The sequence below is a fragment of the Serratia liquefaciens genome (assembly GCF_027594825.1).
GTDB lineage: Bacteria > Pseudomonadota > Gammaproteobacteria > Enterobacterales > Enterobacteriaceae > Serratia > Serratia liquefaciens_A.
The window spans coordinates 4,040,916-4,496,133 of the sequence record NZ_CP088930.1; the positions used below are offsets into that span (position 1 = coordinate 4,040,916).

Genomic DNA, 455,218 nt, shown 5'->3' on the forward strand with positions numbered 1-455,218 from the left:
CAGTGCCGGCGGCACTGCGATGTCCAACTTCACCAAGGACAATATCGGCAAGCCGATGGCGACCCTGTTTGTGGAGTACAAGGACAGCGGCAAGAAAGACGCCAACGGCCGTGCGATTCTGGTGAAACAGGAAGAAGTGATCAACGTGGCGAACATTCAGTCACGTCTGGGTAACAGCTTCCGTATTACCGGCATCGGCAACCCGAACGAAGCACGTCAGCTTTCGCTGCTGCTGCGTGCCGGTGCGCTGATTGCGCCAATCCAGATCGTGGAAGAGCGTACAATCGGCCCGACCCTGGGACAACAGAACATCACTCAAGGTCTGGAAGCCTGCTTGTGGGGGCTGGTGGCATCCATCGTGTTTATGGTGGTTTGGTACCGTAAGTTCGGCATGATCGCTACCACGGCGCTGGTCGCCAACCTGGTGCTGATTGTCGGCGTGATGTCCCTGCTGCCGGGGGCGACGCTGACCATGCCGGGGATTGCCGGTATCGTGCTGACGCTGGCGGTGGCGGTCGACGCCAACGTACTGATTAACGAACGTATCAAGGAAGAGCTGAAGAACGGACGTTCCGTTCAGCAGGCGATCCATGAGGGCTATAAAGGCGCGTTCTCCAGTATCGTTGACGCCAACATCACCACCCTGATCACCGCGATCATTCTGTACGCAGTAGGTACCGGTTCGATCAAGGGCTTTGCGATTACCACCGCAATCGGTGTGGCGACGTCCATGTTCACCGCGATTGTCGGTACCCGTGCCATCGTCAACCTGCTTTACGGCGGCAAACGCATTAACAAGCTGTCTATCTGAGGAGTGCGTTGTGGCACAGGATTATACTGTTGAACAACTCAACTACGGCCGTAGAGTCTATGACTTTATGCGCTGGGATTACGTGGCCTTCGGCATCTCGCTGGTGCTGCTGATCGCGTCAATCGCCGTTATGTCGGTACGCGGTTTTAACTGGGGTCTGGATTTCACCGGCGGTACGGTGATTGAAATCAGCCTGGAAAAACCGGCCAACCTCGATCTGATGCGCGATACGCTGGAAAAAGCCGGGTTCCAGGACCCGGTTATTCAGAACTTTGGCAGCAGCCGTGACGTGATGGTGCGTATGCCACCGGCGACCGGTACTGCTGGCCAGGAACTGGGTAACAAAGTGATCGGCGTGATCAACGATTCGGTCGACAAAAACGCTACCGTAAAACGCATTGAGTTCGTCGGCCCGAGCGTGGGGACCGAACTGGCGCAAAACGGTGGGCTGGCGCTGCTGGTGGCGTTGATCAGTATTCTGATCTACGTCGGTTTCCGCTTCGAATGGCGCCTGGCGCTGGGGGCGGTTATCGCGCTGGCGCACGACGTGGTCATCACCTTGGGCGTGCTGTCGCTGTTCCATATCGAGATTGACCTGACCATCGTCGCTTCATTGATGTCGGTTATTGGTTACTCATTGAACGACAGCATCGTGGTTTCCGACCGTATTCGTGAAAACTTCCGCAAGATCCGCCGCGGGACGCCTTACGAAATCATGAACGTGTCGCTGACCCAGACGCTGAGCCGTACTTTGATGACCTCCGGTACCACCCTGATGGTGGTGCTGATGCTGTACATCTTCGGTGGCGCGATGCTGCATGGCTTCTCTCTGGCTATGTTGATCGGTGTGTCTATCGGTACCGTATCCTCTATCTACGTGGCGTCCGCGCTGGCGTTGAAGCTGGGTATGAAACGCGAGCACATGCTGCAGCAGAAAGTGGAGAAAGAGGGCGCAGATCAGCCTTCTCTCTTGCCGTAATCTGTCGGTGAGTTGAAATACGATGCCGGTCGGCTTATCCCGACCGGCATTTTTTTGCCTGAAAATCACTAGCCGAGACTGGTCAGCGTCAATCGGTTAAGCGCGTTCACCAGTTCTGCCAGACTACCCGCCTGCATTTTTTCCATGACTCTGGCCCGATGCACTTCGACGGTGCGTACCGCGATAAAGTGACTTTCGGCGATCTGTTTGTTGGTCATCCCAGCGGCTACGGCACGGGCAATATCGCGCTCGCGCGGCGTCAGCGCGCCGAAAAGCTGTTGCCGTTGACGCTGCTCAATCTGACGTTGAGAATGAATAATCCCGCGCTCCAGTGCCTCAATCAGCGGCGCGGCGGCGATCGGCTTTTGCAGAAAATCGACGGCTCCCAGCTTCATTTCCTCCACGGCCATGGCAATATCGCCGTGACCGGTGACGATCACCACCGCCAGCGTACTGTTCTGCCGCCGCAGGCCTTGGTGAACCTGCTGCCCGTCAATTCCCGGCATGCGAATATCCAGCATGACGACGCCGCATTGATAGGGATCGATGCTGTCGATGAATTTTTGACTGTCGTGCCAGGTTTGTACCCGGTAATTCAGCCCTTCGAGTAAAAAGCGGCAGGCGTCGGTAACGGCAAAATCATCATCAACCAGATGTATCAGCGCCATGGCTGGGATCCTTTTGAATAACGGGGAAATGCAGAGTCACGCGCAGCCCCTGTTGTTGTGGGGAAGCCAGGTAATTTTCCAGCGTCAGCTCTGCGCCTTGGCCCTTCAACAGCCGCTGGCAGATCACCAACCCTAACCCGAGACCTTCCTGTTTGGTACTGCGGAAGGGCACGAACGGCAGTGCCAGTTGCTCGGCGCTGAGTCCGCCGCCATCGTCTTCAACGAGCAACCGTTGTTGATGTGCGTCGGCTTCGTGGCGCAGCGTGATTTGTCGGGCACCCGCCTGCAGGCTGTTGCTCAACAGATTGGTGAGCACTTGCTCTAATAACGTCGCCTGGCTGAACAGCTGAGTCTGCGACGGGATGTTAATCGTTAATCGGCACTGCGGATGCTGCTGTTTTATTTGCATCAATTGGATGACGTGTTCCACCAGCGGGCGCAATAACAGCCATTGCGCACTTTCGTCATGGGGTGTTTTGCTGGCCCAGCGTCGCAAATTAACGATGCTCTCCGCACCACGCTGCGCTTGCTGGCCAATCTGCTCGAGGATTGGCAGCAGCTCATGCTGGCTGTTGTTGCGCTCAAGGCGAATACGACAGCCTTCCGCATAGTGGCGGATCGCCGCCAGCGGCTGGTTAAGCTCATGGGCAAAACCGGAGGCCATTTCGCCCAGGGCGCTGAGGCGCTGCGCCCGGGCCAGGGCCGTGTCTCTGGCGCGTAGCGTCTGATGCATTTGTTCAAGCTGGCGCCCGCGGCGGCGCACCAGATAACCTACCCACAGATGATTGGCGCCGAGCAACGCCATCCCCCCAAAGACGCCACTGAGCAGTAGCCAATGCTGCCCTGCCCAAAGGTACAGTTCCTGCCAGAGAGAACGCTGCGTCGGGTGGATATTCAGATCCTGCAGCAGCTGGTTAACCTGACGCGATGACGCCGGGGCTCCCCAAACCGGCAAACCGGGGGTGTTCATCTGCAGCAATTGGCGAGTTAATTCGTCTGCCAACCGGTCCGGCACGTGGTTTAAGGCGGCAAAGGACCAGTTAGGGTACAGTTCGGTGCTGGTCAGGCAGCGCTGGCCGCTTTGCTTCGCCAGCAGTGCGCGATAATCACCGGCCTGCAGTAATCCTTCCGCCTGCATTTTTTCCAACAGGCAAACCGGCACAATCGCCGCATCCAGCGCCCGATCGCGCAATTGATAAAGCAGGGCATCCGCCGGATAGCCGCTGAAGTGCAGTCGCAGATCTTTCTCCGGGTTTAGCCCGGCGCCGAGCAGTTCTTTGTACCCCAGCAGGTAGCCGCCAAAAGCATCGGCGGCGACGGCACCGACGCTCTTTCCTGTCAGTTGGTGGGGAGTGGTTATCGGACTGTCGCCCCGCACCAGGATGACGCTGCCGACAACGTTGCTTGAGCCTTGCAGAGAGGGTTGGGTTGAACGCAGTGAAACCAGCCAGCGCAGCGGATAGCGGTTATCCAGTTGGACGTATTGCGCCGGGTTGGTGAGCAAAAAATCGACGCGTTGATGGCGGACCGCTTCATTCATACCGTCAAGACTGACCGGCGACAGGCGGAAATGGTCATCGGGAAACTGGCGGTTGAGATGATCGACCAAGGGTTGCCACTGGGTCAGCGCATGGGCATCGCCACGCAGCGCCAGTACCGCAATGCTCCATTGCCCCGCCCAGGCCGCATTTAACCAACTGCCCAGTAACAGAAATAGCGCTGCTCTTTTCACATCCTCTCCGCTTTTATGATCCCCATCACCGGTCTGAATTGTCCTGGATCAAGCCGTCGCCGGTAATGTGGTAAACCACAATATTGGTGGCCGGTTGCCCTTTTTACACTCCCTTGTATCAGTTCCCCGGCAGGAACTTATTGGGAGAAATCAATGGACAGTGGGAAACGGCAGTTTTTACAACGACTCGGTGCGCTAACCGCCGGCGCTGCGTTGGTGCCGCTGGCGCAGTCAGGGTGGAAATTGCAGCCGACGCGCCGAGAGGGCGACGGCAAAAAGCGCATGGCGATGCTGATTGATCTGCGTCGCTGCATCGGCTGTCAGGCATGTACCGTCAGCTGCGCGGTGGAAAATCAGCTGCCTCAGGGGCAATTTCGCACCAGTGTACTGCAATATCAGGTCACTCTGGAGGGTGAGAACTCGACCACCAACGTCCTGTTACCGCGGCTGTGCAACCACTGCGATAACCCGCCCTGCGTGCCGGTTTGCCCGGTACAGGCCACTTTCCAGCGGCAGGACGGCATTGTGGTGATCGATAACACCCGTTGCGTCGGCTGCGCCTATTGCGTACAGGCCTGTCCTTATGAGGCACGCTTTATCAACCATGAAACTCAAACCGCAGACAAATGCACGTTCTGCGTGCATCGGCTGGATGCCGGGCTGCTACCGGCCTGCGTCGAGTCTTGTGTCGGAGGCGCACGGATGATTGGCGATCTTAACGATCGTCAGGGAGTGTTGAGGCGCACTTTAGAGCAGCACCAGCCTCAGCTCAAGGTACTCAAACCCGAGCAGGGCACCCATCCGCAGGTTTTCTATCTGGGGCTCGACGAGGCTTTCGTCAGCCATGTCCGGGGGCAACCGGCGTTGTGGCAGGAGGTGCACGCATGATCCGTGAAATCATGGCTCGTCCACAGGAGATCGCCTGGCTGCCCTGGGCGGTGCAGTATTTCTTCTTCATCGGTTTGGCCTGTGGCAGCGTCATTATTGCCGTCTGGCTGCGCTGGCGTGAACCCAATAAAACGGTCCGGCTGGAACTGGCCGCCGTCTCGTTGGCCGTCGTGAGCGGTACGGTGGCGCCATTGGCCCTGAGCGCCGATCTGCATCAGCCTGCTCGCATCTGGCATTTCTACGCCCATTTTACGCCCTGGTCGTGGATGTCGCTCGGCTCACTGTTTTTACCGCTGTTCAGCCTGTCGGTCGTGAGCTATTTCGTTCTGTTGTTGCGTGGCCGGTTGAGAGCGCAAACCTTGCCGTTTTGGGCGCGTTGGTTGCAGATCTTCCCGGCATGGCAAGAAGAGAAATGGCTGCGTTGGGTGGCATTGGGCTGCTTACTTTCCGCAGCCAGTATCTTGCTCTATACCGGACGCGAAGTTTCCGTGCTGCGGGCGCAGCCGCTGTGGTACAGCCTTTGGTTACCCTGGCTGCTGTTGCTCACCGCTATGCAGGCCGTTCCGCCGCTGTTGGCCTGTTGGCTGCGTCACGAACCACAGTGGCAGCCGCGTTTGGTTCGCTATCAGGCCGTGACCTTATTGTTGCTGTGTATCTCATGCCTTGGCTGGTGGCTGGATGGCAGCACGTCCTCTGCCGCGTTGCATCGCCTGGCTAGCCAAGGCGTGGTTTGGCGTTTGGCCGGCATCGCCTTTGTCGCCTCGATCTTGTTGCTGTTGGCGCTGGCCTGGCGAGTTCGCCGCCGAGCACTGGGGGCAAAAGGGTTGCTGGGCCAGTGCATGGTCGCGCTGTTGCTCTGCTGGGGCGTGCGTTGGCTGCTGCTGATGCAAACCCAGACGCTGCCCAAGTTCAACGCATTAACCAATCCCTATGTGCTACCGCTCGGCAGCGAAGGGCTGTTGGCGATTCTGGGCACTTTGGGTTTGTGGATAGCCTTAATCATTGGGATCCGTGAATTACAGCATCAGCTGATGGAGAAAAAACATTATGGCTAAGTCAACACGGCGTCAGTGGTTAAAAGGCGGGCTGGCCCTGGGCGGGTTGACGCTGTTCGGCGCCAGCTACAGCGAGATGGTGCAGAAGGTGTTTACCGGGCTGCGCGACGGCAGCAGCGGCAAATTGACGCTGGACAGGATCAGCGCCAACGCCTTGCCGACCGAAGGGCGTCGACACCCCGATGGCTGGCAGGCCAACCCGCAGCAGGCGGTATCGATGACCCAGTGTTTTGGCTGTTGGACGCTTTGCGGGGTGCGGGTCAGGGTCGATCGCGAAAATCATCAGGTAGTGCGGGTGGCGGGCAACCCTTATCATCCGCTGTCCCACGATCGCCACTTTCCCTATGCTTTACCGGTGAGCGACGCGCTCAACCGCCTGGGAGGCGATGAAGGTCTTGAACAACGCTCGACGGCCTGCGCCAGGGGCGCGACCTTGCTGGAGGGGTTAACCAGCCCTTATCGGGTGCTGGAACCGATGAAGCGGGTGGGGCCGCGCGGCAGCGGGCAGTGGCAGCGCATCAGTTTCGAGCAGTTGATTGAGGAAGTGGTGGAGGGCGGCGATCTGTTTGGCGAGGGACCGGTCGAGGGGCTGCGGGCTATCCGCGATCTCGACACGCCGCTCGATCCGGAACAGCCTTCGCTGGGGCCCAAGGCCAATCAACTGTTGGTCACCAACGCCGGTGATGAAGGCCGGGACGCGTTCATCAAGCGTTTTGCGCAAAACGCCTTTGGGACACGTAATTTCGGTCACCATGGCGCCTATTGTGGATTGGCCTATCGCGCGGGTTCCGGGGCTTTAATGGGCGATCTGGAAACCAATGCCCACGTTAAACCGGATTGGGATAATTTGCGCTTTGGGCTGTTTCTCGGCACTTCACCGGCGCAGTCCGGTAACCCGTTCAAGCGCCAGGGGCGCCAGTTGGCCAATGCCCGCATACGCGACGAGTTTCGTTACGTGGTAGTGGCTCCGGCATTGCCCTTGACCACCACCCTGGCCAACGATCACAACCGTTGGGTGCCGGTGTTGCCCGGTACAGACTCTGCGTTGGTCATGGGCATGATCCGCTGGATTATCGAGCAGGAACGTTATAACGCAGACTATCTGGCGTTGCCAGGTGAGGTGGCAATGCAGGCCGCCGGTGAAAAAAGCTGGACCAATGCCACGCATCTGGTAGTCACCGATGAAGATCACCCCTTGTGTGGGCAGTTTTTGCGCCAGATACATCTGGACGGCAGCACGCCCGGAGAGGCAGAAAGTTCGCCTTTGGTATGGGATGAGCTGCGGGGTGAACCGGTAGCGGCCAACCAGGCGCTGCAAGGGCCGTTGCGGGTGGATCAGCCATTGCGGTTGGCCGACGGCTCGCAGGTTCGGGTGCGTTCGAGCTTCCTGTGCCTGCAACAAGCGGCTGAGCGATTTACGCTGGATGAATACAGCGCGCGCTGCGGCGTCAGCGCCGAGACCATTGCCGCATTGGCCAAAGAGTTTACCTCTTACCAACGGCAAGCCGCGGTGATTGCCCACGGCGGCATGATGAGCGGCAACGGTTTTTATAACAGCTGGGCGGTGATGATGCTCAATGCGCTGATCGGTAACCTGAACCTTAAGGGCGGCGTTTCAGTGGGCGGCGGCAAGTTCAAAGAGTTTGCCGACGGGCCGCGCTATAACCTGAAGACGTTTCCCGGCATGGTGAAACCGAAAGGGTTGGTGCTGTCGCGCAGCAAACAGGCGTATGAACAATCCGACGAATATCGCCGCAAGCTCGAGCAAGGGGAAAAACCTTACCCGGCGCGCGGGCCCTGGTACCCGTTCGTCGCGGGCCAGTTCACCGAGCAACTGGCGCCGGCGCTGATGGGATATCCCTACTCGCTAAAAGCCTGGATCAGCCATATGGGCAACCCGCTGTATGGCGTGGCCGGTCTGCGTGAGGTGGTTGAACGTCGGCTGAAGGATCCGCGACAGCTGCCTTTGTTCATTGCGGTCGATGCCTTTATTAACGAAACCAGCGCGTTGGCGGACTATATCGTGCCGGATACGCATAACTTCGAGAGCTGGGGTTTTACCGCCCCCTGGTCCGGTGTGATGGTGCGGGCAAGCACCGCGCGTTGGCCGGTGGTTCCGGCACGTACGGCGAAAACGGCCGATGGGCAGCCGGTGGCGCTGGAGAGCTTTGTCATTGCGCTGTCTAAAGCTATGGGGTTACCGGGCTTTGGCGACGGCGCATTGCAGGATCCGCAGGGTAACCGCTTCGGGCTGCACAATGCCGAAGATTATTATCTGCGGGCGGCGGCCAACGTGGCCTTTGCCGGTGAGCCGCTGCCCGAGGCGACGGAAAGCGAGCTGCGATTGACCGGGGTCGATCGCCTGAAACCGGCGCTGGGCAGCGTGTTGAAAGCGGATGAGCGACTGCGCGTGGGCTATCTGCTGGCGCGCGGTGGGCGTTTTGCGCCTTATGAACAGGCCTGGCGTGGCGATGAAACCGGCCCGCAATGGAAAAAGGGGCTGAATATCTGGAATGAAGAGGTGGCTCGCCACCGCCATGCGATGACGGGAGAGCGCTATAGCGGCTGTCCTACCTATTATCCGCCGCGTTTTGCCGATGGCTCCGATGTCGGGGATCACTATCCGCCAGAGGCATGGCCGTTCCGTTTGATGTCGTTCAAATCGCATCTGATGAGCAGCGCTACGGCGCCGATCGATCGCTTGCGTGCGGTGAAACCGGTCAATCTGGTGGCGCTGAATCCGGCCGATGCGCAACGCTATGCGCTGCGGCATGGCGATCTGGTCAGGTTGCAGACCCCAGGGGGCAGCGTCGAAGCCCAGATCAGCCTGCTGGACGGCGTGATGCCCGGCGTTATTGCTATTGAGCATGGTTATGGCCATCGCGAGATGGGTGCGCGGACACACACGCTGGATGGTCAACCGTTGCCCGCGGACGTGCGCATTGCCGCCGGCATTAATCTCAACGACCTCGGCTTGCCCGATCCGACCCGCGAAATCAGCAATAGCTGGCTGGATTGGGTCAGCGGCGCGGCGGTGCGCCAGGGGTTACCGGCAAGGCTGCAGCGTTTGAGCTAAGTGGTGGCCCACTCTCGGCCAAGATCGGGAGTGGGCATTCAAAGATTAGTGCTGAGGGACGGCCGCCGTAGTGGGCTCTACGCTGTGCAACCGGACATAGCCCAATTGCTCTGGCGTCAGGCCGCTGAAACGCAGCTCAAAGCTGTATTCTGTTTTGGGCAGCAGCGAGTCCGGAGTGGCGATCGGTTGTGAAAGTGCATCTGCCGTCAGCGGTTTGCCGGTGACCGCATCCAGTTGGCCCCATTCCACTACTGCCTTGAACGCAGGCAAGGAAGCTTGTGACAGGGTGCGAACGTGCAACAAGGCCTGGGCACCGTTAGCCTCGGTTTTTACGTGGCTAAGCGATACGCTCAGTTCGCCGAGGTTGCTGTGCAGACGGGCCGCATTGTTGGCCGCCGGTATCAGATAGACGCCGCTGGTGGAGTTCTGATTCAGCTGGTTTTGCTGTTCCAGCGCCGTGGCCTGGTTGGTCAGTATGGTGAGTTTCTGATTCAGTTCAACCACCTGATTACGCAGCTTCGGCACCTCACGAGTTGGTGCGCAACCTGCCAGCAGAACCAGTGCGCTGAGCAGGAAAATCTTGGGGTAACGGATTGTCATGGCGGGTATTTCCTATTCAACATCTCCTGATATCAGCTTAGCCCGCCTGGTGGGGAAAGTCATGTTCACCGGCCTTTGGGCCGTCATTTCGAAGAGGGGCTCGCAACAAATAACCGGCGGCCTTTGTTGTGACCGCACTTCGGGGTAAACTGTTCTTAACTATGAAAACGTTTATCAGGACGTGTTATGCATTGCCCTTTCTGCGCCGCCGTTGATACCAAAGTCATTGATTCCCGCCTGGTGGGCGATGGTTCGCAGGTGCGCCGTCGCCGCCAATGTTTGGTTTGTAATGAACGTTTCACCACCTTTGAAGTGGCTGAACTGGTGATGCCGCGGGTGATAAAAAGCGATGAAGTTCGTGAGCCCTTCAACGAGGACAAACTGCGTCGCGGCATGCTGAAAGCATTGGAAAAGCGCCCGGTCAGCTCCGACGACGTTGAAAATGCGATCAACCACATTAAATCCCAACTGCGCGCCACCGGCGAGCGTGAAGTGCCGACCAAGCTGGTGGGCAATCTGGTGATGGATGCGCTGAAAAAGTTGGATAAGGTGGCCTATATTCGCTTTGCTTCGGTTTATCGCAGCTTTGAAGATATCCGCGAATTCGGCGAAGAGATCGCCCGTCTGCAGGACTAAGGGAGCTTTTGATGCATAACGACGAATTGTATATGGCACGCGCCTTCGAGCTGGCGCGGCTGGGGCGTTTTACCACCGCACCTAACCCTAACGTCGGCTGCGTGATTGTGCGTGATGGCGAAATCGTCGGTGAAGGCTATCATTTGCGCGCCGGTGAACCCCATGCGGAAGTGCATGCCTTGCGCATGGCGGGTGAAAAAGCCCGTGGCGCTACCGCCTACGTTACGCTGGAACCCTGTAGCCACCACGGCCGCACGCCGCCCTGTGCCGATGCATTGGTCGCCGCCGGTGTCACCCGCGTGGTCGCGGCGATGCAGGATCCTAATCCGCAGGTCGCCGGTCGCGGGTTGTATAAGCTGCAGCAGGCCGGTGTGGACGTGCGTCACGGCGTGATGCTGGCCGAGGCCGAGGCGGTGAATCTGGGCTTTCTCAAGCGGATGCGCACCGGTTTCCCTTATGTACAACTGAAGCTGGGCGCCTCGCTGGATGGCCGCACGGCGATGGCCTCTGGTGAGAGCCAATGGATCACCTCTGCGCAGGCACGTCAGGATGTGCAGCGCCTGCGGGCAGAAAGCGCCGCCATTCTCAGCACCAGCGCTACGGTGTTGGCTGATGATCCGTCCCTGACGGTGCGTTGGGATGAGCTGGACGCCGTAACTCAAAGCATTTATCCGCGTGAAAATCTGCGCCAGCCATTGCGTATTATCCTCGACAGCCAAAATCGCGTTACGCCTCAGCATCGGGTGGTGAATCAGCCGGGTGCAACCTGGTTGGCGCGCCTGCAGGCGGACGCTCAAACCTGGCCGCAAGAGGTCGAGCAACTGACGTTTCCGGCGCACGGCGGCGGAGTCGATCTGGTGGTGATGATGATGCAACTGGCGAAACGTCAGGTGAACTCCCTCTGGGTCGAGGCCGGCGCGCAGCTTGCCGGTGCCTTGTTGCAGGCGGGGCTGGTCGATGAGCTCATTTTGTACATCGCGCCAAAACTGTTGGGCGATAATGGCCGCGGTCTGTGTCAACTGCCGGGCCTTGAGCGTCTGGCCGATGCGCCGGAGTTTGTTTTCAGCGAAGTACGGCAAATTGGCCCCGATTTGCGCCTGCGCCTGAAGGCAAAATACTGAATTTAATGCCCGCGAACCGGGGCGGTCAGCGTTTTACAAAACCGCCCGCGCAGGCAGATAAAGAATGTGATAGAATCCGCCCCCCTGCGGGGTATTGAACCCATTTTTAAGGAAAGCCCATGAAAGTTATCGAAGGTGTTGTTGCTACTCCAAATGCCCGTGTGGCGATCGCAATTGCACGTTTTAACAATTTCATCAACGACAGCCTGCTGCAAGGTGCTATCGATGCACTCAAGCGTATTGGCCAGGTTGCTGACGACAACATCACCGTTGTCTGGGTCCCGGGCGCTTACGAGCTGCCGCTGACTGCTCGCGTGCTGGCTAACACCGGCAAATACGATGCGGTTATTGCACTGGGCACCGTTATCCGTGGGGGCACCGCGCACTTCGAATATGTCGCGGGCGAAGCCAGCTCCGGCCTGGGCAGTGTTTCTCTGAACACTGAAATCCCGGTTGCCTTTGGCGTGCTGACGACCGAGAGCATCGAACAGGCTATCGAACGTGCCGGCACCAAAGCGGGCAACAAGGGCGCTGAAGCTGCTCTGACCGCACTTGAAATGATTAATGTTATCAAAACTATTAAAGCCTGAATTTAGTTAAGGGGAATTCCGTGAAACCTGCTGCTCGTCGCCGCGCTCGTGAGTGCGCTGTTCAAGCGCTTTACTCTTGGCAGTTGTCTAAAAATGACATTGCCGATGTTGAACACCAGTTCCTGACGGAGCAAGATGTCAAAGATGTGGACATCGCCTATTTTCGGGAGCTGCTGTCCGGCGTGGCGGTGAATGCAGGTCTGCTGGATGGCCTGATGGCACCTTACCTGTCGCGCCAGCTCGAAGAGCTGGGCCAGGTGGAAAGAGCCGTCCTGCGCATTGCGCTGTTTGAGCTGAAAATGCGTGAGGACGTGCCGTACAAGGTGGCTATCAATGAAGCGATCGAGCTGGCGAAAACCTTCGGCGCTGAAGACAGCCACAAGTTTGTGAATGGCGTGCTGGACAAAGCAGCACCAAGCATTCGCAAGAAAAAATAAAAAATTAAGGCCGGTATCCCCGGCCTTAATTTCTTCTATTGGAACATCGACCATGGCATGTGGCGAATTTGACCTCATTGCCCGCTATTTTGACCGGTTTAAGAGTCTGCGCCGGGACGTACAGTTGGGCATTGGAGATGACTGCGCACTCCTGACAGTGGCAGAAAAACAGCTTTTGGCCGTCAGTACCGACACCCTGGTTTCGGGCGTTCACTTCCTGCCGGACATCGATCCGGCCGATCTCGGCTACAAAGCGTTGGCAGTTAACCTGAGCGATCTGGCGGCTATGGGCGCGGATCCAGCCTGGCTTTCATTGGCATTAACCCTGCCGGAAGTGAATGAGCCCTGGTTGAAGGCGTTCAGCGACAGTCTGTTCGAACAACTCAATTATTACGGCATGCAGTTGATTGGCGGCGACACCACGCGCGGCCCATTGAGCATGACGCTGACGATCCACGGTCTGATCCCGGCCGGCCGGGCGTTGACCCGTGGCGGCGCACGTATTGGCGATTGGATCTACACCACAGGGACGCTGGGTGACAGCGCTGCCGGGTTGGCTATCGTGCAGGATCGTCTGCAGGTGGCGGACGCCGACGCCCGCGATTACCTGGTTGGGCGCCATCTGCGGCCACAGCCGCGAGTGCTGCAAGGGCAGGCGCTGCGCGATCTGGCCAGCTCGGCGATTGATATTTCGGACGGTCTGATTTCCGATCTGAAACACGTGCTGAAAGCTTCCGAGTGCGGTGCGCGCATCAATTTGGATGAGCTGCCGCTGTCGCAGGCGCTAAGCAGCCATACCGATGCTGAACAGGCGTTGCGCTGGGCGTTGACCGGCGGAGAGGATTACGAGCTGTGCTTCACCGTACCGGAGATCAATCGCGGTGCGTTGGAAGTGGCGCTGAGCCATTTGGGGGCGGATTACACCTGTATTGGTCAGATTGGCCCGCTTTCGGAAGGCATCAAGTTCTATCGCAACGATGAAGCGGTGGAGCTGCCGTGGCACGGTTTCGATCATTTCAGCGAAGGGCAGGCGTAACATGGATGAAGCAACACGTCGCTTGCGGATGAGCAATCCGTGGCACCTGTTGGCAACCGGCTTCGGCAGCGGTTTGTCACCGGTGGTGCCAGGCACCATGGGGTCGCTGGCGGCGATCCCGTTCTGGTTATTGTTGATCCAACTGCCATGGCAACTCTATTCGCTGCTGGTGATGTTCAGCATCTGTATCGGCGTTTATCTGTGCCACCAGACGGCCAAAGATATGAAGGTCCATGACCACGGCAGCATCGTCTGGGACGAGTTCGTCGGAATGTGGATCACGCTGATGGCACTGCCGGTCAATGACTGGCAGTGGGTTGCCGCGGGCTTTGTGATTTTCCGCATTCTCGATATGTGGAAGCCGTGGCCGATTCGTTGGTTCGATCGCAACGTGCACGGCGGCATGGGGATCATGATCGACGACATCGTCGCCGGGGTGATTTCTGCCGGTATCATCTATCTGATTGGTCATCATTGGCCTGTCGGACTGTTCTGATGACGAGGGCGCAGTAGTTACTGCGCCCTTAAAGCTCACTGCGTTATTCAAATCCTGTCACATGATGCGGCACATAAGCCGTTTCCAGTTCGGCTACCTCGGCCTGCGTTAGCTCAAGATCGACGGCGGCAATAGCCTCTTCCAGATGTTCATGTCGTGACGCACCGATGATTGGCGCGCTGACGACCGGCTTGCTCAATAGCCAGGCCAGGGCAACTTGCGCTCGCGATACGCCACGTTCTTGCGCAATGCTTGCCACGCGCTCGGCGATGATGGCGTCGATGCCTTCGGTTTCATCGTACAAGTTTTTGCCGACCTGATCGGACACCAGCCGCGCGGTGGTTTCACCCCATGGGCGGGTCAAACGCCCACGCGCCAGCGGGCTCCAGGGCAGCACCGCGATACCCTCGGCGGCGCACAGCGGCAGCATCTCCCGCTCTTCTTCCCGCTGGATCAGGTTGTACTGGTCCTGCATGCTGACGAAACGCGTCCAACCGTGCAGATCGGCGGTATAAAGTGCTTTGGCGAACTGCCAGGCATACATCGACGATGCGCCGATATAACGCGCCTTGCCGGCTTTCACCACGTCATGCAGCGCTTCCAGCGTTTCTTCCAGCGGCGTTTCATAGTCCCAGCGGTGGATCTGCAACAGATCAACGTAGTCGGTGCCCAGGCGTTGCAAGCTATCGTCGATGGACTGCATGATTTTAGCGCGCGACAGCCCAGCCTGCAGATTGCTCATAGGGAAATAGACTTTGGTGGCGAGCACCACTTCGTCACGGCGAGCGTAATCGCGCAGCGCCCGACCGACGATCTCTTCGCTGCTGCCATCTGAGTAACTGTTGGCGGTATCGAAGAAGTTGATGCCGGCATCCAGTGCCTGTTTCAGCAGCGGGCGGCTGCTTTCTTCCGGCAGTGTCCAGGCATGGTTGCCACGGTCGGGTTCACCGTAGGTCATGCAGCCGAGGCAGATGCGGGAAACGTTCAGGTCGGTATTGCCCAGTTTCAGATACTTCATGCTTTCCTCCCGGTGTCAGCACAGAACTTTAACTGTAGCGGGTTTTCGGGCGACGCAAATGAAAACGCCCCCGCAATGCGGAGGCGTCGGTCAAATCAGGCGGGGAAATTATTGCGCCAGCCAGACCTCAATCTTCTGCTGTATACCGGCGGCATCCAGACCCAGATCGACGCGGACTTCTTCCTGACTGCCTTGCGACACAAAGCTGTCCGGCAGGCCGATATTCAGTACCGGGATAGCGCGACGCTTAGCCATCAGCAACTCGTTCACACCGCTGCCGGCCCCGCCCATAATGGCGTTTTCTTCCAGCGTGACCAGTGCGTCATGGCTGGTTGCCAGCTCCAGCACCAGCTGTTCATCCAGAGGTTTTACGAAGCGCATATCCACCAGCGTGGCATTGAGGGCTTCCGCTACCTGCGCAGCTTCCGGCAGCAACGTGCCGAAGTTCAGGATCGCCAGTTTTTCACCTTCACGGCGGACAACGCCTTTGCCAATCGGCAGCGCGCTGAGGGGTTCCAGCGGCGCGCCGGTACCCGTACCGCGAGGGTAACGTACGGCGCTTGGGCCTTCGCTATAGTGATAACCGGTGTAGAGCATTTGGCGGCATTCGTTCTCATCACTTGGCGTCATGATCACCATGGTCGGGATGCAGCGCATGAATGACAAATCGAACGCACCCTGGTGAGTCTGACCGTCAGCGCCGACAATACCGCCGCGATCGATGGCAAACATCACCGGCAATTTTTGAATCGCGACGTCGTGGATCAGTTGATCGTAAGCGCGCTGCAGGAAGGTGGAGTAAATCGCCACCACCGGCTTATAACCGCCAATCGCCAGCCCGGCAGCGAAGGTCACCGCGTGCTGTTCGGCGATCGCCACGTCAAAATATTGCTGCGGATAGTCGCGCGAGAATTGCACCATGCCCGAGCCTTCGCGCATTGCCGGGGTAATAGCCATCAGTGAGCTGTCTTTGGCGGCGGTTTCGCACAGCCAATCGCCAAAGATTTTTGAATAGGTCGGCAGGCCGCCGGCGCTTTTCGGCAGCGTACCGCTGGCCGGATCGAACTTGGGTACCGCGTGGAAGCTGATCGGGTCTTTTTCTGCCGGTGCGTATCCGCGGCCCTTTTTGGTCATGATATGCAGCAGTTGTGGGCCTTTCAGGTCACGCATGTTTTTCAACGTAGCGACCAGTCCCTGAACGTCGTGGCCGTCGACCGGGCCAATGTAGTTAAAGCCCAGCTCTTCGAACAGCGTGCCCGGCACTACCATGCCTTTCAGGTGTTCTTCGGTACGCTTGACCAGCTCTTTGATTGGCGGCAGGCCGGACAGCACTTTTTTCCCGCCCTCACGCAGGGTGGAGTAAAGCTTGCCGGACAGCAGCTGCGCCAGATGGTTGTTAAGCGCACCGACGTTTTCCGAAATCGACATTTCGTTATCGTTCAGTACCACCAGCATATCCGGGTCGATATCACCGGCGTGGTTCATGGCTTCAAACGCCATACCGGCGGTGATCGCGCCATCGCCAATAACGCAAACGGTACGGCGATTTTTACCTTCGCGCGCGGCCGCTACCGCCATGCCGAGACCGGCACTGATCGAGGTAGAGGAGTGGCCAACCGACAACACGTCATACTCACTTTCCGCACGCCAAGGGAAAGGGTGCAGGCCATTTTTCTGGCGAATGGTGGAAATTTTGTCGCGGCGCCCGGTCAGAATTTTGTGCGGGTAGGCCTGGTGACCGACGTCCCATACCAGATGATCGAAGGGGGTGTGGTACACGTAGTGCAACGCCACCGTCAGTTCGACGGTACCCAGCCCGGACGCAAAGTGGCCGCTGGAACGGCTGACGCTGTCCAGCAGGTATTGCCGAAGTTCGTCACACAGCTTCGGCAGGCTCTCTTTCGGCAACGAGCGGAGTTCATCGGGATTTTCCGCTAGCGCCAAGGTCGGGTATTTGGCTATATCAAGACTCATTCGATACTCATATCAGAGGAGTTAACGTCACACGTTAATTGTCGCGTTCAATAATGAAGCTGGCTAACGCTCGCAATGGCGCTGTGTTATAAGATTGTGCTGCCAAAGTGTCTAATGCAGCTAAAGCTTCCTGATAGAGATCCCACGCTTTTGCTTTCGCGCTGTCAAGCCCGAGCAAAGCTGGATAGGTGCTCTTTCCGTGTTGCTGGTCCGCCCCCTGGCGTTTACCGATTTTTTCGGTTTCGCCGACCACGTCCAAAATATCATCCTGCACCTGAAACGCCAGGCCTATCGCGGCGGCGTAACGGTCAAGCTGCGGCAGGGCTTTACGGCCGGGTTCACCGGCGGCCAAGGCCCCAAGGCGAACGGCCGCGCGAATTAACGCGCCGGTTTTGTGGCGATGGATCTGTTCCAATGCCTCCAGACCTATCTGCTTGTCTTCGGCTTCCAGATCCAGCGACTGCCCGCCGCACATGCCGGCTACGCCGCTGGCGGTAGCCAGTTCGGAGACCATCGCCAACCGATCGCGCAGCGCCACCTCGGGCATCTCCGCATCGGCCAGAATGGTGAATGCCAGCGTCTGAAGCGCATCTCCGGCCAGAATGGCATTGGCTTCGCCAAATTTGATGTGGCAGGTTGGCTGACCGCGACGCAGATCGTCGTCGTCCATGGCCGGTAAGTCGTCATGGATCAGTGAATAGGCGTGAATGCATTCTACCGCAGCTGCGGGTGCATCCAAATTATTCAGTGATACGCCAAACATCTGCCCGGTGGTGTACACCAGAAACGGGCGCAGGCGTTTACCGCCCAGCAGCGCACCGTGACGCATTGCCGCCACCATATTGCCATCGCTGAACGGCAGCGGTGCGATAAAATCCAGCAGCGTGCGGTCGGCCCGCTGGCGCAAGGCCTGCAACTGGTCAGAAAAAGCGGTCTGTTGGACAGTTTCGGACATGGTGATTACTCGGCATCCGGTGTGAAAGGCGTCAGCGCGGCATCATCGGCGCTGTCGTTAAGCAAAATTTGTACGCGTTGCTCCGCCTGCTGCAGTTTCTGCTGGCCCTGTCGCGCCAACTGAACGCCGCGTTCGAACTCATTCAATGCGTCTTCCAGCGGTAATTCACCCGATTCCAGACGCGTCACGATATTTTCCAGCTCGCTGAGGGAGCTTTCAAAGCTGACGCTTTGCTCTGTACTGTCTGATTGTGCAGGTTTTTTCGGCATAATTTTCTTTTTACATCATCATGTGAACAGTAGCGCCAGAGCCTATCCTAGCGGATCTTGATTAGCAAATCATGGCGCGTATGTGTGGTTTTGTGCACCGGGCTCCACCAGATAGTGGTATACTCTCCGCCGCAAATGCGATTGATAAAACATTCGGCAGTACCGTGGGTTTTATCAATCGCATATACATTGTAAATCCTTTTCCCTCGTAATTCTGACAATAAAGACCGCCATGAAGTTTATCATTAAATTGTTCCCGGAAATCACCATCAAGAGCCAATCTGTGCGCTTGCGCTTTATCAAGATCCTCTCGACCAGTATCCGCAACGTCCTGAAGCAGTATGATGAAACACTGGCGGTCGTCCGTCACTGGGATCATATCGAAGTTCGCGCCAAAGATGAAAACCAGCGGCCGGTGATTGCTGATGCGCTGACGCGCATCCCCGGTATTCATCATATTCTGGAAGTGGAAGACCGCGACTATACCGATATCCACCATATTTTCGAGCAGACGCTGGAAGCTTACCGCGAGCAACTGGAGGGGAAAACTTTCTGCGTGCGTGTGAAGCGCCGCGGCAAACAGGACTTCAATTCGCAGGACGTGGAGCGTTACGTCGGCGGCGGTCTGAACCAGCACATTGAGAGCGCGCGCGTTAAGCTGTCGCATCCGCAGGTAACGGTTAACCTGGAGATCGAAGACGACAAGCTGATGCTGGTCAAAGCCCGTCGTGAAGGCATCGGCGGTTACCCGGTGGGGACTCAGGAAGACGTATTGTCGCTGATTTCCGGTGGTTTCGACTCGGGCGTTTCCAGCTATATGCTGATGCGTCGCGGTTGCCGCGTGCATTATTGCTTCTTCAATCTGGGCGGCGCCGCGCATGAAATTGGCGTGCGGCAGGTGGCTCACTACCTGTGGAACCGTTTTGCCAGTTCGCACAAGGTGCGCTTTATCGCCATCGATTTTGAACCCGTGGTCGGCGAGATCCTCGAGAAAGTCGAAGACGGTCAAATGGGCGTGGTGCTTAAGCGCATGATGGTGCGCGCCGCTTCACAGATAGCTGAGCGTTATGGCGTGCAGGCTTTGGTGACCGGTGAGGCGCTGGGGCAGGTTTCCAGCCAAACGCTGACTAACCTGCGTTTGATCGACAACGCATCCGATACGCTGATTCTGCGTCCGCTGATCTCCCACGATAAAGAGCACATCATCAAAGTGGCGCGTGAGATTGGCACCGAAGACTTCGCCAAGACCATGCCGGAATACTGCGGCGTGATCTCGAAAAGCCCGACGGTGAAGGCGGTTAAAGCCAAAATTGAAGAAGAAGAAGCTAACTTTGACTTCAGCATTCTCGATCGCGTGGTCAGCGAAGCCAAGAACGTGGACATCCGCACCATCGCCGAGCAGACGCAGGAACAGGTTACCGAAGTGGAAACCGTGGCGGCGTTTGGCGCTGACGAGGTGATTCTGGATATTCGCTCTAATGACGAGCAGGAAGACAAGCCGCTGAAGCTGGATCAGGTTGAGGTGAAACCGCTGCCGTTCTACAAGCTCAGCACCCAGTTTGGCGATTTGGACCAGAGCAAAACCTACCTGCTGTACTGTGAGCGTGGCGTGATGAGCCGCCTGCAGGCGCTGTATTTGCTGGAGCAGGGCTACAGCAACGTGAAGGTCTACCGCCCGTAATCGATCAAGGGGCGGATTAACCGCCCCTGTGATTTAATCGCGGAAGTCGTACATCCCCGGAATCAAGACTAACTGAGCGGCGATCTCCGCCGCTTTGGCTTTACCCAGCAGCAAATCAATCAGCTTCAGCGCGAATTCCATTGAGGTTCCCGGCCCCTGGCTGGTGAGCAGGTTGACGCGCGCATCATACACCACACGTCGTTCCATCCATTTGTCGGCCGGGATCTGTTCTTTCAGCCCTGGGAAACCGGTCATATTGCCGACGGGGAACAGATCGTGATGTTGCAGCACCAGTGCGGGCGCGGCGCAGATGGCGGCGACGATATTGCCCTGCAGATGCATCTGGCGCACTTTCTCCACCAGCAGCGGGCTGTCGCGGAAACACTCGGCACCTTTCAGGCCGCCGGGCAGCACTATCGCGTCGAAGGGGTCATCGACAATCGACACCAGCGCCGCATCTGCCAGCAGCTTGACGCCGCGTGAGCAGACAATGGTCAGGTTGCCGTCGCCGGCCACGCTGGCGGTGGTGACTTTGATGCCTGCCCGCACCAACAGATCTATCGTGGTGACGGCTTCGATTTCTTCGCTACCAGGTGCCAGGCAGACCAGCGCCGATACGCTCATATTCATTTTCCTTTCGCTTAATCAATTCAAACAGTCGTGCGTTCTCCGGCAGAGTCACGCCGTGGCTGCGTGCGCGACGCAGCAGATAGCCGGTAATGTAGTCGATCTCGGTGTGCCGCTGGGTGCGGATATCCTGCAGCATCGAAGAGACGTTGTCCGCAGTGCTCTGGATCACCTCCATCACATACTGCTGCAAGCCTTCACAGGAGGTCGAATAACCCTCCATCGCCATCACGCCGGCGACTTCACGGCAGATGGCCTCAATCTGCTCAGGATAGCGCTGCAAATCGCCATTGCGGCAGTTATACAGCGCCGTTAGTGGATTAATCACGCAGTTTACTGCCAGCTTGCGCCAGTTCGCCGAAGTAATGTTGTTATGCCAGGCGACGTCAGGCAGCGCCTGATGCAGCACTTCCGCCAGATGGCTGAGCGAAGTCGCCGCCGGGGATGTCGGGCCGATATGGGTGGTACCGCCGGCCACATGGATAATGGTGCTGCCGTCATGGCGTGCGGCATGGGTGGTGGTGCCCTGCAATATCGGCTGATTGTTCGGCGGCAGCTCGTCCTGCGTGCCCATGCCGTTATGCAACAGCAGGATGGCGCAACGCGGGTTCAGCTTAGGCAACAGGGCACTGACCGCCCCGGAAACCTGCCAGGCTTTCAGCGTGACCAGCAACAGTTCACTCTGGACCAAATGTTCAGGATCGTTGGTGGGCAAATTACGGTTGAACGAGAGGCCTTCAGGCTCAATGACGTTCACTGCGCAAAAGGGTTGCGGTACTCGTAACCATCCCTGCACGTCGTGGCCCTGCTGATAAAGCCGGGAGAGCCACAGCTGTCCGAGCGCGCCGCAGCCAAGAACAGTTATTTTCATCCAGACTCCTTGGGGTAACGGGAAAAACGCTCAGTATCTATCCTATAATTATAGACTTTTCTGCTGCGCGGCGGGGCCGGCAAATTTTGTCTGAGGCGCTAAAGCGGTTATCATGCTCGGCATCGAAATCGCCTATCGCATTAGGCTCTAATTCAGGAGGAAGAAGTATGCCATCTTTCGACATTGTTTCCGAAATTGATATGCAAGAAGTACGTAACGCCGTTGAGAACGCCACGCGCGATCTTGGCACCCGTTGGGATTTCCGCAACGTGCCGGCCAGCTTTGAGCTGAACGAAAAAAACGAAAGCATCAAGGTTGCCAGTGAATCTGATTTTCAGGTGCAGCAACTGCTCGATATCCTGCGTGAAAAACTCAGCAAGCGCAGCATCGAAGGCAGCGCGCTCGAGATCCCGGAGGAGCTGACCCACAGCGGGAAAACCTACAGCGTGGAAGCCAAGCTGAAGCAGGGGATTGAAGCCGCCCAGGCGAAGAAAATCGTCAAGCTGATCAAAGACAGCAAGCTGAAAGTGCAGGTACAGATCCAGGGGGATGAAGTGCGTGTAACCGGTAAATCACGTGACGATCTGCAGGGCGTGATGGCGCTGGTGCGCGGTGCCGATCTGGGACAACCTTTCCAGTTCAAAAACTTCCGCGACTGATCCTTTCGCGAAGACCAATATATTGATGGGGGCCGGCTTGCCGGCCCTTAGTCTGAGACAAACACCCGAAAAACGTGGTTTTCGGATGTTTGGGGTAAATCAGAAGATATAATCCTTTGTTTTATTAACTCCAAGGTCAGGACTTTTAACTGCAAAGGACTTTGTCAGTAATCTGGGGGCCGGCTTGCCGGCCCTTTTCTTTACAGCGAATTCACCAGTGCTTCCAACTGACCGCGATTGGTTTGCTTGGTATCGACCTTCACGTAGGCGCTGCGCTCTTCCGGTACCACAATCGCTTCAGCTACGCCCGGCTGGGCCTTCAGGCGGCTTTCCAACGCCGAGTCTTTCACTGCCAGTTCCGACAGCGTAATACGCAGGCTGCTCACGTACGGTGGTTCCTGCATGGTGCTGCTGACCATGAACCAGATTGCGGCTAAAACGGCCCCGGCGATAAAGACCAATCCCGCGCCCTGCAAGCCGTACAGAAAACCGCCCAGGCTGCCGCCAATCGCCACGCCAATAAACTGGCTGGTGGAGTAAACCCCCATGGCCGTGCCTTTGTAGCCCGCCGGAGATTCTTTACTGATCAGCGACGGCAGGATTGCTTCCATCACGTTAAACGCCATAAAGAACAATTGCACGCCGGCAATGATGCCCCACAGGTGCGCGCCAGACAGCCACAGCAGCACTTCGGCACAGAATAAGACCGCCACGCAGCCCATGAAGACCTGCTTCATGCGGCGCTTCTTTTCGGCATAGATGATAAAGGGCACCACGGCGGCGAAAGACACCAGCATGGTGACCAGATAGACGATCCAGTGTTCACTGGGTGCCAGACCGGCTTTTTCCATTGCCAAAGGCAGCGCCACGAAGCTGGACATCAACAAGATATGCAGGCACATGATGCCAAAATTCAGTTTCAGCAGGCGGGAGTTGCTCAACACTTTGCTGAAGCTGCCGCGTACGATACTGGATTCACGGTTCAGCACGTGGCTGCTGGCGGAAGGCACGACCGCCAGGGTGATAACGATACCGGCCAATGCCAGCACGGCAATCATCCAAAACAGTGCGTGCAGGCCGAAAGCGTGGGTGACGATCGGGCCGACCACCATGGCGATGGCGAAGGTAATACCGAAGCTGACGCCGATGAATGCCATCGCTTTGGTGCGGTTCTGTTCCCGGGTGAGATCGGACAACAGCGCCATCACTGCCGCGGCGATAGCGCCGGAACCTTGCAATGCCCGGCCGAGGATAACCCCCCAGATGGAATCGGTAGCCGCGGCAATCACGCTGCCCAATGCGAAAATCAACAGTCCGCCGACAATCAGCGGTTTACGGCCGATACGGTCGGAAATCAGGCCGAAAGGAATTTGGAACACCGCCTGCGCCAGGCCGTAAATGCCAATGGCGATGCCGATCAGCGTTTCGCTGGCGCCGTTCAACGCCATACCGTAGGTCGTCAGTACCGGCAGCACCATAAACATGCCGAGCATGCGCAGTGAGAATACCGTTCCTAGCCCCCAGGTCGCTCGTCGTTCCAGCGGGGTCATTGCATTATCGTTCATTAAAACCTCATTAAAAGCCATTCCGTCAGGTTATCGGTGATAACGCCTGATGGGATAGCTTCTGTTAAAACTGCGTCATTTTAGTGTGAAGGGCAGGGGGGGTAAATCTAATGTTGTTTAGCAGATATTACAGTTCGTCGGTTTTTCTGCGAGATAAATAAAATGGGCCGCTAAGCGGCCCATAGAGAGCGGACAAAGACCTCAGTAGCTAGTAGTAATGCATTGAGTACTAATAGAAACAAAGGATTATATCTCTGCCTTGCCCCAAACATCCGAAAACCACGTTTTTCGGGTGTTTGTCATCAATTTAATGGGCCGCTAAGCGGCCCATTCACAGACGATTTGGCTTACCAGACGTAAGTCATCAACGTTTCCGGCGAGGCCGAAGCGCTGAAATCGATAGACATCATCACGCTGAGCGAGGTAATGGCAACAATCGAGAACACAAACAGTTTGCGCGCCCAAACGCTGTCATTTTCGGCTTTGTAACCACGCAGCGCCATCCCCAGCCACCATACGCTTACCGCCGCAGCGACGATCAGGTATTTGTAGCCGGCGTAGCCGCCCAAAGTCAGCATCAGCGTAGCAACCATAAACGCCACGATGTAGACGGTGATGTGGTTCTTCGCCACCGAAATGCCTTTGACGACCGGCAGTACCGGAATGTTGGCTGCTTGGTAATCTTTAAAGCGGAAGATGGCAATCGCATAGGAATGCGGCATCTGCCACAGGCTAAAGATAGCCAACAGGATCAACGCACCGGCATCGAACTCGTTGGTGACCGCGCAATAACCGATAACCGGTGGCGCAGCGCCCGACAAGCTGCCGATCAGCGTGCCGTATACCGAGTGGCGTTTCATGTACAGGCTGTAGACGCCGACATAAACCACAAAGCCCATCACCGCCAGCCACATGGCCAGCGGGTTGGCGCCAATATACAGCAACGCAAAGCCCGCAATACCCAGGGCGGTAGCGTAAACCAGGCTTACACTCGGCGCGATCAGGCCTTTCACCAGCACCCGATTCTTCGTTCTCTCCATTTTCTTGTCGATGTCGCGGTCAATGTAGTTGTTAAACACACAGCCCGAAGCGACAACCAACGAGACACCCACCAGGGTGGCGAGAAACAGGGGATAGTCGATGCTTCCTTTGGAAGCCAACAGGAATCCCCCGACGACAGAAATTAAATTGCCGAAAATAATTCCTGGTTTAGTTACTTGCAGGTATTGCTTAATCATCACGTGCAGCTCGACTCTTAACTGACCATCATATTGATGTTGAGGTTGTACATAATCCAGAGTGAACCCACAACAACGATACCGATGATCATAGCGGTGAACAGCAATGCCACCAGGTTCCAGCGCTCTTCCGATGAGGTATTCATGTGCAGGAAGTAAATCAGGTGAACAACCACCTGAATCACGGCCATGCCAACAACCACCGCCAGGATGGTGGAGTGAGAGGCGGTACCGCTCATCACCATCGCAAATGGAATCACCGTCAGGATGATCGACAGAATAAAGCCGATCAGATAGGTCTTGACGCTACCGTGGCTTGCGCCGCCGTGAGAAGTTTCATGGGATGAATGACTCATGACATAACCCCCAGCAGGTAAACAACGGTGAAGACGCAGATCCATACCACGTCCAGGAAGTGCCAGAACAGGCTCAGGCACATCAAACGGGTTTTGTTGGTTGCGGTCAGGCCACGCTTGCTGACCTGAATCATCATGATGATGATCCAGACCAGACCGGTAGTCACGTGCAGACCGTGGGTCGCAACCAGCGCGAAGAAGCTGGACAGGAACGCGCTGCGATCCGGACCATAGCCTTCAACGATCAGGTGATGGAATTCGTAGATCTCCATCGCGACGAAGCCCAGACCGAACAGGAAGGTCAGGAACAGCCAGGTGTTAACGCTGCCAACCTTGCCTTTGTTCATGCCGATCATCGCCATACCGTAGGTGATGGAGCTGAACAACAGCAGGAAGGTTTCAACCAGGACAAACTTCAGATCGAAGATGTCTTTGCCAGAGGGACCGCCAGCGGTCCCGTTCACCAGTACTGCATAAGTCGCGAACAAGCTCGCAAACAAAATACAGTCGCTCATCAGGTAGATCCAGAATCCGAAGACTTTGGTCTCTCCTGCGTCGTGGTGCCCATGCTCTGCATGGGCTGCGTTATGGTTAGTCAGAGTATCAGTTGACATGTTTCACGCCTGCTTTGCTGATTTGTTCATAGTGTTGGTTTTCAATGCGCTCGATCTCATCAACCTGCACATAGTAATCAACATCTTCATCGAAGCTCTTGGCAATCCAGGTCACGATCATACCTACGAAGGCAGCGATCGCCATCCACCAGATGTCCCAGATCATCGCGAAACCAAATACCAGGCTGAAGCCAGCAATAATCACACCGGCACCGGTATTCTTCGGCATATGAATCGGTTCGTATTTAGCCGGTTTCTTATAAGCTACGCCTTTTTCTTTCATGTCCCAGAATTCATCACGGTCATGAATCTGTGGCACTACGGCAAAGTTATAGAACGGCGGTGGAGACGAAGTCGACCACTCCAGCGTACGAGCACCCCATGGGTCACCGGTCAGGTCACGGTTCTGCTCACGGTCACGCACACTGACGAACACCTGAATCACTTGGCACAGGATACCGCAGGCAATCAGAGCCGCGCCGCCCGCCGCTACCAGCAGCAGTGGGTGGAACTCTGGGTTGATGTTCTGGCTGATACGACGAGTCATACCCATAAAGCCCAGAGCATACAGCGGCATAAAGGCCACGAAGAAGCCGATGATCCAGAACCAGAACGCGCGGATACCCCATTTTTCGTTCAGCGTGAAGCCGAAGGATTTAGGGAACCAGTAGGTCAGGCCTGCGAAGCAACCGAACACCACACCACCGATGATAACGTTATGGAAGTGGGCAATCAGGAACAGACTGTTGTGCAGCACGAAGTTCGCACCCGGCACGGCCAGCAGAACGCCGGTCATCCCACCCACGGAGAAGGTGATGATGAAGCCGATGGTCCACAGCATAGCGGAGTTGAGCTGAATGCGGCCCTGGTACATGGTGAACAGCCAGTTGAAGATTTTCACCCCGGTAGGGATGGAAATGATCATGGTGGCGATACCGAAGAAGGCGTTTACGTTCGCGCCGGACCCCATGGTAAAGAAGTGGTGCAACCATACGATGAACGACAGAACGGTAATCGCGATGGTTGCCCATACCAGTGAGGTATAGCCGAACAGGCGCTTTCTCGAGAAGGTCGCGGTGACCTCGGAGAACACACCGAACACCGGCAGAACCAGGATATACACCTCTGGGTGACCCCAGGCCCAAATCAGGTTGATGTACATCATCATGTTGCCGCCCATATCATTGGTAAAGAAATGGGTGCCCAGATAGCGATCCAGGGTCAGCAACGCGATGGTTACGGTCAGAATTGGGAAAGAAACGATGATCAGGACGTTAGTACACAGAGCTGCCCAGGTGAACACCGGCATCTTCATCAGAGGCATGCCAGGAGCACGCATCTTCAGAATGGTGGCGAAGAAGTTCACACCGGTCAACAGGGTACCAATACCGGAAATCTGCAGGCTCCAGATCCAGTAGTCGACCCCGACGCCAGGACTGTATTCCTTGCCCGACAGCGGCGGATACGCCAGCCAACCTGTTTGCGCGAACTCACCAACCCCCAGAGAGATGTTGATCAGCACTACGCCCACCACGAAGAACCAGAAGCTCAGGGAGTTCAGGAACGGGAAGGCAACGTCGCGCGCACCGATTTGCAAAGGTACCACTACGTTCATCAGACCTACCACGAAAGGCATCGCCATGAAGAAGATCATGATAACGCCGTGGGCGGTGAAGATTTGGTCGTAGTGGTGCGGCGGCAGGAATCCGGCCTCGCCGGCGGACGCAAGCGCCTGCTGACTACGCATCATGATGGCATCGGCAAAACCACGCAGCAGCATAACCATTGCCACGATGATGTACATGATACCAATTTTTTTATGGTCAACCGAAGTCAACCAGTCGCTCCATAGCCATTTCCACTTGCCGAAATAGGTTATCAGCGCCAGCAGTGCCAGGCCCCCAATAACAATTGCAGCAACGGTGACCATGATGATCGGTTCGTGGTACGGAACCGCATCAATCGTTAATTTTCCCAACATCAGTTTATTCCTCGGCTCCGGCGTGAGCATGTTCACCCATGTCCATACCCTGGCTCATGTCCATGCCTTCGTGCGCGGTAGCGCCTTTGTGCATGTCCATATCACCCATGAATTTGCCAATAGTTTCTTTGAACAAATTCGGTTTGACACTGGAGAAGTACTCGACCGGGTTGTTTTCACTCGGCTCTGCCAGTTTGTTAAAGTCGCTGGTGGCGTTTAGGTTATTCGACGATGCTTTCACCTTGGCAACCCACTGATCGAAGTCGCCTTCGGTTGGGGTGACAATGGCGGTGAATTTCATGCCGGAGAACCCGCGACCGCTGAAGCTGCTTGAAATACCGTCGTATTTGCCTGCTTCATTGCCGATCAGGTGCAGTTTGGTCTGCATCCCGGCCATCGCATAAATCTGCCCACCTAACTGAGGAATAAAGAACGAGTTCATTACCGAGTTAGAGGTGATCTTGAATTCGACTGGAACATCTTTCGGGAAAGCCAGCTCATTAACCGTCGCGATGCCTTGTTCCGGGTAGATAAACAGCCATTTCCAGTCGAGCGACACCACTTCGATCGTCATCGGCTTCTTGTCAGTGACAATCGGCTTGAACGGATCCAGCTCGTGGGTAGTCTTCCAGGTAATGGTGCCAAGGATGGCGATGATAATGATAGGAATGGTCCAGACGACCGCTTCGATCTTGTTGGAATGTGACCAGTTCGGACTGTACTTGGCGTCTTTGTTGGAAGCACGGTACTTCCAGGCAAAGGCGAACGCCATAAAGATAACTGGTATCACCACGATCAGCATCAACGCGATTGCAGTGATAATCAGTGTCCGTTGCTCAACACCAATTGCTCCTTTGGGGTTCATCAATACCATATTGCAACCACTGAGCATTACAGTGGAGGCAATTAATGACAACATCCCAATACTTTTATTGTATTTCTTAAGTCTCATCTAACGACCTCAATTACAAAGGCTCTATTGTCGTTTCATGTGTGCGGGCATTTTACGGGAAGGTTGCAGTACTGTAAACATGCTTAAGGGAGTGTCAGCGCCTTGTTGACACTTTCTGTTAAGGGTGTCACAGATGTCACGCTACGTGACAATTTACCAATGGCAACAACGCGTTGGCGCGCTGAATCGTGCCGAGCAACCCGTATGTTAAGGAAAACTAAAGGTATGATGAATCTTGCAGCTGAAAACGCTTTTTTGAAATACGAGTGAAAGGTTTATTTAATGTAAAATAATTGTGTCTTAAAGGTGAATTTAATTTTATTTCCCGATCTCGCTATTCGAATAAAAAAATAATTTGGGCGGGAATTATATTTTTTAACTAAATAAATACATCACCCTGATGCATTTTTGCCGACCGGCACGATGACCGGTCGGCGATTATCAGGCCAGTTTGGTACGGCGCAGTGCCAGATAGTCCAGCAAACTGCCCATCGCAATGCCCACCAGACTCAGCGCGGCACCCATTTGCAACAGCCGATCGGCCAGGTTCGGCAACAGGGTCCAGTCGAGCGCATTGGTGATCAGCAGGAGCAGCCACAGGCCCAGCAAGGTACAGCCCAGCGTCAGCAGGCGCAATGCCCAACGGTAAAACTGGCGGAATTCGGTGCGTGGCATGAAGTCATCGGTGCGCTGGGTATATTCCAGCGTCTGACGGCACAGGTGCAGCAGCAGCAGGCCCGGCACCGCGGCGACGATCGAGAATAAATAGAATAACGGCCAGCCGTGTGCTTCAACAAACCAACCGGCAATGGGCCCGACATACACCCGCCCGACGGCGGACAGCGCCGACAGCAGGGCGAACTGGGTGGCGGAAAATGACTTGTTGCACAGCGTCATCAGCAGCGCGACAAAGGCCGCGGTGCCCATACCGCCACACAGGTTTTCCAGGAAGATGGCGCTGCCCATGGTCATGATGTTTTTATCGGTGACCGCCAGGATCCAATAACCGAGATTGGAAACCGCCTGCAGGATGCCGAACAGCATCAGGGCGCGGAACAGGCTGAGGCGTTGCATCAGCACGCCGCCAAACAGCGCACCGACGATGGTGGCGAACAGGCCGAGGGTTTTGTTGACCAGCCCGACTTCACCGGCATCGAAGCCGACGCCACGGATCAGGAAGGTGGTGCTCAGGCTGCCGGCAAAGGCATCGCCCATCTTGTACATGACGATCAGCAGTAAAATCAGCCAGGCATTGTTACGCGCAAAGAAATCACGCAGCGGAGCGACTACCGCCTGCTCCATGGTACGCGGTGCCGGAATGCTGTCGTCGGGTTCAGGTGCCAGCAGGGTGGCGACAATTCCGATCAGCATCAGCCCGGCCATCAGCCAGTAGGTCGACTGCCAGCCTAAATAGCGATCCGCCAGCCACAGCGCCAACCCACCGGACACCAGCATGGCCAGCCGGTAACCCAATACCGAAACTGCGGCACCGGTGCCGCGCTCTTCGGCGCTCAGCAGATCGGTTTTATAGGCGTCAAAAACAATATCCTGCGACGCGGAACAGAACGCCACCAGTACCGCCAATGCCGCCAGCCACCAAAGGTGCTGTGCCGGCTGCATAAAGCCCATTGCGACAATCGACACCACCAGCAACAGTTGGCTGATCAGCAGCCAGCCGCGCCGCCGCCCGAGAAAGGGCGGGGTGTAGCGGTCCATAAAGGGCGACCACAGGAATTTGAACACATAGGCCTGACCGACCAGCGAAAAAATGCCGATGGTTTTCAGATCGATGTTTTCGACGGTCATCCAGGCTTGCAGCGTGCCGGAGGTCAGTGCCAAGGGCAGACCCGACGCGAAGCCCAGCAGCAGGAGGATGGCGGAGTTACGCTGGGTAAAGATATTCAGATACTGTTTCGACATGAGTTCCCTGTCTGCACCGCCCGATGATCCGGGCGGCACAAGGCGTTCGCGGATTAACGCGCGTTTTGCTTGATAAAGTCGTTGACGCTGGTGTCTTGCGCCATATCGGCAATAACGTCACCCAGCACGGTGTTGACCGCGTTAGTGATTTTCTCGTTGGTTGCCGTGAAGGCGCCCTGCACGTTATAGGTTGAACGGTAGTTCTTCACCTGTTTGTTGCCGTTTTTCGCCTGGGCGGTAATAGAAATATCGGCCTTGGTGGTGATGTTGTAGCGCAGGTTGCCTTCAGAGACGTCCGCATACAGGTTATTGACCACGATTTGCAGATCAACCGCGCCGTCAGCGCCAATCATGTAGCCGCGCGCGCCCATTTGTTTCTCGAGCACTTCCTGCAGTAAGAAGCGCAGATCGCGTGATGGCGTCAACGTCACCAACTGGCCGTCGCGGTTCACTTTCGCCAGCGCCTGGTCTTGACGCTGATCCGCGCCGTTAATGCTGATGGTCACGCCCTGCAGGGTCGGATCTTGCTGTGGCAGGACGATCTTCGGCGTCACGTTCAGGGTATTGCTGCTGGTGGCACAGCCGGCCAGCATCAGTGCGGCCAACAGTGGAAGGCAAAGTTTTTTTAACATAGTTACTGTCTCATTCTCGATGGATTTTAAGCTGCCGCAAACTGCCAAGATTAACGAAGCGGGTTTGAGCAGGCTTTCTGTAATAATCAGAGCGGGATAGCCAACAACAAATTGTCGACATCATAGCATCGCCGCCGGCCGGAGGAAGCGCAGAACGCACCGGAGTGACAAATTTTTACCTGCCGTTGATAAAAACATGCTTTTTTGCCCGTCTCAATCGGATAAACCTCAAGCGGCGGCGGATGTTGACCGTTTTTTGTCCGCAAAAAAGAGAAATTTACCTGAGGAATGGTCTAAAAGGGACGAAAGCGGCTAAGATTGAAATAGATGGGGGCGGTCCTCTGCCGGTGTAGTAAGGAGATCCTATGATTCGCGAGCAAATAGAAGCAAAGTTAAGGGCGGCATTTGAGCCCGCGTATCTGGAAGTCGTTGATGAAAGTTATCGTCATAACGTTCCGGCGGGTTCAGAAAGCCATTTCAAGGTGGTATTGGTCAGCGATCGCTTCGTCGGCGAACGTTTTCTGACGCGGCATCGTTCGATTTACGGCGTGCTGTCAGAGGAGTTGGCGGATGGCGTACATGCGCTGGCGTTGCACACCTATACCCTGAAAGAGTGGGAAGGGCTGCAGGATACCGTACCGGCTTCCCCGCCTTGCCGTGGGGCCGGAACCTTGGCCTGACGGCTAAATTTGCGGTATCAGTGGAACTTTGACCACGATTTGGGGTATTACTACAGACGAATTTTGGAACGGCCTGCGGGCCGTTTCTGTTTTTGACGACGACATAGCCGACGCGTAATGCAGCGAAGGCCGGGTCGGCTTCGGCGGCCTTTTGGCGATCAAATCGGCAAAAGTGTGAGTTTTAGCGCGCCGCCGCCGCCTTGCTTTCCTCGACTCGCTCCGCTTGCGCCGCTATAATGTCGCGTCTTATTTTTCCGGAATGGTTTCGGGACGCTTCTGTCATCAGGAAACTCGGTTCTGTAATGTAGCCGTCCTGGTTCTTGGAACGGAGTTGACCGAGCACTGTGATTTTTTTGAGGTAACAAGATGCAAGTTTCAGTAGAAACCACTCAAGGCCTTGGGCGCCGTCTCTCTATTACTGTACCCGCTGATACTATCAAGCAGGCTATTAAAAAAGAGCTGATCAACGCGGCAAAAAGCGTTCGTATCGATGGCTTCCGTAAAGGCCATGTACCGATGAACATCGTTGAGCAACGTTATGGCGCTTCCGTTCGCCAGGACGTGCTGGGCGAAGCGATGCAACGCAGCTTTGTTGATGCGATCATCAAAGAAAAGATCAATCCGGCTGGCGCACCAAACTACGTGCCGGGCGAGTACAAAGAAGGTGAAGACTTCACTTTCGCGGTTGAATTCGAAGTGTATCCGGAAGTTGAGCTGAAAGGCCTGGATGGCATCGAAGTTGAGAAGCCGGTTGTTGAAGTTAACGACGCCGACGTTGACACCATGCTGGACACCCTGCGCAAGCAGCAGGCGACCTGGAAAGACAGCGATCGTGCAGCGCAAGCTGAAGACCGCGTAACCGTAGATTTCTCCGGTTCTATCGATGGCGAAGAGTTTGAAGGCGGCAAAGCCTCTGACTTCGTTCTGGCGATGGGCCAGGGCCGCATGATCCCAGGCTTCGAAGAAGGTCTGGTCGGTCATAAAGCCGGTGAAGAATTCACTATCGACGTTAACTTCCCGGAAGATTACCACGCTGAAAACCTGAAGGGCAAAGCGGCTAAGTTCGCTATCGTTCTGAAGAAAGTGGAAGAGCGTGAGCTGCCAGAGCTGACTGAAGAATTCATCAAACGTTTCGGCGTGGCTGATGGTTCTATCGAAGGCCTGCGTGCTGAAGTGCGTAAAAACATGGAGCGCGAGCTGAAAGGCGCAGTGCGTAACCGCATCAAGACTCAGGCAATCGACGGCCTGGTCAGCGCTAACGAAATCGACGTTCCTGCTGCGCTGATCGACGGCGAAGTTGACGTTCTGCGCCGTCAGGCTGCACAACGTTTCGGCGGCAACGAGAAGCAAGCGCTGGAACTGCCACGCGAACTGTTCGAAGAGCAGGCCAAGCGTCGCGTAGTGGTTGGTTTGCTGCTGGGCGAAGTGATCAGCACCAACGATCTGAAAGCTGACGAAGATCGCGTTAAGACGCTGATCGAAGAAATGGCTTCCGCTTACGAAGATCCAAGTGAAGTTGTTGAGTTCTACAGCAAAAACAAAGAGCTGATGAACAACATGCGCAACGTTGCTCTGGAAGAACAAGCGGTTGAAGCCCTGCTGGCAAAAGCGAAAGTGACTGAGAAAGCCACCACCTTCAGCGAGCTGATGAACCAGACTCAACAGGCGTAATGTCTGTACGCCAGGGCGCAATCTGACGCGCCTTCGGGCCTGGCTTGCCGGTCCCGGCGTTAAAAAAGCCCGTAACCTTCGGTTGCGGGCTTTTCTTTTTGCCACGTTGCTGATTAATCTCAGGTTAAGCGTGACAATATGCACTATATTTACCCTGTTGCTCTTGGGACAGTCTGGCATGATGGTCATCGTCGACATGCCGGCCGCGTAAAAATACGCAGTCGGGCTTGAAATTCTGCCAGCGGCCCCAATCTGTAAAATGTAGTTATTTATGCTGTTTGCCAGAGTGCGCGGGATCAGAAAAACCGTCGGGTACGTGTGGCGCGGGTCGAATGCTTGAGCATAGTCATCATGACCGTTCTCAAGTAGAATCGGTGTAAAAGGGTGTAACCCTGGCCGCCAAGGCAATTTCTATTAGGAGACGGTAATGTCATACAGTGGCGAACGAGATCAATTTGCACCTAACATGGCCCTGGTGCCGATGGTGGTAGAGCAGACTTCACGCGGGGAGCGTTCTTACGACATCTATTCCCGCCTGCTGAAAGAGCGCATTATTTTCCTGACCGGCCAGGTTGAAGATCACATGGCCAACCTGATTGTGGCGCAGATGCTGTTCCTCGAAGCGGAAAGCCCGGAAAAAGACATTTACCTATACATTAACTCCCCGGGTGGCGTGATCACCGCCGGCATGTCAATCTATGACACCATGAAGTTCATCAAGCCGGACGTCAGCACCATTTGTATGGGCCAGGCGTGCTCGATGGGTTCCTTCCTGCTGACCGCAGGTGCCAAGGGCAAACGCTTCTGCTTGCCGAACTCACGCGTGATGATCCACCAGCCGCTGGGCGGTTATCAGGGCCAGGCGACGGATATCGAAATCCACGCGCGTGAAATCCTGAAGGTGAAGGCGCGCATGAACGAGCTGATGGCAGAGCATACCGGCCAGTCACTGGAGCAGATCGAACGCGATACCGAACGCGATCGCTTTATGACCGCGGAAGAAGCGGTAGAATACGGTCTGGTTGACGGCATTCTGACGCACCGCAAGTAAGTACCACGCGGCTGGCGAGGTATATGTGCGAGCCGATAGGCTATAGTAATCAGAGCGGGCGCAGCTCGCTCTGGTGAGCATAATCGGCGTTCCCGGTATGCGTTTTGGGCGCACTGCCGCCGTGATATTCCTGCGGGACAAAGACTAAAGAAGAGGTTTACTGATGACAGATAAGCGCAAAGACGGTTCAGGAAAGCTGCTGTACTGCTCTTTCTGCGGCAAAAGCCAGCATGAAGTGCGTAAGCTGATTGCCGGTCCGTCAGTGTATATCTGCGATGAATGTGTTGACCTGTGTAACGACATTATTCGCGAAGAGATTAAAGAAGTTGCCCCGCATCGTGAGCGCAGTGCGCTGCCGACGCCGCACGAAATTCGTCACCACCTGGATGACTATGTCATTGGCCAGGAGCAGGCGAAAAAAGTGCTGGCGGTAGCGGTGTATAACCACTACAAACGCCTGCGTAACGGCGATACCAGCAACGGTATCGAGTTGGGCAAAAGCAACATTCTGCTGATTGGTCCGACCGGTAGCGGTAAAACCCTGCTGGCGGAAACGCTGGCGCGCTTCCTGGATGTGCCTTTCACCATGGCCGATGCCACCACGCTGACCGAAGCCGGTTATGTGGGTGAGGACGTGGAGAACATTATCCAGAAGCTGCTGCAGAAGTGCGACTACGACGTGCAGAAAGCGCAGCGCGGCATCGTCTACATCGATGAAATCGACAAGATTTCCCGTAAGTCAGACAATCCGTCCATCACCCGTGACGTGTCGGGCGAAGGCGTGCAGCAGGCTCTGTTGAAGCTGATCGAAGGCACCATTGCCGCGGTTCCACCGCAGGGTGGCCGTAAGCATCCTCAGCAGGAATTCCTGCAGGTTGATACCTCGAAAATCCTGTTTATCTGCGGCGGCGCATTTGCCGGCCTGGATAAAGTGATCGGTCAGCGCGTCAATACCGGTTCCGGTATCGGCTTTGGCGCTACCGTGAAAGGGGAAGCCGAGAAGGCGACCGAAGGCGAACTGCTGCTGCAGGCTGAGCCGGAAGATCTGATCAAGTTTGGCCTGATCCCTGAGTTCATCGGTCGTCTGCCGGTCGTGGCAACCCTGAGCGAGCTGAGCGAAGATGCGCTGATCCAGATCCTGAAAGAGCCGAAAAATGCCTTAACCAAACAGTATCAGGCATTGTTCAATCTGGAAGGCGTGGAACTGGAGTTCCGTGAAGAAGCGCTGAACGCCATCGCCAAGAAGGCCATGACGCGTAAAACCGGTGCACGTGGTCTGCGCTCCATTGTAGAAGGCGCGTTGCTGGACACCATGTATGACCTGCCGTCCATGGACAGCGTCGACAAAGTGGTGATCGATGAATCGGTTATCGCCGGCCAGTCCAAACCTTTGCTGATTTACGGCAAACCGGAAGCACAGGCTTCAGGCGAATAATTCGCCAGTCAAACCAGAAAGTTAATATCAAAATGGGGGATTTTATCCCCCATTTCTTTTTCCTGCATTCTTGCCGTTGAATGTAAGAGATTCATCCCCATATACTCATTAACCAGATTTTATGAAACGTTTGATGCTTGCGTCTCATGAGATTCCCCTCAACCTGGCGGAAGTTAAACTTAAGAGAGAGCTCTATGAACCCTGAGCGTTCCGAACGCATTGAAATCCCCGTCTTGCCGTTGCGCGACGTGGTGGTTTATCCGCACATGGTGATCCCGTTATTTGTTGGCCGGGAAAAATCGATTCGGTGCCTCGAAGCAGCAATGGATCATGATAAAAAGATCATGCTGGTGGCACAGAAAGAGGCCTCAACGGATGAACCTGGCATTAATGACTTGTTCTCTGTCGGCACCGTAGCGTCGATTTTGCAGATGCTGAAACTGCCGGACGGCACGGTAAAAGTGCTGGTAGAAGGCCTGCAGCGGGCGCGTATTACTACGCTTTCCGACAGCGGCGAGCACTTTGCTGCCCAGGCAGAATATCTTGAGTCACCGGCGATTGACGAGCGTGAACAGGAAGTCCTGGTGCGCACCGCAATCAATCAGTTTGAAGGCTACATCAAACTGAACAAGAAAATCCCACCGGAGGTGCTGACGTCATTAAACAGCATCGACGACGCTGCACGCCTGGCCGATACCATTGCCGCGCACATGCCGCTGAAACTCAGCGACAAGCAGTCGGTACTGGAGATGTTCGATATCACTGAACGTCTGGAATACCTGATGGCGATGATGGAATCGGAAATTGACCTGCTTCAGGTTGAAAAACGTATCCGTAACCGCGTCAAAAAGCAGATGGAAAAAAGTCAGCGCGAGTACTATCTGAATGAGCAGATGAAGGCGATTCAGAAAGAACTGGGCGAGATGGACGATGCGCCGGACGAGCATGAAGCGCTGAAGCGCAAGATTGAAGCGGCGAAAATGCCGAAAGACGCGCGTGAAAAAACCGAAGCGGAACTGCAAAAGCTGAAAATGATGTCACCCATGTCTGCGGAAGCGACCGTGGTCCGTGGTTACATCGACTGGATGCTGCAGGTGCCGTGGAATGCGCGCAGCAAGGTTAAAAAAGACCTGGTTAAAGCGCAGGAAGTGCTCGATATCGATCACTATGGCCTGGAGCGAGTCAAGGACCGTATTCTTGAGTATCTCGCGGTACAGAGCCGCGTGAGCAAAATCAAAGGGCCTATCCTGTGTCTGGTGGGGCCTCCTGGCGTAGGTAAAACCTCGTTGGGACAGTCGATAGCCAAAGCGACCGGTCGCCAGTATGTGCGTATGGCGCTGGGTGGCGTGCGTGACGAAGCGGAAATTCGCGGTCACCGTCGTACCTACATCGGTTCGATGCCGGGTAAACTGATCCAGAAAATGGCCAAGGTCGGGGTGAAAAACCCGCTGTTCCTGCTGGACGAAATCGACAAGATGTCTTCCGACATGCGTGGCGATCCGGCCTCTGCTCTGCTTGAGGTGCTGGATCCGGAACAGAACGTGGCGTTTAACGATCACTACCTGGAAGTGGATTACGATCTGTCCGACGTGATGTTCGTTGCTACCTCGAACTCGATGAACATTCCTGCGCCGTTGCTGGACCGTATGGAAGTGATCCGCCTGTCCGGCTACACCGAGGACGAGAAGCTCAATATCGCCAAGCAGCACCTGCTGCCGAAGCAGCTTGAGCGTAACGCCCTGAAAAAAGGTGAGCTGACGGTCGACGACAGCGCCATCACCGGCATTATCCGCTATTACACCCGCGAAGCCGGGGTGCGTAGTCTGGAGCGTGAAATCTCCAAACTGTGCCGTAAAGCGGTGAAAACGCTGCTGATGGACAAGAAGATCAAGCATATCGAGATCAACGGCGACAACCTGAAAGATTACCTGGGTGTCCAGCGTGTTGACTATGGTCGTGCCGATACCGAAAACCGCGTGGGTCAGGTGACCGGCCTGGCGTGGACGGAAGTGGGCGGCGATCTGTTGACCATCGAAACCGCGTGCGTCCCGGGCAAAGGTAAGCTGACCTACACCGGTTCCCTTGGTGAAGTGATGCAGGAATCGATTCAGGCTGCGCTGACCGTGGTACGTGCGCGTGCGGATAAGCTGGGTATCAACGCCGATTTCTACGAGAAGCGCGATATTCACGTTCACGTGCCGGAAGGCGCTACGCCGAAAGACGGCCCGAGCGCAGGTATCGCCATGTGTACCGCGCTGGTGTCCTGTCTGACGGGCAACCCGGTTCGTGCCGACGTGGCAATGACCGGCGAGATCACGCTGCGTGGTCAGGTATTGCCGATTGGTGGCTTGAAAGAGAAACTGTTGGCAGCGCACCGCGGCGGCATCAAAACCGTGCTGATCCCGTATGAGAACAAGCGTGATTTGGAAGAGATTCCGGACAATGTTATCGCCGATCTGGACATTCATCCGGTGCAGCGAATTGATGAGGTTTTGAACCTTGCCTTGCAGAATCCGGCCTTCGGCGCACTGCCGGTAGCGGCAAAATAGTGACGAATCGCAAAAACCATTGATAAAACTTATGCTGGCAAGTCATTTCGGACTTGCCAGTCTTTTTTTGTACCGCTAAGTTAGAAAGCTGTCGGCCCACGTTTTGTCACGCTTTCGGTGGCTTGCCAAGGTTCGATGGGATTGATATAACAGCTGCGCTGTCGCAACCGTAGGGATTTTTCGGTGCGACGATTGAATTCTAGAGGGGATGATAGAGTGAATAAGTCACAACTGATCGACAAAATTGCCGCAGGTGCTGATATTTCCAAAGCGGCAGCTGGGCGTGCTTTAGATGCAGTGATTGCATCTGTTACCGAATCCTTGAAGGAAGGGGATGACGTGGCTCTGGTTGGTTTCGGTTCTTTCACCGTGCGTGAGCGTTCAGCCCGTACTGGCCGTAACCCGCAAACCGGTAAAGAGATCAAAATCGCGGCAGCCAAAGTTCCGGCCTTCCGTGCAGGGAAAGCGCTGAAAGACGCAGTAAACTGATTGTTTGCGTCTAACCGTTTAGCGTTGCAGGGTTTAGCAATAAACAATCACCTGACGCAACGGTGCTGGTAAGGTAAGATATAAGGCGCATCAGACTGATGCGCTTTTTTTATTTTTGTCGCAGGGAACGCGCCTGCACAAGGGTGTTTTTAATCCACATCACAGCGGAGTGTTGTCACACTATGATGGACAATTTACGCGCGGCAGCTAATCACGTCGTGCTCAAAATCATCCTGGGCTTGATCATTTTGTCATTTCTTTTGACAGGGGTGGTCAGCTATCAGGGGAGTGCCGGTGATTATGCAGCGAAGGTCAATGGCCAGGTGATCGAGCGTGCTCAGCTGGAACAAGCTTTCCAAAGCGAACGCAGCCGCATGCAGCAACAGTTGGGTGACCAGTTCTCCGTACTGGCGGGCAACGAAGGCTATATGCAGCAGATGCGCCATCAGGCACTGTCACAGCTGATCGACAACATGCTGCTGGACCAATATGCCAAGAAATTAGGCCTGAGCGTCAGTGACGATCAGGTGAAAGAAGCCATCCGTAAAGCGCCTTACTTCCAGACAAACGGCCAGTTCGATAATGCCAAATATCTCGATCTGATTAGCCGCATGGGTTACACCGCCGATAACTTTGCGCAGTCAATGCGTCAGCAGTTGGTTAACCAGCAGGTGATCCAGGCCTTCGGCGAGTCAGGTTTCATCCTGCCAACCGAAGCGCAAGGAATGACGTCACTGGTGCTGCAGCAGCGCGATGTGCGCCTGGCTACGCTGGATCTGAAAGCGTTGCAGGCCAAGCAAACCGTGACCGACGACGAGCTGAAAGACTACTACAGCCAGAACAAGAACAGCTTTATTGCGCCAGAGCAGGTCAAGGTAAGCTATATCCCGATGGACGCCGCCTCGATGCAAGACAAGGTGACGGTAGCCGATGCGGATATCAGCGCCTATTACGACCAGCACAAAAGCAGCTACGGCCAGCCTGAGCGCAAGAATTACAGCGTGATCCAGCTGAAAACCGAGGCGGAAGCCAATGCGGTGCTGGACGAACTGAAAAAAGGCGGCGATTTCGCCACTCTGGCGAAAGAAAAATCCACCGACATCATCTCACGCCGTACCGGCGGTGAGCTGGGCTGGCTGGAGCCGGACACCACGGCAGACGAGCTGAAACAGGCTAACCTGACCGAAAAAGGCCAGCTTTCCGGTGCAGTGAAGTCCTCTGTGGGCTATCTGGTCGTACGTCTGAACGACATCGAGCCGGAAAAAGTGAAGCCGCTTAGCGAAGTGCGTGATGCCATCGCCAAGCTGGTTAAGCAGGAGAAGGCGGTAGACGCGTATTACGCGCTGCAGCAAAAGGTGAGTGAAGCGGCAACCAGCGATAACGAATCTCTGGCGTCAGCCGAAGAAGCCGCTGGTGTGAAAGCAGCCCAGACCGATTGGTTCACCCGCGACAACATTCCGGCTGCGCTGAACTTCAAACCTGTCGTCCAGTCGATTTTCGATGGTTCACTGATTGGCGAAGGCGGCTCTCCGGGCAGCAACTCCGATGTGATCACCGTTGATGGTGACCGTGCTTTCGTGATCCGCGTATCAGGCCACAAGCCGGAAGGCATTGAGCCGTTCGATCAGGTCAAAGATCGCGTGGCGGAATTGGTCAAGCGCAACAAAGCCGAACAGGAAGCGAAACTGCAGGGCGAGAAGCTGCTGGTTGAGCTGAAGCAGGGTAAGGGCGACGAAGCGATGAAAGCGGCCGGCCTGAGCTTTGGCAGCGTACAGAAGATGGCGCGTGCGCCGGAAGACAGCCAGCTGGTGCAGAGCGTGTTCGCGCTGCCGCACCCGCAGGAAGGCAAACCGGTTTACGGCATGTCGCAAGACCGCCAGGACAACGTGGTGCTGATTGCACTTGATGCGGTGACGCCAGGCAGCCTGTCGGCGGAAGAAATGAAAACCTTCGTCAGCAAAATGGAAGAAGGCGCGACGGGCGTCTCCTTTGACTCTTTGCTGGCCAGCCTGCGCAAAGAAGCCAAAATCACCATGGGTGCCGCTGAGCAGCAACAGCCTCAGTAACGCACCGCAGTTTTCTGCAACGCAATGTAATGCTAAAAGGCCGCTTTCGCGGCCTTTTCCATATCTGCTATCCGCCAATTGCTGAAGTTCCCTGGCTGCGGCAAGGTGAGCTTGCTGTTAAACACAAGGAGGATACAGCATGCAACTTACAGAAATAAAAGCGGTTAACGGGTATGGGTTCAGCCTCAAGGTCCTGCTGACAGCGGCCCTGATCTGTTTGGCCGGGCCATCGGCTGCCGCTGAGGAAAAGAGGCCTGCCGCACAGACGGTGTTATCAGCGCCGACGGTGAATGCTGAACAAGGCGCTGAAGCTGCCGCCCATGATGAGGCATCGGTCAGCATCAATCAGGCTGATGCCGAGCAGTTGGCCAGCGTGTTGAAGGGCGTAGGGCTGAAGAAGGCGGAGAGCATCGTGCGCTACCGTGAGCAAAATGGTCCCTTTACACAGATTGAGCAGCTACAGGAGGTGCCAGGCATTGGGCCGGCACTGTTTGAAAGGAACCGTGCTCGGCTCAAAATGTGATATCGGTCACGGCTGCGTGGCAAAGTGCCCATGCAGCCCTTTTTCCTCTGCTACATTTTACAGGTCTTACCAGTTTGGCGATTTGACCAAACGAGTGAAGGAGCCGCCAGCGGCTCCTTATTTCTGTAATCACCAGGCAGGAGCGGCCGTTCCCTATGCACCAGACCTTTATCAAAGTTCGTGGTTATCATCTCGATGTTTACCAACACGTTAACAATGCGCGCTATCTCGAATTTCTGGAGGAGGCGCGCTGGGATTGGCTGGAGAACCAGGAAGGCTTCCGTTGGATGACGGAAAACAACATCGCCTTTATCGTGGTCAATATCAATATCAATTACCGCACGCCGGCGGTGCTGGGGGACAAGCTGCGCATCGACAGCCAGATGGTGCAGCTCAACGGTAAAAGCGGCGTGCTGAGCCAAAAGGTGACGCAGGATGCCACGGGGGCACCGGTAGCGGATGCGATGCTGACCTTCGTCTGCGTCGATTTGAAAACTCAGCGGGCGTTGCCGATTGAAGGGCAACTGCGCGAACACCTTCAGGTGCTCACGCTGTCGGAAGAAGGGTAAAGCAACGAGCGGCAATGTTTGCCGCCGTTATTCACTCAGACCAGGCCGGTCTTCTGTTTCAGGCTCGCCATCACTTCCGCTTTGTTGATTTGGTATTGCTTCAGGCCGTTGGCGCGCAGGTGACAGGCGGCACATTCACCGCAGCCATCACCTTTAATACCGCTGTAGCAGGTCAGGGTTTCCTGCCGAACCAGATCCAACTGATGGTAGTAATCTGCCAGTGCCCAGGTCTCAGCCTTGTTCAGCCACATCAGTGGCGTTTCAAAACGGATATCGCGGGCGATGCCCAGCACTATTGCCTGGTTCAGCGCTTTGACAAATTCGTCGCGGCAGTCGGGATAACCGGAAAAATCGGTTTCGCAAACGCCGGTGATCACCGCCTCAGCTTCGACCTGGTAGGCATAAATCGCCGCCAGCGTCAGGAACAGAATATTACGGCCCGGCACAAAGGTGCTCGGCAACCCGTTGGCTTCGGTGCTGCCGTAAGCCGGAACCGGGATATTGTCACGGGTCAGGCTGCTGATCGCCAGTTCATTGAGCAGGCCAACGTCCAGCAGCTTATGCGCCTTGGCCCCGAGGGCTACCGACAGCGCTTGAGCCACCTCAATCTCGGCGCGATGGCGCTGACCGTAATCGAAGGTGACGCAGTGAACTTCGTCGTACTGTTGCAATGCCTGAATCAAGCAGGTCGTGGAATCTTGTCCACCGCTGAAAACGACAACCGCGCGTTTCATAAAATTACCTCAATTTATTGCTGAGACCCTACCCGATGAACACTCGGGCGGTAGGATAAAAATGCGTTGCGGCAGCAATGGTAGCAGAAATAGCGGGTTACCGCTGGGCCGGGCCCATTAAGTCTGGGGAAAGCGGCTCGGTCGAGTTCAGCGGCGGCGGCAGCCAGGCCTGGCAGAAATCGAACCAGCCATGGGCGGTCAGGGTAACCCCATGAATGCGCGGCGGTGCGCTGATTTGATACTGATAGTGAAACAGGGGCGTGATGATCGCCGCCCTCATCAACTGCTGATAATACTCTTTCAACTGCTCATAACGCGGTTGCTGCGCAGGCAACTGTTGGATCTGCTGCAGCGTCTGCTGCTGATGTCGCCAGCGATCGTCGGGCAGAATGCCGCGCCACAGCGTATCTTGCCGCAGCCAGCTTTCCAGAGTCGCTTCTGGTGACTCACCAATCAGGTTATCCGCCAGCAGCAGGTCGGCCTGCTCGATTTGTTCGGCGCTTTGCCAGCGTTTCCCCGCGTAATAGCGCAGTTCCAGCTCGCAGCCGTGGCGCGCCAGCAGCTGTTGCAGAGCCACAGTGACCGTTTCCAGTTCTACCGGTGGCCGATACAGCAGCGTCAATTTGGCGGGAAGGGCTACCTCATCATCGACCTGATGCCGAGGAATGGCCCAACCAGGCAGCATTTCGTGGCTGGGGGTGATGACGCTGTTTGGTACCGGCAGATTGGCCAACAGGCCCGATTGCTGGATCAACATCAGCAGTTTTTGGCCCTGGACTTCGTTGAGCACGCCGTGTTTCAAATTCACCGCCAGATAACACCAGCCCAGGCTCATGCTGCGTTGCACCGGCCGTGCCAGCGCCATCTCTTCCTGCCGGCCGATGGTTATGCGCACCGGGTGCTGGCAACTGGTGTAAGCCGCGTCGACCTGCAGCTCCGGGGTGATCCAATACTCGATGCTCTCAAGATAAGGATGCTGCAAATGGTAAAACGGATGCTGTTCCAGCCGTACCAAATGCGCCTCGTTCAGCGTCAGTTTGAAAGGGCCAGCGCCAATGCCTGTGGCCTCCGGGTGGGTCAGCAGGCAGGGTAGCTCTGCCAGTCGATGTGCCAACCAGTAGTCGGGATGCTGTAAATCAAACTGCAGGCACAACGCATGCGGCAGGCTGATGGCCGTAACGTTGGCCAGGCTGGGGCGGCTGCGAGGGTGTCGTTGCAGCTTTTCCAGCGTTTGCAACAGCTGCTGGCCGGTCAGCATTTCACCGTTGTGCCAGCGCAATTGGCTGCGCAGGAAGAACTGCCAGCGCAGGCCGTCATGGCTGATTTGCCAGTGATGGGCCAGATCGGATTGCGGTTCGGGATTGCCGGTAATGAAGCGCGTCAGGCCGGCATGCAGGGTGGCAACCAAATGCTGTTCGGCGCGGCCGGTCAGGGTCAGTGGATCCAGAGATTCCAGCGTACGGTAATAGGGGATACGTAGCGTCGGGCTGCCTGCCTGCCACTGGCCGCCGAGATGCGGGCTGAGCAACTCCTGCAAATGCTGCGGCGCCAGCTGCGCCATTTCCAACGCGCCCTGGTGGTCGCCGTCATGCAGCAAGCGTTGCAAGTGGGCGGCGCGCAGCTCGTCCGGGGTTTTCAAACACTGCAGGCGAGCCCGCTTGCCGCGACCGGGTTGTGATTGCCAGCTTAGCCAGCCATGATCCTGCAGCTGTTGTACCAGCGTGCGAGCATGGCGTTCGCTGCAATAGAACAGGGCTGCCAGTTCGCCGATGGTGATGGCCACCGGTGCAGCGCCGAGCTGTTGATACAGGCGTTGATACTGGCTGAGACGATGGGTCAGGCGCATGATGGAAATCCGGAACAGTTTTCCAGAATTGTTCACTATTACTTCCGCAAATACCATCTCATACTGCAGGGACTGTAATCGCGTTCACATTCATGAGGTCTTTATGTATCGCCTGGCGGCTTTTGATATGGATGGCACATTGTTGACACCGGATCACCGGGTTGGGCCGGAAACTCTGGCGGTGCTAAAGCAACTGGTTGAACGGCAGATGGTTGTCACCTTCGCTACCGGGCGTCACTACCTGGACGCGCAGCCGATCATGGCGCAGCTGGGCCTGCAGGGCTACCTGATTACCGGCAACGGTACGCGGGTTTACGATCATCTTGGGCAACAGCTTCACGCCACCGATTTGCCTGCCGACATTGCCGAAGAGGTGCTGCACACCCATTGGCGCACGGTTGCCAGCATGCACGTCTTCCGTGACGAAGGCTGGATGACTGAGTTCGCGGTACCGGAAGAAATGTTGCGCGCTCACCATCTGAGCGGCTTCCGTTATCAGCTTACCGAAGTGCGTCGTTTACCGGCATTCGGCAACAGCAAGGTATGCTTTGTTGGACCACATGTGGAACTGCTTAAGCTGCAGATTCAGCTACGAGAACAGTTTGGAACACGCGTTGATCTCTGTTTCTCTGCCTACGAATGCCTGGAGGTGTTGCCGATGGGGTGTAACAAGGGCACCGCGCTGGATACGTTGAGCCGCCATCTGGGGCTGAAGATGGCGGACTGTATGGCGTTTGGCGATGCCATGAACGACAAGGAAATGCTGGCGACGGTAGGGCACGGCGTGGTGATGGGCAATGCCCTGCCGCAGCTGAAGTCTTCACTGCCACAACTACAGGTTATCGGCCACTGCGAGCAGCAGGCGGTGGCTCACTATTTGCAACATTGGCTGCGTTCACCTTACCTCACCTATTCCCCCGAATTATGAGGCTTTATTGGCAGCCGGCCGGGTATGACTTACCCGGCTTTTTTTCGCCTGCCGGGCGCGATCACAAGTCTGCCAGTTGTGCCAGATACGGGGTCAGATCGCCGATATTGTTTCTCACCCATTCAGGGTTGTAGTAGGTATCCAGATAGCGCTCACCGCTGTCGCACAGCAGGGTGACGATAGAACCCTGCTCGCCGTTTTCCCGCATCTGCTTCGCCAATTGCAGCGCCCCCCACACGTTAGTGCCGGTGGAGGCGCCCACTTTACGGCCCAGCACCGTCTCCAGCCAATGAATGGTGGCGATACTGGCTGCATCAGGAACACGCAACATGCTGTCGACCACCGACGGGATAAACGAGGGCTCGGCGCGTGGGCGACCGATACCTTCGATTCTGCTGCCGCAGCTGCCGATCAGGGTACGATCACGCTGGTGGAAACAATCATAGAATACCGAGTTCTCCGGATCGACGACCGTCAGATGCGTGTCGTGCCCCTGATAGCGAATATAGCGTCCCAGCGTTGCGGAGGTCCCGCCGGTGCCCGCGCTCATCACGATATGTTTCGGGATCGGGAAGGGCTCGCGTGACATCTGGCGGAAGATGCTGTCGGCGATGTTATTATTGCCGCGCCAGTCGGTGGCGCGTTCGGCGTAGGTGAACTGATCCATATAGTGGCCATTCAGTTCTTGCGCCAACTGTTCGGAAACCGCGTAAATCTGCGCCGCGTGATCGACGAAATGGCAGCGGCCGCCATAAAACGCAATTTGCTCAACCTTGCGGCGTGCCGTGCAGGAAGGCATCACGGCAATGAACGGCAGGCCAATCAGCCGGGCGAAGTAAGCTTCGGACACGGCGGTGCTGCCCGAAGATGCCTCGATAATCGTGGTGTTCTCGGTGATCCAGCCGTTACACAGGCCATAAAGAAACAGCGAGCGTGCCAGCCGATGTTTCAGGCTGCCGGTCGGGTGAGTGCTTTCATCCTTCAGGTACAGACAGACGCCGGGAAATTCAGGCAGGTTCAGGCGGATCAGGTGCGTGTCGGCGGAGCGTTGGAAATCCGCTTCTATTTCACCGATAGCATATTTAACCCAAGAGTTTGTCATCGTCTGGTCTCAGAATAGGGGGCTTATTTGCTGCATAATATAGCCTGCCGCCGGGAAAAAAGGATTGCCATTTTTCCTGTTTAATCGCTTAATGAGAGAAAATTTTTCTCCTGGTTGACGATATGTTAGATAAAACAGACCGTAAGTTACTGTGCATGCTGCAACAGGACTGCACCCAGCCGCTGCAGGCGCTGGCCGATGCGGTCAATCTGACGTCGACGCCTTGCTGGAAAAGGCTGAAGCGGCTGGAAGAAGAAGGTTATATCCGTGGGCGGGTCGCGCTGCTGGATAATGAAAAGCTCGGATTGGGCCTGACGGCATTTGTGCTGATAAAAACCCAGCAGCACAGCAGCGAGTGGTATCAGAAGTTCGTGCAACTGACCAAGCAGATGCCGGAGGTGTTGGCATTTTACCGCATGGCAGGGGAGTACGATTACCTGATGCAGGTGGAAGTGGCGGATATGAAGAGCTACGACAGCTTTTACAAGCGACTGGTGAACGGGGTACCGGGGTTGATCGACGTCACTTCCAGCTTTGCGATGGAAAAAATCAAATACACCACCGCCCTGCCGGTTCCTGAGTGAAAAGTTCACCAAACTGGCAAAGTAACGGTGGTATCCTACTCTGCTGAGGCAGATCGAGAGAAAAAACTATTACATCTACATCCTGGAATAAAACTGCGTGAGATTATTTACTCAAATCGGCTGGTACTTCCGCCGCGAGTGGCGCCGCTACCTGGGGGCAGTGGTGCTGCTGATCATCATTGCCATTCTGCAGCTGTTGCCACCCAAGCTGGTGGGGATCATTGTCGACGGGATTACCGAAAAACAGATGTCCGGCGGCGTGCTGATGGCATGGCTGGGGCTGATGCTCGGCACCGCCGTGGTGGTGTACCTGCTGCGCTACGTATGGCGAGTGTTGCTGTTTGGCGCGTCTTATCAGCTTGCCGTCGAACTGCGTGAAAATTTCTATCGCCAGCTTAGCCGCCAGAACCCGGCTTTTTATCTGCGCCACCGTACCGGCGATCTGATGGCTCGCGCCACCAACGATGTCGATCGGGTCGTTTTCGCTGCCGGTGAAGGGGTGCTGACACTGGTCGATTCGCTGGTGATGGGCTTGGCGGTGCTGGTGGTGATGAGCACCCAAATTAGCTGGCAGCTGACCCTGCTGTCGTTGATCCCTATGCCCATCATGGCGATCGTTATCAAGTATTACGGCGATCAGTTGCATCAGCGCTTTAAATCGGCGCAGGCGGCGTTCTCCAGCCTGAACGATCAGGCGCAGGAAAGCATGACCAGCATCCGCATGATCAAGGCGTTTGGTCTGGAAGATCATCAATCCAATCAATTTGCCGAAGTGGCCGCCCAAACCGGTGCCAAAAATATGCACGTAGCCCGGGTGGATGCGCGTTTCGACCCGACGATTTACATCGCTATCGGTACCGCCAATCTGTTGGCTATCGGCGGTGGCAGCTGGATGGTGGTCAATGGCACCCTGACGCTTGGGCAACTGACCAGCTTTGTGATGTACCTCGGCCTGATGATTTGGCCGATGCTGGCGCTGGCCTGGATGTTCAACATTGTTGAGCGCGGCAGTGCGGCATACGGCCGCATTCGCAGCCTGCTGGAGGAAGCGCCGGCAGTGACCGACGGCGAGCATCCATTACCGGCGGGGCGTGGCAGCCTGGCCGTCGATATCCGCGCCTTCCACTATCCTGGCAACCATCACCCGGCGCTGCACAATGTCACGTTGAAGCTGGAACCGGGCCAGATGCTTGGCCTGTGTGGCCCGACCGGTGCCGGTAAGTCGACGTTGCTGTCGTTGATCCAGCGCCAGTTTGATGTGGATGATGGCCAGATCAGCTATCAGGGACTGCCGCTGACCCAGGTGAAGCTCGACGACTGGCGCTCGCGACTGTCTGTGGTTAGCCAGACGCCATTCTTGTTCTCGGACAGCGTGGCTAACAATATTGCGCTGGGGAATCCGGGGGCGACGCAGGAACAGATTGAGCGTGCGGCCCAGTTGGCCAGCGTGCATGAAGACATTATGCGCCTGCCGCAAGGCTATGAAACCGAAGTGGGCGAGCGTGGCGTGATGCTGTCCGGCGGCCAGAAACAGCGTATTTCTATTGCCCGTGCATTGTTACTGGATGCAGAAATCCTGATCCTCGACGATGCGTTATCGGCAGTCGATGGTCGAACCGAACATCAGATCCTGCACAACCTGCGCAGTTGGGGACAAAACCGGACGGTGATTATCAGCGCGCACCGGCTTTCGGCGTTGACCGAAGCCAGCGAAATTCTGGTGATACAACACGGCGGCGTGGCTCAGCGTGGCGAACATGCGTCTCTGGCGGCTCAACCGGGCTGGTACCGCGATATGTACCGCTATCAGCAACTGGAAGCGGCGCTGGATGAGGCACCGGAAAGCGGCGAGGAGATGCTAGCCAATGAATAAGATGCAAAAGCTGTGGCCGACGTTGAAACGGTTGCTGGCTTATGGATCGCCGTACCGCAAACCTTTGGGCCTGGCGGTGTTGATGCTGTGGGTTGCGGCAGCGGCGGAAGTCGCCGGGCCGATCCTGGTCAGTTATTTTATCGATAACTACGTCGCTAAAGGCCAGTTACCGCTGATGATCGTCTGCGGACTGGCGGCAGCCTATATTCTGCTGGAGCTGTTGGCGGCGGCACTGCACTATTTTCAAGCGTTGTTGTTCAACCAGGCCGCGGTCGGGGTGGTTCAACGCCTGCGTACCGACGTGATGGACGCCGCGCTGCGTCAGCCGCTTAGCGCCTTTGATACGCAACCGGTGGGGCAGTTGATCTCGCGAGTGACCAATGACACCGAGGTGATTAAAGACCTGTACGTCATGGTAGTGTCCACCGTACTGAAAAGCGCTGCGCTGATTGGCGCCATGCTGGTGGCGATGTTCAGCCTGGACTGGCGCATGGCGCTGGTGGCAGTCTGCATCTTCCCGGCGGTGTTTGTGGTGATGGGCATTTACCAATACTACAGCATCCCGATTGTGCGCCGGGTGCGCAGCTATCTGGCAGACATTAACGACGGCTTTAACGAAGTGATCAACGGCATGGGCGTGATCCAGCAGTTCCGCCAGCAGATCCGCTTTGGCGAACGCATGAGCGCCGCCAGCCGTTCACACTACACCGCACGTATGCAGACTCTGCGGCTGGATGGTTTCCTGTTGCGTCCGCTGCTCAGCCTGTTTTCGGCGCTGGTGCTGTGCGGCCTGCTGATGCTGTTCGGCTTCAGCGGCGAGGGCACCATTGGCGTGGGCGTGCTCTATGCTTTTATCAACTACCTAGGGCGTTTGAATGAGCCGTTGATCGAACTGACGTCGCAGCAGTCGATTCTGCAGCAGGCGGTGGTGGCCGGCGAGCGTATTTTCGAACTGATGGATCGCCGTCAACAGAGCTATGGAACGGACGATCGCCCGCTGGAGAGTGGCCGCATCGATATTGAAGACCTGAGCTTTGCCTACCGCGATGACAAAAAGGTGCTGCAGCATATTTCGCTGTCGGTGCCGTCGCGGGGGTTTGTGGCGCTGGTGGGTCATACCGGCAGCGGCAAGAGCACGCTGGCCAACCTGCTGATGGGGTATTACCCGGTCAACCAGGGCGAAGTTCGTCTCGATGGTCGTCCGTTGGCCTGCCTGTCGCACCGCACGTTGCGGCAGGGGGTGGCAATGGTGCAGCAGGATCCGGTGGTGATCGCCGAATCGGTGCTGGCCAACGTGACGCTGGGCCGTAACATCAGTGAAGAGACAGTGTGGCAGGCGCTGGAAACGGTGCAATTGGCTGAGCTGGTACGTGGTTTCCCGCAGGGTATTCACACCCGGCTGGGCGAGCAGGGGAACAACCTGTCGGTGGGGCAGAAACAGCTCTTGGCGATGGCCAGGGTGTTGGTGCAGGCGCCACAAATCCTGATCCTCGACGAAGCGACCGCCAACATCGATTCAGGCACTGAACAAGCGATTCAGCGTGCACTGCGCCTGATCCGTGAACATACCACGCTGGTGGTGATCGCTCACCGATTGTCGACCATTGTGGATGCCGACTCTATTCTGGTTCTGCATCGGGGTCAGGCTGTCGAGCAGGGCAATCATCAGCAACTGTTGGCTCAGCAGGGGCGTTATTTCCAGATGTACCAGCTGCAACTGGTGGGCGAAGAATTGGCCGCTGCCAGTCGCGAAGAAATACCAACCGCATGATCTAAGGGGGCCACGGCCCCCTTATTTTTTGAGCGCCACGCACCACAAACAGGCACAGATCCTTTTTAAATCCCTTTCACTGCACTTTTTCGACGCGTCACGCACCAAAATAGTGCGCAATATTTAATCAACTTTTCGTCGGGTAGCGTGCTGCCAGCCAATCTACACATGTCAGATCCCCATCCCGCCGGTTAATTTGCTGAATCCGCGTACAAAACCATTTGTGGCATAGCCTTTGCTTTATAAGTCTCGTACCGGGGTGAGTTTGGGCTTAATTCGTGGAGGGGCAATATGAAGCTGGTGACCGTGGTGATAAAACCATTCAAGCTGGAGGACGTGCGTGAAGCCCTATCCTCTGTAGGCATTCAGGGGCTGACCGTAAGCGAAGTAAAAGGCTTTGGTCGCCAGAAGGGACATGCTGAGCTCTATCGCGGAGCCGAATACAGCGTCAACTTCTTACCTAAAGTAAAAATCGACATCGCCATCGCCGACGATCAGTTGGATGAAGTGGTTGATGTGATTAGCAAAGCGGCCTACACCGGCAAAATCGGTGACGGCAAAATTTTCGTTGCCGAATTGCAACGTGTCATTCGCATTCGCACCGGCGAAACAGACGAAGCAGCACTGTAATCACAGGCTCAGTAAAGTAATGGGGATGGATTGATAATGAAAAAACTTTTATCCATGTTGGGCCTGAGTACGGTAACCATGGTTCCTTCTTTGGCCCTGGCCGCTCCGGCGGTCGCAGACAAGGCTGACAACGCCTTCATGATGATTTGCACCGCTTTGGTGCTGTTCATGACCTTGCCGGGTGTCGCTCTGTTTTACGGTGGTTTGCTGCGTTCCAAAAACGTGCTCTCCATGTTGACCCAGGTCACCGTCACCTTTGCTTTGGTGTGCGTGTTGTGGGTCCTTTACGGCTACAGCCTGGCCTTCAGCGAAGGCAATGCCTTCTTCGGCGGTTTCCAGACGGCAATGCTGAAAGGCATAGGTATCGACAGCGTTACCGGAACCTTTAGCCAGATGATCCACGTGGCGTTCCAGTGTTCATTCGCTTGTATCACCGTTGCGCTGGTGGTGGGGGGCTTTGCCGAACGCATCCGTTTCTCGGCGGTGGTGATCTTCGCCGCTATCTGGTTCACCATTTCCTACCTGCCGATTGCCCACATGGTGTGGGGAGGTGGCTTCCTGGCCGCTGATGGCGCGCTGGACTTTGCCGGCGGCACCGTGGTGCATATCAATGCGGCAAGTGCCGGCCTGGTTGGCGCTTATCTGCTGGGCAAGCGTGCCGGTTTCGGTAAGGAAGCTTTCAAACCGCATAACCTGCCGATGGTATTTACCGGCGCTTCCATCCTGTATATCGGCTGGTTCGGCTTTAACGCCGGTTCCGCCAGCGCGGCTAACGGCATTGCGGCCCTGGCTTTCCTGAACACCGTAGTGGCGACCGCTGGCGCTATTCTTTCGTGGACTTTTGCCGAGTGGATTGTGCGCGGTAAACCTTCTCTGCTGGGTGCCTGTTCCGGCTGTATCGCCGGGTTGGTTGCCATCACGCCGGCTGCGGGTACCGTAGGGGTTGGCGGGGCGTTGATTATCGGCCTGGTCGGCGGTATTGCCGGTCTGTGGGGCGTGGTCACGCTGAAGAAATGGCTGAAAGTGGACGACACCTGCGATGTGTTCGGCGTGCATGGCGTGTGCGGCATCGTCGGCTGCTTGCTGACCGGCGTGTTCACCTCCGCCTCGCTGGGCGGAACTGGATACGCAGAAGGCGTTACCATGGGGCATCAGGTATGGATCCAATTGTTGAGCGTGGTGATCACGCTGGTGTGGTCCGGAGCGGCCGCCTTCATTGCCTTCAAAGTGGCAGGTGCTATCGTCGGGCTACGCGTACCGGAAGAGCAGGAGCGCGAAGGTCTGGACGTCAACAGCCATGGTGAGAGTGCCTACAACCAATAAGCCTTGAAGAAGGGCAGTGCGCTAAATAACTCGAAAAATAATGATGATGCAAAAAGGGCGATGGAGACATCGCCCTTTTTCTTTTTTTAACGATATTTCCCATTTTTAAGTAATGCATTGTTTTTATTGACCTTATATTAATTGCATTATCAAGTGCTTTTTCTATAATGGTTTTGGTTTGTACTGTTTGTTTTATTTGTTTGTATTAATACGTATTCATGGGAGATAACGATGAAAGGAATAGTGAATTCTGTTTACGTAGGAAAAGTGGTTCCTTTCACTCGTCCTGACAGCTTTACCGGCATATTCAAAAAAGAGGTTAATCATCTGGTTTCAGTAGGTTATGAAGGCATTGAGGGGGATGAGATCGGCGACCTGAAGGTACATGGTGGGCCGGAAAAAGCGATACACGTTTATCCATTGGAACATTATAAAAAGTGGAAGGCAGAATTTCCCGACTGTCCCTTTTTTGATAATGCCGGCGCATTTGGCGAGAATTTTAGCACTATCGGCTTGGATGAAAGCCAGGTCTTTGTCGGCGATATTTTTAGTATAGGGACGGCGGTAGTGGAGGTTTCACAAGGTCGATTACCCTGTTGGAAATAAATGACAGATTCGACATTCCCTATTTTTCGGAAATGCTACAAATTAACTACCGCACCGGTTGGTATTTCAGAGTAATTCAACAGGGAAGTGTCGGTCTGGGCGATGAAATTACCTTGATTAACAGGACCAATGATAAATGGAGTTTGCAGGAGATAATGAAGGTTATTTTTACCAAATCTCTTGATGAGGAAACGTTAACCAGCGTATTGACATTACCTTTGGTTCCCTCTTGGCGAAAGCTGTTTATGAAAAGACTGTTAACCGGGGTGGTGGAAGACTGGTCGCCAAGGCTGCATGGCAGAAAAGGTTAAAATGAAAGGACGCGTTGATTTTTTATCGCTGTTACGTACGGCATTCTTCACTATTGGGCGGCACCTCAGTGAGGCCAGTTTTTTTAACGTTCACTATTTTTTTATTTTCATCCTGTGCAAGGCAAAGTCAATCGATCTGTCAAGATATCAGAAGAAAAACATCAGGGACTACAGCAGCTTCCAGAACTTTTTTTGCAGAGAGCTCAGCGAGGAAACAAAGAATAAAGTCAGTTTATTGAATTCAAAGGAACTTTGTATGCCTTGCGACGGGCGTATGGGGGCCCAGGGCGAGATAAAAGAGAATACGTTACTGCAAGCCAAGGGAATTGAGTATTCCCTCCTCAGGCTTTTTGGTTTTAACAATGAAATGACGCAGGGCTACAATGGCGGCAGTTTTTCGAATATATACCTGGCACCGGAGGATTATCACAGGGTGCATATACCGTTCGATGGTTTCTTGATTAATACCATTTATTGTCCCGGAGATTTTAAATCGGTCAGGGAGAAAAATGTAAAAAATGATAAAGAGTTATATGTTGGCAACGAACGGCTGATTTGTGAGTTTATGACGGAATATGGCAGGATGACCGTTATTTTTGTAGGCGCATTTATGGTGGGGGGGATAGTCACGGCCTGGGGAGGAAAGGTCAACTATAACCGTCTCTACACCCATGAGTCTTTTTATAATGACTGTCTGTTTTATAAAAAAGGCGCCGAGATAGGCTATTTCACTATGGGGTCAACTGTCATAGTTCTGTTTGATTCCTGCTGGGATCTCGATTTCAGTAGGGTAAATCAAGGGGATAAGGTTGAGTTTTCTGATGCTTTTGTCACGGTGATGAAAAAGTAAGCGTTAACACTTCGTCGATCTATGAGGAAGTATTTTTATTTGAATAGGGAGCCAGAGCATGGCGAATATACATCACTTGGACAATCCCGCGTTCTTGCCAGACGACCTGCCATGCCCGGTGGATGACGGTGCGGCCGAGCATCTGGTTGGCATGCCAATGCCGGCCCTGCGTTTTCACTCCACGTTTGGTGAGAGGGTCGACCTGTCAGTCTTGCCGGGGCGTACGGTTGTCTATGCCTATCCGAGGACCGGTGTGCCTCACGTCAATTTACCGGCAGGTTGGGACGCTATCCCTGGTGCTCGCGGCTGTACAGCGCAAACTTTATCGTTTCAGGCCGAAAAGGAGGTGTTTGCCGCCTTCGGGATCAGGATCTTTGGGTTGAGCACGCAAACCAAGGATTATCAGAGAGAGCTGTCTGACCGACTCAGGCTGACTTTCCCCATCTTGAGCGATGCTGAGTTTGCATTGGTCGACGCCTTGCGTTTACCCACGATGAACGTGGAAGGCATGCGGCTGATTAAGCGTTTAACGCTGATCATCAAGGATGGCACGATTGAACACGTGTTCTATCCCGTTTTCCCTGCGAACAAAGCGGCCGCTGAAGTCATCAAGTGGCTGCAAGACCATCCGGATTTGACACCGGGAGCCTTTGCCTGATCAGGGCACCGGCCCATTTGTGAAGGTACAAAGCAAAAATGCCAGCCAACCGGGCTGGCATGCCATTGAGGGGGAGTTTCTTAGGCGTCGCGCTGGCGGATGACGCCTTCCTGCACCGTAGTGGCGACCAGAACACCGTCACGGGTATAAAATTGTCCGCGTACAAATCCACGGGCGCCGGAAGCGGAGGTGCTTTCGACCACGTACAACAACCAGTCATCCATGCGGAAAGGGCGGTGGAACCACATTGAGTGGTCGATCGTTGCCACCTGCATGCCCGGCTCCAGGAAGCCTACGCCATGTGGCTGCAACGCCGTCGGCAGGAAGTTAAAATCTGACGCGTAACCCAGCAAATATTGGTGGATGCGCTGATCGTCCGGCATGGTGCCGTTGGCACGGAACCAAACGTAGCGGTGCGGCTCTTCCACGCTGCCCTTCAGTGGGTTGTGGAATTTGACTGGGCGCATTTCGATCGGCTTCTGCCCGATAAACTTTTCACGCACTTTATCCGGCAGCATCTGCGACAACTTTTGGGCAATGTCCGATTCGGATATCAGCCCTTCCGGCGGTGGCACATCCGGCATGGTGTTCTGATGTTCAAACCCTTCTTCCGGGCTCTGGAAAGAGGCGGTCATATAGAAAATCGGCTTGCCATGTTGAATGGCGCTGACGCGACGGGCGCTAAAACTGTTACCGTCGCGCAGGATTTCCACGTCGTAGATAATCGGCTTGCTGCTGTCGCCTGGGCGCAGAAAATAGCTGTGGAACGAGTGTACGCTCCGCTCTGCCGGAACCGTCTGTTTGGCGGCATACAGTGCCTGACCAACCACCTGACCGCCGAATACCTGACGGAGCCCCAGATCTTCGCTTTGGCCGCGGAACAACCCTTCTTCGATTTTCTCCAGATCCAGCAGATCAAGGAGGTTTTGCAGTGCCTGGCTCATAAAGTTACTACCCTTATAATAATCATTTTGCTCAGTGTGCGGAATATCACGGTAAGACGTCAATATATTGCGTTATGGCACAGAGAAAATTGGCTGAATGCTGAACATTATTAGGGAGGTAAGTGATTAATAGGCAGTGTTAAATGGATTTTTCAGTGTTTTGTGCTAAGTTTAATGAGTGGGGTGGTGGAAGCCACCAACGTGTTGATAATAAAAAAGGAGACCGATCCATGAAACTCTGGCAAATCGTAGGTGGAGCTGCAGCATTAACCCTCACTCTGGCTGGCTGTGCCCAGAAGAGTGCCAATGTGCCTACTCCAACGGCGGGAAGCGCGGCGATTGCACAAACGCAGATTCAGGGCCCGGCGGTGACTGGTTCGGTTAACATTCGCCAGCGCATTGCGCTGCCGCCGGATGCGATACTGACCGTCACGCTCTCTGATGCTTCACTGGCGGACGCTCCGTCTAAAGTGATCGCCCAGCGTGCGGTACGTACCGACGGCAAACAAGCGCCGTTTAATTTTGTACTGCCGTTCAACCCGGCCGATATTCAGCCTAATGCGCGCATTATCCTGAGCGCGGCAATCACGGTTAATGGGCAGCTGATCTTTATTACCGACACTATCCAGGAAGTGGTGAACCGTAACGGCACCCGTGCCGACCTGCTGCTGGTTCCGGTGCAAGGCATTCCGGTTCAGGCGACACCAACGGCGATGCCGTAATCCGGTGGTCCTGAAGCAGTAAGCTATCAACAGCCTTTGCGCTCCGGCCAAAGGCTGTTTTTTTTCACCAGCGCCAGCCGTAAACCAACAGATCCACCGTGCTGTGGGCGCCAAAAATGATCCCTTCCGCAAGCAATGCCTGACGTTGGCGTTGGAAATCCTCCCCCTGCTGCGAAATTTGCCCGTGCCGGTTAATCACCCGATGCCAGGGCAGGCTGCTGCCTTCCGGCAGGCGACGCAATACGCCCCCCACCTGACGTGCCGCACGTGGTGAACCGGCCAGGCGCGCTACCTCACCGTAGGTCGTCACTTTGCCATAAGGAATGGCGGCCACCACGTGAAACACGCGCTGGCTGAACGAGGCGTCTTCTGGTTCCATTTCTGTGTTCCTGCTGCAGCGAAATCCCAAGATCAAAGTGTGCCACAGCCGAGGTGGGTAAGAAAACAGCGGTTGGCCCCGGTTGGCTTGCTATTTGGCTGGCCATCACCGATAATGCCCACCGCTTCGCAGTACCAGAAGCCGTCAATGGGGGCCCTGTTGGTTCTCCCGCAACACTAACTTGTGAACTCGGTCAGATCCGGAAGGAAGCAGCCGCAGCAGGTGACGTGTGTGCCGGGATGTAGCTGGCAGGGCCTCCACCAATTTCAGCGTCACACCATACTTTTCTCTAGCCTAGCCCTTGCCTTGGCATAGTCCCTTTGGATGGAAATAGCTGAAAGAACTCACTTTTAAACTTATTGTCCGCTTGCTGCGATAACTTGCAGTTGCACATTATGCAGCTATGGCACCAAACCCTTTCCAGACGCCAGGTGAACCAGCGCTGATACAAATCCAGCCTATAAATGCTCCAGCTGTTGGTGCTGTATTATATCTGATATCTCCAATACGATAGGTGCCGGAAGCCGGTGCGTTGGCTCCGATGGATTGTTTTCTAGTGGGTTGAATGTAGTAGGGATCCACGCTGCTCTGGATCAAAGCCCCATTATGTTTTGTTGGATTGAATACCCCACCACCAGAACCAAAGGATACATCACCAATGACATAACCACCAATTATGAAAATATTTCTTGCTGCACTATTAAAGTTAATTTCGCTAGAGAAATGACAGGATTTAAAATAAACACCAATATTACCATTGGATGAACTTGTGCCTATAACTTTCCCCCGAAACTCACAGTTGTCGAAGTAAGTAAGGTTGTCTGGGTAACTAATTGCTATATCTTTGGTAAAAATGCAGTTATCAAATATTTTAAATGAGCTGGTGGCTAATGCTGATAGGCTGGAGATGTTTGTACGATGAATGTAAACTCTACTATTGCTTCCTGATGTCATGGATAAATCAATTCCTGGTGTGCATCTGACATTGTACATATATAATTCACAATGACCGATGCTGATAACTCTGTATTCAGCTATGCCTCCATCGTTAAATGTATAAACCCCTTCACTTCCTTGGAAGAAAGTTCCTCCATTGGTATTAGTGACATCAACGTTAGCATTGTATTCAATGTGGCAAGAGTTGAACTCACAACAAATTCCGCCAATAGTACTAAAGACGGGGCAAACCCAGTTGTCTTCAAACTGACAGTTATTAAAACGAAGAAAGTTGGCCTTATCGCTGCCGTAACTACTTCTAATCATTATAGGGTTTTTTAGTGTTTTTGAAATATTGAAACTATCTACAGGATTTTTCCTATCTCCTGAACTGGAGCCGCTCCCCCAAATATCGACCGCATCGAACACACTGTCTTGGCATTTATCTATGAACAATGCGCAACCATTGAAGTCCTCAATGGTTATGTTGCGGTATGTTGCGCGATACTGCGCCTGCAGATAAAGGCCATCACCCAAGTATAAAGGGTTACCCAAGAGACTAAAATTCTCAAGAATGATGCCAGCATAGCCTTGTTCTGATCCGCCCCATAGGGGATTGTTTTTCGAGGGAAAATTTAGCAATGCTTGGTTTTCATTATCAGTTCCTCTCATGTCAGAAAATACAGTTCTGTCTTTTGCTCCATGCCCTATTAGATGAATACCGCAGTTATTCTGAAAATAAATTGGACTCATCAATCGCATGGGATTGGCTCTGGGTGCCTGAGGAAGAATGACTGTTCTTTTTCGCGCGCTGGAGGCAATTCGTTGTAATGCAGGCGAGCAATCTTGCAAGCTGGGATCCAGGCCAAACCATGAAGCGTACCACTCTCTCTTTTGTGATTCGACTCGTTTCCACCTTTTCCCTGTTGCAGTTACGATAGTGGTGCCCGCATCATCAGGTGTTTTTGTATCTGTCTCATCATAATAGAAATCACCACCACCAAAAGGTGTCTTGCTATCGTCATAATAAGAACATAGGAATACACGCTGCCCGGTCAGTGATGGCTCAAGAATTCTTAAATTTTCTATGCTGGAAATGAGTTTCTGTGTCATAAGTACCTCTTTGCTCTAGATTGTTTTTTACTAAGGAAATATATATTCCATCCATTAATTTCAGGTTTTAATTAGAAGCCTTTATTTGCAGTGGTTAAAATGTTAATTAATTAGGTGTTGTTTTTCTAGTTTTCGATGTTGTGTGGTGGATAGGTGAAATAATTTGTTTGAATTTGATGTGTAAGGAGGGGGGAGTAATAAAATTTAATAGGTGGGATGGTGTTTTATCACTATTCAAGAGATGTGCTAATATATTGCAAGCACATCTCTTGAACCTTTAACCTCAGTGCTTCACCAGCGTAGCGAAGTAGTACGCCAGCGGGATAGCCAGCAGGTAAAGCCCGACCGGAACTTCACGCCATTTGCCGGCAATCACCTTGATGATGATATAAAACAGCAGTCCACCGGCGATACCGGTACCGAAGCTGTTGGCAATCAGCGTGATCATCACCATCATCAGTACCGGCAGGCCGTCGGTAAAGTTGGCCAAATCGACTTTGCGCAATCCGCTGAACATATTCAGGCCGATCAGGATCAATGCCGGTGCGGTAGCCTCTTTCGGGATCATCAGGGCAATGGGGGTAAACAGCAGCATCAGCAAGAACATGATGGCTGCCGCTAGCGCTGTTAATCCAGTCTTGCCACCGGCTTCGGCGGCGGCTGACGATTCGATCAGCGCCGTGGCGGCTGGGATACCGACCCAGGGCCCCAGTGCTGCAGCGATAGAATCCACCATAAAGGGCCGGTTGATGTGCGGCATGTTGCCGTGTTCGTCGAGTAATCCGGCTTCACCGCCGACGGCGAGCGTGGTCCCCATGGTGGAGAAAAACTCCGAGGCGAAAAAGACAAACAGGTAAGGCAGGAAGGCGATATTCAATGCACCAATCATATCGACGTGGCCGAGCACTGGGGCCAATGAGTGTGGCATTGCCATCAGACTGGCGGGAAGGTGCGTGACGCCGAATGGAATCCCCACCAAGGTCGCGACCAGGATCGCCCACAAAATCGCGCCGGGGATGCGTCGAGCCTGTAGGGCAATGGCCAGAAACAGGCCGCACAGGGCAACCAGCGCACCGGGTGCCGTGAAGTCACCCAGCATCAGCGCATTGGATTTGGCATTGGCCAGCACCAGCCCGGCGTTACGAAATCCCAGTACCGCAACAAATAATCCGATAGAGGCGGTCAGCCCCAGCTTGATGGACTGCGGCACCGAGCGGGTAACCACCTCGCGCAGCCCAAGACGAGTCAGGGCAAAAAACAAAATGCCGGACCAGCAGGCGATACCCAGACCAATCTGCCACCCTATGCCTTCACTGCCCGCCAGCGTCACGCCGACCAACACCGAACCGCCGATACCCGGGCCAACGATAAACGGCAGATTACCGTAAAACGCCATAAGCAGGGTGCCGATCACAAACACCAGAATGGTGCCGGTGGTCACTGCGCCCTTATCCATGCCGCCGATGGCCAGCAATCCGGGGATCACCACCAACAAATAGGCCGCAGCCAGAAAACCGGTGATACCGGCCAGGCATTCGGTTTTGACATTACTTTGCCGCGCATGCAGTTGAAAACGCCGTTGCAGCCAGCCCCCTGGTGTTGGAGCATTTACTGAGTTTTCAGCCATATAGACAATCTCCGTTGCTACCCGTCGTATTTCAAGCCGCAGCGTTGTTGGCAACACTCACTCACCCCAGTAACTTACTTGAGTAAGCGCCTGGGGATGAGTGAGTGTGCCTGTCTAGCTGCAACTTGAAATCCATAGGGTATATATTGTTATTATGATTATTTTTACGCCGGGGTTTCCCAGCAGGCGATCAGCGGATCGACAATTTGGCGTGTGGTGCCGTCGGTCAGGCCGAGATCGGTCAGGTGCGGCCCGGCGTTGCACGCCAGGCAGGTGCCCTCAATTGCCTTGAAAACCCGGTAGGGCGGTTCCCAGTCGGCGATTTGTGCGCTCAGATCGCGCAGTTTTTTAAATTGTTGTGCCAGTTCTGCGGCAGGCAGATCGGAAAGCATGCCGGCAATCGGCATCGCCACCTGGGCCAGGATTTCCCCGTTTTGACTTAAGGCCATGCCGCCACCGCAGGCGATCAGGGCATTGGCCGCCCGCGCCATATCGGCTGCGTCACGGCCCAGAACCACCAGGTTATGCGAGTCGTGTGAGTAGCTGGTGGCGATGGCACCGCGCAGTTCCCCCCAGCCTTCCAACAGCGCAAGTTGCGGGGTGGCCTGGTGGCGACCATGGCGATGTTGCACCCAGATCAGGCTAAAGCCGTCCGGGATCTGCACTTCGCCGTCGCGAACCTCGACGGTGGTTTCGTTCCACTGGGTAAAACGCGCGCCTTTAATGTGGCGCAGGGTGGCTTTACCGTGGAGGATCGCCGGGACTTTCAAGATGAAATCTTTTGCAGCCAGCGGGGGAAGCCGCAGCGTATCGCGCGGCACCGTTACTTTCGGGTTTGCACTGAGCGGTGTCAGCATTTTTCCGTTCTGCGCCATCAGCTTTCCTGCGACGTAGACCTGCCTTGCACTCAGTTGAGTGAGCGAATCAAAGACCACCAGGTCGGCAATGCGGCCCGCGGCAATCAACCCGAGATCGTTGCGTTGCAAGCGAATAGCGGCGTTGAGTGTCGCCATCCGCAATACGTCGGTTCCCGACAACCCCTGCTCGATCAGCATATTGAGTAATGCCACAATGCCGCCTTTTTGCAGCAACATATCCGGCGGCACATCGTCGGTGCAGACGGTGACCTGCGAGGACAGGTGTGGCAACGTTTGCAGTGCTGCAACGATCTCGGGCAGCAGGTAAGGGTGAGAGCCTCTGATCTCCAGCGTCAGTCCAGCGCGTAGTTTCTCCAGCGCGTCGGCTCCGGAGGTCAGCTCATGGTCGGACGTCACGCCCGCGGCCAGATAGGCCTGAAGCTGAGCGCCGTTCAGCCCACGTGCGTGACCTTCGATTAACTTGCCGCTGTTCAGCCCGGCGTTGAGGATATCCAGCATGCGCTCGCTGCCGTTCAACACGCCGTGCATGTCCATGACCTCGGCAACTCCGCCGACTTCCGGCCAGGCCAGCATGGTTTCCATTTCATGGCCGCCGAAATCAGCGCCGGACATTTCCAACCCTGGAGTGGAAGGGACGCTTGAAGGCGCTGCACAGATCACCCTGAGCGGCAGACCACGGCTGGCGTCGACCGCGTAACGCACACCCTCAACGCCGAGCACGTTGGCCAGTTCGTGCGGATCCCAGAAAATGGTGGTGGTGCCTTGGGCAACGACGATTTCGGCGTAACCTTCCGGAGGCAGGTGCGAGCTTTCAACATGTACGTGGGTGTCGATCAGGCCGGGGCTCAGATAAGCGCCGGCCAAATCTTGTGTCTGCAAGGCTTCGGTCACTGTGCCGCAGGGATGGACGCTGGCAATCAGTGCGCCAACGATGCCGACATCAGCGCTGCGGATTTCACCGGTGGCCATATCGACCAGTGAGGCGTTTGTCAGCAATAAATCAAAAGGAAGTTGGCCTAATGCGGCCTTCACCGCGCGTCGGCGTTCGACCGCGCTGATACAAGAAGTGGTCATGGTAATTACCCGGCATGATGACAGGGTTGTTACTCTAGGGGGGCGGGCAGGCTTTGCACAGATGATTTAATTTATTGCCTGATAAGAAACGTTTATGCTGTCGCAAACGTTTACTTGGTTGGCGGATGGAAACCTGACATGTCTGAACCCTGGCGCCGCTTGCCCGCGCTGTCTCTCAAGCAGATCCAATATTTCGTTACTCTGGCGCGGCTTCGGCATTTTACCGATACCGCGAACCGTTTGGCGATCAGCCAACCGGCACTGAGTAGCGCGCTGCGGCAGATAGAGTTGGTGCTGGGCGGTAAATTGGTGAACCGTACCGCTTCCGCAGTGACCCTGACCGAACAGGGCGCGGCAATTTTGCCGCATGCCGAGCGGTTGCTGAATGTGGCGCAGGCGTCTTTTGACGATATGCAGCGCATTATGTTGGCGGGGGGCGACGGGACCTTGCGTATCGGGTTGGTGCCTTCGGTCAGTCGGCTGTTGTTTCCGGCCGTGCCGCAATTGCTGGCGGCGAACTTTCCGCGGTTGCGGGTAGAATTTCACGATCAAACCAATGATTCACTGTTACTGCAATTAGAGAACGGCCTGATTGATTTTGGTATCGGTGCGCTCGACAGTTCAGTGCCGCAGTCGCTGGAAATATACCCCCTGCAGGAAGATCCCTTTGTGGTGGTCATGCGCCGTGACGATCCTCTGGCTGAATCACACCATTTGCCGTGGCGGCAATTAGCCCGGCGCGATATCGCGGTTTTTTCCAAGGGGAACATCAGTCGGTTGGTATTGGCTTTGGCGGAAAGCCATCGTCTGGATTTAACCGCACGCTATCAGGTGGATTTTCTGGAGACGTTATACGGATTGGTACGTTCCGCATTAGCGGTCGCTATTTTACCCGAGCTTTACACCACTCATTTGAAAGACGACGAATTAACCGTCGTTCAACTACAGCAGCCGATGCTTAGCCGCACAGTGGCGTTAATGCGCAGCGCGCAGCCTAATCGTCCGGTGTTAATTGAGGCGTGTTTCCAATTGTTATTGCAGGATTTTCAACGGCGGATGAAAGTGCAGTAAGTCAATGAGATAAATACGGGAATAGGTTTTACATTGAGGCCGACAAATGTATCGGCTCAACGCAGCTTCAGCCAGGATTAACGAACGAATTTCCACACGGCCGTTGGGATTTTATCGTATAGCTTATTCATGGTGAGCTCAGCCAGACGGTGATCGGCTGCGGAGTAAAACAGCTCCAGCTCGTCATCCGAAAGCTCATACTTATTTTTTTCAATAACGCGTTCAAGGGTGTCGATCGTGGTGCATTTACGTAAACGCATCAGATAATCAATTTTAGTCATGATAACCTTTGGTGTAATAAACCGTAGAATAGAATCAATTTAGGGATAATTATCCCCTAAGTTTTCATTGTCGTACAGACGCCCTCTCCTGAGAACATTCTGAATAATCGCGCCTTGGTTTTTTGCCAGCGACGCAGATCGGAATCATTGATACCGTAGCTGCTGAACAGCGTGTAGGTATCATCGAGGTATTCCTCGACTAACTCCGATAAATCACTTTCGTCCATGTATTTAATTTTATAACTCATCACAAACGAAGCAATATGTTCAATCAACTCATTAAGCTGGAGGTTGACGGAAGACGTTGGGTCGTTCACCCAGCCGTGGTGGCTGTCGCCCAGCGTGGCAATGCCTTCATCATACAAATTTTCGCACAAGAATTTCAGCTGAGCAATATCGTGCCTTTTAGGCGAATACTCATCCATATCATCCCCTCCGTAAGTCTTAATTTCGGTGTTGATAACACTCTGTGAGTAAGCTGATTTACATCATGGACAGAGGTAGCTTAATGACGGTGGTAAAATAAACTTCTCATATAATGAATATAAATCATTTCTCCGCGTCTGGCCTGCTGTTATTACGTAAACTTACAATTCATCTGCGGTAGATGGGCGGGAGTTATCGATGATGTCAAAGATTAGCCCCGACTCGGCCACGCTGAAAGTGACACTCTCTCTGATGTATTCCTCGGCGCTGATATCCAGACAGGCATTGAAAATTGTCCATTTATAGCGGTAACTCATTGAATACTGGCTGTCGCCCAATTCATGAATATCAAGTATTTCTAATGAACCTTCGGTATAGCGCGCGTTTTCAGAATAAAAACTCAATCCGCTGGTCAATGCCGGCACCAGCTCTGATATTTTATCATTAATCACTTTCTTTAGTTTTTTAACAGAAAGTGCTTCCGTCATTGTGCTGCAGCTAAGAGTTACGTGCATTTAATGCCTGAGCGTATCGCGATCTATCTATTAATCTTACTCCTTTTTTATCACTTCGTCGGTAAACTTTTCGTTAACTGGAGGCTTTTTTACAGTATCTCAACGTTGTTTACCGGTTAATAACCCTGATGTTTCTCTGTCTATCTCGAAAGAAGTACTCCCTGAGTGTCAAATTCGGTGAGTTGCCGGTGCAAGCAGAGCTTGATTGTTACGTTCAGTTGCATTAATCCCCGAACGGGCGCTTGAGTGAATGAAATGATTGTGATGTTATATTGTAACAATAAATCCTCTCTCGTTTGGCCATGAAACTGACATCCACACCACAAGATGGCGATCTGCCGTCATTGAACTCGCTGTTCACCGCTTCAGCAGGGCTGCGTTGCGGCATTGCCGCTGCGTTACTGGCATTGCTTTGGTTGGGCATCCATTGGGCGGTGGCATTGCCATGATAACCCTGCAAAAAGCCGTAGTCGGCTATGGCGGAGCGCCGTTGTTTCCCCCGCTTAGCGGACATTTCGCCGTGGGATCGCTGACCGCCGTGGTCGGTGTTAACGGGGCCGGCAAGTCTACGTTGCTGAAAACAGTGGCGGGGCTTTTGCCGTTGCAGGGCGGAAGCCTGCGTTTTAGCGGCAATAAATTACCGCGTATGGCTTATTTGCCCCAACAGGCGGAGCTGGATCGCCAGTTTCCGATCCTGGTCAGCGATTTGGTGGCCATGGGGAGCTGGCCGTTGAGCGGCATGTTCGGCGGATTGAACAAGCGAGCTGCGCGGCAAATTGCCGAGGCGCTGGATGCGGTGAGTATGACCTCGATGGCACGCAGCCCCGTCGGCGAACTTTCCGGTGGCCAACTGCAACGGGTGCTGTTCGCCCGCTTGTTGGTGCAGCAGGCGCCGCTTATTTTGCTGGATGAACCTTTTACCGGCATTGACAGCGCCACCATTCAATTGCTGTTGCAGGTGATTGATCGTCTGCACCAACAGAGAAAGACGGTGATTGCCGTGCTGCACGATATGTCGATGGTGGCGAATCACTTTCCCCAGGCTTTGTTGCTGACGCCACAGTGCTGCCACTGGGGGGCTGCCGAGAACGTGTTGGAACACATTCCCGCGTTGAATATCGCCAGCGCTCCGCTCTGCCGCAGTGGGGAGCGTAATGATGTTGCTTGAGGCATTAATCGATCCCTTTGCTTCCTTTGGCTTTATGCGGCGTGCGCTGGTGGCCTGTTTCGCCTTGTCGATCAGCGCCGCGCCGCTGGGCGTTTTTTTGTTGCTGAGGCGGATGAGCCTGGTGGGTGACGCACTGTCGCATGCGGTACTGCCCGGTGCCGCCATAGGGTATTTGATTTCCGGTATGTCGCTGGTGGCGATGGGCGTAGGCGGGTTTATCGCCGGGCTCGCCGTGGCGATGCTCTCAGGGCTGGTCAGCCGCCGCACGCCGTTGAAAGAGGATGCCAGTTTCGCCGGTTTCTATCTGGGATCCCTGGCATTGGGGGTTACGCTGGTTTCGCTGCGCGGCTCCAGTGTCGATTTGCTGCACGTGCTGTTTGGTTCGATCCTCGCGGTAGATACACAGGCTATTTTCATGGTTGGGGCGATAGCCAGTTTTTCGCTGCTGGCGCTGGCGGCGCTGTATCGCGCTCTGGTGATTGAATCTTTCGACGCGATCTTTTTACGCGTTAGCGCACCGCGCTGGCTGGCACTGATCCATGGACTATTTCTGGCGCTGGTCGTGATCAATTTGGTGGCAGGTTTCCAGATCCTCGGCACCTTGATGTCGGTGGGGCTGATGATGCTGCCCGCCGCCAGCGCTCGTTTTTGGGCCCGTAATTTGCCGCATACGCTGGCGGTGGCGATGGGCATCGGCATGCTCTCGAGCCTGATCGGCCTGGAATGGTCGTATTACGCGTCGTTGCCTGCCGGCCCGGCGATTGTGCTCAGTGCCAGCGTGATCTTTTTTGGGTCGATTCTGTTTGGGACGCGTGGGGGGATCTTTTCCCTGGCGCGCCGTTGAGAAGTGCCATGTGCAAGGAGAAAGTATGAAACGTTTACCTATTACGCTGGCAGTCGCTGCTCTGCTGTCCAGCCCGTTGGCGATGGCGAAAACCGTTGATGCCGTTGCCAGTTTTTCCATCCTGGGCGATATCGTCAAGCAAGTAGGGGGGGAGCACGTTAAGGTCACCACCTTGGTGGGGCCGGACGGCGATCCGCACAGCTTTGAGCCTTCGCCTAAGGACAGTAAGGTGCTGTCACAGGCCGACGTGGTGTTCGTCAGTGGTTTGGGATTGGAAGGCTGGATCGATCGGCTGGTTAGCGCCTCGGGATATAAAGGGCAGGTTATCACCGCGTCACAGGGAATAAACTCGCGCCAGATGGAAGACGACGGCAAAGAGATCACCGATCCTCATGCCTGGAACAGCATGAAAAATGGTGCGCAGTACGCCACTAACGTGATGAACGCGCTGATTGCCGCCGATCCTGAAGACGCCAATTATTTCCGCCAGCGCGGCGCAGAGTATATCCAACAGTTGCAGAAGCTGGATTTGTGGGCCAAAACGCAGTTTGCCGCCGTACCGCAGCAAAAGCGTAAGGTGCTGACCAGCCACGATGCTTTTGGCTACTTTGGGCAAGAATATGGCGTCACCTTCCTTGCCCCGGTCGGTTTCTCTACCGAAGCGGAGGCCAGCGCCAGCGACGTGGCCGGCCTGATCAAGCAGATCAAACAGGAAAAAGTGACCGCCTATTTTATTGAAAACCAGACCGACCCGCGCCTGGTGAAGCAGATTGCTGCGGCGACCGGAGCAAAAGCCGGTGGTGAGCTGTATCCTGAGGCGTTATCCCAGCCGCAGGGGCCGGCAGCGAACTACGTGCAGGCATTCAAACACAATGTCGATACCTTACTGAGCAGTATGAAATAAACCTTAGTGTCCCCGTTATGAAGGCGGGGACACTGATGACACTTCGGCTTTCTCCATAAAAAAAGCCCCGTTGAGCAGCAACGGGGCTTTGCGACAGATGACACTACGGAAGTTAACGCTTTTTCTTACGTCCCTGTACCGCTTTAAAACGCGGGTTGGTTTTACAGATCACATAGATGCGACCTTTGCGGCGCACGACTTTGCAATCCGGATGGCGATTTTTCGCCGAACGCAATGAACTCAAAACCTGCATGTTGATTCCCTTTTACTTCTTGCCAAGAAAGCGGCCGAAACGCTGCTGGAAACGTGCAGTGCTGCCCTCTTTAGAGAACTCTTTCTGCTTGCCGGTGTAATACGGATGCGAAGCGGAAGAGACGTCGATAGTGACATACGGCCAGTTTTCACCGTCCAGCTCAATGGTGCGGTCGGTGTTGATGGTCGAACCCACTTTAAAGTAGGCGTTGGCGCTCAGATCGTGGAACACCACGGTACGATAATTTGGATGGATACCTGCTTTCATGATGCACCCTCATGTAATGTTATACTATAACAATAATTATGCGCCGCGCGGCTCAGAGGATCAAGTACAAAATGCATCCGCAGATAATTTAATGAGAGTGATTTGCATTAAGCAGATGAAGCAAAAGAAAAAGGCCGCATAAGCGGCCTTTTGTCAGGAAGGGGAACAGCACTGAGCAATCAGTGATGCTCGACCGGATGGCTGTGTTCCAGGTCTTCAGACTTCTTGCCGAAGCGGCGGCGAACCACCACGAAGAACACCGGAACAAAGAACAGGGCCAGCACGGTGGCGGTAATCATCCCGCCCATAACGCCGGTACCGACCGCGTTCTGTGCGCCGGAGCCTGCACCGTTACTGATAACCAGCGGCAGTACCCCGAGGATGAAGGCCAGTGAGGTCATCAGGATTGGACGCAGACGCATACGTACCGCATCGAGCGTCGCTTCGATCAGACCCTTGCCTTCTTTCTCCATCAGATCCTTGGCGAATTCCACTATCAGGATGGCGTTCTTCGCCGACAGACCTATGGTGGTCAACAGCCCCACCTGGAAGTAGACGTCGTTGTTCATGCCGCGCATGGTCGCTGCCAGCAGAGCACCGATAACCCCCAGCGGCAGTACCAGCATGACCGAGAACGGAATCGACCAGCTTTCATACAGCGCTGCCAGACACAGGAACACCACCAGAATCGAAATGGCGTACAGTGCAGGCGCCTGGTTACCGGACAGACGTTCCTGATAGGACATACCGGTCCAATCGTAACCAATACCGCTTGGCAGTTTGGACGCCAGCTCTTCCATCATGTTCATCGCCTCACCGGTACTTTTACCCGGTGCTGCTTGTCCAAGAATTTCCATGGATGGCAGGCCGTTATAACGTTCCAGACGCGGAGAACCGTATTCCCATTTCGCCGTAGAGAACGCGGAGAAAGGAACCATCTGGCCGGTGCCGCCACGAACAAACCATTTATTGATATCTTCTGGCAGCATACGGAATGGCGCATCAGCCTGAACGTAGACCTTCTTCACACGACCGCGGTCGATGAAGTCGTTAACGTAGGTGCCACCCAGCGCGGTAGTCAGCGTACTGTTGATGGTGGTGATGCTCACGCCCAGCGCCTTGGCTTTCTCCTGATCGATGATCAGTTTGAACTGTGGCGTATCTTCCAGGCCGTTAGGACGCATGCCCACCAGCAGGTCTGGATGTTCGGCAGCCATGCCCAGCAACTGGTTACGAGCAGCGGTCAGTTTTTCATGGCCTAAGCCACCCTGATCGATCAGTTCAAAGTCGAAGCCTGTCGCGGTGCCGAGTTCGATAATCGCCGGCAGGTTGAACGGGAACACCAGGCCTTCTTTAATCTGAGAGAACGCACCCATCGCGCGGCCGGCAATCGCAGGCACTTTATTGTGCTCACCGGAACGTTCGGACCAGTCTTTCAGGCTGACGAATGACAGACCGTTGTTCTGGCCGTTACCGTTGAAGCCGAAGCCCGCTACGGTAAACACCGAGACCACGTTGTCCTTTTCCTTGGTCATGAAGTAGTCGGTGACTTCTTCCAGCACTTTAGCGGTACGCGCTTCAGTCGCACCCGCCGGCAGCTGAACCATGGTTAACAGGATGCCCTGGTCTTCTTCCGGCAGGAACGAGGACGGCAGGCGCAGGAACAACAGGCCCATGCCAACGACGATCAGCAGGTAGATCACCAGATAACGCCCGGTACTGCGCAGAATATTGGCTACGCTGTCGGTGTAGTGGTTGGTGCTCTTTTCGAACATGCGGTTAAACCAGCCGAAGAAGCCTGTTTTAATCCCATGATCGCCTTTCGGGACCGGTTTGAGCATGGTGGCGCAAAGTGCCGGCGTCAGGATCATCGCTACCAGTACCGACAGGGCCATCGCGGAAACGATGGTGATCGAGAACTGACGATAGATGGCACCGGTTGAACCGCCGAAGAACGCCATAGGTACGAATACCGCTGACAGCACCATGGCGATACCGACCAATGCACCCTGGATTTGGCCCATCGATTTGCGGGTGGCTTCTTTCGGCGACAGTCCCTCTTCGGACATTACGCGCTCGACGTTTTCCACCACCACGATGGCGTCATCCACCAACAAGCCTATCGCCAGCACCATACCGAACATCGTCAGGGTGTTGATCGAGAAGCCGAACGCCGCGAGGATCGCAAAGGTCCCCAGCAATACTACCGGTACGGCGATAGTTGGGATCAACGTCGCACGGAAGTTCTGCAGGAACAGGTACATAACCAGGAACACCAGCAAGATCGCTTCCATCAGCGTTTTCACAACTTCGTTGATGGAGATTTTAACGAACGGGGTGGTGTCGTATGGGTAAACCACTTTCATCCCCTGCGGGAAGAACGGTTCCATTTTGGCCAGTGCATCTTTTACGCCTTTAGCGGTATTCAGGGCGTTGGCGCCGGTGGCGAGTTTGATCCCCAAACCTGCTGCCGGTTTACCGTTGTAACGTGCGGTTACCGCGTAGCTTTCTGCACCGCGTTCAATGTGCGCAACATCGCTCAGGCGAACCTGAGAACCATCACTATTCACCTTCAACAGAATTTTACCGAACTCTTCAGGAGAGGTCAGGCGAGTCTGCGCGATGATCGAGGCGTTCAACTGTTGCCCCGGTACCGGTGGCATACCGCCCAGCTGCCCTGCGGCGATCTGGTTGTTTTGCTCGGTAATGGATGAGGTGACATCCGAAGTGGTCAACTGGAAATTATTCAGTTTGTTCGGATCCAGCCAGATACGCATAGCGTACTGGGCACCGAACAGCTGCACTTCACCCACGCCGGATGAACGGCTGATAGGATCTTTGATGTTGGAAGCTACGTAGTCCGCAATGTCATCCTGGGTCATGTTCGGATCGTCGGAAACGAAGCCGGCCACCATCAGGAAGCTACTGCTGGATTTTTCTACTTTCAGGCCCTGCTGCTGCACTTCTTGCGGCAGTAACGGGGTGGCTAACGACAGTTTGTTCTGGACCTGAACCTGCGCAATGTCAGGGTCGGTACCGGATTCAAACGTCAATGTAATGGTGACGCTACCAGAGGAATCGCTGGTGGAAGACATGTACATCAGATTATCTATACCGTTCATGTTCTGTTCGATAATCTGAGTGACGGTATCTTGCACCGTTTTGGCATCCGCGCCTGGATAGTTTGCGGAAATACTGACCGCCGGTGGTGCAATAGTAGGATACTGCGCAATCGGCAGTTTCATTATTGACAACACACCCGCCAACATGATGATGATGGCGATTACCCAGGCGAAAATCGGGCGATCTATAAAGAACTTAGCCATGTCTTACCGGCTCCTTTTTATGACTTCTGCGCTTCAGACTGCGGCTGCTTTTGCGCCTGAGTGTCAACTTCCTGCACTTTTACCTGAGCGCCCGGACGGACTTTCATCAAGCCGGTGACAATCACGCGGTCGCCGGCTTTCAAACCGTCGGTAACCAGCCATTTGTCGCCGATAGCCTGATCGGCCTTCAGCGTACGCAATTCAACTTTGTCGTCAGCACCTACCACCAGTGCGGTAGCATCGCCACGTGGGTTACGCGTCACACCCTGCTGTGGCACCAGCAATGCGTCGCTGCGCACGCCTTCGTCCAGACGGGCGCGAACGAACATGCCCGGCAACAGCGTATCGTTCGGGTTAGGGAACACCGCACGAATGGTGATGGAACCGGTGGTTTCATCAACGGTGACGTCAGAGAATTCCAGCGTGCCTTCCTGAGCGTATTGCGCGCCGTTTTCCAGCAGCAGTTTCACTTTGGCTTTGCCGTTTTCTTGCTTCAGCGCACCGCTTGCCAGTTCTTGCTTCAGACGCAGGAAGTCGTTGCTCGACTGAGTCACGTCGACGTACATCGGATCAAGCTGCTGCACGGTGGACAGAGCAGTGGCTTGGCCGTTGGTGACCAGTGCCCCTTCGGTCACGGCAGATTTGCCGATACGGCCGGAGATTGGTGAAGTCACCTTTGTGTAAGCCAGGTTGATGCGCGCGGTTTCCACAGCGGCTTTGGCAGCCACAACAGCGGCTTCCGCCTGCTGCAGGTTGGAGACTGCGGTGTCGTAATCTTGCTTACTGATGTAACTGGTACCCAGCAATGGTTTGTAGCGGTTAACCGTCACGCGTGCGATAGACGCGCTGGCTTGGGCTTTCGCCAAATCGCCTTTAGCGCTGTCATAGGCCGCCTGGTAGGTAGCAGGATCGATTTGATACAGGGAAGTACCTGCCTTGATATCGCTGCCTTCTACGAAGTTACGTTTCAGGATAATGCCGCTAACCTGAGGGCGAACTTCGGCGATACGATACGCAGCGGTGCGGCCAGGAAGATCGGTGGTGATGTTGAGAGGTTCTGCCTTCAATGTCACTACACCCACTTCGGGAGCCGGTGCCTTGGCGCCTTGCTGTTGGGTTTCTTTATCGTTACATCCTGTTAGCACTAAGCTGCCTGAAAGCATCAGAACTGCCGCCAGAGGCGTTAACCCTCTGTTTTTGTTCATAGAAAAACCTCAAGTGTCCGATTTCAAAATGATCAATGGATCACAAGCTTTAAAACCCATTGCTGCGTTAATTATTAGTGCGTGCTATGGTACATACATACACGAATGTATGTAAATCTCACTTCCCCGAAAAAACAACGCCATGGCACGAAAAACCAAACAGCAAGCGCAAGAAACTCGACAGCACATTCTTGACGCTGCGGTGCGAGAATTCTCTGAACGTGGCGTTTCTGCAACGTCCCTCACCGATATTGCCACCGCTGCTGGGGTGACGCGTGGCGCAATTTACTGGCACTTCAAGAATAAGGTAGACCTGTTTAACGAAGTTTGGGAATTATCAGAGTCGAAAATAGGCGATCTCGAACTAGAGTATCAGGCAAAGTACCCTGAGAATCCACTGCGTATTTTACGCGAAATTCTAATTTATATTCTGACGGCTACGGTAGATGACGCACGCAGGCGTGCCCTGATGGAGATCGTTTTTCATAAGTGTGAATTTGTCGGTGAGATGCTCCCGCTGCAAGATGCCCGTAAAGTCCTCTATCTGGAAGGTTACGACCGTATTGAGTCCGTGCTGCGCAACAGTATGCGCCACGGCCAACTGCCAGCCGATTTACACACCCGCCGCGCATCTATCATCCTGCGAGCCTACATTACCGGCCTGATGGAAAACTGGCTTTTTATGCCGGAAAGTTTTGATCTGAAAGCCGAAGCGGCAGTGTTGATCGACTCATTTATCGAAATGGCCCAATTCAGTCCCACCCTGCGGATAAAACCGGAGGAGGGGGAGCTGGCGGCACCCCCGTTGAGTGCAGAACATCATCATTTATAGGAGAAACACCATGTCATCCGTTGTTTTGATCGCCAATGGCGCCGCTTATGGCCACGAATCGCTGTTTAACGCGCTGCGTCTGGCTATTGCGTTGAAAGAACAGCAGGCCGATCTCAGCCTGAAACTGTTTTTGATGTCTGATGCGGTGGTCGCGGGCATTGCCGGGCAGCAGCCACACGAAGGCTACCATCTGCAGCAAATGCTGGAAATTCTCACCGCTCAGCAGGTACCGGTAAAATTGTGTAAAACCTGTGCCGATGCGCGCGGAGTCAGTCGGCTGCCACTGGCGGATGGGGTGGAAATCGGTACGCTGGTTGAACTGGCACAGTGGACGCTGGCGGCGGAGAAGGTATTGACCTTCTAAGTCCGCGACATTTGTACATCACCCGCAACGCTTTTCTTATTCTTTGGCTCTCTGCGATCGTGATAATCTTTAGGCTTCTTTATTGATTCGAAGCCAAATCATGCATCGCAGGTTAGCCAAACGTCTTTTTCTGCCGCTATTCTCGTTCTTCGGCGTGGAGTTCTCCCGCGCCTTTGCCCTGTTTTTGCTGATCGCGGTTTGCGCGATCTGCCCACCTGCCGCTTATGCCACGCTCAATGGCGATTTGCCTTCACGCAGCGAAATCCAAAGCCAGCTTGATGCGCTGAATAAGCAAAAGACGCTGACGCCGGTCAACAAACTCACGCAGCAGGATCTCACCCGTACGCTCGAGTTGCTGGATGCGATTGAACGCACCAGGCAGGATGGCGCGCAGCTTAAGCAACAGCTGCAACTGGCACCGGGCAAGCTGCGTCAGGTGACCGACGACCTGGCGGCGCTCAAAACGCCGGTCGACAGTGCAGCCGCCAGGGCCGAACTGCTGCCGCTTTCCCTACGCCAATTGGAAACCCGGCTCTACCAGACGCTCGACGACCTGCAGACGGCGCAGGAAAATCTTTCCACCTATAACAGCCAGCTGGTTTCGTTGCAGACTCAACCGGAACGGGTGCAGAGCAGCATGTATACCGCTTCCCAACGGCTGCAGGAAATTCGGAACCAAATCAACGATCAGACGCCGGGGCAAAACTCACTGCGCGACAGTCAGCTGGTAATGCTGGCCACCGAGCAAACGCTGCTCAATGCGCAGATCGACCTGCAACGTAAAAGTCTGGAAGCCAACACTACCCTGCAAGACCTGCTGCAGAAGCAGCGCGATTATACTAACGGGCATATCGATGCGCTCGACCACAACGTGCAACTGCTGCAAGAAGTGGTCAACAGCAAGCGCCTGACGCTGTCGGAAAAAACCGCCAAAGAGGCGCAGAATCCGGAAGATGCCACGGACATCCAGCACGACCAGTTGGTCAGCAAAGAGCTGGACGTTAACCGCCAGCTCAGCCAGCGGCTGATTGCCGCCACGGAGGAGAGTAACGTCCTGTTCCAGCAGAATATTCGGGTGAAGAACTGGCTGGATCGCGGCCTGCAAGCGGAGCGCAATCTGAAGGAGCAGATCCAGGTATTGAAAGGCAGCCTGGTGCTGTCGCGCATTCTTTATCAGCAGCAACAAAGCCTGCCGCAGGGCACCTTGGTGGCGGATATGGGCACGCGCATCGCCGATCTGCGCCTGGAACAGTTTGATATCAACCAACAGCGCGACGACCTGTTCAAGGGTGACGATTACATCAACAAGCTGGTCGCCGACAGCAAAGAAAAAGCCGGCGCCGACGTGCTGGATGCCCTGAATGAAATCGTCGATATGCGCCGCGAACTGTTGGATCAGTTAAACAAACAGCTCAGTAATCAGTTGGCGCAATCGATCAGCCTGCAGATCAACCAACAGCAGTTAACCAGCGTTAACAGCTCGCTGCGAGATACCCTGACCCAGCAGATTTTCTGGGTAAACAGTAACAAACCGGTCGATCTGGCGTGGTTGAAAGCCTTGCCGGGGGCGGTGAGAGATCAACTGGCTGCGCTCGATTTCAAAGTCGATCTCGGCAAAATACTGCAGGGCGGACTGAATTCACTGGTCATGCTGATCCCGCTGCTGTTGCTGATCGGCCTGTTGCGCTGGCGCTACAAGCTGATAGACACCCATTTGCAGAAGCTGGCCAATGACGTGGGGCAGTTAAAGCGTGATAGCCAGATGCACACCCCCAAGGCCATTGTGTTGACCCTGTTGAAGGTGCTGCCCGGTTCGGCTCTGCTGCTGGGGGCCGGTTTCTGGTGTTACCGTGCCGAAATCGGCCTCAGCGATTTTCTCTGGGCATTGTCGCAACAGCTGGCGCTGTTCTGGCTGATTTTCGGCTTTACCTACCGCACGCTGGCACCTGGCGGCATCTGCGAACGGCATTTCAACTTCGCCGCCGAGCTTTGTGCGCATTACCGTCGCCAGACGATGCGTTTGGGGTTGGCGTTGCTGCCGCTGATCTTCTGGTCGGTGTTGGGTGAGAAAGCGCCACTGCGTCTGGTGGAAGACGTTATCGGCCAGGTGGTGGTGATGTTGACGTTGGCACTGCTGGCGGTGCTGGTGTTTCCGTTGTGCCGCGACAGCTGGCGTGAAAAAGGCTCGCACGCGGTACGGCTGATCATTGTTACCGCCATTGCCGCCACGCCGCTGATCCTGCTGGGGCTGATGTTCGCCGGCTATTTCTATACCACGTTGCGGTTAGCCGGCCGCTGGATCGACAGCCTGTATCTGTTCTTCCTGTGGAACATCGTGTATCTGACCGCCATTCGCGGGCTGAGCGTCGCGGCGCGCCGTCTGGCTTACCGCCGCGCGATAGCTCGTCGTCAGAGCCTGGCGAAAGAGAAAGAGGGAGCCGAAGGGGTTGAACCGGTTGAGGAGCCGCCCTTGGCGCTCGATCAGATCAACCAGCAGTCGCTGCGTCTGACCACCATGGTGCTGTTTATTATCTTCGCCAGCGCCCTGTATGGCATTTGGTCAGATTTGGTGACGGTCATTTCGTACCTGGACAGCATTACGCTGTGGCATTACACCACCACGGTCGCCGGCAGCAGCGTGGCGCAGGCGGTGACGTTGGGCAACATGATGGTGGCGATAGCGGCGGTGATCGTCGCTTACGTGATGACGCGCAACCTGCCCGGTCTGCTGGAGGTGGTGGTGCTGTCGCGGCTGCAGCTGCGGCAGGGGACGTCTTACGCCGTCACCACCATACTCACCTACCTGATCACCACCGTGGGTGCCGTCACCGCGCTAGGGTCGCTGGGCGTCTCCTGGGATAAACTTCAGTGGCTGGCGGCCGGCTTGACCGTCGGGTTGGGCTTCGGGTTGCAGGAGATTTTTGCCAACTTTGTCTCCGGTCTGATCATCCTGTTCGAACGGCCGATCCGTATTGGCGATACCATTACTATTGGCACTTTCTCCGGTTCGGTCAGCAAAATCCGCATTCGCGCCACCACCATCACTGACTTTGACCGCAAAGAGGTGATCATTCCGAATAAGGCATTTGTGACCGAACGGCTGATCAACTGGTCGCTGTCAGACACCATCACTCGCGTTTTAATCAAAGTGGGAGTGGCCTACGGCTCCGATTTGGACAAAGTGAAAGCCGTGCTGTTGAAGGCAGCGCATGATAACCCACGGGTGATGAGCGATCCGGAACCGCAGGTTTTCTTCCTGAATTTCGGTGCCAGCACGCTGGATCATGAGCTGCGCCTTTACGTGCGTGAGCTACGCGACCGCAGCTATACCGTTGACGAACTGAATCGCTCTATCGAACGCCTGTGTCGCGAAAACGACATCAACATTGCTTTCAACCAGCTCGAGGTCTATTTGCACAATCAGCAGGGCAACGAGGTGCAGGAAGTGAAACGGACGTTATCGCCGGATCAGGGCGGCACAACGGCAGGAGAGTAGAACGAGGATCCAGGGTTCAGCGCAGGCTGAACCCTTTTTACTGCCCGACAGGCAGGTAAGGGGAGGTGGCGCCGTTGCGCTGCAGCTTTTCCTGATAGTCCCGTTTGACAATATCCAGCGCCGCCAGCGCAGTGGCGGGATCGATTTCATTGCATTCCAGCAGGTAAATCAGATCTACCGCCAGTTGCAATTCTGGTGAGGCATTTTCTAGAGACATAAAACCCACGTTTTAATTGAGATGAATGATACTTCGTTCGGCTGAGTATAGTGAACAAGCCCGATTGGGGGGAATAATCATTAAAATATTGTGATAAATCTTCAAAAACCGTTTTCTTTACGTTCAATACTGCGCTCAATACGCGCCAGAGCTTGACGGCAACGCGTCAGTCGGCCTTCTAACGCAGCCAGCTCATGCTGAAGCTTTTGCTGTGCCGCGAGCGTCGTCTGCCTTCCCAGCAGGCTTTCCCGATCCTGAATCATTGCAATGATCCGGCGTTCGTAATCCTGATGTTCGGCCAGCTTGTGATACAAGTCGACCGCTGCCACTTCTTTGGGTTGATTCTTACGGCGCAGCGCCTGGGTTGCCAGCTCGCGTTGCAGGGCGGTCAGCTGCGCCAGCAACTTTTCGGCCAGAAAGGCTACCTGAGTGGTGCGGTTGTCATTGGCCGCCGTCTGCAGCTGGGCGAAATTTTTTTGCACTTCGGTCAGATAATCGCGCAGTCGTGTACCGCGGTTAGAGAACAGCGCAGTATCGAAGCGTGCCTGCGGGATCGGAGCATCGCCGCGTGGCGTGATCTCGCTGGCCAATACCTTGATTTGTTGTTCTAACGCTTCTAAAAGACGCTGGGTGCTCACGTCGGCTCCATTGGGGGGATAGTGGGCTCAGCTTGCCCGCGATCGCGTCGTGAAACAAGCACCGTGCCTATATTCCGCCCGTTGCGGCTGGTGGCACAGGGGAAGGCGGTGATAAAGTAACGCCAGACAGGTTGATGGACAAGGGCTCGCATGACGCGTTGGTTATTGATTATCCTCGGTTGGTTGGCGGTGGTGTTGGCGACGCTGGGCGTGGTTTTGCCGCTGCTGCCGACGACGCCGTTTCTGCTGTTGGCCGCCTGGTGCTTCGCCCGTTCGTCGCCGCGATTCCACAGTTGGCTGCTGTATCGCTCCTGGTTCGGGCCTTATCTGCGCCATTGGCAGCAGCATCGCGCCTTGCCGCCGGGGGCTAAATGGAAGGCGGTGGTGGTGATTGTGCTGACATTCGCGTTTTCGTTGTGGCTGGTGAAAATCTGGTGGGTGCGCGGTGTGCTGTTACTGATGTTGGCTATTTTGCTGACCTTTATGTTGCGCCTGCCGGTTGTTGACTTATCGCAACAAAAACAGCGTTGATTGTGGCTTATGATATCCAATAGCTTTCAGGGCGCGGCTTGAAAGATGCAGCGGAGAGTTGCATTTGTCCGCCAGTTTGCATAGATTTGGGCGTTTTCGTGCGCGGGGTGCTACCCATTTCCTGTTTATCTCGGGATTGGGTTTCAGACGACCTGCGCGCAAGTCATCAGGCAGTTTTATCAGGCAATAATTATGACCGCTACTGCACAGCAGCTTCAGTTTATTAAAGACAGTATCAAAACCATTCCGGATTACCCTAAGCCGGGCATACTGTTCCGTGACGTCACCAGCCTGCTGGAAAACCCGCTGGCCTATGCCGCCAGCATTGAATTGCTGGTCGAGCGTTTCCGCGAAGCGGGCGTGACCAAGGTGGTTGGCACCGAAGCGCGTGGTTTCCTGTTTGGCGCCCCGGTGGCGTTGGCGCTGGGCGTGGGTTTTGTTCCGGTGCGTAAACCGGGCAAGCTGCCGCGTGCGACACTCAGCGAAAGCTATGAGCTGGAATACGGTACTGACCAGCTGGAAATCCACACCGATGCCATCAGTGCCGGTGATAAAGTGCTGGTGGTGGACGATCTGCTGGCCACCGGTGGCACCATCGAAGCTACCGCAAAACTGATCCGTCGTCTGGGCGGTGAAGTCAAAGACGCCGCTTTCATTATTAACCTGCCGGATCTTGGCGGTGAAGCGCGTTTGAACTCCCTGGGTATTGAATGCTACAGCCTGGTCAACTTCGCCGGCCACTGATCTGCATTACCACAACGGCCTCGCGGAACGCCGCGGGGCTGTGTTAGCATGACCCTCCAGATTACTCGACTTTTCCGGTATTAATGAGCTATCAGGTTCTTGCCCGTAAGTGGCGCCCTCAAACGTTTGCAGATGTTGTCGGACAGGAACATGTCCTGACTGCGCTGGCTAACGGCCTCTCGCTGGGGCGGATTCATCACGCCTATCTGTTCTCGGGCACGCGCGGCGTGGGTAAAACCACCATTGCGCGCCTGCTGGCCAAAGGCCTGAACTGTGAAACCGGCATCACCGCCACACCGTGCGGTCAATGCGACAACTGCCGCGAGATTGAGCAGGGGCGCTTTGTTGATCTGATCGAGATCGACGCCGCGTCCAGAACCAAGGTGGAAGATACCCGCGATCTGCTGGATAACGTCCAGTACGCCCCCGCCCGAGGCCGCTTCAAGGTTTACCTGATTGACGAAGTGCACATGCTCTCGCGTCACAGCTTCAATGCGCTGTTGAAAACGCTGGAAGAGCCGCCTTCTCACGTTAAATTCCTGCTTGCGACGACCGATCCGCAGAAGCTGCCGGTCACCATCTTGTCGCGTTGCCTGCAATTTCATCTTAAGGCTTTAGATGTCGAGCAGATCCGTAACCAGTTGGAAACGGTTCTGCAGGCAGAACAAATCACCAGCGACCAGCGCGCTCTGCAGCTGATAGCGCGTGCCGCCGACGGCAGCATGCGTGACGCGCTGAGCCTCACCGATCAGGCTATCGCGATGGGCCAGGGCCAGGTGACCACCGTCACCGTCAGCCAAATGCTCGGCACGCTCGACGACGAACAGCCGCTGGCGATCCTCGAAGCGCTGGTGAGCGCCGACGGCGAAAAGGTGATGGCGCAGGTCGCGCAGGCCGCTTCACGCGGTGTTGACTGGGAAAACCTGCTGGTCGAAACGCTGGCCTTGCTGCACCGGATCGCGATGGTGCAACTGCTGCCATCGGTACTGGACAATCATTACGCCGCCATTGAACAGCGGCTACGTGAGTTGGCGCGAACTTTACCGCCGACGGACGTACAGCTTTATTACCAAACGCTGCTGGTCGGCCGTAAAGAACTGGCCTTTGCGCCGGATCGCCGTATGGGGGTCGAGATGACCCTGCTGCGTGCGCTGGCGTTTCACCCGAAAGCGGTGATCCCGGAGCCGGTGGCGATGGTGCAAACTGCTCCGGCGCAGATGGCGCAGCCGCAGGCACCATCGGCTCAGCCGCCACAGTTTCAGGACGCGCCACCGCCGTTAGGGCAGGCCGCCCCGCAGAACAATCCGCCAGCGAGTTTACCGGATGCCACCGCGCAATTATTAAAGGCGCGCACCCAGCTGTTACGGCAGGGAGCATCCACACCAAAAAAGAGTGAACCGGCGGCGCCAGGAAAAGCGCGGCCGGCAAACTCAGCACTGGAGCGGTTGGCTTCCGTGACTGAGCGCAGCCAGCAGCGCCAGGCGGAAAAACTGGTTCAGCAAAAACCGGCCAAGCCGGAAGCTTATCGCTGGCGCGCACAGACCGAGCCAGAGGCCGAGCCGGAACCGCTGGCGACGCCAAAAGCGCTGCGCACTGCGCTTGAGCATGAAAAAACGCCCGAACTGTCAGCCAAGCTGGTGGTAGAGTCGCTGGAACGCGATGCCTGGGCGGCGGAAATCGATAAGCTGAAAATTCCAAAACTGGTGCAGCAACTGGCGTTGAACGCGGTTAAAGAAGTGCTGGAACCAGGTAAAATTTGTCTTCATCTGCGGTCGTCGCAGCGCCATCTGAACTCGCCTTCGGCGCAGAAGGTGTTGACCGATGCACTCACCGAGCTGCACGGCAGTCCGGTTGAGCTGACCGTGGTGGAAGACGATAATCCGGCGGAGCGGACTCCGCTGGAGTGGCGCCAAGCCATTTATGAAGAAAAACTGGCGCAGGCGCGCCAGTCGATCGTTGCGGATACCAATATCCAAACGCTGCGCCGGTTCTTCGACGCAGACCTGGATGAAGAGAGTATTCGCCCCATTTAAACGCCGCGTAAAGTGCGCGGCCCTAGCGACGAGAGACGACTATGTTTGGTAAAGGCGGTCTGGGCAACCTGATGAAGCAAGCCCAGCAAATGCAAGAAAAAATGCAGCAGATGCAGGAAGAAGTCGCCAAATTGGAAGTGACTGGCGAATCCGGCGCCGGCCTGGTGAAAGTCACCATCAACGGTGCGCACAACTGCCGTCGTGTGGAGATCGATCAGAGCCTGATGGAAGACGACAAAGACATGCTGGAAGATCTGATCGCCGCTGCGATTAACGACGCAGCGCGCCGCATCGACGAAACCCAGAAAGAGAAAATGGCGTCTGTGTCCAACGGTATGCAACTGCCACCTGGCTTTAAGATGCCGTTCTAATGCAGACCAGCCCGCTCCTTGAAACACTGATGGAGGCGTTGCGCTGCCTGCCGGGCGTTGGCCCGAAGTCGGCGCAGCGTATGGCGTTCCAGTTGTTGCAGCGCGATCGCAGCGGCGGGATGCGCCTGGCGCAGGCGCTGACCCGCGCCATGTCAGAGATCGGCCACTGTGCCGATTGCCGTACGTTCACCGAGCAGGACGTTTGCACCATCTGCGCCAATCCGCGCCGTCAGCAAAACGGCCAGATCTGCGTGGTGGAAAGCCCGGCTGATATTCACGCCATCGAACAGACCGGCCAGTTCGCCGGGCGCTACTTTGTGCTGATGGGCCACCTGTCGCCGATGGACGGCATTGGGCCCGGTGATATCGGTCTGGATCGGCTGGAGCAACGGCTGGAAAAAGAAAGCATCACCGAAGTGATCCTGGCCACCAACCCGACGGTGGAAGGTGAGGCAACCGCCAACTATATCGCCGAGATGTGCGGCCAGTATGGCGTGGTCGCCAGCCGCATTGCCCACGGCGTGCCGGTGGGCGGTGAACTGGAAATGGTCGATGGCACCACGTTGTCGCATTCCCTGGCCGGTCGTCACGTCATCAAGTTCTGATCTTTAGCGGGGCCATCGCGGCCCCGTTAGTTTCCTGCAAAAATTTCCCCCCCAGCCGCTTGAAAAACAACGCCCTTGTCCCCACTTAATCCTCATTGTTCGCTTTTGGTAGCTATTGTCTTTGAGGTAATCAATGAGTATGAAAGGTCAAGAAACCCGTGGTTTCCAGTCTGAAGTAAAACAACTGCTTCATTTGATGATTCATTCGCTGTACTCCAATAAAGAAATTTTCCTGCGCGAGTTGATCTCCAACGCCTCGGATGCCGCCGACAAGCTGCGTTTCCGCGCACTGTCGACGCCTGAGCTGTATGAAGGTGATGGCGAGCTGCGTGTGCGCCTTTCCTTCGATAAAGAGCAGCGTACGTTGACCATTGCCGACAACGGCATTGGCATGAGCCGTGAGGAAGTGATTGAAAACCTGGGTACCATTGCCAAGTCAGGTACCAAAGCCTTCCTGGAATCCATCGGTTCCGACCAGGCCAAAGACAGCCAGCTGATTGGTCAGTTCGGCGTGGGGTTCTACTCCGCGTTCATCGTGGCGGATAAAGTCACTGTACGTACTCGTGCAGCGGGCGCTCCGGCCGATCAAGGCGTGTTTTGGGAGTCTGTCGGCGAAGGCGATTACACCATTGCCGACATCAGTAAAGAAGATCGCGGAACCGAAATTACCCTGCATCTGCGCGAAGGCGAAGATGAGTATCTCGATGCCTGGCGTCTGCGCTCAGTGATCGGCAAATACTCCGACCACATCGCATTGCCGGTTGAAATTGAAAGCAAAAACGAAGAAGACGGCACCGTCACCTGGGAAAAAATCAACAAGGCACAGGCCCTGTGGACCCGCAGCAAGGCTGACGTTACCGATGAAGAATACAAAGAGTTCTACAAGCACATCGCGCACGACTTTACCGATCCGCTGAGCTGGAGCCACAACCGGGTGGAAGGCAAGCAGGAATACACCAGCCTGCTGTACATTCCGGCCCAGGCGCCATGGGACATGTGGAACCGCGACCACAAGCACGGCCTGAAGCTGTACGTGCAGCGCGTGTTCATCATGGACGACGCTGAACAGTTCATGCCGAACTACCTGCGTTTCGTGCGTGGTCTGATAGATTCCAACGATCTGCCGCTGAACGTTTCGCGTGAGATCCTGCAAGACAGCCGCGTGACCCAGAACCTGCGCGGTGCACTGACCAAGCGTGTGTTGCAGATGCTGGAGAAACTGGCTAAAGACGATGCGGAAGGCTACCAGAAGTTCTGGCAGCAGTTCGGTCTGGTGTTGAAAGAGGGCCCGGCGGAAGACGGTGGCAACAAAGAAGCCATTGCCAAGCTGTTGCGCTTTGCTTCCACCCATAACGACAGCTCGGCGCAAACCGTCTCGCTGGAAGAGTACGTGGGCCGCATGGCAGAAGGGCAGGAGAAGATTTATTACATCACTGCCGACAGCTATGCCGCCGCCAAGAGCAGCCCGCACCTGGAGCTGTTCCGCAAGAAAGGCATCGAAGTGCTGCTGCTTTCCGACCGTATCGACGAATGGATGATGAGCTACCTGACCGAGTTCGACGGCAAGCCCTTCCAGTCCGTCAGCAAGGCAGATGACGCGTTGGATAAGTTGGCAGACGAAACCGAAGAGCAGAAGGCCGCCGAGAAGCAGCTGGAGCCTTTTGTTGACCGCGTGAAAACCCTGCTGGGCGATCGCGTGAAGGACGTGCGTCTGACGCACCGTCTGACCGACACGCCGGCTATCGTTATCACCGATGCCGACGAAATGAGCACCCAGATGGCGAAATTGTTTGCCGCTGCGGGCCAGGAAGCGCCGGCGGTGAAGTACATTTTCGAACTGAATCCGGAGCATGCGTTGGTCAAACGCGCATCCGATGTGGGCGATAACGAACAATTCGCCGAATGGATTGACCTGTTATTGGATCAGGCACTGCTGGCTGAACGCGGCACCCTGGAGGATCCAAACCAGTTTATCCGTCGTATGAATAAACTGTTGTCCGCATAATTCCGAGCATATACGCCCAAAATCCGCGAGTTTTGGGCGTATTTTTTTGTTTTTCCTGCCGATTTTCCGTGCTTTATTCTCTGTTTCCTTCCTTTTGTCCCGCAATCGATTTCCTCGCGTACCTTGAGCCAGCCCCCCCTGAAATGGTATGGTTGAGCGTTTTCGCAATTTTATAAAAACTACATAGCAAGGGGATTTACGCAATGCGTATCATTCTGCTGGGCGCTCCGGGCGCTGGTAAAGGTACTCAGGCTCAATTCATCATGGAGAAATACGGTATTCCGCAAATCTCCACGGGTGATATGTTGCGCGCAGCCGTGAAGGCCGGCAGTGAATTGGGCAAGCAGGCGAAAGAAATCATGGACGCCGGCAAGCTGGTGACCGATGAGTTGGTCATTGCACTGGTTAAAGAACGCATCACCCAGGAAGATTGCCGTAAAGGTTTTCTGCTGGACGGTTTCCCGCGCACCATTCCACAGGCTGACGCGATGAAAGAAGCCGGCATCAACGTGGATTACGTGCTGGAATTTGACGTACCGGACGAGCTGATTGTCGATCGCATCGTTGGCCGTCGCGTACATGCGCCTTCTGGCCGTGTGTACCACATTAAGTTCAATCCACCGAAGGTGGAAGGCAAAGACGACGCGACCGGTGAAGAACTGACGACCCGTAAAGACGACCAGGAAGAAACTGTGCGTAAACGTCTGGTGGAGTACCATCAGATGACGGCACCGCTGATTTCCTACTACAGCAAAGAAGCTGCGGCAGGTAACACCCAATACCGTAAAATCGACGGCACCCGCAAAGTGACCGAAGTGAGCGCCGAACTGGCAAACATCCTCGGCTGATCGGTTTTTCATTGCTGTGCATAGCGCCAGGCCTCATCCGCCTGGCGTTTTTTTTGCTATTTTTCCGCCGAATTGTGATCGCCGTGGCTTGTTGCGCCTGTGCCCTTTAATCCGCCGCTAGAAATGACGTATAACTCCCCCATCTTAACCCCTGGGGATAATCCACATGCTCAGATCGACCCATTTGCTGGCAGAATCCACTGCGCGCCAGATTGTGCAGCGGGCGATGAGCATCATCAGCCATTCTGTCAACGTGATGGACAACAACGGCGTCATTATCGCGTCCGGTAATCCTTCGCGCCTGTTCCAGCGCCATGAAGGGGCGGTGCTGGCGCTGACCGAGAACCGGGTGGTGGAAATCGATGCGGTGACCGCCGCGCACCTGAAAGGCGTGCAGCCCGGTATCAACCTGCCGTTCAGTTTTCACAGCCAGCAGGTGGGGGTGATCGGCATTTCCGGTGAACCCGCGCAGGTACGTGCCTATGCTGAGCTGGTGAAAATGGCGGCCGAAATGATGGTGGAGCAGGCGGCGTTGCTGGATCAAAACCAGTGGGAGAAACGCTACCGCGAGGAGTTGGCCAATCAGTTGCTGCAGCCGCAGCCGGCATCGGGCTCGCTGGAGGCGATGGCTGCTTATCTGGGATTGGATCTGCAACAGCCGCGCATTGTCTGGATCGTGGAATTACAGGACGCTCAGCCGCATCTGCTGCGTGAACTGCTGACAGAGCTGGAGCACACGCAGCGTGAAGCGTTGATCGCTATCACCGGCTTCAACGAAATGATCCTGCTGCGTCCCGCCAGCCTGGTGCAGGGAGCCTGGAGTTTGAAGCAGGAGCGCAAACAGGCGCAGCAATTGCTAAGTCAGCTTCAGCCGCGTTTCAACCTGCGGCTGATTATCGGCGGTTTCTTTAGCGATGAGGCGGGGCTGCACCGCTCAAACCTGACGGCCCGCGCGACGCAGACGATGGCAAAGCGCTTGAAGCTGCGCCACAAGACGCTGTTCTATCAAGATTATCCACTGCCTTCGCTGTTGTGTGATCTGGGTGAGGATTGGCGCGCGCAGGAGCTTTCCCGCCCCTGGCAGGTTTTGGGCGATCACGATGACAAGGGGGTGCTGCGCAGCACCCTGAAACACTATTTTTCGCGAAATTGTGATCAAACGCAGACCGCCGCCGAGCTTCATATCCACGTCAATACCTTGCGTTATCGCCTGCAGCGTATTGAAGCCATTACTGGATTGAAAATCAATCAGTTAACGGATTCCTTGCGGCTGTATATCGGCATGCTGATGCACGATTGAATTGTGTGAAACCACAACTTTCCGGCGCACAGACGCAGAGGTTTTTGTGGCTTTCTCTCACGCCAATGCCTGGCGCTCAGGATATGTTCTCCCCACACCAACAACGGGGAAAATAATAATGACAACGGTATCCACGCTGGGGGCGCTGGTGGCATTGATCGTCGCTATCGTCCTGATTTTACGCAAGGTCCCACCGGCCTATGGCATGATTGCCGGCGCGCTGGCGGGCGGATTATGCGGCGGCGCCGATCTGGTGCAGACCGTAACGCTGATGATCACCGGCGCCCAGGGCATTACCAACGCCGTGATGCGCATTTTGGCGGCGGGGGTGCTGGCCGGGGTGTTGATCGAGTCCGGCGCGGCGCACACCATCGCCGAAACCATCGTCCGCAAAGTCGGGGAAACCCGCGCGCTGTTGGCGCTGGCGGTAGCTACACTGATCCTGACTGCCGTGGGCGTATTTATCGACGTGGCGGTGATCACCGTGGCGCCGATTGCCCTTTCCATCGCTCAGAAGGCCGGGATCTCCCGCGCGGCGATCCTGCTGGCGATGATCGGCGGCGGCAAGGCCGGTAACGTGATGTCACCAAACCCCAACACCATTGCGGCTGCCGATAACTTCCACGTGCCGCTGACCTCGGTGATGATGGCCGGCATCGTGCCAGGGCTGTGCGGATTGATCGTGGCCTATCTGCTGGCCCGGCGGTTGAGCGACAAGGGCGATAAGGTAATGGCAGAAGAGCTGACGCAACAAGCCGAAGGCGTACGTCCTGGCTTTGCTGCGGCCATCAGCGCGCCATTGGTTGCCATTGTTCTGCTGTCGCTGCGGCCGATCGCCGGTATTGCCATCGATCCGCTGATAGCGCTGCCGGTGGGCGGCCTGGTGGGAGCATTACTGATGGGCCGTATTCGCCAGTGTAATCAGTTTATGGTTTCCGGCCTGTCCCGTATGGCGCCGGTGGCGATTATGCTGCTCGGCACCGGCACCCTGGCGGGGATCATTGCCAACTCGGCGCTGAAGGACGTGCTCATTAGCGGATTGACCCACACCGGCATGCCGGCCTGGCTGTTGGCGCCACTGTCCGGGGCGCTGATGTCGATGGCGACCGCTTCGACCACCGCGGGTACCGCCGTGGCATCCGGGGTCTTCAGCAGCACTCTGCTGGAGCTGGGCGTCAGCGGGCTGGCAGGGGCGGCGATGATCCATGCCGGTGCGACGGTACTGGATCACCTGCCGCACGGCAGCTTCTTCCATGCCACCGGCGGTAGCGTCAATATGGCCGTGCATCAGCGGTTGAAGCTACTGCCTTATGAAACACTGGTCGGCTTTACCATCGCGGCCGTCTCGGCGTTGATGTTTGGCGTATTTAATCTGGCGGGATAAGGAAGAGTAATGAAAACGCTGAAAAAAGTGGTGATTGCGCCGGATTCGTTTAAAGAAAGCCTGAGTGCGCTGGAGGTGGCCGAAGCCATCGAACGCGGCTTCCGCCAGATCTTCCCGCAGGTACAGTATGTGAAGCTGCCCATGGCGGACGGCGGCGAAGGTACGGTGGATTCGATGGTGGCGGCCACCGGTGGGGAAATCGTCAGGGCAGAGGTCACCGGTCCGCTGGGCCAACCGGTACAGGCCTTCTACGGTTTGCTGGGAGAAGGCGAAACCGCCGTTATCGAGATGGCGGCGGCTTCCGGGTTGCATCTGGCACCCAAGGCGCAGCGAGATCCGCGCATGACCACCAGTTATGGTACCGGTGAGCTGATCCTGGCTGCTCTGGAACGCGGCGTTAAGGCGATTATTCTTGGCATTGGCGGCAGCGCTACCAATGACGGCGGTGCCGGTATGCTGCAGGCGCTGGGGGTGAAACTGCTGGACGACCAGCGGCAATGCCTGCAGCCGGGTGGAGCGGCGCTGGCACAGTTGGCCTATATCGATCTTTCCGGGATGGATCCGCGTCTGCAGCAGGTGAACATAACGGCGGCCTGCGACGTCGATAACCCCTTGTGCGGCGCTAACGGAGCCTCTGCGGTGTTTGGCCCGCAGAAGGGGGCTACGCCGGAGACCGTCGCGCAGCTCGATGCAGCACTGCGCCATTACGGCACGTTGCTGGAACAGGCCACCGGCCGTGAGGTCATCAACGTACCGGGTGCCGGTGCGGCGGGCGGGATGGGGGCAGCGTTGCTCGGTATGCTTAACGCGCGCCTGCGACCCGGCATTGAGATTGTGATTGAAACCTTGCAGCTGGAAGAGGCGCTGCGCGATGCGGATCTGGTGATCACCGGCGAAGGGCGGCTGGACAGTCAGTCCATCCACGGCAAAACGCCGATTGGTGTGGCGCGAGTGGCCAAGCGCTATGGTTTGCCGGTGATTGGCATTGCCGGCAGCCTGTCGAAAGATTATCAGGTGGTACACCAGCACGGCATTGACGCGGCATTTTCGGTGCTCGATCGGGTCGTTTCGCTGGAGGAAGCACTGTCGGAAGCGGCCGATAACCTGGAGGTGACGGCGCGCAACGTGGCGGCGGTGTGGCGGTTGGCGCAGAGCTAATTTCTCTCCCCTTTATCATGGGCAACGCCTGTTGCTGATATCGGTTCCGACGAGGCGCTTTTCCGTTACAATAGGCGCCATTAATCGACGTTAACCCCCTGACCCAGAACAGGGGGTTAGCTTGCAAGGAATCAAGGGGAACTGAGATGAAGCAAGAGAAACACGGGGTATTGCTGGTGAACCTGGGTACGCCGGATGCTCCTACCTCGTCGGCGGTAAAACGCTATCTGAAGGAATTCCTCAGTGACGACCGCGTAGTGGATACAGCCCCATTGATCTGGTGGCCGATCCTCAATGGCGTGATCCTGCCAATCCGTTCGCCGCGGGTTGCCAAGCTGTATCAGTCGGTATGGATGGATGAAGGTTCTCCACTGCTGGTCTACAGCCGCCGTCAGCAACGCGCGTTGGCTGCCCGCATGCCGAACACGCCGGTCGAATTGGGCATGAGCTACGGCTCTCCAAGCCTGGCTGAGGCGATAGACAAGCTGCTGGCGCAGGGGGTGACCAATCTGGTGGTGCTGCCGTTGTACCCGCAATATTCTTGTTCAACCAGTGCTGCCGTGTGGGATGGCGTGGCCCGGATATTGAAAGGCTATCGCCGCCTGCCGTCGATCAGCTTTATCCGCGACTATGCCGAACACCCGGCCTACATCGCCGCATTGCGCCAAAGCGTCGAGCGTTCGTTTGCCGAGCATGGTCAACCGGACCGGCTGGTGCTGTCATTCCACGGTATTCCCAAGCGCTATGCGCGCCTCGGCGACGATTATCCGCAGCGCTGCGAAGACACGTTACGTGCCTTGACCGAAACCTTACCGCTGGCGCCGGATCGAGTCATGATGACCTACCAGTCGCGTTTTGGTCGTGAGCCCTGGCTGACGCCGTATACCGACGAAACCCTCAAAGGCCTGCCTGCACAAGGCGTTAAACATATTCAGCTTATCTGTCCCGGTTTCTCGGCAGACTGCCTGGAAACGCTGGAAGAAATCAAAGAGCAAAACCGCGAGATCTTCCTCGAGGCCGGCGGCGAAAAGTTTGAGTATATTTCGGCTCTGAACGACGAGCCGGCGCACATTGACATGATGCAGCAACTGGTGGCGCAGCACCTCTGATCCTCAGAGCGCAAAATAGTGACAGTCATCATCAATCGGGCAGGAATGTGCTAACATTCTCTGCCTGTTAACTGCCACTGCCGCCAATTAAATGAAATTTCCTGGTAAACGTAAGTCCAAACACTATTTTCCGGTGAACGCCCGCGATCCGCTCTTGCAGCAGGCTCAGCCTGAAAATGAAATCAGCACCTCCTATGTCGTCGGCATCGACCAGACGCTGGTGGATATCGAAGCCAAAGTGGACGATGCCTTCGTCCAGCGTTACGGCCTGAGCCTGGGGCACTCCCTGGTGATTGAGGATGACGTCGCCGAGGCGCTGTATCAGGAATTGATCGACAATAATCTGATCACCCATCAGTTTGCCGGCGGCACCATCGGCAATACCCTGCACAACTATTCCGTGCTGGCGGACGACCGTTCCGTTCTGCTCGGCGTGATGTGCAGCAATATCAAGATTGGCAGCTACGCCTATCGCTATCTGTGCAACACCTCCAGCCGTACCGATCTTAACCACCTGCAGGCGGTTGACGGTGCTATTGGCCGCTGCTTTACGCTGATCGGCGAAAGCGGTGAACGGACCTTTGCCATCAGCCCCGGTCAAATGAACCAACTGCGGCCGGAAAGCGTGAAGGAAGAGGTGATTGCCGGCGCGTCGGCGCTGGTACTGACGTCATATTTGGTGCGCTGCAAGGAAGGGGAGCCGATGCCGGCTGCCACCATGCAGGCCATCGAGTTTGCCAAAAAGCACGACGTGCCGGTGGTACTGACGCTGGGCACCAAGTACGTGATTGCCGATAACCCGCAATGGTGGCGCGACTTCCTGAAACAACACGTGTCGATCCTGGCGATGAACGAAGATGAAGCGCTGGAATTGACCGGATTGAGCGATCCGTTGACTGCCTCTGACATGGCGCTTGAATGGGTGGATCTGGTACTGTGCACCGCCGGGCCAAACGGCCTGTATATGGCGGGCTATACCGAAGAGTCGAATAAGCGGGAAACCCAGCATCCGCTGCTGCCGGGGCATATTGCCGAATTCAACCGCTATGAGTTCAGCCGCGCCATGCGCCGCGAAAGCTGTGAAAACCCGTTCCGCATCTATTCGCACATCGCGCCCTACATGGGCGGGCCGGAGAAAATCATGAACACCAACGGCGCCGGCGATGGTGCACTGTCGGCGTTGCTGCATGATATCGCCGCCAACGGTTATCACCGCAATAACGTGCCTAACTCCAGCAAGCATGTTCGCAGCTATCTGACCTATTCCTCGCTGGCGCAGGTGTGTAAATACGCCAACCGCGTCAGCTATCAGGTGCTGAACCAGCATTCTCCACGCCTGACGCGCGGCCTGCCGGAACGGGAAGACAGTCTGGAAGAGTCTTACTGGGAACGGTAAAAAGCGAAAGGTCCGGCAAGCCGGACCTCAGATTGCTGACAAAGTCCTTTGCAGTTAAAAGTTCCGATCTGGGAACTAATAAAAACAAAGGATAATGTTTTCTGATTTACCCCAAACATCCGAAAACCACGTTTTTCGGGTGTTTGCCATCAGACTAAGGTCCGGCAAGCCGGACCTTTTTTACATCGAATGGCCGATCAAATCGGGCAGCCACCCATTTTCTCTTCGTCGGTCAGCGTATCCAGTTTGAGGATATTCAGCATGCTGTTGGCGATTTCTCGCTCGCCCATCACCACCTGATTCGCGCCGCGATCGGAGATATACGACACCTCGTCATCGTAGTGCGCCCGGGCGATAATCTCGATGTTCGGCCGCTTGGTACGTGCCGAGGCCACGATTTCACCGGCCTCGTAACCGTTGGGGATGGTCAGCAACAGCCAGCGTGCACAGTCGAGCCGCGCCAGATCCATGACTTCAGGATTGGCGGCGTTGCCCAGCACCGTTTTGATGCCTTGCTCGCGCAGAGCCTCAACCCGTGGGCGGGAGTTTTCGATCACCACCAGTGGAATACCGGCTTCGGCCAACTTGGCCCCCAGCAGGCTGCCGACGCGGCCATAGCCGACCACCAGCGCGTGGTTGCACATATCGACCGGGATCTGTTTCTCTTCTTCCACCGCTTCTTCCATTATCTGGTCTTCGATGGTTTCGGTTTTGGCCAGATAACGCTCGAGCAGCGTGAACAGCAACGGATTCAACATAATCGACAAGATAGCCCCGGCCAGCACCAGATTGCGGCCGTGCTCCGACATCATGCCCAGCGTGATGCCAAGGCCGGCCAGAATGAAGGCGAACTCGCCGATCTGCGCCAGGCTGGCGGAAATGGTCAGCGCGGTGCGTTTGGAGTGGCCGAACATTTTCACCAGCAGGAACGCCGCCGCCGATTTGCCGAACACGATAATCGCCAGCGTTGCCAGCACCGCCAGCGGCTCGTTGATCAGGATCATCGGATCAAACAGCATGCCGACCGAAACAAAGAACAGCACGGCGAAGGCATCGCGCAGCGGTAAGGTATCGTGGGCCGCCCGGTGGCTCAGCTCCGACTCGTTCAGTACCATACCGGCGAAGAAGGCTCCCAGCGCAAAGGAAACGTCGAACAGCTTTACCGCGCCATAGGCGATGCCGAGCGCCAGGGCCAGCACGGCCAGGGTAAACAGCTCGCGCGAGCCGGTACTGGCGGTTTTCGCCAGGATCCACGGCACCAGCCGGCGGCCTACCACAATCATCAGCGCGATAAAGGCGATGACTTTACCGATGGTCATTGCCAGTTCTATCAGCAACTGGCTGCTGCTGGCGTTGTCATTGCCCATCATGTTGCCGAACGCGGGCAGCAGCACCAGCGTCAGCACCATCGCCAGGTCTTCCACGATCAGCCAGCCGATGGCGATTTGCCCGCGCTGGCTATCGATCAGCTGGCGTTCCTCCAGCGCACGTAGCAGTACCACGGTACTGGCGGTCGACAGACAGAGCCCGAACACCAGCCCGGAAATCAAATCCCAGCCGAGCAGCTTTGACAGCCCCATACCCAGCAGGGTAGCGACGGCAATCTGGGCTACGGCGCCGGGAATGGCGATGTGTTTTACTGCGAGGAGGTCTTTAAGCGAGAAATGGAGGCCAACACCGAACATCAACAGGATCACGCCGATTTCCGCCAGTTCCGGTGCCAGCGAGGTGTCGGCAACAAAACCGGGGGTAAAAGGGCCGGCGAGCACGCCTGCGGCAAGGTACCCCACCAGCGGTGAGATGCGCAGGCGATTCGCCAGCATACCGAGGAGGAAGGCAAGTACTAACCCTCCGACAATGGTGGTGATTAGCGGTGTTGAATTATGCATCCAGACTCCTTCTAGCTATGCATGGCAGCAGAGGGGAAACGCAACAAAGTTACGAAAAGATACATTTAGTTTATTGCATTTGTTCGTGCCTTGCTTAGCTAAATTGAGCTTTTTTGCGAAAAAGCAGAGGATTCCGCTTTGGGGGGGGCAGTAAGGGGATTTAACACTAAATAAGTCAAATAACATTGGTTTGTGCGGGAGATAACCCGACTGAGCATATTGGTTCAGCCGGGTTACATCAGGGTTATTGCGAGTTATGGTCCATATTAGGCAGTAATGCGGTGATAATGCCGATCAGTGGCAAGAAAGCACAGATTTGGTAGACCAATTCGATACTGGTCAAATCTGCGACATAACCAAGAACAGCTGCGCCTAATCCCCCCATACCAAAAGCAAAACCGAAGAATAAACCGGAAACCATGCCCACTTTTCCCGGTATCAGCTCCTGCGCGTAAACCAGAATGGCCGAAAAGGCCGAAGCGAGAATTACCCCTATAATGACGGTTAAAATGCCGGTCCAGTAGAGAGAAGCGTAGGGTAAAACCAGCGTGAAAGGAGCTGCGCCCAGTATTGAGCCCCAAATAACATATTTACGACCTATCTTGTCGCCCAGAGGCCCGCCGATAATGGTTCCGGCCGCTACGGCAAACAGGAAGGCAAACAGGTGAAGTTGCGCGTTCTGCACCGAAACGCCGAACTTATGTATCAAATAGAAGGTGTAATAGCTGCTAATGCTCGCCAGGTAGAAGTATTTGGAGAAAATCAGTATCAACAGGATGCCGAGAGCATAGGTTACGGTACGTTTTGGCAGCGGTTTCATCATTGAGGCGGCTTTTGGCTGACCTTTTGTTGCCCGGTGCTGTTGCTGGTACCACTTGCTGACTTGCAGTAACACCACGATAGCCAGCAGCGCGGCCAGTGAGAACCAGGCCACGTTACCTTTGCCATAAGGCGCAATAATCAGTGCCGCCAACAGGGGGCCGAGGGAGCTGCCAAAGTTACCGCCGACCTGGAACAGCGACTGCGCCAGGCCGTGTCGCCCGCCGGAGGCCATACGTGCGACACGGGAGGATTCAGGGTGGAATACCGAGGAACCGGTGCCGACCAGCGCCGCCGCCAGCAACACCAGCGGGAAAGTATTGGCTACCGACAGCAGCAGCAGTCCGCACAGGGTAAAGCCCATGCCGATCGGCAGCGAATAGGGCTGCGGGTGCTTATCCGTGTAGTGCCCGATTAGCGGCTGCAATAAGGACGCCGTGAGCTGATAGGTCAGAGTAATCATGCCGATTTGCACGAAGCTGAGGCTGAAGTCAGCCTGCAGGATCGGGTAAATCGCCAGGATCAGCGATTGAATCATGTCGTTAAGCAGGTGAGAGACGCTGATGGCCCCGAGAATCGAGAATGCAGTCCCTTTAACCGCGCTGCCCTTGGCCGGTGGCATGGCAGTATCGCTACGGTCGGTCATTTTATTATTAGCCTGGTAAGTTTTAGAGGACAGAGCAGATATCTTAGCAACTTGCTCAATATTTGCCATATCCGACATAATTTGACGCACATCGCAAAAATTTGAAATCAAAGGCCTTTGTTTCGCGCTACAATTTCGGCCATCTCAAAAAAACGTTAATGATCATATGGAGCTCCGCCATGCGCTTTTCGTTAAAAACCACCGCATGCGCTCTGGCCGTATCCCTGACTTTTCTGTCGGGAGCCGCCAACGCCTGGGAAAAGGATAAGACCTACGACATCACCATTCTGCACACCAACGATCATCACGGTCATTTCTGGCAGAACGATCATGGCGAATATGGTTTGGGCGCACAGAAAACGCTGGTGGACAGCATCCGTCAAGAAGTTGCGGCGCAGGGCGGTAGCCTGCTGCTGCTGTCGGGCGGCGACATTAATACCGGCGTGCCGGAATCCGATCTGCAAGATGCCGAGCCGGATTTTCGCGGTATGAATCTGGTGGGTTACGACGCAATGGCGATCGGCAACCATGAATTCGACAACCCGCTCAGCGTGCTGCGCCAGCAGGAAAAATGGGCCACTTTCCCGCTGCTGTCGGCCAACATTTATCAAAAAAGCACCCAGCAGCGTTTGTTCAAGCCCTATGCCTTGTTTGACAAGCAGGGGATCAAGATTGCGGTCATCGGCCTGACGACGGATGACACGGCCAAGATTGGCAACCCGGAATATTTTACCGATATCGAGTTCCGCGTCCCGGCACAGGAAGCCAAACAGGTGGTGGAGCAATTGCGTAAGGACGAAAAGCCGGACGTGATCATCGCCGCAACGCACATGGGCCATTACGATGACGGCAATCACGGCTCCAACGCGCCGGGTGATGTAGAGATGGCGCGCAGCCTGCCTGCCGGCTACCTGGACATGATCGTCGGTGGCCATTCGCAGGATCCGGTCTGTATGGCCGGCGAGAATCACAAACAGGTGGATTATGTGCCGGGCACGCCGTGCTCGCCGGATCGGCAGAACGGAATCTGGATCGTGCAGGCGCACGAGTGGGGCAAGTACGTGGGGCGTGCCGATTTCCAGTTCCGTAATGGCGAACTCAAGCTGGTGCATTATCAACTGATCCCGGTCAACCTGAAGAAGAAGGTGGAAAAAGCCGACGGTACCAGCGAGCGCGTCTATTACACTCAGCAGATCGCGGAAGACGCTTCAATGATGAAGCTGCTGACACCGTTCCAGGAAAAGGGCAAGGCGCAGTTGGACGTCAAGATTGGCAGCGTGAACGGCAAGCTGGAAGGCGATCGCAGCAAGGTGCGCTTCGTGCAGACCAACCTGTCGCGCGTCTTGTTGGCAGCGCAGATGGAACGTGCCGAGGCGGACTTCGCGGTGATGAGCGGGGGCGGGGTACGTGACTCGATTGAGGGCGGCGATATCACCTACAAAAACGTGCTGAAAGTGCAGCCGTTCGGCAACACGCTGGTCTACGTCGAGATGAAAGGCAGCGACGTGGAAAAATACCTGGCGGTAGTGGCCAATATGAAGGTGGATTCCGGTGCCTATGCGCAATTTGCCAACGTTAGCCTGACGGCGGACGGCAAGGGCGTCAGCAACGTCAAAATCAAGGGTGAACCGCTGCAGGCGGATAAAATCTACCGTATGGCGACCTTGAACTTCAATGCGCTGGGCGGCGACGGCTATCCGAAGCTGGACACTCTGCCAAGCTACGTCAACACCGGTTTTATCGATGCTGAAGTGCTGAAGCAATACATCGAGAAGCACTCTCCGTTGGACGCCGCGGCCTATGAGCCGAAGGGTGAGATTGTTTATCAGTAATCTTCCGGCGGCTTTTACCGGTTAAAAGCCGCCGTTTATCTTCCCCCGCAGTGCCAGGCCTCTGAATAAAAGCACTCTAATATTATTAATTTCAATATTGTTTTCCTTGTCTTGCATAGTTGTATTTCTATTTTCTTTGTCTATACCTTTAGGGTTAATGATTTTATTTTTCTTAAATCATAATTTTCCAGGGGGAAAAACTCAGCGAAATTATCGTGATTAAAAAGGAAAATAAATGCACAGGACAATGATACTTTTATATGGCGTATTCGGCTATTTAGGCGGATTGGTCGGTTTTATTTTGCTTATTTTGTTGCTTAACGGCTGGGGACTAAGAAATATGGTCGCCATCGTAGGGGAGGGCAGTATGTGGCCCTGGCTGGTGAATGCCGGTTTACTCCTGCTGTTTGGCCTGGTGCACTCGGTGATGGCCCATGAAAGGTTCAAGGTTCGTTTGGCGTTGTCCCCGGCGCTGGAAAGAAGTACCTATGTATTGATTGCCGGTTTGTTGTTGGCATTGCTGGCGCTCATGTGGCAGCCACTGCCGGGTGCCTTGTGGCGGTTGCCGCCGGAAAGTGTCGCCGCATGGGGACTTAACGGCATCAGCGTACTGGGCTGGTTAGTGGTCTTTGCTTCAACCTGCATGATCAGCCACACCGACTTATTTGGCTTGCGACAATCCTGGTTGCAGTGGAGAGAGCGGCAATATACCGACTTGCCTTTTCAGGTCAGAGGATTTTACCGACTGACGAGGCATCCCATGATGACGGGAATGTTATTGGCCTTTTGGTTCACTCCCGAGATGACCACTGGGCGCCTGTTATTTAATTCTGGAATGACATTATATATTTTGGTGGGCGTATATTTTGAAGAGCGCAGCCTGGTTAAAGCGCTGGGGCAGGATTATCAGCAGTATTGCCGACAGGTTCCAATGTTGTTGCCACGAATGAGGGGGCGTAATAAGCCGGTGGAGTAATGATATCCCGCGGCCGATGCTAGGGCGCCGGCCGCGTATTGATGGTTTTTCAGTCGCGCTTGGCGATATCGGCAAAGCTGCCGGCCAGCAACCGGCAAAGATCTTGTGCCGCCAGTTCGATGTCCAGCCCGCGTTTACCGCCGGAGACGTAAATGGTGGCGAACTGCTGGGCCGGGCTGTCGATCACCGTTGGCAGCCGCTTTTTTTGCCCCAGCGGGCTGATGCCGCCAACCAGATAACCGGTGACGCGCTGTGCCAGCATCGGATCGGCCATCTCTGCTTTTTTGGCTCCGAGCGCGCGGGCGACCTTTTTCAGATCCAGCTGAGTGGCTACCGGCGTGACCGCTACCGCCAGATGTTTGGCGTCGCCGTTCAATGCTACCAGCAGCGTTTTATAAACGCGGTCGGCATCCAGCCCCAGTTTTTTCACCGCCTCATCGCCGAAGTTGGTCTCCGCGCTGTCGTGATGATAAGGGTGAAGGGTAAAAGCGACTTTTTGTTTCTCGAGCAGGATCACTGCGGGCGTCATGTGTTTTCCTCTTTCCCGTTCAGCGGGAGGTTGCAAACGGATGCAACAAAATTACAAAAATATAACGGTAACAGCAACCTGGGTGGCAGGCGCGTAAAGCGGGTTGCCAAGATGTTCACTGGGTTGCTACCCTGTCTGTTGTAACCGTTAACACGGTTGCTATGCGTATAACTAAAATACAAGAAATTCCTCTTTGACTGGCCAGTAGCGATATTGGCCACTTTTTTACTGCGCCTGCAGCATCGTCGGCAAATTGTCCTCGCCGTACAGATGCAGTGCGCCGACCGCCACCACGTAGTTACCTGGCGGTAAGGCCTCCAGCTTTTGTTGCCAGTCGCGGTTGCGCTGATGCATCAGCACATCGTACAGATCGGCGCTGAAAGTGGCGGGCAAGGTTTCGAGCATACCGCTGGGTTTTGCGTCCAGCCACCAGCTCACCATGGTTTGCAGCAAGCGTGCGTTGGTGTGCCAGTGCTCCAGCGTATCGCGCAGCAACGCCATGCCGCCCTCCGGTAACTGCTCCAGCAGGCTCATCTGCTGTTGTGCCCCTTCCAGTTCAATCACTTTTTTATGCTGGACCCTCGCCGCCTGCAACAGCTGGTAATCGACGCCGTATTCGGCGCGTAATCCCAATCGCTGCGCCTGGCGGGCCTGCATCATCAACGCCACCTGCCAGCCGGGCAGGGTTGAAAAACTGTCGGCGTCGGCGCCCAGTTCCTGGCACAGCGTCAGCAATTGCTGAAATTCCGACTCGGAGAGCCGCTGTTCAAGTTCCGGTTGCTGTTCGATGTGGTCAAAGGGCGAGGCGGAGCCGGTGATGTCGGCTTCGACAATCAGGGCATCCGCCTGCTTCAGGCGTGCCGCCAGTTTGGCCGGCAGCGGCGACATATCTACCGTGCCCATATGGATGCTGCCCACCAGATGGAACTGACGATCGCCGGGCAGCCGAATATCCAGCGCCGGGTAGGCGTAAGTCATCGGGGATATCAGGCCGAGAAAGGCGGCGATGCGGCGTAACAGTTGACCCATACAGCGTGGCTCCTGAATAACGTGTTCACTTTTGGGGTGACAGGTGAGGGGGCGAAACCCTTCCCCATGCTAAACGCTATCCGCCGGACAAGAAAGCCTGAAGAGTGAAGGAATTATCCCAAAGAAAACGGGGCGCAATGATTTGCGCCCCTTGGGTATTTAGCGTTTGGGTTTAAAACGCAGCAGTCGGTTGGCGTTACTGACCACGGTAATGGAGGACAGGGCCATTGCGGCGCCTGCCACCACTGGGCTGAGCAGGGTGCCGGTCAACGGATACAGCACCCCGGCGGCAATAGGAATGCCGAGCGTGTTGTAAACAAAGGCCCCGAGCAGGTTCTGCTTCATATTACGCAATGTGGCTTTAGACAGCTCAAGCGCATCGGCGACGCCGTTCAGACTGTGGCGCATCAGGGTGATGGCGGCAGTCTCAATGGCGATATCGCTGCCGCCTCCCATGGCGATGCCGACATCGGCCTGCGCCAGCGCCGGAGCGTCGTTGATGCCATCGCCAACCATAGCTACGCGGTGACCTTGCGCCTGCAACTGCTTGATCGCCTCGGCTTTGCCCTCCGGCAGCACGCCGGCAATTACCCGGTCTATACCGGCTTCTTTGGCAATGGCGTTGGCGGTCACCGGGTTATCGCCGGTTAACATCACCAACTGATAACCCTGACGGTGCAAGCGCTGTAGCGCTTCAACGCTGTCGCCGCGCAGCGGATCGCGGATGGCGAACAGTGCGGCCGGTTTACCTTCGACGGCCAGCAGCACCGGCGTAATGCCGCGCTCTGCCTGTTGCTGCATCTGTGTGTCCAGCTCGGCGGTGGCTACCTGATGTTGTTGCAACAACGCAGCATTGCCCAGTAGCAACTTCATGCCGTCCACTTCGCCGCTGACGCCTGCACCGCGCAGGGTACGGAACTGTTCAACCTGCGGCAGCGCTTGTCCACCGGCGTGATCAACGATGGCACGGGCCAGCGGGTGGCTGGCACCCTGTTCCAATGCGGCAGCCCAGCGCAGCGCCTGCTGCTCGCTCACCTGGTTAAACGTGAGGATTTCCACCACCCGCGGCTGACCTTCGGTCAGGGTGCCGGTTTTATCAAACACCAGGGTGTCGAGTTGGCTTGCCTGCTGCAAGGCATCGGCATCACGGACCAGCACGCCAAACTCGGCAGCGCGACCCACTCCGGAGATGATCGACATCGGCGTCGCCAAACCCAGCGCGCAAGGGCAGGCGATGATCAAAACCGTGGTGGCGATCACCAGCGTATAAACCAGCTGCGGCTGCGGGCCGAAGAAATACCAGATTGCGGCGCTGAACAGGGCGATGGCCACCACCGTTGGGACGAATACCGCAGAAATGCGATCCGCCAGCTTGCCGATCTCCGGTTTGCTGCTCTGCGCCTGACGCACCAGTTTGATGATGCGCGCCAGCGTAGTTTTGCTGCCGATAGCGCCTGCGCGGAACAGTACGCTGCCGTCATCCACCACCGTACCGGCATGCACGGTATCGCCAACGCCTTTTTGTTGCGGCACCGCCTCGCCGGTCAGCATCGCTTCATCTAGCCAGACTTCACCCTGGACTATCTCGCCGTCTACCGGGATGCGATCGCCGGTCGTCAGCCGCAGCGTCATGCCGAGCTGCACCTGCGCCAGCGGGATGCTTTTCTCGCCGTCGTCGGTGACCAGGCGCGCGGTCGGCGGAGTCAGATCCAACAGCCGCTCCAGCGCCTGTGATGAGCGTTGGCGAGCGCGTTGCTCCAGCGCATGGCCCAGGTTTATCAGACCGATAATCATTGCGCTGGCTTCGTAGTACAGATGCCGCGCCGCCATGGGGAAGAAATCCGGCCACAGGTTGACGCTGATTGAGTACAGCCAGGCGGCACCGGTGCCAAGTGCGACCAGGGTGTCCATGGTGGCGCTGCCGTTCATCAGCGCGCGCCAGGCGTTACGATAGAAATGCCCGCCGGCGAACACCATCACCGCCAGCGTGAGCAGGCCGACCAGCAGCCACGGTCGCTGGGTTTCCGGCGTCAGCGACATGCTGCCACCCAACAGCCCCCAGGCCATCAGCGGGATGCCCAGCGCCAGGCCAAGCGCGGCCTGCCAGCGGAAACGCTTCATGTTGGCCTGGGCAGTTTGCTGTTGGCGCTCGCGACGTTCGGTTTCGTCCTGGATCATTTCCGCGCCGTAACCGGCTTTCTCGACCGCCGCGACCAGCGCTTGTGGATCGGCGCTGCCGGTGATCAGTGCGCTGCGCTCCGCCAGATTAACGCGTGCCTGATCTACACCGGATACGCTCTGTAGCGCATTTTGCACTTTACTGACGCAGCTGGCGCAGCTCATGCCACTGAGCAAAAGCTGCACGCTGTCATCATCATCGCCATGAGAGGTTGCCGGAAGGGGAGACGAGGCCGTTGCCTGGGTTTCCGGCAATACAGGGACTGATTCAGTCAACGGCTCAGTTTTTGGGGAGGTAGCGGCTCCGGCAAGGCTGGCGTGATAACCCGCGTCTTCAACTGCGGCAATCAACGCCTCGGGAGCGGCGTCGCCGTAAACCTTGGCGCTGTCGATACTGACGTCGGCGGCAATGACTCCCGGCACCGCTTCCAGCGCTTTGCGGGTGCTGGCGGCGCAATGCATGCAGCTCAGGCCGTTCAACTGCAGCTCGGTATCTGCCTGCTGCGCCACGGCGGCCTGGTAGCCGGCAGCGATCACGCTGTCGATCAGTGCTTGGCTCGGCGCCTCGCCAGTGACCTTGGCATAGTGGACATTGACCTCTGCCTGTTCGACATCGTTGCGGCTTTCCAGGGCTTTTTTCACCCGCTGCGCGCAGTTCATGCAGGTAAGCCCCTGCAATGCCAGCACTGTGGTCTGTGACATGATTCGATTCCTCGCTCAAGTGCGGTGTTTAAAGGTTGACCGCTTAGCCTATTTTCACTAAGAATGGAGTCTAAACCTTCCAGCAAGGGGAAGGTCAAGGGGGATAAATGAATATCAGCGACGTGGCGAAAAAAACCGGTTTAACCAGCAAGGCAATCCGCTTCTATGAAGAGAAAGGCCTGGTGACCGCGCCGATCCGCACCGATAACGGCTACCGCAGCTACAGCCCGAAGCACATTGAAGAACTGACGTTGCTGCGTCAGGCGCGGCAGGTGGGGTTTAACCTGGACGAATGCGGCGAACTGGTGGCGTTGTTCAACGATCCGGCCCGTCACAGCGCCGATGTGAAAGCCCGCACGCTGCAAAAAGTGGCGGACATTGAAAAGCACATCGCCGAGTTGGGTGAGATGCGCCAGCGTTTACTGGCGCTGGCAGATCAGTGCCCGGGTGATGACGGGGCAGAATGCCCAATCATCAATAACCTGGCAGGGTGTTGCCACAATCACTAACGGGTAACGGCGCGGATCACCAGCGTTATGCCTTCGACGGCGATCACTTCCACCTCGGTGCCCACCGTCAGATCTTCACTGGCCTGCGCGCGCCAACTGCTGTCGCCAATGTTAATGCGCCCCATGCCGTTGTGCATGGGTTCCGTCAGCGTGGCGCGGGTGCCAATCAGTTGGCGGTTGCGCTGGTTCAGCACCTGCGAACCGCTGGAGGCTGCCGCCGGACGTTGGCGCAGCCAATACCACCACAGGTAAGCCACCACCACGGTCAGTACGGCGAAAATCACCCCCTGCCATTCCCAGGCCATCTGCGGCAACAGCCAGACGATCGCGCCGACCACCACCGCGGATACGCCGCTCCATAACAGGTAACCGCTGGCGCCAAGCATTTCGGCCGCCAGCAGTAATCCGCCAAGGGAGAGCCAGAACCAGTGCGGGTTTGCTGCAATTTGCTCGAGCATGATTACTTGCCTTTGGTGTCTTTCAACAGCTCGGCAATGCCACCAATTGAACCGAGCAGGCTGCTGGCATCCAGCGGCATCATGATGACTTTACTGTTGTTGGCCGAGCCGATCTTCTGCAGCGCATCGGTGTATTTCTGCGCCACAAAGTAGTTCACCGCCTGGATATTGCCGCTGGCGATAGCATCGGAAACCAGTTGAGTCGCACGGGCTTCGGCTTCCGCGGCACGTTCACGGGCTTCCGCCTGCAGGAACGCCGACTGACGTTCACCTTCCGCCTTGAGGATTTGCGACTGCTTGTCCCCTTCGGCACGCAGGATGGCGGCCTGGCGCACCCCTTCGGCTTCCAGAATATCGGCGCGCTTGGTTCGCTCGGCCTTCATCTGGGCGTTCATTGACGCAATCAGTTCAGCCGGTGGGCGGACATCGCGGATCTCGATACGGGTGATTTTAATGCCCCAGGGGTTGGTGGCTTCGTCGACAATGTGCAGCAGGCGGCTGTTGATGCTGTCACGCTGCGAGAGGATTTCGTCCAGCTCCATCGAGCCGAGTACGGTACGGAAGTTGGTCATGGTCAAATTGACGATGGCCAGCTCCAGGTTGCTGACCTCATAGGCGGCACGGGCTGGATCCACTACCTGGATAAAACAGACGGCATCGATGGCCACATTGGCGTTATCGCGCGAGATGATTTCCTGCGATGGAATATCCAGAACCTGTTCCATCATATTGATTTTTCTGCCGATGCGGTCCATAAAGGGCACCACCAGGTTTAAGCCGGGCATCAGCGTTTTGGTGTAGCGGCCGAAGCGTTCCACCGTCCATTGGAACCCCTGCGGGACAATTTTGACGCCGGCAAATACGATGATCAGCGCGACGACAATCACGATGGGAATAAGGGTAAACATGGCAAACCTCCTGTCAGACATATGTAAACGAATATTACGCTAGCGGCGCAGTAAAAACGACTAAATCAGGACTGCCGGCCCCTTAACATTCCAAATTGGCATGTTTCCAATAATTTTAATTCATTTCATGACGTTGTCCGCCTTGGCTAGAGTAAAAAGCATCGCCGTTTTTCACTTCAAATATTTGTCATTTATATTTGCGACTATGCTTTTTGAAATGACATCTTGCGCCAAGGATTGTTATGGACTCAATCAGTGTTGATGAACTTGCCCCGAAAAAAGATCGTTGGTATCGCATTGTGGAGGAATTGTTGTCCTCTGCCGATGTGGCCATCAACGGCAACCGCGCCTGCGATATCAAGGTACATAATCCGGCGTTGTTTAAACGCATTTTGCAGGAAGGATCGCTAGGGTTCGGCGAAAGCTACATGGATGGCTGGTGGGACTGCGAGCGACTGGACGTGCTATTTACCCGTATTCTGCAGGCGGGCGTCGATGAGCGCTTGCCTAAAAACCTGAGCGACATTGCGCGTATCGCCTATGCCCGGCTGTTTAATCGTCAGTCACGTAAACGCGCCTGGCAGGTGGGCAAGGAGCATTACGACATTGGCAACGATCTGTTCCGCGCGATGCTCGACCCCTATATGCAATATTCCTGCGGCTATTGGAAAGACGCTGACACGCTGGAACAGGCGCAGCAGGCCAAGCTGAAAATGATCTGCGAGAAGCTGCAGCTGAAACCCGGCATGTCGCTGTTGGACATCGGCTGTGGCTGGGGCGGATTGGCTCAATATGCGGCAGAAAACTACGGCGTATCTGTGTATGGCGTGACGATTTCCGCCGAGCAGCAAAAGCTGGCGCAGGAACGCTGTCAGGGATTGGACGTAGAGATACAACTGCAGGATTATCGCGACCTTGACCGTCAGTTTGACCGCATTGTCTCCGTCGGCATGTTCGAACACGTGGGGCCAAAGAACTATGACACTTATTTCCGCGTCGCGGCGCGCAACCTCAAGCCCGATGGCCTGTTCCTGCTGCATACTATTGGCGCAAACCAAACCAATCTGCACGTCGACGCCTGGATAGACAAATACATCTTCCCCAACGGCTGCCTGCCATCGGTACGGCATATTTCCGAGGCCAGCGAAGGGCGTTTTGTGATGGAGGACTGGCACAATATTGGCGCCGATTACGACCGCACGCTGATGGCCTGGTATGAAAATTTCAAACGGGCGTGGCCGTTACTGGCCGAAGAGTATTCCGAGCGGTTCGAACGAATGTTCACCTATTACCTGAATGCCTGCGCCGGCGCGTTCCGTGCACGGGATATTCAGCTATGGCAGGTGTTGTTCAGCCCGAAAGGTATTGAAGGCGGGGTGCGGGTGTACCGCTAAGAAGTGAAGGGGGCGCAGCAGGCTGCGCCCTCAAATATCAGTACAGCAGCGAATAGAGCTGACGGCGGTATTTGGCGGCCAGCGCGTCGCCGGTGCCCAGCGCGGCCAGAATATCCATCAGCGTCTTGCGTGCGTTGCCGTTGGCGGCGGCGAGATCTTTCTTCAGATGCCCCATCAGCAGCTCCAGCGCTTCTTCATTGCGCCCCACCTGATGCAGTTGCAGCGCCAGTTGCACGGCTAAATCGACGTTCTCCGGCTGCTGTTCCACCTGCTGTTGCAACTGTTGAATTTCCGGCGTGTCGGCGGCCTGTTTCAGCAGCTCAATCTGCGCCACCAGACCCTGATAGCGGGTATCCCGATCCTGCAGCGGGATGGTTGCCAGCACGGTTTCGGCATCTTCAGTGCGGTTCAGCGCAATCTGGGTTTCTGCCAGTGTCAGGCCAATATCGCTGCGTTGCTGACTGGCTTGCCAGGCGTCTTTCAACAGCGGTAACGCCTCGGTGGCATTGCCTTCGGCCAGCAATTCAGTCGCCTGCGCCAGCTTCAAATCTTCTTCTTTCGGCAGGAAACGCTGCAGGAATTCGCGGATCATCTCTTCCGGCTGCGGGCCCTGGAATCCGTCGACCGGCTGGCCGTCTTTGAACAGGTACACCGTCGGCAGAGAACGCAGGCCAAATTGGGCCGCGATGGCCTGTTCGGCGTCGCAATCCACTTTTGCCAGCACAAATTGACCGGCATATTCCGCCGCCAGCTTGTCCAGTATCGGGGTGAGCTGCAGACAGTGTTGGCTGCGATCCGACCAGAAGTAGAACACCACCGGCAGGGACATTGACTGTTCCAGCGTCTGGTGCAGGTTAGTTTCGTTAATATCAACAACAGCTTGAGCTAGCATGTATTTTCTCTCTGATCTTGCGGAGCCATTGGCTTTTAAATGGGGGCGGAGTGGCATTCTTCAACCCCGCCGGCCCAATTAACCGTTGCTGCGCAGCAGCCAGTCCAGACAGCGGCCGGGCAGGATGCGACGCAATACGCTGAGCGCGTGCGCCAGCAGGGTCACCGGATAACGCAGTTTAGCCCTTGGGCTTTCCAGCGCGTGGCGCAATTTGGGCAAAATGGCTTCCGGCGGCAGCGTCAGACGCTTGGCAATGCCGGGGTTGTGCACCGGTTTATCGCTCTGCGCCTGATTGACGTTCTGGGTAAAGTGGGTGGAGATCGGGCCGGGCTCAATCAGGCTGACCTGAATGCCGGTACCGTGCAGCTCCATGCGCAGAGCATCGGACCAGGCTTCCAGCGCAAACTTGCTGGCGGCATAGGCACCGCGTCCGGCGCTGGAAACCAGCCCCATCACCGAACTGGTCTGAATAATGCGCCCCTCGCCGTGCGGCAGCATCGCCGGCAACAGCAACTGGGTTAACTGATGGGTGCCAAACAGGTTGGTGGCAAACTGGCGTTCCAATTGCTGGCGCGAAATGCTGCTCAGTGGCCCATAAACGCCAAAGCCGCCGTTGTTGAACAGGCCGTACAGCCGGCCGCCGGTCAGTTCGATCACCTGCGCGGCGGCACGTTCGACGCTGGCGCTGTCGTCCAGATCCAGCTCAATGCCTTCCAGCCCAAGCTGGCGCATGTTTTCCACGTCCTGCGGTTTGCGGCAGGCGGCCAGCACGCGGTAGCCACGGTTGCGCAGATCCTGTGCCGCAATCAATCCAATCCCGCTGGAACAGCCGGTTATCAACACTGCTTTTTGCATAACTTTACCTAGTATACAACGCTATTTAGTTAGACTCATGTTTTACTAGAGGTTCCAGACGTTCCGCCATCCAGGTGGCGATAAACGGTTGGGCATCCTTATTGGGATGCAATCCGTCATCCTGCATCCATTCCGCTTTTACCACCACCTGTTCCATGTAGAACGGCAGCAGCGGAATGTTGAACTGCTTGGCCAACTGAGGGTAAACCGCGCTGAAGGCCTCGGTATAACGGCGGCCATAGTTGGGCGGGATACGGATCTGCATCAGCAGCGGCTGTGCGCCGGCCTGCTGTACCAAGGTGATGATTTGGCCGAGATCGCGCTGCAGGTCCTGTGCCGGGAAGCCGCGCAGACCATCGTTGGCGCCCAATTCAATCAGCACCCAGCGCGGCTGGTGCTGTTTTAGCAATTCGGGCAGGCGGGCCAGCCCCTGTGCTGCGGTGTCGCCGCTGATACTGGCGTTGACCAGTTGCGGATCGCCCGGCTTTTTCTGCCATTGATCGGCCAACAGCGTCGGCCATGCCTGCGCCACCGGCAAGCGGTAACCGGCGCTCAAACTGTCGCCTAAAATCAACAGGGTATCGGCGGCGACAGCGCGTAAACTGAATAATCCCAACAGCAAAAGGAAGGGAAGATGCCAGCGGAAAACGTTCTTGAAGTTCATCATCTTAGTAAACACGTTGGTCAGAGTGAGCATCAGCTCTCCATCCTTACCGGAGTCGAGCTGGTTGTCAAACCCGCGCAGACAATTGCCCTGATTGGCGAGTCCGGTTCAGGCAAGTCAACGCTGCTGGGGATCCTCGCCGGGTTGGATGACGGCAGCGAAGGGGACGTGCATTTGTTGGGTGAATCGCTGACCTCGCTGGACGAAGAGGGCCGTGCCGCGCTGCGCGCCAAGAATGTCGGCTTTGTGTTTCAATCATTTATGCTGGTGCCGACGCTCAATGCGTTGGAAAACGTGCAGTTGCCGGCGCTGCTGCGTGGTGAAAGCGATCGCCAAAGTCGTGAGCAGGCAGTGCAACTGTTGGAGCAGCTTGGGCTGGGTAAACGCCTTGACCACTTGCCGGCGCAGCTTTCCGGCGGCGAACAGCAAAGGGTGGCGCTGGCGCGGGCGTTTAGCGGGCGGCCACGGGTGCTGTTCGCCGATGAGCCGACCGGCAATCTCGATCGCCAGACCGGCGAGCGCATCGCCGATCTGCTGTTTTCGCTCAACCGCGATTTTTCCACCACCTTAATTCTGGTCACCCATGACGAAACCCTGGCGGCGCGCTGCCAGCGGCGGCTGCGCCTGCGCGAAGGCAAGCTGTGGGAGGAAGCATGATCTGGCGCTGGTTCTGGCGCGAGTGGCGCTCGCCGTCGCTGCTGATCGTCTGGCTGGCGCTGACGCTGTCGATGGCCTGCGTATTGGCATTGGGCAGCATCAGCGATCGTATGGATAAAGGCCTGAGCCAGCAGAGCCGCGATTTTATCGCCGGCGATCGGGTGCTGCGTAGCGCCCGGCCGGTACCGGAAGGCTGGCTGCTGGATGCGCAGCAGCAGGGGCTGAAGGTCAGTCGGCAGCTGTCGTTCACCACCATGACCTACGCCGGAGACCGGCCGCAGTTGGCGGACGTGAAGGCCACCGATCTGGCCTATCCGCTGTATGGCAAGCTGGAAACCCGTCCGGCCAATGCCAAGCTGACGCCGGGCAGCGTATTGGTCGCCCCGCGTTTGCTGGCGCTGTTGAACGTAAAGGTGGGGGACACGTTGGACGTTGGCGATACCCAACTGCGTATTGCCGGTGAAATCATCCAGGAGCCGGATTCCGGCTTTAACCCGTTCCAGACCGCGCCGCGTATCATGATCAATCTGGCGGACGTGGACAAAACCGGGGCTGTGCAACCGGGCAGTCGCCTGACCTACCGTTATATGTTTGCCGGGGCCGAGCAGGATATTCAGCGTTATGAAGATCGCCTGACGCCGCAGCTCGGGCCGGATCAGCGCTGGTTCGGGTTGCAGGAGTCCGGCAGCGCGTTAGGCAAGTCGCTGCAGCGTTCGCAGCAGTTCTTGCTGTTGTCTGCATTGCTGACTTTACTGCTGTCGATTGCCGCGGTGGCGGTGGCTATGAGCCACTATTGCCGCAGTCGTTACGATCTGATAGCGGTGCTGAAAACGCTGGGTGCCGGTGGTAGTGCGCTGCGTAAGCTGATTGTCGGCCAGTGGTTGGCGGTGATCCTGCTGGCTGCGGTATGCGGGGGGATTATCGGGCTGGGATTTGAAGCGGTGTTGGTCCGGCTGCTGGCTCCGGTATTGCCGGGGGAACTGCCTGCCGCCGGGACCTGGCCGTGGTTGTGGGCGATCGGCGCGTTACTGATGATTTCGCTGCTGGTGGGGCTGCGGCCATACCGGCAGCTGTTGGCGACTCAGCCGCTGCGGGTACTGCGCCGCGATGTGGTGGCTAACGTCTGGCCGCTGCGCTACTTCCTGCCGGTGACGGCGGTGATTGTGGTGGCGTTGCTGACCGCGCTGATGGGCGCGAGCACGCTGCTGTGGTCGATCCTGGCTGGTATTCTGGTGCTGGCCTTGCTGTTGGGGGCCATAGGTTGGGGCAGCCTGCTGCTGCTGCGCCGTATTACGCTGAAAAACCTGGCGCTGCGTCTGGCGGTCAACCGTCTGTTGCATCAGCCTTGGGTAACGGTAAGCCAACTGGCGGCCTTTTCGCTGTCGTTTATGCTGTTGGCGTTATTGCTGGTGTTGCGTGGCGATCTGCTCGAACGCTGGCAGCAACAACTGCCGCCGGACAGCCCGAACTACTTCCTGTTGAACCTGACCGAAGCGCAGGTGCCGCAGGTGAAGACCTTCCTGCAACAGCATCAAATTGCACCTGAGACCTATTATCCGATTGTCCGTGTTCGCCTGACCGAGATTAACCAGCAGGTGGCGACCGAACGGGTGCATGAGGACGATCCGGGCGGTGAAGCGGTGAATCGCGAATTGAACCTGACCTGGCTGGCGGATTTGCCGGCGCACAACCCTTTGCTGGCGGGCAGTTGGCCGCCTAAGACCGGCGAAGTGTCGATGGATCAGGGCATTGCCGGGCGGCTCAAGATCAAGCTGGGCGATACGCTGACCTTCAGTGGCGATACCCAGTCGTTCAGCGCCAAGGTGACCAGCCTGCGGCAGGTGGATTGGGAAAGTCTGAAGCCGAACTTTTACTTTATCTTCCCGCCGGGTGCGCTGGACGGTCAGCCACAAACCTGGCTCACCAGTTTCCGCTATGACGGGGACGGCCAGATGTTAACCCAGCTTAATCGCCAGTTCCCGACGCTCAGCCTGCTGGATATCGGCTCGATCCTCAAACAGGTGGGCGGCGTGCTGCAGCAGGTCAGCCGCGCACTGGAAGTGATGGTGGTGCTGGTGGTGCTGTGCGGCGGCCTGTTGCTGATGGCTCAGGTGCAGGTGGGGATGCGTCAGCGACGTCAGGAGTTGGTGGTGTATCGCACGCTGGGCGCAGGCAAGCGCCTGTTACGCAGTACGCTGTGGTGTGAGTTTGCCCTGCTGGGGCTGGTGGCGGGCATCGCCGCTGCGGTGGGCGCAGAGGCGGCGCTGTGGCTGCTGCAAAGCCAGGTGTTTGACTTCCCGTGGGCACCGACACCGGTGCTGTGGTGGGCACTGCCGTTGCTCAGCGCGCTGTTGCTGTCGCTGTGTGGCGGTTGGCTGGGCGTGCGTTTGCTGCGCGGTCAGGCGCTGTTCCGCAGCTACGACTGCTAGTTCCTTAAGGTTATCGACCGGCTCCATTATCAGGGGCCGGTCGACGTTAGTCTCCGCACGAATCCGTTTCTCGTTACAACCTCCGCTTTCAATTCCTGCCTCGATCGGTCGGCTATTCACTTTGCTGATGCCTGCGTGAAATCGGTTACACATCGCCTTCGGATTACTCAATTTCCCAGGAGCGATTAAGGTAAAGTGATATTACCGTCACCGCCATACAAGGGTGTTGATGCCTATATTTATCATTTTAAATCAGGTAAATGAGTTTGTTTTGAGGTTGTATTTCTGTTTTTAACTAAACAAACAATAAATGTAATCGTTTCCACTAATGTGATCGCACTCACTTCTCTCTGGCGAATTGCCTCCTATCATACGGGCAACTTAAGCACGTTATCGTTTGGAGGCTGTATGAGTACTACCGTCAAAGTGTCGGTGGCAGAAAAAAGCCAGAGCAATGCAGGGATGACTTTTTTCGTCTGTTTTCTGGCCGCATTGGCTGGGCTGCTGTTCGGTCTGGACATCGGCGTTATTGCGGGTGCTCTGCCGTTTATCACCGACTCGTTTAACATCACCAGCTCCCAGCAGGAGTGGGTGGTCAGCTCAATGATGTTTGGGGCGGCGGTCGGCGCCGTGGGCAGTGGCTGGATGAACTTCCGTATCGGGCGTAAATACAGCCTGATGATTGGCGCCGTGTTGTTTGTCGTCGGTTCGCTGTGCTCAGCCGCAGCTCCCAATGTGGAAATCTTGCTGATTTCTCGCGTGCTACTTGGACTGGCGGTCGGGGTGGCTTCTTACACCGCACCGATTTATCTGTCTGAAATTGCCCCGGAGAAAATTCGCGGCAGCATGATTTCGATGTACCAGTTGATGATCACCATCGGCATTCTGGCGGCCTACCTGTCGGATACCGCATTCAGCTACACCGGCGCCTGGCGCTGGATGCTGGGCGTGATCACCATCCCTGCGGTATTGCTGTTGATCGGCGTGTTCTTCTTGCCGGATAGCCCGCGCTGGCTGGCTTCACGCAATCGCCATGAGCAGGCGCGTCAGGTATTGGAAAAGCTGCGTGACACCAGCGCTCAGGCGCAGCACGAACTGAACGAAATTCGCGAAAGCCTGAAGCTGAAACAGAGCGGCTGGGCGCTGTTTAAAGATAATAAAAACTTCCGTCGTGCCGTCTTCCTTGGCGTCCTGCTGCAGGTGATGCAACAGTTCACCGGGATGAACGTCATCATGTATTACGCACCGAAAATTTTTGGCCTGGCGGGCTTTGCCAGTACCGCACAGCAGATGTGGGGGACGGTCATTGTCGGTCTGGTTAACGTGCTGGCTACCTTTATTGCCATCGGGTTGGTTGACCGCTGGGGGCGCAAACCGACGCTGACGCTGGGCTTTGTCGTCATGGCGGTGGGCATGGGCGCGCTGGGGACCATGATGAATGTGGGCATGACCTCGCCGGCCGAGCAATACTTTGCCATCATCATGCTGCTGATGTTTATTGTCGGTTTTGCCATGAGCGCCGGCCCGCTGATTTGGGTGCTGTGTTCAGAGATCCAGCCGCTGAAAGGCCGCGATTTTGGCATTACCTGTTCTACCGCCACCAACTGGATTGCCAACATGATCGTCGGGGCGACCTTCCTGACCATGCTCAATTCGCTGGGCAGTGCGCACACTTTCTGGGTCTATGCGGCGCTTAACCTGGTGTTTATCTTCATTACGCTGGCGTTGATTCCGGAAACGAAGAACATCTCGTTGGAGCATATCGAACGCAATCTGATGGCCGGCAAACCGTTACGCAACATTGGTTCGCGCTAGCCGACGGGCTGTGCGCAGGATATCCGTTCAGGCATCTGGCGTTAACGCCAGATGCTGACTACAGGAGGAAATTATGGCGATTCTGGTGACCGGCGGTGCCGGATACATTGGTTCCCACACCGTATTGGCGCTGCTGGAACGGGGTGAAGATGTGGTGGTGCTGGACAATTTGATCAATGCGTCTGAAGAGTCCTTGCGACGCGTGGCGCAACTGACGGGCAAAGCCGCAAAGTTCTATCGGGGAGATGTACAGGACGCCGCCTGCTTGCAACGGATCTTTAAGGCGCACCAGATTACCTCGGTGATCCATTTTGCCGGCCTGAAGGCGGTAGGGGAGTCTACCCGGAAACCCCTGGAGTATTATCAAAACAACGTGACGGGCACGCTGGTGTTGCTGGAAGCGATGCGTCAGGCCGGCGTTCACCGGTTTATCTTTAGCTCCTCCGCCACGGTGTACGGTGAAAATGCGCCAGTGCCTTATCGCGAGGATATGCCGATCGGCGGCACTACCAGTCCCTATGGCACCTCCAAGTGGATGGTCGAGCAGATCCTGCAGGACTTTGCCAAGGCCGAGCCGGCATTTTCGATTATTGCGCTGCGTTATTTCAATCCGGTAGGCGCCCATGAGTCGGGGCTGATTGGCGAGGACCCCAGCGGCATTCCCAATAACCTGCTGCCGTATATCGCGCAGGTCGCCATTGGCCAGCGTGAAAGCCTGAGCGTGTTTGGCGGTGATTACCCGACCAAAGACGGCACCGGCGTGCGCGATTATATTCATGTGATGGACGTTGCTCAGGGTCACCTGGCTGCGATGGATCATTTAACGCAGGTAGCTGGTTTCAAAGCCTATAATCTGGGTTCTGGGGTAGGTTATTCGGTATTGGACATGGTGCGGGCGTTTGAGAAAGCTTCGGGGGTCACCATCCCCTACCAGATTCTACCGCGCCGTGCGGGCGACCTGCCCGCCTTCTGGGCCGATGCCAGCCTGGCGAAACAGGAACTGGGCTGGGAAGTACAACGCGGCCTTGACCTGATGATGCGCGATACCTGGAATTGGCAAAGCAAAAACCCTCAGGGCTACCGCCAATAGCTTCTCATCGACAATAAAAAAGGGTTCAGCTCTGAGAGTTGAACCCTTTTTTTTGGTTCGGCGTAACGCTTAAGCCAGCTTCTGCTGCGCCCAGGCCAAACCGCTTTGGTATTCGGCCGGTAACAGCGGTGCCAAAGCCTGCAATGCCTGTTGCAGTACGGCAGCGTCAGGATCGTTCAGGTTGAGATGCCCAACCTTGCGGCCTTCGCGCACCTCTTTCTCGTACCAGTGCAGATGCACCAGCGGTAACGCCAGCCACTGCTGATTCACCGCGGTGCCGATCAGGTTGACCATCACCGACGGGGTGCTCACGACGGGTTTCGGCAGCGGCAGGGCGAGAATGGCACGCAGGTGCAGTTCGAACTGGCTGATAGACGCACCGTTCTGCGTCCAGTGGCCGCTGTTGTGTACCCGGGGGGCCAGCTCGTTAATCAGCAGGCTATCGCCGACGATAAAGCACTCCATCGCCATGACGCCGACGTAGTTCAGTTCATCGAGGATCGCCGCCAGCATCCGTTCAGCCTGCTGTTGCAGCGCTGGGTTGGGCTGCGGCAACGCCACGCTGGTGCGCAGAATGCCTTCTTCATGCAGGTTATGGGTTAGCGGATAAAACACCGATTTACCGTCGTGCCCGCGTGCGCCAACCAACGAAACTTCGCCGGAGAAGTTAATCCCCTGTTCAACGATGCATTCGCCATAGGCATCGGCCGGCAGTTCGGCTTCCTGGCCAGGGCGCAGACGCCATTGACCTCGGCCGTCGTAACCGCCCACGCGACGTTTGACTATCGCCAGTTCGCCCAGGGCCGCGAACACCTGCGGCCACTCGGTGGCGTCGGCCAGCAACTGCCACGGCGCGGTAGCCAGGCCGAGCTGATCGAGCAACTGTTTTTGCGTCAGTCGGTCTGCCAGACGGGGGAAAATATCGCGGTTAACGAAGCTGTTGTGGGTCGCCAGTTCACGCGTTAGCGCGGTTTCCGGCCAACGCTCGATTTCAGCGGTGATCACACTGTTTTGATAAGGTACCGCTTCCGGCTCGGCGTCGAGGCCAACCGGATAAACGGCGATACCCAGCGGTTCACCGGCCTGGCGCAGCATGCGCCCCAATTGACCGTTACCCAGTACGCAAACCGGCTTCATGCTTCCTCCCGTGGGTCCGGGTTGTTCAGCACCTCGTCGGTCTGCGCCTGACGCCAGTCTGCCAGACGCTGCGCCAGCGCGGCGTCATGCAGCGCCAGAATTTGTGCCGCCAGCAGTGCGGCATTGGCAGCACCGGCCTTGCCGATCGCCAGAGTACCGACCGGAATACCGCGCGGCATTTGCACGATGGAATACAGGCTGTCTACGCCGCTTAAGGCAGCGCTTTGCACCGGCACACCCAGCACCGGCACCAGGGTTTTCGCCGCCAGCATGCCCGGCAGGTGCGCAGCACCGCCCGCACCGGCAATGATCACGTCAATACCCTTGGCGCTTGCCTGTTCGGCAAAGCTGAACAGCTTGTCTGGCGTGCGATGAGCGGAAACGACTTCGACATGGAACGGGACATCGAGTGAGGTCAGGACTTCGGCCGCAAACTGCATGGTGGCCCAGTCACTTTTCGATCCCATTACAATTGCGATTTTAACCTCAGCGTGAGTGGCTGAAGCGGCGTTGGCTCCCATGGGTGTAAGGCTCCTGTAATTGTACAAACGACGGCCGATTGCCTGCGGCGGGAGGCCGAATGAGGGCGTAGAGCATACCATGAGCGAACGGCGAGGAAAACGGTTGCGTCGCCGGTTTTCATCGTCAAAAGCGCGAATGTTTTTACCGGCGTGGGAAGTCAGAAGCTTAGAAAGGGAATTGGATCAGTTCGACGGCGTCGGCGCTGACTTTGATCATCGAGCCTTCTTCATGCCAGGCACCCAGCACCACGCGATGGGCCTTGCCGTTGCTCAGCGCCAGCTCGTGTACTGCCGGACGATGAGTGTGGCCGTGGATCATCCAGTGCACCTGATGGTTCACTATCGCCTGTTCGACCGCCTGCGGGTTGACGTCCATGATGGCGTCCGATTTGTATTGGTTGCTTTGCCGGCTGCGGGCACGCATTTTAGCGGCGATCTTAAGGCGCCAGCGCAATGGCATTGCCAGGAACAATTTCTGGATCAGCGGGTTGTGCACTTTGCGGCGGAACTGTTGGTAGGCCTGATCGTCGGTACACAGCGTGTCGCCGTGCAGGATCAGGATTTTGCGGCCATACAGGTCCAGCACTTTTTCTTCCGGCAGCAGTTGCATGCCGCTGGCGCGGGCAAAGCGCTTGCCCACCAGAAAATCACGGTTGCCGTGGATAAAGTAGCAGGGCACGCCTGCCTGTTGCAGCGTCTTCAGCGCCGCGGCGATTTCAGCATGCAAAGGTTCGGGATCGTCATCGCCGATCCAGGCTTCGAACAGGTCACCGAGAATGTACAGGGCTTCGGCATGTATGGCATCTTGCCGCAAAAAACGCAGAAAACCGGCAGTGATTGCCGGTTCCTGTGCGCTTAAGTGCAGATCTGCAATGAACAGCGTGTTCATTCAGCTGCGATTATTCGCTGACGGTAACGCTGGTGACGATCACGTCTTCTACCGGTACGTCCTGGTGCATGCCGCTGCGGCCAGTTTTCACGGCTTTGATCTTGTTAACCACGTCCATGCCTTCAACCACTTCAGCAAACACGCAGTAGCCCCAACCCTGGGCGTTTTCGCCGCGGAAGTTCAGGAAGTCGTTGTCTGCTACGTTGATGAAGAACTGTGCGGTCGCGGAGTGTGGATCGTTGGTACGCGCCATTGCCAGGGTGCCGGTGGTGTTTTTCAGACCGTTGTTGGCTTCGTTCTTGATGGTGGCTTTGGTGTCTTTCTGGTTCATACCCGGCTCAAAACCGCCGCCCTGAATCATGAAACCATTGATAACACGGTGGAAAATGGTGTTGTTGTAGAAACCGTCACGGCAGTAGTTCAGGAAGTTTTCAACGGTAACCGGCGCTTTGTCCGCAAAGGTGTTGATAACGATGTCGCCGTGATTAGTGTGGAAAGTAACCATAGTTTTAGTCCTAACAAGATGAAGTGAGATGTCACATGGAGCGAGTGAACTATCAGACCGCCGTTATAACATATCTCCTTTAATGAGTCAGCAGCGGCTAAACCGCGCTCAGGCTGTGGTAAATCGCCATTTGTTATATTATAACAATGGTGGCGATCGCTGATTTATCACCGTTTTCCACCTCTGAACTCAGCAAAGCGCGGCCTTAACCTTGCATTAGATCAGGCTTCGGGTTTCAATACGCTGCTGGGTGAACAACCTTAACCCTGGTTATCATTTTTGTTATCACGCACACCACGGAATGTCCCGATGCTAAAGATTTTTAATACCCTGAGTCGTCAAAAAGAGGAATTTAAACCCATTCATGCCGGTAAAGTGGGCATGTACGTGTGCGGGGTAACCATCTATGACCTGTGTCATATCGGACACGGGCGTACCTTCGTTGCTTTCGACGTGGTGGCGCGTTATCTGCGTTATCTCGGCTACTCGTTGAACTACGTGCGTAACGTCACCGACGTTGACGACAAAATTATCCGCCGGGCGACTGAAAATGGCGAAAGCTGCGATCAACTGACTGCACGCATGCTGGCGGAGATGCACGCCGACTTTGATTCTTTGCTGATCGAACGCCCGGACATCGAACCGCGTGCGACCCAGCATATCGCCGAGATCATTGAGATCACCCAACGCCTGATCGATCGCGATCACGCGTATGTGGCCAGCAACGGCGACGTGATGTTCTCCATCGACAGCGATCCGCAATACGGTTTGCTGTCACGCCAGGATCTGGATCAGCTGCAGGCCGGTGCGCGCGTGGAAATCGACGACGTGAAACGCAACCCGATGGACTTCGTGCTGTGGAAGATGTCCAAGCCGGGCGAACCGAGCTGGGCGTCGCCTTGGGGCGCAGGGCGTCCGGGTTGGCACATTGAATGTTCTGCCATGAACTGCAAGCAGCTTGGCACCCATTTTGATATCCACGGCGGCGGTTCCGATCTGATGTTCCCGCATCACGAGAACGAAATTGCCCAGTCGAGCTGTGCCCATGACGGCCCGTACGTCAACTATTGGATGCACTCTGGCATGGTGATGATCGACAAAGAAAAAATGTCGAAATCCCTGGATAACTTCTTCACTATCCGCGACGTGCTGGGTTACTACGACGCTGAAACCGTGCGTTACTTCCTGATGTCCGGCCACTATCGCAGCCAGTTGAATTACAGCGAAGAGAACCTGAAGCAGGCACGTACCGCGCTGGAACGCCTCTACACCGCGCTGCGCGGCACTGACGCCAATGCCCAACCTGCCGGCGGCGAGGTGTTCGAAGCCCGCTTCCGTGAAGCCATGGATGACGACTTCAATACGCCGGAAGCTTACTCGGCGCTGTTCGATTTGGCACGTGAGGTTAACCGCCTGAAAGCTGAAGACATGACGGCGGCTAACGGCATGGCGGCGGAACTGCGTAAGCTGGCGAAGGTGCTCGGCCTGTTGCAGCAAGAGCCTGAACAGTTCCTGCAGAGCGGCGCGCAGGCCGATGACGGCGAAGTGGCGGAGATTGAAGCCTTGATCAAGCAGCGTAACGACGCGCGCAAAGCCAAATACTGGGCGCTGGCGGATGCCGCGCGCGATCGCTTGAATGAGATGAACATCGTGCTGGAAGATGGCCCGCAGGGGACCACCTGGCGCCGTAAGTAATTCACTTTAGGCTGCAAACAAAAAAGGCGCTGAGTTAATCTTCAGCGCCTTTTTCTATGGAGCGGGGATCAAGGTTTAACCACAACCTTGCCGCCGTTAAACTCCACGACCTGATCGGCAACGATTTTGCAGCGTTTGCGCGTTTCGACTTTGCCGTTCACTTTCACCTGCCCATCGGCGATGACTTCTTTGGCGGCACCGCCGCTTTCACACCAGCCCTGGAATTTGAGCAGGTCGCACAGTTCGACGTGCGGGTGATTATCCAGATTAAAAGTTTCCATACTGCCTTACTTATTTAGGTTGAACGTCGTGATATTCCTCGCAGGCCTGCAAGGTATTTTGGATCAGTGTAGCAACGGTCATTGGACCAACGCCACCCGGAACCGGAGTAATGTAGGCGGCGCGCTCGCTTGCGGCGTCAAAATCCACGTCGCCGACCACTTTACCACTTTCCAGACGGTTAATGCCGACGTCCACCACGATGGCGCCCGATTTTATCCAGTCGCCGGGAATAAAGCCCGGTTTGCCGACCGCAACGACCAGCAGATCGGCGTTTTCAACGTGGTGGCGCAGGTTTTTGGTGAAACGGTGGGTCACGGTAGTGGTGCACCCGGCCAGCAGCAGCTCCATGCTCATCGGGCGGCCGACGATGTTGGATGCGCCAACCACCACGGCATTCAGGCCATAGGTATCGATGTTGTAACGCTCGAGCAGGGTGACGATACCGCGTGGGGTGCAAGGGCGCAGTTTGGGCGCACGTTGGCACAGGCGACCGACGTTGTACGGATGGAAACCGTCGACGTCTTTATCCGGATGAATACGCTCCAGCACCTTAACGTTGTCGATACCGGCCGGCAGCGGCAGCTGCACTAAAATGCCGTCGATCTCGCCGTCGGCGTTCAGACGATCGATCAGCGCCAGCAGTTCAGCCTCACTGGTGGTGGCAGGCAGATCGTAGGAGCGGGAGAGGAAACCCACTTCATCACAGGCGCGGCGCTTGCTGGCGACGTAAATCTGTGAGGCCGGGTTCTCGCCAACCAATACTACCGCCAGGCCCGGCGCGCGTTTCCCGGCAGCCAGACGTTGTTTAACTTGCTCAGCCACTTCGTTTCTAACCTGCTGCGCAATCGTTTTACCATCAATAATCTTTGCTGACATCAGTGAGGAAATCCATCAATTAAGAAAAGCGGGGATAGCGCTATTTTGTCAGAAGCGGAGCGCGCTGTCAGGCGCTGAATCGCGATCGACGGCGTTTGTCGGGTGCGATTTACGCTTTTTTTATACCAACGGAATGATCCTCTACGCCTTTTTTACCGCTCGCTGCGTAAGCTGTGGCTATTCACACTGCGGTACGGGAGTCAAAATCATGATGGTCATTACCCGGTTGCACTTCTTACACCTGCCTCTTGATAGCCAGGCATGCCAGCCAAGGCACGTGGGGGAAACGGTATTCGATTCGTCCTTGCACCCGGCTGACGTCGCGCAGTTGATTGCGCTGCATCAGCTTGCCGCACACAAAACGCCGCCCTCATGGAGAATGCGCCTGGGCGCATTGTGCCGGAGGCTGCGCGCATGAGAAACATCAAAGGGATGGGTTTTATGCTGCTGGTATGGGGGCCAATGGCGCAGGCTTCGTTAAACGCCGCACCGGTTAGCGCAGTCTTGCAGCAACCGTTATCGGCGGCTTGTACCCTGTTGACGGCTCAGCATGCCGATTGGGGAAACATCAACGCGATGGTGCGCTCGGCCCGCGTTTGCCTGCAGCGCCCGGCAGAACAGCAACAGTCGGATCGTCTTCCTGAGCCCTCTGATTCCGACCTGGCCCAGCGCAACAGCCGCCAACTGTCGGATTTAACCCAAGGAAAATGACGCGGTTAACTCAACGCAGAGCGGCGGCAATGGCTGAAAATTCATCATAAAGCACGGCGACGGCCGTAACGCCATGAAAAGGCATTGACTCAATGATCTCTGACCGTATAATCCAACCCGCAACTCCCGGTTGCCGCATCCCAATGCGCCCTTAGCTCAGTTGGATAGAGCAACGGCCTTCTAAGCCGTAGGTCACAGGTTCGAGCCCTGTAGGGCGTACCATTAAGCTTCGCCAATAGCATCAATATCTCCTCCATTGTCTCGATTTGATATGGACGCCTTTTGGGCTCAAAAAACCGGCATCGTGCTATCGTCCTCTGATCGTTTATTTACATCCTAAATAAATTCACGACAGAAAAAATGGATATTAATTTAAGTGTAAATAATAAATTAAATCATATTTTAATTTAAGTGGCTTAATTTTTTTTGCGAAAATTAAACTTATCCACGTTCAACTTCGCTGTCATTATCCTGTCACATTATTCCACTAAGTTATCGCGCTTACGCTTATTGGCGTGCTTTCTTGATTATTATGGAATGATAATGAAAATAAAACTCTCAATACTGGCAATAACTCTGGCCTGCTCTGGTTTTTCATGGGCTGAGATAGATATTACCTCAACAAAAGAAAGTTTATATTCACAGCGGCAGGGGTGGTTTAACAGCTTGCATGAGCGAGTGCTGACAAGCTACCCGGGGAAAGGTTCTCAGGCATCAGAATGGGATCGGCAAGCCAGTAATGAATATACGGCTATTACTGGCGAACGCTATGCGTTGGCCTATGACGATCAAGATCAATCATCAGAATATATCTATCGCAGTTTTGCTGTTGCAGCATTGGGTGAGCAAGCCAACGCCACGGATCTCCGCTCAATAACCTCTTATAATCAAATAAGCGAATTATATAAAACAGCGACCTATGCCTATGATGCCAACAGCGGTCGAACGCGCTCATTCGATTTCATACTGAAAGATGAATTTAAGCGGGGAAGGCCTTACCAGGTATTGGACGAAAAGGGTGATTACATAAAAAATTACCTGTCGGTGAAAGGTTCTTCCTTCCCGAGTGGACATACGTGGTCGGGTTTTAAACAGGCTATCGCTTTGTCACTGATATTCCCTGAACGAGGGAGTGAGATATTTTCGCGCGCCCTGCAATTTGGCGAAAGCCGAGTGATCGTGGGCGCTCATTTCCCAACCGATACTATAGCTTCACGAGTCGGCAGCTATTTCTCATTGGCGCAATTGTTGGCCGATGACAGCATTGCGGCTACGCTTGCCGATTTGGCAAAGGCAACCCGAAGTGAAATAGCCAAAGGTTGTCACGAAAATACCGGTGGTTGCATCGCTGCTACGCAACCTGGAATCCCGTTGTATTCAAGCAACAGCATAGGCTACTACGGAAAAAAAGAGCCTGCCGAGGCATCTCGTATTACCCCGGATGATATGCCGGATAAAGCCGGTTATTTATTACGCCTGCGTTTCCCTTATTTGACCGAGGCCAACTGGCGCAGCATTTTAGCCAGCACCGCTTACCCGAGCAATTCTTTAGCGGGATGGACGATACAATCGGGTAACCCTGACTCGTTTTGGGGCGTTATAGATTTACCCAAAGCTTACGGCGGCCCGGCCTATCTATACGACTCTCTGGTGGTCAATCAGACTTTTAACCCTGCCTATGATGTTGTTGGTTTTTCCTTATCCGACGAATGGAAAAACGATATCGAGGGGCCAGGCAAGCTGATTAAAAATGGTGAGGGCAGCCTGACGCTTGCTGGCAACGATCGTTTTGGCGGGCTGGAGGTTAATCAGGGGACGCTGATTGTTTCCGGCAATGCGCAATACAGCGATAAGTCCGTGGTTAACGGCGGAACTCTGGTCATTAGCGGGGTGTTAAATTCAGCCCTGGATATCAACCGTGGCGGAGTCGTCATCGCTGATGGGGCAGTAAACTCGACTTTAGATGTTAATCAGGGCGGCTTGCTCAGCGGCAATGGAGTGTTGAATAGATTAACCGTCCATCAGGGCGGTGTGGTTACGCCGGGCCACTCGATAGGCGTATTGCATGTAGCCGACAGGGTGGCTTTTGAGCCCGGCTCGCAATATTGGGTAGAGGTGGCGGCAAACGGTCAGAGCGACCGAATTCACAGTGCGGGTACTGCTATTTTGAATGGCGGTAACGTTAATGTATCGCTGGAAAACAGCGGCAACCTGCTGTCGCAAAGTGAGGTTCGCAGCCTGCTAGGCCGGCAGTACAACATCCTGACCGCCCAGCAGGGCATCAGCGGGCAATTTGATTCTGTGGCGCCAAACTACTTGTTCCTCGGCACCGGGCTGACCTACCAGCCGAATCAGGTGACGCTCAACGTCGGCCGTAATGACACCAGTTTTGTCAGCGTGGCGGCAACGCAGAACGAGCGTGCGGTAGCGGCGGCGGCAGATGCGCTGGCGGCGGGCAACCCGGTGTTTGAGAGCATCCTTAACGCCGGTTCGGCGGGGGAAGCGCGGCAGGCGTTCCGCCAGCTGTCGGGGCAGATCCACGCGGATATCGCCTCGGCACAGGTGAACGACAGCCGCTACCTGCGCGACGCGCTTAACGGCCGTTTGCGTCAGGCGGAAGGGCTGGCGACCTCGCCGGACATCAAGGCTGACGACGACGGTGGCGCCTGGGCACAGCTGCTGGGGGCCTGGGACCACGCGTCAGGTGATGCCAACGCCACAGGCTATCAGGCATCGACCTACGGCGTGCTGGTGGGGCTGGACTCGGCGCTGGCGAATGAATGGCGGTTAGGGGTCGCGACCGGTTATACCCGCACCTCGCTGGACGGCGGCTATGGCTCGAATGCTGACAGCGACAACTACCACCTGGCGGTGTACGGCGGCAAACAGTTCGGTGAACTGGCGCTGCGTGCCGGTGGGGGTTACACCTGGCACCGCTTCGATACCTCACGTTCGGTTAACTACGGCATGCAGTCGGATCGCGAAACCGCGAAGTACAGCGCGCGCACCGAGCAGGTGTTCGCCGAAGCGGGGTACAGCATAAAAGCGGCCTGGGTGAATCTGGAGCCGTTCGCCAACCTGGCGTACATCAACTTCCAGAACAACGGCATCTCGGAAGATGGCGGAGCGGCGGCGCTGCACGGTGACAAGCAACACACAGACGCGACGGTCTCGACGTTGGGGCTGCGTGCAGACACCGAGTGGCAGGCGAGCAAAACCACCGCGGTGGCGCTGCGCAGCGAGCTGGGGTGGCAGCATCAGTACGGCGATCTGGATCGCGGAACCGGGCTGAAGTTCAACGGCGGCAGCTCACCGTTCGTGGTGAACAGCGTGTCGGCGTCGCGTGACGGTGCGGTGCTGAAAGCCAGTGCGGAAGTGGCGGTGAACAAGAACGCCACGCTGTCGCTGGGCTATGGCGGGCTGCTGTCGCAAAACTACCAGGACAACAGCGTCAACGCCGGTTTTACCTGGAAGTTCTGACGGGCGATAAAAAGCGTGGCCAGATATTGGGCCACGCTTAATCAATAGGGTGAAGATCAGGGGGTTTTAAGAACAACGGAATGTCAGACGCGCAACGCCATTGATTAGCACATGCGAATCTGTTTCTAACTTCACTTCTTTCATCCCTTTATTTTGCGCTTTACAGTAATCAGAGGCTTTTTTATTTGCTGCACCTTCCGCTCCCGAGATACGACCAGCAAAAGGAGCGGCTTCAACCTCGGTGAAATAGTCGCCGTTCGGCAATGTTTTTACATCGGCTTGATAGGTGAGGCCCAAGCCATTAATTTGAGTTTTATCATTTTGCACTGCACATCCGCTGAGTATTGTGCTCGCGACAATGATGACTGGAATGATTATATTTTTCATGTTGTTAAATTCCCTTTATTGGTGTTGAGGGAGTAGTTTAAGCGAGCCTTTATAAACAATAACCCAACGAATCATGATCGGTGATTTACCCGGTAAAGGAGCTTTTTTCTTGCCGAACGTCATATTTTAAAATGGGAAGATTGGGGTTAACAGTAACCACGAAGCGTGTCGGCAGTATCTGGGGTTTCGATGAGGAACGATATCGATTGGGGAGGGGAAGGAAGTAAGTTCGGGAACGAATACTTTCGTTCCCGAAGCGTGGAGATTACTCGTTTGGCAACGAGAAAAACGACTGCGCGTTCTCACCCAAAATCTGGCGTTTACTGTTCTCCGGCAAGGCAGAGCTGCTGACCAAATGGCCAATTTGTTGCTCCCCCAACGGGAAAGGGGCATCCGAGCCCAACATGACTCGATCGGCCCCCAGGGTATCCACCAGGAGTTGTAAAGCCAGCGGATCGAACACGGCAGAGTCGACGAAGAAGCGATCCAGATAGCTTGAAGGTTTATGCGGGCAATCTTCACGCACGATATCGCGCTGCTCCCAGGCGTTATCGACCCTTCCCATCAGGTAAGCAAAGCTGCCGCCTCCGTGGGCAAAGCAGAGTTTCAGGCTGCGCGGCAAGCGTTCGAAGGCGCCGGAGAGAATCAAAGAGAGGATCGCCAACTGCGTTTCCGCCGGCATTGCCACCAGCCAGGGCAGCATCCATTTCTTCATGCGTTCCGAGCTTCCCATCATATCCCAAGGGTGCACCAGCACCGGGATACTCTCGTGGGCGCAGTGGGTCAGAAAGGCGATCAGCGATTCATGATCCAGATCCTTTGCCCCTACGTGATTGCCTATTTGCACGCCAATATGACCACAGGCTTTTGCACGACTGGCCTCGCGGCAGGCGGCCTCGCTGTCCTGCAGCGGAACCTGCGCCAGCACCTTCAACCGTCGCGGGTTGGCAGACGCCATTTCCAGCGCCCGCTCGTTCATCAATTGGGCCCAGGGCAGGGCGCGGTCAATAGCAACGTCATAGGCAAACATGACCGGCGTGGCACACATTATTTGAATATCGATCTGCTGTTCATCCAGCTGTTCCAGACGGCGTTCGGCATCCCACAGCGCGTCATAAACCGGTCGAAAAGGCTTATCATTGAGCATGATCTGGCCTTCGCGTCCGTGGGTTGCCAACCAGGGAGCCCGCTCAACATCCAGCCTGGCAGCCTCTTGTTGGCTGATTTTAGGGAAAAAATGCGAGTGGATATCTATTTTCATCGGTTTTCTGTTGCCTTCAGTGTGCGATGCCAGGTTTGCGCATCGCGGCTTGGGTGAATTTCGCCGCACTGGCTGCAGCGGCGCTCTTCATCGCTGGTTGCATAAAATTGTTCATAAACCGGAGGGAGATCCGCCACGATGCTCTTGAGGTTCATTTCATATCTTTTGAGCAGGTTGCCACAGGCCGCGCATGACCACTGTATAGCGTCCGGCTCATTTTCCGGGCGCTTCCGCTCCAGCACCAGGCAGAGGCTGCCCTCTTCCGGGCGTTGAGGAGAATGAAGCACGTGGGGCGCCATCAGGAAAATGTCCCCTTCACGCAGGTCGATGCGGTCATAGCGGCCGTTATCCCAGATGTTCAGATAGGCATTCCCTTTAAACTGGTAGAAGAACTCCTCCACCGGGTTGTCATGAAAATCGGTGCGCTGATTCGGCCCACCGACGACGGTGACCATGTAATCGCTGTCCTGCCAAATCTGTTGGTTATTGACCGGGGGTTTGAGCCGATGCGCGTTACTGTCTAGCCAAGTATTGAAGTTGAGTGGAAATCCATATTTGAAGTTAGACATTGTTATTCTCCGATTCGTAGGGCAGAGGATATGCACAGGTTATTTTTGGGGCTTATAAGCGATGGCCTTGATTTCAATTAACAAGTGCGGGTGGGGCAGTTGGTGTACCGCCACGGTGGTGCGGGTTGGGCCGTCATAGTCAAAATAGTCGGCATACACCGCGTTATAACCGGCAAAATCGTTCATATTGACGAGAAAAGCGCCGATCTCGACAACATCATTCAGGTCGGCTCCGACACTGCGCAGAATGTCGCGGATATTATCGAGCACCGCCCGAGTCTGCACGTCGATATCCAGGCGGGTTGCGCCCATGGCATCGGCTTCGGCCCCGGCAATGCTGTTGTCCGGTAATCTGGCGCTGGTGCCGGAGACAAACAGAAAATCGCCGGCCCGTTTTACGTGTGGAAAGCGTCCACGCGGGGTGGCTTTTCCTTTAACAACCACAGCCTGGTTACTCATAGCTTGCCCTCGGTATGAAATGCCGTTCGTCCAAACCCGGAAATATCGACGCTGACGTGCAGCCCGGGGCGTAAAGCTTCTGCTGCGGTCGCCGCACCTGCGAGGATCACCGAGCCGGCTGGCAACACGCGTTCTTGTTTATGCAACAGGCTGGCGATCTGTACCAGAGCGCGCAATGGATTCCCAAGAATAGCTGCGGTGCTGCCAACCTGCACCGGACGTCCATGAAAGTTCATCACCACACCCAGGTTATCGATGGCGCGCTGCGGGTTCTGCATGGCCCCTATGACAAATTTTGCGGATGAGCAGTTGTCGGCAATCACGTCTTCAAGGGTGAAGCGAAAATCGCGGTAGCGGGAATCGATAATCTCCAGCGCAGGGCATACCCCTTCAAGCACCCGGCCGGCTTCGGCCAGGGACAGCGGGCCATTGATCTCTTTGCCGGTGATAAAACAGAGTTCAGGTTCCACGCGCGGGTGGATCAACTCGCGCAGATCCAGCGTTTCCCCTTCTTCAATCTGCATGGCATCGGTCAGTTCTCCCCAAATCAGATGGTCAACGCCCATCTGCTGCATTTTGGCGCGGCTGGTGAAACCCAGCTTCAGGCCGACGCGGCGCTCACCGCGCTGCTCGCGTAGCCGGATCCCTTCAGCCTGTACCCGATAGGCAGTGGGAAGATCCAGCGCAACCTGTCCGGTGAGCTGTGCCGTGGCTTTCTGGCTTAGCGTGGCCTGGTCCAACTGAGTGGCCAGTGCGGTAAGATCCATGACTTTGCTCATGCGGTTTTCTCCTGCGGTCTGTTTCGTTGGGCCAGCAAATCCAGGGCGACGTCAACGATCATATCTTCCTGACCGCCCACCATACGGCGGCGGCCGATCTCCAGTAAGATATCGGCGGTTTTGAGCTGATACTGTTGTGCTGCCTTCTCGGCATGGCGCAGGAAGCTGGAGTAGACACCGGCATACCCCAGCGACAAGCTTTCACGATCGACGCGTACCGGGCGATCCTGCAATGGCCGTACCAGATCGTCTGCCGCATCCATCAGCTGCAGCAGATCGCAACCGTGGTTCCAGCCCAGGCGTTCGGCGGTGGCGATAAACACCTCAAGCGGCGCATTGCCGGCACCGGCACCCTGGCCGGCCAGCGAAGCATCGACCCGCTGGCAGCCTTCCTCCACCGCGACAATCGAGTTGGCGACGCCGAGCGATAAATTATGGTGAGCGTGCATGCCGATTTCCGTGTGTTCATCGAGCACGTCGCGCAGCGCGCGGAAGCGATCGCGGATATCGTGCATCAGCATGGCACCGCCAGAATCGACCACGTACACGCAGGTGGCCCCGTAGGACTCCATCAGCTTTGCCTGCTGTGCCAGATGTTTGGGTTCAGCCATGTGGGACATCATCAGAAAACCGACGGTATCCATTCCCAGTTCGCGCGCATAGCTGATGTGCTGGCGTGAGATGTCCGCCTCAATACAGTGAGTGGCGACGCGCACTACCCGCGCGCCGGCATCATAGGCATTACGTAAATCATGAACGGTACCGATGCCGGGCAGCAGCAGCGTCGCGATCCGGGCACGGTTGACCGACTCTGCGGCAGCGGCAATCCACTCTACGTCGCTGTGTGCGCCGAAGCCGTAGTTGAAGCTGGAGCCGGATAGCCCATCACCGTGGGCCACTTCAATCGAGTCCACGCCGGCGCGATCCAGTGCGGCGGCGATTTGCCGCACCTGAGGCAATGAATAGCGGTGGCGTACGGCATGGGAACCGTCACGCAGAGTGACATCGGAGATATAGAGTTTTTTCATCTTCATGCTCCCTGACCCTGCAGCAAACGCCTTGCGATATGCTCACCGCAGGCCAGTGCGGCTGACGTCATGATATCGAGGTTGCCGGCATAGGCCGGTAAATAGTGGGCGGCCCCTTCGACCTCCAGGAAGATGGACACTTTCAGGCCTCCTTGTGGGCCCAGATCCGGATAAAGATGCGCGTCGGCAGGGGTTATGGTTTCAAACTGGACTTCCTGCTTCAGGCGATAGCCGGGTACGTACTCTTGCACTTTGGCCACCATGGCAACGACCGCGTCGGTAATCGCTTGGCGATCGCTCGGTGGTGTCAGGCAGAAAACGGTATCACGCATCATCAAGGGCGGTTCGGCCGGGTTGAGGATAATGATGGCCTTGCCCCGCCTTGCACCGCCTACACTTTGCAATGCCAACGCGGTGGTTTCGGTAAATTCGTCGATGTTCGCGCGAGTGCCGGGCCCCGCAGAGCGGCTGGAGACCGAAGCGACAATTTCGGCATAGTAAACGTCGGTGACGCCGGCGACGGCGGCCACCATCGGAATGGTGGCCTGTCCGCCACAGGTGACCATGTTCAGGTTTGGCGCATCGCTCTGGGTTGCCAGGTTTACCACCGGCACCACGTAGGGGCCGATGGCTGCCGGGGTCAGGTCGATCACCCGAACGCCATGCTGTTGCAGCAGTTTATTGTGGTGCGCGTGCGCCCCGGCCGAGGTGGCGTCAAAAACCACTTTGATTTCGCTGAAGTCGGGCAGCGCGAGCAGGCCATCAATGCCTTCAGGCGTCGTCGCTACGCCCAGCCGATTCGCCCGCGCCAATCCATCGGAGGTAGGATCGATTCCGACCATCGCGGCCATTTTCAGGTGCCGGCCCTGGCGCAGGATCTTGATCATCAGATCGGTGCCGATATTGCCCGAACCGATGATTGCAGCAGCAATTTGCGCTGGGTTGCTCATTGATCACCTCCTGTAGCAGAGGCGAAGCGGGTGCTGACCTGACCGAGGCCCTCAATGCGGGCGCTAAACACATCCCCGGCGCAGGCCGCGACCATTGGCCCCAGCGCGCCAGTCAGGATGATATCGCCGGCTCGCAGAGCGTTACCGCGTTGCGCCAGCGTGTCTGCCAACCACAAGGCGGCAAGCAGCGGATTGCCCAGACAGGCCGCTCCGGCGCCCACCGAAACCGGTTCGCCCGCGCGCTCCAGCACCATGCCACAGCCCAGCAGATCGACGTCCTTCAACTGCACCGGGCGGTTGCCCAGCACGAACAGGCCGCAGGAGGCGTTGTCGGCAATGGTATCTGCCAGTGAGATATCCCAGCCGGCGATGCGGCTATCAACCACTTCGAGAGCGGGCAGCAGATAGGCGGTGGCGCGGATCAGATCGGCGAGCGTGTTTTTTTCATGGGGAAGATCCTGTTCAAGTACCAAGGCGATTTCGGCTTCCACCTTGGGCTGAATCAGGCGGCCTGCGGCAATCTCTTCACCGTCACACAGCGCCATGTCGGCGAACAGCTGGCCGAAATCCGGTTGATTGACACCCAGCTGGCGTTGTACCGCCGCCGACGTCAGCCCGATTTTGCTGCCCACCGGCCGCTGTCCCTTTTGGATCCGCTCCTGGTTATTGAACCGCTGTACGGCATAGGCGGCATCGATATCCTGAGAACCCACCAGGTGGCGAACCGGCGCGCAGGGGCGGCCACTCTCGGCGGCCAGTCTGAGCATTTTGGCCGCTTCATGGTGTTCAGGCTTCAGTGAATTTGACACATGACTCTCCTGTTATGCGCCACGTCTGGACGTGGCCGTTTTCCCTGCGGTTGGTTATTGCCGTGATCCATGCCCTTGAAGAAAGGGAGCTTTGGAGAACAGGATTTAGCCAGCCGGCGAGAGTGGATACAGGGCAGTCTAATCAGATGGCCAATAAGCGAAAATGAATAAAGTGGCTTTTGCTATTCCCTAAAGTTATGCCATAGTCGCCAGACAAGGCGCCTGGGCCAGACGATTTTTGGGAGTAAACGACCATGAATGAACGTTCCCCTTTTAACGTTAGCGACATGATCCTGAACCGGCTCAAGCTGCGTCCGCTGCTGATTTTTGACCGGGTATTACGCAATCAGTCGATTGCTCGTGCGGCTCGTGAACTGAATCTGACCCAGCCCGCAGTGACCAAAGCGATCCGCGAACTGGAACAACAGCTGGATACCCTGCTGTTCGATCGTAATAATCGGGGCGTGACCCCAACGGACTGCGGTGTGCTGCTGGGAGAACGGGTTAAGTCGGTGATTGCCGAGCTGCGCTACCTGACCGATGAACTGAACACCTTTAAGGGCGGCGTTGTCGGGCATGTCGTGGTGGGAACGCAGATCTCGGCCAGCGCCAGTTTGTTGCCGCGCGCTATCTTGTTGCTGAAAGAGCGGGCACCCAAAATTTTAGTCAGCGTACGGGAAGGGCCGCAGGACTACTTATTTCCTGCGTTAGCGACCGGTGAGCTGGATGTGGTGGTGGGGCGTTTGCCCGAACCCGATGCACCTCTGACTGGCCGAATGGCGCTGAGTCACCGGGCGTTATATTGCAACAGCCTTTGCGTGGTGGCCGGCAGCCGCCATCCGCTGGTGCAAGAAGCCAATCTTAACCTGCAACACCTTGCACCCTGGCCGTGGATCCTGCCGCCGCTCGACTCGCCGGCCCGGCGCGTCGCCGATCAATTCTTCAAAGAGTCCGGGCTGCCGGCCCCTGAAAATATCGTGGAGTCATTGTCGCTGCTGACCAACGTCAACCTGCTGGTGGATTCTTCATTCCTTGGCCTGATGCCGACTGCTGCGGCGCGGCGCTTTATTGCGGCCGGCCTGTTGTTCCAACTGCCGCTTGGCGACGTGGGCCCCTCCACCGAGGTCGGGTTTTCCATCCGTGAAGATAAGCCTTTGACGCCGGCGAGCCGGCAACTGATTGAATGCCTGAAATTGGCGGTTCAGGAAGACAATACGTTACCTGGCTATAACCAAACGGCATAGCAAAGCCCGCTTTATTCATTTTCACCTTATTTCTACGGCTCCCTACACTGCGTAACGATACCCGGCCGAAGCTCCCCGCCAACGGCGTTGCTTTCAGACGCCAATGGCAGGCTTCTTCGTGCCGCTTTGTGACTCAGGAGGAACAGTGCCGTGGCAATTTATCAATCCGCGCCGGATTTACCCTTGTATATCGACGGTCAGTTTGTCGATGGGATCCGACAGTTCGACAATATCAGCCCCGTTGATGGACATCTCGTTTCGCGCGTTGCCGAAGCGGGGGAAGCGCAGGTCGCGGCAGCGGTTAAGGCCGCTCATGCGGCACTCTCCGGGCCCTGGGGGCAACTGAGCGTGCCGGAACGTGTTGCGCTATTGCACCGGGTAGCCGAGGGTATCGAAGCCCGTTTTGACGAATTTGTCGCGGCAGAAGTAGCGGACACAGGGCGCCCCGAGAGTCTGGCTCGTACGCTGGACGTTCCCCGCGCCATTGCCAACTTCCGCACTTTCGCCGATCTGGCCGCAACCGCGGTCAATGAATGCTGCGAAACGCCACAGGCCGATGGCGGCCTGCTGTTCAACTATACGGTCCGCAAACCGCTTGGGGTGGTGGCCGTGATTTCTCCCTGGAACCTGCCGTTGCTGCTGCTGACCTGGAAGCTCGGGCCGGCGTTGGCGATGGGTAACACCGTGGTGTGCAAACCGTCGGAAGAAACCCCCTCTTCGGCAACGCTGCTGGCGCAAGTGATGCATGAGGCCGGTTTGCCTGCCGGGGTCTTTAATCTGATCCACGGTTTTGGGCCGGGTTCTGCGGGGGAATACCTTACCCGCCAGCCAGAGATTGCCGCCGTTTCCTTCACCGGTGAATCGCGTACGGGCAGCGCCATCATGAAAGCGGTGGCGGATGGCGTAAAAGAGGTCTCTTTCGAATTGGGCGGCAAAAATGCCGCGGTGGTGTTTGCCGATGCTGACTTTGAGGCAGCGGTTGCCGGCGTGGCGCGTTCTTCGTTTTTCAATACCGGGCAGGTGTGTTTGTGCTCTGAGCGGGTTTATGTGGAACGCCCGATCTTCGAGCGTTTCGTCGCGGCATTAAAAGAACGGGCCGAAGCCTTGAAAATAGGCTATCCCGATGAAGAGGGCGTGGATCTCGGCCCACTGGTGTCGCAAAAGCACCGGGATAAAGTGCTTTCCTACTTCGCGCTGGCGCGTAGCGAAGGAGCAAACCTGATCACCGGGGGAGAAGTGCCGGTATTCGGTGACGAGCGCGATAACGGCTCCTGGATCCGCCCAACCATTTGGACCGGGCTGGACGACGACGCACGCTGCGTGCGCGAAGAGATTTTTGGACCGGTATGTCACATATCGCCTTTCGATAACGAAGAGGAAGTGCTGGCGCGGGTCAACGACAGCCAATATGGCCTGGCGTGCGCGTTGTGGACCAGCCAGGTAGGGCGAGCGCATCGTCTGGCAAGGCGTATCCACACCGGTATTGTCTGGGTCAACAGTTGGTATGCCCGCGATCTGCGTACCCCGTTTGGCGGCAGCAAACTTTCCGGTATGGGTCGCGAGGGTGGCCGCCACTCTTTGGATTTTTACTCTGAAATCAGCAATGTCTGCATAAAACTATAATCGCTCACCGGCTGCCGACTGCCCGTGGCAGCCCGCAGAGTCCCCCCTCTTAGCTGACAGGAGCCTGACCTCATGTCTCATTCCCCACCTCTGGATATTGAAAGCTTCATCGATAGCGCGGGGTTTTCCCCGTTCCAATGGCTATTGCTGCTGCTGTGTTTTTTGGTGATTTTCATGGACGGTTACGATATGGCCGCGATTGCCTACGTGGCTCCTTCACTGCTGGACGAATGGGGAGGGCAGAAGGCTGAACTGGGGCCGGCCATGAGCGCGGCGTTGTTTGGTTTGGCTTTTGGTTCGCTGCTGTCGGGGCCGCTGGCGGATCGGGTGGGCCGCAAACCGGCGGTGATCTATTCCGTATTGCTGTTTGGGGTGTTCAGTCTGGCAACCGCCTGGTCATCTTCGATAGGGTCGTTGACCCTGCTGCGTTTTATCACCGGATTAGGCTTGGGGGCGGCGATGCCCAATAGCATCACGCTGCTGTCCGAATACTGCCCCAGCAAACGGCGCACCATGATAGTCAGTGCCATGCTGTGCGGCTTCCCGCTGGGCGCAGCTGTAGGTGGCCTGCTGGCCGGTTACCTTATCCCTTCATTTGGCTGGCGTTCGGTGCTGGTGGTGGGGGGCGTCGTGCCTATCCTGCTGTGCGTAGCCTTGCCCTGGTTACTGCCGGAATCGGTGCGTTACATGGTACTTAAGGGCTATCCCAGTGCCCGTATTCGCGCCATTCTACGGCGTATAAAGAAGGAAGGCGTCGAGCGGGCAGAGCAGTTCGTGATTGCGGACAAAATTGCCGACGGACACTCCGCTATCCGCGCCATTTTGAGCTCTCCTCATCGCACTATCACCGGCTTGCTGTGGCTTAGCTGTTTTATGAGCATGCTGGTGTTTTATATGATTGTTAGCTGGATGCCCCTGTTGCTAAAAGAGGCGGGGCTGTCGGTGCTGCAATTCTCCCATATCAGCGCGCTGTTCCCGTTAGGCGGTGGCGTGGGATCCATACTGATCGGTTGGGTGATGGACCGCCGTGAACCCAACAAAGTATTGGCTTTGACCTATCTGATTGCCGGGTTATTGGCCTATGGCGTAGGGTTGGCGGTCGGCAACGTCACCCATACTCTGCTGTTGGGTTCACTGGTGTTCTTTATGGGGTTTGTTTCTGGTGGCGGGCAGTCTGCACTGGCGTCGCTGGCCGCTTCGTATTACCCCACCGGTTGCCGAGCTACCGGGGTGGGCAGCATGTATGGCGTGGGGCGTTTTGGTGCCATATCCGGTGTGCTCGCCGGCGCTGAACTGTTGCGTCACCAGTACCCTGCGGCGACCATTTTCAGCCTGTTGCTGATCCCAGCCTGGTTGGTTTGCCTGGCGCTAATGCTGAAGTATTTCAGCGGGCGGCGGCGAGAGCCACTGTTGACCCGCCTGCAGGATAAACACTGAATACGGCGCCCACGATTGGTGCACTGCATCGCTCAACTGTCTTCTTATTCCACCGTTGAGGGAACTGCGGGGCCGGGTTGATTCGCTTATCTGCATCCTGAAGAAATAATTCGGGATTGAAGCCCTGGCTGTGCGCTGGGGCTTTGGTTTATGTGATCCGATCGGTGAACAATTGAGCTTTTGTTTATGCTGCAGCGTTAAAATACAGCCAAATGCCCATTAGGATCTCACCGTGCGTAAATCAAAATTCTTGCTGGTAACGTTACTCTGCCTGTGTGCAGCTACCGCGCTTTATGTATTGGCCTACCGGTCGCTGGGTCATTATCTCAGCGACGGCGAGAAAGCCTACCCCGATATCAGCATTGAAATCCGCTAAGACCCGCCATCCTATCCCAACTGGTTGCTTTGTACCGCCGCGGCAGTGCCGGTTTGGGCCGTATTTATAACGTCGCAGTATCGCCAATGAAAAGGCGCTATTTTTCGTCGGGAAGGAAATAATGCCCGCACTTAGGGCAGATCATGGTGATGTTTTTACGCACTTTGCGACCGTTTTGCTCAGAAGCGTGGGCGCATTTTGGGCAGATCACTTTTACTGATGAGTCACTGAACATCTTAAGGGCATCAAAGATAGACATATCTTTCACCGGGTAGATGTAAGGAGCCTCAGTCTAACATTGGCCGGGGTTAATAGCCCTTTATTGATTATTTATTAATCATTTCTGTGGGGCCGCGCGGTGATGTGGGGGCTCTGCATCAAACGGCGCAACAGTAAAAATGTCACATTTCCATCCGAGGTTACATCTGCCGGATCAACCTTACGCAGGCATGACAGTTCTATACATTGTGGCTGGTAATTTAACAGCTACCCGATGATGTTGTGTGTTATCCATTCCCTGTAGTGTATTACCCCATCCCTGTTAATTTTATCCCGCCTTGTGCGGGATTTTTTTTATCTGCGCGTAATCGCCAGTCCGCCAAACATAATGTCGCGGGTGGCCTGCAGCGCCAGAAAATCATGGGGGAAACCGAGCTCGATGGTATTGGGGTTGTGGGGTTCACTTTCTGCTGAATTTTACCTTTATTATCCCGCTAATCGGCAAATGCCGCGTCCGCTGCGTGCGTTTATCGATTTCGCCCGGCAGCAGGGTTAACGGGCAACAGCGAGCTGATATGCGTCCGGTTTTTTTGAATAACTCTGTCAGATAAATTTGGTATTCCCTCCAGTGACAGTTAAGTAGATTGGATCAGAGTATCTCCGGGTGCCATCGGCACCCTCATGCAACGATCAGGGAGTTTCTAATGGCGAAGACAGTGGTAATTTTTCACTCCGGCTACGGCCACACCGAACGTTTGGCAAACGTGGTTGCGCAAGGTGCCGAAGCGGAACTGATCGCTATCGATCAGGAAGGCAATATCAGCGATGAAGCCTGGCAAAAACTGGATGAGGCGGATGCCATTATCTTTGGTTCGCCAACCTATATGGGGGGCCCGTCCTGGCAATTTAAAAAATTCGCCGACGCCAGTTCAAAAGCCTGGTTTACCCGCAAGTGGCAGGACAAGGTTTTTGGTGGCTTCACCAACAGCGCCAGCCTGAACGGCGATAAGCAGGTTACGCTGATCGCTCTGCAAACGCTGGCCTCCCAGCATGGCGGCCTGTGGGTTAGTCTGGGGTTATTGCCGGCTAATACCAAGTCGGCGCAGCGTACCGACGTGAACAATCTCGGCGGTTCTGTAGGGCTGCTGGTGCAGACGCCTTCGGATGCCGGTGTGGATGAAATGCTGTCGGGCGATCTGGAAACCGCCGCGCTTTACGGCCAACGCGTTGCGGGCTTTGCCGCGAAACTGGCTTAAGTATTATTCCCTTGCACGCTAAAGGGGAGATTAGCCAGGCACGCTTTTATTCATACGCACACTTTTTGCTGCTCATTTTTTCTACACAATTGGGGCGTAAATTAGGGTGCGTTATTAGCCTGCTTGGGCTAACACTGCATTTCGTACAAATATTCCCGGTTCCTAGACCGGGTTTTTTGTTGCTAAGGTGTGCTTAAGCTTGCGGCGATACAATGAGCGGCAGCAGGGCCAGCAATGGCCGTGTCGTAACTGTCAATTAGCTGCTCTTCAAGCGAGCCCGCACTGTGCGGGCTTAATTTGATGACAAACACCCGAAAAGCGTGGTTTTCGGATGTTTGGGGTAAACCTGAAGACATAATCCTTTGTTTTTATTCGCACATAAAACATAACTTTTAAGTACAAAGGACTTTGTCAGCAGTCTGAGCCCGCACTGCGGGCTTTTTTTATGAATTGCGCTTCGTTGCGTGTTACCGGAAAATAATAACCGGCAGCGCGGCTTGAGCGGCAAGTAAAATACCCATCTTATTATTATGGTTTTGGCGTTGTGATGATCGGTGAGGGTTTACGCTATGCTGATAGATATCCTTGAACATTATTTTCGGGCGGGTGAAAATCCGTTTCGCGTTGAAGGATACCGCTGAGCGGTGGCGTTAAGAGCATTCTGTTAATAAAAAACGAATCTATCTTTGTTGCTGATCTGTCTGTATTTTTTAATTTTAACTCTGATTGTTATGTCTTCCTCATCATCTCGGGCGGGGGAATATGCATAGAATTGCTCTGGTGATTATAAATATATGGGTAAGGCGATGAACGCCAGAATAAACGCCAAGCAGGGATTGCCGGTCGCCATCCAGTTGATCACGCTTTTTCTGCTGGCCTATTTACTGTCCCTGCTGGGTATTTTTACACGCCCAATAGGTTCGCTTTCTCTGTTTTGGCCGGTGAATGCGATTTTACTCGGTCTGCTATTACGCAAGCCCGCCTATGCCAGCCCTGCCGGGTGGTTGATCACCTATCTTGGGATGATTGCCGCCGATCTGACTAATGGCGAAAGCCTGGCGCTGGCGCTGTGGCTGAATGCCTGCAATATGTCCCTGATTGCCACCGGCTATGGTGTGATGCTGCTGCTGCCGCAGTCGCAGCGCCGAATGGGCAAACCTCAGGCCATCCTCTACATGTTCACCGCCAGCCTGAGCGGTGCGGCAGTGGCGTCGACGCTGTCAATATTGCGCAACGACAGCCTGTACAACAACACGGCGATTATTGCCTGGCTGGCGTGGTTCAGCGAACAATTTTCGACCAACCTGCTGCTGCTGCCTGTCCTGCTGGCAGCCCCACGAATTAAGCAACTGCTGCGCATGCAGATCAACTGGCAGCTGCGCGCCGGTATGCCACTGCTGGCGCTGCTGTTTTCACTGGCGTTTAGCGTCTATATCGGCGGGCCGGGGGCGATTGCCTTCCCAATACCTGCGTTGCTGTGGTGCGCGGTTCGCTATCAGTTGTTCACCGTGACTCTGCTGACGTTACTGACCGGCATGACCGAGATCAGCAGCATTTCAGCCAACCTGATGCTGTATGAAACGCCGAACAACCACAATGCCTTCCTCGATACGCTGATGTCGGCCCGCCTGGGCATTGCCATGCTGGTCATGGGGCCGCTGATCCTTTCCAGCTCAATCGCGGTTAACCGTAAGCTGCTGCGGCGTCTGGAGCACAGCGCCAACCATGATTTCCTGACGGGCGTGTTGGCGCGTAACGCCCTGACGCGCAAGGCCGGAGAGCTGTTGGACCACAAACTTAAATCGAAAGAAGCGGTGTCCTTGCTGCTGATCGATATCGACCATTTTAAACAGATAAACGACACCTACGGCCATTTGGTCGGCGATCAGGTGTTGGCTTCATTCGCCCACATCGTCAGGCGCGAGCTGCGTCACGATCAGCTGTTTGGGCGTTTGGGCGGTGAAGAGTTTGCGATTATGCTGCCGCGCGCGCTGGCGGCGCAGGGCGTGGCCCTGGCAGAGCATTTACGGCAGTTGGTGCAAAAAGCCGACTTGTCCCCCGGCGGTAAAGTGTCGTTAAACATCACCATCAGCGTGGGTGTCGCCAGTCTGGCGATGAACGAAGTGAAATCGCTGGAACAGCTGATGAATATGGCGGATATCGCGCTTTATCGCGCCAAGTCGCAGGGGCGTAACAGGGTGGAGTCGTTTAATGTGATCAGCGGCAACAGCGTGGGCCACATCCTGTTTAAATAAAGGGGTCAGTTCTGCTTGGGTTCAAACTCGGTGCCGCAGTTTGGGCAGATCAGCATGACTTTTTGCTGCAGCATCGAGCACTTTTGGGTCGTCACATAGGCGCATTTCGGGCAGGCGATTTGGGTTGAGCGGTTGATGAAACCTTTAACACTGCTGGTATCAGACATAATAAATGGCCTGTGTCAGGTGAAAACCCACGCTAACACAGGTGGTATCAAATTGCTTAGAATGTTTTATACCCGTCGCCTTTCAAGCTGCAGCGTTGTTACCTGCACTCAATTATGTGGCCCGTCCATGGGCCACACCCCTTTTAGGGGCCGCTGCCAGCAGCGTTCAAATCTGCTCCCGGCAGATTTGTCCCCCAGTTACTTACTGAAGTAAGTTACTGGGGATGAGCTAGCTGGTCGCCTAGCTACAACTCGAAATTCATAGGGTATATGCGGCTGGCGGTGGTTGTGATTACAGGCTTTTAAGCACTTTCAGCGTTTCGTCCATGTCGATCTCGTGTTCGGAGAAGGTATGGGTTTCGTTCTGGAAGGTGGTGATGGTCAGCATGCGCAGCGTCTGCATGGCCTGGGACGCGTCCTCAGACTGCGGGCGGATGCGGTTCATCAGCAGGCCAACCGACAGCACGGTATTTTCTTTATCCACGTCCGCTTTCACCGGCACTTCCTTGGTGAAAGTATTGAAGGATTTGATGCTGGTGATTTTGATTCTTTCGTTGGCGATGATGATGTACTTGCTCGACGCCAGCACCTTGACCGCAAATGCCGAAGGGCCTTTGGTGTTGTTGGTCGGTTCGAAAGTCACCGCCGCGTTTTTCTTAATCAGCTCCGGGTTTTGCACTTTAATCACGTGAAAATAACGATTTTCCCCGTTCTCGTCGGTAATAAAGCCGAAGCCTTTGTCTTCAAAAAAAGTCGTTATCTTGCCGTTCATCATCATTCTCATAAAGTCGTTCAATACAGTGCTTATGATAGCGCGGAATGCCTTGCAGTGACAGATTGCGTGCCCGGCATTTGATAATGCGATAACGGCATTTAGCCGCGTGGTGGCCGCATGCTATTTTCAGCCTGACTTTATTCATTTCTGAAAGGGAAAATCGATGGGAATTAAACGGCTTAACCACGCGGTGTTGTATGTCAGCGACGTGCAACAAAGTGCGGACTTTTATCATCAGGTGCTGGGATTCAAGCTCAAGCCTTCGGGCAGCCCCGATAAAGCGGTGTTTACCCAGGCGGCCGATTCGGACAATGATCACGATTTGGCGCTGTTCAGCAAGAACCTGGGGCAGCAGCGGGCCGGCGTTTTTCGTGCCAACGGCGAGCCGCCGGCGGAAAACGAGCCTCCGGCCGGGTTGTATCATCTGGCCTGGGAGGTCGATAGCCTGGACGAACTGGAGCGCATTCGCGATCAATTGGCGCAGCGGGGCATTCTTGGACTGGAGGAAGACCATGGGGTGCACAAGAGCATCTACGGGCATGATCCGGACGGGCTGCTGTTTGAAGTGACCTGGTTTATTCCGGCAGCGCTGCAGACCGAAGAAGATCGCAACCAGCGCGGCATCAAACCGCTGGATTTCGTCGCCGAAAAGCGCCGTTTCGCGCAGGCATGATAGAACGGGGCGCCGTTGGGCGCCCTGCAGTTACAGAACCTTATTGAGAAAGTTGACGGTGCGGTGATGCTGCGGATGGTTCAGTACCTGCCGCGCATTCCCCTGTTCGACGATTTGCCCATCGACCATAAAGACAATCTGATCCGCCGCTTCGCGCGCAAAGCCAATTTCATGGGTCACCACTACCAGCGTAACCCCCAGATCCGCCAGCCCTTTGATGACGTCCAACACTTCGCCAACCAGTTCCGGATCCAACGCCGAAGTCGGTTCATCGAACAAAATCACCTTTGGATTCAGCGCCAGAGCACGAGCAATGGCGATACGCTGTTGCTGACCACCGGACAGATGGCGCGGGTAGGCATCCGCCTTGTGCCGCAGGCCGACGGTATCCAGCAACTGATAAGCGACCTCTCTGGCCTGGGCCCGCGAGTAAATCTTATGCACCACCGGCGCTTCAACGATGTTTTCCAGTACCGTCAGGTGCGGGAACAGGTTGAAGTTCTGGAACACGTAGCCGACGTTGATGCGCTGCTTGAGAATGGCGTTTTCTTTCAGCTCATACAGCTTGTCGCCCTTGCGCCGATAGCCGACGTAGTCGCCGTCGATACGGATAAAACCTTCGTCGACGCGCTCGAGATGGTTGATGGCCCGCAGCAGGGTGGACTTGCCGGAGCCGGATGGCCCAAGAATGACCGTGACGGTTCCCGGTTGCAGCGTCAGGCTGACGTCGTCCAGCGCTTTATGCTTGCCAAAATATTTGCTCACGTTGCTGATTTCAATCAGGCCGCGGGCCGGTACCGGGACAATGTTGCGCACCGGCGCTTCGCGCAGGGCATAATAATCAATGGCTTCGGACATGGGATCCTCCTAACGTTTTAACCAGCCGGCCAGTTTCTGCCATGGCGTTGGCGGCAGTTCGCGGACCGCGCCCCGGGCGAAATAGCGTTCGATGTAATACTGAATGACCGACAATGCGGTAGTGATGAACAGGTACCAAACCGTGGCGACCATCAGCAGTGGAATCACCTGCTGAGTGCGGTTGTAGATCACCTGAATGGTGTAAAACAGCTCCGGCAGCGCCAATACGTAAACGATTGAAGTTCCTTTCGCCAGGCTGATGATTTCGTTGAAACCGGTCGGCACGATGGAGCGCAGCGCCTGCGGCAGGATAATGCGGAAAGTGCGGCGATAGCCCGGCAGGCCGAGCGCCGCCGCTGCCTCATGCTGGCCATATTCCACGCCGAGAATGCCGCCGCGGATGATTTCTGCGGTATAGGCCGATTGCACTAATGTGAGCCCCAGCACCGCCACGGAGAACTGGCTGAGAATATCGATGGTCGGATAGCTGGCGAACACCAGTGAAGTAAAGGGAATTCCTAACGAGATCGCATCGTACAGGTATGAAAAGTTATACAGAATAATTAGCACCAGAATCAGCGGCAGTGAGCGGAACAGCCAGATATACCCCCATGCCAGCGAGGCCAGCAGATAAGAGCGTGACAGCCGCGCCAGCGCCAGCAGGGTGCCGAAGATGATGCTGAACAGGGTACCAAGCAGCGTCAGCAGCAGGGTCTGCCCCAAGCCCGACAGCACCGCAGGTGCAAAGAACCATTCGGCGAAGACGCCCCATTCCCAACGTTCGTTAGCCGCCACCGACTGGACGATGGCCGCCAGAATAAAGACTGAAAACAGCGCGCCCACCAGCCGTAGCGGGTAGCGTGCAGGAACCACTTTTAACACTTCTTGTTTGGACATCGCAGGTCTCCTGAAACAGATCAAAGGGTGAATAAGGGGCGCTCCCCTAGGCAATCTTCCTTTCCGGCGCGCAACAGAGTGCGTCCGCTGTTATCAGGCTTTTACGAAACGGCAGCCGGCCGTCGTAGGGTGGGCGGCTGTAAACTTCACTGTCGACGCTGGGATCGAACTGCGGTTGATAACCGTTGCTCAAATACAGGCCCACGGCTTCCGGCTGGCGAAAGCCGGTGGTCAGATAGAGCTGGCGATAACCCTGTTCCAGCGCCAGCGTCTCCAGCTGCTGCAATACCCGCTGCGCCAGCCCCTGTCGGCGCAGGTCTGTTCGGGTCCAGATACGTTTGAGCTCGGCAGTTTGCGGATCGTAGCGTTTGAAGGCCCCCATGGCGATGGGCTCGCCGGCCCGCAGCAGCACGGTAAAGGCTCCCTGCGGTGGGGCGTACAGATCCAGCGTTTCCTGCTCCTGGTCACCAAAATAGTTGCCGTAGCGTTGGCGGTACTCGTCAAACAGCCCGGCGATCACCGGCGCGATCAGCGGATCGTTCGGCAGCGTTTGGATAAAAACGTCATTTGCCATCTGCATGCTCCTAATCGCCCAAGCCTTGAGGGTTGATCTCCGAATGCGGGATGCGTTCGACGCTTTCCCCCCAGCGATTCAGCACCTGATCGTATTGACCGCCCTGGATCACCCCGTTCAGCGCTTCGTTCACTGCGTACACCAGGCCATTGCCTTTTTTGGTGGTGACGGCGATGTGTGCCACTTTTGGCCAGCCGCCGTCTACCGTGCCAGCCAGTTTGGTTCGGCCATTGAGCGCAGCCTTGTAGGCACCCATGACATTGGGACCGAAGTAAGCATCGGCGCGGCCGGACTGGAGAGCCAGTGTGGCGGCAGCGTCATCGGTGACGTAGACAGGCTGCAGCGGTTTCAGCCCTTGCTGTTGGTTCTGTTTATCCCACTCGAGCAAGATTGCTTCCTGGTTGGTGCCGGAGCCGACGATGATCTTCAGCCCGGCAATGTCTTTCGCCTCTTTAATCGAGGCGATCTTGCCGTTCGATTTCACGTAGAAGCCGAGGGAATCGATGCGATAGGTGGCGAAGTCGAAGCGTGTCTTACGCTCTTTGGTCACGGTGACGTTAGTGATAGCGGCGTCGTATTTTCCGGAGGCGACGCCCAGCGGCCAGTCTTCCCAAGAGGTTTGCACCACGTTAAGTTCCAGGCCCAGGCTGTCGGCAACCAACTGGGCGATGTCGGACTCGCTGCCAATCAACGTTTTATTGTCCGAGGCGAACAGCGCCAGCGGCGGGGTGTTGAGCGCGGCAATCGCCACGGTGAAATTGCCCGGTTGTACGAAATGGAAGCCTTGCGGCAGTTTAGCGATCGCCTGTGGGTTTTTAGCCACGTGGATACGGGTTTCATTGGCTTTTAAATCGATGCCGGTGCCGGCTGCCAGGGCAGCGCCAGCCAGGCTCAACGAAGCCAACAGTGCGGCAACGGCGGTGACGGTAAAGGTTTTTCGCATAGCAGCTATCCCTGAAAAAAATATTATTGTTATTGAGTAAATTGGTTCAGTGGCTGCTTCAGGCCAAGGTGATCGCGCAGCGTGTCGCCGCTGTAATCGCTGCGGAACAGGCCACGTTGTTGCAAAATGGGCACCACACGGTCGACAAAGTGGTTGAATGAATTGGGCGTACCGCCGCTGATGATGAAACCGTCGGCAGCCTGGGTGTCGAACCAGTCTTGCAGGCCGTCCGCCACGGCTTCCGGCGTTCCCCCGAAGACCGGGCGCGGCGAGGCCGCTTCCAGCGCCACTTCGCGCAGCGTCAGATTGCGCTCCCGGGCGTTGCGTTTGATGGCGTCGGTGGTGCTGCGAAAGCTGTTCTGCCCCAGATCGCCAATGTCCGGGAAGGGCTCATCCAGCGGGTGGCGCGAGAAGTCATAGTGCTCAAAGTAGCGGCCCAGGTAATTGAGCGCATTTTCAATGCTGACCAGGCGCGCGGTTTCCCAATACTGGCGTTCTACGTCTTCATTGTCGTCACCGACAATCACGCTGACGCCCTGGAAAATCCGCAGGTCATCCGGTTCACGCCCCTGTTCCACCAGCTGTTTTTTGACGTCCTGATAAAATGCCTGCGCCTGTTGTTGCGATTCATGATGGGTGAAAATGGCATCGGCGTGTTTGGCGGCCAACTGCTTGCCGTCTTCCGAAGCGCCCGCCTGGAACAGGATCGGACGGCCCTGAGGTGTGCGGCCGATATTCAGTGGCCCCTGCACCGAGAAGAACTCCCCCTGATGGTTCAGGGTATGCAGTTTTCCGGCGCTGAAAAATTCGCCGCTTTGCTTGTTACGCACGAAGGCATCGGTTTCCCACGAGTCCCACAGCCCTTTGGTCACGTCGAGGTATTCGCTGGCAATGCGGTAACGCAAGCTGTGTTCTGGATGTTCGGTACGCGAGAAATTCTTCGCCGATCCTTCCAGTGGCGAGGTGACAACGTTCCAGCCCGCCCGGCCTTTACTCAGATGATCGAGGCTGGCGAACTGGCGCGCCACGGTAAAGGGATCGCTGTAGGAGGTGGATAGTGTGCCCACCAGGCCGATTTTGTCGGTGGCGGCGGACAGGGCGGCAAGCAGGGTTAGCGGTTCAAAACGATTAAGGAAGTGCGGGATGGACTTCTCATTGATATATAAGCCGTCGGCAACAAACACGAAATCCAATTTACCCTGTTCGGCTTTCTTTGCCGTGGCAATATTAAAATCGAGATTAATACTGGCGTCGGCGGTGGCATCCGGATGCCGCCAGGCGGACATATTTCCCGACGCGCCATGCAAAATGGCGCCAAGACGCAATTGCCGTTGATTATTCGCACTGTTGCTCATTGCTTTCACCCTGTTAAATGCCGGTGTGGCGCTCTCTTTAGAGCTTCCACTATTGATTAGCGTCATCAGGATGTAAAACAACAAAACAGCATATTCAAATGTTGAAAATAGCAAATATAACGGTGAGGGAAATAATAAATCGCAGCGCAGAATACTCTGCGCCGCGAAATAATAATCAGGCAGGTTTTACACGTTGCTGGTGGCTTTTTCCGGCACCGTGGCTAATTGTTGCAGCGTGCGTTCCGCCAACAGTTCGAAATATTGCGATGCGGGGAAAATCGCCTGTTCATCCGGATTGAAACGCGGATGGTGCAGGCCGAACTCGCTCGCCGAGCCGATGCTGACGAACACGCCAGGGACATGGTGCAGATAAAGCGCGAAGTCTTCGCCCCCCATTTGCAATTCTGCCTCTTCCACCCGGTAGCCCGCTTCGGCCGCGACGGTGTTACTGAATGCCGCCCAGCGCGGGTCATTGACGACGGCCGGCGGCCCGGCCTGCCAGCGCAGCTCTGCTTCGGCGCCTAACGAGGCGGCTACGCCGTTAATCACCTGGCGGATTTTATCCGGCACCTGACGGCGAACTGCATCACTGTGGGTGCGCACCGTGCCTTCCAGCTCCACGGTTTGCGGCAGAACGTTCCAGGTATTGCCGCCTTCGATGCGTGTGACGCTCACCACCAGGGATTCCAGCGAACTGAAGCTGCGGCTGGGCAGGGTCTGGAGGGCGGTGACAATCTGGCTGGCGGTGACGATGGTGTCGACCCCTTGCTCCGGCTTGGCAGCGTGCGCGCCCTTGCCGGTGATCAGGATCTGGAAACGATCGACGTTGGCATAAAATGCGCCTGCACGGGTGGCAAAGGTGCCTGTCGGCAATTCTGGCGCGTTATGTAAGCCGAATACCGCAGCCACGTTATCCAAAGCACCGGCATCGATCAGGTGTTGGGCACCGTTAAAGGTTTCTTCTGCCGGCTGGAAGAAAATGCGCACCGTACCGGGCAGGGTAGATTCGCGCGCTTTTAATAAGTGGGCGGTGCCAAGCATCACTGAAGTGTGGAAATCATGCCCACAGGCGTGCATCACGCCGCTGTTTTGCGAACTGAACGGCACGCCAGAAATTTCTTCGATCGGCAAGGCGTCTATATCGCCGCGCAAGGCAATGATCGGCCCCTTGCCACTGCCGATTTCGGCTACCACGCCGGTCTTCAGCCCGAGCGGCAAAATACGGATACCGGCCTCTTCCAGCCAGCGGGTCAGGCGCGCGGTCGTGGCAAACTCGTGGTTGGACAGCTCAGGGTTCTGATGCAGTTCACGGCGGTAGGCGATGATTTTTTCGGCCAGTTGGCTGGTCATAGTCTTGGCTCACAGTGGTTAATAAGTTCTAACCCTAGTGCAGGGGGGCCGGAAGCAAAAAGACTGTCTGGTTATATTTCATAGCGATTGTGTCTGCATCAGTCCGTCAATGCGCGTTGACGGCCGATCAAACAGGCGTTCGACCGCTGTTCGCTGGAGTTTGGAGAGGATTGGACTGCCCGTGACGGCAATGGCCAAAGGGGCGGGCGGTTTACAGCGGCGGAGACGGATTTTTTCACTTTTTATCGTTTTTATGTGATCCAGGTTGTGGACAAAATCCCGTCTAATTGCTGTACTGTACTGGACACACGTTTTGTGTCTTACATTCACGTTAAAGGTAAGTTTGATGTCTAAGATTAAAGGTAGCGTTAAGTGGTTTAATGAATCCAAAGGCTTCGGCTTCATTACTCCGGAAGATGGTAGCAAGGACGTTTTCGTTCACTTCTCTGCCATCGCTAGCAATGGTTTCAAAACTCTTGCTGAAGGCCAGCGTGTAGAATTTGAAATCACGAACGGTGCCAAAGGGCCATCTGCTGCTAACGTTATCGCTATCTAAGCTACAGTAGCCGAAATTCTTAAAACCCGCTCCCTGAGCGGGTTTTTTATTGCCTTTTTACGGCGATTTACGCCTGTGGTTTGCGTACCAGTAGCTTAAACAGCAGGATGGCGATGGCATAACAGCCGACAATGGTTAGCGCCATCGACACGCTGGAGGTGCCACCCAGGCCGGTAAGCGGCACGCTGCAGGCACCCAGCGCGAACATGCTCACGCCAATCAACGCAGAGGCGCTGCCGGCTTTGTCCCCCTGGCTTTGCATCGCCAGGGAAGACGCCGTAGGACCTACGATGCCGATCACCGCTACCGAGAAGAACAGCGGCACCAGCAACAGCGTCAATGGGGCATGCAGGCTGGCGGCCAGCAACAGCAGCAGCGAGGAAACCGCGGCCAGCGTTAAGCCGCCTTTCAGCACCTTTCTTTCACCCCAATGTATGCTCAGGCGACTGGAGACTTGCGCCGAGATAATCAACCCGACGCCGTTGATGGCGAAGCACAGGCTGAACATCTGCGGGCTGAGGCCGTAAATCTGTTGCAGCACAAAAGGAGAGGCGCCGATGTAGGCGAACATCCCGGCCATCACAAAGCCTTGCGTCAGGCACAGGCCCATAAATTGGCGTTGGGTCAGCAAGCCGCCCAGCGATTGCAACATCGCCAATATCCCGCCCTGGCTGCGACGTTCCGCGGGCAGTGACTCGCTCAGTTTCAAACTGGCTAACGTAAACAGCAGCACTGCGATCCCTGCCAGTACGCCGAAAATTCCTCGCCAGTCCATGAACTGCAACATGGCGCCCCCCAGCACCGGCGCAACGATCGGCGCCAGGCCGTTAACCAGCATCAGCAAGGCGAAGAAACGTGTCAGTTCATGCCCGGAATAGAGATCTCGGGCGATAGCGCGTGAAATCACAGCGCCGCCGGCACCGGCCAGTCCTTGCAACAGGCGGGCAACCAGTAACTGGTCGATATTCGGCGCCAGTGCACACCAGAGGGAAGCGAACAGCAGCAGCGCTAACGAAACCAGCAGCGGACGCATGCGGCCGAGCTTGTCGCTGTAAGGGCCGAAAATCAGCTGGCCGACACCCAGCCCTAACAGGCCGGCCGTCAGGCTGAGCTGTGCCGTGGCGGTAGAGGTTTTCAGCTCTCCGGCCATCTCCGGCAGGGCGGGCAGGTAGAGATCGATGCACAGCGGCCCCAGTGAGGCGAGCAGGCCAAGCACGAGCGCGTACACCAGACGTTGTCTGGCTAATTGTCTGGTCATAAGGATTAAGGTTTCCTGAACAGGTGAGAGATAGCTTGTTGGTATAGGCCGTTCAGCAAGCCGACGTCGGCCTTTTGTGTGGTGAGCATGCGATAACCGGTGCCTTCGCTCAACACCGCGACAAATTCTACCCTGGCGGCAATTTCCTGCTCGCTGAAATACGGGTAGAGCCGGCGCAGGCTTTGGCAAACATGATGGAACAAGCGCGTTTCCGCATCGCTGAGCATTTTAGCCACCGTTGGATTACGGGTGGCTTCAGCGGTCACTTCCAGCATCAGCATGTGATCGGTTTCTGTTTCGCCCGGCTGCTGAAACAGGCTGCGTGCCGCCAGAGTGCCGGCGATCAGGTTGATATGATCGCCAAGATCTTCCAGCCGCTGCATTTTACTGGCAATGATGCGGTTGACGATTTCTTCGATGATGGCGTCTTTATTGTCGAAATAGCGGTAGATCTGGCCAACGCTCAGCTGCGAGGCATGCGCGATTTGCGCCATGCTGGCGGCGTGAAAGCCGTGCTGGCGAAAGCAGAGTTTTGCGGCGTCGACAATCTGATCGCGGCGGGCCTGCACTTTAGCCTGCTTGCTGTCGCTGGTGGATATCATGTCCCGATCCTTTGCCAAGAAATGTGTTGTTCACCTTCTGGGTGTGAACGTTCATTCTCAATTGTAATGCAACAACGGTAATAGGCAATAGGGCAACTGTAAAGGCGGGGAAGCGCTGCGGTTTAGGCGAACAGATAAACCTTGATAAAGGCGGCAACAACCAGCAGGCACAGCAGGGTTGCGGCAACTTCAGTGACGGTTCTTGGCAGGCTTGGCATCTGAGTTCTCATCCAGTTGGGGTGACTGGATGAGATTATGCGCACGGGAGATTAAGGAAACATTAAGGCAACGAAATCACCTATTGCCCGTTGACCCAGATGACCAGCATAAACGCCAGCAGGGTCATCGCCAGCGATCCCGCCAGGTTGAGCAGCATATTGCCCAGCGCCCAGGCGAAACGACCATCCTGCAGCAAATACACCACTTCCAGAGAAAAGGTGGAAAAGGTGGTCAGGCCGCCGCAAAAACCGGTGGTAATCAGCAGTTTCCAGGTTGGATCCAGATGCGTCATCCGGGTGAATATCGCCATAGCCAGGCCGATGATAAAACCGCCCAGCAGGTTCACCGCCAGCGTCCCCAGCGGAATGTGCGCGTTCAGCGGGTTCATCTTCATGCTTATGGCCCAGCGCAGCACGCTGCCGACACCGCCACCAATAAAAACTGCCAGTAAAGAACTCAACATGGTCGAAATTACCTTTCATTCAAGGGGAAATAAAACTCAGAAAGGTTCAGGCGTAACGCTACGCACCCCTCTGAGAGGTTACGTAGACATCATCAGCCTGTGAGGGCGGTTATGGAGGAATGTCATCTCCGTTGTTCGGCACGGCTGTTTAGCTGCGCATAGGGAATGTTACACCTAGCGCAGCCCGTTTTGTAGTAGCAAAAGTGACAGAAAAAGCGCAAATCGTCACTCTGGGCGTCAATGGCCGGGTACGGCCAGCTCCAGGCGATTGCGGCCGTTGTTCTTCGCACGGTACAACGCATTGTCTGCGGCCTTCAGCCAGTCCAGGTAGCCGCTCATCTCGCCGTGATAATCCGCAATGCCGGCGCTGATGTTGAGCCGAAGCTGCGGGGCTTCGCGAAAAATGACCTCGTTCAGCCGTTCCTGAATGCGTAACAGCGCGATGCTGGCTTGCTCGGCGCTGGTGTTGGGCAGCACTGCGCCAAATTCGTCGCCGCCGTAGCGCCCAACGATATCCACGGCGCGCAGGCCGATTAACAGCTCTTCCGCCAGCACCGCCAGCGCCTCGTCACCCAACGCATGGCCGAAGGTATCGTTGATGGTTTTAAAGCGATCGATATCCATCAGGATCAGGGTTGCGGTGTGCTGATAGCGGCGACAACTGTCAAATTGATGATGCAGCAAATGCTCCCAGTGGCGGCGGTTGTACAACCCGGTAAGCCCGTCGCGCATGCTGATGCGCAGCAGCTCCTGTTTTTTCTCCGCCAGCCGTTTTGCCGTGCGGTAGGTGACTAACCCCAGCAGCACCGGATAGAGGTAGATCATTGGCAGGCACAGGTAGACCTGCAGCGCCGTGCTTTCCGGCTGAAAGGGGAAGCCCATCAGGGCACCGATGGTCAGGGCGCCGGCCAGCTGTGCCATCAGGCCTTTGAAGAACAGTGGTTTACCCGCGGCGGCAATGTTGTTCATTCCCATCATCGATAAGATAACCACCGACGGCAAGGCATTAAAGGCCATCATCGCCACCCATAGGCCGCCGAAAAACGAATCGAGCAGCAGGTTACGGATTTCGGCCTTGAACGGCTGGGGGGAACGTCGTGCCCATTGGTAGGCAAGGTGCGGCCAGATAAAACCGTGCAAAATAAGCAAGACCCACAACCAAGTGGCGGTGTTTTGCGTGTAGAAAACTGAAAATACGCACAGGGAGCCGATGCCCAACCCGACGATACGCGGCAGGTAGGTGCGTCTGGCAAAGCTAAGGCCGGATTTTCGGGTATCTATGACTGATGGTTTGTACATCCGGCAACTCCATGATGAGCAGGGTGACAGCGTACCACGCGGCTTCTAAACTCAGAATAGTCTGATTAATGTCCTATGCGGATAAAATCGAGCCGTGGCGGGGATCTCACTCTGTTACATGTTGCTGTTGTCTTGCTCCGGAGAAAGTAGGTAAATACCCACAGGCAAGGTTTGTTTTCTCGCTGCGTGCGCAGCGCTATATGAATAAGAAGGTGAGTATGGAAGGGATCAGTATTACCAAACTTCTGGTGATTGCGGTGTTGATCATCTTGCTGTTCGGTACCAGCAAACTGCGTACTTTGGGCGCGGATTTGGGTGCTGCGCTGAAGGGCTTTAAAAAGGCCGTGGGCGATGATACCACCCCACCGCCGGCCAACACGGCAGAAAGCCAGGCCAACCCGCAGAGCGTCGAAAAGAAAGACGTTTAATAACGCTTTCTGCCGGGCAATAAAAAACGGATGCCGCGAGGACATCCGTTTTTTGCCGTTTCCGCAGAGGGAAACGTAACAAATCATTGCTGCGGTTACTTCACTTCCATCCCTTTTGCCTGCAAATCGGCATGGTAGGAAGAACGAACAAACGGACCGCAGGCAGCATGGGTAAAGCCCATTGCCATCGCTTCTTCTTTCATTTCATCGAATTCGGCCGGGCTGACGTAACGCTGCACCGGCAGGTGGTGACGGCTTGGCTGCAGGTACTGGCCCAGGGTCAACATGGTGACGCCGTGGCGACGCAGATCGCGCATTACCTCAACGATTTCCGCATTGGTTTCCCCCAGGCCGACCATCAGGCCAGACTTGGTTGGGATATGCGGATGCGCTTCCTTAAACCGCTCCAGCAGCTTCAATGACCACTCGTAGTTAGCGCCCGGACGCACCTGGCGGTAAACACGCGGCACGTTTTCGAGATTGTGGTTAAACACGTCCGGCGGCGTTTCGGTCAAAATTTCCAGTGCGCGATCCATACGGCCGCGGAAGTCTGGCACCAGGGTTTCAATCTTGATGGTCGGATTCTTGACGCGGATAGCCGCGATACAGTCGGCGAAGTGCTGGGCACCGCCGTCACGCAGATCGTCGCGGTCAACCGAGGTGATCACCACATAGCGCAGGCCCATGTCGGCGATGGTCTGAGCCAGTTTCTCCGGCTCGTTGGCATCTGGCGCCACCGGGCGGCCGTGGGCCACGTCGCAGAACGGGCAACGACGAGTACAGATAGCGCCCAGGATCATAAAGGTGGCGGTACCGTGGTTGAAACACTCAGACAGGTTCGGGCAGGAAGCTTCCTCGCACACCGAATGCAGACCGTTTTTACGCATTGCGGCTTTAATGCCCTGAATGCGCGTAGAGTCGGCAGGGAGTTTGATTTTCATCCACTCGGGTTTACGCAACAGCTCCTGCCGTTCGGTGACCACCGTTTTAATCGGGATCAACGCCATTTTGTCTGCATCGCGGTATTTGACGCCGCGTTCCATCTGAATTGGTTTACTCATAATCGTGCAGGTTCCAGTTACGAAGCTCGACCTTCGGGTAGCCGAGTAAATGAACAAATTCCTGTACCAGGACGGGGTGTACGTCTTCTATGCCGACGCCGGGCGCCAGCGCGCTGACCTGCGCCATCTGCATACCGGCGTAACCGCAAGGGTTGATACGCTGGAAAGGGGTGAGATCCATGGCAACATTCAGGGCCAGGCCGTGGAATGAACTGCCTTTGCGGATCCGCAAACCCAACGAACAGATCTTTTGCTCCCCCACGTAAACACCGGGCGCATCCGGACGGGCACGCGATTCAATGTGAAAGTGGGCGAGGGTATTAATAACGGTATCTTCGATAGCCGTGACCAGTTGGCGAACGCCAACCTTGCTGCGTTTCAGATCGACCATCACGTACATCACCTGTTGCCCTGGCCCGTGGTAGGTTACCTGGCCACCGCGATCGCTCTGGATCACCGGAATGTCACCCGGCATTAACAGATGCTCCGCTTTACCGGCCTGGCCCTGGGTAAATACGGGCTGATGCTGAACCAGCCACAGCTCATCGGGCGTGGTTTCGGTTCGGCGATCGGTGAAGTTGTGCATGGCTTGGGATACAGGCTCGTAGGGCTGCAACCCCAGCTGACGCAAAATGATCTTGTCTGGTTGCAAAAGAGTCATCGTCAGGTTACAGAAGTGGTAAAGCCATTATACCGGGCGCTCTGGCCCGCGACCAGCATTTCGCTGACCAAAAATGCGCAACCCGGGCAGAGGATGCTCTGGCCCGGGCTGAAAAGTAGAGGATTGTGCTGGAATTACAGCACCATGCGGACAATTTCAAGGTTGCCCAACTCATCATATAAGGTTTCCACCTGGTCGATATGGGTGGCATTGATGGTGATGGACACGGAGTGGTAATTGCCTTTGCTGCTAGGTTTAACCTGCGGGTTATAATCCCCAGGAGCGTGGCGCTGCACCACTTCAACCACCTGGTCTACCAGCTCGGGTTGTGCCAGGCCCATTACCTTGTAGGTAAATGAGCAAGGGAATTCGAGCAGTTCGTTCAGTTTAGTTTTCATGTGCGCTCCAGAGTGCGGCTATCGATATAGCGAGTCTATAAATTATAACTCCCGCCGGAGCGGGAGTTAATGTTAATCAGTATATGGGGGCAATTTTGCCCATTTCAACTGTTAACCGAACCAGTGGTGGAACATCAGTTTGATGTAATCCACGATACGGCTGAAGAAACCGCCTTCTTTCACTTCGTTCATCACCACCAGCGGACGCTGATCGATGGTTTTACCGTCCAGCTGGAAGTTGATGCTGCCGACAACCTGGTTTTTAGCCAGTGGCGCATGAATTTCCGGGGTGTTCAGCACGTAGCTGGCTTTAAGATCTTTCATGCGGCCGCGTGGGATGGTCAGGTAAACGTCTTTGTCTACGCCCAGTTCAACGCGATCTGCATCGCCGAACCAGACTGGCTCAGACGCAAACTCTTTGCCCACTTTCAGTGGCGCAACGGTTTCGAAGAATCGGAAGCCCCAGGTCAGCAGTTTCTTGCTCTCGGTTTCGCGGCCTTTATAAGTGCGGCCACCCAGCACAGCGGAGATCAGACGCATCTGGCCTTCGGTAGCGGAAGCGACCAGGTTGTAGCCCGCGGCGTCGGTATGGCCGGTTTTGATGCCGTCCACGTTCAGGCTGGTATCCCACAGCAGACCGTTACGGTTCATCTGGCGGATGTTGTTGAAGGTGAACTCTTTTTCTTTATAAATTGCGTATTCGTCCGGCACGTCGCGGATCAGCGCCTGGCCGATCAACGCCATATCGCGTGCGGAGCTGTACTGACCCTGAGCGTCCAGGCCATGTACCGTTTGGAAGTGAGTGTTTTGCAGGCCAAGCTTGCTGACGTAGGTGTTCATCAGGTTAACGAATGCGTCCTGGCTGCCGGCCACGTAGTCGGCCATTGCCACACAGGCGTCGTTACCGGACTGCAGGTTGATGCCGCGGGTCAGCTTGGAGACCGGTACGCGGTCGCCAGGCTTCAAAAACATCAGGGAAGAGCCTTTGAATACCGGGTTGCCGGTCGCCCAGGCATCTTGACCTACGGTCACCAGATCTTCCTGGCCGATTTTGCCGGCTTTCAGCGCTTGACCGATGACGTAGCTGGTCATCATTTTTGTCAGGCTGGCAGGGTCACGGCGCGCATCGGCGTTCATTTCCGCCAAAACTTTACCGGAATTGTAATCAATCAGGACGTAGGATTCCGCATCGATCTGCGGCACGCCTGGGATCATGGTCTTGATATTAACGTCATCGGCATGCGCAACGGTGGTTGCACTCATCGCGATAACGGTGCCGAGCGCTATGCTCTTGATTAAGCGAAAAGAAGTTACTTGTTTCATGATCGAGACTACAACATCCATGAGGGTAAAGTTAAAAACGAGCCACACTATAACAGATGAGATCCCGGCAGGCATTAGCCAATCCTCTGACTCATCACGCTTTACAAGCTTTTGCTGAAAGAAAATGTTTCAGCTAAAAGTCAGCTTATCAGTCGTGATTGTCCGCCGGTCTACGTTTAAGGTGCGGCAGTGACAAAAGATTGTTGCTGCGCTTCAGTGGCCAGACGCTGCTGCAGCTGAGCCGCTTGTTGACGGTCGCTGAACGGGCCGAGCTGTACGCGGTAAACGCTGCCGTTGGCGGCAACCTTACCCGGTACGCCAAATTTTTGACTCAGGCTTTGTTGCCAGCTCTGCGCGCGCTCGGCACTGCTCAGCGCGCCGACCTGTACCACATAACCGCCAGCTGAAGAGGCGCTGCTTGCGGCAACGGCTGCGGTCGCGGCGACCGGTGCGACAATGGCCGCGGGTTCAGGCTCGGAGCCTTCCAGTACGCCAGCCGGTACGGCGCTTGGCGCACCGAGAAAGCCGCTGCGGCTATTACCGGCGGTGCTTGCCGGAGCGGCATCGCCGGTATTCAGGTTGCTGTTGTCAATCGGGCGCACGGCGGCACCGCTGGCCACAGGGGCGTCCTGCTGGATTGGGGTTCCCATGCTGCTGGAGCCCAGATCCGGGCGAGAAGGCAGGGCATAGCTTTGTTTGGCGACGGTGGTGCCGATGGTGCCAGGGCCACTGAGGGTGCCATCCGGGGCAACGTTGATGAAATCAACCTTGACCTTGGTGTTGTTGGACAGGTTCAGACGATCGGCGACGGCTCGCGACAAATCGATAATGCGACCTTTGGTGTAAGGCCCGCGATCGTTAACTCGCACCACCAACTGGCGGCCATTGGCCAGGTTGGTCACGCGTACGTAGCTTGGGATCGGCAGCGTCGGGTGCGCGGCGGTCAGGCCGTTAGGATCGAACTGTTCCCCCAGCGCCGTGGTATTGCCCCTGGCTTCTTCGCCATAGGAGCTGGCCAGACCGGTCTGCGAGAAATTCTGCGGATCTTTCACAATGCGGTAAGTGTCGCCATTAACCTTATAATCCTGCATGTTATTAGGGTTATAGGGTTCATATTGAGGCTCAACGCCACCGATTTCCACCACCGGTCCGTTATACGGCTGCTGCGGCGGCGCTTGCTGTTCCGTGGTCGGGGCGGTACAGGCGGAAAGCAACACCGCGACTACGCCGACCCAAAGCCATTCCTTACGCATTACTCACCTCTTATAAACTTTTAGACATCATTTTCCGATGCGTGTGGATCGACATGATAATGCCGAACCCAGCCATAAGCACAATCAGCGCCGAACCCCCGTAACTGACCAGAGGCAAAGGTACGCCAACTACCGGCAAAATACCACTGACCATACCAATGTTAACAAACACATAAACGAACAAAATCAGCATCAGCCCGCCGACCATCACTCGGCCGAAGGTGGTTTGCGCCTTGGCGGCGATCATCAGCCCGCGGATAATCACCAGCAGGTACAGCGCCAGCAGCACCAGTACCCCGATCAGCCCCAGTTCCTCGGCCAGCACCGCGAAGATAAAGTCGGTGTGGCGCTCCGGCAGGAATTCCAGCTGTGACTGGGTGCCATGCAGCCAGCCTTTACCGGACAAGCCGCCTGAGCCGATGGCAATTTTCGACTGAATAATGTGGTAACCGGCGCCAAGGGGGTCGGTTTCCGGATCGAGCAGCATCATGACGCGGTCGCGCTGATAGCCGTGCATCAGGAAGAACCACAGCACCGGGATAAAGGCCGCCAGCAGCACGGCGGCTACGGCGATCAGCTTCCAGCTCATGCCGGACAGGAACAGCACGAACAGGCCGGAGGCGGCGATCAGAATCGAGGTACCCAAATCCGGCTGCGCGGCAACCAGCAGCGTCGGCAGGAAAATCAGCACCAGCGCAATGGCCGTATTCTTCAGCGAAGGGGGGCAGACGTCGCGGTTCATAAAGCGCGCTACCATCAGCGGTACCGCGATCTTGGCAATCTCGGATGGTTGGAAGCGCACGAAGCCGAGATCCAGCCAGCGCTGTGCGCCTTTACTGATCTGGCCGAAAGCGTCCACTAAAATCAGCAATATCACGCAGAAAATATACAGATACGGCGCCCAGCTTTCATAGACCCGCGGCGGGATTTGCGCCATGACGGCCATGACGATCAACCCCATGACAATCTGGCCGATCTTGCGCTCCATCATGCCGATGTCCTGACCGCTGGCGCTCCACATAACGAACGCGCTGTAGACCAGCAGGGCCAGAATTAGCAGCAGGAATGTAGGGTCGATATGGATTTTGGTCCAGATCGACGCTTTTTGTTGGCTTTCAGTCATGTTCTACCTTAATCACCTTCTACACCAGGCGGCAGCGGAGCCGCGTCCGGTAATTGCGTATTGTTGTCGCCCAGCAAGATATGGTCGAGGATCTGACGAGTGATCGTCCCGACCGCTGGACCGGCACCGCCGTTTTCCAGAATAATGGCGACCGAAACCGTCGGATTATCGAAGGGAGCGAAGGCCGTCATCAGTTTGTGGTCACGCAGGTGCTCTGCGAGTTTGTGGGCGTTATAGGTTTCGTAACCGAATACCTGTGCGGTCCCCGATTTCGCCGCGGCTTTGTATGGTGTACCTGCAAAGTACTTGCGCGCCGTCCCGTTGGGGCGGTTGGCCACGCCATACATGCCGTCTTTGGCAATTTCCCAGAAGCCGGAATGAATATCGCCGATCTGCTTGCTCTCTTCCTGCTGGAAAGGGACCAGCACGCCATTGATGCGGGTGCTCTGCAGCAGGTGCGGCGTTTTGACGTTGCCGTCGTTAATCAGGGTGGTCAGCGCCTTGGCCATCTGGATCGGCGTCGCCGTCCAATAACCCTGGCCGATACCTACCGGAATGGTGTCCCCCTGATACCAGGGCTTTTTATAACGTTTGAATTTCCAGTCGCGGGTCGGCATCAGGCCGGAACGCTCTTCGGACAGATCGATGCCGGTATATTCGCCGTAACCGAACTTGGTCAGCCAGGTTGACAGGCGATCGATGCCCATGTCGTAAGCGACCTGGTAGAAGAAGGTATCCGCGGATTCTTCCAGCGCTTTGGTGACGTTCAGGCGGCCGTGGCCCCATTTTTTCCAGTCGCGGAAGCGTTTTTCCGAGCCGGGCAGTTGCCACCAGCCGGGATCGAAGACGATGGTGTTCTTGGTGATCACTCCGGCGCTGAGCGCCGAAACGGAAATATAAGGCTTCACCGTGGAGGCCGGTGGATAGAGCCCCTGAGTGGCACGGTTGATCAGCGGCCGGTTCGGATCGTTGAGCAGCCCCTGGTAATCCTTGCTGGAGATGCCATCGACGAACAGGTTCGGGTCATAGCTGGGGTTGGAGACCATAGCCAGAATGCCGCCGGTGCGCGGATCGCTCACCACCACTGCCGCACGGCTGCCCACCAGCAACTGCTCGATATAGCGCTGCAGGTTGAGATCCAGCGTCAGATAGACGTCTTTGCCGGCGGAAGGCGGCTGCTCATGCAATTGACGGATCACCCGACCACGGTTATTGACTTCAACCTCTTCGTAGCCGGTTTTGCCATGCAGGGTTTCTTCGTAATAGCGTTCGATACCCAGCTTGCCGATATCATGGGTTGCGGCATAGTTGGCCAGCTTGCCGTCTTTATCCAGGCGTTCGACGTCGCGGTCGTTGATCTTCGACACGTAGCCGATCACATGTGTCAGGGCGGAGCCATAAGGGTAATAGCGACGCTGGTAGCCTTTGACCTCTACGCCGGGGAAGCGGAACTGGTTAACCGCAAAACGCGCCACCTGCACTTCGCTCAGGGCGGTTTTCACCGGGATAGAGACGAAACGGCGCGAGCGCTTACGCTCTTTTTCGAAGTTGACGATATCGTCATCGGTTAAATCGACCACCGAACGCAGCGCCTGTAGCGTGGCTTTCAGATCATCGACCTTTTCCGGCATCAGTTCCAGTTGGTAAATGGTGCGGTTGAGCGCCAGCGGAGTGCCGTTGCGATCGTAAATAATGCCGCGGCTGGGGGCGATCGGCACCAGTTTGATGCGGTTTTCGTTGGAGCGGGTGCGGTAATCCTCAAAGCGGACGATTTGCAGATTATACAGATTGGCGATGAGGGTGCCGGTCAGCACCAGGATGACCAAGAACGCCACCAGGGCGCGGCGTACAAACAGGGCAGATTCAGCCGTATAGTCGCGAAAAGGGTTACGTTCTATTTTCATCCCGCTGCTTTATTTCACTCTGTCACTATTACCACCGGTTATTCCCGGTGGTAAGGATGATTTGTTGTAATGCTCCAGGCGCGATAGAGGCTTTCAGCCACCAGCACGCGCACTAAAGGATGCGGTAATGTCAACGGTGAGAGCGACCAACTCTGTTCGGCGGCGGCCTTGCACGCCGGGGCCAGCCCTTCCGGGCCGCCAATCAGCAGGCTGACGTTGCGGCCGTCCTGCTTCCAGCGTTCGAGTTGTTGCGCCAACTGCGGCGTTTCCCACGGCGTACCGGGGATATCCAGCGTGACAATGCGATTGCCTTTGCCTACCGCAGCCAGCATCTGCTCGCCTTCCTTTTCCAGAATGCGTTTGATATCGGCATTCTTGCCGCGCTTGCCCGCCGGGATTTCGGTCAGCTCAAACGGCATGTCTTTGGGAAAGCGGTGCAGATAATCCATAAAGCCGGTCTGCACCCAGTCTGGCATTTTAGTGCCGACGGCTACCAGTTGCAGTTTCACCGCTTAGCTCCAGAGTTTTTCCAGCTCGTACAACTGACGGCTCTCTTCCTGCATCACGTGAACGATCACGTCACCCAGGTCGACAACGATCCAGTCGGAGGCTTCCTGGCCTTTCATGCCGAACAGTTCCATACCGGCGGTGCGAGCTTCCTGCACCAGGTGGTTGGCGATCGACATCACGTGACGGGTAGAGGTCCCGGTGCAGATGATCATGCAATCGGTGATGCTGGATTTGTCTTGTACATCCAGAGCGATAATGTCTTGGCCTTTCAGGTCATCAATTTTATCGATGACGAAATCTTGGAGCGCTTTACCTTGCAAAGGTTCCCCCTCGGGTGTGTTCTGTTCATTCGACTGCGGCGGGCAATTTACCCGTTTCGCGGCCTGAATCAATGATAAGTCGGCAGGATGCCGCTGAAAGCCAGCTGGTGACTGCCCGGCCAGCTAAGGATTCCGGGGTTTTCAGCGAATACCTGAAAAATAGCGGCGCAGTATATCACGCGGCTGTTGCTAGCGATATAAACCCTGTAACTCGATATAGCGCTGGACTGAACGCGGCAACAGGTCGTCACAGTTGAGGCCCTGATGGCGGCGCTGACGAATTTCCGTGGCCGAAATCTCCAACTGCGGTGTATCGGCCAGATAAATAAATCCGTGAGGATGCCGGCTGAGCTGGGCGGGATCGCTCACCTGATGTCGCTCCAGCCACTGCTGCAGCTCAGGCGTATCCATGCGATCGTTGTAACCAGGGCGAGCCAGCACCAGCAGATGGCAGGTATCCAGCAGCGACTGCCAGCGGTGCCATTTGTGCAGCGTCAACAGCGAGTCCTGGCCAATGATAAACGCCAGAGGCAAGGCGGCGCCACGTTCTTTACGAATGGCTTCCAGCGTCTCGATGGTATAGGAAGGGGTGGTGCGATGCAGTTCACGATCGTCAACCGCAAACAGCGGGTTGCCGGCGATCGCCAACTCCACCATTTTCAACCGTTGCTGAGCATTCGCTTCGGGCTGAGGGCGGTGCGGCGGAACGTGGTTCGGCAGCAGCGTGACCCGGTTCAGACCAACCTCTGTGGCCAGCGCTTCCACCGGCCGCAGGTGGCCGTAATGGATAGGGTCGAAGGTGCCGCCAAACAGGGCGTGCAGGACGGGAGTGCCTTGCGGATTAGTGGACATCTGAAAAACTCGTGGCCAAAGGTTTGCCGCACAGCAGCATCGACAGGGTTTCCAATTCAGACCAGACCGACTGGCCGTAATCTTGCTTCAGGGTGATTTCTATCTGCGCGAGCAGATGAACCGCTTGTCGCAGTTGGGCACCGGACAGCCGTTGCAGTGCCTGAGTCACCAGGTTACGGCGGTTTTGCCAAACCTTGTATTGGTCGAACAGCGTACGCAAAGGCACTGAGGCCATGCGGCGTTGCAGGTTCAGCAACTGCAGCAGTTCCCGTTGCAGGGTTCGCAGCAGGATCACCGGCTCGACATCTTCCTGCTGCATCTGCTGCAGAATATGCCAGGCGCGTTTGCTTTTTCCGGCCAACAGGGCGTCCAGCCAGTGGAATGGCGTGAAGTGGGCGGCATCGTTGACCGCCAGTTCAACGCGCGGCAGCGTGAGTTTGCCGTCCGGATGCAGCAACGACAGCCTCTCCAGCGCCTGCGACAGCGCCAGCAGGTTGCCTTCGTAGCAGTAACACAGCAGTTGGTTCGCCGCGTCGTCCAGTTCCAGCTTCAGGGTTTTGGCGCGCTGGGCGACCCAGCGGGGGAGCTGTGCCTGCTCCGGAGTTTGGCAACTGACGTAAGCGCCGTGCGGGCTGAGCGCCTTGAACCAGGCGCTGTTTTCTTGCGCTTTGGTCAGGCGTGGCCCACGCAACACCAGCAAAATATCTTCATGCAGCAGTGCGGCCAGTTTGATCAACTGTTCGCCGATCGGTGCCGTCGGCCCGTTTTCCGGGAAGATCAGCAGCAGCGTCTGACGGCTGGCGAACAGGCTCATGGCCTGACAGATGCTGAAAATGGCATCCCAATCGGTATGGGCGTCCAGCGAAATGCTGTAGTGCTCGGTGAACTGCTGCTCTTGTGCCGCATGGCGGATCAGATCCTGGCTTTCCTGCAGCAGCAGCGGCTCGTTGCCACTCAATAAATAACAAGCGCGCAGCCCCTCTCGGAGCTGCGCGGCAAGTTGTTCAGGGTAAATACGAATCATTGATCTACGCGACTGGCCGCTTTTTCACCGGCGGCAGCGGCTTTCTGTTGGGTTTCTTCTTCCGCAGCGTGCACCGTCAGCAGTTTACGTACCAGCTGTTGGGCAGCCTGATCGCGCATTTCCTGGCGAATGATGTCCTGTTCGGAATCTTTTGCCAATGCGGTCAGCGGGTTATCGAAGAACGAACGGAAAACTTTCACGTTCAGCGGATACAGGTCGTGACCCGGGATCAGCACCTGTGCCTGCACGGTCAGCACCATCTGGTACTCCGCGGTTTTACCGTCCTGGAAGATAGAGGCGGTATCCTGGCTCTCCGTGGCGCCAATGATGCGCAGGGAAGGGAGATCCTTACGCTTGGCATCTTTGACGATGGTCACGTCGCTCAGACGCAACTGCTCACGCACCGCGCGGGTCAGCGGACCATAAGGATCCGAGCTGTCCAGCAGCAGCGTCTTCATTTCCGAAGGGACCTGCGTGGTACCACGCAGGTGAAAACCGCAGCCGGCGGTGACCAGCACCGCCAACCCCAGCAACAACGTCATAATACGATGTCGCACAACGCCTCCTTGTGTTAACCCACAACCAGGTTAAGCAATTTGCCCGGAACATAGATCACTTTACGAACCGTGACCCCGTCCAGATATTTAGCGACCAGATGTTCCTCGGCGGCACGCGCGCGTACCTGCTCTTCGGTTGCATCGGCAGCCACGGTGATTTTAGCGCGAACCTTACCGTTGACCTGCACCACCACCAGCTTGGAGTCTTCGACCATGGCCTGCTCGTCGGCTTGCGGCCAGGCTGCGGTATCCACATCGCCTTCACCGCCCAGCGCCTGCCACAGTGAGAAGCACACGTGCGGAGTGAATGGATACAGCATGCGAACTACTGCCAACAGAGCTTCCTGCAGCAGGGCGCGATCTTGTTCGCTCTCTTGCGGTGCGCGAGCCAGCTTGTTCATCAGCTCCATCACGGCGGCAATCGCGGTGTTGAAGGTCTGACGACGGCCGATATCGTCGGTCACTTTGGCAATGGTTTTGTGCAGATCGCGACGCAGCGCTTTCTGATCTTCACTCAGCGTTGCCACGTTCAGCGGCTCAACTGCGCCTTTTTCCAGGTGTTCGTAGGCCAGTTTCCACACGCGTTTCAGGAAGCGGTTTGCCCCTTCTACGCCGGATTCCTGCCATTCCAGCGTCATTTCTGCCGGTGAAGCGAACATCATGAACAGACGGACGGTATCTGCACCGTATTTCTCTACCATCACCTGCGGGTCGATGCCGTTGTTTTTCGACTTCGACATTTTGCTCATGCCAGCATAGACCAGTTCACGACCTTGTGGATCGGTGGCTTTGATAATGCGGCCTTTGTCATCACGTTCAACGTTGGCGTCGACCGGGGAAACCCAGACGCGTTCGCCGCTGTTGCCGGTGTAATAGAAGGCGTCTGCCAGCACCATGCCCTGGCACAGCAGGCGTTTTGCCGGCTCGTCGGAGTCGACCAGGCCCGCGTCACGCAGCAGCTTGTGGAAGAAGCGGAAATACATCAGGTGCATGATGGCGTGTTCGATACCACCGACATACTGATCGACCGGCAGCCAGTAGTTGGCGGCAGCGGGATCCAGCATCCCCTGGTCGTACTGCGGGCAGGTATAGCGCGCATAGTACCAGGAAGACTCCATAAAGGTGTCGAAGGTGTCGGTTTCGCGCAGCGCCGGTTGGCCGTTAACGGTGGTTTTCGCCCACTCGGGATCGGCTTTGATCGGGCTGGTAATGCCGTCCATCACCACGTCTTCCGGCAGGATCACCGGCAGTTGGTCTTCCGGGGTTGGCATTACGGTGCCGTCTTCCAGCGTGACCATCGGGATTGGAGCCCCCCAATAGCGCTGACGAGAAACGCCCCAATCGCGCAGACGGTAGTTGACCTTGCGCTGACCAACGCCTTTGGCCACCAGTTTGTCGGCAATGGCGTTGAAACCGTCCTGGTGATCCAGACCGTCAAACTCGCCGGAGTTGAACAGCGTGCCTTTCTCGGTCATCGCTTCGGCTTGTACATCCGGTTGGCTGCCGTCGAGCGCCAGGACCACCGGTTTGATCGGCAAGCCGTATTTGGTGGCGAATTCCCAGTCGCGCTGATCGTGAGCCGGAACCGCCATCACCGCGCCGGTGCCGTATTCCATCAGCACAAAGTTGGCGACCCAAATCGGCACTTGCTCGCCGGACAGCGGATGGATGGCGAACAGGCCGGTCGGCATGCCTTTTTTCTCCATCGTCGCCATTTCGGCTTCGGCCACTTTGGTGTTGCGGCATTCTTCGATAAATTCAGCCAGCGCCGGGTTGTTCACCGCGCCTTGCTGCGCCAAGGGGTGACCTGCGGCAACGGCCACGTAGGTTGCGCCCATAAAGGTGTCGGGACGGGTGGTGTAAACCGTCAGCTTTTCGTCGCTGCCCGCTACGTCAAAGGTGATATCCACCCCTTCGGAACGGCCAATCCAGTTGCGCTGCATGGTTTTCACCTGTTCTGGCCAGCTTTCAAGCGTGTCCAGATCGTTGAGCAGCTGATCGGCGTAGTCGGTGATTTTGATAAACCACTGTGGGATCTCTTTACGCTCAACTTTGGTGTCGCAGCGCCAGCAGCAGCCGTCGATCACCTGTTCGTTGGCCAGCACGGTCAGATCGTGCGGGCACCAGTTCACCGCGGAAGTCTTCTTGTAGACCAGGCCTTTTTCGTACAGCTTGGTGAAGAACCACTGTTCCCAACGGTAGTAGTCCGGATCGCAGGTGGCGATCTCGCGATCCCAGTCATAGCCGAAGCCCAGCAGTTTCAGCTGGTTCTTCATGTATTCGATATTGTCGTAGGTCCACGGAGCCGGTGCGGTGTTGTTTTTAACCGCAGCGCCTTCCGCCGGCAGGCCGAACGCATCCCAGCCGATAGGCTGTAGCACGTTTTTACCTAGCATGCGCTGATAGCGCGAGATCACGTCGCCGATAGTATAGTTACGAACGTGCCCCATGTGCAGACGGCCTGATGGGTACGGCAGCATGGATAGGCAGTAATACTTTTCCTTGCTCGCATCTTCGGTAACCTTGAAAGTTTGCTTCTCTTCCCAGTGAAGCTGTACGTTCGATTCTATGTCTTCTGGACGGTATTGCTCTTGCATGGCGGCTGGTGGTCCTGTAGGTGTAAAACAGCTACATCCGTAGCATTCTGTTGAGTACTTATAGATCCGCATAGCATAGCTGATAAGACCTCCCGGCAACAACACCAAGCGCCCGACTCGACGTATTTAAAAAATACCGGCCATGATATGTCTCACATCTTGAGGAACCCATGTCTTGCCAAGTGACATCAGCAATTTACGGCTAAAATGATAAGGGATAGTTTAGGCGGTAAGCCCAGTCACGTAAGTTCATCGAGGAGAGATTATGAACAAGGTTGCTCAGTACTACCGCGAATTGGTGGCATCTCTGACGGAACGCCTGAAAAATGGCGAGCGTGATATTGACTCGCTGGTCGCGAGCGCAGAAAAACGGCTAAACGAAGCGGGCGAACTGACGCGCGACGAAGTTGAGCAGGTTACACAGGCGGTACGGCGCGATCTGGAAGAGTTCGCTCGCAGTTATCAGGAAAGCCGGGACGAGTTTACCGACAGCGTTTTCATGCGGGTCATCAAGGAGAGCCTGTGGCAAGAGCTGGCGGATATTACCGACAAAACCCAACTGGAATGGCGCGAGGTGTTCAAGGACGTCAGCCACCATGGCGTTTACCACAGCGGTGAGGTTGTCGGGCTGGGTAATCTGGTGTGCGAGAAATGCCACCATCATTTGGCGTTTTACACGCCGGAAGTGCTGCCGCTGTGCCCGAAATGCGGTCATGACCAGTTCCAGCGTCGGCCTTTCGAACCTTAAACGTCCTGCGCGCCCTGGCCTCTTCGATAGAAAAGGTCAGGGCAGGCGCTGCACTTAGCCGAACAGTTTTTTCATCAGGTTGCCAAGAAAGCTTCCGCTGGCTGGAGCCGTAGCCACTTCAGGCTGAGGGACGGGGGCGCTGTCGATTTTGGCCGGCACTTTCTGCGCCACCGCCACCCGGCTTTCCTGAGCGGTTTTTTCTGCCGCTTCAGGGCCGTAAGCAAAGCCTTCCGCCAGCACGAACTCAACGTCGGTAATGCCGATAAACGCCAGGAACAGCTTCAGGTACGGCGTGATCAGATCGGTTGGCGTATCCGCGTGAATACCGCCGCGGCTGGAGATCACAATCGCTTTCTTGCCGGTGACCAGACCTTCTGAGCCTTCAGAGGTGTAACGGAAGGTTTGACCGGCGCGCGCCACCAGGTCGAAATAGATTTTCAACTGCGTCGGGATGTTGAAGTTGTACATTGGTGCGCTGATGATAATGGTGTCGTGCGATTTCAGCTCGGCGATCAGCTCATCGGAAAGTGCCAGCGTCTTTTGCTGATGCGGCGTTAAAGGTTTGTCACCGGCGCTAAACCCGCCAATCACTTCACCATCCAGCTCCGGCAGGGTCGGGTTAGCCAAATCGCGAACCGTAAAGCTGTCATTAGGGTGTGCTTCATGCCACTGTTGAACAAAAAAATCGACTAATTTTCCAGACTGGGAGTAATCACCCAGGATACTCGATTTCAGGACCAGTATACGACTCATTGGGCTATCTCCAGGCTTGGTCTAAGGTGTCAGCGATGCTGTGCGTTTAACAGCATCTTAGAGGCAAGCCTGGGCCAGTGATAGCGTAAAAATTCGCTGAGTTAAATCAAAAATATTGAATGTCAGGGCGATTTCCCGCCCGGTGGTCAATAGCGGGCTACGCGCTCGGCCAACAGATCGATAAAGCCTTCACGATCAATATCGGTCAGCACTTCAACGTTGGCCGGCTTGCCGTTCTGGCCGAAGATATCCACCACGGTCATGCCGAGGGTGTATTCCCCTTTGGTTTCCACGCCGACCCAGCGGTCGATACTGCCAAACAGCTGCGGCGCCAGCAGCCAGGCGATGGTGCAGGGATCGTGCATCGCGGCACCGGGCAGCCCACGCGGATGGCTAAGGTACAGCGGCAGGTAGAAGTCGAGCATTTCGGCCACCGCCTGCGCCACCGGGTTGTTTATCCGGCGGATGCGTTCGATATCCTGCGGCAGCACCAGTGCCTGGTGGGTCACGTTCAGCCCGGCCATGGTCAGCGGCACGCCGGATTTCAGCACCATTTCGGCGGCTTCGGGATCGACAAAGATGTTGAACTCGGCCACCGGGGTGGTGTTGCCGGCATTCATGCCTCCCCCCATAAATACAATGCGTTCGATGTTGCCTTTCAGCTCAGGGTGCTGAGCCAGCAGCAGGGCGATATTGGTCATGGGGCCGGTGACCACCAGCGTGATCGGCCGCGGACTGCTGCGTAACAGACTGGCAATCAGCTCTACGGCAGTTTGCGCCACCGGCTTGATGGTGGGCGTTGGCAGATGGGTATTGCCCATGCCGGTTTTGCCGTGAACGTAGTCGGCAATCACCAGGTCTCGCATCAACGGCGCGGCAGCACCGGCAGCGACGGGAATGTCTTCACGCTTCATCAACGTCAACAGACCCAGCGCATTATGCAGCGTTTTTTCCGGCGTCTGGTTACCGGCGGAGGTGGTAATGGCTTTAACGTCCAGTTCTGGTGAACTCAGCGCCATGGCAAGGGCAATGGCATCGTCCAGACCGGGGTCGCAATCGATGATGATAGGGCGGGGCATGTTTATCTCCTTTGTTTACCCGTCGTCTTTCAAGCCGCAGAGTTGTTACCTGCACTGATATCGTAGGGGGCGTATACATTCGCCCCGATTAAAGTGGGCGCAGCATGCAGCGCCCCTACCCCACCTGGGGATGAGCGAGCTGGCTGCCTAGCTGCAACTTGAAAGCCATAGAGGGTGAGCATCGGATCAAAATCGGAGAGAAACAAGTGCTTTTAGTGCCGGAAAGAGGGAATGAAACTGCGCCCCGGCGGGGCGCAGGCGAGGCATCAGTGCAGGATTTTCGCCAGGAAGTCTTTCGCGCGCTCGGACTCCGGGTTATTGAAGAAGTCGTCTTTATTGCGGTCTTCGACGATTTTGCCTTCATCCATAAAGATCACCCGGTTCGCCACTTTGCGGGCAAAGCCCATCTCGTGGGTCACCACCATCATGGTCATGCCTTCGTTCGCCAGTTCGACCATTACGTCCAGCACTTCGTTGATCATTTCCGGATCGAGCGCCGAAGTGGGCTCATCGAACAGCATGGCGATAGGATCCATGCACAGCGCACGAGCGATAGCCACGCGTTGCTGCTGGCCGCCGGAAAGCTGGCCGGGGAACTTGTTGGCGTGGGCGGTCAGGCCGACGCGTTCCAGCAGCTTCAGGCCTTTCTCACGGGAGGCGTCTTTATCGCGTTTAAGCACTTTCACCTGCGCCAGCGTCAGGTTATCGATGATCGACAGGTGCGGGAAGAGTTCGAAGTGTTGAAACACCATACCGACCTTGGAACGCAGCTGCGCCAGATTGGTTTTCTTGTCGTTGACCGGGGTACCGTTCACCAGAATATTGCCCTGCTGGATCGGCTCCAGGCCGTTGACGGTTTTGATCAGGGTGGACTTGCCCGAGCCTGAAGGACCGCAGACCACCACCACCTCGCCTTTTTTTACTTCGGTGGTGCAATCGGTCAGAACCTGAAAGTGACCGTACCACTTAGAAACATTTTTCAGGGATATCATCAAACAGTCCTTTTCTTCAAATAGCTTACCAGCGCCGAGGCGGCGAGACTGATAACAAAGTAGACAAAGCCGGCAAACAGGATCATTTCGACCTGGGTGCCGTCGCGCTCGCCGATGGTCGAGGCGGTACGGAAGAAGTCAGCCAGGCTCAGTACGTACACCAGGGAGGTATCCTGGAACAGTACGATGCCCTGGGTCAGCAGCAGCGGCACCATGGCCCGGAATGCCTGTGGCAGGATCACCAGCTTCATTGATTGCCAATGGGTCATGCCCAGAGCCAATGCCGCGGAAGACTGGCCGCGCGAGATGCTGATAATACCGGCACGGATAATTTCCGAGTAATAGGCCGCTTCAAACAGGGAAAAGGCTACCATAGCCGAGATCAGGCGAATATCGGTTTTCGGCGACAGCCCTAGAACCTGTTGTAATAAGCTTGGAACCACAAGATAGAACCACAGCAGTACCATCACCAGGGGGACGGAGCGGAACAGGTTGACGTAAACGGCGGCAAACCAGCTGATAGGCTTGATGGGCGACAAGCGCATTACCGCCAGAACGGTTCCCCACAGAATACCGACAACGATGGCGGTCACGGTGATTTTCAGCGTGATTAACAGGCCCTGCAGCAGATAAGGGAAACTTGGGACAATCGATGCCCAGTCAAATTCGTACATTATTTACTCCCCAAGTTGCCGGGCAACTGCACTTTTTTCTCTACCAGCCGCATAAACAGCATGATCACGGCGTTGATGGCGATATAGGCCAGCGTAATAGCGGTAAAGGATTCATAGGCATGCGCAGAGTAGTCCAGCAGTTTGCCGGCCTGGGCAGCCATGTCGACCAACCCGATAGTGGAAGCGATGGCGGAGTTTTTCACCAGGTTGAGCATTTCCGAGGTCATCGGCGGCACAATCACCCGGTAGGCATTCGGCAACAGCACGTAGCGGTAGGTTTGCGGCAGCGTCAGGCCCATCGCCAACCCGGCCGCTCTTTGGCCGCGCGGCAGTGACTGAATGGCAGCACGTACCTGCTCGCAGACGCGAGCGGCGGTAAACAGCCCGAGGCACAGCATCGAGGAAACAAAGAATTGCACGTTGGGATCGAGTTCGGTTTTGAACCACATGCCGATATTTGTCGGCAGCAGTTCCGGGATCACCAGATACCAGGTAAAGAATTGGACAATCAGCGGCACATTACGGAACAGTTCGACGTAACAGGTGCCGAGGGTGGAAAGAAAGCGGTTGGGCACGGTACGCAAAATACCGAACAGCGAACCGACAAAGAAAGCGATGATCCATGCACAGACGGAGAGGGCTACCGTGACCTGAAAGCCGGACCAAATCCAGCCGAGGTAGGTGGTATTCCCAAACGGGGCCTGCTGCAGGAAGATACCCCAGTTCCAATCTATTGACATAACAAACTCCGTTAAGCGGGCGCAGAGCGCCTAAAGATTGATGACTATTCAACGCCGAGGGCGCCGCGGCCAGTCGGGCTGACTTATCTGTGCGGGCATCGGTAATGCGTTATGGGAAAAATACGGGAGGGGAACGGCCTCCCGTGTTCCTGTCTGTCCCAGCCATCAACAGGGCTGGTTTGGCCTGGCGGCCGCCCCAGCTCTTGTTCTATTAGTTCAGTGCTTTATCGTTAGGCTCTTTGAACAGTTGCTTCATGTCGTCGGACAGTTCGAAGTTCATGTTGAGGTTCTTCGGAGGGATAGGCTGCTTGAACCACTTATCAAACCATTTGGTCGCTTCGCCTGAAGTTTGAGCCTGAGCGATGGTGTCATCGACCAGCTTCTTGAACTCAGGATCGTCTTTGCGCAGCATACAGCCGTAGGCTTCTTTCGATTGAGGCGTGCCGATAATTTCCCATTGGTCCGGCTTCTTCGCTTTCGCGCGCTCACCTGCCAGCAGGGCGTCATCCATCATAAAGGCCACCGCACGACCGCTTTCCAGAGTACGGAAGGAGTCACCGTGGTCTTTGGCGCTGATGATGCGCATGTTCATCTTGCCGCTGTCGTTCAGTTTATTGAGCAGCACTTCCGAGGTGGTACCGGATGTCACCACCACGGCTTTACCGGCCAGGTCTTTGAAATCTTTGACGTCAGAGCCTTTTTTCACCAGCAGACGGGTGCCGACCACGAAGATGGTATCGGAGAAGGCTGCCTGTTTTTGGCGCTCGAGGTTGTTGGTGGTCGAGCCGCATTCGAAGTCAAAGGTGCCGTTTTGCAGCAGCGGGATACGGTTCTGTGAAGTGATCGGCAGCATTTTGACCTGCAGATCAGGAGCGTTCAGTTTTTTCTTAACTGCTTCAACGATTTGGTTGGAGTAGTCCTGGGAGTAACCCACAACTTTTTGCTGGTTGTCGTAGTAGGAGAACGGCACTGACGATTCGCGGTGGCCGACAACGATCACGCCGTTGTCTTTGATTTTCTTTAGCGTCCCGGTCAGTTCTTCCGCATGGGCTACGTTACCTGCCATACCGATCAGCAGTAACGATAACGCCAATTTACGCATTTGCATGGTCCAACTCCTTTGCTGTTGTGGTGGCTCAAATTCAAAGAGCATCAGATTCTAAATGGAGATTTATTGCTCAAGTATAAAGATAGTCTTAGAACACATAACCGTTAGAAAATAGCCGATTGTGAATGGATTGAAACTAAAATGTTTCTTTTTTTGAGACGCCACGCGCACCAAATTAATGCAACAAAACCCCAATGCACCTTTGTGGTGCCGGTCATGCTCTTGAGTTGTGCACTGGTGCGACAAAACGTCAGTAAAAGTAAATCGGCTCTCTGTAACAGAGTAATTAAAGCAAGGAGTGTGCCAGAAGCATTGATTTGGCGACGGTTTATGCTAGTCGCCTTTCAAGCTGCAGCGTTGTTACCTGCACTCGCTCACCCCAGTTACTTACTTAAGTAAGCGCCTGGGGATGAGCGAGCTGGTCGCCTAGCTGCAACTTGAAATTCATAGGGTATACCGCGAGTAATTGAACGGGGCGCTGATGGGCAGCGCCCCGGGGCTTATTTACGGCGTAGGCCGAGGGTCAACGCCAGGCCACCGAGCAGCAGGGTGATGATCCACAACGGCGTGGCGCCAAAACGGGCATAAGGCGTGATGCCGGTGGTTGGCGTGACTTTCACCTCCAGCACCTTGCGGGTGAACTGAGGGATCTCTGCGATCACCTCACCGTTGGCGTCTACCGCGGCGGTGACGCCGTTATTGGTGCTGCGCAACAGAGGACGACCCAGCTCCAGAGCACGCATCCGCGCCATCTGGAAGTGCTGCCATGGGCCGATGGAATGGCCGAACCAGGCGTCGTTGGAGATGGTCAGCAGGAAGTTGGTGTCCGGGCGGAAGTTGTCGCGTACCTGCTGGCCGAGAACAATCTCATAACAGATCGCCGCCGTCAGGTTATAGCCCTTCACGCTGAGCTGTGGCTGGACGTAGTCGCCACGGCTGAAAGAGGACATCGGCAAATCGAAGAACGGTGCCAGCGGGCGCAGCAGCGTTTCCAGCGGCACAAACTCGCCAAACGGCACCAGATGGTGCTTGTTGTAGCGGTCCTTGGCCGGATAAACGTACGGCGTCGGCTCGCCGAGCACGATGGCGCTGTTGTAGATTTGCTGGCCCTGCGGCGTGGCACGCACATCAACGATACCGGTGATCAGGCTGCTGTTTTTGGCGCGCATCAGGTCATCCATCATGGTCAGGAAACCGTTCTGGCTGGCTTCGTAATCCGGAATGGCAGACTCCGGCCAGATGATGATCGGTGCCTTGCCCATATAAGGACGAGTTTCGTCCAAATAGGTTTGCAAGGTGCTGACCAACGCTTTCGGATCCCACTTCATCGACTGAGCGATATTGCCCTGCACCATCGCGACGTTGACCGCCTTGTCCGGCTGCGGGGTAAACCAGTGCAGCTGGCGTAACGGCCACGGCAGCAACAGCAGTGCGACGGCAACCCCCGCCGCGGCGATCCGACGCTGATTGACGGCGTACACCAACAGCCCGGCGATCGCCATCAGCACAAAGGTGATGGTATCGACCCCGAGCAACGGCGCCACGCCTTTCAGCGGGCCGTTAAGCTGGCTGTAGCCAAACTGCAGCCAGGGGAAGCCGGTCAGCACCCAGCCACGTAAAAACTCGGTGATTTGCCACAGCACGGGCGCAGCAATCGCTAAACGGTACCAGCTGGTGGTTGGCCACAGGCGTGCCAGTAACCCGGCGAACAGCCCGGTATACAGCGACAGGTAAGCCGCCAGCAGCACGACCAGGAAGATGTTGACGGAGAAAGGCATGCCGCCGAAGTCGGCAATGCTGACGTAAACCCAGTTGATCCCCGTTCCGAACAGACCGAAACCCCAGTAAAAACCGAGCAGGGCAGACTGTTTGGTGGTGCGGTTCAGGGTTACGGCCAACAGGCCGAACAGGGAGACAAGGGCCGCCGGCCAGATATCGTAAGGGGAAAACGCCAGCGTGCCGCTGGCGCCGGTCAACAGCGCCAGCAGGGCGCGAACCCACTGGCGTTCAAGGAAAGAGGCTTTAGCCATGTTTGATTTATTCTTCCAGTTTCGGTTGCGGAGAATCGTCCGGAATTTTTACATGAACCTGGATGATACGTCGACTGTCCGCCATCGCAACTTTAAATAGGTAACCTTCGATTTCAATGGTTTCCCCGCGTGCAGGCAGGTGACCGAAGGCTTGCATCACCAGGCCGCCGATGGTGTCGACCTCGTCGTCGCTGAAGTGGGTGCCGAAGGCTTCGTTGAAGTCTTCAATTGGCGCCAGCGCTCGCACTGTATACATATGGCGGCTGAGCTGGCGGATATCCAGATCGTCTTCGTCGTCATATTCGTCTTCGATTTCGCCGACAATCAGTTCCAGAATATCTTCGATGGTGACCAGGCCGGACACGCCGCCGAACTCGTCAATGACAATCGCCATGTGATAACGCTGGGAGCGGAACTCCTTCAGCATCCGGTCTACTCGCTTGCTTTCAGGCACCACCACGGCGGTGCGCAGCACCTTGTCGATACTGAATTCCTCGGATTCCGCGCGCATAAACGGCAGCAGATCCTTGGCCATCAGAATGCCTTCGATGTGATCTTTATCTTCGCTGATCACCGGGAAGCGCGAGTGGGCGGATTCAATGATCACGTCCAGGCACTCTTCCAGCGTTTGGTTACGCTTGAGCGTCACCATCTGGGAGCGCGGGATCATGATATCGCGCACGCGCTGCTCGGCGATATCCATCACGCCTTCCAGCATGTCTCGGGTATCGGGATCGATCAGGTCGTTTTGCTCGGAATCACGGATCAGCTCTACCAGATCGCCACGGTTTTTGGGTTCGCCGTGGAACAGCTGGTTAAGGATAAGAGTAAAGAACCCCTTCTTGGGACTGGGGCTGTCATTGCTTTGTGAATGGTCGTCGCTCATGGCGTTTTAGTTAATATCACTCATGTCAGAGTTAGGGGAGTCAGCGGCAGCCCCATACGGGGGCTGCGGGGAAATCAGCTGACGTCAGAGGGGGTCTTTTTCCGCCAGGTACGGGTCCGGGTAACCCAGGCCGTGCATGATTTCGGTTTCCAAAGACTCCATTTCTTCGGCTTCATCGTCTTCGATGTGGTCATACCCTAGCAGATGAAGGCTGCCATGGACAACCATATGCGCCCAGTGGGCCTCCAGCGCCTTTTCTTGCTCGACCGCTTCCTGTTCAACCACCTGGCGGCAGATGATCAGATCGCCCAGCAGCGGCAGCTCGATACCCGGGGGGGCTTCGAACGGAAAAGACAGCACGTTGGTCGGTTTGTCCTTGCCGCGATAGGTCAGGTTCAGCTCGTTGCTTTCCGCTTCATCTACCAGACGAACGGTGACCTCGGCCTCCTCCTGAAACTGCGGCAGCACGCCTTCCAGCCAGCGCTGGAAGGCGGCTTCATCCGGCAGGCCGTTGCTGTCTGCACAGGCAATCTGCAGATCCAAAATCACCTGACTCATGGTGTCTCCTGCTCGGAGGCGATGGTCGCCTCGCGTTTACGTTGTTCGGCAATCGCATCTTTGCGTTTTTGTTCGGCGGCTTCCCAGGCTTCATAAGCGATGACCACGCGGGCCACCACCGGATGACGCACCACGTCTTCGCTATGGAAGAAATTGAAGCTCAGCTCTTCGACGTCCGACAACACTTCCACCGCGTGGCGCAGGCCGGATTTTTGGTTGCGCGGCAGGTCTATCTGCGTCACGTCACCGGTAATGACCGCCTTGGAGTTGAAGCCGATACGGGTGAGGAACATCTTCATCTGTTCGATGGTGGTGTTCTGGCTCTCGTCGAGGATGATAAACGCGTCGTTCAGGGTGCGGCCGCGCATATAGGCCAGCGGCGCGACTTCTATCACGTTACGTTCGATCAGCTTCTCAACGCGCTCAAAGCCCAGCATTTCGAACAGGGCGTCATACAGCGGGCGCAGGTAAGGATCGACCTTCTGGCTCAGATCCCCCGGCAGGAAGCCCAGTTTTTCACCGGCTTCGACCGCCGGACGGGTCAGCAGAATGCGGCGGATCTCCTGGCGTTCCAATGCGTCCACCGCAGCGGCGACCGCCAGGTAGGTCTTGCCGGTACCGGCCGGGCCGATGCCGAAGGTGATGTCGTGATCGAGAATATTGGCGATGTACTGCGCCTGATTCGGCGTCCGCGGTTTCACCATGCCGCGTTTGGTTTTGATGGTCACCGCCTTGCCGTAATCCGGCACGCTGTCGGCAACCTGTTCCAGCACCCGGCTTTCTTTGATCGCCAAATGGATCTGCTCCGGGTCGATATCCGGGATCACGCCGCGAATGGGGGCGGTATCGACATACAGATGGCGCAAGATATCGGCGGCGGCAACCACGCACGGGTTCTTGCCGACCAGCTTGAAACGGTTGTCACGGCGGTTGATCTCAATGCCCAACCGGCGTTCGAGTTGTTTGATATTGTCATCAAACGGGCCGCACAGGCTGAGCAATCGCTTATTGTCTGCCGGCTCTAACAAAATTTCTTGTGTTGCGACGTTCAAACTATTCCTCAAGGCTCATATCGGGCCTGGTTGGTTTTCGGTACGCGCGTTCAGGGCCAAGCCTGAACTCTCTACCTTGAATTATTCATGGTGCGCCGCACTGGCGCAAGTTTACCCATGATCTATCTGTGCGTCGGCGGCAAAATTCAAGGGCCGAAGGAGGAAAAACGCGGCCAAAACAGCCGCGTAATGCTTTGGGGAATCAGGGCTGGCGATCAGTTCTTTTTCACGAATTCGGATTTCAGCTTCATCGGGCCAAAGCCATCGATCTTGCAGTCGATGTTGTGGTCGCCTTCCACCAGGCGGATGTTTTTCACCTTGGTGCCAATTTTCAGCATGGAAGAGCTGCCTTTGACCTTGAGGTCTTTCACTACGGTCACGGCATCGCCGTCGGCCAGCAGGTTGCCGTTGGCGTCTTTGACAATCAGCGTATCGCTGTCGTCCGCCGGCGCGCTGTCGCTCCACTCGTGGGCGCACTCAGGGCAGATAAACAGGTTGTTATCCTGGTAGGTGTATTCGGAGTTGCACTTCGGGCAGTGTGGGAGTTGCATGTTATGTCGCCTCTTAATCAAAAAATAAAAAAAAAGAAAATGGCCGGGCATGGAGACCCGGCTGATAAGTCATAAGGATAATCGCTGACGTGGCGACGGGCGCCACGGCTTACAGCACAGCGGAGAGGGCGTCAGGGCTGATAAATGCCGACGCCCAGCGCGTTCTCTTTTCGGGTTCGGGCGATGACTGACTGCGGGGATTCATGCACGCGCAGGTCCATCTGCTGTTCGGTACGCACCACTGCGCCACGCAGTGTGTTGGTCAAAATCTCGGTGATTTCCACATCGACGAACTGACCGATCATATCCGGCGTGCCTTCAAAGTTCACCACGCGGTTGCAGGCCGTCCGGCCCGCCAGTTCCATCACGCTTTTGCGAGAAGTGCCTTCCACCAGAATACGTTGTACGGTTCCGAGCATCCGACGGCTGAACTGCAGCACCTGCTGGTTGATGCGATCCTGCAGGATATACAGACGCTGTTTCTTTTCGTCTTCGCTGACGTCATCGACCATATCGGCCGCCGGTGTGCCAGGGCGCGAGGAGTAGATAAAGCTGAAGCTGGTGTCGAAGTTGATCTCGGCAATCAGATTCATGGTCTGCTCGAAATCGGCCTGGGTTTCGCCCGGGAAGCCGATAATAAAATCGGAGCTGAGCTGAATGTCCGGCCGCGCCTTGCGCAGCTTACGAATGATCGCTTTGTATTCCAATGCGGTATGCGCGCGCTTCATCATGGTCAGTATGCGGTCTGAACCGCTCTGTACCGGCAGATGCAGGAAGCTCACCAGCTCCGGCGTGTCTGCGTAAACCGCGATGATATCGTCGGTGAATTCAATCGGATGGCTGGTGGTGAAACGGATGCGGTCGATACCGTCGATGGCCGCCACCAGGCGCAGCAGTTCGGCAAACGAGCAGATTTCTCCGTCGTAGGTCGCGCCGCGGTAGGCGTTGACGTTCTGACCGAGCAGGTTGACTTCGCGTACGCCCTGCGCCGCCAGTTGAGCGACTTCAAACAGGACGTCATCGCTTGGGCGGCTGACTTCTTCGCCGCGGGTATAAGGCACCACGCAGAAGGTGCAGTACTTGTTACAGCCTTCCATGATGGACACGAAGGCGGTAGGGCCTTCGGCACGTGGTTCCGGCAGGCGATCGAATTTCTCGATTTCCGGGAAGCTGATGTCGACGATGGGGCTACGGGTGCCCTGCACGTGGTTGAGCATTTCCGGTAGGCGGTGCAGGGTCTGAGGCCCGAACACGACGTCGACACAAGGCGCACGGCTGCGAATGTGTTCGCCTTCCTGTGAGGCCACGCAGCCACCTACGCCGATGATCAGCGACGGTTTTTTTTCTTTCAGCAGTTTCCAACGCCCTAACATGGCGAAAACTTTTTCCTGCGCTTTCTCGCGGATCGAGCAGGTATTCAGCAGCAGCACGTCCGCTTCTTCAGCGTTGTCGGTCCATTGGTAACCGTGTGTGCTTCCCAGTAAGTCCGCCATTTTCGATGAATCATATTCATTCATCTGGCAGCCCCAGGTTTTGATATGTAGTTTTTTGGTCATTGACTTGCCATTACTCAGTGCGGACGAAAGTTGCGATACGCGACATGCAGGGCGCTTATTGTAAACATTTGACGCCGTTGTGACCAGCGCGGGGAAAACGGCATGCGACCTGAAGCCAAATTAAAAATCCGTTACACTGGTGCCAAACGCCATGCCGGTGGGAATGGCGATAATTCACTAAGAAAACATAGCCAATATGAACGTATCTCAAAAAGGGTATGACGCCGTGGTGGTAGGCGGCGGGATGGTCGGCGCGGCCGCCGCATTGGGGCTGGCGCAGGCCGGTTGGTCGGTGGCCTTGCTGGAACATCAGGCGCCGCAGGCGTTCGATGCGCAAAGCCCGCCGGATCTGCGTATTTCCGCCATCGGCTGCACCTCGGTGGGGCTGCTGAAACAACTCGGTGCCTGGCCGGCGGTGCAAGCGATGCGCTCGGCGCCTTACCGCCGATTGGAAACCTGGGAGTGGGCCTCTTCACGGGTAGCGTTTGACGCCGCTTCGCTCGGCCTGCCTGAGCTGGGTTTTATGGTGGAAAACCGTATTTTGCAACTGGCGCTGTGGCAACAGCTGGAACAGTGCGACAACCTGACGCTCTACTGCCCCGCCAGGCTGCGTTCGTTGCAACGGGTTGATGACCATTGGCAAGTGACGCTGGACTCCTCACAGACGCTACAGGCGCGTCTGGTAGTGGGGGCCGATGGGGCCAACTCGCAGGTGCGCAATCTGGCGGCTATCGGTACCAGCGGCTGGCAGTACCGCCAGTCCTGCATGCTGATCACCGTCGATACCGGTGTGCCGCAGCAGGATACGACCTGGCAGCAATTTTTCCCTTCCGGGCCCCGGGCTTTCCTGCCGTTGTACGATCAATGGGCCTCGCTGGTGTGGTACGACAGTCCGCAGCGCATCCGTCAACTGCAGGCCATGTCGCCGGCGCAGCTTGAGAAAGAGATCGCCGAAGCTTTCCCTGCCCGTTTAGGGGAGGTGAAGGTGCATGCGGCCGGTTCTTTCCCTTTAGCGCGTCGCCATGCGCAACGCTACGTATTGCCGGGGCTGGTGTTGCTCGGTGACGCGGCGCATACCATCAACCCGCTCGCCGGGCAGGGGGTAAACCTGGGGTATCGTGATGTGGAAGCCTTGCTGGCGGTATTGTGTGATGCACGCGAGTTGGGCGAAGACTGGAGCAGCGAAGCGGTGCTGATGCGTTATCAGCGTCGTCGTCGCACCGATAACTTGCTAATGCAAAGTGGTATGGATCTGTTTTATACCGCTTTCAGCAATAATTTGTCGCCGCTATGCGTGGCGCGTAATATTGCGTTGATGGCGGCTCAGCGGGCGGGCAAGTTGAAGGAACATGCGCTGAAATACGCGCTGGGGCTGTAGGCGGGCCTTATGCTACAAGGGCGCAGTTCAATGTCGCGCCCTTATCCATCCGGTCTCGCCAAATTCCAGATAGCAAAAAGCCCGCCGAAGCGGGCTTTTCTAAATGTGGCTGGGGTGCCAGGATTCGAACCTGGGTATGCTGGTATCAGAAACCAGAGCCTTACCGCTTGGCGACACCCCAATGGTGTAACAGTAAAATATGGTGGCTACGACGGGATTTGAACCTGTGACCCCATCATTATGAGTGATGTGCTCTAACCAGCTGAGCTACGTAGCCATTTTCAATATTTTACTTTAAAAGTCAACAGTGTTGATGGCTGGGGTACCTGGATTCGAACCAGGGAATGCTGGTATCAAAAACCAGTGCCTTACCGCTTGGCGATACCCCATCAACAAATTTTCAACTTCTTCTTACTTCATCAAACCATTTTAAAAAATGGCTGGGGTACCTGGATTCGAACCAGGGAATGCTGGTATCAAAAACCAGTGCCTTACCGCTTGGCGATACCCCATCTGATGCCTGCAACTCGATGAAAAGAAATGGTGCGGGAGGCGAGACTTGAACTCGCACACCTTGCGGCGCTAGAACCTAAATCTAGTGCGTCTACCAATTTCGCCACTCCCGCAAAAAAGATGGTGGCTACGACGGGATTTGAACCTGTGACCCCATCATTATGAGTGATGTGCTCTAACCAGCTGAGCTACGTAGCCATCTTTTTTCGCGCAACCTTCATCGGCGTTGCGGGGCGCATTATGCGTATATGGCCGTTTTGCGTCAACAAGTTTTTTCCCGAAAAAGCGACCGAATGTGTCGTTTGTCTGGGTTGTGAACAGTATGGCGATAAAAGCATCAATTCAGGCAATTAATGGTTGAAAACATCAACAAAAAGGCGGGCCCGAAGGCCCGCCCAGGGAATAAAACGCTGAACGATTATTTGTAGGCGGACTGGTGAACGCCGACTGCACGACCAGAAGGATCGTCCATTTTCTTGAAGGACTCGTCCCATTCGATGGCTTTGGCTGACGAGCAGGCCACTGACGGGCCGCCAGGCACGCATTCGGCCGCGCTCGGCAGTGGGAACAGCTCTTCGAAAATTTCGCGATACAGGTAGCCTTCTTTGGAGCTCGGCGTGTTGTACGGGAAACGGAAACGTGCGGTTTCGAGCTGTTGATCGCTGATCTGCTTGGCAGCCACTTCTTTCAGCGTGTCAATCCAGCTGTAACCCACGCCGTCGGAGAACTGCTCTTTCTGGCGCCAGGCCACGCTGGCCGGCAGATAGGATTCAAAACATTCACGCAGGATATGTTTTTCCATTTTGCCATTGCCGCACATTTTGTCCTTAGGGTTGATGCGCATTGCCACGTCGAGGAATTTTTTGTCCAGGAAGGGCACGCGGGCTTCCACACCCCAGGCGGACATCGCCTTGTTGGCGCGCGCGCAGTCAAACATATGCAGCGCTAGCAGTTTACGCACGGTTTCATCGTGGAACTCACGGGCATCCGGTGCTTTATGGAAGTACAGGTAGCCACCGAACACTTCGTCAGCCCCCTCGCCAGACAGCACCATCTTGATGCCCATCGCTTTGATTTTGCGTGACATCAGGTACATCGGGGTGGAAGCGCGAATGGTGGTAACGTCATAGGTTTCGATGTGATAAATCACGTCGCGGATGGCGTCCAGACCTTCCTGTACGGTGAAGTGGATTTCATGGTGCACGGTGCCCAGGTGGTTTGCCACTTCCTGCGCGGCGCGCAGATCCGGAGAACCTTCCAGACCCACGGCGAAGGAGTGCAACTGCGGCCACCAGGCTTCGCTGCGTTCTTGATCTTCTACACGGCGTGCCGCGTACTTTTTGGTAATGGCGGAGATCACGGAAGAATCCAGACCGCCGGACAGCAGTACGCCGTAAGGTACGTCGGACATCAGGTGGCTTTTCACCGAGTCTTCCAGCGCGTTGCGCAGGGCATTGGCGTCGGTCACATTGTCTTTAACGTTGTCGTATTCGAACCAGTCACGTTGATAATATTCACGGATCTCGCCGTCCTGGCTCCACAGGTAGCTGCCCGCCGGGAATTCTTTAATGGTGCGGCAAACCGGCACCAGCGCTTTCATTTCAGAGGCAACATACAGGTTGCCGAATTCATCGTGACCCATGTAAAGCGGGATAATGCCCAGATGGTCGCGGCCAATCAGGTAAGCGTCTTTCTCGGAATCGTACAGTGCGAAGGCGAACATGCCTTGCAGCTCGTCGAGGAAGTCAGGGCCTTTCTCCTGGTACAGCGCCAGGATCACTTCACAGTCGGAGCCGGTCTGGAATTCGTAGCGATCGCTAAATTGCTGGCGCAGCGCCTGGTGGTTGTAGATCTCGCCGTTAACGGCCAGAACGTGGGTGTGCGCAGCGTTGTACAGCGGTTGGGCGCCATTGTTGACGTCGACAATCGACAGGCGCTCATGCACCAGAATGGCTTTATCGCTGGCGTAAACACCGGACCAATCCGGGCCGCGGTGGCGCATCAGACGGGACAGCTCCAGCGCTTTTTTACGCAGTTCAACGGGATCGGACTTCAGATCGAGCACACCGAAAATAGAACACATATACCGACTCTCCTAACGACTTTTTTAGACTGTGATGTTGTATTGCTGTTATAGGCAGCATGGTCGCTTCATCAGTGATGGCGCGGTTTTGCTGCGTTGTGTTTATGAAAATGCGTCAAAACCGGCAGGGGATGCAAGCGTTTTAGCGCTGCGCCGAAAAATAGTTGTTTGGGAGGGGGATAAAATTAGCGGATATTCAGTTAACCGCTATTAAAATTAATGAATATTCAATTTTTCAATCGATGGATGAGTTGCCGGATAATTTTACCGGCAACTCATTGCCGACTATCAGGCGGTCAGCTGCCACAGGGTGAAGGCCGCATCCGGCGTCCATCCCGCATTGGAAGTGTGTGCCTGCAGGCAGGTGTATTTCTTGCCTTTATACGTCACTAAATCACCGGCCTTGTAGCTGTGATTGTTCTGCCACTCGGCCACGCCCGGATCGGGAGGCGTACCGCCGTCCGAGGTTTTAACTGCCAGCGCACTGCTCGGCAGCGAAGTATTGCCTTGGTTGTCGGTGGCGGTGACAAAATAGCTGTACTGAGTGGCCGCCGTCAGGCCGCTGTCCTGCAGCGACAGGCTGCCGGTTTGGCCAATGGCGCTGCCGTTACGGTAAACCGTATAGTGGCTAATCGGTTTGACGCTGCTTGCCGCAGCCCAGTTCAACGTCAATGACGTTGCGGTAATCGCGCTGGCGTTCAGCGCGGTAGGCGCTTCAGGCTTTCCCGGCGGCGGGGTGACCCCGCCCTGGATCAGCGCGGCATAACGAGTTTTGAATTCCCAGTTATAGGCCACGCCGGCCTTGCTCTTGCCATTATCCCAGTTCACCGACCAGGTCATCAGGCCCTTAATCGACAAATTTTTGGCGTCAAGGCGCGCGAAAGCGTTATAGACCGCCTGCTTGTCGACCACATAACCGGTGGCGGCGGCGTCATTATTGGTGGGTAAACCGATCACAAATTTGGATGCCGGGATTTTGGTGTAGCCGCGGGTGCCGGTGACCAGGCTTTCGGTCAGGTAATACAGAAAATCTTCTTTCATCGCGTCGTTATTCTGGGTGATCCAGGCGCCTTTGCCGCCATTGGCTTCGTCAACCCAGATACCGTCACCGCCCTGGTTATAATATTGCGGTGCAATAAAATCATAAAACCCTTCGAGCGCGGTAATATAATCCAGGTAAGTCCCGTTAGTCCGCAAATAAGGGAATTCTGGAGCCATGCTGACAATAAAGTTTTTACCTTCGGCGGCATAATGCGCTTTTACTTTTTTCAGTGCGGCAGGCAAAACGGTTTTATTATTGGCTGCACCAATGGCCGCCTGTTCCAGATCGATATCCAGACCGTCAAAACCGTAGGTTTCCACCAGACGGATAATTTCATTGGTCAGCTTGTCTTCATCGCCGGTTTTCAATTCGATATGTGCGTCGGCGCCGCCGAGGGAAATCAGTACCGCGCGGCCCTGGCTGTTCAGTACCCCGACCTGGCGGCGGAACTCGGTATCGGACAGGTTGTAAGGCTTGAAGGTGGGGATACCCACGCCCTTCATAAAGGCTACGGCCACCACGTTATATTCGGCCGGGATATCGGTCAGGTTCATATTGGCGAATTGACCCTGCTGATAACCGTCACTGGCGCCGGCGGCCCAGTTGTGCCAAAAACCCATCATGATTTTTTTATTCGACATATCCGGCATGGCGGCTGCGTCATCTGCAGCTTGTGCATTGATAATATTATCGGAGCTCATAGTAACCTCGTTATTTTAGGTAAGATTAATTCCACACGCCGGCAATAGCGGGTATTGGCGGGGCGTAAATACATAGTGCGGATTTTTAACGAGGGTGGGGTGAAACCTTTCCCGGCCAATAATAAATTAAATTCAAATTGGTGCGAAAATTAAGGGTGGCCGTGATGGCCACCTCAGCGATTAGAAAATATTGATATCGGCAACGGAAGGGAAGATGTAGCTCGGGCGGAACGGCATGGTTTCGACATCGTTCAACGTCGAGACGCCGGACAACACCAGCACGGTTTCCAGACCGGCCTGGAAGCCCGCCAGGATATCGGTGCGCAGGTTGTCGCCGACGATCACCGTTTCTTCCGAATGCGCCTGCATTTTGTTGAGCGCGGCGCGGATGATCCATGGGCTGGGTTTGCCCACGTAAAATGGCTTGCGGCCGGTGATTTTCTCGATCGGGGCGCACAGTGCGCCGCAGGCCGGCACAAAGCCATGGCCGTGAGTATCCGGGTTGGTCGCGATAAAGCGCGCGCCGTTATTCACGAAGTAGGCGGCCTTATGCATCATGTCCCAGTTGTAGGAGCGGGTTTCCCCGACAATCACGAAGTCCGGGTTGATGTCGGTAATGGTGAAACCGGCTTTATACAATTCGTGGATCAGCGCGCCTTCACCCACCACGTAGGCCTTTTTGCCTTCCTGACGGCGCAGGAAATCGGCGGTGGCCATGGCGGAGGTATAAAACGCGCTTTCCGGGACTTCAAGCCCGGCGGCGGAGAAGCGGTTCGCCAGATCCTGTGCGGTCTGCGACGGGTAGTTGGTCAGCACCACCAGCGGCATGCCCTGTTCCTGAATGCGCGCCAGGAAAAGATCGGCGCCGGGAACCGGCGTGTTGTCATGCAGCAGCACGCCGTCGATATCACATATAACGTTTTTGATTGTCATTGTTGCTGTTTCTCATGATTGGCGGCAGGCAAAACGCGAAGATAACACACCTGCCTTAGGCGGCGGATCAGCTTTCCAGCAATCGCTGCAATAGTACGCCGTTGAGCATTGCCCGCTTGGCCAGGGCGAAAGCCCCGATCGCCGAGCGATGATTGAGTTCGGAGGTGACCACCGGCAGGTTCTTGCGGAAGTCCTTCAGCACCTGAGTATTGATGCAGCTTTGGATCGCCGGCAGCAGCACTTTTTCCGCCTCGGTAATTTCACCGGCGATCACCACTTTCTGCGGATTAAACAGGTTAATGGCAATGGCTACGGCTTTGCCGAGGTAGCGGCCGACGTGCTCGATCACTTCGCTGGCCAGCAGGTCACCGCGGTTGGCGGCCTTGCAGATGGCGGAGATGCTGCAGTCGTCGAGTGTCAGCTTGCTGGGGTAGCCCTGAGTCAGTAACTGGCGCACGCGGTGTTCAATCGCGGCATTGGCGGCAACGGTTTCCAGACAGCCGAAGTTGCCGCAGTGGCAGCGTTCGCCCAGCGGGTCGATCTGAATATGGCCGATTTCGCCGACGTTGCCGTTATTGCCCAGGAAAATCTGGCCGTTGACGATAATGCCGGCACCGGTGCCGCGGTGCAGACGTACCAGAATGGAATCTTCACAGTCGCGGGTGGCGCCAAAATAGTGTTCGGCCAAAGCCAGGCTGCGGATGTCATGGCCAACAAAGCTGGTGACGTTAAAGCGTTGCTGCAGGTTGTCTACCAGCGGCCAGTTGCTGACGCTGATGTGCGGCATGTAGCGCACCACACCGAGCGCCGGGTCAACCAGACCGGGCAGGATCACCGCGATGGCGATCAGTTCGCGCAGCTTGCGTTGGTAGTCTTCGATAAACTGCGCAATGGCGGTGAACAGCGCATTTTCCAGTGTTTCCTGGGTCCTTTCCGGCAGCGGATAGTGCTCTTCACCGAGCGATTTTCCGCTCATGTCGTACAGGGTGATGGTGGCATCGTGACGGCCAAGGCGTACGGCCACGGTGTGGAAATGCCGGGTTTCGGAGACAATGGAAATGGCGCGGCGGCCGCCGGTAGAGGCTTGCTGATCGACTTCTTTGATCAGCCCGCGCTCTAACAGCTGGCGAGTAATTTTAGTGACGCTGGCGGGCGCTAGCTGGCTCAGTTCGGCTATTTGAATGCGCGAGATCGGACCCTGTTGGTCGATCAGGCGGTAAACCGCCGCGCCGTTGAGTTGTTTGACTAAGTCAACGTTCCCTATCTGTGCCTGTCCGCCAGTACTCATCAATAATTTTACTCGCTGTTCATGAAATTAAACCTCGTTACCGTTAACGAGCGTTTTGGTGATGCTAAAGTCGCGGGTAAACGCAGTCAGGTTTGCCACCTTACCGGCTTCGATCGTACCTAAACGATCGTCTACGCCGATAGCACGCGCCGGATAGAGTGTTGCCATACGCAGCGCTTCATCCAACGCGATGCCGACATGTTCAACGCTGTTTTTCAACGCGTCAATCATGGTCAGCGCAGATCCGCTCAGGGTGCCGTTCTCATCCACGCACAGCCCATCGCGATAGTATATTGTTTTACCGGCGAAAATAAATTGGTCAATATCGGCACCCGCCGGGGCGGTGGCGTCGGTGACCAGCACCAATTTATCACCTTTCATGCGTTTGGCGTTACGGATACTCGCCCAGGCCACGTGATGGCCGTCGGCGATAATGCCGGTATAGACTTCAGGCGTGTCGAAAATCGCCCCCATCAGCCCCGGTTCGCGCCCGGTGATATACGGCATGGCGTTATACAGGTGAGTGGCGAAGGTGATGCCGGCAGCAAAACCGGTGCGGGCCTGTTCGTAAGTCGCATTCGAGTGACCGGCGGACACCACGATACCGGCGTCGGTCAGCTGCTTGATAAAGTGCGGCTCTACCATTTCCGGCGCCAGCGTCACCTTGGTGATCACATCGGCATTCGCACACAGATAGTCGATCATCTCTTGGGTTGGCTTGCGGATAAACGCCGGGTTATGGGTGCCTTTTTTCAACGGGCTAAGGTACGGCCCTTCAAGGTGCAGACCCAGCGCCTGGTTCTGGTGCTTTTTCAGATAAGCGCGCATCACTTCGATGCTGTGCTTCATAAATTCGTCGCTGCTGGTGATCAGCGTCGGCAGATAGCTGGTACAGCCGGATTTTTCGTTGGCACGCTGCATAATTTCCAGCGTCTCTTCCGAAATGGCGTCCAGAGAATCGTTAAATTGAACGCCGCCGCAGCCGTTAAGCTGCACGTCGATCAAACCGGGGGCCAGGATAGCGCCACCCAGATCGCGCGTTTCAATGCCGGCCGGCAGTTCAGCCAGCGGGCAAACTCGTTCAATCAGCCCATCAGCGATTACCACTGCATGGTCGTCAAGTACGTCGTGGCCGGTAAAAATACGGCCGTGGGTTAAAGCGAACATCGTAGCCCCCTGCAGGAATTAAAGACTCTTCACGCTTTCCGCTTCTAATTCGCGGAAATACTTAACGGTTTTGACTTTCAGCTCCATGGTGGATGGCTCATCGCACACCACAACGGCCTTGGCATGCAGCTGCAGGCAGCTGATGGTCCACATGTGGTTGATGTTGCCTTCCACAGCGGCTTCCAGCGCCTGAGCCTTGGCGTGCCCGGTGACCAGAATCATCACTTCCTCTGCGTCGAGCAGCGTGCCCACGCCCACGGTCAGTGCAAACTTCGGTACCAGGCTAACGTCGCCGCCAAAGAAGCGGGAGTTGGCGATACGGGTATCTTCGGTCAGGGTTTTGATGCGAGTGCGCGATGCCAGAGATGAAGCCGGCTCGTTAAACGCAATATGACCGTCGATGCCAACGCCACCCATGAACAGGTTGATCTTGCCGTAGGATTTGATTTTCGCTTCGTACTGGCGGCACTCGGCGTCAACGTCCGGTGCATTACCATTCAGCAGGTTGATATTTTCGCTTGGGATATCAACGTGATCAAAGAAATTACGGTACATGAAGGTATGATAGCTTTCCGGGTGTTCCTGCGGTAGGCCAACGTATTCATCCATGTTGAAAGTCACCACATGCTTAAAGCTTACTTCACCTGCTTTGTGCATCGCAATCAGATGTTTGTACGCTTCCAGCGGAGTACCGCCGGTTGGCAGGCCGAGCACAAATGGACGCTCCGCAGTAGGCTTGAATGCGTTGATGCGCTGGACGATATGGCGTGCGGCCCATTTGCCGACTTGTGCAGTATCTTTCAGTGGGATAAGTCTCATCTAACACCTCTTGGGGTAAGTAAACTAAAGCTATACTGGTTCGTGCCTGAACGAGAGTCTTAAGCCTAACCCAGGTTTATGATTCTCACGTGATGCGTCAGGTTCGATGATTTTTTTAATGATAAAATAAGTTTTGTGTGATGGCTAGCAATGTGGCAGCTTAAGACTGCTTTTTGGTGATATAAATCACAAAAAAGGAGGTTTTAATTTGCGATACGAAATAATTTTTTTACACTCCACTTTGTTGTCGTTCGTCCAGAGTTAATCGCAGTGTGTGATGGCGCTAGCGTAAAATATGATAAAGCCCATAAAAGGGCATTAGGGGGAATATTAAGGTGAACATACTCGGCTTTTTCCAAAGATTGGGCAGGTCGTTGCAACTGCCAATCGCAGTACTGCCCGTGGCGGCGCTTTTGCTCCGCTTCGGCCAGCCCGACTTACTCAATATTTCGTTCATCGCACAGGCCGGTGGATCAATCTTTGATAATTTGGCGTTGATTTTCGCTATCGGTGTGGCAGCAACCTGGTCGAAAGACAATGCCGGTTCAGCCGCACTGGCGGGTGCGGTAGGTTACTTCATCCTGACCAAAGCGATGGTCACCATCAACCCGGCGATCAATATGGGCGTGCTGGCCGGTATTATTACCGGTCTGGTGGGCGGTGCGGTTTATAACCGCTGGTCCGGCATCAAACTGCCTGAGTTCCTTTCCTTCTTCGGCGGTAAACGCTTCGTTCCTATCGCCACCGGCTTTTTCTGTTTAATCCTTGCGGCGATCTTTGGTTATATCTGGCCACCGGTTCAGAATGCCATCCACGCCGGCGGTGAATGGATTGTGTCCATGGGCGCGGTGGGTTCCGGCATCTTCGGTTTCGTTAACCGTCTGCTGATCCCAACCGGCTTGCATCAGGTATTGAACACCATCGCCTGGTTCCAGATTGGTGAATTCACCAATGCCGCGGGCACCATCTTCCACGGTGACATCAACCGCTTCTACGCGGGCGACGGCACTGCCGGGATGTTCATGTCCGGCTTCTTCCCAATCATGATGTTCGGTTTGCCGGGTGCGGCACTGGCCATGTATTTCGCTGCGCCGAAAGAGCGTCGCCCAATGGTTGGCGGTATGTTGCTGTCTGTGGCACTGACCGCGTTCCTGACCGGCGTGACCGAGCCGCTTGAATTCCTGTTCATGTTCCTGGCTCCGCTGCTGTATCTGGTCCATGCCATTTTGACCGGTATCAGCCTGTTTGTAGCTACCCTGCTGGGTATTCATGCCGGCTTCTCCTTCTCTGCAGGCGCCATCGACTATGTGTTGATGTACAACCTGCCGGCCGCCAGTAAAAACGTCTGGATGCTGGTCCTGATGGGTCTGGTCGCCTTCGCGGTCTACTTCGTTCTGTTCTCCGTCATTATCCGTGCGTTCAACCTGAAAACGCCGGGTCGCGAAGATGCGTCTGACGATATCGTCGCACCGGAAGCCAACAGCAATACCGATGAAGGTCTGCGCGCTCTGTCTCGTAGCTATATCGGTGCCATCGGCGGTTCAGACAACCTGACCGGCATTGATGCCTGCATTACCCGTCTGCGTCTGAGCGTGAAAGATTCTTCGAAAGTGCTCGATGCAAGCTGCAAACGTCTGGGTGCTTCCGGCGTGGTGAAACTGAACAAGCAAACCGTTCAGGTGATTGTGGGTTCTAAAGCGGAAGCCATTGCCGACGGCATGCGTGCGGTTATTGCAGCCGGCCCGGTTCCTGCGGCAGAAGTGGCACCGGCAGCCGGTGTGACCGCAGTTAAATCACAGGCGGTGCCTAACGCGCCGAAAGTGGCCTTCGAGTCGCTGGTGGCTCCGGTCACCGGTGAAGTGGTGGCGCTGGATCAGGTGCCTGACGAAGCCTTTGCCAGCAAAGCGGTAGGCGACGGTTTGGCGATTCGCCCAACGGATAAAACCGTCGTGGCGCCAGCTGACGGCACCATCGTGAAAATCTTCAACACCAACCACGCCTTCTGCCTGGAAACGGACAAGGGGGCGGAGATTGTGGTGCACATGGGCATCGATACCGTGGCATTGAACGGTCAGGGCTTCAAACGCCTGGTTGAAGAGGGCGCTGAGGTGAAAGCCGGCCAGCCAATCCTTGAACTGGATCTGGACTTCCTGAACGCCAACGCCCGCTCGATGATAAGCCCGGTAGTGGTCAGCAACGCTGACGATTACGCCGGTCTGTCGGCGCTGGCGACCGGTTCTGTGGTCGCAGGCCAGACCAAACTGTTTGAGATCCAAAAGTAAACCGATTTACCTGAGTAGTACCCGGGGTGTTTAACGAGTCATGACGGAACGCACCCTACCTTTGGCGGGAAGAGAGCAATCTCTTCCCGCTTTTTTATGGGCGACAGGTAACGAAAGCTGCCCCGTTGTGGTGCTGCGATCTGTTGTGGTGCAACGTCCCGCATTTTTCGTGAAACAAACGGTTGTTTCCGGGCGTGGCTTGTTGGATCATAGGCGGTTATGTGTAGCGCTTTGCATTGAGGAATAGTGAAATGAGTGAGGCTGAAGCCCGCCCAACCAATTTTATCCGTCAGATCGTCGATGAAGATCTGGCGTCAGGGAAACACGCGTCGGTACATACCCGTTTCCCGCCGGAGCCGAATGGCTATCTGCATATCGGCCATGCAAAATCCATTTGTCTGAACTTCGGCATTGCCCGTGACTACCAGGGCCAGTGCAACCTGCGTTTCGATGACACCAACCCGGTGAAAGAAGATATCGAGTTCGTTGAGTCGATCAAACACGACGTGGAGTGGCTGGGCTTTGAGTGGAGCGGCAATGTCCGTTACTCCTCAGATTACTTCGATCAGCTGCACCAGTATGCGGTAGAGCTGATTAACAAAGGGCTGGCCTACGTCGACGAGCTGTCGCCTGAGCAAATCCGCGAATATCGCGGCAGCCTGACCTCGCCGGGCAAAGACAGTCCGTACCGGGGTCGCAGCGTGGAAGAGAACCTGGCGCTGTTTGAAAAAATGCGCAACGGCGAATTCGCCGAAGGTAGCGCCTGCCTGCGCGCCAAGATCGACATGGCTTCGCCGTTTATCGTGATGCGCGATCCTGTGCTGTACCGCATCAAGTTCGCGGAACACCACCAGACCGGCAACAAATGGTGCATCTACCCGATGTACGATTTCACCCACTGCATTTCCGATGCGCTGGAAGGGATCACCCATTCGCTGTGTACGCTGGAGTTCCAGGACAACCGTCGTCTGTATGACTGGGTGTTGGACAACATCACCATCCCTTGTCATCCGCGTCAGTACGAATTCTCACGCCTTAATCTCGAGTACGCCATCATGTCTAAGCGCAAGCTGAACCAGTTGGTGACCGAGAAAATCGTTGAGGGCTGGGATGACCCGCGTATGCCGACAGTTTCCGGCCTGCGTCGCCGTGGCTATACCGCTGCGTCCATCCGCGAGTTCTGCCAGCGTATCGGCGTGACCAAGCAGGAAAACAACGTCGAAATGATGGCGCTCGAAGCCTGCATTCGTGAAGAGCTGAACGAAAACGCGCCGCGTGCGATGGCCGTGCTGGATCCGGTGAAGGTCGTCATCGAAAATATGACCTCCGGCGTGGAAATGGTGACCATGCCTAACCACCCGAGCAAGCCGGAGATGGGCAGCCGTGAGGTGCCGTTCAGCCGCGAGGTTTATATCGACCGTGCTGACTTCCGCGAAGAAGCCAACAAGCAGTACAAGCGTCTGGTACTGGGGAAAGAAGTGCGTCTGCGCAATGCCTACGTGATCAAGGCTGAACGCGTCGAGAAAGATGCTGAAGGCGAGATCACCACCATCTTCTGCAGCTACGATGCGGACACTTTGAGTAAAGATCCTGCCGATGGCCGCAAGGTGAAGGGCGTGATCCACTGGGTGTCTGCTGAGCATGCATTGCCGGCGGAAATTCGCGTGTACGACCGTCTGTTCAGCGTGCCGAATCCGGCGGCGGCAGAGGACTTCCTCGCCACCATCAACCCGGAGTCGCTGGTTATCAAGCACGGCTTCGTGGAGCCTAGCCTGGCTGCCGCACAGCCGGAAAAAGCCTATCAGTTCGAGCGAGAAGGTTATTTCTGTGCCGATAACCGTTACTCCTCGGCTGAGCACCTGGTGTTTAACCGCACCGTTGGCCTGCGCGACACCTGGGCTAAACTGGGTGCCTGATTGATCAACGGCTAATACCCCAAGAGCGCAACTTCGGTTGCGCTTTTTTTATGCCTGCGCCATTTCCCCCCTCCCGCTGCGATGTTGTTCCTTCAATCCTCTTTTAAATTTTTATCTGACCGTTGTAACAGTAATTTCTTGATATAAATCATCGCTCATATAACATTGTCTTATATATTCGTGATGCGAATTAATGTCATCTGGAGAGCGCTCTCATATTTTTTCTTCTGGCTGACTTTTTTGATTCGGCTGAAACCATTAATCGTCTCTTATTGACCTTGTATCGTTGTTTATTCTGATTTTATTGAATTTTTTATTCGACAGCCTCTTTGCATACCCACGTAACAAAATCTCATCGATATGTGCTCTTTGTCATACTTTGACAAATCTCTCTGATATTTCATTTGATAATTCGCGTCGCGAAAAATAGTCTGTCTGTAGCAATAAGTGCTGTGGGAATTTAGCCCATCGGCAATATTTTTTACCCGGTTGGGTTTTTTATTGGCAGTCGTGCAGGGCAGTGGTGAACACGGGCGGCTGCAACTTTTAAAGTTAAGTCAAAGAGGAATTTCATTATGGGTACGCACGGTGCTCAGCGTAAAACGCTGGCGCTCGCAGTCGCGGGTGCGCTGTTGGGAACAGGGTTTGCCATGGCCCCTGAGGCGAAAGCCGCAGGATTTATCGATGACTCCACGATGACCGGCGGTGTTTACTACTGGCAACGTGAGCGTGACCGTAAAGATCTCAATCCGACCAGTGACGATTACAATAAATACACCACCAACTTGTCGCATTCGACGGCCAACCTGAGCCTGGATTTTGCCTCGGGCTATGCCTGGGACATGTTCGGCCTGGACGTGGGCGCCTTTACCGCCATCGAGCTGGCTGAATCCAGCGCTAGCGGCCACCCGAATGAAATCGCGTTCTCCTCCAAAAACCGTACCTACGATGAAGACTACTCCGGCGACAAAGGCGGCATCAGCCTGTATAAAGCCGCCGGTAAATTCAAATATGGCCCCGTCTGGGCACGTGGCGGTTATATCCAGCCAAGTGGCCAAACTCTGTTGGCGCCGCATTGGAGCTTTATGCCGGGTACCTATCAGGGTGCAGAGGCCGGTGCCAAGTTTGACTACGGTGATGCCGGTGAGTTGAGCTTCTCTTACATGTGGACCAATAAATATAAAGCGCCATGGCATATCGAAATGGACGACTTCCGCCAGAACGATAAAAAAACCGGTGTCTCCTATCTGCACTCGCTGGGTGCCAAATACGACTTCAAAAACGATTTGGTGCTGGAGGCGGCATTCGGCCAAGCCCAGGGCTATGTGAATCAGTACTTCACCAAGGCGTCTTATAAATTCGATCTGGTGGGCAACCCGCTGACCACCAGCTACCAGTTCTACGGCACCGAAGACCGCATTAACGACAAGAACGACCCGAACAGCATTTACGACGGTCTGGCCTGGCTGCAAGCACTGACCTTTGGTTACACCACCGGCCAGTTCAACTGGCGCCTGGAAGGCACCATGGTCAAAGCCGAAGGCAACCAGGGCTACTTCCTGCAACGCATGACGCCAACCTACGCTTCTTCTAACGGCCGCCTCGACGTGTGGTGGGATAACCGTTCCGACTTTAACGCCAACGGCGAAAAAGCGGTTTATGCCGGGGTGATGTACGACCTGAGCAACTGGAACCTGCCGGGCATGGCGGTGGGCGGTTCTTACGTTTACGCCTGGGACGCCAAACCGAGCACCAACCCTATGTACGATCAGAGCCAGCGCCTGAAAGAGAGCGCCTGGAGCCTGGATGCCATGTACACCATTCAGGAAGGTCGCGCCAAAGGCACGCTGCTTAAACTGCACTACACCCAATACGACAACCACACCAATATCCCAAGCTGGGGCGGGGGTTACGGCAACATCTTCCAGGACGAGAAAGACGTCAAATTCATGGTTATCGCGCCATTCACCATTTTCTAAAACATACCTTACAGCTTTCAGGTTGCAGCCAGTGCAGCTAGCAACGCTGCGGCTTGAAAGATGACCGGTATCTTCCCCGGCGGCAGCGCCGGGGTCATTTAACGGGAATAAAACGATGAAAAAAATCATGATGATGTTGGCTGCGGTAGCCACGCTGAGCGCCTGCGTACAGCCGGCGGCCCCGCCGGAAGATGCCAAATTGAAACAGGCCTACAGCGCCTGCATCAACACCGCAGAGGGCTCACCGGAAAAACTGCAGTCATGCCAGGCGGTGTTGAACGTACTGAAACAAGAGAAGCAGCATCAACAGTTCGCCGAGAAAGAAACGGTGCGGGTGATGGATTATCAAAACTGCATTCAGGCGGTTCACAGCGGTAACGGCCAGGCTTATGACGCCAAATGTGGCCAGATTTGGAAAGAGATCCGCGATAACAACAATTAAGGATGATGCTGAAAATGAATAAATTCAAATTGAGCGCGCTTGCCGCGTTGACGGCAACCGTTGGATTATTTGGCAGCGTGGGGAACGCGATGGCCAATCAACCGCTGGTGGATCAACTGAGCCAGCTGAAACTGAATTTGAAAATGGTCGATAACCGGGCCGCCGAAAACGGCCTGGATTGCGGCAAGCTGGGGGCCGATTGGGCGGCCTGCAACAAGCTGCTGATTGGCCTGACCAACGACAATCAGGAGATCAAAGGTCAGGACTGGGCGATTTACTTCCACAGCGCCCGTCAGACCCTGCGGGTGGATAACGATCAGTTCAAGATAGCTCACCTGACCGGTGATCTGTACAAGCTGGAGCCTACCGACAAATTTACCGGTTTCCCGGCGGGGAAAACGGTAGAAATCCCGATTATTACTGAATATTGGCAACTGTTTAAAACCGACTTCGTGCCGCGCTGGTACGCCACTTCGGGCGATGCCAAGCCAAAAATTCTGATCAATACCGATACCGAAGATCTGAACCAGTTCGTTGCGCCGTTCACCGGCGACCAGTGGAAGCGCACCAAAGACGACAATAACATCCTGATGACGCCGGCCTCGCGCTTCACGAAAAACGCCGAGCTAAAAACTTTACCCACCGCGTCGTTACGCGGTCAGGTAGTGCCAACGCCGCTGCAGGTTAAAGTGCATGCGCAGGATGTGGATCTGAGCAAAGGCGTTGCGTTGGAGCTGAGTGCATTGTCCAAACCGGCGGCAGACGCCGTAGCCCAGCGTTTCGCGCTGTTGGGAATAACCAGTAACGCAGCCGGTTATCCGATCAAAACCGATATTCAACCAGGAAAATTCAAAGGTGAACTGGCGGTGCCGGGAGCCTATGAGCTGAAAATAGGCAATCAGGAAGCGCGAGTCATCGGCTTCGATCAGGCCGGGGTGTTTTATGGCTTGCAGTCGATTCTGTCATTGGTACCTACCGACGGCAGCGCCAAAATCGCCACGCTGGAGGCCAAAGATGCGCCGCGCTTCCAGTATCGCGGCATCTTCCTGGATGTAGCGCGTAACTTCCACCAGAAAGATGCGGTGTTGCGCCTGCTGGACCAAATGGCGGCGTACAAACTCAATAAATTCCATTTCCATCTGAGTGATGACGAAGGCTGGCGTATTGCCATTCCGGGCTTGCCGGAGCTGACCGAGGTCGGGGGGCAGCGTTGCCACGATCTGAGCGAAACCACCTGCCTGTTGCCGCAGTATGGCCAGGGTCCCGAGGTTTACGGCGGCTTCTTCTCTCGCCAGGATTACATCGACATCATCAAATACGCCAAGGCGCGCCAGATTGAAGTGATCCCGGAAATCGATATGCCGGCGCATGCCCGTGCGGCGGTGGTCTCAATGGAAGCTCGCTATAAGAAACTGCATGCCGCCGGTAAAGAACAAGAAGCCAACGAGTTCCGATTGGTGGATCCAACCGATACCTCTAACACCACCTCGGTGCAGTACTTTAACCGCCAAAGCTACCTCAATCCTTGCCTGGATTCGTCCAAGCGCTTTGTCGACAAGGTGATCGGCGAGATTGCCCAGATGCATAAAGAGGCCGGGCAACCGTTGAGCACCTGGCACTTTGGCGGAGATGAGGCGAAAAATATCAGGTTGGGTGCCGGTTATACCGATGTGAACAAGCCGGAAGCCGGCAAAGGCATCATCGATCAGAGCAAAGAAGACAAGCCATGGGCGAAATCTCAGGTCTGCCAGGCGATGATCAAAGAGGGCAAGGTCGCCGATATGGAGCATCTGCCAAGCTACTTCGGGGTGGAAGTCAGCCAATTGGTGAAAGCGCACGGGATCGACAGAATGCAAGCCTGGCAGGATGGCCTGAAAGATGCGAAAAACGCCAAGGCCTTTGCTACCCAACGTGTCGGGGTTAACTTCTGGGATACGCTGTATTGGGGCGGGTTCGACAGTGCCAACGACTGGTCCAACAAGGGATACGAGCTGATCCTCTCAAACCCGGATTATGTCTACATGGACTTCCCGTATGAGGTGAACCCGGACGAGCGCGGTTACTACTGGGGAACGCGTTTCAGCGACGAGCAGAAAATGTTCAGCTTTGCGCCAAACAACTTGCCGCAAAACGCCGAAACCTCGGTTGATCGCGACGGTAATCACTTTACCGCCAAGAGCGACAAACCCTGGCCGGGGGCTTACGGTATTTCCGCGCAGATGTGGAGCGAAACCCAGCGTACCGACGAACAAATGGAGTACATGATCTTCCCTCGTTCGTTGTCGGTGGCCGAGCGCGCATGGCACCGGGCAGATTGGGAGCAGGATTACCGGGCGGGCCGGGAGTATAAAGGCGGCGAAACCCACTTCATCGATACCAAGAAACTGGACCGGGATTGGCTGCGCTTCGCCAACCTGCTCGGTCAGCGTGAGCTGGCAAAACTGGACAAAGGTGGCGTGAGCTACCGGTTGCCGGTGCCAGGCGCCCGAGTGGTGGGGGGCAAGCTGGAAGCCAATATTTCGCTGCCGGGTCTGGGCATCGAGTATTCCACCGACGGTGGCAAGCAATGGCAACGTTATGATGCCAAGGCCAAGCCTGAGGTTAGCGGTGAAGTGCAAATCCGCGCGGTGAGCCCGGATGGCAAGCGTTACAGTCGCGCCGAGAAAGTGTAAATCTGAAACCTGGCCCGCTGTTCGCAGGCGGGCCGTTATCTAACAACCGTAGCCGCGACCGGCGTGCCGCTGCGTGGTGTGTTCAGACCCGGTCTGGACGTTGTTTTTCGATAGCCTATTGTTGCTTGAATATGAGCTGTAACGAGTTTACTCATCCGCGTGTCGGCGGGTGAGTTGACGCTGAAGGTGTCCAAGTGGGGAACGAGAGAAGTGCTGTAGAGAAGTGCCGCTGCAATTGTTGTCTTTAACGCTGTTAACTTTCCCCGGCCTGTCCGGGGATTTTTTATTCCGCTATTGCAGGCATAAAAAAACCGCCGTTAAGGCGGTTCTCAATGCCGTTTAAGGGCATTATTTCTTGTCGTGCAGGGTGTCGTCTTCGCGGCAGTCACCAGTTTCACAGTGGCCGTACAGGTACAGGCTGTGGTTGGTGAGCTTGATGCCGTGCTGTTTGGCGATATCACGCTGACGTACTTCGATAGACTCATCGCTAAATTCGATCACTTTGCCGCAGTCCAGGCAAATCAGGTGATCGTGGTGATGCTGCTGGGTCAGCTCGAACACGGACTTGCCGCCTTCGAAGTTGTGACGGGTCACAATGCCGGCATCATCAAATTGGTTCAGTACGCGGTAAACTGTAGCCAGGCCAATTTCTTCGCCCATATCTATCAGTTTTTTGTACAGATCTTCCGCACTGACGTGATGGCATTCCGGATTTTGCAGTACTTCCAGGATTTTGAGTCGCGGAAGCGTGACTTTTAAGCCGGCCTTCTTCAATGCGGTGTTGTTGTCAGTCATGCGGATTCAGTCCTGTTACTATGCTAATCAAGTTGAGGCATTCTCGCCTGTGGCATCGGTCGGCACAAAGAGTTAATTGCGTCTCATTATAGAACCGGTTGCCCTAAATGGAAACCGCCGGTTGTTAACAAAGCTATAATTGCACAATTGCATGTTATACACGCAACGTCTTGATGAATGGGATAAACCGAAAACTCAGTCTACCTTGACGGTGTGGGAAGTTACAAATCTGTAGCTTCTATTGCAGTAATCAGTACTGCCAATGATGGCCCTGCCGGCACACTATGCACTTTGCAGGGCTTTTGTTCAACCTTTGGCGTTATCCGACGATTTCGGCCAGGCTCAGCTCTTCGACGATTTGTTTTACCCAGCCTTCGACACGTTCGTTGGTCAGTTCAGGTTGGCGATCTTCGTCAATGGCCAGGCCGATGAAATGGCTGTCGCTGGCCAAGCCTTTGGAAGCTTCAAAGTGGTAGCCCTTGGTCGGCCAGTGGCCTACGATAGCGGCGCCACGTGGTTCAATGATGTCGCGAATGGTACCCATCGCATCACAGAAATACTCTGCGTAGTCTTCCTGATCGCCACAGCCGAACAGCGCAACCAGCTTGCCGTTGAAGTCAATTTCTTCCAGCGTTGGGAAGAAGTCATCCCAATCGCACTGGGCTTCACCGTAGTACCAGGTGGGGATACCGAGCAGCAGGATATCGAAAGCTTCCAGATCTTCTTTGCTGCTTTTGGCGATGTCATGAATTTCAGACACCTCTTTGCCAAACTGCTGCTGAAGAATTTTCTGGATCATCTTGGCAATGTTTTCGGTATTGCCAGTGTCGCTGCCAAAGAAAATGCCTACATTAGCCATATCGCGTATAACCTTTAAATTCAATAAATTGCATTCACGATGTTAGCGTTGACTACGATAACACCGATTAAAATGATGCCATGGCAAGAGGTTATCTCTTACCGGTAAGTGCGTATCATGCCAGAAATTTACCCCGGGTATTTATCACTTTAATGCGATGCCGGGTGGAATAAAGCGGTGTTGATCGGGCGTCATCCTTAACGCCGCGCCGCATGTGCGGCTGCAATGATCAATGTTCTGGCTGCTCGTCCGCCAGTTGTGCCAGCAGCATTTGCTCAATAAGCTCGCTGCGGCTGATATTACGCTGTTCCGCCAGTTTGTTCAGGGCGTCCACCGCATCCGCGTTGATCTTCAGTTCCACACGCCGTAAGCCACGGACTTTATCGCGTCGAAGCTGATTACGCTTATTGATTCTAAGCTGTTCATCTCGGGAAAGCGGGTTGGTTTTCGGGCGCCCCGGACGGCGTTCATCTGCGAACAGATCCAGCGTCGTGCGATCCGTTTGTTCTTTTGCCATAGGTAGCGGTACTGCAAGGGAGTTTGCATCAAAAAGCGCTTACACGCTTCCGGACGGTTCGGTTAACACACTTCGGGCCAATAAACCCTAACCCAAATTCACCCCCAGCCTGACGTTAGCGAACACGCTCGGCACGGCGGCAAAATTATAGCGCGCCATATTACCCCAGCAGGTAGAGCGACGACAATGCTTAACTGAGCTGAAAACGCGCTAAGCCGTTATCTTTAGCGCGTTTTTTCATCAGATGGTGACTTTGGCAGGGAAACGGCCCATTTGTTGGGCCTGGTGCGACTCAGGCTTCGCCGAGAAAACGGTGAATGGCGCGCAACACCGCCTCCGGTTTTTCCGCATGAACCCAGTGTCCGGTACCGGCAACGACGTGAGCGCGAGCCTGCGGGAATTGACGGGCAATATCTTCGCGATAGCTGTCCTGCACGTAAGGCGACAGGCCGCCGCGGATAAACAGCGTCGGGTGAGGCCAGGCCGGCACTTCCTGCCAGCCGGTGATGTTCTCGTACTCTTCGATCAGCACCGGCAGATTGAAACGCCATTCGCCCTGGTGGAAGGATTTCAGCAGGAACTGGATCACGCCTTCCTCTTTCAGGTAGCCGCGCATCAATTCCGCCGCCTGCTGGCGTTGGGTAATGCCGGCGGCGCTCACCGCCTGTAACGCGACAAAAATTTCGTCGTGGCGGCGCGTTTGATAGTTCACCGGCGCAACGTCAATGATGATCAGCTTCTCCACGCGCTTCGGGGCGATTGCCGTCAGCGCCATGGCCGCTTTGCCGCCCATCGAGTGGCCAATGACAATCACCTTCTCCAACTGCAAATCATCCAGCAACGTCAGCAGATCCTGTGCCATTTCCGGGTAGGTCATTACCTCCGAACGCGGTGACAGGCCGTGGTTGCGTAGATCGACTTTAATTACGCTGTGACGCTGATTCAGATCGCGCGCCAGCACGCCCAGATTGTCCAAATTGCCAAACAGTCCGTGGATCAGGATCACCGGCAATGCATCGGACTCGGTGGCCAGCAGTTGATAATGTAATTTCATGGCGAAGTTCATACTGAGAGAGATTCAGATTAGGTTATCATGATTAAAACACTCGATGAATAAACCCGTCGCCTTTCAAGCGGCAGCGTTGTTCGCTGTACTTGCTGCAACTTAAAATCCATAGGATAAAACGCGGATTTTTCATGGTAAGGTGCAGGTTTGGCAGCGTCGGTGTCCGGCGGGCTATAGGTATTAGTCTGCTTTTGCCGTATTGGGGCACATTGTTATGTTCGCTCCTGCGCTTTTAACCTTATAATCCCATGGCTTGAATGCCGGATCTGGCTTCAGGTTCTAAGTAGAAAAAAACAGTACTGGATAAAGATGAAAACTATTGAAGTCGACGAAGAGCTCTACCGTTATATTGCCAGCCACACGCAACATATTGGTGAGAGCGCGTCCGATATTTTGCGCCGTATGTTGAAATTTACCGCCGGCCAGCCGCTACGTGCAGCGCCGGCCGCCAGCGCACAGACCGCCGAACAGGAAAAAATCGTTGCTGTATCGCGCCCTCGCGATCGCGTGCGTGCCGTGCGTGAGCTGTTGCTGTCGGATGAGTACGCCGAGCAGAACAAAGCGGTAAACCGTTTTATGCTGGTGCTTTCCACCCTGTATACCCTCGATGCGGCCGGCTTTGCCAGCGCCACCGATGCGTTGCATGGCCGTACCCGTACCTATTTTGCCGGCGATCAGCAAACCCTGTTGGCGAATGGAACGCACACCAAGCCAAAGCACGTTCCGGGCACGCCTTACTGGGTGATCACCAATACCAATACCGGTCGCAAACGCAGCATGGTTGAACACATCATGCAGGCTATGCAGTTCCCGACGGAACTGACTGAAAAAGTTTGCGGCACTATCTAATTTAGCGAACAGCCCGTCATGGTGGCCGTGAGCGACATATTGCCAGGCCGCAGGACAGGGATTAGGGAGATATGTCGATGGCGAATAACCCACGTGCCGGGCAGCCGGCTCAGCAAAGCGATTTGATCAACGTAGCCCAGCTGACGTCGCAGTACTACGTACTGCAACCGGAAGCGGGCAACGCCGCACACGCGGTCAAGTTCGGAACCTCAGGCCATCGCGGCAGCGCGCTGCGCCACAGCTTTAATGAAGCCCACATTCTCGCTATCGCCCAGGCGATTGCCGAAGTGCGTCACCAGCAAGGGGTGACCGGCCCATGCTACGTGGGGAAAGATACCCACGCGCTGTCGGAACCGGCTTTCATTTCGGTGCTGGAAGTATTGAGCGCCAACGGCGTTGATGTGATCGTGCAGGAAAATAACGGCTTCACGCCAACGCCTGCGGTCTCCCATGCCATCCTGTGCCATAACCGTAACGGTGGGGCATTGGCCGACGGCATCGTGATCACCCCGTCCCACAATCCCCCTGAAGATGGCGGCATCAAATATAACCCGACCAACGGCGGCCCGGCAGACACTAACCTGACCTCGGTGATTGAAAAGCGCGCTAATGAACTGCTGTCTCTGCAGTTGAAAGGCGTTCAGCGTCAATCGCTGGATAAGGCCTGGGCCAGCGGCCGTGTGCATGCACAAGACCTGGTGCAGCCGTATGTTGAAGGGCTGGTGGACGTGGTTGATATGCCTGCGATCCAGCGTGCCGGCCTGAAGCTGGGCGTTGATCCGCTCGGCGGCTCCGGCATTGCTTACTGGCAGCGTATTGCCGAGCATTACAAGCTGGATCTGACGCTGGTGAACGATGCTATCGATCAGACCTTCCGCTTTATGCACCTCGATCACGACGGCGTGATCCGCATGGACTGCTCCTCAGTCCCGGCGATGGGCGGCCTGCTGGCGCTGCGCGACAAGTTCGACCTGGCCTTTGCCAACGATCCGGATTACGACCGCCACGGCATTGTGACGCCGGCGGGGCTGATGAACCCAAACCATTATCTGGCCGTGGCCATCAACTACCTGTTCCAGCATCGCCCACGGTGGAGTGCTGACGTGGCGGTGGGGAAAACGCTGGTTTCCAGCGCGATGATTGACCGCGTGGTGGCTGATTTGGGCCGCAAGCTGGTGGAAGTGCCGGTGGGCTTCAAATGGTTCGTTGATGGTTTGTATGACGGTAGCCTGGGTTTTGGTGGCGAAGAGAGCGCAGGGGCCTCGTTCCTGCGTTTCAACGCCACTCCGTGGTCTACTGATAAAGACGGTATCATCATGTGCCTGTTGGCTGCGGAAATCACCGCAGTGACCGGCGAAAATCCACAGCACCACTATGACGATCTGGCTAAACGCTTTGGCGCGCCAAGCTACAACCGTATTCAGGCACCGGCAACTTCCGCCCAAAAAGCGGCGTTGTCCAAGCTGTCACCGGAAATGGTCAAGGCCGATACCCTGGCGGGTGATCCTATTACCGCACGTTTGACGGCGGCACCGGGTAACGGCGCATCGATTGGCGGCCTGAAAGTGATGACCGACAACGGCTGGTTCGCGGCACGTCCTTCTGGTACCGAAGAAGCCTACAAGATTTATTGTGAGAGCTTCCTCGGCGCTGAGCACCGTGAAAAGATCGAGCATGAAGCGGTGGAAATCGTCAGCGAAGTGCTGGCTTCTGCCAAGTAACGCTGCTTCCCCGTGATAAAAAAGCGCTGTTTTTACAGCGCTTTTTTTATGCCTGCGATTTAGATATATCTTTTTCACTTTTCCCCTCTTGCGCATTTAGATATATCGATCTAGATTAGATATATCGAAGTGATTTAGATATATCTAAATTACCTCGGCAACTGATTATCCATTGAGAGGGCTACCCTATGTTTCACCGTTTAGATTTACACCGTCGTCACGGTTGCCGCCATGACAGCGAAGAAGGGCATGAACATCACCATCGCCGTCGTGGCGGTCGCCATCATTTTGGCGGCGATCATGGTGAAGATCATGGTCGGGGAGGGCGCGGCGGTCGCGGTGGCCGTCACCGCATGTTTGAACACGGCGATCTGCGGCTGGTGCTGCTGGCGCTGGTGGCGCGCAAACCGAGCCACGGTTACGAACTGATCAAGGCGATCGACGAGGCGTCTTCCGGTCTCTATGTGCCAAGCCCTGGGGTGATTTATCCGACCCTGACGTTGCTGGAGGAGCAGGATTTCCTCGAGCCGATCACCAGCGGCAACGGCCGTAAAAGCTATCAGATCACCGAGCTGGGCCAGGAAGAATTGCAAAAACATCAGGCCGTCGTCGATGTGATCCTGGCGCGTTTGGCGGGTGCCGGTCGCGGCCACCATCATCATGGCAATCTGGCGGAAGGCATCTCCGACGCCATGAATCGCCTGCGCAGTTTGTTACGCGGCAATGTGATGCGCGCCGATCTTTCGCCACAGCAGGTAGAACGCATCAATGCAGCGCTGCTCACCGCGGTGGCGGCAATCGAAAGTGAAATGAACATTGCCCCGACAGAGACAGATAAGGAGAGCGACTGATGCCCGGCCACCGTTTTCGCATTACCGTCGAAGCCCTGAGCGATCGCCAAGGCGAGCCCGTCGATAAAACGCCGCTGAGTTTTGAGGTGGAAAACCACGACGATATTCTTGGTATCGTTGAGCGTATCAACGCGCGCGAAGATCTGAATTTTGGCGAGAATAACAGCGCGGCCTTCGCCGTCGGCTTGAAGCTGTTCTCTGAAGTGATGATCGAAAACCGCAAGCACCCGGTGTTTGTCCCGCTGCGCGAGGCGTTCAAGGAATTTATGGTGGGGCTGAAGAAAGGCCAAAACGTGTAGGGGTGCCGCATGCTGCACCCGTTTAATCGAATATTGCATCAGCTTAACCGCATGCTGCGCCCGTTAACCTCAAGGCATAAAGCGGTAACCGACGCCGGTTTCGGTCAGCAAGTGTTTTGGCCGGGCCGGATCGGCCTCCAGCTTTTGCCGCAGATGTCCCATATAAATACGCAGATAGTGGCTGTGTTCTACGTAATTCGGCCCCCAGACATGGCTCAATAGCTGGCGCTGGGTGATCACCTTACCGGAATTGGCCAGCAGTTCGGCCAGCAGGCGAAACTCTATCGGTGTCAGATGCAAGTCTTCACCCTGGCGCAATACCCGGCGGTTGATCAGATCGACGGTGATTTCAGAAAAGCTGACCAACGGACTTTCCTGCAGGCTGCCTGAGTGGCGGCGCAAGGCGACCCGCACGCGGGCCAGCAGTTCGCCGATGCCAAACGGCTTGCTGAGATAGTCGTCAGCCCCGGCGTCCAGCGCGGCAATCTTGTCTTCTTCGGCATTGCGCGCCGACAGCACAATCACCGGAATGGCGCTCCATTGGCGCAAATCGCGGATATAGTTAAGCCCGTCACCGTCCGGCAACCCTAAATCGAGAATAATCAGATCCGGTTTGCGCGTGCCGGCTTCAATCAGCCCGCGTTGCAGCGTTTCACTTTCAAACACTCGCAGGCCCTCGCTCTCAAGGGCGGTGCGGACGAAACGCCGGATCTCTTTTTCATCTTCGACAATCAGAATATTGGTTGGCGTGCTGCTCACAAGGCTCCCAGAGTTTGGTTAGAGATCAAAGGATTCACTGTCTATTTCCGGCGGTTTTTCCAGCGGCAGCACAAAGCGGAAGCTGGCACCGCCGTTAGCGCCGTTTTCCGCCCAAATGCGGCCACCGTGCACTTCAATAATGGCACGGCAAATCGCTAACCCCAAACCGACGCCGGGAATGGCCGATTCTTTATTGCCGCGGGAAAACTTATCGAAAATAAGCTGCTTCTTCCCTTCCGGAATGCCCGGGCCATCGTCCCAGACTTCGACTTCCAGCCAGTCGGGCAACGTATGGGCGCGAATGCCGATAGTAGCATCGATACCGGCGTATTTATTGGCATTTTCCAACAGGTTAGTGAAAACTCGCTCCAGCAGGCTGCCGTCGCAGTTGACCAATATCAGCTCCGGCGGCAGCTCAACCTTGATTTGGTGCTGGGTCATCAGCGGTTCCAGCATGTGCAGCGAAGCGCCGACGATCTCCTCCAGCGACTGCCACTCTTTACGCAGGTTAAAGCCGCCGGATTGAATGCGTGCCATATCCAGCAGGTTGTTCACCAGACGGGTAGTGCTCAGCACCTGCTGGCGGATCTGACTGGCCTGCGGGGCATGGTTGGAGCCTTCCGCCGCCAAATCGAGCGTCAGAATTTCCGCCTGGCCGAACAGCACCGTCAGCGGCGTGCGTAAATCGTGGGACAGCGCCGCCAGCAGCGAGTTGCGCAGTTGTTCCCGCTCGGCGTCCAGTTTGGCTTCTTCGGCGCTGCGTGCCAGATGCAATCGCTCCAGCGCGCTGGCAATCAGTACCGCAAAGGTCTGCAACAGCCGCTGCTGTTCCGGCACCATCAGTTGGCGCAGGTTGCTGGGTTCGATGGCCAACAGGCCGAAGGTTTGCTTCGACGTGGTGAGCGGCAGCAGTTGGTAAGGTACGCCCGGCAAGGTGTCGGTACCGGCGCCGGCCGGCATGCCCTTGTCGAAACTCCAACGGGCGATGGCTTCATCCACCGACAGCAATCCACCCGTTTCCCCGACCATTTGCTGCAGCTTGCCGTCTTCCTGCGGCAGCAACAGCACGGTTTTGGCCTGAAAGCTGCTGGTGAGGAAGTGGCGGCTGGTTTTGGCGATGTCTTCGGTGGTCAGTGCCTGGCTCAGTCCGCGGGAGATTTCATACAGATGGCGAGCCCTCTGCTCGCGATAGCGGGCGACTCGGGCCTGGTAACGTACCCCGGCGGTCAGGTTACCGATGGTGATACCGACGATCAGCATGACGCCGAAGGTCAGCAGATACTGCATATCGCTGACGGCAAACGACCATTCAGGTTGGACGAAAAACAGATCAAAGCTGGCGACGTTAATCACCGCGGCCAGTACCGAAGGCCAACGGCCGAAGAACAGCGCCACGATCGCTACGCCGAGCAGATACACCATCACCAGGTTGGCCTGGTCAAAGCCCGGCAACAGCCACTGGGAGAGCAGGGTGATCAGGGCGCAGAGTGCGACGGCCACGGCGCAGCCGCGTAATTGCATGCGCCACTTCTCGGTGAAATTGCGCCCGTCATGCTCTTTCCCCTGCGGCGCAGGGGTGTCGTTTTCCAGCGCGACGATCACCAGATCGAGATCGGGCCCCAGGCGGCCGAGGCGATCGGCAAAGCTGCCACGCAGTTTCCAGCGTTGCTCGCTGCGACGACCGATAATGATTTTGCCCAGATTATGTTCGCGGGCGTAGCGTAATACCGCGCGTTCTTCATAAGGTTCAGACAGGGTAGCGGTTTCGGCGCCCAGTTCCTGCGCTAGCCGCAGCGCCCGCAGGATCGCCCGGCGTTGATTCTCCGGCAAGCGGTGCAGTTTCGGTGTTTCTACATACACCGCGTGCCAGTGGCAACCCAATCGGGCCGCCAGTCGCGCCGCGATACGCACCAGCTTCTCATTGCCGCTGTTATGACCGACGCACAGCAGAATGCTGTCGCGGGTATGCCATACGCGTTCACGGCCCTGAGTATCGCGGAAGGCGCGCATCTGGTCATCGACCCGGTCGGCGGTGCGACGCAGCGCCAGTTCACGCAGCGCGATCAGATTGCCCTTGCGGAAAAAGTGCTCGATGGCGCGCTCGGCCTGGCCGGGAATGTACACCTTGCCTTCATTTAATCGCTGACGCAGATCGTCTGGCGGCAGGTCGACCAGCACCACCTCGGTGGCTTCGTCGAACACGTGATCGGGCACCGTTTCGCGCACACGCACACCGGTCACGCCGCCAACTACGTCGTTCAGGCTTTCCAGATGTTGAACATTGACGGTGGTCAGCACGTCAATGCCGGCGTCCAACAGCTCTTCCACATCCTGCCAGCGTTTGGGATGGCGCGAACCGTAGGCGTTACTGTGCGCCAGCTCATCCATCAGGATCAGTGCAGGATGGCGTGCCAGCGCGGCATCGAGGTCAAACTCTTGTACTAAGCGTCCGCGATGCTGGATGCGTTTTTGCGCCAGCAGATCCAACCCGTTCAGCAGGGCTGCGGTTTCGCTGCGGCCGTGGGTTTCCACCACGCCGACCAGCACGTCCAGCCCCTGGCTGCGCAATCGCTGGGCTTCCTGCAGCATGGCGTAGGTTTTGCCCACCCCGGCGCAGGCGCCGAAGAAAACTTTCAACCGGCCGCGGGGCTTCTCGTTGGCCAGCGCCAGCAGGCTGTCAGGGTCAGGGCGCTGTTGTTCCTCATCCACCATCGGAGTTCCTTTTGCAGCAACGTAAAGCGGGTTCGGCACGCCGAACCCGATACTTATCCTTTAACTCGCGGGGCATTATTTCAATGCGTCGAGCGCCAGGTTCAATTTCAGCACGTTTACCACCGCCTCGCCCATAAAGTTGGGGGTGGCCTGATCGGTGCTTTGATCAATCAGCTTGGCGATTTGCTCCGGCGACAGCTGACGCGCGGCGGCAACTCGGGCCAGTTGATATTGCGCTGCCGCGAGGGAAATCTGCGGATCCAGTCCGCTCCCCGAGGCGGTCAGCAGATCGACCGGGATCGGGCCTTTCATTGCCGGGTTGGCCAGACGCAACTGCGCGGCACGCTCGGCGATGGCTTTATCCAGCGCCGGGTTGGTGGCGGCCAGGTTGCTGCCGGCAGACGCCATCGCATTATAGGCCGAATCGCCGGTGGCAGAAGGGCGGCCCCAGAAATACTCGGGTTTGGTAAAGTTTTGGCCGATTAACGCGGAGCCGACCACCTTATCGCCCTGATACAGCAGCGAGCCGTTGGCCGCGCCGGAAAACAGCAGCTGCGAAAGTCCGGTCGTCAGTAGCGGATAAGCGATACCGGTAATCAACGTCAGCAGGATCAACATCACCAACGAAGGGCGTAAATAAGACATTTTCATTTCCTCTCAATGATTAGCCGGCGATGTGCAAGGCGACCAGGATCAGGTCGATCAGCTTGATGCCGACAAAAGGCACCAACAGACCGCCCACACCATAGAGCCACAGGTTGCGTCGCAACAGCGCAGCGGCGCTCATCGGTTTATAGCTCACCCCTTTCAGCGCCAGCGGGATCAGGAATACGATCACCAGGGCGTTGAAGATAACCGCCGACATGATGGCGGAGGCTGGGGAGTGCAAATGCATCACGTTCAGGGCGTTAAGCTGCGGATAGGTTGCCGCAAACGCCGCCGGGATAATGGCGAAATACTTGGCCACGTCGTTGGCGATACTGAAGGTGGTCAGTGAACCGCGCGTCATCAGCATTTGTTTGCCGATGTGCACAACTTCAATCAACTTGGTCGGGTTAGAGTCCAGATCGACCATGTTGCCCGCCTCTTTGGCGGCCTGAGTGCCCGAGTTCATCGCCACCGCCACGTCAGCCTGCGCCAGCGCTGGAGCGTCGTTGGTGCCGTCACCGGTCATCGCTACCAAACGGCCTTCCGCCTGATATTGGCGAATCAACGCCAGCTTGGCTTCCGGCGTCGCTTCCGACAGGAAGTCGTCTACCCCGGCTTCGGCGGCGATCGCCGCGGCGGTCAGTGGGTTATCACCGGTGATCATCACCGTTTTGATGCCCATTTTACGCAGCTCGGCGAAACGCTCTTTAATGCCGCCTTTGACGATATCCTTCAGCGCTACCACGCCCAATACGCGCGGGCCTTCTGCTACCACCAGCGGTGTACCGCCGGTGCGTGCCACGCTGGCAACCAAATCGTCCACTGCCTGCGGGAAGTGGCCCTGATTGGACTCCACGTGGCGACGGATGGCGTCCACCGCCCCTTTGCGGATCATGCGGTCCTGCACATTGACGCCGCTCATGCGCGTTTGGGCGGAGAAGGGCACGAAGGTGGCGTTCAGCGCCTGCAGGTCACGTTCACGCAGGTTGAAGCGTTGCTTCGCCAGCACCACGATGCTGCGGCCTTCCGGCGTTTCGTCCGCCAGGGATGACAGCTGGGCCGCGTCGGCCAGATCTTGTTCCTTCACGCCCGGCGCAGGCAAGAACTCGGAGGCCTGACGGTTACCCAGCGTGATGGTGCCGGTTTTATCCAGCAGCAGTACATCAACGTCACCGGCGGCTTCTACCGCGCGCCCGCTGGTGGCGATCACGTTGGCCCCCAGCATTCGGCTCATCCCGGCCACGCCAATGGCGGACAGCAACCCGCCGATGGTGGTAGGGATCAGGCAGACCAGCAGCGCCACCAGCACGGTGATGGTGACTACCGAACCGCCGTTGGCGGCGTCCACGCTGTACTGCGAGAACGGAAACAGCGTCGCGGTCGCCAGCACGAACACGATGGTCAGTGCAACCAGCAGAATGGTCAACGCCACTTCGTTCGGGGTTTTACGCCGCTTGGCGCCTTCTACCATGGCGATCATCCTGTCGAGGAAGGTTTCGCCCGGGTTGACGCTGCACTGTACCACCAGCCAGTCGGACAGCACGCGGGTACCGCCGGTTACCGACGAGAAGTCACCGCCGGATTCGCGGATCACCGGTGCGGATTCGCCGGTAATGGCGCTTTCGTCCACGGAGGCTCCACCTTCCAGCACTTCGCCGTCGCAGGGGATGGTATCGCCGGCTTCCACCAGTACGATGTCACCCTTGCGCAGGCTTTCGGCGGACACTTTTTCGGTGGCGCCATCACGGCGCGGCCCGGCCAATTTTTTCGCCCAACTGGTTTTCTTGGTGCCCCTCAGGCTTTCCGCCTGGGCTTTGCTGCGCCCTTCGGCCAGCGCTTCGGCAAAGTTGGCGAACAGCACGGTGAACCACAACCACAGCGCGATACTGCCGGTGAAAGCCGCGCTGCCGTCGGTCTGTCCGGCCAGGATCGCCAGCCAGATGGCCGTGGTCAGGATGCTGCCGATATACACCACGAACATTACCGGGTTACGCCATTGGGTTCGCGGATCGAGTTTTTTCAGCGCATCGATCAGCGCGGTACGGACCAGTGCCGGTTCAAACAGCGCACGTTGTTTGCGAGTCATCTCTTAATCTCTCTCTATGAGCTCTGTTATTTGGCCAGCCAAAGTTGCAAATGTTCGGCCACCGGTCCCAGCGCCAGCGCCGGTACAAAGGTCAATGCGCCCACCAGCAGCACGGTGCCGATCAGCAGACCGATAAACAGCGGTCCGTAGGTTGGCAGAGTCCCGTTGCCCGCAGGCTGACGTTTCTTCGCACACAGCGAACCGGCAATGGCCAGCACCGGCAGGATCACGCCAAAGCGGCCGACGAACATGGCGAAGGCCAGCAGCAGGTTGTAGAACGGCGTATTGACGCTCAGGCCGGCAAAGGCGCTGCCGTTGTTGTTGGCGGCGGAAGACAGCGCATACAGCACTTCGCTAAAGCCGTGCGCGCCCGGGTTAAGGATGCCTGCGCGACCGGCGTCGGTGGCGATGGCCAGCGCCGTGCCCAACAGCACCAGCGTCGGCGTGACCAGGATCGCCAGAGCGGTCATTTTCATGTCGTAGACGTCGATCTTTTTGCCCAGGTATTCCGGTGTGCGCCCGATCATCAGCCCGGCAATGAACACCGTCAGCAGGACGAACAGCAGCATGCCGTACAGGCCCGAGCCCACACCGCCAAACACCACTTCGCCAATCTGCATCAGCCACATCGGCACCATGCCGCCCAGCGCGGTGAAGGAGTCATGCATCGCATTGACTGCACCGCAGGAGGCCGCGGTGGTCACCACCGAGAACAGGCTGGTGGCGAGAATGCCAAAGCGCGATTCCTTGCCTTCCATATTGATGTTGCTGGCACTGCCCAGTTCGCCCAGATGAGGGTTGCCCGCCAGTTCGGCGAACATCACCACCACCACGGCAACCACGAAGATCAGCGCCATCGCCCAGATCAGCGCGTGACCCTGGCGGTTTTCACCGGCAGCCTGACCGAAGGCAAAGCACAATGCGCAGGGGATCAGGAAGATCGCCAGCATTTGCACAAAGTTGGTCAGCACGGTCGGGTTTTCGAACGGGTGAGCCGAGTTGGCACCGAAGAAACCGCCGCCGTTGGTGCCGAGCATTTTGATCGCTTCCTGAGAGGCCACTGGCCCCATCGGTAGCGTCTGCTGCGCGCCTTCCAGCGTGTTGATGTGCAGGTAGGGCAGGAAGTTTTGCAACGTGCCCTGGCTAACGAAGAATAAAGCGATCAACAGCGAAATCGGCAGCAGCACATACAGCGTCACGCGGAACATGTCGATCCAGGCGTTGCCGATAGTGGCGCTGGAACGGCGGGTGAAGGCGCGGATCAATGCAAAGGCCACGGCGATGCCGGTCGCGGCGGACAAGAAGTTCTGCACCGCCAGCCCGGCCATTTGGCTGAGATAGCTGAGAGTGCTTTCACCGCTGTAGGCTTGCCAGTTGGTGTTGGTGACAAAGCTGACCGCGGTATTGAACGCCAGATCCCAGGACAGACCATGGAAGCCCTGCGGGTTAAGCGGCAGTGAGCCTTGCGCCATCAGCAACGCGAACAGCAGCACCAGACCAAGCAGGTTAAACCACAGGATCGCCAGTGCGTATTGCCACCAGTTCATTTCGGCAGGGGTTGTGCCACAGCAGCGCCAAATGCCGGCTTCCAACCTACGCAGCGCGGGCAGCGGCTCTCCTTCAATCAGGCGTGCCAGGAAACCGCCCAGCGGTCGCGCCAGCAGCAGAAGCACCAGCAGGAAGCTGGCAATCAATAAAAAGGCTGAAGCTGCCATCAGAAATCCTCCGCGTTGAACAGGGCATAAACCAGATAGCCCAACAGCAGCAGAACCAACAGCAGCAGAACCAACAGCGCACCACCAATAACGCTGATACTCACAGGACACCTCCAGAGGTGTAGTTTTTGATAGAGCGAGTGTAGGGAGGGCGGTAGAAAGAAGATGAAAAAATAGCGTTGGCCGGTGTAAAAAAAGTATAAAAATGGCTGAAATTACAGCAGAAAATGGCTTTTTAGCCTCGATTTTAGGGGGCGTAGCGCGATTGGGCTCATATTCCTAGGCGTGATGATGAAGGTTTTCGTAAACAGGCTGTAAATAACCACAATGTAACCAATGGTTAGTTAATTATTAACCTTGATGTAACAAAATTACGGATTTGGCGAATTATTTGCGATTTTTTTGTGCAATTTAGTGGTCGGATGAGTAGTAAACTTTCATCAATTGCGCTAAAATTTTGTCCAGTTACCAAATGGTCTTGTTTCTATTGTTTACGCCAGCGCTGTTTCGCAGCAAATCAACGGCCAGGCGTTTTTGAGGAGGTTCGCATGTCTACTTATCACGCTTATTCATTGCATCGGATTCTCCTGCGCCGCAGCGCAGTGATCCTGGCAGGTGTGTTGGCTTTACCGGTAATGCTGTTCCGCAGCGACCGCGCCCGTTTTTACAGCTATTTGCACCGCGTCTGGTCAAAAACCAGCGATAAGCCGGTCTGGCTGCAACAGGCGGAACTGGTGTCCTGCGATTTCTACTGATCGCACGCTACCCCAACGCAAACCCTCGCTTTCCAGCGGGGGTTTTTTTATGGCTGCGGTTCGGGCATGGTGTCGATAGCGTTCGTCTCATGGCGCGAATTATTCTACACTTTTAGTCACATCCAACGCTGCGGGAGCCTATCAATGAGTGACAAAATTCCGGTCGGTATCAGCGCTTGCCTGCTTGGCGAGACGGTACGTTTTGATGGTGGTCATAAACGCCTGGCCTTTGCGGTAGAACAACTGGCGCCCTTTGTGCGTTTTGAGCCGATTTGTCCGGAAATGGCTATCGGCTTGCCGACCCCGCGCCCGGCGCTGCGGTTGATCAAAAAACAACATCACGTGGTGTTGCGCCACAGCAATGACGACAGCATCGACGTAACCGAGCGGATGCAGCAGTTTTCCGAGCAGCGTATTGCTGCTTTGCAGCACCTGTGCGGTTACATTGTTTGCGCCAATTCGCCAAGCTGCGGCATGGAGCGGGTCCGTCTGTATGATGAGAACGGTGGCGGCGCGCGTAAAAGCGGCGTCGGGCTGTTCACCGCCGAGCTGCTGCGGCAAATGCCTTGGCTGCCGGTGGAAGAGGACGGGCGGCTGAACGACGCAACGCTGCGGGAAAACTTTGTCGAACGCGTTTATGCGCTGTATGAGTTGAACATGCTGTGGCGTAAAGGCTTGAGTCGCGGCGCACTGATCGCCTTTCACAGTCGCTACAAGCTGTCGCTGTTGGCGCATTCGCAGCCGGAATACCGGGAACTGGGGCGTTTTGTGGCAGGCATCGACAAATGGGATTCGCTGGAAGCCTTCACCCTCGAATACCGCAGCCGCCTGATGAAACTGCTGGCGCACAAGGCCACTCGCCGTAACCACACTAACGTATTGATGCACGTGCAGGGGTATTTCCGCAATCACCTGAGTTCTGCACAGCGTCAGGAACTGGCGCAGTTGATCGATCGTTATCGGCAGGGCGTGCAGCCGTTGTTGGCACCGATAACCCTGCTTAAACATTACATGGCCGAATACCCCGATCGTTATCTGGCCGACCAACGCTATTTCGAGCCCTATCCCGAGGCGCTGCGCCTGCGTTATGGCCACTGATTGACAAGGAGTTTTATGACCACGCATCTGGTCTGGTTGCGTAACGATTTGCGTATCACCGACAACAAAGCCCTGCACGCCGCCTGTAGCGATCCCGAAGCTCGGGTTCTGGCGGTATTTATCGCCACGCCGCAACAATGGCGGCAGCACGAAATGGCGCCGCGTCAGGCGGCGTTTATCCATGAGGGTTTGCTGCAGGTGCAGCAGGCCCTGGCCGAGCGCGGCATTCCCCTTAACTATCACCAATGCGACGACTTCTCAGCTTCAGTGGATTGGCTGGTGGCGTACTGCGCACAGGAACGGGTGGATACGCTGTTTTACAATCGCCAGTACGAAATCAACGAACGCCAGCGTGACCAACGGCTGGAACAGCGTTTAGCCGGGCAGGTGGTTTGCCAGAGTTTTGACGACAGCCTGCTGCTGCCGCCGGGAAGCGTGCGAACCGGCGGCGGCGAAATGTATAAAGTCTATACGCCATTCCGTAAAGCCTTTATCCAGCGTCTGACCGAATCCGACATCCGCTCTGTTCCCGCACCGAAACCGCGAACCGGTGGCGTACTGCCCACCCCTGCCGCACCCGAGACGTTCGATTATCCACCAGCAGAGCCGACAGGGGATTTTCCAAGCGGGGAAGAGGCGGCTTTGCAGCGATTACGTACTTTTTGCCGGGAGCAGGTGCAAGACTATCTTAAGCAGCGCGATCTGCCAGCCATTGACGGTACCAGCAGCCTGTCACCCTATTTGGCGATAGGAGCGTTGTCACCGCGCCAATGCTTTAACCGCCTGCGCGCTGAATGCCCACAGGTGCTGGAAAATCCCGACGGCGGCGCTTTTGGCTGGCTGAATGAACTGATCTGGCGCGAGTTTTATCGGCATTTGATGGTGGCCTATCCTGCGTTATGCAAGCACCGTCCCTTTATCGATTGGACGGATAAGGTACGCTGGCGGAACGACCGCGAGCTGCTGCTGGCCTGGCAGCAGGGCGCCACAGGCTACCCGATCGTTGATGCCGCTATGCGCCAGTTGAATAAAACCGGCTGGATGCATAACCGGTTACGCATGATCAGCGCCAGTTTTCTGGTGAAAGACTTACTGATCGACTGGCGCGAAGGTGAGCGCTATTTCATGTCGCAACTGCTGGACGGCGATCTAGCGGCCAACAACGGCGGTTGGCAGTGGGCGGCCTCCACCGGTACCGACGCCGCGCCGTATTTCCGCATATTTAACCCGACCACTCAGGGCGAACGTTTTGATCCGCAAGGCACTTTTATCCGTAAATGGTTGCCCGAGCTGGCGGATGTACCGGACAATGCTATCCATCAACCCCATCGCTGGGCAGAACAACAGCAGCGCGTGCTGGATTATCCGCTGCCGATTGTCGACCACAAGCAGGCGCGGCTGGAAACGCTGGCGGCCTTTGAGGCGGCGAAGCGCGGGGAATACTAAGGCAACAGCAAGGAGCGAAATAATGATGAAAAAGGTGCTGGCCCTGTGCCTGAGCGGCTATTCAGCCCTGGCGCTGGCCGGTTTTGACGTGGTGGCGCTGGGCGTGGATGGCGGCGTCAGCGACGGCAATCTGACCTCTTATCTGATCCGCAGCGACAACCAGCCGCAGTATCTGGCGCTGGATGCCGGCTCGTTGTTACCGGGTATCGCCAAAGGGCTGGAAAAAGGCAGTTTCCCGCAGGTGACGCCTGAACTGGCGGCTCCTTATACTCCGCAGGGTTATGTATTCCGCCAACTGATTGGCGCTTACTTTATCAGCCATGGTCATCTGGACCATGTGGCGGGGTTGATTATAGGTTCGCCGGAGGACAGCAAGAAGAATATCTATGCCCAGGCCGATACCATTCTGACCCTGCGCAATCATTACTTTAACTGGAAGGCCTGGCCCAATTTCACCGATTCCGGCAACGGATCGCGGTTGGGAACCTACCGGCTGCAAACGGTGCGACCTCAGCAGCGCGTGACGCTGGGCGTGACGGGGTTGAGCGGCGTAATGTATCCGCTCAGCCACGATCGTTATCCTTCTTCGATGTTGCTGATCTCCGATCGCAGCGGCTCTTTCGCCTATTTCGGCGATACCGGCTCGGATACGCTTGAGCAATCACGTAATCTCGACAGCGTCTGGCGCGTGTTGGGGCCGCTCATCGAGCAGAAAAAGCTCAAGGGGATGATCATCGAAAGCTCCTATCCCAACGAAGTTGAAGATAAAAACCTCTACGGGCACCTGACGCCAGCGTGGCTGTTGAAGGAGTTGAAAAACTTGACCCAGTACAGCGGGGGAGAAGGCTCGCTGAAGGATTTCCCGGTGGTCATCAGCCATATCAAACCCAGCCTGAAGCAGGGAGAAGACGTACGCGCGACCATCAAACAGCAGTTGGATCAGGGCAACGATCTGGGCGTGAAGTTCATCCTGATGGAGCAGGGCGACCGGCAGACATTTTGAATTGAAGAGAGAATTTTTATGCGTAACCTCGATCTTGAAAAGTTGATCAACACCGAACTGAATACCGACGCGTTTCAGGATTACGGCCCCAATGGTTTGCAGGTGGAAGGGCGGCCTCATGTGCAGCGTATCGTTACCGGCGTTACCGCCTGTCAGGCGCTGCTGGATGCGGCAGTGGAACATCAGGCCGACGCCGTGGTGGTGCATCACGGCTATTTCTGGAAAAACGAGGCGCCCTCGGTACGTGGCATGAAGCGTAATCGGCTGAAAACGCTGTTGAGCAATGATATCAACCTGTTCGCTTATCACCTGCCGCTGGACGCGCATCCGGTGTTGGGCAACAACGCTCAGCTGGCGCATCAACTGGGCATCCGGGTGATTGGCGAAGTGGAGCCGCTGGTGCCGCACGGCGAATTCGAGCAGCCGCTGACCGGCGCACAATTGCAGCAGCGAATCGAGAGCCGCCTTGGGCGGGCCGTACTGCACTGTGGTGATAACGCTCCGGCGCATATCCGCCGTGTGGCCTGGTGCACCGGTGGCGGTCAGGGCTTTATCGACAGCGCGGCGCGATTTGGCGTCGATGCCTTCATTACCGGAGAGGTTTCCGAGCAAACCATCCACAGCGCGCGTGAAATGGGCATTCACTTTTTTGCCGCCGGCCATCACGCCACTGAGCGCGGCGGCGTCAAGGCGTTGGGTGAATGGCTGGCCCAGCAGCATGGTTTTGATGTGACCTTTATCGATATCCCGAATCCCGCCTGATTTCCCTGCCAGGATCCAGCCCGGTTTATACCGAGGCTGAATCCTTTTAATAGCCTAATCCCTTATTTTCTCGAAGGTTGTTCTATTGACAGCCGGAGCGCTGTCGCGCATAACTGATGTGTTTTCATCGCGATAATAATAAGGAGAAAAGGGTGCAACGAGCACGATGTTACCTGTTAGGTGAACGCGCGGTAGTGCTTGAACTGTCGCCGCCGGTGACGCTGCCAAGCCAGCAGCGGATTTGGGCGCTGGCCGAAAAGCTGAATCATCATCCCGACGTGCGCGAAGTGGTGCCCGGCATGAACAACCTTACGCTGCTGCTGAAGACGCCGCAGGCCAATGCCGAAATGATGTTGACGCTGTTGCAACAAGGTTGGGACAGCGAGCAGATCCTGGTGCCGGAATCGCGTCAGGTGGATATTCCGGTGATCTATGGCGGACAGGATGGGCCCGATCTGGATGAGGTAGCGCGCCACACCGGCATGACCCCGCAGCAGGTGGTGGAGTGCCATTCCTCCGCGGATTACGTGGTCTATTTCCTTGGTTTTCAACCTGGTTTCTCCTACATGGGCGGCATGCCGGACAAGTTGGCGACGCCGCGCCGTGCCGAACCGCGCCTGTCGGTGGCCGCCGGCTCCGTGGGTATCGGTGGCAGTCAGACCGGTATTTATCCGCTGGTGACCCCCGGCGGCTGGCAGTTGATCGGCCGTACACCTCTGGCGCTGTTTAATCCCTATGAAATGCCGCCCACCCTGCTGCGCCCCGGCGACAGCGTGCGGTTTGTTCCACAGAAGGAGGGCGTATGCTGAAGATCCTGCGTGCGGGCATTTACACCACGGTGCAGGATTTGGGCCGTAACGGTTTCCGTCGTCTGGGCGTCAGCCAGGGCGGTGCGCTCGACGAACCAGCGCTGAGGATCGCCAACCTGCTGGTGGGTAACGATGCCAATGCCGCCGGGCTGGAAATCACCCTGGGGCAATTTAGCGCTGAATTTACCCGATCGGGCTGGATCGCGCTGACCGGCGCCGGTTGCGATGCGCAACTGGACGGTAAGCCGCTGTGGACCGGCTGGCGTTATCCGGTTAATGCGGGCCAGCATCTGATGCTGAAAATACCAAAACGCGGCATGCGCAGTTATCTGGCGATAGACGGTGGTATCGCCGTGCCGGAAATACTCGGTTCACGCAGCACCGACAACAAAGCCGCTTTTGGCGGGCTGGAAGGACGTAACCTGCGAGATGGCGACTGCCTGCCGTTGGGAGCGGGGCGCGAATTGCGTAAGCAAAGCACCGGCGTGAAACAACTGTTGTTCAACAACCGTATCCGGGCCTTGCCGGGGCCGGAATATGACGAATTCAGCGAAGAGGCGAAAGAGTCTTTCTGGCGTACTGCCTGGCAGCTGAGCCCGCAGAGCAACCGCATGGGCTACCGTTTGCACGGCAGCAGCGCGCTGAACCGCACCACCGAACGCGAGATGTTGTCGCATGGCCTGCTGCCGGGCGTGGTTCAGGTGCCGCATAACGGTCAGCCGATCGTGCTGATGGCCGATGCTCAAACTACCGGTGGTTACCCGCGTATTGCCTGCGTGATCGAAGCCGATCTCTATCATTTGGCGCAGATCCGTCTGGGAGAGGCTATCCACTTTGTTCCCTGTACCCTGGCCCAGGCGCAGCGCGCCAAGGCCGAACAGGAGCACTTTATCCAACAGATTGCCTGGGGGTTAGATGAACGTTGATTTGAATGCCGATCTTGGCGAAGGCTGCGCTAACGATCGGGCGCTGCTGCAATTGGTCAGCTCGGCCAATATCGCCTGCGGTTTTCACGCCGGGGATGCGCAAACCATGCGCCAGTCGGTGCGTTGGGCGCTGCAGTACGGCGTGGCGATTGGCGCACATCCGAGTTTTCCCGATCGCGAGAACTTTGGTCGTACCCGCATGCAGTTGCCGCCGGAAACGGTGTATGCGCAGGTGGTGTATCAACTCGGTGCGCTGGCGGCGATCGCCCGTGCAGAAGGCGGGGTAATGGTGCACGTGAAGCCGCACGGCATGTTGTACAACCAGGCGGCCGTGGAGCCGGCGCTGGCGGAAGCCATTGCCCGCGCGGTTAAAGCAGTCGATCCGGCTTTGCGCCTGGTGGGGCTGGCGGGCAGCGAACTGATCCGCGCCGGTGAAAAGCAAGGTTTGGCGACGCGACAAGAGGTCTTTGCCGATCGCGGTTATCAGGCCGATGGCACGCTGGTACCACGGGGTCAGCCAGGGGCTTTGATTACCAGCGACGAACAGGCGCTGGCGCAAACGTTGGAAATGGTACGCCACCATCGGGTTCGCACTCTGGACGGCACCTGGGCCGCCGTTCGGGCCGAAACCGTCTGCCTGCATGGCGACGGTGAACATGCGCTGGAATACGCGCGCACGCTGCGCCAACGTTTTGCCGTGGAGGGCATTAGCGTCAGCGCTGAGTAGTAAGCAGTACACACAACATCACAAACTAAAAAATATTAGAAATTATCGAGGGAATACTATGGAACAGGCCGTTAACCTCTGGCCACTGATTGGCATTGCCGCCATCGTGGTCGGGTTTGTTTTACGCTTTAACCCCGTGCTGGTGGTGATTGTCGCCGGCATTATCACCGGGCTGGCGGCACTGATGCCGCTGGATGTGATCCTGGAAAAACTGGGTGAGGGCTTCTTGAATACCCGTAACCTGCCGCTGATCCTGCTGCTGCCGTTGGCGGTGATCGGTTTGCTGGAACGCCACGGTTTGAAAGAGCGTGCACAGGCATGGATCGCCAAGATCAAAAGCGCCACCGCTGGACGTTTGCTGATCGTCTATCTGTTCGTGCGCGAAATTACTGCCGCCATGGGGCTGACCAGCCTGGGTGGGCATCCGCAAATGGTGCGTCCGCTGTTGGCACCTATGGCGGAAGGGGCCGCGGAAAACCGTTACGGCGAGCTGCCGGAGCGTACGCGCCACCGCCTGCGTGCCATGTCTGCCGCGACGGATAACGTCGGGTTGTTCTTTGGCGAAGACATTTTTGTGGCCTTCGGTGCGATCATCTTCATGCACAACTTTATGCTGGAATCCGGTGGTATCCAGACCGAGCCGCTGCATATCGCCTTGTGGGGCATTCCCACCGCGATCTTTGCCTTCCTGATCCATGCGTTCCGGCTTTACCGGATGGATAAGCAGCTCAGCGCTGAATTGTCGCAGCTTAATCAGGCGGCGCTGCAGGCCAAAGGAGATGCCCAATGACTTTCCAACAACAATATCTCTATTGGCTGGCCGGCGTGGTGCTGCTGATTGTCGCCGTGATGTCGTTCCGCGATCGCGCCAACCCACGGCGCATTACCACCGGCCTGTTCTGGGCGTTGTACGGCGTGGTGTTCCTGGTCGGTGACTGGACCTATAGCCTGTTGGGCGACGTGCTGGGAGAGGGCAGTAACGAAAAACGCATGCTGCATATCATCGTCGGCGTGGTGGTAGTGGTCATGGCGTTGATCGCCGGCTTTGGTGGCGTGCGTCTGGGTAGCTATCATCAACGGACTCCCCAGCAGCGCGAAGAGAGCGCGAAACGCTTGGGTAACCGGCTGTTTATTCCGGCGCTGGCCATCCCGGTGGTGACGGTGGTTGGCGTGCTGCTGTTCAACAATATTCCGTCACTGCAAACTGCGGTGTTCGGCAGCGGCAACCACGCTACCTTGATTACCCTGTTCTCAATGACCGCCGGTTGTTTGCTGGGGTTGGTTATTGCGGTGAAAATGACCCATGAAAAAGCGCTGCAACCGATTCAGGAAGCGCGCCGCCTGCTGGATTCCATCGGTTGGGCGTTTATTTTGCCGCAAATCCTCGCCACGCTGGGCTTGCTGTTTACCGCCGCAGGCGTCGGCACGGCCATCTCTCATCTGACTCAAGAGTATCTGGCGGTGGATAACCGCTTTATTGCGGTGGCGGTTTATGCCATCGGTATGGCGCTGTTGACCATGGTGATGGGTAACGCCTTTGCCGCTTTCCCGATCGTCACTGCCGGTATTGGCATCCCGATCCTGGTGCTGCAACACGGCGGTAACCCGGCGGTGATGGCGGCCATCGGCATGTTTTCCGGCTATTGCGGCACGCTGATGACGCCAATGGCTGCTAACTTTAATATTGTACCGGCGGCGTTGCTGGAATTGCCGGACAAGAATGCGGTCATCAAGGCGCAGGTGCCGACCGGGGTGCTGCTGCTGTTGGTGAACGTATTCCTGCTTTATTTCCTGATGTTCCTTTAAGGAGAACGCATGCAAAAGGTGTTGATCACGGGCTTTGAGCCCTTTGGCGGCGAGCGCGTTAATCCTTCGTGGGAAGTGGTAAAGCAACTCAATGATATGGAGCTTTCCGGCGCGCGCATTATTGCGCGCCAGCTGCCCTGCGTATTCGGCGCGGCGCTGGAAGCGCTCAATGAGGCGATTGATAACGTACAGCCAGTGATGGTGTTAGCTATCGGCCAGGCCGGTGGACGGACTGACATTACGCTGGAACGCGTGGCAATCAATATCGACGATGCGCGTATTCCGGATAATCAGGGGCAGCAGCCGATAGACGAGCCTATCGTTGAAAACGGGCCTGCGGCCTATTTCAGCACCTTGCCCGTCAAGGCGATGGTTGAAGCGATGCGTGAAGCGGGCATCCCGGCTTCCGTATCGCAAACGGCCGGCACCTACGTTTGCAACCATGTGATGTACGGCTTGTTGCACCGTTTAAGCAAACAGCAGGCGATCAAGGGTGGGTTCATTCATATCCCTTATCTGCCGGAGCAGGCTGCCGCACATCCTGGCGCTCCCAGCATGGCGGCAACCACGGTGTTGTTCGCGCTGGAACTGGCCGTCTCCATTGCGCTGCAGGTTGAACACGATTTGAAGGTCGTCGGCGGCGCGACGCATTAATCGCCGTTTTTCCCCGGCGCGGTTTGTCGCGTCGGGGGCTACTCAGGAGTGATTCTATGCCGGAAGGACCGGAGATTCGCCGGGCGGCAGATGCACTGGCGGCGGCGGTGATCGACCAGCCGCTGACCGACGTCGGTTTTGCCTTTCCCCAGCTTAAACACTATCGCGACCGGTTAATCGGTGAGCGGATCATTGCTATCGAGCCGCGCGGCAAGGCGTTGCTGACTCACTTTTCCAATGGGCTGACGCTTTATAGCCATAACCAATTGTATGGCGTGTGGAAGGTGGTGAACGCAGGGGAAACGCCGAAAACCAAACGGGATCTGCGCGTACGGCTGGAAACGGCGGAGCGGGCAATTCTGTTGTACAGCGCTTCGGATATTACCCTTGGGCCGCGCGAGGAAATTGAACAGCATCCGTTTTTGCAACGCATCGGCCCCGACGTGCTGGATATGACGCTGACGGAAACGGCGGTAGAACAGCGGCTGCTGTCGCCGAGGTTTCGTCGCAGGCAACTGGGCGGCATGTTGCTCGATCAGGCGTTTCTTGCCGGACTGGGCAATTATCTGCGCGCAGAAATTCTCTGGCAGGCCGAACTGGCACCGCAGCATAAGCCGCAAGATCTGTCGCCAGAGGCTTTGCAACGGCTGGCAAAGGCTTTGCTGGCGGTGCCGAGGCTGTCTTACCAGACTCGTGGGCAGGTGAATGAGAACCGTCATCACGGCGCGTTATTCAGCTTCAAGGTATTTCACCGCAGCGGTGAGCCCTGCGAACGTTGCGGCGCGATGATCGTCCGTACTTCGTTGTCGTCGCGGCCGTTTTATTGGTGTCCCGGCTGTCAGAAATAGCAAAAAAAAGCCGCCCATCGGGCGGCTTGTGCGGCTTTATGTAGGGTAAAGCGGCGTTATTTGTTTTTCACCTGAGATTTGAAATCGCGTTCGGCATAGCCGGTGTACAACTGACGCGGACGGGCAATCTTGATGCCTTCGTCGTGCATTTCGTTCCAGTGTGCAATCCAGCCGATGGTACGGGCGATGGCGAAGATTACGGTGAACATGGAAGAAGGAATGCCCATTGCCTTCAGAATGATGCCTGAGTAGAAGTCGACGTTCGGGTACAGCTTCTTCTCGATGAAGTACGGGTCGTTCAGCGCGATGTGTTCCAGCTCCATCGCCACTTCCAGCAGGTTGTCGTCCTTCTTGTTCAGCTCTTTCAGCACTTCGTGACAGGTTTCGCGCATCACGGTGGCGCGTGGGTCGTAGTTCTTGTACACGCGGTGGCCAAAGCCCATCAGACGGAAGGAGTCGTTCTTGTCCTTGGCGCGTTTGATAAACTCAGGGATGTGCTCAACGGTCTTGATCTCTTCCAGCATTTTCAGTGCGGCTTCGTTGGCGCCGCCGTGTGCCGGGCCCCACAGGGAGGCGATACCGGCCGCGATACAGGCAAACGGGTTAGCGCCTGAAGAACCGGCGGTACGTACGGTAGAGGTGGAAGCGTTCTGCTCGTGGTCTGCGTGCAGGATCAGGATGCGATCCATTGCGCGTTCCAGCACTGGGTTCACCACGTATTCTTCACACGGGGTCGCGAACATCATGTGCAGGAAGTTACCGGCGTAGGACAGGTCGTTACGTGGATAAACGAACGGCTGACCCAGGGAATATTTGTAACACATGGCCGCCACGGTAGGCATTTTGGACAGCAGGCGGAACGCGGTGATCTCGCGGTGACGCTCGTTGTTGACGTCCAGCGCATCGTGGTAGAACGCCGCCAGGGCACCGGTCACGCCGCACAGCACCGCCATAGGGTGCGAGTCGCGGCGGAAGCCACGGAACAGATGGGTGATCTGATCGTGGATCATGGTGTGACGGGTGACGGTCGTTTTGAAGGTTTCGAACTCTTCTGCGGTTGGGGTCTCGCCGTACAGCAGGATGTAGCACACTTCCAGGTAAGAAGACTCTTTCGCCAGCTGTTCAATCGGGAAGCCACGGTGCAGCAGCACGCCTTTGTCACCGTCGATAAAGGTGATTTTGGATTCGCAGGAAGCGGTAGAGGTAAAGCCGGGATCAAACGTGAAATAACCTTTGGAGCCCAGGGCGCGGACATCGAGGACATCGGGGCCCAGTGTCGGGGATAATACGCCCAGTTCGATTGGAGCTTCACCATCATTAATGGTTAGCGTCGCTTTCTTATCAGTCATTTACTGTCTCCTTAGCGCCTTATTTTAAAAACCTCTAACAACTGAAATACCTTAATTCTCCTCAGGTTGCCCGCAAAAAATGGTGCGGACGCTAACTCTGTGAGCGACTGCGCAAATGCGCGGGTAGGGTACAGAGTGCTAACCAGGCGAACGAGGCGGGTGACCAGTTGTTAACGATTCATCGGAATTCGTTATATTCTGTTAATCTTACCTACGACGTGTTCGGGGGTTGTTGAACCTATCCCAATAAACTGTTTTATATGCCTTATTTTATTTAATCTGCGGCGAACTGCTGCAAACATGCCCGGCAAAAACCGCCATTGGGATAGGTTCTGCCAAATACACTGTTGCATATCTTGAACACAGGGGGAAGTGTATCTGCTGACCTATAGCGCATCATAGGACCGTTTGTGCCCCTATATGTAATGGAATTGTTGATCTCTTGTCAAATCAGATAATTAATTTTGTGCCAATTGTGAAATTCGTGATCTAAATCACTGTTCGGGGGAAATGTTACCAAAGGGATTGTATGGGAATTGTAATCAGAATGTGATCCTCCTATACTGCCGCCAGGTCTCCGGGATACCCTGAAGTAGGAGCACCCAGCGTTATAACTACGCGCCGTTTAAGCACAGAGGATGTTGTTGTTTGAGCGCGTGACGTGTGAGGGTTTTGGCTCTTAACGCTGTCTGATCCCCGCCCAGGCCGGAGGAAGGAAAATAATAAGAGCTGTGTGGGCAAAAACGTGAAAAAACAAAGACCTGTCAACCTGGATCTGCAAACGATCCGGTTTCCCGTAACTGCGATAGCGTCCATCTTACACCGAGTCTCTGGCGTAATTACCTTCGTTGCCGTGGGTATCCTCCTCTGGCTGCTGGGCCTGTCTCTCTCTTCCCAAGAGGGGTTCATGCAGGCTGCCGCCATCATGAATAGCTTCGTTGTCAAATTCATATTCTGGGGCATCCTCACGGCGCTGGCCTATCACATTTGCGGTGGTATTCGCCACTTGTTAATGGATTTTGGCTATATCGAAGAGAGTTTAGCTGCCGGTACCCGTTCTGCCCAGGTGGCGATCGGTCTGACCGTCGTGCTGTCAGTTCTGGCTGGAGTCCTCGTATGGTAAACAATGTTTCTGCATTAGGACGCAACGGCGTACACGACTGGTTGTTACTGCGTGCTTCCGCTATCGTCATCACCCTGTATGTTCTGTATATCCTGGGCTTCTTCGTTACGGCTCCGGATCTCACCTACGAAATCTGGCGCGGCTTTTTCGCCACCTCTATTACGAAAGTGTTCACCCTGCTGACGCTGCTGTCGATTCTGGTTCACGCCTGGGTCGGTTTGTGGCAGGTCTTGACGGATTACGTCAAGCCTTTGGCGGTACGTCTGGTGTTGCAACTGGCGATTGTTGTCGTGTTGCTGGTCTATTTACTGTACGGAACAATCGTAGTGTGGGGTGCATAAGATGAAACTGCCGATCAGAGAATTTGATGCTGTAGTTATCGGTGCAGGCGGCGCAGGTATGCGCGCGGCACTGCAAATTTCTCAAGCAGGCTCCAGCTGTGCCCTGCTGTCCAAAGTATTCCCGACCCGTTCCCACACCGTGTCTGCACAGGGTGGCATCACCGTAGCCCTGGGTAACAACCACGATGATAACTGGGAATGGCATATGTATGACACGGTGAAGGGTTCCGATTATATCGGTGACCAGGACGCCATTGAATATATGTGTAAAACCGGCCCGGAAGCGGTTCTGGAGCTGGAGCATATGGGCCTGCCGTTCTCGCGTACGGACGAAGGCCGCATTTATCAGCGTCCGTTCGGCGGCCAGTCACTGAACTTCGGTGGCGCACAGGCGGCACGCACCGCGGCGGCAGCTGACCGTACCGGTCACGCGTTGTTGCACACCCTGTACCAACAGAATCTGAAAAATCACACCACTATCTTCTCCGAGTGGTATGCGCTGGATCTGGTGAAAAACCAGGATGGCGCAGTGGTCGGCACCACGGCTATCTGCATCGAAACCGGTGAAGTGGTTTACTTCAAAGCCAAGGCCACCGTGCTGGCGACCGGCGGTGCAGGCCGTATTTACCAGTCCACCACCAACGCCCACATCAACACCGGCGACGGTGTCGGTATGGCGCTGCGCGCCGGCGTGCCGGTGCAGGACATGGAAATGTGGCAGTTCCACCCGACCGGCATCGCCGGCGCCGGGGTATTGGTGACCGAAGGTTGCCGTGGCGAAGGTGGTTATCTGCTGAACAAACACGGCGAGCGTTTCATGGAGCGCTATGCGCCGAACGCCAAAGACCTGGCGGGCCGTGATGTCGTAGCCCGTTCTATCATGATTGAAATCCGCGAAGGCCGCGGCTGTGACGGTCCATGGGGCCCACACGTCAAGCTGAAGCTGGATCACCTGGGCAAAGAAGTGCTGGAATCCCGTCTGCCGGGCATTCTGGAACTGTCGCGCACCTTCGCGCACGTCGACCCGGTGAAAGAGCCGATTCCGGTTATCCCAACCTGCCACTACATGATGGGCGGTATTCCGACCAAAGTGACTGGCCAGGCGCTGACCGTGAACGAAAAAGGCGAAGACGTGGTGATCCCGGGCCTGTTCGCCGTGGGCGAAATTGCCTGCGTATCGGTGCACGGCGCCAACCGTCTGGGCGGCAACTCGTTGCTGGACCTGGTGGTGTTCGGTCGTGCCGCCGGCATGCATCTGCATGAGTCTCTGGCGGAGCAGGGCGAAAGCCGTGATGCCAGCGATTCTGATGTAGAGGCGTCGCTGGATCGTCTGAACCGCTGGAACAACACCCGTTCCGGTGAAGATCCGGTCGAAATCCGTAAGGCGCTTCAAGCCTGCATGCAGCACAACTTCTCGGTATTCCGCGAAGGCGATGCGATGGCGAAAGGCCTGGAAGAGCTGAAAGTGATCCGTGAACGTCTGAAGAACGCACGTCTGGACGATACCTCCAGCGAGTTCAACACCCAGCGCATCGAATGCCTGGAGCTGGATAACCTGATGGAGACCGCGTTTTCCACCGCCGTGTCGGCCAACTTCCGTACCGAAAGCCGTGGCGCACACAGCCGCTTCGACTTCCCGGAACGTGATGACGCCAACTGGCTGTGTCACTCGCTGTATCAGCCGCAATCGGAAAGCATGACGCGTCGTGAAGTGAACATGCAACCGAAGCTGCGCCCGGCATTCCCGCCGAAAGTGCGTTCTTACTAATTGCGGAGATCGATTGATGAAACTCGAATTTTCAATTTATCGCTACAATCCGGATGTTGATGACGCTCCGCATATGCAGGACTACAGCCTGGAAGCGGAAGAAGGTCGCGACATGATGTTGCTGGATGCCTTGATCCTGCTGAAAGAAAAAGATCCCAGCCTGTCGTTTCGTCGTTCCTGCCGCGAAGGCGTGTGTGGTTCCGACGGGATCAACATGAACGGCAAAAACGGCCTGGCTTGTATCACCCCGATCTCGTCGCTGCGTAAAGGCAACAACAAGATTGTGATCCGCCCGCTGCCTGGTTTGCCGGTAGTGCGCGATCTGGTGGTGGATATGGGTCAGTTCTACACCCAGTATGAAAAGATCAAACCTTACCTGCAGAACGACGGCAAGAACCCGCCGGCGCGTGAGCACCTGCAATCGCCGGAGCAACGTGCCAAGCTGGACGGACTTTATGAGTGCATTTTATGCGCTTGTTGTTCGACCTCTTGCCCATCATTCTGGTGGAACCCGGACAAATTCATTGGCCCGGCTGGCCTGCTGGCGGCATACCGCTTCCTGATTGACAGCCGTGACACGGAAACGGAAGAACGTTTAGACGATCTAGACGACGCTTTCAGTGTTTTCCGCTGCCATAGCATTATGAATTGTGTCAGTGTATGTCCTAAAGGCTTGAACCCGACGCGTGCTATCGGTCATATCAAGTCTATGCTGCTGCAACGCGGCGCATAAGTGGGACGAGATGCTGCGCCGGGCAGTTTCCGGCGCACATCACAAAGGAGGGAGCCTCTAAAAACTGACCCGTGGCTGCGGCACTATGCAGCCAGGTTCGCCCGCCGGTTTTTAGAGGTTCCTTGTAAGGGACCGCAAGGTCCATAGCAGAACGTACCGTAAAAGTACGTCGAGTGAACCGTTTCTACGGCAAACCGTATCCATCACGGTAATTATGTTAACCACGGCGAAAACTAAAGCTTCAAAGCTTAAGGGATCATGATGCAGAACGGCGCAATGAAGGCCTGGCTGGATTCCTCCTATCTGGCGGGCGCGAACCAGTCTTACATAGAACAGCTCTATGAAGACTTCTTAACCGATCCGGGCTCCGTTGAAGATAGCTGGCGTTCCATTTTTCAACAGCTACCAACCGCGGGTGTAAAACCCGATCAGCTTCACTCTCAAACGCGTGACTACTTCCGCCGCCTGGCGAAAGACTCCGCGCGTTACAACACCACCATCAACGATCCAGACACCGATGCCAAGCAGGTCAAGGTACTGCAGCTGATTAACGCCTTCCGTTTCCGCGGACATCAGCATGCCAACCTCGATCCGCTCGGTCTGTGGCAGCGTGAGCAAGTTCCTGACCTTGAACCCGCCTATCACAACCTGACCGAAGCCGACTTCCAGGAAACCTTCAACGTGGGTTCTTTCGCTATCGGCAAAGAAACCATGAAGCTGGGCGACCTGTATGCCGCGCTGAAGCAGACCTATTGTGGTTCGATCGGTGCGGAATACATGCACATTACCAACACTGAAGAGAAACGCTGGATCCAGCAGCGTATTGAATCGGTGGTGGGGCACGCCAGCTTTACCGATGACGAGAAACGCCGCTTCCTGAACGAACTGACCGCAGCGGAAGGTCTGGAGCGTTACCTCGGCGCCAAATTCCCAGGGGCGAAACGCTTCTCGCTGGAAGGTGGCGATGCGCTGGTACCGATGCTCAAAGAGATGGTGCGTCACGCCGGCAAGAACGGCACGCGCGAAGTGGTATTGGGCATGGCCCACCGCGGCCGTCTGAACGTGTTGATCAACGTACTGGGTAAAAAACCTGCCGACCTGTTCGACGAGTTTGCCGGCAAGCATAAAGAGCACCTCGGCACCGGTGACGTGAAATATCACCAGGGCTTCTCCTCTGACGTAGAAACCGAAGGCGGCATGGTTCACCTGGCGCTGGCGTTTAACCCGTCGCACCTGGAGATCGTCAGCCCGGTAGTCATGGGGTCAGTTCGTGCCCGCCGTGACCGTCTGGACGAAGCGCGCAGCAATATGGTACTGCCAATCACCATCCACGGTGACGCCGCCATTACCGGCCAGGGCGTGGTTCAGGAAACCCTGAACATGTCGCAGGCTCGTGGCTACGAAGTGGGCGGCACGGTGCGTATCGTGATCAACAACCAGGTTGGTTTCACCACTTCCAACCCGCTGGATGCGCGTTCTACCGAATACTGTACTGACATCGCCAAGATGGTGCAGTCGCCGATCTTCCACGTGAATGCTGACGATCCGGAAGCGGTGGCCTTTGTGACCCGCCTGGCGTTGGATTTCCGTAACACCTTCAAACGTGACGTGATGATCGATCTGGTCTGCTACCGTCGCCATGGGCATAACGAGGCCGACGAGCCAAGTGCAACCCAGCCGGTGATGTACCAGAAGATCAAAAAACACCCGACGCCGCGCAAGCTTTATGCTGACGTGCTGACCGAACAGAAAGTCGCCAGCCTGGAAGATGCCACGGAAATGGTCAACCTGTATCGTGATGCACTCGACCGCGGCGATTGCGTGGTTGAAGAGTGGCGTCCGATGAATCTGCATAGCTTTACCTGGTCGCCGTACCTTAACCACGAATGGGATGAAGAGTACCCAAGCAAGGTTGAGATGAAGCGCCTGCAGGAACTGGCCCGTCGCATCAGCACCGTGCCGGAAGCGATCGAAATGCAGTCACGCGTAGCGAAAATCTACGCAGACCGCGCAGAGATGGCGGCAGGCAATAAAGCGTTCGACTGGGGCGCGGCGGAAACGCTGGCCTACGCCACCATGGTCGATGAAGGCATCCCTATTCGCCTTTCCGGTGAAGACGCCGGCCGCGGTACCTTCTTCCACCGTCACGCCGTGGTGCATAACCAGAAAAACGGTTCGGTCTACGTTCCGCTGGCCAATGTTCACAGCGGGCAGGGCGAGTTCAAAGTTTGGGACTCCGTGCTGTCAGAAGAAGCCGTATTGGCGTTCGAATATGGTTATGCCACTGCAGAACCGCGCACCCTGACCATTTGGGAAGCGCAGTTCGGTGACTTCGCCAACGGCGCTCAGGTGGTGATCGACCAGTTCATCAGCTCCGGCGAGCAGAAATGGGGTCGTATGTGCGGCCTGGTGATGCTGCTGCCGCACGGTTACGAAGGCCAGGGCCCAGAGCACTCCTCTGCGCGTCTGGAACGTTACCTGCAGCTGTGTGCTGAGCAGAACATGCAGGTGTGCATCCCGTCCACCCCGGCGCAGGTTTACCATATGCTGCGTCGTCAGGCGCTGCGCGGTATGCGTCGTCCGTTGGTGGTGATGTCGCCGAAATCTCTGCTGCGTCATCCGCTGGCGACTTCATCCCTGGATGAGCTGGCTAACGGCACCTTCCTGCCGGCGATCGGTGAGATCGACGAGCTGGATCCGAAAGCGGTCAAACGCGTGGTCATGTGCTCCGGTAAGGTCTATTACGATCTGTTGGAACAACGCCGCAAGAACGACCAGAAAGACGTGGCTATCATCCGCATCGAGCAGCTGTACCCGTTCCCGCATCAGGCCGTTCAGGCGGTGCTGGAGAAGTATGCTCACGTGCATGATTTCGTCTGGTGTCAGGAAGAGCCGCTGAACCAGGGTGCCTGGTACTGCAGCCAACACAACTTCCGTGAAGTGGTGCCGTTCGGGGCTTCTTTACGTTACGCCGGACGTCCAGCCTCTGCCTCACCGGCAGTCGGTTATATGTCCGTACACCAGAAGCAGCAACAGGCTCTGGTTAATGACGCGCTGAATATTGTTAAAGATTAAGGGAAAGCTAAATGAGTAGCGTAGATATTCTGGTACCTGACCTTCCTGAATCGGTTGCGGATGCGACCGTAGCCACCTGGCACAAGAAACCAGGTGACAGCGTCCAGCGTGACGAAGTTCTGGTTGAAATCGAAACTGACAAAGTGGTTCTGGAAGTTCCGGCAAGTGAAGCCGGGATCCTCGATGCGATCGTGGAGGAAGAGGGAGCAACCGTGCTTTCTCGCCAGCTGCTAGGCCGCATCCGCCCGGGCGACAGCTCCGGCAAGCCGACCGCTGAGAAGAGCCAGGAGAAAGAAGCCACGCCTGCACAGCGCGCGACTGCCAGCCTGGAAGAAGAGAGCAATGACGCGCTCAGCCCGGCGATCCGCCGCCTGATCGCCGAACACGATCTCGATGCTGCCGCCATCAAAGGCAGCGGCGTGGGTGGCCGTATCACCCGTGAAGACGTGGAGGCGCACCTGGCTAACGGCAAAAAAGCCGACAAACCAGCCGCCGTCGAAGCCGCACCGCAGCCTGCTCTGAGCAGCCGCAGCGAAAAACGCGTGCCGATGACCCGCCTGCGCAAACGCGTGGCAGAGCGCCTGTTGGAAGCGAAGAACAGCACTGCGATGCTGACCACCTTCAACGAAATCAACATGCAGCCGATCATGGACCTGCGCAAGCAGTACGGTGAAGCTTTCGAAAAACGTCACGGTGTACGTCTGGGCTTCATGTCCTTCTACATCAAGGCGGTGGTTGAAGCCCTGAAGCGCTTCCCGGAAGTGAACGCTTCCATCGACGGCACCGACGTGGTCTACCACAACTACTTCGATATCAGCATTGCGGTATCTACCCCACGTGGCCTGGTGACCCCAGTTCTGCGCGACGTAGACACCATGAGCATGGCGGACATCGAGAAGAAAATCAAAGAGCTGGCAGTCAAGGGCCGTGATGGCAAACTGACTGTGGAAGAGCTGACCGGCGGTAACTTCACCATTACCAACGGCGGCGTATTCGGTTCACTGATGTCTACCCCGATCATCAACCCACCGCAGAGCGCCATCCTGGGCATGCACGCCATTAAAGATCGCCCAATGGCGGTTAAAGGCCAGGTTGTGATCCAGCCAATGATGTATCTGGCACTGTCTTACGATCACCGCCTGATCGACGGTAAAGAATCCGTCGGTTACCTGGTGACGGTTAAAGAGATGCTGGAAGATCCGGCTCGTCTGCTGCTGGACGTATAACCCTGATGGGCGCGGTACGCCGCGCCCACACTCTGTGCTATGTGGCCGACGAAAGTCATGCGGTTTTCCGCCAAAATGACTCGGCTAAAACCTTCAGAACTGAATGGATAGAACATCATGAATTTACACGAATATCAGGCAAAACAGCTGTTTGCTCGGTATGGCATGCCGGCACCAACCGGTTACGCCTGTACCACACCGCGTGAAGCGGAAGAAGCCGCATCCAAAATCGGCTCCGGCCCGTGGGTGGTTAAATGTCAGGTTCATGCTGGCGGCCGCGGTAAAGCTGGCGGCGTTAAAGTCGTTAACAGCAAAGAAGACATCCGTGCTTTCGCTGAAGCCTGGCTGGGCAAGCGTCTGGTGACCTACCAGACTGACGCGCTGGGCCAGCCGGTTCACCAGATCTTGGTAGAAGCCGCAACCGACATCGATAAAGAACTGTACCTGGGTGCGGTAGTTGACCGTGCAAGCCGTCGCGTGGTGTTCATGGCATCCACCGAGGGTGGCGTTGAGATTGAGAAAGTTGCGGAAGAAACGCCGGAGCTGATCCACAAAATGACCATCGACCCACTGGCAGGCCCGCAGCCTTACCAGGGCCGTGAACTGGCCTTCAAACTGGGCCTGACCGGTAAGCAGGTTGGCCAATTCGCCAAGATCTTCATGGGCCTGGCGACCCTGTTCCTGGAGCGTGACCTGGCGATGGTTGAGATTAACCCGCTGGTGGTGACCAAGCAGGGCGATCTGATCTGTCTGGACGGCAAACTGGGCGCTGACGGTAACGCACTGTTCCGTCAACCTGAGCTGCGTGAAATGCGTGACCTGTCGCAAGAAGACGAGCGTGAATCCCGTGCGGCACAGTGGGAGCTGAACTACGTTGCTCTCGACGGCAACATCGGCTGCATGGTTAACGGCGCAGGCCTGGCGATGGGGACCATGGACATCGTTAAACTGCACGGCGGTGAGCCAGCCAACTTCCTCGACGTAGGCGGTGGTGCAACCAAAGAGCGCGTGACCGAAGCCTTCAAAATCATCCTGTCCGACGACAAGGTGAAAGCGGTATTGGTTAACATTTTCGGTGGTATCGTGCGCTGCGACCTGATCGCTGACGGTATCATTGGCGCAGTAGCCGAAGTGGGCGTTAACGTCCCGGTGGTGGTGCGTCTGGAAGGGAATAACGCCGAACTGGGCGCCAAGAAACTGGCGGACAGCGGTCTGAATATCATTGCTGCGACCAGCCTGACTGATGCGGCTCAGCAAGTTGTTGCGGCAGTGGAGGGTAAATAATGTCCATTTTAATCGATAAGAACACCAAAGTTATCTGTCAGGGTTTCACCGGTAGCCAGGGGACCTTCCACTCCGAACAAGCTATCGCTTACGGCACCAAAATGGTCGGTGGCGTGACGCCGGGCAAAGGCGGCACTCAGCACCTGGGCCTGCCGGTGTTCAACACCGTGCGTGAAGCGGTTGAAGCGACCGGCGCCACGGCGTCTGTGATCTACGTACCGGCACCGTTCTGCAAAGACTCCATTCTGGAAGCTATCGATGCAGGCATCAAACTGATCATCACCATTACCGAAGGCATCCCGACGCTGGATATGCTGACCGTCAAGGTGAAGCTGGATGAAGCCGGCGTGCGCATGATTGGTCCGAACTGCCCAGGCGTTATCACCCCGGGCGAGTGCAAAATCGGCATCATGCCAGGCCACATCCACCTGCCAGGCAAAGTGGGCATCGTATCCCGCTCCGGCACCCTGACCTACGAAGCGGTGAAGCAAACCACCGATACCGGTCTGGGCCAGTCTACCTGTGTGGGCATCGGCGGTGACCCGATCCCAGGCTCCAACTTCATCGATATCCTGAAATTGTTCCAGGAAGATCCGCAAACTGAAGCGATCGTCATGATCGGTGAGATCGGCGGCAGCGCAGAAGAAGAAGCTGCGGCTTACATCAAAGAACACGTGACCAAACCCGTCGTGGGCTACATCGCGGGCGTTACCGCGCCTAAAGGTAAGCGTATGGGCCATGCCGGTGCCATTATTGCCGGCGGCAAAGGCACTGCAGACGAGAAATTCGCAGCGCTGGAAGCGGCAGGGGTTAAAACCGTGCGCAGCCTGGCCGATATCGGCGAAGCTGTGAAAGCAGTTCTGAACCGCTAATTTAACCTGCGGTAGTCCGTATCCAAGCAGGGTCAGACCAAGCGTCTGGCCCTGTTTTTTTTTGCCTGCTGGAGGGGCTGCCGGGCATCAGTGTGGTGGCGGTGGGGATTAACGGCGTCAATTAAGTGGAAAAGGGGATGGGGCAGGGGTATTTAAGCGCGGCTTTATCGATAATTATTCTTTTTATTGCCTACAATTATCAGAGTAAAAAAATAAGCTAAGCTTGTCCTATTGGCAGGTTAATAAGCGTTAACATCATTCACACTCAAGACTTCATTTAAATACAGATAACCATTAAATATCACATCTATTTAACACAAAAAGTACCTACATAGACTACGAAACCATTATGTAACATAACCACAAGATAATTATGAGAAATTGTGAGCTGAATCTGGAAATAAAATTCAGATAGGCTTAAATTGTTCCAGATCAAATTACGGCTGAGTACCTCTTTGGGCTAAAATTTGACCTGTAACCAAAAGTCTAACCCATATCACGTAAAAACCTATTTATTGTGTGGGATTGGGCGAGTATCATCCATGGTGAATATGGATGGTTGATCTTGTTGCATTTGTTACCCGTTGTCGGTTTTCAGTGGTGTGTTTAGTGCACTGGCCAGTGCGGCCCGCGTCGAATGCATGGTTGAAAGCGGAGAAGCTGGATCAAATTTTTGTTGTTTTTAAGGGCATTCACTGCGGGGCGTTACCGGTAGCTTCACCCGAAGTCATATCGATAACCGCATGTCGGAGTCTTCCTGCGAGGAGCAAGGAGTCAAGATGTTTGATATTGTCGAACTGTCGCGCTTACAGTTTGCTTTAACGGCGATGTACCACTTCTTATTTGTCCCATTAACGCTAGGCATGGCGTTTTTGCTGGCAATTATGGAAACGGTATATGTACTGTCAGGCAAGCAAATCTATAAAGATATGACCAAATTCTGGGGCAAGTTATTTGCAATTAACTTTGCTCTGGGTGTGGCCACCGGTTTGACCATGGAGTTCCAGTTCGGGACCAACTGGTCATATTTCTCACACTACGTCGGTGATATTTTCGGGGCCCCTCTGGCCATCGAAGGTCTGATGGCGTTCTTCCTTGAATCGACGCTGGTCGGCCTGTTCTTCTTCGGCTGGGATCGTCTGGGCAAGGTGCAGCACATGGCCGTAACCTGGCTTGTGGCACTGGGCTCAAACTTCTCCGCGCTGTGGATCCTGGTAGCCAACGGCTGGATGCAGAACCCTATCGCCTCGGACTTCAACTTCGAAACCATGCGTATGGAGATGCTCAGCTTCTCCGAACTGGTGCTTAACCCTGTTGCGCAGGTGAAGTTCGTTCACACCGTGGCGGCCGGCTACACCTGTGGTGCGATGTTCGTACTGGGTATCAGCTCTTACTACCTGTTGAAAGGCCGTGATATCGCCTTTGCCAAACGCTCCTTCGCCATTGCTGCCAGCTTCGGTATGGCTGCCGTGCTGTCCGTTATCGTTCTGGGTGATGAATCCGGCTACGAAATGGGTGACGTGCAGAAAACCAAACTGGCCGCCATCGAAGCCGAGTGGGACACTCAACCGGCTCCGGCTTCCTTTACCCTGTTCGGTATTCCGAATCAGGATAAAATGGAAAACTCCTACGCGATCCAAATTCCTTATGCGCTCGGCCTGATTGCCACCCGCTCAACAGATACACAGGTCACCGGCCTGAAAGATCTGATGGCGCAGCATGAAGTGCGTATCCGCAACGGGATGAAAGCCTACCAATTGCTGGAAGAGCTGCGCAGCGGCAATACCGATCCGGCGGTTCGCGCCGAGTTCAATAAAGCCAAGCAAGACTTGGGCTATGGTTTGCTGCTGAAGCGTTATACCCAGAACGTCACCGACGCGACGGAAACGCAGATCCAGCAGGCAACCAAAGACTCTATTCCACGCGTAGCGCCGCTGTACTTCGCCTTCCGCATCATGGTGGCCTGTGGCGTGCTGATGTTGCTGATTATCGGCCTGTCATTCTGGAGCGTGCTTCGTGGCCGCATTGGCCAGAGAAAGTGGCTGCACCGCGCGGCGCTGTATGGCCTGCCGCTGCCGTGGATTGCCATCGAAGCCGGCTGGTTTGTGGCTGAATACGGTCGTCAACCTTGGGCGATTGGTGAGGTGCTGCCAACGGCGGTCGCCAACTCTTCGCTGACTGCGGGTGACATTCTGTTCTCGATGGGGCTGATTTGCGGCTTGTACACCCTGTTCCTGGTGGCTGAAATGTACCTGATGTTCAAATTTGCACGCCTGGGTCCAAGCAGCCTGAAAACTGGCCGCTACCACTTTGAACAACCGACTGCCGCCGTGCAGGAAGCGCGCTAAACAGGAGTCCACGTATGTTTGATTATGAAGTACTGCGATTTATCTGGTGGATCCTGATTGGCGTACTGCTGATCGGTTTCGCCGTCACCGACGGTTTCGACATGGGGGTCGGCATTCTGGTGCGCATTATCGGTAAAACCGATACCGAGCGCCGGGTGATGATCAACTCCATCGCGCCGCACTGGGACGGTAACCAGGTGTGGCTGATCACCGCCGGTGGTGCGCTGTTTGCCGCCTGGCCAATGGTCTATGCGGCGGCGTTCTCCGGTTTCTACGTCGCCATGATCCTGGTGCTGTCCGCCTTGTTCTTCCGCCCGGTCGGTTTTGACTACCGCTCGAAGCTGGAGAGCAGCCGCTGGCGCAACATGTGGGACTGGGGCATCTTCATCGGCAGCTTCGTGCCGGCGGTAGTGTTCGGCGTGGCGTTCGGCAACCTGCTGCAGGGCGTGCCGTTCCACATGGACGAATACATGCGTCTGTTCTACACCGGCAACTTCTTCCAACTGCTGAATCCGTTTGGCCTGTTGGCGGGCGTGGTCAGCCTGACCATGCTGGTGACCCAGGGTGCGACCTACCTGCAGATGCGTACTAGCGGTGAGATCCACCTGCGTGCCCGTGCTGCGGCGCAGATCTCCACGCTGGTGATGGCGGTGTTCTTCCTGTTAGGTGGCATTTGGCTGGTGAAAGGCATCGATGGTTATGTCATTACCTCGGCGCTGGATACCATGGCGGAGTCTAACCCGATGCGTAAAGAAGTGGCTCATCAGGCCGGTGCCTGGTTGATCAACTTCAACAAGTATCCGCTGCTGTGGGCACTGCCTGCTCTGGGCGTGGTGCTGCCGCTGTTTACGGTGCTGTTCTCTCGCATGTCGAAAGACGCGCTGGCATTCGTGACTTCGTCACTGACCATTGCCTGCGTGATCCTGACTGCCGGTGTGACCATGTTCCCGTTCGTGATGCCGTCAAGCACCGTGCCTAACATCAGTCTGACCATGTGGGATGCCACCTCCAGTCTGTTGACGCTGGAAGTGATGACCGTTGTCGCGGCGATCTTCGTGCCTATCGTTCTGGGGTACACCAGCTGGTCGTACTACAAAATGTTCGGCCGTCTCGACAAGAACTTTGTCGAGAACAACAAGCATTCGCTGTATTAAGGATAGGGAGCTAAACCATGTGGTATTTTGCCTGGATTCTCGGAACGCTTCTTGCCTGTGCCTTCGGTATCATCACGGCGCTGGCGCTTGAGCACCACGAAGATTCTAAAGCACAGCAAGACGGTAAGTGATGAGTTCGTCATTAACTGACAAGCTGTACGCCATGACTGACAAGGGCCCGGTCCGGGCCCTTTCACTGGTGCTGGCGTTGATTTTGGCGGGCTGTATTTTCTGGGATCCGACCCGCTTTGCGGCGAAGACCAGCTCGCTGGAGATTTGGGAAGGGCTGTTGCTGATTTGGGCCGTTTGCGCCGGGGTAGTTCACGGCGTTGGTTTCAAACCGCAGCGGACGTTATGGCGCGCTTTTTTTGCGCCACTTCCGGCAATTGTGATCCTCGCCGCAGGATTACTTTACGTTTCTTTATAATCTCTTCTATATCCCCGCGTTATGGGCCCTTCCGGCCCATAATTATTTTCGTTCCCCTCTTGTAACCCATTCCCAACCCGATCCGTCTTGCGTATAGTAGCACCGTTAAATTGCATTGCTGGGAAGTAGAGTGAGTAATACGTTGTTTCGATGGCCGGTTCGCGTTTACTACGAGGATACCGATGCCAGTGGTGTGGTCTATCACGCCCGCTATGTCGCCTTTTTTGAAAGAGCGCGCACCGAGATGCTGCGTCATCACAACTTTCATCAACAGCAGCTGCTCAGTGAACATGTCGCTTTCGTGGTTCGGCGCATGACGGTGGATTACCTGGCTCCGGCTCGTCTCGACGAACAGCTGGAAGTGCAGAGTGAAATCACCTCAATGCGCGGGGCCTCTCTCACGTTTGCCCAACGCATTGTCAATTCTGACGGGACTCTTTTGAGTCAGGCCGATGTGTTGATTGCATGCATTGATCCACACCAAATGAAGCCGATAGCGCTTCCTAAGTCTATTGTCGCGGAGTTTAAGCAGTGACTGACATGAACATCCTAGATTTATTCTTGAAGGCGAGTTTGCTGGTTAAGCTTATCATGTTGATTTTGATATGCTTCTCAGTGGCCTCTTGGGCGATCATCATCCAGCGTACCCGCATCCTGAATGCGGCCACGCGTGACGCCGAAGCCTTTGAAGACAAATTCTGGTCCGGTATTGAGCTTTCCCGTCTGTATCAGGAAAGCCAGGCGCGTCGCGATAGCCTGACCGGCTCAGAGCAAATTTTCCACTCTGGTTTCAAAGAGTTCGCTCGTTTGCACCGCGCTAACAACCATGCGCCGGAATCGGTGATCGAAGGGGCGTCACGCGCCATGCGCATCTCGATGAACCGCGAGCTGGAAACGCTGGAAAACCACATTCCTTTCCTTGGCACCGTGGGTTCGATCAGTCCGTATATCGGTCTGTTCGGCACCGTGTGGGGGATTATGCATGCCTTTATCGCACTGGGCGCGGTGAAGCAGGCCACGCTGCAAATGGTAGCACCGGGTATCGCCGAAGCACTGATCGCAACCGCCATCGGTTTGTTCGCCGCTATTCCGGCCGTTATGGCCTATAACCGCCTCAACCAGCGCGTCAACAAGCTTGAGCAGAATTACGACAACTTTATGGAAGAGTTCACCGCTATTCTGCATCGTCAGGCCTTCTCCAGCGACAGCAAATAAGTAGGAGGTAGCATGGCGAGAGTTCGTGGACGTAATCGGCGCGAGCTGAAGTCCGAAATTAACATCGTTCCGTTGCTCGACGTGTTGCTGGTGCTGTTGTTGATCTTTATGGCAACGGCGCCGATTATCACGCAGAGCGTTGAGGTTGATCTGCCGGACGCGACCGATTCCAAAACGGTGTCCAGCGATGATAACCCGCCGGTGATCCTTGAGGTTTCAGGCGTGGGTCAATACACCCTGGTGGTGGATCATAACCGCATGGAGCTGCTGCCACCGGAACAGGTTGCCGCCGAAGCCAAGTCGCGTTTAGCGGCTAACCCGAAAACGGTCTTTTTGATCGGTGGGGCGAAGGAAGTACCGTACGATGAGATTATCAAGGCACTGAATATTCTCCATCAGGCGGGCGTGGCTTCCGTGGGGCTAATGACCCAGCCAATCTGACCCTGAGGTCAGTGGCAACCCGGTTCCTGTGCTGCGGTGCAGGAACCCCGTATAAGCAACACCAGTTTTTGGGAATCTATTTTGGTAAAGGCAACTGAGCAAAACGATAAGCTGAACCGCGCCGTTATTGTTTCGGTCGTTCTGCACTTTGTATTGATTGCCCTGCTGATTTGGGGATCGCTGCAAGAAAACGTCGACATGAACAGTGCCGGCGGTGGCGGCGACGGTTCGGTCGTCGGTGCAGTGATGGTCGATCCCGGGGCAGTGGTGGAGCAGTACAACCGCCAGCAACAGCAGAGTAACGACGCGCAGCGTGCTGAAAAGCAGCGCCAGAAAAAAGCGGAACAACAAGCCGAAGAGCTTCAGCAGAAGCAGGCGGCGGAACAGCAGCGCCTGAAAGAGCTGGAGAAAGAGCGTTTGTCTGCGCAGGAAAAAGCGGCACAGGACGCGAAAGAACAGGCTGAACAGCAGAAGCAGGCCGCAGAGCAACAGAAACAGGCGGCGGAGCAACAAAAGCAGGCTGCTGAACAGCAAAAAGCGGCCGAGAACGCCGCGGCGAAAGCCAAAGAACAACAGAAAGTAGCGGAAGCGGCCGCCGCCAAGGCGAAGGCCGAGGCAGATAAAGTCGCTAAAGCGCAGGCCGACGCGCAGAAGAAAGCAGAGTCTGAAGCCAAGAAAGAAGCCGCCGCCGCCGCTGCCGCCAAGAAACAGGCGGAAGAAGCGAAGAAAGCCGCTGCTGCCGAAGCCGCAGAGAAAAAGGCCGCAGCTGAAGCAGAGAAGAAAGCTGCAGCAGAAGCGGAGAAAAAAGCCGCTGCTGATGCCGAGAAGAAAGCAGCCGCAGAAGCGGAGAAAAAAGCCGCCGCTGCCGAAAAAGCGGCCGCTGAGAAAGCTGCTGCCAAGAAAGCGGCAGACGCCAAGAAGAAAGCCGCTGCCGCAGCTGCAGCTCAGTCTTCGGACGTCAATGATCTGTTTGGCGACCTGGCGGACGGTAAAAACGCGCCGAAAGGCGGTGGGGCTAAAGCTAAGGGTGACGGCAAACCGGCCGGTCAGGGCAATGCCAAGGCCGCGGGGGCCAGTGGTGCTGATATTGAGGGGTATGCGGGGCAGATTCGCACAGCGATTCAGAATAAGTTTTATGATGCCAGTTCGTTCGCCGGTAAGACTTGCAACCTACGCATCAAACTGGGGCCTGATGGCTTTTTGATTAACGTGACATCGGTGGGTGGCGATCCCGCTCTGTGCCAGGCGGCTGTAGCTGCTGCGAATCAGGCGAAGATCCCGAAACCGCCGAGCGATGCCGTTTATCAGCACTTTAAGAATTCGACCCTTGTATTTAAGCCACAATAACGGTTGATTAGCTAAGTCATATCGCAGGGATGTACTAAGGTAACCAACAGGGATTATGTAGTTTTGTTTGCGTTGGTTTGTTAAAATTCTGCTAATTTATCGCAGGCATCCCGCCTGGATAAGGGAGATGAGATGAAGCAGGCATTTCGAGTAGCGTTAGGTTTTTTAATACTGTGGGCCTCCGTTCTTCACGCGGAAGTTCGCATTGAAATCACCCAGGGGGTCGACTCCGCTCGCCCGATTGGTGTGGTGCCGTTTAAATGGGCTGGCCCAGGCACGCCTCCGGAAGATATTGGCAAGATTGTCGGCGCAGACCTGCGCAACAGCGGCAAATTCAACCCAATTGACGTAGCGCGCATGCCGCAGCAACCGACCACCGCGTCTGAAGTGACGCCGGCGGCCTGGACTGCATTGGGCATTGACGCAGTCGTGGTCGGCCAGGTGCAACCTGGTGCGGACGGTGGCTACCTGATCTCTTATCAACTGGTGGACACTTCAGGTTCTCCAGGCACCGTATTGGCGCAGAATCAGTATAAAGTGACCAAGCAGTGGTTGCGTTATTCTGCTCACACCGCCAGTGACGAAGTGTTTGAAAAGCTGACCGGTATCAAGGGCGCATTCCGTACCCGTATCGCTTACGTTGTGCAGACCAACGGCGGGAAATTCCCGTACGAGCTGCGCGTAGCGGATTACGACGGCTACAACCAGTTTGTGGTACACCGTTCACCGGAACCACTGATGTCCCCGGCCTGGTCGCCGGACGGCAGCAAACTGGCGTACGTGACCTTTGAAAGCGGCCGCTCTGCGCTGGTGGTTCAGACCCTGGCTAACGGCGCTATCCGTCAGATCGCCTCGTTCCCGCGCCACAACGGTGCACCGGCGTTCTCACCGGACGGCAGCCGCCTGGCCTTTGCGCTGTCTAAAAGCGGCAGCCTGAACCTGTACGTGATGAATCTGGGCTCTGGTCAGATTACCCAAATCACCGACGGGCGCAGCAACAATACCGAACCGACCTGGTTCCCGGATAGCCAGTCTCTGGCGTATACCTCCGATCAGGGTGGCCGGCCACAGATTTATAAAGTCAGTGCCAGTGGCGGTGCGTCACAGCGTCTGACATGGGAAGGCTCTCAGAATCAGGATTCTGAAGTCAGCTCTGATGGTAAATTCCTGGTGATGGTGAGCTCAAACAACGGTGCTCAGCATATCGCCAAACAAGATCTCGGATCGGGTGCCGTTCAAGTGTTAACCGGCACCTTCCTGGACGAAACGCCTAGTATTGCGCCAAATGGCACCATGGTGATCTATAGCTCCACGCAAGGTATGGGCTCCGTGTTGCAACTGGTATCGACTGATGGGCGTTTTAAAGCGCGTCTTCCGGCAACTGATGGACAGGTCAAATTCCCTGCCTGGTCGCCGTATCTGTGATGCATGTGTAAATATGTATGGCAAACTATAAAAGGATTAAAGAAATGCAACTGAACAAAGTGCTGAAAGGGCTTCTGCTGGCACTGCCAGTCCTGGCTGTAGCAGCTTGTAGTTCTAACAAAAGCGCAAACAACGACCAATCTGGTCTGGGCGCTGGCGCTGGCACTGGTACAGAAAACGGCAGCAGCAACCTGTCTTCTGAAGAACAAGCTCGTCTGCAGATGCAAGAACTGCAGAAGAACAACATTGTTTACTTCGGTCTGGACAAGTATGACGTGAGCTCTGAGTTCGCTCAGATGCTGGACGCACACGCTGCATTCCTGCGTAACAACCCGTCTTACAAAGTGACCGTAGAAGGCCACGCGGATGAGCGCGGTACGCCGGAATACAACATTGCCCTGGGTGAGCGTCGTGCTAACTCCGTGAAAATGTACCTGCAAGGTAAAGGCGTTTCAGCTGACCAAATCTCTATCGTTTCTTACGGTAAAGAAAAACCAGCAGTACTGGGCCACGACGAAGCGGCTTATGCTAAAAACCGTCGTGCAGTTCTGGTCTACTAAGAGAATCGCATGAACAGTAACTTCAGACGTCACTTGTTGAGTCTGTCGTTACTGGTTGGCGTAGCGGTCCCATGGGCCGCTACTGCCCAAGCGCCAATCAGTAATGTCGGCTCCGGCTCGGTCGAAGACCGTGTCACCTCGCTTGAGCGCATCAGCAATGCTCAAGGCCAGCTTTTAAACCAACTCCAGCAACAACTCTCTGACAATCAGCGCGATATTGACTCGCTCCGCGGGCAAATCCAGGAAAGCCAATATCAACTGAATCAGGTCGTTGAACGCCAAAAGCAAATCTATCAACAGATGGATAGCATCAGCCAGGGCGGCGCTCAGAGCTCTGCTGCCGCAGCGGGTGCCGCGGGTGGAGCAGCAGCGGCTGCGTCCTCCGAAGGCGCTGACAATGCGTCTGCGGGCGCTACAGCAGCTGCACCGGCCAGCTCTGGTGATGAAAACAGCGACTACAACGCCGCTGTTTCATTGGCGCTGGAAAAAAAACAGTATGACCAGGCAATCTCCGCTTTTCAGACCTTCGTAAAACAGTACCCAAAGTCTACTTATCAGCCTAATGCCAACTACTGGCTGGGGCAGTTGTATTACAACAAGGGTAAGAAAGACGATGCGGCTTACTATTATGCGGTCGTGGTGAAGAATTACTCAAAGTCACCTAAGGCGCCGGACGCCATGTACAAGGTGGGTATCATCATGCAGGAAAAAGGGCAGGCCGATAAAGCCAAAGCCGTGTTCCAACAGGTGATTAAACAATACCCAACCAGTGCGGCGGCCAAACAGGCGAAAAGTCGCGTAGCCGGTTAGTCAGAAAAAAAATGAGCCCAGAAGTTAGTCGATTTGACCGCTTTCTGGGCTCATTCGCGTGAAGAACAAGCAGTTGAACCCCTTGTTCAAAAATTTAGGTTGCGCTGCCAAGATAAATTAGTAATATATGCCGCCGTTGCCAAGACATCTTGCAAGATGTTAAAGCAGCAAGGAAATTGGGTCGTTAGCTCAGTTGGTAGAGCAGTTGACTTTTAATCAATTGGTCGCAGGTTCGAATCCCGCACGACCCACCAATTCCTGAAATAAGAAATGAAGTGAAATCGTAAGGGTGAGAACCGTAAAGGTTCGAGTCTCGCAAAGCGAGACAACATCACGAAGTGATGGCCCGAAGGGTGAGGCGTAAGCCGAATAATCCCGCACGACCCACCAATTTCTGAAGTAGTAGCAGTAACCACGTCAGTGGGTGATTAGCTCAGTTGGTAGAGCATCTCCTTTACACGGAGGGGGTCGGCGGTTCGAGCCCGTCATCACCCACCACTGCTGTGGGCCGTTAGCTCAGTTGGTAGAGCAGTTGACTTTTAATCAATTGGTCGCAGGTTCGAATCCCGCACGGCCCACCATTTCAGAATTGTTTTTCCTCAATACGGGCTTCGGTTTTGTATTGGTTGTTCAGCAGTAAACCACGTCAGTGGGCCGTTAGCTCAGTTGGTAGAGCAGTTGACTTTTAATCAATTGGTCGCAGGTTCGAATCCCGCACGGCCCACCATTATTGCAGCGAGTTCCTCTCCTGCTTACGCGGTTCAGCAGTAAACCACATCAGTGGGTCGTTAGCTCAGTTGGTAGAGCAGTTGACTTTTAATCAATTGGTCGCAGGTTCGAATCCCGCACGACCCACCACTTCTCAAAGCACCTCAGCACTTTTTCCCAGAATCAAAAATCACATAGCATGCGAATCCTGTGAGTGAGAAGCTGCGCTCAGGTTCGACAAAATTGCCTGTCAATTTTGAACAGCGCTTGCGCTGGCCCGCTGGGTGAGGCCAAAGGCCGAGTCATCCCGCACGACCCACCACTTCTCAAAGTACCTCAGCACTTTTTCCCAGAATCAAAAATCACATAGCATGCGAATCCTGTGGGTGAGAAGCTGCGTTCAGGTTCGACAAAATTGCTTGTCAATTTTGAACAGCGCTTGCGCTGGCCCGCAGGGTGAGGCCAAAGGCCGAGTCATCCCGCACGACCCACCATTCTTAAAGAAATACTCTTTCTTAATTAAAACTCTGAATTGGCATATAGCACGAATCGTGTGGGTGAGAAGCTGCGTTCAGGTTCGACAAAATTGCCTGTCAATTTTGAACAGCGCTTGCGCTGGCCCGCAGGGTGAGGCCAAAGGCCGAGTCATCCTGCACGACCCACCACTTCTCAAAGTACCTCAGCACTTTTTCCCAGAATCAAAAATTACATAGCATGCGAATCCTGTGGGTGAGAAGCTGCGCTCAGGTTCGGCAAAATCTCCGGTTCAATGCCTCTCTAGAAAAAGCACTTTGCCCCTGCAGATCTCTCGCTTTGATCAAAAATTCAATCCATTAAACTTCATTGGCGTGACATTGAAAATATCAGCGGACTTTTCGCTCGATTTTAGGTATTTTGTTTAGTATATAAAACGAAGGGGGTTGCGATGGGGACTACCCGGGCAGCAGACACCCAGCCTAGCACAGAGATTGCAGCGATGAGTGAAATGTTTGATGTTAATGCGGCGGTGTACCCGTTCCCGCCCAAACCCGTGCCGCTGGACGTTGCGCAGAAAGCGTTTTATCGCGAGAAGATTAAAACCCTGCTCAAACAGCGCAATGCGGTAATGGTGGCCCATTATTACACCGATCCTGAAATCCAGGCGTTGGCGGAAGAGACCGGCGGTTGCGTGGCGGACTCGCTGGAGATGGCGCGTTTTGGCAGCAATCATCCGGCTTCGACCCTATTGGTCGCCGGCGTGCGCTTTATGGGCGAAACCGCCAAAATCCTCAGCCCGGAAAAACAGGTGTTGATGCCGACGCTGCACGCAGAGTGCTCGCTGGATCTTGGCTGTCCGGAAGAAGAATTCCATGCATTTTGCGACAGTCACCCGGATCGCACCGTGGTGGTCTACGCTAATACCTCGGCGGCGGTAAAAGCCCGCGCGGACTGGGTCGTCACCTCCAGTATCGCCGTTGAACTGATCGAGCACCTCGACAGCCTGGGCGAGAAAATCATCTGGGCCCCGGACCGTCATCTGGGCAACTACGTGCAAAAGCAGACGGGCGCCGACGTATTGTGCTGGCAGGGGGCCTGTATCGTCCATGACGAGTTTAAAACCCAGGCCCTGATGCGCATGAAGGCCTTATACCCTGACGCGGCGATACTGGTGCATCCGGAGTCGCCACAGGCGGTGGTTGATCTGGCCGATGCGGTAGGCTCAACCAGCCAATTGATACAGGCGGCGAAAACTTTGCCTAATCCGCAGCTGATTGTCGCCACCGATCGCGGTATTTTTTATAAGATGCAACAGGCCTGCCCGGACAAGGAGCTTTTTGAAGCGCCGACCGCCGGTGAAGGGGCCACCTGTCGCAGCTGTGCGCACTGCCCATGGATGGCAATGAATGGCCTGAAGGCGATCGCCGACGGGCTGGAGCAGGGCGGTGCACTGCATGAGATCCACGTGGATGCGGCGTTACGTCAAAAGGCGTTAATCCCGCTGAACCGGATGTTGGATTTTGCTGCCCAATTAAAAATGCAGGTAAAAGGGAACGCTTAACCGTTTAATAAGGATGATAAAATGAGCTTTTTCAGTACCAGCAACATCTTGGTGCATATCCCGCTGGGTGCGGGGGGCTATGATCTGTCGTGGATTGAGGCGATCGGCACCTTGTTCGGTTTGTTGTGTATCTGGTATGCCAGCAAAGAGAAAATCATCAATTACCTGTTCGGTCTGATTAACGTCACGCTGTTCGCGGTGATTTTCTTCCAAATCCAGCTTTACGCCAGTCTGCTGCTGCAGCTGTTCTTCTTTGTTGCCAATATCTACGGCTGGTACGCCTGGAGTCGCCAGACGCAGGATAATCAGGCCGAGCTGAAGATTCGTTGGTTATCGTTGCCGAAGGCATTGGGCTGGGCGGCGGTCTGTGTGATCGGCATTGCGCTGATGACCTTTAATATCGACCGCGTTTTCGCCTGGTTGACCCAGGTTGCGGTGACGGTAATGCAGGGATTGGGCCTCAGCGTGCAAATGCCTGAGTTGCAACCGGACGCCTTCCCGTTCTGGGATTCAGCGATGATGGTGCTGTCGATCGTCGCGATGATTCTGATGACGCGCAAGTACGTGGAGAATTGGTTGCTGTGGGTGGTGATTGACGTGATCAGCGTGGCGATTTTTGCCTATCAGGGCGTTTACGCCATGGCGCTGGAATACGTGATCCTGACGCTGATTGCGCTGAACGGTTCCTGGCTGTGGATCAAAAGCGCCGGCAACAACCAATCGCGGCCTTTGTCTTCCGCACCTTAAAATATCGCCGGGGCGCCCTATAAGGCGCCCCGATGGTATTAATGATGATGCCCCAGATGGGAATGCGAACCGGAATGTGAGTGGTCACTCGGCTCGGGAGCCCGGTTAACTCCGCAGTCGGGCGTATCGCAATGCTGGTATTCCATTTGAATGGTCACGTGGCCAATCCGGTAGTGTTCCAACAGATAGCCCTGAATGCGGCGCAGTAAGCCATCATGGTCATTCGGCGGTATCACCTGCGCATGCAACGTCATCAGTTTCTGTTCACCAATCTGCCAGACGTGGACGTGGTGGATGTTGCGCACCTCAGGAATATTCAGGCACAGGTCTTTTTGCAGTTTGGCGATATCCACTTCTTGCGGCGTCCCCTCCAGCAGCTCGTGGAAGCTCTCCTTCAGCAGCCGCCAGGCACTGCGTATCACCAGGCAGGACACCAGCACCGACAGTATCGGGTCGATCGGCGTCCAGCCGGTGGTCAGGATCACAATCGCTGCGGCAATGGCCCCCACCGACCCCAGTAAATCCCCCAACACGTGCAGTGCCGCGGCCCGCACGTTGATGTTCTTCTCTTCGCTACCGCGGTGCAGCAGCCAGAAGGCGAACAGGTTAGCCAGCAGCCCCGCAATGGCGATAATCAGCATCGGCGTACCCATCACCGGCTGTGGCTCGAAGAAACGCCGTATCGCCTCCCACAGGATGAATACCACGATCACCAACAGCGCGGCGGCGTTGAGGAAGGCCGCGAGGGTGGTCAGGCGCAGATAACCAAAGGTATGGCGTGCATTGGGCTTGCGCTGCGAGAAGTGCACCGCCATCAAGGCGACCAGCAGCGCAGCGGCATCGGTGAGCATATGGCCGGCATCGGCCAGCAGCGCCAGTGAACCTGAAATTAACCCACCGGCCACTTCGGCGATCATAAATACCGCGGTGACTAAAAAAGCGGTCAGTAGGCGTTTACTATTACTGTCTTTCGGCTGGTGTACGTGCGGACTGTCCGACATTATTCATCCTTATGGTGCATAACAATAGACGACGCGTTAGCGCTGACCAGACCATCCAGTTCTATCAGTATCTGTTCCACTAACGCACTTAATTCAGTATAGGTGGCCTGAAGCAATGTTCCTTCACGCCCGCTGTCCACCAGTTGTTGACACAGGCTGGCTGCCGCCGGCAGTTGCAGCATCAACAGGCTGCCCTTAATGCGATGCGCGGCTTGCCCAAGCTGCAGCCAGTCCTTGCTCTGTACCGCCTGCTCAAGCCGCTGCTGGTCCTGCCGCAGCGTTGTCAGCAGCGTTGTCGCCAGACGCTGGATCATCGGTCGGTCATTACCGGCCATATCGGCCAGGGACTGCTGAAGGTCAGTAAGGACTAACTGCTGCTCCAGCGCCTGGGATTGCTGTGGCAACGTCTGGGCGAGTGCATCCAGTGAAATGGGCTTGGTTAAAAAGCGATCTATGGCCACCAGCTCCGGCGGGATACGGGTAAATTCCTGCACGTCCGCCGAGCAGAGGATAATTTGGCAAGCCGGACGATGATGGCGCTGCTCGTCACGCCTTATCAGCCTCGCCAGCGTCAGGCCATCCGGACGCGGCATATTGTAATCAATAAACAGCAGGTCAAACGGCTGCTCACGATGGGCTTTCAACAGCGGGTAACCCTGCTCGAACAGCGTCGGCTGCAGGCCGAAGTGGCGCAGCTGTCGCTCCATCAGCAGCAGATTGGTGGGGTGATCGTCGATCAACGCCACGCGCAAGGTCGGCGGGGGCAAATTGAGCGGCATATCGGCCTGCTGTACCGCCGAGCCAAGGGCGACCTGGCTGACCGGGATGGACAGGGTAACTTCGGTACCGATGCCTAACTGCGAGTGCAACTCTATCCTGCCGCCCATTTGCTCGATGATTTCCTTGCAGATAGACAGCCCGAGCCCGGTTCCCTGCACGGACACGCGCTGTGCGCCGCGTGCGCGGTAAAACGGCTGAAACAGCTTGTCGATCTCATCGGCGGCGATGCCACAACCGCTGTCGGTCACCGTCAGCGACAGTTCCCCCAGTGGCGCTGACTGTTCACGCCAGCCGAGACTGACCTGAATGCTGCCGCGCGGGGTGAACTTAATGGCATTATTTATCAGGTTGTTAGCGACCTGAAGTAAACGCTCACCATCGATAACAACGGCGGCTGGCAAGTTGTCGCTCGCACTCACGCCGAAGGTTACCGGGCGTTCACCGATCAGTGGCCGATACAGGGCACTGATGTGGTCAATCCAGGGTTGCAGGGCCACGGCCTTGGGCACTAGGGTCAGCGAGCCGGTAGCCAGCCGGGCATGGTCTTGCAAGTCATTGAGCAGGTTGAGCAATGATGATGCCGAGCTGTAGATCACCGGCAGCCCCTCGGGAGTCGGCTGGCGCTTTAGCTCCAGTTCCAGCAAGCCAAGAATGGCGTGCATCGGGGTGCGCAGCTCGTGGCTGACGGTGGCCAGAAACTTGCTCTTCATTCGGTTTTCGGCTTCGGCATGCCGACGTGCCTGCTCAATCACTTCCCGTTCACGTGTTTCGCGTCTTTGCAGGATAAAACGGCGTAGGGTCAGCCCCAGCAGCAGCAGGATCGCCGCAGCCAGCAATGCCAGCAGCCAGGTGGTTTGCGGCTGCATGCGGTTTTCATTCACGGCGTCGATCAGGTTGCTGCGATCGACAATCCACTCATCGCGCAGTGACTGCAGCGTTTCCGACGGGATTTGCATCAGGTTCTTGTCGAGAATAGCCAGCAGCAAAGGTTGATCCTGCCGCACACCGAAGGCAACCGGATAGGCGATATTATTGGCGGCGAAGGCCAGCTTTATCGCCCCGGAGTAACGCGACAGCGCGACAAAATTTGCCGAAATCACATTATCCACCAGCGCATCCAACTGGCCGTTAGCCAGGGCGTCATACATGGCTTTGCTGTCGGCAAAACGGATCTGTTCTTCATTGGCGGGCACCAGGCCCTGCGCCAAATCGCCCTGCAACACGCCGATACGTTTACCGGCCAGATCGCTCCAGGTGGAAATGCCGTTGTCGTGCTGGCCCACATACACCCCCCACAGCGAACGGTGGATGGGCATACTTGCGCTGTAACGCGCTTTAACCCCACGCGCCAGTGGCAAAGCGGTACGAAAGCTGGCCTGGCCGGACTGTACCAGTTGATCCGCCTGTTCGGCATTGCGCGCCCAGAGTGGAACAAAGCGCAACCCGGTGTTTTGCGCGATGATATTCAAAATGTCGATGGCATAACCGCGCGCTTGCCCACCGGAACCGCGGTAAGCGAAGGGAAAGTTATTCTCGATGGCGGCGTAATAGACGGTGGGGTGAGTCTTCACCCAGCTTTTCTCCATCTGCGTCAGATCGGCGTTGCCGGTATCGAGATAGCTGGGGATCTTTTTACTCCAGCGGCTTTGGATGGCATTCATCAACTCCATCGGGGTGTCGGCGATGGCCACGTTGAGGGTCTCGATCAGCGCCGGGTTGGCGGCGGCAAATACGAACGACAGGTTACCGAGGTTGAGGGTACTTTCGATCTGATAAAGCTGGCCGAGCTGCAACTGGTCGATAATAAAGCTGGCGCTGGCTTCATCGGCAATAAAGTAGTCGCTGCTGCCGTTGAGCAGGGCATACACCGCCTGAAGGTTGTTGTCATAGCGTTGGACGTGGGACGACACCGTTTTTAGCGCATTGCCGGCCTGCATATCGGTCAGGGTGCTGATCGCCACCCGTGCATTGGCGGAGTTGAGCATCACTTTGCGATCGTTGCTGCGATCCCGCAGCACGCGCAGGTTACTGACGTAATAAGGCTGAGAAATTTTCAGGCCGTGCAGCGCTTCGTTTTGCGGAATGCCGTACACCAGATCGACTGTCCCGTCATGCAACGCTTGCTCAAGCTTCGCCAGGTCTGAGAAGCCGTAGATCTGAAAGTGGATGCCGGTGACCTGCTGAACATAGCCCAGGTAGTCGGCATTCAGACCGTAAAGATCGTCATCCACAATAATGTTATAGGGACTGGCATTTTCACTGATGATACCGATGCGCAGCGTCGCGTCGCGCCAGGGGTTTTTCTCGCTGGCGATCAGCAGGTCGGGCGGGATATTCAGGTTGCTGACCAATTGATAGCGTACCGGCTGCGCCGCGTGCGCCAGACTACCGACGCACAGCAGCAGGGTTAACAGCAGCAAAAGCGCACGCATCATGGCGCCAGCTCTTTAAACACCGCCACCAGCTCCAACAGATTACTGGCGCCGGTCTTGCGCAGAATATTCTTCTTGTGAGTACTGACGGTTTTGTTGCTGATGTTCAGCATCTCGGCGATTTGCAGATTGGACAAGCCTTTGCTGAGCAGCCCGAGCACCTGCAGTTCTTTTGGCGTCAGCAGCGTGCCTTCTGCCGGCAGCGCCTCTTCTGTCATGGCGGCGGCGGGAAAGCTCAAGCTTCCATCCAGTACGGTTTCAATCGCCAGCACCAGTTCTTCAAGCCGGCTGCCCTTGTGCACAAATCCGTTGGCACCGGCCGAATAGGCCATGCGGGCGTAGATATCTTCTTCCTGTGCGGTATAGATCAGGATCGGCTGCTGCGGATAGTGGCGGCGGATTTTTTTCAATAATTGCAAACCGTCCACTTGTGGCAGACCGATATCGAGGATCACCAGCGCAAAATCGGCCGTGGCCAATTGGGCCAGTGCCTGAACGTCGTCTTGTACCGCCTGCAGGTGATAGCGGCGGGATGACTTGATTAGCGCCGCTTCCAGTGCGACATGAACCACCGGGTGGTCATCAACTAATAACAAAGAGGGCATGGCTTGGCTCGAGTAACAGTATCCTGGTCGTTAGCATAACGAAAAAGGAGCCACTGCGCTCCCCCGATGAAACAGCACAATCTACTGTTAATTTAGAGGTTCATTCGGCACGTGGCAAAGGTGATTTACAGCGTTACCCTCTCAGGCTAAATTGGATGGATCTATGCTCTGCGAAATACCGCCTCTCGATACCGAATGGAAAAGTTATGAATTACCAAAACGACGATTTACGCATTAAAGAAATTAAGGAACTCCTGCCACCGGTGGCCCTGTTAGAGAAGTTTCCGGCTACTGAGCGCGCAGCAGAGACGGTGTCAAAGGCACGCAGTGCCATTCATCAGATCCTTCGCGGCAGTGACGATCGCCTGCTGGTGGTTATCGGCCCTTGTTCAATCCACGACACCAAAGCGGCGAAAGAGTATGCCGGTCGCCTGCTGTCGCTGCGTCAGGAACTGAGCGGCGAGCTGGAAGTGGTGATGCGGGTTTATTTTGAAAAGCCGCGTACCACCGTGGGCTGGAAAGGGTTGATCAACGATCCGCAAATGGATAACAGCTTCCAGATCAACGACGGTCTGCGTCTGGCCCGTAAGCTGCTGCTGGATATCAACGATACCGGTCTGCCGGCAGCGGGCGAATTCCTCGACATGATCACCCCGCAGTATCTGGCGGATCTGATGAGCTGGGGCGCGATCGGCGCACGCACCACTGAATCTCAGGTGCACCGTGAGCTCTCTTCCGGCCTGTCCTGCCCGGTTGGCTTCAAGAACGGTACCGACGGTACCATCAAGGTTGCCATTGACGCCATCAATGCTGCCAGCGCACCACACTGTTTCCTGTCGGTGACCAAGTGGGGCCATTCAGCCATTGTAAACACCAGCGGCAACGGCGATTGCCACATTATTCTGCGCGGCGGCAAAGAGCCGAACTACAGTGCGGCGCACGTGAAAGAAGTCAAAGAAGGCCTGGTCAAAGCGGGCCTGCCGGCGCAGGTGATGATCGATTTCAGCCATGCCAACAGCAGCAAGCAGTTCAAAAAGCAGCTGGAAGTGAATGCAGACGTTTGCAAGCAGATTGCCGGCGGTGAAAAGGCGATTATGGGCGTGATGATTGAAAGCCATCTGGTGGAAGGCAACCAGAACCTGGAAAGTGGCGATCCGCTGGTTTACGGCAAGAGCGTCACCGACGCCTGCATCGGTTGGGAAGACACCGAAACCGTGCTGCGCGAGCTGGCGACAGCGGTGAAAGCGCGCCGCGGCTGATAAGCCTGCTTGGTTCCAATAAAAAAGCCCCCGGCCAAAACCGGGGGCTTTTTAGATCAACCAGCGAAAATTACTTCGCTTTACCCTGGTTTGCCACGGCGGCCGCTTTGGCAGCGATCTCGTCGGCATTGCCCAGGTAGTAACGTTTGATTGGCTTGAAGTTCTCGTCAAATTCATACACCAACGGCACGCCGGTTGGGATGTTCAGCTCGAGGATCTCGTCTTCGCTCAGGTTATCCAGGTATTTCACCAGCGCACGCAGGGAGTTGCCGTGTGCAGCAACGATAACGCGCTCGCCGCTTTTGATGCGTGGCAGAATTTCTTCGTCCCAGTAAGGGATAACGCGATCGATGGTCAGCGCCAGGCTTTCGGTCAGCGGCAGCTCTTTCTCGGTCAGTGCGGAATAACGCGGATCGTGGCCCGGGTAACGTTCGTCATCTTTGGTCAGCTCTGGTGGAGTAACGGCGAAGCCGCGACGCCATTGCTTAACCTGCTCGTCACCGTATTTTTCTGCGGTTTCAGCCTTGTTCAGACCCTGCAGCGCGCCGTAGTGGCGTTCGTTCAGTTTCCAGGATTTCTCAGTCGGCAGCCAGGCCTGATCCAGTTCGTCCAGAATGTTCCACAGGGTGTGGATAGCGCGCTTCAGTACGGAGGTGTAAGCAAAGTCAAAAGAAAAACCTTCGTCTTTCAACAGTTTGCCTGCTGCTTTCGCTTCGGTGCGGCCTTTGTCGGACAAATCAACATCATACCAACCGGTGAAGCGGTTTTCGTTGTTCCACTGGCTTTCGCCGTGACGCACCAGAACCAGCTTAGTTACAGCCATAGCTTAACTCCTTAATAATCTGACATTTCAATGATAACGAAAATCATTATATTGCCGCGGCCGGGGCCTCGGCAATCGATAGTGTTTAACCATAGCCAATTTCTTGCCGCAAAGTAAGTGCTGTTCTGAGGAAAAGCTGAATCGATCAGGCTGGTGCGTACAGGGAGTGTGGCACGGCGAAGGGAGATTCGGCCGTGCCGTGGGGAAGGGTAATCAGGCCGCTTTTTTCAGGCAATTGCTCATAAAGGTTTTGCGCTCGTCGCCCTTCAGGCTTTTGGTTTTGGCGTCGGCGTTACAGGTTTTCATTTTCTGCTGCTGCGGAGTCAGCGTTTTGGTCGCAGCGGTGCCTTCGGATTTCAGGCAGGTGCTCATAAAGGTAGAGCGATCCGCGCCTTTCAGCGTTTTGCTGGTGGCCTGTTGATTACAATCGGTCATGCGTTTCTGCTGCGCGGCCTGTGCTGGTGATGGCGTTTTTGCTGCGGTCTCGGCAGCCATCAGATTGGTGCTCAGCAGTAAACCCGCCAGTAATGGAAGTGCAGTAATCAGACGCATAGGTGTTCCTTCAGCTATTGGCCGGCCGGGGTGGCCGAAAATTGTGACGTTGCACAAGGTGTTGTGCTTATCACCGTAGCCTGATTCTAGTGCGCGCTTTGGAATAAGGAAAGGCAGCCCCCGGCGCGGCAGTGGGGTAAAAAGGTAAGCATTTATAACAAACGGCCCCTCGCCGCGTGGCAAGGGGCGTAGCGGGTCAGATAGGATAAAACTGATAATGGGTGGCGCTCAGGTATTGTTGCCCCGGCTGTAGCCAACAGTCGGGCTGCGGCCATTCCGGGTGGTTCGGGCTGTCCGGCAAAAACTCGCTTTCCAGCGCCACGCCGGCGTAATTGGCGTAGCTGCCGCCTTCGCGTGCCGGGGTTCCGCTCAGATAGTTGCCGCTGTAGAGCTGCAACGCCGGCGCACTGGTGAAGACGCTCATTTGAACCTGGCCATCAGCCGACCAAAGATGGGCCGCCGGGCAGTCCAATGCGCCACAGGTGCGATGCAGCAAAAAGGCATGATCGTAGCCTTTTACTCGCTGTTGACAGCGATCGCTCAAAAAATCCTGCAGCAGCGTTTTTGGCTGGCGGAAGTCCATGCCGCTGTCTGCCACCGGGGTAAGATCGGCATAGGGGATCCCTTCGCTGTCGACCGGCAGATAGCGGTCGGCAAACAGCTGCAGCCGCTGATGGCGGGCATCGGTTCCGGCGCCGTCGAGGTTGAAGTAGGCGTGGTTGGTTAAATTGACCGGGCAGGCGCGGTCGGTCCGCGCCTGATAGCTGATTTCCAGTCGATTGTCGGCAGTGAGTCGATAGTTGACCTGAACGTCAAGATTGCCGGGAAAACCCTGGTCACCCTCTGGCGAATGCAAGGCGTAGCTCACCTGCTGCTGATCCTGCTGGGTAATGCGCCAGCGGCGGGCATTAAAGCCCTCCGGCCCACCGTGCAGTTGGTGTTCCCCCTGATTGGCGACCAGCGGATGCGGTTTGCCATCAATCTGCAGGCTGGCGTGCGCGATGCGGTTGGCATAGCGCCCGACGGTAGCGCCAAGGTAGGCAGCCTGATTCAGGTAGTCTGCTGGGGTGCGACAGCCCAGCAGCAACTCGCGCGTTTTGCCCGATTTCAGCGGCAATACCGCTGAGAGCCAGGTAGCGCCCCAATCCATCAGCGTTACCGTCATTCCGCCGGCGTTTTTCAGCTGCGTCAATTGGTAGGGCTGGCCGTCAGGGGCCAACGTTTGGCTGTCGCTCAGCATCTGCCGGCCCCCTCTGACGCCTTACAGACGTAAAAGGTTTCTTTCAGCCCCTGGGTTTGCAGCGGGTATTCGCGTGCTACTGCCTCACGAACCGGCTCGACCAGCGCCTGTGGCATCAGCGCCACGATACAGCCGCCAAAACCGCCGCCGGTCATGCGTACGCCGCCGCGGTCGCCGATAACGGCTTTGACAATCTCCACCAGCCGGTCGATCGGCGGCACGGTAATTTCAAAATCATCGCGCATCGAGGCGTGTGACTCCGCCATCAGTTTGCCCATCAGCTTCATATCACCGGCGGCCAGCGCATCGGCAGCAGCCAATGTACGATCGTTTTCGCTGATCACATGACGCGCTCGTTTGGCGACGATCGGATCCAGCTCATTCTGGATCGGAAAAAACAGATCCGGGCTGACATCGCGCAGCGCTTTGACACCGAAGAAGCGCGCGGCTTCCTCACACTGCTTGCGGCGGGTGTTGTATTCGCTGTCTACCAAACCGCGTTTCACATTGGAATTGATGATCACCACCGCGACATCTTCCGGCACCGATACCGCGCGGGTTTCCAGCGTTCGGCAGTCGATCAGCAAAGCATGATCCCGTTCGCCGAGCGCGGAAATCAGTTGATCCATAATCCCGCAGTTACAGCCGACAAACTGGTTCTCCGCTTCTTGACCATTGAGGGCCAGCGCTACGCCATCCAGCGGCAGGGCATACAGCGCCTGCATGGCCTGGCCAACGGCGACCTCCAAAGAGGCGGAAGAACTGAGGCCGGCCCCCTGCGGCACGTTGCCGGCAATCACCAGATCTGCACCGCCAAAATCGCTGTTGCGCTGCTGCAGGTGCTTGATCACGCCGCGTACATAGTCTGACCAGCGTTGGCTAGGATGGCTGACGATCGGATCGTCGAGCGAAAAGAGATCCTGCTGGGCGTCGTAATCGGCGGCGATCACCCGGATCTGACGATCGTCGCGTTTGGCGCAGGCGATCACCGTCTGGTAATCGATGGCGCACGGCAGCACAAAACCGTCGTTATAGTCGGTATGCTCGCCGATCAGGTTCACCCGGCCCGGGGCCTGGATAGTCAGCGCGGGCGCGTAGCCAAAACGTTCGGTAAAAAGGGCGTGGGTAAGGTTCTTTAAACTCATTGTTGGGCTCCGGCTTCACGGTAATGAACATCGCTGACGGCGCGCAGGCGCTCTGCGGCCTGTTCTGCAGTCAAATCGCGCTGGGTTTCTGCCAGCATCTCGTAACCCACCATAAATTTACGCACCGTGGCGGAACGCAGCAGCGGTGGATAGAAGTGGGCGTGTAGTTGCCAGTGGCGGTTATCCGCGTCGTTAAACGGAGCCCCGTGCCAACCCATGGAATAGGGGAAGGAGCACTGGAACAGATTGTCGTAACGGCTGGTCAGTTTTTTCAGCGCCACGGCCAGGTCGCGGCTCTGTTCGGCGCTGAGATCGGTAATGCGCTGCACCGAACTCTTCGGCAACAGCAGCGTTTCAAACGGCCAGGCCGCCCAGTAGGGCACCACGGCCAGCCAGTGCTCGGTTTCCACCACCGTACGGCTGCCGTCAGCCTGTTCGCGCTGGACGTAATCCGACAGCATCGCGGAGTGGTGCCGTTGGAAATACTCGCGCTGCAGACGATCCTCATGCTCGACTTCGTTCGGCAAGAAGCTGTTGGCCCAAACCTGCCCATGCGGATGCGGATTAGAGCACCCCATCGCGGCGCCCTTGTTTTCAAAAACCTGCACCCACGGATAGCTGCGCCCCAGATCGGCGGTCTGCTCCTGCCAGGTGGCAATCACCCGTTCCAGCGCTTGCAGCGGCAATTCCGGCAAGGTTTTGCTGTGATCGGGCGAGAAGCAAATCACCCGGCTGGTGCCACGGGCACTCTGGCAGCGCATCAACGGATCCTGACTTTCCGGTGCCTGCGGGGTGTCCGTCATCAGCGCGGCAAAGTCGTTGGTGAACACGTAGGTGTCCTGATAGTTCGGGTTTTTATCGCCGGTAACACGGGTGTTGCCCGGACAGAGGAAGCAGTCGGGATCGTGCTGTGGCAACGTTTCTTGCTGTGTGGACTCCTGCTGGCCTTGCCACGGCCGTTTGGCACGGTGCGGCGAGACCAATACCCATTGGCCGGTCAGCGGGTTGTAGCGGCGATGGGGATGATCTACGGGGTTAAAATCCGTCATGGCGGTTCCTTTTTCTCGGGCGATGCGGCGCGGTGTAATCGCTTTCATCTGCCGCTAACCTGCCCTTGACTCATACAAATGGATAACTATGAGCAAAAAGATAGCACGTCCCACAGGGGAAAAAGGTGATCCAGAGCGAAAAATGGAATCGTTTACACTACGTGATACAAGTGAGAAACCGCTGGCAGTGTCGAACGGCTAAAGCTGGGAAAGTGGGTGTCAGGCAGCGAGTGATAGCGTTTTCACACCCATGACCGGCAGGCGTTCACCTGCCGGTCATGGCGATCAGGAATGCTGGTACAGCGGGTAAGTGAATAGCAGCAGATGGGTCAGATTCAGCCCGAAGTGGAATAATATCGGCACCCACAAGCGGCCACTCCACATCCACGCCAGGCCGTAAATCAACCCGGCAAGCGTGGCGAAAATGACCATCAGCATGCCACCGGCCAGATGCGCGGCGCCAAAAATCAGCGCGGCAATAATCAGTGCCGGCCAGGCTCCCAACCATTGGCTAAGCCGTTGCTGCAGATAACCACGGAACAGCGCTTCTTCAGCCATGCAGACAAAGAACAGGTTGGCCATGATAAACGGCAGGATCCAGGCTGGGGTATGCAGCTCTATTTTAAGGCCGCCGAGCGCCACCGCCAGCAACAGCAAGGCCGGAACGCTGATAATCAGCGCCGTCCAGGCAGAGGTGCCTACGCTTTTATCCGGCTTGTCGAGTTTAAATAACGTCGGCAAACAGGCAAACAACAGGAAGGGCACTATAGCCTTGTCAAAGTTGTAATACATGGTGAAAGGGGCGCTTAACGGGCCTGCTTTATCGCCGTCGATCATCAATTGGTTATTGATCCCCGGCACCAGGTGCAGGAATAGCGCCACACAGCTTAAAACCACCAACGCTTCAAGTGGCACAGCCAGATTACGCTGTGCCCGAAAATGGTGTCGCAGCCCCGCGAGAGCGGCAATACCTAGTAAGCACGTCAGGCTGAGCGGGGTGAGTACCGCGTGGTACATGCCCATCCCCGCCGATGCGGCCAAAATCAACCAGGCAATAAGCCGGTTAAATGGCAAAAAGAATAACGAAGAAGCCAGTACGCCCCACATAACAATGTCCCTTTAAAATATGCACACGGTACCCATTACCGAAGGCAATCATTGCTTTATCGGTGTGCGAATGATCGGTGAGTTGGGCACTATCCCGGATAGTAGCACAGCGAAATGACGGTAAAGGTCGGTGCAGTGGGTAAAATCGTGCGGTTAACCCTTCATCCAGGCCTGCGAGCGGGTGATTTCTGCCAGGTTCTGCAGGATATCCAGACTCTGCTGGTGGATTTCCTGCGTCGGAGCGGCGCATAAGTCCTGCAAGACGGTCACCTGAAAACCGGCGTCGTGCGCCTGTCTTGCGGTGCTTTCGATCGCCAGCGGGGTACTGACCCCGCCCAGCAACAAATGGTGGCAGCGATGCTGCTGCAGCCAGGCTAACAAATTGTTACCGGCAAAGGCGCCAACGCCGTTCTTTTCGAACTGAATATCCGTTGGCAGCACCTGCAAATCCTTATCCCATTGGCAACCGGGGCTGCTCAGGCGCAGTGCCCCAATCTGTTTCAGGTGGCTAAACAGCGGAGAGTGAGCGGGAATGTCGTGGTAATCGTCGGCAAAACCGACGCGCACCCAAATCACCGGAATTTTACGTACCCGGGCGTAAGCCGCGGCGGCGTTGGTGTTGGCAATCAGGTTTTGCGCCAACACCTGTTCACGGCAATGATTTGCACGCCCTTTGGGGCCAATCAGATCGTCGATAAGATCGATAATAATCAGTGCGGCGGACATGGTGTCTCCAGAAGCGGATCCTTTACCCTTTATGATAAAAGGCCAAATGTGATGTGTTACAGAGGAAGTGTTGCCGGATATGTCATCGGATGAGTAGCGGGGCTACCCATCCGCGCGGGGTCTCGAGGATTTCAGAGCAGCCTATCCAACTGATAACGGTAACCGTCGCCGTCAGGGACAAAGCTCAGGCGGTGAGTAATACTTTGCGGCGCGTCTTCCGCATGGTGGGAGACAAACAGCAGTTGGGTTGCCCCTTGGCCGATCAACACGTCGACAAAGCGACGCACCAACTGACGATTGAGCGGATCCAGCCCCTGCAGCGGCTCGTCGAGGATCAACAGCGCCGGATGCTTGACCAGGGCGCGGGCGATCAGCGCTAACCGTTGCTGGCCCCAGGAAAGGCTGTGGAAGGGGGCTTCGCCGTTTGTACCGCCCAGCCCCAGCAGCGCCAGCCACTGGTCGGCCAATTGCCGTTGGCGATCGGATACCGCCTGGTAAATGCCGATCGAATCGAAGAAGCCGGACAGGATCACGTTGCGCACGCTGCTGCTGACGCGGTAATCCAGATGCAGGCTGCTGCTGACGTAGCCGATATGGCGTTTGATATCCCAGATGGTTTCCCCGCTGCCGCGGCGGCGGCCGAACAGGGTAAGATCGTTGCTGTACCCCTGAGGATGATCGCCGGTGATCAGGCTGAGCAGCGTCGATTTACCGGCCCCGTTCGGGCCGACGATCTGCCAGTGTTCGCCGGGATTAACCTGCCAGTCGAGGTGATTGAGAATGGCTCGATCGTTGTAGCTGACCCTCCCGTCGCGCAGGATAATTAACGGTTGATCCGCCGGCAGCGTGGTTTTCTGCGCCGGATCTTCGGTTTCCGGCAGTGCCAGGCCATCCAGATTCTCGCTGTGCGCCAGTTGCGCCACTAATGCTTCCGCCATCACCTGCCGGCGCGTCCCCTGGCTTGCCAGGGTGCAATCGGCCAGCACGCCCACGTTACGGATAAAGTCCGGCACTTCGTCAAAGCGATTGAGCACCAGCACCAGGGTATAGCCATGCCCGGAGAGGTCATTTAACAGCGCAGCCAACTGAGCGCGCGAATTCACGTCCAGCCCATCGAAAGGCTCATCCAGGATCAGTAAATCGGGCTGCGGCATCAGCGCCCTGCACAGCAGGGTTTTGCGCGTTTCGCCGGTAGAAAGGTATTTAAAGCGACGTGACAACAGCGGGGTAATGCCGAACTGTTCGGCCAGTTGCGCGCAGCGTACGGGGTCTTTGACCTCTTCCTGAATAATTTCCTCCGCGGTGCGTCCGGTATCTTCCTCGCCGGGGCTGAGCAGGTCGGTATTGTTACGTTGCCATTCGTCGCTGACCAGCTTTTGCAACTGTTCGAAAGAGATGCGTACCGCATGGCTGAAATCGCTGCGGCGCTCGCCGCTAAGCAGCACCAGTTCATCCGCCAGCGCGCGTGCCAGCGCGGATTTGCCGCTGCCGTTGGCGCCGACAAAGGCCCAGCTGTCGCCGGCCTGTATGTCCAGGGCCTCCAGCGTCAGGGTACGGGTATCGCTTAAGCGAAATGAACCTTGCGAAATGTGCAACGACGACATCACTTGTTCCTTTTTATGCAATTATTTTGTTTAGAAATAGGCGCATTGCGGAGCGATGTCAATCGGCAAAAATGCAACGTCACGTTGCGTTTAGCACAACGTGGCGACAATCACCCGATCGGCGTTAAACAAGGCGTGCACCGGGCTGGCGGGGCGCAGTTTAAGCTGCTGCAGTTCGGCATTGCTTACGGTGGCGCACAGGGTTTCGCCGCCCGTCAGCGTGACCAGCACTTCGCTGTGATCGGTGCCCGGTTGAATGCTGGCGACCACGCCCGCCAATGCGTTGTCCGCAGCGCCGACCAGGGCCGGATCGGTATTCAGTTTTACCCAGGGGGCTTTAATCAGCGCCAGCACTTCCTTGCCGGGCGAGAGCTGCAGCCGATCGGCGCTCTGTTGAGTAATGGCCGCGCTAAGACGCGTTTTACCGTCGTTAAGGAGAATATCCAGATGCTGCTGCACCTGCTGGTGATCGCGTTCGATCACGGTGCCAAAGAACTGGTTGCGGGCGCTGGTTTGCAGTGAGAAACGCGAGATTGCCGCCAGCAGGCTGTCGAGCGGCAGCTCATCCTGTTGCAATACGTCGAAGGCTTTTTGCTGGATCTGCCCCAGCAGATCGTAAAGCTGAATCAACCGCTCCCCGTAGCGAGTCACCTGGGCCCCGCCACCACCTTTGCCGCCGGTGGCACGTTCCACCACCGTCTGCTCCGCCAACTGATTCATTTCGTTAATCGCGTCCCAGGCACTTTTATAGCTGATGCCCGCCAGCTTGGCGCCCTGGCTGATGGATCCGGTGTGCCGGACTTGTTTCAGCAGCGCGATGCGGCGCGGATCGGCGAACAGTTTTTGCTGAAGTTTTAGGGTAAGAAGAATTTCGGCCTGCATAACGCGTCCTGTCGGCTGCAAAAGCCTTATTGTCGCCGATTTAGTCGCAAAGCGCCAAAAGTGCGTCGGCAACAGCCTGGGAGTGAGAGCAATAAAAACTGGCCTTCAATTATTGAAATGTTATAACATAACAAAAAATATAATGATTGATGCCGGTCACGGCGGGTTTTTATTTCACCAAAGGGATGCTGTAAATGAGTGCTGCACGCCTGGGTTTCGTCACGCCCAAAAAATCACCTTATTACCTGATTACCGCTTTGCTGTTAAGCCTGCCGAACGTCGCGCAGGCCGCCAGCGATTGCGACAAAACCGAAAAGTCATCAGGTTGCGAAGACAGCTTAACCGTGCAGGCAGCCAGCCAGCCCCAGAGTACCTATGGCTCGCTGGATGTGGTCGCCCGTTCGGCATCGCGTCTGGGCTTGACCAGCAAAGAAACGCCGCGCAGTATTGAGGTTATCAGCGCACAAGCTATTGGGCAGCGGGGTGACAAAACGCTCGCCGACGTTGTCGAGCACGCGACAGGCATGTCAGGCGTGGCTTCACCCACGCTCAGCAACAATTTTTCGTTACGCGGTTTCAGGCCTGTGTCCTGGCTGTATAACGGCGTCGAAACGCCGGGCAGCACCCTTCAGCTAGCGGATCCTTCTCATTATGGCAGTGTAGAAGTGTTGCGCGGCCCCGGATCGGTGCTCAATGGCCTGAGCGCCGCCGGTGGCAGCGTCAATCTGCTTTCGCGCCAGCCTACCTTCAGCCGCCAGCCCATCGAGCTCGACTATGGCCTGTCGAGTTATAACAGCCAGCGCCTGCACCTGGGGGCGGGCGGCACGTTACTGGACGATGTGGCGGCTTACCGTTTGGACGTCAGCGGCAGCGACAGCGGCACCAATGTGCAATATGAGCGTGATAAACAGAAGCGGGTATCCGGCGCACTGCTGTTTAAGTTGTCTGATAATGCCCTGCTGACATTAAACCTGGATCGCATGCTCAACCGCACCAACAACCCTTACTACGGCACGCCGCTGGTGGAAGGGAAGGTGGCTCGCGAGCTGCGCGATATCAACTACAACAACCTGACCGACAGCCGTATCCAGAGCAATGCCACGTCGTTTCAGGCCAGCCTGGACTGGTTCACCACGCCCGAAATTGAGCTGCATAATCAGTTTTACTACTACAGCGGTTTTCGCGAATGGCGCAATGTGGAACGCTTTCGCGTCTCGGCGGCCACCCAGCCCGGCTATGTCAATCGCGATTCGTTCGGGGCGCTGGCCCACGATGATGACCTGATCGGCAACCGCAGTTCCCTGGTGTTCGACCGGCCGCTGGGCGGCTTCGATAACCGGTTTATTGTCGGCATTGACCTGAGTAAACGCCGCTTTCAGTATTACTCCAACGGCTTCCCCGGTTCCGAAGAGGTTCCGCTGCAGGCACCGATCAGAGAAAGTTTTTCTCAGGGCACCGATAGCCAACGTTCTCCGGTTCGTCGCGTTACGCAAAACCAGTACGCCGCCTTTTTGGAAGACCGCTTCAGCCTGACGGAGCGTTTAACCCTGCTGGGGCAGTTACGCTACAACCATATGGAGATGGATTGGCATTTTCAGGGGCCGCAAGAAGAGCGCTCCTCGCAAACCTACGCCTTCAGCGTCTGGAGCCTTGGCCCCAGCTATGCGTTGACCGACAACCTCAATATTTACGCCAACTACACTACCGGCCAGGAGCCTGGCAACGATCTGTTCTTTTTAAGCCCGGCGCAAACCAGCCTGCCGCTGACCCGGGTACGCCAATGGGAAGTCGGTGCCAAGGGGCAGTTTTGGGATAACAAGGGTGAGGCCACGCTGGCACTGTACGAGCTGCGCAAGGACAACCTGTTCGTGCCCAATGCGCAGCAGCCGGATACGCTAAATGCGGTCGGTCGGCAGACTTCGCGCGGTGTGGAAGTCAACCTGATGCTGCGTCCTACCGATCGGTTGGAGCTGGCTGCCAATGCGGCCTACACCCATGCCCGTTACGATGAATACCGTGGCGGCAGCCCGTTGCGCAGCTATAACGGCAATCGCCCGGCCTACATCCCTGACTGGACCGCCAACCTCACGGCACGTTATATGCCGACGGAGCAGTGGGGGCTCACCTCATCGCTACGCTACGTGGGCAGCAGTTATAACGACGACGCCAACCAGCGTAAAATGCCGTCCTATACCACGCTCGATCTGGCCACGGACTATCAGATCACCCGGTCCGTGGGTGTGGGCGTGCGTATCAGAAACGTCACTAACCAGTTGTATGCCTATCAACGTACATACCCGGATCAGGTGCTGATTGCGCCATCGCGCACTTACGAAAGCTTTATTTCGGTGAGGTTCTGATCCCGCTATGCAGCCGATAATCTGCCTGCTGGTGGCGCTGGGCCTGTCGTTTAACGCGCTGGCACAGACCGGCGCCGTCACCCTCAACAACTGCGGCCAGCCGTACCGTTACCCGGCGGTGCCTGAGCGCGTGCTGGTTTACGCCAATCCCGCGTTGGAAAACATGCTGGCGCTGGGGTTGGCACAACGCATCGTCGGCATCATCGGTTATGACTACGCGCAGGATACGGCCCCGTCTGCGGCGAAATGGGGCAAAGCACTGAGCAAACTGTCGGCTGCCGCGCCGCCTGCGGCGGAACCTTTGCTGTTGCTCAATCCGGATTTTGTCTATTCGGCCAGTTACTACTGGTTTAACAGTCCGGAAACGCCCAGTCGCGATCGGCTGACGGAGTGGAAAATAGCCACCTATCTCTCGCCTGACGTCTGCAGTGGCCAACAAAGTACCGTAAGCCGCTCGGCGAGCTTCGAGGGTATTTTTGCCGAACTGCGTGATATTGCCCGAATTTTTAACGTCACCGGCGTGGCTGAACGCTTAATTAAAAAGCAGCAGTCACAACTGCGGGAACTGGAGCGACAGGCGGCGTCCTTGCCCCAACAGCGGCTATTTTGGTGGTATGCCGGTACGCAAACCCCTTATGTGGCGGGATGCTGCGGGGCACCGGCACTGCTGACCCGTCAGATTGGCAGTCAAAATCTGTTTGGCGACCTGCGCGAGCTTTGGCCCACCGTATCCTGGGAAACCATTGCCGCCCGCGATCCCGACGTGATTGTGCTGGGCGATTTGCCCCGTGGCGGCCTCGGCGACAGTGCCAAAGACAAGATCCATTTTCTGGAGCATCACCCTCTTACCTCAAGCCTGCGCGCCGTGCGCCAAAAACGCTATGTCATTTTGCCCGGCTACGATCTGGATCCCTCGGTACGTACCCTGGCGGCTTTGCAACGTTTAATTCAGGGCCTGCAGCAACAGGCCTTAGGATCACCCATTCCCAAAAAGGAACCCTGATATGTCCTCTCTTTCATTCTCCTCACTGCTGACCTCGTGGGATCAACAGCAGGGCGCTTATATCGCCGAACGAGAAGCGCGTTTCAATGCCCAACTCGACGTGTTAGCGCTTTCGGTCGGCGAGGATTTTCACGTGCTCGATTTGGCCTGTGGGCCGGGATCGCTAAGCCTGCGCATCCTTCAACGTTTCCCGCAGGCCAAAGTAACGGCGATGGATCTCGATCCGTTACTGTTGGCCATCGCCCGCGGCGCCCTGGCGGACTATGGCGACAGGATCCGCATCATTCAGGCCGATCTCGCCGATCCTGAGTGTTTCTCATCGCTTGAAGGGGCAACGCCTGACGCGGCGGTTTCCAGCACGGCGCTGCACTGGCTAATGCCGGAACAGCTGACGGTGCTGTATCGAAACATCGCCGAACTGCTACCCACGGGGGGCGTATTTCTGAATGCTGACCACCAGCGTTACGACCATCGGCAGCCACGCGTTAAAACGTTGGCTGAACTGCACGATAACCAGACGCAACAACGGGCCTGGCGAAACGGCGTCGAAGACTGGGATCGGTGGTTTGACAAGGTGCAGCAACTGCCGGAGCTGGCGCAATATCGGCAACAGCGGGAAAACCTGTTCGCCGGGCGTCCTGTCCCTCCGGCGACGGCATTGGACTTCCAACTTGCCAGCCTGACGCAGGCGGGGTTTACCGAGGTCGGGCCGGTCTGGCAACTGCTGGATGACTACGTGATTGCAGGCTGGAAATAGTATGAACGTAACGGTACGCCGGGGGGCGAGGCGTTCAGGTGGCTGGTTGTGCATGCTGGCGCTGGCGTTGCCGCTATTTTTGCTCGGTGCCTCGTTGTACGGACCGGCGCCAATATCGCTGCATGACGCGTGGCGTATTTTGTCTGCCCCTGGCGTTAACGCCGACGACGGTAGCGAGATTTATCAACGGATAATCTGGTCATTGAGACTGCCCAGGGCGCTGTTGGCCGCGGTGGCGGGGGCCGGTCTGGCGTTGGCCGGCACCGTCCTGCAATCGCTGACGCGCAACCCATTGGCCGATCCCTGGGTGTTGGGGATCTCTTCCGGGGCGGGCGTGGGCGCCGTTCTGGTGCTGGTGTTGGGGCTCGGCGGCGGTCTGCTGTCGGTGTCTGGCGGGGCATTTATCGGTGCGGCCGGGGCCTTTGCCCTGGTTTTACTGCTCGCCGGGCGTTCCCTGAACGCCGAGTCATCGCTGTTTATTTTGGCGGGGGTCGCGGTCACGCAACTGCTTTCGGCACTGACCTCGCTGATTACCCTGTGGCAAGCGGACGCTAACGCCACGCGTGGTGTGATGTTCTGGCTACTGGGATCCTTCAGTGACGCTCGCTGGCCGCAGGTGGGGCTTTGCGCTCTGCTGCTGGCGGCGGCACTGGCGATTTGCTGGATGAAAGCGGGCGAGCTGGACGCATTGGCGTTCGGCGGCCTGACCGCGGCGTCGTTGGGCGTGGCGGTGGCGCCGCTGAAACTGCTGCTGTACGGCATTACCATGGCGCTGACGGCCGTTATCGTCGCCTTCAGCGGCGCGGTGGGGTTTATTGGGCTGACGGTGCCGCACGTCGCCAGACTGTTGGTCGGGCCGCGTCACCGATTGCTGTTGCCGGCCAGCGCGCTGTGCGGCGCTTTGTTTGCCGTCGCGGCGGACACCCTGGCCAGAACCTTGTTTGAACCGCGCGAACTGCCGGTGGGCGTCTTGACCGCGTTGTTGGGTGTCCCGGTATTTCTCGCCTTGCTGTATCGGAAAATAAACGCATGAACAATGAAAGCCGGTTAACGGGGCTGCGTGCCGAAGGGTTGGGGTGGTCAACGGCAGAAAGAGTGGTGTTGAATAACCTCAGTTTTCACGCCCGGCCCGGTGAAATTACCGGCGTGCTCGGCGTCAACGGCAGCGGAAAATCTACGCTGCTCAAGTTGCTGGCGGGATTGATTTCCCCCAGCCGTGGCCGGGTGTATTTGCAGCAAACCGATATTGCCTCAATGAAAGGGCGCGAACGAGCCAAATGCATGACTTTCCTCGAACAGTCCGGGCCCGGTGCGTTTGCCATTGTGGTGAAAGACGTGGTGTTGCTCGGGCGTCTGGTTTACGCCAGTCGCTGGGCAGGGTTCAGCGCGGAAGATTATCGCATTGCCGGGCAGGCGATGGAGCAGGTCGGTATTTCGCACCTGGCCGATCGTGAATGGCAACAGCTGTCCGGCGGGGAACAGCAACGTGTTCATCTGGCACGCGCGCTGGCGCAACAAACGCCATGGCTGTTATTGGATGAGCCTGCCAACCATCTTGATATTGCCCATCAGCAGCAGTTTATGGCGTTATTGCGGCGGCTGGGCATCAGCGTAGTGGTTTCGCTGCACGACCTGAATTTGGCGGCCTGCTACTGTGACCGGCTGATGTTGTTAAAGCAGGGAGGTTTGCACGCCTTCGGCCCCCCGCAGCAGGTGCTGACATCGGAGACGATAGACAAGGTTTATGGCGTAGAGGCTCGGCTGGTTGCGATTAGCGATTACGCCGCGCCGCTGATCTATTACCCCGTTCAGTAACGTCCACCGCAAGCCGAAAGGCGGCACCGGAGCACAAATGGCACGTTTGGCCGGTTACAAATTCTGCACAGTCTTTAAAATAACCCCGTTTTAGTCGGTTTTTTGGTTTAAACTGGAATTTACGTGGCGGTGTTCATTACCGCTCAATGGGCAGTTAAGTGAGGCTACCATGTTGGATTTATTGAAAAGTTTGCTGTTCGCTGTGGTCATGGTTCCGGTGGTTATGGCCATCATCCTCGGCCTGATCTACGGTTTGGCGGAAGTGTTCAACATTTTCTCCAAAGTGGGCCGTTCGAAAGAAAACCGCACCCAGCACTGATCGTTACCCGTTCCCCTTTTTAAGCCTGCCGGCGTCGTTCGGCAGGTGTTTCTCAAGATATCTCACACCCTGCCGATAAACCGCATGACAAGCTTCTGCGCGACGTTATATTATTTTTTATATAACGAAGAGTGATAATGCACGTTAACTTGCGGAGAAAACAATGAAACAGCAATGGACTAAGTGGGTCGGCGGTATCGTATTGGCATCCGGTATGGTCATGCAGGCATCGGCAGCGGATAAAATTACCGTTTTTGCGGCCGCCTCGCTGACTAACGCGCTGCAGGATATCGCGACCCAATACCAGAAGGGCAAGGATGTGCAGGTGGTTTCCTCATTCGCCTCCTCTTCTACGTTGGCGCGCCAGATTGAGCAGGGCGCACCGGCCGATCTGTTTATCTCTGCCGATCAGCAGTGGATGGATTACGCCATCGACAAGCAGCAAATGGTTAAAGACACCCGTTATACCCTGTTGGGGAACGAACTGGTGCTGATCGCCGCAAAAGATGCCAAACCGGCTAAAATCACGCTCGACAAGCAAACCGACTGGGCAAAACTGCTCAATGGCGGCCGCCTGTCGGTGGGCGATCCGGACCACGTGCCTGCCGGCATTTATGCCAAGGAAGCGCTGCAGAATCTCGGTGCCTGGACCGCGCTGGAGCCTAAGCTGGCACGGGCCAACAACGTACGCAGCGCCATGGCACTGGTAGAACGCGGCGAAGCGCCGTTGGGCATTGTTTATGGCTCAGACGCGGTAGCCAGTGATAAAGTCAGCGTGGTGGCCATCTTCCCGGAAGACAGCCACAAACCGGTGGAATACCCGATGGCGATAGTTAAAGGGCATCAAACTCCGGCCGTCAGCGCGTTCTACAGTTACCTGAAGAGCCCGGAAGCGGCTGCTATTTTCAAACATTATGGATTCTCCCCGCGTAAATGATCCTGAGTGAGTACGAGTGGCAGGCCGTTGAACTGAGCCTGAAAGTGTCCGCCCTGGCGGTGGTGTGCAGTTTACCCTTTGGCATTCTGATGGCCTGGGTGCTGGTACGCTGCCGTTTCCCGGGTAAATCGCTGCTGGACAGTATTATTCACCTGCCGCTGGTACTGCCGCCGGTGGTGGTCGGCTATTTATTGCTGATCGCCATGGGGCGGCGCGGCGTGATTGGCGAATGGCTGTATGACTGGTTTGGCTTCAGTTTCAGCTTTAGCTGGCGCGGTGCGGCGCTGGCTTCCGCCGTGGTGGCGTTTCCGCTGATGGTGCGAGCCATACGGTTGGCGCTGGAGGCGGTGGATACCCGGCTCGAGCAGGCAGCCCGCACCCTGGGCGCCAACCCGTGGCGGGTGTTTTTCACCATCACGCTGCCGCTGTCGCTGCCCGGCGTGATTGTCGGTGTGGTATTGGCCTTTGCCCGTTCTCTGGGCGAGTTCGGCGCCACCATTACCTTTGTTTCCAACATTCCCGGCGAGACGCGCACCATACCGCTGGCGATGTATACCCTGATTGAAACGCCGGGGGCTGAAGCCGCTGCCGCGCGCCTGTGCGTGATAGCCATAGTGCTGTCGTTGGTTTCACTGATGGTGTCCGAGTGGCTGGCCCGCTGGGGCCGTAAACGGATGGGCGTATAATGCTGGAGCTGGATTTCTCCCAACGCCTTGGGGATTTAAACCTTAACGTGCGCGCCGATCTGCCCGCTCAGGGCATAACCGCGATTTTTGGCCTGTCCGGCGCGGGTAAAACGTCCTTAATCAATGCCATTGGCGGCCTGACGCGCCTGCAGCAAGGCCGTATTGTGCTGAATGGCCGTACGCTGGTGGATACCGCCAGCGGCCTGTGCCTGCCACCGGAGAAGCGGCGGATTGGCTATGTGTTTCAGGACGCGCGCCTGTTCCCGCATTATCGGGTACGCGGCAACCTGCAATACGGTATGGCGACCAGCATGCGCGCGCAGTTCGACAACATTGTTGAACTGCTGGGCATCGGGCCCTTGCTCAACCGCCTGCCGTTGACGCTGTCCGGCGGCGAAAAACAGCGGGTGGCGATTGGCCGTGCTTTATTGACCGCGCCGGAGTTGCTGTTAATGGATGAGCCTCTGGCGTCGCTGGACCTGCCGCGCAAACGCGAACTGCTGCCGTATCTGGAGCGGTTGGCGCAGGACGTCAATACGCCGATCCTTTACGTCAGCCACAGCATGGATGAGATTCTGCGACTGGCAGAGCAGGTGATGGTGCTGGATAACGGTCAGGTCAGGGCATTTGGCGGGCTGGAAGAAGTATGGGCCAGCAGCGCATTGCGGCCATGGTTGCAGCGTGAAGATCAAAGCAGCGTGCTGCGCGTCAGCGTGATTGAACATCATGCGCGCTACGCCATGACGGCTCTGGCGTTGGGCGACCAACGCCTGTGGGTCAGCGGGGTCGATGCCGCCTTGGGTGCTCAACTGCGTATCCGAATCAACGCCGCCGACGTTTCATTGGTGCTGCAGCCACCGGTCAACAGCAGTATCCGCAACGTACTGCCGGCCAAAGTCACCGAATGCCTGGACGTGGATGGACAGGTGGAGGTGAAACTGGCGGTGGGGGAGAGCGTGTTGTGGGCACGCATTACGCCGTGGGCGCGTGATGAGCTGGCGATCCGCCCCGGTCAATGGTTGTATGCGCAGGTGAAAAGCGTGTCGATCAGCCGCGAGGCGCGTTAAATAGCGCCCTCCCTGCGGGGAGGGCAATCACGAATTATTGACCCAGTACGCGCGTGCGGATCACCTCGGCGATGCCGGGTTGCAGGTGATCGGCGATCACCAAATCGGCGCGTTGCTTGATAGCGTCATCGGCGTTGCCCATCGCCACGCCCAGACCTACCGCTTCCAGCATGCTGAGGTCATTGTAGTTATCCCCGAAAGCCACCACCTGATCCATGCTCAGGCCCTGCGACTCGACCCACTGCTGCAGGCGTTTGCCTTTGCTGTTGCCGCCTTTGGCGATATCGACCTGATCGTGCCACGACCATTCGCAGGCCAGTCCCAGTTCTTTTTCCACCGTCTCGGCAAACTGGCGCAGCGCAGGAATATCGGCGTGCGAAGTGGCGAACTTCCAGATTGACTGCGCTTCATCGGCTGCTTGCACCAGGCTGTTGACCTGCAACAGCGTTGGGCGTTGCGCCGGCGGCAGGGTTTCCGCCCAGGCCAGTGAACGGGTGACGTGGCCGCTTGGTTCCTGATACAGCATGGCGTCGTCCACGTACATCAGGCCGTGAATGCCGCTTTGTTTCAGCATTTGCAGCACCAGTTTGGCCTGATCTTTGGCCAGCGGATCGGCGGCCAGCACTTTTTGCTGCTGGAAGTCATACAGATAGGTACCGTTGCAGCAGATTGCCGGTGTGTCTATCTCCAGCGCCTGATAAAACGGGTGGATCGCCACGTGATGGCGGCCGGTGACGACAATCACTTTGATACCGGCAGCGCGCGCTTGCGCCAGGGCTGCCAGCGACTGCGGTAAAATGCGTTTTTGGTTGTCCAGCAGGGTGCCATCCAGATCGAGGGCAATGACGCGGTAGCTCATAGGGATCTCATTATCGTTAGCAACAAAATTAAACCGATGGTACACCGGATAAGCGATGGATAAAACAGCACAGATTTCCTCAGCAACACAGGGTTGTTATGTCACGGATGTGAGGTAAGCTAGGGGAAACCGAAAAACCTGAAACCGGTTTCTCTCTTACCCTATTCAAGGAGAACACATGAAGCAAATCGTTTATGTCGCCAGCCCGGAAAGCCAGCAAATTCACGTCTGGCAGTTAGGCGATGCAGGGGCCCTGGCGCTGCTGCAAACCGTCGAAGTTCCGGGTCAGGTGCAACCGATGGCGATCCACCCGGACCGAACGCACCTGTACGTCGGCGTGCGCCCGGCGTTCGGCATTGTCAGCTACCGCATCGAGGCGGACGGCACGCTGCAACAGGCGGGCATGGCACCGCTGCCGGGCAGCCCGACCCATATCTCTACCGATTTGCAGGGGCGTTATCTGTTTTCCGCCTCCTACAGCGGCAACTGCGCCAGCGTCAGTCCTATTGGCCATGACGGCGTAGTGGGTGCGCCTATTCAGCAGATTGACGGTTTAACTGCGCCGCACTCGGCCAATATCGACCCGACCAACCAACTGCTGTTGGTGCCCTGCCTGAAAGAAGATCGCATTCGTCTGTTCAATTTGGATCAGCAGGGCGAACTGACGCCGCATGCTCAGGAAGCGGTAGCAACCGCCGCCGGTGCCGGTCCGCGCCACATGGCATTCCACCCGAACGACAAATATGCCTACTGCGTAAACGAGCTGGACGGTACGGTAGACGTGCTGGCCATCAGTGAAAACGGCGCTAAATACACCCAGGCGCAAACGCTGGATATCATGCCTGCCGATTTCAACGGCACCCGTTGGGCGGCGGATATTCACCTCACGCCGAATGGCCGCTTCCTCTACACCAGCGACCGCACCGCCAGCATACTGACGATTTTCAGCGTCTCCGAAGACGGTAGCACCCTGTCGGTCGTCGGCTACCACCCGACCGAAGAGCAGCCACGTGGCTTCAACATCGACCACAGCGGCCGCTTTGTGATCTCGTCCGGTCAGAAGTCCGATCATATCGGGGTGTATGAAATCGATCAGACCAGCGGCAAGCTGGCCACTCTGGCACGTTACCCGGTGGGTAAAGGCCCGATGTGGGTAAGCGTATTAGCGAAGTAGAAGTAAATGATGCCCGGTTGCCCTAAGGGCGAATGAATAATGAGGGCGCAGCATGCTGCGCCCCTACAGTCTCTCGGGATGGGGTTCTTTTTCCCGAGAATCAGCTGTATTTCACCGTCAGCGTGGCGCTGCCAAGGCTATGGAAGTGCACGTTGAAACCGACCAGGGCACCGCTGGAACCTTCATCCACCTCAATGCTTTCTACGTCCAGTGCGTGGACGGTGAAGTGATAGCGGTGGCTTTCTCCCTGCGGTGGCGCTGCGCCGCCATAACCGGCGGAACCAAAATCGGTGCGGGTCTGCACGGCGCCGGCCGGTAAGCCGCCCTTGCCGGAACCTGCGCCCTGCGGCAGTTCACGCGTGGCAGCCGGGATATTGGCTACCACCCAGTGCCACCAGCCGGAGCCGGTCGGCGCATCGGGATCGTATACCGAAATCACGAAACTCTTGGTGCCTTTCGGCACGCCGTCCCAGGCCAGATGCGGAGACAGATTATCGCCTTGATAGCCCATGCCGTTAAACACCTGGCGCTCCGGCATTTTCGCGCCGTCCTGCAGATCGTTGCTGTACAAACGAAAGCTCATAATGACTCCATTGGTCGGTAAAAGCTGAATGCCTAAGCTAGACCTTTTTGACGTCATAACACAAGCCTCATTGCACCTCGCCAGCGGCCTGCCCTATGGGTTATCCTCGTTAACGCCGAAGCTACATACACGACATCAATAATTCACAGATCGATAAAAGCAATCATGATTTCATTAAAAAAACGCACGCCGTGGTTTGGTTGGCTGCGCCGCTGGGCCAAGGGCATCAAGCGCGACATTTATGCTCTTTGGCTGGCCGCCCGCGACCGGCGCACGCCCTGGTATGCCAAATTGATCGCCCTGCTGGTGGCGGGTTATGCGGTATCGCCTATCGATCTGATCCCGGACTTTATTCCGGTGCTGGGCTATCTGGACGACGTGATTATAGTGCCGCTGGGCATTATGCTGGCGGTGCGGTTGATCCCCAAGCCGCTGATGGCAGAGTTTCGCGAGAAGGCGCAAAGGCGTATCGATAATCCTACCGGCCGGATGGCGGCGGTAATGATCATATTGCTGTGGGTGTTGTGCCTGATATTGCTGGCCCGTTATCTGGACCAGCATTGGTAACCTGTTACTGCACCGCGGCGGTGACGGCGGCGGTCAATTTGCTGAGCTGTTCAGGCTCGATGATGTAAGGCGGCATCAAATAAATCAGTTTGCCGAAGGGGCGGATCCACACGCCGCGCTCGACGAATCCGCGCTGTAGCTGCGCCATATCCACAGGTTCGCGCATTTCCACCACGCCAATCGCTCCCAATACCCGCACGTCCGCTACTTTTGGCTGCATTTTCAGCGGCAATAGCTGCTGTTTCAACTGGGTTTCGATAGCGGCCACCTGCTGCTGCCAGCGATTCTCCGCCAGCAGCGACAGGCTGGCATTCGCCACCGCGCAGGCCAAAGGATTGCCCATAAAGGTAGGGCCGTGCATAAAGCAGCCCGCAGCGCCGTTGCTGATGGTTTCCGCCACGTGGCGCGTGGTCAGGGTGGCGGAAAGCGTCATATAGCCGCCGGTCAACGCCTTGCCCAGACACAGAATATCCGGTACTACCTCGGCATGTTCACAGGCAAACAGCTTGCCGGTACGTCCGAAACCGGTGGCGATCTCATCGGCAATCAGCAGCACCTGATAGCGGTCGCAGAGCTCGCGTACCCGTTTGAGGTAAGTCGGATGGTAGATGCGCATGCCGCCCGCCCCCTGGACTACCGGTTCCAAAATCACCGCCGCCACTTCACCGGCATGCTGCTCCAGCAGTGCGGCGAACGGGGCAATATCATGTTCATCCCAGGCCTGATCGAAACCGCACTGTGGCGCAGTGGCGAACAGGTGTGGCGCGAGATATCCCTGATACAGGCTGTGCATCGAGTTGTCCGGATCGCACACTGACATCGCGCCGAAGGTATCCCCGTGGTAGCCGTGGCGCAGAGTCAGAATACGCTGCCGCCGTTCTCCGCGCGCTTGCCAGTATTGCAACGCCATCTTCAGCGACACTTCCACCGCCACCGAGCCGGAATCTGCCAGGAACACGCACTGTAGCGCTTCCGGCGTCATGGCGACCAGCTTGCGACACAGCTCGATCGCGGCGGGATGGGTAATGCCGCCGAACATCACGTGCGACATTTTTTCCAACTGCTGAGTCGCAGCCAGGTTCAACTGCGGGTGGTTATAACCGTGAATGGCCGCCCACCAGGACGACATACCGTCAATCAGGCGTCGGCCATCGGCCAGCTGCAGTTCAACGCCGCTGGCGGCCTCTACCGGATAACAGGGCAGTGGGTGGCTCATCGAGGTGTAAGGGTGCCAGATATGGCGCTGATCGAATTCCAGGTCGGAGGTAGTGACAGACATACTTGTAAACCAAATCATGTGTGTAATGGTTGACAGTATATCCACAATATCTAAACTGACGACACTTTTTTCATTTTTGGAGACGCCGTGATGGCCGATCGCATTCACTGGACAGTGGGTCTTGCCCAGACCCTGTTTGATAAACCCCTGCTTGAGTTATTGTTTGAAGCCCAGACGGTTCACCGCCAGCATTTTGATCCGCGTCAGGTGCAGGTGAGCACGCTGTTATCAATCAAAACCGGCGCCTGTCCGGAAGACTGCAAGTACTGTCCGCAAAGCTCCCGCTACAAAACCGGCCTGGAGTCGGAGCGGCTGATGCAGGTGGAGCAGGTGCTGGAATCGGCACGCAAGGCCAAGGCAAACGGTTCGACCCGATTCTGCATGGGCGCGGCGTGGAAAAACCCGCACGAGCGCGATATGCCTTATCTGCAGCAGATGGTGCAAGGCGTGAAGGCCATGGGGATGGAAACCTGCATGACGCTGGGCACGCTGGAGGGATCTCAGGCGGAACGCTTGGCCGAGGCCGGGCTGGATTATTACAACCACAACCTGGATACCTCGCCGGAATTCTACGGCAGCATCATCACCACCCGCAGCTATCAGGAACGTCTGGATACGCTGGGCAAGGTGCGCGGTGCGGGCATCAAGGTCTGTTCCGGCGGCATCGTTGGGTTGGGGGAAACGGTGCGTGACCGCGCCGGGCTGCTGGTGCAGTTGGCCAATCTGCCGACACCGCCGGAGAGCGTGCCGATCAACATGCTGGTGAAGGTCAAGGGGACGCCGCTGGCTGATAACGACGACGTCGATCCTTTTGATTTCATTCGCACTATCGCAGTGGCACGCATCATGATGCCGGCCTCTTACGTCCGTCTTTCTGCCGGTCGCGAACAGATGAACGAACAAACCCAGGCAATGTGCTTTATGGCCGGCGCCAACTCCATCTTCTATGGCTGCAAGCTGCTGACCACGCCAAACCCGGAAGAGGACAAGGATCTGCAGCTGTTCCGCAAGCTGGGCCTCAACCCGCAGCAAACCGAAACCGAGCACGGCGACAATCAGCAACAACAAGTGCTGGCTGCGCGCCTGATGCAGGCCGATACCGCCGAGTTTTACAATGCGGCGCTGTAATGAGCTGGCAACAACGTATTGAACAGGCGCTGGAGGAGCGGCAACAGAGCGCCGCTTACCGCCGCCGTCTGGTGAATCAGGGCGGCAATGGTCGCCATCTTCAGCTTAACGACCAGCGCTACCTGAATTTTTCCGGCAATGATTATCTGGGCCTGAGCCAGAATGCGCAGGTAATCGCTGCCTGGCAGCAGGGTGCGCAGCAATATGGCGTGGGGTCCGGCGGTTCCGGCCACGTGACCGGTTTTTGCACCGCACACCAGGCGCTGGAGCAGCAGTTGGCGCAATGGCTGGGCTATCCACGTGCGCTGCTGTTTATCTCCGGCTATGCCGCCAATCAGGCGCTGCTGGCGGCGTTGATGCAGGAAGAGGATCGCATTCTGGCCGATCGGCTTAGCCACGCTTCGCTGCTGGAGGCGGCGGCTCACTCACCGGCCCAACTTCGGCGTTTTCGGCATAACCAACCGCAGGCATTGGCCGATTTGCTGGCGAAACCCTGTGGCGGCCAGACGCTGGTGGTCACCGAAGGAGTTTTCAGCATGGACGGCGACAGTGCCCCTCTGGCAGCGCTGCACCGTTTGACCCGCCAAGCAGGCGGCTGGTTGATGGTTGACGACGCACACGGCATTGGCGTTCAGGGTGAACAGGGGCGCGGCAGTTGCTGGCAGCAGGGCGTACGGCCCGAGTTGTTGGTGGTCACTTTCGGCAAAGCCTTTGGCCTCAGTGGCGCTGCGGTCCTGTGCGATGAAGCTACGGCAGAATACCTGCTGCAGTTTGCCCGTCATCTGATTTACAGCACGGCGATGCCGCCGGCACAGGCCTGTGCGCTGCAAGCGGCTCTGCATTGTATCCAGCAGGGCGACGAACTTCGCACCCGGTTACACAGCAATATTCATCGTTTTCGCCAGGGGGCGGCCCAATTGTCGCTGACGCTGACGGAGTCGCTTACCGCCATTCAGCCGTTGCTGGTGGGGGATAATCAGCGAGCGCTTGATTTGGCGCAGCACCTGCGTGGGCAAGGCCTGTGGGTGAGTGCGATCCGCCCGCCGACGGTACCGCCGGGCGGCGCGCGTCTGCGTATTACCCTGACGGCAGCGCATCAGCCGCAGGATATCGATCGTCTGCTGGAGGTATTGCATGACGTCAGCGTTTGAACAGGTTAACAAGCAAGCGGTCGCTTCGGCCTTTAGCCGCGCGGCCGTAAGTTATGACGCGGCGGCGGTATTGCAGCGTGATGTGGGTGAGCGCTTACTGGGGATGGGGCAGGAACACCGTGGCGAGCAACTGCTCGATGCCGGCTGTGGCACCGGTTATTTCAGCCGCCGCTGGCGAGAGCTGGGCAAGCAGGTGACGGCGCTCGATTTGGCACCGGGCATGCTGGCCTTTGCCCGACAGCAGCAGGCTGCGGATGATTATCTGTTAGGCGACATCGAAAATGTGCCCCTACCCGACGCCGTCGTGGACATCAGTTTCAGCAGCCTGGTGGTGCAATGGTGCAGCGATCTGCCGCGTGCGTTGGCAGAGCTGTACCGCGTTACCCGCCCGGGCGGCGTGATTCTTTTTTCCACCCTGGCGCAAGGATCGCTGCAAGAACTGGGTGATGCCTGGCAGCAGGTGGACGGTGAGCGCCATGTTAATGATTTTCTGCCGCTGGCGCAGATTGAGGCGGCCTGTGCGGGTTATCGCCATCACCTGCAGGCGGAATGGCAAACCCTGAATTACGCGGACGTAATGGCGTTGATGCGCTCCCTCAAGGGGATCGGTGCCACCCATTTGCATCAGGGGCGCGAAGCCGGCCTGCTGTCCCGACAGCGCCTCGCGGCTTTGCAGGCAGCCTATCCCTGCCGCCGCGGGCAGTTCCCGCTCAGTTATCATCTGGTTTATGGAGTGATTTATCGTGATTAAGCGTTGGTTTGTCACCGGCACCGACACCGAAGTGGGCAAAACCGTGGCCAGCAGCGCCTTGCTGCAGGCAGCCAATTTGGCGGGTTACCGCACGGCCGGCTACAAACCGGTGGCTTCAGGCAGCGAGATGACCACGGAAGGGCTGCGAAACGGCGATGCGTTGGCATTGCAGGCCAACAGCGCGGTGGCGCTAAGCTATGGCGAAGTAAACCCTTATGTGTTTGCAGAACCGACCTCACCGCACATTGTCAGCGCCGACGAAGGGCGGCCGATCGAACTGGCCCGGCTTTCCGCCGGGTTACGTCATCTGGAGCAGCGGGCCGATTGGCTGTTGGTCGAGGGTGCCGGGGGCTGGTTTACGCCGCTTAGTGAGCAACATACCTTTGCTGACTGGGTGCAGCAGGAACAACTGCCGGTTATTTTGGTGGTCGGAATACGGCTGGGCTGCATTAACCATGCCGTGCTGACCGCACAGGCTATCCGGCAGGCGGAGTTGCCGCTGGTCGGTTGGATCGCCAATGACGTTTGCGCACCGGGTCGCCGCCATCAGGAATATATGGCCACGCTGCGCCGCATGTTACCGGCCCCGCTGCTGGGGGAGATCCCCCATCTGCCCGAAGTTGAACGACAGGCGCTGGGGCATTATCTGGATTTGAGCGTTTTACCCCTTTAAGCGTTAGATCCTCCGTCCAGGGTATTCGCCATGGACGGAGATCGGTTGGTTGCCTATTTACATGGCGGTGATACAAGCGTTATCCACGTATAAAACCCCGTTTTTAGCTAAAGCATACAAATTGAATGACAAGATAATGTGAGTTGCCCAAACCGGCACTTTTCGCCTGTTGCTATTAAATCGGTATTCTTTGAATTCGAGATAGTCATTGGTGTTTAGCCTGCCATCCCAGGCGGCGGCATCCGATTTCGCGATGATCGATACACCATTGCTTTCGGTTTCCAGAATACAGGCATAGTGCAGCGTGGAAAATAAATTGCCGGTGCCGCCATTCAGTGTTTTCAGAGTAAAACAGGCACCTAACTGTTCATATTGCGACGCTGGCACAACCAACCTTAGGCCGGCATTGGCGTTGGTATTGCCCAATTTTGTCACTTTTAACGCATTACTGCCGTTAGTGCCTGCACCGGATTCGATAGCGATAGTGATGGCGTCTGAGGTGAAGGGATCGCTGACGCTACCGCCAGAGACCTCCCAACCTATTGGTTTCGTCGTGAATGAAAAACCACCATCTTTAATTTTGTTATTATTCATGGTGGTTAAAGTTTGAATACCTTTGCCTCCGCCGCCACCATCGAGCCGACTATTCCGGATCACGAAGTCACCGGTGCCGCCGAAATAACGTCCTGTAGTGGTTCTCACACCATAAAATTTGACATTTTCGACGATAATTCCACTACTGCCAGCTTCGGCAAAAAAACAGTATTCTTTGGTCAGAGGGCCTTCCAGCGTAATAATCTCACCCCCCTGAATAAGTAACGAGGCATTTTGGTTGGCGCTACAGCGGAACGGGAAATCAGTAAGCGGACTATTTTCATTATTGAACTCGATATGGCAACCGTGTAATTCGACGCTCCCTGCTTGCACATTTACAATAGCTCCAGCGTAATCTATCGATGTACCGAAAAAACGAAATGCACCGTTCGGATTCTGGTTGCCAATGGCCAGACCTTGCGAGTTACCGACAGTACCGCCAAAGAAGTTAATCCCTTCGCCAAAGTTTTTAGCACCAGATTCAGCGGATGGCATATGCACGCATTCATAACAACGGATGACCTCACAGGCGTAGTGATGTCCAATATAGGCGTTGGCCCCAAAATACATACCGTAATAAAAACCCGAGATATACACGTTATTAACGGAAAAGTTCCCCAGCAGGCCTCCCAGTAGATTTCCCTGAGGACCTTTTTTTTCTGGCGAATCAAACAAGATCCCATCAATAAAGTTGTATTCGTCTTTTTTGTCATCTGCCATATCAGATAACGCAGTTTTTTTCTTTGCACCGATCCCTTTGACGCTAAAGTTCTTTAATATTGGCGCTGGCCGAATGGGGACACCATTATCCAGTGCGAGCGAGGTCGCATAGCAACGTATAAAGTAGTTGTGATCGTTTTCAGTGCCACTTGGAATGTTAGTGGTGATTTTTACACCATTGCCGTCAATATAAACGAAGCCAACGTCGATATCTGTCTTGGGGGCTATCCAGGTCTCAAACGGGGAGGCGAATTTTACGGTTGTCGGTCTTTTTAAGGTGTCTTTAATGAAGGTTTGCGCTTTGACCAGCTCGTCGCGCGACTTGACGTAAATACCCGCCACATCGAGACGCTCTTTTAGCGTCCAGACTTTACTGTTCAGATCGCTATATTGGATAAATTGTGCATCATTATCAGCCATGATCTAACCCTCGATTCAAGTATATCGGATGTGAAAACCCGTTGAATATGGAGGGAGTGTCTGACCACTTCCAGTCTCTATCGTTCTGTCTGCGCTGGTACAACGGCAGAGGTGTTAATTCAGCATCGGCTAATTGAAAACAGGGACGCATTATTAGCGTCCCTGCTTGTCACACCGCCAGATAGGCATTGATCAAATCCTCATCCAACTGTTCCAGCGTACCATTCGCCACGCTGCGCCCCTGATCCATCAGGCAAAAGCGATCCGCCACGCGGCGGACAAAGGGCAGCTTGTGCTCCACCAGCAGGATAGTCATGCCCAATTCCCGGTTAAGCTTGCGGATCACGTTGCCGATATCGGCGGCGATGGACGGTTGAACACCGCTGGTGGGTTCGTCGAGGATCAGCAGCTCCGGTTCCAGTACCAGCGCACGGCCAATTGCCAGCTGTTGCTGTTCACCGTCGCCCAAATCGCCGGCCCGACGGCCGCGCATCTCCCTCAGGTTGGGAAACAGGTTATAAATCAACGGTGGAATGCGGCGGGATTTATCTCGCCCGGCCATCAGCGCCACCTGCAGGTTTTCCTCTACGCTGAGCTGCGAAAATATCTGTCGCCCCTGAGGAACGTAGCTGATCCCCAGCTCCGTGCGGGTTTCTACGGGCTGCTGCAGCAGGTTTTGCGGAGGTTCGTCTGCCAACTGCCAGGTCATACTGCCGCTGACCACCGGCAAATGGCCCATAATGCAGTTGACCAACGTGGTTTTGCCTACGCCGTTACGGCCGATAAGTACCGTGCATTGGCCACGCGGCAGTTCCAGATTGATATCCCACAGGGTATGGTTTTGCCCATAAAACTGATTCACTGACCTTAAACTCAACATCTGGCATTCTCCTCAAAGACCTGTCTGCCACTCGTGGTTGTACGCTCATGGCGGGCGACGGCGTAACGCAGCTTTAACAGGCCGCGCCGATTTCACCTGCCTGAACCGCAGGGCGGCCGTTGCAGGGAAGGGGGGCGAACCCGTTCTTCCTTGCTTCATCCACTCCCTACTGCGATTTCCGCCTTAGCGGTTTCTTTCCCGAGTGTTTCAATGTCTGGAACAAAATGCTGATCTGCTACCTTCAATGAGGTAGTTAAGTTTTGACTTAAGCAAGCAATACATAGGTGAAAATGGCAGCTAAAGGCCATTCGTCAGCGCTCTCTCATGTTTATGTCGTCAATGTCAGTTGATTCGCATTGGCGTGACGCTAAACCCCGAGCAGCTCATTCTGTCGTTTCGGGGCGTTGATTTCCCCGAGCCCACTTTCGCCGTGAAAGGGTAATGCAACCCTTGGGCCAACTTTTTAAACGGCGTAAATCAGAGATTGTTATTGCCTTGTTAACGGTCTGGCGCGCCAGACGTGGGCTGGGTGGAACCGGGGAAAAACAGCGGGAAAGTTAACACGGACGATTTTTGCACTCTTCCGGTGCTGAACAGAAAAGTTATGGTGCAAGCTATTTCATCGCTCGCCGCAAGATGCAGCAAAGGAAGGTAACAATGGGACAAATCTGTTTTTGGCAATGGGGCTTTTTAGCATTAATCGGCATAAACAAAGCGATATTTTTGTGAAAAAATAACTAAAAAAGCCATCTTGGCCGACAGAAACGGCAAAAAGCGTTCTTTCTGCAACTCCCGCCGGGGGCGGGGCGGTGAGAGTTATCCACTATTCCTGTGGATAACCTTGTGCATTAGATTTAGAAAACCGGTTTAAAGCGAGAGCGGACGCGGGTTCTGTTCGCTTTGTCCGCAATCTCGTCTTTTTTATAAAATCATTATTAATCAATAAATTAACTAAAATCAAGCGGCCGATGTATTGATGAAGTTCCTATGTATGATTTTTCGCCACAGTGCTATCAATAAGTTAATTCGTGGCGGATTTTGGGGATAAATCTGTTATTGACAATAAAAATGTCACGCCGCTGTAACCCTGGCGGTGCATTCGGCCTGATTTGGCGCACGCTAAAGCGACGAACCGCTTGAAGCTGGTTTTATATCCAGTATCATAGGCACTGGCGAAAATCGCCGTGGCTTTCCATAATTAGAGGCCATTCACCGAGCAACAGCTCCATGGCCGCCCGAGCGCGCGCCTCTCCGCCAGGCAGGGGCGCTGCATGCTGCGCCCGCCCACTACGACAGCCGGTAGCAACGCGGCAATTTGAAAGACGAAGGGTCTATGAGTAAAGTTTTCAAACTGCATTCCGAATTCAAACCGGCCGGCGATCAGCCGGAAGCCATCCGCAAGCTGGAAGAGGGCCTGGAGGATGGCCTGGCGCACCAAACGCTGCTCGGCGTGACCGGGTCGGGCAAGACATTTACCGTCGCCAATGTGATTGCCGATCTCAACCGGCCCACCATGGTGCTGGCGCCCAACAAAACCTTGGCGGCGCAGCTGTATGGCGAGATGAAAGAGTTCTTTCCCGATAATGCGGTCGAGTATTTCGTTTCTTACTACGACTACTACCAGCCGGAAGCCTACGTCCCCAGCTCCGACACCTTTATCGAAAAAGACGCCTCGGTGAACGAACACATCGAGCAGATGCGCCTTTCCGCAACCAAAGCACTGCTGGAACGTCGTGACGTGATAGTGGTGGCCTCGGTCTCGGCGATTTACGGCCTGGGCGATCCGGATCTGTACCTGAAGATGATGTTGCACCTGACCAAAGGCATGATCATCGATCAGCGGGCGATCCTGCGCCGTTTGGCGGAGCTGCAATATAGCCGCAACGATCAGGCCTTCCAGCGCGCGACATTCCGCGTGCGCGGTGAGGTGATCGACGTCTACCCTGCGGAATCAGACGAACTGGCGCTGCGCATAGAGCTGTTTGACGAAGAGGTCGAAAGGCTTTCGCTGTTTGATCCGCTGACCGGCCAGATCGAACAAGAAGTGCAGCGTTTTACCATTTACCCCAAATCGCACTATGTGACGCCGCGCGAGCGGATCCTGCAGGCGATGGAAGAGATCAAGGTGGATCTGGCCGAGCGGCGCAAGGTACTGCTGGCCAACAACAAGCTGCTGGAAGAACAGCGTCTGACGCAGCGCACCCAGTTTGATCTGGAGATGATGAACGAACTGGGTTACTGCTCCGGCATTGAAAACTATTCGCGCTACCTGTCCGGGCGCGGCGAGGGTGAGCCACCGCCGACGCTGTTCGACTATTTGCCGGCGGATGGCCTGTTGGTGGTCGACGAGTCCCACGTGACCATTCCGCAAATCGGCGGCATGTACAAGGGCGACCGTTCACGCAAGGAAACGTTGGTGGAATACGGCTTCCGCCTGCCGTCGGCGCTGGACAACCGGCCGCTGCGCTTTGAAGAGTTCGAAGCGCTGGCGCCGCAGACCATCTACGTGTCTGCCACGCCGGGCAAATACGAGCTGGAAAAATCCGGTGGCGACATTATCGATCAGGTCGTGCGCCCTACCGGGCTACTGGATCCGCAAATTGAAGTGCGGCCGGTGACCACCCAGGTGGACGATCTGCTTTCCGAAATTCGCAAGCGGGTGGCGATCAACGAACGTGTGCTGGTCACCACGCTGACCAAACGCATGGCGGAAGATCTGACCGAATACCTGGAAGAGCACGGCGAACGCGTGCGCTACCTGCACTCGGACATCGATACCGTGGAACGGGTCGAAATCATTCGTGACCTGCGCCTGGGCGAGTTTGACGTGCTGGTGGGTATCAACCTGTTGCGTGAAGGGCTGGACATGCCAGAGGTGTCGCTGGTGGCGATTTTGGACGCGGATAAAGAGGGCTTCCTGCGCTCCGAACGTTCATTGATTCAGACCATTGGCCGTGCGGCGCGTAACCTCAACGGTAAAGCGATCCTTTACGGTGACAAAATTACCGACTCGATGGCCAGAGCGATTAGCGAGACCGAGCGTCGCCGTGCCAAACAGCAGGCGTTCAACGAAGAAAACGGTATTGTGCCGCAGGGCCTGAACAAGAAAATTTCCGATATTTTGCAGTTGGGCAAGCCGGGTCCGCGCAGCAAGGGCAAAGGCAAGGGCAGAGCTGCGGAAAGTGCCGCTCAGTACCAAAACCTTACGCCGAAAGCGCTGGATCAGAAAATCCGCGAGCTGGAAGCGCAAATGTATACCCACGCCCAGAACCTGGAGTTCGAGCAGGCGGCGGGCTTGCGTGATGAAATCCATCAGCTGCGTGAGCAGTTTATTGCCATTTCATAACCTACTGGCGCGCTGCAGAGCGCGGCGCCGCCAAAACATAAAATCCTTGTCGCCTCCGCCAAAGCTGATTATGGTGTGCGGCCATTTGACTACTGCGAGCTACCGACCATGACCCAACACCAGTCCAAAGACCCGATGCACGGCATCACTCTGGAACAGCTTCTGAATAAACTGGTGGAAAACTACGGTTGGTCAGGACTGGCTGAACGAGTTCGCATCAACTGCTTCAGCAGCGATCCCAGCATCAAGTCCAGCCTGAAATTTTTGCGACGCACACCCTGGGCGCGCAAACAGGTGGAAGATCTTTATCTCGACATGGTCGAGCAGGCCGCCAGCGATAACCCTTGGCTACGTGGCGGCAAGTAAGCGCTTAGGCGCGGGCACCTAATTCGATCAACGCCTGATCCAGCGCCTGGCGCAGCAACTGACGATCGTGGCGGTAAGGAATATCCTGTGCTTCCAACGGCTGTTTGATCACCACCCGATCCTGCACTTCACGGGTATCTGCCGTTGGCCCGACAATGACGGCATCAATCATCTGGCGGCCAATTTTCGCCTCCATCAATTCCAGCTTGTTCTTCAGCGTCAAGGCCGCCGCCGCGACGCTTAATTCGCGTCCGAGGTTGTCGATATAAATCATATTGGCGCTGCTGCGACGCAGAGCCTGCGTAAGGTCATCGAGCAACAGCAGAGGCATCAGGCTGGTCAGAAAGCTGCCCGGTCCGATCAGGATCACGTCGGCCTGCGCGATGGCATCCAGCGCTTCGCGCGTGGCGTTGACGTGGGGCGACAGCATCAACTCTTGTGGCATGTCGGTAAGTTGATCGACATTCACCTCACCGTAAACGTGGTTGCCTTCATGATCGTGCGCCATCAGATCCACCGGCTGTTCGGACATCGGGATCAGCGCCGCGTCCACCTTCAGCAGGCTACGCACCAGGTTGATCGCTTCCAATGGGCGTACGCTCAGGTGATCCAGGGCTTTCAACATCAGATTGCCGAGGTTGTGCCCAGACAGCTCGCCGTTGCCGCTGAAGCGGTATTCGAACATCGCGGAAGCCACGCTCGGTTCGGTAATCAGCTGGTTCAGGCAGTTACGGGTATCGCCCCAGGCAATGCCCCCTTCCGAACGGCGAATACGGCCGGTAGAACCGCCGTTATCGGTGGTGGTGACAATACCGGTTAAACGGGAGCCTAAAGACGACAGGGAAGACATCACGCGACCAAGACCATGACCGCCGCCTAATGCCACCACCCGATCGAGATCGGCCAGGGTTCGATTACGCATAAATTTCCTTACAAGGGGGCTTAACTGCCCGCATAAAGTAGCGGATTTGGCGTAAAAACGCGAAAAAGAGTGTGATTTGCGTGATTCCGGTCAATTCGTCTACGTAAAGGGCGTTTATCATGGTTTACCAGATTAGGAACCGCATAAAATCGCTGTATACACAATTATATAGCGAAATTGCGCGTTGGCTATCGCGTTTGTTTAGCGCTAGAATTCTGATGAAAACCACGGTTTCGTTCCGGCTACTCCGACTGCGGGAACTGAGACCAAAACTCCTAGCCTCTGGGCCTACGTTGTTCTGGCGAACAATATGGCGCTTGGGCCGTGGCGAAGTCAGCCACCAGGGTGCAGAGCGGAAACGTTCGCATCTCCCGACTTTGGAAGGTGTTATGGTGCCGCAACTCATTGATGCTTATGAGCGCAAGTTCTATTACTTGCGTTTGTCGATCACCGACGTGTGCAACTTTCGTTGCACCTACTGCTTGCCGGACGGCTACCGCCCGAACGGCAGCCCTAAAACATTCTTGTCGCTTGATGAGATCCGACGCGTCAGTCGCGCATTTGCCGAACTGGGCACCGAAAAAGTGCGCCTGACCGGCGGAGAGCCTTCTCTGCGCCGCGATTTCACCGAGATCATCGCCGCCGTGCGTGAAAACCCGGCCATCCGCCAGCTCGCTGTGACCACCAACGGTTACCGTATGGCGCGCGACGTCGCCGGCTGGCGTGATGCCGGCCTGACTGCAGTCAACGTCAGCGTCGACAGCCTGGATCCCCGCCAATTTCATGCCATTACCGGGCAGGACAAGTTCCGCCAGGTGATGGACGGCATCGACGCCGCCTTTACCGCCGGTTTCAGCAAGGTGAAGGTCAACGCGGTGCTGATGCGTGACGTGAACCACCAACAGCTCGGCACCTTCCTTAACTGGATTAAAGACCGCCCGATTCAGCTGCGCTTTATCGAACTGATGGAAACCGGCGAGGGGGGCGATCTGTTTCGCAAGCACCACGTTTCCGGTGAAGTGATCCGTTTGCAGCTGGAACAGCAGGGCTGGCAGCGCCAGCCGCGCGGCCGCAGCGACGGTCCGGCGCAGGTGTTCAGCCACCCGGATTATCAGGGCGAAGTGGGCTTGATCATGCCGTATGAAAAAGACTTCTGTGCCAGCTGCAACCGGCTGCGTGTTTCCGCTATCGGCAATTTGCACCTGTGTCTGTTCGGTGAGCAGGGCATTGGCCTGCGCGATCTGCTGACGGATGACCAGCAGCTTGATGAACTGAAGGACCGCATCCAGGGCGGGCTGCTGAGTAAAAAACAGACTCACTTCCTGCATCAGGGTAACAGTGGCATAACGCAGAACCTGTCGTTTATCGGCGGATAACTTTTTCAAATTGCACGGGAGCAAGCAATGAGTCATGCCAGCAGTGAATTCATTCCGGTACAAATTGCTATTTTGACCGTTTCGGACAGCCGTGGCGAAGCGGAAGACACCTCGGGCCAGTACCTGCAAGAAGCGGCGCTTGAAGCCGGACACCGGGTAGTGGATCGCGCCATCGTCAAAGACGACAAATATCTGATCCGCGCACGCGTTTCCGCGTGGATCGCAGATGAAAGGGTGCAGGCCGTGCTGATCACCGGGGGCACCGGCTTTACCGCCAGAGACTACACCCCGGAAGCGCTGCTGCCGCTGTTCGATCGTGAAGTGGAAGGCTTCGGCGAACTGTTCCGCATGGTGTCTTATGAAGAGATTGGCACCGCCACTGTCCAGTCGCGAGCGCTGGCCGGTATGGCCAACCAGACGGTGATTTTTGCCATGCCGGGCTCGACCCGCGCCTGCCGTACCGCCTGGGAACGTATTATTGAAGAGCAGTTGGACGCGCGTCACCGCCCGTGCAATTTTCTGCCACATCTGAAGAAATAAAAATTATGACGCAGCTAACTCACATTAACGCCGCGGGCGAAGCTCATATGGTCGACGTTTCAGCCAAAGCAGAAACGGTGCGCGAGGCGTGCGCCGAAGCCTTCGTCGAGATGCTGCCGGCCACGCTGGCGATGATTATCGATGGCAGCCACCATAAGGGCGACGTGTTCGCCACGGCGCGCATCGCCGGTATCCAGGCCGCGAAGCGCACCTGGGAGCTGATCCCGCTGTGCCATCCGCTGATGCTGAGCAAGGTCGAAGTGCAGTTGGAGGCACAGCCGGAACACAGCCGGGTGCGGATTGAAACCTGCTGCCGTCTGACCGGCAAGACCGGTGTTGAAATGGAGGCCTTAACCGCGGCGTCAGTGGCTGCGTTAACCATTTACGACATGTGTAAGGCGGTACAGAAAGACATGGTGATCGGCCCGGTGCGCCTCCTGGCGAAAAGCGGCGGCAAATCCGGTGATTTTAAGGTGGAGCTATGATTAATATTCTGTTTTTTGCTCAGGTGCGCGAACTGGTTGGCACCGGCGATTTATCGATGCCGGCAGATTACCCGACGGTTGAAGCGCTACGTAAGGCGCTGTGTGAACGCGGTGACCGTTGGGCGTTGGCGCTGGAGTCTGGCAAGCTGCTGACCGCGGTGAACCAGTCGCTGGTGGCGGCCGAACATCCGCTGCGTGCCGGCGATGAAGTCGCTTTCTTTCCACCGGTAACCGGAGGTTAAGAGTGGAAAATACCCGTATCCGCGTGGGTGAGGCGCCGTTTAGCGTCGGCGACGAATACCAGTGGTTGGCGCAGTGTGACGATGATGGCGCCGTGGTCACCTTTACCGGCAAGGTACGCAACCATAATCTGGGCGATAACGTCAGTGCACTGACGCTGGAGCATTACCCTGGCATGACCGAAAAAGCGCTGGCGGAGATCCTGGACGAAGCCCGTAGCCGTTGGCCCTTGCAGCGCGCGACGGTGATCCACCGCGTGGGCGAACTGTTTCCCGGTGATGAGATTGTCTTCGTTGGCGTGACCAGTGCGCACCGCAGCATGGCGTTCGAGGCCGCCGAGTTCATCATGGATTACCTGAAAACCCGGGCGCCCTTCTGGAAACGCGAAGCCGTCGGCCAGGGAGACCGTTGGGTCGATGCGCGCGACAGCGATCGGCAGGCCGCGGAACGCTGGCATAAAACTATTAAGTGAACTGAATACCCTATGAATTTTAAGTCGTAACTAGGCGCCCAGCTTACTCATCCCCAGGCGCTTACTAAAGTCAAGTAACTGGGGTGAAAAATCTGCCGGGAGCAGATTTGAACGCTGCTGGCAGCGGCCCCCAAAAGGGGTGTGGCCCATGGACGGGCCACATAATTGAGTGCAGGTAACAACGCTACGGCTTGAAAGGCGACGGGTATAAACAGCGGAAACAAATCAATACCTTTGCCGCTTTGCCATCAGGTTTTATGTGGTACGCTTATAGCAGGCCGAACCCCATAAATGGGGCTCGAAATCTTGTTTCATACGCAAAAGGTAACCGTCATGGACCGATATCCACGCTCTAATGGTTCAATCGTCGAACGTGCCAACAGCGGCATTCAGGCTTATATGGCGCAGGTTTATGGCTGGATGACCTGCGGTATGCTGTTGACGGCGTTTGTTTCCTGGTACGCGGCCAACACGCCTGCGATCCTTAACTTTATCTTCTCCAGCCAGATCACCTTCTTTGGCCTGATTATCGCGCAGTTAGGGCTGGTGTTCGTCATTTCCGGCATGGTTAATCGTCTCAGTGGCACGGTCGCCACCTCGCTGTTTATGCTCTATTCGGCGCTGACCGGGCTGACGCTTTCCAGCATTTTCATCGCTTACACCTACAGCTCGATCGCCAGCACCTTCGTGGTGACCGCCGGCATGTTCGGTGCGATGAGCCTTTATGGCTACACCACCAAGCGTGACCTGAGCGGCTTCGGCAGCATGCTGTTTATGGCGCTGATCGGCATTGTGTTGGCTTCGCTGGTCAATATCTGGCTGAAAAGCACGGCGTTGATGTGGGCGATTACCTACATCGGCGTGGTGGTGTTTGTTGGCCTGACGGCGTACGACACCCAGAAACTGAAGGCCATGGGCGAGCAACTGAACGCCGATGATAAAGACAGCTTCCGCAAATACGCCATTGTCGGCGCGTTGACGCTGTATCTCGATTTCATCAACCTGTTCCTGATGTTGCTGCGCATTTTCGGCAACCGTCGTTAAACGCGATATACACTGTAGGGGCTCAGCATGCTGAGCCCTTTTTTTATGCAATTTTGCGGCGGAACATGGCGTAAGCGGCGCTGCCGGTGGTGGCGGTAATGGCCAACAGCGGCCACAGGCTGTGCCAGATGATGCTGAAACTGGCGTCTTTCAAATAGATCTGCTTGGTGATGTCGGTGAAGTGGCGGATGGGGTTTACCCAGGTAAGGTTTTGCAGCCACACGGGCATATTCTCCACCGGCGAAACATAACCGGAGAGCAGGATGGCCGGCATCATAAACACGAAGACGCCGATAAACGCCTGTTGCTGGGTGGCGCACAGCGACGAAATCAGCAGGCCGAATCCCACCAGCGACAGCCCGTAAATCAACATGGTGCCGTAGAACAGCAGCAGCGAACCGGCGAACGGGATCTGATAGATAAAGATGCCGATCAGCAACACTATACTGGCCTGGAAGGTGGCGACGATCAGCGCCGGCACCGCTTTGCCGATAAAAATCTGCCAGGTGGTCAACGGCGACACCAGCAACTGCTCCAGCGTGCCCTGTTCACGCTCGCGCGCGACCGACAACGATGTGACAATCAGCACGCCAATGGTGGTGATCATGGCGATCAGCGATGGCACCACGAACCACTTGTAATCCAAATTCGGGTTATACCAGTTGCGCACCACCAATTCGCTGTTGTTCGGTTTGGCGCGGCTGCCGATCAGCTCATTTTGGTAATCCTGCACGATTTGTTGCACATAGTTGGCGGCGATCTGCGCGCTGTTGGAGTTGCGCCCATCGAGCAACAACTGCAGCGGGGCCGTATTGCCGCTGGCAATATCCCGTGAGAACTGGGCCGGGAAACGGATCAGCAGCAGCGCTTTTTGGTTATCGATAACGCTTTGTATCTCTTGCGGGCTGCGCAGTAGCAGCACGTGGGAGAAGGCCTTGGCCTTGGCAAAACGCTGGGTCAGCTCGACCGAGGCATGACCGCTGTCTTCGCTGTACACCGCAATGGTGGCATTGGTCACCTCCAGCGTGGCGGCGAAGGGAAACAGCAGCACCTGCAGAATAACCGGCAAAATCAGAATGGCGCGGGTCTGCGGGTCGCGCAGCAGCGATTGCATTTCCTTAATGATTAACGTCCAGAGACGGTGAAACATCTTCTTTCCCCTTAATCCAGCCGCCGCTGGGTTTTCCAGGCCGTCAGGCCGATAAACACCACCGCAGAAGCGATCAGGAACAGCAGGTTAATCATCAACACCGTGCCGACGTTGCCCGCCAGGAACAGCGTTTGCAACGTGCTGACGAAGTAACGCGCCGGAATGATATAAGTGACGGCGCGTACGATGGCCGGCATGCTGTCGATCTGGAAGATAAAGCCGGACAGCATAATCGACGGCAGAAAGGCGGCGTTCAGCGCCACCATCGCCGCGTTAAACTGGTTGCGGGTAATGGTGGAAATCAGCAGCCCCATGCCGAGCGTACTGGCGAGGAACAGGCTGCTGATGACGAACAGAATCAGCAGCGAACCGCGATAGGGCACCCCGAGCACCCACACAGAAACCACCATGCACAGCAGCATGGCGATCATGCCAAGGAAGTAATAGGGCACCAGTTTGGACAACAGCAGTTCGGCCCGTGTCACCTGCGTGGAAAGCAGCGCTTCCATGGTGCCGCGCTCCCATTCGCGGGCGATTACCAACGAGGTGAGGATGGCGCCGATTACCGTCATGATAATGGTGATTGCGCCGGGAATGATGTAATGCCGGCTGATGGCCGCCGGGTTGAACCAATAGCGCATCTGCACGTCGATCAGGGGTTTTTCTTCGTGCCCGCTGTCGGTGGCGCGCTGTTGTTGCCAGATTTGCCACACGCCCTGGGTATAGCCCTGAACGAAGTTGGCGGTATTGGGCTCACTGCCGTCGGTAATGATTTGCAAGGGGGCGTTGTCGTGCGGCCGTGCCATGCGTTGGGCAAAATCATTGGGGATCACCACCAGCCCGCGAATGCGCCCGGCTTGCATCAGCTGGATCAGCTGCTGGCGATTGTCGCTGATGGTGGGCTCGATGTAAGGCGAACCGGTAAAAGCGTTAGCCAGATCGCGCGACTCTTCGCTTTGTTGTTCCATCAAAATCCCCAGCCGCAGCTTGCTGGAATCCAGGTTGATGCCGTAGCCGAAAATAAACAGCAGCATCAGCGGAATGACGAAGGCGATCAGCCCGCTGCTCGGATCGCGCATAATTTGCCGCGTCTCTTTCAGGCACAGCGCGCGTAGCCGCCGCCAGGAGAAACCGCTGTCGTCGGCACTGGCCGTTTCGCTATTCATGCTTTTTCCTCCTGATCATAACCCTGCACCAGTTCGATAAACGCTTGCTCCATCGACGGATTGGGGTTCTCGCTGCTGGCCACCTGATGCTTGAGATCGTCCGGGGTCCCGGCGGCGATGATTTTTCCGCGATACACCAACCCGATGCGATCGCAATATTCCGCCTCGTCCATAAAGTGGGTGGTAACCATGACGGTGACGCCCTTGTCCACCATGCCGTTGATGTGCAGCCAGAATTCACGGCGGGTGAGGGGATCGACACCGGAGGTGGGTTCATCGAGAAATAGGATATCCGGCTCGTGCATCAGCGCGCAGGCCAGCGCCAGCCGCTGTTTGAAGCCGAGCGGCAGCGAATCTGGCGTCTGGTTGATGATGGGGTCGAAGTTGAAGGCGCTGGACATCTCACTGATTTTTTCGCGCTGCGCTTTGCCGCTCAGGCCGTACACGCCGGAGAAAAATTTCAGGTTTTGCGCCACCGTCAGGTTGCCGTACAGCGAGAATTTCTGCGCCATATAGCCCAAATGTTGGCGCGCCTTGCCGGAGCTGGTTTTCAGATCCATCCCCAGCACCAACGCCTTGCCTTCGGTTGGCACCAACAGCCCGCACATCATTTTGAAAGTGGTGGACTTACCGGCCCCGTTGGGGCCCAGCAGGCCAAAAATCTCGCCGCGCTGCACTTTAAAATCCACGTGGTCGGTGGCGGCAAAGTCGCCGAATTTCTTCGTCAGTCCCTGCGCTTCGATCACGGTTTCAGTGCTTTCCCCTGCGACGGTTGGCATGATTTCCGCCAGTGCCGACTTGCTGTTCGGTCCGCCGCCGAGCAGATCGATAAACGCATCTTCAAAGCGCGGTTCCGCTTCGCTCAGTTCGGCGTCCGGCAGATCCAGCGCCTGCAACACCTGCCGGTGATCTTCGCCTTCTTTCAGGATCAGGCGCAGGTATTTGCCCTGGATCACGCCGTCGGTGACCGCAGGCAGGCAGATCGCCCGTTGTAACAGAGCACGGTGGCTGCCGGCAGGCGGCGCGATCAGTACCGTGCGCCCGGCCATGCGCTGGGTGAGATCTTTAGGTGCGCCGCTGAACAACAGTTCTCCTTCATTGAGCAGCAACACTTCGCGGCACTGTTCCGCTTCGTCCAGATAGGAGGTGCTCCACAGGATCAGCATGCCGTCGTTGGCCAGCTCATGCACCATACGCCACAGCTCGCGGCGCGAGATCGGATCGACGCCGACGCCGGGTTCATCCAGCAGCAGCACCTGTGGCTGCCCGACCAGCGTGCACGCCAATCCGAGCTTCTGTTTCATGCCGCCCGACAGCTTGCCCGCCAGTCGGGTGGTGAAGCGGGTGAGATCGGTAAATGTCAGCAGCCGATCGAAAGTCTGTTTACGCAGATCGCCGGTGACGCCGCGCAGATCGGCATACAGCGTCAGGTTCTCCATCACCGTCAGATCTTCGTACAGGCCAAATTTTTGCGGCATATAGCCGAGGATCGCGTGCAACTGGCGATCCTGAGCGATCGGATCCAGCCCGGCGACGCGCAACCTGCCGCTGCTGGGCTTGAGCAAACCCGCCAGCATGCGCAGCAGGGTGGTTTTTCCGGCGCCGTCCGGGCCAACCAGTCCGGTCACCGCGCCGCTGGTCAGCCGGGTAGTCAGGCTGGCGACCGCCGGTTTTTGCAGCGACGGAAAACGTTTCTCCAGCGCTTCCAGCTCAATCACCTGTTCCATCACCGTCCCCTCAAGGTTTGGCAAAGTGAACGGTAACCGGCATCCCCTGGCGCAGCGCGTCATCGGCATCGGTGACGATCACCCGCAAGCGGTACACCAGATCGGTTCGCAGGTCCGGGGTTTCGACGCTTTTCGGCGTGAATTCAGCGGTCGGAGACACAAAGCCAATTTTGCCGTGATAGGGCTTGTCAGGCCGGCTGTCGGTATAAATTTCCAGTTCGGTGCCCGGCGTTGCTTTACCCAGGTTGGCTTCATTCACATAGGCGCGTACCCAGACCGGACGGGTCAGCGACAGGGTAAACACCGTGCCGCCGGCGTTGAGCATGGTGCCTGGCTCGACGGCCCGCGTCAGCACGGTGCCGGCCGACGGCGAAACCAGGGTGGTGTCGTGTAAATTAAGCTGTGCCTGAGCCAGTGCGGCTTCGCTCTGCGCCAGATTGGCTTTGGCTTCTTCGATCTCCTGCGGGCGGTTGCCTTTCAGGTATTGCGCCAGCTTGTCCTTTGACGCCTGCAGGTTGGCCTGCGCCTGATTGCGTGCGGTACGGGCATCTTCCAGCGCATCGGCAGAAGTGGCGTTTTTCGCCCACAGCCCTTGCTGACGTTTCAGGTAGCTGTCGGCGTAGCTGAACGCAGACAGACGCTGAGCCATTTCCGAACGTACCTGGGCGATTTCCTCGGTGCGGTAACCAGCCAGCAGCAGCGCCAGTTTGGCTTTGGCGCTGCCGACGTTGGCCTGTGCCTGCTGCAGGGCGTTGATGTAAGGTGCGTCGTCCAGTTTCCCGAGCAATTGCCCCGGCTGAAGGGCATCGCCTTCATCCACCGTCAGCGACGCCAGCCGCCCATCGACGCGGAAGCCCAAATTCACCGTGCGGATATCCACGTTGCCGTACAGCGTCAGCGGTTTGTCCTGCTGCTGCTGGTAATACCAAACCCCGTAAACGGCCGCGGCGATCAGCACAATAACCGCCACAATAAGGGCACTGCGTTTCTTGTTCATAACACTCCCTGCCTGAATTTACGCGCCATAGCGTTGGCGCAGCCCATTAACCAGAATCTCGATATGTTCAGCCAGCACCTCGCTGATTTGTTCCGCCTCGGCTGCGCCGATCTGCTGCCACCCGGCCTGACGGCGAACGGTTTCCCGCGCCACGCGAAACGACAGCACTTCGCCGATCAGCGCGTGGGTATGCAACACAATTTTGGTCGAATGCGCATCCAGGCCGGTGTAGGCCGCCAGCAGGCGACAAAGCTTGTCATGCAGCGGTGCTACTACCTGCTGGTGGATCAGCGGGTAGGCATCGGTGGGGGAAAGCTGCTCGCGTGACATGATTTTGCTCAGGTTCAGCGTCTGCGGTTGCGTCATCAGATCGCTGAACGCCAGCAGGCCGCGTTTCAAGTGGTCGAGGTAGCACTCCGGCGGGCGTTCGGCGGCCGGCAGCTGCCAGAAAAGGTCTATCTCTTCGGCCAGGGGGCGAAACGCCTGCTGGATAAAATCGGCAATCCACTGCGCAACGGCCAGATACAGGCCTTCTTTGGAATTGAAGTAGTAGGTGATGGCGGCGATGTTGTGCCCGGCGCGCTGGGCGATATCGCGGGTGGTCGCACCCTGAATGCCATATTCGCCGAACATCTCGATGGCGGCGGCGATCAGCTGCTGTCGCGCCTGCTCACCCCGTGCCCGGCTGGCGGTCTGATTATTTGGCATTGACGGCACTCGCTAAAGTTAATCAATCATATGATTAACTTTATGCCAGCTTGGGTAAAATGCAACCAGTAGGCATCGTTTATTTAAGGTTATTTTTTCGGACTAGGCTGAATTCTCGGCATATTGTGCTTTGAGCCAGTAAAATTGCGTTTTCTTGTTCGAGTTCTGCTACAATCCCCCGCTTGGTGCACTGCAGTTTGTGCCAATCCCTCGTGGTCATGCTTAATGTCCCGTCTGATAATCCTCCCAGGAAACTGCACCGAACACTGTTAGGTTAGGGGGGATCTGGAGTTTTTCTCTTTATGTCATTTGAAACCCTCGGCTTAAGTGCTGAAATTCTGCGCGCTGTTGAAGAACAGGGCTATCGCGAACCTACGCCAATTCAGCGCCAGGCTATTCCTGTCGTATTGGAAGGTCGTGACCTGATGGCCAGCGCCCAGACCGGTACCGGTAAAACCGCTGGCTTTACCCTGCCGCTGTTGCAGCTGCTGAGTAAGCATGACCATCCGGTCAAAGGCCGTCGTCCGGTACGCGCGTTGATCCTGACGCCAACCCGTGAGCTGGCAGCGCAGATCGGCGAAAACGTCGAAGCCTACAGCAAATACCTGCGCCTGCGTTCGCTGGTGGTATTTGGCGGTGTGAGCATCAATCCGCAGATGATGAAACTGCGCGGCGGCGTCGATATTCTGGTGGCAACACCGGGTCGCCTGCTGGATCTGGAACACCAACGAGCCGTTGACCTGTCCAAAGTTGAAATTCTGGTGCTGGACGAAGCCGACCGCATGCTGGATATGGGCTTTATCCATGATATCCGTCGCGTGCTGGCCAAGCTGCCTGCCAAGCGTCAGAACCTGCTGTTCTCTGCGACCTTCTCCGACGATATCAAGGGGCTGGCCAACAAACTGTTGCACAACCCGGCATCGGTTGAAGTGGCGCGCCGCAATACCGCGTCCGAGCAGATCGAACAAAGCGTGCACTTCGTCGACAAGAAGCGTAAGCGGGAATTGCTGTCCCAGATGATCGGTGAAGGCGACTGGAAGCAGGTGCTGGTGTTCAACCGCACCAAGCACGGCGCTAACCATCTGGCCGAACAGCTGAACAAAGACGGCATCACGGCCGCTGCGATCCACGGCAATAAAAGCCAGGGGGCTCGTACCCGTGCGCTGGCCGATTTTAAAGACGGCAAAATTCGCGTCTTGGTTGCTACCGACATCGCGGCACGCGGTCTGGACATCGACCAGTTGCCACACGTGGTGAACTACGAGCTGCCTAACGTACCGGAAGATTACGTTCACCGTATCGGCCGTACCGGCCGTGCAGAACGTACCGGTGAGGCTATCTCGCTGGTGTGCGTGGATGAACACAAGCTGCTGCGCGATATCGAACGCCTGCTCAAGCGTGAAATTCCACGTATCGCATTGCCAGGCTACGAGCCGGATCCAAGCATCAAGGCGGAGCCGATCATCAATGGCCGTCAGGGTGGTGGACGTGGTGCGCCGCGCGGCAATGGCGGTGGTCAACGCGCCGGTAACGGCGGCGGCCAGCGCAGTGGCAACGGTGGCCAGCGTGAAAACCGCGGTGGCGGCAGCGCCCGTCCGCAGGGTGATGGCAAACCGCGTTCAGGCGCGCCTTCGCGTCGTCCGCGCAGCCGTCCTGCCGAGTAAGCCGACACCTGCTGATAAAAAAGCCACCGTTTACGGTGGCTTTTTTTATGCGAAATCGAGTAGGGCAGTATAAAACAAACGCGACAAAGGCTCAGCGCATTTCGAGTTCCGGCACCACCGACATACCGACGCGCAACCGTGCCAGGTCCGATTGGTTCGGCTCCAGCAGGATCTTCACCGGCAGGCGTTGCACCACTTTGGTGTAGTTGCCGGTTGCGTTATCGGCGCTGATGGCGGCAAAGGTAGCGCCGGTGGCAGGCGCTATGCTGTCGACATGACCGCGTAGCGTTACGCCGGGCAGCGCATCTACGCGGATCGATACCGGCTGGCCGGCAGAGACATTGGCCAACTGGGTTTCCAGGAAGTTGGCGACGACATAGCTCTGCTGCAGCGGCACTACCGCCAGCAACCTCGTACCGGCAGAGACCCAGGCCCCTTCGCGCACGGCGCGCTGGCCTACGGTGCCGGCAATGGGCGCGACGATTTGGGTATAGGAAAGATTCAGGCGGGCCTGGTCAACGCTGGCCTGTGAGGCGGCAATGTCAGCTTCGGCCTGTTTTCTGCTGGCCTGCAATACGCCGACTTCTTTGCGTGCAGAGACCACGGCAGCCTGATTTTGCTTCAGCTGTGCCGCGGCGGTTTGCATTGCGGAGGCGGATTTTTGCTGCTCATCTGCGGTAGCGGTACCGGTTTTTAGCAGCCGGCGATAGCGGTCGGCATTCTGCCCTGCGTAATTGAGCGTGGCCTGGCTGGCGCTGACGCCGGCTTCCTGCTGGGCAATATTGGCCTGCTGTTGTTCCAGCTGTGCCTGAATATTGGCCAGCTTGGCCTGGCTAATTTGCAGATTGGCCTCTGCGGTTTCCAACGCGACGCGATAATCCCGGTCGTCGATCGTGGCCAACACTTCGCCGGGATTAACCTGTTGGTTATCGGTCACGTTGACGCTGCGGATATAGCCGGAAACCTTGGGAGCCACCAGTGTGTAATCGGCTGTCACCACCGCGTCGTCGGTACGAAAATGGTGGCGGTTAAGCGATGAATAAATAAAGAAAGCGATAGCCAACAGGATGACCAGCAGCAGCGCCAGAGTTAAGGTTCGTTTTGCAGGAGTAAAGCTCATGGTTATGATCCTGATGTTTTTGGAACTAAAGGTAAAAGTGTTTGCGGCGGGTAGACGCGCGTCGGCAACCAGACGGTCAGCAGCACCAACAGCAGTGCACAGCAAATGATCAGCAGATAGGCGTCACTGATGCTGAGGATCACCGACTGATGTTTTACCAGCGTCGAAAAATGCCCGAGGTTTTCCGCTGAACTGACCGAGCCGTCCGGCAACAGCGGCATGGCACCGCTGGCCTGTTCTGCATTCTCTGCGGTCATCAGCCAGGGGTGATTGCCTAGTCGGTTCACCAACACCTGGGAGTGAAATTTTTCCCGATGACTCATGAAATTTTCGACCAGACTGCCCGCCGCCACGCTTGAAAAACCGCGCACTGTGTTAAACATCGCCGAAGCGAAGGGGCCTTCCGGTGCCAGCACCGTGCTGGTGGAGGTCAGCAGAACCGATAAAATCATCATCGGTTGGCCAAATGCCTGCATGATTTGCAGCAACCAGAAATTTTGCCGTGCCCAATCGTCGGTTAACTGCATACCAAGCAGACAAGAACCCATGATCAGTGCGGCACCGGCGGTCAGCATCCAACGGCTATCAATCCACCGCAGATTCAGCAGGGCGGCGATAAACGGCGCTATCAGCAACTGCGGCAAGCCGATGGCCAGCGCCAGCGGCGCAAATTGAGCGGTGCGGAACCCGCCCACCTGCGAGAAGTAGAAAGATGGCAATAACGAGCCGGAAAGCGCCAATATCAGCACGCCTGCCAGCGTCAGCAAGCTGTAAGAAAGGTTGATTCGCTGCAGCATTTGCAGTTTGAACAAGGGTAACGGATGAAACCACTCGTTAATCAAAAACGTCACCAGCAGCGCGACAGAGACCGGCAGCATCAGGCAGATCAGCGGTGAATTAAACCAATCGAGTCGCTCTCCCTGAGTCAACGACAAAATCAACAGCGCAATACCACTGCACCCGGTCAGCATGCCGAACAGATCCATCTGGCGTAAACGTTCCAGACGCAATGGATCCTGCGGTAATCCCCAGCCAATCAGCAGCATGGCGACGAAACACGGTGGGATAGCCTGCCAGAAGACAAACTGCCAGCCCAGGTTATCCGTCCACAGTGCCGCCAACGGCGCCGCCACGTTGGGGCCAAAGGTGGCGGTGAGCGCGTAGGCGGCCAAGCCGAAAAGTTTGATGCCCGGCGGCAAGAAACGCAGCGCGACCGTCATCAGCAGCGGCGGCAGGGCACCGCCAAACAGGCCTTGAACGATTCGTAGCGCAATAAACAGCGTAGGGTCAGAGATCAAGGGCTGGAGTACGCCGATCGCAGCAAATCCGCTGACCATCACCAGAGCAAAACGTCGCAGTGAGAAAGTCACCGCAAACCAGGGAGCAACCATCATGGCGGCCACCTCTGCCGCCTGGTAGGACGAGGTGATCCAACTGCCTTGGTCATAACCGATGCCGATGGCTGCGCGAATATCTGCCAGCGCCAGATCGCTTACCCGATCGTTCAACCCTGAGGTCAGGGCAGCAATCAGCACCCCTACCAGGCCTAAGGCCAGGCGCAAGGTAAAAGGGTGCGGTGCGATGGCAGGCGCAGGCTGAACATTCATAGCGTAACTCCGGAAACGAAACTAACGATTCACTGTATTGCATGATGGTACAATGTGATGCATGCTACATTGTGGTTCGCTGTATTGCAATGCGGTACATCGTGCCTGAGGGTATAAAAAAATGTTACAGTGTGGGCAAAAAGTCAGGGAGAGAACCTCAATGTCTGAACCTACAACCTGTTGTGATGACGAAAAGACTGGTGGTATTCAGGTCATCACTCGCGCGGCGAAAATCCTCGATGCGTTGGGTGAAAAACCGAACGGCATGAGCCTGGGAGAAATCGCCGCGGTGGTCGATCTGCCGCGTTCTACCGTGCAGCGCATTGTCAATGCGTTGGATTCTGTGCAACTGGTGCGAGGAGGCGCTGGCGGCGTGCGCCTGGGACCGTCGTTATTGCGACTGATTGCCAGCGTACATACTGAAATGGTAGCGATTGCCACCCCCTGGCTGCAGGCATTGAGTGACGCCACCGGCGAGACGGTTTCTCTGGGGCGAGCCAGCGGTTTGCAGTTGGCTGTCGTGCACTACATCGTGGCGGATCGGGAACTGCGCGTAGTGCCGCGTATCGGCATGAATCTGCCTCTCTACAGCACCTCCGGCGGGCGCGCGCTGCTGGCGCTGAACAGTGATGATGCGGCGCGGGATTTGCTGGGTGAAGCCTATAAGGCGGTGACTGACCTGACCGTACGTGATTTTCCGGGATTGATGGAACGCCTGGCCGAAATACGCCGCACCGGCCTGTCCTACGACAGGGAAGAAACGCTGGAAGGCATATCCACCATGGCGGTGGCTATCGACACCATTCTCGGGCGCTTCTCCATCAGCCTGTTAGTGCCCAGCAGCCGCTTAATCAAGAACGAAGCTCGCTATCGCGAGGAGATCCTCAAATGCAAAGAAGCGCTGATCGATGAGATTGGCAAAGGCGCATCGCGAGATTAATGGGAGAAGATAATGAAGACGCTGTTGGTCGCGATTGATAACTCTGCCACCGCTCGCAAAGTTATTGCACTGGCGGTGGAACAGGGGTTGGCCCAACGGGCGGCGGTAGTGGTGCTATGCTGTGTGGATCTCAGCTATTCCACGACGGGCCCTTATGACATTACCTTGGGCGAAGACCCGGCGGATTTTGGCTGCGCGCAGGATGAGGAAAGCGCAGCGGCGGCCGTAGTGCGCCAGGCGCTGAGCGAACTGAAGGATGCCGGCGTCAGCGCGCGGGGGCGGGTGGTGGCCGGGGAGCCGGCGGAAACCATCGTGGCTCAGGCTAAGGAGCTGAATGCCGCCATGATCATTATGGGCCGCAGGCATCTTTCCCCCTTTAACCGTTTGTTGAGAGGCTCACACAGCGCTTTGGTGATTGAAAACGCCGACTGCCCGGTGTTGATCGACGTACGCGCTGATTGACCGCCTCTGCTTTTCGGAGCCGAAGATGAAACTGAAGTGTGCAATTCTGGATGATTATCAGCAGGTGGCGCTTGGCATGGCGGACTGGTCGGCTATTGCCGATCGGGTCGAGGTATCCGCCATGAGCCAGCATTTTACCGACGAAGCGGAGTTGGCCGTGCACCTGCAGGATTGCGACATTCTGGTGATCATGCGTGAGCGTACGCCAATCACGGCGTCGCTGTTGGTGCGTTTGCCTAAGTTGAAGCTGGTGATCACCTCGGGTATGCGCAATGCCTCTGTCGATCTGGCAGCGGCAACGCAACGTGGCGTTGTGGTCTGCGGCACCGCCAGCGGGTCGGCGGCGCCGATGGAGCTGACCTGGGCGCTGCTGCTTGGGCTGGCGAAGCATATCGTGCCGGAAAACGCCGGATTGCGTAATAACGGCCCCTGGCAGCAGACGCTGGGCGTGACGCTGCAGGGAAAAAACCTGGGGCTGTTGGGCCTGGGCAAGATTGGCAGCCAGATGGCGGTGGTAGCGCAGGCATTTGGCATGCGTGTGGTGGCCTGGAGCCAAAATCTGACGGCGGAAAAAGCCGCGCAGCAGGGGGTGATTCTGGCGGAGTCTAAACAGGCGCTGTTTGAACAAAGCGACTTTGTTTCCATTCATCTGGTGCTGAGTGAGCGCAGCCGTGGGCTGGTCGGGCAGCAGGAACTGCAGGCGATGAAAAATAGCGCTTACCTGATCAACACCTCACGTGCAGCCATTGTTGACCGCAGCGCATTGATTGACGCCTTGCAGAACCAGCGGATTGCCGGGGCCGGGTTGGATGTGTTCGAAGTCGAGCCTCTGCCGCTCGACGATATCTTCCGCCGTTTGCCCAATGTGCTGGCGACGCCGCATCTGGGCTACGTGGCGGATGATAACTACGGCATTTATTTCCGCGAAGCGATCGAAGACATCGTGGCGTTTCTCGCCGATGAACCGATACGCCGTTTGAACTAGCCGGCTTTTATTCCCCTGGACGCTTGTCTGATGCGGGTGTTCGCCCGTATCATTGCGCGTCATTTTTAGCAGGGGTAATCATGCGCGTATTATTGGCTCCGATGGAGGGCGTTCTCGATTCTTTGGTGCGTGAGTTACTCACCGAAGTGAACGACTACGACCTGTGCATCACCGAATTCCTGCGCGTGGTCGATCAGCTGTTACCCGCCAAGTCTTTCTATCGTCTGTGCCCCGAACTGCATCATGCCAGCCGCACGCCGTCCGGTACCCTGGTGCGTATCCAATTGCTGGGCCAATATCCGCAGTGGCTGGCGGAAAACGCCGCCCGTGCGGTTGAACTCGGGTCCTACGGCGTCGATCTCAACTGTGGCTGCCCGTCCAAGCTGGTCAACGGCAGCGGCGGTGGCGCGACGCTGTTGAAAGATCCGGAGCTGATTTATCAGGGGGCCAAAGCGATGCGTGCGGCGGTGCCGGATCATCTGCCGGTCACGGTAAAAGTTCGGTTAGGTTGGGACAGCGACAGCCGCAGTTTCGAAATTGCCGATGCGGTCCAACAGGCGGGCGCCACCGAACTGGCGGTGCATGGCCGTACCAAAGAGGACGGCTACAAGGCGGAACGCATCAACTGGGCGGCGATTGGCGAGATCCGCCAACGCCTGAGCATACCGGTGATCGCCAACGGCGAAATCTGGGACTGGCAAAGTGCGCAAGATTGCCTGCAAACTACCGGCTGTGACGCGGTGATGCTGGGGCGCGGCGCGCTTAACGTGCCGAACCTGAGCCGGGTGGTGAAGTATAACGAACCGCGCATGCCCTGGCCGCAGGTGGTACAACTGCTGCAAAAATACGTTCATCTGGAAAAGCAGGGCGATACCGGCCTTTATCACGTGGCGCGTATCAAACAGTGGCTGGGTTATTTGCGTAAGGAATATGACGAGGCGACCCAGCTGTTCGGCGAAGTGCGCACCTTGAATAATTCAAAAGATATCGCTCGGGTAATTTGCCGCTCGGAATAATAAAAACCCGCCTAAAGCGGGTTAACGTAAATTCGTATTATCAGGTCTCGCTGTCGAGACGATTTATTTCTATCTCGATATCCTGAATGGTTGTTTCCAACCCTTCAAGGCAGGCGCCCTGTTTATTCAACAAGTCACCAATGGCCCCGGCGAATTCCTTATGTTTATATTCGCCCTGATCGAAAGCCAGCCATTGCGCAGACAGCGTCTCGGTATTGGATTGTGCATAGTGTCTCATTTCCTTCAGCTGAGAAACCACATCACGTAAATTATCAATCTGCGTTTTGCTGTTTTCATTGTCACTCATGCATAGCTCCTTGGGGTACGTCGTTTAAATAATTGCGACTGCCAGATAAAGACTACCCTATCTGGCGCAATATATCAGTGCCATGAGCTATCATGGATGTTTTTTGTGGGATATATACCGTTAAAATCGCTTTATAAACAAAATAATATGCCAATTGTAAAATTTTATAAATTGTCATTATTAAATCGGTTTTATTGGCGTTAATTAAATTGTCAATAGTCTGTTTCTTATACTTGGCTGGTGACGGAAGGATGTAAATATTTAATTGGTGCGGAGATAAAAAATAGGGGAAATATTCCCCTGTTGAAAGTGGCGTTATTTCCCTGCCGGCGGCTTAGCCCTTCTTATACTGCCGCTATCGGGCCAGAGCATAGCTAATCCAGAGTGTCAGTTGTCCAGATCGATAGCAAAGTAGCGCATCAGCGCTTCGCGGCGTTCTTGTTCCGAATGCAGCGTTGACTCCCGGCGGTGGTGATCTTCGGTGATAATCAGCTTGTTTTCGCTGATCGTCACGCGGCCATTTTCTGTTGCGTGGGAGCACACTAGCTTTTGGGTGAAGTGTGACTGCGGCGAGGTGCTGTGATATTCGCACATGTCGGCAAACTCGCTGAGCTCGCGTTTTTGCAGCGTAAAACGGTACAGGGTTTTGGCATGCGAACGGTTGTCGCCATTGCGGCGTTCCAGATAGTAGATTTCGCCTTCCTGTTCCAGATGGAAAGTACCGGTGGTTTGCGGCTGTTGTTCGGTGGTGGTTATCTTTAAGGGCGTCAGGAAGGAATCACCAAACCCCACGTCCACCAGATACGGTTGATCCAGCTCTACCATCAGCGCCATGTGATCAAAGGGTGCGCCAAAGCTGCCGTCGCGGGCGCGGATCTCGCCGGAAATAAAATGCACCTTGAAACCGATATCTTTCAGCAGCAGGGCAAACAGCCGGTTCAGCTCATAGCAAAAACCGCCGCGGTTGCGTTCGACAATTTTATTGAATAGCGCCTGTTCTTCCAGATAAATGCCCTGATGGTAAATAATGCTCAGGTTCTCAAAGGGAACCCTCAGCATATGGCCACGGTGTAATTGTTGCAGCGTCAGGAGGTCTGGTTGGGGGATGCCTGCGAATCCAATATGTTGCAGGTAGCGTTGTCTATCCACGGTTTGTCTCGCAGCAAAAAATTTGATTATAAAATAGAGGGATTTTTCGCCCCTGTGGGAGCAATAAGTGCTGTGTCAGAACGCCGCTGGTTTACCGGCCGCCTGCAGCAGGCGGCTGTTGGCATCCAGCCCCAGCGCAACATCGGGATCGGCACGGCGCAGTGCCGGCAAGCTTGTGGCCAACCAATGAGTGGCGATCCCCAGGGGGCAAGTCAGTTTTAGCCTTTGCTGTTGTCCGGCCGGGCGCGATCGCTGGCTTTTTGCAGCAGCGTCAATGCGCGGGTAACGTCGGTCGCCAGCCGTTTTCCCGTCTCGTTGAGGGTTACCGCATTGCCCTTGCGGTGAAACAGCTCCACGCCCAATTCGTTCTCCAGGTGACGTATCTGACGGCTGACGGCCCCCAGCGTCACGTTCAACGCTTCCGCGGCTTCGGTAAAACTGGCGCAGCGCGCTGCGACCTCGAAGGTATGCAAGGCTTTCAGCGACGGCAGGCGAGGTTGAGCGTTCAGCTTGAGTTTCATTCAACCATATTGCCAATCTATCGATGTTCCACAAGTGAAATTTTGCTTACTTTTGAGACGAAAATCTGACGGGAGCATCGAGTGGATATCGTGATGGGGCTGACCGCCGCGCTGTGCTGGGGCGGAACGGATTTTTTAACTGACATCAACGCCCGCCCGGTGCGGGTGCGCAGGGGGGTATTTTTTTCACAGGCGATCGGGTTGGTGATTTTCAGCGCATGGCCGTTGGCGAAGGTGGTGGCGCTGTGTTTAAAATCGGCATAACTCATAACCAAACGAACTCTTTACCTCGGACGAGAGTCGTTAAAATGAGGCCATTCAGATAAGGAATCTCTATGGACTTAATGCAAAAGGCCCGGCGGTTTGCCACTGAGGCCCATCAGTCATGCAATCAGACACGCAAGTTTACCGGTGAACCTTATATCATCCATCCGGCTGCAGTGGTGGCTCTGCTGCAGCAGGCGGATCCTACGCCGGAAATGATCGCGGCCGCTTGGCTGCACGACACGGTGGAAGATACCCCGGTGACGCTGGCAGAAATTCGCCGCGAGTTCGGCCCGACGGTCGAAGGTTATGTGGAGATGTTGACGGACGTGCAAACCCGCAGCTACGGTGGCGAGCGCATACACCGCAAAAACGCCAATCTTCGCCACAGTGCGTTGGCCTGCCCACAGGCGCAGACCATCAAACTGTGCGACTTGATCGACAACAGCAAAAACATTGCCGATTACGACATCTCATTTGCCCGGCAGTATCTGGTGGAAATGGCGCGCCTGCTGTGTGTACTGGGGGAGGGCGATGCCGGCTTGCTGGCAATGGCCAGCCGTCAGTGTGACGCCGCCGTGGCGTTGATTAACCGGCTCGGCGACGATGAGGGCTGGTTCAGCGACCTATGGCGGCAATACGAGGATCATTTTAGTTTGGGATTGCTGAAGCGAGCGGGTCGATAACTCGCGGGGATTTCGCTGCTGTTCCCACCGATCAGCTCTTCACTGACCATCCTTCCCACCGTGGCGGCACAGGTGACCGCCGGGTGCATCACCGTCACGTAAAGCCCGGTGACGCTCCCGATGAACCCTATAACCGGGCAGCCATCCTGCGGTACCGGCCTTTGTCCCACGGACTGGCTGAGCAGGCGTGCGGATCCCGTTCCTTTCAGTCGGCGGGTGATTGCCGTCAGGGCATCGGAAGCTATCTCGTCAATGCCGCCCGTTGCCGGGTAATCTTCGGCGGCCAGAATATCGCCGTTGCGGGCATGGCGAACCTCCATATCATCCCCTGACAGCAGAGTGTTGATGGCGCGATCCGGTGTGCCATAGCGCAACAGAATTGCCGGTGAGGCTGAAATAGGAAGCGAGATTTCCATGGCGCTTAGCAAGGGAGAAATACCCGTCCCGCAGGCCAGCACGACACAGTCCGCGTTGAATGTACCCTGCGGGGTTTCAACGCCGGTAATGGCGTTGCCTTCACGGGTGAATCCAAGGACTGGCGTCTGAGTTTTTAATACGGCCCCGAGGTCGCAGGCTTTCTCCAGCAGGACACGGGTGGCATCGATAGGGTCAACGGCACCGTCCTGCTTTGCGAAGTATGCTCGCGGAGGCGGGGTATTCAGCGCCGGTTCTAGCCGGGCGATATCGGCTTGTTCAAGCATTTTTTCCTTGGCCTGACTTGCCAATGTGTCAGCGTCGTAACTCAGCGCGCCGGCCCAATGCAGCCAAAGTTCCGGGACTTCTTTTTCCAGCCGGTGCCAGTCGGCCACGGATGCGCGGCGGAGCAGCACGTCTGGCGCATCCTCGCTCACCGTGCTGTGGATCCAGCCAAAAGAGCTGCCGGTGGCGCCTGAAGCCGGGTGGTTTTGATCAAGCACGGTAACCTTCACCCCGCGGTTGGCCAGGTGATAAGCGATTGACGCGCCAACAATGCCTGCGCCCACAATAATAATATGCCTGTCAGGGAGACCCATATCGACTTTCTTCCTCGCATGTACCGGGCGCAAACTATCCCATAAATTGACCCTGTCAGGCAGATAAATGTGCGGCTGGATTGTCGAGCTGATGACGCCCCTCACAGGAGCGCCTTGGCAGTGGGCCGAGGCCTTACCCCCTATTCAACCGGCGTGCTGGGGGCGTCTGAGGTAGGTCCAGGGGTTCAGAGAACGCAGGTGCATTTGCAATACCGCGCCACGGCGGAAGAAGTAGTTAAGCAGGGTCAGTGACAACAGCTCGGTCAGCAGGGTGCTGTAAGCGGCACCCATCATGCCGTACTGGCGGATCAGACAGTACGACAGCGGGATGTTGATGATAAATACCAGGAACATTTTCTTCGACAGGAAGCCATAGCCGGAGAACAGCACAATGTATTTGTAGGCTACGGTGCCCAACGCGGAAAGAAGAGTAGAGATCGCCAAGACACCCATAGCCGGATAAGCCGCTAAATATTGCTCCCCGTACAGCAACACGATGACCGGTTTGCCGAGCAAAACGATACCGGCCACGATGGCGGCGGCGATGACCAGCACCAGCCCATTCAGTTTGGCGGCGGTGCGCATTGCGTCATCGCGATGGTAGGCGAAGATTTTGGCGAAAAACGAAGTGATCACAGCGTCGGTAACAAACATCCAGGCGGTCGCCAGGGTGATGGCAACCGAGTAAATGCCCAGCGCTTGCGCCGAGACGAACCACATCAGGAACAGCTGCGCCAGCCGGGTGTAGATGGCGATCGAAACATTGGAAACCGCCAGTGGCAGGCCGCTGGCGAGCAAATAGCGCACATATTTACGCCGCACGCGCTTGGGTGCGACAAAACGCGGATAACGACGGTGGTAAATATGGTGGCGGATCAGGTAAGGGATCAAGTAAACCATCACGATTGGGATCGCCAGGAAATACAGGTGCAGATCGAGATAAACAATCAGATAACGCACCAGCAGCGCGCTGCCCAACCCAGCGACGTTGGCCAGCGTATTGAAGCGTGATTCCAGCCGGGCGTCGTGATAAATGGTGAACACGTCTCTGAGCGAGAAGAAGCTGGCGATAAAGGTGGCAGCGCAAAAATAAAAGGTAATGAAATCTTCACGCAGCCCGGTGTAAATCAGTATTGCCGCAGAGAGCAGCACAAAGCAGCTTTGTCGCAGCCGGTTGGTGGAAAACATCAGGGCGGTTCCGGAGCCTGGGTTGCGGCTGATCCGCTTGAACAGCACGGTATCGGAGCCCAGCAGCGCCAGGGTTTGGGTAATGGCGAAAATAGCGGTAGCAAAGGTGATCTTGCCAAAGCTTTCCGGGCCGATATATTTCGCCATATAGGCGGTAATGAAAATAACCCCCAGAATAGACACCATTTTTTCGGATATCATCCAAAAAGCATTTCTCACAATATTGATATCTATGAATTTTAATTTCATTGGTACTTTCCCTGTAGCCTCTAATAATAGGAATCGTCCGATTATTTCCTTACCCACTGTAAGGGATGCCCCGTAGGGTTTTATAATTGAGCTGCAATAATCGGAATGTGAGAAGCATTCCTGCGTATGCTATGTTCATGGAAGAAAGAGAAGAATGAGAAAACTCGCAAAACGACTCCATCGGGCCGCGCCCGATTTTATCTATTACCAAGTCAGCCATTATCTCGTCCACGGCTCTTGGGTCAGCTTCAAAAACCCGAAAACATTTTCAGAGAAGATTTATCAGCGCATGCGCTACCCGCATAATAATTTCAGTATGTTAGCGGATAAGGTGGCGGTCAGAGAGTATATTTCCCAGCGGGTTTCAGATAAATACCTAACGCCAATTATCATGACCACCGATAACTTTACCGAACAGGACTATCTGGCCTTGCCACAATCATTTGTTATCAAAACAAATAATGCATCGCAGCAGGTTAAAATAGTCAAGGATAAAGGCAAGGTTACCCATCATGATATTGCGAAGATTCTTAGTGAGTGGTCTGAAATAACCTATTGGAAAAGATTCCGAGAAAAACACTACGCTAATATTCCGCAGAAAATTATCGTTGAGGAGCTGCTGGATATTGAATGTGATGGTGAGCTGATTGATTACAAGGTGCATGTCTTTAACGGCAAACAGTCTTATTTGTTCGTGGAGCTGTTGCGTGGCGGGCCTGAACCGACTTCGCTGGAGTTTTTGGACCAACACGCGCACCACTGCTTTTTCACCCAAGCGGACATTCCACAGATCAATACGCTGAACGAGAAACCGGCGTTTTGGGATGAAATGATCCAGGTCGCGAAAGCGGTCTCGGCGGATCTGGATTATTGCCGCGTCGATTTTTATCTCACCCGCGATAAAATCTACATTGGTGAACTGACGCTCACACCCGGCGCAGGCAACGAAGTTTATCTGCCGCGTGCGACGAATCTGCTGCTGGGCGAGATGATGTCCAAAACCTGGTAAACATTGCGACGGCGCTTACCGCGCGCTGTCCGCCGGTGCGATGCTTTGCAACCACGCCAGAAACTCGGCGGCTTTGGGTTTGTCCAGCGTGCGTTGCGGGTAGACCACATAGTAGGGCTTGCTCAGTGGTAGCGTCGGTTCTGCCAGCGGCACCAGGGTTCCCTGAGCCAGTTCACGCTGGATCAGCTGCTGCTGGCCGAGCAAAACGCCGTGGCCCTCAACCGCGGCGTCAATCGCCAGCGAAGTCAGATTATAAGTCAGGCCGCGCCGCTGCGGCGGCGGCAATCCGGCAGCGCTGAACCACTCATGCCAGCCGGGCAGAAACTGGCTCTCCTTCCCCCAATCCACCTGAATCAGCGGCTGTTGAGTCCAGTCGCCGATCCTCTGTAACTGTGGGCTGCAAACCGGCTGCACGCTATCCTGAAACAGCCGCACCTTTTCCAACAATGGGTAGTCCTGATCGCCAAAGCACAGGGCAAAATCCGCCGTTGACCCGGCGAAATCGACCTCGGCGTGGGTGGCGTGCAGGCGGATATCCGTCTGCGGATGCTGATTCAGCCACTTGCCGATGGCCGGGTTCAGCCATTTTGACGCCAGGGCCGGCAAGGCAAAAATCGTCAATGCCTCTTGGCCCCGTTGGCGATCGACATGCTGCTGCGCCACGCGCAGCGTTTCGAAGGCCTGCTGCACGTAAGCCAGATAGTCCGACCCCTGCTCGGTCAGCGTAACGCCGCTCTTGGCGCGAATGAACAGCACAATGCCCAGATGCTGCTCGAGCTGGCGGATCTGCTGGCTGACGGCGGCGGCGGTCAGCGCCAGGCTGTCTGCCGCTCTGGCCAGGCTGCCGGTACGGGCGGCGGTTTCAAACGCCAGAATGGCGCTCAGTTTGGGCAGGCGGCTGCGGGAAGGTGCGTTCATGGCGGCTATCGCTAAGAATTGGTTAGCTCATCCTTAACGCATTTTTGTTATTACGGCAATCTGACATTCGCTACAGTGGGGTTCTTCGGCCTTTACGCCCCAGGAGCTCATCATGCAGCAACTTGCTCATATCATTGATTTATCCGCTAACCCGATTGGTGATGCAGCCTTTCAGGCCCGTTGCAGGGCTACGCTGGACAGGGCGGGGGCACTGGTGCTGCCGGGCTTTTTGACCGCCGCAGCGCTGGCGACGGTGCGTTTGGAGGGGGCAGAGCACAGCCCTGCGGCGTTTTATGCCGCCAGCAAGCACAATGTCTATCTGAAACCGCAGGACGACGCCTTGCCGTCCGATCACCCACGCAACCGGCTGGTGGTTTCTTCCAAGGGGTGTATTACCGACGAGGATATTCCGGTGCAGTCGCCGCTGCGAACGTTGTACGATGCGCAATCCTTCCGCGATTTTCTCTGTGCGGTACTGCAAGAACAGCAGTTATACCCTTACGCCGATCGGCTGTCTTCAATCAATCTGCACTATGCTCATCGCGGGCAGGAGCTGGGCTGGCATTTTGACAATTCGTCGTTTGCCATCACGCTGCTGATCCAGAAACCTCAGGCCGGTGGGCAATTCGAGTACGTGGAAAACCTGCGGGATGCCGATCGCGGGGAGATGAATTACGCTGGCGTATCGCAGGTATTGGACGGCGAACGGGCGGTTAAGACCTTGGCGATCGAAGAAGGGGATTTGGTGCTGTTCCGGGGACGCAATGCCATGCACCGTGTCACGCCAACCGAAGGCGATACCACCCGCATGCTGGTGGTGCTGGCCTACAATGCCCAGCCGGATATCGCGCTGTCAGAGAGTGCCAGAATGACCTTTTACGGCCGACTCTAAGAATAAAAAATTCAGATGGCTGACAAGCCCGCATGAGGGCTCAACCGGTAGGGGTCGTACCCATGTTCGACCCGATTTAACCTATTGATTATGCGGTAGGGCGCGGCATGCCGCGCCCCTACTACGAAACAACAGAGCACTTTGTTAACGGCTTAATGGTGGGCTTCTTCGTGAGCTTGCTGTTCCAGCTTCACTTCCTGGGCCCGCTTGCGCAGGCCGAACCAGCCCAGTGTCAGCAGTACCGCCAGCACCGGAATGGTGGCGATGGTCCAGGTGCCGTTCGGGTAGTCGAACGCCATCATGATGACGACCGCCAGCAGGAACGCCAGCGTCAGCCAAGAGGTGAAGGGCGCGCCGGGCATTCTGAAGGAAACCGGTTGGGCGCGGCCTTCCCGCACGGCTTTGCGCAGACGCATCTGGCACACGATGATAAACGCCCAGGAGGCGATAATGCCCAGCGAGGCGATGTTCAGCACGATCTCAAACACCCGCGAAGGCACCAGATAGTTCAGCAAAACGCCAATCACATAGATGCCGCAGGTCACCAGGATCCCGGCATAGGGCACCTGCTGGCTGCTCATATTAGCCATGAATTTCGGTGCTGAACCGCCCATCGACAGCGAACGCAGGATACGGCCGGTGGAGTACAGCCCGGAGTTGAGGCTGGAGAGTGCGGCGGTCAATACCACGATGTTCATGATGGTGCCGATATAAGGCACGCCGAGCTTGCTGAAGAAGGTGACGAACGGGCTTTGACCTGCCTGGTAGGCGTTCCACGGCAGCAGCAGTACCAGCAGCACTACCGAGCCGACGTAGAACAGGCCAATGCGCCAAATCACGCTGTTGATGGCCTTTGGCATCATTTTGGCCGGATCCTTGCACTCGCCGGCGGCGGTACCGATCAGCTCAATCCCGGCGAAGGCGAAGATAACGCCTTGCACTAACACCAGTGCGGGCAGCAGGCCGTGCGGGAACATGCCGCCGTTTTCGGTGATCAGGTGCAGACCGGTGGTGTTGCCGGCTACCGGGGTGCCGGTGCCGAGGAACACCACCCCCACCACCAGGAACAACGCGATGGCGACCACTTTGATCAGGGCGAACCAGAACTCCATTTCGGCGAACCACTTCACGCCGATCATGTTCATGGTGGCAACCACTCCGAGGGCGCAGAGCGCGAACAGCCATTGCGGGACGTCGGCGAAGGTGCCCCAGTAGTGCATGTACAGCGCCACTGCGGTGATGTCGACGATGCCGGTCATCGCCCAGTTGAGGAAATACATCCATCCGGCGACGTATGAAGCTTTCTCGCCGAGAAATTCACGGGCGTAAGACACGAAGCTGCCGCTGGAGGGGCGGTGCAGCACCAATTCACCCAAGGCGCGCAGAATGAAGAAAGAGAAAATGCCGCACACCAGATACACCAGCGCCAGCGCCGGGCCGGCCAATTCCAGACGGCCCCCGGTACCGAGGAACAAGCCGGTACCGATTGAGCCGCCGATAGCGATCATCTGTATTTGCCGGTTGCCCATGCTCTTGTGATAACCGGATTCATGGGAGTCTAACCATCGTCTTCTGGCTGCGTGTTTGTCATGCGCAGACTTTTTATTTGATTGCATTATCCATCCTGTTTACCTGTCTATGGAGTTACCCTGCTCTGGCTTCAGAGCAAACGATTGCTATGGACAATCGTTATGAGAATGAGGTCATGGCATCATTCTGCTGTTTATTGTGTATACAAGCCGCCACGAAATAACGGCGAAGCATGCTACCTTTTCTCAGTAAATGTGGCAAAAAATCCTGCGCATAAATTGTGAACAAGCGTGTTTATTTTTTGTTCTAAATATAAAAGAATATATTATTCAATAAGATGATTGAATTTATCAAGACGGAAATATCGAGGAATAAAAAGTGATTAAAATCACAGAATAATAATTACCGTGCAAACTACAGGGAATTTTCGTTATTTATTCGTGATGTGAAAGAAGGGGATAATAAGGTGCTCCCAACCTGCGGTGATATTGTCCGCAGGCGGGAGAAAATCAACAGAGCCTCTCGGGTGGTTTTTTAGGCTGATTCTCCGGCCGGCAGCGCTGAAGTCGGCAGACCGAATACCTTGTCGAACACCCAGTTAAACACAAAGGTGTAGCACGGGATAATCACGATCAGCGCCATATCCAGCAGCAGCGCTTGCCACAGCGTAATCCCCATCCACCAGGCAATCAGCGGGATCAGGTAAACCACCAACGTCAATTGAAAACCGATGGCATGCAGAATGCGGCGTTTAAGCGTACGGCCACGTGAAGCCTGGCGACTTTCCCACAGCTCGAACAGCGAGTTGTAGATGAAGTTCCAGCTGACGGCGATAGTGGTAATGATCACCGCCAGCGGCCCGGTGCTGCTGGGGGCACTGCCGGAAAGCAGCGCCAGCCCGAGCGCCGAGATCGCCATGCCGATAATTTCATAGGCGGTGACATACACCAGTTTGCGTTTAACGCCTTGCATTACTCATCTCCTGACTGATTTCCTGGCTTTGTGGTCGGGTGACCTTTTGCCGTCTGGCGGGTAAGATAACGTCAATCACATTGATAGAAAAAGTCAGGAGCTATCAGATATGTTGATAGATAACGCATGAATTTTTCCAGCGACAACATTGAGCTGTTTCTGGCGGTGCTGGATCGCGGTTCATTTTCCGCCGCGGCTCGTTCACTGCGGCGCGTACCTTCGGCGGTCAGCATGGGGATCGCCAACATGGAGGCGGAACTGGGGTTTCAGCTGTTTGACCGTTCGCACCGTGAGCCGGTGCCGACCCCGTTGGCATTGGCGCTGGCGCCCCATGCACGACTGATAGCCGACCAGCTTAAACAGTTGCAGAACCACGCTATCGAACTGTCGCAAGGGCTGGAGAGCACCTTGTCGATTGGCGTTGCCTCGGACATCAACAGCAGCGGCCTGCTGACGGCGGTCAATACGCTGGCGGAGCGCTATCCGCTGCTGAATATCGAAGTGTTGACCGCCCCGCAGGATGACGTGGTGCATATGCTGCATCAAGAGCGAGTCGACGTTTGCTTGGCGTTTGGCGGGCTTAACATCAACAGCCAGGAACAGTTTCACTTCGTCGGCGCGGAATCGCTGGTTGCCATGCTTTCGCCACGGCACCCGGCGTTGCAGGGGGCACCGGATGAGCTGTTTCTCGAGGATTTGGTCAACGTGCGGCAAATTATGGTGGCCAGCCGTGATTTGCCAATCGCCGATCTGCGGCCACGCGTGGCGGAATCTTACTGGCGCACCGACAGCCTGCCGATGGCGCTGAACATGGTGGAGGCCGGTTTGGGCTGGGGCAATTTCCCCCTGTCGCTGACCGCACCGCTGTTAGCGCAGGAGCGGCTGATCCGTCTGAAATTCAAAAACACCAAAAACGAACTGCGATTGCCGATGCACCTGATCTGGCTGAAAAGCCGGCCGCTGGATAAGGCTGCCCGTGAACTGGTGGCCCTGATGCGCGACGCATCGCAGGCAGAATAATCCCTGCTGCCGATTGCTTTAGCTTTCAACGCTGCGCTACTTTGAGTAAGGGGATCTAAAGGGGGCAGAAAACATGATCAGCGAGACGGTTTTATCGGTATTGAGTATTACTGGCGCCATTGCGCTGGGGGCAATGAGTCCGGGACAAAGCTTTATTTTGGTGGCTCGTACGGCCGTGGCCTCTTCGCGCCGCGATGGTATGGCAGTGGCGCTGGGTATGGGCGTCGGCTGCTTTATTTTTGCACTGGTGGCTCTGTTGGGGCTTCAGTCATTGCTGTTGGCATTGCCGTGGTTGTATTCCACGCTGAAAGTGCTGGGGGGCGCTTACCTGGTCTACCTGGCGTTAAAAATGCTGCGTGGGGCGAACCAGCCGCTAAACGTGGAGGCCGTCGGGGCGCAGTCTCTGGGCCTCCGCAAGGCCTTCACCACGGGATTATTGACCCAACTGAGCAACCCGAACACCGCCATCGTGTTCGGCAGCGTGTTTGCCGCCTTGCTCAGCCATAAAATTTCGCCGCTGATGTACATTATTCTGCCGATGATTGCTCTGGCCGTTGACGTGCTGTGGTATGCCTTCGTGGCCTTTGTGTTGTCATCACCGGGCCCCCGACGCACCTACCTGCGTTTTAAAGCCTGGTTCGATCGGGTAGGCGGCGGAGTGCTGGCCTTGCTCGGGGTGAAACTGATGCTGAACCGATAAGGTTAATCGGCATGCCGACGGCGCCACCAAAACCGTACTAGCAGAATGGCGGCGATCACCAGCGCGCAGAACAGCACGCTGGTCAGCTTTTTGTCGAAGCCCGAGATAAAACGGCCGATCGCTTCGCCACCGAAATAACCCAGCAGCACAAAGATGGTCGCCCACAGGACGGCACCCAGAATGTTCAGCGGCACAAAGCGCGACGGCGGCAGCTTGCTGGCGCCGATCAGCACCGGGCCGATAATGCGAAAGCCATACATAAAGCGTACGCCAATCACGAACAGCATCGGGTGGCGTGCAATCAGTTTCCTGGCGCGCTCGATGCGTTTTTCCTGGCTCTTCATGCTTGAAATGACCCGTCCTCCGAAGCGACGCCCCAGGAAAAACAGCAGTTGATCCCCCAGCGTACCGCCCAACGCCACCACCGCAATGACCCAGGGCAGATGCAGCAGTCCCTGATGGGCCGCAATACCGCCCAGCAGCGTGATGGTTTCGCCTTCGGCCAGACAGCCGATAAACAGCGCCCAATAACCGTAGTCCGTAATGTAGTGGGCTAAATCTGCCATTCTGATCCCCTATGTCTTTAACACATAAGGTTAAGTATACGCCCTGTGCGCTAGCCGCGGGCGGCAATCTGCGCGACCAACGCCCGGCGTTGCCGCAAACTCTCGGCCATCTGCGCCTGAACCCTGGCCAGAATATGCGCCGGTGCGAGTTCCGGCGTTCCCCCCTGGAACGGCGGTGCCGGCGCATATTCCAGATACAGCTGGATCATTTGCGCGGTATCTTCATCGTGCAATTCGGCGATTAATGCCAGAGCGAAATCGATGCCTGCGGTCACGCCGCCGCCGCTGATGACGTTACCGTCACGTTCTACCCGTGCATGACTGGGGAGGGCGCCGAACAGCGCCAGGCTTTCGCGCATGCTCCAGTGACAGGCGGCGCGTTTGCCGTGCAGCAAACCGGCAGCGGCCAGGATCAGCGAACCGGTGCACACTGAGGTCAGATAGCGGGCATCCGGCCCCAGACGGCGGATCTGGTTCATAAAGGCGTCGTTTTCCAGCGCCTGGGTGCAGCCGGCACCGCCCGGTACGCAAAGCACGTCGCAACGCGTGACTTCTTCCAGCTTCTGCAACTGGGTAAAGTGCAATCCTTCGGCGCTGATATCTGCGCCACCGACGGACGCAACGATAATTTCGGCTCCCGGCATGTGCCGCAAAAACTGCAGTGGCCCGGTAAAGTCGAGCTGGGTGACGCCCTGATAGATCGGAAAAACAATCACTAATGGTTCAGACATGATATTCGCCTCAGTTTTGTCATTTGCTTTGGGTAATAATAGCGACCCTGTTTTTGGCTGATATGACGGATAACCCTCAAAAAGCGCCATGATGAAAAATATCGGCTTTGTGGTCTTCCCCGGCTTTAACCTGCTCGACTTCGCCGGGCCGCTGGCGGCCTTTGATAACGCCAACCAGTTTACGGCGACGCAGGCCTACCGGTGTCTGCCACTCTCGGAACGGGGCGGCAGTGTGGCGAGCTCATCGGGTGTGGAAGTGCTCACTCAGCCGTTTGGCGAGCACCGCCTTGATACGCTATTGATTGCCGGAGGCAGCGGTAACGTCGTCGCCACCCAGTCGGCGGGGCTATTGGCGTTTCTGCATCGGCAAAGCCGGCAGGCACGGCGCATGGCCAGCGTGTGCACCGGCGCCTTTATTCTGGCGGCTGCCGGATTGCTGGACGGCAAGCGCGCGACTACTCATTGGTACCATGCCGCACGGCTGCAACAGAGTTATCCGCGTATCCGCGTCGACAGCAATCGTATTTATATCCGCGACGGTGCGATCTGGACTTCAGCGGGCATCACTGCCGGTATCGATTTGGCGCTGGCGATGGTTGAGGAAGATCTCGGCAGCGAACTGGCGGCCAGCGTGGCGCGGCAACTGGTGGTGTATCACCGCCGTCCGGGCGGGCAGTCGCAGTATTCTTTGTTGCTGGAGCTCAACCCGTCTTCGGATCGCATTCGCAACGCGCTCTCTTACGCTCGTGAACATCTCCATCATCCGCTGACGGTAGGCGATCTGGCGGACGCCGCCTGTCTGAGCGAGCGGCAGTTTGGCCGCCTGTTCCGCGCCGAAACCGGCCAGACGCCGGCCAAGGTGATTGAACAATTACGGGTCGAGGCCGCCAGGCTAAGGATTGAAGAAGGTCACGAAGCGCTGGAGAGCATCGCCCGCGCCGTCGGGTTCAGTGACCCGGAGCGTATGCGGCGGGCATTCATCCGTCTGTTTGGCCTGTCGCCACAGGCGATAAAGCGCCTGAGCCGCAGCGGTTAAATCATTCTGCCGTGCCCCGGTGGTGCGGCGCAGTAGAGGAGCGACAGATGTATCAGGATTTTGAAAGTGAGCTGAACTGGGCGATGCGCCACATGCCGCGTACCCGGGCGGCGGTTGCTGCACTGCCGGATTTAAGCGGCGTGCGTCTGGCGTGCAATATGCACCTGGATCTGAAAATGGCTCCGCTGGTGGCGGGCCTGTTGGATAAGGGTGCAGCCATTTATCTGACCACCTGCAACCCGACCACGGTGCAAGATGACGTGGTCGCCTGGCTGGAGCGCCAAGGGGCACAGGCTCACGCCTGGCGCGACATGAGCGACGCCGATTGGTCGGCATCGTTTGACCGCGCGCTGGCCTGGGGGCCTACCCACCTGTGCGAAATGGGTGCCGATCTGACCACCCGGTTGCACCAGTCAGCCGACGGCCCGCAGATTATCGCCGGGCTGGAAGCGACGGGTTCCGGCATCAGCCGACTGAACGGTATGGCACCGCGCTATCCTATTTTTAACTGGGACGATTTGCCGGTAAAAGAAGGGTTGCATAACCGCCATATGGTCGGCTTGACCGCCTGGCACACCTTCTTCCAGACCACCCATTTGACGCTGCATGAAAAATGCGTGCTGGTGATTGGCTATGGCCTGGTTGGGCAGGGCGTTGCGGCGGCGGCGAAAGCTTACGGCGGGCAGGTGATCGTGGCGGAAATCGATCCGGCGCGGGCGCTGCAAGCGCGTTATGACGGCTGGGCGGTGGTTGATTTGGCCAGTGCGGTCGGCCAGGCCGATGTGATTGCCACGGCAACCGGGGCGAAAAACGTGCTGTCGGCGCAGCATCTGCAGCAGGTGAAGGACGGCGTGTTCATTCTCAACGTGGGGCATGTGACGGCAGAAATTGACGTCGGTTTCCTGCAGAGCCTGCCACACAGCGAGCCTATGCCGTTTGTGAACGCCTACCAACTGGATAACAGACAGGTTTATTTGCTGGCCAACGGTTCGATGTTCAACCTGACGGCGGGCTACGGCGACAGCCTGAATGCCTTCGATGTGACGCTGGCGGTGATGGCGGCGGGCATAGGCCATATCGTCGGCGACGGAGCACGCCAGGCACCCGGTTTGTACCTGTTGCCGCAGTCGGCCTGGCAACCGGCACTGTAACTTTTGCATCGCGGGCGTTCATCCCAGAGCGCTCGCGGTTTGCGCAACTATCTCTTCGACAGAATTTGTCACAAATCGGCTGACATAATCCCAGTGCCAACGGAAGATCCCTCACATATAATTCGGCCAAATAAGACCTTCATCTTCTTCAGTGACAGAGTAATGCATGTGAAAAAACGTGTTTTGGTACTAGCCCTGCTCGCTTTGCAGGCAGGGGCAGGCTTCGCGCCGCGCGCGCTGGCCAGCGAAAATAACGCCGTCACCCGAGCCGCCCAGCCTGAGCTGGCCTCCGGCAGCGCCATGGTGGTGGATATGCAGACCCATAAGGTGATGTATGCGCGCAACCCGGACGAAGTGGTGCCGATTGCCTCCATCACCAAGCTGATGACGGCGATGGTGACGCTGGATGCCCATCTACCGCTGGATGAAATGCTGTCGGTGGATATTCACCAGACGCCGGAGATGAAAGGGATCTATTCGCGCGTGCGGCTGAACAGTGAGATCAGCCGTAAAGACATGCTGCTGCTGGCGCTGATGTCGTCGGAAAACCGCGCCGCCGCCAGTCTGGCGCATCATTATCCGGGGGGGTATGGCGCCTTTATCAAAGCGATGAACGCCAAAGCCAAATCGCTGGGGATGACCAACACGCGTTACGTGGAACCGACCGGGCTGTCGATCAAAAACGTCTCGACCGCACGTGACCTGACCAAACTGCTGATCGCCACCAAGCAATACCCGCTGATCGGCCAGCTCAGCACTACCACCGAGCGTATGGCGAGCTTCAAAGATCCGAACTATACGCTGCCGTTTCGCAATACCAACCATCTGGTATACAACCCGAAATGGAACATCCAGTTGACCAAAACCGGCTTCACGAACGAGGCGGGGCATTGCCTGGCAATGCGTACCGTGATCGGCAGCCGTTCGGTGTCCCTGGTGGTATTGGATGCCTTTGGCAAATACACCCACTTCGCCGATGCCAACCGCCTGCGCAGTTGGATCGAAACCGGTAAGGTGACGCCAATCCCGGCCGCGGCCCGCGACTACCGCCGTCAGAAAGACGCCCGACTGGCGAAGAACGAAACCGAATAATGGCTTCTGTGGCCTGCGGGTTTTTCTCGCGGGCCGCTACCGTCCTTCAGGACGCCGGATAACAAAACCCCGTTCCCGATCGCCGTCGAACCCGGCGCGCAGATACAGTTGATGTGCCCCGGTGCGCTGCTGGCCGGAGAGCAACATCACTTTGTAGCAGCCTTTCCGCCATGCCAGTTGCAATGCGTATTCAAGCATCGCTAATGCAATGCCTTGCCCGCGATACGCCTGGGCGGTGACCACGTGCTCTATGATGCCGAAGGGTTGCCCCTGATGCACCAGCCCCGGCACCATCGCCAGCATGCAGGTCGCCACCGGTTGGTCGTCGAGCACGCTGACCACCAGCCGAATCGCCGGGTTGTCCAGCAGGCGTTGCAATGTCCGCTGGGCATTATCCGGGCGCAATGGCTGATCCTGGGGGCGTAATTCCCGGTACAGCGCCTGCAGGCCGGCAAGATCGCTCAATTGGGCCTGACGGTGGATGACGGTCATTTTTCCTCCTTTCAATCGCCTTGAAGGCTGATCCATCCGCTATCATCAATCAATACCCTAGTGATTGCACGTGAGGACAGCATCCCATGAGCCAGGTTTCTACCTTTGTCATGTTTCAGGGCCACGCCCAACAGGCGATAAATCTTTATAGCGAGCTGTTCGCCGGTTTTCGGGTCCAGCAACTGCTGCATTTTGAAGAGAGCGGTGACGGGCCGCGGCGGGTTAAACATGCGACCATTGATTTCGAACGGCATAATCTGGTGTTTTTCGACAGCCCGGTCAGCCATGATTTCAGCTTTACCCCGGCGGTCTCACTCCACGTGAACTTAGCCACCGAGGCGGATTTGGAGCGGATTTTCGCGCGTCTGGCGGAGGGCGGCGAGGTGCTTATGCCGATTGATGATTATGGTTTCAGCGCGCGCTTCGGCTGGTTGAACGACCGTTTTGGTCTGTCCTGGCAACTGAACGTGCCTGCCGGCGATGCCGGCTGAGGATCCGGCGGCGATACCCGCACCCGCTCTTTTATGGTATTAAGCGACTAGAAAATTTGCGCAGGGACGGAGGAGTATGTTCAAGATAATGGGCTGGTTAGCGTTGACTCTGCTCTCCAGCGGCGGGCTGACAGCCTATTTCTTGCAGCAGCAGTACGAAGAGAAAAGCGCTGATTTTCGTATTCTTTATCGCGACGTGACGGTGAAGCTTTCACAGCACGACGCCATCATTCCGCTCTTGCCGGCCAGCCAATACAGCCGGGAAGTGCAGCGGATCTTTCCGCAAATCATCCATTGGCGTTCTCATCCTGGCATTGAACCACGGCGGCTTATCGTGGTGGAGCAAAATGGGCGCTACTGGCTCAACGCCGGCAACCAATCGTTGCTGATCGACCTGAACCAATTGATGAACGATCTGGTGGGGGAAAACAGCTTCCGACACCTGGTGGTGCGATGGAACGGCCAGACCTTGTTTGAAAGGGGAGCGGCGCAGGCTTCCTACTATTGGCAATGGGACAAGGTGGTAGCCAGCCAGTCGCAGCCTTTTGTGCTGGCCGCTGGTGACGATCCCAACTGGGCTACGCTGCCCTGGCCCATTATCCTGTCCCCGGCGTTGTTCTGGGGATGGCTGTTATATCTGATCAACCAATACCGTGCCAACCGTCGGCGGCGTGATATCGCCGATTTGCGCGCCCATTACGCCGAGATAACGCGGCTGAATACCTTGGGCGAATTGACCGCCGGTATCGTGCATGAACTTAACCAGCCCCTTACCGCGATTTTGAGCTATAACCAAACGGCCTTGCGTCTGGTTCGGCAACAGCACACCGAACAGCTGCCGCCGTTGCTGGAAGCCGCCGTCGTTCAAATCAAGCGCACCGACGCATTATTGCAGCAGTTTCGCCAGAAACTGACCAGCGAGCGGGTAGATTATCAACCTGTCGCTCTCGGGGCTCTCTGGGCGCGAGTGATGACGCTGTTGGACAATGAAATTCGTGGCAATAAAGTCAAAATTAGCAGCAGCATTGCTGACAGTTTGCCCGCGCTGTTTGCTCCGCCACTTTGGATAGAGCAGATTTTGCATAACATCGTCAGCAACGCGATCCAGGCGCAAGAAAATAATGTGGCCGGGACGGCCTGGATCAACCTGACCGCCACGGCCACCGATGACGGAATTTCTTTAACCCTGACTGACGGCGGCCCAGGGCTATCGGAACAGGCTCTGCAGCATGTTTTCATGCCGTTTTTCACCACGCGGGCTCAGGGCATAGGATTGGGAATGGCCCTGACGGATACGCTGATCCAGCGTCTTAACGGCACCATCGAAGCGACGAATATTGTCGGGCAAGGAGCCTGCTTCCGGCTCTGGTTACCGATACACCCTGAGGAGAGATGATGAACCAAACTATTTACCTTATTGACGACGAACCGGCCATTCTCTCCTCGCTCAGCGCCTTGCTGGGGACCGTCGGGTGGCAAACCCGCACTTACGGCAGTGCGCTGGCGTTTCAGCAGGGCGTCGGCGAGCTGCAAGGGTTAACCGGTTGTCTGCTGCTGGATATCAGGATGCCGGGCAAAACCGGGCTCACGCTGCTGGAGGAATGGCAACGGCAAGGGTTGGCGATCCCGGTGATCATCATGACCGGGCATGCGAACATTGATTTATGCCGGCGAGCCTTTAAAAACGGCGCTTTCGAATTCCTGACCAAACCGATCGACGCCGATTTGCTGTTCGAGGTGGTCGGCAGCGCATTGGAACAGCAGCAGAAGCTGCAGGAGCGGCAACAAAAAATACGCTCGATGCAACACCGGCTGGCTACGTTGACGGCCCGGGAACAGGATATTTTTGAGCATATTATGCAGGGGAATTCGAGCAAGGAGATCGCCCGCGTTTTTGCACTGTCTCCGCGTACCGTGGAGGCCCACCGGGCCAATATCTTCGCCAAGCTGGACGTCAACTCTCTGCCCAAACTGATGAACGAATATGGCGAGCTGGCGCTGCTGAAAAAAATGTAAAGGCGCTTTGTGAGTCGCGAGCATGGGCCGCAGCGCCTGTCGCTGCCGGGTTCTAGGTATAACTACTTAAACGAGTAGGTAATCACGCCAATAGTTTGCAGCCGCCGCTCCTTTTACTATCCCTTACATCTATCAGGGACAAGCAAGGGGCAAGCCAGTATGAAAATCATCATTTCAAGCGTTATTTTACTCAGCAGCATGGCGTCGTTCGCCAGTATGGCCAACGGCGTACTGACCGAAAAAAATCTATCCCTCGACCTGGCCGATAAACTGGCGCAGAGCGCGATTCAGGCTTGCAGTGCGAAAAATTATAATGTCGCCGTGACTCTGGTCGATCGTGCCGGTATCCCGCTCGTCATCAAGAAAATGGATAACGCCGGTCCGCATACGATCGAGGCCAGCCGCATGAAGGCGTTTACTGCGGTGAGCACCAAAAACCCGACGGAAAACGTGATGAAAAATGCCCAGGCTAACCCTGGTGCGGCAAACCTGCGTGATATCCCTGGCTTCTTGTTGCTGGCGGGCGGCGTACCGGTGAAATCCGGAGAGGTGATCATCGGTGCTATTGGTATTGGTGGTGCACCGGGCGGAGATCTTGACCAGCAGTGCGCGCTGGAAGCCCTGAAAAATAACCAGAGCAGCCTGAATGCCGGGTGATTCTTTTTAACGGTTATCGCCACTTCTGAAGAGCGTGACTTTGGTCGCCGACAAACTATAAGGTTTCACCCACTGGATGATTGGCTGCAACGACGCGATCAATCATCCAGCAATACCCGCCGTTATTCCCCATCTCTCCTCCCAATCGTGAATTCTCCACTAAAATATTCATTAGCAAAGCGACAATCATTAATGTTGTAGTATGAATCTTGGCAAAGAGATCGTGACTCGTGAATATGAAAAGGATGAACCACTTTGGCTGGAAGTAGCTTACTGACTTTAATCGACGATATTGCCTCACTGCTGGACGACGTCTCGCTGATGACCAAAATGGCGGCGAAAAAAACCGCCGGGGTATTGGGGGATGACCTGGCGCTCAACGCGCAGCAAGTGACCGGCGTAAAGGCCGATCGCGAGTTGCCGGTGGTGTGGAGCGTGGCCAAGGGCTCGTTTATCAACAAGGCGATCCTGGTGCCGCTGGCGTTGCTGATCAGCGCATTTGCCCCTTGGGCGATCACGCCGCTGCTGATGGTGGGTGGCGCTTACCTGTGTTACGAAGGGTTCGAAAAGGTGTTTCACAGCCTGACCCACAAAAAACAGGCCGGGGAAGAGAATCAAGAGGCGCTGAACGCCAATGAAGACGTGGCGGCCTACGAACAGCGCAAGGTGAAAGGGGCGATCCGCACCGACTTCGTGCTGTCCGCCGAGATTATTGCCATTACCCTGGGTACCGTGGCCGGGGCGACCTTCAGCCAGCAGGTGATTGTGCTGTGCGGTATCGCGATTGTGATGACCGTGGGGGTTTACGGCATTGTGGCCGGGATCGTCAAACTCGACGATTTGGGGTTGTATCTGAGCCGCAAAAGCAGCGCGCTGGCCCGTTCGATCGGCAGCGGTATTGTCAGTGCGGCACCTTACCTGATGAAGACCCTGTCAGTGGTGGGCACCATCGCCATGTTTATGGTCGGGGGCGGTATTCTGACCCACGGTCTGCCGCCGGTGCATCACTTGTTTGAGGACTGGGCGTCCTACGCCACCGTGGTGCCGACCTTCGGTCAGATCCTGCAGGGCGTGATCCCCGCCTTGCTCAACGTGGTGTTTGGTCTGGTTGCCGGCGGCGTGGTCCTGCTGGTGGTTTCGGCTCTCGGGGCGATCCGGGGACGTTTAAAGGCCTAAGCTAATCCCGCGCCCGTGGGCGCGGGGTCATTTAAAAGATCAGCTTGAACACGCCGGTGATGGTGAGTAGGCCAACGATAAAGATAATAGCGACAATCCACAGAATGATTTTCATTCGTCTCTCCCAATTGATTTGAATGACGGCGCGAGTTTCCGCTAACCTGATGAAATCATTATTTACTGTAGTCGATAATTCACAAATTGCCTGCGGCAAGCCCATCAGGGGTGATTGGCGTCACCTTCGCCTAACGCACGCTGCATGATATGGGTGTCGCGCCACTCGCCCAATTTAAACCCTACCGCCTTTAGCGTCCCCACGCTGCCAAACCCCAGTTTTTGATGCAAAGCCAGCGAGCCATGGTTTTCCCCGGCATTGCCGACGATGGCCAACATTTGGCGCCAGGGCCCCCGTTCGCAGCGGGCGATCAATTCGCTCAGGAGCGCTTTACCGATGCCCTGACCCTGTTGCCCCTCGGCGATATACACCGACTCTTCCACGGTAAACCGGTAGGCTGGACGCGGTCGATAAGGCGTGGCGTAGCAGTACCCGACGACAAGATCAGCCCGTTTGGCCACCAGCCAGGGCAACCCGGCTTCCTGCACCTTGCTTAGCCGCTGTTGCATCTCTTTCTGCGATGGCGGCGTTTCCTCAAACGAGGCTGCGCCAAACAACACGTGGTGGGCGTAAATCTGTTGAATAGCGGCGAGGTCGTTTGGCGTTGCGTCGACGAGGATCAACGGGGCGATAGGGGGCATGGTGAGTCCTGTTTACCTTGGAAATCAGAAGATAAGCGCATTATGCGCCGCGTCCGGTAACAAGGTAAATTGGGCTTTCTTATGCTGAAGATAAAAAAAAACAGGCCTATCCGCCAAGCCAAATACCGGCGCATGACGAGATTCGCCTGCACCGGATATAAAGGGACGCTCAAACTAGCCACGCATTAACTGCGCCACCGCCTGCTGCAGGTAGCGTAATAGCGGCGGGGTCAGCCAGGTGCCTTCCGTTAGCGTCGGCTCCTGCTCCATGGCCTGACGGATTTTCATTTGGGTGGCCGGATCGGTACCGGCATAGGACTGGAACAGTTCAAGCCATTGCGCTGCCAGGCGTTTTGCCCGATCTGACTCGGGAGGGATGCCGTCATTGAGCGCCTGATGGAACTGGGCGATCAGCGCCGGCCACTCCTGCAGGCGGGTAAAGTAGTGCTGGCGCACATAAGTGTATTCTTCCGCCGACAGGTATTTCTGGTAGATCGACAGCTTGGTTTCGGCGAATGCGCGGGTCACATAGTCGGTCATTGCCGGGGTAATGCCGGTTTGTTCGCGTATAGCAGGTTCATCGGCATGCATGGCATTCAGTCGGGTGAGAAACGCCGGATTGCGCGCCGTATCGCGTTCCAGCATCAGCATCCAACGACGAGCCAGCGCCTGAGCCTGCAACGCTTGCGGTTCAACGCCGCCATCGATCAACTGGCGCATGCTGCTGACCAACTCGGCCCACTCCTGATTGCGGCTCGGGTCGGCCTGATAGAAAGGCAACTGGGCCAGTTCGTCTGCGGTAAAATATTTATCGTACATGGTCATTAACTCCAACGTAGTCAGCCAGTCGTTCAGTTCCGGTTCATCCCCGGCGGTGAGCTGAGCGTGCATATGCTGCAGACGATCGCGCAGCGCGGCGGTCTGTACCAACTGCCGCTCCAGCATGGCGATTTGCTGCTCTATAACCGAGGTGAGCGCCATCCCCGAACGAGCCAATATTGCCCCGACCTCTGCCAGCGTGACCCCCATTCGGCGCAGCGCCTGAATGTGGTGCAAGCGAGTGATGTCAGCCCGGTTGTATAACCGATACCCGGCGTCGGAACGCGCAGAAGGAACCAGCAAGCCAATGCTGTGGTAATAATGCAGCGTCCGGACGGTAATGCCGGAACGGCGGGCCAGTTCGCCCACTTTCAATAACATCGGTATGCTCCTCCCTTGTACGTGCCGGGATACTAAAGCCTGACGCAGCGTAAGGGTCAATAGCGGTGATAAGGATATTTTGGGCGCAGGAAAAGGGGTTTGGTCGTAGGGAACGTTGGCAAAGTGCTCTGCTGTTTCGTAGTAGGGGCGCTGCATGCAGCGCCCTATTGCATAATCAACAGGTTAAATCGGGTCGAACATGTTCGACCCCTACCGACTTAGCCCTTATGCGGGTTTGTCAGCAGTCAAAGCCCAGCCAGTAGGTTGGGCTTTGTGAACCTGTGTACTGAGGCGCTGCTACCTTTCGCTGACGAGCAGTTCAAACAGCGTGTCGATTTCCTGCAGGGTGTTGTAATGCATCATCCCAATGCGCAGTACGCCGCCGCTGTCTTGCAGATTCAACCGTTGGATCAATCCTTGAGCATAGAAGTGCCCGCTGCCGACGCAGATATTGTGCCGGCCTAACCGGCGCGCCACCTGTTCAGGAGCATGGCGCTTAAAGGTCAGTGCAAACGTCGGCGTGCGGCGTTGGCTATCCGCCAGAGGGGAACCGTACAGCTGTACATCGTCTATTTGCTGTAAACGCTGCAAAAAATAGCGGCACAGGTTCTCTTCATGGCGATGATAGTCGGCAAAACTTTCCTGCAAACGCTGCCTTAAGGACGCGCCGGGCGTTCCCCATTGCGCCAGGTACTCAACGGCTGCCGTGACCCCTGCCAGCCCTTCAAAACTCTGAGTACCGGTCTCAAAACGTCCCGGCCCCACGTCGGTAGCCGGTTCGACCTTATAGGGTTGCAGCCGCTGTAACCATTGCGGCGCGATATAAGCCATGCCGATGTGCGGACCAAAGAATTTATAGGCGGAGCACACTAAAAAGTCACAGCCCAATGCCTGTACATCGATCAGATTGTGTGGGGCATAGTGCACCGCATCGACATAAACCTGAGCACCGACCCGGTGTGCGGCTTCGGTGATGGTTTTAATATCGACGATGCTGCCGGTCACGTTGGACGCGTAGGTCACCGCCACCAGACGGGTTTTAGCGGTGATCTGTTCGCACAGTCGGGCAACATCCAAAGAGCAGTCTGATTGTTGCAGGGGGATTTGATGTACGGTGACTTGTTTATCGTTTGCCGCCTGTTGCCAACTGGAGACATTGGCGTAGTGATCCAGCTCGGTGACGATAATCTCATCGCCGGCCTGCCAGTGACGGCTAATGATTCGGCTGAGATGGAATGTCAGCGAGGTCATATTCATGCCAAAAATGATGTTATCGGGCGTCGGCGCATTTAATAAGGCGCGCACCGATTCCCTGGCATGATTCATCACTTCGCCGGTCAGGTGGCTGGAAAAATAGTGTCCGCCCAGGTTGGCGTTATATTTCCCCAGGTAGTCCGTCATTTTTTCCAGTACGCCTCGCGAAACCTGAGACCCGCCAGGGCCATCGAAGAAGATCACCGGTTGATCGTTATAATGCTGGCTCAGCGCGCTAAACTGGGCTCGGGCGAGTTCGGGCGTAAAGGTCATGCTTTTTCTCCGCGAGCAGTCAGGACAAAGATATCCAGGTGTCCTTCTTCTTCCGGGACAATGGCGCTGATCGGCGTGGCGTTATGCCATAACTTGCTGTCTGCCAGTAAAACGGCTTCGCCGTCCGCCAGCGCTTTTTTAAAGAAGGGGGGCTGGTGATTATCGGCGTATAGCATGATTTCGCCGCCAACAATATTCTGCCGATGGATAGCAATCATCGCGATATGATCAAAACCATCCTGATGGATCCCTTCCGGCGCGACCTGTGTTTCATTATGAATGGCGACCACGCGCATCTGGTGAATTTCTATCTCCGCGCCATCTGGTAAATCATTGCTTTCTGCGAACAGATTACACATTTCATCCATGCCGGCGCTTTGCAACACGTCGGTATCAATGGGTTCAAAATGGCGTACCACGTTGCCCTGGAAGTGATTGATCTCATCGGACTGAACGAAATTGCGTGGGCCAACCTCGACCACATGGCCATTGAGATGTTTGACTACCGAATAGCGCCGTAAGCGGTATTTCCCGTCAGCGTGTTGCGTATGGGGCAAGGCAGAAAACGACGGCGTTAATTGTTGGGTGGCCTGATGGCTAAGCGTAGTCATACTTATTACGTTTTCGTGCTTCTGTAACATAATCACCTCTAATATTATTGAATGATGACTTTGTAGGGAGGTATTTCGATTGAATTGTAGTCGACACTTTTGCCAAAGCAATTTTTGGCCATCGCCCTGCAAATGTGGCTGTAAACGGGGATGAACGCAGAGAATGTTGGGCGTTGCGCGGCCGATGATTTGCCCGGTGCGGTGCGGCTGGCGTTTGGGGCGGTAATGAGCTGCAGAATGCTTTTGGCTGGCTGCCGAACCGAGGGCGGCAATGGGAAGGGACTGAACTTAGGGAAAGATTAAAAATGCGAGCACCTTCACAAGTGCTCGCCAGTGGATCGCGGTATTACCAGCCTTTGACCGCGCCGCCGTTAAAGATCTTTTCGGCGGCTTTGGCCACTTCATCCGACTCGTAGGCTTTGATGAAGTTTTGTACGTTCGGCGCGTCCTTGTTGTCTTCACGCGTCACGATGATGTTGGTGTACGGCGAATCCTTGTCCTCGATAAAAATGCCGTCCTTGGTGGGCGTCAGGCCAGTTTGGTTGATGTAGGTGGTGCTGATGATGGCCACGGTGACTTTGGGGTCGTCCAGCAGCTGCGGCAGCTGTGCGCCTTCCAGCTCCATAATCTTGTAGTTATGCGGGTTGGCGCTGATATCCAGCGAAGTCGGCAATAACCCCTTGCCCGGTTTGAGCTGAATCAGACCGGTTTTCTCCAGCAGCAGCAATGCGCGGCCAAGGTTGGTGGGATCCAACGGGATAGCGATTACCGCGCCGTCCTGCAGCTCTTTCAGCGATTTGATTTTTTTCGAATAGCCGGCCATCGGGAACACGAAGGTGTTGCCTACCGCCACCAGTTTGTAGCCGTGATCTTTATTCTGCTGTTCGAGGAACGGCCGGTGTTGGAAAACGTTGGCATCCAGCTCGCCTTTGTCGGTGGCGTCGTTGGGCAGCAGCGAACCGCTGAAGCCGACCAGTTCAACATCCAGGCCGTACTTCTCTTTCGCCACCTGCTTGGCGACTTCCGCCACGTCCTGTTCCGCGCCGTTAATGACCCCCACCTTGATGTGATCCCGATCGGTTTTCTGTTCACAGCCCTGCAGCGCCAGCACCGCGGCAAACGCCGCCAGCAGAGGGGTATAACGCCAGCTTTTGGTCATCGAATGCTCCCTGAAAAAAACAATAAAATCAGTTGGTTTTGTGCTGCTAGCTAAGCCTGAACCTGCGGGGAAGTCAAACGCTTGCTCAGCACAAACGCTTATAGCTCATAACGGGAAGTTTTAAATCCCCCGTCTTGCAAGAGGCTACGCCGTTAGCGGCAAGCGCAAAGCCAGAAGGGGGAGGGGAATGTTATTTGGCGCGCAGCACTACGATGCCCGGTGTAGCCTGGACGTACTCCATAAACGGCGAGTCCACCACCTGCATATTCTCTTTACGCGACGAGGCATTGCGCAACACCGGGCCGTTTTCGGTCATGATATAGATACCGGTATGGGTGACGTCCAGGCCGGCCAGGTTGGTATAAATGCCGATGTAATCGCCGGTGTGCAACCGGGCCAGAACCTTGTCGTCAATCGCCTCGCTGGGCAGATAGGTAATGCTGCGTCGAACGTTTTTCAATCCTGGCAGATAGCTGCTGCCGTCCGACTTTTGATTAAGGTTTTTCACCAGCGTCACCGCATACGGGCTGAGTGTGGCCGTAATGTCCGTTACGTTGGTTTTTGCCAGATGCGACCAGTCGGTGAAAAAGTGTTTGCGCTGCGGGAAGCTGATCTCGCCATTGGCATAGCGGATTTGAATCAGCCGTTGCACAAAGTCTGCCTGGCTGTCGGCCTGTCGCAGCGCATCGACATAATCGATGTAGGTGAAGCAATCCAGACCGCGGAAGTCGATCACCAGTTCTTCAGGCGTGTTCTGCGAGCCAATCAGCCGGTTGGCGACGTAGGGTGTGCCGAGGAAAGGTCGCGACAGCAGGTCGATCATGCGGCCGTTATCCTGCCGTTGGTCGGGCGTTGCCTTGGCGCGCAGGGCAAGAAGCTCATTGAGTTTGTTTAACGTGTCGTTGTCCATGCTGGCCTTGAGATCTGCAGGTAGGGTAGTGATGGGCTCAGGTGTTTGCCCTACCGGAATTTTATCTGCACAACCGCTAAGCGCAATAGCCAATATCATTGAAACTACCTTGTACATTTTACCCTCCAATGGTTTCGGTAGGTGATCGTTAAAATGATAACAGTTCTCACCAAGGCCAGAAGGGTTAATGTTTAAACATAGCCTCAACGTTAGGCGATCGCTTAATAACCGATTTCGCTGTTGAACGGCAAATACCAGAACAGGGCAATTTCGTGATCGGCGATGTCCGGTTGAGCGCGGTACAGCAGGTGATCGATGCCGCCAAGGATAAAACCAAAGCGTTGGTAGCAGCGGCAGGCAGGCAAGTTGGTATTTTGCGTTTCCAGCATCAGCCCGGCGGTGTCGTGACGATGTGCCCAGAGCCGCGCGCTCTCCAGCAGCGCCGTGGCGACGCCGAGCCGGCGTACGTGAGCGCTGACGACAATCTCTTCGATGAGCGCATAGCCGTTCCAGTTATTGCTCAGCGTGATATGGCCGACCGCTTCCCCGCGATGACGTGCCAGAAAGGTTTCGCTTTCATCATTGACGAACGGCGCCAGCGGGTAGTGCTTGCGAAACGGCGTCACCGGCAACAGCGGCCAACCGTCGACCGGCGTGCCAAAAACCGGCTGGGCGTAGTGGGCAATCTGAAAGCTGAAGTCGCAGCCGGTCAAGTATCCGTCGGGCAACTGGGTCACCGGGGTAATTTGAATCGCTTCGCTCATGGAGTCAGTTCCCTTAGCAGGCGGGCTGGATTACCGGCATAGACGCCCTTGCGGGTGATGTTTTTGGTGACCACTGCACCGGCACCGATCACCGCTCCGCTGCAGATTTCTACCGCCAAAACCGTGGCGCCGGAGCCGATGGAAACGCCGTCGCCAATCCGCGTGCGGCCCCAGCTTGCCGGATCGGCATTGGGGGCGCCGTCTTTGAACAGATCGTTGGCGAAGGTCACGTTATGACCGATAAAACAGTCGTCGCCGATGGTGACATATTCACAGATAAAGCTGTGAGACTGGATTTTACTGCGGGCGCCAATGCTGACGTTTTTTTGGATTTCGACAAAGGGCCCGACGAACACCCCGTCACCGAGTCGGCAGCCGTACAAATTGCAGGGCTGAACGACGGTGACATTTTGCCCGGCGACGACATCGGCGATGCCGGCCTGGCGGACAGTAATGGCGGATGACATGGCATTCCTCACGGCGGATAGAGCAGGCGGGAATTATAAAACAAACTGCCGCCGCGTATGCGCTTTCTGAACGTTTTTTCAGCGAAAGACTATAATTAGTACAGGGGAGAGAGCCCCGTGGCCGCAATCCTCGCACGGTTAGCAATCCGTCAGAGGGGTAAATTCGTTCGCCGATCGCGACCTACGGCGATGGAGGAGGTGTCTCATGGTTAATCATGTTTGGGGACTTCTGGCGCATCCAAGCACCGAGTTCGAACACATTAAAAGCGAGAACGAAAGCGTCTCGCACCTTTACACCCACCACGTGCTGTTGCTGGCGTTGATCCCGGTGATCTGCGCGTTTATCGGGACCACCCAATTGGGCTGGCTCTCCGGCGAAGGGCACGCTATCCGGCTCGACATGTTCACGGCTTCTTACACGGCGGTCGCATTTTACCTGCTGATGCTGGCGGGCGTGGCAATCATGGGGAAAGTGATCCACTGGATGGCGCGCCGCTATGAAGTTCGCCCGAGCCTGCATCGTTGCATGGTGTTTGCCGGCTATGTCGCCACCCCGATGTTCCTCAGCGGCATCGTGGCGCTGTATCCCGTAGTGTGGCTGTGCCTGTTTGTCGGCGTGATTGGCCTGTGTTATTCGGGCTATCTGTTGAATCTGGGTATACCTCACTTCCTGAATATCGACAGTAAAGAAGGCTTTATTTTCTCCAGCTCTACCTTTGCCATCGGCATCCTGTTGCTTGAGTTACTGCTCGGGGTCACGGTGCTGCTGTGGGGGTATGGTTCCTGGTTGTTCTGAAGTGATTGAGTGTTAGCCCCTCACGCCGGCCTGGCGTGAGGGTTTTTTGCTGTCTAGGGTTGGCGAAACACCAGCATCACACCGACCAGAATAGCCGCCATGCCCAGCATGCTGATGGCTGCCAGCGCGTGGCCGAGCAGCAGATAATCCAGCAGGGCGGTCACCGCCGGGATCAGATAGAACAGGCTGGTGACCTGCACCAGGTTGCCGCGCTGGATCAGCCGGTACAGCAAGAAGGTGGCCAACACCGAAATCACCACCGCCATCCACAGCAGCGGCAGAACAAATGCCACGCTCCAATCGACCCGCAGCGGCTCAAACGGCAGCACCAGCGTGCACATCAGCAAGCCAACCGCGTACTGTAACGGCAATACCGCCAGCGGGGGTTGGCTCAGGCCCTTTTGCAACAGGGTGCCGGCGGTCATGCACCCCAACGCAATAAAGGCGCACAGCATGCCGGGCAGCGAGAAGTGGGCAATCATAAGGCTTTGATACACCACCAGCGTCAGCCCGGCCATCGCCAGCAGCAGGCCTAAACCGCGCAGCCCCGAACAGCGGCGTTCGGTAACGAACTGGGTAAGTATCGGTTGAACGCCGAGCAGCGTCGCCAGCACGCCGGGAGTGATGCCCTGTTCCAACGCCAGCAGATAACAAATCTGGTAGCTGCCGATCATCAGCAGGCCGATCAGCGCCACCCGAAGTCGGGTGCCGGCAGCCGGCAAGCATTGCCGTTGCCACAGGCCGATAGCCAACAGCAGTGCCAGCGCGATAGCGCAACGAAAGAAAAGGAAAGCGAAGGCGGAAGCGTGCTCCAGCCCCCAGCGCGAGAAAATTGCGCCGCTGCTCCAGAGCAGAACGAATAGCGTAGCCAGGCCGGCGTTGGCCCAGTGAGAAATGAATCGCATTTTGTTTTCACCTGTCGTGAAAATAATAAGCTCCAGCAGGCGCGGCGTTCTACGCCTGAGCGCAAATCAAGTAAAGCTGGAGGTGAGATCTTCGGTTTGGCTTAGCGCACAACCACAGAGCGTGGCGGGTAAGCGGCTACCGCGGTAACGACAGAGAAAACGGCGGGTGGGGCTGAGGATGCGCACAGCAGAACGACGGCCGGAGCGGTCGCGTCTGTCGGATCTGTGCTGTGCGCCAGGTAGGCCATGTGAGTTCCTGAAAACCGTGAATGAAACTATCCAGATCAAACATACCCAAGTTGACCGGTATGTGCAACGCGTGCGGCAAAGACTTTGCGATTCGCTTTTGCAGAAGGCGGGCAATCGTGATAAAAGAATTGATATGTTATAACGTAACAGAAAATGCATAATGAATTCAGTTCACGACATCCTCCATGTCGATGGGGTTAGCCTGATCGGTCACCGTGAGGCATTGATACTCGATAACATCCATTTCGCGCTCCGCTCTGGTGAGAAGCTGGCGGTGATAGGCCCTAACGGCAGCGGTAAGTCGAGCCTGTTGCGCACCCTGATCGGCGAAACGCGGCCGGACAGCGGCCGCATTTACTGGCGCGGTCGCGCCTTGTCCGATTGGCCTGCGGCGGAACGCGCCAGAAGCATCGCCTTTCTGGCACAAAACGATCTGCCGGATTTGCGGCTGTTGGTTGAGGACTACGTAGCGTTGGGCCGTTTACCGCATGGCGAACGCTCTGCGGCGGGAAAAAGTATCGTTGACGAGGCCATCGGGGAAACCGGGCTGGCGCCGCTCAGGCACCATCCGCTGGGGCGGCTCTCGGGCGGTCAGCGTCAGCGCGCTGCGCTGGCCCGAGCGTTGGCGCAGTCTCCCAGCCTGTTGTTACTGGATGAACCGACTAATCATCTCGATCCGCCCGGGCGCTCGGCGCTGCTGTCGTTAGTGAAAAATAAGGATATCGCCGTGATTGCGGTTCTGCACGATCTGCCCGTGGCAGAGGCGTTTGCCGATCGCATCCTGGTGCTTAACGAAAGCCGTCAGGTGGCCTGCGGTACGCCTGAGGCGGTGTTGCAGACCCGGGTGATTTTTCCGGTGTTCGGCATGAACAGTTTCAAAGTAGCGCATCCCGCCAGCGGCAAAACGCTGCGTATTTTTGACGTTCCACATTGCGCTTGATAAACCAGAGAGAAACATGAACGCACGCGTATTCATCCTGCTTCTGTTGCTGGCCGCCAGGTCGGCGGCGGCCGAAAATTTTCCCGTCACCGTAGAAAGCTGCGGTATGCCGGTTACCTTCAATCAGGCGCCGCAGCGCGCCGTCATCAATGACATCAACATGGCTGAGATGGCCTTTGCACTGCACCTGCAGGATCGCATTGTCGGGCTGACCGGCATCACCGGCTGGTACAAACTGACGCCTGACTTCAAGGCCGCGATGGGGCACATTCCCGAACTGGCACCGAAATATCCCGCTTTGGAAACGTTGCTGGCGGCACAACCGGATTTCTTCTTCGCCGGCTGGAATTATGGCATGAAGATCGGCGGTGACGTCACGCCGGAGAAGCTCGCCCCGTTCGGCATCAAAACGCTGGTGTTGAGCGAGAGCTGCGTGCAGGCTGGCGGGCGGCCGCAGAAGGCCGATATGAACCTGCTGTATGACGATGAACTGAAGCTCGGCAAAATTTTCGGCAAGCAGCGAGAGGCCGCCGCGTTGGTTGAGGGATGGCAGCGCCGGTTAGCCGCGCTTCCGGCCAGGCCTGCGGGACAGCCGCCGCTCAAGGTGTTCGTCTATGATTCGGGTGAGGAGAAGCCTTTCACCAGTGGCAAATACGCCATGCCGACGGCGATTATCGAGGCGGCGGGCGGGCACAACGTGATGGACGGTTTGCCTGCGAGCTGGACGACGGCGTCCTGGGAGGCGGTAGCGGCTGCCGAGCCCGACTTCATTATTCTGCTGGATTACCAGACCGGCTCGGGTGCCGATGCGCTGCGGCGCTTCCTCGAGTCTCACCCATTGATGAAATTGACGCCTGCCGTGCAGCACCACCGCTACCTGAAACTGCAGTATGCGGAGCTGACGCCGGGGCCGGCCAATATCGGCGCGGTGGAAAAGCTGGCGCGGGCGTTGTACGCGCCGGCCACCAAATGAATGCGCCGACCGGACGGTTTATGTTGCTCGCACCGCTGGCGCTGTTGATATTGTGCGGGTTAATGATCTGGAGCCTGCAGTTGGGCAGCGTTGCGCTGTCATGGCGGCAGACGATGGCGGCATTGGGGCTTTCATCTGCCCCCCTCTCCGGCATGCTGGATACCATCGTCGTGCAACTGCGGGTGCCCAGAGCCTTGCTGGCTGCATTGACCGGCGCCGGGCTGGCGATGACCGGCGCGCTGCTGCAGACCACCACCCGCAATGAGCTGGCGGACCCTTTTTTGTTTGGGCTCTCCTCCGGCGCCTCTGCCGGCGCGGTGCTGGTCATCACGCGCTTCGGGGATGCGCTGGGTGCGTTGACGTTGCCGCTGTCCGCTTTCGCTGGCGGCATTTTGTCTGCGATGGCGGTGATGGTACTGTTTCGCGTCAGCCGGATCAGGCGTGCCGAGCAGCTTATCGTCTGCGGCCTGGCGGTCTCATTTTTGTTCAGCGCGCTCACCAGCTATCTGGTATTTTCCGGCGATCAGCGGGCGGCCGGTTCGGTCTTGTTTTGGTCGCTGGGTGGGTTGGGGCTGGCGCGTTGGGAAAATATGTTCATTCCGCTGGTGAGTTTCGTGCTGTTGGTCGGGTTTACCGCGCTGCGTTGGCGGTCGCTGGACGCGCTGTTGGCAGGAGAGCAGACTGCCCATTCGATGGGGGTCAACGTAGCGCGCTTGCGAACCGAGACCTTTCTGTGCTGCGCACTGTCCACGGCGTTTCTCGTTTCACTGACGGGCGTGATCGGTTTTGTCGGGCTGATGGTGCCTTATCTGGCCCGACGCCTGGTGGGCGTGCGTCACCGTTTGTCCGTGCCGATGTGCGGCTTGCTGGGGGCGATGCTGCTGACCGGCGGCGACATGCTCAGCCGCAGCCTGATCCCCCATCAGGAACTGCCCATCGGCATCATTACGGCGGGGCTGGGGGGCGCATTTATCGTCTCTTTACTGCTGCGCGCGGAGCGGTGAACCCCCTCTCAATAAAGTTCCAGGTGCAGGCGCTGCTGCTCAATCAGCGTCTGGCACAGGTTTTCCGTCCGGCAGGCTTTCTCCAGCGCTGTCGCCACGGCATGTTCCAGATACTGTCGATTGCCGCACAGGTAGACGTGCGCCCCCTTAAGCAACAGCTCCCTCACGTAATCGGCATGTTCTTCGATCGCGTGCTGCACGTAGTATTTCGTGGCGCCGTCGCGGGAAAACGCGGTAATGAGTCGATTCAGTACGCCACCCTCGCACAACGACTCAAGCTCTTCGCGGTACAGGAAGTCTTCATCGCAGCGTTTTTCTCCGAAGATTAAGGCGGTTTCGCGTTGTTCGCCACCGAGCGCCATTTCGCGCAGTAAGCCTATCAAGGGGGCGATGCCGGTGCCGGTACCGATAAACAGTACGGGAATCTCCGGATCGGCCGGCAGGTAGAAGCTGGGGTTGGCGCGGCAGAAGACACGGAAGGGGCCAGTGTGATCCAGCAGCCAACCGGTCGCGGTACCGCTTCGAGCACGCCCATTACGTTCGTAACGGACCTCGCGAATGCACAAGTCCAGACTGTCTTCTCGCGAGGCCGAAGCGATCGAATAGGCGCGCGGCAGGCAAGCAGGGAGCAGGCTCAGCAGATCTTCCAGAGTGACCGACTGCGGCGTGCAAAAGTCTTGCAGTACGTCCAGCAGATCGGCGCCGTACAGGTAAGCCTCCAACGCCTTGCGCTGGCGGATCTTCAGCATTCCCTTGAGGTCTTCACTGTCGGCAAGCTGCGCCAGTTCGCGCAGTACCGCTTTGCTTATCTGACGCAGCTCCCGCAGGCGTAGCGCTTCTTTGGCTTCAGGTCGGCCGAGCCAGGTTGCTAAACGAAGCAGTAAAGCCTCGTCGTTTTCCGGTAGCAGGTAGAGCGTATCACCTGCGCGGTAGCCGATGCCGCTGCCGGCGGTATCCAGGCGAAGATGCCAGGCGTACGGCGCGCGGGCGCTGATAGAGCGGCGCTCCAGCAGGCCGGCGGCAAAAGCATTGTCCTCGCCATAAGCGGTGACGCGCAGATGCAGATCGCGCCCGGCCTGCAAGTCCCCCGCAATTACCTGTTCCACTACGGCTGACCAGGTGGCGAAGAAGCTCTCGAAGTTGACGTCGGCATCAACGCGGTTGACGATGGCCTGCGCTCCGCGTTCGGACAACCCGGCGTCAAGCGACTGCGTGAAACCGCAAAAACGCGGGTAAGCTGTATCGCCCAGGCCGAAAATGGCGTAGCGCAGCTGCGCGAGGTTTTGCGTATGTGCCAGAGCATCGAAAAAAAGCTCGGCGTTAGCCGGCGGCTCACCGTCGCCAAACGAACTGGATACGATAAGCAATACGTCGCCTTTGCCCAGGTCTGCCGGAGAAATTTCGTTGAGGGGCTGTAGGGTGGGGGCATAGGGGTGCAGAAAAGGTAACCCGCCCAAGCGCGTTGCCAGCGCCTGGGCTTTGCCCGATTCCGAACCGTAGCCAATCAGGATACGTTCGATGATATCGGCCATGTTTATTACTTATCGTAGTGGTTGTCGAACTGTTCTTTGGAGAATTCGACGGAGTCGAAATCGGTCATCAGATCGTTGATCACACGGCGGATACTGATGTAGGCCTCGATCTTGCCCTGAGCGTCATAGAGCGGCTGCACGGTGGTGTCGACCACATACAGCACGCCACCTTTGCCAACGTTGGGAATGATGCCGGTCCAGATATTTCCGGCTTTAATGGTATCCCACATCTCTTTATAGATGGCCTTGGGGACGGAGGGGTGGCGCACGATGTTGTGGGGTTGCCCCACCAGTTCTTCCCGGCTAAAGCCGGTGAGCTGGCAAAACAGGTCGTTGACATAGGTGATGGTGCCTTGCAGGTCGGTGGTGGAGATCACCATCACTTTGTCCAGTGCGGACAGCAGCTGGGCGGAATCGAGGGTCTGGCTCATGGAAGGTTCCTTCTCATTAATTTTGCGGTGAACGTCACGGCAGATGTCACGTATCCGTCATGACAAAGTTGTTATTGATTCTTATTTACACCGCATGATAATCAGCAGATTTTAAAGTTGCAATAAAAATACATCTTTAAAGTTGTAAAAAGAGGGATGCATCTTTAAGGAGGGCTCGCCGATGCAGCGGCGAGCCAAAGGGGAAAGGTTATTGACCGTTACCGGCCCAGTGCTTCCGCTTGCTGGTTTTGCCCAAACCGGGGTTAAAGCTGTTGGTGGGATCGGCGCTGCGGTAGAACGCCTGCAAATCCGGCTTGGCGGGGTAGAGATGGCCGACGTTATGTTCCGCCGGGTACTCTGCGCCGCGTTGGTTGAGGATCTCCAACATCTTTTCCTTGAGCGCATGGCTGTCGACGCCTTTTTTCACCACATAATCCTGGTGGAAGACGTGACACATAAAGTGGCCGTAATACAGCTTGTGCACCAGTTGGCTGTCGATTTCCGGCGGCAGGGTTTCGAACCAGTCGGTATCGTTGCGGCGCAGCGCGATATCCAGCGCCAAAATATCCTCGACCTTGTCGGCGTGCACCGCATGGTAACGCACCGCGGCTCCGGCGGCGGCAAAGCGGTGCAGGAAGGCCTTCTTGCCTTCATCCGGGGTGCAGACGAAGAACGCCCCGTTGGCCTCGGCAAAGTATTGGCTCAGATACTGCTGCGCCTCTTCGACGCCCGGCCCGGCCATTTTCAGCAGCAGGTGGTGTTCAAAGCGCTCGCGATACTCTTTCATGCGCTTAGGCAGGTGGCTGGGCGCCAGATGGCTCAGGCCCTGCATCAGACGGTCGGTCAGGTTATGCGGCAGCAACGGCAGTTTGTTGAGGCTGGCGTCCATGCGGCCTTTCAGGGTGAAGAAGGTCGGCATCTGATCGGTGCCGAGCTTGTCGATCATCATAAAGGTGTCTTTGCCATACACTTCGGCGATATCAAAAATATCCCGGTGCATGTATTCGCCGGCAACCGGCAGGTTGTCAAACTTGCTCAGCATGTGGCGGCGCAGTTCGGTCAATACCGCGGTGTCGTTAGTCCCGATGTAAAACACCTGCTCTTTACCCTCTTTCTCGAAGGTGTCCAGCCGCACGGCAAATACCGCCAGTTTGCCTGCGCAGCCGGAGGCTTCGTACAGGCGGCGCTTGTCGGCGTTAAAACGGGAGGGCGTATCGGCATCAACGTCGCGTACGCGGCTGGCGTATTCATTGTCGGAGGCACGCAGTTCGCCGTGCTCGACATCTTCCGGCCGGTAGTCGCCTTTCTCCAGGCGGGTAAGTATCTCTTCCGGCGTATCACCGAGGTTAATGTCCAGATGGTTAACCAGACGCAGCTGACCGTCTTCACCCAGTTGGGCATACAGCGCCATCTCGGTATAGGCAGGGCCGCGTTTGACCAGTGAACCGCCGGAGTTGTTGCACACGCCGCCGATCACCGAAGCGCCGATGCAGGACGAGCCAATTACCGAATGCGGTTCGCGGCCATAAGGCTTGAGCAGTTTTTCCAACTGGTTGAGGGTACTGCCGGGGAAGCCGACCACCTGTTTACCATTGTCCAACACCTGCACATGATTGAGGCGCAGGGTGCTGATAATGACGATATCACGGTCATAGTCGTTGCCGCTGGGCGTTGAACCTTCGGTCAGACCGGTGTTCGCCGCCTGCATGATGACGATTTTATCGGCGGCGACGCAGGCCTCAAGCAACTGCCACAACTGCAGCAGGCGTGTCGGGAACACCACCGCCAGCGCCTGGCCCTCGCCGGAGCGGAAGCCTTTGCGGTAACGTTCGGTGCTGCGTTCACCGGTCAGCAGCTGCGGGCCACCGACGATGCTTTTGAGCTTACTGAGAAACGCCTGGTTGGTGGCGCTGGTGGACTGCGTCATGCCGATCTCCCTGTCGTCCCCATCGTTTTCCACCGGGCAGCTTTGTCGATTGCCCGGTGAAATCCATGAGGTGATTAATTTAGTAAGTCATTAACTTGGTAGCTTAATGGCTTAATAACTTAGTATCATTCTTTGTAACCAGCCTGGCGCTCTTCGTCGCGCAGCGTCAGGATTTCCACGCCGTCGGCGGTAACCGCAACGGTGTGCTCCCACTGGGCAGACAGCTTTTTATCACGCGTAACCACTGTCCAACCGTCTTTCTTTTGCTTAATGCGGTGGTCACCCTGGTTGATCATCGGCTCGATGGTAAAGACCATGCCTTCCTGCAGCACCATACCGGTGCCCGGTTGGCCAAAGTGCATCACCGCCGGTTCTTCATGCATATCGCGGCCGATGCCGTGACCGCAGTATTCCCGCACTATGCTGTAGCCGGCTTTTTCTGCGTGCTGTTGGATCGCATGGCCGATATCCCCCAGCGTCGCGCCCGGTTTCACCACGCGGATGCCTTGCCACATAGACTCATACACGTTATTCACCAGCCGTTTGGCCAGCGGCGTGATCTGTCCAATGCAGTACATTTTGCTGGAGTCGGCAATATAGCCGTCGTGTTCCAGCGTAATGTCGACGTTAACGATCATGCCGGAGCGCAGTATTTTGCTGGCCGACGGAACGCCGTGGCAGATCACTTCGTCAATCGAGGTATTGAGCACATAGGGAAAACCGTACTGTCCTTTTGTAGACGGGCGTGATTTCAGCTCATCAACGATAAAGGCTTCGGCGCGGTCGTTAATCTCCATCGTGGAGATGCCTTCGACTATCACCTCATCGAGCATAGCAAACACCTTTGCCAGCAGCGCGCCAGAGTGACGCATTTTGACAATCTCTTCCGGTGTTTTGATCACAATCTGTTTCACCCGACAATCTCCTTTAACGTCATCGCGTTATCTTTCATCATTTTTTTTACCAGTTGGGGGTAGGTCAGTTCCGGATGGAACTCCGCCAGCATGCCGATCTTGATCCAGTATTCCGCCTGCGCGTTGATCGAACGCGTCATCGTCAGGCTGGCGAGGCGCAGATCGTCATGCAGCGCGTCTGAAATTTTCACAATGCCCATAGGCGGCTCCTCAGTGAGTAATATACGAAGTGTATACGTTTTGGATGGTCACAATTTGGCATTCCGTGGGATAGCCTCTTTCCGGCTTGCAACGATTGCCGCCGCGGGGCAATGCGTTTATTGTGATAAACGACTTTTTTGCCATGATTTTTCAGAAGGATTAGGGCGTGACCAAATTACGTGTTGGGGTGATCTTCGGCGGTAAATCGGCGGAGCATGAGGTTTCACTGCAGTCGGCAAAAAACATTGTGGATGCCATAGACAAAGAGAAGTTTGACGTCACATTGCTGGGGATAGACAAACAGGGGCACTGGCACATCAACGATGCGTCCAACTACCTGCTGAATGCGGAAAACCCGGCGCTGATTGCGTTGAACCGCTCAAATAAAAATGTAGCGCTGATCCCCGGTCAGGAAAAACAGCAGTTGATTGAGTCAGGTAGCGCCGGTGCGTTAGGCCAGCTCGACGTGGTATTCCCGATCGTGCACGGCACGCTGGGGGAAGATGGGTCATTGCAGGGGCTGCTGCGGATGGCCAATCTGCCGTTCGTCGGCGCCGGCGTGCTGGGGTCTGCAGTCAGCATGGACAAAGACGTTACCAAACGCCTGCTGCGTGATGCCGGGCTGGCGGTCGCGCCTTTTGTAACCCTGACGCGCAGCAACCGCGCCAAATTCAGTTTTGAACAGCTCAGCGAACGCCTGGGCCTGCCGCTGTTTGTTAAACCGGCTAACCAGGGCTCTTCGGTGGGGGTGAGCAAAGTGCAGGATCGCGCAGGCTATGAGGCCGCGGTGGCGCTGGCGTTCAGCTTCGATCACAAGGTGCTGGTGGAGTCGGCGATTGTCGGTCGCGAAATCGAGTGTGCGGTGCTGGGCAATGACGAACCGCAGGCCAGCCTGTGTGGCGAAATCGTGCTGAGCGATGCCTTCTACTCGTACGACACCAAGTACATCAATGAGCAGGGCGCTCAGGTGGTGGTACCGGCGGCGATTGCGCCAGAGGTGAGCGACAAAATCCGCGAGGTGGCGCTGAAAGCCTTCCGGGCGCTGGAATGTTTCGGTTTGGCGCGCGTGGACGTGTTCCTGACGCCGGACAACAACGTGGTGATCAACGAGATCAACACGCTGCCGGGCTTCACCAATATCAGCATGTATCCCAAACTGTGGGCTGCCAGCGGCATCAGCTACAGCCAACTGATTACCCGTCTGATTGAGCTGGCGCTGGAGCGCCATCAGCAGGATCGTGCGTTGAACAGTTCGGTATTCGATCGCTAAAACAGTCAGGGGCGAAGCGATTTTCGCCCCTGATTTTTACTTCACCGTTACGTCAATATCGCCAAAATATTTCTTCGCCAGCTCGCTCACCGTGCCTTGCTGCTTCACTTTGACGATCGCCTCATTCAGTTTTTTCTTCAGCGCCTCATCGCCTTTACGCAGGCCGAAAGCAATGCCCTCGCCAAGGATTTTATCGTCGCTGACCGCATCGCCGACGAAGGCAAAGCCCTTGCCGTCCGGGTGCGCCAGGAAGCCGCTTTGTCCCGACGGGGCCATCACCAGCGTGGCGTCGAGACGCCCGGCGGTCAGGTCAAGATAGGCCTGGTTCTGATCCTGATAAGACACCACTTCCACGCCCTGCGGCGCCCAGTGTGCCTTGGCATAAGTCTCCTGAATCGAGCCTTGCAGCACGCCGACGTGTTTGCCTGCCAGCGAGGTGGCGTTCGGCAACAGGCCGCTGTCGGCCTTGGCGATCAGGCGGTTCGGTACCTGATAGATTGAATCGGTGAAGTCGATGGCCTGGCGACGCTGATCGGTGACGTTCATCGCCGAGTTGATGGCGTCAAACTTGCGCGCCTTCAGCGCCGGGATCAGGCTGTCGAAAGAGGTTTCGACCCAGCTGCATTTCAGCTGGGCGGCGGCGCAAACGGCGTTGCCCAGATCGATATCAAAGCCGACAAGCTGGCCGCTGGCGGATTTGGATTCGAAGGGTGGGTACAACGCTTCCAGGCCGAAGCGCAGCGTGTTTTCCGCCGCCAGCGTGGAACCGGCGGCCAGCAGGCAGCCTGCGGCGATCAACGTTTTCAGTGATTTCATATTCAGAGCCCTTTTCCCATGGTCAAAGCAAAAGTGAATGCATTACACCTGACACAGACGGCGTGCGCCCTCCAGCAGGGTCTGGTTATCTTTTGAAAAACTCAGTCGAATAATACCGGTATTGGTGCCGTCGCTGTAAAACGCCGACAGCGGGATAGTGGCGACTTTGGCCTCGCGGATCAGACGCACCGCAAAATCGTTGTCGCTTTCGCTGCTGAAACCGCTAAAGCGGGCCAGCATAAAGAAACTGCCACGGCTGGGCAGCAATTCAAAGCGCGAATCTTGCAGGGCGTTCGCCAGCAGGTCGCGTTTCTGCTGGTAGAAAGCCGCCAGCCCTAAATAACTTTGCGGATTAGCCAAGGCTTCGGCGAAGGCGTACTGCATCGGGGTATCGGCGGAAAACACCATAAACTGGTGTACCTTGCGGATCTCGTCCATCAATGCCGCCGGTGCCATGCAGTAACCGACGCGCCAGCCGGTGACGTGATAGGTTTTGCCAAACGACGAAACGATCACGCTGCGTTCGGCCAACTGCGGGTGGCGTGCCATGCTGTGATGAATATCGCCATCGAACACCACGTGTTCGTAAACCTCGTCGGACAGAATGACGATATCGGTGTTGCGCGTCAGGGCGGTCAGTCGTTCGATATCATGTTCGCCAAACACGCTGCCGGTCGGGTTATGCGGGCTGTTGACGATGATCATCCGCGTTTTGCTGTTGATGGCGGCGGCGACTTGGTCCCAGTCAATATGCAGATCTTCCAGCGACAGTTTGATGGCCACCGGGGTGGCGCCCTGCAGGCGTACGATCGGCGCGTAGCTGTCGAAGGCCGGTTCGAAATAAATCACCTCATCGCCAGGGTGCACCAATGCGCTGATAGCGGAATACAATCCTTCGCTGGCACTGGCTATGACCGTGATTTCTTCGTCAGCGTCGTAGCGCGCGCCATACAATCGTTCAACTTTATCCGCCAGCGCGGTGCGTAATGCCGCCACGCCGCTCATTGGCGCATATTGGTTATGTCCTGCGCGCATGGCTTGCGACACTGCCTCAACCAACTGCGGTTCACAGGCGAAGTTCGGTGCGCCCTGCGACAGGTTCAGAGCCTGGTGTTCGGCGCTGAGCTGGCCGATAACGGTAAAAATAGTGGTGCCGACGTCCGGCAACTTCGAACGTTGTGAGCAGGCGCTCTGCATGGGAGGCTCCAGGGGAAAGGGGGTATCGCTTGATTAAGCATCAATGACGGTAGGCCAACAAGGGAAAATTTGTCATACTTGCCATGCACGGAGATCATGGCTTTTATCTTCTGCTCATCGCCGCGGGCGCAGCATGCAGCGCCCCTGCCATGCGGGATCGCCGTAGGGGACGCAGATATTCGTCCCGACCATTTTCTGGGATTTCAAGGAACTCGCCATGTTGTCATCACTGCCGTCGCTCGACGTACTGAAAACCTTTTTGGTGGTGGCCCAGCGCCTTAATTTCACGCATGCCGCCCAGAGTCTGCACCTGACGCAGGGCGCAGTCAGCCGGCAAATACTGGGGCTGGAACAGCATCTGGGTTATCCGTTGTTTAGCCGACGTGCGCGCGGTCTGACCCTGACGCCACAGGGGGCCATGCTGCTGCCCCCGGTGCAGCAGGCCCTGGGACTGCTGGATGAGGCGCTGACCAGAGTCGGCACTCAGCCCGGCACGCTGCGAATCAAATGCCCGACCTGCGCCATGCGCTGGGTGTTGCCGCGCATTATCCGGCTGCAAAATGAACGGCCGGAAATGCACATAGAGCTGACCGCTTCGGTGTCGCACGGGCTGGATTTCGGCGCGGAACATTTCGACGCCGCCGTGGTGTTCGGTCAACCGCAGGGGAAAAAGCTGGCGGTACATCATCTGTTCGATGAAATTCTCACGCCGGTCTGCACGCCGATTTACCTGCCCGATTTATGCCGTCCGCCCACGTTGGCCGATCTGGCGGATAAGACGCTGTTGCATCCCACACGCGATCGCCGCGACTGGCTGTTGTGGCTAAAGGCGGCGGGGCAGGAGACGTTGCCCTCCGGCAAGGGGCAGCATTTCGAAACGCTCGATCTGGCGATGAGCGCCGCGCTGCAGGGTTTTGGCATCGCCATCGGCGATTTGTGTTTGCTGGAGGAGGATATTCAGGCGCAGCGTATCGTGACGCCGTTCCCGCTCAGCGTGGTCAGCGGTGCGGCTTACTATTTGGTCTATCCTGAACAGGCAGTGCTGCCGCCGGCCTTAACCGCGCTGGTGGATTTCCTCGGCGATGAGGCGGCGCAAAGCCGTGCCCGGCTGAAAAACTATCGCCCGACCTGCGCTAACAGCTTGTAACCTTTAACATTACAAAGTATTTCTGCGGTGAAAAGGAGTATGGCACACTGCCTTTTCACGTCGATTAATCATCCCCGTCGCCGTCTGCGGCGGGAACATGCCTGAGATAAAAAATATGAAATGGCTTTGTGTGGTGAGTATGTTGTCCGGTCTGGCCATCAGCCCGGTTTTTGCGCAGGAAAGCGCCATAACGCAAGGTGTTAATGCCCAGCAGCGCGATGCCTTTGTCTCCAACCTGATGAAGCAGATGACGCTGGAGGAAAAAATCGGCCAGCTGCGCTTAATCAGCGTCGGTCCGGACAACCCGAAAGAGGCGATCCGCGACGGCATCAGCAAGGGACAAATCGGCGCCATCTTCAACACCGTCACCCGGCCGGATATCCGTGCCATGCAGGATCAGGCGATGCAGCTCAGCCGCCTGAAAATCCCGCTGTTCTTTGCCTATGATGTGGTGCACGGCCAGCGCACCGTGTTCCCGATCAGCCTCGGGTTGGCGGCCAGCTTTGATCTGGAAGCCATCGCACTCAGCGGTCGGGTGTCGGCGCAGGAAGCCAGCGACGACGGCCTGAACATGACTTTCTCGCCGATGGTCGATATCACCCGAGATCCGCGCTGGGGTCGGGTCTCTGAAGGTTTCGGTGAAGACACCTGGCTGGTCTCCAAAATCGCCAAGGTTATGGTGGGCGCCTATCAAAACGGTGACCCGTCCAAACCCGGCTCGATCATGGCCAGCGTGAAGCACTTCGCACTGTACGGCGCCACCGAAGGCGGTCGCGACTACAATACCGTCGACATGAGCCCGTTGCGGATGTATCAGGACTATCTGCCACCTTATAAAGCGGCAGTGGATGCCGGCAGCGGTGGCGTTATGGTGTCGCTCAATTCGGTGAATGGCATCCCGGCTACTGCTAACCCGTGGCTGCTGAAGGACCTGCTGCGCGATCGGTGGGGCTTCAAGGGCATCACCATCAGCGACCACGGTGCGATTAAAGAGCTGATAAAACACGGTGTGGCTGCGGACGCGCGTGATGCAGTACGACTGGCGATCACCTCTGGCGTCGACATGAGCATGAGCGACGAATATTACGACCAATACCTGCCGGGGCTGGTGAAAGACGGGCTGGTGTCGGAAAGCGACATTGACCGTGCCTGTCGCGACGTGTTGAACACCAAATATGATATGGGCCTGTTTAAAGACCCTTACACCCATCTTGGCCCGGTCGGTTCCGACCCGCAGGACACCAATGCCGAAAGCCGCCTGCACCGTGCCGAAGCGCGCGTGATCGCACGTAAAACCATGGTGCTGCTGAAGAATGACCGGCAGACATTGCCGCTGAGCAAGCAGGCGACCATTGCGCTGGTCGGGCCGATGGCCGACAGCCAGCGTGACGTGATGGGCAGCTGGTCGGCGGCCGGGGTGATTAAACAGTCGGTGACCCTCCGTGAAGGGCTGGAAAGTGCGGTGGGCGACAAGGCGAAAATTCTCTACGCCAAAGGGGCCAACGTCACTCAGGACAAGAGCATTATCGACTACCTGAACGAGTATGAGCCGGCGGTGGTGTTTGACACCCGTCCACCGCAGCAGATGATTGACGAAGCGGTGCAGGCGGCGAAGAAAGCCGACGTGGTGGTGGCGGTAGTGGGGGAATCGCAGGGCATGGCGCATGAAGCTTCCAGCCGGGCCGATATCACCATTCCTCAAAGCCAGCGTGATTTGATCTCCGCGCTGAAAGCCACCGGCAAGCCATTGGTCTTGGTGCTGATGAACGGCCGTCCGCTGGCGCTGAGTTGGGAAAGCCAGCAGGCGGATGCGATGCTGGAAACCTGGTACAGCGGCACCGAAGGCGGTAATGCGGTTGCCGACGTGCTGTTCGGCGATTACAACCCGTCGGGCAAGTTACCGATGACTTTCCCGCGTTCGGTCGGTCAGATCCCGATGTACTACAACCACCTGAACACCGGCCGTCCGTTCGGCAAGGAAAACCCGGGCAAGTACACCTCGCGCTACTTTGATTCGCCGAACGGGCCGCTATATCCCTTCGGTTATGGCCTGAGCTACACCAGCTTCAGCCTGTCGGACCTGAAACTTTCCAGACCGACAATGGCGCGCAACGGCAAGATCACCGCCAGCGTCACGCTGAAGAACACCGGTAAATATGATGGCGCTACCGTAGTGCAACTGTATCTGCAGGACGTGACCGCCTCGGTCAGCCGTCCGGTAAAAGAGCTGCGCAACTTTAAGAAAGTGATGCTGAAAGCGGGCCAGGCGCAGACCGTTGAGCTGCCGATCACCGAAGAGGATCTCAAGTTCTATAACGCCAGCCTGAAATGGGGCGCGGAACCGGGCAAGTTTAACGTGATGGTAGGTCTGGATTCTGACAACGTTCAGGCACAGAGCTTTACGCTGAAGTAGTTGCCTTATGACCCTCCCTCATGGCTTTGAGGGAGGGCTCGTCATTTTTAGCACTTCGTCCCCTGCCATGTTTTACCCTTCTGATAGCTGCGCAGGGGATCCTGTTGTTTTGATCCCGCTGATTGTTTCGCCACGGCTATCGCTATATCATTTTATATATAACGATAATCCACCGGAAACTCTCATGTTCAAACGCTTGTTGCTGATTTTTATTCTTTTCTCTTCCGCCGCGCAGGCGGATCGCCAGGTCACCGACCAACTCAACAGACAGGTCACATTACCCGATACCATTACCCGTGCGGTGGTGTTGCAACACCAGACGCTGAACCTGCTGGTGCAGCTCGATGCACTGCCGCAGGTGGTGGGGGTGCTCAGCAGCTGGAAGAAACAGCTGGGGCCAAATTATCTGCGGCGGGCACCTGGGTTGGCGAAGATGCCGATGCCGGGCGATCTCACCTCGGTGAACATCGAAAGCCTGCTCAGCCTGCACCCGCAGGTGGTGTTTGTCGCTAACTATGCGCCGCCGGAAATGATTGCCCAGATTGAACGGGCCGGTATTCCGGTGGTGGCTATTTCGTTACGCCGTGAGGCGGCGGATCAGGCCGGGAAAATGAACCCGGTACTCAATGATGAAGATCAGGCCTATAACCTTGGCCTGCAGGACGGTATCCGCCTGATCGGCACGGTAATGGGGCACCAGCCGCAGGCAGAGGCGATGATCCAGGACGTTTTTCAGCAGAGAACGCTGGTGGCCGACCGGCTGCGAGACCTGCCTGCGGACCAACGGGTTCGGGTGTATATGGCCAATCCGGATTTAACCACTTATGGATCGGGCAAATACACCGGACTGATGATGCAGCATGCCGGTGCGCTAAACGTGGCGGCGAAGGATATTCAGGGTTTTAAGCAGGTATCGATTGAAGACGTGCTGAAATGGAACCCGGCGGTGATTTTCGTACAGGAGCGTTATCCCGAGGTGGTGCAGCAAATCCTCAGTTCGCCGCAGTGGCAGGGGATTGACGCGGTAAAAAATAAACGCGTCTATCTGATGCCGGAATACGCCAAAGCCTGGGGCTACCCGATGCCGGAAGCGTTGGCGCTGGGTGAACTTTGGATGGCGAAAAAGCTGTATCCGCAGCGTTTTAGCGACGTTAATTTGCAACAGCGGGTGGATGCCTATTACCGGCAGTATTATCGCAGCAGCTGTTGCCAGAGCGAGCAATGAGGCTTGGCTGGCTGCTCCTGCTGACGTTGCTTTGCGCGCTGCTGTCGTTGGGTATTGGCCGTTACCCGGTGTCGGCAGCGCACAGTCTGATGATCCTGCTGGAGCCGCTGACCGGCCCGCAAGGCGTTATCGACGCGGTTCAACGCCAGGTGATTCTGGGCGTACGCGTACCCAGAGTGTTATTGGCGATGGGGGCCGGAGCCTCTCTGGCTCTGTGCGGTGCCGCGCTGCAAGGTGTCTTTCGTAACCCGCTGGTGGATCCGCATATCATCGGCGTTTCTTCCGGTGCGGCCTTTGGCGGTACGCTGGCGATTCTGCTCAGCCTGCCGATGATCGCACTGTTGCTGTCGGCTTTTGTGTTTGGCATGGCGGCGTTGCTGCTGATTTTTGCCATTACCAGCGCCATCGCCCGGCGCAATATCTTGTCGCTAGTGTTAGCCGGGGTGATCCTCAGCGGCTTTTTCTCCGCCTGCGTCAGCCTGCTGCAATATTTGGCCGATACCGAAGAGAAATTGCCGAGCATCGTGTTCTGGCTGCTGGGCAGCTTCGCCACCGCCGACGACAATAAACTGTTGATGCTGTTCCTGCCGCTGCTGTTGGCCGGCGGGCTGTTGGTGGCATTGCGCTGGCGCATCAATCTGTTGTCGCTGGGGGATGAGGATGCCGCCGCGTTGGGCATTAACGTCGAGCGCACCCGCTGGCTGATCCTGACGTTGTGCGCCGCGATTGTCGCCGCGCAGGTGGCGGTCAGCGGCAGCATTGGCTGGGTCGGGTTGGTTATTCCGCACGTCGCCCGGCTGCTGGTCGGCCCCGATCATCGTCGTCTGTTACCGGCTTCTCTGTGTTTAGGGGCGTTGTATATGGTGTTGATCGACGACCTTGCGCGCACGCTGAGCAGCAGTGAAATTCCATTGGGCATCCTGACGGCTTTGATTGGTGCACCGCTGTTTGCGCTGTTGTTGCGTCGCGCGCAACTGAGGGGCTGGCATGGCTGAGACATTACTGAAGGTCGAGGATCTCAGCTTTGGTTGGCCCGGCCAAGCGCCTTTGTTTAACGCGCTGAGCCTGCAATTGTCGCGTGGCGAAGTCTTGGCGGTGCTTGGCCCCAACGGGCGCGGTAAAAGCACTTTGATGCAGTTGCTGCTCGGTACCTTGCCGCTGCAGCAGGGGGCGGTTGAATGTGTCGGTGGCATCGGTTTTGTGCCGCAGCATTTCACGGTGCCTTTTGCCTATCGGGTGCTGGATATCGTGCTGATGGGGCGAGCGCGTTACGTGGGGTTGTTCCGTTCCCCTTCGGCGCAGGATCACCGATTGGCGAAAGACGCCCTGCAGACGCTGGATATGCTGGAGTTTGCCGAACGCGAATTTGGCAGTTTGTCCGGCGGGCAGCGGCAACTGGTGCTGATTGCCCGCGCGTTGGTGATGAGCTGCGAGGTGCTGATACTGGATGAACCCACTTCGGCATTGGATCTTCATCACCAGGATCGGGTGCTGAGTCTGATCTCGTCACTGGCGCGGGAACGGCAGATGGCGGTGATGTTTTCGACCCATCAGCCCAATCATGCCCATGCGGTGGCCGATCGCGCGCTGTTGCTGGGGGCGGCTGGGCGGCATCAAATCGGCCCCTGCGATGCGGTGCTGACGGCCGAGCGCTTGTCGCCACTGTTTGATTTGGCGATTGAACGGGTAGCCTTGCAGATCGAAGACCGGCAGTTTGAAACGCTAGTGCCTCTGTATCGTAGCCAAAGGGAGCGTCAGGATGGGTAATATTCAGCTGTTTGCCGCCGGTAGCCTGCGCGTGGCCTTTGGGCCCTTGTTGGCTGCGTTTCAGGTACAAACCGGCGAGGTTGTGGATGCGGTATTTGGTCCCGCAGGCCTGCTGCGCCAGCGCATCGAAGCCGGAGAACGCCCGCATGTTTTCGCGTCGGCCAATCTGCTGCACCCGCAGCGGCTGGTGGACCTGCATTTATCGTCGCGTGTGCATGCTTTTGCCCGTAACCGGCTGTGCGCCACGGTGCGCAATATTGCCGGGTTGACCGAGCGCCCGTTGCTGGAGGTACTGCTGGATACTCGCTGGCGGGTAGCGACCTCAACGCCGGGCGCCGACCCTTCCGGCGACTATGCGCAGCAACTGTTCGAGCGTATTGAGCTGTTGGCACCGGGGCAGGGCGTCCCCTTGCAGCAGCGGGCTTTGGCGTTGGTTGGCGGGCCCGATTCGGCCCCGCTGCCTGCGAACCGACCCGCAGCTGAGTATCTGCTCAACAGCGGGCAGGCAGATATCTTTCTCGGTTACGCCAGCTATGGCGCTGCGTTGGCAAGGTTTCCCGAGCTGGTGGTGCGGCAGTTACCGCCTTCGCTGACGATTGAGGCCGACTATGGTCTGTGTCTGTTGGATGGACGGGCACAGGCCTTGGCCGAGTTTATTCTGGCGGAACAGGGGCAGGCGATCCTGCGTAGTCAGGGGTTTTTACCTGCCAACCTGATGAGCTAATGGCTTATTAAGTTGGCAGGTTAAGAGGCTATTACATCTTCTTCAGCAGTTGCAGCAGATGTTCTTCACTCTTCTCTGCCAGCCCGTCGATCGCCAGCTTGATGATATCGGAACGGGTGATGCGCACCACGCCGTTACGCGCTGCCTGCACAATGATTTCATCGATGGCGTCGACGTGATTATCGGTCAGGCTGACTGAAATGGCTTTGTAAGTGCGTTTACGACCCTGCGGCTTGGCTTCTGGTGCGGGAGCCAGCAAAGTGTGCGAGGTGGCGCTGTTGATAAATTCGTCTTCCGACATGCGGTGGGTTGGGGTGCGCTTTTTCACAGGATCACCTCCTTCACCAGGCTTTCGATTTCCGCCTGCGCTTTTAGGTTATTCGCTTCATGCACGGTAATCGCCTCGCCCCAGGCATCGCGGTAAATCTTGCGGTCGCACAGGCGGTTGCTGACCAGCGTCAATTCCGGGTACTCGCTCAACACCTGCGCCGCTTCGTTAGCTTCATTAATAAAGATGTTGGTCGGGCACATGTTCAGCACGATGTAACCTTTCACCTTCTCGTTATATTCCTGCGCGGTGGCGAACATTTCCGACAGATAGCCGACGGTATCCAGATCCATCTGCGACGGGCGTAGCGGAGAAAGGAACAGATCGGCGGCCAACAGGCCCGAGCGCAGTTCGGCGCTGTCGCGGCCGGCGGTGTCGACAATCACATAATCGTAATGGCGATCCAGCTCCAGCAGCGTCTCTTTGATTTTACCCGAGGCGGCAACCACCGGAATATGCGGCAGACCTTCAACATTTTGGCGATCGTTATACCAGGTCATGATTGATTTCTGATCGTCAGCATCGACGATGATGGCGGTTTTTCCCTGCTTGAGGATCAGATATCCGGCGATATTGACCGCCTTGGTCGATTTCCCTACGCCACCTTTTTGCGAGCCAATCAAAACAATCATGCTGCCATCTCTCAAGTTATTAAGCTGTTAACTTATTAAGTTAATATGCTTATTAGGTTGATAACTAAACAGGTTAACTACAACAGAGCCTGAACAATATGCACCAACGGCGGCGGCTTGCCAAGCCAGTATGCGGTTAACTTTACAGCCTATTTTGCTGGTAACGGAGTCAGTGGGTAAGTAGGAATGTTCTGGGAAGGGGGGCAAGCGAAAGGATTTTTTTTATTTAGCAGCTTAATAAGTTATTAAGCTGCTAGTGGCGGTGGTGCCCGAACGCTACTTTTTCAACATCGATTTCAGGTTGGCGAACGGGTTATGGGTCGCGAGCCCGACGTCTTTTTGCGCGTCCTCACCGGCCACTACCGTAGAGCCATACTGATCGGCTTCGGTATATTTGGAGTGTTCGTGGTCGTGGCAATACAGGCACAGCATTTCCCAGTTGCTGCCGTCTTCCGGGTTGTTGCTGTGGTCGTGATCGATATGGTGAACCGTCAGTTCGCGCAGATTGGAATAAACAAACTCGCGCGAGCAACGCCCGCAGACCCAGGGGAAGATTTTCAGTGCTTTTTCGCGGTAGCCGGTCTCCAGCCTCGCGTAGTTTTTTGGAATATATGCCATGGTGTATGCTCGTCGGGTGATAACAATAATGCGTTAAATAATACCACAAAGCGCCCGGTTACAGCGTGCGGCACATCACCACCTGCTGCAGTTTCGGCTATTTGAAAGCTTCCACCGCCCAGTCTATAAACACCCGCATTTTGGCGCTCAGATGGCGATTGGAGGGATACACCACATACATCTGCTCGGCCGGTGGCTGCCAGTCGGGCAGCAGGCTGACCAGTTCGCCGTTGTCCAGATGCGGCTGAGCCATAAAGCGGAAGGTTTGAATAATGCCCAACCCGGCCAGCGCCGCCGCCAGCAGGGCATTACCCTCGTTGACGCTGACGTGATAGCGGTGCTGAATATCGATCTCCTTGCCCCGATCGACAAAGTGCAGCGGCTGGATGCGATCGTTCAGCGCATGGCGGTAATGTGCCAGTGGGAAACCTAACTCCAGATCGCAAGGGTGTTGCGGCGTACCGTAGCGCGCCAGATAGGCCGGGGTGGCGCAGGTCACCCATTCAAGCTCGAACAGCCGACGGGCAATCAGGCTGGAATCGGCCAGTGGCCCGCTGCGGATCACGCAGTCGGCGCTGTCGTTAATCAGATCAATAAGACGGTCGCCTACCCCCAGGTCGATCTGAATTTGCGGGTAACGCGCGATAAAGTCCGGCAGCGCCGGCACCAGCAATTGCCGTGCCGTCGAGCCACCGGCGTCAATGCGCAGCACGCCTTGTGGCGCACTCTGCGACTCGGTCATGCTGCCTTCCATCTGCTCAAGCTCCGCCAGCCACTTTACCGTCCGCTGGTAATAGCATTCGCCCTCGGCAGTGACCGACACGCTGCGGGTGGTGCGCTGGAACAGTTTGGTTTGCAGATGATCTTCCAGGTTCTGGATCAGCTTGGTGACCGTGGCCTTGGGCATCCGCAGTGAATCTGCGGCGCGGGTGAAGCCGCCGGTTTCCACCACGCGGTTAAACACCCGAATAGCGAGTAAATGATGATCCATAGCGCTCTCAGTGCAAAACCCCGGCGGCAAGCCGGGGTGAATTTGATGACAAACACCCGAAAAGCGTGGTTTTCGGGTGTTTGGGGTAAACCTGAAGACATCATTCTTTGTTTTTATTAGTCCACAAAACATGACTTTTAAGCACAGAGGACTTTGTCAGCAGTCTGACCCCGGCGGCAAGCCGGGGTGTGTTTCTGCGGATGAATAATGATTATGACTGTTTAGCGCCAATCATGCCGGAACGCAAGGTCAGGCCGAAAACCAGCGCGGCGGACAGGGTGAGTGCACCGCCAAACAACATGGCGCTGCTGACGCCCTGCCAGTCAACCACTTCGCCACCCAACAACGCGCCGGAAGCCAGCGCAATCTGGATCACACAGACCAGCAGTGCCTGACCGGCTTCCGGTGCCTGCGGGACGGCGGCGAACATCCAGTTGGTGGCGCAAACCGGCACGGCGCCGAACGCCAACCCCCATACCATTACCATCAGCGTAGCGCCGGCGATGCCACTGAGGAACGGCGAGACGATCAGGATGGCAGCCAACATGGCGGTGATCAGAATAAAGGTGGCGCGCAGGCTGCGTTCGGCCAGCCTTTCACCCAAAAAAGTTCCAAGCAGGCCAATGGCGCCGTAGGCCAACAGCTGCAGCGAAATCGCCGAGGGGCTGAGGACAAACACCTGTTGCAGCAGCGGCTTCAGATAGGTGTAGGCGGCAAAGTGACCGATAAACAGTAACACTATGGCAATCAGCCCGGTACGTGCCATCGGCAGACGCAGGGGTAACAGCAGGTCGCGTGCAGTGACCGGGCGAGTGGGAGGGACCGACGTCAACAGGCGCAGTTGGGCCAGCAACACACCGATCGCCAGCACCGCGCTGCCAAAGAAGGCGGCGCGCCAGCCGAACAGGTCACCAATCAATGCCCCGGCGGGAACGCCGCACACGGCGCCGACCGAAATGCCGCTCAGAATCAGCGCGGTAGCGCGACCCTGACTGGCTTCCGGCACCAGATGACGGCCGTAGTTGGCGGCAAAGGCCCAAAAACCGCCGACGCATATGCCCAGCAACACGCGGCCCAGCAGCATCATGGGGAAGTTTACTGCCATTGCGGAGACCAGGTTGGAGACCGCCAGCAGCACGCTCAGCGCCAGCATCAGCAGGCGACGGTCGAGTCGACCGGCTGCCAGGCTCAGTGCCGGAGCGGCGATCGCCGCGATGATACCAGGCACGGTCACCATCAGGCCGGCCCTGCCGGTGCTGACGTCCAGCGACGGTGCTATATTGGTCAGCAGGCCGATCGGCAGAAACTCGGTGGTGACCATCACAAAGCAGGCGACGGTCAGCGAGAAGATCGCCAGCCAGGGTGATGGTGCAGGTTTCTCATTATTATTCAGCATAGTACCGCTCTTCCCAGGTGGATGCGTAAACCGCGCGGTGAGCGCGGAGTGACAGAGATCACAATTTACGCAGAGCCCTGCGGCGGATAAATCCGTTTGCGGTGGTTACACTGTTTCTGAGGGGGAATAATCGCGTGAGGCCAGCCCGGCCTGGGCCTTCGCCCGTCAATCAGGCTAAATGTTCAATTGGCATAAGCTTATGCGATGGGTGCAGCAGGCCGCACCCGCTCACGTATTACAAGCCCGGCGCTTTCCACATCGAGGTGGTCAAGCCGTGGTCGACCAGAGTGAGCTGATCGGCATAGACCTGCTGCCAGGTCTCCTTTTGCCTCTGATACAGTTCATGATTGGCCATATCCGGTTGGTACTCGCGCTCCCAGCGCACCAGCCGTTCGCCGGTTTGCGCCAGTGATTCGTACAATCCGGCGCCCACCCCGGCTGCAATCGCGCAACCCAGGGCGGTGGCTTCCTTCACTGCCGGCACGCGTACCGTCAGGCCGGTGACGTCGCTGAGGATTTGGCTCCACAACTTGCCCTTCGAACCGCCCCCGGCAAACACCAGCGAACGTGCCTGTACGCCGGAGAAGCTGGCGATCTGCTCCAGGTTGCAGGCGGAAACAATGGCGGCGTTCTCTTCCAATGCACGGAACAGGGTCTGTTTATTGCAGCGTTCCGGATCGAGCGACAGGTTGATAAAGGACGGCGCGGCGTGATACCAGGTTTTGAAGTGCATAGCGTCGGAAAATATCGGCATCACTCCATAAGCCCCTGGCGGCACTCGTGCGGCCATCTCTTCCAGCAGGCTGTAGGCGTCCACCCCCAGCCGTTCCGCCAGCAGCTTCTCTTCGGCACAGAAGGCGTCGCGGAACCAGCGCATGGTCAACCCGGTGAAAAAGCTTATCGACTCCGCTTGTGCCATGCCGGGGATCACGTGTGGGTTGATGCGAATGTTCATCTCCGGATCGGTGGCTGGTTCCGGCAGGTTGACGATCTGCTGCCAGAAGGTGCCACCCAGCACGGCAGTCTGCCCGGCATGCACCACCCCCAGCCCCAGACTGCCCAGTTGCACATCTCCGCCGCCCATCACCACCGGTGTGCCGCGCAGCAAACCGCTTTGCTGCGCCGCCAGTTCGGTGATGTGCCCCAACACACTGCCGGTCTCTTTCACCGGTGACAGCATATCGGCACGCAGTCCGGCCATATCGAGCAGCGCCGGACGCCAGTCGCGGTTGACCAAATCGAGCATGCCGGTGGTACCGGCGTTGGAGGGATCCACCGCCAGTTCACCGCTGAGCATATTCGCCAGCCAGTCGCTGATCATGGTCAGGGTGGCCGCCTGACGGTAGATGTCCGGTCGATGATGCGCCAGCCACAGCAGGCGCGGCATGGCGCTCAACGCCAGCGTTTGGCCTGAATACTGGTAAACCTCGCGCTCGAAATTATGGTTATGCAGCTCTTTCAGTTCGCTGACTTCCTGGCTGGCACGGGCATCAACGTTGGCGCAGGCCCAGATCGGCACGCCGTCGCGATCGTAGAGTACGATGCCTTCACGCATGGAGCAGCAGGCCACGGAACGGATGGCCTGGCCAGAGAGACCGGCGTTTTGCAGCGCCTGGCGGATACACTGGCAGGTCAGTTGCCAGTTGTGGCTGAGGTCAAACTCCATGGAACCGGGCACGCCCGGCACGGCCAAATGCCGCCATTCCGCCTGGCCCTGAGCGATCTGGTTACCTGCCAGATCGAAGATTACTGCGCGAACGCTGCCGGTGCCTGCATCCAGCGCCATCAAATAGTTATCCATAGCTCACACTCTCTGGGGAGGAACCTTAACTATAGATGCCGTACTGTTTGCCCCGGTGGGGGAAGCGACAGGCCTGGCGGTATTTGTGAGCCAGGCAGCAAAATTACCCTTGCGCAGGGGCAATCTGCGGGATTAAACCTATGGTTGGAAAGAACATTGACCTTCAAGGTTTAACAAGGAGTCGCCATGCACGTCACACTGGTAGAAATTAACGTTAAACAGGACAAAATCGACGAGTTTATTGAGGTCTTCCGCGCCAATCACCTGGGGGCGATAGAAGAGCCGGGCAACCTGCGCTTTGACGTATTGCAGGATGAATCCATCCCGACGCGGTTTTATATTTACGAAGCCTATCGGGACGAGCAGGCGGTCGCCGCTCACAAAAAAACGCCGCACTATCTGCAATGCGTGGAGAAACTGGAAGCGCTGATGACCGGCCCACGCAAGAAAACCAGCTTTATCGGCCTGATGCCGGGTTAGCGCCGGCGTAGGGTAATTCTGTTCAATACAGTAACAAGCCAAGCCGTCAGTCTGGCATCTGTGAACTCTTTCTCAGGTGCCTTTAATGAATATCTATCTTTCCATGGCCGCATTTGCGCTGGCCTCTTCCATCACCCCCGGTCCGGTCAATATCGTTGCCCTGAGCGCGGGGGCGCAATTCGGTTTCAACGCCACTTTGCGCCATGTTTCGGGGGCCACGCTGGGGTTTACTCTGCTGTTGATCCTGCTAGGTCTGGGGCTGAACACGCTGTTGGTGCTGTGGCCGGTGCTGACGCAGGTTATCCAGTGGGCGGGCATCGCGTTTTTGTTGTTTATGGCGTATCAGTTGGCATTTGATGACGGCCGCCTGGGGAAGGGTAGTCAACCGCAAGCCCCTTCTTTCTGGTATGGCGCGCTGTTGCAGTGGCTGAACCCCAAGGCCTGGCTGGCGTCGGTGGCCAGTCTGGGAGCGTTTGTTGCCGATGGCGATCGCCTGCTGCTGTGGCAGTTCGCGGTAATTTACTTTGTGATCTGTTATGCCTCGGTGGCCTGCTGGGCTTACACCGGCGCGATGTTGACCGGCCTGCTGCGGCAGGCACGCAACGTACGGCGTTTTAATCGCTTGATGGCGCTGCTGTTGGCAGCCAGCGCCTGTTATCTGCTGGCCGACGGCATTTAGCGTGGGTTTTGGTACTGGCCGGGAGTGGCGGCCAGCAGCAGTTTGAAGGTGCGCTGAAAGTGTGCCTGATCGGCAAAACCGCTTTCGCTGGCCGCAGCGGCGATCGGATAACCGCGTTTCAGCAACCGGTGACCGAACTGAATGCGTTGGTTGACCAAATAAGCATGCGGCGTCATGCCGTAGCGCTGTTTAAAGGCGCGTATCAGGTAAGAGGGCGAAAGCGCTGCCGCCTGGCAGATGGCCTCCAGCGTGAGCGGCTGGGTACAATGCGCGTTGATAAAGGCTGCCGCGGCCGCCAGCCTTGGGTGCTCGTTGGGCGGAACCGGTGTGTCCCCCTGCGAGGTCTGTAAATCGCTGAAGTATTCCACCAGAGCGATCTGTTTTTCCAAATGGCAGCGCTGCGGATCGATCAGTAGCTCATACAGCCGGTTCAGACCGCCAAACAGTTCGGGATCACGGCTGAGCACCTCAGTGAAGGGGATAAAGTGGCCGTCGCCGCCGCCGATTTCTTGCTGCAATTTACCCAGCCAGGCGGCATCGATATAAAACATGATGTATGACCAGCGATGGTCGCCGATGGGGTTGCAGGCGTGGGCCTGCTGCGGGTTGATGATCACCACGTCGCCGGTGCTGACCTGCAATGCTTGGCTGCCGTTAATATAAATGCTGGTGCCGTCGGTGATGGCGCCGATGGAAAAGACTTCATGGCTGTGCAGCGCATAACAGACCTTGCGGCCATCTTCAATGGCGCGGGCCTCCACAAAGGGGAGCTGCGGATCACGCCAGAACTGCGGCGCATTGGCGGTCATTGGCTTTCCTTTTCGCTACGGCGGGACTAGCTTGTGTTATAGCCTAAAACACGCATGGGAGGGAATGCGGATGATGATTTTTAATGTGTTTGGCCGCCTGTTAGGCGTCAAACGGGCAGGGGATCAGTGGCAGCTGTTTCGCGTGACTTTGCCGGAGCGCAAGTATGCGCGCAGTTATGACATCGTGTTGCCGGATGAATTGACCGAAAGCGAGATAGCCGGCTATCTGGGGGACATTTACCACGAAGCCGCGACGGAACGCCATCCTGACGTCGTCAGGATCGAATAAACCCCGGCCCGATAAACAGGGCCGGAGGATTAATCTTCTTCGTTGCGGGCCATCAGTTGGCGTTGGTGCTCTTCGCTGGCCGCCTGGATCTCTTCCAGGACGGAACCGACATCGGCGCGTTTGTTGCTCTCGACAAACTTACCGGTCAGCACGCTCGCCGGCGTCAGATTACCTTCCTGGTACAGCGCCCAAATCTCTTTGGCATATTTGCTGCCGAGCAGTTCCGGTGCGTACTGGCCGTAAAACTGCGACATGTTATTGATATCACGTTCGAACATGCTTTTGGCGTGGTTGTTGGCGGCGGCATCCACCACCTGCGGCAGGTCGATAATCACCGGCCCGTTTTTGTCCATCAGCACGTTGAATTCCGACAGGTCGCCATGCACCAGACCGGCGCACAGCATGCGTACCGCGTAGTTCATCATCAACGCGTGATCGGCCCGTGCCTGTTCCGGCGTCAGGGTAACATCGCTCAAGCGCGGCGCTACCAGGCCTTCTTCGTCGGTGATCAGTTCCATCAGCAGTACGCCATCCAGACAGATATCCGGCTGCGGCACGCGAACGCCCGCTTTGGCGAGCAGGTTCAGCGCATCGACCTCGGTGTTCTGCCAGGCTTCTTCCTGCTGCTGGCGGCCGAATTTAGAGCCTTTGCTCATGGCGCGCGCATCACGGCTGTTACGCACTTTGCGCCCTTCCTGATAGTTCACGGCCTGCTTGAAGTTACGTTTTTCTGCTTCTTTGTAGACTTTGGCGCAGCGGATCTCTTCGCCGCAGCGCACGATAAAGACGTCGGCTTCTTTGCCACTTTTCAAACGGCGGATGACGTCGTCGATTAAACCATCATCTACCAATGGCTGGAGTCGTTTTGGAATTTTCATGCAGCCTTGTACCCTATTTAGGCTCCGGTGTGAATGGTTTGCTAAGGTGTTACCCTAATTTAGACCTGAAAGGCAAAAAATAGTTTGCCGCCGTTGCGACACATGGCCGCAACGGCGCACCCGCTACAGGGTTTCCGCCAACACCCAAACGCTGACGCTGCCGCCGTTTACCGGGAAAGTCGCCTGTCCCTGTTCGTCGGTGGTGACCTCATCCTGACGGTTGCCGAGCAGGTCTCGCCAGCTTTTATGTGCCAGAGCATCGCCCAGCGAAACCGCTTTGCCGCTTTCAGCCCCGTTGGTGAGCACCACCACGCAGCCAGGGGCGTCGGCGGTGCCGCTGCGGGTGAAAGCCACGCAGTTTTTATCATCAAAATAATCGGTTTGCGCGCCGTTGGCAAAGCGTTGACGCGCCTGGATCAACTTTTCCAACTCCGGGATCACCGGCATATCAATTTGGTATTCCTGGCCGTCACTGCCTTTATCCTTATAGCTGGCACCGTACAGATCGGGATAGAACACGCAGGGTACGCCTTGTTCGCGCAGCAGGATCAGGGCATAGGCCAGCGGCTTGAACCAGGGTTCGACCGGAGCTTCCAGCGATTGCAGCGGCTGAGTGTCGTGGTTGGCGACCAGCGTGACCGAATGGGCCGGATCGGCGGCGGTCAGGGTGTCGGTGAAAATCTGCGCCATATCGAACCCGTCTCCCTGCTTCGATGCCTGATGAAACTTCAGGTGCAAGGCTACGTCGAACAGCATCACTTTGCCCTCGACCAGGTCAATATACTGTTGCAACGCCGCCAAATCGTGCGACCAGTATTCGGCGACGATAAACAGGTCGCGCTGCGCGCTGTCACGCACATGATCAGCCCACTCTTTAAAGAACCAGGCCGGGATGTGTTTGGCGGCGTCCAGCCGGAAACCGTCGCAGGGCAGGGTCTCCATCAGCCAGCGTGCCCAGTATTTCAACTCCTCTGTCACTGCGGGATTGCGAAACTCAACGTCGGCGCCCATCAGATAATCGTAGTTGCCTTTCTCGTCGCCGACCTGATCGTTCCAGCCGTCGTCGCCGTAATCATTGGCGATTTTGAATACGCCTTTCTCATCGGGCTGCTCAACGTAATCTACCCCGCCAAAGCATTTGTAATCCCAAATGAATTTGGAATAGGTACCCTGTCGGCCCGGAAAAGTGAAGCGGGTATAGGCCAGAGCGTCGAAACCCTGATCGTTGATGTCGTTGCGGTTGTTGGCATCCGCTTTGTATACGTGCACCTGCTCTTTTTCGTCGGCCCCGAGCTTATGGTTGAACACCACGTCGTAAATGACCCGGACCCCATTTTCGCGCAGCTGGGCGGCGGCGTGGGCCAACGCCTCTTTGTCGCCGTATTTGGTGGCGCGACTGCCTTTTTGATCGAACTCGCCCAAATCGAACAGATCATAGCTGTCGTAACCCACCGAATAGCCGCCGGATGCACCTTTATAGGCAGGGGGGAGCCACAGATCGGTGATGCCGATTCCGGCAATCTGCTCGGCGCGTTCTGCGGCCTCTTGCCATAACTTACCGCCATCGGGGTAATACCAGTGGAAAAACTGCAGCAACGTGGTTTTTTTTGTCATCAGCAAGCCGCCCTATTTGCCAAGAGGAGGTGCGAGATGAGCCGTCGCTCACCCCATCACCGTTACAGCATGGGCTACTTTTGGCAAAAGGGAAACCAGGTTTGGGCGGCAGCCTATGCCGCCCTTGGGAGTTAGCGTTGGCTGGCGTAATGCGGCGAGCGCGGCCCATACAGAATGGCGCCGTTTTGACCGGTAGCCGACAACAAGCGGGTGTTGGCGATGGCGCCCACATCGAATCCCTTGTCGCTGATGGTATCGGCAATTTGCGCGATGGCGGCGCTGATTACCATACCCAGCAGACCGCCGCTGGAGTTGTTGTTATTTTCGTTGCTGGAGGCGGTAGCGCTACCGGCCCAAAGTTGTTTGCCGTTACGCAAATCGACCAACCTGGCTTTCACGGTAACGCGCGTTTCGCTGTTAATAACGATATAGCTGGTGCCGTATTCCGTGACATCCAGATACAACACAGCGTCGGCACCGAAGATCTTATGCAGCTTTTGGATACTGACCGCACGGATATCGTTGGCGTTGGTCAGGCCGTTTTGCTGGAAAGTCTCTTCGACCACGGCGACCGGCAGCACATAGTAACCGGCTTCCGCCAACGGCAGCGTGGTGCTGGCAAGGACACTGTGGCTGGCTTTGACATCCGGTGACTGATTGACTGGCGGCAGTACCAGGATGGATTTCGGCTTGCTCTCGTGGAAGGCCGCGTAATCGTAAGGTGCTTGTTTGGCGCAGCCGCTCAACAGCAGGGTAACGGCGACGCTGAAGAAAGCTAATGCACGTTTCATTTAAAGCTCCCCTTGTCCTTGGCCATCAGGAAATTCATAAACGGTGCTGACTCCGGGAACAGTGTTTTTTCCGTATTGAACTCGGTCATTGCTTGCCCGATATTGCCGGTTTTGCTGTACAACAGCCCGAGTTGCGCATGCAGGCCAGGGGGAACGGCTTTATTTTTGGCGCGAGATTTTTCGACAATTTCTTTTAGCGTCAAAATCTGTTGTTCAGGGCTTTGACCATCCTGTTGGTAATATTGGTAAATCGAAGTTTGATAGCCATCCCAGTTGTAGAGCGTTTTTGGCGCGGCACAGCCGGCCAGCAGGGTCGCTGCGAACAGCGCCCCACCCATTTTTTTAGTTATCATATTGCTGCTTCTATTCCGTTAGTTAGCAGGGCGCCATGCGCCAGTTTCGATACCGGCAACCAGGTTATTGACCGCTTCGCGTACGGCCAGATCCAACACTTTGCCGTTGAGGGTGGAATCGTAGCTGGCGGTGCCGCCGAAGCCGATGATTTCACGGTTGGATAGTTGGTACTCGCCGGCACCCTGGGTGGAGTAAACCACTTCTGAGGTCTGTACGTTGACCACATTCAAATTGACCTTGGCATAGGCCACCTGCGTTTTACCGCGTCCCAGAATGCCCCACAGTTGGTGATCGCCCACTTCTTTACGGCCAAATTCGGTCACGTCACCGGTGATCACGTAGTTGGCGCCTTTCAGCGTCTGGGTTTGGCCTTTAATGCCGGCTTCGGTTTTCAACTCATCCATATTGGCGCGATCAAGCACGTTGAAGCGGCCGGTTTGCTGCAGATGGGTGATCAGGATGGTTTTTGACTGGTTGCCCAGGCGATCGACGCCATCGGAGAAGATGCCGTTCATATAGCTGGAGCGGTTATCGAACTTGCCGACGGAGATAGGGCTGCGCTGCCCCTGGTAGCTGGTGTTGTAGGACGCCACTTTAGGCACTTCCAGAGAGCGCGAGGATTCAGTAGCACAGCCTGCCAGCAGGCTGACGGAAAGGGCAGCCGAACAGATAACGAGTGATTTTTTCATCGGAATACAATCTCTCCATGATTATAAAAGCGCGCAAGACAGACCGTTTTGCGCCAGGAATTTAAACGGCAGGGGAAATAATAGGTGCTATTTAAACGGGGCAATCCTGCCATGGATATGTAACAAAATACAACTGAATATCGACATAATTGGCGCTATTGGGGATTAAATAACTCATTCAAATACAATGGATTGTGTAAGGATATCATTCGTATTTTATCTGGTTTGCTGAATTGTCCGGTTTTTGATGGGTTTATTATTTGTAAAATGTATATTTTATGGCTTTTTATTTTATAAATTTAATTCATTCAAGAATGTAATTCTGCGTGAGGCGACAGATTGCTGCAGGTGTTTCGTCAGGTTGAGATTTCACGCCGTTTAAAAATCCGTTATGGTAATGAATATTAGGTAACACTATCAACTAAGTGAAGTGTTTCAGCGCTGGTACCAACGGGGACATTGATTGTGAACATCAGAGATTTCAGGGCATTGTCGCGCAACCTGGTCAGAGAACTGGGCATGCTGAATAAACAGAGTAACGGCAGCCGTTTTTCACCATTACAGATCCATATTCTGATTGAGATCAGCACGCTACCCCTGGGCGTGACCGAACTGGCCACCCGGTTGTGTATCGATAAGGCCAGTGCCAGCCGGGCGGTGCGTAGCCTGGTTGCCGCAGGTATGATTGAAGCGGTGGATTATCCGCACGATAAACGCCACAACCTGAATCAACTGACCCGTTTGGGCCGTAAAACGCTGGCGGCGATAGACACCAATGCCGATGGTTTTATGCAGGATGCATTGGCGCAGTTGGACGATGATGAGTTGGCTGCCACTACCGCCGCGATGAAAAAGATGACCTCGGCATTACGTAACGCACGCAAGCAGCGTGACGCCGCTTTGCGGGTTCGTCCGATAACCCAGGATGATGATGTCGCGATGGCGGGGATTATTTGCAACGTATTCCGCGAGTACGGCATGGATAAAATGGAAGGCGTTAGTCTGCACGATCCCGATTTGGATCGCCTGACCGGCGTTTACCAGGATAACGGCGGAAAATATTGGGTGCTGGAACAGCAAGGCCAGGTAGTGGGGGGCGTAGGCATTGCCCCTTTGGCGGGCGGTGACGTCGGTTACTGCGAGCTGCAAAAACTGTTTTTCAAACCCAGCGTACGCGGGTTAGGCATGGCGCGTTACATGGTGGTGCAGGCGCTGAAAGCGGCGCGGGCAGCGGGGTACCGCTACTGTTATCTGGAAACCACCGAGCAGTTGAAAGAGGCGCTGGGATTGTATTATGCGCTGGGTTTTACGCTACTGACGGAAAGACGCGGCAATACCGGCCACCACGGCTGCAATATCTACCTGCTCAAGAACATGCAAAGCGACTGAGCGCCATCCATAAAACAAAAGGCGGCCAGGGCCGCCTCTTTGCGCAATGACTGATTCAGCCATTAATTGTAGATGATCGCAGTACCGTGCAGCTTGTTGTCGCCGGTAGTTGAGATGATCTGGAATGATTTTGCGCCAGCTTCATCCGCTTTGGCCGCCAGTTTGTTTTCCAGGCTGGTCAGGTCGGATGCACCGCTGACGGTGACTACGCCGACTTTTTGCAGGTCTGCCGGTTGAGCATTAACCAGATCGGCGGCGAAGCTGCCGAAAGAAGCGGTGGCGAGTGCGATGGCTGCGATGGTGATTTTCATGTTTTTCATGGTCTTATTCCTATCTTTATAGTCTGTACAAGGTTTTGTCTGTTGGGTCGCTAAATTAATTAACGATCGATAATTTAATGTTAGACGCCTGTTCGACGCTTTGCAACTATTTTTTTAGTGTTCGTTAATTAATTTCTTTCTGACGGGTTTTTGCTGGGAGGCCAAAAGCCGTAGCCGCTCCAGCATCATTTAATCAAATTATTGTTATTTATAAATTAATGCGGTGCCGTGCAGTTGGTTGTTGCCGCCTGCGCCAACGATCTGGAACGATTTTGCCCCGGCTGCGTCAGCCTTGGCCGCCAAACCGGCTTCCAGAGAGGTGAGGTCTGAAGCGCCGCTGACGGTGATCACCCCGGCTTTCTGCTGATCTGCCGGTTGGCTGTTAACCAGGTCGGCGGCGAAGCTGCCGAATGAAACAGAGGCCAGCGCAAGGGCTGCGAGCGTCATTTTTAAGTTTTTCATGATGTTATTTCCTGTTTTATCAACGTAAATGGGTATATTTGAATAGGTTGCCGCTAATTACTTAACGATCGATAACTAAATGTTAATCTCTTCTCGACGAGAGCGCAATATTTTTTTATAATGACCGTTAATTTAATTGGCAAGCCCTGCTGCAGAGCGGGATAAGAGAGGGGCTATGAGCATCAATGAAGAAGTCTGCGCCAAAAAAACGCGTGGCAGACCGAAGCAGTTTGATCGCGACCGTGCGCTGGAAAGCGCACTCGATCTGTTCTGGCAGCATGGTTACGAATCCACCTCGATGGCCGATCTGGTCGAGGTGACCGGTGCCAAAGCGCCTACGCTGTATGCGGAGTTCGGCAACAAAGAAGGGCTATTCCGCGCAGCAGTAGAGCGCTACCTGGTAAAATACACCACCTGCATCGATCAACTGTTGGAGCAGGATTTGCCGGTGGCGGACATCGTCGAGGATTATGTTCGTTCTTTGGCGCAGCTGTTCACCGATCCGGAAAAACCGTCCGGCTGCCTGATGGTTTGTGCCTCCGCGGCGTTATCATCTTCTTCTAATGATGTGGGCGAGATGCTGCGCAAAAAACATCATATGCAAGAGGCCAGCCTCAAGACTTGCTTCGACCGCAAGGTAGAACAGGGCGAACTGTTGGTGAAAACCGATACTGCGCTGCTGGCCAAATTTATCATTTGCACCATTGAGGGCATGTCGACTCAGGCACGTGAAGGCGCCAGCCGTGAAGACTTGTTGCGTTTGGTTGATGCGTTGATGCTGGTCTGGCCGCGCCTGAGTCAGGTGGGCAATAAGGTCTAAGAAGGGCACACGACAGGGATGAAGGCCGCACCGCTGCGGCCTTGGTCGGTAATTATTGGTTAACCGGGATCACCGCGCCCTGGTATTTCTCGCGGATGAAATCCTGAATCGCCTTGGAGTGCAGCACCTTCACCAGCGCCACGATTTCCGGTTTGTTCACGTCAGCCTTGTGCACGGTGATGATGTTGGCATAAGGGTTGTTTTCGCCGCTTTCCACCGCAATCGGGTCTTTGGTCGGGTTCAGCCCGGCGTCGATGGCGTAGTTGGCGTTAATCACCACCGCATCGCCTTCGTCGTTGTTGTACATTTGCGGCAGCAGTGCACCTTCCACATTGGCCTGGAACTTCAGGTGTTTCGGGTTTTCCACCACGTCAGAAATGCGTGCATCCACCTTGCTCACGCCCGGCTTCAGTTTAATCACGCCCTCTTTTTCAAAGATCGACAAAATGCGGCCTTCTTCCGCCACCGCGTCACGCATGATGATTTTGCCGTTGTCCGGTAAATCCTTCAGGCTTTTGTACTTCTTGGAGTAAATGCCGATAGGTTCGATATGGATGGCACCGGCGCTGACAAAGTCGTAGCTCTTGTCGTCGGCGTGATCCTTGAGCACCGAATTCAGGTAAGGCACGTGTTGGAAATAGTTGGCGTCAATATCGTGACTGGCCAGCGCGGTGTTTGGCAGGATGTAGTCCTGGAAGGGTTTGATCACCAAATCAATACCTTCTTTAGCCAGAATCGGCTTGGCCTGCTCAAGTATCTCAGCGTGCGGCACGTTGGAAGCGCCGACCACCAGCTTGGTTTCCGCCGAGGCACCCAAAGAGGCCAACGCGGTCAGTGAGGCGAAAGCCAGCATCATAATCTGTTTTTTCATCATCATTATTCCCTGGTTATTTATCGTTTATCGAGCGTGGTTGTAAGGGTGTCGCCAATGAACTGGATAACGAAAACGATCAATAAAATCGTCAGCGTCGCGGCCAGCGTTACGTCACCGTGGTTGCGTTGAAAACCTTCCAGATAGGCCAGATTGCCCAGCCCGCCTGCGCCAATCACCCCGGCCATCGCGGTGTAGCTCACCAGCGCGATCAGGGTGACGGTAATGCCTGAAACCAGTGCCGGTGAAGATTCCGGCAGCAGCACGCGGAAGATAATGGTGCTGGTTTTGGCGCCCATGGAACGCGCCGCCTCAATCACTCCTTTGTCGACTTCGCGCAGGCCAATCTCGACCAGGCGGGCGTAGAACGGTGCCGCGCCGACGATTAGCGCCGGCAATGCCGCATCGGCGCCCAGAATGGTGCCGATCAACGTCTTGGTGAACGGGATCAACAACACGATCAGAATGATGAAAGGAATGGAGCGGAACACGTTGACCAGCACTGAAATCAGCGAATAGACGGTGCGGTTTTGCAGCAGCTGACCGCGGGAGGTCAGGAACAGCAACACCCCGAGGACGATACCGAGTACCAGCGTCGCCAAACCGGCGATCCCGGTCATATACAGGGTTTCCCAGGTGGCGTTCAGCAACTGCTCAATGCGCAGGTGAGGGAACAGTGACTCAAGCATGTTTAATAACCTCAACGGCGATCTGTTGCTCTTTCAGCAGCGTCAGCATGCTGTCGATTTGCAGGTCGTTGCCTTCGACGTGGATATACAGCTCGCCAAAGGTGCCATTCAGGGTTTGGCTGATTTTGCCGTGCAGGATGTTAACGCTCACCTTGTAACGCAGGATCACCTCGGAAATCACCGCCTGATGGGTCTGCACGCCGACAAACGTCAATTTGAATATCGCACCCGACAGATGCTGGCTCAGCAGCGGATTGAAGCTTTCCTCGGTCTCCTGATACTGCGAAACCTGTTTGACGAACTGTTGAGTGATCGGCTGCTGCGGCCGGGTGAACACGTCGATTACCGGCCCCTCCTCGACGATGCGGCCGTTTTCCATCACGGCCACCCGGTGGCAAATTTTGCGTACGACGTGCATTTCATGGGTGATCAGTACAATGGTCAGGTTCAGCTTGCGGTTGATGTCCAGCAGCAAATCGAGAATCGAGTCTGTGGTTTGGGGATCGAGCGCCGAAGTGGCTTCATCGCACAGCAAAACCCCCGGATTATTGGCCAGCGCGCGGGCGATGCCGACGCGCTGTTTTTGTCCGCCGCTCAACTGCGACGGATAAGCATCTTCGCGGCCCTGCAGCCCAACCAGCGCGACCAGCTCCGCCACCCGCGGTTTAATCTGCGCTTTGGGCACGCCGGCGATTTGCATGGAAAAAGCAATGTTCTGGCTGACGGTGCGTGACCACAGCAGGTTGAAGTGTTGGAACACCATGCTGATTTTCAACCGTGCCTGGCGTAAGGCGTTGCCTTCGGCTCCGGCGATATCGAAACCTTCAACCTGAATGCTGCCGCTGCTGGGCGTTTCCAGCCCGTTGAGCAAGCGGATCAGCGTGCTTTTACCTGCGCCGCTGTAGCCGATGATGCCGTAGATTTGTCCGGCTTCGACCGTCAGGTTGACGTCATCCACGGCGACAACGCGGCCCTGTGCGCTGTCAAAAGTTTTGCAAACGTTCGAAAGAACGATCATAGAGAAGTGAATCCTTATTAATACATCACAGCGTTCCGCCCGGAGCGCCGGATAAAGGGTCGGCTTCTTGGGATAAGGGCAGACGGAACCTCTGTTGCCGGGTGAATACGGGCCAATCCTACCGGGGGTTTATAGTGACAGGAAGAATGTAAATTCTATTAGTTATTCTGATTTGGTATATCAAATGATGAGCGGAAGTGATGGTGAAACGACGGCCGGAGCCAACCCCGGCCGATGGGTTTGAATTAACGTTTGGCGAGTTTCATGTGCAGCAGCGGGAAAGGGTTGCCCTGACCGTCGAGCGCCGAACGCCCGGTGATTTCAAACCCGTAGTGGCGGTAAAATCCGCTGGCCTGCGGGTTCTGTTCATTGACGTCCAGTTGCAGTTCATCGTGCAAGGTTTCTGCATGCTCCAGCAGTGCCTTGCCGACTCCCTTGCCGCGCTGATCCTGGTCGATAAACAGCATTTCCACTTTGTTGCCGCTCAGTCCGATAAAGCCGCAGGGGCGGTCGGTATTGTCCACGGCAACCCATACGTTGACCGCGGGCAGGTAATCGTTCAGCACCAGCGGATACAGCTTGGCGATGTCTTCTTCGGTAAGAAAATGGTGGGTGGCGCGTACCGAACGCTGCCAAATTTCCACCAGTTGCGCATTGTCTTCTGCCGCGCGAGCTCGGATTGTGAACATGGTAACTCCCGTATTTGGACTCACTTATTTTAAACCCGGCCCCACAGCCTGGCTACGGTCAGGGCGATAAAGGCTTCCAGCTTGGCGGATTGCCGTCGTTCGGGCAGATAGACCAGGTGCATCGGTCGCGGCAGGGGGGAATACTCCGGCAGTACCCGAACCAATCGGCCTGTGGCGATGTCTTCGTCCAGTAGCATACCGGCATGCAGCGCGATGCCAAAACCCGCCAGCGCCGCCCGGCGTACCCCTTCGCCGGAGTCCATTTTCAACCGCGGCCTGACCGGTACGCTGATTTCCCCTAGCGGCCCCAACAGCCGCCAGAAGTGGTTGCCCTCCCACTGGCTGAAACCAAAGCAGCTGTGTGCGCTGAGCTGCTCCGGCCGTGCCGGTTCACCGTGCTGTGCCAGATAATCCGGCGAGGCAGCCAGCGTCATGCGGTAATCGGGCAGGGCGCGCGCCACCAGGCCGTCGTCCGCCACCGGCCCGATGCGAAACGCGGCTTCGTAGCCTTCTTCAATCAAATCCACCTTGCGATCCGACAGCACCACTTCCGCTTCCACCTCCGGGTGCCGTTGCAGGAACTCGGTGAGGATCGGCGTCAAAACGCGGTTGCCGAAGGTGACCGGCGCACTGATACGCAACAATCCGCTGGGCGAACTTAGCAACGCTCTCGCGCTGGCTTCGGCCGCATCGGCATCGGCCAACAGCCGGCGGCAGCGTTCGTAAAACACCCGGCCCGCCTCCGTCAGCCCCTGGCGGCGAGTGGTGCGATTAAGCAGTGGCGCATTGAGCCGTTGTTCCAGATAGCGGATGTGCTTACCCACCATGGTCGGCGAGATCGCCATCTCTTCGGCGGCGGCGACGAAGCTGCCTTTTTCCACCACCCGCACAAATACCGCCATGCTGGTTAATCGATCCATTATAAACCTCTGGTGTTTTCTGAATGCTTTTTTGGCCACTGTTGCCGAGTATAACGCTTTGCGATAATGATTCTATCGACCGTCAGTGTGTTATTGGCGGAAATTTTCCGGAGTGGCGACATGCAGGCATTAGCGTTTGAACAATTTGGCGGGCCGGACGTGCTCGAATACCTGGAGCTGCCGACGCCGGCGCTGCCTGCGGGGGCGGTACAGGTGCGGATGGGGGCCGTCGGGCTGAATTTTGCCGATATCTATCGCCGCAAAGGCAATTACGTACTGCACGGCAATCCCCCGCATATTGGCGGTTACGAAGGGGTCGGGACCATCATCGCCTTGGGTGAGGGCGTTCAGGGCTGGCAGCTCGGAGAGCGGATTGGCTTCGCCGACGTGCCTTTCTGTCATGCTACCCGCATCAATGTGCCGGTGGAGCACGCGCTGCGTCTGCCGCAGGCATTGAGCGACGTTGAAGCCGCCTCCATTTTGCTGCAGGGGCTGACGGCGCAGTACCTGATCAATGACAGCGTTCAGGTCAAGGCGGGCGATCGCGCCCTGGTACATGCCGCCGCCGGCGGTGTCGGACAGATCCTTACCCGGATGCTGGTGGCGCGTGGCGCGCAGGTTTACGCCGTTGTCTCTTCGGCGCATAAACAGCAGATTGCGTTAAACAACGGCGCGACGGCGGCCTTCACTTATCAGCAGGATTGGGTCACGCAAATTGCCGCCCTGACCGACGGCGGCGTTGAGTACGGCTTTGACTCCGTGGGCATCACCCTACAGCAAAGCATCGACGCGCTGCGCCCCGGCGGTCGGGTGGTCACCTTCGGCATGGCCGGGGGCGAGGCACCGGCGATCTCTGCTTATCAGCTGATGATGGATTCCAAAGGCGTAGTGGGGGGCGATCTCTGGACTTACCTCAATAGCGCAGAGGCACGAAGTACACGGGCCGAGCGTTTGTTCCGCAGTTGGCAGAATGGGGAGTTTGCTATCCCGCACATCGAAACCTTCCCGCTCAGAGAGGGGGCGGCGGCGCACCGTCGCCTGGAAGATCGCAGCTTTGCCGGCAAAATTGTGCTGCTCAACGACAGCGACCCGCGGAGTTAAAAGCGGTATTTCGCTTCATGTTACACTGGCCGCCAGAAGCTAAACGGGGCCAGTCAGGATGGAAGTGTTACGCGCAGCGATAGAAAAACAGGTCATCAGCCTGACCGGGCTGGCGCTCGGCGGCATTGATTTTGAAAATCCGCCGGGGGATCCGGGCCTGTTCGGCCCGCAGTCGGTTATCTGGCAGGTGCACAACGATTTTACCTCGATGCTGTGTGGGGGCGTCAGCGCCTTGCTGATGCAGATGCTGCACCCGCTGGCGTTGGCGGGAGTGTGGGATCATTCCAACTTTCGCGAAGATATGATCGGTCGCCTGCGCCGTACCAGCCAGTTTGTTTCCGTCACCACCTTTGGCCCCACCGCCGAAGCCGAACGCCTGATTGCCAAAGTCAAAGCTATTCACTTACGGGTCAACGGCGTCAGCAGCGATGGTAGGCCTTACGCCGCCAGCGATCCTGAGTTGCTTACCTGGGTGCACGTGGTGGAAAGCAGCCGCTTTTTGGCCAGCCATATACGCTACCGCAACCCGTCTCTTCCCCGCGAAAAGCAGGACGAATATTACCGTGAGGCCGCACGCGTAGCCGCAGCCCTGGGGGCGCAAGAAATCCCGACCTCCTGCACGGCGGTGGAGGATTATCTGCAACGGATGCGCCCGCAATTGGTGTGCGATGAGCGCACGCGGGAAGTCGCGCGTATTCTGCTGGCCGCGCCGGCCCCCAGCGCATTGGCCCGGCCTTTTGGCGCTTTGGTGATGCAGGCGGGCATCGACCTGTTGCCTGACTGGGCGCAACAGCAGTTTGATTTTCATCCCGGAACCTTGCGCCGTCGTCTGGTACGCACCGGTGCAGGGGGCGTCGGTAAAGTGCTGCGCGCCTCAATGCGTAATGGTTCATACCAGCGCGCGCTGCGCCGAATTAACCGACAGGCCTGAATCGGCGCAGACTATAATTCTTACCAATAACCCGATGTTTCGGGGCACTTTTGAGACTTTTACGGGTGATCCGAGCGGTAATGCGCTTTACACTGGATAAAAGCCAATTTCCATTTTAGCGTGCAGCATGGTTCATTCTGTCGCGCTTTGACCTTATTGAGGTGATATGAACGAGTCATACGTACTTGCTGAAGTCAGTAATGAGAACCAGACGCTGGTCGCAGTGGTTCAGCAAGATCACCGAGCTGCTTATTTTTATATTTACCCTTCAGAAGAAAATAGCGAACGTTTTCAGGTGCGCGCTTGCTGGCTGCGTAACCTGGCCGCTGCGCCGCAGCAGGAAGACAGTGCCGCACTGGCGCTGGGGCAGCCACCGATGCTGGCGGCCGAGTTTTGCCGCAATCTGGAAGGGGAAGCGCCGCTGAACCCGGAAGGGCTGACGGTGGTTTGGACCGAGAGCGACGACGGCGCGGCACTGTGGTATTACGGCCAATTGCTGGCGGTGATCCCCGGCTGGAGTTTGTACATCGACCATTCGGTATGTTATTCCGCCAGCTGCATCAAAGAGAGCCCGTTGGCTTATCCGCTCGGCTCCGCCTCTACCAATACCCAGTACGCGCTGGCGGAAAGTACCCGTCAGTTCTGGCGCCGCTGGCAGCGGGAGGAGGGCAATCCCTGGCCCAAGATGCAGAGCGATTATCAGGCGCATTACGAGCAGCATTTTGGCCCCTCAGTGAAATACTACGCCATCGATCAGGGCAAGTGGCCGCCGATGGCGATCACTCAGCATGAACGCGACGGCATCTACTATTTTCTTACCCTGGGCGTCAGCATCCGGCCGATGCCGTGGGTAGAGATCCTGTTTAACGATGACGCCTCCCGCTATCGCCGCATGGAAATGGGCATCGCCATCGACGGTCAATACATGACCGAGGAAAATGCGATACAGATGGCCAGCGCGTTGGCCGGTTTCGCCCACGTGCCTTGGTCAAAAATCACCTGGTTTGGCGAAGGGCATACCCTGGAGTCCGAAGTGGCACCTCAGGGCTATGAGGGCTACGTGCTGTCTTCATCCTTTTATCCGTATCACGAGCATCTGAGCCTGCCGAAACAGTATGGCGATCCGGTCAATATCTTTTGGGCCAGCCCGGTATTTGAAGCCGAGCGCCTGCTGGCGCATGCGACGCCGAATGGGGGGCATGAGTTGGTTAACAAACTGCGTGAGCAGGGCGTTGACCATATCTTCCGCCCGCGTCAGCCGGTATGCTGAGACGGAATTTCTTCTCTGGAGCCAATCATGAAGTCAGCGCTGTTGGTTATTGATGTGCAGAAAGGGTTGTTTACACCACCGCCGGCGGATGCCGAAGCGACGATTGCTCGTATTAACACCCTGAGCGCCGCTGCCCGTCAGGCCGGCGTGCCGGTGATTTTCATTCAGCATCAAACGCCGGATGATGAGTTGGCGCACGGGAGCGACGCCTGGCAAATTGATCCTGGTTTGCAGGTAAAGGCCGGCGATCATCGGGTAGAGAAAACCACGCCGGACTCATTCCTGCGTACCGGATTAGGGCCGTTGTTGATTGCGAATGGTATCTCGCATCTGGTGGTCTGCGGCTATTCTACCGAGTTTTGCGTGGACACCACCACTCGCCGCGCCGCCGCGCTGGGTTACCCGGTGACGCTGGCGGCCGATGCGCATACCAGCCACGACAAGGCGCACGCCTCCGGCTTGCAGATCCGCGCTCATCACAACGCCACACTGTCGAATATCGAAAGCTTTGGTGTTCTGATCGACGCACTGCCAACGGCAGAAATTCGTTTCTGACGGCCAGGTAAAAAAAGCCCGGAGCGATCCGGGCCCATCAGGATTACTTCAATCCGGCTCTGCGTGCCGCCACTTTGGCTAACGCCGACCAATCCAAATCTGCGTCGCCTTGCGCTACCGCGTCGAGGAAGTTGTCCTTCAGCACGCTGGCGAACGGCATTGGCGTGTGGCTGTTGGCGCCGGCCTCCAGCGCCAGGCCGACGTCTTTCATTCCCAGGCTTAATTTAAAACCCGCCGGTTCAAACTTTTCTTCGGCGATCAAGCCTCCATAACCCTTGTAAGCCGGGGAGGCAAACAGGGTACTGCTGAGCATGTGCAGATAATCCGCGCCGGAAACGCCGTAGTTGCGCACCAGAGCACTGCCTTCCGCCATCGCCTCAATGGCGCTGGCCAGCGTGAAGTTGGCGGCGATTTTAACGATGTTGGCCTGTTCGGGCTGGTCGCCAAAATGCCAGGTCTGCTGGCCGAGCACCTCAAACAGCGGCTGCACTTTGGCGAGCAACAGCGGATCGCCCGCCGCCAGAATATTCAGCTTGCCGGCAGCGGCTACGTCCACCCGCCCCAACACCGGTGCGGCGATATAACCGACGTTGCGCTCCGCGTGCAGCAACGCCAGCCGTTTGGCCAACGCCACCGAGACCGTCGCCATATTGACGTGAATGGCTCCCGCCCGCAGCTGTTGCAGCAGCCCGCTTTCCACCACTACCTGCTCGGTGGCGGCATCGTTGGCCAGCATGGTGATCAGCACGTCCACCTCTGCCAGTTCTTCCGGCTGCCGTGCCTGCAAGGCCCCGGCGCTCACCAAAGGCTGCGCTGCCTGGGGCGAACGGTTCCATACCTTTAGCTCATAGCCAGCCTGCAACAGGTTGGCGGCCATCGCGCTGCCCATACCGCCCAGGCCGGCAAATCCGATTTTCATATCGCGTTCCTTTTTTCAGGTTATCTCCCTTCACCCTAACGCGACGCCCGGAGAACGCAAATAGCGGAATGTAACGCTTTCTTAACCGACCCGCGCACCTCCGTTAATCGAGGTAACAGTTCCGGTGATGAAGGATGCCTCTTTCGAAGCCAGCCAAAGCGCGGCGCTGGCGATATCCTCTACCCGGCCGGTGCGCCCCATCGGCGTTTCGGCCGCGATAGCGTCAATGCGATCCTGCGGCAAACCGGCACCGAAAAAGCGTGTATCGGCGATAAAACCCGGCGCAATGGCGTTAACTGTGATGCCTGCTTCGCCCAGTTCGCGCGCCAGGCTGAGGGTAAAACCTTGCACGCCGGCCTTGGCGGCAGAGTAGCCCAGAGCACCGGCGCTGCCGCTGCCGCATTGGGCGGCAATCGAACTCAGGTTGATGATCCGGCCGCCCGGTTTACGCAGGTGAGGCAACATCGCCAACGTAAACAGAAAGGTACTTTTCAGGTTGCCGTCGATCACCGCGTCCCATTCCTGCTCTGCCTGCGCCAGGGGCGTATCGGCGGCAATCACCCGGGTAAAACCGGCGTTGTTGATCAGCACATCCAAAGTGCCCAGATCGGCGGCCAACTGAGCGGCCACTTCTTCCACCGCCCCACGTTGGCTCAGGTCCGCCGCATAATAGCAGGTGCCGTGGCCAATTTGCTGTGCCGCCTGTTGCAGGCGTTGGGGGTTACGCGCCACGATGGCGATACGGTAATCCTGTTGTACCAGTTGCTGGGCGATGGCCAGCCCAATACCGCTGGAGCCGCCGGTAATCACCGCTGTACGTTGCGTCATAGCTGATTCTCCTGTGCCCGTGGTCCACGCCGGAATGGCGCAGCACTTGAGGGTTCGGAAAGTATTGGCTTTCGCTAGCGATACATCCAATACTCTATTTATGTATCCAAAATACGAAAAAGGTATCACGTGATTGAGCTACGCCAGCTGCGGCAATTTGTCGCCGTCGCCGAAGAGATGAGCTTTCACCGCGCCGCCGAGCGTTTGCACATGGCGCAGCCGCCGTTGACGGCCGCCATCAGAAAGATTGAGCAGGAGCTGGGTGTCCCCTTGCTGGAACGCGGCAACCGGATCACGCGCATCACCGAGGCAGGACAGGTGTTTCTGATCGAGGCGCGGCGGACCTTGGCGCAGTTTGAGCGTACCCTTGGCAATACCCGACGTGCGGCGCGTGGCCTGACGGAATCGCTGCGGCTGACCTTTGTCGATAGCACTGTGAATGCCCTGCTGCCGGGGATACTGCGTCGGTTTCGTCAGGCGCATCCCCTGGCGGAGTTCCATTTGCAGGAGGCCACCACCGCCGAACAGCTGATCGCGCTGCGCGACGATCGTGCCGATATCGGCATGGTGGTGCTGCCGGTGGCACCGCAGGATGACCTGCAGATTCTGCCTTTTTTATACGACCGCATGGTACTGGCGCTACCGGATCACCACCCTTTGGCGACGCAACAGCAGGTGACGTTGAGCGATTTGGCCGATCAACCCTGGATACTGTTTCCGGCGCATTATGGGCCGGGGATGCACGCGGCGATTTTGCAGGCCTGTGCGGTGGCGGGGTTCAGCCCGCTTATCGTCCAGGAGGCGCGGCAGATGCAAACCATCGGTGGGCTGGTGGCCGGTGGCGTGGGGATTGCGCTGATGCCAGCCCTGTTTGCGGTCCTGAAATCACCCGGCGTGGTGTTTCGTGAACTGAGTGGCGCAGGTAGCCCGGTGCCTTATACCTTGGCGCTGGCCTTACGCACCCCCTCAGCGCTGACCGAGGCATTTTGCCGTATCGCTGGCGAACAGGCTGCGGCCTGGCAACGCGCGGTGATTGACAACCGGCGCGTTGGGGGGATACCTTAAAAGCATGAATATGCCGATGCACTCCACTCACAGCCAGTCTTGGTGGCGCCTCCTCTGAAGGCGGCACGGGTATTCACACCTCTTTTCAATGCCGCCGGTTCTGGCGGCATTTTTATTGCGTTGATCCGGTGGTGTATTTACTTTCAGGAGCAATGCAATGAGTTACACCATTTTGACCGGCGATCGCGCCACCGGATCCCTGCATTTAGGCCACTACGTCGGATCCTTGCGTCAGCGCGTTGAGCTGCAGCAACAGCATCAGCAAACGGTGCTGGTCGCGGACCTGCAGGGGCTGACCGATAACGGCAACAATCCGCAAAAAATCAGCGCCAACGTGCTGAATCTGGTCGCCGACTACCTGGCGGTCGGCATCGATCCGCAGAAAACCACGATTTGCCTGCAATCCGCGCTGCCGGCACTGGCCGAACTGACCATGTATTACCTCAATCTGGTCAGCGTGGCGCGGTTGGAGCGTAACCCAACGGTGAAAAGCGAAATTATCGAAAAGGACTTTTCCCGCAGCCTGCCGGCCGGTTTTCTGGTTTACCCGGTCAGTCAGGCGGCGGATATCACCGCATTTGGCGCGACCCACGTGCCGGTCGGCGAAGATCAACTGCCGATGCTGGAACAGACCAACGAGATCGTGCGGCGATTCAATCGCATCGTCGACAGGCCGGTGCTAACGGAATGCCAGCCGCTGCTGAGCAATGTCAGCCGGCTGCCGGGTCTGGACGGGCAGGGCAAGATGTCGAAATCGCGCGGCAACACCATTACTCTGGGCGCCGATGCCGAGCAGGTACACAAGGCGGTGATGAGCATGTTTACCGATCCTGGTCACCTGAACGTTCAAGATCCCGGTCGCGTGGAGGGCAATATGGTGTTCACCTATCTGGATGCTTTCTGTGAGGATGCCGATCTGGTTGCCGATCTGAAGGCGCATTATCGTCGTGGCGGGTTGGGGGACATGAAAATCAAACGCCTGTTGGAAGATTGCCTGCAAAGCCTGCTGGAGCCGATCCGTACCCGTCGGGCAGAGTATCTGGCCGACAAGGGCGAGCTGTTGCGCATTCTGCAGCACGGCACCCAACGAGCCGATCAGGTTAGCAGGCAGACGTTGGCGCAGGTGAAGGCCGCGCTGGGGCTGGATTTCTTTAGCCTGAGTTGAAAGTCCGCCCCCTCCAGAGGGAGAGGGCGGCGGGGTGAAATCCTCAGGCGGCGCTGTCAACGATCGGGTGTTTAACCACGAAGATATACGACAGCGCACCTATCAGGGTGAAGCAGGAACAGAGGATGAGCGCCAGGTTGAAAGAGTGGGTGGTATCGAGGATCCAGCCGGTGACTACCGGCGCGAACGAGGCGAAGATAAAGCTGGCGAAGTTTTGAATGCTGCCGACGGAGGCCGTCATGCGCGAGGTTACCGCCACGTGGATCAGGCCCCAGCAGGAGGTGCCGGCAAAGTGGATACAAAACAGCGCCATGCCGATCAACAACACCGCGCTGTAGGTAGTGGTAGCCTGGGCAACCACCGCGGTAAAGGAAGCCGACAGCAGCATGCCGGCCACAATGCAAATTTTGCGGCTTTTCAGCGGTGCCATGCCGCGCCGAACCAAAAAGTCGGTGACGAAACCGTTCGACAACATCCCGGCGGCGCCAAACAGGAAGGGGATGGCACTCATTAGCCCGGTGCTTTTCAGGCCCAGATGGTAAGTGGTTTGCAGGTAACCCGGCAGCCAGGCCAGATACAGCCAGGCGGTGTAGTTGATGCCGCTAAAGCCGATCATCATGCCCCACATGGTACGGTTCCTGAATAGCCCACGCCACTCGCGAAAGTTCATCGGTTCAGGCCGCGCGCTGACGCTGCCGGCGTTCAGATAGGCCTGTTCCTGAGCACTCAGGCTGACGTCCTGCCGGTTGCGGTACAGCATGTACCAGCCGATCGACAAGGCAATCCCCAATACACCGATGGTGATGAACATACCGCGCCAGCCGAAGGCCAACATCATGGCCGTGAGGATCGGCGGGCTGATCGCCAGCCCGATGGTCGAAGCGGCATTGAAAATGCCCATGGGCATGCCGCGATCCTTGATGTTGAACCAGTCATTGATCACCTTGACGCCGCACGGATTCATTGGCGCTTCGCCGATCCCCAGCCCGATACGTACCCAGATAAACTGGGTGAAGTTATGGATCATGCCGGACAGCGTCTGAAACACCGACCAGACAAACATCCCAATCCCCAGCATCAGACGCGGGCCCTTTCGATCCAATAGCGGCCCGCAGGGGAGCTGAGCGATACCGTAGGCCAAGGAGAAAGCCGACAGCAGCAAGCCGATTTCGGTGCCGCTCAGGCCCATTTCTTCCCGAATGGTGGAGTTCGCCACTGAGAGCGAGCTGCGATCGAGAAAATTGATTATTGCCGCCATAAATAGCAAGAACATGGCCGTAGTTTGGATTTTTTTAATTTTTGCCGAGCGGACTAACATGCCCTCCGGCGGCATAGGAATTATGTGATCGGAATAGGGATCCGTTTGTGGTTTACCGCTATCGACGGTTTGGGTTCTTTCCATCTTTATTTGCCTCCAGAATTTCGCATTAATAATATTTATTATTCCGGGTATTCCCCTGGGAAGTGCATTAGCAGGTGGTCGGCAGTAAGCCTAGTGGGCGAAATGGGGTTGGCGGTGTGTTTTGTCGCGGTTCCGTGCAGCAGCCAATATTTTGCTGCTTTTTATCGGTTTTAAATGCTGTAGGGGTGTTTTTTATCAATAAAGAACACCACCCCCGGTCAGGCGATGCTCTGATTGAGAGAGCGGATCATGGACTGCTTGGCGGTGTCCAGATGGCGGTGCAGGCCGTTGATGGCCTCCTGATCGTTACGGCAGATCAACGCGCTGAGAATAGTCATGTGTTCTTCAATGGCGACGATATTGCGTTGTTTAAGGTCGGTTTCATCCCACTGGTAGTGGAAATGGAAAATCACGGAAATGATCTCCAGCGACTGGTTGAAGAACGGGTTGTTGGCGGCGGAGAGGATCAGCCCGTGGAAATCGCGATCCAACTGGGAAAACAGGCGATAGTTGTCGCTGATGTTTTCCCGCAGTTGGCGGTGACGGCTCAGCAGCTCTTTGGCCTGCAGCCAGCGCTCGTCGTGCATCGGCAGATTGATAAAGTGGGAAAGGGCGTGCGTTTCCAGCATCTGGCGCAACTCAAACAGCTGTTCGGCGTAGCGTTGATCAAATTTCTTCATGCTCCACTGACCGCGCCGGACGCTGTCGATCAGGTTGTAACGGCTGAAGTGCAGCAGAAACTCCCGCACCACCACCGGGCTCACGTTGACCGCACGCGATAGCTGCAGTTCGCTGAAGGTATCGCCGGCGCGCAGCTGCTTTTGGTTGATCATTTGGTAGAACGCCTTTTCAAACTTTTTCCCCTGTTCATCAAGAGAAAGGCTCTGGCAATCGAAGCCATCTGTCGGCTGCGCCTGGCGTAAAATAACGTAGTCATCGCCGACTTTTTCCAGCACGCCACATTGGGATAAGTGCATCAGCGTATGGCGCACGGTGGTGCGGCTGATGTTGTACATTTCAGCCAGGGCGGCCTGAGACGGCAGCGGCGAGCGCAGGTGACCGTTATTGATGCTGTCGATCATCTGGTTTACCACGTTTTGCCGCAGGTTTTGGGTTCTGCTCATGCTGTGCCTCAGGTGTTTTTTAATGCATTTAAAACCAATTTAAATCGGTTTATTTAGCGATATCTCACAGATTTGTCTGAACATATCGGCAGAGCTCCGGTTTTTATTTAATAACGTCCTCATCATGAGTGGAGGAAAAACGATGACAACAATGAAAACCTTAGTGTGTGAGCAGCCGACAAAATTAGTTTATCAACGACGCCCGGTGCCTTTCCCTGCAGCGCAGGAAGTGGTGATCAAAATAATTACCGTCGGCATTTGCGGCACGGATATTCATGCCTGGTCCGGTCATCAGCCTTTCTTCAGTTATCCACGCGTATTGGGCCATGAAATATGCGGTGAAATTGTCAGCGTCGGCAATAACACCACCGGCTGGCAGGTGGGGCAGCGGGTGGCGGTCATGCCGTATATTTCTTGCCACCGCTGTGGCGCCTGCCAAAGCGGCAAAACCAATTGCTGCGAGAATATTTCGGTGATTGGCGTTCATCAGGATGGCGGTTTTTGCGAATACCTCAGCGTGCCGATCGGCAACCTGCTGGCGGTGGACGATTTGGCCCCTGAAGCGGCGGCGCTGATTGAGCCCTTTGCCATCAGCGCTCATGCGGTGCGTCGTGCCGGGATTGCGGCGGACGATCAACTGCTGGTGGTCGGTGCCGGGCCTATCGGGCTGGGCGTGGCGGCGATTGCCAAAGCCGATGGCGCACAGGTGGTGGTGGCGGATACCAGCGCCGAGCGTCGGCGACACGTCGAGCAGGTGTTGCAGCTACCGACGCTTGATCCGCGGGATGAACGCTTTGATGCAGCGCTGCGCGGCCAGTTCAACGGCAAATTGGCCGCCAAGGTGATTGATGCCACCGGCAACCCGCAGGCGATGAACCACGCCGTCGATCTGATTCGTCACGGCGGCAGCATCGTGTTTGTCGGCTTGTTTAAGGGCGACCTGCAGTTCTCCGATCCGGAGTTCCATAAAAAGGAAACCACCCTGATGGGCAGCCGCAACGCGACCGGCGAAGACTTTGCCAAGGTGGGACGGCTGATGGCAGCAGGGAAAATCACCGCACAGATGATGCTTTCGCACCATTTTGATTTCGATACCCTGGCGGAGCATTACGAAGCACAGGTGATCAACAACAGGCAGTTAATTAAGGGTGTCATTCACTTTCAATAAGCCCCCAGCGGGAAATGATGGCACGCGTCATTTCCCGGCCATAAAAGCATCATCCCGTTGTCATAAACTTATCCGTTAATAGGTGCCCATAATGATTAGTCACTGAAACCAGAGAAATCATATGGCTCAGGCACTGTTAAAACTGGCACCAACCGATTTTCCAGGGCAGCAACCGGTTCAACTACGAAAAGTGTTATCGGTTAAAGGTTTGGGAAAAGCGTATAAATCTCAGCATCGCGTGCTGGATGACATCAACTTCGACCTGCACGTCGGTGAATTCGTGGCGGTGATCGGGCGTTCCGGCGCCGGCAAATCCACCTTGCTGCATACCCTGAACGGCACCATTCCTTCGAGCTGTGGCGAGATGCTGCACTTTGAGGATGACGGCGTAGCTCAGGATATCGCGCAGCTTTCCCCTCGTCAGATGCGGCAATGGCGTGCCCGCTGCGGCATGATCTTCCAGGACTTCTGCCTGGTGCCACGGCTGGACGTGATGACCAACGTGCTGTTGGGGCGACTGAGCCACACCTCGACCCTGAAATCCTTCTTCAAACTGTTTGACGATACCGACCGCGCCCGTGCTATCGAGCTGTTGCAATGGCTCAATATGCTGCCGCATGCCCTGCAGCGCGCCGAAAACCTGTCGGGCGGTCAGATGCAGCGAGTGGCGATCTGCCGCGCGCTGATGCAAAACCCCAAAATCCTGCTGGCCGATGAGCCGGTGGCGTCGCTCGATCCGAAAAATACCCGTCGCATTATGGATGCGCTGCAAAAAGTCAGCGAAAACGACATCGCAGTGATGGTGAACCTGCACTCGGTCGAGTTGGTAAAAGAGTATTGCACCCGGGTGATCGGCATTGCACAGGGCAAGATCGTGTTTGACGGACACCCTTCGCAATTGAACGAACGGATACTGCACCAGCTGTACGGCGAGGAAGCCAATCAGATCCATTAACCACCAGAACCTTTATCTTCACTTTTACCTTTACACACACAAGGCATTGTAATGAAAAAAGTATTGAGTCTGACCACAGTGATGGCCGGCGCGATGATGGTATTTAATGCTGCCGCAGCGGATGCACCTAAAGAACTGAACCTGGGCATTCTCGGCGGACAGAACGCCACCCAGCAAATCGGCGACAACCAGTGCGTGAAGCAGTTCCTGGACAAGGAACTGAACGTGGACACCAAGCTGCGCAACTCGTCTGACTATTCTGGCGTGATCCAGGGCCTGCTGGGCGGCAAAATCGATCTGGTGTTGAGCATGTCGCCATCGTCGTTTGCCTCGGTCTATATCAAGGATCCGAAAGCGGTAGATATCGTTGGCATCGCGATTGACGACGTTGACCAATCTCGCGGTTATCACTCCGTGGTGGTGGTCAAAGCCGGCAGCCCGTATAAAAAGCTGGAAGATCTGAAGGGCAAGGCCATCGGCTTCGCCGATCCGGATTCTACTTCCGGCTTCCTGATCCCGAACCAGGAATTCAAGAAACTGTTCGGCGGCACGGTAGACAACAAATACAACAACGCCTTTTCCAGCGTGACCTTCTCCGGTGGCCATGAGCAGGACATCCTTGGTGTGCTGAACGGTCAGTTCGAAGGCGCGGTGACCTGGGCGTCGATGATCGGCGACTACAACACCGGCTATACCAGCGGCGCGTTCAACCGCATGATCCGCATGGACCATCCTGATCTGATGAAACAGCTGCGCATTATCTGGCAGTCGCCGCTGATCCCGAATGGCCCAATCCTGGTGAGCAACTCGCTGCCGGCTGATTTCAAAGCCAAGGTCGTGACGGCCATCAAGAAGCTGGATAAGGACGATCACCAGTGCTTCATCAAGGCCATGGGCGGTAAACAGCACATCGGTGACACCACTCTGGCGGAATACCAGAACATCATCGATATGAAACGTGAGCTGACCAAAGGCGACCGTTAATGCTGACGGGGCTCGGCCTGGCCGAGCCCCGCTGAATTCCTCTCGTCGGAAACCTATTTTGAATACAGATTTTGCGCACTACTACCAACAGATCCGCAGCAAGCAAAAGCGCGAGACGCTGTTTTGGTCGCTCGGTCTGGTGGCGCTCTACCTGGGCGCCGGCAACATCGCCGAGTTTAACCTGCACACCGTGTGGGTCTCCATTCCTCACTTCTTTGATTATCTGGCGGAAACCATCCCCACCCTGCATTGGAATCTGCTGTTCGCCGATGGCCGAACCGAAGGCTCTTTGGCCTACTGGGGTTATCGGTTGAATATCCAACTGCCGTTGATTTGGGAAACGCTGCAGCTGGCGCTGGCGGCGACCATTCTTTCGGTGCTGGTGGCGGGGGCGCTGGCATTCCTGGCGGCCAACAATACCCACAGCCCGGCGTCGTTGCGGTTGGCAATCCGGACGCTGGTGGCGTTTTTGCGCACCATGCCGGAGCTGGCTTGGGCGGTCATGTTCGTGATGGCGTTTGGCATCGGTGCCATTCCGGGCTTTTTAGCCCTGGCGCTGCACACCATCGGCAGCCTGACCAAGCTGTTCTATGAATCGATCGAAACCTCGTCCAACAAGCCGGTACGTGGGTTGGCGGCCTGTGGCGCAACGCCGCTGCAGCGCATGCGGTTTGGCCTGTGGCCTCAGGTAAAACCGGTCTTCTTGTCGTACAGCTTTATGCGCCTGGAAATCAACTTCCGTCAGTCGACCATTTTGGGGCTGGTGGGGGCGGGCGGTATCGGCCAGGAGCTGATGACCAATATCAAACTCGATCGCTATGACCAGGTCAGCATGACGCTGCTGCTGATTATTCTGGTGGTTTCGCTGCTGGATTATGCCTCAGGCGAACTGCGTAAACGGGTCGTGGAGGGGAAAAAATGATCACGGGACCAACGCTCACGGCGGAAGGGATGCAGGCGCTCAAGCAGCAGCATCCGGAGATATTCTCGCAGCAGCGCCGCTACCTGCGCACCGTCGGCATTATCGCGGTAGCGATCGCGCTGTATTACCTGTTCTTCTTCCAGTTTTTCGGCATCTCCTGGCCGCAGTTCGTTAACGGGTGCCATCAGCTTGGCCGCTATTTTATGCGCATGTTCGTCTGGCATGATTTCGTCAACTGGCCGTTCATGTACTATTTCCAGCAGATTTTCATCACCATCGGCATCGTGTTTGCCGGAACCATTACCGCTTCGTTGATCGCCTTGCCGCTGTCGTTTTTCGCTGCGCGCAACGTGATGTCAACGCCGCTGTTGCGGCCCATATCGGTGGTGGTACGGCGGTTTTTAGATATTTTTCGCGGCATCGATATGGCGATCTGGGGGCTTATTTTTGTCCGCGCGGTTGGCATGGGGCCGCTGGCCGGGGTGCTGGCGATCGTGATGCAGGACGTTGGGCTGCTGGGCAAACTGTATGCGGAAGGGCACGAGGCGGTCGATAAATCCCCGAGCCGTGGCCTGACGGCCGTGGGGGCCAACGGTCTGCAAAAGCACCGCTACGGCATCTTCACCCAGTCCTTCCCGACCTTTCTGGCGTTAAGCCTCTACCAGATTGAATCCAACACCCGCTCGGCGGCGGTGCTGGGCTTTGTGGGGGCCGGCGGCATAGGGTTGGTGTATGCGGAAAACATGCGGCTGTGGAATTGGGACGTCGTGATGTTTATCACGCTGATTCTGGTGGTCGTGGTGATGATCATGGATAAGGTGTCGTCGATTCTGCGCAATAAATACATTATCGGCGAAGACATTCCGTTGTATCAGCAGAAAAGCCAAATCGATTAATAACCGACGCTGTTCCACAGGCGGTTGGGCATATTCGGCTTCTGATGCTGCGTTATCCCCTGACAGGATTAACGCAGCATATAAATAGCCAGGTAATTATGATTAAGGCGCAATATCACCGTTGCGCCTTGTTATTTTTATGGGATTTATCCCCCCCCCTCGATGTTTGATGTGTTGTGTGGTACTTCAGTAATCGCTATCAGTTAGTGCATAAGCGCATTCTTAATTATTTTATCCAGGTCTGTTAGAGGACAAAATAACCTTGAGGAATGCAGGATGCCAACTATCACTAAATCAAAATCACTTTATACTTTGACGCGACCCGTTTGGTTAGATGCGGCGGGCATGAGCAAAGGGATCGACCACGATCGTCAACATCTGGGGATTATTCTCGCCGCCGGTCAAGTGGTGCGAGTTCGCCAGACCAATGCGGCCTTTAGCGGCAAGCTGAAGCTGCGCTTGCTGAATGACGACAGCAAAACCGAGGCCGAATTCACCATCGGCAGCAGTTGGGTTGAGGCCAGCGTGAAGGCCGTATCCGTGCCGTTTATCGACACGCCTTATGTGGCTGGGGCGCCCGTCGTGGAGGTTGAGTACCCGGACACGTCGAAAATTTTGCCGGTCTACCGTAAAGGCGAAAACGAAACGGCGTTCTTCGCCCGCTGGGATAATCAGGATGCTGAATTTGCGTTTGTCGAGTCCAACTACGCAGCGCTGCTGGTGCCAAAAATCAGCAAAAAAGAGCTGAAGGCGCTGGGCGAAGCTAAAAATATCGACGGTCTGATCGCCTATTACGATCGCATTTTCACTTTCTATAATGCGCTGGCGGGGGTGTCATTCGAGGCCGAGCATGATTCTGATCTCAATATAAAAAACCGCTATTTTATTAAAGCCGACAAAAATGGCGCCGGAGCGGCTTATTACGGTGGCCGTTGGACAGCGGAAAGCAGTAATTCTGTCAGCAGTTTCTGGCTGACCCCGAAAGACAATAACTGGGGAAGCCTGCATGAAATTGCCCATGGGTATCAGGGTCATTTTATGGGCGATAAAAACTTCGCTACCGGTGAGATGTGGAACAATATCTATGCTGCCTGTTATCAGGATGTGATGCTGGGGGCGCGCAAATATCAGGAAGGCTGGTTGTATGCGCATGGCGATATGGCCGGCGTGGAGAAGGTCATTGTCGATTTTATCGCCAAAGCTACTCCGCTTAACCAATGGGACCTGCGTTCCAAACTCTATTTTGCCGTTCTGATGGTGGATAAGGCGGGCAAAAATGCCTTCACCCACTTCAACCAGCAATACCGTAAAAGTTGCAATACCCCGGGCTTTGTTCCTTCCGAACATGCGCTGCTGGATATGCTGAGCGAAAGCTTTGCGGTCTCCGGCGGGCAAGTTGACGTTACGCCATTTATCCAACTGGTTGGCGGCTACGTCACGCCAGACCAGCAGAAGCGTAATGCCTTTAGCCATGCGAAAGCGGTTTATCCTCTCTATCAATTGGTTGCGGCGCAGGATCTTGAAACGGTGAAAACACAGTTGAAGCTGGACTCTACCCTGCGTCTGGTGGATTCAGCCCAGTTGAAGGCCACCGGCCTGAAAGGCAACGTTGCCCTGAGCTTTGACATTGACGATTTCGCCCAAATTTACGGCGAAGACCTGATCCTGCTGGAAGGGGCCCGTTACGTTCGCACAGTGCGGATTAGCAGCCCAACAATGGTGTTGAAAGATCTGCCGATTGGCGTTTATACCCTGCGGCTGCCTACCGGTAAAGACCGCAAGTATCAGTTGGCCCAGGGGTACCTGGTGCTGAAACAGGGTGATAACGCGCTGAAGCTCGGCTTCGTTAAAAAAGCCGCGTCGCCGATCGTCTCGCAGGAAATTAACCTGTTGGGGCTGAGCGATGCCGTTTTCGCCACGGTTGTGGCCGATCATGGCAGGGGCAAAGTGGTGATTGACGTTACCAGCAAGGAGCCGCACTCTTATTTCCCCGGTGAGACCTATGCCAAAATCACCCTGCGCAATGCACAAAATGCGGTGCTCTTCAGCAAGGATATCCAGGGTACCGCCGCAAGCCTGAGCCATGACGAGTTGCCTCTTGCCGTTGGCGACAAAATTGAAATTTATCATGTGGAACCGGGACGCGTACGGGTGACCCCGGCCTCTCCAGATATCATTGATGTAAAGAATAAAACCAATCTGTTGTCGATCACCCGGGCCGGGTTGAAAAACGAAGCGCTGTCAGGCAGTCCTGAGGCGGCTCTGTTGGTGCGGCTTGAGGAAGCCGTTCAGCGTTTGCGCGGCTACCGTCAGGCGTATTTAGCGCCGTTCAGTGAGTTTAAAGACGATATCTATCTGGCGATCAATACCTTCGACAGTCCGCAGCGCGAGCAGTTATGGGCAAGCTATCAGGACTGTATTCCGGCTCACAATAGCCGGCCGGGAGACCACCTGGGCAATGCCTTTACCCTTGCCGGCAAAGGCATTGGCGATCGTCAGTTCCTGACCGGTACGGTCGATTTGGTGAAGAAAACTTGCACCCTGTCGATTGAGGCGGGGATTGCACATCATTACTTCACGGATGTTTACGCGGCCGTTAGCTACACGGATGCGGAAGGAAACGTACTGTATAGCGATGAGGTAGTGGGTAACCAGGAGCAACGGGCTCGTTCGGTGGTGTTGCCCATTTCAGGCTACGGCGGCGAGGTGATTCAACTGCGGCATGAGGAACCGGATAACCGTCTGATTATCACCAACGAGATGCAGCATGTCCGTCTGGCTGAAAAGGGCAAGCAGCAGAGCTATTGCCTCACGTCGGTGGGGTTGGAGCGGATGACTGAATAACCTGTAGCAAGCTGGTTAATGGCGCCGGGTTGATTGCCCGGCGCCATTTTAGTTTAAGAGCCCAAAGGCCAAATCGATTGAGAAACCCCGCACTGATCCTTATACTGCCGCACATATTCAAGGCGTGCGGCACTCATTTCATTTAACAACGCGAGCACGCCTTCCGGTTTACAAGCTAAAGGCAATTCTATGATCAACAATGACGTGCTGCGCAGCGTGCGCTACATGCTGGGTATTAACGACGCGAAAATGGTCGAGATTATCAAACTGGATAATTTTGACGTTGCGGTCTCGGCGATGGGCACTTACGTCATCAAAGAAGGTGAGCCAGGTTTCGAGAAGTGCCCGGACGAAGTGATGGCTCACTTCCTGAACGGTCTGGTGTTTTTCAAGCGCGGCAAGGACGACAAGTTCCCGGCGCCGGAAGTGGAACTGCCGATCACTAACAACCTGGTGTTGAAAAAGCTGCGCGTAGCGTTCGAGTTGAAAGATACCGACATGCATCAGATTTTCACCGCTGTTGATTTCCGCATTTCCAAGCCGGAGCTGAGTGCGCTGTTCCGCAAAGAAGGCACCAAAAACTTCCGTCCGTGCGGCGATCAGATGCTGCGTTATTTCCTCAAAGGGTTGGCGCAACGCCTGCGTGGCGCATAAATTACGCCACCATTGATGAAACCCGCTTCTCAACGCCAACATCTTGTTGGCGTTGTTATTTCTGCGATCTAAACCAATATCAAGCCTGGCTTTTATTCAGCCCTTAAAAACGACTCCAATTCTCAGCGTCATCATCGGCAACCGCTGGTCCTTTCGGTGCGGTAATCACCTGCGGCCGGACATTAATCGCGGCGGGCGCGGACGTGGAGAGTTTGAAAACGGCGACGGTTTGGTTCAGGTGATTGGCCTGATCTTCCAGCGCACTGGCGGCAGAGGCCGATTGTTCAACCAGCGCGGCGTTCTGCTGAGTCACCTTATCCATTTCGTTAACCGCTTGCGCAATCTGAGCGATGCCACGGCTTTGCTCTTCTGAAGCGCTTGAGATCTCCTGCATGGTTTCCGTCACCTGACCGATGGCGGTAACAATCTCCGTCATGGCGCCGTTAACGTTCTCCACCAGATCGTTGCCCTGACTGACGCGCAGCACCGACGTATCAATCAGCGTTTTAATCTCTTTGGCAGCCTGAGCGCTGCGCTGTGCAAGGTTGCGAACCTCACCGGCGACCACGGCAAAGCCACGGCCTTGTTCACCCGCACGCGCGGCTTCCACCGCCGCATTCAAGGCCAAAATATTGGTCTGGAAGGCGATGCCGTCGATGACGCTGGTGATATCACCAATTTTACGTGAGCTGTCGGCGATATCGCTCATGGTGACGACCATTTTACGCGTAATCTCACCGCCGTTGATGGCACTTTGCGAAGCGCTTTTCACTAACGAGGTAGCTGCACCGGCGCTCTCTGCGTTGTTTTTCACCGTAGCCGACAGTTGCTCCATGCTGGCCGCCGTTTCTTCCAGTGAGCTTGCCTGTTCTTCCGTGCGGCTTGAAAGGTCGTTGTTGCCCGCGGCAATTTCCTGCACGCCGGTATAAATATTTTGCGTGCCTGCACGGACGGCGCTGACGGTATTAGCCAGCTCATCGCGCATATTGCAAAGACCTTGCATCAGCTTGCCAATTTCATTATTCCCATTGGCATTAATTTCAATCGATAAATTTCCGTGTGCTATTTCTGCTTGATGGTCGATAATCTGATTTATTTTGTTTATCACATGTTTTCTGATCCAGACCAATACCGCGCCAGTCAGCAAGATAAAGATAAAAATAAACGTCAGCGATAAAGGCACCATTTGGCGATAGCTGGCCTGGGCCGCAGCGGCCGCAGGCGTAATAATATCGTTGGCAACGTAGGCAGACGTATCGTCGAGCGCAGACATGAAATGCGTTGCTGAGCTATTGTGCATAATTGACTGGAAACGGGGGATATCGCCATCTTCCAGGCTGACAATCAATTTAAGCAGATCGCCACGCGCTTTTTCATACAGAGTTTTGACGTTGTTGGTACGCGCTTGCTCATCCTGGTCAGCAAGCGACAGTTGATAAAATTTCTCCATCAGCTTATCAACGTCCACCAGGCGTTGGCGAAGTTCGCCAAGGGATTTTTTCGCCTCGTTGCTTTGTGGCTGCGTGCTGAGCATCAGAGCATCTTTAAGCACTTCTTCACGGATCTCGGTAACGGAAGCGTAGGCATTATCCATTGCCATGATTTGATTAAAGCCGGAGGAGATTTGTGTAAGGCGGGTATTGGTACCTGAAGCGTCCAGAATGCTCCACGCGCCGGAGAATATCTGAATAATACAGAATAGGGTTAAAATCCCCATTAGCCCGTGGGAGATTTTTAATCGTTCAAACATAGTACAACCTGAGATTTCAGTGAGGTGCCAGTGCGGCAAATAACACGCTTTTGCCGCGAGAAGTGCTGTTTGTTTTCGGCAGATTACGGTAAAACTTTAGTGATTAATTGGGTGCGGTTTCTAAGGGATATATTATCTTTGTTTTTAACTTTTCGTTTTTAGTTGAAACATACAGATAACATGATCTGGCCTGAGACCTATTATCCAAAGCCCTGCTGTAAAGTAATAGTGATACCTCGATGGAAAATAGCTTAAGATTTTGTAACGGAGAGTATTTATTTTTCCTGGTAATTATTAATCATGTTTCTATTTTAATGGCGGTGCAGCCAAACCCAAACAGGGCTCAGACTGTTGAAAAGCGCCCGAAAAGGCTAAACCGGTAGGGGTCGAACATGTTCGACCCGATCTAATTCATTGATTATGCTATTGGGCGCAGCATGCAGCGCCCCTACCATTAAACAACAGAGCACTTTGTCAACGGCCTCAGCCCGTAGGGCGGATTGGCGAATCGCCGAGCAATTGCTGCGCCAGCGATTCTGCGTGTTGCGCCACCTGCGGCAATCCCATCAGTTCACCGAAGCGTCCGCGGGCGGCGGGGCCTGCCACGTAGAGACCATCGTTACTTTTCCCCTGGCGATTAATCGTTCGCGAGTGAGCATCAACCCAAATTCCCAGCGCCAGCGGATCGGGCTGGATAGCACCTTCCGCTGCGAGCTGCTTCAACAGCGCATCACTCTTGAGCAACGCACCGTGCGCTGGGCCGGTAGTGACGATCAGTTTATCCACCCGCAGGGTTTCCGTGGCGGCTTGACCACGGGCCTTCAGCGTCAGAATGATCGTTTCTTTGTCTGTCGCAACCTGCTTAAGGCTTGCGGCCAGGACCTTAAGACGCCCCTTCTGCTGTAATAGGGACAACACCTCGCTGACCTGCGGTGCGATGCGGTAACGGTGCACGTCCCACCATGGGCGCAGATGGCGGAGAAAGCGTTGCTGTTCTTTCAGCGAAAGCCGTTGCCAAATCTGCTGTCCGTTCAGCCGGATGTCATCCAGCACCCCTTGCCAGGGCAGGCCTTCCAGGGCAGCCTGCGCCACCTCCTGTCGAACCCGCCGCAGCCAGGCACGGGCGCTGTCCGCCTGTGGACGCAGATAGTCAAGCGGGCGGGGCGGAGACTCACCGGTCAGATTTTGCCGGGGAAGCTGACCGCGGCGCGAGAATGCCAGGATCGGCCCACGATGCCCCTGACGGTAAAGCGAGGCCACCACGTCGGACATGGTTAACCCGGAACCGATGATAGCCACCCGCGCACTCTTCTCCACCCCGATCAAGGCATCTGTCCGCCATGGGTTGGCGATCAGGCCAGGATGGTCTTGCAGCACCTGCTGTAGTTGTCTTGGTACGCCAGGGGGAGGGTGGCTGATGGCCAGCACCACCTGATCCGCGTGATATTTATCCCCGGAGGCCGTCAGCACCTCTGCATTTTTCAGCGCCACGGCATAATCCTGAACATGAATGACCTGTACCGGCGATGTTTCCAGCGCGGCGGTCAGCTTATCGAGGATATAGGCGGCGAACCGTCCCCGTTGCGGATAAAGGCTGCCATCCGTCCAGAGCGCTTTGTCATCCTGTTTGAGGCCTCCCTTCGCCCTCAGCCAGCGGTCGAAATCGCCTTCTTCTGCGGCGGAAAGCTGCATACGGGCGGCAGGGACGTTAATGCGATGCGCCGGGTCGACCGTGCTATAAGCCACGCCCTGAGCCAACTGGGCACGAGGCTCGATAACGATCACCTTCAGGCCGGCGCTGCCCAACCGCACCAGATGAATAGCCAGCGCGGTACCGCTAAAGCCACCGCCAATGATGACAATCTGCCGATCAGCCATGACTTAACACCGGTTGCTGCTGGCGTTCCAGCTCGCGAACCCGCGGGATCACTTCGCGACCAAAGAACTCCACCTCTTCCTGAAAATGCAGGAAGCCCAGCAGCATCAGGTCCACGCCGGCTTGCTTGAGTTCGATGATCCGCTCCGCTATCTGCTGCGGGGTGCCAATCAGGTTTGTTTTGAAGCCATCGTTATATTGCACCAAATCCTCCAGCGTCGATTTCGCCCAGTTACCTTCCCCTTCAGGGGAGGCGCTACCGGCATTTTTCACCTCAGACTGGAACCCTTTCACCGCATCCGGATTCGCATGATCCAGAATATCACGCAGTACGCTTTGCGCTTCCTGCTCCGTTTGGCGGGCAATGACGAAGCCATTGACGCCGATCCTGACCCTGTGTTGGTTTTCGGCGGCTTTTAGCTGGATATCTTCAACCTGCTGACGGATACCTTCCGGGGTGTTGCCGTTGGTGAAATACCAATCGGACACGCGCGCGGCCATATCCCGCGCGGCTCTTGAACTGCCGCCCTGGAAAATCTCCGGTTGCGGATCCAGCGGTTTCGGTTTCAGCGAATAGTCGCGGAAGCGATAAAAATCACCGGCAAAAGTGAAACTGTCCTGCTGCCAGATGCCCTGCAGGCAGCGAATAAACTCTTCCGAACGCAGGTAGCGCTCCTCGTGATCGAGCCAGGGTTCGCCGATGGCCTTGAATTCGCCCCGGAACCAGCCGCTGACGATATTGACCGCAATACGCGCGTTGGACAGATGGCTGATGGTGGCAATCTGTTTGGCGGCGAGCGTTGGGTTCCATGGGCCCGGTAACAGGGCGGCGATGACCTTGAGCTTCTCCGTCGCTCCCAGCAGGTCCTGTGAAAATGTCACCGACTCATGTTGATTATCCGCGCCATAGCCGGCGGTAAAGCGGATCTGCGTCAGGGCGTAGTCAAACCCGGCGCGCTCGGCAATTTGCGCCAGCTTGCGGTTATAGTTTGCATCCCAGCTGGTACGCTGAGGGATTTGGCTGATCACCAGACCACCCGACACGTTAGGGACCCAGTAGGCGAACTTGATCGGTTCATTGCTCATGGTTTTCTCCTCAGTTTCACTTTTTCACCGGACGACGATCGCCACCGATGGTTTCTCCAAATGGCCCGGTGTTCACCGTGCGCTGACGTTTTTCGACGTTGCCCGCCAGCGGCAACAGCGGCATCACCAGTTCGGCAAACCGGTGAGCCTCTTCCAGATGCGGATAACCCGAGAAAATAAAATTAGTGATCCCCAATGCCTGATATTCACGGATGCGGTCGGCAACCTGTTGTGGATTGCCGACCAGCGCGGTACCTGCGCCGCCGCGCACCAGTCCCACGCCTGCCCATAAGTTGGGGGCGATGCGCAAGCTGTCCTTCGAGCCGCCGTGCAGTGCGCTCATGCGGGCCTGCCCGGTCGAGTCCATACGCGAGAAAATTTTCTGTGCGGCGGCGATGGTGTCATCATCCAAATGGGCAATCAGTTTGTCGGCGGCAGCCCAGGCTTCCTCTTCCGTTTCCCGAACAATGACGTGCAGGCGAATGCCGTAGTCCAGCGTGCGTCCTCGCTCCTGTGCGCGCTGACGCACCACGGCAATTTTCTCCGCCACCTGCTCAACCGGTTCGCCCCAGGTGAGATAGGTGTCGATCTGGCTCGCCGCCACCTCCAGCGCTTCCTCTGACGAGCCGCCAAAAAATAGCGGCGGCCCGTTTTCCTGCACCGGCGGAAACAGCACTTCAGCGCCTTCCACCCGCAAGTATTCGCCCTGAAAATCGACCTTTTCGCCTTTCAGCAGGCGGGAATAGACCTCCAGAAATTCGCGCGTGACCCGATAGCGCTCGGCGTGACTGAGGAAGATCCCATCGCCTTTGTTCTCGACGGGATCGCCACCGGTAACCACGTTGATTAACAGGCGGCCCTCCGAAAGGCGATCCAGCGTGGCGGCCATCCGCGCGGCAAGGCTCGGGGGCTGCAATCCAGGGCGCACGGCGACCAGATAGCGAAGACGCTTGGTGAGAGGGGCGAGTGCGGCAGCAACCAGCCAGGAGTCCTCGCAGCTTTTGCCGGTTGGGATCAGCACGCCGTAATAGCCAAGGTTGTCCGCCGCCAGCGCAACCTGTTGCAAATAAGGCAGATCTACCGCTCTTCCGCCCTCGGTCGTGCCCAGATAACGGCCGTCGCCGTGGGTCGGTAAGAACCAGAATACGTTGATGTTGTGCGCCTGCTGTTCGCTCATTATCCATTTCCTATATAACGATATCTTAATTTATTTAATGGAATTTCCACGCTTGGTTATAAACAACCAAGCAGAAAGCATGCCAAAATGATGAGGTTTTTTTATTTTTATTTATTAATGAGTTAGCGATTTTTGCCGTGGGCGGTTTTGCTGCAAATGCAGCAGTGACTGATGGCAGGCTGTTGCATTTGCAGCAAGGCGGTGGTTGAGCCTCTCGTCTTGTCCGCCCCCTGTCGGTATTGTTTCTGTACTGCTCCCTTAAAGGTATCGACGATGCAAAGCTCCGGCCCCCGGTTAATTGATCCCGCTTCTCTTGCCTTCCAGAACGTTCTGGATCGGCTGGCCCCGACGGACGCCACCGTGCTTATCGTGGGCGAAACCGGCACGGGTAAGGAGGTGGTGGCTCGTTATCTGCACCATCACAGCCTAAGGCGCGATCGTCCCTTTCTGGCGGTGAACTGTGGGGCGCTGACGGAGAGCCTTGCCGAATCGGAACTGTTTGGACATGAGAAAGGTGCCTTCACCGGGGCGGTGGATCGCCACCAGGGGTGGTTCGAGGCGGCAGAAGGGGGCACCTTGCTGCTGGATGAAATCGGTGAGTTAAGCCTGCCGCTACAGGTAAAGCTGCTGCGCGTATTGCAAGAACGGGAAGTGACCCGGGTGGGTTCCCACCGGCCGGTAAAAGTGAACGTCCGCGTCGTGGCCGCCACCCATGTTGACCTGGCTAATGCCATCCACGAACGTCGCTTTCGTGAAGATCTTTACTACCGGCTTAACGTGGCCGCCGTGACTCTGCCTCCTTTGCGCCAGCGGCGGCAGGATATTCCACTGTTGGCTGAGCATTTCCTGACGCTGTACGCGCGGCGGTTGGGGCGCCCTCAGCTGCGTCTCAGCGCAGAGGCGCTGGCCACGCTGATGGATTACCCGTGGCCGGGCAATATCCGCGAGCTGGAAAACACCCTGCATAATGCGGTGCTGCTCAGCAAAGCGCCGCTGATTACGCCGCAGCAGTTGAGGCTAAGCGCTGGAATGGCCGGCTTGCCGCCTGCGGGGGATGATTCGCTGGACAGTTTCCTGCGCCAGCAGTTGGCGGGTAACGATGGCCCGCTCTACCAGCGGGTGATCGACTCGCTGGTGCGCAATGCTTTTGAACTGAGCCAGGGTAATCAGTTGCAGGCCGCGGCGCTGTTGGGGATCAGCCGCAATACGCTGCGTACCCATCTGGGGCATCTTGGCTTAATCAAAGCCAGGAGAAGTGCCGGCGGCACGGCGTTAAAATCTGAGCGGGAGACCGGCGGTCGCGAACGCGAACTGCGTATTGGTTACCAGAAGTTTGGCAACCTGGGAATACTCAAGGCCCGTCAGTCGCTGGAGGCGCGCCTGGCCGACGGTGGGGTGAGCGTGTTGTGGAGCGAGTTTCCTGCCGGTCCTCAGTTGCTGCATGCCCTGACTAACCGAGAGATCGATTTTGGCACCACCGGCGAGGTGCCTCCTTTATTTGCTCAGGCCGGCAACAGTCCATTGCTGTACGTTGCCTGGGAACCGGCCGCACCGCAAAGCGTGGCATTGCTGGTCACCGACGACAGCCCGATCCGCACGCTTGGCGACCTGCGCGGAAAGCGGATTGCGGTCAATAAAGGATCCAATGTGCATTATCTGCTGTTGCAGATCCTTGATGAAGCCGGATTGACGCTGGAAGACGTACGGGTGGTGTATGCGCCGCCCAAATATCCGCTTACCCCCAGCGATCATCATGCGGTGGATGCCTGGATGATGTGGGATCCCTTGCTGAGCGATGCCGAACAAAGCGGGCAGTTCAGGGTCATCGCCAACGGCGTAGGGCGGGTCAGCAACCATCAGTTCTATCTTGCTCATCGCGATTTCGCCGGCCACTCTGCCGATTTACTGCACGGACTGATGGCGGCGTTGGAACAAACCGGGCGCTATATTGACGCCCATCGCGACGAAGCGGCAACGCTATTGTCGGCAGAACTGGGGCAAGGTATCCCCTCGCTCACCCACGCTCTGGCTCGTCGCAGCCATCAGACACGCCGCATGGATTTAAACATCATTCGACAGCAGCAGGCGATAGCCGATCGCTTTTACGCTTTGGGGCTGTTACCCCGAGCGATTAAAGTTCGCGAGGCGATATGGCAGTGACGGGTTAACCCCCGTCATCAAGCCTGTTCTCGACGCTAATTCATTCATCAAAGTGGGCTGCACCTTTTTTGCTCGCCGATTGTGCCGCGCTGGTGCAGGATGATGATTTTATTGCCATAAGTTTTAATTATAATTTATTGAAATCAGACGATTAAAAATTGGCACGTCGGTTGCTCTATTGAATCCCATCTTGTGTACTAGATGGAATTCAGCCGATGACCCAGCCTGATAATAAGCTACGCGGTTTCACCCTCAGCGAATGGCAACACCACTATCACACCCGCCCGGCCGACGAGCGCATTGCCTGCGTGCGCGCTACCCTGACCGCATTGACCGCCGACCTGCCGGCGGATGACAACGCCTGGCTGTATCTTGCCAGCGCCACACAGCGTGAAGTGCAGTACCAGAGATTGGCGCAGCGGCTTGAAGCGGTCGCCGGGGATATCAGCCAGCTCCCGCTGTTTGGCGTACCCTTTGCGGTAAAAGACAACATCGACGTCGGCGGCTGGCCGACCAGCGCGGCCTGCCCGGAGTTCGCTTATCTGGCGGCGTCTGACGCCACCGTGGTCGCCAATTTGTGCGCTGCCGGTGCCATCGTGATCGGTAAAACCAATCTCGATCAGTTCGCGACCGGGCTGGTGGGCACCCGTTCGCCACACGGCGCGGTGGTCAACAGTTTCGATAGCCGCTACGTCAGCGGCGGTTCCAGCTCCGGGTCGGCGTCGGTAGTGGCGCGCGGCCTGACGCCGTTTTCTCTGGGCACCGACACCGCAGGGTCGGGCCGCGTGCCGGCCGGATTCAACAATATTGTCGGCCTGAAACCGACCAAAGGCGGGCTGTCGAACCGTGGCGTGGTGCCCGCTTGCCGATTGAATGACACCGTATCGGTGTTTGCCCTCACGGTGGCGGACGCGGCGCTGGTGGCCGAATTGGCCGGCGGCTATGACCCAGCCGATGCCTATTCCCGCATTAACCCCCGCACCGCCCCGGCGGATTTACCTGCGTCACCGCGTTTCGCGGTGCCTGCGCAACTCGAATTTTTCGGCGATGTGCAGGCCGAGCGGGCATTTCAGCGGGCGCTGGCGCAGTTGAAAAGCGGCGGCGTGACGCTGGAAACCCTCGATTTTACGCCGTTTCGCGTGCTGGCGGAGCAGCTCTACTACGGCCCCTGGGTGGCGGAGCGCACCGTGGCGGTCGAAGCGATGCTGAGCGCCAACCCGCAGGCCATCAACCCGGTGGTGCGAGGCATCGTCAATAACGGCCTGAAGTACAGCGCCTGCGATGCTTACAAGGCGGAATATCTGCGTGCAGAACTGACGCGGCAGATTGAGCAGCGACTGGCTCCCTTTGATGCGCTGGTGGTGCCGACCTCGCCGACGATCCGCACCCTGGCGGAAATGGAGCAAGAGCCGGTGTTGTTTAACTCGCAGTTCGGCACCTACACCAATTTCACCAACCTGGCCGATCTGAGCGCACTGGCGCTGCCCGCGCCGATGCGTGAAGACGGATTGCCTGCCGGTATCACCCTGATTGCCCCCGCCTGGCACGATCGTGCGTTGGCGGCGTTCGGCCTGCGCTGGCAGCAGGCTCAGGATCTGCCGCTTGGCGCAACGGGTCGCCGGTTGCCTGCTTCTCAATGCTTGACGCCATCCAGCCAGCACGTACGGGTAGCCGTGGTCGGTGCGCACCTCAGCGATATGCCGCTGAATTTCCAGCTCGTGCAACGCGGGGCAACCCGCGTAGAGCAAACCACCACCGCGCCGTGCTATCGCCTGTACGCCCTCGCCAATAGCCAACCGCCAAAGCCGGGTTTGGTCAAAGCCGCTCAGGGGGCCGCCATCAACGTCGAGCTATGGGATATCCCGTTGGCGCATTTTGGCGAGTTCGTGGCCGAGATCCCGGCGCCGCTGGGCATGGGCACCTTGCTGCTGGCAGACGGGCGGCGGGTGAAAGGTTTTATCTGCGAACCCTGGGCGCTAGAGGGCGCGACGGACATCACTGAATTTGGCGGATGGCGCCACTATATCGCCAGCCAGAAGGGGGCCTGATCATGTTTACTACCGTATTAATTGCCAACCGCGGCGAAATTGCCTGCCGGGCGATCCGCACCCTGAAACGTCTGGGCATCACCAGCGTAGCGGTCTATTCCGACGCCGATCGCAATGCGCCGCACGTGACCGAGGCTAATCTGGCGATACCGCTCGGCGGCGACAAGGCCGCTGACAGCTATCTGTGCATCGACAAGATCCTGGCAGCCGCGGCGCAAACCGGCGCGCAGGCGATTTATCCGGGCTATGGCTTCCTTTCCGAGAGCGCGGAGTTTGCCGACGCCTGTGAAGCGGCGGGCATCGCTTTTATCGGTCCGACGGCGGCGCAAATCCGCGAGTTTGGCCTGAAACACCGCGCTCGCGAGCTGGCAGCGGTGGCGCAGGTGCCGATGACACCGGGTACGGGCCTGCTGAACAGCGTCGAGGAGGCGGTCAGCGCCGCTGGCCGGATTGGCTATCCGGTGATGTTGAAAAGCACCGCCGGTGGCGGCGGCATTGGCCTGACGCGCTGCGACGATGAAGCCGCACTGCGTGAGGCTTATGACAGCGTAAAACGCCTGGGCGAGCAGTTCTTCCGCGACTCTGGGGCCTTTATCGAGCGCTTTGTCGATCAGGCCCGGCACGTGGAAGTGCAAATATTTGGCGACGGTCAGGGCTGGGTGGTGGCGCTTGGCGAGCGCGACTGTTCATTACAGCGCCGCAACCAGAAAGTGGTGGAGGAAACCCCGGCACCGAACCTGCCGGCCGCTACCCGTCAGGCGCTGCATCAGGCGGCGGTGGCGCTGGGGGCCTCGGTCAACTACCGCAGCGCCGGCACCGTGGAATTTATCTATGACGCTGCACGTGACGAGTTTTATTTTCTGGAGGTGAATACTCGCCTGCAAGTGGAGCATCCGGTGACCGAATGTGTCACCGGGCTGGATCTGATCGAATGCATGTTACAGGTGGCGGCGGGCGATGCGCTGGACTGGGCGGCGTTGCAACGAGCGCCGCAGGGGGCGTCGATTGAAGTCCGTATTTATGCCGAAGATCCGCTGAAGCATTTCCAACCCAGCCCCGGTGTGCTGACTGAAGTGCACTTTCCGGATGACGTGCGCGTCGACGGTTGGGTAGCCACCGGCAGCGAAGTTTCGGCATTTTATGACCCGATGATCGCCAAGCTGATCGTTCATGGCGAAGACCGTCGCCAGGCGCTGGAGAAAATGCGTGTCGCGCTGGATGCAACCCGGCTGCACGGGATTGCCACTAACCTGGACTACCTGCGACAGGTGATTGCGACGGAGGCATTTCAGAGCGGCAGCGTCTGGACCCGCATGCTGGACAGCTTCCGGTTCCAACCCCACAGCATTGAAGTGCTGCAGCCGGGGACTTACAGCAGCGTGCAGGATTACCCCGGCCGCCTCGGCTATTGGGATATCGGCGTACCGCCGTCCGGGCCGATGGACGACTTCGCTTTCCGGCTGGCCAACCGCATTGTCGGCAACCACCCCAGCGCCGCCGGGCTGGAGTTTACCCTGCAGGGGCCGACCCTGCGCTTTCATTGCGACGCCATTATTGCCCTGACCGGTGCCGACTGCCCGGCCGATCTGGACGGCGAACTCCTGGCCTACTGGCAGCCGATAGCGGTTAGCGCCGGCCAGGTATTGCGATTAGGGCGGGCGCAGCGGGGTTGCCGCACCTATCTGGCGGTGCGCAATGGCTTCGACGTGCCGGTGTATCTGGGCAGCCGTTCGACCTTTGCGCTGGGGCAGTTTGGCGGCCACGCCGGCCGTACCCTGCGCGTGGCGGACATGCTGGCGGTATCGCAACCGGGTTTGGCAGCCACCACTACTCCGGCGCCGATTGCGGCCCCGCAGGCAATGGACGAAAGCCTGATCCCGCAGTACGGCAATCTGTGGAATATCGGCGTGCTGTATGGTCCGCACGGCGCACCCGACTTCTTTACCCCGGCATCCATCGAACGTTTCTTTGCCGCCGAATGGCAGGTGCATTACAACTCCAACCGGTTGGGCGTGCGCCTGTCCGGGCCTAAACCGGAGTGGGCGCGGCAGGACGGCGGCGAGGCGGGGCTGCACCCGTCCAACGTGCACGACTGCGAGTACGCCATCGGTGCGATTAACTTCACCGGCGATTTCCCGGTGATCCTTACCCGCGACGGACCGAGCCTGGGCGGCTTTGTTTGCCCGGTGACCATCGCCAGGGCGGAGCTGTGGAAGGTCGGTCAGGTAAAACCGGGCGATCGCATCCGTTTTCATCCTATCGGTTTCAAGCAGGCGCAGTCGCTGGAGCAGGCGCAGCTCGGCAGTATCGAAGCCCTGGCAGCGGTGAAGGCCATCACCCTGGCACCCCCGGATCTGATGCCGGGCACCACCGCCTCCGCCACCATAGTGGCGGCGTTACCTGCCACCGACAGTCGGCCAGCGGTGGTCTATCGCCAGGCCGGGGATGGTTACATTTTGCTGGAGTACGGCGACAACGTGCTCGATCTGGCGCTGCGGCTGCGTATTCATTTGCTGATGCAGTCGCTCAAGCAGGATGCGATCCCGGGCGTGGAGGAGTTGGCACCCGGAGTGCGATCGCTGCAGATCCGTTATGACAGCCGCATTCTCGGTCAGGCTGATTTACTCCAGCGCTTGTTGGCGCGCGAACAGGCGCTGGGTGATGTCAGCCAACTGAAAGTGCCGACGCGAACGGTTTATCTGCCGATGGCGTTTGAAGATTCCGCCACGCTGGGCGCGGTGGAACGTTACCAGCAGACGGTGCGTCCGTCGGCCCCCTGGTTGCCGAACAACGTCGATTTTATCCAGCGCATCAACGGGCTCGGCAGCCGCGAGCAGGTGCGCGACATCATCTTCGACGCCAGCTACCTGATCCTCGGGCTAGGCGACGTCTACCTGGGCGCGCCCTGTGCGGTGCCGATCGACCCGCGGCACCGTTTGCTCAGCTCCAAATACAATCCGGCGCGCACCCATACCGCCGAAGGCACGGTCGGCATCGGCGGCATGTACATGTGCATCTATGGCATGGATTCGCCGGGCGGCTATCAGTTGGTCGGACGCACGTTACCGATTTGGAACAAATTTCTCAAAAACCCGCAGTTCAACCCCGGTGAGCCCTGGCTGCTGCACTTCTTCGATCAGGTGCGTTTCTACCCGGTCAGCGAGCAGGAGCTGGATGAGCAGCGAGAGGCGTTCCGCGAAGGGCGCGCGCAGATCCGCATTGAGGACAGCGAATTCGATTTTGCCGATTACCGCCGTTTTCTGGCGGACAACGCGGAAGACATCAGCGCCTTCCAGCAGCGCCAGCAACAAGCATTCAGCCACGAAGTGACGCGCTGGCAGGCGGAAGAGGAGGAGGCCGAGGCCCAATTGTTGCCACCGCCGACGGATGAGGAAGAGGTGGATGGCGACCTGGTCAGCGCCGACCTGAACGGCAGCGTGTGGAAGATCCTGGTCGAGCCGGGGCAAAGGGTGGAAGCCGGTCAGCCGTTGATCGTGGTCGAGGCAATGAAAATGGAACTGGCGGTCACCGCGCCGCGTGCCGGGATCGTCAAGCGCATCAGTTGCCAGCAGGGGCGGCCGGTGGGGCCGGGCGATGCGCTGCTGTGGCTGGAAAACGCCAGCTGACGCTCAATCATTCACGTCGGGGCGTGGTATGTGGCCCCCACAGAGAGGCATGCGATGCAAATCACCAATAACCGCAGCAAGACACGGCCGGAGGGGCTGGCGGAACGTATCTATCTGCAGCTCAAGGACGACATTTTTGATTTTCACCTGCTGCCGGGCGATCGCTTCAGCGAAAACGAAATTGCCGTGCGTATGGACGTCAGCCGTACGCCAGTGCGTCAGGCGTTGTTCTGGCTGGAGCGCGAGGGCTACGTAGAGGTGCATTTTCGCAGCGGCTGGCAGGTGCGCCCGTTCGATTTTGCCTACTTCGAGGAGCTGTATGACCTGCGCATCGTGTTGGAGTGCGAAGCGGTAAAACGGCTGTGCGCCCGGTCAATGGGCGAGGTGCCTGAGCAGTTGGCGGCGCTCACCCGTTTTTGGATCGACGAACCGCGGCTGGAGGAGGGGAAAACCGTCTCCGTGCACGACGAGCAGTTTCATATGGCGCTGGTCGAGGCAGCGGGGAATGGAGAAATGGCGCGTATTCATCGCGATCTGACCGAGAAAATTCGCATCATCCGTCGGCTCGATTTCACCCAGGAAAGCCGGGTTGAGGCGACCTACAACGAGCACGCCGCCATTTTGCGGGCGATCTTGCAACACCGAACCGAGGAGGCGCAAACGCAGCTCAGTCACCATATTGCCGTCAGCAAGGCTGAAGTAAGAAAAATAACTCTGCATATGCTGCATCAGGCCCGGCTTCGTCAGCCATAACCCGGCGTCTTTCGAGCGGTGGCGCGGTTAGCGGCAACTCGAAATTCATAGGGGTAATTCTGCTTAACAAGGTGGGTTTTCTAACATCAACATCAGGAGTTTGAATTATGCAACGTCGTCACTTTATAAAAGCTTTTGCGTTGTCCGCCACCGTGGTCGGCATGGGTATGGCCTGGGGCGTACAGGCCGCCGACACCATCAAGGTCGGCATCCTGAGTTCGCTGTCCGGCACCATGGCGATTTCTGAAACGCCGCTGAAAGACGTGGCGCTGATGACCATCGACGATATCAACGCCAAAGGTGGCGTATTGGGTAAAAAGCTCGAACCGGTGGTGGTGGATCCGGCCTCCAACTGGCCGCTGTTCGCCGAGAAGGCGCGCCAGCTGCTGAGTCAGGACAAGGTGGCGGCGGTATTTGGCTGCTGGACTTCGGTGTCGCGCAAGTCAGTGCTGCCGGTGTTTGAAGAGCTGAACGGCCTGCTGTTTTACCCGGTGCAGTACGAAGGGGAAGAGATGTCGCCGAACGTGTTCTACACCGGTGCCGCGCCTAACCAGCAGGCAATCCCGGCGGTGGAGTATCTGCTGAGCGAAGACGGCGGAGCGGCCAAACGCTTCTTCCTGTTGGGGACCGACTACGTGTATCCGCGCACCACCAACAAGATCCTGCGCGCCTTCCTGCATTCGAAAGGGATCCAGGATAAAGACATTGAAGAAGTCTATACGCCGTTCGGTTACAGCGACTACCAAACCATTGTCGCCAACATCAAGAAATTCTCCGCCGGTGGCAAAACGGCGGTGATTTCCACCATCAACGGTGACTCCAACGTTCCCTTCTACAAAGAGCTGGCCAACCAGGGGATCAAGGCTACCGATGTGCCGGTGATTGCCTTCTCGGTCGGTGAGGAAGAGCTGCGTGGTATCGACACCAAACCGCTGGTGGGCAACCTGGCTGCCTGGAACTACTTCGAGTCGGTGGATAACCCGACCAACAAGCAGTTTGTCAGCGAATGGCGAGCCTACGCCAAGGCCCATAACTTGCCGAACTATGCCACCGCCGTGACCAACGACCCGATGGAAGCGACCTATGTCGGCATCCACATGTGGGCGCAGGCAGTTGAGAAGGCCGGAACTACCGACGTTGATAAGGTGCGCGCCGCCATGGCCGGGCAGACTTTCGCTGCGCCATCGGGCTTTACCCTGACCATGGACGCCACCAACCACCACCTGCATAAGCCGGTGATGATCGGTGAGATTGAAGGCAACGGTCAGTTCAACGTGGTGTGGCAGACCGATGCGCCGGTCCGCGCTCAGCCGTGGAGTCCGTACATTGCCGGCAACGACAAAAAGCCGGACCACCCGGTAAAAGGCGGTCGGTAAAACCCGGTTCCCCCGCTGCGGCGGGGGACTGGCTGCGTAACGCCCCATTGCGACGAGACATCCGATGAAACTTTTCTCTTTAAGCCGACTCAGGCCTCTGTGTTTTCTGCTGTGCTGCCTGCCCATGTTTGCGCAGGCGGGGCCGGCCGATGATTTTGCTGCGGCCAGCCGCACGCAGCAAGCCGCATTATTGCAAGCGTGGGCCACCGCGCCTGAGGCTTCGCGCCTGCCGCTGCTGCAAGCGTTGAAGCAGGAAAACCTGGTGATCGACCAGGCCAAACATGCCTTTGTCCAGCAGGGCGAAAACTACCAGCCCTTGTCTGGCAGCGCGGCCCCGGTCGGCACGCCGAAGAAGCTGTGGTTGAACAACCGGTTGCGCATCCTGATTGCCAACGCGCTGTCGGCGCATCGGCTGGTCAGCGAGGACCCGGCAGCGCGTTTACAGGCGGCGCAGGCCCTGCAGCGCGAGGCGCAAAGCGATCAGTTGCCGCTGCTGACCCAGCGTTTGGCGCTGGAACAAGACAGCCGGGTGCATGAGGCATTGAGCATCGCGCTGGCGAATCTGCAACTGAACGATGCCGATGCCGGGGTGCGACTCAACGCGGTGCGCTTGCTTGGCAGTTCGGGCGATCCTGAAACGCAAACGCGTCTGCAGGCGTTGACGGAGACAGACCATGAGCCAGACGCCGCGGTACGTGCCGAAGCGATGAAAAGCCTGAGCAGCGTGAAACATCGGCTGATGATCGGTGACCTGATCGGCCAGGCCTTTACCGGCCTGTCACTGGGGTCGATCCTGCTGTTGGCGGCGCTCGGTTTGGCAATCACCTATGGCCTGCTGGGGGTGATCAACATGGCGCACGGCGAAATGCTGATGCTCGGCGCCTACTCGGCTTATCTGGTTCAGGGGTTGTTTCAGCAATTTGCGCCGCAGTGGCTGGCGCTGTATCCGCTGGTGGCACTGCCGGTGGCGTTCGCCATCACGGCCTGCATCGGCATGGCGCTGGAGCGCACGGTGATCCGCCACCTTTATGGCCGACCGTTGGAAACGCTGCTGGCCACCTGGGGCATTAGCCTGGTGCTGATCCAAGGGGTACGGGTGCTGTTTGGTGCGCAAAACGTGGAGGTCGCGAACCCGGCCTGGCTGTCGGGCGGCATTCAACTACTGCCGAATCTGGTGCTGCCATGGAACCGCATTGCCGTCATCGTGTTTGTGGTACTGGTGCTGACTCTCACCTGGCTGTTGCTGAATAAAACCCGACTGGGCATGAACGTGCGGGCCGTGACGCAAAACCGTGCCATGGCCGCGTGTTGCGGTGTACCCACCGGTCGTGTCGATATGCTGGCGTTCGGGTTGGGGTCCGGCATTGCCGGGTTGGGCGGCGTGGCCTTGTCGCAGCTGGGCAACGTCGGGCCCGAGCTGGGGCAGGGTTATATCATCGACTCCTTCCTGGTGGTGGTGCTTGGCGGCGTGGGCCAGTTGGCCGGTACGGTGGTGGCGGCTTTTGGCCTCGGTATCCTCAACAAAATTCTTGAACCACAGATTGGCGCCGTGCTGGGTAAAATCCTGATCCTGGCGCTGATTGTCCTGTTTATTCAAAAGCGTCCTCAGGGGCTATTTGCCCTCAAGGGCAGGGTGAACGACTGATGAGCCAACCTTTGACTGTAACCGGGGTGCAAAAGGCCCCCCGACTGGCGCTGGGCATCGGCGGGCTGGCGTTGCTGACGCTGTTAATCATGCCTTTTCTCGCGCTGTTACCGGCGGGTCACCCGCTGGCGATCTCCACCTATACCCTGACGCTGGTAGGCAAAATTTTGTGCTATGCCGTGGTGGCGGTAGCGCTTGATCTGGTGTGGGGGTATGCCGGGTTGTTGTCTCTGGGACATGGGTTATTTTTCGCCCTGGGCGGCTATGCCATGGGCATGTACCTGATGCGCCAGGCGGCGGGAGAGGGCTTGCCGAGCTTTATGGTATTCCTGTCCTGGAGCGAACTGCCCTGGTTTTGGAGCGGCACCCAGTATTTCGCCTGGGCATTGTGCCTGATCGTGCTGGTGCCGGGCGTGCTGGCCTTCGTCTTCGGCTACTTCGCCTTCCGTTCAAAAATCAAAGGCGTCTATTTTTCCATCATGACGCAGGCATTGACCTATGCCGGCATGCTGCTGTTCTTCCGCAACGAAACCGGCTTTGGCGGTAACAACGGCTTTACCGGTTTCACCACGCTGCTGGGTTTTTCGATCACCGCGACCGGCACGCGGGTGGCATTGTTTCTGGCAACGGTGTTGTTGCTGGCGGCCAGTTTGGCGAGCGGTTTTACTCTGGCACGCAGCAAGTTTGGCCGGGTGTTAACCGCGGTGCGCGATGCGGAAAATCGCCTGACGTTTTGCGGCTACGATCCCAAAGGTTTCAAGCTGTTCGTCTGGACGCTGTCGGCGGTGCTGTGCGGCCTGGCCGGGGCGTTATATGTGCCGCAGGTGGGCATCATCAACCCCGGTGAAATGTCGCCGACCAACTCGATTGAGGCCGCTATCTGGGTGGCACTCGGCGGGCGCGGCACCTTGGTGGGGCCACTGCTCGGCGCCGGTATCGTCAACGGCGCCAAAAGTTGGTTCACCATGGCAATCCCGGAATACTGGCAGTTCTTCCTTGGCCTGATGTTTATCATCGTCACGCTGTTCTTGCCGAAGGGGGTTATCGGCCTGCTACGCAGAAGGAAATCACAATGAATTCGCTGCAAATGACCGACGAGTTGTTCACCCAGCCGTTGCCGGCGGATAAACATCGCCAGCAAACCGATCCGGTGCTGTTGCTCGACAACATCAACGTCAGCTTCGACGGTTTTCGCGCACTGAGCGATTTGTCGCTGCAGATTGGCGTAGGGGAATTGCGCTGTGTGATCGGGCCAAACGGGGCAGGGAAAACCACCTTGATGGATGTGATCACCGGTAAAACCCGACCGGACAGCGGCAGAGTGTTTTACGATCAAACGGTCGATCTGACCGCGTTGGATCCGATGCAGATAGCCCAGGCCGGCATTGGCCGCAAGTTTCAAAAGCCTACGGTGTTTGAGGCGCTGACGGTGTTCGAAAATCTTGAGATTGCCCAGAAGGCACAGAAATCGGTGTGGGCCTGCCTGCGTGCCAAGCTCAGCGGCGAGCAGCGCGACCGTATCGATGAGATGCTGAAAACCTTGCGGCTGGGCCATGAGCGACATCGGCCCGCCGGGCTGCTGTCCCACGGGCAGAAGCAATTTCTGGAGATTGGCATGTTGTTGGTGCAGGAGCCGCACCTGTTGCTGCTCGACGAACCGGCAGCCGGAATGACGGATGCGGAAACCGAGTACACCGCCGAGCTGTTCCGCGCGTTGGCGGGCAAGCATTCGCTGATGGTGGTAGAGCACGACATGGGGTTTGTCGAAACCATCGCCGATCATGTCACCGTGCTGCATCAGGGCCAGGTGCTGGCGGAGGGCTCTTTGGCGCAGGTGCAGGCCAACGAGCAGGTGATTGAAGTCTATTTGGGGCGCTGAGGAACCACTATGTTGCAAGTTAACGAGCTGAATCAATACTACGGCGGCAGCCATATATTACGCGGCCTGTCGTTTGAGGCCCGCATCGGCGAGGTGACTTGCCTGCTGGGGCGCAACGGCGTGGGGAAAACCACGCTGCTGAAATGCCTGATGGGGCTGATCCCGGCTAAAAGCGGCACCCTCAACTGGCAGGGGGTGGCCCTTAACGGCAAAAAACCGCATCAAAGGGTGCAGGCGGGCATCGCCTATGTGCCGCAGGGGCGGGAGATTTTTCCGCGCCTGACGGTAGAGGAAAACTTGCTGATGGGGCTGGCGCGTTTTTCCGGCACGGAGGCACGTAAGGTGCCGGCACATATTTATGAGTTATTCCCCGTCTTGCTGCAGATGAAAGATCGGCGCGGTGGCGATCTCTCTGGCGGGCAGCAACAGCAGTTAGCGATTGGGCGTGCGCTGGCCTGTCGGCCGCAGTTGTTGATCCTCGACGAGCCGACCGAAGGGATCCAACCTTCGGTGATCAAAGAGATCGGCGCAGTGATCAAGCAGTTGGCGGCAGGTGGCGATATGGCTATCTTGCTGGTGGAGCAGTTCTATGATTTTGCTGCCGAACTGGCAGACAGCTATCTGGTGATGTCGCGTGGCAGCATAATTCAGCGCGGGGCAGGCAGCACGATGGAGCAGGACGGCGTACGCGGGCTGGTGGCGATATAAACGTGAGGATTACCCAATAAATTGCGTACGGGTGGGATCCCGGGAGTGATGCAAAACCCTGATGATTCTTACCCAATGGATATCTTCACGAAAATAAATGAGATGCCCAGCGGCTGGCAGAACGCAGAGATCTTGCGCAATCAAGGCTAGGTTTCTGCCAAGCTGAAAATGGCTAAGATTATCAAATGCTTTATGAATATGGCTAAGGTAGTCTTCGGCGGCTTGTAATCCATACCGCTCCAGGCCATAGAAATAAATATCTTCCATGTCATCCAGCGCTTTTGGGCGGACGACTATTTTTCTTCGCATCCTTTTGTTTTACTCCGTATTCTTTCCATGAACACATCGCGATCCCACTCTAGGGCTTCGCCACTATTTTCACCTTCGGCGATCAAGCGGCGCAGTTCTTCCAGTTTTGATGCAGCGGTACGTTCGCGCAGGGTACGTACCGATTCGCGGATGACCTCGCTTGGGGTTCGGTAGTCGCCGCTGGCTACCAGGCCTTCGACAAAACCACGCAGCTCTTCACCCAGGTCTACCGTTAATGTTCTGCCCATTGTGCGCCTCCGTCCGTCATGTCTCTTTTGTAAGACTAGTTCTTACAATATAGTCACTAAGATACTCCAGGAACCGATCGACTGCAAACCTCGGTCCGTTTGGATAATCGGGGGCACACCTAAAATAATTAAGGATAATTATGAACGAAATCAATATTTCACGCCTGTCTTGTATCGTCCTGTCACTGTTTCCTGCCCTGTGGGGGATTTTCAGCCTGCTGAACAATACTGCGGATTTTGCCAATACCGCCCGGCATGCCGTGGGGCCCCTGTTGACGATGCAAAATACCTATCAGGTGCCCGGTCTGATGTGGCGTGCCATCACCGCGCCCTGGGCCGGAATGATCGGGTTGGCGTTGATTACCCTGCTGGAGTCTCTGGCCGGGATCGCGGCAACCTTGGGCATAGTGTTGATGGTGAAGCATATGGGTCACCCTTATGCGACGTTCGCCAGAGGCAAAGCCTGGGCCATGCTGGGTGCGCTATGTGCGATTGCAGTATGGGGCATCGGTTTTATGGTGGTCGCCGGCGACTGGTTTATGGCCTGGCAGGCCAAAGAGGATCCGCTGGCGGTGCAGCTGGGTGCCTTATTGTATATGGTGCCCAATACGCTGGCGCTGATGTTGTTGATGCTGCAACGGGACTCGCGATAGGCGCTGAGGGGGCGACATTTTAATAAAACTGCGGCGAAGTTCGCGAAAGTGTTGCCAAATGCTAACCTGCCGCAGTCTGTCACATTTCGTTCATAATTGTGCCATAGCATAATGACTCTTAAATAAATTGATAATAAATCAACATGTTAGATTTTTTGAGGGAACGGGCATGAGCGATAAACCACAGAATGATTTGCCGCCGTCGGCGCAGGATCAACAGCAGCAACCGAGCAACCCGGCGCGTCGCCGCTTTTTGGCGGGGGCGACGGCATTGGGCGTTGGCGCCTCCATTGCCCCCTTGGCCGGAGCCGCGGCGGAGGGAAACAAAAAAGTGCTGCTAAACGCTTTGCCGCAAAGTGCGCAAAACTCATTGCTGCGGCGCTATGTGAAGAATGTGGTGGTGATTTACGCCGAAAACCGCAGCTTCAACAACCTGTTCGCCAATTTCCCCGGGGTAGAAAAACCGCTGTCGGCGCTCAAGCCGGAGTAGTACCAGCAGCGCGATCGCGATGGTCAACTGCTGGATACGCTGCCGCCGATCTGGAAAGGCCTGGTGCCGAAGGCTCAGGAAGTCGGGCATGTTAACTACAAAATCGACGAAGATGCGGTTTTTACCACTCAACTGCCGAATCAGCCGTTTGTGCTGACCGGGCCGCAGGGCGAAAACCTGCCGCATGGCGTGGTAACCCGCGATCTGTGGCACGTGTTTTATCAGAACCAGATGCAGATCAACGGCGGCAAAAATGACAAATTCGTCGCCTGGGCCGATTCCGGTGCTCTGACCATGGGCTATTACGGCGACGGTGCATACAACCTGCGGCTGTGGACGTTGGCGCAGGAGTTTACCCTGTGCGATAACTTCTTCCAGGGGGCGTTTGGCGGCTCCTTCCTCAACCACCAGTATCTGATTTGCGCCCGCCCACCGTTTTATCCCGACGTGCAAAATTCTGTCGCCAAAGACGGCATTGCTCAGCTTGAAAGCGACGACGTGACGGACTGGCGTTTGAAGCCGCTGAGCGATTCGCCGGTCAGCGCTTCATTCGGCATTCCGCTGTTCGGCAAAAGCCTGCTGACGCCGGACGGTTACGCGGTCAATACCATGGCGCCGCCGTACTGGCCGTCATGGACGCAGGATGAGAAAGATCCGACGCTGGCGGATGCCACCATGCCCAACGTTATGCCGCCACAGCAACACCCGCACATTGGCGATTTGCTCAGCCAGAAAGGGATCGATTGGGCCTGGTACGCCGGTGGCTGGCAGTACGCGCTGGACAACCGCAAAGATCAGGGCGATTTTCCCGGCGCACCGGATTTTCAGTATCATCATCAGCCGTTCAATTACTTCGAAAATCTGGGGCCGGCCAACCCGCAGGCGCGCGAAGCCCATTTGCGTGATGGCGGTATTGGCGATTCAACCAGCGGCAATAAATTCCTGGCAGCGGTGGAAGCGGGCACCTTGCCGCCGGTCGCTTTCTACAAGCCACAGGGCAACCTCAATATGCACGCCGGCTATTCGGATGTCGAAGCCGGTGACCGCCATATTGCCCATATCATCAACAGCCTGCGTAACGGCCCGCAGTGGGACAACAGCGTGGTGGTGATTACCTTCGATGAAAACGGTGGCTGGTGGGATCACGTTGCACCGCCGCAGGGGGATCGTTGGGGACCTGGCTCGCGCATCCCGGCGTTGGTGATCTCACCGTTCGCCCGCAAGGGATATGTCGATCACCAAGTGTACGATACCGGATCCATCTTGCGATTCATCAGTCGGGTGTTTGATTTGCCAACGCTGGAAGGGCTGACCGAGCGCGATAAGGCAATGGCGACGCGTGGCCAGAAACCCTTGGGGGATCTGACCGGCACGCTGGAGTTTCCGGGTTAACTGAACGCATCAAGGCTGGCGTTACAGCGCTTTCGACATATACCAGATGCCGATGGAACCTTGGGCGCTGGTGTAGCAGGTCTCGCCGCAAATGCTCAGCCCCTGACGTTGGTAAAAAAGTTGGGCGCTGGTGTTGCGCTTTAGCACCTCCAGCCACAGCGTTGTCTGTTGGCGTTCGAGCGCCCGCTGCTGTACCTGTTCAAAAAAACGTTGGCCGTAACCCCGGCCGGCATATTCCGGCAGGAAATAGATTTTCTGCAGCTCTGCGCCCGTCTGTTGAGTGGGCGCCAGCAGGCTGTTGAAGTTCAGCCGTGCATAGCCCGCCAGACGCTCGTCTTCATAGCCCAACAGCCAGCACACGTCCGGATCCTGCAGGGTCTGCTCCAGAGCTTCGACCGCAAAGTCCTGAGCCAAAAAAGCATCCAATTCCGCTTGATGGTGCCAAAGTTCGCCAAAATGGGCCTGATAAGTACGAATACCGACGTCACGAACTAGCGCTAAATCATGGCGTAAAGCCTGGCGAATACTGAACATGTAGACCTCTTGGTGGATAGGAACAGGGCCGTTGGCGAGGATTTAGACAATCTGTCGCATACGATATATACTCAATATACTCAATATCCGCATACCGGAGGGAGTATGACCGAGAAACAACACACCCACCGTCGACAGGGGCATCGCGTGGCCATGCAGATGCTCACTGCCGATCAGCTACAGCATCTTAAGCCAAGTAACGGTTCGACGCGATTCCTGGTAGTTGAAATTGATCCCGATGCCCATCAACCGAAAGCGAGAGGCCGGGGTAACGTCGGTAATAGCGCTTTGCGTAAAAAATTGACGGACATGGTCAATGACCCCGCGGTGGATCCGAATACGGCGATGCAAATGCTGGAGATTGCGTGGGATATGGTGACAAAGTCTGCTGGAGTGAAGGTTCCGGTAACTGCAGTCGACATTGAAAGCGAAGGCAGTAAACCTGACGCCGATATTTTTGCCGGTTTTGACGAATTCAGAGCCCGAAATGAAGAGCGGAAACAGGATCTTCGCCATTATATTTTGGCAGATGCCACCTGGCTGACGTCATCCGATCTTTCCGACAAGGCGGGTTTCAAAAATCGTAACCGCAGCGCCGGGCCAAATGGGTGGAAGCAACGCGGAAAAATTTTTGCGATTAACGTTGAGGGCCACGACCGTTATCCGGCTTACGCGCTGGATGAGGCTTACCAGCCGCTAAAAATCCTTAAAGAGATATTGCCCCTGTTCGGCGAAACTGCCAGTCCATGGTCGATTGCGAGTTGGATGGGGACGACGAATAGCTGGCTGGGAGGCAAAAAACCCAAAGACGTACTGAAGCAACAGCCTGCCGCGGTTTTGCATGCCGCCCTTAAAGAAAAGGCGGGGGCGCAGCATGGCTGATGAGTTAATGCCGCCGGCCGGAAAGATCAATATCAACAAGAGAACCCTTAAGGCAGGGACCCCGCTATATCGTATCCACAGAGAAAAATACGCCGGCGACGCTTTTAATGGCAGCACGGAGGGAGATGCGCGGTTCAGCCCGATTCGCGATCAAAGTAATAAAGTTATCGCAACCGTTTATGCTGGTGACAATACCAAAGTAGCCCTGTGCGAAGTGCCTTTGCACGATCTCGATTTCTCGCTGCGACATGTCGGGTTTAATGTTGGACGGCTGGCGGGGTTGGTCCACACTGAACTGATAGTGAAGGCCGAGTTGCAACTTGCCGTCCTGGATCAACCTGGTTTGGCCAAGATGAGGGCGTCTAAAAAAGTTGCGCATTGTGACGCCGTACACTATCCGGTGACGCGTAAGTGGGCTGAGGCTATTCATGCGCAACACAAGGAAATTCAGGGATTAGTTTGGCCGTCAAAACAGCATCCGGGCAATGCCTATGTTCTGTTTGGCGACCGCTTTAATGGAAACGAGTTATCTATTGCTGTTAACACGGTATCAGTAACAGATAAAAGCGTTTTAATACATCTATTCGAACTGGCCGATAGCATGGGGATTACGCTTCTGGAGGGGGATTGAGCACGCCAATATTATCGGTTTAGCATTTTTCCTCTCTTCTTCCTGATTCTGGCAGAGCACGATCAGTCCAAATGCTTCGGCGTTTCGCGCCTGAACCCCAGACCGATGATCCGGCCAAATAAATGTGGCAACCAACGGCTGTTGCCTACCCGGGCCATCAGTTTGGAGCCCTCACTTGCGCGGCGTTTTTTCGGCCGGCGCTGGCTCATTTTGATTTGCAGAAACTGGGTGGCTTTGGTGGGGAAATTGCGGCGGCGCTGTACCTGCAGCAGGTGTTTTAGCTGCAAGCGCTGGCTGCGCAGCGGGGCAATGATTGCGTTGGCGGTTGCGACCGCATCCTGAATTGCCAAATTCACCCCAACGCCGCCGATGGGTGACATGGCGTGCGCGGCATCGCCTATGCACAGCACGCCCGGCTTGGCCCACTGATCCAGACGATCGATGCGGATGCTGAGCAGCTTCACCTGTTCCCAACTGACGATCGTCTGCAGGCGATGATCCTGGAACGGCGCCACCTCGGCAATCTGCAGCAAAAAATTCTCCAGCCCATCTTGTTGGATCGCCTCGAAACTGCCTTTGTCGATCGAATAGCCGCACTGCCAGTATTCACCCCGGTCGATCATGATGAAGTTTTGCTTCGGCCCGGTGTGGCCCATCGACCAGGCCGGGTCGCCGACCTTTTTATCGATCTTCATCCATAACACGTCGCGCGGTGAGCCAAAGCTGTGGCTGCTGAGAGAAGCCTGTTCGCGCACCACCGAGTTGCGTCCGTCGGTACCTATCACCAACTGGCAGCGAACGCGGATCGGCCCTTCGGGCGTGTCCGCCAGCACGCCGCAGACCTGGCCGCGATCGTACAACAGCTGGTGTACCTGCGCGGACTTGATCAGTGTGAATTCGGGAAAGGCGGCGGCCTTTTCTGCCAGAAAGTTGAGAAACTCCCATTGCGGCATAAAGGCGATAAATTTGCAGCGGGTAGGCAGATGTGTGAAGTCGGCCAGCCGAATGTCACGTCCGGCGATCTCGGCATGCAGCGTTTCTGCACGCTGGTGTGGCAGAGCCAGTAATTCTTCCAGCAGGCCAAGCTGATACATGATTTCCAGCGTTGAGGGGTGAATGGTATCGCCGCGAAAATCACGCAAAAAATCGGCGTGTTTTTCCAGCACCATCACGTTAATGCCGGCCCGTGCCAACAGATAGCCGAGCATCAGCCCGGCGGGGCCGCCGCCAACGATACAACAACGGGTGACATAAGGCGTGATCAGGGACTGTGGCATAGCGGTGACCTCAACGAGTCGCATCCTGCAAATCGTTATTGAAAACTTTATTTTGATAATGATTATCAATATCAAATATGACTGTCAACCCGTGGCACTGTGTGGTCAAAGAGGGAAAACCGATTTTTTTGGCCCGTGCTCGCCTGGCTTCAGGCTTTACCTCATCCTGAATGGCTGCCCGTCGTCACCGGTGGGCAGCGAGAAGAGTATTCCCGAACGCCTTGCTGAAAGCGGTTGACCCGCGATGCCTGACGCGCCATCTTTATCCATAAATCGGTATTATTTTGCTTAATGGTTCTTAAAAACGGGACGGTCAGCATGGGGCGTGTCACCTTTGATCTGGAAGATCTGCGCAGTTACGTTACCGGTATTGAGTTGGGCAGTTTCGCTAAAGCGGCGGAGCGGCTGGGGCGTTCAACCTCGGCGGTCAGCGCACACCTGAAAAAGCTGGAGCAACAGGTTGGCACCCCCATTTTGCGCAAGGTCGGGCGCAACATGGTGATGACCGAAGCCGGCGAGACATTGCTGGGCTATGCCCGCCGGCTGCTGGAGCTGAACGAGGAGGCTGCCGCGGCGGTGCGCGGGCTGGATTTGCATGGCAGAGTGCGATTGGGGTTACAGGAAGACTTCGGGGAAACCTTTTTGCCGCAGGTGTTGGGCAGTTTCACTCGCGCGCATCCGCGTGTGCGCATCGAAGCGCGGATCGCCCGCAATGCCGAGCTGATCGACTGGGTATTGAAAGGGGAGCTGGATTTGTCACTGGCGTGGGACGGGGGCATCAGCACGCCATTTCACCAGGCGCTGGGGCAAAGGCAAATGCACTGGATCGCCTCGCCTGATTTTGATCTGTCGCTCTGGCGCAGTGGGCATGAACCGCTGCCGCTGGTGATGTTCGACGCCCCTTGCCTGATGCGCAGCGCGGCGACGCAGGCATTGGATCGTGCCGGGATTGCGTGGCGTGTCGCCTTTACCAGCCGTAGCCTGAATGGCGTATGGGCTGCCGTCAGCGCCGGGCTGGGAGTGACGGTACGCACCGATGCCGGGCTGCCGTCGGGATTATCCCTTTTGCCGCCCGGCATGTTACCGGCGTTAAGCCCGCTTGGCGTGGTGTTGCATCGCGCACAAGAAACCCCGGCGGCGGCCATTCAGCGGTTGGCGCAAATCGTGGCCGACAGAATCAAAGACTAGTCCTGCTCGATCGGCTGATTGCCGCTCAGTGCGCCCCATTCGGTCCAGGCGCCGTCGTACAGTTTCACCTGGTCTGCACCAAGTGACAGCAGGCCAAACGCCAGAACGGCTGCGGTTACCCCGGAGCCACAGCTGGTGATGATGTGCCCGTTGAGATCGACGCCCTTGTCGCTGAACGTTTTCTTGAGGGCTTCCAGCGATTTGAAACGGCCGTTTTCCAGCAGTTCGCCGTAAGGAATATTGATGCTGCCGGGAATATGGCCACGGTGCAGGCCGGGGCGCGGCTCTGGGGCTTCAGCGTAAAAACGCGGCGCGGCGCGTGCGTCGAGGATCTGCACCTGCGTGTTCAGCGCCTGTTCCACCTGCTGCATAGTGACCACCGCGTCTGCATTGAAGCGGGCGTTGAAGGTTTGCGGTGGGCGTTGCGTCGCGCCGGTTTCCAGCGGTTGTCCCAAGGCAGTCCAGCCGTTGAGGCCTTCGTCCAGCACATAAACCTGCTGTGCGCCAAAGTTACGGAAAGTCCACCAGCCGCGCGGGGCGGAGAACTGATTGCCCTCGTCATAGAACACAATGGTCTGCCGGTCGCTGATACCTAACTTGCCCGCCGCCGTGCTGAAGGCTTCCGCCGTGGGTAGCATATGCGGCAGATCGGTGTTTTTATCCGCGACGTCATCGATATCGAAGTACACCGCGCCCGGGATATGACCGCGTTCAAATTCGGCAAGCATATCTTTTTTCGGAACCAGGCCGACCGGAGACATTCTGACATCGACCACAACCAGATTTTCATCGTTGATATGTTGTGCAAGCCATTGGGGTGTAACCAGAAACGGAGAGTTCATCGTCATTGTTCGCCTGTGGTGAAAACGGGTTTTCACTATACACCAGTGCGCACTTCGATGAGGTAAGATGTTAGCTCAATGGCGAAAACGGGAGCCTGACGCGATGACGGATAAGCATTTTGGCGGTGCGAAAATTGCGTTGTTGTACGGCGACAGCGTGCTGACCTATCAGCGAGACGACAAGCCCGACATTCCCTGGCCTGGCTGTTGGGATCTGCCCGGTGGTGGGCGCGAAAACGGCGAAACTCCACTGCAATGTGTGCAGCGGGAAACCCTGGAAGAGTTCGGCCTGCGGATTGCTGCGGGGCAGGTTCGTCACCAGCAGCGCTACGAGGGGATTTTCGCCGGCTATCCACCGACCTGGTTTATGCTGGGCGAAATCACCACACGACAGATTGCCGCCATCCGCTTTGGCGATGAAGGGCAGCGCTGGCAGATTATGGCTCTCGACCGCTTTATCCACCACCCGCAGGGGATCTCGCATCTTCAACGGCGGCTGGCGGAGCACCTGCAGCGTTAGGGGCGTTCCTCGGCCTCCACCCGGGCGATCAGCGCCTCCAACTGACGGTCGGAATAGACCTCAATGCCATTCTGACGCAGCAGCTCGGCGGTGACGCCGCTGCCGGGTTTGGTCTGGCCGCTGAAAGAACCGTCGTAGATAAATTGGCTACCGCAGGACGGGCTGCCGTCGGTGAGCAGGGCAAAGCGGCAGCCGTGGCGCCGTGCGGTTTCCAGGGCCAGATGGGCGCCAAGCAGGTAATTGTCGGTGACGTCACCGCCGCTGATCTCCATAACCCGAGCCCGTTGCGCGAGCACCGTGGCCCCTTCGGCGGCCGGCGTGATTTCTGCTGAGGGACGTGGCGTGGAGAAACCGGCGGCCAGTTCCGGGCAGCAAACCACCAAACGGCCTTCGCGCTGCCAGCGCAGAAGGGTGGGATGGGGCAACGGTTTATCGGAACCGTTATAGCGAACTTTAAAACCGGCCAGGCAGGCGCTGAATAAAATTTTTGACGGCATGGGTCTGTCTCTGTCGCAGTAGCGAAAGCGTGGCACAGGCGGCCCACGCGCGCGGCTTTAACATAGCAGAATCAGCCCGCCGAGGGCAGGGCCAAACGGTTAATCTCCACCGGTTCAAGAATGCGCAAGTCTGTCTCACGCCGTGCCACGGCCAACATTGCCAGTCCGATACGTTCGGTGGTGGTGACCTGATTGGGGAACAGCCGTTGGGCACCAAACCACAGCGGTTTAAAAAGCCGGTACAGCAGGTCATAAAGCCGGGTTCGGGAGCGGATGCCGTGCAGTGGCACGATAACGCCGGGGCGGAACATCACCGCATGGAACGGCAGCGCCAACAAGGCATTTTCGGTAGCGCCCTTGACCCGCGCCCACATGCTGCGGCCTTGCTCGCTGCTGTCGGTGCCGACGCCGGAGACGTAAATAAAGACCATGTTCGGGTTTAACCGAGCCAGGGGGCGGCCTGCGGCCAGCGTCAGATCGTAAGTCAGGGCACGGTAGCGTGCTTCGCTCATGCCGGCGGAAGATACGCCAAGGCAGAAGAAGCAGGCGTCGTAACCGCTGAGCTGAGTCTCCACGGCGGACAAATCACTCAGATCGGACAACGTCAGTTGGCGGAGCCTGGCATCGCTTTGCGTCAGTTCACTGCGGCCGATGCTCAGCACTTCCGTCACCTGCGGATCGAGCAGACATTCGCGCAGTGCGCCTTGCCCCACCATGCCGCTGGCGCCGAATATTATCACTTTCATAACCTGTTCTCCTGACGCCCGGCCATGCGTTGATGACGCCAGCGGTTCGGCGTTTGGGATTCCCATTGCATAAAGGCACGGCTAAACGAATTCAGTTCTTCGAACCCCAGCACGAAGGCAATTTCACCGGGTTCCAGATCGGTGTCCGACAGCAGATGGCAGGCCGTACGGTGGCGGGTTTTATCTAACAGTTGCTGATAGCTATAGCCGTGCTGTTGCAGACGACGCTGCAGGGTGCGTGGGCTGAGGTACAGCTCGGCAGCCACGCTGTTCACGCTGGGTCGTTGTCCGCGCATGCTACGGGTGAGGATCGCCATCACCTGCGCGGGCAAACTGTCGTCCTGCTCGACCTTGGCCAACTCGGCTTCCAGCCCGGGCAGCAGCACGGCCAGCATGTCCTGGTTATAGGTGATAAAGGGCTGCCGCATCAGCGCACGGTCAAACACCAGCACGTCCAACGGGGCATCGAAGCGGATCGGACAGCTAAAATGGCGCAGCAACGGTGAGGCAGGATCGTGGTGCCGCGTCAGTTCAATCGCCCTCGGTTGAATTGCCATGCCGGTGCCACGACGGCACAGGGTGGTGATGGACGCAAACATGGCGTCCACCAACAGCTCAGGGGCATGACCTTCGGCCATGGTCCAGCGGGTGTGCAACCGCACGGCCTCACCGTCCTCCGTCAGCGTCAGTTCTTCGGGACACACCAGCCGCTTGTAGCGGGCGACTTTTTGTAAGGCCTCCCCCAGCGTCGCCGAATGCAGCGCCGCGACCGAAGCGATATCGTAATGTTCCGGCGCAACGTCGCTGCCGAGGCGAAGACCAAAGGCCGTATCGTCGGTCAGGCGCGGCAGCGCCTGCCAGATATCAAAGAACTGCCTGGTGGAAAGCTTGACCTTTTCGCGCCCGTGGCTGAGCAGCCCGCTGGGGAGGCCGGCCAGTTGACCAAGCTTTTCAACATCCACTCCCAGCGCGTTGAGACGGATGGCTAATGCGCTGGAGACCGGGATTTGATCGCTGCTCATGGTATTCCTTATGATTTGCCGGCCACCAACGCCGCCATGGTTTCGTGATCCGGTTGGCTATCGTCCCGGTCGGTGCTCAGGCTGAGGTAGCGGAATTTGGTATCTGCCGCTTCACGTTCGGCCTGCACCTGTCCGGCGATAAACACCGCATCGCTGCCGAGCAACAGGCGCAGCGGGGGTTCATCCAGCTCTGCGAGCTGCAAGATAACCTGCGCGGCCTTGGCCGGGTCGCCGGGTTGATGGCCATTATGCTGTTGCAAGTAGTCTAGCATGGGCCCAAGCGTTGCCTGATAAGCGGCGCTGACAGGAGCGATGGTCATTGATGAACCGGCCCAGTCGGTGCGGAAACCGCCGGGTTCAACCAGGGTCACTTTTACGCCGAAGGGCGCAATTTCTTTTGCCAGCGATTCGGAGAAACCTTCGACTGCCCACTTGGCCGTGTGGTAAGCGCTCAGGCCCGGCACGCCAAGGCGTGCGCCTATGGTGGAGATCTGAATGATATGGCCGCTGCCCTGTTGACGCAGCACCGGTAGCGCCGCGCGGGTGACGTTAAAAACGCCATAGAAATTGGTGTCGACCTGGGCGCGGAAATCGGCTTCATCGGCATCTTCCACCGGCGCGATGTTGCCATAACCGGCATTGTTGACCACCACGTCCAGGCGGCCGAAGCTGTCTAATGCAGCCTGCACCGCGCCTTTGGCCGCGCTGGCGTCGGTGACGTCCAGCGCCACGGTGACCACTTGTTCACCGTACTGTTCCACCAGCGGCTGCAGCTGCTGCGGTTGGCGTGCGGTAGCAACCAGACGGTGCCCGGCGGCCAGCACCGCCTGCGCCAACTGCAGGCCCAAACCGCGTGAACTGCCGGTAATTAACCATACCTGAGACTGAGACATAACCACCTTCCTGTACCTGCTTGTTGAGGAGGTTCTACTTTAGGAGGTTAGTCTGTGCGCGGATAATCCGATTGCGACAGAGTTTAATCCGATCGCGCCAATGTGTTTTCGCGCTCCGTCGAAGGTACCGGCATCAGCATTTGGATCGTCGCGCCGACCCGTAGCACCGCCTGTTCGATCTCTGACGTCAGTTTGGGCGCGTAGTTGATGCGCAGGCAGTTGCGGTATTTGCCGGAGGCGGAAAAGATGCTGCCGACGGCGATTTGCACGCCCTGTTGCTCCAAATGGCGATTCAATCGCAGGGTATCAAACTCTTCATCCAGCTCAATCCACAGCATAAAGCCGCCGCGCGGCTGGCTGACGCGGGTGCCGGGCGGGAAATACTTCATAATCCACCCGGTCATCACGTCCCGGTTTTGCTGGTAGCGGAGACGCATGCGCCGCAGGTGTTGCAGATAGTGGCCGTGACGGATGAATTCGGCAATCGCCAGCTGTGGCTGGGTGGCGGTAGAACCGGTGCCGATGTATTTCATGTGCAGCACGCGTTCCAGATAGCGACCAGGGGCAATCCAACCGATACGCAGCCCGGGAGCCAGCGTTTTGGAAAAAGAGCTGCACAGTAGCACCCGGCCGTCATCGTCGAAGGATTTGATGGTGCGAGGCCTTGGGTATTGGTAGGCGATATCACCGTATACGTCGTCTTCGATGATCGTCACATCGTAGCGCTGCGCCAGCATCAGCAAACGCCGTTTACGCTCCTCCGGCATAATGTAACCCAAGGGGTTGTTGCAGTTGGGCGTCAACAGAATGGTTTTCACCGGCCACTGCTCCAGCGCCAGTTCCAGCGCCTCCAGGCTGATACCGGTCAGCGGATCGGTAGGGATTTCCAGCGCCTTCATACCCAGCCCTTTCAGCGTCTGCATGGTGCCGTGGAAGCAGGGTGAATCCACCGCCACGATATCCCCCGGCTGACACACGGCGCGCAGGCCGGTAAAAAGCGCTTCGTGGCAGCCGGTGGTGATCACCAACTGGTCGGCGCTAATCTGGCAACCGGAATCCAGCAGTAGCCGGGCGATTTGTTCACGCAAGCTGATAACGCCTTGAATGCTGTCATAGAGCAGGCTGCGCAGATCGCCGTGACGGCCCATGGTGCCCAGCGCTTTGGTCAATGGCTTCAGCGTAGGTTCGCTGATATCCGGCATGCCACGGCCGAGCTGGATCACGTCTTCGCTCGGCTTATTACGGATCAGTTCCAGTACCTGCTCCCACTGCGAAATATCTACCGGCCGCTGCACCGGGCGGGTGACGGCGGGAAGCTCGGCCAGAGTGCGTCGCCTTTGTACGAAATAGCCGGATTTGGGGCGTGCTTCCACCAGATGGCTCTCTTCCAGCAGGCGATAGGCCTGTTGCACCGTGCTGATGCTGACGCCGTGTTCCAGGCTTAGCGTGCGGACCGACGGCAGACGATCGCCGGCCGGATAGAGACCCTGTTCGATGCGTTGGCTGAGGATCGCGGCCAGCGTGGCGTAGCGTGTCATACAGATACCCAAGGCGAGAGTGGTTAAGGAAAATACCGGTACAGATGAGAATAAATTAGACCATTCAGACAGGCAGAGACAGCTTTTGTATGGAAAAAATATCACCGCCGTGAATCTGTATTGTTTTTCGCCCGCACAGCATCATTGCCCCCGAGGCTGAATAGAAGGAGGAGCCCTGATGAGCGTTTCTGTCGAAAGCGAACCGGTACAACGCCGGGCGATATTTCCACTCTGGCGACTGTACCTGCAACGTTACCGCACCCGTAGGTGTTTGTTGCAGTTGGACGAAGCTCAACTGGCGGATATTGGCCTGTCACGCGCACAGGCAATGAAAGAAGGGCGTAAGCCTTTTTGGAGGGCGTAGATGTTGAAATTGCTGGGTAAGGCCTCGTCGATCAATGTGCGCAAGGTACTGTGGACCAGTCACGAGCTGGCGTTGCCGCTGACCAGAGAAGACTGGGGCAGTGGTTTTCGCTCCACACAAACCGCGGAATTTTTAGCCCTCAACCCCAACGGCCTGGTGCCGGTGTTGATTGACGGCGAACGGGTGCTGTGGGAATCCAACACTATTTGCCGTTATCTGGCGGGCCGGGAAGGGCGTCAGGATCTGCTACCGACAGAACCGGGCGCGCGGGCCGAGGTGGAAATCTGGATGGACTGGCAGGCTACCGAACTCAATAACGCCTGGCGCTATGTTTTTATGTCGCGAGTTCGCCAGGATGCCGCTTATCAGGACCCGCAGCGGCTGGCGGCGGCGGAACGGGAGTGGAACAGGTTAATGGGCATGCTCGAACAGCATTTGGCGCAGGGGAAAACTTATATTGCTGGCGCGACCTTTAGCCTGGCAGACGTGGTGATTGGGGTGTCGCTGAATCGTTGGTTGATGACCCCCTTTGTACGTCCGGATTACCCAAGATTGCAGGAGTATTGGCAACGGCTGAAACAGCGGCCGGGCTTCTTGCTGTACGGTGCCAACGGTTTGCCGTGATATGAAATAAAATATTCATTTTGGCTTGGTATCTCTGAGCAGAAGCCGCCGCGTACCTTTGAGACCGTCTCGTTGCATTCCCGTCTGCAAGGTTTCATGAACGGCATCACGGATATGAGTTTTATTTTCCTCTTTGCTTGTTATTGAAATTTATATTTCATATAACCGTACCGCAGATGGCGCGTTTCATTGAGTGGCGCGCTGACCAGATTACGGATACGGGCAACGGGAGAGGGTGATGAAACAGGTACGCGTTGGTTTAATTGGCACCGGCTACATTGGGCGCTGCCATGCTATTGCTTATGCGCAGGCTGCCACGGTATTTCCACTGAAGGGTGAACTGGTGTTGGAAATGCTGGCGGAAGTGACGCCGGAGCTGGCGCAGCAGCGCGCTGCGGAATTTGGTTTCTCTCGCTCGACCGCCGACTGGCGCCAGCTGGTGGCAGATCCGGCTATTGACGTGGTGGATATCTGCGCGCCAAATTTCCTGCATAAAGAGATGGCGCTGGAAGCGATTCGCCACGGCAAACACGTTTATTCTGAAAAGCCGCTGGCGTTGGACGCCAAAGACGCCGCTGAAATGGTGCAGGCCGCTCGCGCCAAGGGGGTTAAAACGCTGGTGGGTTTCAACTATATGAAGAACCCGACCAGCCAGCTGGCGCGCGAAATTATCGCCAATGGCGAGATTGGCGAAGTGGTGCATTTTTACGGCACGCACAATGAAGATTATCTCGCCGATCCGCGAACGCCTATCGACTGGCACTGTCGCAAGGCCACTGCCGGGTTAGGCGCGTTGGGCGATTTGGCGGCGCATATCGTTAACATGGCGCATTACCTGGTGGGTGATATCGTGGCGGTCTCCGGCGATATGCAGACCATCATCAAACAGCGCCCGGACGCGAAAGACCCTACGCTGATGCACCAGGTGGAAAATGAGGATCAGGCCAGCGCGCTGGTGCGTTTTGCCGGTGGCGCCATGGGCACCATCGAGACTTCACGCATTGCCTGCGGGCGCAAGATGGGGCTGACCTACGTGGTTACCGGAACCAAGGGCACGTTGAGTTACACCCAGGAGCGAATGGCGGAGCTGAAGCTGTATCGTCACGATGAGCCGGCGGAGCGTCAGGGGTTTAAAACGCTGTTGGCAGGACCGAAGCATCCGGATTACGCCGCCTTCTGTATTAGCGCAGGGCACGGCATCGGTTTTAACGATCAGAAAACGGTAGAGATCCGCGACCTGGTTAACGGCATTGCCGCCGGTGATCGTATGTGGCCGGACTTTGAGGAGGGCTGGAAAGTCTCTTGTGTTCTGGATGCGATAGCCGCTTCCGCCGAACAGCGGCGTTGGCTGGAAATCAACCGCGACTGATCCCAGGGACTCTGATGCTCGCAAGCTGCGAGCATCAGAAGTTAGTGGGTCAATAAGTTAATTTGTTACTAGCTTAATAAGTTGCCAGGCTAGTAACTTGGTGATTAAAAGGCAAAGCAAGAACAACCGAATGCGCCCCAAAAGGCATGGTCGTCTGAAACAGGAATGCTGGAACGGCGGGCGACGTCATGTTGATGCGCGTGCACGCCACAAGGGCCGCAACACTGGTGCGCCTGGCTCAGCACCCCGACTCGGGTCGCGGCTGAAGGGGGAGCAGAGCGATAATGCCCCGGCACCTGCGTTACCGGCGACCAGTCCGGCAGCACCGGGATTGCCGGCGGCGCCAGCGGTGAGAAACTACCGGCGGCGTAAACCACCTTGCCGTCCACCACCGTCATCACCGATTCAATCCCCTTGATCTGCTCCTCGGGGATGCTGAAATAATCCTGCGACAGCACGGCCAAATCGGCCAACTGACCGACCTTAATCTGCCCTTTCTTACCCTGTTCGGTTGAGAACCAGGCGCTGCCCTGGGTCCACAGCATCAGTGCCGTTTCGCGATCCAAGCGCGCACTGTCGTCGTACATCGCCATACCGCCAACGGTACGGCCGGACACCAGCCAATACAGCGCCGTCCACGGGTTATAACTGGCCACGCGGGTGGCGTCGGTGCCTAACCCAACCGGCAGTTCGGCCGCCAGCATTTTCGCGACCGGAGGCGTCTGTCCGGTGGCTTCTTTGCCGTAGCGTTCGGCAAAATACTCCCCCTGAAACGCCATTCGGTGCTGCACGGCAATGCCACCGCCCAGGGCTTTCACCCGTTCGATATTGCGTTCGGAGATGGTTTCCGCGTGGTCGAAGATCCAGTGCAGGCCGTTGAAGGGAATATCGCGGTTCACCTTTTCGAACACGTTCAGCATGCGGCTGATGGACTCGTCGTAGGTGGCATGCAGACGGAATGGCCAGCGGTGCTCGACCAGATGACGTACCACGCGCTCGAGCTCGTCCTCCGTCCCTTCCGGCAGATCCGGACGCGGCTGGAGGAAATCCTCGAAGTCGGCGGCGGAGAATACCAACATCTCGCCGGCACCGTTATGACGGTAAAAATCGGTACCCTGGCCCGGTTTCAGCATGTCGGTCCACAGTTGGAAATCTTCCAGCTCCTGCTTCGGTCGCTGGGTGAACAGGTTATAGGCGATACGCAGAGTCAGCTGTTTCTTCTCGTGCAGCTCGGAAATCACCTGATAGTCATCGGGATAATTCTGGAAGCCGCCGCCGGCGTCGATGGCGCTGGTCAGGCCAAGGCGATTGAGCTCGCGCATAAACTGGCGGGTGGAATTGACCTGTTGCTCAAGCGGCAGCTTTGGCCCTTTGGCCAGCGTGGCATACAGGATCATGGCATTGGGCTTGGCAATCAGCATTCCGGTTGGGTTGCCGTTGCCATCGCGCTGGATCTCGCCCCCCGGCGGGTTTGGCGTATCTTTGGTGTAGCCCACCACTTTCAGCGCCGCTCGGTTGAGTAAAGCGCGATCGTACAGGTGCAGAATAAACACCGGGGTATCCGGCGCCGCCTGATTGATTTCGTCCAGCGTCGGCATCCGCCGCTCTGCGAACTGGAATTCGGTCCAGCCGCCGACCACCCGCACCCATTGTGGACTGGGGGTGCGCAGCGCCTGCTCTTTCAGCATGCGCAGCGCGTCGGCCAACGACGGCACGCCTTCCCAACGCAGCTCAAGATTGTAGTTCAGACCGCCGCGTATCAGGTGCAGGTGCGAGTCGTTAAGGCCGGGGACGGCGGTGTGACCGTGCAGGTCAATCACCTGGGTTTCAGGCCCTGCGTGCTGCATAACGTCGTTTTCACTGCCGACGGCGAGGAATTTACCGTCGCGGATAGCGACCGCCTGAGCGGTTGGCGCCTCGCGATCGACAGTGTGAAATTTACCGTTGGTGATAATCAGGGAAGCGGTGTTAGTCATAACGTTCTCCAGGCAGGCCGCCTAACGGCGGGTGAGCCATTGATGAAATAGACGAGTCACTATTGGCATCCAGAGGTAAACCACCAGGGCGACTACGGTGGCGTCATTGAGAAAATGGCCGGCCAGCGTGCCGTTCAACGGTGGCCACAGTTTGCCCCAGACCCAAGGCACCAAGTTGGTGGATGGGAAAATCACCAGCAGGGTGATCAAAAACTGTTTCCACTGGGCGGGTTGGCGGGTATTGGCGCTCGGCGGCGTGAACCAGAATTCTGCACCGGGCCGAATTTCAATGCTGTCGCTCTCCAGCAGCAGCGGTGAAACCTCCTCGACGTAGCGTTTGCGCAGCGGTGAGTTAACCCACTGGGACAGATTGTCGAGGTTGTCAAAACGGACCAGTACGGTGTAGGCCTGTTCGTTGCCGCTGGGGCGGATCACGTTAACGCCCAGATGCCCGGTAAAGTTGGCGGCTTCGGGCATAATGCGTTTCAGCCAGGCCTCATAGGCCGCTTCCTGCCCAGGCGCCAAACGATGAGTGATGACTAACGTGACATGCTGCGGATGGGCCATAGCACCGACTCCAGAAAAACCCCGGCGATAAGGCCGGGGTTAAGGTTTATTTTGCCACTCGTGCCGGAGCGTGATGCACCATGGTGTAAGCGTAGTCAACGCCCATGCCGTAAGCACCGCTGTGTTCGCGTACCAGTTCCATAACCGCGTCGTAAGTCTCTTTACGTGCCCAGTCGCGTTGATACTCCAACAGCACCTGCTGCCAGGTGACCGGGATGGCGCCGGCCTGCACCATGCGGTCGATAGAACGCTCATGCGCATCCACAGAGGTGCCGCCGGAAGTGTCGGTGACCACGTAAACTTCATAGCCTGCCTCGAGCGCCATCAGCGCCGGAAAAGTCAGACACACTTCGGTCCACAGCGCGGAAATCACCAGTTTTTTGCGACCGGTAGCTTCAACGGCTTTTACGAAGGCCGCATCTTCCCAGGAGTTCATTGAAGTGCGTTCAATCGGGGTGATTTCAGGGTGAACCGCCAGCAGTTCTGGCCAGATATAGCCGCTGAAGCTTTCGGTTTCAACCGAGGTGAAAAGGGTGGGCACATTGAAAATCTTGCCGGCTTTCGCCAGACCGACCACGTTGTTTTTCAGCTGCTGGCGATCAATATTGGCCACGCCAAAAGACATTTGCGGTTGGTGGTCAATAAAAATTAGCGCAGAGTTGTCTTTGTCAAGTAATTGAAATTTAGACATGATTTACCTTCCCAGTAGGACTTCGGTTTAACAACGGGTGAATGTAACGCCGATAAACCGCATGGTAGGCAGGGGCTGATTTCAAAGATAGCGCAGAATTTTTGCCGTCTTGTTGAGTTTTTTTATACACGGAGGGGAGCGATGAGATTAAACCTGGAAGCATTACTGATTTTGGATGCGCTTGACCGGCACGGATCCTTTGCGGCCGCGGCCGCCGTGCTGTTTAAAACGCCGTCTGCGCTGAGCTACATGGTGCAAAAACTGGAGAACGATCTCGATATTACCCTGCTGGACCGCTCCGGGCATCGGGCGAAATTTACCGATACCGGCAAGCTGATGCTGGAAAAGGGCCGGGTGCTGTTGCGCGCGGCGCAGGATTTGGAGCAGCAGGCACGCTATGTGGAAAATGGCTGGGAAAGCGAAATTACGCTTGGCATCGATGCTTCATTTCCCTTTGAACGTCTGTTGCCGCTGATTGAAGAGTTTTATCAGCAGAATCACCATACCCGGCTGCGCTTTAGTCATGAGGTGCTGGCGGGATCCTGGGAGTCGCTGGTTTACGGCTGTGCGGATATTATTGTTGGTGCGATTTGTGAACCCCCGTCGCGGGTAGGCTATGCTTTTAGTCAGTTGGGGCGGCTGGACTACGTGTTCGCCGTCGCGTCGCAACACCCCCTGGCGATGATGACTGAACCCTTGCCGAAGGCGGAGATCCGCCAGCATCGAGCCGTGGTGGTGCGCGATACCTCAAGGGTGAATGCACCGCAGAACCTGAATATCCTTGAGGAGCAGGACACCTTGACGGTATTCGGCTTTGACGCCAAGTTGCGGGCGCAACTCAGCGGTCTAGGCTGTGGTTATTTGCCGCGCTATCTGGCCGAACCTTACCTGAAAAGTGGGGAACTGGTAGCGAAAAATGTTGAATCGGAGCGCTGCAGCGATGTCGCCTATTTTGGCTGGCGTGAGAATAACGCCGGCCTGGCGTCCAAATGGTGGCGTGAACGCTTGCAGCAGTGTGCCGATGCCGGGAGCCTGTACCCGGCATCTTGATGCCCCGCCTTTGTGCGGTACGACAAGGATGCAGAACGATGAGAACAGGGATGTGGTTATGGGGAGCGCTGCTGCCGTTGCTGGCTGGCTGCAATACGGACGCGCATAGCGCCGCGGTGGCAGAACCGAAGAGTCAGGTGGTTGCCGGCTCGTCGGCACCGCTTGAACACGGCACGTATCCGGAAAGAATGCGTCGTGCCATTACGCAAGAAATGCCGACGCCCGGCAAATATAAGTCTCAAACTTGCTCAATCAGCATTCATCTGTTGCCGGACGGTTCATTGAAGGATTTCAAGGTGCTGGAGGGCGATGCAGAGTTATGCGCAGCGGCGAGCCAGGCAGTACAGCGGGCCAAACTGCCGAAAATATCCAGTCAGACCGAATACGCCTTATTCAACAGCTCGGTGCTGGATTTTGTGCCCTGACGTCGGTGACTGACCGCATTGAATGAGCTCGCGAGTGTGCTGGGCATCAAAAGTACGGCATAAATAGCTGATTTTTAACTTTGCTTTACCGCTTTCGTTATTTTGAGCGCCTGCGCTGCTCGCAGATACTGAGGAAAATGACCCACAGCGAGCCGCCGCATGTCCTCAGCCAAAAGCCACAGCCACTATTTACATTCTGCACAACGCCTTTGGATCCAACAGCTTAACCAGCGCTGGTATTGGCGATGCGAGTTACCAACCTGGGGCATCATGGCGGCGGTGTACGGCGGCTGGTTTGGCGTGGTGCACTACTGGCAGTCGCTGGGGCCGTGGCTGGGGGGGCCGCTGCTGATTTTGCTGGCCACCTGGTATATGTCGTTGCAGCATGAGCTGATCCACGGCCATCCGACGCGTTGGCCTCGTATCAATCAACTCTTTGGCCTGCTGCCGCTGGCGGTGTGGTATCCCTATGGCCTGTATCGAGATTCGCACATTCAGCACCACCGCAATGAGCATTTAACCGACCCGCATGAAGATCCGGAAAGTTATTACTTCAGCCTGGCGCAGTGGCAGCGCTTTCCCAGACTGTTTCCGCTGTTGGCCAAAGTGCGCAATACGCTGTTCGGGCGGATTGTATTCGGTCCGGCGCTGGATATCGTCGCGACGGGGGTTAATGCGCTGAAAGCGATTGCCGCCGGTGAACTGCGCACGTTGGTGATGTGGTTGGTGCATCTGCTGCTGCTGGCGGCAGTGCTGGTTTGGCTGAAGCAACATGGCATTGGGGCGGCGTTTTACCTGTTGGCGATCGGCTATCCAGCGCTGGCGCTGACCAAGGTAAGATCGTTTTTTGAGCACCGCGCCGTTGAAGCTCCTCAGGCACGTTCTATTATTAATGAGGCGGCTTGGCCGTGGCGGCTGCTGTTTCTCAATCTGAACTATCATTTAGTTCACCATGATCTCCCCGGCTTGCCGTGGTACGGTTTAAGGCAGGTGTATCTGGCGGAGCGCAGTGCCTACCAGCAGCGCAGCCAGGGATTTGTGGTTCAGGGCTATGGCCAATGGGTCAGCGAATACGCCTTTACCCCGGTCGCCGTTGAGATTCATCCGTTTAACGCCGGCGAGCCGCTAAAGGAAGTTCAGGGCGAAACCGAAGCCTGGCCGGCGGAGACTTTTATCGTGCGATGGAAACGCGCGTCTCAGGATTTTCCAATCGATCTGGCCAAATAGCCGGAAAATACACAACAAGAGGAAAAAGTATGGCAATCACCCCATTACGTGGTCGCGTTTTCGCTTTGGCACTGGGTTTACTTGCTGCGAGCATCGGCGTGGCGCAGGCGGCCGATACGGTGCGCGTGGGCTCAAAAATCGATACCGAAGGCTCGCTGCTGGGCAACATTATCGTGCAGGTGCTGGAGTCCAACGGCATCAAAACCACCAACAAATTACAGCTCGGTACCACCAAGGTACTGCGCGGGGCGATCACCTCCGGCGAGATTGACATTTACCCGGAATACACCGGCAACGGCGCATTTTTCTTCTCCGATGAAAAAGACCCGGCGTGGAAGAACGCCCAGGCCGGTTTTGAGAAGGTCAAAAAACTCGATTACGACAAGAACAAGATTGTCTGGCTGGATGCTTCGCCGGCCAACAATACCTGGACTATCGCCATCCGTCAGGACGTGGCGGACGCCAACCACCTGAAGACGCTGGCCGATCTGGGTAAATGGATCAACGGCGGCGGCAAGTTCAAACTGGCGGCTTCGGCGGAATTTATCGAACGCCCGGACGCGCTGCCGGCATTCCAGAATGCCTATGGCTTTAAGCTGAACCAGGATCAGCTGCTGTCGCTGGCCGGAGGGGACACGGCGGTGACCATCAAAGCGGCGGCGGAGCAAACCTCCGGCGTGAACGCGGCCATGGCTTACGGCACCGATGGCCCAGTGGCGGCACTGGGGCTGCAAACGCTGGAAGACCCAAAAGGGGTGCAGCCGATTTACGCACCGGCACCGATCATTCGTGAGGCCGCGCTGAAACAGCACTCCAATATCGCCGAACTGTTGAAGCCGGTCTTTGCAACGCTGGACGGCCCGACGCTGCAAAAACTCAATGCGCAGATCGCGGTGGAAGGTCAGGATGCCAAACAGGTTGCGGCCGCTTATCTGAAAGAAAAAGGATTGGTTAAGGGATAGCGCTGATGCTCCCTCTCTCTCAATGGGAGAGAGGGAGAACAGGGCCCATTGACTATGGAGCCGGAGAGTTTCTTTGATTATTGCCGTAAAAAACCGCGTATTACTGACGCTGCTTGTTCTGTTGCTGCTGGCCGCATTTGGCCTGCCGTTCCTCAGCTATGCCCCCAACCGCCTGCTGTCGGGCAAGAGCATTTCCCTGATTTCCCTGCTGCACGGCCCGGCGCTGTGGCTATTGGCCCCTCTGTTGGTGCTGGCAGTGCTTAGCCTATTGGCCCCGCTCAGGCGCAATGCGTTTTTGACCGCGCTGGCCGGGTCGGCGTTGCTGGCGCTGATCTTCTGGTTGAGCGGTCATGCCGCCCAGCAGCTGGCGCAGGAAGGTTCCAAACTGGCGCGTACCTCCTGGGGCAGCGGTTGCTGGCTGATGCTGGCGCTGAGCCTGCTGATGGCTGCGGGTGCCATCACCCGCATTACGTCTTCGCATTTATGGCGCATGCTCGGCAACCTGCTGGTAATAGTGCCTGCGCTGGCGCTGCTGTTCGGTCATCAGTTGGATCAGCTTTCGCTGCTGAAAGAGTATTACAACCGGCAAGACGTGTTTGATGCCGCGCTGCTGCAGCACCTGACTATTCTGTTGGCGACGATGGTCCCGGCGCTGCTGATCGGCGTGCCGCTCGGGGTGCTGTGTTTTCGTTCATCCCGTTTGCAAACCCCGATCTTCTCCACGTTGAACATTATCCAGACCGTGCCGTCAATTGCCCTGTTCGGCCTGCTGATCGCGCCGTTGGCCGGATTGGCGAAGGCGGTGCCCTGGCTGGCGGAACACGGCGTCAGCGGTATTGGCATGGCGCCGGCGATAGTCGCCCTGGTGTTGTACGCCCTGTTGCCGCTGGTGCGCAGCGTGGTGGCCGGGTTACAGAGCGTGCCCGCCAGCGTGATCGAATCTGCCAGCGGTATGGGGCTGACGCGCGGCCAGATTTTCTTTCGCGTCCAGCTGCCGTTGGCCTTGCCGCTGTTTCTGACCGGCGTGCGCATTCTGGCGGTGCAGACCGTCGGCATGGCGGTGGTGGCCGCGTTGATCGGTGCCGGAGGTTTTGGCGCCATCGTCTTCCAGGGCCTGCTGAGCAGCGCGCTGGATCTGGTGCTGCTGGGCGTGATCCCGGTGATCGTGATGGCGGTAATCGTCGATTCGCTGTTTAAATTTATGGTTTCAATTTTGGAAGTGTCACGCCGATGATTCAGTTTAATCAGGTCAGCAAGATTTTTCAGGGCAAGCCGGCGGTGGACGATCTGACGCTGCAGATTGCCAAGGGTGAATTTGCCGTACTGATCGGCACCTCAGGCTCCGGTAAATCCACCACATTAAAAATGATCAACCGGCTGATCGAGCACGATCAGGGCAAAATTTACTTTGCCGATGAAGAGATCCAAAAATTCAAACCGCAGGATCTGCGGCGCCGTATGGGCTATGCCATTCAGTCGATAGGCCTGTTTCCGCACTGGACGGTGGAGGAGAACATCGCCACCGTACCGCAATTGCTGAAATGGCCGCGGGCGCGTATTCGCGATCGGGTGACCGAACTGCTGGAGCTGCTGCACCTGGAGCCGGAACTGTTCCGACACCGTTATCCGCACCAGCTTTCCGGTGGGCAACAGCAACGGGTGGGGGTGGCGCGCGCGTTGGCAGCCGATCCGGAAGTTTTGTTGATGGACGAACCCTTTGGCGCTCTCGATCCGGTAACGCGCACTGCGCTACAGACGGAGATTGCGCGTATTCATCATCTCTCCGGGCGCACCATCGTACTGGTGACGCATGACATTGAGGAAGCGCTGGCATTGGCCGATCGCATCGTGTTGCTCGACCAGGGCCGCATTGTGCAGCAGGGTACGCCGCTGGAGCTGTTGACCGCGCCGGCCAACGATTTTGTGCGCGATTTCTTTGGCCGAAGCGATCGCGGCATCAAACTGCTGTCTTTAGGCACGGTAGCGGAACGGGTGCGTCCTGGCCATGCGGAGGGCGAGCCGATCGCCGCCGCCATGAACCTGCGTGAGGCGTTGTCGGTGTTTGTGGCGCGCGGCAGCGAATGCCTGCCGGTGGTGGGGGAGCAAGGAGAGGCACTCGGCGTGCTGCATTTCAACGACCTGATCGCTCAAAAGGCGCTGTCATGAGTGCGCCTAAAGCCCGGCGTTGGCTGCGCGATCCGCTGCCCTGGACCTTTGCCCTGCTGCTGGCGCTGGTGTTTGGCATGAATCATTTGCAGGGGGTGTTTGCCGCCTGGTTCCCTGAGCTGGAACGGCCGGTGTATCAGCAAGACAGTTTTATCTCGCTGGTGTGGGCGCATCTGTTGCTGGTCGCGGTCTCCAGTCTGATCGCCGTGGTGATTGGCGTAGCGGCCGGGATCGGCGTGACGCGCCCTGCCGGCAAGGCGTTCCGTTCGCTGGTGGAAACCGTGGTGGCGGTCGGCCAGACTTTTCCGCCCGTGGCGGTGCTGGCGGTGGCGGTACCCGTGATGGGCTTTAGCGAACAGCCGGCGATCATCGCACTGGTGCTGTACGGTTTGCTGCCGATCTTGCAGGGCACGCTGACGGGCATTGAATCGGTACCCAGCGCTACCCGTGAGGTTGCGCAGGGGGTAGGAATGAGCGCCAGGCAAATTCTGTGGCGCGTCGAACTGCCGCTGGCGGCGCCGGTGATTGTTGCCGGTATTCGGACCTCGGTGATCATCAATATCGGCACCGCGGCGATCGCTTCCACCGTCGGTACCAAAACGCTCGGTTCGCCGATTATCATTGGCCTGAGCGGTTTTAATACCGCCTATGTGATCCAGGGCGCGGTGGTAGTGGCGCTGCTGGCCATCATCATCGATATGCTGTTTGAGCGCTGGGTGCGCCATCTCACCGCCTGGCGTCAGCAGACGCAGGTGGCTTCTTCTGCGGGGTAAGGGAATAGGATGCAAGTATCTTTGCCGATGTACGGCGTGACCCATCAGCCGGCCGAATCTTTCTGGCGAGTCCTGCGCGGCAAATTGCTGCAGTTGGGATTGCCGCTAGCCCCTGAACAGCTCGTCTGGCCGCACGACCTGGCTCAGCACTGGCTACAGGATAATTTATTGCTCAGCCAAACCTGCGGCTATCCGCTGGTCAGCAGCCTGCCGCAGGTGCAGCTGATCGGGACTTATCACTACCGCGTCGAGGGGTGTGAAGGCGCCTATTACAGCAGTTGGTTGGTGGTGCGCGCCGACGACCCAGGCGAGCGGCTGGCCGATTTTCGCGGCCGGACTGCGGCTTACAACAGCACCGACTCTCAGTCAGGGCATAACAGCTTGCGTGCGCTGATTGCGCCCTTGGCGCAGAACGGCAGATTCTTCGGCGCAGCCGTCGCCTCCGGAGCGCATTATCAGTCGCTCAGGTTAATCCAAAACCGACAGGCCGACATTGCCGCCGTCGATTGTGTCAGCCTGGAACTGTTGAAACGGACGCAGCCAGAGGCGTTGGCCGGGCTGAAAATTATTGGGCGAACGGCCAGCGTTCCGGGGCTGCCCTTGATTACCTCGTCCCAGACCCCACCGGAACAGTTGGAAATACTGCGCGCCGGGGCGAAGGCGATGCTGGGCGAAGCGGTAAGCGATAACCTGCTGATCGGCGATTTCAGCCTGGTGCCGCGTTCGGCATACCAAATAATCACCGAGCTGGAGCAGCAGGCCGCCGCCCATGGGGTGACGGCGCTGTGAGCTTATGACTGGCTCGTGTTCAGGCGGCGCTAAATAATGATGCCTGCGACAGCACGCAGAAAGTCGCACCAACGGTTGGCGAAAGAAGAGAAGGGGAATTGCTGCTGAAATGGATAAATGAGGCGGTTACCGCGCCCTTTGCAGATACCGGTGCGCGTCGGGCGACTGCAGCGTTTTTTTACAACAACGCTGCCAGCGCGGGACGCATCACTTGGCCTGAATGCTCTCTGCCGGAGTGGCAGTGGCGGCGGCTTCGTGTGACGTGGCGGTCTCTTCTAGCGGCGTGGTGGAACGGGTGTACATATTCAGCCCGGCCAGGAATACGCCGCCGAGTGAACCAAAGGCACACAGAAAGATAACGATAATGAACGATTTTTTCAGCATGGAGATGATTTCGCAGGTTGCCAGGAACAACGGGAATTATAGACGCTTCGTAATATGAAACAAGAATCGTTTTAATACCCGTCGTCTTTCAAGCGGCAGTGTTTAAATCTATTTCCGGTGGATTTGTCACTCCAGCCACTGTAGGGGGCGAATACATTCGCCCCGATTAATTCAGGCGCAGCGTGCAGCGCCCCTACCTTTCCCTGCTTACGCGACTGACCGGGCGAGCAAAAAGGAACTTGCCCAACGTCACCAGCACCACCGCCGCAACGATAATCACCAGCGCTGCCCATTCACGCGGTGCCAGCGATTCGCCGGCAAAACCGATACCGAGCAGCACAGCCACCACCGGATTGACATAGGCATAACTGGTGGCTACCGCCGGACGCACGTTTTTCAGCAAAAACATATAGGCGCTAATGGCCAACATCGAGCCGAAGATAATCAGGTATCCCAGCGCAAAGAAGCCTTTGGCGCTGGGCATCTGCGTCAGGCGTTCGCCGCTGAGCTGGCTGACAACCAGCAGCACCACGCCGGCGACCAGCATTTCCGCCGCGCCCGCCATCGGCCCGGCCGGTAGCGAAATACGCGATCCCAGCACCGAGCCAAAGGCCCAACTGGCGGAAGCCAGCAGGATCAGCAACGCGCCGGTAGGGTTGCCAACCAGGTTATTGCCGGTATTGAGCAATACGATCCCCACCAGGCCCAATGCGATACCTGCCCACTCCAGCTTGGTATTGCGCATGCCCCAAAACAGGCTGAAGCACAGCGTGAACAGCGGTACCGTAGCGACCATTACGGCGGCAATGCCGGAAGGCACGTGCTGGTGTTCCGCCACGGTCACCAGACCGTTACCCACCGCGAGTAACAAGATACCGATAGTGCCGGCGGCCAGCCACTGCTTGGGGGTAGGCAACGTATGGCCGCGCAGCGCCAAAAAGCTGAACAGGACAATGCCGGCGACCAAAAAACGGATCCCGGCCATCATCAGCGGTGGCCAGCTCTCCACGCCCAGACGAATAACGAAGTAGGTCGAACCCCAGACAATATATAACGTGAACAGCGCCCCGATTAACGGCAGGACGTTACGGCTACTTTGGCTCAGCATGGCTTTTTATTCTGTAGGGAAGGTTATTATTAGAGGCCTCAGTAAACCCGATTGCACCGAAGATTAGCAACGCTTTTCACCATTTTTTTAATGGCAAAGTCGGCTGGCGAACCGATGAGAATCAAGAGCGAACGCCAGCCTGCAGATAGCTTCGAGCCGAGTGTCGGTTACAGCAGCGAGATGCGATAGGCACAGCGGCGTGCGCCGGCCAGAATATGTTCGGAACGTTCAACCTGCGCCTGGAGCACTTCGGTAAAAATGCTCAGTTCCGCACGGCAGAACCCCTGACAAACGGTGGCGGCGGCGCAGATAGGGCAGTGGTTTTCCACCAGCAGAAAGGAACCGTCTTCCTGCATGCGGCATTCAGCCATATAGCCTTCGCTGCAGCGGATGGCCGTCAGGCGCTGAACCCGTTCCTGCAAATCGTTGGCACCGATCATCGCCTGTTTGTAATTAATCCGCGTTTCTTGCTCGCGGGTGTCGATCAATAACTCAATCGCCTGTTCGCCCAGCTTGTCGCGTACGGTACGCAGCAACTGTACCGTCAATTCTGAATGGGTATCCGGAAAGCGCGCATTGCCGGCGGCGGTCAGGTGCCAGAGCTGCACCGGTCGGCCGACGCCGCGGGTTTCCGCCACGGCTTCAACCAGCCCGTCTTTGGCCAGTTTGACGAACTGCTGGCGAGCAGCCTCACCTGTGGTGCCAAGAACCTTTCCTGCATCAGACGCTTGTTGTGGGCCGCGGGTTTTTAATAGTGTCAGCAAACGGTCACTGACCGATTGTGCGGGACTACCGCCATTTTCCAAGTTTATTCTTGACATATTTCTCCGCCTCGCCCTACCATTATTCCAAGTTAACTCTTGTTAAATTTAACGCAATATCACTACTAACTCAATGCCCTTCCTCTGAAAACAGGACGACAACCGTGATAACCAACGATGATAGCCGCTGGGCCGACTTATTTTCCGGCAAAAATGGAGCCAGTGCGATCGCGCTCTCACTCGGCGTAGCACTGCATGCGATCAATATTCTGGTCGCCACCACCATTCTGCCCTCGGTGGTGCAGGATATTGGCGGCCTGAATCTGTATGCGTGGAACACCACGCTGTTTGTGGTGGCGTCGATTCTGGGGTCGGCGCTGTCTGCGCGCCTGCTGAGTGGTTACGGCGCCCGCAGTGCTTATCTGGTGGCGTCACTGTTCTTTATTGCCGGGGCAATGCTGTGTGCGATGGCACCGTCGATGCCGGTGATGCTGATAGGTCGCACCGTGCAGGGGTTCGGCGGCGGGCTGATTTTCGCGCTTTCGTACGCCATGATCAACCTGGTGTTTGAGCAAAAACTGTGGCCGCGTGCGATGGCGCTGATTTCGGCGATGTGGGGTATTGCGACTCTGGTTGGCCCGGCGGTGGGCGGCATTTTTGCCGAACTGGACGCCTGGCGCTGGGCCTTTGGCATCCTGTTGCCGATCATGGTGTTGTACGCCGGGTTCACCTTCCTGATCTTGCCGAAAGGTAAACCTCAGCAACAGGCGGCACCGCTGCCGGTTGCCCAGTTGCTGCTGCTGGCGGTGGCGGTGCTGGTGGTCTCCGCCGGCAGTCTGGCCGACAGCGCCTGGATCAATTTGGGCGGTATTGCATTGGCCGTGCTGATGATGATTTGGTTGATACGGCGTGAAGCGCATTCCCGCGCCCGTTTGTTACCCCAGGGCGCCCTGCGCCGCGGTTCCCCTCTGGCTTCGCTGTATATCACCGTGTCGCTACTGGTCGTGGGCATGACCAGCGAAATCTTCGTGCCTTACTTCCTGCAAACGCTGCACGGCCAGTCACCGCTGATTTCCGGCTATATCGCTGCCACCATGGCGGCGGGCTGGACGCTGTCGGAGATCCTCAGTTCGGGCTGGCGCAATGCGGGTATCCGTCGGGCCATTATCAGCGGGCCGCTGTTTGTGTTGGTCGGGCTATTGGCCCTGGGGGTTTTGATGCCAACGCCTTCCGGTGGGCACTGGTCAGCGTTGACGCCGATTGTCGTTGCCCTGACCCTGGTGGGATTTGGTATCGGCTTCGGTTGGCCGCATCTGCTGACGCGTATTCTGCAAGTCTCGCCAGAGGCGGATAAGGATATTGCCGGCGCGTCGATCACTACGGTGCAACTGTTTGCCACCGCGTTCGGTGCCGCGTTGGCGGGGATGATAGCCAATCTGGCTGGATTAAACGTACCGGGCGGAGCTCCGGGGGCCGCTTCTGCCGCGCGCTGGCTGTTCCTGCTGTTTGCCTTGGCGCCGCTGCTGGCGGTCTTCAGCGCCTGGCGCTGTGCGGCGATTACTCCCCCTGTTGTGGCAACCGGCGATGCCGAAGCCGCGCCGGCATTGGCGCTCTCTGCCACCCCGGTGAGTGAATGTGTTCGTCCTGAATAAGGCGGGGGCCGCCTGCTGGTTTTAATAACTTCGCAGGCTTTGCTCTAAAATCTGATTGACGAATCCCGTATTTGAGATTATTTCTCTTATATGGGATTTTTTATGTCAGAGCCAGAAAGATCATGGATAACGTAGTGGATAACGCCGACCTTCGGTTGGCGCAACGGCTGTCTGATTTACGCCAGCAGCAGGGCTGGTCACTGGAAGCGCTGGCGCTGCAAACCGGCATCAGCCGGGCAACGCTATCGCGAGTAGAGCGGGCGGAAACCAGCCCGACCGCCTCGTTGTTGAATAAACTGTGCGCGGCCTATGGGCTGACCATGTCACGGCTGCTGAGCGAGGTTGAGGACGAGCCGCCAGAGTTGCTGCACCGCGACCAGCAGACGGTGTGGGTTGATCGCGCCAGCGGCTTTCATCGTCGTTCGGTATCGCCGCCCGCCGCCCTCTATAAGGCGGAATTTATCGAGGGCACGCTGGAGGCTGGCGCGGTGATCGCTTATGACGCTCCTTCGATACACGCGCTTGAGCACCATTTATGGCTGTTGGAAGGCCGGCTTGAATTGACGCTGGAGGCGCGAACTTTTCAGCTCGAGCCGGGCGACTGCCTGCGTTACCGCTTGTTCGGCGCTTCAAGGTTTCATGCACCCGGCCCCGAGCCGGCTCATTACACCCTCGTTATCTGCAGGCCATAATCATGATTGAGATACAGCAATTGAACGTCGATGCGGTACAGAGTGCGATCCCTGAATTGGCGGCGGTGCTGCATGCCAGCGTCTCACAGGGGGCGAGCATCGGTTTTGTCATGCCGTTTAGCCTTGAGCAGGCGCAGGCGTTCTGGCAGCGTTTATTGCCGGCGATTGAACGTGAAGAAAGGCTGCTGCTGGTGGCTCGAGATGCCGGACGGGTGGTCGGTACGGTGCAACTGCTGCTGGATATGCCGGACAATGGCCGTCACCGGGCGGAGGTGGTGAAGTTGATGGTACATCCGCAAGCCCGCCGCCGGGGCATTGCGCGCAGCCTGATGTTGCAGGTGCAGCAACTGGCGGTTGAGCATCGACGGCATTTACTGGTGCTGGATACCCTGACCGGCGACACGGCGGAAGGCCTGTATCGTCTGCTGGGCTTTCAACTGGCGGGCAGCATTCCGCAATACGCTCGCGCCAGCAATGGCGGTGCGCTGGATGCCACCAGCTATATGTATAAATTGCTGTAATTTTCCCCGTCGTCTTTCAAGTGTTATCGCCTAAGGGGGCGAACGTATCGCCCCCATAATCAGAATGCAGCCTGCGCCGCCCCTGCAAGGCTTCAGGAAGTTACTGTCCGTTCCAGGCCTTGATAGCCCGTTGGCGAATCTGCAGCTTTTGCTCTGGCGTCAGCTTGTTATAGTCCTGTGCCATGCCGCTTTCCCAATCGCCGTACAGCGGGTTTGGCAACACGATAAACTCGGTGCCGAATTTGCTTTGGTTGTCGGCGACGAACGCCCGCCGCTGCGCGTTATCTTTGTGGTAGGTGGCGGCGCCGAAGTCGTTCAGGTTGTCACCGGCGTAAACCACGATGTCGTAACCTGCATTTTTGATCGCGTCGAAGCGAGCCTGCTTGTTGGAGGTATCACCGCTTAACAGCACGGTTTTTTCCGACATGCCGGTGAAGCCCAATTTTTGCATGTTGGCCAGCGTGGCGGCGTATTCAGACTGTTTGCGGTTGGAGACGTAAAACATGGTCCCCTGATGGCTGTTGACGTAGCGGGCAAACTGCACGGCGCCTGGCACCGCGCCGGCCTGTTGCGCCTGTGACCACTTCGCCCAGGTGGCTGCGGCGAAAGGTTGGCCCTGCTGCGCCTGCCAGCCGGAATAAGGGCTGTTGTCCAGCATGGTTTCGTCCAAGTCCACGACTACGGCCTTCTTCTTGCCCGGCGCAACCTTGGCCTGATCGAAGGCTAGCCTGGCGCTGTTGAAGGCCTGGTGCGTCAGCGCCTGATATTCGCCGGAGTGCTGGAACCAGTTCAGCGCCAGCACGGATTGGTCAGCCAACTGCTGTTGGGCCTGGCGATCGGTCTTTGCTGGCTGCACGCAGCCGGTCAGGGTCACCAGCGCAATGCCAATTGCCGCGCCGAGGGCCATTTTTTGTCTCATTATTCCTGCCATAAATGAATCACTCTCTGGTTGTTATTGTGGTGTGTTCAAGGTCATCGTCATTTCAAACTGGCGCAGAGCGTCCTGCTGCCAGCCGAGTCGGTCGAAGAAGGGGGCCGCCACTTCAGGAACGTAAACGTTGGCTACCAGCGGTAACGGCGCAAACTTCGCCTGTAGTGCGGCCAGCATGGTGCGGGCATGGCCCTGGCTGCGGTGCTGCGGCGGCACGTAGATCATGCGCAAAAAGCACTTGTCGGCGCCCAACTGCACCACCGCATAGGCCTGGTGGCCAAGGCTGAAAGCATGGGGTTCGCCGGGCAGTTTGAACAACGACTCCGGCGCGATCAGCCAGGGCAGGTCGGTGGCACCCTCGGCAATCAGGCGATGAGAGACGAACAGCGGATCGATCTCCTGCAGTTGCGCAACCTCGGCAAGTACCGGCATCTCTGCCTGATGCCCGGTCAGCGTGCGGACAATTTGCAACCCAGCCTGATGGTAGAGCGCCAGCGCGGGCTCGTTCCCTTCAATCACTTCCAATGAAAATTGGCGATCGCCGCGCTGATGCGCGTCGGCAACAAGACGTTTCATTAACGCTTTTCCCAACCCTTTGCCGCGCATTTCCGGGCGGATGGACAGCGCCGATATCCGGCTGTGCAAGCCACGGCGGCTGATCAGCGCCAGCGCTACCGGTTGCTGCTGATGGGTAACGACAATGCTGTCGTTCAGGCTGAGGTCTTCGGCACCAAAACGGCGGGCGAAGGTTTCACCGTCAATCACAAAACGCACAATGTAGTTTTCAAAACAGTGGCAAAGGATCTGCGCCAGCTCGTCGCTGCTGTAGCGCAGGGCGCTTTGATATTCGAAGCGTTCATCGGTGTGCATAAGCTTTCCCTGTCTAAGGAGGAAGTTATACATCTAGACCCGATTGTTTTGTAAGGCAAGTTTCCGCGTGCGGTTACGGGATACCTGGCGGAAAATAGGCAGGAAAAAGCGGTAAAAGGCACCCATTAAAAAACCGGGCGTTGCCGCCCGGCGAAGTGACTCTGGGTATAAAGTGAAGCTAAGGTTTGCAGTGGTGGTTATTCATCACATCAGAACTGGTAGGTCAGGGCGACGGCAATCACGTTGTCGTCTTTCAGACCCAGCTTGTTATCGCTGTCGAGTTGGTTGATTTTATAATCGACATAGGTCGACATGTTCTTGTTGAAATAGTAGTAAGCGCCAACATCGATATATTTCACCAGGTCGGCGTCGCCGATGCCTTCAATATCTTTGCCTTTCTGCTGAACATAACCCAGCGATGGGCGCAGACCGAAGTCGAACTGGTATTGCGCGACCAATTCCAGACCTTCGGCCTTATTGGCAAAGCCGCTTACGGAAGTGGAATTATTGTTGATAGTGGCGGTGCCGGAAATTGGCGCGATATTACGGCTTTGCGAATAGGTCGCTGCCAGGTAAACATCGTTGTTGTCGTATTTCAGGCCGCCGGCCCAAATATCGGCTTTGTCGCCCTTACCGAAAGTGCCCGCTTTTTGGCTGGCGGTACGGTTGGAAGAGGCATAGGCAGCGCCCACGCTCAGACCGTCGATGATCTCGTAGCTGGAAGACAGGCCCCAACCGTCGCCGTTCGCTTTGCTGCTGGAGCGACCGTCGTTTTCATTTTTGCCCTGGTACTGTACCGCGAACTTCAGACCTTCGACCAGGCCGAAGAAGTCATTGTTACGGTAGGTGGCCACGCCGTTGGTACGGCCATTCATAAAGTTGTCGGTTTTGACGTAGGCGTCATCACCGAACTCAGGCAGCATATCCGTCCAGGCGCCCACGTCATAGATAATGCCGTAGTTGCGACCGTAGTCGAATGAACCGATATCCTTATATTTCAGACCGGCGAAGCCCAAACGGGTTTTGGTATCTTTCGTGCCGTCAGATTCGGAATGGTTGGCTGCGATCTGATATTCCCACTGGCCATAGCCAGTCAGCATATCGTTAATTTGAGTAGCGCCTTTAAAACCGATACGCACATAGGTTTTATCGCCATCATTACCGGCATCGTCAGAGAAATAGTGCAGTGCTTTTACGCGGCCGTAAAAATCAAGTTTGTTGCCGTCTTTATTGTAGATTTCTGCTGCCTGTGCTGTCTGCGCAATTAAAAGTGCCGGAATAATAACGGCCAGAAGATTACGTTTCATGATTTACCCTGCTTTATTCGATTGAAAGACGCTTATCATCAGTAGTACTGCTGTTTCACTGTGCCGCCTGTTTGTTTGCAGCGAGGATTTTTTACCCTAGTTATGTGATCTATTTATGACAAAATATTCATTTCCATGTCGAACGATTAAAAATCTCGCGGAAAACGTCTATTTCTTCTATGGCCGCCTAAAATTCCCCGTGATGCCCATCAGGCTGCTGCCAAAAATCATGCGCGAGATTTATGCGTTGGCGATTTCCGTCGCCGCAGCAGGGAACTAATAGTCCTGTTTCTGTGAATGGTTGATGTTAAAAATCCCGATTTTCACCCATGCGGGTTGAAGGTAGCGTAGAGCTTCCCTTAAGCAGCAGGAGTGCAAGATGCAACCTTCCCAACAGGCTGGCCAGCAGGCGTTTGGCGACATTGCCCCCAAGTTGGCGCAGCTCAGCGACAGCGTATTATTCGACGACGTATGGCAGCGTCCGGGGCTCACGCCGCGCGAGCGCAGTCTGATCACCGTGGCGGCGCTGGTGGCGCTCAACCGCGTGGAGCAGATGCCGTTTCACCTGCAACTGGCCGAACGCAATGGCGTGAGCTTTGAACAGCTCGCCGAGGCGATCACCCATCTGGCGTTTTATGCCGGTTGGCCAGCGGCGGCCTCTGCCGTGGCGCGTCTGCGCGAATTGAAACAGGAGTAGTCCCATGCCATTCAGCCGTATCGCCTTGCATCAGGGCAAGTCAGCGCAATACTTGAAAACCCTGTCAGACAGCCTGCACCAGGCGCTGGTCGACACCTTCAACGTGCCGCCGGCCGACAAGTTTCAGGCCATTGATCAATACCGTCCCGGCGAGCTGATTTACGATCCCGATTATCTCGGCGGCCCGCGTTCGGCGGATTATGTGCTGTTTTACATCACTATTGGCCGCCCGCGCGATACCGTCACCAAGCAGCGTTTTTATCAGCGGTTGGCGGCATTGCTGGAAGAAAACCTGCAGTTGAACCCGCAAGATGTGATGGTGGTGATCGCCACCACCCAGCAGGATGAGTGGTCGTTCAGTGCGGGTCGCGCCTCAATGATCGAAGGCTAGGCTGACGCAGCCGACGGTCTGTGGGACAATAGCGCCATCATTTCGTTGAGATACAGAGTTGAATGGCGCTCTCCCCCGCAGTTAAAGATCAGATTGGCCAGTGGTACAAAGCCCTGCAGCAACAAATACCGGATTTTATTTCCCGTGCACCGCAACGGCAGATGATCGCCGAAGTCGCGAAAACCCTGGCCGGAGATTATCCGCGCCATCTGGCGATCGAGGCCCCGACCGGCGTGGGCAAAACCCTGTCGTACCTGATCCCCGGGATCGCCGTAGGCCGCGCGGAGAGCAAACCCCTGGTGGTCAGTACCGCCAACGTGGCGTTGCAGGATCAGATCTACAGCAAGGATTTACCGCTGCTGAAGAAGATCATTCCCGATCTGAAATTCACCGGCGCCTTCGGTCGCGGGCGCTATGTTTGCCCGCGCAACCTGGCGGCGTTGAGCACTGACGTCAGCGAGCAGGGCGATCTGACGCTGTTCCTGGATGACGAACTGGCCCCTTCCAGCGGGGAAGAGCAGGCGCTGTGTCAGCAACTTAGCAAAGCGCTCAGCCGCCATGAGTGGGATGGGCTGCGCGATCATTATCAACGGACGATTGACGATCCTCTGTGGATCAAACTGAGCACCGACAAGGCCAACTGCCTGGGGCGCAACTGCCATTACATCCGCGAATGCCCGTTTTATATTGCCCGCAAAGAGATTGAAACCGCCGACGTGGTGGTGGCTAACCATGCCCTGGTGATGGCGGCGTTGGAAACGGAATCGGTGTTGCCGAACCCGAAAGAGCTGTTGCTGGTGCTGGACGAAGGCCATCATCTGCCGGAAGTGGCGCGCGATGCGCTGGAGATTGACGGCGAAATCACCGCGCTGTCGACCAATCTGCAGCTGGACATGATCGTGCGTCAGGTTGAACAGTGCATGACGCAATATCGCCCGAAGAGCCCGCCAGGGCTGACCAACGACGAACGTTTGAAAAACCATTGTGAAGAGATGCGCGAACTGATCCAGATTTTCGAGCATCAGGTCAGTGCCTATCTGCCGACCGACACCGTGATTGCCGAACACCGGTTCGAAATGGGCGAGCTGCCTGCGGAGATGGTGGAAACCAGCGCACGCTTGTTCAAGCTGACCGACGCGTTGCGTGGGGTGGCGGAATTTATCCTCAACGATCTCAGCGAGCAAACCGGAAAGCACGACATCGTGCGGCTGCACCGTTCAATCATTCAGATGAGCCGCACCCTGGGCTACCTGGAAGCGATGAGCAAACTGTGGCGGCTGGCGGCGCTGGACAAGTCTTCCAATGCGCCGATCTCCAAATGGGTCACGCGCGATTTGCGCGATAACGTGACGCACCTGTATTTGCACTGCGTAGGCATTCGCGTGAGCGACCAGCTCGAAAAGCTGTTGTGGCGCAAGGTGCCGCATGTGGTCGTCACGTCTGCGACCCTGCGTTCGTTGAACAGCTTTGCGCGCCTGCAGGAAATGAGCGGGCTGAGTGAGAAAGCCGGCGATCGTTTCGAAACCCTGTCTTCGCCGTTTAACCACGTTGAGCAGGGCAAAATTGTCATCCCGAACATGCGTTTCGAGCCGGCGATGGCCAACGAAGCTGAACATCTGGAAGAAATGGCGCGCTTTTTCCGCGCCGAACAGGCCAGCGGCAAGCACAAGGGCATGCTGATCCTGTTCAGCAGTCATCGGGCGATGCAGACTTTCCTCAGCTACGTGACCGATTTGCGCCTGATGCTGTTGGTGCAGGGCGATCAACCGCGTTATCGCCTGGTGGAAGAGCACCGCAAGCGGGTCGAAAAAGGCACTGCCAGCGTGCTGATCGGTCTGCAGTCATTCGCTGAAGGATTGGATCTGAAAGGGGAATTGCTGACCCAGGTCCATATTCACAAGATCGCTTTTCCGCCGATCGACAGCCCGGTGATCCTGACCGAGGGCGAGTGGCTGAAGTCGCTGAAGCGATATCCCTTTGAGGTACAGAGTTTGCCGAGCGCCTCGTTCAACCTGATCCAGCAGGTAGGCCGACTGATCCGCAGCAATGAATGCCACGGCGAGATCGTGATTTACGATCGCCGGCTGCTGACCAAAAGCTACGGCTCGCGCCTGCTGGCGGCATTGCCGGTGTTCCCCATCGAACAGCGTGAGGTGCCTGAAGCCGACAAGGCGCACCAGGCGGCCCTCAAATCCGCGGCCGATGCAGAGAAGAAAGCCAAGAAGCGCAAGAGCCCGTTCGCCCGCAAACGTACCCGCTAGTCACAGCAGCGGTGGCAGGCGACGCTTCACCGGCGTAGTTTTCACGATAGAAGTGTTGCTTTGCGCGCGCTCGGCTAGCCGATCGAGGATCTGGTCGAGCTGCTCCATCGAATGCGCCACCAGGCGCACGATAAAACAGTCTTCACCGGTCACCTTGTCGCACTCAACCACCTCCGGGATCTCCTGGATCATTTGCTCGACCTTTTTCAGCATGCCCGGCAGCGGTTTGATGCGCACCAGCGACTGAAAAGCGTAGCCCAATGCCTGCAGATTGACGTTCAGGGTGTAGCCCTGGATCACGCCGTTCTCTTCCAGCCGCCGCAGCCGCTCCGACGTACTGGGTGACGACAACCCAACGCTGGCGCTGAGGGTTTTCAGCGACATTCGCGCATCCTCTGCCAGCAGGTTCAGGATTTGACGATCGATAGCGTCCATAGTCTCCCCATTAGGTTTTTTTAAACTCATACCTTAATTAAAAAGGAAGTTAAGCACTATTGCCTTTTTTATGCCATGGAAACCGGCAAAGGAAAGCCGCAAGCTAAGTGCATAGGCTTACTGTGAGGAAACCAAGATGAATGCAGAGATAAAACGCGGCTCGCTGGAGATGATCGCCGCGATGCTGATTTCCGGCACCATCGGCTGGTTTGTGCTGATGTCCGGCCAGCCGGTGATCAACGTGGTGTTCTGGCGCTGTGCGGTGGGGGCGCTGGTGTTGCTGGCCATCTGTGCTGCGCTGGGTCAGTTACGGCGCGACAGCCTGACGCGTACTACGTTGCTGGTGGCAATCGCCGGCGGCGTAGCGCTGGTGGTCAATTGGCTGTTGTTGTTTGCTGCCTATTCCTATGCGTCGATCTCCATCGCGACGGCGGTGTATAACACGCAGCCGTTCATGCTGGTGGCGCTGGGGGCGCTGTTTCTCGGCGAGAAGCTGACCCTGCGTAAGCTGTTTTGGTTGGCATTGGCGTTTATCGGCATGACGCTGGTGGTGTTGGCGCAGCCCAAGCAGGCCGGTGGACAGAACAACTACCTGATGGGCATTTTGTTGTCGTTGGGCGCGGCATTTTTTTACGCGCTGATGGCGCTGGCCGCCAAACGGCTGAAAGGGACGCCACCGCACCTGATCGCCTTGATCCAGGTAACGGTCGGCGCGGTGATGCTGTTGCCGATGGTAGATTTCCACGCGCGGACCAATGCCGGACAGTGGGGCATGCTGGTGACGGTGGGCGTATTGCACACCGGGATCATGTATGTGTTGCTGTATGGCGCGATCCAAAAGTTGCCGACCAACCTGATCGGCTCGCTGTCGTTTATTTATCCGATCGCCGCCATGCTGGTGGATCGCCTGGCGTTCGGTCACCGGCTGGTGGCGCTGCAGTTTGCCGGCGCTGCCCTCATTCTGCTGGCGGCGGCGGGCATGAACCTGCTGGGGGAGCGCCGCGTTAGGCTAGTGGCTGCGCCAGGCGGCAAGCAGGCACCCGAACAGTGACAGCGCCAACAGCAGCAGCATCACCGGCGTGTAGCCATAGCTCGGGTAAATCAGGGTCGCCACCGCCAGGCCAACGGCACCGCCGAGATTGTGCAGTGTCCAGGTAATGCCTAACGCGCCGCCGCTTTGCGACTCGCTGACGCTGTTGAGCGTCGCCAACACCAGCGGGCCGAGAATGCAGCCCCAGCCCAGCCCCATCAGGGCGAAGGCCCCGAGCAGCAGCGGCAGCGGGCTGTCGACGCTAAATCGGCTTTGCAGGGCCGCAGAGCCGGCAAGGGCGATAAAACCCAGGAGCAGCGCCGCGCGCGGGCCGGATTTATCCACCCATCTGCCGATCCAGGGCGAGAGGGCTGCCATGACCGCGGTGGTCGGTAACAACAATAGCCCCAGCATTGTTCCCTGGTAGTGGCGGGTATTTTCCAGGTAAATCGGCATGAGAAAGAAAGCGGCACAGTAGAAAAAGGCCAATAGCGCGCTCATCAGACAAACGCGTAAAAAGGCGGGACGCAGCAGCAACGCCAGCGGTACCAGCGGCGAGTGTGCCCGTCGTTCAACCGGTAGCAGCAGGCCGAGCGCGGCGAGCGCCAGTGCAGCCGTTAACCCGGTTTTCACGCTAAACCATCCCCATTGGCTGCCCTGACTGATGGCCAGTAGCAGCCCGGCAACGCCGATCACCAACAGCACTAAACCGGGGACATCCAGTTTAGTGCCTTGTTGGGCGCGAGACTCTCGAACGGTTCCCAAACAAAAGGCGAAGCTCAGCGCAATCAGCGGCACGTTCAACAAAAATACCCAGCGCCAGCCCAGAGAACCGACCAGCAGGCCGCCGGCCACCGGGCCGATCGCCAGACCCAGGCCGTTGACCGCCAGTAAAATACCGATTGCACGACCGCGCTGCTGCGGCGGCCAGGCATCGGCGACAATGGCCGTGGTGGCGGTGTACAGCACCGCACAGGCGGCACCCTGCACAAAGCGCCATACGTTGAGCAGCTCAATACTGCCTGAGAGCCCGGCGCCCAACGACGCGGCGGCGAACGTCAGCATTGCGCAGTACAACACCCGACGACGGCCATACAGATCCGCCAGCCGTCCGGCGCTGACCATAAAGGCGCACAGTGCCATCACGAACAACGTCATCACCCACTGTACGCGGCTCAGGCTGGTTGCCAGCTCGCGCTGGATCGCGGGGATGGCGGTATTGACGATGGTGAAATCGATACAGCCCAAAAAGCTGGCGATACTGATGCCAATCAGCAGACGCCATAGTTGGGGCGTGCCGCTGTCGGTCAGAATTTCACTGCGTTCGCTCATAGGGGGTTCCTGGCAGAGAAAGAGTGCGTTCAGTTTACTCAGCGAAGGCGGTAGCCAGTGGCGTTGTTTCATCGTTTAATAGGCGAATTAATATCGCCAATAGGGCAGGTATCATGATTTCCAGCGAAAGATTACATGCAATCCGCGCCTTTGTGCAGGCGGTGCAGGCCGGTGGTTTTAGCCGTGCCGCCGAGCAACTGGGCCTTTCGCGTTCAACGGTGGGTAAAGCCGTGGCTCGGCTGGAACAGCGGCTGCAGGTGCGGTTGTTCCAACGCACTACGCGCAGCCTGTCGCTGACCGATGAAGGGCAGTTGTTCTACGACGATTGCCTGAAGGCGCTGGCGGCGCTGGAAGCGGCGGAAAACCAGCTGGCGGTTCGGGCCCAAACGCCGGAGGGACGACTGCGGGTATCGCTGCCGGTGCTGTTCGGCCAAAAGTGGGTGATGCCACCGCTGCTGGCGTTGGCGGACCGTTACCCGAAGTTGCACATCGAAGCGCTGTTTTCCAACCGTGCGGCAGATCTGGCGGAAGAGGGGATCGATTTGGCAGTACGTATCGGTTCGCCCGGTGATGCTGCGGCCA

General features: G+C 56.5%; 437 protein-coding genes, 12 tRNA genes, 5 other RNA genes, 2 riboswitches and 1 other annotated feature (2 of these 457 only partly in view). Of the genes, 234 read left to right on the top strand and 220 right to left on the bottom strand.

Annotated elements, in window-relative coordinates; translation table 11 throughout:
* Positions 1–811 carry the 3' portion of a protein translocase subunit SecD gene (gene secD / locus LQ945_RS18495; RefSeq protein WP_262239329.1) on the top strand. It extends 1,037 nt beyond the left edge of the window, so 811 of the gene's 1,848 nt are visible here — the last part of the coding sequence; the start codon falls outside the window, past its left edge; its stop codon occupies positions 809–811.
* Positions 812–821: 10 nt separating this feature from the next.
* Complete coding sequence (gene secF, locus LQ945_RS18500) at positions 822–1,790, top strand: protein translocase subunit SecF (protein WP_262239330.1); 969 nt, start codon at positions 822–824, stop codon at positions 1,788–1,790.
* A gap of 68 nt (positions 1,791–1,858) precedes the next feature.
* Here secF and ttrR read toward each other — a convergent pair whose 3' ends face one another.
* The gene (gene ttrR / locus LQ945_RS18505) at positions 1,859–2,458 is read right to left on the bottom strand and encodes a tetrathionate respiration response regulator TtrR (RefSeq protein WP_270101441.1); all 600 of its coding nucleotides are present in this window, start codon (positions 2,456–2,458) and stop codon (positions 1,859–1,861) included.
* Positions 2,436–4,190, bottom strand: coding sequence for a tetrathionate respiration histidine kinase TtrS (gene ttrS, locus LQ945_RS18510; protein WP_270101442.1), 1,755 nt, complete (start codon positions 4,188–4,190; stop codon positions 2,436–2,438). Before ttrS ends, ttrR begins: the two co-directional genes overlap by 23 nt.
* 153 nt (positions 4,191–4,343) lie before the next feature.
* On the opposite strand from ttrS, the gene ttrB reads away from it, so the two are divergent.
* The 3 genes from ttrB to ttrA are packed head-to-tail and all read left to right on the top strand — an operon-like array spanning position 4,344 to position 9,209.
* Positions 4,344–5,078 carry a tetrathionate reductase subunit TtrB gene (ttrB, locus tag LQ945_RS18515; protein WP_270101443.1) on the top strand — a complete coding sequence of 245 codons (735 nt, stop codon included), beginning with the start codon at positions 4,344–4,346 and terminating at the stop codon, positions 5,076–5,078.
* A complete protein-coding gene (gene ttrC / locus LQ945_RS18520; protein WP_270101444.1) occupies positions 5,075–6,133 on the top strand; it encodes a tetrathionate reductase subunit TtrC in 1,059 nt (352 codons plus the stop codon). The genes ttrB and ttrC overlap by 4 nt, the downstream gene beginning before the upstream one ends.
* Positions 6,126–9,209 carry a tetrathionate reductase subunit TtrA gene (gene ttrA / locus LQ945_RS18525; protein WP_270101445.1) on the top strand — a complete coding sequence of 1,028 codons (3,084 nt, stop codon included), beginning with the start codon at positions 6,126–6,128 and terminating at the stop codon, positions 9,207–9,209. Before ttrC ends, ttrA begins: the two co-directional genes overlap by 8 nt.
* Positions 9,210–9,254: 45 nt before the next feature.
* Here ttrA and LQ945_RS18530 read toward each other — a convergent pair whose 3' ends face one another.
* On the bottom strand, positions 9,255–9,809 hold the full coding sequence (locus LQ945_RS18530; RefSeq protein WP_270101446.1) for a DUF3251 domain-containing protein: 555 nt from the start codon (positions 9,807–9,809) through the stop codon (positions 9,255–9,257).
* Positions 9,810–9,995: 186 nt separating this feature from the next.
* Between LQ945_RS18530 and nrdR the strand changes: the two genes are divergently transcribed.
* The 6 genes from nrdR (at position 9,996) to pgpA (ending at position 14,125) form a co-directional block, all read left to right on the top strand.
* Positions 9,996–10,445, top strand: a complete 450-nt coding sequence (gene nrdR / locus LQ945_RS18535; protein ID WP_004949256.1) for a transcriptional regulator NrdR — start codon at positions 9,996–9,998, stop codon at positions 10,443–10,445.
* Positions 10,446–10,456: 11 nt separating this feature from the next.
* The gene (gene ribD, locus LQ945_RS18540; protein WP_270101447.1) at positions 10,457–11,566 is read left to right on the top strand and encodes a bifunctional diaminohydroxyphosphoribosylaminopyrimidine deaminase/5-amino-6-(5-phosphoribosylamino)uracil reductase RibD; all 1,110 of its coding nucleotides are present in this window, start codon (positions 10,457–10,459) and stop codon (positions 11,564–11,566) included.
* Positions 11,567–11,685: 119 nt separating this feature from the next.
* Positions 11,686–12,156, top strand: a complete 471-nt coding sequence (gene ribE, locus LQ945_RS18545) for a 6,7-dimethyl-8-ribityllumazine synthase (protein WP_270101448.1) — start codon at positions 11,686–11,688, stop codon at positions 12,154–12,156.
* 20 nt (positions 12,157–12,176) lie between these two features.
* Positions 12,177–12,593, top strand: a complete 417-nt coding sequence (gene nusB / locus LQ945_RS18550; protein ID WP_020825472.1) for a transcription antitermination factor NusB — start codon at positions 12,177–12,179, stop codon at positions 12,591–12,593.
* Between the two features lie 52 nt (positions 12,594–12,645).
* A complete protein-coding gene (thiL, locus tag LQ945_RS18555) occupies positions 12,646–13,629 on the top strand; it encodes a thiamine-phosphate kinase (protein ID WP_270101449.1) in 984 nt (327 codons plus the stop codon).
* Position 13,630: 1 nt separating this feature from the next.
* On the top strand, positions 13,631–14,125 hold the full coding sequence (pgpA, locus tag LQ945_RS18560) for a phosphatidylglycerophosphatase A (RefSeq protein WP_044548672.1): 495 nt from the start codon (positions 13,631–13,633) through the stop codon (positions 14,123–14,125).
* Positions 14,126–14,168: 43 nt separating this feature from the next.
* On the opposite strand, the gene LQ945_RS18565 is transcribed toward pgpA, so the two are convergent.
* The 4 genes from LQ945_RS18565 to xseB all read right to left on the bottom strand — a co-directional run bounded on the left by LQ945_RS18565 (position 14,169) and on the right by xseB (position 18,341).
* Positions 14,169–15,143 (bottom strand): aldo/keto reductase, encoded by a 975-nt coding sequence (locus LQ945_RS18565; protein ID WP_044548673.1) that lies wholly within the window; start codon positions 15,141–15,143, stop codon positions 14,169–14,171.
* Positions 15,144–15,251: 108 nt separating this feature from the next.
* Positions 15,252–17,117 (bottom strand): 1-deoxy-D-xylulose-5-phosphate synthase, encoded by a 1,866-nt coding sequence (gene dxs / locus LQ945_RS18570; RefSeq protein ID WP_270101450.1) that lies wholly within the window; start codon positions 17,115–17,117, stop codon positions 15,252–15,254.
* A gap of 34 nt (positions 17,118–17,151) precedes the next feature.
* Positions 17,152–18,072, bottom strand: a complete 921-nt coding sequence (ispA, locus tag LQ945_RS18575) for a (2E,6E)-farnesyl diphosphate synthase (RefSeq protein ID WP_270101451.1) — start codon at positions 18,070–18,072, stop codon at positions 17,152–17,154.
* A gap of 5 nt (positions 18,073–18,077) precedes the next feature.
* Positions 18,078–18,341, bottom strand: coding sequence for an exodeoxyribonuclease VII small subunit (gene xseB / locus LQ945_RS18580; protein ID WP_262239338.1), 264 nt, complete (start codon positions 18,339–18,341; stop codon positions 18,078–18,080).
* A 232-nt stretch (positions 18,342–18,573) separates the two neighbouring features.
* On the opposite strand from xseB, the gene thiI reads away from it, so the two are divergent.
* A complete protein-coding gene (gene thiI, locus LQ945_RS18585; protein ID WP_182821763.1) occupies positions 18,574–20,022 on the top strand; it encodes a tRNA uracil 4-sulfurtransferase ThiI in 1,449 nt (482 codons plus the stop codon).
* A gap of 33 nt (positions 20,023–20,055) precedes the next feature.
* Here thiI and yajL read toward each other — a convergent pair whose 3' ends face one another.
* Together yajL and panE are read right to left on the bottom strand one after the other, a co-directional pair.
* Positions 20,056–20,646 carry a protein deglycase YajL gene (yajL, locus tag LQ945_RS18590; protein ID WP_044548681.1) on the bottom strand — a complete coding sequence of 197 codons (591 nt, stop codon included), beginning with the start codon at positions 20,644–20,646 and terminating at the stop codon, positions 20,056–20,058.
* Positions 20,609–21,520: a 2-dehydropantoate 2-reductase gene (panE, locus tag LQ945_RS18595; RefSeq protein WP_270101452.1), complete on the bottom strand. Its 912-nt coding sequence runs from the start codon at positions 21,518–21,520 to the stop codon at positions 20,609–20,611. The genes yajL and panE overlap by 38 nt, the downstream gene beginning before the upstream one ends.
* A gap of 167 nt (positions 21,521–21,687) precedes the next feature.
* Between panE and LQ945_RS18600 the strand changes: the two genes are divergently transcribed.
* Positions 21,688–22,179 (top strand): YajQ family cyclic di-GMP-binding protein, encoded by a 492-nt coding sequence (locus LQ945_RS18600; protein WP_044548684.1) that lies wholly within the window; start codon positions 21,688–21,690, stop codon positions 22,177–22,179.
* Positions 22,180–22,379: 200 nt separating this feature from the next.
* Here the strand turns inward: LQ945_RS18600 and LQ945_RS18605 are convergent, their stop codons facing one another.
* The 8 genes from LQ945_RS18605 to LQ945_RS18640 all read right to left on the bottom strand — a co-directional run bounded on the left by LQ945_RS18605 (position 22,380) and on the right by LQ945_RS18640 (position 31,437).
* Complete coding sequence (locus LQ945_RS18605; RefSeq protein ID WP_020825483.1) at positions 22,380–23,744, bottom strand: MFS transporter; 1,365 nt, start codon at positions 23,742–23,744, stop codon at positions 22,380–22,382.
* Positions 23,745–24,091: 347 nt separating this feature from the next.
* Positions 24,092–24,982, bottom strand: a complete 891-nt coding sequence (cyoE, locus tag LQ945_RS18610) for a heme o synthase (protein WP_020825484.1) — start codon at positions 24,980–24,982, stop codon at positions 24,092–24,094.
* A gap of 17 nt (positions 24,983–24,999) precedes the next feature.
* A complete protein-coding gene (locus LQ945_RS18615; RefSeq protein WP_020825485.1) occupies positions 25,000–25,338 on the bottom strand; it encodes a cytochrome o ubiquinol oxidase subunit IV in 339 nt (112 codons plus the stop codon).
* A complete protein-coding gene (locus LQ945_RS18620) occupies positions 25,335–25,952 on the bottom strand; it encodes a cytochrome o ubiquinol oxidase subunit III (protein ID WP_269934763.1) in 618 nt (205 codons plus the stop codon). The genes LQ945_RS18615 and LQ945_RS18620 overlap by 4 nt, the downstream gene beginning before the upstream one ends.
* The gene (gene cyoB / locus LQ945_RS18625) at positions 25,942–27,933 is read right to left on the bottom strand and encodes a cytochrome o ubiquinol oxidase subunit I (protein WP_020825487.1); all 1,992 of its coding nucleotides are present in this window, start codon (positions 27,931–27,933) and stop codon (positions 25,942–25,944) included. The genes LQ945_RS18620 and cyoB overlap by 11 nt, the downstream gene beginning before the upstream one ends.
* Positions 27,934–27,937: 4 nt before the next feature.
* Complete coding sequence (gene cyoA / locus LQ945_RS18630) at positions 27,938–28,885, bottom strand: cytochrome o ubiquinol oxidase subunit II (protein ID WP_041414273.1); 948 nt, start codon at positions 28,883–28,885, stop codon at positions 27,938–27,940.
* A 441-nt stretch (positions 28,886–29,326) separates the two neighbouring features.
* Entirely contained in the window at positions 29,327–30,805 is a 1,479-nt protein-coding gene (gene ampG / locus LQ945_RS18635) for a muropeptide MFS transporter AmpG (RefSeq protein WP_182821769.1), read from the bottom strand.
* 53 nt (positions 30,806–30,858) lie between these two features.
* Positions 30,859–31,437, bottom strand: coding sequence for a lipoprotein (locus LQ945_RS18640; protein WP_006319785.1), 579 nt, complete (start codon positions 31,435–31,437; stop codon positions 30,859–30,861).
* A 365-nt stretch (positions 31,438–31,802) separates the two neighbouring features.
* Here LQ945_RS18640 and bolA point away from each other — a divergent pair, with 365 nt between their 5' ends.
* The 9 genes from bolA to LQ945_RS18685 all read left to right on the top strand — a co-directional run bounded on the left by bolA (position 31,803) and on the right by LQ945_RS18685 (position 42,470).
* Positions 31,803–32,117, top strand: a complete 315-nt coding sequence (bolA, locus tag LQ945_RS18645) for a transcriptional regulator BolA (RefSeq protein ID WP_004940361.1) — start codon at positions 31,803–31,805, stop codon at positions 32,115–32,117.
* Positions 32,118–32,483: 366 nt separating this feature from the next.
* On the top strand, positions 32,484–33,788 hold the full coding sequence (gene tig / locus LQ945_RS18650) for a trigger factor (protein WP_044548696.1): 1,305 nt from the start codon (positions 32,484–32,486) through the stop codon (positions 33,786–33,788).
* Positions 33,789–34,215: 427 nt separating this feature from the next.
* Positions 34,216–34,839: an ATP-dependent Clp endopeptidase proteolytic subunit ClpP gene (gene clpP / locus LQ945_RS18655; protein WP_020825491.1), complete on the top strand. Its 624-nt coding sequence runs from the start codon at positions 34,216–34,218 to the stop codon at positions 34,837–34,839.
* A gap of 163 nt (positions 34,840–35,002) precedes the next feature.
* The gene (gene clpX, locus LQ945_RS18660) at positions 35,003–36,274 is read left to right on the top strand and encodes an ATP-dependent protease ATP-binding subunit ClpX (RefSeq protein WP_182821771.1); all 1,272 of its coding nucleotides are present in this window, start codon (positions 35,003–35,005) and stop codon (positions 36,272–36,274) included.
* Between the two features lie 194 nt (positions 36,275–36,468).
* Positions 36,469–38,823, top strand: a complete 2,355-nt coding sequence (gene lon, locus LQ945_RS18665) for an endopeptidase La (RefSeq protein WP_269934766.1) — start codon at positions 36,469–36,471, stop codon at positions 38,821–38,823.
* A gap of 216 nt (positions 38,824–39,039) precedes the next feature.
* Entirely contained in the window at positions 39,040–39,312 is a 273-nt protein-coding gene (hupB, locus tag LQ945_RS18670) for a nucleoid-associated protein HU-beta (protein ID WP_006319790.1), read from the top strand.
* A gap of 182 nt (positions 39,313–39,494) precedes the next feature.
* Complete coding sequence (gene ppiD, locus LQ945_RS18675; RefSeq protein ID WP_270101453.1) at positions 39,495–41,378, top strand: peptidylprolyl isomerase; 1,884 nt, start codon at positions 39,495–39,497, stop codon at positions 41,376–41,378.
* A 139-nt stretch (positions 41,379–41,517) separates the two neighbouring features.
* Positions 41,518–41,901, top strand: a complete 384-nt coding sequence (locus LQ945_RS18680; protein ID WP_270101454.1) for a ComEA family DNA-binding protein — start codon at positions 41,518–41,520, stop codon at positions 41,899–41,901.
* A 155-nt stretch (positions 41,902–42,056) separates the two neighbouring features.
* Positions 42,057–42,470, top strand: a complete 414-nt coding sequence (locus LQ945_RS18685) for an acyl-CoA thioesterase (protein WP_020825496.1) — start codon at positions 42,057–42,059, stop codon at positions 42,468–42,470.
* 35 nt (positions 42,471–42,505) lie between these two features.
* Here the strand turns inward: LQ945_RS18685 and queC are convergent, their stop codons facing one another.
* Together queC and LQ945_RS18695 are read right to left on the bottom strand one after the other, a co-directional pair.
* Positions 42,506–43,204: a 7-cyano-7-deazaguanine synthase QueC gene (gene queC / locus LQ945_RS18690; RefSeq protein ID WP_122077502.1), complete on the bottom strand. Its 699-nt coding sequence runs from the start codon at positions 43,202–43,204 to the stop codon at positions 42,506–42,508.
* A 97-nt stretch (positions 43,205–43,301) separates the two neighbouring features.
* Entirely contained in the window at positions 43,302–45,050 is a 1,749-nt protein-coding gene (locus tag LQ945_RS18695; RefSeq protein ID WP_270103006.1) for an SgrR family transcriptional regulator, read from the bottom strand.
* Between the two features lie 103 nt (positions 45,051–45,153).
* On the opposite strand from LQ945_RS18695, the gene cof reads away from it, so the two are divergent.
* Complete coding sequence (gene cof / locus LQ945_RS18700) at positions 45,154–45,978, top strand: HMP-PP phosphatase (protein WP_270101455.1); 825 nt, start codon at positions 45,154–45,156, stop codon at positions 45,976–45,978.
* A gap of 61 nt (positions 45,979–46,039) precedes the next feature.
* Here cof and LQ945_RS18705 read toward each other — a convergent pair whose 3' ends face one another.
* Positions 46,040–47,080: a PLP-dependent cysteine synthase family protein gene (locus LQ945_RS18705; protein ID WP_270101456.1), complete on the bottom strand. Its 1,041-nt coding sequence runs from the start codon at positions 47,078–47,080 to the stop codon at positions 46,040–46,042.
* Positions 47,081–47,202: 122 nt separating this feature from the next.
* Between LQ945_RS18705 and LQ945_RS18710 the strand changes: the two genes are divergently transcribed.
* The 9 genes from LQ945_RS18710 (at position 47,203) to LQ945_RS18750 (ending at position 55,686) form a co-directional block, all read left to right on the top strand.
* The gene (locus tag LQ945_RS18710) at positions 47,203–47,664 is read left to right on the top strand and encodes an Lrp/AsnC family transcriptional regulator (protein WP_182821783.1); all 462 of its coding nucleotides are present in this window, start codon (positions 47,203–47,205) and stop codon (positions 47,662–47,664) included.
* Positions 47,665–47,761: 97 nt separating this feature from the next.
* The gene (locus tag LQ945_RS18715; RefSeq protein WP_270101457.1) at positions 47,762–49,537 is read left to right on the top strand and encodes a SmdA family multidrug ABC transporter permease/ATP-binding protein; all 1,776 of its coding nucleotides are present in this window, start codon (positions 47,762–47,764) and stop codon (positions 49,535–49,537) included.
* Entirely contained in the window at positions 49,530–51,308 is a 1,779-nt protein-coding gene (gene smdB / locus LQ945_RS18720) for a multidrug efflux ABC transporter permease/ATP-binding subunit SmdB (protein WP_270101458.1), read from the top strand. The genes LQ945_RS18715 and smdB overlap by 8 nt, the downstream gene beginning before the upstream one ends.
* Positions 51,309–51,599: 291 nt before the next feature.
* Positions 51,600–51,938 carry a P-II family nitrogen regulator gene (gene glnK, locus LQ945_RS18725; RefSeq protein ID WP_012005549.1) on the top strand — a complete coding sequence of 113 codons (339 nt, stop codon included), beginning with the start codon at positions 51,600–51,602 and terminating at the stop codon, positions 51,936–51,938.
* A 36-nt stretch (positions 51,939–51,974) separates the two neighbouring features.
* Positions 51,975–53,261: an ammonium transporter AmtB gene (gene amtB / locus LQ945_RS18730; protein ID WP_270101459.1), complete on the top strand. Its 1,287-nt coding sequence runs from the start codon at positions 51,975–51,977 to the stop codon at positions 53,259–53,261.
* 231 nt (positions 53,262–53,492) lie between these two features.
* On the top strand, positions 53,493–53,867 hold the full coding sequence (locus LQ945_RS18735) for an MOSC domain-containing protein (protein ID WP_270101460.1): 375 nt from the start codon (positions 53,493–53,495) through the stop codon (positions 53,865–53,867).
* The gene (locus LQ945_RS18740; protein WP_270101461.1) at positions 53,858–54,178 is read left to right on the top strand and encodes a 3-alpha domain-containing protein; all 321 of its coding nucleotides are present in this window, start codon (positions 53,858–53,860) and stop codon (positions 54,176–54,178) included. The genes LQ945_RS18735 and LQ945_RS18740 overlap by 10 nt, the downstream gene beginning before the upstream one ends.
* Before the next feature lies 1 nt (position 54,179).
* Positions 54,180–55,028: an archaetidylserine decarboxylase gene (asd, locus tag LQ945_RS18745; RefSeq protein ID WP_270101462.1), complete on the top strand. Its 849-nt coding sequence runs from the start codon at positions 54,180–54,182 to the stop codon at positions 55,026–55,028.
* Between the two features lie 58 nt (positions 55,029–55,086).
* On the top strand, positions 55,087–55,686 hold the full coding sequence (locus tag LQ945_RS18750; RefSeq protein ID WP_270101463.1) for a peroxiredoxin: 600 nt from the start codon (positions 55,087–55,089) through the stop codon (positions 55,684–55,686).
* Between the two features lie 80 nt (positions 55,687–55,766).
* Here LQ945_RS18750 and tesB read toward each other — a convergent pair whose 3' ends face one another.
* Entirely contained in the window at positions 55,767–56,630 is an 864-nt protein-coding gene (tesB, locus tag LQ945_RS18755) for an acyl-CoA thioesterase II (protein ID WP_270101464.1), read from the bottom strand.
* A 230-nt stretch (positions 56,631–56,860) separates the two neighbouring features.
* On the opposite strand from tesB, the gene LQ945_RS18760 reads away from it, so the two are divergent.
* On the top strand, positions 56,861–57,352 hold the full coding sequence (locus LQ945_RS18760) for a YbaY family lipoprotein (protein ID WP_044548713.1): 492 nt from the start codon (positions 56,861–56,863) through the stop codon (positions 57,350–57,352).
* Between the two features lie 64 nt (positions 57,353–57,416).
* Here the strand turns inward: LQ945_RS18760 and LQ945_RS18765 are convergent, their stop codons facing one another.
* The gene (locus LQ945_RS18765) at positions 57,417–57,731 is read right to left on the bottom strand and encodes an MGMT family protein (protein ID WP_044548715.1); all 315 of its coding nucleotides are present in this window, start codon (positions 57,729–57,731) and stop codon (positions 57,417–57,419) included.
* A gap of 157 nt (positions 57,732–57,888) precedes the next feature.
* On the opposite strand from LQ945_RS18765, the gene ffs reads away from it, so the two are divergent.
* Positions 57,889–57,985: signal recognition particle sRNA small type (gene ffs / locus LQ945_RS18770), an RNA gene on the top strand.
* A gap of 139 nt (positions 57,986–58,124) precedes the next feature.
* Here ffs and LQ945_RS18775 read toward each other — a convergent pair.
* The 3 genes from LQ945_RS18775 to LQ945_RS18785 form a co-directional block, all read right to left on the bottom strand.
* Positions 58,125–59,780 (bottom strand): hypothetical protein, encoded by a 1,656-nt coding sequence (locus LQ945_RS18775; protein WP_270101465.1) that lies wholly within the window; start codon positions 59,778–59,780, stop codon positions 58,125–58,127.
* A 283-nt stretch (positions 59,781–60,063) separates the two neighbouring features.
* Positions 60,064–61,407 (bottom strand): NCS2 family permease, encoded by a 1,344-nt coding sequence (locus LQ945_RS18780; protein ID WP_044548716.1) that lies wholly within the window; start codon positions 61,405–61,407, stop codon positions 60,064–60,066.
* 164 nt (positions 61,408–61,571) lie between these two features.
* Complete coding sequence (locus LQ945_RS18785) at positions 61,572–63,359, bottom strand: adenine deaminase (protein WP_270101466.1); 1,788 nt, start codon at positions 63,357–63,359, stop codon at positions 61,572–61,574.
* A 138-nt stretch (positions 63,360–63,497) separates the two neighbouring features.
* Between LQ945_RS18785 and LQ945_RS18790 the strand changes: the two genes are divergently transcribed.
* Positions 63,498–64,430 carry a LysR family transcriptional regulator gene (locus LQ945_RS18790; protein WP_044548718.1) on the top strand — a complete coding sequence of 311 codons (933 nt, stop codon included), beginning with the start codon at positions 63,498–63,500 and terminating at the stop codon, positions 64,428–64,430.
* Positions 64,431–64,507: 77 nt separating this feature from the next.
* Here the strand turns inward: LQ945_RS18790 and LQ945_RS18795 are convergent, their stop codons facing one another.
* From LQ945_RS18795 to LQ945_RS18805, 3 genes are all read right to left on the bottom strand, one after another.
* Entirely contained in the window at positions 64,508–64,711 is a 204-nt protein-coding gene (locus LQ945_RS18795; protein ID WP_044548719.1) for an HHA domain-containing protein, read from the bottom strand.
* Between the two features lie 56 nt (positions 64,712–64,767).
* Positions 64,768–65,136 (bottom strand): Hha toxicity modulator TomB, encoded by a 369-nt coding sequence (tomB, locus tag LQ945_RS18800; RefSeq protein ID WP_044548720.1) that lies wholly within the window; start codon positions 65,134–65,136, stop codon positions 64,768–64,770.
* Positions 65,137–65,298: 162 nt separating this feature from the next.
* Positions 65,299–65,625 carry a hypothetical protein gene (locus LQ945_RS18805; protein ID WP_270101467.1) on the bottom strand — a complete coding sequence of 109 codons (327 nt, stop codon included), beginning with the start codon at positions 65,623–65,625 and terminating at the stop codon, positions 65,299–65,301.
* 329 nt (positions 65,626–65,954) lie between these two features.
* On the opposite strand from LQ945_RS18805, the gene LQ945_RS18810 reads away from it, so the two are divergent.
* The 4 genes from LQ945_RS18810 to LQ945_RS18825 are packed head-to-tail and all read left to right on the top strand — an operon-like array spanning position 65,955 to position 68,568.
* The gene (locus LQ945_RS18810) at positions 65,955–66,101 is read left to right on the top strand and encodes a hypothetical protein (RefSeq protein ID WP_182821803.1); all 147 of its coding nucleotides are present in this window, start codon (positions 65,955–65,957) and stop codon (positions 66,099–66,101) included.
* Positions 66,098–66,820 carry a metal ABC transporter ATP-binding protein gene (locus tag LQ945_RS18815; protein ID WP_044552824.1) on the top strand — a complete coding sequence of 241 codons (723 nt, stop codon included), beginning with the start codon at positions 66,098–66,100 and terminating at the stop codon, positions 66,818–66,820. Before LQ945_RS18810 ends, LQ945_RS18815 begins: the two co-directional genes overlap by 4 nt.
* Positions 66,807–67,664: a metal ABC transporter permease gene (locus tag LQ945_RS18820; RefSeq protein WP_044548722.1), complete on the top strand. Its 858-nt coding sequence runs from the start codon at positions 66,807–66,809 to the stop codon at positions 67,662–67,664. Before LQ945_RS18815 ends, LQ945_RS18820 begins: the two co-directional genes overlap by 14 nt.
* A 25-nt stretch (positions 67,665–67,689) precedes the next feature.
* Positions 67,690–68,568, top strand: coding sequence for a metal ABC transporter substrate-binding protein (locus LQ945_RS18825; RefSeq protein ID WP_044548723.1), 879 nt, complete (start codon positions 67,690–67,692; stop codon positions 68,566–68,568).
* A 112-nt stretch (positions 68,569–68,680) separates the two neighbouring features.
* Here LQ945_RS18825 and ykgO read toward each other — a convergent pair whose 3' ends face one another.
* From ykgO to sdeX, 4 genes are all read right to left on the bottom strand, one after another.
* Entirely contained in the window at positions 68,681–68,821 is a 141-nt protein-coding gene (ykgO, locus tag LQ945_RS18830) for a type B 50S ribosomal protein L36 (protein ID WP_012005563.1), read from the bottom strand.
* A gap of 12 nt (positions 68,822–68,833) precedes the next feature.
* Positions 68,834–69,088: a type B 50S ribosomal protein L31 gene (locus tag LQ945_RS18835; protein WP_020825521.1), complete on the bottom strand. Its 255-nt coding sequence runs from the start codon at positions 69,086–69,088 to the stop codon at positions 68,834–68,836.
* 179 nt (positions 69,089–69,267) lie between these two features.
* Positions 69,268–72,414, bottom strand: a complete 3,147-nt coding sequence (sdeY, locus tag LQ945_RS18840; protein WP_262239356.1) for a multidrug efflux RND transporter permease subunit SdeY — start codon at positions 72,412–72,414, stop codon at positions 69,268–69,270.
* Between the two features lie 17 nt (positions 72,415–72,431).
* Entirely contained in the window at positions 72,432–73,619 is a 1,188-nt protein-coding gene (gene sdeX / locus LQ945_RS18845; protein WP_270101468.1) for a multidrug efflux RND transporter periplasmic adaptor subunit SdeX, read from the bottom strand.
* A gap of 142 nt (positions 73,620–73,761) precedes the next feature.
* Here sdeX and acrR point away from each other — a divergent pair, with 142 nt between their 5' ends.
* From acrR to mscK, 3 genes are all read left to right on the top strand, one after another.
* The gene (acrR, locus tag LQ945_RS18850; RefSeq protein ID WP_182821805.1) at positions 73,762–74,451 is read left to right on the top strand and encodes a multidrug efflux transporter transcriptional repressor AcrR; all 690 of its coding nucleotides are present in this window, start codon (positions 73,762–73,764) and stop codon (positions 74,449–74,451) included.
* 10 nt (positions 74,452–74,461) lie between these two features.
* Positions 74,462–74,815 (top strand): DsrE/DsrF/TusD sulfur relay family protein, encoded by a 354-nt coding sequence (locus tag LQ945_RS18855; protein WP_044548727.1) that lies wholly within the window; start codon positions 74,462–74,464, stop codon positions 74,813–74,815.
* A 100-nt stretch (positions 74,816–74,915) separates the two neighbouring features.
* Positions 74,916–78,311, top strand: coding sequence for a mechanosensitive channel MscK (gene mscK, locus LQ945_RS18860; RefSeq protein ID WP_270101469.1), 3,396 nt, complete (start codon positions 74,916–74,918; stop codon positions 78,309–78,311).
* A gap of 37 nt (positions 78,312–78,348) precedes the next feature.
* On the opposite strand, the gene rsmS is transcribed toward mscK, so the two are convergent.
* Positions 78,349–78,528 (bottom strand): pleiotropic regulatory protein RsmS, encoded by a 180-nt coding sequence (gene rsmS, locus LQ945_RS18865; RefSeq protein ID WP_044548729.1) that lies wholly within the window; start codon positions 78,526–78,528, stop codon positions 78,349–78,351.
* Between the two features lie 101 nt (positions 78,529–78,629).
* Positions 78,630–79,166, bottom strand: a complete 537-nt coding sequence (priC, locus tag LQ945_RS18870) for a primosomal replication protein (protein WP_270101470.1) — start codon at positions 79,164–79,166, stop codon at positions 78,630–78,632.
* Positions 79,167–79,316: 150 nt separating this feature from the next.
* On the opposite strand from priC, the gene LQ945_RS18875 reads away from it, so the two are divergent.
* From LQ945_RS18875 to LQ945_RS18930, 12 genes are all read left to right on the top strand, one after another.
* Positions 79,317–79,697: a DUF454 family protein gene (locus tag LQ945_RS18875; protein ID WP_270101471.1), complete on the top strand. Its 381-nt coding sequence runs from the start codon at positions 79,317–79,319 to the stop codon at positions 79,695–79,697.
* A 192-nt stretch (positions 79,698–79,889) separates the two neighbouring features.
* Positions 79,890–80,441, top strand: coding sequence for an adenine phosphoribosyltransferase (apt, locus tag LQ945_RS18880; protein WP_044548731.1), 552 nt, complete (start codon positions 79,890–79,892; stop codon positions 80,439–80,441).
* An 83-nt stretch (positions 80,442–80,524) separates the two neighbouring features.
* On the top strand, positions 80,525–82,474 hold the full coding sequence (gene dnaX / locus LQ945_RS18885) for a DNA polymerase III subunit gamma/tau (protein ID WP_044548732.1): 1,950 nt from the start codon (positions 80,525–80,527) through the stop codon (positions 82,472–82,474).
* Positions 81,807–81,871, top strand: a sequence feature (DnaX frameshifting element). Its footprint overlaps the gene before it by 65 nt.
* Before the next feature lie 41 nt (positions 82,475–82,515).
* The gene (locus LQ945_RS18890; protein WP_044548733.1) at positions 82,516–82,845 is read left to right on the top strand and encodes a YbaB/EbfC family nucleoid-associated protein; all 330 of its coding nucleotides are present in this window, start codon (positions 82,516–82,518) and stop codon (positions 82,843–82,845) included.
* A complete protein-coding gene (recR, locus tag LQ945_RS18895) occupies positions 82,845–83,450 on the top strand; it encodes a recombination mediator RecR (protein WP_020825534.1) in 606 nt (201 codons plus the stop codon). Before LQ945_RS18890 ends, recR begins: the two co-directional genes overlap by 1 nt.
* 139 nt (positions 83,451–83,589) lie before the next feature.
* The gene (gene htpG, locus LQ945_RS18900) at positions 83,590–85,455 is read left to right on the top strand and encodes a molecular chaperone HtpG (RefSeq protein ID WP_020825535.1); all 1,866 of its coding nucleotides are present in this window, start codon (positions 83,590–83,592) and stop codon (positions 85,453–85,455) included.
* A 203-nt stretch (positions 85,456–85,658) separates the two neighbouring features.
* Complete coding sequence (gene adk, locus LQ945_RS18905) at positions 85,659–86,303, top strand: adenylate kinase (RefSeq protein WP_044548735.1); 645 nt, start codon at positions 85,659–85,661, stop codon at positions 86,301–86,303.
* Positions 86,304–86,469: 166 nt separating this feature from the next.
* Positions 86,470–87,603 carry a sugar diacid recognition domain-containing protein gene (locus LQ945_RS18910; protein ID WP_262239362.1) on the top strand — a complete coding sequence of 378 codons (1,134 nt, stop codon included), beginning with the start codon at positions 86,470–86,472 and terminating at the stop codon, positions 87,601–87,603.
* A 118-nt stretch (positions 87,604–87,721) separates the two neighbouring features.
* Entirely contained in the window at positions 87,722–88,987 is a 1,266-nt protein-coding gene (locus LQ945_RS18915; protein WP_262239363.1) for a GntP family permease, read from the top strand.
* A gap of 9 nt (positions 88,988–88,996) precedes the next feature.
* Positions 88,997–90,145 carry a glycerate kinase gene (locus LQ945_RS18920; RefSeq protein ID WP_270101472.1) on the top strand — a complete coding sequence of 383 codons (1,149 nt, stop codon included), beginning with the start codon at positions 88,997–88,999 and terminating at the stop codon, positions 90,143–90,145.
* A gap of 146 nt (positions 90,146–90,291) precedes the next feature.
* Positions 90,292–91,254, top strand: coding sequence for a ferrochelatase (hemH, locus tag LQ945_RS18925; RefSeq protein ID WP_182821821.1), 963 nt, complete (start codon positions 90,292–90,294; stop codon positions 91,252–91,254).
* 91 nt (positions 91,255–91,345) lie between these two features.
* The gene (locus LQ945_RS18930; protein WP_182821823.1) at positions 91,346–92,650 is read left to right on the top strand and encodes an inosine/guanosine kinase; all 1,305 of its coding nucleotides are present in this window, start codon (positions 91,346–91,348) and stop codon (positions 92,648–92,650) included.
* A 197-nt stretch (positions 92,651–92,847) separates the two neighbouring features.
* Here the strand turns inward: LQ945_RS18930 and ybaL are convergent, their stop codons facing one another.
* Both ybaL and LQ945_RS18940 read right to left on the bottom strand, forming a co-directional pair.
* Positions 92,848–94,539 (bottom strand): YbaL family putative K(+) efflux transporter, encoded by a 1,692-nt coding sequence (ybaL, locus tag LQ945_RS18935; protein ID WP_044548741.1) that lies wholly within the window; start codon positions 94,537–94,539, stop codon positions 92,848–92,850.
* 244 nt (positions 94,540–94,783) lie between these two features.
* Positions 94,784–96,004, bottom strand: coding sequence for an MFS transporter (locus LQ945_RS18940; protein WP_270101473.1), 1,221 nt, complete (start codon positions 96,002–96,004; stop codon positions 94,784–94,786).
* 179 nt (positions 96,005–96,183) lie between these two features.
* Between LQ945_RS18940 and ushA the strand changes: the two genes are divergently transcribed.
* Positions 96,184–97,836, top strand: a complete 1,653-nt coding sequence (gene ushA / locus LQ945_RS18945; RefSeq protein ID WP_270101474.1) for a bifunctional UDP-sugar hydrolase/5'-nucleotidase UshA — start codon at positions 96,184–96,186, stop codon at positions 97,834–97,836.
* 235 nt (positions 97,837–98,071) lie between these two features.
* On the top strand, positions 98,072–98,812 hold the full coding sequence (locus tag LQ945_RS18950; RefSeq protein WP_270101475.1) for a methyltransferase family protein: 741 nt from the start codon (positions 98,072–98,074) through the stop codon (positions 98,810–98,812).
* A gap of 49 nt (positions 98,813–98,861) precedes the next feature.
* Here LQ945_RS18950 and ybaK read toward each other — a convergent pair whose 3' ends face one another.
* The 3 genes from ybaK to copA form a co-directional block, all read right to left on the bottom strand.
* Complete coding sequence (gene ybaK / locus LQ945_RS18955; protein WP_037417850.1) at positions 98,862–99,341, bottom strand: Cys-tRNA(Pro)/Cys-tRNA(Cys) deacylase YbaK; 480 nt, start codon at positions 99,339–99,341, stop codon at positions 98,862–98,864.
* 225 nt (positions 99,342–99,566) lie between these two features.
* Complete coding sequence (locus tag LQ945_RS18960) at positions 99,567–100,370, bottom strand: TraB/GumN family protein (protein ID WP_182821829.1); 804 nt, start codon at positions 100,368–100,370, stop codon at positions 99,567–99,569.
* A gap of 159 nt (positions 100,371–100,529) precedes the next feature.
* Positions 100,530–103,250 (bottom strand): copper-exporting P-type ATPase CopA, encoded by a 2,721-nt coding sequence (gene copA / locus LQ945_RS18965; protein ID WP_270101476.1) that lies wholly within the window; start codon positions 103,248–103,250, stop codon positions 100,530–100,532.
* A 107-nt stretch (positions 103,251–103,357) separates the two neighbouring features.
* Here copA and cueR point away from each other — a divergent pair, with 107 nt between their 5' ends.
* The gene (cueR, locus tag LQ945_RS18970; protein WP_020825549.1) at positions 103,358–103,759 is read left to right on the top strand and encodes a Cu(I)-responsive transcriptional regulator; all 402 of its coding nucleotides are present in this window, start codon (positions 103,358–103,360) and stop codon (positions 103,757–103,759) included.
* Here the strand turns inward: cueR and LQ945_RS18975 are convergent.
* The gene (locus tag LQ945_RS18975; RefSeq protein ID WP_270101477.1) at positions 103,756–104,217 is read right to left on the bottom strand and encodes an NfeD family protein; all 462 of its coding nucleotides are present in this window, start codon (positions 104,215–104,217) and stop codon (positions 103,756–103,758) included. The genes cueR and LQ945_RS18975 overlap by 4 nt on opposite strands.
* A gap of 2 nt (positions 104,218–104,219) precedes the next feature.
* Positions 104,220–105,125 (bottom strand): SPFH domain-containing protein, encoded by a 906-nt coding sequence (locus LQ945_RS18980; protein WP_262239409.1) that lies wholly within the window; start codon positions 105,123–105,125, stop codon positions 104,220–104,222.
* A gap of 242 nt (positions 105,126–105,367) precedes the next feature.
* On the opposite strand from LQ945_RS18980, the gene cfa reads away from it, so the two are divergent.
* Positions 105,368–106,519: a cyclopropane fatty acyl phospholipid synthase gene (gene cfa / locus LQ945_RS18985; RefSeq protein ID WP_270101478.1), complete on the top strand. Its 1,152-nt coding sequence runs from the start codon at positions 105,368–105,370 to the stop codon at positions 106,517–106,519.
* Between the two features lie 37 nt (positions 106,520–106,556).
* On the opposite strand, the gene LQ945_RS18990 is transcribed toward cfa, so the two are convergent.
* The 3 genes from LQ945_RS18990 to tesA form a co-directional block, all read right to left on the bottom strand.
* Entirely contained in the window at positions 106,557–107,411 is an 855-nt protein-coding gene (locus tag LQ945_RS18990; protein ID WP_041414284.1) for a co-chaperone YbbN, read from the bottom strand.
* Between the two features lie 78 nt (positions 107,412–107,489).
* Positions 107,490–108,266, bottom strand: a complete 777-nt coding sequence (locus LQ945_RS18995; RefSeq protein WP_044548761.1) for an SDR family oxidoreductase — start codon at positions 108,264–108,266, stop codon at positions 107,490–107,492.
* A gap of 25 nt (positions 108,267–108,291) precedes the next feature.
* A complete protein-coding gene (gene tesA / locus LQ945_RS19000) occupies positions 108,292–108,930 on the bottom strand; it encodes a multifunctional acyl-CoA thioesterase I/protease I/lysophospholipase L1 (RefSeq protein WP_044548763.1) in 639 nt (212 codons plus the stop codon).
* Between tesA and ybbA the strand changes: the two genes are divergently transcribed.
* The 4 genes from ybbA to galE all read left to right on the top strand — a co-directional run bounded on the left by ybbA (position 108,901) and on the right by galE (position 114,921).
* Positions 108,901–109,587, top strand: a complete 687-nt coding sequence (gene ybbA / locus LQ945_RS19005; protein ID WP_270101479.1) for a putative ABC transporter ATP-binding protein YbbA — start codon at positions 108,901–108,903, stop codon at positions 109,585–109,587. The two genes, tesA and ybbA, sit on opposite strands and share 30 nt — an antisense overlap.
* Positions 109,584–112,016 carry a putative ABC transporter permease subunit YbbP gene (ybbP, locus tag LQ945_RS19010; RefSeq protein WP_270101480.1) on the top strand — a complete coding sequence of 811 codons (2,433 nt, stop codon included), beginning with the start codon at positions 109,584–109,586 and terminating at the stop codon, positions 112,014–112,016. Before ybbA ends, ybbP begins: the two co-directional genes overlap by 4 nt.
* A gap of 408 nt (positions 112,017–112,424) precedes the next feature.
* Positions 112,425–113,831, top strand: a complete 1,407-nt coding sequence (locus tag LQ945_RS19015; protein WP_044548767.1) for a sugar porter family MFS transporter — start codon at positions 112,425–112,427, stop codon at positions 113,829–113,831.
* Between the two features lie 73 nt (positions 113,832–113,904).
* On the top strand, positions 113,905–114,921 hold the full coding sequence (gene galE / locus LQ945_RS19020) for a UDP-glucose 4-epimerase GalE (RefSeq protein ID WP_262239413.1): 1,017 nt from the start codon (positions 113,905–113,907) through the stop codon (positions 114,919–114,921).
* 69 nt (positions 114,922–114,990) lie between these two features.
* Here the strand turns inward: galE and purK are convergent, their stop codons facing one another.
* The 4 genes from purK to ppiB form a co-directional block, all read right to left on the bottom strand.
* Complete coding sequence (purK, locus tag LQ945_RS19025) at positions 114,991–116,058, bottom strand: 5-(carboxyamino)imidazole ribonucleotide synthase (protein ID WP_182821842.1); 1,068 nt, start codon at positions 116,056–116,058, stop codon at positions 114,991–114,993.
* Positions 116,055–116,579, bottom strand: a complete 525-nt coding sequence (gene purE / locus LQ945_RS19030; RefSeq protein WP_044548770.1) for a 5-(carboxyamino)imidazole ribonucleotide mutase — start codon at positions 116,577–116,579, stop codon at positions 116,055–116,057. The genes purK and purE overlap by 4 nt, the downstream gene beginning before the upstream one ends.
* 166 nt (positions 116,580–116,745) lie before the next feature.
* The gene (lpxH, locus tag LQ945_RS19035; protein WP_270101481.1) at positions 116,746–117,468 is read right to left on the bottom strand and encodes a UDP-2,3-diacylglucosamine diphosphatase; all 723 of its coding nucleotides are present in this window, start codon (positions 117,466–117,468) and stop codon (positions 116,746–116,748) included.
* 10 nt (positions 117,469–117,478) lie between these two features.
* A complete protein-coding gene (gene ppiB / locus LQ945_RS19040; protein ID WP_044548774.1) occupies positions 117,479–117,973 on the bottom strand; it encodes a peptidylprolyl isomerase B in 495 nt (164 codons plus the stop codon).
* Positions 117,974–118,282: 309 nt separating this feature from the next.
* On the opposite strand from ppiB, the gene cysS reads away from it, so the two are divergent.
* Positions 118,283–119,668 (top strand): cysteine--tRNA ligase, encoded by a 1,386-nt coding sequence (gene cysS / locus LQ945_RS19045; protein WP_270101482.1) that lies wholly within the window; start codon positions 118,283–118,285, stop codon positions 119,666–119,668.
* Positions 119,669–119,736: 68 nt separating this feature from the next.
* Here cysS and ybcJ read toward each other — a convergent pair whose 3' ends face one another.
* Together ybcJ and folD are read right to left on the bottom strand one after the other, a co-directional pair.
* Positions 119,737–119,949, bottom strand: coding sequence for a ribosome-associated protein YbcJ (gene ybcJ, locus LQ945_RS19050; protein ID WP_012005606.1), 213 nt, complete (start codon positions 119,947–119,949; stop codon positions 119,737–119,739).
* 10 nt (positions 119,950–119,959) lie between these two features.
* Positions 119,960–120,826: a bifunctional methylenetetrahydrofolate dehydrogenase/methenyltetrahydrofolate cyclohydrolase FolD gene (gene folD / locus LQ945_RS19055; RefSeq protein ID WP_270101483.1), complete on the bottom strand. Its 867-nt coding sequence runs from the start codon at positions 120,824–120,826 to the stop codon at positions 119,960–119,962.
* Between the two features lie 414 nt (positions 120,827–121,240).
* On the opposite strand from folD, the gene LQ945_RS19060 reads away from it, so the two are divergent.
* From LQ945_RS19060 to LQ945_RS19070, 3 genes are all read left to right on the top strand, one after another.
* Positions 121,241–121,537: a hypothetical protein gene (locus LQ945_RS19060; protein ID WP_270101484.1), complete on the top strand. Its 297-nt coding sequence runs from the start codon at positions 121,241–121,243 to the stop codon at positions 121,535–121,537.
* Between the two features lie 145 nt (positions 121,538–121,682).
* Positions 121,683–121,759, top strand: a tRNA-Arg gene (locus tag LQ945_RS19065).
* A gap of 315 nt (positions 121,760–122,074) precedes the next feature.
* Positions 122,075–125,017: an autotransporter outer membrane beta-barrel domain-containing protein gene (locus tag LQ945_RS19070; protein WP_420136167.1), complete on the top strand. Its 2,943-nt coding sequence runs from the start codon at positions 122,075–122,077 to the stop codon at positions 125,015–125,017.
* 66 nt (positions 125,018–125,083) lie between these two features.
* Here the strand turns inward: LQ945_RS19070 and LQ945_RS19075 are convergent, their stop codons facing one another.
* From LQ945_RS19075 to LQ945_RS19110, 8 genes are all read right to left on the bottom strand, one after another.
* A complete protein-coding gene (locus LQ945_RS19075; protein ID WP_270101486.1) occupies positions 125,084–125,404 on the bottom strand; it encodes a hypothetical protein in 321 nt (106 codons plus the stop codon).
* Positions 125,405–125,669: 265 nt separating this feature from the next.
* Positions 125,670–126,665, bottom strand: coding sequence for an amidohydrolase family protein (locus LQ945_RS19080; RefSeq protein WP_270101487.1), 996 nt, complete (start codon positions 126,663–126,665; stop codon positions 125,670–125,672).
* Positions 126,662–127,234, bottom strand: a complete 573-nt coding sequence (locus LQ945_RS19085) for a 3-hydroxyanthranilate 3,4-dioxygenase (RefSeq protein WP_270101488.1) — start codon at positions 127,232–127,234, stop codon at positions 126,662–126,664. The genes LQ945_RS19080 and LQ945_RS19085 overlap by 4 nt, the downstream gene beginning before the upstream one ends.
* A gap of 39 nt (positions 127,235–127,273) precedes the next feature.
* Positions 127,274–127,693 carry a RidA family protein gene (locus tag LQ945_RS19090; RefSeq protein WP_044548812.1) on the bottom strand — a complete coding sequence of 140 codons (420 nt, stop codon included), beginning with the start codon at positions 127,691–127,693 and terminating at the stop codon, positions 127,274–127,276.
* A complete protein-coding gene (locus LQ945_RS19095) occupies positions 127,690–128,472 on the bottom strand; it encodes a 2-keto-4-pentenoate hydratase (RefSeq protein WP_270101489.1) in 783 nt (260 codons plus the stop codon). The genes LQ945_RS19090 and LQ945_RS19095 overlap by 4 nt, the downstream gene beginning before the upstream one ends.
* Entirely contained in the window at positions 128,469–129,506 is a 1,038-nt protein-coding gene (gene dmpG, locus LQ945_RS19100; protein WP_182823418.1) for a 4-hydroxy-2-oxovalerate aldolase, read from the bottom strand. The genes LQ945_RS19095 and dmpG overlap by 4 nt, the downstream gene beginning before the upstream one ends.
* Entirely contained in the window at positions 129,503–130,450 is a 948-nt protein-coding gene (locus tag LQ945_RS19105; RefSeq protein ID WP_270101490.1) for an acetaldehyde dehydrogenase (acetylating), read from the bottom strand. Before LQ945_RS19105 ends, dmpG begins: the two co-directional genes overlap by 4 nt.
* A complete protein-coding gene (locus tag LQ945_RS19110) occupies positions 130,447–131,217 on the bottom strand; it encodes a 2-keto-4-pentenoate hydratase (protein WP_270103007.1) in 771 nt (256 codons plus the stop codon). Before LQ945_RS19110 ends, LQ945_RS19105 begins: the two co-directional genes overlap by 4 nt.
* Before the next feature lie 296 nt (positions 131,218–131,513).
* Here LQ945_RS19110 and LQ945_RS19115 point away from each other — a divergent pair, with 296 nt between their 5' ends.
* From LQ945_RS19115 to LQ945_RS19130, 4 genes are all read left to right on the top strand, one after another.
* Entirely contained in the window at positions 131,514–132,503 is a 990-nt protein-coding gene (locus LQ945_RS19115; RefSeq protein ID WP_182823421.1) for a LysR substrate-binding domain-containing protein, read from the top strand.
* A gap of 150 nt (positions 132,504–132,653) precedes the next feature.
* Positions 132,654–134,126 (top strand): 2-hydroxymuconic semialdehyde dehydrogenase, encoded by a 1,473-nt coding sequence (locus LQ945_RS19120; RefSeq protein ID WP_270101491.1) that lies wholly within the window; start codon positions 132,654–132,656, stop codon positions 134,124–134,126.
* 72 nt (positions 134,127–134,198) lie between these two features.
* Entirely contained in the window at positions 134,199–135,563 is a 1,365-nt protein-coding gene (locus LQ945_RS19125; RefSeq protein WP_270101492.1) for an MFS transporter, read from the top strand.
* A gap of 232 nt (positions 135,564–135,795) precedes the next feature.
* Complete coding sequence (locus tag LQ945_RS19130) at positions 135,796–135,939, top strand: hypothetical protein (protein WP_182823425.1); 144 nt, start codon at positions 135,796–135,798, stop codon at positions 135,937–135,939.
* A 97-nt stretch (positions 135,940–136,036) separates the two neighbouring features.
* On the opposite strand, the gene LQ945_RS19135 is transcribed toward LQ945_RS19130, so the two are convergent.
* The gene (locus LQ945_RS19135) at positions 136,037–136,198 is read right to left on the bottom strand and encodes a YnfU family zinc-binding protein (RefSeq protein WP_220496837.1); all 162 of its coding nucleotides are present in this window, start codon (positions 136,196–136,198) and stop codon (positions 136,037–136,039) included.
* 664 nt (positions 136,199–136,862) lie between these two features.
* On the opposite strand from LQ945_RS19135, the gene LQ945_RS19140 reads away from it, so the two are divergent.
* Both LQ945_RS19140 and LQ945_RS19145 read left to right on the top strand, forming a co-directional pair.
* Complete coding sequence (locus tag LQ945_RS19140; protein ID WP_044548820.1) at positions 136,863–137,414, top strand: flavodoxin family protein; 552 nt, start codon at positions 136,863–136,865, stop codon at positions 137,412–137,414.
* 806 nt (positions 137,415–138,220) lie between these two features.
* A complete protein-coding gene (locus LQ945_RS19145) occupies positions 138,221–139,669 on the top strand; it encodes a sensor domain-containing diguanylate cyclase (protein WP_044548822.1) in 1,449 nt (482 codons plus the stop codon).
* Positions 139,670–139,674: 5 nt separating this feature from the next.
* On the opposite strand, the gene LQ945_RS19150 is transcribed toward LQ945_RS19145, so the two are convergent.
* Positions 139,675–139,836 (bottom strand): YnfU family zinc-binding protein, encoded by a 162-nt coding sequence (locus LQ945_RS19150; RefSeq protein WP_262240408.1) that lies wholly within the window; start codon positions 139,834–139,836, stop codon positions 139,675–139,677.
* A gap of 292 nt (positions 139,837–140,128) precedes the next feature.
* A complete protein-coding gene (locus tag LQ945_RS19155) occupies positions 140,129–140,608 on the bottom strand; it encodes a cold-shock protein (RefSeq protein ID WP_262240419.1) in 480 nt (159 codons plus the stop codon).
* Between the two features lie 166 nt (positions 140,609–140,774).
* On the opposite strand from LQ945_RS19155, the gene LQ945_RS19160 reads away from it, so the two are divergent.
* A complete protein-coding gene (locus tag LQ945_RS19160; protein WP_182823435.1) occupies positions 140,775–141,284 on the top strand; it encodes a VOC family protein in 510 nt (169 codons plus the stop codon).
* A gap of 30 nt (positions 141,285–141,314) precedes the next feature.
* Here LQ945_RS19160 and LQ945_RS19165 read toward each other — a convergent pair whose 3' ends face one another.
* From LQ945_RS19165 to LQ945_RS19190, 6 genes are all read right to left on the bottom strand, one after another.
* Complete coding sequence (locus LQ945_RS19165; RefSeq protein WP_044548825.1) at positions 141,315–142,142, bottom strand: amino acid ABC transporter ATP-binding protein; 828 nt, start codon at positions 142,140–142,142, stop codon at positions 141,315–141,317.
* Positions 142,143–142,151: 9 nt separating this feature from the next.
* Complete coding sequence (locus tag LQ945_RS19170; RefSeq protein WP_044548827.1) at positions 142,152–143,039, bottom strand: amino acid ABC transporter permease; 888 nt, start codon at positions 143,037–143,039, stop codon at positions 142,152–142,154.
* A gap of 46 nt (positions 143,040–143,085) precedes the next feature.
* A complete protein-coding gene (locus LQ945_RS19175) occupies positions 143,086–143,613 on the bottom strand; it encodes a GNAT family N-acetyltransferase (protein WP_182823437.1) in 528 nt (175 codons plus the stop codon).
* A gap of 10 nt (positions 143,614–143,623) precedes the next feature.
* Complete coding sequence (locus tag LQ945_RS19180; protein ID WP_270101493.1) at positions 143,624–144,556, bottom strand: ABC transporter substrate-binding protein; 933 nt, start codon at positions 144,554–144,556, stop codon at positions 143,624–143,626.
* 29 nt (positions 144,557–144,585) lie between these two features.
* Positions 144,586–145,911 (bottom strand): LLM class flavin-dependent oxidoreductase, encoded by a 1,326-nt coding sequence (locus LQ945_RS19185; protein WP_044548831.1) that lies wholly within the window; start codon positions 145,909–145,911, stop codon positions 144,586–144,588.
* Positions 145,912–146,097: 186 nt separating this feature from the next.
* A complete protein-coding gene (locus LQ945_RS19190) occupies positions 146,098–147,261 on the bottom strand; it encodes a M20 peptidase aminoacylase family protein (protein ID WP_270101494.1) in 1,164 nt (387 codons plus the stop codon).
* Between the two features lie 346 nt (positions 147,262–147,607).
* Here LQ945_RS19190 and cspE point away from each other — a divergent pair, with 346 nt between their 5' ends.
* The gene (gene cspE / locus LQ945_RS19195) at positions 147,608–147,817 is read left to right on the top strand and encodes a transcription antiterminator/RNA stability regulator CspE (RefSeq protein WP_002210315.1); all 210 of its coding nucleotides are present in this window, start codon (positions 147,608–147,610) and stop codon (positions 147,815–147,817) included.
* Positions 147,818–147,884: 67 nt separating this feature from the next.
* On the opposite strand, the gene LQ945_RS19200 is transcribed toward cspE, so the two are convergent.
* The 4 genes from LQ945_RS19200 to LQ945_RS19215 form a co-directional block, all read right to left on the bottom strand.
* Entirely contained in the window at positions 147,885–149,075 is a 1,191-nt protein-coding gene (locus LQ945_RS19200; protein ID WP_044548849.1) for a multidrug effflux MFS transporter, read from the bottom strand.
* 5 nt (positions 149,076–149,080) lie between these two features.
* A complete protein-coding gene (locus LQ945_RS19205; RefSeq protein WP_270101495.1) occupies positions 149,081–149,677 on the bottom strand; it encodes a TetR/AcrR family transcriptional regulator in 597 nt (198 codons plus the stop codon).
* 298 nt (positions 149,678–149,975) lie between these two features.
* Complete coding sequence (crcB, locus tag LQ945_RS19210; RefSeq protein WP_020825608.1) at positions 149,976–150,359, bottom strand: fluoride efflux transporter CrcB; 384 nt, start codon at positions 150,357–150,359, stop codon at positions 149,976–149,978.
* Between the two features lie 76 nt (positions 150,360–150,435).
* Positions 150,436–150,498, bottom strand: a riboswitch (Fluoride riboswitch).
* 98 nt (positions 150,499–150,596) lie between these two features.
* Positions 150,597–151,658 (bottom strand): diguanylate cyclase, encoded by a 1,062-nt coding sequence (locus tag LQ945_RS19215; protein WP_269934416.1) that lies wholly within the window; start codon positions 151,656–151,658, stop codon positions 150,597–150,599.
* Between the two features lie 218 nt (positions 151,659–151,876).
* Here LQ945_RS19215 and tatA point away from each other — a divergent pair, with 218 nt between their 5' ends.
* Positions 151,877–152,086, top strand: coding sequence for a Sec-independent protein translocase subunit TatA (gene tatA / locus LQ945_RS19220; RefSeq protein ID WP_020825610.1), 210 nt, complete (start codon positions 151,877–151,879; stop codon positions 152,084–152,086).
* A gap of 95 nt (positions 152,087–152,181) precedes the next feature.
* On the opposite strand, the gene lipA is transcribed toward tatA, so the two are convergent.
* The 13 genes from lipA to leuS form a co-directional block, all read right to left on the bottom strand.
* Entirely contained in the window at positions 152,182–153,147 is a 966-nt protein-coding gene (gene lipA / locus LQ945_RS19225) for a lipoyl synthase (protein ID WP_262240402.1), read from the bottom strand.
* On the bottom strand, positions 153,140–153,808 hold the full coding sequence (gene lipB / locus LQ945_RS19230; RefSeq protein WP_044548854.1) for a lipoyl(octanoyl) transferase LipB: 669 nt from the start codon (positions 153,806–153,808) through the stop codon (positions 153,140–153,142). Before lipB ends, lipA begins: the two co-directional genes overlap by 8 nt.
* A 134-nt stretch (positions 153,809–153,942) precedes the next feature.
* Positions 153,943–154,206, bottom strand: a complete 264-nt coding sequence (gene ybeD / locus LQ945_RS19235) for a DUF493 family protein YbeD (protein WP_020825613.1) — start codon at positions 154,204–154,206, stop codon at positions 153,943–153,945.
* 111 nt (positions 154,207–154,317) lie between these two features.
* A complete protein-coding gene (dacA, locus tag LQ945_RS19240; RefSeq protein WP_020825614.1) occupies positions 154,318–155,529 on the bottom strand; it encodes a D-alanyl-D-alanine carboxypeptidase DacA in 1,212 nt (403 codons plus the stop codon).
* Positions 155,530–155,705: 176 nt separating this feature from the next.
* Complete coding sequence (gene rlpA, locus LQ945_RS19245) at positions 155,706–156,782, bottom strand: endolytic peptidoglycan transglycosylase RlpA (protein WP_270101496.1); 1,077 nt, start codon at positions 156,780–156,782, stop codon at positions 155,706–155,708.
* Between the two features lie 10 nt (positions 156,783–156,792).
* Entirely contained in the window at positions 156,793–157,905 is a 1,113-nt protein-coding gene (gene mrdB, locus LQ945_RS19250; protein ID WP_044548856.1) for a peptidoglycan glycosyltransferase MrdB, read from the bottom strand.
* Positions 157,906–157,913: 8 nt separating this feature from the next.
* Positions 157,914–159,809, bottom strand: coding sequence for a peptidoglycan DD-transpeptidase MrdA (gene mrdA, locus LQ945_RS19255; RefSeq protein ID WP_262240399.1), 1,896 nt, complete (start codon positions 159,807–159,809; stop codon positions 157,914–157,916).
* 38 nt (positions 159,810–159,847) lie between these two features.
* A complete protein-coding gene (rlmH, locus tag LQ945_RS19260) occupies positions 159,848–160,318 on the bottom strand; it encodes a 23S rRNA (pseudouridine(1915)-N(3))-methyltransferase RlmH (RefSeq protein ID WP_004949595.1) in 471 nt (156 codons plus the stop codon).
* Positions 160,319–160,321: 3 nt separating this feature from the next.
* Complete coding sequence (rsfS, locus tag LQ945_RS19265; RefSeq protein ID WP_020825618.1) at positions 160,322–160,639, bottom strand: ribosome silencing factor; 318 nt, start codon at positions 160,637–160,639, stop codon at positions 160,322–160,324.
* A 189-nt stretch (positions 160,640–160,828) separates the two neighbouring features.
* Positions 160,829–161,491, bottom strand: a complete 663-nt coding sequence (gene nadD / locus LQ945_RS19270; RefSeq protein WP_270101497.1) for a nicotinate-nucleotide adenylyltransferase — start codon at positions 161,489–161,491, stop codon at positions 160,829–160,831.
* Entirely contained in the window at positions 161,481–162,515 is a 1,035-nt protein-coding gene (gene holA, locus LQ945_RS19275) for a DNA polymerase III subunit delta (protein ID WP_262240397.1), read from the bottom strand. Before holA ends, nadD begins: the two co-directional genes overlap by 11 nt.
* Complete coding sequence (lptE, locus tag LQ945_RS19280) at positions 162,512–163,072, bottom strand: LPS assembly lipoprotein LptE (RefSeq protein ID WP_270101498.1); 561 nt, start codon at positions 163,070–163,072, stop codon at positions 162,512–162,514. The genes holA and lptE overlap by 4 nt, the downstream gene beginning before the upstream one ends.
* A 14-nt stretch (positions 163,073–163,086) precedes the next feature.
* Positions 163,087–165,669: a leucine--tRNA ligase gene (gene leuS / locus LQ945_RS19285; RefSeq protein WP_270101499.1), complete on the bottom strand. Its 2,583-nt coding sequence runs from the start codon at positions 165,667–165,669 to the stop codon at positions 163,087–163,089.
* Between the two features lie 265 nt (positions 165,670–165,934).
* Here leuS and LQ945_RS19290 point away from each other — a divergent pair, with 265 nt between their 5' ends.
* Entirely contained in the window at positions 165,935–166,417 is a 483-nt protein-coding gene (locus LQ945_RS19290; protein WP_020825623.1) for a zinc ribbon-containing protein, read from the top strand.
* A 54-nt stretch (positions 166,418–166,471) separates the two neighbouring features.
* Here LQ945_RS19290 and LQ945_RS19295 read toward each other — a convergent pair whose 3' ends face one another.
* From LQ945_RS19295 to miaB, 12 genes are all read right to left on the bottom strand, one after another.
* Entirely contained in the window at positions 166,472–167,170 is a 699-nt protein-coding gene (locus tag LQ945_RS19295) for an FMN-dependent NADH-azoreductase (RefSeq protein ID WP_269934411.1), read from the bottom strand.
* A gap of 146 nt (positions 167,171–167,316) precedes the next feature.
* On the bottom strand, positions 167,317–168,249 hold the full coding sequence (gene rihA, locus LQ945_RS19300; protein ID WP_270101500.1) for a pyrimidine-specific ribonucleoside hydrolase RihA: 933 nt from the start codon (positions 168,247–168,249) through the stop codon (positions 167,317–167,319).
* Between the two features lie 266 nt (positions 168,250–168,515).
* Positions 168,516–169,241 (bottom strand): amino acid ABC transporter ATP-binding protein, encoded by a 726-nt coding sequence (locus LQ945_RS19305; RefSeq protein ID WP_020825626.1) that lies wholly within the window; start codon positions 169,239–169,241, stop codon positions 168,516–168,518.
* Positions 169,241–169,915 carry a glutamate/aspartate ABC transporter permease GltK gene (gene gltK, locus LQ945_RS19310; protein WP_044548869.1) on the bottom strand — a complete coding sequence of 225 codons (675 nt, stop codon included), beginning with the start codon at positions 169,913–169,915 and terminating at the stop codon, positions 169,241–169,243. The genes LQ945_RS19305 and gltK overlap by 1 nt, the downstream gene beginning before the upstream one ends.
* The gene (locus tag LQ945_RS19315; protein WP_262240391.1) at positions 169,915–170,655 is read right to left on the bottom strand and encodes an amino acid ABC transporter permease; all 741 of its coding nucleotides are present in this window, start codon (positions 170,653–170,655) and stop codon (positions 169,915–169,917) included. Before LQ945_RS19315 ends, gltK begins: the two co-directional genes overlap by 1 nt.
* A 211-nt stretch (positions 170,656–170,866) precedes the next feature.
* Positions 170,867–171,763: an amino acid ABC transporter substrate-binding protein gene (locus LQ945_RS19320; RefSeq protein ID WP_262240390.1), complete on the bottom strand. Its 897-nt coding sequence runs from the start codon at positions 171,761–171,763 to the stop codon at positions 170,867–170,869.
* Between the two features lie 500 nt (positions 171,764–172,263).
* Positions 172,264–173,793, bottom strand: a complete 1,530-nt coding sequence (gene lnt, locus LQ945_RS19325) for an apolipoprotein N-acyltransferase (protein WP_269934409.1) — start codon at positions 173,791–173,793, stop codon at positions 172,264–172,266.
* Between the two features lie 7 nt (positions 173,794–173,800).
* On the bottom strand, positions 173,801–174,679 hold the full coding sequence (corC, locus tag LQ945_RS19330; RefSeq protein WP_012005653.1) for a CNNM family magnesium/cobalt transport protein CorC: 879 nt from the start codon (positions 174,677–174,679) through the stop codon (positions 173,801–173,803).
* Positions 174,680–174,763: 84 nt separating this feature from the next.
* Positions 174,764–175,237, bottom strand: coding sequence for an rRNA maturation RNase YbeY (ybeY, locus tag LQ945_RS19335; protein ID WP_269934408.1), 474 nt, complete (start codon positions 175,235–175,237; stop codon positions 174,764–174,766).
* Complete coding sequence (locus LQ945_RS19340; protein WP_020825631.1) at positions 175,234–176,289, bottom strand: PhoH family protein; 1,056 nt, start codon at positions 176,287–176,289, stop codon at positions 175,234–175,236. The genes ybeY and LQ945_RS19340 overlap by 4 nt, the downstream gene beginning before the upstream one ends.
* A gap of 215 nt (positions 176,290–176,504) precedes the next feature.
* Positions 176,505–176,840: a zinc ribbon domain-containing protein YjdM gene (locus LQ945_RS19345; protein WP_020825632.1), complete on the bottom strand. Its 336-nt coding sequence runs from the start codon at positions 176,838–176,840 to the stop codon at positions 176,505–176,507.
* Positions 176,841–176,971: 131 nt separating this feature from the next.
* Positions 176,972–178,396 carry a tRNA (N6-isopentenyl adenosine(37)-C2)-methylthiotransferase MiaB gene (gene miaB / locus LQ945_RS19350; protein ID WP_269934407.1) on the bottom strand — a complete coding sequence of 475 codons (1,425 nt, stop codon included), beginning with the start codon at positions 178,394–178,396 and terminating at the stop codon, positions 176,972–176,974.
* Between the two features lie 196 nt (positions 178,397–178,592).
* On the opposite strand from miaB, the gene ubiF reads away from it, so the two are divergent.
* Positions 178,593–179,774 carry a 3-demethoxyubiquinol 3-hydroxylase gene (gene ubiF / locus LQ945_RS19355; protein WP_269934406.1) on the top strand — a complete coding sequence of 394 codons (1,182 nt, stop codon included), beginning with the start codon at positions 178,593–178,595 and terminating at the stop codon, positions 179,772–179,774.
* A 106-nt stretch (positions 179,775–179,880) separates the two neighbouring features.
* On the opposite strand, the gene LQ945_RS19360 is transcribed toward ubiF, so the two are convergent.
* The 12 genes from LQ945_RS19360 to nagB form a co-directional block, all read right to left on the bottom strand.
* Positions 179,881–179,955 (bottom strand) — tRNA-Gln (locus LQ945_RS19360).
* A gap of 19 nt (positions 179,956–179,974) precedes the next feature.
* A tRNA-Met gene (locus LQ945_RS19365) sits at positions 179,975–180,051 on the bottom strand.
* A gap of 37 nt (positions 180,052–180,088) precedes the next feature.
* Positions 180,089–180,163, bottom strand: a tRNA-Gln gene (locus LQ945_RS19370).
* 48 nt (positions 180,164–180,211) lie between these two features.
* Positions 180,212–180,286, bottom strand: a tRNA-Gln gene (locus LQ945_RS19375).
* A 29-nt stretch (positions 180,287–180,315) separates the two neighbouring features.
* Positions 180,316–180,400 (bottom strand) — tRNA-Leu (locus LQ945_RS19380).
* An 8-nt stretch (positions 180,401–180,408) separates the two neighbouring features.
* Positions 180,409–180,485 (bottom strand) — tRNA-Met (locus tag LQ945_RS19385).
* A gap of 220 nt (positions 180,486–180,705) precedes the next feature.
* Positions 180,706–182,370 (bottom strand): asparagine synthase B, encoded by a 1,665-nt coding sequence (gene asnB, locus LQ945_RS19390; RefSeq protein WP_262240385.1) that lies wholly within the window; start codon positions 182,368–182,370, stop codon positions 180,706–180,708.
* Positions 182,371–182,658: 288 nt separating this feature from the next.
* Entirely contained in the window at positions 182,659–184,113 is a 1,455-nt protein-coding gene (locus tag LQ945_RS19395; protein WP_270101501.1) for a carbohydrate-binding protein, read from the bottom strand.
* Between the two features lie 180 nt (positions 184,114–184,293).
* A complete protein-coding gene (locus LQ945_RS19400) occupies positions 184,294–185,046 on the bottom strand; it encodes an HAD-IIA family hydrolase (protein ID WP_020825637.1) in 753 nt (250 codons plus the stop codon).
* 67 nt (positions 185,047–185,113) lie between these two features.
* Positions 185,114–186,334 (bottom strand): DNA-binding transcriptional regulator NagC, encoded by a 1,221-nt coding sequence (gene nagC / locus LQ945_RS19405; RefSeq protein ID WP_020825638.1) that lies wholly within the window; start codon positions 186,332–186,334, stop codon positions 185,114–185,116.
* A gap of 27 nt (positions 186,335–186,361) precedes the next feature.
* On the bottom strand, positions 186,362–187,501 hold the full coding sequence (gene nagA, locus LQ945_RS19410; RefSeq protein WP_044548884.1) for an N-acetylglucosamine-6-phosphate deacetylase: 1,140 nt from the start codon (positions 187,499–187,501) through the stop codon (positions 186,362–186,364).
* A gap of 18 nt (positions 187,502–187,519) precedes the next feature.
* Positions 187,520–188,320: a glucosamine-6-phosphate deaminase gene (gene nagB / locus LQ945_RS19415; RefSeq protein WP_012005664.1), complete on the bottom strand. Its 801-nt coding sequence runs from the start codon at positions 188,318–188,320 to the stop codon at positions 187,520–187,522.
* Positions 188,321–188,655: 335 nt separating this feature from the next.
* On the opposite strand from nagB, the gene nagE reads away from it, so the two are divergent.
* The 5 genes from nagE to LQ945_RS19440 all read left to right on the top strand — a co-directional run bounded on the left by nagE (position 188,656) and on the right by LQ945_RS19440 (position 197,611).
* The gene (gene nagE / locus LQ945_RS19420; RefSeq protein ID WP_182823472.1) at positions 188,656–190,602 is read left to right on the top strand and encodes a PTS N-acetyl glucosamine transporter subunit IIABC; all 1,947 of its coding nucleotides are present in this window, start codon (positions 188,656–188,658) and stop codon (positions 190,600–190,602) included.
* Positions 190,603–190,853: 251 nt separating this feature from the next.
* Entirely contained in the window at positions 190,854–192,518 is a 1,665-nt protein-coding gene (gene glnS / locus LQ945_RS19425) for a glutamine--tRNA ligase (protein WP_270101502.1), read from the top strand.
* A 575-nt stretch (positions 192,519–193,093) separates the two neighbouring features.
* Entirely contained in the window at positions 193,094–194,497 is a 1,404-nt protein-coding gene (gene chiP, locus LQ945_RS19430; RefSeq protein WP_020825643.1) for a chitoporin ChiP, read from the top strand.
* 115 nt (positions 194,498–194,612) lie between these two features.
* Positions 194,613–194,939, top strand: coding sequence for a ChiQ/YbfN family lipoprotein (gene chiQ / locus LQ945_RS19435; RefSeq protein ID WP_020825644.1), 327 nt, complete (start codon positions 194,613–194,615; stop codon positions 194,937–194,939).
* A gap of 14 nt (positions 194,940–194,953) precedes the next feature.
* Positions 194,954–197,611 (top strand): family 20 glycosylhydrolase, encoded by a 2,658-nt coding sequence (locus LQ945_RS19440; RefSeq protein WP_269934401.1) that lies wholly within the window; start codon positions 194,954–194,956, stop codon positions 197,609–197,611.
* A 348-nt stretch (positions 197,612–197,959) separates the two neighbouring features.
* Here LQ945_RS19440 and fur read toward each other — a convergent pair whose 3' ends face one another.
* The 4 genes from fur to ybfF all read right to left on the bottom strand — a co-directional run bounded on the left by fur (position 197,960) and on the right by ybfF (position 200,848).
* Positions 197,960–198,406 (bottom strand): ferric iron uptake transcriptional regulator, encoded by a 447-nt coding sequence (fur, locus tag LQ945_RS19445; protein WP_020825646.1) that lies wholly within the window; start codon positions 198,404–198,406, stop codon positions 197,960–197,962.
* A 319-nt stretch (positions 198,407–198,725) separates the two neighbouring features.
* Entirely contained in the window at positions 198,726–199,265 is a 540-nt protein-coding gene (fldA, locus tag LQ945_RS19450) for a flavodoxin FldA (protein ID WP_262240380.1), read from the bottom strand.
* 229 nt (positions 199,266–199,494) lie between these two features.
* The gene (gene ybfE / locus LQ945_RS19455) at positions 199,495–199,782 is read right to left on the bottom strand and encodes a LexA regulated protein (protein ID WP_004949692.1); all 288 of its coding nucleotides are present in this window, start codon (positions 199,780–199,782) and stop codon (positions 199,495–199,497) included.
* Positions 199,783–200,074: 292 nt separating this feature from the next.
* Complete coding sequence (ybfF, locus tag LQ945_RS19460) at positions 200,075–200,848, bottom strand: esterase (RefSeq protein WP_270101503.1); 774 nt, start codon at positions 200,846–200,848, stop codon at positions 200,075–200,077.
* Positions 200,849–201,157: 309 nt separating this feature from the next.
* On the opposite strand from ybfF, the gene seqA reads away from it, so the two are divergent.
* The 4 genes from seqA (at position 201,158) to LQ945_RS19480 (ending at position 204,568) form a co-directional block, all read left to right on the top strand.
* Entirely contained in the window at positions 201,158–201,697 is a 540-nt protein-coding gene (seqA, locus tag LQ945_RS19465; RefSeq protein WP_044548891.1) for a replication initiation negative regulator SeqA, read from the top strand.
* Positions 201,698–201,774: 77 nt separating this feature from the next.
* Positions 201,775–203,418, top strand: a complete 1,644-nt coding sequence (gene pgm, locus LQ945_RS19470; protein WP_270101504.1) for a phosphoglucomutase (alpha-D-glucose-1,6-bisphosphate-dependent) — start codon at positions 201,775–201,777, stop codon at positions 203,416–203,418.
* 188 nt (positions 203,419–203,606) lie between these two features.
* Positions 203,607–204,269, top strand: coding sequence for a PadR family transcriptional regulator (locus LQ945_RS19475; RefSeq protein WP_270101505.1), 663 nt, complete (start codon positions 203,607–203,609; stop codon positions 204,267–204,269).
* The gene (locus LQ945_RS19480) at positions 204,269–204,568 is read left to right on the top strand and encodes a DUF3861 domain-containing protein (protein ID WP_270101506.1); all 300 of its coding nucleotides are present in this window, start codon (positions 204,269–204,271) and stop codon (positions 204,566–204,568) included. Before LQ945_RS19475 ends, LQ945_RS19480 begins: the two co-directional genes overlap by 1 nt.
* Before the next feature lie 69 nt (positions 204,569–204,637).
* Here the strand turns inward: LQ945_RS19480 and kdpE are convergent, their stop codons facing one another.
* The 6 genes from kdpE to kdpF form a co-directional block, all read right to left on the bottom strand.
* A complete protein-coding gene (gene kdpE, locus LQ945_RS19485; RefSeq protein WP_020825653.1) occupies positions 204,638–205,327 on the bottom strand; it encodes a two-component system response regulator KdpE in 690 nt (229 codons plus the stop codon).
* Positions 205,328–205,345: 18 nt separating this feature from the next.
* Positions 205,346–208,039, bottom strand: a complete 2,694-nt coding sequence (gene kdpD, locus LQ945_RS19490; protein ID WP_270101507.1) for a two-component system sensor histidine kinase KdpD — start codon at positions 208,037–208,039, stop codon at positions 205,346–205,348.
* A 75-nt stretch (positions 208,040–208,114) separates the two neighbouring features.
* Positions 208,115–208,684: a potassium-transporting ATPase subunit KdpC gene (kdpC, locus tag LQ945_RS19495; protein ID WP_270101508.1), complete on the bottom strand. Its 570-nt coding sequence runs from the start codon at positions 208,682–208,684 to the stop codon at positions 208,115–208,117.
* A gap of 19 nt (positions 208,685–208,703) precedes the next feature.
* Positions 208,704–210,773: a potassium-transporting ATPase subunit KdpB gene (gene kdpB, locus LQ945_RS19500; protein WP_269934397.1), complete on the bottom strand. Its 2,070-nt coding sequence runs from the start codon at positions 210,771–210,773 to the stop codon at positions 208,704–208,706.
* A 26-nt stretch (positions 210,774–210,799) separates the two neighbouring features.
* Complete coding sequence (gene kdpA / locus LQ945_RS19505) at positions 210,800–212,488, bottom strand: potassium-transporting ATPase subunit KdpA (RefSeq protein ID WP_270101509.1); 1,689 nt, start codon at positions 212,486–212,488, stop codon at positions 210,800–210,802.
* Positions 212,488–212,592: a K(+)-transporting ATPase subunit F gene (kdpF, locus tag LQ945_RS19510; protein ID WP_270101510.1), complete on the bottom strand. Its 105-nt coding sequence runs from the start codon at positions 212,590–212,592 to the stop codon at positions 212,488–212,490. The genes kdpA and kdpF overlap by 1 nt, the downstream gene beginning before the upstream one ends.
* Before the next feature lie 444 nt (positions 212,593–213,036).
* Between kdpF and LQ945_RS19515 the strand changes: the two genes are divergently transcribed.
* From LQ945_RS19515 to nei, 12 genes are all read left to right on the top strand, one after another.
* Positions 213,037–213,243 carry a YbfA family protein gene (locus LQ945_RS19515; protein ID WP_182823489.1) on the top strand — a complete coding sequence of 69 codons (207 nt, stop codon included), beginning with the start codon at positions 213,037–213,039 and terminating at the stop codon, positions 213,241–213,243.
* 144 nt (positions 213,244–213,387) lie between these two features.
* Positions 213,388–214,341: a YbgA family protein gene (locus LQ945_RS19520; protein WP_270101511.1), complete on the top strand. Its 954-nt coding sequence runs from the start codon at positions 213,388–213,390 to the stop codon at positions 214,339–214,341.
* Positions 214,342–214,356: 15 nt separating this feature from the next.
* Positions 214,357–215,787 (top strand): deoxyribodipyrimidine photo-lyase, encoded by a 1,431-nt coding sequence (gene phrB / locus LQ945_RS19525; RefSeq protein ID WP_270101512.1) that lies wholly within the window; start codon positions 214,357–214,359, stop codon positions 215,785–215,787.
* Positions 215,788–215,809: 22 nt separating this feature from the next.
* Entirely contained in the window at positions 215,810–216,790 is a 981-nt protein-coding gene (locus LQ945_RS19530) for an MBL fold metallo-hydrolase (RefSeq protein ID WP_270101513.1), read from the top strand.
* A gap of 18 nt (positions 216,791–216,808) precedes the next feature.
* The gene (locus LQ945_RS19535; protein ID WP_262240369.1) at positions 216,809–217,552 is read left to right on the top strand and encodes a type 2 GTP cyclohydrolase I; all 744 of its coding nucleotides are present in this window, start codon (positions 216,809–216,811) and stop codon (positions 217,550–217,552) included.
* 152 nt (positions 217,553–217,704) lie between these two features.
* Positions 217,705–218,361 carry a 5-oxoprolinase subunit PxpB gene (gene pxpB, locus LQ945_RS19540; RefSeq protein ID WP_269934391.1) on the top strand — a complete coding sequence of 219 codons (657 nt, stop codon included), beginning with the start codon at positions 217,705–217,707 and terminating at the stop codon, positions 218,359–218,361.
* Positions 218,355–219,287 (top strand): 5-oxoprolinase subunit PxpC, encoded by a 933-nt coding sequence (gene pxpC, locus LQ945_RS19545; RefSeq protein WP_270101514.1) that lies wholly within the window; start codon positions 218,355–218,357, stop codon positions 219,285–219,287. The genes pxpB and pxpC overlap by 7 nt, the downstream gene beginning before the upstream one ends.
* Positions 219,277–220,014: a 5-oxoprolinase subunit PxpA gene (gene pxpA, locus LQ945_RS19550; protein ID WP_270101515.1), complete on the top strand. Its 738-nt coding sequence runs from the start codon at positions 219,277–219,279 to the stop codon at positions 220,012–220,014. Before pxpC ends, pxpA begins: the two co-directional genes overlap by 11 nt.
* 58 nt (positions 220,015–220,072) lie before the next feature.
* Entirely contained in the window at positions 220,073–220,804 is a 732-nt protein-coding gene (locus LQ945_RS19555; RefSeq protein WP_044548910.1) for a DUF969 domain-containing protein, read from the top strand.
* Complete coding sequence (locus LQ945_RS19560) at positions 220,801–221,820, top strand: DUF979 domain-containing protein (RefSeq protein WP_044548911.1); 1,020 nt, start codon at positions 220,801–220,803, stop codon at positions 221,818–221,820. The genes LQ945_RS19555 and LQ945_RS19560 overlap by 4 nt, the downstream gene beginning before the upstream one ends.
* Positions 221,821–221,829: 9 nt before the next feature.
* Entirely contained in the window at positions 221,830–222,474 is a 645-nt protein-coding gene (pcp, locus tag LQ945_RS19565; RefSeq protein WP_270101516.1) for a pyroglutamyl-peptidase I, read from the top strand.
* Positions 222,475–222,530: 56 nt separating this feature from the next.
* A complete protein-coding gene (gene nei / locus LQ945_RS19570; RefSeq protein ID WP_262240364.1) occupies positions 222,531–223,322 on the top strand; it encodes an endonuclease VIII in 792 nt (263 codons plus the stop codon).
* A gap of 56 nt (positions 223,323–223,378) precedes the next feature.
* On the opposite strand, the gene LQ945_RS19575 is transcribed toward nei, so the two are convergent.
* On the bottom strand, positions 223,379–224,671 hold the full coding sequence (locus LQ945_RS19575) for a citrate synthase (protein ID WP_020825670.1): 1,293 nt from the start codon (positions 224,669–224,671) through the stop codon (positions 223,379–223,381).
* Positions 224,672–225,404: 733 nt separating this feature from the next.
* Between LQ945_RS19575 and sdhC the strand changes: the two genes are divergently transcribed.
* From sdhC to pnuC, 30 genes are all read left to right on the top strand, one after another.
* The gene (gene sdhC / locus LQ945_RS19580; protein ID WP_020825671.1) at positions 225,405–225,794 is read left to right on the top strand and encodes a succinate dehydrogenase cytochrome b556 subunit; all 390 of its coding nucleotides are present in this window, start codon (positions 225,405–225,407) and stop codon (positions 225,792–225,794) included.
* A complete protein-coding gene (gene sdhD / locus LQ945_RS19585; RefSeq protein ID WP_020825672.1) occupies positions 225,788–226,135 on the top strand; it encodes a succinate dehydrogenase membrane anchor subunit in 348 nt (115 codons plus the stop codon). The genes sdhC and sdhD overlap by 7 nt, the downstream gene beginning before the upstream one ends.
* Before the next feature lies 1 nt (position 226,136).
* The gene (gene sdhA, locus LQ945_RS19590) at positions 226,137–227,903 is read left to right on the top strand and encodes a succinate dehydrogenase flavoprotein subunit (protein WP_020825673.1); all 1,767 of its coding nucleotides are present in this window, start codon (positions 226,137–226,139) and stop codon (positions 227,901–227,903) included.
* Positions 227,904–227,919: 16 nt separating this feature from the next.
* On the top strand, positions 227,920–228,636 hold the full coding sequence (locus tag LQ945_RS19595) for a succinate dehydrogenase iron-sulfur subunit (RefSeq protein WP_020825674.1): 717 nt from the start codon (positions 227,920–227,922) through the stop codon (positions 228,634–228,636).
* Positions 228,637–228,897: 261 nt separating this feature from the next.
* The gene (gene sucA / locus LQ945_RS19600) at positions 228,898–231,711 is read left to right on the top strand and encodes a 2-oxoglutarate dehydrogenase E1 component (protein WP_044548914.1); all 2,814 of its coding nucleotides are present in this window, start codon (positions 228,898–228,900) and stop codon (positions 231,709–231,711) included.
* A gap of 11 nt (positions 231,712–231,722) precedes the next feature.
* On the top strand, positions 231,723–232,937 hold the full coding sequence (gene odhB / locus LQ945_RS19605; protein ID WP_044548916.1) for a 2-oxoglutarate dehydrogenase complex dihydrolipoyllysine-residue succinyltransferase: 1,215 nt from the start codon (positions 231,723–231,725) through the stop codon (positions 232,935–232,937).
* 117 nt (positions 232,938–233,054) lie between these two features.
* Complete coding sequence (gene sucC / locus LQ945_RS19610; RefSeq protein ID WP_020825677.1) at positions 233,055–234,221, top strand: ADP-forming succinate--CoA ligase subunit beta; 1,167 nt, start codon at positions 233,055–233,057, stop codon at positions 234,219–234,221.
* Entirely contained in the window at positions 234,221–235,093 is an 873-nt protein-coding gene (sucD, locus tag LQ945_RS19615; protein WP_020825678.1) for a succinate--CoA ligase subunit alpha, read from the top strand. The genes sucC and sucD overlap by 1 nt, the downstream gene beginning before the upstream one ends.
* Positions 235,094–235,872: 779 nt before the next feature.
* Entirely contained in the window at positions 235,873–237,441 is a 1,569-nt protein-coding gene (cydA, locus tag LQ945_RS19620) for a cytochrome ubiquinol oxidase subunit I (protein ID WP_044548917.1), read from the top strand.
* Positions 237,442–237,455: 14 nt separating this feature from the next.
* Positions 237,456–238,595: a cytochrome d ubiquinol oxidase subunit II gene (gene cydB, locus LQ945_RS19625; protein ID WP_269934387.1), complete on the top strand. Its 1,140-nt coding sequence runs from the start codon at positions 237,456–237,458 to the stop codon at positions 238,593–238,595.
* A 17-nt stretch (positions 238,596–238,612) separates the two neighbouring features.
* Positions 238,613–238,726, top strand: coding sequence for a cytochrome bd-I oxidase subunit CydX (cydX, locus tag LQ945_RS19630; protein ID WP_004949761.1), 114 nt, complete (start codon positions 238,613–238,615; stop codon positions 238,724–238,726).
* The gene (ybgE, locus tag LQ945_RS19635) at positions 238,726–239,022 is read left to right on the top strand and encodes a cyd operon protein YbgE (protein ID WP_020825681.1); all 297 of its coding nucleotides are present in this window, start codon (positions 238,726–238,728) and stop codon (positions 239,020–239,022) included. The genes cydX and ybgE overlap by 1 nt, the downstream gene beginning before the upstream one ends.
* Before the next feature lie 130 nt (positions 239,023–239,152).
* Positions 239,153–239,557, top strand: a complete 405-nt coding sequence (gene ybgC / locus LQ945_RS19640; RefSeq protein ID WP_020825682.1) for a tol-pal system-associated acyl-CoA thioesterase — start codon at positions 239,153–239,155, stop codon at positions 239,555–239,557.
* Positions 239,554–240,237, top strand: coding sequence for a Tol-Pal system protein TolQ (tolQ, locus tag LQ945_RS19645; RefSeq protein WP_039992358.1), 684 nt, complete (start codon positions 239,554–239,556; stop codon positions 240,235–240,237). The genes ybgC and tolQ overlap by 4 nt, the downstream gene beginning before the upstream one ends.
* Positions 240,238–240,249: 12 nt before the next feature.
* Entirely contained in the window at positions 240,250–240,678 is a 429-nt protein-coding gene (gene tolR, locus LQ945_RS19650; RefSeq protein WP_020825683.1) for a colicin uptake protein TolR, read from the top strand.
* An 81-nt stretch (positions 240,679–240,759) separates the two neighbouring features.
* Positions 240,760–242,025 carry a cell envelope integrity protein TolA gene (gene tolA, locus LQ945_RS19655; RefSeq protein ID WP_182823502.1) on the top strand — a complete coding sequence of 422 codons (1,266 nt, stop codon included), beginning with the start codon at positions 240,760–240,762 and terminating at the stop codon, positions 242,023–242,025.
* Between the two features lie 132 nt (positions 242,026–242,157).
* Positions 242,158–243,450, top strand: coding sequence for a Tol-Pal system beta propeller repeat protein TolB (gene tolB, locus LQ945_RS19660; RefSeq protein WP_262240359.1), 1,293 nt, complete (start codon positions 242,158–242,160; stop codon positions 243,448–243,450).
* Positions 243,451–243,494: 44 nt separating this feature from the next.
* Complete coding sequence (gene pal, locus LQ945_RS19665) at positions 243,495–244,010, top strand: peptidoglycan-associated lipoprotein Pal (protein ID WP_020825686.1); 516 nt, start codon at positions 243,495–243,497, stop codon at positions 244,008–244,010.
* Between the two features lie 9 nt (positions 244,011–244,019).
* Positions 244,020–244,820 (top strand): cell division protein CpoB, encoded by an 801-nt coding sequence (gene cpoB / locus LQ945_RS19670; RefSeq protein ID WP_044548922.1) that lies wholly within the window; start codon positions 244,020–244,022, stop codon positions 244,818–244,820.
* Between the two features lie 178 nt (positions 244,821–244,998).
* Positions 244,999–245,074 (top strand) — tRNA-Lys (locus LQ945_RS19675).
* 15 nt (positions 245,075–245,089) lie between these two features.
* Positions 245,090–245,210, top strand: a non-coding RNA gene (locus tag LQ945_RS19680) — RtT sRNA.
* 32 nt (positions 245,211–245,242) lie between these two features.
* A tRNA-Val gene (locus tag LQ945_RS19685) sits at positions 245,243–245,318 on the top strand.
* 7 nt (positions 245,319–245,325) lie between these two features.
* Positions 245,326–245,401 (top strand) — tRNA-Lys (locus LQ945_RS19690).
* Between the two features lie 70 nt (positions 245,402–245,471).
* A tRNA-Lys gene (locus tag LQ945_RS19695) sits at positions 245,472–245,547 on the top strand.
* Positions 245,548–245,602: 55 nt separating this feature from the next.
* Positions 245,603–245,678 (top strand) — tRNA-Lys (locus LQ945_RS19700).
* 44 nt (positions 245,679–245,722) lie between these two features.
* A non-coding RNA gene (locus LQ945_RS19705) (RtT sRNA) lies at positions 245,723–245,850 on the top strand.
* Between the two features lie 44 nt (positions 245,851–245,894).
* Positions 245,895–246,022: non-coding RNA, RtT sRNA (locus LQ945_RS19710), on the top strand.
* A 43-nt stretch (positions 246,023–246,065) separates the two neighbouring features.
* Positions 246,066–246,193: non-coding RNA, RtT sRNA (locus LQ945_RS19715), on the top strand.
* Between the two features lie 311 nt (positions 246,194–246,504).
* Positions 246,505–247,566 carry a quinolinate synthase NadA gene (nadA, locus tag LQ945_RS19720; RefSeq protein ID WP_041415250.1) on the top strand — a complete coding sequence of 354 codons (1,062 nt, stop codon included), beginning with the start codon at positions 246,505–246,507 and terminating at the stop codon, positions 247,564–247,566.
* A 21-nt stretch (positions 247,567–247,587) separates the two neighbouring features.
* Positions 247,588–248,313 (top strand): nicotinamide riboside transporter PnuC, encoded by a 726-nt coding sequence (pnuC, locus tag LQ945_RS19725; protein WP_182823505.1) that lies wholly within the window; start codon positions 247,588–247,590, stop codon positions 248,311–248,313.
* Between the two features lie 38 nt (positions 248,314–248,351).
* Here pnuC and zitB read toward each other — a convergent pair whose 3' ends face one another.
* Genes zitB through LQ945_RS19740 form a run of 3 tightly spaced genes read right to left on the bottom strand, consistent with a single transcriptional unit; the run spans position 248,352 to position 253,131 of the window.
* Positions 248,352–249,314, bottom strand: coding sequence for a CDF family zinc transporter ZitB (gene zitB / locus LQ945_RS19730; RefSeq protein WP_270101517.1), 963 nt, complete (start codon positions 249,312–249,314; stop codon positions 248,352–248,354).
* Positions 249,314–252,529, bottom strand: coding sequence for an ATP-binding protein (locus LQ945_RS19735; protein WP_270101518.1), 3,216 nt, complete (start codon positions 252,527–252,529; stop codon positions 249,314–249,316). Before LQ945_RS19735 ends, zitB begins: the two co-directional genes overlap by 1 nt.
* Positions 252,526–253,131, bottom strand: coding sequence for a response regulator (locus tag LQ945_RS19740; RefSeq protein WP_262240355.1), 606 nt, complete (start codon positions 253,129–253,131; stop codon positions 252,526–252,528). Before LQ945_RS19740 ends, LQ945_RS19735 begins: the two co-directional genes overlap by 4 nt.
* 206 nt (positions 253,132–253,337) lie before the next feature.
* Here LQ945_RS19740 and aroG point away from each other — a divergent pair, with 206 nt between their 5' ends.
* The gene (gene aroG / locus LQ945_RS19745; RefSeq protein ID WP_020825692.1) at positions 253,338–254,390 is read left to right on the top strand and encodes a 3-deoxy-7-phosphoheptulonate synthase AroG; all 1,053 of its coding nucleotides are present in this window, start codon (positions 253,338–253,340) and stop codon (positions 254,388–254,390) included.
* A gap of 70 nt (positions 254,391–254,460) precedes the next feature.
* Here aroG and gpmA read toward each other — a convergent pair whose 3' ends face one another.
* The 9 genes from gpmA to modE all read right to left on the bottom strand — a co-directional run bounded on the left by gpmA (position 254,461) and on the right by modE (position 263,518).
* A complete protein-coding gene (gpmA, locus tag LQ945_RS19750; protein ID WP_004941818.1) occupies positions 254,461–255,213 on the bottom strand; it encodes a 2,3-diphosphoglycerate-dependent phosphoglycerate mutase in 753 nt (250 codons plus the stop codon).
* Positions 255,214–255,426: 213 nt separating this feature from the next.
* Positions 255,427–255,765: a PsiF family protein gene (locus LQ945_RS19755; RefSeq protein WP_020825694.1), complete on the bottom strand. Its 339-nt coding sequence runs from the start codon at positions 255,763–255,765 to the stop codon at positions 255,427–255,429.
* A 196-nt stretch (positions 255,766–255,961) separates the two neighbouring features.
* Positions 255,962–257,005 (bottom strand): galactose-1-epimerase, encoded by a 1,044-nt coding sequence (gene galM, locus LQ945_RS19760; RefSeq protein ID WP_270101519.1) that lies wholly within the window; start codon positions 257,003–257,005, stop codon positions 255,962–255,964.
* Positions 256,999–258,150 carry a galactokinase gene (gene galK, locus LQ945_RS19765; protein WP_270101520.1) on the bottom strand — a complete coding sequence of 384 codons (1,152 nt, stop codon included), beginning with the start codon at positions 258,148–258,150 and terminating at the stop codon, positions 256,999–257,001. The genes galM and galK overlap by 7 nt, the downstream gene beginning before the upstream one ends.
* Complete coding sequence (gene galT / locus LQ945_RS19770) at positions 258,147–259,199, bottom strand: galactose-1-phosphate uridylyltransferase (RefSeq protein WP_044548938.1); 1,053 nt, start codon at positions 259,197–259,199, stop codon at positions 258,147–258,149. The genes galK and galT overlap by 4 nt, the downstream gene beginning before the upstream one ends.
* Positions 259,200–259,484: 285 nt before the next feature.
* Positions 259,485–260,306 carry a CPBP family intramembrane glutamic endopeptidase gene (locus LQ945_RS19775; protein WP_044548940.1) on the bottom strand — a complete coding sequence of 274 codons (822 nt, stop codon included), beginning with the start codon at positions 260,304–260,306 and terminating at the stop codon, positions 259,485–259,487.
* 153 nt (positions 260,307–260,459) lie between these two features.
* Positions 260,460–261,032: a cysteine hydrolase family protein gene (locus tag LQ945_RS19780; RefSeq protein ID WP_044548942.1), complete on the bottom strand. Its 573-nt coding sequence runs from the start codon at positions 261,030–261,032 to the stop codon at positions 260,460–260,462.
* Positions 261,033–261,163: 131 nt separating this feature from the next.
* Positions 261,164–262,636, bottom strand: coding sequence for a molybdate ABC transporter ATP-binding protein ModF (gene modF / locus LQ945_RS19785; RefSeq protein WP_270101521.1), 1,473 nt, complete (start codon positions 262,634–262,636; stop codon positions 261,164–261,166).
* 90 nt (positions 262,637–262,726) lie between these two features.
* A complete protein-coding gene (gene modE / locus LQ945_RS19790; RefSeq protein ID WP_270101522.1) occupies positions 262,727–263,518 on the bottom strand; it encodes a molybdenum-dependent transcriptional regulator in 792 nt (263 codons plus the stop codon).
* A 194-nt stretch (positions 263,519–263,712) separates the two neighbouring features.
* Here modE and LQ945_RS19795 point away from each other — a divergent pair, with 194 nt between their 5' ends.
* The 9 genes from LQ945_RS19795 to modC all read left to right on the top strand — a co-directional run bounded on the left by LQ945_RS19795 (position 263,713) and on the right by modC (position 272,462).
* Complete coding sequence (locus LQ945_RS19795) at positions 263,713–265,878, top strand: TonB-dependent receptor (RefSeq protein ID WP_270101523.1); 2,166 nt, start codon at positions 263,713–263,715, stop codon at positions 265,876–265,878.
* A 7-nt stretch (positions 265,879–265,885) separates the two neighbouring features.
* Positions 265,886–266,881 (top strand): ABC transporter substrate-binding protein, encoded by a 996-nt coding sequence (locus tag LQ945_RS19800; protein ID WP_270101524.1) that lies wholly within the window; start codon positions 265,886–265,888, stop codon positions 266,879–266,881.
* 1 nt (position 266,882) lies between these two features.
* The gene (locus LQ945_RS19805; protein ID WP_044548950.1) at positions 266,883–267,638 is read left to right on the top strand and encodes a class I SAM-dependent methyltransferase; all 756 of its coding nucleotides are present in this window, start codon (positions 266,883–266,885) and stop codon (positions 267,636–267,638) included.
* Position 267,639: 1 nt separating this feature from the next.
* The gene (locus LQ945_RS19810) at positions 267,640–268,671 is read left to right on the top strand and encodes a FecCD family ABC transporter permease (protein WP_270101525.1); all 1,032 of its coding nucleotides are present in this window, start codon (positions 267,640–267,642) and stop codon (positions 268,669–268,671) included.
* The gene (locus tag LQ945_RS19815; RefSeq protein ID WP_270101526.1) at positions 268,668–269,453 is read left to right on the top strand and encodes an ABC transporter ATP-binding protein; all 786 of its coding nucleotides are present in this window, start codon (positions 268,668–268,670) and stop codon (positions 269,451–269,453) included. The genes LQ945_RS19810 and LQ945_RS19815 overlap by 4 nt, the downstream gene beginning before the upstream one ends.
* A 169-nt stretch (positions 269,454–269,622) precedes the next feature.
* The gene (locus tag LQ945_RS19820; RefSeq protein ID WP_020825707.1) at positions 269,623–269,772 is read left to right on the top strand and encodes an AcrZ family multidrug efflux pump-associated protein; all 150 of its coding nucleotides are present in this window, start codon (positions 269,623–269,625) and stop codon (positions 269,770–269,772) included.
* A 163-nt stretch (positions 269,773–269,935) separates the two neighbouring features.
* Positions 269,936–270,709 carry a molybdate ABC transporter substrate-binding protein gene (gene modA, locus LQ945_RS19825; RefSeq protein WP_020825708.1) on the top strand — a complete coding sequence of 258 codons (774 nt, stop codon included), beginning with the start codon at positions 269,936–269,938 and terminating at the stop codon, positions 270,707–270,709.
* Positions 270,706–271,395: a molybdate ABC transporter permease subunit gene (gene modB / locus LQ945_RS19830; RefSeq protein ID WP_044548956.1), complete on the top strand. Its 690-nt coding sequence runs from the start codon at positions 270,706–270,708 to the stop codon at positions 271,393–271,395. Before modA ends, modB begins: the two co-directional genes overlap by 4 nt.
* The gene (gene modC, locus LQ945_RS19835) at positions 271,395–272,462 is read left to right on the top strand and encodes a molybdenum ABC transporter ATP-binding protein ModC (RefSeq protein WP_020825710.1); all 1,068 of its coding nucleotides are present in this window, start codon (positions 271,395–271,397) and stop codon (positions 272,460–272,462) included. The genes modB and modC overlap by 1 nt, the downstream gene beginning before the upstream one ends.
* A gap of 34 nt (positions 272,463–272,496) precedes the next feature.
* On the opposite strand, the gene LQ945_RS19840 is transcribed toward modC, so the two are convergent.
* Positions 272,497–273,321 carry a pyridoxal phosphatase gene (locus tag LQ945_RS19840; protein ID WP_020825711.1) on the bottom strand — a complete coding sequence of 275 codons (825 nt, stop codon included), beginning with the start codon at positions 273,319–273,321 and terminating at the stop codon, positions 272,497–272,499.
* A gap of 178 nt (positions 273,322–273,499) precedes the next feature.
* Between LQ945_RS19840 and pgl the strand changes: the two genes are divergently transcribed.
* The gene (pgl, locus tag LQ945_RS19845; protein WP_270101527.1) at positions 273,500–274,495 is read left to right on the top strand and encodes a 6-phosphogluconolactonase; all 996 of its coding nucleotides are present in this window, start codon (positions 273,500–273,502) and stop codon (positions 274,493–274,495) included.
* Between the two features lie 100 nt (positions 274,496–274,595).
* On the opposite strand, the gene LQ945_RS19850 is transcribed toward pgl, so the two are convergent.
* Positions 274,596–275,078: a kinase inhibitor gene (locus tag LQ945_RS19850; RefSeq protein WP_270101528.1), complete on the bottom strand. Its 483-nt coding sequence runs from the start codon at positions 275,076–275,078 to the stop codon at positions 274,596–274,598.
* A 165-nt stretch (positions 275,079–275,243) separates the two neighbouring features.
* Here LQ945_RS19850 and LQ945_RS19855 point away from each other — a divergent pair, with 165 nt between their 5' ends.
* Positions 275,244–275,645 carry a YkvA family protein gene (locus tag LQ945_RS19855; protein ID WP_270101529.1) on the top strand — a complete coding sequence of 134 codons (402 nt, stop codon included), beginning with the start codon at positions 275,244–275,246 and terminating at the stop codon, positions 275,643–275,645.
* Positions 275,646–275,649: 4 nt separating this feature from the next.
* Here LQ945_RS19855 and bioA read toward each other — a convergent pair whose 3' ends face one another.
* Entirely contained in the window at positions 275,650–276,924 is a 1,275-nt protein-coding gene (gene bioA, locus LQ945_RS19860) for an adenosylmethionine--8-amino-7-oxononanoate transaminase (RefSeq protein ID WP_270101530.1), read from the bottom strand.
* 90 nt (positions 276,925–277,014) lie between these two features.
* Between bioA and bioB the strand changes: the two genes are divergently transcribed.
* From bioB to bioD, 4 genes are read left to right on the top strand one after another with little or no spacing between them, the layout of a single operon-like run.
* Positions 277,015–278,052 (top strand): biotin synthase BioB, encoded by a 1,038-nt coding sequence (gene bioB, locus LQ945_RS19865; RefSeq protein ID WP_262240339.1) that lies wholly within the window; start codon positions 277,015–277,017, stop codon positions 278,050–278,052.
* Entirely contained in the window at positions 278,052–279,203 is a 1,152-nt protein-coding gene (gene bioF, locus LQ945_RS19870) for an 8-amino-7-oxononanoate synthase (protein WP_270101531.1), read from the top strand. The genes bioB and bioF overlap by 1 nt, the downstream gene beginning before the upstream one ends.
* Positions 279,187–279,954 carry a malonyl-ACP O-methyltransferase BioC gene (bioC, locus tag LQ945_RS19875; RefSeq protein ID WP_270101532.1) on the top strand — a complete coding sequence of 256 codons (768 nt, stop codon included), beginning with the start codon at positions 279,187–279,189 and terminating at the stop codon, positions 279,952–279,954. The genes bioF and bioC overlap by 17 nt, the downstream gene beginning before the upstream one ends.
* Positions 279,947–280,627: a dethiobiotin synthase gene (gene bioD, locus LQ945_RS19880; protein ID WP_270101533.1), complete on the top strand. Its 681-nt coding sequence runs from the start codon at positions 279,947–279,949 to the stop codon at positions 280,625–280,627. Before bioC ends, bioD begins: the two co-directional genes overlap by 8 nt.
* Positions 280,628–280,684: 57 nt before the next feature.
* Here the strand turns inward: bioD and LQ945_RS19885 are convergent, their stop codons facing one another.
* Positions 280,685–282,361 carry a hypothetical protein gene (locus LQ945_RS19885; protein WP_270101534.1) on the bottom strand — a complete coding sequence of 559 codons (1,677 nt, stop codon included), beginning with the start codon at positions 282,359–282,361 and terminating at the stop codon, positions 280,685–280,687.
* 169 nt (positions 282,362–282,530) lie between these two features.
* Positions 282,531–283,241 (bottom strand): ATP-binding cassette domain-containing protein, encoded by a 711-nt coding sequence (locus LQ945_RS19890; RefSeq protein WP_044548969.1) that lies wholly within the window; start codon positions 283,239–283,241, stop codon positions 282,531–282,533.
* Between the two features lie 1,333 nt (positions 283,242–284,574).
* On the opposite strand from LQ945_RS19890, the gene uvrB reads away from it, so the two are divergent.
* A complete protein-coding gene (gene uvrB / locus LQ945_RS19895) occupies positions 284,575–286,587 on the top strand; it encodes an excinuclease ABC subunit UvrB (protein ID WP_270101535.1) in 2,013 nt (670 codons plus the stop codon).
* Positions 286,588–286,695: 108 nt separating this feature from the next.
* Positions 286,696–286,953, top strand: coding sequence for a VF530 family DNA-binding protein (locus tag LQ945_RS19900; protein ID WP_044548972.1), 258 nt, complete (start codon positions 286,696–286,698; stop codon positions 286,951–286,953).
* 4 nt (positions 286,954–286,957) lie between these two features.
* On the opposite strand, the gene LQ945_RS19905 is transcribed toward LQ945_RS19900, so the two are convergent.
* Positions 286,958–287,875 (bottom strand): gluconeogenesis factor YvcK family protein, encoded by a 918-nt coding sequence (locus LQ945_RS19905; RefSeq protein WP_020825723.1) that lies wholly within the window; start codon positions 287,873–287,875, stop codon positions 286,958–286,960.
* 260 nt (positions 287,876–288,135) lie between these two features.
* Positions 288,136–288,278, top strand: a riboswitch (molybdenum cofactor riboswitch).
* Between LQ945_RS19905 and moaA the strand changes: the two genes are divergently transcribed.
* The 6 genes from moaA (at position 288,265) to LQ945_RS19935 (ending at position 292,032) form a co-directional block, all read left to right on the top strand.
* Positions 288,265–289,251 carry a GTP 3',8-cyclase MoaA gene (gene moaA / locus LQ945_RS19910; RefSeq protein WP_270101536.1) on the top strand — a complete coding sequence of 329 codons (987 nt, stop codon included), beginning with the start codon at positions 288,265–288,267 and terminating at the stop codon, positions 289,249–289,251. Its footprint overlaps the riboswitch before it by 14 nt.
* Before the next feature lie 27 nt (positions 289,252–289,278).
* Complete coding sequence (gene moaB, locus LQ945_RS19915; protein ID WP_182825363.1) at positions 289,279–289,791, top strand: molybdenum cofactor biosynthesis protein B; 513 nt, start codon at positions 289,279–289,281, stop codon at positions 289,789–289,791.
* A 5-nt stretch (positions 289,792–289,796) separates the two neighbouring features.
* Positions 289,797–290,276, top strand: coding sequence for a cyclic pyranopterin monophosphate synthase MoaC (gene moaC, locus LQ945_RS19920; protein ID WP_270101537.1), 480 nt, complete (start codon positions 289,797–289,799; stop codon positions 290,274–290,276).
* Positions 290,273–290,518, top strand: a complete 246-nt coding sequence (gene moaD, locus LQ945_RS19925) for a molybdopterin synthase sulfur carrier subunit (RefSeq protein ID WP_012005757.1) — start codon at positions 290,273–290,275, stop codon at positions 290,516–290,518. The genes moaC and moaD overlap by 4 nt, the downstream gene beginning before the upstream one ends.
* A gap of 2 nt (positions 290,519–290,520) precedes the next feature.
* Positions 290,521–290,988, top strand: coding sequence for a molybdopterin synthase catalytic subunit MoaE (moaE, locus tag LQ945_RS19930; RefSeq protein WP_270101538.1), 468 nt, complete (start codon positions 290,521–290,523; stop codon positions 290,986–290,988).
* Between the two features lie 333 nt (positions 290,989–291,321).
* Positions 291,322–292,032 carry a Bax inhibitor-1 family protein gene (locus tag LQ945_RS19935; protein WP_020825728.1) on the top strand — a complete coding sequence of 237 codons (711 nt, stop codon included), beginning with the start codon at positions 291,322–291,324 and terminating at the stop codon, positions 292,030–292,032.
* Between the two features lie 43 nt (positions 292,033–292,075).
* Here the strand turns inward: LQ945_RS19935 and LQ945_RS19940 are convergent, their stop codons facing one another.
* The 5 genes from LQ945_RS19940 to cecR are packed head-to-tail and all read right to left on the bottom strand — an operon-like array spanning position 292,076 to position 297,780.
* Positions 292,076–293,182 carry an ABC transporter permease gene (locus LQ945_RS19940; protein WP_262240330.1) on the bottom strand — a complete coding sequence of 369 codons (1,107 nt, stop codon included), beginning with the start codon at positions 293,180–293,182 and terminating at the stop codon, positions 292,076–292,078.
* 11 nt (positions 293,183–293,193) lie between these two features.
* Positions 293,194–294,348 carry an ABC transporter permease gene (locus LQ945_RS19945; protein ID WP_270101539.1) on the bottom strand — a complete coding sequence of 385 codons (1,155 nt, stop codon included), beginning with the start codon at positions 294,346–294,348 and terminating at the stop codon, positions 293,194–293,196.
* The gene (locus LQ945_RS19950) at positions 294,345–296,075 is read right to left on the bottom strand and encodes an ATP-binding cassette domain-containing protein (protein WP_269934362.1); all 1,731 of its coding nucleotides are present in this window, start codon (positions 296,073–296,075) and stop codon (positions 294,345–294,347) included. Before LQ945_RS19950 ends, LQ945_RS19945 begins: the two co-directional genes overlap by 4 nt.
* A 10-nt stretch (positions 296,076–296,085) precedes the next feature.
* The gene (gene hlyD, locus LQ945_RS19955; RefSeq protein WP_044548984.1) at positions 296,086–297,072 is read right to left on the bottom strand and encodes a secretion protein HlyD; all 987 of its coding nucleotides are present in this window, start codon (positions 297,070–297,072) and stop codon (positions 296,086–296,088) included.
* Between the two features lie 18 nt (positions 297,073–297,090).
* Positions 297,091–297,780 carry a transcriptional regulator CecR gene (gene cecR / locus LQ945_RS19960; protein ID WP_270101540.1) on the bottom strand — a complete coding sequence of 230 codons (690 nt, stop codon included), beginning with the start codon at positions 297,778–297,780 and terminating at the stop codon, positions 297,091–297,093.
* Positions 297,781–298,082: 302 nt separating this feature from the next.
* On the opposite strand from cecR, the gene rhlE reads away from it, so the two are divergent.
* Positions 298,083–299,444: an ATP-dependent RNA helicase RhlE gene (rhlE, locus tag LQ945_RS19965; RefSeq protein WP_020825734.1), complete on the top strand. Its 1,362-nt coding sequence runs from the start codon at positions 298,083–298,085 to the stop codon at positions 299,442–299,444.
* A 91-nt stretch (positions 299,445–299,535) separates the two neighbouring features.
* On the opposite strand, the gene LQ945_RS19970 is transcribed toward rhlE, so the two are convergent.
* Together LQ945_RS19970 and LQ945_RS19975 are read right to left on the bottom strand one after the other, a co-directional pair.
* Positions 299,536–300,564, bottom strand: a complete 1,029-nt coding sequence (locus LQ945_RS19970) for an HlyD family secretion protein (RefSeq protein ID WP_270101541.1) — start codon at positions 300,562–300,564, stop codon at positions 299,536–299,538.
* A 2-nt stretch (positions 300,565–300,566) separates the two neighbouring features.
* A complete protein-coding gene (locus LQ945_RS19975; RefSeq protein WP_270101542.1) occupies positions 300,567–302,171 on the bottom strand; it encodes an MFS transporter in 1,605 nt (534 codons plus the stop codon).
* Positions 302,172–302,331: 160 nt separating this feature from the next.
* On the opposite strand from LQ945_RS19975, the gene LQ945_RS19980 reads away from it, so the two are divergent.
* The 4 genes from LQ945_RS19980 (at position 302,332) to dusC (ending at position 305,574) form a co-directional block, all read left to right on the top strand.
* Positions 302,332–303,111: an IclR family transcriptional regulator gene (locus tag LQ945_RS19980; RefSeq protein ID WP_182821357.1), complete on the top strand. Its 780-nt coding sequence runs from the start codon at positions 302,332–302,334 to the stop codon at positions 303,109–303,111.
* 12 nt (positions 303,112–303,123) lie between these two features.
* Positions 303,124–303,573 carry a universal stress protein gene (locus LQ945_RS19985; protein WP_270101543.1) on the top strand — a complete coding sequence of 150 codons (450 nt, stop codon included), beginning with the start codon at positions 303,124–303,126 and terminating at the stop codon, positions 303,571–303,573.
* A gap of 25 nt (positions 303,574–303,598) precedes the next feature.
* Complete coding sequence (locus LQ945_RS19990; protein ID WP_270101544.1) at positions 303,599–304,558, top strand: D-2-hydroxyacid dehydrogenase family protein; 960 nt, start codon at positions 303,599–303,601, stop codon at positions 304,556–304,558.
* 80 nt (positions 304,559–304,638) lie between these two features.
* A complete protein-coding gene (gene dusC / locus LQ945_RS19995; RefSeq protein WP_270101545.1) occupies positions 304,639–305,574 on the top strand; it encodes a tRNA dihydrouridine(16) synthase DusC in 936 nt (311 codons plus the stop codon).
* A gap of 40 nt (positions 305,575–305,614) precedes the next feature.
* On the opposite strand, the gene LQ945_RS20000 is transcribed toward dusC, so the two are convergent.
* The 4 genes from LQ945_RS20000 to LQ945_RS20015 all read right to left on the bottom strand — a co-directional run bounded on the left by LQ945_RS20000 (position 305,615) and on the right by LQ945_RS20015 (position 307,820).
* The gene (locus tag LQ945_RS20000; protein WP_182821351.1) at positions 305,615–305,881 is read right to left on the bottom strand and encodes a hypothetical protein; all 267 of its coding nucleotides are present in this window, start codon (positions 305,879–305,881) and stop codon (positions 305,615–305,617) included.
* 387 nt (positions 305,882–306,268) lie between these two features.
* Positions 306,269–307,030, bottom strand: a complete 762-nt coding sequence (locus tag LQ945_RS20005; RefSeq protein WP_270101546.1) for an arylamine N-acetyltransferase family protein — start codon at positions 307,028–307,030, stop codon at positions 306,269–306,271.
* Positions 307,031–307,248: 218 nt separating this feature from the next.
* Entirely contained in the window at positions 307,249–307,551 is a 303-nt protein-coding gene (locus LQ945_RS20010) for a LysR family transcriptional regulator (RefSeq protein WP_269321557.1), read from the bottom strand.
* A 17-nt stretch (positions 307,552–307,568) separates the two neighbouring features.
* A complete protein-coding gene (locus LQ945_RS20015) occupies positions 307,569–307,820 on the bottom strand; it encodes a hypothetical protein (protein ID WP_270101547.1) in 252 nt (83 codons plus the stop codon).
* Positions 307,821–307,886: 66 nt separating this feature from the next.
* On the opposite strand from LQ945_RS20015, the gene LQ945_RS20020 reads away from it, so the two are divergent.
* Positions 307,887–308,501 (top strand): HD domain-containing protein, encoded by a 615-nt coding sequence (locus LQ945_RS20020; RefSeq protein ID WP_262242626.1) that lies wholly within the window; start codon positions 307,887–307,889, stop codon positions 308,499–308,501.
* Here LQ945_RS20020 and LQ945_RS20025 read toward each other — a convergent pair.
* Both LQ945_RS20025 and LQ945_RS20030 read right to left on the bottom strand, forming a co-directional pair.
* Complete coding sequence (locus LQ945_RS20025) at positions 308,462–309,514, bottom strand: NAD(P)/FAD-dependent oxidoreductase (protein WP_270101548.1); 1,053 nt, start codon at positions 309,512–309,514, stop codon at positions 308,462–308,464. The two genes, LQ945_RS20020 and LQ945_RS20025, sit on opposite strands and share 40 nt — an antisense overlap.
* Positions 309,515–309,658: 144 nt before the next feature.
* Positions 309,659–310,951 (bottom strand): flippase, encoded by a 1,293-nt coding sequence (locus LQ945_RS20030; RefSeq protein ID WP_333482952.1) that lies wholly within the window; start codon positions 310,949–310,951, stop codon positions 309,659–309,661.
* A 154-nt stretch (positions 310,952–311,105) separates the two neighbouring features.
* On the opposite strand from LQ945_RS20030, the gene LQ945_RS20035 reads away from it, so the two are divergent.
* Positions 311,106–311,960, top strand: coding sequence for an ATP-grasp fold amidoligase family protein (locus tag LQ945_RS20035; RefSeq protein ID WP_270101550.1), 855 nt, complete (start codon positions 311,106–311,108; stop codon positions 311,958–311,960).
* A 15-nt stretch (positions 311,961–311,975) separates the two neighbouring features.
* Here the strand turns inward: LQ945_RS20035 and LQ945_RS20040 are convergent, their stop codons facing one another.
* Positions 311,976–312,878 (bottom strand): LysR substrate-binding domain-containing protein, encoded by a 903-nt coding sequence (locus tag LQ945_RS20040; RefSeq protein ID WP_270101551.1) that lies wholly within the window; start codon positions 312,876–312,878, stop codon positions 311,976–311,978.
* A 112-nt stretch (positions 312,879–312,990) separates the two neighbouring features.
* On the opposite strand from LQ945_RS20040, the gene LQ945_RS20045 reads away from it, so the two are divergent.
* Entirely contained in the window at positions 312,991–313,770 is a 780-nt protein-coding gene (locus LQ945_RS20045; RefSeq protein ID WP_270101552.1) for a 2OG-Fe(II) oxygenase, read from the top strand.
* A gap of 152 nt (positions 313,771–313,922) precedes the next feature.
* Here LQ945_RS20045 and ansP read toward each other — a convergent pair whose 3' ends face one another.
* Positions 313,923–315,386: an L-asparagine permease gene (ansP, locus tag LQ945_RS20050; protein WP_270101553.1), complete on the bottom strand. Its 1,464-nt coding sequence runs from the start codon at positions 315,384–315,386 to the stop codon at positions 313,923–313,925.
* 448 nt (positions 315,387–315,834) lie between these two features.
* Positions 315,835–316,272: a PACE efflux transporter gene (locus tag LQ945_RS20055; RefSeq protein WP_262242607.1), complete on the bottom strand. Its 438-nt coding sequence runs from the start codon at positions 316,270–316,272 to the stop codon at positions 315,835–315,837.
* Between the two features lie 126 nt (positions 316,273–316,398).
* Between LQ945_RS20055 and LQ945_RS20060 the strand changes: the two genes are divergently transcribed.
* The gene (locus tag LQ945_RS20060) at positions 316,399–317,292 is read left to right on the top strand and encodes a LysR family transcriptional regulator (RefSeq protein WP_182821336.1); all 894 of its coding nucleotides are present in this window, start codon (positions 316,399–316,401) and stop codon (positions 317,290–317,292) included.
* 73 nt (positions 317,293–317,365) lie between these two features.
* Entirely contained in the window at positions 317,366–317,992 is a 627-nt protein-coding gene (locus tag LQ945_RS20065) for a LysE family translocator (RefSeq protein ID WP_182821334.1), read from the top strand.
* Between the two features lie 2 nt (positions 317,993–317,994).
* Here the strand turns inward: LQ945_RS20065 and LQ945_RS20070 are convergent, their stop codons facing one another.
* Positions 317,995–318,558 (bottom strand): DedA family protein, encoded by a 564-nt coding sequence (locus LQ945_RS20070; RefSeq protein ID WP_270101554.1) that lies wholly within the window; start codon positions 318,556–318,558, stop codon positions 317,995–317,997.
* 50 nt (positions 318,559–318,608) lie between these two features.
* The gene (locus LQ945_RS20075) at positions 318,609–319,289 is read right to left on the bottom strand and encodes a DJ-1/PfpI family protein (protein WP_262242609.1); all 681 of its coding nucleotides are present in this window, start codon (positions 319,287–319,289) and stop codon (positions 318,609–318,611) included.
* 91 nt (positions 319,290–319,380) lie between these two features.
* Between LQ945_RS20075 and LQ945_RS20080 the strand changes: the two genes are divergently transcribed.
* The 3 genes from LQ945_RS20080 to pbpG all read left to right on the top strand — a co-directional run bounded on the left by LQ945_RS20080 (position 319,381) and on the right by pbpG (position 322,568).
* Positions 319,381–320,325, top strand: a complete 945-nt coding sequence (locus tag LQ945_RS20080) for a GlxA family transcriptional regulator (protein ID WP_182821383.1) — start codon at positions 319,381–319,383, stop codon at positions 320,323–320,325.
* A 47-nt stretch (positions 320,326–320,372) separates the two neighbouring features.
* Positions 320,373–321,476 carry an adenosylhomocysteinase gene (locus tag LQ945_RS20085; RefSeq protein ID WP_270101555.1) on the top strand — a complete coding sequence of 368 codons (1,104 nt, stop codon included), beginning with the start codon at positions 320,373–320,375 and terminating at the stop codon, positions 321,474–321,476.
* A gap of 162 nt (positions 321,477–321,638) precedes the next feature.
* Positions 321,639–322,568, top strand: a complete 930-nt coding sequence (pbpG, locus tag LQ945_RS20090; protein WP_262242611.1) for a D-alanyl-D-alanine endopeptidase — start codon at positions 321,639–321,641, stop codon at positions 322,566–322,568.
* A 36-nt stretch (positions 322,569–322,604) separates the two neighbouring features.
* On the opposite strand, the gene LQ945_RS20095 is transcribed toward pbpG, so the two are convergent.
* Positions 322,605–323,060 (bottom strand): GNAT family N-acetyltransferase, encoded by a 456-nt coding sequence (locus LQ945_RS20095; protein ID WP_270101556.1) that lies wholly within the window; start codon positions 323,058–323,060, stop codon positions 322,605–322,607.
* 86 nt (positions 323,061–323,146) lie between these two features.
* Here LQ945_RS20095 and LQ945_RS20100 point away from each other — a divergent pair, with 86 nt between their 5' ends.
* From LQ945_RS20100 to LQ945_RS20120, 5 genes are all read left to right on the top strand, one after another.
* Positions 323,147–323,551 carry a VOC family protein gene (locus tag LQ945_RS20100; protein ID WP_270101557.1) on the top strand — a complete coding sequence of 135 codons (405 nt, stop codon included), beginning with the start codon at positions 323,147–323,149 and terminating at the stop codon, positions 323,549–323,551.
* Positions 323,552–323,627: 76 nt separating this feature from the next.
* Complete coding sequence (locus tag LQ945_RS20105; protein ID WP_270101558.1) at positions 323,628–324,947, top strand: sensor histidine kinase; 1,320 nt, start codon at positions 323,628–323,630, stop codon at positions 324,945–324,947.
* Positions 324,947–325,567: a response regulator transcription factor gene (locus tag LQ945_RS20110; protein WP_262242617.1), complete on the top strand. Its 621-nt coding sequence runs from the start codon at positions 324,947–324,949 to the stop codon at positions 325,565–325,567. Before LQ945_RS20105 ends, LQ945_RS20110 begins: the two co-directional genes overlap by 1 nt.
* Positions 325,568–325,726: 159 nt before the next feature.
* The gene (locus LQ945_RS20115; protein WP_044549023.1) at positions 325,727–326,224 is read left to right on the top strand and encodes a GlcG/HbpS family heme-binding protein; all 498 of its coding nucleotides are present in this window, start codon (positions 325,727–325,729) and stop codon (positions 326,222–326,224) included.
* Between the two features lie 255 nt (positions 326,225–326,479).
* Positions 326,480–327,400 (top strand): DUF808 domain-containing protein, encoded by a 921-nt coding sequence (locus LQ945_RS20120; RefSeq protein ID WP_262242619.1) that lies wholly within the window; start codon positions 326,480–326,482, stop codon positions 327,398–327,400.
* Positions 327,401–327,619: 219 nt separating this feature from the next.
* Here the strand turns inward: LQ945_RS20120 and LQ945_RS20125 are convergent, their stop codons facing one another.
* The 8 genes from LQ945_RS20125 to LQ945_RS20160 all read right to left on the bottom strand — a co-directional run bounded on the left by LQ945_RS20125 (position 327,620) and on the right by LQ945_RS20160 (position 334,794).
* Positions 327,620–328,156 carry a GNAT family N-acetyltransferase gene (locus LQ945_RS20125; RefSeq protein ID WP_270101559.1) on the bottom strand — a complete coding sequence of 179 codons (537 nt, stop codon included), beginning with the start codon at positions 328,154–328,156 and terminating at the stop codon, positions 327,620–327,622.
* Between the two features lie 174 nt (positions 328,157–328,330).
* Complete coding sequence (locus tag LQ945_RS20130; RefSeq protein ID WP_270101560.1) at positions 328,331–329,356, bottom strand: MerR family transcriptional regulator; 1,026 nt, start codon at positions 329,354–329,356, stop codon at positions 328,331–328,333.
* A 297-nt stretch (positions 329,357–329,653) separates the two neighbouring features.
* The gene (locus tag LQ945_RS20135) at positions 329,654–330,883 is read right to left on the bottom strand and encodes a cysteine desulfurase-like protein (protein ID WP_270101561.1); all 1,230 of its coding nucleotides are present in this window, start codon (positions 330,881–330,883) and stop codon (positions 329,654–329,656) included.
* Entirely contained in the window at positions 330,880–331,494 is a 615-nt protein-coding gene (locus tag LQ945_RS20140; RefSeq protein ID WP_156033791.1) for a 2OG-Fe dioxygenase family protein, read from the bottom strand. Before LQ945_RS20140 ends, LQ945_RS20135 begins: the two co-directional genes overlap by 4 nt.
* Positions 331,495–331,840: 346 nt before the next feature.
* Positions 331,841–332,653 (bottom strand): MetQ/NlpA family lipoprotein, encoded by an 813-nt coding sequence (locus LQ945_RS20145; RefSeq protein WP_044549033.1) that lies wholly within the window; start codon positions 332,651–332,653, stop codon positions 331,841–331,843.
* Between the two features lie 190 nt (positions 332,654–332,843).
* Positions 332,844–333,680, bottom strand: a complete 837-nt coding sequence (locus LQ945_RS20150) for a DUF1460 domain-containing protein (RefSeq protein ID WP_270101562.1) — start codon at positions 333,678–333,680, stop codon at positions 332,844–332,846.
* Positions 333,681–333,784: 104 nt separating this feature from the next.
* On the bottom strand, positions 333,785–334,327 hold the full coding sequence (locus tag LQ945_RS20155; RefSeq protein WP_044549036.1) for a GNAT family N-acetyltransferase: 543 nt from the start codon (positions 334,325–334,327) through the stop codon (positions 333,785–333,787).
* Positions 334,324–334,794, bottom strand: coding sequence for an acyltransferase (locus LQ945_RS20160; protein WP_270101563.1), 471 nt, complete (start codon positions 334,792–334,794; stop codon positions 334,324–334,326). The genes LQ945_RS20155 and LQ945_RS20160 overlap by 4 nt, the downstream gene beginning before the upstream one ends.
* 205 nt (positions 334,795–334,999) lie before the next feature.
* Here LQ945_RS20160 and LQ945_RS20165 point away from each other — a divergent pair, with 205 nt between their 5' ends.
* Complete coding sequence (locus LQ945_RS20165) at positions 335,000–335,590, top strand: Yip1 family protein (RefSeq protein WP_020825776.1); 591 nt, start codon at positions 335,000–335,002, stop codon at positions 335,588–335,590.
* A 53-nt stretch (positions 335,591–335,643) separates the two neighbouring features.
* On the opposite strand, the gene LQ945_RS20170 is transcribed toward LQ945_RS20165, so the two are convergent.
* Positions 335,644–336,495: a DMT family transporter gene (locus LQ945_RS20170; protein ID WP_270101564.1), complete on the bottom strand. Its 852-nt coding sequence runs from the start codon at positions 336,493–336,495 to the stop codon at positions 335,644–335,646.
* Between the two features lie 472 nt (positions 336,496–336,967).
* Here LQ945_RS20170 and LQ945_RS20175 point away from each other — a divergent pair, with 472 nt between their 5' ends.
* Genes LQ945_RS20175 through LQ945_RS20185 form a run of 3 tightly spaced genes read left to right on the top strand, consistent with a single transcriptional unit; the run spans position 336,968 to position 339,661 of the window.
* Complete coding sequence (locus tag LQ945_RS20175; protein WP_270103008.1) at positions 336,968–337,684, top strand: ABC transporter ATP-binding protein; 717 nt, start codon at positions 336,968–336,970, stop codon at positions 337,682–337,684.
* Between the two features lie 16 nt (positions 337,685–337,700).
* Complete coding sequence (locus tag LQ945_RS20180) at positions 337,701–338,657, top strand: ABC transporter substrate-binding protein (RefSeq protein WP_044549042.1); 957 nt, start codon at positions 337,701–337,703, stop codon at positions 338,655–338,657.
* Positions 338,654–339,661 carry a FecCD family ABC transporter permease gene (locus LQ945_RS20185; RefSeq protein WP_270101565.1) on the top strand — a complete coding sequence of 336 codons (1,008 nt, stop codon included), beginning with the start codon at positions 338,654–338,656 and terminating at the stop codon, positions 339,659–339,661. Before LQ945_RS20180 ends, LQ945_RS20185 begins: the two co-directional genes overlap by 4 nt.
* An 8-nt stretch (positions 339,662–339,669) precedes the next feature.
* On the opposite strand, the gene LQ945_RS20190 is transcribed toward LQ945_RS20185, so the two are convergent.
* From LQ945_RS20190 to LQ945_RS20210, 5 genes are all read right to left on the bottom strand, one after another.
* Positions 339,670–341,193 (bottom strand): sulfite reductase flavoprotein subunit alpha, encoded by a 1,524-nt coding sequence (locus tag LQ945_RS20190; RefSeq protein ID WP_270101566.1) that lies wholly within the window; start codon positions 341,191–341,193, stop codon positions 339,670–339,672.
* Between the two features lie 5 nt (positions 341,194–341,198).
* Positions 341,199–341,624 (bottom strand): PAS domain-containing protein, encoded by a 426-nt coding sequence (locus tag LQ945_RS20195; protein ID WP_269934333.1) that lies wholly within the window; start codon positions 341,622–341,624, stop codon positions 341,199–341,201.
* A 208-nt stretch (positions 341,625–341,832) separates the two neighbouring features.
* Positions 341,833–343,551, bottom strand: coding sequence for a D-lactate dehydrogenase (gene dld, locus LQ945_RS20200; RefSeq protein ID WP_270101567.1), 1,719 nt, complete (start codon positions 343,549–343,551; stop codon positions 341,833–341,835).
* A 125-nt stretch (positions 343,552–343,676) separates the two neighbouring features.
* The gene (gene map / locus LQ945_RS20205) at positions 343,677–344,465 is read right to left on the bottom strand and encodes a type I methionyl aminopeptidase (RefSeq protein WP_270101568.1); all 789 of its coding nucleotides are present in this window, start codon (positions 344,463–344,465) and stop codon (positions 343,677–343,679) included.
* On the bottom strand, positions 344,462–344,665 hold the full coding sequence (locus tag LQ945_RS20210; RefSeq protein WP_020825782.1) for a ParD-like family protein: 204 nt from the start codon (positions 344,663–344,665) through the stop codon (positions 344,462–344,464). The genes map and LQ945_RS20210 overlap by 4 nt, the downstream gene beginning before the upstream one ends.
* 167 nt (positions 344,666–344,832) lie before the next feature.
* Between LQ945_RS20210 and ddlA the strand changes: the two genes are divergently transcribed.
* Entirely contained in the window at positions 344,833–345,936 is a 1,104-nt protein-coding gene (gene ddlA, locus LQ945_RS20215) for a D-alanine--D-alanine ligase (RefSeq protein ID WP_262241910.1), read from the top strand.
* 36 nt (positions 345,937–345,972) lie between these two features.
* Here ddlA and LQ945_RS20220 read toward each other — a convergent pair whose 3' ends face one another.
* Entirely contained in the window at positions 345,973–346,752 is a 780-nt protein-coding gene (locus tag LQ945_RS20220) for an ABC transporter substrate-binding protein (RefSeq protein WP_270101569.1), read from the bottom strand.
* 42 nt (positions 346,753–346,794) lie between these two features.
* Positions 346,795–347,949, bottom strand: a complete 1,155-nt coding sequence (locus LQ945_RS20225; RefSeq protein ID WP_262241908.1) for a pyridoxal phosphate-dependent aminotransferase — start codon at positions 347,947–347,949, stop codon at positions 346,795–346,797.
* A 217-nt stretch (positions 347,950–348,166) separates the two neighbouring features.
* On the opposite strand from LQ945_RS20225, the gene LQ945_RS20230 reads away from it, so the two are divergent.
* The 6 genes from LQ945_RS20230 (at position 348,167) to LQ945_RS20255 (ending at position 355,225) form a co-directional block, all read left to right on the top strand.
* Positions 348,167–349,096 carry a LysR substrate-binding domain-containing protein gene (locus LQ945_RS20230; RefSeq protein ID WP_270101570.1) on the top strand — a complete coding sequence of 310 codons (930 nt, stop codon included), beginning with the start codon at positions 348,167–348,169 and terminating at the stop codon, positions 349,094–349,096.
* Positions 349,097–349,211: 115 nt separating this feature from the next.
* A complete protein-coding gene (gene bglX / locus LQ945_RS20235) occupies positions 349,212–351,509 on the top strand; it encodes a beta-glucosidase BglX (RefSeq protein ID WP_270103009.1) in 2,298 nt (765 codons plus the stop codon).
* Between the two features lie 184 nt (positions 351,510–351,693).
* Entirely contained in the window at positions 351,694–352,734 is a 1,041-nt protein-coding gene (locus LQ945_RS20240; RefSeq protein WP_270101571.1) for an ABC transporter substrate-binding protein, read from the top strand.
* Complete coding sequence (locus LQ945_RS20245) at positions 352,731–353,729, top strand: FecCD family ABC transporter permease (protein WP_269934328.1); 999 nt, start codon at positions 352,731–352,733, stop codon at positions 353,727–353,729. Before LQ945_RS20240 ends, LQ945_RS20245 begins: the two co-directional genes overlap by 4 nt.
* The gene (locus tag LQ945_RS20250) at positions 353,722–354,501 is read left to right on the top strand and encodes an ABC transporter ATP-binding protein (RefSeq protein WP_270101572.1); all 780 of its coding nucleotides are present in this window, start codon (positions 353,722–353,724) and stop codon (positions 354,499–354,501) included. Before LQ945_RS20245 ends, LQ945_RS20250 begins: the two co-directional genes overlap by 8 nt.
* Positions 354,494–355,225 carry a substrate-binding domain-containing protein gene (locus LQ945_RS20255; RefSeq protein WP_270101573.1) on the top strand — a complete coding sequence of 244 codons (732 nt, stop codon included), beginning with the start codon at positions 354,494–354,496 and terminating at the stop codon, positions 355,223–355,225. Before LQ945_RS20250 ends, LQ945_RS20255 begins: the two co-directional genes overlap by 8 nt.
* Before the next feature lie 31 nt (positions 355,226–355,256).
* On the opposite strand, the gene LQ945_RS20260 is transcribed toward LQ945_RS20255, so the two are convergent.
* From LQ945_RS20260 to lsrK, 6 genes are all read right to left on the bottom strand, one after another.
* Complete coding sequence (locus tag LQ945_RS20260) at positions 355,257–355,553, bottom strand: hypothetical protein (protein ID WP_270101574.1); 297 nt, start codon at positions 355,551–355,553, stop codon at positions 355,257–355,259.
* A complete protein-coding gene (locus tag LQ945_RS20265; RefSeq protein WP_129935599.1) occupies positions 355,550–356,185 on the bottom strand; it encodes an AAA family ATPase in 636 nt (211 codons plus the stop codon). The genes LQ945_RS20260 and LQ945_RS20265 overlap by 4 nt, the downstream gene beginning before the upstream one ends.
* A 276-nt stretch (positions 356,186–356,461) precedes the next feature.
* Positions 356,462–356,803 (bottom strand): HNH nuclease YajD, encoded by a 342-nt coding sequence (yajD, locus tag LQ945_RS20270; RefSeq protein ID WP_020825794.1) that lies wholly within the window; start codon positions 356,801–356,803, stop codon positions 356,462–356,464.
* Positions 356,804–356,900: 97 nt separating this feature from the next.
* Positions 356,901–357,794: a LysR family transcriptional regulator gene (locus tag LQ945_RS20275; protein ID WP_269934325.1), complete on the bottom strand. Its 894-nt coding sequence runs from the start codon at positions 357,792–357,794 to the stop codon at positions 356,901–356,903.
* Between the two features lie 211 nt (positions 357,795–358,005).
* Complete coding sequence (locus LQ945_RS20280) at positions 358,006–359,190, bottom strand: MFS transporter (protein ID WP_044549063.1); 1,185 nt, start codon at positions 359,188–359,190, stop codon at positions 358,006–358,008.
* Positions 359,191–359,425: 235 nt separating this feature from the next.
* Positions 359,426–360,991, bottom strand: a complete 1,566-nt coding sequence (gene lsrK / locus LQ945_RS20285) for an autoinducer-2 kinase (RefSeq protein ID WP_262241901.1) — start codon at positions 360,989–360,991, stop codon at positions 359,426–359,428.
* A 186-nt stretch (positions 360,992–361,177) separates the two neighbouring features.
* On the opposite strand from lsrK, the gene lsrG reads away from it, so the two are divergent.
* Both lsrG and LQ945_RS20295 read left to right on the top strand, forming a co-directional pair.
* Complete coding sequence (lsrG, locus tag LQ945_RS20290) at positions 361,178–361,471, top strand: (4S)-4-hydroxy-5-phosphonooxypentane-2,3-dione isomerase (RefSeq protein WP_020825799.1); 294 nt, start codon at positions 361,178–361,180, stop codon at positions 361,469–361,471.
* A gap of 85 nt (positions 361,472–361,556) precedes the next feature.
* Positions 361,557–362,150 (top strand): LysE family translocator, encoded by a 594-nt coding sequence (locus tag LQ945_RS20295; protein ID WP_270101575.1) that lies wholly within the window; start codon positions 361,557–361,559, stop codon positions 362,148–362,150.
* Here the strand turns inward: LQ945_RS20295 and LQ945_RS20300 are convergent.
* Positions 362,147–362,959, bottom strand: a complete 813-nt coding sequence (locus tag LQ945_RS20300) for an AraC family transcriptional regulator (protein ID WP_270101576.1) — start codon at positions 362,957–362,959, stop codon at positions 362,147–362,149. The two genes, LQ945_RS20295 and LQ945_RS20300, sit on opposite strands and share 4 nt — an antisense overlap.
* Positions 362,960–363,029: 70 nt before the next feature.
* Between LQ945_RS20300 and LQ945_RS20305 the strand changes: the two genes are divergently transcribed.
* Positions 363,030–363,248, top strand: a complete 219-nt coding sequence (locus LQ945_RS20305; RefSeq protein WP_270101577.1) for a DUF7661 family protein — start codon at positions 363,030–363,032, stop codon at positions 363,246–363,248.
* Positions 363,249–363,277: 29 nt separating this feature from the next.
* Here LQ945_RS20305 and LQ945_RS20310 read toward each other — a convergent pair whose 3' ends face one another.
* The 5 genes from LQ945_RS20310 to LQ945_RS20330 all read right to left on the bottom strand — a co-directional run bounded on the left by LQ945_RS20310 (position 363,278) and on the right by LQ945_RS20330 (position 367,574).
* The gene (locus LQ945_RS20310; protein WP_020825803.1) at positions 363,278–364,126 is read right to left on the bottom strand and encodes a PA4780 family RIO1-like protein kinase; all 849 of its coding nucleotides are present in this window, start codon (positions 364,124–364,126) and stop codon (positions 363,278–363,280) included.
* A 123-nt stretch (positions 364,127–364,249) separates the two neighbouring features.
* The gene (gene amyA / locus LQ945_RS20315) at positions 364,250–365,740 is read right to left on the bottom strand and encodes an alpha-amylase (protein WP_270101578.1); all 1,491 of its coding nucleotides are present in this window, start codon (positions 365,738–365,740) and stop codon (positions 364,250–364,252) included.
* A gap of 131 nt (positions 365,741–365,871) precedes the next feature.
* Positions 365,872–366,531 carry a DUF799 domain-containing protein gene (locus tag LQ945_RS20320; protein WP_182821280.1) on the bottom strand — a complete coding sequence of 220 codons (660 nt, stop codon included), beginning with the start codon at positions 366,529–366,531 and terminating at the stop codon, positions 365,872–365,874.
* Positions 366,528–366,884 (bottom strand): DUF4810 domain-containing protein, encoded by a 357-nt coding sequence (locus tag LQ945_RS20325; protein WP_270101579.1) that lies wholly within the window; start codon positions 366,882–366,884, stop codon positions 366,528–366,530. Before LQ945_RS20325 ends, LQ945_RS20320 begins: the two co-directional genes overlap by 4 nt.
* Before the next feature lie 18 nt (positions 366,885–366,902).
* On the bottom strand, positions 366,903–367,574 hold the full coding sequence (locus tag LQ945_RS20330) for a CsgG/HfaB family protein (RefSeq protein WP_182821277.1): 672 nt from the start codon (positions 367,572–367,574) through the stop codon (positions 366,903–366,905).
* A gap of 465 nt (positions 367,575–368,039) precedes the next feature.
* Between LQ945_RS20330 and LQ945_RS20335 the strand changes: the two genes are divergently transcribed.
* Complete coding sequence (locus LQ945_RS20335) at positions 368,040–368,963, top strand: bifunctional helix-turn-helix transcriptional regulator/GNAT family N-acetyltransferase (RefSeq protein WP_270101580.1); 924 nt, start codon at positions 368,040–368,042, stop codon at positions 368,961–368,963.
* Positions 368,964–369,025: 62 nt separating this feature from the next.
* Here the strand turns inward: LQ945_RS20335 and bhsA (LQ945_RS20340) are convergent, their stop codons facing one another.
* A complete protein-coding gene (bhsA, locus tag LQ945_RS20340) occupies positions 369,026–369,283 on the bottom strand; it encodes a multiple stress resistance protein BhsA (RefSeq protein ID WP_270101581.1) in 258 nt (85 codons plus the stop codon).
* A 204-nt stretch (positions 369,284–369,487) separates the two neighbouring features.
* Positions 369,488–369,745, bottom strand: a complete 258-nt coding sequence (gene bhsA / locus LQ945_RS20345) for a multiple stress resistance protein BhsA (RefSeq protein ID WP_197820312.1) — start codon at positions 369,743–369,745, stop codon at positions 369,488–369,490.
* Between the two features lie 175 nt (positions 369,746–369,920).
* On the opposite strand from bhsA (LQ945_RS20345), the gene LQ945_RS20350 reads away from it, so the two are divergent.
* Positions 369,921–370,565, top strand: coding sequence for a TetR/AcrR family transcriptional regulator (locus LQ945_RS20350; RefSeq protein WP_182821269.1), 645 nt, complete (start codon positions 369,921–369,923; stop codon positions 370,563–370,565).
* Between the two features lie 52 nt (positions 370,566–370,617).
* On the opposite strand, the gene LQ945_RS20355 is transcribed toward LQ945_RS20350, so the two are convergent.
* The 5 genes from LQ945_RS20355 to LQ945_RS20375 form a co-directional block, all read right to left on the bottom strand.
* Positions 370,618–371,439, bottom strand: a complete 822-nt coding sequence (locus LQ945_RS20355; protein ID WP_020825812.1) for a MetQ/NlpA family ABC transporter substrate-binding protein — start codon at positions 371,437–371,439, stop codon at positions 370,618–370,620.
* Between the two features lie 17 nt (positions 371,440–371,456).
* Positions 371,457–372,125: a methionine ABC transporter permease gene (locus LQ945_RS20360; RefSeq protein ID WP_270101582.1), complete on the bottom strand. Its 669-nt coding sequence runs from the start codon at positions 372,123–372,125 to the stop codon at positions 371,457–371,459.
* The gene (locus LQ945_RS20365) at positions 372,118–373,143 is read right to left on the bottom strand and encodes a methionine ABC transporter ATP-binding protein (RefSeq protein ID WP_044549088.1); all 1,026 of its coding nucleotides are present in this window, start codon (positions 373,141–373,143) and stop codon (positions 372,118–372,120) included. The genes LQ945_RS20360 and LQ945_RS20365 overlap by 8 nt, the downstream gene beginning before the upstream one ends.
* A 245-nt stretch (positions 373,144–373,388) precedes the next feature.
* Entirely contained in the window at positions 373,389–373,832 is a 444-nt protein-coding gene (locus LQ945_RS20370; RefSeq protein ID WP_044549090.1) for an acetyltransferase, read from the bottom strand.
* Between the two features lie 29 nt (positions 373,833–373,861).
* The gene (locus LQ945_RS20375) at positions 373,862–374,752 is read right to left on the bottom strand and encodes a LysR family transcriptional regulator (protein WP_270101583.1); all 891 of its coding nucleotides are present in this window, start codon (positions 374,750–374,752) and stop codon (positions 373,862–373,864) included.
* A gap of 120 nt (positions 374,753–374,872) precedes the next feature.
* Between LQ945_RS20375 and LQ945_RS20380 the strand changes: the two genes are divergently transcribed.
* The 4 genes from LQ945_RS20380 (at position 374,873) to LQ945_RS20395 (ending at position 378,609) form a co-directional block, all read left to right on the top strand.
* Positions 374,873–375,853 (top strand): quinone oxidoreductase family protein, encoded by a 981-nt coding sequence (locus LQ945_RS20380; RefSeq protein WP_270101584.1) that lies wholly within the window; start codon positions 374,873–374,875, stop codon positions 375,851–375,853.
* A 58-nt stretch (positions 375,854–375,911) separates the two neighbouring features.
* The gene (locus LQ945_RS20385) at positions 375,912–376,784 is read left to right on the top strand and encodes an oxygenase MpaB family protein (protein WP_182821260.1); all 873 of its coding nucleotides are present in this window, start codon (positions 375,912–375,914) and stop codon (positions 376,782–376,784) included.
* 166 nt (positions 376,785–376,950) lie between these two features.
* Positions 376,951–378,054: a suppressor of fused domain protein gene (locus tag LQ945_RS20390; RefSeq protein WP_270101585.1), complete on the top strand. Its 1,104-nt coding sequence runs from the start codon at positions 376,951–376,953 to the stop codon at positions 378,052–378,054.
* A gap of 27 nt (positions 378,055–378,081) precedes the next feature.
* A complete protein-coding gene (locus LQ945_RS20395; protein WP_044549097.1) occupies positions 378,082–378,609 on the top strand; it encodes a cysteine hydrolase family protein in 528 nt (175 codons plus the stop codon).
* A 43-nt stretch (positions 378,610–378,652) separates the two neighbouring features.
* On the opposite strand, the gene LQ945_RS20400 is transcribed toward LQ945_RS20395, so the two are convergent.
* Together LQ945_RS20400 and LQ945_RS20405 are read right to left on the bottom strand one after the other, a co-directional pair.
* Positions 378,653–379,528 carry an NAD(P)-dependent oxidoreductase gene (locus tag LQ945_RS20400; RefSeq protein WP_262241890.1) on the bottom strand — a complete coding sequence of 292 codons (876 nt, stop codon included), beginning with the start codon at positions 379,526–379,528 and terminating at the stop codon, positions 378,653–378,655.
* Between the two features lie 81 nt (positions 379,529–379,609).
* Positions 379,610–380,356, bottom strand: a complete 747-nt coding sequence (locus tag LQ945_RS20405) for an SDR family NAD(P)-dependent oxidoreductase (protein ID WP_270101586.1) — start codon at positions 380,354–380,356, stop codon at positions 379,610–379,612.
* A gap of 129 nt (positions 380,357–380,485) precedes the next feature.
* Between LQ945_RS20405 and LQ945_RS20410 the strand changes: the two genes are divergently transcribed.
* Positions 380,486–381,421, top strand: a complete 936-nt coding sequence (locus LQ945_RS20410) for a LysR family transcriptional regulator (protein ID WP_270101587.1) — start codon at positions 380,486–380,488, stop codon at positions 381,419–381,421.
* Between the two features lie 157 nt (positions 381,422–381,578).
* Complete coding sequence (trpS, locus tag LQ945_RS20415; protein ID WP_270101588.1) at positions 381,579–382,586, top strand: tryptophan--tRNA ligase; 1,008 nt, start codon at positions 381,579–381,581, stop codon at positions 382,584–382,586.
* A 43-nt stretch (positions 382,587–382,629) separates the two neighbouring features.
* Here the strand turns inward: trpS and LQ945_RS20420 are convergent, their stop codons facing one another.
* Positions 382,630–383,988, bottom strand: a complete 1,359-nt coding sequence (locus LQ945_RS20420) for an MFS transporter (protein WP_270101589.1) — start codon at positions 383,986–383,988, stop codon at positions 382,630–382,632.
* A 218-nt stretch (positions 383,989–384,206) separates the two neighbouring features.
* A complete protein-coding gene (locus LQ945_RS20425; protein ID WP_044549103.1) occupies positions 384,207–385,112 on the bottom strand; it encodes a GntR family transcriptional regulator in 906 nt (301 codons plus the stop codon).
* Positions 385,113–385,254: 142 nt separating this feature from the next.
* Here LQ945_RS20425 and LQ945_RS20430 point away from each other — a divergent pair, with 142 nt between their 5' ends.
* From LQ945_RS20430 to LQ945_RS20460, 7 genes are all read left to right on the top strand, one after another.
* On the top strand, positions 385,255–386,280 hold the full coding sequence (locus LQ945_RS20430; protein ID WP_270101590.1) for a zinc-binding alcohol dehydrogenase family protein: 1,026 nt from the start codon (positions 385,255–385,257) through the stop codon (positions 386,278–386,280).
* Between the two features lie 121 nt (positions 386,281–386,401).
* Positions 386,402–387,235 (top strand): phosphonate ABC transporter ATP-binding protein, encoded by an 834-nt coding sequence (gene phnC / locus LQ945_RS20435; RefSeq protein WP_182821245.1) that lies wholly within the window; start codon positions 386,402–386,404, stop codon positions 387,233–387,235.
* A 51-nt stretch (positions 387,236–387,286) separates the two neighbouring features.
* Positions 387,287–388,219: a phosphonate ABC transporter substrate-binding protein gene (phnD, locus tag LQ945_RS20440; protein WP_020825829.1), complete on the top strand. Its 933-nt coding sequence runs from the start codon at positions 387,287–387,289 to the stop codon at positions 388,217–388,219.
* A 58-nt stretch (positions 388,220–388,277) separates the two neighbouring features.
* Positions 388,278–389,141: a phosphonate ABC transporter, permease protein PhnE gene (phnE, locus tag LQ945_RS20445; protein ID WP_044549108.1), complete on the top strand. Its 864-nt coding sequence runs from the start codon at positions 388,278–388,280 to the stop codon at positions 389,139–389,141.
* Positions 389,138–390,037: a phosphonate ABC transporter, permease protein PhnE gene (phnE, locus tag LQ945_RS20450; protein ID WP_044549110.1), complete on the top strand. Its 900-nt coding sequence runs from the start codon at positions 389,138–389,140 to the stop codon at positions 390,035–390,037. The genes phnE (LQ945_RS20445) and phnE (LQ945_RS20450) overlap by 4 nt, the downstream gene beginning before the upstream one ends.
* A 276-nt stretch (positions 390,038–390,313) precedes the next feature.
* Entirely contained in the window at positions 390,314–392,881 is a 2,568-nt protein-coding gene (locus tag LQ945_RS20455; protein WP_270101591.1) for a putative mucin/carbohydrate-binding domain-containing protein, read from the top strand.
* A gap of 189 nt (positions 392,882–393,070) precedes the next feature.
* Positions 393,071–393,535 carry a DUF1456 family protein gene (locus tag LQ945_RS20460; protein WP_044549113.1) on the top strand — a complete coding sequence of 155 codons (465 nt, stop codon included), beginning with the start codon at positions 393,071–393,073 and terminating at the stop codon, positions 393,533–393,535.
* A 103-nt stretch (positions 393,536–393,638) separates the two neighbouring features.
* Here LQ945_RS20460 and LQ945_RS20465 read toward each other — a convergent pair whose 3' ends face one another.
* The 4 genes from LQ945_RS20465 to ssuD all read right to left on the bottom strand — a co-directional run bounded on the left by LQ945_RS20465 (position 393,639) and on the right by ssuD (position 399,424).
* Positions 393,639–395,285 carry a methyl-accepting chemotaxis protein gene (locus LQ945_RS20465; RefSeq protein ID WP_270101592.1) on the bottom strand — a complete coding sequence of 549 codons (1,647 nt, stop codon included), beginning with the start codon at positions 395,283–395,285 and terminating at the stop codon, positions 393,639–393,641.
* A 483-nt stretch (positions 395,286–395,768) separates the two neighbouring features.
* Positions 395,769–397,163, bottom strand: a complete 1,395-nt coding sequence (locus LQ945_RS20470) for an FAD/NAD(P)-binding protein (RefSeq protein WP_270101593.1) — start codon at positions 397,161–397,163, stop codon at positions 395,769–395,771.
* Positions 397,156–398,247 carry a dimethylsulfone monooxygenase SfnG gene (gene sfnG / locus LQ945_RS20475; protein WP_044549117.1) on the bottom strand — a complete coding sequence of 364 codons (1,092 nt, stop codon included), beginning with the start codon at positions 398,245–398,247 and terminating at the stop codon, positions 397,156–397,158. The genes LQ945_RS20470 and sfnG overlap by 8 nt, the downstream gene beginning before the upstream one ends.
* A 16-nt stretch (positions 398,248–398,263) precedes the next feature.
* Positions 398,264–399,424, bottom strand: coding sequence for an FMNH2-dependent alkanesulfonate monooxygenase (gene ssuD / locus LQ945_RS20480; RefSeq protein WP_044549119.1), 1,161 nt, complete (start codon positions 399,422–399,424; stop codon positions 398,264–398,266).
* Between the two features lie 273 nt (positions 399,425–399,697).
* On the opposite strand from ssuD, the gene LQ945_RS20485 reads away from it, so the two are divergent.
* The 9 genes from LQ945_RS20485 to urtE all read left to right on the top strand — a co-directional run bounded on the left by LQ945_RS20485 (position 399,698) and on the right by urtE (position 413,619).
* A complete protein-coding gene (locus tag LQ945_RS20485) occupies positions 399,698–401,584 on the top strand; it encodes a sigma-54-dependent Fis family transcriptional regulator (RefSeq protein ID WP_270101594.1) in 1,887 nt (628 codons plus the stop codon).
* Between the two features lie 215 nt (positions 401,585–401,799).
* The gene (atzF, locus tag LQ945_RS20490; protein ID WP_270101595.1) at positions 401,800–403,632 is read left to right on the top strand and encodes an allophanate hydrolase; all 1,833 of its coding nucleotides are present in this window, start codon (positions 401,800–401,802) and stop codon (positions 403,630–403,632) included.
* Positions 403,633–403,634: 2 nt separating this feature from the next.
* Entirely contained in the window at positions 403,635–407,258 is a 3,624-nt protein-coding gene (uca, locus tag LQ945_RS20495; protein ID WP_270101596.1) for an urea carboxylase, read from the top strand.
* 54 nt (positions 407,259–407,312) lie between these two features.
* Positions 407,313–408,011, top strand: coding sequence for a GntR family transcriptional regulator (locus LQ945_RS20500; protein WP_270101597.1), 699 nt, complete (start codon positions 407,313–407,315; stop codon positions 408,009–408,011).
* Between the two features lie 107 nt (positions 408,012–408,118).
* Positions 408,119–409,387: an urea ABC transporter substrate-binding protein gene (gene urtA / locus LQ945_RS20505; RefSeq protein ID WP_270101598.1), complete on the top strand. Its 1,269-nt coding sequence runs from the start codon at positions 408,119–408,121 to the stop codon at positions 409,385–409,387.
* A gap of 64 nt (positions 409,388–409,451) precedes the next feature.
* Complete coding sequence (gene urtB / locus LQ945_RS20510; protein WP_269934298.1) at positions 409,452–411,032, top strand: urea ABC transporter permease subunit UrtB; 1,581 nt, start codon at positions 409,452–409,454, stop codon at positions 411,030–411,032.
* Positions 411,032–412,108 carry an urea ABC transporter permease subunit UrtC gene (gene urtC, locus LQ945_RS20515; RefSeq protein WP_270101599.1) on the top strand — a complete coding sequence of 359 codons (1,077 nt, stop codon included), beginning with the start codon at positions 411,032–411,034 and terminating at the stop codon, positions 412,106–412,108. The genes urtB and urtC overlap by 1 nt, the downstream gene beginning before the upstream one ends.
* Complete coding sequence (gene urtD, locus LQ945_RS20520; protein WP_270101600.1) at positions 412,105–412,911, top strand: urea ABC transporter ATP-binding protein UrtD; 807 nt, start codon at positions 412,105–412,107, stop codon at positions 412,909–412,911. The genes urtC and urtD overlap by 4 nt, the downstream gene beginning before the upstream one ends.
* A gap of 9 nt (positions 412,912–412,920) precedes the next feature.
* A complete protein-coding gene (urtE, locus tag LQ945_RS20525) occupies positions 412,921–413,619 on the top strand; it encodes an urea ABC transporter ATP-binding subunit UrtE (protein WP_270101601.1) in 699 nt (232 codons plus the stop codon).
* 9 nt (positions 413,620–413,628) lie between these two features.
* On the opposite strand, the gene LQ945_RS20530 is transcribed toward urtE, so the two are convergent.
* Complete coding sequence (locus tag LQ945_RS20530; protein ID WP_231478954.1) at positions 413,629–413,886, bottom strand: type II toxin-antitoxin system RelE/ParE family toxin; 258 nt, start codon at positions 413,884–413,886, stop codon at positions 413,629–413,631.
* A 26-nt stretch (positions 413,887–413,912) separates the two neighbouring features.
* Complete coding sequence (locus tag LQ945_RS20535) at positions 413,913–414,176, bottom strand: type II toxin-antitoxin system ParD family antitoxin (protein ID WP_182821220.1); 264 nt, start codon at positions 414,174–414,176, stop codon at positions 413,913–413,915.
* A gap of 140 nt (positions 414,177–414,316) precedes the next feature.
* Between LQ945_RS20535 and LQ945_RS20540 the strand changes: the two genes are divergently transcribed.
* The 3 genes from LQ945_RS20540 to acpA all read left to right on the top strand — a co-directional run bounded on the left by LQ945_RS20540 (position 414,317) and on the right by acpA (position 416,711).
* Positions 414,317–414,829 (top strand): DUF2165 family protein, encoded by a 513-nt coding sequence (locus LQ945_RS20540; protein WP_270101602.1) that lies wholly within the window; start codon positions 414,317–414,319, stop codon positions 414,827–414,829.
* 169 nt (positions 414,830–414,998) lie between these two features.
* Complete coding sequence (locus LQ945_RS20545) at positions 414,999–415,319, top strand: hypothetical protein (protein ID WP_270101603.1); 321 nt, start codon at positions 414,999–415,001, stop codon at positions 415,317–415,319.
* 63 nt (positions 415,320–415,382) lie between these two features.
* Positions 415,383–416,711: an acid phosphatase gene (gene acpA / locus LQ945_RS20550; protein WP_270101604.1), complete on the top strand. Its 1,329-nt coding sequence runs from the start codon at positions 415,383–415,385 to the stop codon at positions 416,709–416,711.
* A 21-nt stretch (positions 416,712–416,732) separates the two neighbouring features.
* Here acpA and LQ945_RS20555 read toward each other — a convergent pair whose 3' ends face one another.
* Positions 416,733–417,245 carry a GNAT family N-acetyltransferase gene (locus LQ945_RS20555; protein ID WP_270101605.1) on the bottom strand — a complete coding sequence of 171 codons (513 nt, stop codon included), beginning with the start codon at positions 417,243–417,245 and terminating at the stop codon, positions 416,733–416,735.
* A 105-nt stretch (positions 417,246–417,350) separates the two neighbouring features.
* Between LQ945_RS20555 and LQ945_RS20560 the strand changes: the two genes are divergently transcribed.
* Together LQ945_RS20560 and LQ945_RS20565 are read left to right on the top strand one after the other, a co-directional pair.
* Positions 417,351–418,127 (top strand): hypothetical protein, encoded by a 777-nt coding sequence (locus tag LQ945_RS20560; RefSeq protein WP_270101606.1) that lies wholly within the window; start codon positions 417,351–417,353, stop codon positions 418,125–418,127.
* Positions 418,120–418,758: an RES family NAD+ phosphorylase gene (locus tag LQ945_RS20565; RefSeq protein ID WP_270101607.1), complete on the top strand. Its 639-nt coding sequence runs from the start codon at positions 418,120–418,122 to the stop codon at positions 418,756–418,758. Before LQ945_RS20560 ends, LQ945_RS20565 begins: the two co-directional genes overlap by 8 nt.
* Positions 418,759–418,820: 62 nt before the next feature.
* Here the strand turns inward: LQ945_RS20565 and LQ945_RS20570 are convergent, their stop codons facing one another.
* Positions 418,821–420,035: an FAD-dependent oxidoreductase gene (locus tag LQ945_RS20570; protein ID WP_269934288.1), complete on the bottom strand. Its 1,215-nt coding sequence runs from the start codon at positions 420,033–420,035 to the stop codon at positions 418,821–418,823.
* A gap of 318 nt (positions 420,036–420,353) precedes the next feature.
* Here LQ945_RS20570 and LQ945_RS20575 point away from each other — a divergent pair, with 318 nt between their 5' ends.
* Positions 420,354–421,223, top strand: coding sequence for a LysR substrate-binding domain-containing protein (locus tag LQ945_RS20575; protein ID WP_044549139.1), 870 nt, complete (start codon positions 420,354–420,356; stop codon positions 421,221–421,223).
* Here LQ945_RS20575 and sseA read toward each other — a convergent pair.
* Complete coding sequence (gene sseA / locus LQ945_RS20580) at positions 421,220–422,065, bottom strand: 3-mercaptopyruvate sulfurtransferase (RefSeq protein ID WP_270103010.1); 846 nt, start codon at positions 422,063–422,065, stop codon at positions 421,220–421,222. The genes LQ945_RS20575 and sseA overlap by 4 nt on opposite strands.
* A gap of 103 nt (positions 422,066–422,168) precedes the next feature.
* Between sseA and LQ945_RS20585 the strand changes: the two genes are divergently transcribed.
* On the top strand, positions 422,169–422,585 hold the full coding sequence (locus LQ945_RS20585; RefSeq protein ID WP_270101608.1) for an NUDIX hydrolase: 417 nt from the start codon (positions 422,169–422,171) through the stop codon (positions 422,583–422,585).
* Here LQ945_RS20585 and LQ945_RS20590 read toward each other — a convergent pair.
* The 5 genes from LQ945_RS20590 to LQ945_RS20610 form a co-directional block, all read right to left on the bottom strand.
* Positions 422,582–423,082 (bottom strand): DUF523 domain-containing protein, encoded by a 501-nt coding sequence (locus LQ945_RS20590; RefSeq protein ID WP_270101609.1) that lies wholly within the window; start codon positions 423,080–423,082, stop codon positions 422,582–422,584. The two genes, LQ945_RS20585 and LQ945_RS20590, sit on opposite strands and share 4 nt — an antisense overlap.
* 71 nt (positions 423,083–423,153) lie before the next feature.
* The gene (locus tag LQ945_RS20595; protein ID WP_270101610.1) at positions 423,154–423,828 is read right to left on the bottom strand and encodes an epimerase; all 675 of its coding nucleotides are present in this window, start codon (positions 423,826–423,828) and stop codon (positions 423,154–423,156) included.
* Positions 423,825–424,850 carry an AraC family transcriptional regulator gene (locus LQ945_RS20600; RefSeq protein ID WP_270101611.1) on the bottom strand — a complete coding sequence of 342 codons (1,026 nt, stop codon included), beginning with the start codon at positions 424,848–424,850 and terminating at the stop codon, positions 423,825–423,827. Before LQ945_RS20600 ends, LQ945_RS20595 begins: the two co-directional genes overlap by 4 nt.
* Positions 424,851–424,858: 8 nt before the next feature.
* Positions 424,859–425,743 (bottom strand): oxidoreductase, encoded by an 885-nt coding sequence (locus LQ945_RS20605; protein WP_270101612.1) that lies wholly within the window; start codon positions 425,741–425,743, stop codon positions 424,859–424,861.
* A gap of 83 nt (positions 425,744–425,826) precedes the next feature.
* Positions 425,827–427,281 (bottom strand): PLP-dependent aminotransferase family protein, encoded by a 1,455-nt coding sequence (locus tag LQ945_RS20610; protein WP_270101613.1) that lies wholly within the window; start codon positions 427,279–427,281, stop codon positions 425,827–425,829.
* A 178-nt stretch (positions 427,282–427,459) separates the two neighbouring features.
* Here LQ945_RS20610 and LQ945_RS20615 point away from each other — a divergent pair, with 178 nt between their 5' ends.
* The 3 genes from LQ945_RS20615 to LQ945_RS20625 all read left to right on the top strand — a co-directional run bounded on the left by LQ945_RS20615 (position 427,460) and on the right by LQ945_RS20625 (position 429,638).
* The gene (locus LQ945_RS20615; protein ID WP_269934282.1) at positions 427,460–427,645 is read left to right on the top strand and encodes a DUF1127 domain-containing protein; all 186 of its coding nucleotides are present in this window, start codon (positions 427,460–427,462) and stop codon (positions 427,643–427,645) included.
* Positions 427,646–428,269, top strand: coding sequence for a glutathione S-transferase family protein (locus tag LQ945_RS20620; RefSeq protein WP_270101614.1), 624 nt, complete (start codon positions 427,646–427,648; stop codon positions 428,267–428,269). It begins immediately after the preceding gene.
* Positions 428,270–428,507: 238 nt separating this feature from the next.
* A complete protein-coding gene (locus tag LQ945_RS20625; protein ID WP_044549154.1) occupies positions 428,508–429,638 on the top strand; it encodes a Gfo/Idh/MocA family protein in 1,131 nt (376 codons plus the stop codon).
* Positions 429,639–429,742: 104 nt separating this feature from the next.
* On the opposite strand, the gene LQ945_RS20630 is transcribed toward LQ945_RS20625, so the two are convergent.
* The 3 genes from LQ945_RS20630 to LQ945_RS20640 are packed head-to-tail and all read right to left on the bottom strand — an operon-like array spanning position 429,743 to position 432,872.
* Positions 429,743–431,614 (bottom strand): amidohydrolase, encoded by a 1,872-nt coding sequence (locus LQ945_RS20630; protein ID WP_044549155.1) that lies wholly within the window; start codon positions 431,612–431,614, stop codon positions 429,743–429,745.
* 21 nt (positions 431,615–431,635) lie between these two features.
* Positions 431,636–432,181, bottom strand: a complete 546-nt coding sequence (locus tag LQ945_RS20635) for an antibiotic biosynthesis monooxygenase (protein ID WP_044549157.1) — start codon at positions 432,179–432,181, stop codon at positions 431,636–431,638.
* Positions 432,182–432,227: 46 nt separating this feature from the next.
* On the bottom strand, positions 432,228–432,872 hold the full coding sequence (locus LQ945_RS20640) for a hydrolase (protein ID WP_020825867.1): 645 nt from the start codon (positions 432,870–432,872) through the stop codon (positions 432,228–432,230).
* 141 nt (positions 432,873–433,013) lie between these two features.
* Here LQ945_RS20640 and LQ945_RS20645 point away from each other — a divergent pair, with 141 nt between their 5' ends.
* The 8 genes from LQ945_RS20645 to LQ945_RS20680 all read left to right on the top strand — a co-directional run bounded on the left by LQ945_RS20645 (position 433,014) and on the right by LQ945_RS20680 (position 440,264).
* Positions 433,014–433,922, top strand: a complete 909-nt coding sequence (locus LQ945_RS20645) for a LysR family transcriptional regulator (protein ID WP_044549159.1) — start codon at positions 433,014–433,016, stop codon at positions 433,920–433,922.
* A 38-nt stretch (positions 433,923–433,960) separates the two neighbouring features.
* Positions 433,961–434,347 (top strand): cell envelope integrity TolA C-terminal domain-containing protein, encoded by a 387-nt coding sequence (locus LQ945_RS20650; RefSeq protein ID WP_044549160.1) that lies wholly within the window; start codon positions 433,961–433,963, stop codon positions 434,345–434,347.
* 159 nt (positions 434,348–434,506) lie between these two features.
* Positions 434,507–435,574, top strand: coding sequence for a fatty acid desaturase (locus LQ945_RS20655; RefSeq protein ID WP_044549161.1), 1,068 nt, complete (start codon positions 434,507–434,509; stop codon positions 435,572–435,574).
* A gap of 29 nt (positions 435,575–435,603) precedes the next feature.
* On the top strand, positions 435,604–436,536 hold the full coding sequence (gene osmF, locus LQ945_RS20660; protein ID WP_270101615.1) for an ABC transporter substrate-binding protein: 933 nt from the start codon (positions 435,604–435,606) through the stop codon (positions 436,534–436,536).
* 79 nt (positions 436,537–436,615) lie between these two features.
* On the top strand, positions 436,616–437,770 hold the full coding sequence (locus tag LQ945_RS20665) for an ABC transporter permease (protein WP_270103011.1): 1,155 nt from the start codon (positions 436,616–436,618) through the stop codon (positions 437,768–437,770).
* On the top strand, positions 437,767–438,702 hold the full coding sequence (locus LQ945_RS20670) for an ABC transporter ATP-binding protein (protein ID WP_270101616.1): 936 nt from the start codon (positions 437,767–437,769) through the stop codon (positions 438,700–438,702). The genes LQ945_RS20665 and LQ945_RS20670 overlap by 4 nt, the downstream gene beginning before the upstream one ends.
* Positions 438,699–439,475: an ABC transporter permease gene (locus LQ945_RS20675; RefSeq protein ID WP_262240292.1), complete on the top strand. Its 777-nt coding sequence runs from the start codon at positions 438,699–438,701 to the stop codon at positions 439,473–439,475. Before LQ945_RS20670 ends, LQ945_RS20675 begins: the two co-directional genes overlap by 4 nt.
* A gap of 9 nt (positions 439,476–439,484) precedes the next feature.
* A complete protein-coding gene (locus LQ945_RS20680) occupies positions 439,485–440,264 on the top strand; it encodes a phosphate/phosphite/phosphonate ABC transporter substrate-binding protein (RefSeq protein WP_270101617.1) in 780 nt (259 codons plus the stop codon).
* A gap of 207 nt (positions 440,265–440,471) precedes the next feature.
* Here the strand turns inward: LQ945_RS20680 and LQ945_RS20685 are convergent, their stop codons facing one another.
* From LQ945_RS20685 to LQ945_RS20695, 3 genes are all read right to left on the bottom strand, one after another.
* On the bottom strand, positions 440,472–440,648 hold the full coding sequence (locus LQ945_RS20685; protein ID WP_162838007.1) for a hypothetical protein: 177 nt from the start codon (positions 440,646–440,648) through the stop codon (positions 440,472–440,474).
* A gap of 193 nt (positions 440,649–440,841) precedes the next feature.
* Positions 440,842–441,756: a drug/metabolite exporter YedA gene (yedA, locus tag LQ945_RS20690; protein WP_270101618.1), complete on the bottom strand. Its 915-nt coding sequence runs from the start codon at positions 441,754–441,756 to the stop codon at positions 440,842–440,844.
* A 167-nt stretch (positions 441,757–441,923) separates the two neighbouring features.
* Positions 441,924–442,577: a helix-turn-helix transcriptional regulator gene (locus LQ945_RS20695; protein WP_270101619.1), complete on the bottom strand. Its 654-nt coding sequence runs from the start codon at positions 442,575–442,577 to the stop codon at positions 441,924–441,926.
* 104 nt (positions 442,578–442,681) lie between these two features.
* Here LQ945_RS20695 and LQ945_RS20700 point away from each other — a divergent pair, with 104 nt between their 5' ends.
* From LQ945_RS20700 to LQ945_RS20710, 3 genes are all read left to right on the top strand, one after another.
* The gene (locus tag LQ945_RS20700; RefSeq protein ID WP_270101620.1) at positions 442,682–444,169 is read left to right on the top strand and encodes an MFS transporter; all 1,488 of its coding nucleotides are present in this window, start codon (positions 442,682–442,684) and stop codon (positions 444,167–444,169) included.
* Between the two features lie 122 nt (positions 444,170–444,291).
* On the top strand, positions 444,292–444,861 hold the full coding sequence (locus LQ945_RS20705) for a helix-turn-helix domain-containing protein (RefSeq protein ID WP_182821190.1): 570 nt from the start codon (positions 444,292–444,294) through the stop codon (positions 444,859–444,861).
* 2 nt (positions 444,862–444,863) lie between these two features.
* Positions 444,864–445,382, top strand: coding sequence for a GNAT family N-acetyltransferase (locus tag LQ945_RS20710; RefSeq protein WP_270101621.1), 519 nt, complete (start codon positions 444,864–444,866; stop codon positions 445,380–445,382).
* A 100-nt stretch (positions 445,383–445,482) separates the two neighbouring features.
* Here LQ945_RS20710 and LQ945_RS20715 read toward each other — a convergent pair whose 3' ends face one another.
* From LQ945_RS20715 to ompC, 3 genes are all read right to left on the bottom strand, one after another.
* Entirely contained in the window at positions 445,483–446,301 is an 819-nt protein-coding gene (locus LQ945_RS20715) for a 5'-nucleotidase, lipoprotein e(P4) family (protein WP_420136168.1), read from the bottom strand.
* A 33-nt stretch (positions 446,302–446,334) separates the two neighbouring features.
* Complete coding sequence (locus LQ945_RS20720) at positions 446,335–447,183, bottom strand: GNAT family N-acetyltransferase (RefSeq protein WP_270101623.1); 849 nt, start codon at positions 447,181–447,183, stop codon at positions 446,335–446,337.
* A 209-nt stretch (positions 447,184–447,392) separates the two neighbouring features.
* Positions 447,393–448,490, bottom strand: a complete 1,098-nt coding sequence (gene ompC, locus LQ945_RS20725) for a porin OmpC (protein WP_122077788.1) — start codon at positions 448,488–448,490, stop codon at positions 447,393–447,395.
* 379 nt (positions 448,491–448,869) lie between these two features.
* Between ompC and LQ945_RS20730 the strand changes: the two genes are divergently transcribed.
* From LQ945_RS20730 to dinG, 3 genes are all read left to right on the top strand, one after another.
* The gene (locus tag LQ945_RS20730) at positions 448,870–449,187 is read left to right on the top strand and encodes a carboxymuconolactone decarboxylase family protein (RefSeq protein ID WP_044549181.1); all 318 of its coding nucleotides are present in this window, start codon (positions 448,870–448,872) and stop codon (positions 449,185–449,187) included.
* 4 nt (positions 449,188–449,191) lie between these two features.
* Positions 449,192–449,578, top strand: a complete 387-nt coding sequence (locus LQ945_RS20735) for a tautomerase family protein (protein ID WP_270101624.1) — start codon at positions 449,192–449,194, stop codon at positions 449,576–449,578.
* A 62-nt stretch (positions 449,579–449,640) separates the two neighbouring features.
* Complete coding sequence (gene dinG / locus LQ945_RS20740) at positions 449,641–451,839, top strand: ATP-dependent DNA helicase DinG (RefSeq protein WP_269934271.1); 2,199 nt, start codon at positions 449,641–449,643, stop codon at positions 451,837–451,839.
* Here dinG and LQ945_RS20745 read toward each other — a convergent pair whose 3' ends face one another.
* Positions 451,840–452,274, bottom strand: a complete 435-nt coding sequence (locus LQ945_RS20745; protein ID WP_044549187.1) for an Lrp/AsnC family transcriptional regulator — start codon at positions 452,272–452,274, stop codon at positions 451,840–451,842. It lies immediately after the preceding gene.
* 136 nt (positions 452,275–452,410) lie between these two features.
* Between LQ945_RS20745 and LQ945_RS20750 the strand changes: the two genes are divergently transcribed.
* Positions 452,411–453,325, top strand: coding sequence for a DMT family transporter (locus tag LQ945_RS20750; RefSeq protein ID WP_270101625.1), 915 nt, complete (start codon positions 452,411–452,413; stop codon positions 453,323–453,325).
* Here LQ945_RS20750 and LQ945_RS20755 read toward each other — a convergent pair.
* Complete coding sequence (locus LQ945_RS20755; protein WP_270101626.1) at positions 453,284–454,636, bottom strand: DHA2 family efflux MFS transporter permease subunit; 1,353 nt, start codon at positions 454,634–454,636, stop codon at positions 453,284–453,286. The two genes, LQ945_RS20750 and LQ945_RS20755, sit on opposite strands and share 42 nt — an antisense overlap.
* Positions 454,637–454,749: 113 nt before the next feature.
* Between LQ945_RS20755 and LQ945_RS20760 the strand changes: the two genes are divergently transcribed.
* Positions 454,750–455,218 carry the 5' portion of a LysR family transcriptional regulator gene (locus LQ945_RS20760; RefSeq protein ID WP_270101627.1) on the top strand. It continues 446 nt past the right edge of the window, so only the first 469 of its 915 coding nucleotides appear in the window; its start codon is at positions 454,750–454,752; its stop codon lies off the right edge, out of view.

Coding starts and splice junctions, on each gene's coding strand:
- LQ945_RS19095 (WP_270101489.1), bottom strand. CDS start 128,472: ATGAGCAAAGTCATGGATCTTACCGCACTGGCCACTCAGTTGGACCAG.
- sucC (WP_020825677.1), top strand. CDS start 233,055: ATGAATTTACACGAATATCAGGCAAAACAGCTGTTTGCTCGGTATGGC.
- LQ945_RS18910 (WP_262239362.1), top strand. CDS start 86,470: ATGCTCAGATCGACCCATTTGCTGGCAGAATCCACTGCGCGCCAGATT.
- chiQ (WP_020825644.1), top strand. CDS start 194,613: ATGAAAAAAATCATGATGATGTTGGCTGCGGTAGCCACGCTGAGCGCC.
- LQ945_RS20320 (WP_182821280.1), bottom strand. CDS start 366,531: ATGAAACGTGCATTAGCTTTCTTCAGCGTCGCCGTTACCCTGCTGTTG.
- lon (WP_269934766.1), top strand. CDS start 36,469: ATGAACCCTGAGCGTTCCGAACGCATTGAAATCCCCGTCTTGCCGTTG.
- LQ945_RS20655 (WP_044549161.1), top strand. CDS start 434,507: ATGTCCTCAGCCAAAAGCCACAGCCACTATTTACATTCTGCACAACGC.
- rhlE (WP_020825734.1), top strand. CDS start 298,083: ATGTCATTTGAAACCCTCGGCTTAAGTGCTGAAATTCTGCGCGCTGTT.
- LQ945_RS19885 (WP_270101534.1), bottom strand. CDS start 282,361: ATGGCTGATAATGATGCACAATTTATCCAATATAGCGATCTGAACAGT.
- LQ945_RS19840 (WP_020825711.1), bottom strand. CDS start 273,321: ATGAGCTACCGCGTCATTGCCCTCGATCTGGATGGCACCCTGCTGGAC.
- tig (WP_044548696.1), top strand. CDS start 32,484: ATGCAAGTTTCAGTAGAAACCACTCAAGGCCTTGGGCGCCGTCTCTCT.
- LQ945_RS19125 (WP_270101492.1), top strand. CDS start 134,199: ATGTCTCATTCCCCACCTCTGGATATTGAAAGCTTCATCGATAGCGCG.
- LQ945_RS18815 (WP_044552824.1), top strand. CDS start 66,098: ATGATAACCCTGCAAAAAGCCGTAGTCGGCTATGGCGGAGCGCCGTTG.
- ttrC (WP_270101444.1), top strand. CDS start 5,075: ATGATCCGTGAAATCATGGCTCGTCCACAGGAGATCGCCTGGCTGCCC.
- LQ945_RS20045 (WP_270101552.1), top strand. CDS start 312,991: ATGCAGCAACTTGCTCATATCATTGATTTATCCGCTAACCCGATTGGT.
- LQ945_RS19345 (WP_020825632.1), bottom strand. CDS start 176,840: ATGCAACTCCCACACTGCCCGAAGTGCAACTCCGAATACACCTACCAG.
- LQ945_RS20015 (WP_270101547.1), bottom strand. CDS start 307,820: ATGAGTTATGCCGATTTTAAACACAGCGCCACCACCTTCGCCAACGGC.
- sdeX (WP_270101468.1), bottom strand. CDS start 73,619: ATGAACAAAAACAGAGGGTTAACGCCTCTGGCGGCAGTTCTGATGCTT.
- cfa (WP_270101478.1), top strand. CDS start 105,368: ATGGACTCAATCAGTGTTGATGAACTTGCCCCGAAAAAAGATCGTTGG.
- urtE (WP_270101601.1), top strand. CDS start 412,921: ATGTTGCAAGTTAACGAGCTGAATCAATACTACGGCGGCAGCCATATA.
- LQ945_RS18890 (WP_044548733.1), top strand. CDS start 82,516: ATGTTTGGTAAAGGCGGTCTGGGCAACCTGATGAAGCAAGCCCAGCAA.
- LQ945_RS20610 (WP_270101613.1), bottom strand. CDS start 427,281: ATGACACGCTACGCCACGCTGGCCGCGATCCTCAGCCAACGCATCGAA.
- LQ945_RS19290 (WP_020825623.1), top strand. CDS start 165,935: ATGAACAAGGTTGCTCAGTACTACCGCGAATTGGTGGCATCTCTGACG.
- LQ945_RS20115 (WP_044549023.1), top strand. CDS start 325,727: ATGAAAATCATCATTTCAAGCGTTATTTTACTCAGCAGCATGGCGTCG.
- LQ945_RS19440 (WP_269934401.1), top strand. CDS start 194,954: ATGAATAAATTCAAATTGAGCGCGCTTGCCGCGTTGACGGCAACCGTT.
- LQ945_RS19850 (WP_270101528.1), bottom strand. CDS start 275,078: ATGAGCTTTCGTTTGTACAGCAACGATCTGCAGGACGGCGCGAAAATG.
- sdeY (WP_262239356.1), bottom strand. CDS start 72,414: ATGGCTAAGTTCTTTATAGATCGCCCGATTTTCGCCTGGGTAATCGCC.
- LQ945_RS18915 (WP_262239363.1), top strand. CDS start 87,722: ATGACAACGGTATCCACGCTGGGGGCGCTGGTGGCATTGATCGTCGCT.
- nagC (WP_020825638.1), bottom strand. CDS start 186,334: ATGAGTACTGGCGGACAGGCACAGATAGGGAACGTTGACTTAGTCAAA.
- LQ945_RS19555 (WP_044548910.1), top strand. CDS start 220,073: ATGGAACAGGCCGTTAACCTCTGGCCACTGATTGGCATTGCCGCCATC.
- pal (WP_020825686.1), top strand. CDS start 243,495: ATGCAACTGAACAAAGTGCTGAAAGGGCTTCTGCTGGCACTGCCAGTC.
- yajL (WP_044548681.1), bottom strand. CDS start 20,646: ATGAGCGTATCGGCGCTGGTCTGCCTGGCACCTGGTAGCGAAGAAATC.
- purE (WP_044548770.1), bottom strand. CDS start 116,579: ATGGGAGCCAACGCCGCTTCAGCCACTCACGCTGAGGTTAAAATCGCA.
- phnC (WP_182821245.1), top strand. CDS start 386,402: ATGGCTCAGGCACTGTTAAAACTGGCACCAACCGATTTTCCAGGGCAG.
- bglX (WP_270103009.1), top strand. CDS start 349,212: ATGAAATGGCTTTGTGTGGTGAGTATGTTGTCCGGTCTGGCCATCAGC.
- LQ945_RS20075 (WP_262242609.1), bottom strand. CDS start 319,289: ATGTCTGAACCATTAGTGATTGTTTTTCCGATCTATCAGGGCGTCACC.
- LQ945_RS20060 (WP_182821336.1), top strand. CDS start 316,399: ATGAATTTTTCCAGCGACAACATTGAGCTGTTTCTGGCGGTGCTGGAT.
- tomB (WP_044548720.1), bottom strand. CDS start 65,136: ATGGATGAGTATTCGCCTAAAAGGCACGATATTGCTCAGCTGAAATTC.
- bioF (WP_270101531.1), top strand. CDS start 278,052: ATGAGCTGGCAACAACGTATTGAACAGGCGCTGGAGGAGCGGCAACAG.
- LQ945_RS19115 (WP_182823421.1), top strand. CDS start 131,514: ATGAATGAACGTTCCCCTTTTAACGTTAGCGACATGATCCTGAACCGG.
- LQ945_RS18995 (WP_044548761.1), bottom strand. CDS start 108,266: ATGCAAAAAGCAGTGTTGATAACCGGCTGTTCCAGCGGGATTGGATTG.
- pnuC (WP_182823505.1), top strand. CDS start 247,588: ATGAGCTTTTTCAGTACCAGCAACATCTTGGTGCATATCCCGCTGGGT.
- LQ945_RS20360 (WP_270101582.1), bottom strand. CDS start 372,125: ATGCTTGAGTCACTGTTCCCTCACCTGCGCATTGAGCAGTTGCTGAAC.
- phnE (WP_044549110.1), top strand. CDS start 389,138: ATGATCACGGGACCAACGCTCACGGCGGAAGGGATGCAGGCGCTCAAG.
- uvrB (WP_270101535.1), top strand. CDS start 284,575: ATGAGTAAAGTTTTCAAACTGCATTCCGAATTCAAACCGGCCGGCGAT.
- LQ945_RS20620 (WP_270101614.1), top strand. CDS start 427,646: ATGTTGAAATTGCTGGGTAAGGCCTCGTCGATCAATGTGCGCAAGGTA.
- galK (WP_270101520.1), bottom strand. CDS start 258,150: ATGAGTTTAAAGAACCTTACCCACGCCCTTTTTACCGAACGTTTTGGC.
- LQ945_RS20055 (WP_262242607.1), bottom strand. CDS start 316,272: ATGCAAGGCGTTAAACGCAAACTGGTGTATGTCACCGCCTATGAAATT.
- yedA (WP_270101618.1), bottom strand. CDS start 441,756: ATGCTGAGCCAAAGTAGCCGTAACGTCCTGCCGTTAATCGGGGCGCTG.
- dld (WP_270101567.1), bottom strand. CDS start 343,551: ATGACGCAGTCCACCAGCGCCACCAACCAGGCGTTTCTCAGTAAGCTC.
- LQ945_RS19815 (WP_270101526.1), top strand. CDS start 268,668: ATGAACAATGAAAGCCGGTTAACGGGGCTGCGTGCCGAAGGGTTGGGG.
- LQ945_RS20220 (WP_270101569.1), bottom strand. CDS start 346,752: ATGAAATCACTGAAAACGTTGATCGCCGCAGGCTGCCTGCTGGCCGCC.
- LQ945_RS19980 (WP_182821357.1), top strand. CDS start 302,332: ATGTCTGAACCTACAACCTGTTGTGATGACGAAAAGACTGGTGGTATT.
- xseB (WP_262239338.1), bottom strand. CDS start 18,341: ATGCCGAAAAAACCTGCACAATCAGACAGTACAGAGCAAAGCGTCAGC.
- recR (WP_020825534.1), top strand. CDS start 82,845: ATGCAGACCAGCCCGCTCCTTGAAACACTGATGGAGGCGTTGCGCTGC.
- LQ945_RS20540 (WP_270101602.1), top strand. CDS start 414,317: ATGAACGAAATCAATATTTCACGCCTGTCTTGTATCGTCCTGTCACTG.
- LQ945_RS19780 (WP_044548942.1), bottom strand. CDS start 261,032: ATGTCCGCCGCACTGATTATTATCGATCTTATCGACGATCTGATTGGC.
- sdhA (WP_020825673.1), top strand. CDS start 226,137: ATGAAACTGCCGATCAGAGAATTTGATGCTGTAGTTATCGGTGCAGGC.
- lnt (WP_269934409.1), bottom strand. CDS start 173,793: ATGGCTAAAGCCTCTTTCCTTGAACGCCAGTGGGTTCGCGCCCTGCTG.
- pgpA (WP_044548672.1), top strand. CDS start 13,631: ATGGATGAAGCAACACGTCGCTTGCGGATGAGCAATCCGTGGCACCTG.
- lsrK (WP_262241901.1), bottom strand. CDS start 360,991: ATGGATAACTATTTGATGGCGCTGGATGCAGGCACCGGCAGCGTTCGC.
- modE (WP_270101522.1), bottom strand. CDS start 263,518: ATGCAGGCCGAAATTCTTCTTACCCTAAAACTTCAGCAAAAACTGTTC.
- LQ945_RS20395 (WP_044549097.1), top strand. CDS start 378,082: ATGAAGTCAGCGCTGTTGGTTATTGATGTGCAGAAAGGGTTGTTTACA.
- dxs (WP_270101450.1), bottom strand. CDS start 17,117: ATGAGTCTTGATATAGCCAAATACCCGACCTTGGCGCTAGCGGAAAAT.
- LQ945_RS20255 (WP_270101573.1), top strand. CDS start 354,494: ATGGGTAATATTCAGCTGTTTGCCGCCGGTAGCCTGCGCGTGGCCTTT.
- LQ945_RS19190 (WP_270101494.1), bottom strand. CDS start 147,261: ATGACCAGCCAACTGGCCGAAAAAATCATCGCCTACCGCCGTGAACTG.
- copA (WP_270101476.1), bottom strand. CDS start 103,250: ATGTCACAGACCACAGTGCTGGCATTGCAGGGGCTTACCTGCATGAAC.
- LQ945_RS19150 (WP_262240408.1), bottom strand. CDS start 139,836: ATGTCTGATACCAGCAGTGTTAAAGGTTTCATCAACCGCTCAACCCAA.
- LQ945_RS19215 (WP_269934416.1), bottom strand. CDS start 151,658: ATGTACAAACCATCAGTCATAGATACCCGAAAATCCGGCCTTAGCTTT.
- LQ945_RS18960 (WP_182821829.1), bottom strand. CDS start 100,370: ATGGGTCAACTGTTACGCCGCATCGCCGCCTTTCTCGGCCTGATATCC.
- LQ945_RS18765 (WP_044548715.1), bottom strand. CDS start 57,731: ATGGAACCAGAAGACGCCTCGTTCAGCCAGCGCGTGTTTCACGTGGTG.
- LQ945_RS18980 (WP_262239409.1), bottom strand. CDS start 105,125: ATGTTTACCCTTATTCCCATCGTGATTGTCGTCGCGCTGATCATCGTA.
- nrdR (WP_004949256.1), top strand. CDS start 9,996: ATGCATTGCCCTTTCTGCGCCGCCGTTGATACCAAAGTCATTGATTCC.
- LQ945_RS19075 (WP_270101486.1), bottom strand. CDS start 125,404: ATGAAAAATATAATCATTCCAGTCATCATTGTCGCGAGCACAATACTC.
- amtB (WP_270101459.1), top strand. CDS start 51,975: ATGAAAAAACTTTTATCCATGTTGGGCCTGAGTACGGTAACCATGGTT.
- LQ945_RS20615 (WP_269934282.1), top strand. CDS start 427,460: ATGAGCGTTTCTGTCGAAAGCGAACCGGTACAACGCCGGGCGATATTT.
- LQ945_RS20210 (WP_020825782.1), bottom strand. CDS start 344,665: ATGGGCATTGTGAAAATTTCAGACGCGCTGCATGACGATCTGCGCCTC.
- LQ945_RS18930 (WP_182821823.1), top strand. CDS start 91,346: ATGAAATTTCCTGGTAAACGTAAGTCCAAACACTATTTTCCGGTGAAC.
- LQ945_RS18785 (WP_270101466.1), bottom strand. CDS start 63,359: ATGACCACTTCTTGTATCAGCGCGGTCGAACGCCGACGCGCGGTGAAG.
- modF (WP_270101521.1), bottom strand. CDS start 262,636: ATGTCGTCGTTGCACATTTCGCAAGGTTCATTTCGCTTAAGCGATACC.
- LQ945_RS20390 (WP_270101585.1), top strand. CDS start 376,951: ATGAACGAGTCATACGTACTTGCTGAAGTCAGTAATGAGAACCAGACG.
- leuS (WP_270101499.1), bottom strand. CDS start 165,669: ATGCAAGAGCAATACCGTCCAGAAGACATAGAATCGAACGTACAGCTT.
- LQ945_RS19205 (WP_270101495.1), bottom strand. CDS start 149,677: ATGATATCCACCAGCGACAGCAAGCAGGCTAAAGTGCAGGCCCGCCGC.
- LQ945_RS20600 (WP_270101611.1), bottom strand. CDS start 424,850: ATGAGCAGCGATCAAATCCCGGTCTCCAGCGCATTAGCCATCCGTCTC.
- cyoB (WP_020825487.1), bottom strand. CDS start 27,933: ATGTTGGGAAAATTAACGATTGATGCGGTTCCGTACCACGAACCGATC.
- LQ945_RS19185 (WP_044548831.1), bottom strand. CDS start 145,911: ATGAGCAACAGTGCGAATAATCAACGGCAATTGCGTCTTGGCGCCATT.
- LQ945_RS20640 (WP_020825867.1), bottom strand. CDS start 432,872: ATGTCTAAATTTCAATTACTTGACAAAGACAACTCTGCGCTAATTTTT.
- mrdA (WP_262240399.1), bottom strand. CDS start 159,809: ATGAAAATAGAACGTAACCCTTTTCGCGACTATACGGCTGAATCTGCC.
- pxpA (WP_270101515.1), top strand. CDS start 219,277: ATGAACGTTGATTTGAATGCCGATCTTGGCGAAGGCTGCGCTAACGAT.
- hemH (WP_182821821.1), top strand. CDS start 90,292: ATGAAGCAAGAGAAACACGGGGTATTGCTGGTGAACCTGGGTACGCCG.
- LQ945_RS20010 (WP_269321557.1), bottom strand. CDS start 307,551: ATGAAACTCAAGCTGAACGCTCAACCTCGCCTGCCGTCGCTGAAAGCC.
- ybfE (WP_004949692.1), bottom strand. CDS start 199,782: ATGGCAAAAGAACAAACGGATCGCACGACGCTGGATCTGTTCGCAGAT.
- LQ945_RS20595 (WP_270101610.1), bottom strand. CDS start 423,828: ATGAAAGTGATAATATTCGGCGCCAGCGGCATGGTGGGGCAAGGCGCA.
- cysS (WP_270101482.1), top strand. CDS start 118,283: ATGCTAAAGATTTTTAATACCCTGAGTCGTCAAAAAGAGGAATTTAAA.
- LQ945_RS20035 (WP_270101550.1), top strand. CDS start 311,106: ATGAGAAAACTCGCAAAACGACTCCATCGGGCCGCGCCCGATTTTATC.
- cpoB (WP_044548922.1), top strand. CDS start 244,020: ATGAACAGTAACTTCAGACGTCACTTGTTGAGTCTGTCGTTACTGGTT.
- mscK (WP_270101469.1), top strand. CDS start 74,916: ATGCATCGCAGGTTAGCCAAACGTCTTTTTCTGCCGCTATTCTCGTTC.
- LQ945_RS20185 (WP_270101565.1), top strand. CDS start 338,654: ATGAATGCGCCGACCGGACGGTTTATGTTGCTCGCACCGCTGGCGCTG.
- dnaX (WP_044548732.1), top strand. CDS start 80,525: ATGAGCTATCAGGTTCTTGCCCGTAAGTGGCGCCCTCAAACGTTTGCA.
- LQ945_RS20630 (WP_044549155.1), bottom strand. CDS start 431,614: ATGACTAACACCGCTTCCCTGATTATCACCAACGGTAAATTTCACACT.
- LQ945_RS20650 (WP_044549160.1), top strand. CDS start 433,961: ATGAGAACAGGGATGTGGTTATGGGGAGCGCTGCTGCCGTTGCTGGCT.
- LQ945_RS20430 (WP_270101590.1), top strand. CDS start 385,255: ATGACAACAATGAAAACCTTAGTGTGTGAGCAGCCGACAAAATTAGTT.
- LQ945_RS20105 (WP_270101558.1), top strand. CDS start 323,628: ATGTTCAAGATAATGGGCTGGTTAGCGTTGACTCTGCTCTCCAGCGGC.
- tolB (WP_262240359.1), top strand. CDS start 242,158: ATGAAGCAGGCATTTCGAGTAGCGTTAGGTTTTTTAATACTGTGGGCC.
- LQ945_RS20605 (WP_270101612.1), bottom strand. CDS start 425,743: ATGTCTCAGTCTCAGGTATGGTTAATTACCGGCAGTTCACGCGGTTTG.
- LQ945_RS18950 (WP_270101475.1), top strand. CDS start 98,072: ATGCACAGGACAATGATACTTTTATATGGCGTATTCGGCTATTTAGGC.
- cyoE (WP_020825484.1), bottom strand. CDS start 24,982: ATGATTAAGCAATACCTGCAAGTAACTAAACCAGGAATTATTTTCGGC.
- cydA (WP_044548917.1), top strand. CDS start 235,873: ATGTTTGATATTGTCGAACTGTCGCGCTTACAGTTTGCTTTAACGGCG.
- pbpG (WP_262242611.1), top strand. CDS start 321,639: ATGCATGTGAAAAAACGTGTTTTGGTACTAGCCCTGCTCGCTTTGCAG.
- ybbP (WP_270101480.1), top strand. CDS start 109,584: ATGATCTGGCGCTGGTTCTGGCGCGAGTGGCGCTCGCCGTCGCTGCTG.
- LQ945_RS18710 (WP_182821783.1), top strand. CDS start 47,203: ATGTTAGATAAAACAGACCGTAAGTTACTGTGCATGCTGCAACAGGAC.
- kdpB (WP_269934397.1), bottom strand. CDS start 210,773: ATGACTCGCAAACAACGTGCGCTGTTTGAACCGGCACTGGTCCGTACC.
- LQ945_RS19595 (WP_020825674.1), top strand. CDS start 227,920: ATGAAACTCGAATTTTCAATTTATCGCTACAATCCGGATGTTGATGAC.
- LQ945_RS20530 (WP_231478954.1), bottom strand. CDS start 413,886: ATGGAAGATATTTATTTCTATGGCCTGGAGCGGTATGGATTACAAGCC.
- acrR (WP_182821805.1), top strand. CDS start 73,762: ATGGCACGAAAAACCAAACAGCAAGCGCAAGAAACTCGACAGCACATT.
- modC (WP_020825710.1), top strand. CDS start 271,395: ATGCTGGAGCTGGATTTCTCCCAACGCCTTGGGGATTTAAACCTTAAC.
- LQ945_RS19775 (WP_044548940.1), bottom strand. CDS start 260,306: ATGTGGGGCGTACTGGCTTCTTCGTTATTCTTTTTGCCATTTAACCGG.
- moaA (WP_270101536.1), top strand. CDS start 288,265: ATGGTGCCGCAACTCATTGATGCTTATGAGCGCAAGTTCTATTACTTG.
- LQ945_RS19935 (WP_020825728.1), top strand. CDS start 291,322: ATGGACCGATATCCACGCTCTAATGGTTCAATCGTCGAACGTGCCAAC.
- chiP (WP_020825643.1), top strand. CDS start 193,094: ATGGGTACGCACGGTGCTCAGCGTAAAACGCTGGCGCTCGCAGTCGCG.
- amyA (WP_270101578.1), bottom strand. CDS start 365,740: ATGACAAAAAAAACCACGTTGCTGCAGTTTTTCCACTGGTATTACCCC.
- LQ945_RS19515 (WP_182823489.1), top strand. CDS start 213,037: ATGTCTACTTATCACGCTTATTCATTGCATCGGATTCTCCTGCGCCGC.
- ykgO (WP_012005563.1), bottom strand. CDS start 68,821: ATGCAGGTTTTGAGTTCATTGCGTTCGGCGAAAAATCGCCATCCGGAT.
- phrB (WP_270101512.1), top strand. CDS start 214,357: ATGACCACGCATCTGGTCTGGTTGCGTAACGATTTGCGTATCACCGAC.
- LQ945_RS20230 (WP_270101570.1), top strand. CDS start 348,167: ATGTTGTCATCACTGCCGTCGCTCGACGTACTGAAAACCTTTTTGGTG.
- LQ945_RS20535 (WP_182821220.1), bottom strand. CDS start 414,176: ATGGGCAGAACATTAACGGTAGACCTGGGTGAAGAGCTGCGTGGTTTT.
- LQ945_RS19060 (WP_270101484.1), top strand. CDS start 121,241: ATGAGAAACATCAAAGGGATGGGTTTTATGCTGCTGGTATGGGGGCCA.
- glnS (WP_270101502.1), top strand. CDS start 190,854: ATGAGTGAGGCTGAAGCCCGCCCAACCAATTTTATCCGTCAGATCGTC.
- LQ945_RS20465 (WP_270101592.1), bottom strand. CDS start 395,285: ATGTTTGAACGATTAAAAATCTCCCACGGGCTAATGGGGATTTTAACC.
- LQ945_RS20460 (WP_044549113.1), top strand. CDS start 393,071: ATGATCAACAATGACGTGCTGCGCAGCGTGCGCTACATGCTGGGTATT.
- sucD (WP_020825678.1), top strand. CDS start 234,221: ATGTCCATTTTAATCGATAAGAACACCAAAGTTATCTGTCAGGGTTTC.
- gpmA (WP_004941818.1), bottom strand. CDS start 255,213: ATGGCTGTAACTAAGCTGGTTCTGGTGCGTCACGGCGAAAGCCAGTGG.
- LQ945_RS19145 (WP_044548822.1), top strand. CDS start 138,221: ATGAACGCCAGAATAAACGCCAAGCAGGGATTGCCGGTCGCCATCCAG.
- clpP (WP_020825491.1), top strand. CDS start 34,216: ATGTCATACAGTGGCGAACGAGATCAATTTGCACCTAACATGGCCCTG.
- apt (WP_044548731.1), top strand. CDS start 79,890: ATGACCGCTACTGCACAGCAGCTTCAGTTTATTAAAGACAGTATCAAA.
- LQ945_RS20030 (WP_333482952.1), bottom strand. CDS start 310,951: ATGAAATTAAAATTCATAGATATCAATATTGTGAGAAATGCTTTTTGG.
- LQ945_RS19200 (WP_044548849.1), bottom strand. CDS start 149,075: ATGACCAGACAATTAGCCAGACAACGTCTGGTGTACGCGCTCGTGCTT.
- ispA (WP_270101451.1), bottom strand. CDS start 18,072: ATGTCCGAAACTGTCCAACAGACCGCTTTTTCTGACCAGTTGCAGGCC.
- LQ945_RS20095 (WP_270101556.1), bottom strand. CDS start 323,060: ATGACCGTCATCCACCGTCAGGCCCAATTGAGCGATCTTGCCGGCCTG.
- LQ945_RS20065 (WP_182821334.1), top strand. CDS start 317,366: ATGATCAGCGAGACGGTTTTATCGGTATTGAGTATTACTGGCGCCATT.
- LQ945_RS20300 (WP_270101576.1), bottom strand. CDS start 362,959: ATGACCGCCAATGCGCCGCAGTTCTGGCGTGATCCGCAGCTCCCCTTT.
- LQ945_RS20350 (WP_182821269.1), top strand. CDS start 369,921: ATGAGCATCAATGAAGAAGTCTGCGCCAAAAAAACGCGTGGCAGACCG.
- LQ945_RS19295 (WP_269934411.1), bottom strand. CDS start 167,170: ATGAGTCGTATACTGGTCCTGAAATCGAGTATCCTGGGTGATTACTCC.
- LQ945_RS20380 (WP_270101584.1), top strand. CDS start 374,873: ATGCAGGCATTAGCGTTTGAACAATTTGGCGGGCCGGACGTGCTCGAA.
- LQ945_RS18735 (WP_270101460.1), top strand. CDS start 53,493: ATGAAAGGAATAGTGAATTCTGTTTACGTAGGAAAAGTGGTTCCTTTC.
- LQ945_RS20000 (WP_182821351.1), bottom strand. CDS start 305,881: ATGAGTGACAATGAAAACAGCAAAACGCAGATTGATAATTTACGTGAT.
- tatA (WP_020825610.1), top strand. CDS start 151,877: ATGGAAGGGATCAGTATTACCAAACTTCTGGTGATTGCGGTGTTGATC.
- LQ945_RS19740 (WP_262240355.1), bottom strand. CDS start 253,131: ATGCCCTCTTTGTTATTAGTTGATGACCACCCGGTGGTTCATGTCGCA.
- thiI (WP_182821763.1), top strand. CDS start 18,574: ATGAAGTTTATCATTAAATTGTTCCCGGAAATCACCATCAAGAGCCAA.
- ybcJ (WP_012005606.1), bottom strand. CDS start 119,949: ATGGAAACTTTTAATCTGGATAATCACCCGCACGTCGAACTGTGCGAC.
- LQ945_RS19900 (WP_044548972.1), top strand. CDS start 286,696: ATGACCCAACACCAGTCCAAAGACCCGATGCACGGCATCACTCTGGAA.
- LQ945_RS19575 (WP_020825670.1), bottom strand. CDS start 224,671: ATGACTGATAAGAAAGCGACGCTAACCATTAATGATGGTGAAGCTCCA.
- LQ945_RS19070 (WP_420136167.1), top strand. CDS start 122,075: ATGATAATGAAAATAAAACTCTCAATACTGGCAATAACTCTGGCCTGC.
- LQ945_RS18600 (WP_044548684.1), top strand. CDS start 21,688: ATGCCATCTTTCGACATTGTTTCCGAAATTGATATGCAAGAAGTACGT.
- ybaL (WP_044548741.1), bottom strand. CDS start 94,539: ATGCATAATTCAACACCGCTAATCACCACCATTGTCGGAGGGTTAGTA.
- LQ945_RS20570 (WP_269934288.1), bottom strand. CDS start 420,035: ATGCCACAGTCCCTGATCACGCCTTATGTCACCCGTTGTTGTATCGTT.
- LQ945_RS20145 (WP_044549033.1), bottom strand. CDS start 332,653: ATGACCAAAAGCTGGCGTTATACCCCTCTGCTGGCGGCGTTTGCCGCG.
- LQ945_RS20250 (WP_270101572.1), top strand. CDS start 353,722: ATGGCTGAGACATTACTGAAGGTCGAGGATCTCAGCTTTGGTTGGCCC.
- LQ945_RS18615 (WP_020825485.1), bottom strand. CDS start 25,338: ATGAGTCATTCATCCCATGAAACTTCTCACGGCGGCGCAAGCCACGGT.
- LQ945_RS18640 (WP_006319785.1), bottom strand. CDS start 31,437: ATGTTAAAAAAACTTTGCCTTCCACTGTTGGCCGCACTGATGCTGGCC.
- yajD (WP_020825794.1), bottom strand. CDS start 356,803: ATGGCATATATTCCAAAAAACTACGCGAGGCTGGAGACCGGCTACCGC.
- LQ945_RS20670 (WP_270101616.1), top strand. CDS start 437,767: ATGATTCAGTTTAATCAGGTCAGCAAGATTTTTCAGGGCAAGCCGGCG.
- LQ945_RS18790 (WP_044548718.1), top strand. CDS start 63,498: ATGTCTGAACCCTGGCGCCGCTTGCCCGCGCTGTCTCTCAAGCAGATC.
- LQ945_RS20455 (WP_270101591.1), top strand. CDS start 390,314: ATGCCAACTATCACTAAATCAAAATCACTTTATACTTTGACGCGACCC.
- ssuD (WP_044549119.1), bottom strand. CDS start 399,424: ATGAGCGAACAGCAGGCGCACAACATCAACGTATTCTGGTTCTTACCG.
- dusC (WP_270101545.1), top strand. CDS start 304,639: ATGCGCGTATTATTGGCTCCGATGGAGGGCGTTCTCGATTCTTTGGTG.
- holA (WP_262240397.1), bottom strand. CDS start 162,515: ATGATTCGTATTTACCCTGAACAACTTGCCGCGCAGCTCCGAGAGGGG.
- purK (WP_182821842.1), bottom strand. CDS start 116,058: ATGAAGCCGGTTTGCGTACTGGGTAACGGTCAATTGGGGCGCATGCTG.
- LQ945_RS19810 (WP_270101525.1), top strand. CDS start 267,640: ATGAACGTAACGGTACGCCGGGGGGCGAGGCGTTCAGGTGGCTGGTTG.
- LQ945_RS20685 (WP_162838007.1), bottom strand. CDS start 440,648: ATGCTGAAAAAATCGTTCATTATCGTTATCTTTCTGTGTGCCTTTGGT.
- LQ945_RS20400 (WP_262241890.1), bottom strand. CDS start 379,528: ATGAAAATCGGATTTGCCGGCCTGGGCGGTATGGGCAGCGCGATGGCC.
- LQ945_RS20575 (WP_044549139.1), top strand. CDS start 420,354: ATGGGGCGTGTCACCTTTGATCTGGAAGATCTGCGCAGTTACGTTACC.
- LQ945_RS19855 (WP_270101529.1), top strand. CDS start 275,244: ATGATTTCATTAAAAAAACGCACGCCGTGGTTTGGTTGGCTGCGCCGC.
- LQ945_RS20170 (WP_270101564.1), bottom strand. CDS start 336,495: ATGCGATTCATTTCTCACTGGGCCAACGCCGGCCTGGCTACGCTATTC.
- crcB (WP_020825608.1), bottom strand. CDS start 150,359: ATGTTGAGTTCTTTACTGGCAGTTTTTATTGGTGGCGGTGTCGGCAGC.
- LQ945_RS19530 (WP_270101513.1), top strand. CDS start 215,810: ATGATGAAAAAGGTGCTGGCCCTGTGCCTGAGCGGCTATTCAGCCCTG.
- LQ945_RS20140 (WP_156033791.1), bottom strand. CDS start 331,494: ATGACTACGCTTAGCCATCAGGCCACCCAACAATTAACGCCGTCGTTT.
- lpxH (WP_270101481.1), bottom strand. CDS start 117,468: ATGAACACGCTGTTCATTGCAGATCTGCACTTAAGCGCACAGGAACCG.
- miaB (WP_269934407.1), bottom strand. CDS start 178,396: ATGACCAAAAAACTACATATCAAAACCTGGGGCTGCCAGATGAATGAA.
- LQ945_RS20240 (WP_270101571.1), top strand. CDS start 351,694: ATGTTCAAACGCTTGTTGCTGATTTTTATTCTTTTCTCTTCCGCCGCG.
- pgl (WP_270101527.1), top strand. CDS start 273,500: ATGAAGCAAATCGTTTATGTCGCCAGCCCGGAAAGCCAGCAAATTCAC.
- LQ945_RS20330 (WP_182821277.1), bottom strand. CDS start 367,574: ATGAAAAAATCACTCGTTATCTGTTCGGCTGCCCTTTCCGTCAGCCTG.
- LQ945_RS19085 (WP_270101488.1), bottom strand. CDS start 127,234: ATGTCTAACTTCAAATATGGATTTCCACTCAACTTCAATACTTGGCTA.
- LQ945_RS18530 (WP_270101446.1), bottom strand. CDS start 9,809: ATGACAATCCGTTACCCCAAGATTTTCCTGCTCAGCGCACTGGTTCTG.
- urtD (WP_270101600.1), top strand. CDS start 412,105: ATGAATTCGCTGCAAATGACCGACGAGTTGTTCACCCAGCCGTTGCCG.
- lipB (WP_044548854.1), bottom strand. CDS start 153,808: ATGACTCTTTTGCAACCAGACAAGATCATTTTGCGTCAGCTGGGGTTG.
- LQ945_RS20590 (WP_270101609.1), bottom strand. CDS start 423,082: ATGCCGTCAAAAATTTTATTCAGCGCCTGCCTGGCCGGTTTTAAAGTT.
- LQ945_RS20405 (WP_270101586.1), bottom strand. CDS start 380,356: ATGACGCAACGTACAGCGGTGATTACCGGCGGCTCCAGCGGTATTGGG.
- LQ945_RS20110 (WP_262242617.1), top strand. CDS start 324,947: ATGAACCAAACTATTTACCTTATTGACGACGAACCGGCCATTCTCTCC.
- LQ945_RS18780 (WP_044548716.1), bottom strand. CDS start 61,407: ATGGCTGAAAACTCAGTAAATGCTCCAACACCAGGGGGCTGGCTGCAA.
- LQ945_RS20375 (WP_270101583.1), bottom strand. CDS start 374,752: ATGGATCGATTAACCAGCATGGCGGTATTTGTGCGGGTGGTGGAAAAA.
- nadD (WP_270101497.1), bottom strand. CDS start 161,491: ATGTCCACTAATCCGCAAGGCACTCCCGTCCTGCACGCCCTGTTTGGC.
- moaC (WP_270101537.1), top strand. CDS start 289,797: ATGACGCAGCTAACTCACATTAACGCCGCGGGCGAAGCTCATATGGTC.
- bolA (WP_004940361.1), top strand. CDS start 31,803: ATGATTCGCGAGCAAATAGAAGCAAAGTTAAGGGCGGCATTTGAGCCC.
- LQ945_RS20710 (WP_270101621.1), top strand. CDS start 444,864: ATGATTGAGATACAGCAATTGAACGTCGATGCGGTACAGAGTGCGATC.
- LQ945_RS19990 (WP_270101544.1), top strand. CDS start 303,599: ATGAAACTGAAGTGTGCAATTCTGGATGATTATCAGCAGGTGGCGCTT.
- LQ945_RS20080 (WP_182821383.1), top strand. CDS start 319,381: ATGAAAAATATCGGCTTTGTGGTCTTCCCCGGCTTTAACCTGCTCGAC.
- sdhD (WP_020825672.1), top strand. CDS start 225,788: ATGGTAAACAATGTTTCTGCATTAGGACGCAACGGCGTACACGACTGG.
- LQ945_RS18750 (WP_270101463.1), top strand. CDS start 55,087: ATGGCGAATATACATCACTTGGACAATCCCGCGTTCTTGCCAGACGAC.
- adk (WP_044548735.1), top strand. CDS start 85,659: ATGCGTATCATTCTGCTGGGCGCTCCGGGCGCTGGTAAAGGTACTCAG.
- cueR (WP_020825549.1), top strand. CDS start 103,358: ATGAATATCAGCGACGTGGCGAAAAAAACCGGTTTAACCAGCAAGGCA.
- panE (WP_270101452.1), bottom strand. CDS start 21,520: ATGAAAATAACTGTTCTTGGCTGCGGCGCGCTCGGACAGCTGTGGCTC.
- kdpD (WP_270101507.1), bottom strand. CDS start 208,039: ATGGTGGATGAGGAACAACAGCGCCCTGACCCTGACAGCCTGCTGGCG.
- tolR (WP_020825683.1), top strand. CDS start 240,250: ATGGCGAGAGTTCGTGGACGTAATCGGCGCGAGCTGAAGTCCGAAATT.
- LQ945_RS20645 (WP_044549159.1), top strand. CDS start 433,014: ATGAGATTAAACCTGGAAGCATTACTGATTTTGGATGCGCTTGACCGG.
- LQ945_RS20735 (WP_270101624.1), top strand. CDS start 449,192: ATGCCATTCAGCCGTATCGCCTTGCATCAGGGCAAGTCAGCGCAATAC.
- LQ945_RS20755 (WP_270101626.1), bottom strand. CDS start 454,636: ATGAGCGAACGCAGTGAAATTCTGACCGACAGCGGCACGCCCCAACTA.
- LQ945_RS20425 (WP_044549103.1), bottom strand. CDS start 385,112: ATGAGCAGAACCCAAAACCTGCGGCAAAACGTGGTAAACCAGATGATC.
- rlpA (WP_270101496.1), bottom strand. CDS start 156,782: ATGCGTAAGGAATGGCTTTGGGTCGGCGTAGTCGCGGTGTTGCTTTCC.
- LQ945_RS20365 (WP_044549088.1), bottom strand. CDS start 373,143: ATGATCGTTCTTTCGAACGTTTGCAAAACTTTTGACAGCGCACAGGGC.
- ttrA (WP_270101445.1), top strand. CDS start 6,126: ATGGCTAAGTCAACACGGCGTCAGTGGTTAAAAGGCGGGCTGGCCCTG.
- LQ945_RS20325 (WP_270101579.1), bottom strand. CDS start 366,884: ATGATAACTAAAAAAATGGGTGGGGCGCTGTTCGCAGCGACCCTGCTG.
- LQ945_RS19795 (WP_270101523.1), top strand. CDS start 263,713: ATGAGTGCTGCACGCCTGGGTTTCGTCACGCCCAAAAAATCACCTTAT.
- cydX (WP_004949761.1), top strand. CDS start 238,613: ATGTGGTATTTTGCCTGGATTCTCGGAACGCTTCTTGCCTGTGCCTTC.
- LQ945_RS19560 (WP_044548911.1), top strand. CDS start 220,801: ATGACTTTCCAACAACAATATCTCTATTGGCTGGCCGGCGTGGTGCTG.
- LQ945_RS19320 (WP_262240390.1), bottom strand. CDS start 171,763: ATGCAAATGCGTAAATTGGCGTTATCGTTACTGCTGATCGGTATGGCA.
- sfnG (WP_044549117.1), bottom strand. CDS start 398,247: ATGAGCAATGAACCGATCAAGTTCGCCTACTGGGTCCCTAACGTGTCG.
- LQ945_RS19905 (WP_020825723.1), bottom strand. CDS start 287,875: ATGCGTAATCGAACCCTGGCCGATCTCGATCGGGTGGTGGCATTAGGC.
- bhsA (WP_197820312.1), bottom strand. CDS start 369,745: ATGAAAAACTTAAAAATGACGCTCGCAGCCCTTGCGCTGGCCTCTGTT.
- LQ945_RS20720 (WP_270101623.1), bottom strand. CDS start 447,183: ATGCACACCGATGAACGCTTCGAATATCAAAGCGCCCTGCGCTACAGC.
- LQ945_RS19165 (WP_044548825.1), bottom strand. CDS start 142,142: ATGTCCGAAGCCATTGATTATTATGCCCTGCGCGAAGCGCCGGTGCGC.
- thiL (WP_270101449.1), top strand. CDS start 12,646: ATGGCATGTGGCGAATTTGACCTCATTGCCCGCTATTTTGACCGGTTT.
- rsmS (WP_044548729.1), bottom strand. CDS start 78,528: ATGTCTCTAGAAAATGCCTCACCAGAATTGCAACTGGCGGTAGATCTG.
- nadA (WP_041415250.1), top strand. CDS start 246,505: ATGAGTGAAATGTTTGATGTTAATGCGGCGGTGTACCCGTTCCCGCCC.
- LQ945_RS20225 (WP_262241908.1), bottom strand. CDS start 347,949: ATGCAGAGCGCCTGCTCACAACGTTCGAAGTTGCCGGACGTCGGCACC.
- LQ945_RS19890 (WP_044548969.1), bottom strand. CDS start 283,241: ATGTTGAGTTTAAGGTCAGTGAATCAGTTTTATGGGCAAAACCATACC.
- kdpC (WP_270101508.1), bottom strand. CDS start 208,684: ATGTCTTATTTACGCCCTTCGTTGGTGATGTTGATCCTGCTGACGTTG.
- LQ945_RS20125 (WP_270101559.1), bottom strand. CDS start 328,156: ATGCCCCCTATCGCCCCGTTGATCCTCGTCGACGCAACGCCAAACGAC.
- LQ945_RS20355 (WP_020825812.1), bottom strand. CDS start 371,439: ATGATGAAAAAACAGATTATGATGCTGGCTTTCGCCTCACTGACCGCG.
- LQ945_RS20025 (WP_270101548.1), bottom strand. CDS start 309,514: ATGGGTCTCCCTGACAGGCATATTATTATTGTGGGCGCAGGCATTGTT.
- modA (WP_020825708.1), top strand. CDS start 269,936: ATGAAACAGCAATGGACTAAGTGGGTCGGCGGTATCGTATTGGCATCC.
- LQ945_RS19110 (WP_270103007.1), bottom strand. CDS start 131,217: ATGCTCAGACTGGCCGCCGAGAGTGGCCGCCCCTGCGCGCCGGTTCGC.
- LQ945_RS18875 (WP_270101471.1), top strand. CDS start 79,317: ATGACGCGTTGGTTATTGATTATCCTCGGTTGGTTGGCGGTGGTGTTG.
- cydB (WP_269934387.1), top strand. CDS start 237,456: ATGTTTGATTATGAAGTACTGCGATTTATCTGGTGGATCCTGATTGGC.
- ybgE (WP_020825681.1), top strand. CDS start 238,726: ATGAGTTCGTCATTAACTGACAAGCTGTACGCCATGACTGACAAGGGC.
- LQ945_RS20135 (WP_270101561.1), bottom strand. CDS start 330,883: ATGACCTTTACGCCCGAACTCGCCCGAGCCCAGTTTAGCGCGCTGAGC.
- moaB (WP_182825363.1), top strand. CDS start 289,279: ATGAGTCATGCCAGCAGTGAATTCATTCCGGTACAAATTGCTATTTTG.
- LQ945_RS20420 (WP_270101589.1), bottom strand. CDS start 383,988: ATGGAAAGAACCCAAACCGTCGATAGCGGTAAACCACAAACGGATCCC.
- LQ945_RS20130 (WP_270101560.1), bottom strand. CDS start 329,356: ATGTTATTGAAAGTGGGCGAACTGGCCCGCCGTTCCGGCATTACCGTC.
- nagA (WP_044548884.1), bottom strand. CDS start 187,501: ATGTTCGCTTTAACCCACGGCCGTATTTTTACCGGCCACGACGTACTT.
- LQ945_RS20155 (WP_044549036.1), bottom strand. CDS start 334,327: ATGAGCGAAGCGATTCAAATTACCCCGGTGACCCAGTTGCCCGACGGA.
- LQ945_RS18835 (WP_020825521.1), bottom strand. CDS start 69,088: ATGAAAGCAGGTATCCATCCAAATTATCGTACCGTGGTGTTCCACGAT.
- trpS (WP_270101588.1), top strand. CDS start 381,579: ATGAGTTACACCATTTTGACCGGCGATCGCGCCACCGGATCCCTGCAT.
- urtB (WP_269934298.1), top strand. CDS start 409,452: ATGAAACTTTTCTCTTTAAGCCGACTCAGGCCTCTGTGTTTTCTGCTG.
- LQ945_RS19395 (WP_270101501.1), bottom strand. CDS start 184,113: ATGAGCTCCGATAATATTATCAATGCACAAGCTGCAGATGACGCAGCC.
- LQ945_RS18760 (WP_044548713.1), top strand. CDS start 56,861: ATGAAACTCTGGCAAATCGTAGGTGGAGCTGCAGCATTAACCCTCACT.
- uca (WP_270101596.1), top strand. CDS start 403,635: ATGTTTACTACCGTATTAATTGCCAACCGCGGCGAAATTGCCTGCCGG.
- LQ945_RS18695 (WP_270103006.1), bottom strand. CDS start 45,050: ATGCGCCTGACCCATCGTCTCAGCCAGTATCAACGCCTGTATCAACAG.
- LQ945_RS20180 (WP_044549042.1), top strand. CDS start 337,701: ATGAACGCACGCGTATTCATCCTGCTTCTGTTGCTGGCCGCCAGGTCG.
- LQ945_RS20500 (WP_270101597.1), top strand. CDS start 407,313: ATGCAAATCACCAATAACCGCAGCAAGACACGGCCGGAGGGGCTGGCG.
- LQ945_RS20560 (WP_270101606.1), top strand. CDS start 417,351: ATGACCGAGAAACAACACACCCACCGTCGACAGGGGCATCGCGTGGCC.
- galM (WP_270101519.1), bottom strand. CDS start 257,005: ATGCTGAGCGACAGCCAAACGTTGGCCCCTGACGGCCAGCCCTACCAA.
- LQ945_RS19805 (WP_044548950.1), top strand. CDS start 266,883: ATGTCCTCTCTTTCATTCTCCTCACTGCTGACCTCGTGGGATCAACAG.
- LQ945_RS18920 (WP_270101472.1), top strand. CDS start 88,997: ATGAAAACGCTGAAAAAAGTGGTGATTGCGCCGGATTCGTTTAAAGAA.
- pgm (WP_270101504.1), top strand. CDS start 201,775: ATGGCGAATAACCCACGTGCCGGGCAGCCGGCTCAGCAAAGCGATTTG.
- LQ945_RS20680 (WP_270101617.1), top strand. CDS start 439,485: ATGCAAGTATCTTTGCCGATGTACGGCGTGACCCATCAGCCGGCCGAA.
- LQ945_RS20555 (WP_270101605.1), bottom strand. CDS start 417,245: ATGTTCAGTATTCGCCAGGCTTTACGCCATGATTTAGCGCTAGTTCGT.
- ybbA (WP_270101479.1), top strand. CDS start 108,901: ATGCCAGCGGAAAACGTTCTTGAAGTTCATCATCTTAGTAAACACGTT.
- pxpC (WP_270101514.1), top strand. CDS start 218,355: ATGCTGAAGATCCTGCGTGCGGGCATTTACACCACGGTGCAGGATTTG.
- ushA (WP_270101474.1), top strand. CDS start 96,184: ATGCGCTTTTCGTTAAAAACCACCGCATGCGCTCTGGCCGTATCCCTG.
- LQ945_RS18855 (WP_044548727.1), top strand. CDS start 74,462: ATGTCATCCGTTGTTTTGATCGCCAATGGCGCCGCTTATGGCCACGAA.
- folD (WP_270101483.1), bottom strand. CDS start 120,826: ATGTCAGCAAAGATTATTGATGGTAAAACGATTGCGCAGCAGGTTAGA.
- tesA (WP_044548763.1), bottom strand. CDS start 108,930: ATGAACTTCAAGAACGTTTTCCGCTGGCATCTTCCCTTCCTTTTGCTG.
- LQ945_RS20190 (WP_270101566.1), bottom strand. CDS start 341,193: ATGGCCGATATCATCGAACGTATCCTGATTGGCTACGGTTCGGAATCG.
- dinG (WP_269934271.1), top strand. CDS start 449,641: ATGGCGCTCTCCCCCGCAGTTAAAGATCAGATTGGCCAGTGGTACAAA.
- LQ945_RS18990 (WP_041414284.1), bottom strand. CDS start 107,411: ATGCTAGCTCAAGCTGTTGTTGATATTAACGAAACTAACCTGCACCAG.
- bioC (WP_270101532.1), top strand. CDS start 279,187: ATGACGTCAGCGTTTGAACAGGTTAACAAGCAAGCGGTCGCTTCGGCC.
- LQ945_RS18825 (WP_044548723.1), top strand. CDS start 67,690: ATGAAACGTTTACCTATTACGCTGGCAGTCGCTGCTCTGCTGTCCAGC.
- nei (WP_262240364.1), top strand. CDS start 222,531: ATGCCGGAAGGACCGGAGATTCGCCGGGCGGCAGATGCACTGGCGGCG.
- ybfF (WP_270101503.1), bottom strand. CDS start 200,848: ATGAACTTCGCCATGAAATTACATTATCAACTGCTGGCCACCGAGTCC.
- queC (WP_122077502.1), bottom strand. CDS start 43,204: ATGAAACGCGCGGTTGTCGTTTTCAGCGGTGGACAAGATTCCACGACC.
- tesB (WP_270101464.1), bottom strand. CDS start 56,630: ATGAGCCAGGCACTGCAAAACCTCCTTGATCTGCTGGATCTGGAGAAA.
- nagB (WP_012005664.1), bottom strand. CDS start 188,320: ATGAGACTTATCCCACTGAAAGATACTGCACAAGTCGGCAAATGGGCC.
- kdpA (WP_270101509.1), bottom strand. CDS start 212,488: ATGGCAGCTTCAGCCTTTTTATTGATTGCCAGCTTCCTGCTGGTGCTT.
- aroG (WP_020825692.1), top strand. CDS start 253,338: ATGAATTACCAAAACGACGATTTACGCATTAAAGAAATTAAGGAACTC.
- bioB (WP_262240339.1), top strand. CDS start 277,015: ATGGCCGATCGCATTCACTGGACAGTGGGTCTTGCCCAGACCCTGTTT.
- LQ945_RS20245 (WP_269934328.1), top strand. CDS start 352,731: ATGAGGCTTGGCTGGCTGCTCCTGCTGACGTTGCTTTGCGCGCTGCTG.
- asd (WP_270101462.1), top strand. CDS start 54,180: ATGAAAGGACGCGTTGATTTTTTATCGCTGTTACGTACGGCATTCTTC.
- LQ945_RS20545 (WP_270101603.1), top strand. CDS start 414,999: ATGAGCGATAAACCACAGAATGATTTGCCGCCGTCGGCGCAGGATCAA.
- LQ945_RS20625 (WP_044549154.1), top strand. CDS start 428,508: ATGAAACAGGTACGCGTTGGTTTAATTGGCACCGGCTACATTGGGCGC.
- LQ945_RS19945 (WP_270101539.1), bottom strand. CDS start 294,348: ATGAATAGCGAAACGGCCAGTGCCGACGACAGCGGTTTCTCCTGGCGG.
- clpX (WP_182821771.1), top strand. CDS start 35,003: ATGACAGATAAGCGCAAAGACGGTTCAGGAAAGCTGCTGTACTGCTCT.
- LQ945_RS18775 (WP_270101465.1), bottom strand. CDS start 59,780: ATGACACAGAAACTCATTTCCAGCATAGAAAATTTAAGAATTCTTGAG.
- LQ945_RS19820 (WP_020825707.1), top strand. CDS start 269,623: ATGTTGGATTTATTGAAAAGTTTGCTGTTCGCTGTGGTCATGGTTCCG.
- ttrB (WP_270101443.1), top strand. CDS start 4,344: ATGGACAGTGGGAAACGGCAGTTTTTACAACGACTCGGTGCGCTAACC.
- lsrG (WP_020825799.1), top strand. CDS start 361,178: ATGCACGTCACACTGGTAGAAATTAACGTTAAACAGGACAAAATCGAC.
- LQ945_RS19155 (WP_262240419.1), bottom strand. CDS start 140,608: ATGAACGGCAAGATAACGACTTTTTTTGAAGACAAAGGCTTCGGCTTT.
- LQ945_RS18605 (WP_020825483.1), bottom strand. CDS start 23,744: ATGAACGATAATGCAATGACCCCGCTGGAACGACGAGCGACCTGGGGG.
- LQ945_RS19950 (WP_269934362.1), bottom strand. CDS start 296,075: ATGGAACAGGTGATTGAGCTGGAAGCGCTGGAGAAACGTTTTCCGTCG.
- LQ945_RS19135 (WP_220496837.1), bottom strand. CDS start 136,198: ATGTCTATCTTTGATGCCCTTAAGATGTTCAGTGACTCATCAGTAAAA.
- LQ945_RS20165 (WP_020825776.1), top strand. CDS start 335,000: ATGGTTAATCATGTTTGGGGACTTCTGGCGCATCCAAGCACCGAGTTC.
- LQ945_RS20370 (WP_044549090.1), bottom strand. CDS start 373,832: ATGTTCACAATCCGAGCTCGCGCGGCAGAAGACAATGCGCAACTGGTG.
- phnD (WP_020825829.1), top strand. CDS start 387,287: ATGAAAAAAGTATTGAGTCTGACCACAGTGATGGCCGGCGCGATGATG.
- LQ945_RS20070 (WP_270101554.1), bottom strand. CDS start 318,558: ATGGCAGATTTAGCCCACTACATTACGGACTACGGTTATTGGGCGCTG.
- LQ945_RS19170 (WP_044548827.1), bottom strand. CDS start 143,039: ATGTCCAAACAAGAAGTGTTAAAAGTGGTTCCTGCACGCTACCCGCTA.
- LQ945_RS20695 (WP_270101619.1), bottom strand. CDS start 442,577: ATGTCAAGAATAAACTTGGAAAATGGCGGTAGTCCCGCACAATCGGTC.
- LQ945_RS19975 (WP_270101542.1), bottom strand. CDS start 302,171: ATGAATGTTCAGCCTGCGCCTGCCATCGCACCGCACCCTTTTACCTTG.
- LQ945_RS19105 (WP_270101490.1), bottom strand. CDS start 130,450: ATGAGCAACCCAGCGCAAATTGCTGCTGCAATCATCGGTTCGGGCAAT.
- LQ945_RS19315 (WP_262240391.1), bottom strand. CDS start 170,655: ATGTCAATAGATTGGAACTGGGGTATCTTCCTGCAGCAGGCCCCGTTT.
- dmpG (WP_182823418.1), bottom strand. CDS start 129,506: ATGAAGATGAAAAAACTCTATATCTCCGATGTCACTCTGCGTGACGGT.
- LQ945_RS18940 (WP_270101473.1), bottom strand. CDS start 96,004: ATGACCGACCGTAGCGATACTGCCATGCCACCGGCCAAGGGCAGCGCG.
- galE (WP_262239413.1), top strand. CDS start 113,905: ATGGCGATTCTGGTGACCGGCGGTGCCGGATACATTGGTTCCCACACC.
- LQ945_RS19090 (WP_044548812.1), bottom strand. CDS start 127,693: ATGAGTAACCAGGCTGTGGTTGTTAAAGGAAAAGCCACCCCGCGTGGA.
- glnK (WP_012005549.1), top strand. CDS start 51,600: ATGAAGCTGGTGACCGTGGTGATAAAACCATTCAAGCTGGAGGACGTG.
- ppiD (WP_270101453.1), top strand. CDS start 39,495: ATGATGGACAATTTACGCGCGGCAGCTAATCACGTCGTGCTCAAAATC.
- fur (WP_020825646.1), bottom strand. CDS start 198,406: ATGACTGACAACAACACCGCATTGAAGAAGGCCGGCTTAAAAGTCACG.
- LQ945_RS20310 (WP_020825803.1), bottom strand. CDS start 364,126: ATGAAAATTCCAAAACGACTCCAGCCATTGGTAGATGATGGTTTAATC.
- LQ945_RS20705 (WP_182821190.1), top strand. CDS start 444,292: ATGGATAACGTAGTGGATAACGCCGACCTTCGGTTGGCGCAACGGCTG.
- ampG (WP_182821769.1), bottom strand. CDS start 30,805: ATGTCGAAACAGTATCTGAATATCTTTACCCAGCGTAACTCCGCCATC.
- LQ945_RS19800 (WP_270101524.1), top strand. CDS start 265,886: ATGCAGCCGATAATCTGCCTGCTGGTGGCGCTGGGCCTGTCGTTTAAC.
- ybaK (WP_037417850.1), bottom strand. CDS start 99,341: ATGACGCCCGCAGTGATCCTGCTCGAGAAACAAAAAGTCGCTTTTACC.
- LQ945_RS20715 (WP_420136168.1), bottom strand. CDS start 446,301: ATGAGACAAAAAATGGCCCTCGGCGCGGCAATTGGCATTGCGCTGGTG.
- LQ945_RS19755 (WP_020825694.1), bottom strand. CDS start 255,765: ATGCGTCTGATTACTGCACTTCCATTACTGGCGGGTTTACTGCTGAGC.
- LQ945_RS19140 (WP_044548820.1), top strand. CDS start 136,863: ATGGCGAAGACAGTGGTAATTTTTCACTCCGGCTACGGCCACACCGAA.
- ybeY (WP_269934408.1), bottom strand. CDS start 175,237: ATGAGTCAGGTGATTTTGGATCTGCAGATTGCCTGTGCAGACAGCAAC.
- LQ945_RS20280 (WP_044549063.1), bottom strand. CDS start 359,190: ATGCTGAATAATAATGAGAAACCTGCACCATCACCCTGGCTGGCGATC.
- cof (WP_270101455.1), top strand. CDS start 45,154: ATGTATCGCCTGGCGGCTTTTGATATGGATGGCACATTGTTGACACCG.
- htpG (WP_020825535.1), top strand. CDS start 83,590: ATGAAAGGTCAAGAAACCCGTGGTTTCCAGTCTGAAGTAAAACAACTG.
- LQ945_RS19735 (WP_270101518.1), bottom strand. CDS start 252,529: ATGATGCGTGCGCTTTTGCTGCTGTTAACCCTGCTGCTGTGCGTCGGT.
- LQ945_RS20265 (WP_129935599.1), bottom strand. CDS start 356,185: ATGATTGTTTTGATTGGCTCGCAAAAAGGTGGCGTAGGGAAATCGACC.
- ybeD (WP_020825613.1), bottom strand. CDS start 154,206: ATGAAAACTAAACTGAACGAACTGCTCGAATTCCCTTGCTCATTTACC.
- rihA (WP_270101500.1), bottom strand. CDS start 168,249: ATGCCCCGCCCTATCATCATCGATTGCGACCCCGGTCTGGACGATGCC.
- LQ945_RS19535 (WP_262240369.1), top strand. CDS start 216,809: ATGCGTAACCTCGATCTTGAAAAGTTGATCAACACCGAACTGAATACC.
- mrdB (WP_044548856.1), bottom strand. CDS start 157,905: ATGACTGAAAGCCAACAAAAAGCGTCGATCTGGACCAAAATCCATATC.
- lipA (WP_262240402.1), bottom strand. CDS start 153,147: ATGAGTAAACCAATTCAGATGGAACGCGGCGTCAAATACCGCGATGCA.
- odhB (WP_044548916.1), top strand. CDS start 231,723: ATGAGTAGCGTAGATATTCTGGTACCTGACCTTCCTGAATCGGTTGCG.
- urtC (WP_270101599.1), top strand. CDS start 411,032: ATGAGCCAACCTTTGACTGTAACCGGGGTGCAAAAGGCCCCCCGACTG.
- LQ945_RS20730 (WP_044549181.1), top strand. CDS start 448,870: ATGCAACCTTCCCAACAGGCTGGCCAGCAGGCGTTTGGCGACATTGCC.
- asnB (WP_262240385.1), bottom strand. CDS start 182,370: ATGTGTTCTATTTTCGGTGTGCTCGATCTGAAGTCCGATCCCGTTGAA.
- LQ945_RS18705 (WP_270101456.1), bottom strand. CDS start 47,080: ATGACAAACTCTTGGGTTAAATATGCTATCGGTGAAATAGAAGCGGAT.
- LQ945_RS19480 (WP_270101506.1), top strand. CDS start 204,269: ATGCCCGGCCACCGTTTTCGCATTACCGTCGAAGCCCTGAGCGATCGC.
- bioA (WP_270101530.1), bottom strand. CDS start 276,924: ATGTCTGTCACTACCTCCGACCTGGAATTCGATCAGCGCCATATCTGG.
- urtA (WP_270101598.1), top strand. CDS start 408,119: ATGCAACGTCGTCACTTTATAAAAGCTTTTGCGTTGTCCGCCACCGTG.
- LQ945_RS20565 (WP_270101607.1), top strand. CDS start 418,120: ATGGCTGATGAGTTAATGCCGCCGGCCGGAAAGATCAATATCAACAAG.
- osmF (WP_270101615.1), top strand. CDS start 435,604: ATGGCAATCACCCCATTACGTGGTCGCGTTTTCGCTTTGGCACTGGGT.
- LQ945_RS20635 (WP_044549157.1), bottom strand. CDS start 432,181: ATGGCCCATCCGCAGCATGTCACGTTAGTCATCACTCATCGTTTGGCG.
- moaD (WP_012005757.1), top strand. CDS start 290,273: ATGATTAATATTCTGTTTTTTGCTCAGGTGCGCGAACTGGTTGGCACC.
- LQ945_RS20385 (WP_182821260.1), top strand. CDS start 375,912: ATGGAAGTGTTACGCGCAGCGATAGAAAAACAGGTCATCAGCCTGACC.
- cecR (WP_270101540.1), bottom strand. CDS start 297,780: ATGCCAAATAATCAGACCGCCAGCCGGGCACGGGGTGAGCAGGCGCGA.
- sucA (WP_044548914.1), top strand. CDS start 228,898: ATGCAGAACGGCGCAATGAAGGCCTGGCTGGATTCCTCCTATCTGGCG.
- LQ945_RS20750 (WP_270101625.1), top strand. CDS start 452,411: ATGAATGCAGAGATAAAACGCGGCTCGCTGGAGATGATCGCCGCGATG.
- ttrR (WP_270101441.1), bottom strand. CDS start 2,458: ATGGCGCTGATACATCTGGTTGATGATGATTTTGCCGTTACCGACGCC.
- LQ945_RS20305 (WP_270101577.1), top strand. CDS start 363,030: ATGATGATTTTTAATGTGTTTGGCCGCCTGTTAGGCGTCAAACGGGCA.
- LQ945_RS20040 (WP_270101551.1), bottom strand. CDS start 312,878: ATGAACGCACCTTCCCGCAGCCGCCTGCCCAAACTGAGCGCCATTCTG.
- LQ945_RS18680 (WP_270101454.1), top strand. CDS start 41,518: ATGCAACTTACAGAAATAAAAGCGGTTAACGGGTATGGGTTCAGCCTC.
- ppiB (WP_044548774.1), bottom strand. CDS start 117,973: ATGGTTACTTTCCACACTAATCACGGCGACATCGTTATCAACACCTTT.
- LQ945_RS18620 (WP_269934763.1), bottom strand. CDS start 25,952: ATGTCAACTGATACTCTGACTAACCATAACGCAGCCCATGCAGAGCAT.
- galT (WP_044548938.1), bottom strand. CDS start 259,199: ATGACGGATTTTAACCCCGTAGATCATCCCCATCGCCGCTACAACCCG.
- LQ945_RS20485 (WP_270101594.1), top strand. CDS start 399,698: ATGCAAAGCTCCGGCCCCCGGTTAATTGATCCCGCTTCTCTTGCCTTC.
- gltK (WP_044548869.1), bottom strand. CDS start 169,915: ATGTACGAATTTGACTGGGCATCGATTGTCCCAAGTTTCCCTTATCTG.
- LQ945_RS18565 (WP_044548673.1), bottom strand. CDS start 15,143: ATGAAGTATCTGAAACTGGGCAATACCGACCTGAACGTTTCCCGCATC.
- modB (WP_044548956.1), top strand. CDS start 270,706: ATGATCCTGAGTGAGTACGAGTGGCAGGCCGTTGAACTGAGCCTGAAA.
- LQ945_RS20160 (WP_270101563.1), bottom strand. CDS start 334,794: ATGTCATCCGCCATTACTGTCCGCCAGGCCGGCATCGCCGATGTCGTC.
- LQ945_RS19180 (WP_270101493.1), bottom strand. CDS start 144,556: ATGCGAAAAACCTTTACCGTCACCGCCGTTGCCGCACTGTTGGCTTCG.
- seqA (WP_044548891.1), top strand. CDS start 201,158: ATGAAAACTATTGAAGTCGACGAAGAGCTCTACCGTTATATTGCCAGC.
- LQ945_RS19985 (WP_270101543.1), top strand. CDS start 303,124: ATGAAGACGCTGTTGGTCGCGATTGATAACTCTGCCACCGCTCGCAAA.
- hlyD (WP_044548984.1), bottom strand. CDS start 297,072: ATGAACAAGAAACGCAGTGCCCTTATTGTGGCGGTTATTGTGCTGATC.
- LQ945_RS20150 (WP_270101562.1), bottom strand. CDS start 333,680: ATGTACAAGGTAGTTTCAATGATATTGGCTATTGCGCTTAGCGGTTGT.
- ribD (WP_270101447.1), top strand. CDS start 10,457: ATGCATAACGACGAATTGTATATGGCACGCGCCTTCGAGCTGGCGCGG.
- LQ945_RS18975 (WP_270101477.1), bottom strand. CDS start 104,217: ATGCTCGAGCAAATTGCAGCAAACCCGCACTGGTTCTGGCTCTCCCTT.
- dacA (WP_020825614.1), bottom strand. CDS start 155,529: ATGAAACAAGTAACTTCTTTTCGCTTAATCAAGAGCATAGCGCTCGGC.
- LQ945_RS18795 (WP_044548719.1), bottom strand. CDS start 64,711: ATGACTAAAATTGATTATCTGATGCGTTTACGTAAATGCACCACGATC.
- ubiF (WP_269934406.1), top strand. CDS start 178,593: ATGAACGTATCTCAAAAAGGGTATGACGCCGTGGTGGTAGGCGGCGGG.
- zitB (WP_270101517.1), bottom strand. CDS start 249,314: ATGTCGGACAGTCCGCACGTACACCAGCCGAAAGACAGTAATAGTAAA.
- sseA (WP_270103010.1), bottom strand. CDS start 422,065: ATGAACTCTCCGTTTCTGGTTACACCCCAATGGCTTGCACAACATATC.
- LQ945_RS20675 (WP_262240292.1), top strand. CDS start 438,699: ATGAGTGCGCCTAAAGCCCGGCGTTGGCTGCGCGATCCGCTGCCCTGG.
- LQ945_RS20195 (WP_269934333.1), bottom strand. CDS start 341,624: ATGAGCCAGACCCTCGATTCCGCCCAGCTGCTGTCCGCACTGGACAAA.
- LQ945_RS20470 (WP_270101593.1), bottom strand. CDS start 397,163: ATGGCTGATCGGCAGATTGTCATCATTGGCGGTGGCTTTAGCGGTACC.
- LQ945_RS19475 (WP_270101505.1), top strand. CDS start 203,607: ATGTTTCACCGTTTAGATTTACACCGTCGTCACGGTTGCCGCCATGAC.
- LQ945_RS19400 (WP_020825637.1), bottom strand. CDS start 185,046: ATGACAATCAAAAACGTTATATGTGATATCGACGGCGTGCTGCTGCAT.
- ribE (WP_270101448.1), top strand. CDS start 11,686: ATGAAAGTTATCGAAGGTGTTGTTGCTACTCCAAATGCCCGTGTGGCG.
- LQ945_RS18820 (WP_044548722.1), top strand. CDS start 66,807: ATGATGTTGCTTGAGGCATTAATCGATCCCTTTGCTTCCTTTGGCTTT.
- LQ945_RS20020 (WP_262242626.1), top strand. CDS start 307,887: ATGGACTTAATGCAAAAGGCCCGGCGGTTTGCCACTGAGGCCCATCAG.
- LQ945_RS20085 (WP_270101555.1), top strand. CDS start 320,373: ATGTATCAGGATTTTGAAAGTGAGCTGAACTGGGCGATGCGCCACATG.
- LQ945_RS19520 (WP_270101511.1), top strand. CDS start 213,388: ATGAGTGACAAAATTCCGGTCGGTATCAGCGCTTGCCTGCTTGGCGAG.
- LQ945_RS19175 (WP_182823437.1), bottom strand. CDS start 143,613: ATGGCAAATGACGTTTTTATCCAAACGCTGCCGAACGATCCGCTGATC.
- cyoA (WP_041414273.1), bottom strand. CDS start 28,885: ATGAGACTTAAGAAATACAATAAAAGTATTGGGATGTTGTCATTAATT.
- bhsA (WP_270101581.1), bottom strand. CDS start 369,283: ATGAAAAACATGAAAATCACCATCGCAGCCATCGCACTCGCCACCGCT.
- atzF (WP_270101595.1), top strand. CDS start 401,800: ATGACCCAGCCTGATAATAAGCTACGCGGTTTCACCCTCAGCGAATGG.
- fldA (WP_262240380.1), bottom strand. CDS start 199,265: ATGGCTAATGTAGGCATTTTCTTTGGCAGCGACACTGGCAATACCGAA.
- LQ945_RS18805 (WP_270101467.1), bottom strand. CDS start 65,625: ATGACGGAAGCACTTTCTGTTAAAAAACTAAAGAAAGTGATTAATGAT.
- ompC (WP_122077788.1), bottom strand. CDS start 448,490: ATGAAACGTAATCTTCTGGCCGTTATTATTCCGGCACTTTTAATTGCG.
- pcp (WP_270101516.1), top strand. CDS start 221,830: ATGCAAAAGGTGTTGATCACGGGCTTTGAGCCCTTTGGCGGCGAGCGC.
- LQ945_RS19080 (WP_270101487.1), bottom strand. CDS start 126,665: ATGAAAATAGATATCCACTCGCATTTTTTCCCTAAAATCAGCCAACAA.
- LQ945_RS19970 (WP_270101541.1), bottom strand. CDS start 300,564: ATGAGCTTTACTCCTGCAAAACGAACCTTAACTCTGGCGCTGCTGCTG.
- LQ945_RS20295 (WP_270101575.1), top strand. CDS start 361,557: ATGAATATCTATCTTTCCATGGCCGCATTTGCGCTGGCCTCTTCCATC.
- smdB (WP_270101458.1), top strand. CDS start 49,530: ATGAATAAGATGCAAAAGCTGTGGCCGACGTTGAAACGGTTGCTGGCT.
- LQ945_RS18810 (WP_182821803.1), top strand. CDS start 65,955: ATGAAACTGACATCCACACCACAAGATGGCGATCTGCCGTCATTGAAC.
- ansP (WP_270101553.1), bottom strand. CDS start 315,386: ATGCAATCAAATAAAAAGTCTGCGCATGACAAACACGCAGCCAGAAGA.
- LQ945_RS19160 (WP_182823435.1), top strand. CDS start 140,775: ATGGGAATTAAACGGCTTAACCACGCGGTGTTGTATGTCAGCGACGTG.
- LQ945_RS20585 (WP_270101608.1), top strand. CDS start 422,169: ATGACGGATAAGCATTTTGGCGGTGCGAAAATTGCGTTGTTGTACGGC.
- LQ945_RS18685 (WP_020825496.1), top strand. CDS start 42,057: ATGCACCAGACCTTTATCAAAGTTCGTGGTTATCATCTCGATGTTTAC.
- LQ945_RS20745 (WP_044549187.1), bottom strand. CDS start 452,274: ATGGACGCTATCGATCGTCAAATCCTGAACCTGCTGGCAGAGGATGCG.
- LQ945_RS19015 (WP_044548767.1), top strand. CDS start 112,425: ATGAGTACTACCGTCAAAGTGTCGGTGGCAGAAAAAAGCCAGAGCAAT.
- cspE (WP_002210315.1), top strand. CDS start 147,608: ATGTCTAAGATTAAAGGTAGCGTTAAGTGGTTTAATGAATCCAAAGGC.
- LQ945_RS20100 (WP_270101557.1), top strand. CDS start 323,147: ATGAGCCAGGTTTCTACCTTTGTCATGTTTCAGGGCCACGCCCAACAG.
- LQ945_RS20275 (WP_269934325.1), bottom strand. CDS start 357,794: ATGGATCATCATTTACTCGCTATTCGGGTGTTTAACCGCGTGGTGGAA.
- LQ945_RS19940 (WP_262240330.1), bottom strand. CDS start 293,182: ATGTTTCACCGTCTCTGGACGTTAATCATTAAGGAAATGCAATCGCTG.
- LQ945_RS19305 (WP_020825626.1), bottom strand. CDS start 169,241: ATGATATCCCTGAAAAATGTTTCTAAGTGGTACGGTCACTTTCAGGTT.
- corC (WP_012005653.1), bottom strand. CDS start 174,679: ATGAGCGACGACCATTCACAAAGCAATGACAGCCCCAGTCCCAAGAAG.